Below are 350,547 nucleotides of genomic sequence, written 5' to 3'. Positions count from 1 at the left end.
TGGATTGATTTCTACAATCAACGTCGTATCAAAATAAAACTGAACGGCAAGTCTCCAGTACAATACCGGAAACTCGCCGTTCAGAAAGCAGCTTAATATATTTGTCCAACTTTAAGGGTTCACTTCAATGTCTCCTGCAACATACGATTTTTTATTTTTCAATATTTGTCTTAAGTACTCGTGCTGGATTGCCGCCAATAATGACATCATCACCAAAAGATTTTGTCACGACACTACCAGCGCCGACGATGACATTGTCGCCAAGTGTTACACCAGGACAAATAATTGCGCCGCCACCAATCCATACGTCGTCGCCAATGGTAACTGGTTTGCCAATACCTTCCGCTCCGTTACGACGCAACCTGGAATCAGCAGGATGATTAACCGAATAAATTTGCACTTTGGGTCCTAACAAAGCATGTTTGCCAATTCGAATCGGTGCCACATCCAACATTACACAGTCATAATTAGCAAAGAAATCGTCGCCAACATAAATGTTATATCCGTAATCACAACGAAAAGTCGCATGAACACTACAGTCTTGCCCCGTCTCGCCAAACAGCTTTTTAATGATTGCCTTACTGCGTTCAGGGTCACGCTCTCCTAGTGCATTAAATTCTTCAATTTGTTTACGTGCTTCGGCACGTTCAGCGACAAGTTCATCGTCATAAACGTCAAAAATATCGCCTGCTAACATTTTTTGCTTGTTCGTTTTCATCATGTGTTCACCTCAAGTTTGTACTGCTTCAACACAGCCGAAACGTGTTCTCAACCCCTAAACCCTGTGCATAACCCGAAACTGGCACGATACAGGAAAACCACCCGTATCGTGCCAGTTTCATGTTATTGCTCGGGTTTAAGCCCGGGGTTGTTCACACTCTTACTCTTAATCAATAACCACCGACTTCAAACCAAACATGGTAACAAGATCGTTGATTTGTTCTTCGTCCAAGGCAAAGGTGAAGACAGTGTGATGACCACCACCATTTTCGATCCACTTTGTGGCGCCGGCCTTCAAGCCAACCTTTGGTGTCCACAATTGTTTAGCAACTGGCAGATTTGGTGTTTCAGCTTCTGGCTTGTTTGCGTTAACTGGGTAGCTGATGAACTTGTATCCATCACGGAAATCAGCCAACGTAACGTCAATCGCGTCACCTTCAGAACCAGTGAAGACCAAACGTGCTGGATCAGCTTTACCACCAATATCCAATGGGTGAACTTCAACCCGTGGCTTGTCACTAGCGATTGATGGGTCAACTTCCAACATGTGGGAACCAAGAATGGCTTCGTGGCCTTTCCGTAAGTCCAACGTGTAGTCTTCCATGAAGGCTGTCTTTTGGTTGTGTGACATGATCTTCATCAAACGGCCAAGGGCAGCTGTCTTCCAGTCACCTTCAGCACCGAAGCCATAGCCGTCACGCATCAACAATTGAGCGGCCAAGCCAGGCAATTGTTCCATACCCCACAGATCTTCAAAGTTTGTCGTAAATGCAGAGTAACCGCCACGATCCAAGAAACTCTTAATACCAAGGTATTGAGCTAATTGAACGCGAACTGAATGCTTATATGTTTCAGGATCATTGTCGCCTTGAACCAAGGTGTAATCAGTTGCGAGTTTTTCGTATTCCTTGTCCACATCGGCTTCACTAACCTTGCTGATTTCTTGAACCAAGTCACCAACACCGTAGTAATCAACGGTCCAACCAAGGTCAATTTGTGCTTGAACCTTGTCACCTTCAGTAACCGCAACATTACGCATTGTGTCTCCGAAACGACAAACCTTCAACTTGAAACTCTCGTTGTAGGCAACGGCAACATCTTCCCACTTAGCGATTTCAGTTTGTGTTTCTTCGTCACCCCAGTAGCCGTAAACAATCTTGTTGTGAACGCCCAAACGTGCGTTGATGTAACCATATTCACGGTCACCATGAGCACTTTGGTTCAAGTTCATGTAATCGAAATCAATGGTGTCGTAAGGAATCTTGTTTAAGTATTGCGTTGCCAAGTGAAGTAATGGCTTCTGTAACAATTTAGTCCCACGAATCCAGTTTTTAGCTGGTGAGAAAGTGTGCATCCATGTGATAACACCGGCAACATTGTCGTTGTAGTTAACTTCCTTCATAAACTTCGTAATTCCATCAGCCGTTGTCATAACATCCTTAAAAACAACCTTATAAGGAAGCTTGCCACTAGCGTTCAGCTTGTCAACGATGTCTTCAGCATCCTTAGCAACCTGCTTTAATTGATCTTCACCATATAAAAACTGACTACCCGTAACAAACCAAAATTCGTAATCTGGAACTGCTAACATAATGAATTCTCCTTTGTGTTTAATGTTTTTGTTTTTACTACTACGTAGCCTAAACGTGCTCTCAGCTCCTGAATCCTGTGCATAAACTGAAAGTCAAATCATTCGGAAAAGCACCGAATCATTCGCCTTTCTGCTTATTGCTCAGATTCACCCCGGAGCAAATCACACTCTCGTACTCACTCTCTTAGCGCATGCGATTTAGACTTCGCATTATTTTGACCGTAGTACGCATTGCTACCGTGCTTACGATAATAATGTTTGTCCAACAAGTACTGTGGCAACTCGGTATCACTACGAGTCAATTGCAACGTGTGATAATCCTCTTCAGCGATGACTTCCAAAACTTTAGAGTTATAAACAGCCTTGGCCGGAGTAGCACCCCAAGCAAACGGACCATGTTGGCTAACTAAAGCAGCAGGAACAGCTTCGTAATCTAAACCGCGTTCCTTGAAGGTCTTCACGATTGTCTTACCTGTATTGCCTTCGTAGTCTTCTTCGATTTCTTCCTTAGTTAGCGCATCAGCAGCGGGCACATCCCCAAAAAACGTATCTGCAGCCGTGGTGTTCAATGCAGGCACGTCCATCTTGGCAGCCGCAAACGATACGGCCCATGGTGAATGTGTGTGTACGATCCCACCAATATTTGGAAAGGCGTTATATAACACCGTGTGAGTAGGTGTGTCACTTGAAGGGTTCATATCCCCTTCGACAACTTCACCTTTTAAGTTCACAACAACCATGTCAGAAGGCTTCATTTCGTCATATTCAACACCTGACGGCTTAATAACGAATAGGCCTTTTTCACGATCAATTCCTGAAACATTGCCCCATGTAAAGGTAACAAGCCCCAGTTTTGGTAATTGCATATTTGCTTCATAAACTTCTTGTTTTAACGCTTCCAGCATTAACAGTCAGCCTCACTTTCGTTCTGGAATATCATCAATAGCAGCACCCTCAACGGGGAGGCCAGCTTGGTAATTTTCAATAAATTGTTGATAGCCTTTAACGCCATCTGGTTCTGGACTCAACGTCATACTTTCTGGATTGGCAAAAACTTTGCGATCCAGGAAGTCTTCAAGGGAATCTTCATTCTCGCCAGGCAATGTATAAATGGCTAACACCGCCATCCCCCACGGACCGCCTTCACCAGCGGTACTCATCACTGTGATTGGCGTATTCAATGCATTAGCAAGAATTTGTTGGCCAATCACTGGTGTCTTGAACAAACCGCCTTGAGCAATCATGACATCTGTTTTGATGTTTTCTTCATTTGTCAGGATGTCCATTCCAATTTTGAGTGGTGCAAACGCAGCGTAAAGCTGAGTTGCCATGAAGTTAGCTAATGTAAAATTGCTCTTTGGCGTCCGTACAAACAATGGGCGACCAGCCGACATCTTGGTGATATTCTCACCTGATAAGTAGCTGTAGTTCACTAGCCCACCAACATCTGGATCTGAATGGGTCGCTTGCAAGAACAAGGTCTCGTATAACCGATCAGGTTTAAGATCAACTCCTAACTTGGCCGCAAACTCACTAAACAAGTTGGCCCAGGCGTTAATGTCAGATGAACAGTTGTTGATATGAACCATTGCGACTGGTGCGCCCGTGGGTGTCATGACCATATCAATGTCACGATGAACTGCCTTTAAAGGCTGATCCAAAACGACCATTGAAAAGGCTGATGTGCCAACGGAAATGTTCCCAGTGCGTTTGCGAACACTGTTGGTGCCAACCATCCCTGTGCCAGCGTCTCCCTCAGGTGGTGCCATCACGCTACCCGCCTGAAGATTGCCACTAACATCGAGCAGTTTGGCGCCGTCATCCGTCAACGTTCCGGCTTGATGACCAGCAGGCAAAACACTTGGCAGAATGTCTTTAGTGTTCCAAGGGTAACGTTTAACAGCGTCCTGAGTATTGAACGCCTTCAACATCGTCTCGGAATACGTACCTGTTTTTTCATCGATTGGGAACACACCAGATGCATCGCCAACACCCAATACACGTTTGCCAGACAATTGCCAATGAACATAACCAGCTAATGTCGTGATAAAGTCAATATCCTTAACGTGGGGTTCATCATTCAAAATTGCTTGATATAAATGAGCAATACTCCAACGTTGCGGAATGTTAAATGAAAATAACTTCGTCAACTCGTCGGCTGCCTGACCGGTAATGTTGTTACGCCAGGTTCTAAAGGGAACCAATTGCTTACCGGCCTGATCAAACGCCAGATAACCATGCATCATGGCACTGACACCAATCGACCCAATTTTAGTCAACGGACTGTGATACTTGCTTTGAACTTCTGCCACCATCTGGGTATAGCTGGCCTGAATGCCAGTCCAAACCTGTTCCAGTGGATACGTCCATACACCATCAACGAATTGGTTTTCCCAAACGTAACTGCCAGATGCAATTGTCTGAAAGTCGTGAGTTACCAGAACCGCCTTGATTCGTGTTGAACCAAGCTCGATACCTAGTGAAACATCACCGCTCTTAACCGCTTGGGAGGTTTCAACTAAGTTCATGTGAACATCCTCCAAATACAAATTCAAAAGTAAAATAAAACGTTTTCATTTTTGTCAACGACCATAGTGTAATTTATTTATTCGAATAAATCAACACTATTTTTATTTATACGTATTAATACAGAAAACTAAATAATCTGATCGTAGTTACTTATAGGTAACCACAATCACGCAATTGTCCTTCCTTATCTATTAGATAGTAACTGATAAAAACTACCTAAAGCTTTTAAATCAGCTATTTGGTCTCACATAATTAATCACAAAATTTGTTCCAGTTATACTACAATCACATAAATTTGTCGTTTTTCTATTGATTTATTCGAACAAATGATATAGATTGTTTCCTGAAAGCGTTTTCTATTTTTGTCGACAAATTTTCATTCTTTACCTAGTACGTTTGTATTTGCTATTTTTTTGCTTCGCATCTGAATCGACGATTAGTTCAACTGCTTGATGTCCTTCTTCAGTTGGCATTTCAACGGTTCACATCCATTTATAGAAATGAGGGTTCGTCTTGAAAAAAGTGTCGAATGGCTTCATCTATACGTTTGGTTCGTTAGGTGGCCTTTTATTTGGTTATGATATTGCATCTGTTTCAGGTGCCATCTTATTTATTCAAAAGCAATTGCGGTTAGGCTCATGGCAACAAGGGATGGTTGTTTCAGCTGTCTTGATTGGTGCGATCATTGGTGCACTTGCTACTAGTAAGTTCTTGGACACATACGGTCGCCGTATCTTGCTACTGTGGGCCGCCGGGATCTTCTTCGTTGGCGCACTTGGTTCTGGGGTTGCTCCAGAATTCTATGTTTTGTTAGTCACACGAATCATCCTTGGAATAGGTGTGGGAATTACCTCGGCTCTTGTTCCTGCCTACCTACAGGAACTGGCGCCTAAAAAGCGTCGTGGCGCAATCACAACTCTGTGGCAGTTGATGATTATGATTGGGATTTTACTAGCTTATATCTTGAACTACACATTTTCAGGACTATTCACGGGCTGGCGCTGGATGCTTGGTTTCGCAGCTATTCCAGCCGCTCTATTGTTCATTGGTGCCCTATATTTACCAGAAAGTCCTCGTTTCTTAGTCAAAGTTGGTAAATTAGATGAAGCAAAAGCCGTTTTGGAAAACACCAACAACGGCGATGATAAAGCAGTTGAAATTGCACTAACCGACATTCAAGCTCAAGCCTCACAAAAAACCGGTGGTTGGAGTGAACTCTTTGGTAAGACTGTTCGTCCTGCTTTAATCACTGGATTAGGTGTTGCGATTTTTCAACAAATTATTGGTAGTAACACGGTTATTTTCTACGCGCCAACCATCTTCACCAAAGTTGGATGGGGTGTGGAAGCCGCTCTGCTGGCCCATATTGGTATCGGTGTTATCAATGTCATTGTCACTGTTGTTGCTTTGCTTTTGATGGATCACATTGATCGTAAAAAGATGCTCATTTTTGGTGCAACTGGGATGGGATTGTCACTTTTAATCATGAGTACTGTGTTGAAATTTGATAACGGTTCAAAAGTTGCAGCAATTGTGAGTGCCCTTGCACTGACTATTTATGTGGCATTTTATGCGGCAACTTGGGCTCCTGTTACATGGGTCTTCATCAGTGAAGTGTTCCCATTAAATATTCGTGGTCTGGGAACATCGCTTTGTTCTGCTACAAACTGGGCAGCTAACATGCTCGTTTCGTTAACGTTCCCAACAATGTTGAGCGCTATGGGATTGGCTAACTCGTTCCTCTTCTACGCTCTAATCTGTGCAATTTGTATCTGGGTCACACACACTAAGTTTATGGAAACTCGTGGCAAGTCGCTTGAAGATATTGAAGCTGATTTGCGTTCACGCACAGCCGATGAAAAGACTGTTTCAAACGCTGAAAACAAATAATATTTAATCGTTATCTGTTATTTGAGAGTTAGCAGTAACCAAAAAAGGCCGTTTCGAGAAGAATTAATTTCTTCCCGAAACGGCCTTTTCCAGCTAGTTCTTATTCAGCTTTAGTATCGACAGTAGCATCAGTTGGTTTAACAGCCGAGTTTCGTTTGACTAAGTCTGGTTCGTAATTGATATCCTGAACATCTTCACGATTCAACAACTTAATCAACATGCGCCCTGCGTCTTCACCCATGCGTTCCTTCTCATGGTTTAATGTCGTCAGCGAGGGACTCATATATTGTGACATCAGATAATCATCAAAGCCTACGACCGAAACATCCTCAGGCACCCGATAGTTGTTCGAGCGCAGGTAGTCCATCACTTGAATCGCCAAACGATCGTTATAACATGCAATTGCCGTTGGCCGTTCATCCTGCTCCAAGTATATCCGAATTCGACCCATGACCCGTTCAAAGTCATCCCCCGATTGATACATGATGAGGTTACTCTGGTAGGAAAATTCAGGGTGACGTTGGTAGGCCTGAACAAAACCGTTCATTCGGTTAACCCCCTGGATATCATCGACCTGAAAGACGCCTAGGACACTTTGATGTCCCATGCGAAAAAGATATTCCATCATGCGTTCTTCAGCAGCCTTGTCATCAGTCGTAACGCTCGGAAAGTCCAAGTCAGGATATTTAGCGTTAATAAATAATGTTGGAATCTGATCATCCTTAATTTCCTGGTATAAGTCCATGTTAGGATTACGCAATGCACTTTGTGTCGGTTCAATGATTAAGCCAGCAACTTTAGTATCCAACATATTGATTAAGCTTTTACGTTCTTTTTCATGGTTATTATGCGTGTTACTAATCAATAAGGAATAGCCAGCATCTGAAATAATGCGGTCAATCCCAGAAATAATATCCGGAAAGATATAATCCGCGATATGTGTCGTAATAACACCAATCATTTTACTGTCGTTATCGTTAGACCAGTCTTTGTGCCAGTCTTGGACAAACATGCCACCGCCTTGAATTCGATAAATGAAGTGGCTACCCTCTAAATCCCCCACAGCTCTTCTAACTGTATAACGAGAAACATCGTACATCGCCATTAATTCTGTTTCAGTTGGCAACTTATCGTTAACCTTATATTTTCCTGTTAGAATTGCCTCTTTCAAACCATCTTTAACCTTTTGATACTTGTTTTCCATATTTCCACCTAATTTGATATGTAATGAAACTCACTTTTAAGACACAGCATCATTACTAATAAATTGAAACGAATCACTCACTCATCTTAGTGTAGTGTAAAAATTCCGATATCACAATAAATTTGCAAATTTATTTGTAACCGCTTTCTCTTTGACGGTCTACTGTCTCGTAAAATGTGGTAATGTAATTATATATTTATTTCAATTCATTAAAATCTCACATTTAATTCATTCGAATATATATGTGAATCATACTTAATTAATAAGGGAGTTTTCCGTATGTCGCAATCTATTCACGCATCAGTTCAACCGTTTGATACTTTTAACGGTCAACAAATCTATCGTTTTAGTCTTGTCAACGCTCATGGTGTCACTGTATCTGCCTTAAGCCTTGGCGCAACTCTTTATGAAATCTTATTGCCAAGTGGCGACAACCTCGTCTTGAATTATCACCATAGTGCTGATTACTTAGCCAATCCATTTTACGTTTGTATGGGCATCGGCCGCACAGGCGGTCGTATTGGCAATGGTGAATTTCCGATGAACGGAAAAACGATTCACGTTCCAGTCAATGAAGGGACAACAACCCTCCATGGCGGACCGCATGGATTCAACTCACAGATCTGGGATGGTGAAATTTCCACCAAAAATGGGGAGCCAGAAATCATCTTCCGTCACTTACAGAAGTCGTCAGAAGATGGTTTCCCTGGTGATCTGGATACCGAAATTCACTACCAGCTCAGTGATGATGATGTCGTGCGAATCAGCTTTGTTGGACGATCAAACGCCGATACAGTCTTTAACCCCACACTCCACACCTACTTTAATCTAGGGAACAACGAAACTATCAAACAGCATACGTTACAAATTAACAGTACAGAACATTTAGCCTTTGATGATAAAAAGGTGCCAACTGGTGATCTAATTGATGTTACCAACACACCATTCGATTTCCAAAAAGCTACGACACTCGGCACCGCAATTGCTGGGATGCAAGATACTGAAGAAAAGGGCTTCGATGACCTCTTTAAAGTAACACCGGAAGACAACAACCGAATCGCTACATTGGCAGACCCAGCTTCGGGTCGCTCAGTCGACATTCTCTCAAAACGTAATGGGCTCGTAGTTTTCACCGCTAATTCCTTTACACACGATAATATGAACTTCAAACGTTCCAACGGTATTGGTCAACCGTACGAAGGTGTCGCCCTCGAGGCACAGACGTTACCCGACGCCACCAAACATACCGGTTTTGGTAGCATTGTCCTCACGGCCGGAGACACAACCATTAGCACAATTGGCTACCGTCTCCACTACTAACCGAATGAATATTAAAACGCTGAACCAGTTTTGATGGTTCAGCGTTTTTAAACTAGCTATAAAACATCTTCATTTCGATATCTTGATTAAAGTTCCCAAACCCTTTGCCAAAAATCGTGCAGCCACCGCGGTTCTTGGCATTCTTTTTAACTTCAAAACGAACTGTGACAGTATCACCGTCTACCTTTAGATCATCTAGCGACGCTTCAGAGAATGGTTGTCCGTCAAGATAGCTCCCGTGATCAGTGACACGAACCGTTTTTAAAATACCATACTGATTAACGTTATCTGGCACCCACAACGGTGTGTACTTCCCCCGAGTATCAGAGAAATCACCAGGACTTGTCCAATTGCCGATCGCATGGCCGTTAATCGAAAACGTAATGTCAGAAGGCCAAACGTTATTAGAAAATGGAAATTCAGAGCCTAGCTCCATGGATAAATCTAACATCTGCAACGTATCGTTTCTTGCCAGATAATTGGGAAACTGATATTCAACAAATCCTTCTGTCCACCAGATCATCCCCGCACTCATTCGTTCGGGATCCATGAAATATGCCGGATTATCGACCTTGCCAATATAATTATCTTTTCCGGCCAGACCGCATGACGGTTTCACTGAAAAGTTAGTAAAGTGTCCCACCGGCACATCAGTCGTTTGAACATCAAACGCCGTGTAAATCTCTTGGGGAAAGTTCACATTGATATGATCAACCTTTAACTTAGACACCTTGTTATGACCGACTCGTTCAAATTCAATTAGGCCCGCTTCAGCCAGTTTGTTGAGATGCATCAACACAATTGTGCTGCTAAGTTTCATTTCTTCAGCCAGTTCACGAACGCTCAAATGCTTATACGAAAGCTTTCTGAGAATAGCCAACCTAACTGGACTGGCTAGTGCTTTATACGCTAGCAAGGATTCATTAGACAAATCCAATTCCATTATGGATAACACCAACCTTTTTGTTAATCAGACGGTAACAAACAACATTTACATTGCTTTAAATTAATATAAAGCGGTTTCTTTTACTAAAATTATAATATAAACGCTTACATTATCCAAATTTATTCGAATAAATGTTGCAAACATCATTGTAAGCGTTTGCTTCTGCCTGTACTCTAATCTTGTACAAAGGATAACAAGTTAGCTAACGTCGTTCGTCCGATTAACAAACAAGACATGAAGGGACAAGTTGATATGACAACTGCAACAGATTACATTAATCCACTAATTGTGCAGCGCGCCGATCCATTTATTTATAAGCACACAGACGGCTATTATTATTTCACCGCTTCGGTACCTGCATATAACCTCATTGAAATCCGTCGTGCCAAAACATTGGCCGGCCTCGCCCATGCTGCACCACGCACTATTTGGCGTAAACATGACAGCGGCCCGATGAGTCAATTAATCTGGGCACCAGAGATTCATTACATCGACGGCAAGTGGTTCATCTATTTTGCCGCAGCCGAAACAACGGCGTTCGACAAAAACGGTATGTTCCAACACCGCATGTTCTGCATTGAATGCGATAACGCAGATCCAATGCGCAGCGAAGATGATTGGATTGAACATGGTCAAGTCAAAACACCAATGGATTCTTTCTCGCTCGATGCAACCTGTTTTGAAGCTAACGACAAGTTGTACTACGTTTGGGCACAAAAAGATCCAGCCATTAAGGGTAATTCCAATATCTACATTGCTGAAATGGCTAACCCCTGGACACTTAAAACTAAGCCTGTAATGTTGACCAAACCTGAATTTGACTGGGAAACGAAGATTTTCTGGGTAAATGAAGGTCCTGCCGTGATCCATCGTAATGGTCGATACTTCTTAACTTACTCGGCTAGTGCGACCGATGAAAACTACTGTATGGGTATGTTAAGCGTTGATGAAAATGCTGATTTGCTTGATGCCAGTCAGTGGCACAAGGCAGAAAAACCAGTCTTCCAAAGCGACCTTGACCATGACCAATTCGGACCCGGCCACAATTCCTTCACAATAGCCGAAGACGGTCAAACGGATATTTTGGTTTACCACTGTCGTGACTACACAGAAATCAAGGGCGATCCACTGTATGATCCAAATCGCCATACGAAGGTTCAACCCTTTACGTGGAACGATGATGGCACCCCTAACTTTGGCAAACCAGTGCCTTACAACTATGACTAATCATTTAGAAAATAGAGGTTAAAAACATCATGCAAAAAACTGAATCAAAACACTTCTGGGGGTTCCCCTTCTCCCACTTTAGTTATTTCTTCATCTGGGCTACCGTCTATGGCTATTTAACGTTATGGATGGAACAAGTTGGTCACTTAAACGGGACTGAATCTGGGGCTGTCTTCTCCATGATGGCCGGAATTTCACTTATTTTCCAGCCAATCTTCGGGGTCGTTTCCGACAAGCTGTTATTTAAAAAGAACTTAGTTATTTTAATTTCTGTTGTTGCTATTTTTATCGGACCTTACTTCCAATGGGTCTTCTTACCCTTGCTTCACATCAATTCTTTCTTGGTTGCCATTGTCACTGGGACCTTCCTCAGCTTTGTCTTAAACGGTGGGGTTTCCGTTATTGAACAATATGTTCAACGTGCCAGTTTAGCAAACAAGTTTGAATACGCTCACTCACGTGTTGGTGGTTCTGTTGCCGGTGTTGTCGCTTCATTGATTGCCGGTCGTTTATTCCTGTGGTCACCAGACTCAATCTTCTGGGCATGTACCGTTGCTGCCATTATCTTAACTGGCTTACTGTTATTCAGTGACAAAATCGACATGGACAACGCTTCTGCTGCTGGGGACACATCTAACTCTTTGGACATGAAGACCGTTATGTCTGTGTTCAAGATTAAAAACTTATGGGTTCTGGCCATTTTCTACATGGGTGCATCAGCTATTTTCGATGTGTTCGACCAACAATTCATTATCTTCTTCAAGACGTTCTTCCACACCGCTGCACAAGGCACATTGGTTTACAGTTACATGACTTCCGGTCAAACGGCCATTGAATTCTTGCTCATGTTCCCAATGCCATGGATCATCAACAAAATCGGTTCTAAAAATGGTTTGATCATCTACGGCTTCATCACTTGCATTCGGATCTTAGGTTCTGCTTTGTCACCAACTTGGGGCTGGGTTGTCTTCTTCCGTTTGCTCGCCGGACTGGAAATGCCATTACTGTTAACGTCTATCATGAAGTACATCGCTGGTGCCTTCGATATTCGTTTATACGCTACGGTTTACGCCCTCGCATCAAACTTTGCTAAGCAAATATCGGTCTTCATTTTCTCCTCTGTTGCCGGTAAATTATACGATGTGATCGGTTACCAACACACGTACATCTGGATGGGTGTTCTAGTCTTTGTCATTACACTGTTCGCTACATTCTTCTTAAAGAAAGAAGATAAAGTACAGGCTGGTGAAGTCGAGGCGCCAAAAGATACACCGACGCCAGCAAATGATTCTGATAATTAGGCAATCGAAAATGTAACAAAAATGAGCCATTAAGGAACGGTTGCTACCTCTCCTTAATGGCTCATTTTATATAAATCATTTAATCATGAATAAATACTAACCTTCATCCGTTTTAAATCCATTTTGAATATTGTAACGAACGGTCTTACTCGATGTTTTTAAACACCTGTTTCGTTCAACATCTAGGATTTCACGAGGGTATGGTGCATAACTGGTAACCCTGTACTCATCCTGTCTTAATTTGACTAGGTTGCCATTGATCACACCAAGTGTTCCATCTGCTTTTGTATACACATACGCCTTTTGTCCAAATCCAGTTAAGTAAGCGGCCAATTCTTCGCCCATATCCCAATCATCATGGCCTGTATCACCATCAGGGAATAGTCTAGTAAAAATACCACCGTCCTGAGCAAAAACTGATTGTCCAAAACGATTTCGAGATAGGTCCGGTCGATTGATATTTGGCCCTGCAATGCTATACGTCGAGGCTGCCTCTCCAGGTTTGAGCAGACGATCTGTTGTGGTTGCGTTTGCATCATACATGTATAACACACCCGCAAATGCACGATAAGCCCCTCGTAATAGCTCAGTGTCACCCATTTTTTCATAGGCTAGTAGGCTAGAAGCCGCTGTAATCCCGCCCCATAATGAGTGAATCATATAAGAGAGGGCTTCCCACCAACGGTCTGGCGCTTGGCTTCGAAAATCATTGCTGAAGCCAATGTTGGCTTTTAACAATTCTGCATATCGACTGGCAGCCTTCGTATAGCCGGCATTAGCCAAAGCTCCAGTGGCAGGTCCAAAACCAGCATTATCATAAAAGTGCTCTGTAATGGCAGCCTTATACGATTGACTATCAGTTGCCACGCGCTTTACGGCTTTGTCCCAACATTCCTTAATTAGCCGATAGTCTTCATTCATACCATGAGCTTTTAAGTCATTCAGCAGACCATCAATGTATAAAAAGTACACGCCCAACATTTGCGATTCTTCCTTGGCACGCTGGCTTTCATGCATATCTGGATTAACTCGTAAATTAAAGACATCCGCAGCCCAGTGAAGATAAACTGTCGGTTGATTGAGTGTTAAAACATTTTCCCCAAATAGTGATAATAAGTAGTAGACATGTCCAATGTATTCGAAATCCATTACGCGATAAAAGTCTCCATACAGGGACGCTGGTTTGCCAAAATCGCCGTCAACAAACCACTTTTGACGAATGTAGTACACCGCACTTTGTTCGACCTGTCGCACCTGAGCCATTGTTTTTTCAGTCGGGTTTAACAGATTTGCCATTAAGATTAAACTCAATTTACCTAATGATTCGCCTTGGTTAGAAACAGGTCTGAATGAATATGGATGTTTGCCCGAAGCATCTTCGAAAGAGTGGATGCTTAACCAATCCACGCGGTGTTGAATCAGTTGATGAATCGGCGGCATAACATTGAATACAATACGATCCTGTCTGCCACTTTCAAGAGTAATACGCAACTCATGTTCGCCCACCTCTGTTGGAGTTAACGTCAACACGTTTTGTTTAAGACTAGAGGTTACATCACGTTCAATAATCTCGTTATCAACATTAGTACGTAAAACAATTCGTTCAACCAAATCGTTCGTTGGTTCCTCGATCGTTACTGTAGCTGTCTGATTTTGAATGATAATTGGTGGGTATGTTATGCGTGGGTGACCAAAATGTTGGGCCACATCAGTAAAATTATCCTGATCGCTAAAGGGGGTGAGAACAAAAGACCACTTCATTTCGTCGGTTAAAGTGATGCTACTATGCGGGTATATCCAATCTCTTTTTGGTGCTTTTGTTTGTGGATACCCGCCGGCCAAAATGAGTTGATGAAACAACATACCATCCAATGACGGCGATACATTTTCAAAGAATCGATTCGTCCACTCACAAGCGGTTCCAACTGACTGAACCACACCTGCTGTCTGAAATAACCCCATGTTCTTTCCTTCATTATCACGGCGCATTCCAGCTAATTTAGTAAAGTTCGGGGCAACCGAAGGAAAAACAGCTGTGGAACGATGAATGTTCTGGAGGACATCTCGATCTCGAAACATAATATAGGCCAGTGAGCACCAGACACCGAGACTTGTTATTTTTACAGGCTCATACGTATTATTCTGTAACAGAATTTGCCACTGCAACTGATCGTTAATCAATTCATAATTCAACGTAATTGTTGCTTCAGGGAGCTGATATTTAACTATCAATTGTTCACTAGTTTCTTTAAGAACCGGCTTTAATTCAATGCTTTTGTAATGATGGTTCCCGATTATTATTTCGAATTCACCAAACAATTTATCACTGTCGGTGTAGCCTACTTTATCTAAGTAACTAGGGTTAATTACCCAGTTCATCTTATCAGTGTCTTCCTGATCAATAAGACTTGTAATTGCTCCATGGGAATTGTGCTGCATGTCGAAGCGTTTTGAATGCATGTTTGTACCTCACTATTTTTAAATTAATGAAAGCGCTTTACAGTGAGTATAAAGCGCTCAAGCATATCAATAAATGTAAAAGGCAAAGATAAATTTATAAAATATCACACATCGATTCGTTATGTCGCGGTGTTAACCATTGATTCGATATGTTCTAGGTGAGACACCAACTTGCTTCTTAAACGACGTTGAAAAGTAATAAATGTTTTGATAACCAATCCTTTCAGCAATAGTAGAAATTGGAAGCGACGTATTAAGTAACTGACGTTTTGCTTCTTCCATCCGATACTGTTTAACAAACTCATCCGGCGTCAAGCCAGTCGTCTGTTTAACTGCTCGACTAATATAATTAGGGTGGAAATGAAAGACCCGGCTCAATTCCTCATTTGTAATCCGTGATTGGTAATGAGTGCGCAAGTATTCTTGAACATGTGCCGCTAGCTCTGCAAGACGCGTTTCCTTGGCTGAACTATATTGTACGGCTTGAAGCACATCAATAAATAATTGCTGAGCTCGCCAAAAACCATAGCTGTTGGACTGTTGGCTTTCCTCAAAAATTTGCCGAATTGTTGGCATGAGTTGATCTTGATTTGGAATATTGAATTGCTTGGCCAAATAAACAGTCGTCGATGGTGTGTAGTAATGCAGCGTCGGAACGGCAATACTTGGTGTCAACGGTGTCGGATTGACATTTTGACTCCATTCTCCAGCCACATAAAAATGAAGCCAGTAGTACTCCGTTCGCTCTGCCACTGGCTTCCAAGAGTAATGGTGATGTCTTGGACGCAATATAAATATCTGACCAGCCTTAATCGTATAGTGAGCATCATCTTCGGCGATGAACAAGCAACCTTTACGCATAACCATAAGAATGAAGTATTGTAAATCATCTCGATTTGGATGTTGATCGCCCACTTCAAAAGTCGCATACCCACCTTCGATAAATGTTGGAAAGGGCAAGCATGATATAGATAAGTATTGAGTCATTGTTTTCCTCCGTGCGTTTTCGTCGACACCAGCCATCAATTCCCTATTGCCCCTTATTATGCGTCCGATGGTCTTCCAAAACTGCATAGCTAGTTTAAAAGTGTGATTTTTTATAAATACTCTGTGAGCTATTGAATGTTAATTGCTTAATGATATGGGTAAATTAAGGTCAATGAAAGCGCTTTTAAAAAATATCGACCAATCTTATTCACTTCAGGAGGAAACATTGTGAAAAGCCACATTGCAGAATCGCTCAAATCTTCAACCAAAATTCCGTTTCATCGGATGCTAGCCTATGCCAGTACAGATATGGCAGGAAACCTGCTTTATACCACTGTTACAACTTTTATTTTGTACTACTACACTGATGTTTTCGGATTATCAGTCGCTGCAGCAGGCACGATTCTCCTAGCGGCACGAATACTTGATGCCTTTGACGCACCAGTATGGGGATTTATCATTGACCATACCCACACACGTTGGGGACAAAGTCGTCCGTACTTTTTATGGATTGCATTCCCCTTTGCAATATTCTTTATTCTCATGTTCTGGTCTCCTTCGCTAAGTTCAACTGGTAAGTTTTGGTGGGCAATGATTACCTACCTTCTGTTTGGAATTTCATATACAGGAGTTGGAACTCCCATCAGCTCCATTTTGCCAAATCTCAGTAACGATTCCGACCAACGAATCAAGCTAAACAGTACACGAATGATCGGTGGTAACATCGGGTTTTTCATCACCGCAACCTTTACCTTAAGTTTCGTTGCCTTTTTTGGCGGTGGCAGTGCCGTCACTGGTTGGCGCACAATCGCGCTTGTATTAGCTGTTATTGGGTTTGCTCTTCTCATGTTTGCGTTCTTCGATACTCGTGAAATCAACACTCAATCACAGAAAGCCTTGCCAATTATAGACTCAATTAGAGCGGCCAAGTCTAATTGGCCTTGGTTCATCTTGGTTCTTGGTTTTATCTTTTATTGGCTTGGAAACTCTTCGCGAACATCGGTTTTAGTGTATTACACACAGTACAATCTCGGTGCCAAGGGCTTTGCATCAGTGTTAAACGCATTAGTTATGTTTCAAATGGTAGGTATGCTGTTAATTCCATTCCTTGTTAAAAAATTTGCTAAAACACAAGTTTTAATTGCCGGATTATTACTTGCAGCCTTGGGTCAAATTGCAATCGCATTTACTGGTCACTCTTTCATTGCCTTAGCTGTTGCCTGGAGCATCGCATCCATCGGTACTGGTATTTCCGTCTCAATGCCATTCGCAATGCTATCAGACACAGTCGATTACGGTGAATGGAAAAACGGGATTCGCGCCAGTGGTTTCTTAACCGCAATCGGTAGTTCATTCGCAATTAAGATGGGATCTGGTCTAGGCGGTTGGGCTCCATCAATGATTCTTAACCACGCTGGCTACAAAGCTGGTGTTGCACAAAATGCAGCATCGCTTTCCGCCATCAAATTCTGTTTTAGTTATCTTCCCGCCATTTTCTTTATCGGTGGCGCACTTATTATGATTGCTTATTTAAAGTTCGAACGCAAAGAAACGACGATTCGAGAAACATTAATCGATCGTCGTGGTCAAATTAAAGAAAGCTAAAGGTAATTTTATGAAAGCTATTATCAATACCGTCGCAAACAATGCCATTTCCAAAATTGATGATCGCATCTACGGTTCCTTCATCGAACAACTAGGACGAGCTGTTTACACCGGTATTTATCAACCTGATCATCTTGAAGCAGATGAAGAAGGATTCCGCAAAGATGTTATCAATGCAGTAAAAAGTCTGCATGTGCCATTGATTCGTTATCCAGGTGGCAATTTCCTATCACAATACAAGTGGGAAGACGGCATCGGTCCTAAAAATCAACGACCAACCCGCTTAGATATCGCTTGGAAGGAACTGGAAACAAATCAATTTGGCCTGCATGAATTTATGCACTGGTCAAAGAAAGTCGGGGCCGTGCCAAACATGGCTGTTAATTTAGGTACTCGTGGCATTCAAGAGGCAGCCGATCTAGTCGAGTACTGCAACTTTCCAGGCGGCACTGAATTGAGTGATCTGCGTGGAAAGAATGGCGATTCCAAACCATTTGCTATTAAGACTTGGTGTTTAGGTAACGAAATGGATGGTCCGTGGGAGATTGGCACTAAAACCGCATCTGAATATGCACATCTAGCTAACGAAACTGCTAAGGCCATGAAACAAGTGGATGATAGTATTGAGCTTGTCGCCTGTGGCAGTTCGTCCCTTGACAACCCGACATTTGGCACTTGGGAAGAAACCGTATTGGATGAATGTTACGACAATGTAGACTACCTGTCCTTGCACCGTTACTATGGCTATTACGGAGATGATGATCCGACAGAATTGGATAATTTCTTAGCTAAAAACGAAGATTTAGACCAATTCATTAGTGGCGTCATCGCTATGTGTGATGCGGTTCAGGCCCGCAAACGGTCAAGTAAACAAATCAACTTGTCGTTTGATGAATGGAATGTTTGGTATCATTCAAACGACGCTGACACCAAGATTAAACCGTGGCAGGTCGGTCCGCACTTGTTGGAAGATGTATATAACTTTGAAGACGCCTTACTCGTCGGTAGTTTACTAATGACGTTACTGAAACACGCTGACCGCGTTAAGATTGCTTGCCTTGCACAACTCGTCAACGTCATTGCACCAATTATGACGGACACCAACGGCGGCGTGTGGTTGCAATCCATTTATTATCCATTCATGCAAATGGCAACGTATGGACACGGCGTTGTGTTAAATAGTAGCGTTGACGTTCCAACATACAATTCCCGTCAATTTAAAAATGTTCCACTGATGGACAGCGTCACCATCTATAATAAAGAAGCTAATGAGCTGATTGTTTTTGCTGAAAATAAAAACCAACATGAAAACGCCGACTTATCAATCAATCCTACTGGTTTTGATATTGATCACATCATAGAAGCAACCCAGTTTTATGGTTATGCCGTTAAGGCCGACAACCGCGATGGCAAAATGTCAATTCAGCCACTAGCTAGTGTTGCGATTACTGGTGAAAATATCAGTGCCAAATTAGAACCATTGTCTTGGAATATGATTCGAGTGGCTGTGAAGTAACTCAAAAATGCATTGTTGCTACAAAGAAATTTGTAGCAACAATGCATTTTTAGTTTCAAACGCCTACTTCAAATCATCAAAAGCCCTTAGCGAATCCATAATCAGCTTAATAAACCGCTCACGGTCAACCTTTAACAACACATTAGTGTTCTTCGGTTTACCGGTCAGTTCATAGTAATCACAGACCGTTTCACCCTTAACTAGTTCACCTTGTGTTTCTACATCGACGTTCATCTGTTCGCTTTCAAATAGTGTTGGATCAATTAGCCAAGCAATGGTACACGGGTCATGTAGTGGTGCACCTTTGAATCCCCATTTGGGATTTTCGTGATAGATTTCAAAGAAATCAAGTAAACCACGAAAGGCATGAGCAACAGGATTTTTAATATCGTCAATGGACTCAATTTCATCCTTCAATATCTGCGCTTGATGTGTAACATTAAGCGGTGCCATAACCAAAGGAATGCCAGCATTCATCACAATCTTTGCGGCTTCAGGGTCCACATAAATGTTGAACTCAACGGATGGGGTCCAATTTCCTAACCCCATAGCGCCACCCATGAAAACAATTTGTTCGATCCGGTCAGCAAGTTCTGGGTACACGCGTAAGAACAAGGCAGCATTTGTCATCGGTCCAGTCACAACCAGCGTAACTTTCTCATCGCTCTCCCTAATGGTTTTCGCCATTAATTCAATCGCCGTCATATTCTGTGGTTTGAAATCTGGGTCTGGTAGTTCCGCACCGTCCAGTCCCGTCTTACCGTGAACATTACCAGCCGTTGCAAGCTTGTTAACTAATGGTGTCCGGTTTCCGCCAGCAACAGGAATATCCTCACGATGCATTAACGTTAACATCCGCATGGCATTGTTTAGCGTTTTTTCCGGTGTTTGATTCCCCGCTGAAGTCGTTACGGCTGCTAATTCAATCTTTGGCGAGGCAATCGCCATAGTCATTGCTAAAGCATCATCGTGTCCAGGGTCACAATCTAAAATAATCTTTGTCATGTCAAACTCCTTTCAGGTTACCTATGTCTAGTTTACCTTGTTAACTACGTTTAGCGGATATTTTTTGATTAAGTAGAAGATGATTAAACAAGCCAATAAACCAATAATGGCAATCAATACTGCGCTAATTTGTATGAAACCTGTCAACTTTGTACTAGCGACCGCAATAATGCTTACGAATCCCATAAGGTAGACTGTATTTACAAATATCATAAACGCTTTGGCAAACCTCTTCATACTCAGCAAACGAACAAGCGCCCACGCATATAACAAAATCACGAAAGCCGAAGATCTAATCAGCATCCCCGTCGTCTGCCCCTGTGAATGCCCAACAGTGACTAGCCAATTACTACTGACAAATAAAACAATGGTCATCATTACTGTCGTTACAAGCTTTGATTTTATCGTCTTCATCAAAATCACCTATCTAGATTGTCTATTTAAAAGTACAAACCGACGATTGTACCAGTCAAAACGGAGGCCAGTGTTGCACCGAGAAGTAGCTTCATTGAGAACTTTGCCACATAGGCACCTTGTTCTTCACTAATGGACTTAATTGAACCAGTGATAATACCAACTGTGCCAAAGTTTGCAAATGACACAAGATAAGCAGAAATAATAGCCGTAGCTTTCGCACTCAAACTGGCTGTCATGCCATGTAATGTACCCATGGCCACGAATTCGTTGGTGATTAGTTTCGTTGCCATCAGGCTACCAACTTTAATAATGTCATGACTTGGCACACCCATTAAGAACGCAACAGGTGCGAACACATACCCAATAAGTGTCGTAAAGCTGACGTTAAATAGAGCTAAGAACGTGTTATTTAGGAAGGTAACCAACGCTACAAACCCAATTAGCATTGCACCAACAGTGATTGCTAGTTGAAAACCGTCAACAATGTAATTACCCAAAACTTGGAAAAATGGTTCTTTGTTTCCTTTAGAGATTTGAACGAGTTCATCGTTTGATTCCGTTTCATATGGATTAACAATACAAGAGATAATTAGTGCCGATAAAATGTTTAAAAAGACGGCAACCACAACGAATTTACCAGGAACCATTTTCATATATGATGCCAACATGGCAGCTGATACAGCACTCATGGCTGACGCACAAATGGTATATAAGCGCTGTTCGTTTAACTTGGGAATCTGATCTTTAACAGTCAGAAATACTTCTGGTTGTCCCAAAATAGCGGTGGAAACGGCAAAGTAACTTTCAAGTTCGCCCATCCCGGCAACCTTGTTTAATGCCCAACCGGTCCACTTAATAATGAATGGCAATACCTTAATGTAATTCAAAATACCAACTAAGGCAGAAATAAAGACAATCGGCATCAAAACATTGAGGAAGAACACGGAACCACCGGGTTTGATAACCAATCCGCCAAAGACGAAATTAACCCCACCGGCAGCTTGAACCATTAGCCAGTTAAAGAATGACGAAATTCCAGCTAGTGTTTTAACCCCACCTGACGTATGCAAACATAAAAACGAAATGATTAACTGCAATGCAAACAAAATTCCAATTGATTTATACCGAATTTTTCTACGGTTGCTACTAATTAGCCAACCAATCCCAAACACAAGTGCTAACCCGGTTAATAAGAACACAAAGTTCATAATTTCCGACTACCCTTCTATGTTTTATTGTTTCCCGTACGAGGCCAACAGTGTTTCAACCGCATCAACAGTAACTTCGCGTGGTGTATTACCTGCAAAGCGTTCATATGCAACGGCCTCTGCATTGGTTGCCAACTCTTCGTGGCTAATCTTGTAATCACTAAATGGATGCAAGCCAAGAATCTGATCACGGAAATCTTTATAAGTTCGTTCCGCAATTAGGGTTGTCTGTTCCTCAGGTGCATTTTCAGGATAAACAGCACCTAAAATCTGACCAATTTCTCTGACCTTATGTGGCATAACGGGGCCAACAAAACGAAGGACACCAGGCAAGGCATATGCGACGGCCTCCCCGTGAACAATATGATATTTAGATCCCAACACATGTGCCATCGAATGACCAACATTGGTACCCGCATTATTTAACATCCATCCTGCCAAAGTTGCCGCTACCATGACTCGTTCACGAGCTTCTCGATCATTACCGTTTTTAACGGCTCGTGGCAAGTAATTATATAGAAGGAACATAACTTTCTCACAAATAGCATCCGTTACTGGTGAAGCCAATTTAGAAAGATACCCTTCTGCAGCATGAGAGAATGCATCTAATCCTGTAGCAATTGTCATGTTTTTAGGTAATGACAATAACAAATCAGGATTCAGAACTGCGTATTCACTAACCGCATCATCTGCCAGAATTGCCAGCTTTTGTTTGCTTGTTTCGTCAGTAACAACCAGTGCGTTAGACATCTCGCTACCTGTCCCAGATGTCGTTGGCACGGCAATTAGTCCTGGACAAGGTTTGATGGTCACTTGTGGGTCTACATAATCTGAAATTTTTCCACCGTTTACGCGGACAATGTTAATGCCGCGGGCAACGTCTATCGAGCTGCCACCCCCAATTGCAATAATGCTATCTGCCTTGTGCTCTTTAAAGGCTGCTACACCAGCATCAACAACACTAGTTGGCGGATCTGAAACGACCTTATCAAATACTGCATATTCAATACCATTTGCTTGTAGCTCGGTTTGAACATCTTGGACAATTTCTACCTGTGCTAAAAAGTGATCCATGACAAATAGTGGGCGTCGATAATTTTCTGTTTTCATGATTTCTAACAGTGTTTCGTCGAGGTGGTCTGTGCTGACAACTTTAACTTTTTGAAGTAACTTAAAGTCCATCTTTTATTAAGTCCTTTCCATAAATACTCTTTTTTGAATCAATTCACTCAATGCTTGAATAGTTGGCCCGGTAGTCAACGCTGTGACAATCGTGATAATGCCAAACTTGCCACCCATCAAAAAACCGGCAAGCATTAAACAAGCATCAAATGTCATTTTGCTCCGTCGCATGCTCCAGCCTGTTTTATCTCGAATGGTCAACATAAATCCGTTAAATGGATCAACACCTATGTCGGCAGCTACAAACAAGCTAATTCCGATGTAATACAGGATGATTCCTGTCGCACCGCCAGTTAAACGTGTAATTAGTGCGTCATTTGTAAATATATGTGGATATAGATGCGAACCAATCGTAATAAACATGCCATATGGTACTAAATACATCACCGTGCCGATGTTTACGTAATGACGCCCAACGAGAAACAGCAGCAAAATCAGAAAAATGTTTAACACATTGGAAACCATTCCTAGTTGAACTCGGGGAATGTGAAAAGCAGCCCGCAAGCCATCATAAATAATTCCGACTGGGTCATTACCTAATCGCGTGTTGTTATTAAAGGCCACGCCGACGCAAACCAGAAAAATGCCAACTAGCGCAATAACTGTTTTTTTAACGGTAAGTCGATTTTTTGTCACGCAATCCTTCCCTTAACTTCCTTAGAATTTTAACGTTGGTTTACAGTCCCAATTCTTTGGCAGCAGCGTCAGCATTCTCACAGAAGGCACGAACTTTGTCGATATCCTTTTCCATGTTGCCGCCTTCATACTTAATACTTGTCTTCGTCAATGAATCAACACCGTATGGTCGAATTTTCTTAATCGCATCAGCCACGTTGTCAGGTCCAAGTCCACCCGCTTCAATGACTGGCACATTAACGGCTTTAACAATTTGTGCATCAATATTCCAATCATGCGTTTGACCACTCGCACCAATACCAGTGTCATGTGCAAGACCAGAATCCAACAAAATGTAATCAACGAACGGCTCAAACTTCTTGGCACGGTCAATAGCCGATTCATTATCAACCAATACGGCTTGCATCAACTTTGTATGTGGCGCAACATCTTTTAAACGTTTGGCAAACGTCTCATCTGCCGCGTACCCGTCACCCGCAATGTGCAAGATATCAGGTTGAATTTCTTCACCAAGCTTCAGCATTTCTTCAGGATCATTTGTAAGCATGATTGCCACAGAGGTAACGCCACGCCGCTTGGCTTCATCAAAGATCTTGCGAACACGGTCTAGCGGTACGCGATGTGCGGGAACACCACCATTTTGCATTGGAACCAAACCAATATTGTCCGCGCCGGCGTCCATTGTCTTAACACTTTCGTCATACTGAATTAGGGAATAAATTTGTTTAATCATTACTTTTGCCTCCGTTAATTTGCAATTGTGTCACTCATTAATTTTTGTTGAACCAATTTTGGGTTGATATCAGGAACAGATTTATCACTTTCTAAAGCGATACTTGAAGCGGCCTGTGCAATTCGTCCAATTTCATGTAGCGGGCGATCAGGTTCATCAAAGTAACTCCAGGTTATGGCTGCCATTCCGCAATCGCCAGCCCCATTCGCATTAACAATCGTTGTTTTAAAGGGTTTAACAAACGCCATATCATCTTTATTCGCACATAAAATTCCTTGTGCCCCCATCGAGATGAAAACATTTGCAATACCTTTATCAAGCAAAACTTCTGCAGCACGTTTGGCCGTATTCAAATCCGTTATTTTAACGCCAGATAGCAACGACGCTTCTAATGCATTGGGTTTTAAAACCGTCATTTTATCTAAAATGCCCTCAAAATGAGGTGCTTTAATCGTTGACACAGTGTCGCCAAACAATGGGGCTGTCACGTGCGCACCAATCCAATTCAGCGTAGAAGGATCAAGATTGGCATCTAACAGGCAAATCGTGGCGTCGTTAATAAAATCTAATCTCTGTTTTAAAAACTCCGGTGTGATCTGCTTACAAATATCCATATCATTCACACCAACAAGCATGTCACCCGTTTCATCCGTAATGTACATGTAGGTAGATGAACGCTGATGCGCTAGCTGTTCTGCATAGTCTAGATGAATATGATTATTCTCACAGGATGTCTTTAGTAATTGACCATTGTAGTCATCACCATATACGGTAATTAAGTACGTTGGCACTTCCAAATGAGCCAAATTTTGTGCAATGTTTTGACCAACCCCGCCAACCGACATTCCGACTATTCCTGGGTTTGAATCTCGATCAACGACTTTGTCACTTGGCATGCCAAAGATATCCATGTTCATGCCACCGATTACAACAACATAATCGTCAGGTGAAACAGCTTGTGAATAATTCATCATAATTGTTCTCCTTAATTTGAATTCACCCTTTGCTGACATTTGTTTATGCGCATAAACATTTGACACTTTAGAATTTATACCCATTGTCTCGCCCTGTCAACAAAAATAGTTACCGCTTTCATAGCTTGAACTGACAAATCCTTTGTACATACACAGTTAGAGGTTTCATTTATTTTTTTATTCACAAAGACCCGTTTTATTAATAATCAATACTCATTGGCCGCCGTTTCCGAGCAAACAAAAAGACCCTGCAGTTTCCTACAAGGTCTTCATCTAACTAAATTTTATTTTTACTCAAACAGTTCATGACGCTTAAGTTCGAGCGTTCTGTGGGTCAGATTTTCATTCACTGCCTGAATGCTCTCCATACTAAGATATGCAGCAGCATTAGCCAACTGACCGCTATCTTCAAATGACATTTCATTTTTATGTGCCCATACTAATGCTGCCGTTGCTGCTGCTCCGGCTCCATTAGTATTACGTTGGTTAATCTTTTGCTCAGGATAAAATAACTGATGACGCTCATCTTGATAAAGCATGCCCACTTCATCAATATATAAAAACACGTTATTAACGCCTTTATCTATTATTCGTTGAGCTGATTGAATCGCCGTGTGTTTGTCACTAGCCTCAATCCCAGATAAGGTCTTTGATTCAACCGCATTGAGGACAAGCGTATTTAAATGACCAATACCTTTCAACAGTCTGCCAGCTTTGGTAACCGAAACCGCCTTAGCAAACATCGGTCGTTGACAGTGTTCGTACAACCACTCAATGGTCTGTTGTGGAAGATTCGAATCAATAACAACTGCTGTCGAATTGTTGATCATATCTTCACGATCTTCCAAAAACTCCGGTGCAATCCGATCGTTGATGCTCATATCATCAAGTCCAACCACACGATCACCACCAGGTTGATTGACATATAAATAAGTCGACGAATTGGTATCAGCAAACTGTTTGGAATACGTAATGTCCATATCATTTGCCAGTGCGTCTGCCTTAAACTGTTCACCATTGTTATCATCGCCATAGACAGAAATGAAGTAGTTTTGAATACCAAGTTTACGCAAATTTAGTGCGATATTTCGGCCGAGTCCTCCAACCGCATAGTAAACATGGCCAGCATTGGAGCTTTTATCAACCACGTTTTCATCGGCAACCCCGAAGATGTCCATATTTATTCCGCCAATGACTGTCACGTAACTCGGTGGCGTCACAATATAGCCCTTGCCACGCAAATAACCTTTTTTCATCAAATTGGAAATATGAGCTGCCACGCCTGACCGAGTAATACCTGCTAATTCTGCCAGTTCATTTTGGCTTATCATTGGATTTTGTTTGATCCATGATAAAATTTGTTCTTCTCGATCTGTCATAATTACCTCAGTTCTGCCACCACTGGTCAAAGCTCTTTAAAAACTTTCGCATTGCCCGACCGCGATGACTGATTGTGTCTTTTTCTTCACCGGTCATTTCGCCAAACGTCCGCGACTCACCATCGGGTTGGAACAAACAATCGTATCCAAATGCTTCACTACCACGTGGAGCGTCAACGATTTGCCCCTTAACCTCGCCGGTAACTTCCAATACATTCCCGTCCGGCTTAACGGCGTAAATTGTCGTGTGAAATGTTGCCGCACGGTTTGACACACTGTTTAACTTATTTAACAGTTTTTCACGATTAGCCTTATCGTCATGATCTCCTGCATATCGAGCAGAATGAACGCCAGGCTCACCATTTAATGCCTCAACCATTAGTCCTGAATCATCGGCTAACACCGGTAATTTAAAATGTTCCATGATGGTAGTGGCCTTAATTTTAGCGTTTTGAGCAAATGTTGTTCCATTTTCAACAATGTCAGGAACATTTTCCAGATCCTTAAGCGTGATGACATCTACACCTAATCCAGTTGGTAACATCTCTCGATATTCCTTCGCCTTATTCTGGTTTCCAGTCGCAATCACTAACTTTGTCATGTCAAACTCCTTTAATCCAAATATTGAGTCACTTCATCCAACGTGCGTACCTCATGCATCGGTCGTTCACTACCAGCAGGTTTGCGACCATCACGGTTGACCCAAATACAGTCCCAGCCAAGTTCAGCACATGGGACGACATCACTACCGTAGCCCTGCGCAATGTGAACGTGATTGTTGTTATTGAAATGATAACGCTGCTCAACCGCCTTGAAGAACTTCAAATCTGGTTTGTAGGCATGAACATCCTCTGCGGTCCAAACATCGAATGGCACTCGTAGCGCCTTGGCATTAAATGGAATTATATCCCACGATGAATTGGAAATCATCACAAGTTTATAGCCGCGATCAACGAAGGTTTGCAACGTTTCAATAACCTCGGGGAAGGGCGTCAAGTCTCGATGAGCTTGAAGAACCTCGACGTAATAGCGTTCAAACTGATGTTCCAGACCAAACTGATAATCGAGGTGAATCAGGTTATTGCGGGTCAATAAATCGTAGTCGATATACGGATGCATGTTATCGCGATCGTCCTGATAGCTGATGAAACGCTGACGTGCCAGCTTCTGGTCGACACCAATCTGAGCCGCCAGCCGTTCAATTTCGTTATAGGTACCGTCTTCGTTTAACAACGTTCCATAGCAATCAAACGTTAACACATTCGCCATTAACCTGCCTCCACTGATGTGAATTTATTATTGTTAAAATTCGCAAATTATTATCAGTTTATCATGTTTTATTACTAATCTGCGATTCAATTATCAAAAATGTAAAAACAAAGCACAGCCCTCACCATGCTACTGGTGCGGTCTGCGCTCAAATATCGGTTTATCCAATTGGTGAAATGGTGATGTCCGTCGGAATAATATGCGCTTCATTCGTGTAGATCCGAACGCCATCCTGTTCCTTCGCATAACGGTCTAACGTTAACCCTAATAGTTGGTCCAAATTATCATATTCATAAATTTCGTCGCGCGAATTCATGACGCGGCAAACGGTATTGGTTAGCTGGCCTTGGTCGTTATTCATGAAAATGTTCAAACACGCTTCGGTGCCATCCGCTGTGAAGTATTGTTCTGTAGCTAATGCATGGTTGCGATGAAAAGTTCGCGTTCGGGATAGAAAGCCACGGCAATCATAGGTGTCAATCGATGTCACATTTCCTACTCGATCAACGTGTTCTACACTTTCAACTTGTTCGCCACTTTCAGGATAGTAATTGATATGAGCTAACGGCGCGTCGACTTCTTCAACACGGGCCTTATTTTTACCGTTTGGCAAAACGGAATAAAGTGGTGGGATTTTGGTTAACTGTTCACTGGTTAACTTCTTTTGCGGTACGTGAACGGCCTGCTGCAGCAAATTGAAGACGCTTAACACGCGGTTAGGTTTGATTTCTACTTTCGCCAGAGTCCGAGCCAGTTCAGGTGTGTACTGCGTAATCAAAAGTTGAGCATCCGGATGGCTCGGCAAAAAGAGTTTGTACTGGTCCACAGCTTCCTTCGCAACATCTTTATCTTGACTAATTAGTCGATTATCCAATAAGAAATCCATTGTCTAACCCTCCTTGTCCGCAACTTTAGAATTAGCATCAATAAGTAACTGAACCCAAGCGTTCCAAACGGATTCGGCGCTAAAGCGACTAGCACTGGCGTAAGCCGCGTCACTATACTCTTGTAAACGAACAGGATTTTTGAGCATTTTAACTAACCGGTCCGCCATCTGATGCCAATTACCTAAATCAATTAGCCGACCATTCTTACCGTTTTCGATAATCTCTGCCGGTCCATAATTAACATCGTAGGCCAAGCCAACCACCCCATGAGAAACAGCTTCTAGTAAGGCTAAATCAAAGCCTTCCATTCGGCTAGTCAAACCAAATATCTGTGCAGAATTATACACGGGTGTCAGATTAGGAACATAGCCCTTCAATGTCACTACGTTGCCCATATCCAAATCTTTAATGAGCTTTTTAATCTTTTTCGGTTCGGCAAAATTATCTTCAGAATTCTCATAGCCGTAAATATCCAGTGTCACGTTATCAACTGATTCACGCGCCTGATGAACTGCTTTGATTAAATCGTCCAACCGTTTTTCATTAGCGATTCGCGCCACGGCAATCACTTTACCTGGTGTCCGTTCAGCCATTGGTACATGAGGGATCGACAGTGTCGCTGCTGGCACAATGCCGACTGGAATCGTGAATACTGGAATCGTCGGTTTAAAACGGTCTTTTACATCCTGTGCCTGTTGTTTGGTTGCCGTTACGATGGCGTCCCAGTCCTGAAGGTTATGCAAAGCGTACGCATAATTGTAGTTCAGTGCCGCGTGGGCAGGATCATTGGCGTCAACCGTTTGTGAATTATGTAAGTGCAAGACTTTATACGCTTTGGCGGTCATATGACTGATGGACCAATCGTCGATCATCGTGCGGTCAGAAATGAAGACGCTGACCTGCGGATCATGTTTAGCAACTTCATCCAGGTAAAAACGGAGGAACGTTTTCATTCCATCGAAATCATAATCGTGGCCTTGATAGTCAACCAGTGTATAACGGCTGTCAATTTCATTACCGCCTGCGTCATTCTTTAAATAGCGGATGATTGCGGGCGAGCCATCTAAGTGCAGATACCGCTCCATATCAACCCTATTGTCTTGTGAATAATATTGTTCCATCGTTTTGAAGCCACGACAATCGTAGTGGTCAATGCGGTACAAATTGCCGAAGCGATCAAACAGCTGAACGCTGCTAACTTGCTGTGTACCGGAAAATAAGGTGACACGCCGATATAGCTGACCATTTTGGAGAACATAAAAACGGCCTTCGTCCTCATGCCATTGAATATCCAATCCTTCATGGTTAGCAGGAAAACGTAAATCGTTCATCGTCAACGGTTGTGACGCGGCTGCGAGAGCACCTTGGAAGTAGTCAAACATATTCATGCTTTCTGCATCACTAACCTGAGCTTCATTAAGGTTCCAGTGCAAGCGTGGACTATAATCACGTGTCAACAAACGTGCCGCCATTCCATGATCGCGAAATAACGACAACCGTTTTAACTCGGCATGTTCAATCCCAGATTTCTTTTCCGGCATTGAAAAATCAACGAAATAAATCATCTTGTCACTCCCTCGTTTTCGATAATTGCTCTACTCTTATTTAACCACTTTCGCATTCCTTAGAGTTAGCGCTAACGCCTATGTTTTGGTGAATATTCTGCCCATTGTACTGCCTAAAGACGCCGTTCCGTGGCGACAGATATCGCCTTCTAAAACTCGAAATCTTCTACTTCAATTTTGGGCTGAAATGCACATCTCAGAAGTCGTCCTACGGCACTAAATAGCCAAGGCCGCTATATTAAATGCCGTCAACACGAAATTCTGTCTTTAACTCCCACTCCGATAAACAGTTCCTTTTAACGTAGCCCAAATATTGGCAAGTTGAGGCGGCATCAGCTGGAGGGCGCTAACATTGAGACTAAGCCGTGAAAGTGTTGTTAATTCGAACGTTTTTCTCGAATTTACAACACGGACGGTCGTGGAGACACGGGGGTTCACGAGGTTCCACTGCGAGGTGAAAGACTTCGATCCCCAGAAGGCTCGAACCGGTCCCACGGCATTGTCTCAATGTTAGCAACCGTAAGCGGACTCTATCATTAATAGTATTGTTTAAGTCAAAGTTTCGTGCTCTTAAATACAAATTCGCGTTTACTGGGTGGGGGGACCCATTAAACGCGAATCGATTAGGGGATATTTAAGGCGGCCTCATTTGAACGGGTGAAACCGCCCGGATTAACTAATTCAATCAGCAACTAGCTAACCTTAGGAATGTAAATTCTTGTTTTGATGGTCGCTGCCTTCGCTTTTTCATTTGTTACGCCAGCCGGATCCAAAACCATAATATGCATGTCGCGCTTCAACTGCTTCAGAATAACTTGATGAACGGCCTCATCACTGACAATAATATTGTTAACTGGTGAATCATCCGCAACAATCTGATCGATTAACGCCTTGTTATCAACGTCGGTGATCAGCGGAATCAGTTCAAAGCGACGGTCATCATCGTTCAACAACTGTTCAAAGTATGGTGTTTCGGTATCAATAATCAGCGCATCTTCTGGTCGTGTAAGGGCATGTGCCTTAATCCACCATTCATAATAATCATCTTCAGTTTCAAACGTCCGTTCCACAGTTTTACCAGCATCCGTCGTTTGGACAACGACATGGTCTTCAAAAAAGACTTTTTCCAAAGCGACACTGTGATCAGGACGATAGTAAATTTCCGAGGCCGCGTGTTTAGCATCTCGTGGGTCGACGTACTGAGTCGCTACCAAGACATTCTGCTGGTCATAAATCGCCATCTTGAACAGTTGGTCATTTTGGAAGTATCTTACACTTTCCAGTGATCTGTCAGCGCGGTATTTCAAGGTAACGCTCTGTTTGCCACTAGCCGAGCGAATCATTTCGGGCTGTTCCTCGGTACCAGCATTTACGTGCCAATCCTGACCTTGATCCAGCGGTAATGCGACATCCGCATGCTGTTGCCGGCCAGCATCACGCTGAAAATCTAAGTATGGGTTAATAACGTGACCTGCATGATGTAAGACACCTGAACTTTGATAGTCATCCCAAATTTCACTCAGTTCCCGATTAAAGTCAGTCGTCAACAGATCGAAATGAGCATCGGTTTTATCAAACAATTGGTCGATAATCTCCAATCCGTTTTGATCACTAAGCTGACTGAGTGGAATCAACGTGTTGGAATAGAAAACATAATGCCGCGCCGGATCAAACTGAAAATTGTCAATGAGCTTCGTTGAACTGAAATAAAACTTCATCAAGTCAGTCAACTGTTGAAACTGTTCGCCTAAGCTAGCCTTTTCCTGCTTCACTGCCTTTAACTTGTCATCATCTGCAGTTAATTTTTCCTGTTGCTGGCTTACCTTTTTATCAATTTCGGCCAGTTGCTTTTGCAAATCAGCAGTTTCATCGTCCTTGTTGTTGGCCTGTTCTTGGATTGCAACTTGCTTATTCAGGACAGAAACGGCCTTTTCTTGCTTAACAATGTCTTGATTAATGCCATTTTCAGCTTGTTCAAGTTCGTGATCGTGCACATTAATATCTGAAATTTGCTTGCGTTTAGCATCAATTTCTTCCATTAAGGAATTCAAATTACCTTGCTGACCAAGCTCATCCAGCAATTTATGTTCTTGTTTATCTAACTGCTCACGTTGTTTAGTGATTTGTGCTGACTGGGCCTTCATCTTAGCTAGAATCGTTGATTGTTCTGCAAACTTTTGCTTGGTAACGTTCAGTGACGCAACCAACCGCTGTTGCTTAGCCGCAACTTTATTACGGTGATCCTGTAGCTGCGAAAAGACTTCAAAGTCAGCATCACGCTGCTTTGCCAGTTTGTCATAATCGTGATTGACCATTCGCGATTGTGCACGCAGATAATCTTTTTCGGTCAGTAGTTGAGAGCGCAGTTCATTACGTGCATCCCCATACTGTTGGTTTAACTGATTAACATGTTTTTCAAGTTGCTCACGCTTAGTGGTTAACTTTTGATACGCGTCCTCATTAGCGACAGGAGCCGGTGCTGACGCATGTTCATTCTTTTTGACATCTGTCGGTTCAACCGTCGCTGCGGAATGAATGACCGCTTGAGCAGTCGGTGTTTGCTGCTTTGGTGATTCCGATGTGACAGCTGTTGGTGCTGCTGAATCGGTCACCTTTTTACCATGTCCAAATAGTTTCATAAGCTATCTCCCCCAACTCGCTTGATGAAAAGTACGATTCAAACGTTCTCGTAAAGCCATTCGCTTTTTCGCATCAAACGCCTTAGTAGACGTTAACGATGTCACTACATTGACGTTTGAACATTTTGACTTGCCGTCATCTATTCAAGAGACTTTACTCGAAAATCTCCTCAATAGATGGCGGGAAGCCAAATTGCTTTCCGTCATCTTAAATGCACGTTCACTTACTACTTTTGTTCATCAGTGTCTGAATTATCAACTTCGTGCTTGCGACGTTTGCCAAGCAGCATTGCTGAACCGGCGGCTAACGTTGCCACACCAAGCAATCCCATAACACCAGCAGATGATTCGTTGGTATCCGGTAATGTGTTAGCGGCAGCAGTTGCTTTGTTCTCAGGAACATTTCCGTCTGCTTTGGTAGATACTTGCGCATCCTTCTTAGCAGTTGGAGCCGCGAGCGTTGTCGTCTTAGTTTCAGGTTCTAACTTAGCAGTTGCGTTTGCCAATGGTTGAGCGATAGCTGGCTGAGTTGTGGCTGCAGTAGCTTTCTGAGTAGCTGGTGCCACCGTTTCACTAGGTTGTTGAGCAGCACTGGAACCGTTAGTTTGAACACCATTGACGCCCGATGCACCGTTAGTTCCGTTAGTACCATTGATGCCGTTAGTACCAGTTGTACCGTTGAGTCCATTAGCTCCGGCGACTCCATTAGTACCGTTGGCTCCGTTGCTACCACTTGTGCCATTAGTACCATTCAATCCGTTGGTGCCGTTAGCTCCGGCTGTGCCATTGGTGCCGTTTGACCCATTGAGGCCGTTAGTGCCAGCTGTACCATTAGTACCATTAGCTCCGTTCGATCCGTTGGTACCGTTAGTGCCAGCTGTGCCATTTGAACCGTTAGTTCCGTTAGTACCGTTTGAGCCGTTGGTGCCATTCGAACCATCAGACCCGTTAGTCGTGCCTGTCGAACCAGATCCGGCAGAAGTCGTGTTGTCGTAGTAGTCCTTTGGATCTACGGTTGTTTCCCGTGCATCAACCAGGGACCTGAACAACTTAACTTGGCCAGTCGGGTCAACAGTCGTTGCAATATCACCTTTGTTAGGACCTGCAACAGTGACGCTACCATCTGGATCAACCGTGACAGCCTGACCATTTAAGGTTGCAGTACCACCAGCAGCTGGGAATACTTGCGTGCCAACGACTTTCCCTGTGGCGTCAGTAGCCGTTGCGGTCGTAGTACCATCAGGATTCTTAGCAAACGTAACGTTGGTGCCACTTGGATTGCTGATTGTTGAACCAGTTACCTTGTTTTCTGGATCACGATTGATTGTGACCGTACCAGCTGGTGTTGTCTTCACTTCTGTTGAACTGCCATCCGGTTTCTTGGTAACGACATCAATCACTTTGCCCGAAGCATCAGTAGTTGTCGTCGTTGTTGAACCGTCTGAATTGTGCGTAACCGTTGGTTCAGGGGTAGTCCCTGTTGAACCAGTGCTACCATCTGATCCGGTTGTCCCTGTTGATCCAGTAGTTCCAGTCGAACCAGTATTGCCATCTGACCCTGTTGTACCCGTCGAACCGGTGCTACCGCTGCCTGCGGCCGAAGTGTGGTCGTAGTAATTCTTAGGATCAACGGAAACTCCAGTAGCATCAACTAATGTCCGCGACAATGTGACTGCGCCTCTTGGATCAACGTTCGTGTTAATACTATCAGCGGCGGGACCGCCGACGGTCATAGTGCCATCACTACCGACCGTTGCAGTCTTGCCACCGACTGTAACTGTGCCGCCCTTAGCAGGAATTGTGGCAGTTCCAGTAACCTTACCCGTTGGATCGGTTGTCGTTGCTGTTGTTGTGCCGTCGCTATTCTTAACGAGCGCAACCTTACCACCGTTGCGGTCAGCAACTGTTGCACCAGTGACGTTGCCACTTGCGTCTTTATCAACAATTGTGTAACTACCATCATCATTGAATTGTTTGTCCGTGGAAGTACCATCGCTGTTCTTCGTTGCAATATCCGTGATGTTGCCATTGACACCCTTAGTCGTTGTGGTGACGGTCCCGGTCTTCGGATCTTTAGTAACCGTTGTGCTGGTACCATCACTATTCTGCGTCGTCTGGCTATCTGCGGCAGGCGTTCCTGTGGTTTCGGTATTGGTTACCTTACCGCTAGGATCCTTGGTCACAACTTGACTCGTACCGTCACTGTTTGGTGTCGTCGTAATGGATGAACCATCTGAGCCAGTTTGAACAGTAGATGTCGTATTACCATGAGGGTCCTTATTAACGGTTTCAGTACCGCCGCCTGAAGTTGGTGTGGTCGTTGTCGTGTTACCGCTTGGATCTTTAACAGTCGTTGAAGTGGTATTACCATTTGGATCCTTGGTAACCGTCGTCGTACCACCATCTGAAGTTGGTGTCGTTGTTGAAGTGTTTCCATACGGATCTTTGGTCGTTGTAGATGTCTCATGACCAGTTGGATCAGTCGTGACTGTCTTGGTGCCACCGCCGTCAGTCGGCATAGTCACTGAAACGTTGCCTGATGGGTCTTTAACTGTAGTCGACGTGGTATTGCCGTTTGGATCCTTGGTAACCGTCTGTGTGCCGCCATCGGAAGTTGGCGTGGTTGTAGATGTGTTACCCTTCGGATCCGTTGTGGTTGTGGATGTTACCTTACCAGTTGGGTCCTTTGTAACAGTCTGCGAACCACCGTCTGAAGTTGGCGTAGTTTCAACAGTCGAGCCATTCGGATTCTTGACGTCAGTGGAAGTAACGTTACCATTTGGATCTTTAGTGACTGTTTGGCTGCCACCATTGGCTGTTGGCGTCGTCGTCTTAGTCGCGCCTGATGTCGTGGTATCCACGGTCGAGATCAGCTTGCCATTAGGATCCTTATTAACCGTTGTGCTGCTACCATCCGAATTAGGTGTCGTCGTGCTGGTGTTGCCAAACGGATCTTTAGTGACAGTTGAGATAACGTTGCCCTTTGAATCCGTAATTTGTGTCTTTGTACCGCCATCAGAGGTTGGCGTTACCGTTGTCACCTCTCCGGTTGTCGGATTGGTCGTTACTTTAGACGTGACATTACCGTTAGCATCCTTATCAACCGTTGAAATCGTCTTACCACTAGGATCAGTCGTGACGATTACTGTTGAACCATCGCTGCCAACCGTTGTAGTAGTCGTTTCACCAGTTGGTTTCTTAACTGACGTGCTAGTCGTTTTACCACTTGCGTCAATGTTTGTGGTCGTCACAGTACCATCTGAGCCCGTTTCAGTGACAACTTTGCTGCCATCTTTAGCAGTTTGTGTCGTGGAAATGACCTTACCAGATGGGTCCTTAGTAGTTGCTGTAGTAGAGCCATCGGAATTCTTAACAGTCGTGGTCGTGTCACCATTAGGCAATGTTGTTGTCGTGCTACCATCTGAACCTGTTGTGGTCGACCCTGTGTTGCCGCTATTACCGCCGGTCGTTGTGGTAGAAATGACCTTGCCACTGGCGTCTTTCTTCACTACAGTGTCGGTGCCATCACTGTTTGGCGTGGTAGTCGTCGAACTACCGTCCTTGCCAGTAACTGTTGTTGCAGTTACCTTGCCAGTGGCGTCCTTAGTAACAACGGTTGTGCTGCCATCACTAGCAGGTGTAGTAACTGTTGAACTGCCATCAGGTTTCTTTACCGTTGTTGAAACAACCGTCCCTTGAGGATCCTTGGCCGTAATTGTTGTGCTGCCATCTGAACCAGCCGCTGTTGTCGTGGTATTACCAGCTGGATCCTTAATCGTTGTTGAGATCGTCTTACCAGCCGGATCCACAGTGGTTGTCGTTGTTGACCCATCTGAGCCAGTCGTAGCTGTGACTTTATTACCGTTTGGATCAGTTGTTGCTTTGGAAACAATGTTGCCGTTAGCATCCTTGGTAACAGTTGACAGTGTGTCGCCATTTGCATTCTTGGTGACCACAACGCTGCCGCCATCACTCGTTGGCGTCGTTGTAACCGTTCCGCCATCACTCGTCGGAACAACAGTAGATGTAACCTTACCGTTGGCATCCTTTGTAACGGTCGATAACGTCTTACCAGATGGATCCTTAAAGACCGTCTGGCTGCTGCCATCACTCATTGGCGTCGTTGTTGCTGTGTTACCAAACGGATCAGTGGTCGTAGTCGAAATTACTTTTCCAGAAGCATCCTTGTTTACACTCGTAGATGATCCATCTGAATTTGGCGTTGTTGTGACACTTGTGCCATCAGCATTCTTCTTGGTTTCGGATACTAACTTACCCTGAGGATCACGTTGCGTAGTGGTCGTTGAACCATCACTGTTTGGAATGACTGTCGTCGTGCTACCATCAGATCCGGTCGTTGTTGTCGATACCGTCTTACCAGCAGCATCGGTCACAACTGTTGTGCTGGATCCGTCACTATTTGGCGTCGTTGTTGCTGACGTTACAACCTTGCCAGCCTTATCCTTATTAACAGTGGTACTTGAGCCATCAGAGTTTGGTGTAGTCGTGCTGGAACTGCCATCAGCATTAGTCTTGACCGTGGAAATAGTCTTCCCGTCTTTATCAGTGGTAACAGCAGTTGTTGAACCATCACTGTTTAATGTTGTCGTTACTTTGTTACCGTTAGCATCTGTACCAGTTGTGCCGGTTGAACCAGTCGTGCCACCGGTACTTGGCGTCATCGTTGTGTAGGCCGTCTTAGCGGTATCGTAACCGGTTGACGCTGCGGTGGCACTATCGTTAGCAGCTTTCAAATTGGCTGCAGCCTTTGCAGCAGCTTCACTGGCAGCAATTGCGTTTGATTGTGCGTTAGCTGGCGCTCCAGCTACGTTTGCAGCAGACTGAACATCGCTAGCTGCACTGGCTGCAGCCTTAGTAGCTGTGTCAGCAGCTGATGCTTTCGTCTTAGCATCAGATAATGCTGCACTGGCTGCACTTAATGCTGCACTGGCTGCACTTTGATTACCGGCGGCAATTGCGGAAGTAGCTGCAGATGTCTGTGCGCTAGCCGTTGACGCCGCGGCACTAACAGCAGCGGTTGCTGCATTTGCCTTAGCTGCTAGGTAACCTGCTTGAACTGCTTGCGCAGCATTAGCTGCTTCAGCAGCGGCGGCTTGAGCTGTGGCAGCGTTCCGTGTTGCCTCTTGAGCTGCAGATGTCGCGGTTTGAGCAATTGCTTTAGATTCTGTCGTGTTGGCTGCAGTCGCGGCAGACTGAGCAGCACTAGCAGATAGTGAAGCAGCTTTCGCTTCATTAGCAGCCCGCATTGCATTCGCAGCCGCTTGGGCAGCTAATTCTTGGGCTTGCGTTGCTTTAACGGCAGCCGTTAACAAATTGTCGCTGGCATCGGAGCCCTTTGAAGCCAAATCATTGGCCGCAGAGGCTGCCAGACTGGCTGCACTGGCAGCGTCCTTAGAAGCCGTTGCGCCACTAGTGGCAAGCGTTGCATCGCTGTTCGCGTTAGCAGCCATTGAGGTTGCATCACTAGCGGCATTGTTTGTCGTAGTCGCAGCGGTGACAAACTGAAGAGCACTTGTTGCATCTAACAATGCATTTGTTGCGCTGGTAATTTGATCGGCTGTTGCACCTGAATTTTGATCAACTGCGTGTGCTTGATCCAAAGCTGTTTGTAGATTGCTCCAACTGGTTGGCGTGTATTTTGAAGCATTACCTGCCAATGGGGCTGCCTTAATTGCGTCTTCAAGACCTGACTTGGATAACGTGATTGCCGTCATTGCAGCATCCAACTTTTTGAGTGTTTCATTAACAGTTGTCTGTGTCGCTGTCTTATCGGCCGTTACTGTTTTCGCATCGCTCAGTGCTCCGGCAAGTGTTGACCACTGAACATCGGTGGTGTGTGGATAACTACCTTGCTGTTGTGAAACTGTGTCTGCAGTTGCGATTGCAGTATTCAAAGCATCTTTATTGGCTTCAACATAGATAGGGTCGGAAACGTTCGTGTTCAAGTTAGTCAGCTGAACCCCAGTCGGTTGCACTTCGTTATTTCCTGAGATAATCCCGACTGAGACGTGAGCCGTTGCTTCAACATACTTACCCGCTGTTAAAGGTGTCCCAACTTGAGTTGTCCAAGTACCATCTTTGGCAACCTGAGTCGTCGTTTGCGCGTTAACCGAACCATCTGGGTTATAAACCGTGACACTAACGGTGTAAACATTTAAATCGTCAGACGATGGTTTATTCATTGTGATAGACGCAGCAGCTTCAGAAGATTTCGTAATTGTGGAAATTAAACTAGAAATTGTCCCAGAAATAGTACTTGAACCAACCTTAATGTCATTTGGATTAACATAAACATACGGTGTTTGCGCCGCTGGAACACTGGCACTAGCATAGCCTAATGTACCCTGTGAAACGTAACCATTAATCGTGTTGACACGTTGAATTTGAGCCGTAATCTGATCGCCAGTATTAATATTTAATCCAGTCGTCGTGGTCCCTACAGTGTTTCCAAAGCTGGCAACAAAAGTTCCGTCAGACTTATTAATATTTGCCGTCGTGGTTGCCCCAGTGGTCGTGTCAGTAAAGACAACTTGGTAAATATCACCGGGCATATCTGTCGATGTATCGAGGGTTACTTTACCAGTAATGGTGTTGGTCCCTTGGACAACTGCGGAGGTTAAATTATCGGTAGCTACAAATTGTGGTACCAACTTCTGAGTCTGATTAATTAACGTGGCTGGACCAGCGGCTGCAGACGTTGAGTAGTTAGATTGTGGCGTGTTCGGTGTGATTGAACTATCTGAAATAGTGGCAAACGCGTTTTCAAGATTCTTGCTGGACGCCGGTCCTAAGCTGACAGCACCAGTAAGTCCATTGATAACAGTACGATACGTAACATCATTAAGTGTTTGATCGCCTGTAATACGCGGTAAATACTGATTTGTTTCGTTCGACCATGTTCCAATATCCAGCGTAAAATAGTATTGTACTGAAGGAAGTGCGGAAATAGCTGATAAGTTCTTCGAAACAAGCGTCAGCACCGGCTGACCAAACGTGTTGTAACTAACCCGAAGTATAAAGTCGCCATTTGCAAGGGCCGTTGTTAATGGTTCCTTGTTGTCTGGATTTAGTCCATCTTGTAATACATTCGTTCCTGTTCCGAGTGAACTAATACTAGACTTTAAAACATATGCAAGATTGACATACTTTTGCCAATTAGTTGTTTTAAAAAATGGTGCTAGGCTAATTGGTAATGTCCAAGTTGACGTAAAGCTTGGAGCTACATTCACTCCAACAAAGTTTGTCGAACCTCCAAATGTTATCGTGCTACCATTAACAATGCTGACCGTATCAAAACCGCGACCTGGCACACCAAGCGCCCCTGTAGTTGAAATATTGTTCACTGAACCGTTGTATGAACCGCCACTAGCTTTAAACGGAGCGACTAAGTTATTTTGGTAAAAGACTAAATTATCACTGGCTTTCTGCATTGCTGTGTTATCCATGCTTGCGCTATCAAGTAGCTTCTCTGCAACAGCCAAGGCAATTGCGAATGTTTGATACGTGTCAACTGAATAGTTTGATTCAGATGTAACCGCGCTTTGAGCTTTTTTAACTGCCGCCGATAATGCCATTTTGGCAGTGGAAATCGTTTTGTTTGCTGGTGTTGCCGCCCATAATGCATCTCGTAATGAATCAGCATCGGACTGTAATGAAGCAGCAGTTGAATCATCATAAAGTGCACCTTTGGCTTTGCTGAGTGCACCTGTCAGAGTGGCAAATGTATCAGCTGTATAATCGCCTGCGGAAAGGGTATCAGCAGTTTGAATATATTTATTCAAGTTGTTCCACGCAGAATTAGTAGCCGTAGTCAATCCATTAATTGCAGATTGAATAACATTAGTAGCCTGATTCAATTGATCGGGTGTGCTGGTGGCAAGAGGAGTCCCATCACTTGCCAACAAGGTCTGTGCGGCAGAAATGGCATCCTTTAAAGATTGTGTACTTTGTGAACCATACGCACTACCTGAACCTTCTTCCAGTAATTGATCACCACCTGCAATTGCATCACTCAAAAGAAGATTCGTTGCCTTTGTCGTCAATAAGTTTTGGTACGCCTGCTGAAGAGTATAGCTGGAAATACTAATCTGGTCCGGGGTAGCCGCACCATTGTTCATAACTGCTTTAGCATAAACATAAGCACTGGCAAATGTGTCCCAACTACTCTTAGTGTATGCGGCATATGCATAATTAGTCTTGGTAGCATCAGCTGTTTGGTTAGCGTTATATGTAACGCTAGTTGTATTAAGGACGTTTTGTAATGAAGACAATGAACCGGAGGGAATCAAAGCCTCTAACGCCGTTTGTAAATTTTGTGTAGCTGTTTGAATGTCCTGTGCTGCAGAAGCTGCCAAAATCCTCTGGGCGGCGTTTTGAGCCGTTTGTAAATTTTGAATAGACGCAACTGTATAGGACCCAGAATTATTCAGCTTAGTCGCTGCACTACTCATTACATTTCCTAATTGAGTGAACAATACAGATGATTTGTTGAGTTCAAGGCCAGCTGTTGCGTCAGTTAATTTCTTGTACAAAACAGAGAATGTGTTCGCTGTAGTTGCAGAATCAGACAGACCCGCATTGGCAGCAGACAAGGCATCTGTGTACGTCTTCCAAGCAGCCGTTGTGTATTCAGAAGCTGTTGTATTTGCGTATTTTGTTTGATCAGCACTGATTGTGTTTTGAAGTTGTCCTTGACCGCCAGCCCCCAAGTTAGGAATCAGACTATCAATAGCAGCCTGAATTTGCTGTTGGGCTGATTTGAGCGCTGTCTTTGCTGCCGATTGCGTCATACCGTTAGCATTAGCTAATGCTGTTTGCAACAACGAATATGAAGCATTAGTGTAGTCGGCAGATTTTTCAGCCTGAGCTGCGGCTAACACCTTACTGTAATCAGTCCATGCTTGATTAGCAGCCGTGCTAGTCGTTGCAGCCGAAGTCACGTCCGCTGAGGTAGTAGCATCACTGCTAACTGCCGCATCTTTCTGGGTAATTTCTTGTGGTGTGCCAGTTTCGGCAAATGCTGCTAAGGCTGCTGACTTGGCGTCCGCAACCTGTTGACTAGTCGCATTGTCGGGTAAAGTGGTCACCTGTTTAGTCGGCGCTGTGGAAGCCGCTGATGTTTGTGATGTTACTGTTGATGTATTTGTTGCTGCGGAGGCAGGTACGGTCGACGTCTGCGCAGTACCACTAGTTTGACTTGTGGTTGATGCCGCAGCTGTCGACGTTGTTGTATTTTTAGCTTGGCTTGTGGTCTGATCAGTCTTTGTTTGACTTGATACAGATGCTGACGCAGTTGACGTTTGTGTATCCTTTGCAACACTTGTCGCAGAGGCAGGCGCTGTCGATGCTTGAGCATCCTTCGTAGCACTTGCTACGGATGCAGGTGACGTGGATGTCTGAACATCCTTCACCTGACTGGCTGTAGATGTAGTCGATGTTTGTGCTTCACTTGCTTGACTCGTCACAGATGTCGGCGCAGTTGATGTTTGTGCGGTCTGTGTTTTGCCTGCTACAGAGCTAGGTGCAGTTGACGCTTGTGAATTCGTCGTTTGCGCAGAAGCTGTGCTGGTCTTTACAGACGACTGACTGGCTGCTACGGATGCAGGTGCAACTGATGCTGGCGCAGCACTTGCTGTGGCATTTGTTTGTGTAACGCTCGTTGAAAATTCCAACGGTGCATTCGTTTGCTTCGTTGCGTCTGTTTGTGGATCAGCAGTAGCGCTACCATTACTGCTGGTTGCATCGGCCTTTGCGGCTTGTTCACCACCGGCTAAGAGTCCGCCGAACGTAAAAACAGTAATACCGGCAAACAGCCACTGCTTGCCCGCTTTATACATTTTATAGTGTTCTTTCGTACTTGTTATTGTGTCTGCAATCTCTTCATTCTTACGTGACATTTTCAACAACCCCCCTGAAATTAAACACTGATAAAGCAACTAAAAAACAAATATGGATAAAATCAATCTGGCATTGGATGCAAATAATATAAAATAGTTTATTAAATATGTTTATTAATGTTATATCCCGTTATTTGTCAACCCAGTATACTATTGCTCGTAAATAAGTCGCCTTTTTTTCATTAAAATTCATCCCCTCGATTGATTTCAAACAGAGTGTAGCACGCAAATGGTCTACTTGTACAACTATAATTTATGCCGAAAACACAATATTAATAAACACGTATGTACAATTGGTATACCAATAATATTGTGTGTCAGCTAAATCAATTGTGCACCAGGTAATTACGAATTTAAGCCGCTTAACTAACTTATTTTAAAATCGGTTTAGAACACAGACTAGATTATTCACTAAAGTGTTTTAATTTTTGGATCATTACCGAACTAATATCAAATAAAAATGCCGACTATTAAACCGAAATATGGATAATATCAAACTTTAACCACTTAATAAATGATCGACAAAAAAGGAGTGCTCACAATGAGCACTCCCTTTTAAAACCTATTTTCACTTCATTGAAACTAGCCTACTTTAGGAATATAAATCCGGGTTTTAACCTTCTTTTGTTTCGGCTTTGGCGTTACTAGTCCCGTTGGGTCAACAACTTGGATGTGCATGTCGCGATTCAGCCGGTCCATTAACGACTGATGAACCTGCTCGTTGCTGACCAACACATTATTAATTGGTGAATCATCCGCAATGATCGCATCTATCAATGAGGTATCTGCAGTTGAACTGATCAGAGGAACCAATTCAAATTTGCGGGCACTGTCATTTAATAGCCGTTTGAAAAATGGTGCTTCGGTTCCAATAATCAGAGAATCTTGGCATGAAGTTAGTGCATGAGAAATTAACCACCATTCATAAAAAGATGCCTCACTATCAAAAGCATGTTCCACGATCTTTGCATCCTCAGTGGATTGAACCACTACATGATCCGGAAAGTAGACCTTTTCAAGGGCCACACTGTGATCTGGCCGGTAGTAAATCTCCGAAGCAGCTTTAGTAGCGTCATGTGGATCGGCGTATTGCGTGGCTAATAACACATTTTTTGAGTCATAAATGGCCATCTTGTAAAGCTGCTCATCCTGATAGTACATCACACTAGACAGTGAACGATCCGTGCGGTACTGCAAGGTGACGACTTGCGAACTTGTTTTAGACTTGATCTTTTCTGGTTGTTCCCGAGTGCCTTCCTCCACTTGCCAATCCTGCGCTTGATCCAGCGGCAACACAATGTCTGTTTGATGAGGCTGACGACGACCCTCATGTTGCATGGCCAAGTACGGATTCATCAAATCATGGGCGTGCCGCAAAATCCCCTGACTTTGGTAGGTGGCCCAAATCGTGCCTAGCTCACGGTTAAAATCAGTTGTTAGAATATCGTATTGCGTCCGCGTGTTATCGAAAAGCTGGTCGATGCGTTGCAAACTGAATTCACCGTTAAGCTGGCCCAGTGGTAGCAACGTATTAGAATACAAAACATAGTGACGTTTTGGATCAAAGTTATACGTATCAATGACCTTAGTGGAGTTAAAATAAAATTTCATCCGGTCTGCCAGTTCATCGAAGCTCTGGCTCAATACATTCTTTTGTGATCGCAGTTCGCCAAGTTTTTCATCATCTTTCGACAGTTGGGCTTGCTGATCTGACAATTGTGTCGTCAGCACCTCAACTTGATGTTTCAAATCAATGATTTGTTGATTATCGGCAGCTTGTTGAGTTGCTGAACGTACCTGTTCCTGTAGCTTATTAATAGTTGTTTGCTCTTGAGCAACACTAGTGTTTAAGCCGCTTAAAGTCAGCTTAAGATCATGGTCTTGCGCATTAATTGCCGTGATCTGTTGTCGTTTATCATTAATTACAGACATCATGTCCGTCAAGTTCGACTGAGTGTTGATTGCACCAATTAACGTGTGCTCTTGGTCACTCAATGACTGCCGTTCCTTTTTCACCGTGGCCAGCTGTGCCTGCAACATTCGTAGCGTTCGGGCATGTTTATCGCAGGAATTCTGTAATTCTTGACGATGCGCATCATTTTGTTTAATCTGCGCCAGCAAAGCCGTTCGCTTAGCTTGCAGTTTACCAAACGTCTCAAAGTGCGCGTTCCGCTGCTCACTGGCGACTTCATACAACTGATTGACGCGGCGAGATTGTGATCGCAATAAATCCTTTTCCGTCAATAACTTAGAGCGTAGGTGTCCACGGGCAGTGCCATACTGCTCATTTAATTGGTCCACTTGCTGTTCAAGCTGCTGGCGCTCCTCAACCGCTGTCTCCAGTGATTGCGCATCATCGTGATTAATCTCGGCAGCTACTGCATCCTGCTTATCTTCTTGACCATCTTGGAGTTGGGCTGTTGTGTGGATCACCGTCTTTGTGGCTGTAGCAGATTGACTACCCGCTGTTGAATTAGAACCCTTCGCTTTAATCACTGATTCATGACGATGTGCTGGCACCGTCGTCTGTTTTTTTCCACCAAACAACTTCATGAAACCCTGCCCCCAGTCTATCGTTAAATGTTCATTTCGTTGTTCTGTTTGTGCGAATTCATTAGTTGTTTACTCGATGAACTTTGTCATCTATTCAGGGGACTTTCGTTTGAAAATCCCCTCAATAGGTGACGGGAAACAATTGTGCTTCCCATCATCTAATTCATTCAGAGCCTCATATTGGTGCAGGACCAATAACCTAGGCTCTTTTTGGACACTAATCTCGTTGCTTAATGACGTTTGTCAGTGACCGTTTCTAACGCTCCGTGCTTACGCCGCTTGGACATGTACATTGCCGATCCAGCAGTCAATCCTGCTACACCAAGCAAGCCCATGACACCTGCGGTACTCGTGTTTTCACCAGTATCAGGTAAAATGCCATCTGTTGTAGGACTCGTTGACGGCGTTTCACCCTTCATGCCATTGGTAACAGTCGATGTCGAACCACTGTTCAAACGCATCGTTGACGTCATTGGCGTCCCAACAGTTGTATTCGCAAGTGGTTGTGCAATAGCATTACCATTGCCTTTAACCGCCGTGTTCGTTGTGCGGTCACCAGTTGTCGGAGCAACAACCGATGATGGCGTAGCAAACGTTTCACCATTAGCGCGCTGTTGAACAGCGGCAGTTGAAGTTGGACCAGCACTGACCGTGTTCGGTTGAGGTGCGTTTGAACTAGCAGCACTTGTTGTCGCATTGTTCGAAGGAGTCTTAGTTGCATCATTTGAACCGGTATTAGCCGTCGAACCAGCATTGCGAGTTGGTGCACCAGAGCCGGCGTTATTTCCCGTTGAACTAGTGGCGTTAGACCCGGCACTAGTTGAACCAGCAGCACTAGCCCCGTTCGAGCCAGCTGCACCGTTGTTTGTCGTGCCAGTTGAACCAGCACCGGTGAAACCGCCAGTCACTGCGCTAGAACCAGTGTTAGTAGCGCCTGTCGAACCCGAACCAGGTGTATTACTGCTATCACTGCCGGCTGTACTACCACTCTTTGGCGCAGTATTGTCGTAGAAGTCCTTTTTCGTAACAGAGACACCAACGGCATCAACCAGTTGTTTGAACAGTGAAACTGTCCCATCTGGATTAATCTTTGTGCCAACACTACCTTGAGTTGGTCCATCAACGGTCATGGTACCGTCTGAATCAATCGTGATCGGTACGTTGCCAACCGTTGCACTACCACCATTCTTAGGAATCGTCGCAGTGCCAGTAACTTTGCCGTCCTTATCGGTAGTCGTTGCAGTTGTCGTCCCATCAGCATTCTTCGTTAACGTGACAGTTGAACCATCGCTGCCCTTAAGCGTCGCACTGGTAACGGCTTTCGTTGTTGGGTCAGTCGTTACACTAACTGTGCTGCCATCAGGATTTGTCTGAACCGTTGTCTTCGGTTTCGTGTTGTCGTAGAAATCATCCTTGCTGACAAACGTTGACACTGGATCAACCATGCTCCTGAACATTGCGATGGTGCCATCGGGATTTACCTGGGTTGTCACGCCATTTGGTGTTGTTGGGTGAGCAGTCAACGTGCCATCCGAGCCAACACTAACGGGTACATTGCCGACCGTCGCATCCCCACCGTCTTTAGGAATCGTCTTAGTATCAGTTACTTTGCCATCTTTATCGGTGGCAGCTACCGTTGTTGTCCCATCCGGATTCTTAGCAAACGTTGTCTTGGAACCATCGGTCGCGCCAAACGTTGCACCCGTGACATTCTTACTTGGATCACGGTCGACAATGGTGTAACTACCGTCAGGGTTAAACTGCTTGTCAGACGTGCTGCCATCTGGGTTCGTTGTTAGCTCTTTGGTAACGTTTCCGTTTGGTCCCTTCGTTGTTTGAACAGTACCTTTGCCGTCTGTTGTCGGCGTTGTAATCGTCTGTTTGCCAGTCGTTGGGTCCGTCGTCGTGGACGAAATCAAATTGCCAGCTGGATCCTTCTTGACCACAGTTGTAGTGCCATCACTATTTGGCGTCGTAGTCGTTGTATCACCATGTGGATCCGTGACTGTTGAGGAGATTGGCTTACCAGTTGGATCAGTGGTGGTAGATGTTGAACCGCCATCTGACGTTGGTTTCGTCGTCGTGTTGGAAATCGGCTTACCATCAGAACCAGTCGTCTGACTCGTCGTGCCACCGTCACTTGTTGGCGTGGTGACCGTCGTTTCACCAGTCTTTGGATTTGCCGTCGTAGTCTTGATTGGCTTGCCACTTGGATCTTCGATCACGTCTTTGATGACGTTGCCCTGTGGATCCTTTGTCACAATTTCTTGACCGCCATCTGATGTTGGCGTGGTCGTGATGGTGTTGCCAGTCTTTGGATCGGTGACCACCGTCTTGATTGGTTTGCCATTTGGATCCTCAGTAACCGTCTTAATCACGTTGCCTTGTGGGTCCTTCGTCACAATCTGTTTGCCGCCATCCGATGTTGGCGTGATGGTATCCGTGTTAGCGGGATTATCTTTATTCGGTGTGGTCGTGGTGGTATTACCAGTAACCGGATCCGTCTTACTATCAGAAATCACTTTTCCGTTAGCATCCGTGATGGTCGTGCTGATGACCTTGCCGGTACCGTCTGTGACAACCGTCTTACTACCGCCGCCACTCGTTGGCGTAACAGTTGTGGTGTCACCGGTCTTCGGATCCATGGTTTCCGTCTTAACGACATTGCCATTTGGATCGCGTGTAACCCGTTTGATTACGTTACCGTCAGCATCCGTCATTTCGGTGACTGTGCCACCATCAGAGGTCGTCGTGGTCGTTACCTTTTGCTTAGGATTCGTTGGGTCCGTAACCTGGTGACTGATGATTTGCCCATCAGAGCCGGTTGTTTGCGTAATGTGTTGACCGTCAGAGCCAGTCGTTTCGTGGGTAACATCACCAGTTGTCGGATCAGTCGTTGTCTTGTCAATTTGTTTGCCATCCTTATCGGTAATGGTCGTCGAAATTGTGTTGCCGTTTGGATCAGTGACAACTGTCTTAGATCCGCCATCACTCGTTGGCGTAACGGTCGTGGTATCACCGGTCTTGGGATCCGTGGTCGTCGTCGAAACAGTCTTGCCATTTGGATCCTTGACGACTGTTTGCTCGCCACCGTCAGTCGTTGGCGTCGTGGTAACCGTATTGCCAGTCTTGGGATCCGTGGTCGTGGACGAAATCAGCTTGCCAGTTGGGTCCTTGGTCGTTTCAGAAATTGTCTTACCACCGGCATCTGTTACGACTGTGTGTGTGCCACCGTCGCTTGTTGGCGTCGTCGTGGTGGTATCACCGGTTGCTGGATCCGTGGTGATCTCATTAGTCGTCTTGCCAGTTGAATCCTTGGTAACATCGGAGATCACCTTACCATTTGGATCGGTAACCACTGTATGAGTACCACCATCCGTTGTTGGAGTGGTAGTCGTGGTGTTGCCAGTCGTTGGATCAACTGTGCTCTTTGAAACCGGTTTGCCACTCGCATCCGTAATTGTGGTGCTGATTACTTTGCCGTTTGGATCAGTGACAACTGTCTTTCAGCCGCCGTCACTCGTTGGTGTTGTGGTGGTCGTGTCGCCAGTCGTCGGGTCAACAGTGCTAGTCGAAACTGGTTTGCCACTCGCATCTGTAATTGTGGTGCTGATCACTTTGCCATTTGGATCAGTAACAACCGTCTTCCGGCCGCCGTCACTCGTTGGTGTTGTGGTGGTCGTGTCGCCAGTCGTCGGGTCAACAGTGCTAGTCGAAACTGGTTTGCCACTCGCATCTGTAATTGTGGTGCTGATCACTTTGCCGTTTGGATCGGTAACCACCGTCTTCTGACCGCCATCACTCGTTGGCGTTACCGTCGTGGTGTCATGAGTCGTCGGATTAGTAGTGCTCGTTTCAATCGTCTTACCGGCTGCTGTCTTCTTAACGGTCTGACTGCCGCCATCACTGGTTGGCGTTGTCATCGTGGTGTTGCCAAACGGATCTTTAGTCTGGGTGGACGTTGTTGCACCGCTCTTGTCTTTGGTAACGGTGGTAACAGAACCGTCATCATTAGGGGTTGTGGTAACTGTCGAACCATCAGTATTAGTCACAACCTTCTGGGTTACGTTACCGGCGGGATCCTTCTTTGTTTCTGTGGAAGAACCATCTGAACCATACTTAACGTCATCCGTTGAACCATCTGGTTTGGTGGTTAACGTGTCAATAACTTTGCCATTTTTATCCTTCGTTGTGGTTGTCGTTGAGCCATCAGCGTTCTTTACAGTAGTTGTCTCACTGCCGTCACTATTTTCAACAGTGCCTGCACCAGGTGTCATATTGGTGTAACTGGTGTGCGCAGTCGTGTAATCAGTCGCAGCTTTATCAACATTAGTTTTAGCTGCTTGTAAGTTAGCGTCAGCATCTTTAGCTGCTTGTGCGGCAGCCGCTGCGTTCGTTTTGTCTGCATCCGTAGCATCAGCGCCACTGGCAGCGTCTGTTAACGCCTTTGCCTCAACGGTTGCTGTGCTTAAAGCGGCACTAGCCGCATTGTACTGGGCAGTTGCCTTGGTGTTATCCGCGCTAGCGGCTGATAAAGCGTCACTAGCGGCATCTTGATTGCCCTTAGTAATCTCTGCGTTTGCAGTCTTCAATTGCGCCGCGGCATCACTAGCCGCAGCACTGGCCGCAGCCGTAGCAACATTGGCTTTAGCTGCATCATAAGTTGCTTGGGCCGCCTTAGCAGCGTTTGTCGCTGTCTGTGCAGCCTTAGTGGCATCCGTAGCCTTCTGCATTGCTGCCGCAGCAGCTTCACTGGCTGACGTAGCCAGCGACTTAGCGACATCTGTGCCAGCCTTAGTAGCCGCAACGGCGGCATCACTGGCAGCGGCACTAGCTGCCGTAGCCTCGCTAGTGGCTTTTGCAGCATTACTAGTTGCTTGGGAAGCCAAGTTGGCTGCACTGGCAACATTAACAGCGTCACTAATCAATGCGTCTGTGGCGTCAGAACCAGCTTTAGTCAAGGCTGCAACATCCGCAGCAGCACTGTTAGCAGCAATTGCTGCGCTATTGGCATCAACCGCGTTGCTGTCTGCTGTCGTTGCGTCGCTAGTGGCGCTTGATGCAGCCGTGGTCGCCTTGGTAGCCGCTTCACTAGTTGCGGGATCAGCTGCTGTACCAGTATCAGTCATGGCTTCGGCAACCTTGCGCGTCGCTTGAACAGTCGCTTGAATCGCCGTCAAATCCTTCTGTGCGGCTACGGCAGCGTCACTGGCAGCCTTGTAAACATTCGCAGCATTCGTGGCAGCCGTCTTGTCGTTATCAGTAGCCGTTGGTAATGCTGCTGCCGCGCTCGTCGCATCAGCCTCTGACTGAGCGACTTTCAGGGCATCACTTGCTTGACTCAACGCTTTAGTAGCTTGGTTGACATCTGTGTCGGCCGCGCTTAATGCTGCCAAAGCAGAAGTTTTATCGCCTTTAGTAATTGCGTCGCTGGCCGCTGCATTTTGTTTTTGAGCGTCCTTAATCGCCGTGTTAGCAGTTGATGTTGCAATGTTTGCCCGAGCTGCGTCATAAGCAGCGGTGGCCGCAACCACAGCGTTCGCAACACTATTTGCAGCAACGGTGGCTGCCGCCGCGTTATCAACTGCTTTCTTCGCTGCCGTGGCAGCATCGTTAGCCAATGCCTTAGCTTCAGGCGTATTTGCAGCAACCGCGGCCGATTGAGCTTGAGCAGCAGCTGCTGAGGCCGCGTTGGCTTCGGCTGTCGCACGCTGAGCATTTAAGGCTGCCTGTGAAGCCAACCCCTTAGCCGTCGTGTAATTGATGGCCGCATTAATTAAATCAGTGGTTCCATCAGAGCCCTGGGCTGCTAACGAGGCGGCCTTAGCAGCTGCCGATGTAGCAAGATCCGCGTTCTCCGCAGCAGCGCTAGCATTGGCTGTCGCATTTTCAGCATCAGAATTAGCAGTCGTTGCGTTTGATGTTGCCTCACCAGCTGCCGTTCCCGTCGTTTGAGAAGCACTCATAAACTGCAAACCGTTAATTGCATCAAGCAATGTATTGGTAGCGTCAGTTATTTGTGTGGCTGTTAAGGCATCAGCCGGTTTAGCATCCAACAATGTCGCTGCTGTTAATGCAGATTGCATGTTGCTCCAAGTTGTCGGCGTGTATTTCTGGGCCTCGGTGGCTGCCGGGGCAGACTTGATGGCCGCTTCCAATCCGTTCTTTGATTTTGTGATCTGCGTAATTGCCGCATCCAAGTTCTTAACAGCTTCGTTAACGGCATCCTGGGTAGCCGCTTTATCGTTATTAACGGTTGTCGCTGCTGTCATCTGTTTGGACAAGTTAGCCCAGTCATCCTTAGTTGCAGTTGCGTACGCAGGATCAGCCATGCTGCCTTGAACCGTAGTGCCATCGGAAATGGCCGCGTTTAAGACATCTTTATTAGCTAATACATAAATGGAGTCAGATACATTGGTATCCAAATCAGTCAGTTGAACCCCAGTCGGTTGAACTGCGTTTGTTCCCGAAACAATACCGTGCAAAACATGCGCAGTTGCCTGAACATACTTACCAGCTGTTAAAGGTGTGCCGACAGTACTTGTCCATGAACCGTCTTTTTCAACCTGCGTGTTGTTAGAAGCATTTACCGAACCATCTGGGTTGTAAACCGTGACGGTAACGGTGTAAACGTTCATGTCGTTCGGTGAAACTTTCTTGTTTACTGCATCGGAAGCAGTAACCGTGGATGCAACCAAGCTTGAGATGGTCCCAGTAATCTTAGAGGAACCAACTTTAACAGTGTCGGAATCAACGTAAACAAACGGTGTCTGTGCTGATGGCACACTCGCAATTGCATAACCCATTGTGCCTTGTGAAATAGCACCACTAATTGTGTTGACCCGTTGGATGTAGGCTGTCACAACATCACCCGTTTGCACAGTGACACCACTCATCGTTGTGCCATCGTGTTGACCAAAGCTAGCTGTGTAATTGCCATTGCTATCAATGTTACCGACAGCAGTTGCAACTACTTGGTAAGCCGTGGACTTAGTGCCATCAGGGTTGGTGATCGTAACTTTCTTCGTATCATTAAAGACAACTTGGTAGGTGTCGCCAGGATCATCCGTCGTGTGGTCAACGGTCACATTATCAGTAATGGTGTTGGTCCCTTGGACAATGTCTGATGACACATTGCTTGTCTTAAACTGCGGTACCGCCTGTTGAACCAAGTTTTCTGTTGGTTCATTATCCGTTGATGTAAGGCCGACCATTGCAATACCGCCGCTGTTAGTCGCCGGATCTGGAATGGCTGAATTGGAGTAGTCATAACCGGCATTGGCAGGCGTAGTGTTGTTAGCTTCTGCAATTGCATAATGGTTGGCCAGCACAAAGGATGTCCCAACTTCGGAAAGGCCAGGTAGCCCATTAATATGTGATTCAGTGTAAACGGCATTATCCGATTGCGTTCCTGTTGTACGAGCTAAGTAATGCTGATCACCGGCTTTATGCCATGCTGGAATATCAATTTGGAACCAGAACTGATCGCTATTAGATGGGCCAGTTGTTGGCAATTTTCCAGTAATAATCGTCAAAACTGGTTGACCGTCTGCATTAAACGAAAGTGACAACTTGAAGTCTGATACTAAATCAGTCGAACTAGACAATTGGTGAGTATTAGCAAGAGCCTCCACCAAAGCAATGGCATTTTTGGGTTCAACAACATCGCTATTAACCGTTCCCGTGCCAATTTTTTGTGAACTTGCGCCACCTTTAACTTCTACGACATAAGCAACTTTCGTATAATCTTTCCAATTCGAAGTCTTAAAGAATGGCGTTAAGCTAGCAGGTAACTTAATTGTCGTAATAATTGTGCCGTTGCCTTTATACGTTTTATCAAACGAACTAACCGCACCGAAACTAATACTGTGGCCCGTATCGGTGGTGCTGACAGTGTCCCACTTGTCACCAGTAATCGTGCCATGTGTCCCTGTCAATGTGGCAGAATTTTGTGTTTGTTGCGCGTCAGTCAACAACAACAAGTTGTTAAAGTAGAATGGCAAGTCACTAATAGCCTGATTCAGTTTAACTGTGTCTAGGCTGCCTGTATCCATGAGATTGGTAGCGTTATCCAGAACAGACTTGTAAATACTGTAAGTTTCATTTGTATACAGACTTGGTGATTGCGCCACTTCATTGTTGAGAATCTGGCTTAACGTTGCACGTGCCGAAGCTGCAGCACTATCATTTGCAATGGTGCCCCAAATTGCCTTTCGCAAATTGGACGCATCCGTTTTAACTGAATCCGATGATGGTTCATCATACAGATCACTAACAGCATTAGACCGTGCATTCACCAGATTGGCATACGTTTTGCTATCAAAGTTAACCGGATTGAGTTGCTTGGAGTTATTAATCATTTTGTTCAAGTCGTTCCAAGCAGAATCCGAAACCGTTGTTAACTGGTTAACAGCATTTTGAACAGCATTTGTTGCACTCACTAACTGATCCGTTGTGGTTGTTTTCAGTGGATCACCATTTGAATCCAACAATGCTTGAGCAGATTGAACCGCCATGCTTAAGTTGTACGTACTGTCTGTGCTATAAGCACCACCGTTATTCTCAGCAAGTAATTGTTTGGCCCCAGTGATTGTCGTGTTCAAATCGTCTTGAGCTACTTGCTCACTAACCAGCTGCTGAGTGGCCTGTTTTAAATTAAAAATGGCGTTACTCAACTGATCCTGCGTTGCTGCATTGTTATTCATAACAGCTCGAGCGTAAACATAGGCACTGGTAAAGGCATCCCAACTAGCCTTTGTATATGCACTATAAGCGTAATTTGTTGCCGTTGCGTCAGAGGATTGAAAGTTCATATATGTGGACTTGGCAGTGTTCAATTGATCCTGCAAATTTTTCAATGAGCCAGCTGGAATCAATGCTGATTCAGCAGCGTTTAACGCCGTTAATGCATTTTGAATATCCTGGGCTGAACTAGACGATGTTAATTTCTGAGCGGTTGCTTGAGCCGTCTTCAAATTTTGAATCGAAGCGATCGTAAACGTGCCCGCATTATCAATCGACGTTGCTGCGCTGTTGAGTAAGGTAGTTAACTTACCAAACAAAACATCTGCTTTATTCAGCTCAAGGTTAGCTGTAGCATCATTAAGTTTTTTGCTCAGTACAGATAACGTGTTAGCAGTTGTTGCATTATTTGAGGCGCCAGACTCGGCAGCTGATAATGCATCCTGATATGCCTGCCACGTGTCAGTTGTGTACTTGGCTGCATCGCTAGTAGGATACTGATTTTGATCAGTTGCAATAAGCTTGTTTGTATCACCTGCCGCGTCAGCTCCAGGATTAGTAACGAGTCCGTCAAGTGCACTTTGAACTTGTTGCTGTGCCTGCTTCAATGCGACCGGTGAAGAAGTATCAGTTAAACTAGCTGCGTTGGCGAGTGCGGCATTAAGTTCGGCGTACGACGCACCTGTGTAGCGCGACCGAACGACCGCATTGGCCTGTGTAAGTACATTGCTGTAATTCGTCCATGCACTATTAGATGTTGCGCCAGAAGTTGTATCAGTCGTGGACGTGCCCGCATTACTGGTTGCGTCCATCTGAGTAATTTCCTGTGGTGTTCCGGTTTCTGCAAATGCCTTAAGCGCCGCCGCTTTTGCATCAGTAACCTGTTGACTTGTCGCACCATTTGGTAGGGCTGTAACTGTTGGTGTTTGATTAGTGCTCGTCACAGTTGCTTGTGAGTTGCCATTAATAGTTTCGCTCTGAGGCGCGATAGACGTAGCGGTTTGACTAGCAACTGGCGCAGTGGAGGCTGCACTTGTTGCTGTCTGAGGTGCCTGACTAGACTGATCAGAAGCCACTGAAGTGTTTTGTGCACTGACGGAGCTAACTGGTGATTGGCTAGTAACCGGTGTGGTCTTGATTTGTAATGGTTGTTGCGGAGCCTTACTGTTCTGACTAGCGGTTGCCTGTGAGACTGCCTGACTTGCTGAAGCAGTTGAAGTGGCTGTCGTGGCAGCATTAGTCGCTTGACTTGTCGGCGTCGTTGACGCAGACGCCGGCTGTTGTGCTGCACTGGCAGTCGTCTGGTTTTGCGTAACTGTCGTCGTGAATTCAAGTGGCGTATTGGTTTGCTTGGTGGCATCCGATTGTGGGTCACTCGGCGTACCATCATTTGCATCCGTTGCCGCTTCAATATTCTTTTCACCGTTGACTAAAAAGCCACCAAATGTGAATACGGTAATTCCGGCAAACAGCCACTGCTTACCAGACTTGTACATCTTGTAATGCTCTTTCTCACTTGTTATCGTATCTGCGATTTCTTTATTCCTGCGAGACATAATCAATACCCCCTTGAAAGCAAATCCAAATTGTAATTGATTTAATATTCATCGCTGGCTAAATCGTCGTCTCGCTATATGTATATCGGCGATTGGTCACGAAGTTACACCAAAATAGGTTAACAGACTAACCATTTTTTTGATCTATCTTTAAAGCATATTAATGTCTAGCTGTTAAACAGTTACCACCTCTAACTTGATTCCAAAAGCAGTTTAGCACGCATAAATATTGTTTGTACATAAATAGTAAGTGCACAATTGCAAATTTGATGCGTCTAATCAGACCAGTTACGCAAATAGATTATTAAGCGCTTTCCAAATCAATTGTGTGCCATGAATTTTCAAATTTTAGTTTTTAAATGTATAACTAGCTAATACTTATAGTAGCTAACTATTTTGTTCGAAAAATAGACGCCTTTTTGCCATTAAAATTACGAATTAAGCAAAGTGATCGGTTAAATTCATTGTTAAAAAATGATTGCGTGGAAAAATTTTTCTAGCAACATGAAAATCTCTATCACATAAAAAAACCACGTCAATTTGAAAAGCAATAACGTCATCAATCAAGCCAGAACTAATCATTGATCAGTTATTACATTCCCACCCACGTGGTTTTCTATATGAATCAAACATTCTACTTAATCATCTTTAGATCATCAATAAACTGTCGCTGCATCTCATTTGGTACAAATCCTTGACGGTAAGCCAGGGAAATATTAAAGCGTTCCGTCAGCGCATCCTCAATCGTCAGCGAGGCAACCTCATCCCCAGTCTTGATAGCATCACTAACCAAGATGCTAATGCCGAGGTTCTCAGCTACTAATCCTTTGATCAAATTGATGTCGGGCGATTTATAAATGACGTTTGGCGTAAACCCGGCCGCTTTTGAGAAGGCCGTTAATGCTGCTGGATGAATAAAATTATCATTCAGCGTCACGAACCGTTCATCGGCGAGTTCACGAAAACTTACCTGTTCGCGATGAGCTAACGGATGTTCGTTGCCCACAATCACGTGAAACGGTCGTTCTGCCAATAACTGCGTGTGCAAACGGTCATTGGGTAAGGGTTGAATCGAACCCAATAGTGCAATGTCGATATCGCCATTTTGCAATTCCTTAAGTAGCTGATCAGAACCGGCTTCACGAGTACGGATACGGCTGAGAATCCCATCTGCCATTAGTTTGCCGGCTAATTTAGGAAAATAAACCGTCCCGATAATCGGCGGCAACCCAAATCGAATGGTCGTGGCTTTTGTCTGGATGATTTCCTGTTGTGACAATTTCAAATTTTGCAAAATTAAGGTGGCCCGCCGTTGTAAAATCTCTCCTGCTGGTGTCAAATGGGCCTGTGCGTGTGTCCGATCCCGCTGAATCAAGGTATCACCGAACTCTGTTTCCAAACGTTTAATTGCGAGTGTGATCGTCGGCTGACTAACGTGAAATTGCGTTGCGGCGGCCGAAAAGTTTTGCCGCTCCGCTACTGCCATAAAGTATTCCAAATCACGTGTATTCATTTTTAATAATCTCCATATTGTTATCTTTTATATCAAACGAGTTGTTTGACTATGATTATAACAGGGTTGTATCTTTAGTTTATTAAAACATTCATGGAGGCATTAATATGAAAATGACACCAGCTGAGATTTTAGAAGACCCATTTTTAAATAAGGGCACTGCGTTTACAGACGCTGAACGACGCGAATTTGGTCTGATTGGCCTATTACCGCCACGCGTCCAGACGATGGAAAATCAGCTAGCTCGTGTTTACGCACAGTATCAAGCCAAGTCCACCATGTTGGACAAGCGCCTGTACTTGATGAATCTATTCAATGAAAATCGGATTCTCTTCTACAAATTATTCAGTCAACACGTCGTTGAATTTATGCCCGTTGTCTACGATCCAACCATCGCGGACACCATTGAAAACTATAGTGAACTGTTCCTAAGCTCTCAATATGCCGCCTTCCTGTCCATTGATGATCCTGACGACATGGCAACAACTTTAAAGAATGTTGCCGGCAACCGTGATATTCAGCTGGTTGTTGTCACAGATGGTGAAGGCATCCTCGGCATTGGTGACTGGGGCGTTCAAGGCGTTGACATTTCCGTTGGTAAGTTGATGGTTTATACCGCCGCGGCCGGAATCGACCCACGCAAAGTGTTACCCGTTGTTCTTGACACTGGCACCAATAACGAATCCTTGCTGAATGACCCTCTGTATCTCGGCAATCATCATAAACGTGTCGAAGGCGATAAATATTATCAATTCGTTGATCAGTTTGTGACCACCGCTGAATCACTCTTCCCGAATATGTACCTTCATTTTGAAGACTTCGGTCGCAATAATGCCGCCAAAATTTTGCAGAAGTATCAGCGTCAGTATGTCACCTTCAACGATGATATTCAGGGGACTGGTATCATCACCCTCGCTGGCATCCTCGGCGCATTGAACATTTCAAAGCAAAAATTGACCGACCAAACATACCTGACGTTTGGTGCAGGATCCGCTGGTGCCGGCATTGCCAAACGGATTTTCGACGAAATGGTCGAACAAGGGTTAAGTGCCGATGAAGCGCGTAAACACTTCTACATGGTCGACAAACAGGGACTGCTGTTTGATGACATGACTGACCTCACCCCCGAACAACGGCCGTTTGCCCGTCAACGGAGTGAATTCACAAACGCAGATGAGCTGACCAGTTTAGCCGCTGTCGTTGACGCCATTCACCCGACAATTCTGGTGGGCACATCAACTCAGCCAGGCACCTTCACTGAAGATATCGTTCGTAACATGGCCGCTCACACGGAACGCCCCATCATTTTCCCACTGTCCAACCCAACCAAGCTGGCAGAAGCTTCCGCTGACGACCTCATCAAGTGGACTGACGGCCGCGGTTTGATTGCGACGGGGATTCCGGCTCACGATGTCGACTATAACGGTATCACGTATAAAATCGGTCAGGCCAATAACGCACTGGTTTACCCTGGCTTAGGTCTTGGCACCATTGCCGCTTCCGCCAAAGTGCTAAATGACACGATGATCAGCAAAGCCGCCCACTCACTCGGCGGGATCATTGATGTGAACGAACCCGGCGCAGCGGTATTGCCACCTGTTGAAAAGCTTAACGTCTTTTCCGAAACGGTTGCTGAAGCTGTTGCTCAAAGCGCTGTCGATCAAGGATTGAATGAGAAACCGATTGACGACGTGAAGGCTGCCGTTCTTAACACAAAGTGGACACCAGAATATACAAAATTGAATTTAGACGACTAAGTTCCAGTTTGTGGTTCTAAACTAATCAAGGTTGCCACTTTATCGAAAACAAACCGTTCACAATCACCCGACAATTAACTGACGAGTGATAATGAACGGTTTGTTATTTTTAAGGCAATTCAATGCCGATATTTCTGTGACTCACACAAATAATGGTAAGTGCCAACCGCTCATAAATAAACTATTTTCTTTGGCACGTCACCAATAATCACCTATCATAAATTTACTAATTGCACATCCAGACCGTTTCGACTAGAATTCAAGGTGAATAGAGGAGATTGCCATGGATAAAGTTAAATTGCAACGCGCCTTGTGGTATGTCGCTGGGGCCTCCTAGGATTAGGGTTGCTAACAATGCTTATCGAAGCAATTCGCATGATGTGGGTTGTCATGTTTGCAATGTGAGTTTGCAAAAAAATACGTTGACGTTTGGTTAACCATCAAAAGATGGCAATTAAACGTCAACGTATTTTTTATTTTATGCAGTAATTGGAAAAATCGATCTCGTTAACAAATTCCATTGTTAATTGGGTTTAGCTAATCGCTATTAATCATAACCGGTTAACTTTATACAGATGCTTTTAAAACAGAAATTGTGCCGTTTGCCATACGACTTCCGGATTGGACCGTAACGCTGAGTGCTGAACAGATAAGATATCCCCGTTAATAATGTGCTGCTGGTACGTTTGAACATATTGTGCTGCAAGTGGTCTTAATGCCTTTACCCCAGCAACTGACACTTCCGTATCCGTGCCTAATCCCCACACATTACCGCCAATAGCTAGGATCTTCAGGTCACGTGGCAGGTCGGCCGCTCGTTTGAGATAACGGTTATACCTGTGAGCAATGGAAGTATTGCTGTTGATCGTTGCAAATGGACTAGCGATGGCGACCCAATGATGGACTTGCGGTTGTGCGTCAGCGTGATTGGTAACCAGATAACTATATGCAACGCCACCACCCATCGAATGCGTTACAAAATTAACCTTGGTAATGTGCTGCCGAGTTCGCAATTCATGCATAATTTTAGGCAACAGTCTGATTTGAACAGCTGGATCGCGATTGTCCGCAAACGCCAGTTGAATCAGATAATTAGTTGAGGGCCGTTGATCACCAGAAAAGCTCAATTGGCCGCGATTGTTTATGCGAACCAGTTCGCGATGGCTAGCAATTCCTGCCCGTTGCCAATGCGTCGTCATCTGGTCAAAAGCCTTGGCATTTGAACCATAACCACCGATAAACACTGTCGCCGTGTGGGTCTGTCTTGCATGAAGTGTCGATAAACGGTGTTGATATAAGAGACTGTGCCCGGCATCCCACCCCACAAATCCGAGCAATAAAAGACTAACAATCAGTAAAACCTTGGTACGTCGCTTCATAATTCATTCGCCACTTTTCTAATTGGCATCATTATAAACTGTTTTCTTGTAATGAATGAAACAAAAAGAACATTTTTATTCTTTTTTGTACACTTTTTTTAGAATGGTGTTATACTCGTCCACAATTATGAATGATTTTAGCTGAGATTGGAAAGGAAGCGTATCATGACCAAAACTTCAAAGCGAACCGACATGTTACACCACCTTATAAGCTACATGAACATTAACGGATTTTCGGATCTGCGAATGGACGATATTATCCGGATTGCACATGCAAGCCGCACAACCGTTTACCGTTACTTCTCGTCAAAAGATGATGTTATGACAGCTGTGATTACAGAGTATTGCGACTTCATCGACGACTTACAACTGCCCACCGCTAATGATGATCAAACAGCCATGCTCATCGGCCTTAATGAATTGATTAAGGCTCAGTTACTGTTTGAAAGTAGCCTGTCGCGCCGCTTTCGCCGAGAGTTAACGACTGAGTATCCCCAATTATCTTCAACACTAAATGCTGCGATTGAAAAATTTGACCAACAACAGCGCCAGTTTTACACGCACGGTCAGACACTGAATTTATTTAATCAGGCCAACCCAACGCTCTGGCTGCTGGCGGATCACGAAATGATTCCCACGCTACTCGACGAACATTATCTTGTCACCCATTCATTGACCGCACGACAAGCACTAATTGACTACGTAAACTTTAAATGCCAACAAGTGGTGCGTCCTGAATACCAAGAACAACTGAGTGTGAGTGACTTAGATCCCACTATCGACAAACTTCTTCAATCGCGGCCTTAAGGGAGGCGTACTTTTTATGACTACATCTAAACAAACTAATTGTCCATTTTGCGACAAGCCAGCTAACGAAATTTTATTATCAAACGATCTGGCTGTCGCTTTTAATGACATTCATCCAATGGCTCCCGGTCATATGTTAATTGTGCCACGGCGGCATTGCCAAACCTTGTTTGACGCCACACCAGAGGAACAACATGCCATGATGGATTTGCTATCACAGGCAAAACAATCACTCGATGTGCAACTACATCCCCGTGGTTATCAAGTTTTTAGTCATGTCGGCCAAATCGCTGGTCAACGAGTTGATCACGCTCACATTCACCTTGTGCCCGTTGCGTAAACGTTACCCTCATTACATCCTTCATAATTGACCGTTTATTAATAAAAATGTTATCGAGGTCCTCAGTCATGTTTAATCCTTTAACTCACCATCAATCAGCAAACTTTGACGAACAAATTAATCAGTTGGCTCAGCTCATTTCAAAATCACATCACACCATCGCGTTAACAGGTGCCGGCATCTCCGTGGCCAGTGGCATCCCCGACTTGGAACAATTGAGTGGCGGTACGACAGGTTCACTTTCATCTGAAAGTTACCTTGAAGCACACCCCGATGATTTTTATCGTCAATTTCATCAGTTGTTTATTGATCCGATTTTTAATGTCGGCCCGACCGCTGCTCATAAAGTTTTAGCTCAGCTTGAACACCATCAACTGTTAGACGGTGTGATTACGACTAATGTCGATTATCTTCATGAGCGTGCTGGCAGTCGTAACACAGCCAATATTTGGAGTAGTTTGAACATTAACCACTGTGTGCAGTGTGGTCGCATCTATCCCCTCGAAATTTTACGTGATCCAGTACCGCATTGTCCAAACTGTGGTGGCATTATTTCACCAGATCCCATATTCCGCAACATTGCGACAGTGCCTGCAGAGCGTGAACGTGCTGATTTATGGACAAATACCGCTGACTTAGTCCTCGTCACCGGCGCTAACGGATACTACGATCATGTTGAGGATCGCTCAACCCTAGCTGACATCAACCCCGCCCAAACGGAATTCGATGATCGGGCCACTTTAGTAATTCGTGCAACAGCCGATAAAACGTTTGCTGCACTAGCGGGTAAGCTAAACCTACCTATCACAACCGTGACGAAATAATAGAAAAGAATTGAGATGACTAGTATGTCCAATGAAACAAATTATCAATTAACACTCACCTTGCCGACACCCGAAGAGTTTTGTGCATTGCGCAAAGCGGCAGGTCTAAGCCCACGTAGCCTTGCCACAGCTACTCGCGGTTTGCCAAACAGTTTAATGGGCGTTTCAATTCGAAAACAAGGCCAATTAGTGGCGATGGCACGCGTTGTTGGCGATGGCAGTATCGTCTTCGAAGTCGTCGATGTTGCCGTCACACCAAGTGAGCAAGGTCACGGCCTCGGCAAACAATTAATGCGCGCTGTAACCAACTATTTATCTGAACATGCTCCCGCGGACGCAGACGTTAGTTTGATCGCTGATGTGCCTGCTGACCACCTGTACGCATAGTTCGGTTTTCAACCAACAGCTCCCGAAAGCATTGGGATGGCGTGGCATCGTGAATAAATCCATCTAAATTTGACTTTGTTAATGAGAGGCGTATGCTGTAGTCAATTCATTAGGTGAGCAATCACTCACTCGACTGTTTTTGACTTCGATGTACTCTAATTTAACGAAAATTATAAAAGGCCTATACTGGCCCTAGCATCTAAATTTAGGAATGTAAGTAGGCGAGGACTATGGCAACGAAAACATTAACAAATGATGATTTTGCTAAGATGGATATCAAACAATTACAAGAACAACTTGGCACTTCAGCAGAAGGACTCAGTCATGATGAGGCGGCAAAACGGCTCACACAATACGGGACCAACACCATTCAGCATGGCAAACGTCAGTCGCAGTTACTGAGCTTTCTCAAGAACTTTACGTCGATGATGGCCATTTTGCTGTGGGTCAGTGGTTTCATCGCCATGTTCGCTGGGATGGTGGAACTCGGCATTGCCATCTGGGCTGTCAACTTGATCAACGGGTGTTTCTCCTTTTGGCAGGAACATGCCGCACAAAAGGCAACGGATTCCTTGCGCAAGATGTTACCAACGTTTGTCCAAGTCACACGCGATGGCAAGGACATGCAAATCAATGCGGATGATCTGGTACCTGGTGATGTCTTCGCCATTCAGGCTGGTAACGCGATTCCAGCAGATGCCCGCCTTGCTGAAGTCTCCTCGATGCAAGTTGACGAATCTGCCCTCACCGGTGAGTCCGTTCCGACTTCCAAACGTTCAACCTATAATCATGGCGACGGTCAGTTTGCCGAAAAGAACATCGTCTATGCTGGCACCGTGGTTACCAGTGGCACGGCAACCGCGATTGCACTCAGCACTGGGATGCAAACGGAATTCGGTAAGATTGCTAGTCTAACTCAGAATGAAAAGCAAACTGCGTCACCATTGCAGCAAGAGCTTAACCGCCTAACTCGGCAACTATCACTTATCGCGATTCTAATCGGAGTTGTCTTCTTTGTTCTGGCAATCTTCTTCGTCCACTATCCGGTCGCTAAATCGTTTATCTTTGCGCTCGGCATGATCGTTGCGTTCATCCCCGAAGGCTTGTTGCCAACTGTCACACTATCATTAGCTCAAGGCACGCAACGGATGGCCAAAAAACATGCCCTTTTAAAACAACTCAACAGTGTGGAAACACTAGGCGAAACGACCGTCATCTGTTCTGATAAAACCGGGACGTTGACGCAAAACCAAATGACCATCAACAATGTGTGGCTGCCGACCCGCACTTATGCTGTTACGGGCACCGGATATGTCAACAACGGCCACATTCAGTTTGGTAGCAAAGACTTCGATACTACACAGGATGCAGACCTTTCACGACTGCTACAAATTGCGCTACTTAATAACGATACTCAGGTTCAGGCGCCAGCGACCAGTCAAGATACACCGAAAATTCTGGGCACACCGACTGAGGCAGCCCTCGATATCTTAACGGCTAAGGCTGGCCTAGATAAGACAACGGTTGCTAAAAAAATGCCACGTCTGGCTGAATTGCCGTTTGACTCTGATCGCAAACGGATGACGACGATTCACCCCACTGCTGATGGTGGCCGCGTCATTTACACAAAGGGTGCTCTCGATGGCATGCTAAGCATCAGTGATCAGATTCTAGATGGCGGTAATGTGCGTGCCATGACTGATGCCGACCGCAACGAGATTAACCACGCCAATGAAACGTACGCTGCTCAAGGGTTACGCGCATTGGCGTTTGCCTATCGAGAAGTCGGCGCGGATAGTTCAACACTCCCTCAAGACAACAAAGCAATCAGTATCGACGCAGCTGAACGGAACATGATCTTCGTTGGGCTGACCATTATGGCCGACCCGCCACGTCCCGAAATTTACGATGCAGTCAAAAAGTGTCATCGTGCCAACATCCGGATCATTATGGTCACTGGCGACAGTGCGTTAACTGCCAAGAGTGTCGCCGTCAAAATTGGTCTCACTTCTGACAAAGCGCGCGTCATCACCGGTGATGAACTCAACCAAATGAGTGACGATCAGCTTCGTGAAGCGGTCAAAGGCGAAGTTATCTTCGCCCGCGTTGCGCCTGAACATAAATTCCGCATCGTCTCGATGTGCCAAGCAAACGGCGATATCGTCGCGTCCACTGGTGACGGTGTCAATGACGCACCAGCCTTAAAGAAGGCTGATATCGGGATTGCCATGGGTGTCACTGGGACCGATGTTGCTAAAGACGCAGCAGACATGATCCTGACTGACGATAACTTTGCTTCCATCGTGGCCGCTATTGAAGAAGGCCGAACCGTTTACAGTAATTTGCAAAAGTTCCTGTTGTACATCTTAAACAGTAACGTGCCAGAAGCAGCGCCATCAGTTATCTTCCTGTTCACCCGTGGGCTGGTGCCACTGCCATTAACCGTTATGCAGATTTTGACCGTTGATTTAGGAACGGATATGTTACCTGCCTTGGGCCTTGGTGCTGAACAAAGTGAACCAGGAATTATGGATCAGCCACCGCGTCCGCGGACAGCCCACTTGTTGAACAAGTCCATCATCTGGAAAGCGTTTGGCTTATATGGTCTAGTCGCCTCTGTGATTTCAACGGTCGCCTACTTCTTCGTTAACAAGATGAACGGCTGGCCTGGCATCGCACTGGCAAGCAATGGTGCTGTTTACCGCGAAGCCACCACCATGACGCTGGCCGCAATTGTCTTTTGTCAGATTGCCGCGGCCATCAACTGTCGGACACAGATATCTTCAGTCTTCAGCATCGGTATTTTCAGCAACCACCGCATCTGGTGGGGAATTGCGTTTGAAGTATTGCTCCTAGCCTGCTTGATCTATATCCCATTCTTACAGGGGTTATTCAACACGGCGCCACTGGGTGTTAGCGAATGGATTTTTCTGATTGTCATTCCAATTCCGTTGTTCCTACTGGAGGAATTACGGAAGTACTTGGTTCGACAACATCACGCCAAGCAATAAAAGTTCGTTTCAAAAGTCCGCAATGACTGATTAGAATCGGTTATTGCGGACTTTTTGTGACCAAATTAATTGACGGTCGAAGAACGATTTAAGGGCGTAAACCAGCCAAAGACACCGGCGCAAAAACGAATCATCCCCGCTATTACAATGATGACTGCTAACGGCCAATGCGCCGCCACTAGCCCTGCTCCCAGAAAACTACCAATGGGAATCGACGCGTACGAGATCATTCGCGTCACACTGACGACACGGCCAAGGATTGCTTGTGGAATAACCGTTTGCCGTAATGAAAAGAACACCACCGCATTCACATTGCCACAGAAATTAACCAGCGCATAAAAGGCTGCTACTGAAAGGAAGTGGTGGCTCAGACCAACACCAACCAAACTGACACCAGCTAATAATGTTGTGCCAACCATTAAAGTACCTGCCGAAAAATGACGACTTAACCATGGCGTCGCAAGAGAGCCGATAATTGCCCCAATGCCTGCTAATCCCATCGTGATACCAGCAATCGAAACAGATGTGTGCAGCGAATGGCGCATAAAATAAATAAAGTTAGCGGCAAACATGTTGGTACCCAAGTTTGTCCAAAAGAATAACAGAGCCCCATACCAAACAATTTTATTTTGATATGAAGCAACGAAGCCGGCCTTTATGGCGCTTACTGTCGATTCTGAAATTAATGCAGTTTGACGTTTTGCGCTGGGGTGGACAGCAAAACTCAAAATGGCCGCCAGTAAAAAGCTTGCCGCATCAATGGAAACCGCTAACTGTGGTGCAATCAGCGCAGTCAACAAACCACCGACCATCGGACCAATTAGGCTCAATGTGTTATCCACAACCTGTAAAGAAGCATTCGCCTTATACAATCTCGATGGATCAACGATCCGTGCAATGATACTTTGAAAAGCTGGATGCATTAACGGCGCGAAACTAGCCTGCACGAAAATCAATAGATAGAACCAGAATCCAGTTGTGTGACTATGCACTAAGATGGCTAGACAGCTGGTAGCCAAGGCGGCACCTAAATTACCCCAGAACAAAATCTGGCGTTCTTCAAAACGGTCAGCCATAATGCCGCTAAAGACTGAAATAAACAGCCATGGTAAAAATTGAATCCCGTAGATAAAGGCCATTTGCGCACCTGAACCTGTCAGTTGATAAATGGCAATTGGCAAAGCGATTTTTAGTAGCCAGTCGCCCAGTGTCGAAACTGTGAAAGACAGCCACAAAAATTGGAAATTAAAGCGTGATTTAATCATGACAACACCTCATATCGATTAATCACGCGTCGACGCGTTTAATAAATAGCTATTGTTCGTTGTTCACATTAGCATTAGACTCTGAATAGTGTATTGAAATTGTCATATTATACAAATAGAAAGAAGTCTTTTATGTCTTCAATGGGTGCAACATTCCGGCAATTGCGTCGTGGCAAACATTTATCGCTGACAGAAGTCAGTGATGGCATCGTTACTGCCTCATTCTTATCCAAGTACGAGCGTGGTCTAACTGATATTTCGTTTGCAACATTAACCCGCCTGCTTGAGCGGATTAATGTCGACATCGCGGAGTTCGTCTATTTTGACCAGTCCGCACAGTCAGATCACTCGACAAACGAGCAGTATTTGCATGACGTGAGCCGTTTATATCTGGCAGATAATATTGGCGCTTTACGTCAGTTAAAAAGCACATTTAGAAAAGACCACGAACAGCTGTTGCCACTCTTTCTCGATTTAAATGACGCAATGTTAGATGCCTGTATTGCATCATTAACCCAGACAACATTAGCATCATCCTCACAGGAACTCATCATTAACTACCTATCAAGCGCTGAACACTGGGGATTCTACGAGCTTTACTTATTTGGCAACTCGCTGATATGCCTGCCAGTCGATCAGGCGATCACCTTAGCCGATCTGATGTATAAACGCGGGCTGGCCTACGTGAATTTACAAACGGATAATGTGTCTGCCCAATTCCGCATCTTGAACAACTTGACTTGTGCCTGTGCTGAACACAATCGCTTAGACGCTGCTCAGCACTTTTTGGTACTCTTCAAACGCCTATTAATCCATCCTCGGCAATTCTATGAGACCGTTAAATATCAAATTCTTGTCGGCATGATTATGTACTTAACTGGTAAACAAGATGCTGGATTGAATCGTCTACAAGCGGCATTAATCATCGTTAAACAGATTGGCACACCAGAATTGCTGGCACACGAAACCAACTACCTGCAACGCTTTATGCCGTCAGACGTTTGGCAACAACTACACGAAGCTGTTGACCGCGCTCCCAGCGCATAAAATTAATTGCAAATTGTTGTCAAAATAGCGTTCAACCTGCACAATTGAGTTACGAACACGAGGGGGAATTCGATTCATGCACTTCAACTATGGGGCCGGTCCAATAATTAAATCGGTCTGGCTGATTGCTATTATTTTTGCACTAATCTTTGCTTGGTCCTGGTACCGAGATAAGCGCCGGTTGATTAACGGTATCTGGTTTAACATCGCTTTCTACTCAATGTTGCTGGCGCTGGGGTCAACGATTTTGAACATGGAAAATCATATTCTGATCGTGCTATTCGGTGTTCCGTTTGTTTTGGCCATAATTGCAATTGGGTTGGTGTTTGCTCTTCAGAGTATCCTGTTAATTTGGAACGCCGTCATCGTCTGGCGTAGGGAAAGCCACTCACTCGGCAATATGTTAACGTTGATTCTCGGTATCGGCGTGCTATTGATTCCTTGGCTTGACACCTGGGCCGGCCGTTTGTTACCACAACCGTGGTTCGTTTTCTTCAACATGGTGACCGATATCGTCGTGCTGTACCTACTCTTTTGGTTTTATAACTACCTTACCGTATTGGTGCTCTATCAATTTAACCGGCCCAAACGCAATCAACAGTATGTCATTGTGCTTGGGAGCGGACTGATCAATGGTGGTGACGTGCCACCACTGTTAGCACAACGAGTCGACCGCGGGATTGAATTCTACCAACGACAATTACGCGAGACCGGTAAGGCACCCATCCTGATTCTCTCAGGTGGGCAAGGCGGCAACGAGACCCGCGCGGAAGGTGTTGCGATGCGTGAATATGCTTTACAACACGGCATCCCCGCTGATCACGCAATTGCCGAGGACCAGTCCATCAATACGCTGCAAAACATGTTGTTCTCGAAGAAACTAATGACGTTTAATGATGGCAAGCAGCCTAACGCGATTTTTGTGACCAGTAATTACCATACGCTCCGTGCGGGGATGATTGCCCGTCGTGCTGGCCTCAAAGCTGATGGGATTGGTTCACGCACTGCTAAGTTCTTCTTACCAAACGCCATTATTCGCGAGTACATTGCGGTGTTTGCCCGTCACAAGTGGGCACATGCGCTAACCATTGCATCATTGCTGATTCTGGGCGGTTTAACTGTTCTTTTCGAATATCACGTCCTTTAGTTTTTTCCTATACCCATTACATACGCGAAACGCAGGTGATTTGTTTGTCGAGAATCAAAAAATATTTCGTTTTAGACAAAAACGACCAAGACGATATCACCTTGGCCTTCAAATATGGCCGCAGCTCTGCCTTGGCATGGGTGTTGATTTCACTGACCGCGTTTGCAGGCGTGATTACGGAAGTGGTGCCCGACCTTGAGCATTTCCACCTGCTGGTTTCACCGCCGCTTTTGAGCTTACTGACCGCGCTTGGCGGGCTGTACAGCTACTATATTGCAGGAACTGTATTCTTCTTTTTCTGGCAGCTCAGTCGCTGGATGCCGAACCGTCCGCGTGTCAAACGACGAACCGGCTGGCTTGAAAGTATTTGCGCGGTCATCATCATTACGTTTGTACAAGGGGTCGTCGCTAATATTGCTGACAGCTTGATCACCAAACTACATGTCAAAACAGTCACCGACACGGCCGAAAGTAGCGTCACCTTCCACGGCACCGCGTGGCACAAGTTCATCAGCTACGCCATCAATAATTGGTATGAGATTCCCAGTGAGGACGTGTTCCGACTGAGTCTCTTTTCACTAATTTTCGTCGCGTTGCTGTGGATCAAACGACCGACGCTACGCTACTGGCTGGCCTTTCTCATCACCGCATTGCTATTTGGCGCTTGGCATTACAGCTCCTATAGCTACCACATGACGGAAGTGCTGATTGATGTCGGGCTGCCAACGTTGCTGGACGGCTGCCTGTGGTTACGAACGCGGAACCTGTGGACGTTTACGGCAAGTCATCTGCTGTATGATTATTCGGGAAATTTATGACTTAAGTGTGCTATATTTCAAATGCAACGCATTATCTTTTCTTGAACTATATTCATACGATTTTCGTACGAAATATAGTTAAGAAGGAACATTCAATCATGTATGAATACTGCTAAATCAGCAATTCACTATGCCTTTTTTCATTCGATAATCATACGAAATAAGAAATCTTAAATTGAGGAACGCTCAATCTAAGTTAGATATTAAAGAAATTAAATAGGGCACATCACGATATTTTTTAACGTGATGTGCCCTATTTAGATCAATACAATCAATACAATCAGTACAATTAGCCACTTGCTATTCAAACGTCACAACCCGTGTTTCAAAATGATCCTCATACAGCTCAATCTCTCGAACTCCACGTTTGGTAACACCGTAAGCGTTATACCCCGTTACGTTCCCATAATCGAGTTCGATATCACCCAATCGGCTGCGAAAGTTATTATTGTGGTCGTGACCGGCGAACAGACCTTTAATATCGTGTTGCCGCATCATCTCGTAAAATAAACCGGAGTTGTAATCTGATGGACAAATTTGTTCGCCCATGCTGCCATCCAAAATAAAGTCCGCTGCATCGGCATACTCCGGTAGTGGAATGTGTAAAAAACCGAGATCCGTTCGCGCCGTCCGTTTGTCCGCCTGGCTGAGCTTTAAATACCAGTCAATCTGTTCAAATTCCAGTGGTGCATAGCCCTTACCCAACTCCCAGTTGAGGTAATCACCGCTGTCCCAAACGAACAACCGGTTTCGCATCACATCACCAGCATAAATATCCAGCGTGTAATTTTCGCGGTTAACCGTTGTGTAGACATTTTCCTTAGGCGCCGGCAACTGCAGAGCAGATTCAAAGCTGCGAATCTCCGACCGTGTCAACGAGCCTTCTGTATCGTGATTGCCGTAGGTCACCGCGACAGGCGTGCCCGTTTCAGTCAGCACTTCGTAGAACAAGTTTAGACTATCCTGCGGCGTGTCATTTTCCCAAATCAAATCACCCGTCACAATAATCAGGTCATAGGTGTGATGCATGAAAAAATGCTTCAATGCATTGATGGTTCGCTGGTCAGCTGGATTCAGCGGCACACTGCCGAAATGAAGATCCGTCAGCTGACAAATTCGAAACGCCTCGTGTGGCGCAACTGTTAGTTTCATCCTTTTACCCCACTACCGAAAGAGTTGCTTATCGACATACGTTTGGTAACCTTGCGCGACATCGGCCACGCTATGTGTATCTGACCCGTACACCATCGGGATACCGCGCTTCAAGGCTGCATCAATAATGGCAAACGTCGGTGACGGCTCTTGTTGCGTTGTTCGCGGCAAACCGGACATATTACAGTCCAACATGTCGCCGCGTTTGGTCACCAAATCTAGTAACTGGTTAACTAATTGATTAGTTGTGTCATCTGACCACACCGTGTCGGTGGGAAATTGCTGCAACCATTTGCGATACAACGTGATGTGTCCGTATCGGAGCGGCTTATTGGGCGGCTCCCAGCGAATCGCGTTGATCATTGCGCTTAGGTAGGCATTAGCGACCTCAACCGGACTGCCGTACTCCGCCAAGACCCCATCGCGAAAGTCCAGTTCACTATCATCCACCGCCCGCAAACCAGCAGCAGTTGGTAAGAAATGCACGGACAGAATGGCATCATCAATTCGTTGCCCATACTTAGCTAACATCAACGCCGTCCAGTCCCGGTAACGTTCAAAATAATCAATTTCAAAACCAACTAATACGCGAATCCGGCTAGCATAGCGAGTTTTAATCAACGTCATCTTTTCGAGATAGGCATCTAACTCCCGTTCAGCCATCGCTGCTGTGTAAATCGCGTGCCGTGAACCACGGGCTTCTTCAGCAAACTTTGGCGGCATCGGAAAATGCTCCGTAATTGAATACGTCTTAAAACCCGCCGCAATCGCCGCTTCAAGGTAATCTTCCACTCTCTCGCCAGATCCGTGCGGGCAAAACTCTGTATGCGTGTGCCCGTTCCACGTTTGCCGGTCAATGCGACCTAACTCTTCTGCACTTAACATTACGCCTCCACTAGCGGCGTTACCGCATCTCGTCGCAGCAACACGTTCACATGTGCCGCGACCTCTGGGTGTTCACGTGTATTCAACTGTTTCACCTTCAATCGCGGCCCACTCGTTGTCGCAAACGTAAATTCGAGCCGGTCACCCAGCAGTGACGCTGACTCGACCACACCTGGAATTGAGATCACCTCCGCATTCGCTGAGTGACGATTATCTTGTGCCAAGCTAACTTGTTGACTGTTATCAAACGTAAATAGCTCTGGTCGGATCACATACTGCCGTTGTTCATTAACGACACAGCCAAGGCTACGCAACGTGGTGCCATCGAGAATGTTATTATTGCCAATAAACTTCGCAATGAACAGATTCCGTGGCCGTTCATAAATATCAGTGGCACTGCCCTGTTGCTGAATCTTGCCATCGTTCATGATCAAAATGTCATCGGAAATCGCCATGGCTTCGGCCTGATCATGCGTGACAAAAATCATGGTGATGCCCAGTTCCTGTTGAAAGCGGCGAATTTGATCACGCAGTTCGACACGGATTTTGGCGTCCAACGCGCTCAATGGTTCATCCAACAATAGCAGTTGCGGTTCAAGCACCATCGACCGCGCGAGCGCCACCCGTTGCTTTTGACCACCAGACAATTCATCTGGGTAGGCGTCCTTTTTCGCCATCATGTCGGTCAATTCCAACATATGATCGACACGTTTAATGATTTCAGCTTTCGGTCGACGCTGCACACGTAATCCATATGCCACATTGTCGGCCACCGTTAAGTTTGGAAACAGCGCATAAGACTGAAAAATCATCCCAATGTTTCTTTGATTAGGAGGCAAACTGGTGATATCGTGACCGGCCAACCGAATGTGTCCCTTAATGTGTTTGTTTAAACCTGCTATGGCGCGCAACACGGTCGTTTTGCCACTGCCGCTGGGACCAAGAAACGAAGTCAATTGCCCCTTCTTGACACCAAAATTCATATCCTTGATCACCTGCGTTTGATTAAAACCGATGTTTAATTGTTCAACCGTCAGTAAATCGTCCATCTTACTTCCCTGCCTTTACGTCTTTGCCGGAGAGTTTCATCAATATGATAGCGACCAGGATCAGTAGCCCAAAGTAGCAAACTGTCAGTACACTGTTGGCGTTGCCGTTCGCCTTCATCAATCGATACATATAAATTTTGAACGTTTCGTAATCGCCGTTTAAAAAGATGTTTGTAATTACATATTCACTAAACCCTGTCGTAAATGTCAGCAACATCGCCACGAAGACGCCTGTCTTGATGTTTGGTAGAATCACGTGGACAAACGCACTCACTGGCCGTTCGCCCAGCATCCGTGCTTGCTCAAACATTCCCCGAAAGTCGCGGCTCATGAACACGTTATCCAAACTCTGGTAAAACGCCGGGAAACTGAGCGCAGTGATAATTAAAATCAGAAAGATCAACTTGGGGATCGGCAAGTTGCCGTAAATCTGCACTAATCCTGTCACAAGCACGATGCCCGGCACCGCATAAGGCATGACCATCAGGTAGCGCACTTTCGCTTTCAGACGCTCATCAAATACGTTGATGTAAAAGATAACCGGTAGAAAAATCACCATCGCCACAACCACCGCGGCCGCACCAACAATCAGTGAATTAATCGTCGCCGTCAGGAAATCGCTGTTGGTCACCAACTGGCCGTACCATTTCAACGTCCACGATGCCGGTAAAATCGTCTTTACCCAGTTTGTCGCAAACGAATAAATCAGCGTCGCCAAAATGGGGAGTAATAACAGTCCGGCAATCATGGTGAGAATGCCAACTGACCACTTTCGTTCTGTCGTCATTTGCTTTTCATCCCCCTCATTAATACTGGATAACCATCCAGCAAACGATGCCGGTTGCGAGCAGGCCTTTTTGTTGCCACTGCCACAGTCTGTAACGTTCGTTTACGTTTAGTTAACCAGTTCCCAATTGTCACTAAAACAACAATCGACAACACAAACACCGTCGATAACGCACTCGCCAACGGAATATTTGCGTTCAATGAACCGTTCATTAGCGAGCCAATAATGATCGGAATCGTCGCAATGTTGTTGCCAGTCAACGCGTACATCGTTTCATACGTCCCCATGGCGTTTGCAAACAAAATGATGAGGGTTTCAATTAAGTTTGGTAACACGATCGGCAACACAATGTGGATTAGGTAAAAGCGACGGTTAGCACCCAGCATCAGCGATGCTTCTTGCCAGTCGCGGCTGATTTCGCGAAATGGTGGATACAGGAACAGGATGCCCAGAGGGACTTCAAAGAACACGTAGGCGAGGATTAACGCACCAAGCGAGTAAATGCTAGGGCTGTGGACTGCTGAGCCAAGGCCTGCCATGACCGCGTTCAGAACGCCGTCGTTTCCAAACAAGATAATAAGTGAAAAGGCTAGCGGAATCCCAGCAAAGCTCGTTGCTATATTAAATAGTGTTAGTGCGGCTGCCTGAGCTTTCGCGGACAAACGTGTAATCGCCCAAGCTCCGAGGACAGCGATAATCAAACCAATCAAAGCTGCTACAATAGAAATTCCGAGACTATTAAAGATAGCCTGACGATAATATGCCTGCGTAAAAATGGTCGTGTAATTGGCGAACGTAAACTGACCGTCGCCATCCAAATGAAAGCTTGTCAGTAGCATCGTCACCATCGGCAACAGTATCGTGACACCCATCAGTATCAAAAATGGTGAGAAAATCTTCGTTTTTGTTTTCATGCAGCGACCTACTTCTTGCCCATGACGTCTGACTGCCACATCTGCGCAAGTTGGACCGTGGTCGTGTTCCACTTGTCGTTGTTCTTCACGTGATAAACGTTCTTGTAGTCACTATCCGGCAACAGTTGACTCTTTACGCTGTCGGGCAGTTTGACGTCTGAGCGAATTGGCCGAGCAAACCCTTTCGCCAAGTTGATTTGGCCCTGGTCAGAGAGGATGAAACTCCGCGCTAGTTTGGCCGCTGCTGGATGCGCCGCCTTCTTGTTCAGGACTTCCGCATAACCACTCGCGACCGTGCCGTCCGTTGGAATGCTGATCTTAAACCGGTCTTTGTCGCCGCCAATCAGTTTGCGATAGTTCAACGCATTGAAATCCCAAACGACAGCAACCTGTTGCTCACCTTTTTTAAAGTTATCAATTGATGTATCGACCGTTGATAGACGGTCCTTCTTATGTAAATCAGCAAAGAAGTCGATGCCGGGTTTAACGTCCGTTTCGCTACCACCTTTAGCGTGAGCGGCTGCCAATACGGCATACTGCGCCTGCGCTTCCGTAGCCACATCACCGACAGAGACCTTGTAATTACCCTTCGCTAAATCAGCCCACGACTTCGGCGCGTCTGCAGCCTTCACGTTCTTAGTATCCGTGATAAACGCGATTGTGCCAGTGTAACCAGCGGCCCAGTATCCCTTCTTGTCCTTTGCCCATGTCGGAATCTTGTCCCAGTACTGACTCTTATATGGCATCAGCAGGTTCTTCTTAGTAGCAGTTGGCCCCACATTGATCCCAATATCACCAATATCGGAAGCCTTCTTGCCTTGCACATTCTTAAAGTTCTGCAACTCCTGCGCACTCGACATGTCCGTATCCTTATGTGACACACCGTACTTCGCCTTAATGTCGTTCCATGAACCAATCCAGTTGGCCCACGTATCCGGCATCCCTACCGATTTCACGGTGCCTTCCTTCTTGGCTGTCTTCACCACCGTCGACCATTTATCAGACGTCGCGGCCCCCGCATTATTCGACGAACACCCCGCTAACGCCACTCCTAATAAACTCAGCGTCACCGCCGCTACACCCAAACGTTTACCTAGTTTCATCCAATTGCTCCTCTCTTTCTCTGCCTTACAAGGATAAGGTTAGCAAACGGATGTAACGATTCAGGATGGGGGAATGTAAAGGTTGGGTATGGATTGGGTAAAAATAAATACCTGTTACAACGTATTTAAGTGTGCACCCTTCTAAAAAAAATTCATTTCCAGTCCAAACAAAATTTTTGATTGATTAATCGAATGTGTGTTCGTATAATTTACTTGTAATGTTAAACAATATAATATTTGCATAAGGTAAAATTATGTTGATTTAACAAATTTATTCAGAGGTGATAGCAGTGAGTACTATATTTGAATCAGCCAAATTCAGTGACATCGATATTAACGATTCTTTCTTTGACTCTCTAAAAAAAGATTACCCCGGTTTTGAAAAATGGTTTGCAAGAAAGAGTGTAGCAAACACGCCTGTTAACGTACTAAAGTCTAATGGAAGAATAAATGCCTTTCTCTATTTAAAATATGATGAATCAGAAAGCATTCCTTTGACCGACAAAATTTTAGATCCACAACCACGAATTAAAATAGGCACACTTAAAATTTCTGCTCAAGGAATTCGATTGGGCGAGGGTGCAATAGGAATTGCTTTGTGGCGCTGGTTTGAATCATCTGAAAATCAGATTTATGTAACTGTCTTTCCAAAGCATAAAACCTTAATCACACTTTTTGAAAAGTTTGGTTTTTCTATAATCGGTAAAAAATCAGACACTGGGGAATACGTGATGTTACGAGACAAAAGAAATCTTGATTTTAGTGATCCGTATAAACCTTTTCCATATATAAATCCCCAATTTACTCAAGGCGGTTTGTTGGTGGTAAATGAAGATTTTCACGATAAACTATTTCCTTACTCTGAGTTAAAAAACACCAAACAATATGAAAATGAAATTCTCACAGATGTTGCTGGTAATGGCATTACAAAAATGTATATCTCAGGGGGCTACGAAGATAGCTATCAGGAAAATGAACCTGTTTTAATTTATAGAAAATCCTTAGCAGCTACAGGTAGAGGATATAAATCCGTAATCACTTCCGTCGCTACGATTGTCAAAAAAACAGTCGTCAAACAAAACAATGAAACTATTCTATCCATCGATGAAGTAAAAAAAATGCTTGGAAATAAGACGATACTGAATGACGCAGAGTTAAAACAATATTTTGCCAAATCAACTGTCACAATCTATCAGTTGGTCTATAATTACTATTTTGGAGCTGGAAATAATGTTAACTGGAGAACTCTTAAAGATTCGGGCTTTTGGAAGGACAGATATCCTTCAACCTTTGTTTACTCGAATTCAGAATTCAGTACATTTATTAAAGCATTGCATGGTAGTGTTGCAAATATACTGCCCTAAGGGAGGTTTTTAATATGCGAGTATTAATGTCAATTAAACCCAAATTTGTAAAAGAGATAATCTCTGGTAACAAAAAGTTCGAATTTAGAAAAGCAATTTTTAAAAGAGATGATGTAGAATCAATTCTTGTATATGCATCTAGTCCTATTAGTAAAGTCATTGGAGAATTCTCAGTCAAATCTATTATCAGCGATACCCCTGAACAAGTCTGGACTGTCACTAAAGAAGGATCAGGAATTTCCAAATTATTTTTTGATGACTATTTTTCTGGGAAATCTACTGCCCACGCTATACCAATAGAAAACTTTATTGAATATTCTTCTCCTGAAAATTTGGAATCTTTCAATGTAAGGTATGCACCACAATCTTTTTGTTATGTGAGGTAAGCATTTTATGACAACACATTCTTTAAAAATATTGCCGCAATATTTTTCTGCAGTTTTATCTGGAGATAAGACATTTGAAATAAGAAACAATGATAGGAATTTTCAAGTCGGAGATTTTGTATTACTAAAGGAATTTGACATAAATGAAAACCACTATACTGGTAAGAGCGTAAAGGTACAGATAAAATACCTAACAGACTATAAACAAAATTATGGGTATGTAGTTTTTTCTTTTAAGATAGTTTGAAAATATTTAAGCGATATCCTCTTGTCATTTCGTAGTACGACTCCTAAAGAAACGGCTGCTCGCGTAAGATCTCTTTCAGAGCATAGCAAATAATAGTATGGCCTATTTGACAAAGAATAATCAATGCCGAATGAACTGCGCTATTATTCTAATTTTTTGTCATCAGTCATGAAACAATATATAAATTATCAATGTCAGCGAAGAAATGTAGGAAATCTACATTTTACCGACAACCACGCGTACGCTTCATAGTCGGTCAATTATCGAATGCTTATAATATAATAACAATAAAAGCAGCTAGTATTCAGAAATGCACTCTGAATACTAGCTGCTTTTGATTCTGTTGGTTTTAGTCATTCTTTATCGCAATTCTTCACGATACGGAAGAATTATATTATCCAGCAACGCCTGCCAAGCAACTTTCATTTGTGCGCGTGCCCTGAATAAGCTCGCTCCTGGATGTTCAATCTGATACTGATTAACATCCATGCTTCGATTCAGATCTGATAAGCCGGGAACATCTTTAGCACCACCGTAATATTGAATTACTGAGCTATGCAATTCTGAGTTTGGAATACACCATTTCCTGGAAAATTTATCAATGGCAAGATCTGCCGCACCATCAAAGTAACGTCGCTTAATCACAAACACATCATCTTCCGGACTAATTTGTCCGCTATCAATATCATTCAAAATCTGTCGATAAACATTCCGCACATTCTCTGGCTTGTTCATCTTTTTAAGCGCTTCTTCAATCTGGTTACGAGTGTCCTTGTTGTTTGCTGCATAAATCCCCAGCAAACGATCAATGAACGCAGAGTCAATGTTGTAATTATTAACCGCGTTATCATCATAGAAGTTGATATCCGCAACCTCAGCTGGGACATCTGGCCCTTCATTGACGATCGATCCTTTGATAGTATTGTATACGCCAGCCTCTTCTTCTATAAGATTCGGAAGCAATGTTGACTGATCGGCTTCTTCCAATTCTTTATTGTATTCATCATAGGTAACCAATGCAGCATATGACTTCGCCATTGCCTGGTAGTCTTTCGTATATTCCAAACGCTTTTCAATATCTGAATGCTCATCGATTTCAGGGTTTGTCTGACAAAACAGTGAGAACGCGGCATACGCGCGCATATGCTTAACCTTTGCTGTTTGATAATCGTCATAAATCAATCCTGATTCTTCTTTGCTCTCCGAATACAAGCGTGTCGCTGCCTCAACATTCGCAGCCATGGTTGCCGGACGACGGAACGTCACAATCAAACCCTTAGACTTACCTGGAAAAGTTCGATTCGTACGTGAGAAAGCCTGAATCAGCTGAGCATACTCTAACATCCGATCAACAAACAAAGTCTGCACTTGTGGCGCATCAAAACCAGTTAAAAGGCGATCAACCACAATAACAAGGTCCACTTGTTTTCCTGGCTCTCTGAATATCGCTTGCTTCCGTGATAGACGATTATTAATGTCACCATTGTAGCGTTGAATCGTATCTAAGCCCCAACTAGTATGGTAATAGGCATTGTAATCATCAAGAATAGCTTTCATTTCATCTTGCTTAACTGTAGCTGAGTCGGGATTTTCGTCCATTGAATAGGTGATTGCAATTCGAGGGAAATCCGGATCTTCGATTTCACGGCCGGTATGCAACGGATGGTCAGAAAATGTCTTCGCCATCCAATCAGCATCACGCGTCATATCTTTAATTGCTTTATAATATCGCTTTGCCATGGAAATTGAGCTAGTTGTGAGAATTGCGGATTTCTGTGGGCGGCCATTTGCAAAATCAAATTTAACATAGGCATTATTTGGAGTTAGGATTTTCCGTATTACTTTCTGAATATGCTCATCACTTTCATACACCGAATTATCAATATATTTCTCACGTTCAATTTGTGAAAGTGTATCGACTTTTTTAGACAATTGCTCGTCAGAAAGTGCTAGGTACTTTGGCATACCGTGCATTTGCTGGAAAATATGATTCGTTAGTGAATCCTGATCAATGGTATCCTCATGCTCTACCTGAAAACCAAGCACCGAGGCGTCGTCCAACGCATTCTTAATCGTGTAGGTGTGTAGTCGTTCACCATATTGGTCATGTGTGGTCCGTGCCAGTGTACCCTGAGCTTCACGTTTGTTTTCTTCGAAGATTGGCGTACCTGTAAAACCAAACCACGTTGAATTCGGGAAAAATTGTTTAATATCTTCCATGTTCTCTGGGCTCAACGCACGATGACACTCATCCACAATAAATACGATGTGCGACCCTAATAACTTTTGATAGCGATGTGTTCCCTTTTCCTCATCTTGCCTCTTTGCTTTTTTTAAGGCCGCATCAAGCTTTTGACGTGTCGTAATAATAATCGCATTTGAGTTGGCATCTGAAAGTAAAGTCCTAGCAAGTTCTCTAGAACTACCAGTTCCCACAACCAAGGCATTTTTACGCGCATTTCCAGTCGAGAGACCCGTATTAAATTCCGAAGCAAATCGTGTGAATTCATCATTTGTCTGATCATCCAAGTCCTTACGATCAATCATCATAATAGTACGATCAATCCCTGGTTTACGGGCAAGTAACTTAGTTGTCACAAAGGCTGTAAGCGTCTTACCTGATCCTGTAGCATGCCAAACATAGCCAGATTTGTGATGACTTGCCGCTTCATACAAGGCACGAATTGCATGAATTTGATAAGGATGGAGCACCATCAAAGACTTTGTGGATTGATCTTCGCTCACTATGGTGTAATCAGCGATTAACCGATGCGCATCTGGGATGTTTAGAACCTGCCGCGCAAATTCATAAAGGTTATCGACCTTGATGCCATCTTTAGTACGCCAGCTAAATAAATACTTACGATCCATATTCTTCGGTTGTGCGTTGGCAAAATAGCGGGTTGTTTGCTCGTTAGAAATCACGAATAGTTGAAGTGTTGAAAAGATGTTACCGGAAAACATTCCCTCTTCGCTATACTTCACGATTTGATTGAATGCTTGATAGATACCATCTTTAGCTAGTACTTGTTTAAGCTCAATTTGTACGATTGGCAGACCGTTAATCAAAAGTGTGACATCAAAACGCCGATCATGTGCTGCTTCATCATTGCCCGCCTTGGCGATCTGATGCACGACTTCGTATGATGAACGTCCACCACCAATATCTTGGTTAGAAAATAACATCACGGATAATGAGCCCAGACTCGTGTCATCACGTTCGATGGTGATACGTGCGATTCCATTTTCCCCTTTGAGCCATTTTGCAGCAGCAAACGGTGTCGTTGTCAGGCTAAGTAATTTTTGTTGAATTCGACTAAACTCACTATTAGTCAGCTCATGATCATTTAATTCATCTTGATTGTTTTGTACGATTTTAGCTCGCAAATTTGCCCATAAATCTGTCTCAGTATGTAAATCCGAGCGAAAATTCCACTGATTCTGACCACTACCCAGAATATCTATTAGTTTTTTTTCAACATCCGCCTCTGCATTTAATGCCATGTACTTCGCTCCCTGTGTTAATCTTGTGGGTTCATTATAGCATGGGAAAGTTAGGCAAATTCCAGGCTATTGTAACTTGGGAACAGCGTAAGCTCGGAGAACTAATAACTGAACACAGTGAGCTGGTAACTGGATATCATTTTCCTATTGCTACTTCAGCCAGAACCGGTTTATTTTTTCAAGCAGAGTACTTTGACAAAGGCAGATCTGACATTAATGAAGGAGTAATATTTCATGTTGTTCCTAAAAATTTTGTAACCTACCGTCACATGTCAGATGACTCAATCTTTCATTTCAATAAGAATACATTTGATACGCCAGTTCAAGTGAGCCGAGAGTATCCTGTATTCACAAATAATGATAAAGTGAATCTCGATTTTCTTGTTCAGAATCTGAATTTTTCTGGCAGCTTTCTAAAATTTTCAAAAATGCAAAAGAGGGGTGGCACACGCACTAGACTTTATTATAAGGTTTTACAACAATATAGAATCTCGGTGCCAGAAGTTGATGAGCAAGATGAGATTTCTGGATTTATGAAAAAAATTGATAAAACTATCGCTCTTCATGAGCGTAAGCTTGAACTCATGAAAGTGCTCAAAAAGGCATATCTTCAGCAATTGTTTCCGAAAAATGGCGACAAAACACCACATCTTAGATTTGCTGGATTTAGTGATGATTGGGAGCAGCGTAAGAGTAAAATAGTTTTTAATTCAGTGACTGAAAAGGGACATCCGAATCTTCCTGTCGTTTCAGTTACTCAGGAAAAAGGTATTATCTTTCGTAAAGAAATGGATCGTGATCTTAAGTTCAATAAAAAAAACTTAGGAACGTATAAAGTAATACATCCCAATGATTTTGTTATTAGTCTTCGTTCCTTCCAAGGTGGTTTTGAAGTTTCGAAAATCTTGGGAATCACAAGCCCAGCATATACAGTATTTTCTTTTAAATATCCTAATAATCACTCAATATCTTTCTGGAAATTTTACTTTAAAAAATATAATTTTGTTCAAATGTTAAAAATTGTTACTTATGGAATTAGAGATGGTCGATCAATAAGTTACGCAGACTTTGCTAGCTTATCTCTAACATACCCTTTGAAGAACGAGCAAGAGAAGATTGGCAAAATACTAGAAAAAGTCGCAGTCCTCATCGCTGCCAATGAACACAAGTTAGACATCCTTTACGAATTAAGACGAGCATATTCACAAAAACTTTTTGTATAAAACTAGGAACCTCCTTGATAATAATATATGGCACAAATTTGCCATATATTACGAGGAGGTTCTTTTATGACAAGAACGAAATCAACACAACTGTTCTATCACTACTTCGAGGATTGGATTGAGTTATATAAAGTTAACTCGGTTCGACCCATTACACTGAACAAGTATTACGTCACACTTGCTTGGCTGATTCGCCTTGCGCCAAAATTACGGCTATGTGATCTGACTCGACAGAGTTACCAGCAACTGATAAACGAGTATGCTCAAGATCATGAGCGCCAAAATACGATGGATTTTCATCATCAGTTGAAGAGCTGTATTGTTGATGCCTTTGAAGAAGGTGAAATTAAGCAAAATCCAACAAGAAAGACTGTTATCACGGGGAAAAAGCCAGCGCCTAAAAAAGTGAAGTTTCTTAGTCAATTCGATGTTCAAAAACTGATTCACGTGATGGAACTGGGAACATCACTTAACTGGGATTGGTTTCTTTTGCTAATTTTAAAAACAGGGTTACGCTTTTCAGAGGCATTGGCAATTACACCCGAGTGTTTCGATTTTACTAATCAAACACTATCTGTGAAATATAGTTGGGATTATCGACACACGTATGGTGGTTTTCAGCCAACCAAGAATCCATCATCCGTTCGTCAGATTCAACTTGATTGGCAGATTACGATGCAATTTTCTCAGCTGCTTCACAATCTACCAAATAATCAACCAATATTCGTTCATGGCCGAGTATTCAATGCATCAATCAATCGACATCTAAAAGTGCTTTGCGAGAGTGCTGAGGTTCCCGTATTGAGTGTCCATGGATTAAGGCATACTCATGCGTCACTATTGTTGTTTGCCGGTGTATCAGTAGCAAGCGTCGCTCGACGACTCGGCCATGCGAACATGGCAACCACTCAATCAACGTATCTACACATTATTCAAGAACTAGAGTCTAAAGACGGGGAGCGAATCATGCGCGAAATGTCTCAACTCGTTTAAGTGTTAATAAAAACTGGTCGGCACGTATTTTGTGTCGACCAGTTTGATTATACAAATATTTTTTGCAGGAAAGTACGCTTTAAAAGTATGAGTTGCTCCACCTTGCATTCATTAAGGTCGATAGCCTTATCTAACATCTTAATGAAATTACCAATCTCATGCTGTTCTTTTGGCTCGGATATAGATATTTGTTGACGCATGAAGTCTTTGCTAACCAAATTCGTCATCATCGTTGATTTTTGGGTGGATTTTCGCAAAATGTTGCGCATTACCTCTTCATCATGAATGTAATATTTCCAAAAATCCAAATCAATATTATTAGTCGGTCGAAATACATCAAAAACGTGCGACACCAAACCAGTTCCAAGTGTATTTTCAACAAAACGACCAAATGCAAAGTTCTTACTGCGATTTCCTTCGAAAGCAATATCACCAATACGTATTACATTATAGCTGCGCATGTACTTATTTGTTGAATTTTGCGGTACTTTCCCCCACTTCATTTGGGCTACCGAGATTACGCGATTTTTAGAGATTGTCAAATCGTTCTTCTCAGTAACTTTGTTGTATAATGTTTTGAACTTACGCTGCTCCCAATCATCACTAAATCCAGCAAATCTAAGATGTGGTGTTTTGTCGCCATTTTTCGGAAACAATTGCTGAAGATATGCCTTTTTGAGCACTTTCATGAGTTCAAGCTTACGCTCATGAAGAGCGATAATTTTCTCGAATTGAATAAGGAGTCTTGCAATCTGACGCTGTTCAGATATTGCTGGTACGTATTCAGAAGTATTGGACAATATTTCTAAGTTCAAGTTTGCCTGAGAGCCTGTAGGTGCTGTTCGCTTTAGTCCATCGCTTAATTCATCTAGTAAAAATTTAGCAAATTCCACTGAACTTGTTTCAGAGGTGAATCCAATTACACTGTCTGGAAATGCAGCATCGATAGCCAGTATAGCTGAATCAGCAACGTTTGCGGCGATTGTTATTACTAAAGTACCCTTATTCCATAGTTTACTTTGTGCTAATCCAAAGTCATTGAGAGTTTGAGTGAAATTATGTAAATAAAGTCCACTTGAGGATACATCCCCTGTCTGAATAAATGGATAATCTCCACCAAATAGTTTTGGGTCATTTCGAGGACGATGTTTTGATTTTCCTCTACGCAAAGTACCTAATTCTCCAAGCTTACGCTGTTCCCAATCTCCATCAAAGCCTTTAAACCGCAATTCTGGTACTCTTTTTTTCGGCGTTTTCATTTTAGCGCCTCCTTGGTTGCTTCAATCAACGCACGACTAGATTCATCTTGAACATCAAGCTCATCAAGCATCGCAAGGAGCTCTGAGGCATTTTCTGCCAACTGCTTATTAATATCAATAAGCTCAGTTTGAGCTTTAGCGGCATCAACAGGTGGTTCTTCTTCAAAAGTATCAACATAGCGAGGAATGTTCATATTGAACTCATTTTCCTCAAGTTCGCTGAATGGCGCGACATGAGCAAATTTGTCAATGTCCTTGCGATCCTTATACGCCTTGAAAATCTTGTTGATGTTTTCTTCAGTTAGCCGATTCTGATTCTTGGCCTTCTCGAAGTCTTTACTGGCATCAATAAATAAAACATCGCGCCTGGCTCGATTCTTCTTTAGAATGATAACAGTTGTTGGAATTGGTGTGCCAAAAAACAAATTCGCCGGCATCCCAATCACTGCATAAATGCTACCATCACGCAATAGCTTCTCACGAATCGTACCTTCTGCCGCACCACGGAATAACACTCCATGCGGCAAGACGATTGCCATCGTACCAGAATCCTTTAAATGATAGAAGCCATGCAAAAGAAAGGCAAAATCTGCTTTACCCTTAGGAGCTAATCGACCGTAATTATTGAAACGGGGATCATCTAAAAATGTTTTGTCCGATGACCATTTGGCTGAATATGGCGGGTTCATTAAAACAGCGTCAAATGTATAAGGTTCATCGGTTGGCCAATCCTTGTTCAGAGTGTCCCCGTTACGCAGGTGCATTTCATCGAGGTCAACACCGTGCAGAATCAAATTCATCCGTGCCAAATTATACGTTGTTGTATTTAATTCCTGTCCGTGATACTGCACGTGATCGGGATCCTTCAAATTGTCGCGAACGTTCAGCATCAAACTTCCTGATCCCATCGTCGGGTCATAAACTGAAAAACTTGGTCGATCGGTCTGCCCCAAAGTAGCAATCTTCGCCATCATTCTCGAAACCATGTGTGGCGTATAATATTCACCGGCTTTTTGACCAGCTTCAGAAGCAAATTCACCAATCAGGTATTCGTAAGCATCCCCAATGACATCACCCTCGTGACCAAGAACATCAATTACATCGAGTTTCTTAATAACTTCACTAATTGAGATATTGCGTTGCTGATCATCAGCACCGAGTCGCTTAGATGTTAAGTCAATATCATCAAATAGGCCATTAAACTGATCATAATGTGTAGTCAGGTTAATAAAAGCTTTATTGAGTGTTGCCAGTTGAAAAGTATTTTGCTTAGCCGTGTCAACCATGACGTTGAAGAGATAGTCAGGTTGAATCGAGTAGCCAAGTGAATCCTCCAGTCCAGCAACCACGTACTTACCATCCGAACTAGCTAGCAACGTTCGATAATATTTGGTTTGCTTTTCCGGCGTGTTATATTTATCGAGTGACTGACCATCAAGAATAATCACGTTCTCAAGCTGCCTGTCAGAAAGGTACTTATAGAAAATCAATCCAAGCAAATAATCTTTGTATGAATTTGCAGCCATCTTGCCTCGTAAATGATCGGCTGCACTAAATAGCTGTTGATTTAAATTGTCACTCATCTTATTCTCCTTCGATTTACAAGCTTACGCTCATCCTAAGCTACAGTATATCAGTTGCGATGATGTTGTAACCAAGGTTCGCATCTGAAAATAATTAAGTATTGACCATCCTATAAAGAAATTAATGAATTTGTTTTTGAAATTCCCGAAAAAAAGACCATTCCCCTTTAAGGTAATAGTCTTACCAATTCCATATATTAATCCTTAAACTCTTTTGTAAATTCTAACTCCTTGCCTGCTTTTTTCTTTCTGATACTGAAAAACCCCAAGAAATTTAGGACCATCGATAAAATTTCCCCACACTAAGCGCATTTCTTCATCTGAAATTTTCAGTTCAGCTTTCGAATCAAGTAAAGCTTCAGTGTTTGTTTCTTGAATCTCCTCTAATTTTGGATCCCACTCGTTTAGCCATTTACCATGTTGTTGCCCATCGAGCCATGGCATCCAGAGTTTGTACTTAGAATTGGGTAAGTCGGCATAGACATCACGTGTTGGATTGGTTAAACCAGTTCCAAATATTTGAGCAACTTCTTCAAATAATCTCATTAGTGACATACTTCCTTTTTCAATGTTTAATGTGTACAGAGCAAGCCTCATATTGCATTTTGTGTAAACGGTTCAACGCTCTATCTTTAGATTGCTGTTTCTATTCAAAGTAGAAAGAACCCAATTCATACGTTTCAACTCTTTTTAAAAAGAGTTGATATCGTTCAACTAAATCGACAATATCCTCTATATCTAATAAGGTAATTGGCGTACTCTTCGACGGATCCTTGGCTTCTCTCTTAGCAGCATCTGTAAAGTAATTAGTGGCAAGTAAAATGCCGTACTCAGTTCCATTCTGAATTGCACCACGAAAGTCGCGAACAGCATTATCTCCTACCTGATGATTGTAACGTTTAGATTGAATTGCAACCCTAATAGTTCTGAAATCCTCATTCTTAAAGTATGCATATCCATCTATTCCACCATCACGGGATTTTTGAATACCGAGACTATCATCTATTTCAGCTCCCATCTCCTTAATTAAACGTCGACTAAATTTTTCAAACTGGTATGGATCCATGATACCTAACTGTGCTTTTAGCTGATCTTTCCAAGTCTCTGTTTCATCAGGCAATTCAGTGGTTGAATCATTACTTTCTTTTAACTCTTTCTTTTCAACTTTTTGGATAGATTCCTTGTTTTTCTTCTTCTCGACCTGAATTTCATCCAGTAAAGGTTGTGAAATTAGACGGACCCTTTCTCCATTCAGTTTGCTGACATCCGTTTTCAGGCCTTTGTCTGTCAATACATATGGTTTCATACGTTCATCGATCAAGTATCCAGCCAGTGCTAAATGTCGCGCGGCCCAAGAGATAGTAAACGTAAACGGAATATAAGTTCCACCCCGCTTCGGCGCAGGCCTTTCATACCATAAAACATCATCATGGATTCGTGTGTCGAACTTAGGAAGTTGGTTACGTGCTTCTTTTTTATCTAGCTTTCCACCCGCATCTTGAAGTGCTGCAATTAACGCCTTCATAACAATGTTTTCTCTGGCTATATTGTTTGTATAGCCTGGAACCTTAAAATCACTTTTCATTAAGTTTATTGCCTTCCTGTATGGAATTTAATTGCTTATATTACCTTGATTGATTATTACTTAAGGCACAGTGCAGGTGACATTTGTGCAAGTTCAATACTTTCTTTTTATGAAGTATACTATATTTGTATAATGTCTTTATCAAACTAATCTAATTAAAAGCCAACAAAAAGAAAGGAAGAATAGTATATGAGCACTCACTCACTCACTCACTCACTCACTCACTCACTCACTCACTCACTCACTCACTCACTCACTCACTCACTCACTCACTCACTCACTCACTCACTCACTCACTCACTCACTCACTCACGTTGATTATGTAAGGCAACGTCTCTTTGTCAAGAACTTTTTTAAGAACTCGCTAACTATTTTTGTTGACGGGTCCTTTTCTTTTTCCTCAAACAAATCACTGATAGAAGGTGTTTTGTTTGGCTAAGTATGAATACTCATCAATTGGAAATGTTCAGTGGAAACGCGTATCAAAAAAACGTCAAGAAACATTTTTAAGAGACATACACCACGGTGAAAATTTAAAAGGTCAAGAAGCAGTAGTAGAAGCATCTTGGTTCTCCCTATTAAACGATACTTTCTATTCAGTAAATAAAGGGTATGCAACACCTATGTCAAAGGTCTTAGGTACAGATGGTCTCTTGATTGTCCGAGATATAACAGTCGCCCTATCTTTAATTACAGAATTTAAGGACGATGTTGCGCTGGAAAAAAGAAATTATCAAGAACGTATCTTAGCTCAAGTACTCTTTTACATGAAACATATAAGTATGCACATCGAAAACGGAAACGACAAGGGACTCGAATTGCCAAATGTTGTTTTGGCGGCCGATGCGAATCAAATTTTTGTCATTAACGCACGTGTCCTTTATCCATACCTTGATATGCCAGATATTGACTGGTCGATGAATGCACGTAAGGCTTACGACGAACAGATACCACAAGTCGTTTTCGATAAATTACGTATAGATGCCAATATAAACCCGTATGTTTATGACATAAGATCTAGAGACTTTAACCTAAATGACATTATGGGCCTAGTTTCAGACTTAGCATCTACTGAAAATGCAACCCAATTAAGTAAAATACCAGTGAATCAAGCTAACATTCGCGGCGCTTATGATGAATTTCTTAGATTAGTGACTCAAAATAGAACAAAGGTTAAGACAAATCAAGAATTAGTAGGTATGTTCATTAACGCTCTAACCAATCATGAAAATGTGATTTTAAAAAACAATACTGTCACAATGCTCAACGATGATGGTACCTATATAAAATACACTGTAAATGGTAGAAATTGGTATGCATTTTTTAGTCGGTTTGATACTAATTATTCCGCTGATGAAGTAAAAGACATAACCGAAGTTGGTGATATCCTTCTTGAAGAAACCAATCGCCGTTTCAGCGGTGAGTACTGGACTCCAACTGTCTGGGTAAATGAAGCGGTAAAAGAAATATCTAGCGAACTCGGACATGATTGGCGGGAAAAATACTATGTCTGGGATGCCGCAGCGGGATCGAAAAACTTAACTCGAGACTTTAAATTCAAACATTTATTTTCATCAACGCTATTTGACAATGAACTGGCAATGGGACGTATGTACAATCGTGAAAATATTGCCTTCCAGTATGATTTTTTAAATGATGATATATCCTTAAGCAAAAAGAACATTAAGAAAGCTAAACTATTTGATCGGGCTCCAGAACTTGTCAATGCGCTACTGAGCAATAAGCCAATAGTTTTATTTATGAATCCACCATATGCCACCGCTGGTGATGCTCGCATGGACAGTGAACACAAGAAGGCCGGCGTAGCAACCAAAAGTGTGGTCCATGAATATATGAAAAATGATAAAATCGGCCACGCATCTGAAAACCTCTACTGTCAGTTTTTCTATAGGGCACTGTTGTTAAAAAAAGCCTTCAAGTTATCGAATTTAGTTATTGCATATTTTTCTAATTCACAATACATGACTGGAGGATCTTACTTTAAAGCATTCGACGAAGCATTGTTTACGCATTTCGACTTCAAAAGTGGATTTTTATTAAATGCTGGAGAATTCTCAGATACAGCGGCCAATTGGGGTATTAGTTTTACAATTTTACGCAGCATACATGAACGTTCGACGGATCGGATTCCAAATCAATATACACTTGCCATCAAGGAGGACACTACCGTACAGGGAATAACCAGATCAGGCAAACACACAATAAAAAGCTTGCCTAAATCCGATTTTCTATCCGAGTGGGTACGCGGCGTGTCATTAAAAAGTCTGAAGTATCAAGATAAAGGTACCTATCCTACATTTTCCAGTGCCTTTAAAGTAAAACCAAACAGCAGTATTACTCCTCCAAAATACCCTATTCATGCTTTGGGATACGCATGGAACAAAGCCAATAACGTTGAAAAAGCCGCAACTGAAACTGCACTTTTCAGCGATTGCTACCATGACGGTCATGGCTTCGCTATTGTTCCTGAAAATTTTGAAAGAGTTATGATTAACTTCGCCATACGGAAATCAACATCTCACAGTTGGATTAATAACAAAGATAATTACCATTCTCCATCGGAGCTATTCCTGAATAATGCCAACTACAACATGATGCTAACAGAAATGGTTATATTCGGATTATTTAATAAGTACAGTTATCAAGTATCTCTCAGTAACATTGAGTACAAAGAAAAATCTTACAATATAAATAATGAGTTCTTTTGGCTAAGTAAACATTCAATGTCTGCGTTAGCAAGCAAAAGTCATTTTTCGGACATGGGCTTTTCTATTGAAGACGATTGTGAGCGTTTTGTCTATAAATGGCTAGAAAAGCACCAAGGTGATATTTCTCCTGCGGCTAAATTGGTTCTAAGTTACGCTGAAAAAATCGTAGAGGACACCTTCAAATATCGTCAAGAATTAAACGATGATTATCCTGAATTTTGCTTCATGAACTGGGATGCTGGTTGGGAACAAATTAGACGTTTAATGACCAATGGTAAGAAGTCACAATATCTCTCTAATTTTAAAACCGCTTACGATGAATTGGCAAAAATAATTAATGGTTACATTTATCAATTTGGTTTTCTTGACGAATAACCTCAGTAAACATTTATTTACTTTGAAATATAACTATAACCTTCTTATATCACTTCTAATCTATTTGTTGCATAACTGAACCATCGTCGATAAAATTAAGTCAGGAAAACGAATGGCGGTGTGGTTTCAATGGCATATCATAGCTTCGATTTTTATGAGAAACGCAAGGACGATCCTAAGTGGCATACAGCTTATCTACAGGCTAAACAGGAACACGACTTAGAAGTTCAGCGACGTAATGCTCAAATAATCAGTGATTCTCGGCAACGTCAAGCACTCGCTGCGCAGCGTGAGGTTAATGCGGAACAACAACATATCCAGTCACAAAAGATGCAAGAGCAACAGTGTAAACTTCAAAAGCGTGCTTACCGAAGAAGTAGATATAGTCGTACCTGGGATCGACTGCTAACAGTCATTGGCTTTGTCGTAGTATTTTATATTGGTTGGAAAGCTTACTATTATTTCACAGGAATAGATTTAATTGAACAAATGAAGCTAATCATCATTCAGTTCTTTAGCAACCTATAAATATACAAATAAAACGTCACGGTACGGTAGAATCTTAAAAAATTGAGATTCTACCGTACCGTGACGTTTTTTTCTGTAACAGCTTAACTCATCAAAAGTGCTTATATTAAATGCATCCAAATAGAGAGATTTTTCAAACAAAATAGAAATTCTAGTCATCAATTCAAAACTATCAGCAGTACAATGCATACAGCTGTTAGGAGACCTCCGACCATCACAAACGCCGCCTTGCCGTATCGTTTGAAGCCAGCCTTTTTAAACAGAAAACTCAAAAAAGCAATCCAGGGGCCTGCATCAGTGCTATCTGCGACGCTAGCATAATCGGTCAAAGTATGCGAATTTATTTTAAAACCAGCAATAATAAGTAACACGCCAAAAACTAAAAAAATTGAAATAGCTAGATTTTGAAGGAACATTTGAATCAACTCCTGTCGTCCATAAAAAATTACTCAAATCTCAAGTACTCGCGTAATCACAAAGAATGGATTTATCTAACAGGAATTATATCTTATTTTCCGCTTATTTACGTGCACGCCTAATCAACCGCGCCACATTCTCCGCAGTACTAGTCAAGTTATCCTTCGCATGTGCAACCGCAGTCGGCAAATCCTCAACCCCAGGCAGAATCCCCATCACAACGTCAATCCCGAGGTCATACAGCTGATCAATGCCCTTGCCCACGTTACCAGCTAAAGCGATCACCGTCACATGGTCGCTCACGCTATGAGCGGCTTGAGCCGTTCCCATCGGTGTCTTGCCATATTGGGTCTGGAAGTCGATGCCACCTTCGCCGGTGAAGACAAAATCAGCGTCTTTGGCGCGTTCTTTCAACTTAGTCATTTGAACGACAATCTCAACGCCCTTTTCCATCTTGGCGTTTGTGAATGCCAACAATCCGGCACCCAATCCACCAGCGGCTCCGGCGCCCGGATAGTCAGCCAAGTCGACGCCAAGTGCACTCTTCAATACATCAGCGTAATGCGCCAAATTTGCATCCAACTGTTTAACCATCTCAGGTGTAGCACCCTTCTGAGGGCCAAACACAGCGGCGGAACCAGTTTCACCAACCAATGGATTCGTAACATCCGAAGCAATGCGAATGTGCGCGTTCTTAAGCAATGGATTCATGCCGCTGACATCAATAGTCGCCAAGTCAGCTAAACCACCGCCACCACGTTTAACTGGCGAGCCAGAAGCATCCAAGAACTTGGCGCCCAACGCTTCTGCCATCCCCGCACCACCATCTGTGGTCGCACTACCGCCGATACCGATGATAATTTCAGTTGCGCCACGTTGCAGCGCGTCCGCAATCAGCTGACCGGTGCCGTAAGTCGTGGTAATCAGTGGGTTCTTTGTTTCGTCGTTAACAAACTGAATACCGCTGGCGGCTGCCATTTCAATCACAGCTGTTTGGCCATCGCCCAAGATGCCATACTCAGCAGGAACGGTCTCTTGCAGTGGATTCAGAACGTCAATCGTCCTGAACGTGCCATGCGTTGCATCGACCAGCGATTGGACAGTGCCCTCGCCGCCATCGGCCATGGGCACGTTTTCGTAGTCGGCATCTGGGAAAATCCGTTTGATACCGGTCTCGATTGCATCTGCTGCTTCCTTGGCAGTGAGGCTTCCTTTAAATGAGTCTGGTGCAATCACAAATTTCATTTTGTTGTCCTCCTAGAGTAAGAACCCATACATAATCGTGCCGACAATGGTCATCGTCAGACCAACGGCTGTTTCATACGGAACGGACTTCATCCGCGCTTTCAGATCCATATTCATCGCGTTGGCGGTGACGTGGAAGTAGTTCCCCTGTGGCAGGTGGTCAATCACCGTCGCACCAGTATGAACCATCACAGCGGCTGCCAGTGGTGCGGTCCCAAAGGCTAGAATGGCTTTGCCAAACGAACCAGTCGCGAGAATGACACCGGTTGAGGTCGAAGCCGTTGCGGCAGCCATCAGAATTCCGGCGATTGGTGCCAAGAATGTGCCAGAGATACCAGAAATCTTGATCAAATGAACAATCACGGCTGGCAGAGTCGAGGCGGTAATCAAACCACCAATAGCTCCGGCACCAATCAGGATAAGCACAACATCCGTCATTCGATCCATGCCTGACTTAGTGTAGGCGAGAATCTGCCGACCTTGATGCATGGCAAACATCCCCAGCACCCCGGCCAACGGTAAAATGTACATCGCGTCAACCTGGAACTTCTGCAAGACAGCAATGTGCAAAATGCTACCGATTGGATTGATCAGTAACAAGATGACGGCCACAAGTGGCGCAACGATGGCAGACCGAAACGATGGCAAATTATCTGGATCAGGCATCGCACCTGTGTCTTGATTTGCTTCGACATCCGCCATGCTGGCAATGTCACCATGATTCTTCAAGACTGTTGCTAGTAATACAGCCATCGCAAGACCAAACAAAGCTGGCACAAAGTCTGCAACCATCACAGAACTCAGTTGCAAATGGAAGCCACGCGCGGCCGCAATCGTGTTCGGATTTGGCGAAATGATATTGCCGGCCTTCCCACCACCAGACAGAGCAACCAGCAACGCCAGTTTGGAAATCTTCATGCGGCTACCGACTTCAAGGGCGATCGGCGCCACAATCAACACAGCTACCGGGATAAAGACACCGACCGCTGTGATAATCATCGTTGATAAGGCGAGCGAGAATATCGCCAGTCCCTCACCAAGTTTGTTCACAATCGTCTTGGCAATCGTGTTAGCAGCGCCAGATTCCATCATGACACCAGCCAATACGCCAGCAGCCAACACGCGCACCACCGTCCCCATCACACTTTGGGTTCCGGCGACCACAATATTCACCGTTTGGACCAAGTTGGCACCCCCGATAATGGCACCGACAATCGTCCCCAATAATAACGAGTACACTGGGTTGAGTTTACGTAAAATCAAAATAATGGCTAAAGCTAACCCAACCAGCGCACCAATCCAACTCACCGTTACGTTTACCACAGTACATCCCTCCAAATAGATTACTAACTTTACGGTATACTTTACGTTAAAGCGGTTACATAAAATAGTATCAAACTGCCAAAAATGTTGTGTGAATTTGGTCACTTTGCATATTCATTCACAATACTTAGATGTCTTAAGATAACTATAGGGAACTAACGCTAATCAAACGCTGTTAATCGGGGTGATTTAAATGAAGCTTGAACCAACTCTTGCTCAGTCAATCGTAGATAAGATGATGAAACAGATTCCTTACAATATCAATATGATGGACGAAACCGGCACCATTATTGCCAGTGGTGATAAAAAGCGGATTGGATCACTCCATCGCGGCGCCGTCGAAGCAATTAGCTCAGGCCAATCTTTGCCAATGGCCGAATCATATGGCGAACACGGTCAACCTGGCGTCAATTCACCCGTTGTGTTTGACCACCAAATTATTGGCGTCATCGGAATTACCGGCGATCCAGAGAAAGTTACACCATTGGCATCTTTATTGAGCACTGCAACGGAACTGTTGATTTCCCAAGCGCAAACGGACGCCATTCGTCAGGAACACACCTCCCGTCTAAATCGTTTCCTACATCAGTGGATTCAAACAAAAACCATCATTTCTAAAAGTTCGTCCCTGTACTTGGAAGCTGAACAATTGGGCATCCAGGTTGAACAACCAAGAGTGGCCCTAGCCCTACACGCCACACACCTGCCGCAAATCCCCATGGATACTGCGGATTATCTGCTTCAGTTGAGTGACAACACCAGCCTCGTTTTAACTGCCTACGACACAACGATTAAACGGTTAACTAGTTTTGCCAAGGACAACCACATTGCCATTGGGATCGGCACCAAAACGAACCTTATTAAAACGACGGTCAATCAAGCGCTGCAAGTCATTGATATTCAAACAAAACTAGCCGATCCGAGCCTAATTTCGTTTGAACAGGTTCAGTTTATCAGCGCAATCGCCAACAGTAAACTGATTATCCCAGATACTCTTGAACGGTTGCGCAATGCCACCATTGATGGTGATCAGGACGAACTGTTCAAAACACTGGATGCATTTATCGATGCTAACGGCAATTTAGTACACGCCGCCACTAACCTACACATTCATCGCAACACGCTTAGCTACCAGCTGAATAAGATTCATGAAGAAACGGGATTGAATCCACGGAACTTTAAGGATCTTGTGGAACTTTATATTGGCAGTTTGCTGATTAAGCTTAATAGTTAGAAACCTTTTTAGTTAAACTTCCACAAATAGTATTTTTGTTAATTTAGATTCAATTAGAAAAACTTAAGATTCAGTCTACTTACCTCGTGACGTCTCGATAAAAATGGCTTACAATTCTAGAGTTATCATTTCTAAATAAGAAACGGAAAGGCTGAATTCAATGTCTGAATCTACTAATAAACTCTACGGTACTGTACTCATTCGTGCCAAAGAAATTCTCGATTACTTATTGAACTCTGAAACCGCTCCTACGCTTAAGGAAATAAGCGATGGGATTGGCATGACAAAACCAACAACGTTAAAGATTTTAACTACACTGGAAGCACTAAAATTTGTGACACGAGATGAAAATACTAAAGCCTACTTTTTAGATGTATCATTGCTTGCCTATGGTGAAAAGGCATCTGAAGAATTCGATATTCGATCAATTGTGACGCCAACGTTATCTCGCCTTCGCGATAGTACAGGCGAAACGATTAATTTAGGTATCGTCAATGACAATGAGATTGTGCTTCTAGACAAATTTGAAAGTCCACAAAGCATCTTTTTAAAATCTAGAATTGGTGGTCGAATGAATATGTATTCATCTTCGATGGGAAAAGCCATCTTGTCAGCCTATTCAGATACAGAAATGGCTGATTATCTTGATCACACCGATCTAAAAAAAGTCACACCGAACACTATCACAACCTCTGATGCATTAATTGCCGATTTACAGACTACTAAAGGACGTGGCTATTCTGTTGACGATGAAGAAAATGAAGTTGATATCTTCTGCGTCGGCTTTGTTATTACTAAATATCAAAAAATTTATGGTGCCTTCAGTATCACGGCTCCAAAATTTCGCATGGGCTCTGAAAAGCGAAAAAAGATAGTTCAACTCGCTAAGGCAGCTCAAAAAGAAATAATAGATAAAATATAAAATGCACCGAATATGAAAAAGACCAGACCTCCTTCTATTTTGAAGGCGATTTGGTCTTTTTTGTATAGATTCAAAAATCAATTAATTGGTTGAACTTTCCGAATTTGTAATCTTACTATCTTTTTTGCTAGAAACGCCCTGTTCATCGACAATCTTGCGACGGTTATAAATCATCAATAACACAGCACAGATAGCTAAGATACCAGCACCAATACCGGCTAGATTATTCGTGAAGAAATAAGTAATCCATGCCAAGGGACTTGCTGCAAAGTCGATACTTGCAACTGAAGTTGTCCCTACTGGAATCAAATTCTTTTGGACTAGTTTTACAGCCGCAGTAAAAATAGCTGCTAAACTCGTGGCCAAAAGAACACCTACAACTAATGAAATCAAACCGGTTAGAAAAGTTCGTAACACATTGCCATGAGTGTAAGGAAGTACAAGTGGAAATAGGTAAATCAAGCCAGACAAACTGGCCAGGGGTAGAAATTCATTTCCAGGAATAATGATCGACAAGAATAAGATCATTGGTACAAGGAGTAATGACACCACTAAAGTTGTTGGATGTCCAATCACTAACGCAGGCGTCATCCCGATGTTAAATGAACGACCCTTGAAATGTTTAGAAATAAGCTCCTGCGATCGTTTTGAAATTGGACTTAGTCCTTCAATAAACAATGAAGTGATTCGCGGAATCAATACCATAACGGCACTTAGGATAATTCCCAACTGCAAAGTTTTTGCAACTGGATATCGTGCTAGAAACCCCAATAAAATGCCAATAACTACACCCAGGAAAATAGGATCCCCCATGATACCGAACCTTTTTTTCATTTTGTCGGCATCTAAATCAACCTTATTCAATCCGGGAATATGTTCTACAATCCAATCCGTCACAATAGCAAATGGAATGAATGAAACACAAAACGCTTGTGGAATCGAGATACCCTCAAGATCTTTACCATAAAATGATTCAACAGCTTTTTGAGATCGGTCCGCCCCGACCAAGGTAACAATAAATACGAAGATAGCAGCAAAAATTCCCCACCAGAAACTCTTTGTTGCAATGGACACAATCGATCCAATAAATGCAAAGTGCCAATAGTTCCAAAGATCGATATTAAGTGTCTTGGTAGTCTTAGTCAGCAACATTAACACGTTGATGCCCAGTCCCAACGGAATGATAATGGCACCAACTTTTGTACCAAATGCTACTGCAGAAGCCGCTGGCCATCCAATATCCAACGTGTGTAAATGTAGATGATATAACTTGACCATCTGATTAACAGCGGGCCCAAGATTAGTCGCCAATAATTGCGTAATCACGTTTAAGCCAACAAACCCAACACCAACAGATAGTCCGGCCTTGAGTGACTTTCCAAGGCCCATTCCGAGTAGCAACCCAAAAATAAGAAATATGATTGGCATCATAACACTAGCCCCAAGGGACATGATGTAATTAATAACTTGCATTGTAATTAAGTCCTTTCGTTTCTTTAATAAAAGTGCGAAATTTTGGGATTTCTTATAAAGAAATGCTAGTTCTTAAAACGAAATTACAATCATAGTATAGAAGGTCACACGTTCCTTTTGCAAGCCTTTTCAAAAATTATAAGCACTATTTCGTTGATTACTTGACTTGCTGTCTAAGCAGCCAATCTACTATGCCTCGCAACAGTGTATAGTAGATTTCCCGTCTACTTTTAAAATAGAGAATTGACTAATTTGCACACCTTATATGCATCTTAAAAGCGCGAGTATACGGCGATTTACGCAATTCTATCAGTGATTTCCCACTTGGCTCGAACTATATTTGTAACATTATGCTGACTTTAAAAATGCTGTAAAACGTGAAAAAATACGGTTTGTTAAAAATAACTATTGCAATATTTTCAAAATCGCATTATTGTGATTGTGGGATTTCTAAATAGAAAACACTATTTCTTATAAGGAAATATTAAAATGGAGGATTTTAAACATGACACAATCACAAAATGAAATTGACGAGATCACGGCAGCACTCAATAAATTTAAAATGGATTGGTTTAGCTTAAGCGGAAAAGTAGCACTCATCACAGGCGGAAATACCGGCTTGGGACAGGGTTACGCAGTTGCATTGGCAGAGGCTGGAGCAGACATTTTTATTGCCACCCACGGCACAGATGGATGGGATGCAACTCGTGACCTTATTGAAAAACGCGGTCATAAGGTTGAATTTTTAGATACAGATCTTACACAGCCTGGCATTGCCGACAAAGTTGTTGAAAAAGTCATCAACACATTTGGCCATTTAGATATCTTAATCAATAACGCTGGCATGATTAAGCGAAATCCTATTTTAGAATCCAAGGACAAGGACTGGGACAAGGTCATTTCAATCAATCTTTCTGCCGTTTACCACTTATCTTTAGCCGCTTCGAAGGTTTTTGCTAAACAGAAATCAGGAAAAATTATTAACATTGGCTCCATGCTATCCTTCCAAGGAGGAAAGTTTATTCCTTCGTACACTGCAGCTAAACATGGTGTTGCCGGACTAACTAAGGCTTTTGCCAGCGAAATGGCCGCTTATAATGTTCAAGTTAATGCAATTGCCCCTGGGTATATTAAGACTGCAAATGCACCCATTCGTGCCGATGAAAAACGTAACGCAGAGATTCTTGGTCGTATTGCCGCTGGTCATTGGGGCGAACCTTTCGAATTAATGGGGATTGCCGTTTATCTTTCCAGTGACGCTGCAAATTACATCAATGGTGCAGTAATTCCAGTAGATGGTGGTTACTTAGTTCGTTAGAAATAAATATTTCAATCTTTTGCTGGAGTGATTTGATAATGAGTGAATTTCTTACAATTGGAGAGCCAATGGTCGTTTTAGCATCCCAGGATATCAATCAAGAGCTAGCGGACGTTAGTCATTTCAATCGCTTTTTGGCCGGAGCCGAATTAAATGTTGCCACCGGTGTTCGACGTTTAGGACACTCCACCAGTTTTGTTTCGGCAATTGGCAATGACCCTTTTGGTCAATACATCCTTGATGCCATTCGTTTATCAGGAATTGACACAACACACATTAAAATAAATTCTAAACTATGGACTGGATTCTACTTAAAACAGCGCGTTAGCCATGGCGACCCAGAAACATACTATTTCAGAAAAAATTCAGCCGCCGCCAACTATGACAAAGAGAACTTAGCACATGTTGATTTAACTGATACCAGAATCACACATATCAGTGGCATATTTGCAGCTCTATCACCGCAATCATTAGCCGCAACTAAGGAATTAATCGCTAAAGTCGAAAATGAGAACTGTGTCATAACGTTCGATCCCAATCTTCGCCCTTCCCTGTGGCAATCAGAGAACACTATGATAGCTACGACTAATGAATTAGCAAAACATGGAACAGTTGTTATGCCAGGCATCCATGAAGGACAAATACTAATGGGATCAGACGACCCAGTGGACATCGCTAATTTTTACCTAAATCAGAGTTCAATTACGCAAACGGTCGTTGTTAAACTTGGTCCTGATGGAGCATTCGTCAAAGAAAGAAACAGACCTGCATACACCGTTGCCGGATTTCACGTAAACAGTGTTATTGATACAGTTGGTGCAGGTGATGGCTTTGCAGTGGGCATCATTTCAGCGCTATTAGAGGGCAAAGAAATTAAAGAGGCTGTGAAACGAGCATGTGCAATAGGTGCATTAGCAGTGGAATCGCGTGGAGATAACGATGGGTATCCGACGAGAAATGAATTAAAGAGATTCTATGAAAAGAATAATAGACAAGTGGGAGAAAAAATATGAAGCGTGAAAAACTACTAAAGAAACTGACAGAGGTAGGTGTTGTTTCGGTCGTTCGCGCTGAAACCGCAGAAAAAGCAGTTAAAATTGCAGACGCAGTCATTGCCGGTGGTGTTCGAGGAATAGAACTAACTTACACTGTCCCTCATGCAGATACAGTAATCGGTAAACTAGTTGAAAAGCATGGTGTCGATGCTCTTATTGGTGCTGGAACAGTGCTTGATGCAACCTCGGCTCGGCTCGCTATTATAGCAGGCGCTCAGTTTATAGTCAGTCCAACATTTGATACTGACGTAGCAAAAATGTGCAACCTATATCAAATTCCGTACGTGCCAGGCATATTCACACCAACCGAAGCGCAAACAGCCTTGCAGTATGGATCAGAGGTTGTCAAACTATTTCCTGGTGCATTAGCCACACCAATGGCAATTTCCGAATTCAAAGGACCGTTTCCGTATCTTAATGTAATGCCTTCTGGAGGTGTTAACACTGATAATTTGAAGGATTGGATTAAAGCGGGGGCTGTTGTTGTTGGGGCGGGTGGAGGCCTTGTTGGCCCAGCAAAAAATGACGACTATGACGCTGTTACTGCAAATGCCGAAGCTTATATGCATGCTTACACTGAAGCAACAAACAACGATAAAAACGCTATAACAGTTTAATACCAGCCATACTCCGTTATGTTTTATGTGATTTATCTCTTCGCAAAGGTTCTTGGGCTTTCTGCCAAGGCCTTTTTAGTTTGTCAAATTGACACCAGATCCCACATCACCGCATCACTAGTTGCTATGAACCTAACGCAAAAAAATAGCATCGATGATTTTAAGAAACAAATCACCGATGCCGTTGAAATGAATTACATCATCTACCCCTTAATGTTATTCATCTGACTATTTATACTTAGACACATTTTCTTTCGTAACCAAGTGAATTGGTGACGTTGTGTGCTTAGGTACTGACTTGCCTTGATAGTGTGCATAGGCAGCCTTGATGGCCAACTGTCCTTCGACTTCTGGTGACTGGGCAATAATACCAGAAATCTTGCCTTGCTTAACCGCGGTTAATCCTTGAGGTTCACCGTCAATGGAAACAACGACTAAATCAGGATTGTTAATGGCTTTAACAGCCCCGAGTGCCATTTCATCATTTTGAGCAAACACACCTTGGATAGATGAGTGAGCCTGCAAAATATTTTCCATAACGGAAAGTCCTTTAGCACGGTCAAAATCTGCACTTTGCTTCGTCACAATCTTCAGATTATTCTTGGCAGCGGTATTGAATCCTTTACCACGTTGAATGGCAGCATCCGCACCAGGCGTTCCTTCAAGTTCAGCAACCTGACCGCCCTTTGGCACTTTGCTCATCATGTACTGAGCAGCCATCTTACCGGCTTTAACGTTATCAGAAGCAACCGTCGTCAGTAATTTCCCACCGTTAGACCCACGATCACAGGCGATAACCGGAATACCAGCGTTGTTTGCATCCTTAACAGCAGGAACAATGGCATCTGAGTCAACAGGGTTAATGATGATAACATCAACCTTCTTCTGAATCAGATCTTCAATGTCGCTGGATTGTTTAGAACTATCATTTTGTGCATCAAACACTTCAGTTTTAGTGCCATTTTGTTTGGCAACACCATTAATCCCGTTACGAACAGAAATGAAGAACGGGTTACTCAATGTTGAGAGTGATACCCCAACCTTCAGCTTGTCCTTTGATTTCTTGGTAGTGTGCGTGCCACCGAATGTTGGCGGTGTTAATGAGACTGCTTTACACCCTGTTAAAATAATTGAACTCAATGCAAACAATGCAACTAGAACAAGTACATATCGTTTACCCTTTTTCATGAGTACCCCTCCCTAGGCTTTGGCCTGCTTACGATCGAGCAGGACAGCGACCAGGATCACGATCCCTTTAACGATCTGTTGATAGAAACTCGAAATTCCAAGTAAATTCATACCGTTGTTTAGGACCCCGATAATTAAGGCACCAATCAACGTTCCGAACATCTTACCTTTACCACCTGCTAGACTCGTTCCACCTAACACAACGGCGGCAATGGCATCCATTTCGTAGGCCACCCCTGCATCAGGCTGAGCAGATGCCAGACGTGACGTTAAGATCATCCCAGCAACCGCAGAAAGAAAACCTGCCAGAGTGTAGATCCAAATGATCATTTTATTGTTCTTAACGCCAGCAACAAAAGCAGCACGAGGGTTACCACCCAAGGCATAAGTCTTACGCCCAAACGTTGTCCGGTGTAACAGAATAAACGCAAGGATGTAGAACAACACCATAATGTAGACAGGGAATGGAATACCGAATAAGTAACCTTGACCAAAAAATTGGAAGCCAAAGTTATTGCTCATCTTGGCACCTGTAATTGGGTTACCTTTAGTAAACACATACGTTGCACCACGGAAAATTGTTTGTGTCGCCAACGTGGCGATAAATGGTGCTGCTTTACCATAAGCAATTAAGACACCGTTCAATGCACCAAAGATACCACCGGTAACCATCCCAATCAGGAAGGCAATAAACGACGGCACGCCCATCAATACTAACTGTGCAGTAAACGCACCACTTAACGCTAGAATCGATCCAACAGATAGGTCAATTCCACCAGTCAGGATAACAAATTCCATCCCAAAGGCAATCAACGCGTTAATGGAGACTTGGCGAAGTAAATTCAATAAGTTCAGTGGATCAAGAAACGAAAAATTCAAAATTGATACAAGCACAATTAGAACAATCAGGGCGACCAGCGGACCAAGTTTCGAATAAAAGTCGCCAAAGCTAAAGTGACGCTTTGTTTCTGTTTGGTTATCCATTAGTTTTCTCCTCCCGTTGCTAATGTCATAACACTCTCTTGGGTCGCGGTAGCAGTTGGCACAACCCCCATTAGCTTTCCTTCGTACAATACGGCAATGTTATCTGAAAAACCGAGTACTTCATCAAGATCACTAGACACCATGATGATGGCAGTTCCACGATCTGTTAGTTCGTTCATCAAATCATAGATTTCACGTTTAGCACCAACATCGACCCCACGAGTTGGCTCATCCAAAATTAGCACTTGCGATCCGGAACCAACCCACTTAGCCAAAACAACTTTCTGTTGGTTACCACCAGACAAACTGCCTGCTTCATCTTCAGCACTATTTGCTTTGACGGTCAGTCGCTTCATCAGCAAGTTAACGAAATCCCTGTCAGCCTTACGATCAATCATGCCGTGTTTGACGAATCCCTCAATGCTTGGCAGATCGATGTTGTCAGCAATACTGTCGTCCAAAATAAGCCCTTCAGATTTGCGATCTTCAGTTAAAAATCCAATATTATCCTTGATGGCATCACTTGGATTTGAAATCTTGACTTGCTTTCCATTTACCGTGATTGTCCCTGAATCAAGTTTGTCAATTCCAAAAATGGCACGCATGACTTCCGTTCGACCTGCACCCATTAATCCAGAAAAGGCGAGGATTTCCCCAGAACGCACGCTGAAACTAATATCCTTAAAGACACCTTCACGGGTTAACTTGTTTGTTTCTAACATGACTTTGCCAAACTTGGGATGACGGTCAGGATAAAAGTCACCCATATCTCGACCAACCATGTCGTGAACGATTTGTTTAACGTTGGTTTCCTTTGTGTTGTACGTGTTAATCGTTAATCCATCACGCATAACAGTCACACGGTCGGAAATTTCAAAAAGCTCTTCCATTCTGTGTGAAATATAAATAATACCTACACCCTGTGCTTTAAGTGACTTAATCACGTCAAACAACTTGCCAATTTCATTTTCTGTCAGGGCAGCCGTAGGTTCGTCCATGATAATGATTTTGGCATCTGTCATTAAAGACTTCGCAATTTCAATCATTTGCTGTTGTCCAACAGATAAATTGCCAATTGGCTGATTTAAGTCTAGTTTCACGTCAAGCTTGGCCAGCGATTTCTGTGCAATCGCTTTCATTTTTGCGTTGTCGATAAAGCCAAACCGCGTCTTAATTTCCTTGTTCAAAAACATGTTGTCTAGAATCGGCATTTCACCAAAATTATTCATTTCTTGATGAATAAAGCTGATACCATGCTGTTCCGCTTCCAACGCGCTAGCAAAATGTGTTTCTTTACCGTCAACTTTGATTGAACCACCGTTAGGCTCCAATAAGCCCGTCAAGATATTCATCATTGTCGACTTGCCTGCACCGTTTTCTCCCATCAACGCATGGACCTCTCCGCCCTTAACGGAAAAGTTAACGTCTTTTAAAACGACGTTAGGCCCAAACGCTTTAGAAATATGTTGCATGTCAATTTCCATCTGTGATTTTGCCTCCCCTAAAAGGTTACGCCACTCTCAAGAATAATATTTGAATACGGCGTCATTTCCCCTGTCCGTACAAATGCATGCGCCTTGCTAAGATCTGCCTTCATCTGATTGTGCGGAATGAATTGAATCTCAACGTCTGGTAATAGTTCTTTAACCGCCGTTAGTTGTTTCGGATTTTGAGTCTTCATTTCTTCTGCCAGAAAAATCCGTTGTACTTGAAGTTCGCTTAAGATGTTTTTCAGCACATCGATAAAACTTGGCAGGTTCTTAGTAACCGCCAAATCAATCTTCTCTGTCCCAGCAGGCACTGGCATTCCTGCATCGCCAACTGCCAGCGTATCAAAATGCCCCATTTGTGCAATAACACGCGATAAGTCTGAATTGATAACTGTTGTTTTCTTCATTTGAAACGTTGAACCACCCTTCGATTAATGTTTGTGAAAAAAATCCAGTAAAACGATTTACGTGTTTCACTCGTATAGGATACCAATTTATGTAAGCGTTTACAACACTTCATACTCAAATTTAAAAATTTTGTTTATACACTAGCAATCTAGACAAAAAAATCTTCCTAAACGATAGGTCATAATCGACCTATACATTTAGAAAGAAGCATTTAATCAAACATAATATCGAACATTTACATTTTGGCAATTCACAATCTTTTAACTGAGTTACGTTCCCTTAAACTAACATCAACCATCTTAAGTTGCGGACTCAATTCTGGCGTGCTCAAGCGACTCATAATCATTTGGCCGGCCCACACGCCCATGTCGTAAATCGGTTGATGAATTGTTGTTAATCGTGGCGTTACATAATCGTCTAAGTCAATGTCATCATATCCGATTACTGAAACATCCTCGGGCACGCTCACGTTTGCTTCCTGCAATCCCCGAATCAGCCCAATGGCCATTTCATCGTTAGTACTAAAGACGGCCGTTACCTTGGATTCGATAATATCAGCAGCGATTTGTCGACCACCCATTTTCGAAAGCACCGTCGGAAAAATCAGCTGTGAGTCAAACGGAATCTTATTTTGCTCAAGTGTATGCCGATAACCTGCCAATCTTAATTTCACATTTTGTGATGGCTGCTCTGGTATCACAACAGCAATTTTTCTGTGTCCAGCATGAATCAAATGAGATGTGGCCAGTTCACCACCGTGCTCATCGTTCACAATTATTTGATCCCCGCCACTTATGGGATCAGCTTGGTCAAATAACAGATATGAAATGTGAATCGGTTGTAATAAGTCCTTAATTCCTTTATTCCCAATCGCCGATCCCGCAATGATGACACCATCAACGCCGCGCTCAATGAATGTCTTTAAATAATACCTTTCCAGGGTCTCATTGTGATCTGCCGACAAAATAATCGGCACACACTCACTCTCATACATTGCACTTTGAATACCCCTCAGAAAAGTACTGAAAAAAGGGTTAACAAGATTAGGCACGATGATACCAACAGTCTTCATTGAGTGGTTAATCATACTTCTTGCATTAAAGTTTGGAACGTAGCCGAGCCTATCTCTCACGGCCATTACACGATCTCTGGTGGCTTTGGGAAATCGTTCTCCTTTACCATTCAATATTTGAGAAACAGCCGTAATTGATAGTTCTGCCGCTTCAGCCACATCTTTGATAGTTACACGTTTACCCACAGTTATCACCAAACTTTCATCACATAGAATGCCTATTAGTAAAACTTTTACCATATCATCATAACAAAAAGTAAGAAGATAACCATGTTTTTTTATTATTTCTATTTAAGCAAACACCTTTATCTAAGCATTGGAAACGTTTACTAAAGCCCGTGAGTTTTCAAACCAAAATAAAAGAGACAACCATTTTGGTTATCTCTTCTCTAGTTCAAATTGCCTCAGCAATAAATTATCACTGTAGGATTTCTCGAAAGGATCTGGCGGCCCCCTCAGCAAACATTGCACTGCTTATTTTCCCACCAACAATAACGATCTCCGCGATACCTTGCTTCCTAAGTCTCTGGGCATTGTCTAAATCAATTCCGCCAGCTACAGCGATATGCTTCACTTTAGGATGTAGTTGATGAAAATTAGCGACCATTTCGGGTGCGTCAATTTTCGTACCAAGATCATTATTGTGATGAACCAAATAAACGGCGTTATCGAAAGTATCAATTTTTGCGACTTGATTCTCAGGAACATCAGTCAAGTCAATCATCATGTGCTGAACCGCATTAGTTTCCTTATAACATAAAGCAATTGTCGCCGGAGACGCTGACCCCATAACCGTCAGATAATCGGCGCCATAATAAAAGCCGGAATGAAATTCATAGGCGCCTTCATCAACAGTCTTAATGTCATACAATACACGACTGTGACGAGCCAACTGTGCAAGTTTGCTGACATCATTAAACCCAAAATCTTTAATCAGCGATGTGCCAAACTCAATGATGTCGGCGACACCATTCAAGCTTCGAACTAGCTGCTCAGTTTCGGTTAACGACTTACGATCAATTGCGACCTGTAATTTCATTCCGACTTCCTCAGAAAGAGATCTTTCAATATTTACTTTAGTGATTACAAGAATGACTTGTATGGTAGATTAATCGGATGCGTATAACGATCCTTAAATCCACGATCATGATAATATTCCAGTTTATCTTGGTCGTCAGGATAAACAAATCGTCCACCTGGTAACCAAGAGAATGGATGGAATTTATAATCCAACCTCTCTTTACGCATTTCCCACAATGCTTCAACTTCACTCGGGTCTCCAAGCATGTTTGACCATACATCCCAGTGTAGCGGAATGACAACTTTTGTATTTAAGTCTTCTGCAGTCCGCAAAACATCTACGGAAGTCATTTTGTCTTGGACACCGATTGGATTTTCTCCATATGCCACAATTGCAACATCGACGTCAAAGTCCTTACCATGTTTAGCAAAGTAAGATGAAAAGTGTGAATCGGCAGCATCGTATACGGTGCCTGCATCAGTTTTCAAAACATAATTAACGGCTCGAGCATCCATATCAGGCACCTGTTTATCATCAGGCAGATCTTTTTCATCAGGATCAGTAATTAACACCGAGCGGTCAAAGGAATCTGTCACATCGATTTCAATGTCCTTTACCTTCACGACATCCCCGGGTTTAACGATACGACACCGGTCAGCCGGAACCCCCCAGTCAAGCCACTGATCAACGACATCTTTAGGCCCAATAAATGGAATTGGCTCCTTTACGTTTTGCAAAATTGCCGCAGCCACATTCATGTCAATGTGGTCATGGTGAAAATGCGTTACAAGATATGCGTCAAGATGATGAATTGCAAACGGATTAATGACCATTGGCTGAGCCCGTAAGTTAGGCTGAATTTTACGGCCACCGGTCAAACGGGACCACTGATGACGTGGTGACATGTCAGCCTTGTCATGTGTTGTTTTACCAGTACCGCACCACAAATCAATGGCAACACTCGTCTGCTGATCAGACTTAAGCCAAATGCCCATATTAACTAGCCACCACATTTCAAACTTGTTTTGTGGTACCTCAGTGCGATCAATTTCTTCGTTTAACCACGTTCCCCACTCTGGGAACACTTCATCTTTCCATGTTTGTTCTGTGACATCATTTACATTATCAACTGACATTTTCCCCACGTTCCTTACTTATTCTCTAATTCTGCCATTTTTGGATCTAAGTGGGCCTTAATATCGTTTTTGTCCACAAAGTTTGTCAAAACGATTGTTTTTTCTTTGTCCTCTTCAGGGAAATCTTCAAATAATTCCCGTGTCGTTACGTAAATGTCAGCTGGAGCGCTCCGAATACTGCCTAAATCGACAGTGTCTACATCAACTTCATCCTTACCTTCTTCAGACAAAATACTTTCAATGTTCATTTTTGCAATAACACTTGATCCAACACCTAAACCACATACAGCAATAATTTTCATGATATTTCCTCCAAATTTCGTTTGCGTTTAAATTACAGAATAAAACCAACAATCGCGGTGCGAATGAACTTTAGCAGGTACATAAGTGGCATCCAAACAAGAGCATAGTCGATGTTTGACCACGTTAACCCACTGCCGTACACAGCACCAGTAAGTGGATAGAATAGAATGACAGCGGCGGATGAAATCATCCCAGTAATAAATCCGGCCATAATAGCACCACGCCAACCACCAGCTTTATTACCAAATACCCCCATAACATTCCCGTCAAAGTACATAATGATTGGACTTGGGAACACGATAACAGGAGATTTGAAAATAATTGTGGCAAACGTGATTAAAATACAGCCAACGGTCGAACCAAGGAAACCAAACATCCCACCCATTGGTGAATAAGGGAAGATGGTTGGTGCATCCAAAGCTGGAATTGCACCAGGAAGGAATTTGTCAGAAATCCCTTTAAATGCTGGCACAATTGAACCAATAAACATCCGTACACCAGAAAGTAAGATAACAATCCCAGCCGTAAACGTGAATCCTTGTAGAATTAACCACATGATCCAGTTCGTAGCATCAGGCCCCTTCCCTGCAAGTTGTTGGATGCCTGCAGGACCAACGGCTAATCCGATTCCAACAAAGATAATTGGCATTAAGAAGAACAGAACAATCGTATTGTCTCGGAACATTGAGGCCCATTTAGGCAACTTCATATTATCAGCATCCTGTTCAGGTTTGGAACTGCCAAACCATTTACCAATAAAGTGAGCAACCAACGAACCAACCTGATCCATAAACCCTAACGTGGACACATCGTGCATCCATGGTCGTGAAATGATTCTTGGAATTGCAGGTGAATACGTGTAGTAGACAGCGTTCAGAACCGTCCCAACAACAATCGTCCAAAAACCGTTGGTATGTAATACAACTGGCAACGTAACATTCATAAACGCTGCGTGGTAAAGCATTAGGTGAGCGGTTAAATAGGCGTTCTTAAAATTCTTTCCTGATGAAATTCTTACTAATACCAAATGGAGGAAGAATGCCAATAGGAAAGTGATAACCGTGTTCTTTGCAATACTGCTAAAGCGAAGTACCACACCAAAGACAGCATCATTAGTTGGTAGAACCCCTTTAACATGAAGTGTTGAGTTCAACTTTGTGACCACTGGCGATAGAGAAGTAATTAAAATTCCGGCACCAGAAGATAAAACGGTTAATCCAATAACAGTTTTAACTGTGCCATCAACAACCTGCGGAAACTTTTTGCGTTGGAGCAACAATCCAACCAATGCTACCAAGCCAAGAAAAATAGTTTCGTTACTCAAAACCTGATAAACCAAGAAATTAATCACTTGCATTACTGATCGCCCCCGTTGATCTGTTCAGCAATATGCTTTGCGTCTTCTCGTGTTTTCGCACAACGCAAAGTTTCTAAGTTTTGACTGTCATTCAAAAACATAACAATCTTTTGCAACAATGAAAGATGGGCCGTATCACTTGTAGAAGCAAGAATAACCACCAGATCAACTGGATCGTTGTCTTTATTTCCAAACTTTACGGGTTCCGCCAACGTTGCAATTGCAAACCCTGTTTGATGCACAGCTTCTGACGGTCGTGCATGACCAAGAGCCAATCCTGGTGCAATCACAATGTAAGGGCCTAATTTTTTAACGGAATCAATCATTGCTGTAACGTAATCATTAGTGATTTTTTTGCCGTCTACTAACGGCTTGGCAGCAACCTGAATTGCTTCTTCCCAGTTTGATGCATGTGCCTTTAACTGCACTTCATCAACAGAAAGTTTTGGATCGGTGTCCATAATCTTTACCTCCGTAATGTAAAATAACGTCATAAATTATTAATTAGAAATGATTGCTTTTTACATTTACTATTATAGTCGAAACCGCTTTCATTGCAAGCTAGAAAATTTTAAATTGTCATGTTATCGTTATGTCACACTACAAATCATTAGTTTTATGAATTAAGGAAGATAAAAACAAATGGAATTGAACATCTTTGACCGGATTAAAGACATCTACCCGTCCCTTGGACGCAGTAGCAAGAGCATCGCAGACTATTTTCTCGCCAACCAAACTAATGCTTCCTCCAAAACCGTTACTGAACTTGCTGGGGACTGCCACGTTTCTGTCGCCACAATTTCGCGTTTTGCAAAACAATTAGGTTACACTAATTACTCACAGCTTAAATGGGCACTTTCAAATCAAATGAGTAAAAGCGCACCCACCATTCAAGAAGTTGCTGACACTGACACGCCAAAGATGGTTGCTAAAAAAACGCTCGATGCAAACATCGAAACCCTAAATGGCACATTCGATTTAATGGATGAAAAAGACTTGGAAAAAGCCGTAAATCTCATCGTCCACGCTAAAAAATTGGAATTCTTTGGTCTCGGTGGATCAAACATTGTGGCTCTTGACGCCTATCACAAATTTCTACGAGTACCCTTAAACGTTCTGCATGATACCGAATACCATTTGGCCTTAATGCAAGCCTCTCGAATGTCTGATTCTGACTGTGCTGTTGTAATTTCGCATACTGGAAATGATACAGACACACTTGAAATCGCTGAGGCCTTAAAATCTAAACATGTGCCAATAATCGTTATCACAAGTTTTCCAAATTCACCTTTAGCTGAATACGGGAATGTAGACTTCTTCTCCATCTCTGAAGACTCTCGGTACCGTTCTGAGGCACTGCTATCACTAACCTCTCAATTGGCAATCAACGATTGCTTGTATATGCTAACGGCACAATATTTTGGCAAATCTGCAGAAACAGTTCTTGATGAAATTCGCTCGACTATTTCGAAAAAACATCCTGCGTAATTACATCAAAGTCGTTTTTTACCAAAACGACATTTAAAATACCCATATACAAGAAAGGTCAATCACAGAAATTTGTGATTGACCTTTCTTGTGCCGTCTTCATTGACGATAGTAAAGACTTTTACTATTTTGAATCCTCTTTATAAGACTTATCGTATTTAGATCTGAAATATTTTTCAATTTCTTCAAGGGGTACACCCTTTGTTTCAGGAACCCTTATATGAACAAACACTATTCCTAAAACACAGCATGCAGCGAATATATAAAAGGTATATGACATGTTCCAATCCAGTAGCACTGGTGATAATAGCCCAACAACGAAATTACCAATCCAAAGTATAAAGATAGTAATCCCAGTTCCAATACCACGGAACCTCTGTGGAAAGATTTCCGAATTAATCAACCAAGTAACAGGTCCTAAAGTACCTTGGAAGAAAATAATGTAAATATAAACAAGGATAACGATAGTGATGCCCGCCCAGCTTGCGTTTGGCACTGTCGAATGAATAACTCCAGCGATGACTAGCGTAGTTGCACAAATGATTAGTCCAGAATACTCCAATTTTTTACGACCCAGCCAGTCAATTGTGAACATTCCTAGAACCGCACCAACAACAGACAGTAGTCCATTACCGGTATTCAAAATGGCAGCAACCGTCGGATTAAATCCTGAATCTTGAATAATCTTACCACCGTAATACATTATGGAATTAATCCCTGCAAATTGCTGAATAATGCCTAACATAGCCCCAGTGATAAGGATTTGTAGCACCCAGCGTGTCTGGAATAATTCTTTAAAGCTGGCCTGTTCAGCAGCTTCTTCCTTGTCAGCCTTGTCCTTGGCTTCAATTTCAGCCATTTCAGATGGTACTGATGCAGCAGAACGAATCTTCTTCAACACTTCAAGTGCCTTTGAGTTTTTGTTTTGCGAAACCAACCATCTAGGTGATTCAGGAACCAGATACATTCCCAACCATAAGATAATTCCGGGTATAGTTCCAAGTCCGAGCATCCATCGCCAAATTGCTGCATTGCCTGCACCTAGTGGTGTTAATGCAGCGTTCACGCCAAAGGCAATAAATTGTCCTGAAACAATCATAACCTGAGCGGTCGTAACCATTTTGCCCCGAAATTCGGAAGGCGCAATTTCAGCAATGTAAACCGGTACATTCGCCGAAGCTGACCCAACTGCTAAGCCTAGTAAAAATCTGAATATAATCAGTATGGCAATGCTAGTCGAGAATGCACAGCCAAGTGCTCCGACTGCGAAAATAATTCCCAAGAGAGTTAAAATTCGCTTACGGCCAATTTTATCAGCTAACGGTCCGCCAAAGATTGCTCCAAATGCCGCACCTAAAGTTAATCCTGAAGAAACAATCCCCTGTTGAAAGGATGTTAAATCAAGTTGTTGTGCTTTGGCCATGAACTGCAGTGACCCATTAACAATCCCGGTATCATACCCAAAAAGGAGTGATCCCATCGCAGAAATGAATGTGGCGGCCCATAAAAAGCCAACATGTGATTTTTGGTCCTGACTTTGATCCATTATTGTGTCTTCTTTCTTATAAGTAGGTTATAGGTCATCCCTTTGGAATATTTACCAGTTTTCCAGTATTAGCTGATTCCTGACATGCCTTGGCAATCTTCAAAGCCCGGATACCATCCTCAACAGTTACTTCTGGCTGCTGGCCTTTTGCAATGTTACTAACAAAATCTTGAACTTCATCTAAAAAGGCTTCATCGAAACGAGCGCCAAAACTCTGCAAGGATGGTCTAGAGACACCATTTTCACTAAAGACCGTTACGCGATTAAGATCCGGATGTTCGCCCACACGAAGCCAACCATCAGAGCCCATCACTTCGAGTTCAACCTGATTGCCATGTGCGGCATGGCGACCGCCAATTAAAGTAGCAATAACGCCACCATCCATTTTCAACTGTGCAACCCCGGTTTCAAATTCTCCAATATCCGCCAAGTCAGGTGCGGCAATATTGCTAGTTAATCCATATGCCTCAACTGGTTCCTGATGCGTAAACCATCGAATTAAATCAACATCGTGAATATTCATATCCACGAAAATGCCGCCAGAATCCGCTTCAGATGCAAATTTCTTGAAGCTTTCCATTCCGGATATTGGATCAATTCCGTAACCACGCATATAAATGATTCTACCAATCTTACCTTCATCAACTATCTTCTTTGCGTACTGATAGGACTTGTCATAGCGGCGCATAAATCCACTTTGAAAAATTTGCTTAGGGTGTTGGTGAATGGTATCTGCCATTCTTTGAACTTCATCAAGGTCAAGTCCAAGCGGCTTTTCGCAAAAGACATGCAATCCCGCATTCATAGCATAAGTTGTCATTTCTGGATGGAAAGGTGTCGGTGCAACAATAACCACAGCGTCCAAATTGGACTGATCAATCATTTCCTTATAATCAAGGAATGTTTTTTCAATCCCAAGATCATCGTGTGCCCATTGCAATTGATCTTTATCAAGTGCACATGCCGCAACAACGTCAACTCCTTGAATTTTCTCAGTTAAGTGGCGTGCATGCCTCGAGCCTAAACGACCTAAACCAATAATTCCAACGCGAACCGGATTTGTCTGTTTTGTCATGGCTAATTCCTCCGAGAATCCATAACCGTTACTTTTCAGCGTATAAAGCTGGTGCTTCAGGGAAGCTCAAATCTTGGGTAGCACCTTTATCGTTCAATGAAGTGATGGCCGCGTCCGCAGTAACGGCAGCAATGTATCCGTCCCATGCAGATGGACCAACTGGTGATTCTTCTTGTGAAACATGATCGATAAAGTCACGGAATTCGATATCGTAAGCACTTTCGAAACGAGCCTTCCAGTCTGTCAAAATGGCAGTGCTGTATTCAGCATTCAAACGAGTAGCAACTTGTGGTACCGTTGGTAATTCCAGAACCCCTTCTTCACCAATGACATCACACTTAATGTCATAGCCATACTGACAACGAACAAAGACTTCGATAATGATGTTAATACCAGTCTTAGTTTCCATCATGACAATCATTGGGTCTTGAATCTTAGCATTTTGAACGTACTTAGTTTGCTTTGGACTAAAGACACGAATATTTGCATAGTCATCATTGATTAACCAGTGATCCAAATCAATTTCGTGAATTGCTGTTTCAATAATTGAACGACTTGAATCATATTCTTCAGGCTGAGTTTGGTTATAATGGCGTTCGTCAATCATTAATGGCGCACCAATCTTACCTTCATCAATCATTTGCTTCATTTGTACATATTCAGGTGCATAGTGACGCATAAAACCAACTTGCAGCATTCGCTTGCCATATTTCTTTTCCTCGGCAATGATGTCCAAACATTGTTTTGCATCCAATGCCAATGGCTTTTCACAGAATGTGAACTTACCGGCTTTTAAAGCTGCCATTACGATTTCGTAGTGGGCTTCGTTATTCGCAGTACATACAACAACGTCAACATCTGGGTCGTTAACCAAATCGTGATAATCCAAATAGTCATGAGCAGTTAGCCCCTGTCGGTCCAATTCTTTCTGTGCTTTTCCGGGTACAATATCACAAACAGCAGTGACATCCACGTTAGCAATAGTTTTCGTCAAACGGTGTAAGTGATCTGATCCAATAAAACCAATACCAACAATCCCTACCTTGGTAACATGTGTTTCAGCCATGATGTAATCTCCTTGTTTTCTTTAATTGCTTTAGTTGAATTGAGAAATTAAATTATTATCGATGTACTTACGAGCAATTTGAGCCATTTCCAGTGGATTGGCTTTATCAGGATCCTGTTCAGCTTCAACAACAATCCAACCCTTATAGTTGTTTTCAACCAATTTTTTAAATACAGGTTTGAAATCCAAATCGCCATCACCAGGCACTGTGAACATCCCGTTCAAAAAGGCCTGCTGGAAAGTGAGTCCCTTTGCACGTGAATCATCTTCCTGCTTTTTGCGAACATCCTTGAAATGAACATGAACAACTCGATCAATATGGTCGTTTAATAGGCTCATGTAGTCTCCATCAGAAACATAAATATGTCCTGTATCGAAAAGCAGACCGACCTTGTCTGGATCAGTGTTCGCCATCAAGCGATCCGTTTCTTCTTTCGTTTGAATGCCAGTTCCCATGTGGTGATGATAGGCAACCTTAATCCCATACTTGGCAGCAATTTCACCGTAATGGTTTAACCCTTGGCAAACTTCATCCCATTCTTTATCTGTAAAATGCGGCTTGTCCGTGAAAATATTGGCTGTATCAGATCTTTGGATCGTATATGTTTGTTCAGAGACAACAGCGACTGGGGCATTAACCGCTTTCAAAAATTGACAGTGTTTTTCAAAGGCTTCACTCGCCTTTTCAATACCGTCACGAATGATATAACTACTGAACCACTGACCGGCAATGTGCAGATTGCGTAATTTTAATTCATAGTTCAATTTTTCTGGTGCTGGGAAGAAACCACCCACTTCGGTGCCATCAAACCCTGCAACAACAATGTCGCTTAATAATTGCTGAAGATTATTTTCTTTACCAATTGATGGAATATCATCATTCCGCCAACCAATTGGAGCAATACCCCATTTAATGTCGTTTTTAACATCTGATGCCATAACTATTGCCTCCGTTTTATATGTCTTGAACTGAAACAACTGCGCCTGTATCTAATGACTTCTTCGCTGCTTGAGCCAAACGAATCGCACGAATACCATCTTCAAATGTGCACTGGACTTCGTGTTCTCCGCGAACTGCACCAAAGAATGATTCAAGTTCTCTTTTATATGCATCCATGTAACGCTGTAAAAAGAAGAACATTGGTTTATCTCCCGCAACGTTATCCTTTGAGGAATAGGTCGTCGTCGAATCTGTCACATTATCGGCGTGCGCCATGCCTTTCGAACCAAACAATTCAATGCGCTGATCATATCCATACACGGCCTGTCGACTATTATCAATTACACCCATCATTCCATTCTTGAACATTAATGTAATGATGGCAGTGTCAATATCTCCAGCCTTGCCAATCTCGTCATTAATCATGACGTTACCAGTTACAAATACACGATCAACTTCTTCGCCAGTAATGAACCTTGCCATGTCAAAGTCATGAATCGTCATGTCCATGAAAATACCGCCAGAATGACGAACATAATCCATCGAAGGTGGTTCTGGATCACGAGAAGTAATTTTTAATATCTGCTCATTTCCAAGACTGCCATTTTTTCTATAATCGACTATCCGATCAAAATTTTTATCAAACCGACGATTAAATCCGACTTCGAATTTAACGCCGGCTTTTTTGACAGCGTCTAATGCTTTTAAAATTTCAGCATTGTCAAACCCGACTGGCTTTTCGCAAAAAATATCTTTGCCCGCTTTAGCAGCGTCAATAGTCATTTGTGGATGTAAATCTGTAGGCGTACAGATCAAGACCGCTTGAATATCAGAATCATCTAACACTTCGTGATAATCCTTGACGATCTTTTTCACTGAATATTTTTCAACCCAATCATCCTTAGCGAGAATGTCGCAAATTGATTCAATTTTGACATTATCTATCTGCTTTAAATTTTTGAAATGAACATTTCCAATACGCCCCATACCGATAATCCCGATTGTGATTTTTTTGTCATTGCTCATGTGAATACCTCCTTTCATGTTATGATATGAAGCATTTTTCAACTGAGCAAATGCTTGTGAAAATATATATAAAAATGGCATTTTCACACCATCTGGGTATCCTCAGCTGTTCGCTTCATCTGACGTCATAATAGCATGATAAAGGCTTTTGTCAACATTACATTTTATTTTTAGACTTAAAAAGAAAGCGTTTTACTTTGATGTGTTGACAATCACAAGCACTCGTGAAATAATTCAAGCCGAAGTTAAATTATCTCCTTGTGCGCACAATCACTTTGTGAAGATGATGTCCTTGTTAAGGCCATTGCAGCGTTACGGCTTGCACAAAGATGTCGATTTCATATCATAATTTGCTCAAAAAAAATGACGATTCAATAGCTGAATCGTCTACACATTTACTTTTTTCTGGAGGTGGCTATTTTGAACGATGATTCAACTGGTCCTGAAGCTTCAGATGTGCAGTCAAAAATGTCAATTAACACAAAAGCTTCCAAAAACCTACGCCGTATCGCCATCATATCAACTCTCGGTGGACTTTTGTTTGGAGTCGATACCGGAGTCATTAATGGTGCACTTTCGTATATGTCGTCACCTAAGGAACTAAATTTAACGCCAACTGACGAAGGTTTAGTCACGAGCGGTATTACATTAGGTGCAGCTATCGGCGCTATTGCGGCAGGGCGTCTAGCAGATAAATTCGGTAGAAAGCGGGTTCTTCTTTACCTCTCATTCGTTTTCTTTGCAGCAACTGCTATCTGTTCCATCGCACCTAATGCTCTTATTCTTATCATTTTTCGCTTCTTGTTAGGATTGGCCGTCGGTGGGGCATCCGTCATCGTTCCGACATTTTTATCTGAAATGTCGACACCTGCCATTCGTGGACGATTGGTTACACAAAACGAACTAATGATAACTGGTGGTCAATTGCTTGCCTTCATCGTCAATGCAGCGTTAGGTTCTATTTTTACGAATGTTTCCAACATCTGGCGTTATATGATTGCTTTTGGCATGGTGCCGGCCGTATTACTTTTCTTTGGCATGCTAACTGTACCTGAATCGCCCCGCTGGTTAACTATGCAAGGCCGAACAAAAGAAGCATTGTACACGTTAACCGAAATTCGACCGGACAAGGCCAGCTCCGAAAGAGAAATACAACAAATCAAGGATACCTTGGCCCAGGAAAAAGAAACTGCTCAAGCTCGTTTTCGCGACTTGGGTAAACCATGGATTCGTCGTTTAGTCCTAATCGGCATCGGTCTAGGTGTTATGCAACAGATTATTGGAATCAACATCATGATGTACTATGGAACGACAATTCTCATGAAAGCCGGTTTTGGTCATAGTGCCGCACTGATCGCCAACATCTCTAATGGGTTGGTCTCAGTAGTAGCTACCTACATTGGCATGCGCATGATGAATCGAGTCAATCGACGACGAATGCTTTTAACAGGAATCACAGGAACCAGCATCTCACTGGTCTTAATCGCGATTGTATCGGCAACGCTTAGTCATTCGTCACTATTACCCTTCTTTGTAATTCTTTTGACCATGTCATTTCTTGGCTTTTTTCAGGGATGCATTTCGCCCACTACTTGGTTGTTACTTTCAGAAATTTTCCCTCAAAATTTACGGGGTCTCGGCATGGGCGTATCAACATTCTTCCTTTGGTTCTCAAACTTTTTAGTTGGGTTCTTTTTCCCAATATTAATGTCAGCCATTGGGTTATCTCTCACCTTCGTAGTCTTCGTTGGTTGCAACATTCTATCGTTCATCTTCGCTTACAAATTTGCTCCAGAAACACGGGGCAAATCTCTTGAGCAAATACAATTGGAATTTAAGTATGGTGATGATTCAGGAGTTAATCCTGAATCAAAATAATAATTTATAAAGGATGGTTTTAAATTATGAGTATGAAACGTATTAACGTCGGTATTATCGGTCTTGGTCGTGCGGGTCAAATGCACTTACACAATCTAATGACGATCTCCGAGATTCATATTGTTCAAGTTGCAGATGTTTTTATCGAAAAAATTTCAACTGAATTAAATGATCTCGGGATTACAAATCAAACTCGCGACTATCACGACATTTTGAACAACCCCGATATTGACACCGTTTTTGTCTTTACTTCTACGGATACTCACGAAGAAATTGTGACGGCTGCAGCAAACGCAGGTAAAAACATTTTCTGCGAAAAACCACTGAGCATGAACACTGTTGAAGAAGCCAGTGTTAACGTTCTTCGAGCGGTCGAAAAGAACCACGTTAAGTTACAAATGGGTTTTAACCGTCGAATGGATCCTCAATTCCGCAATATTTTTGAAAATGTTCGGCAAGGAGAAATCGGTACACCTCAAGTCGTTAAAATAACTTCACGGGACCCTGACTTATTACCTCATGATCTCATTCAGCGAATCGGCGGACTCTTATTTGATTTCACCATGCATGATTTTGACATGGCTCGCTACATGATGAACAGCAACATTGCCGAAGTTTACGCAAAGGGCGGCACCTTAATCGATCCCACACTCAAAGAAATCAACGATATTGACACATTAGCGCTCATTTTGCAGTTTGAAAACGGTGCCTACGGCGTTATTGATAATAGTCGTCGTGCCGTTTACGGTTATGATCAACGTGTTGAAGTATTCGGATCTGAAGGAATGTTGAAGGCAGAAAACGTTAGTGAAAGCACTGTCGAACTGTACACTGATAAAAACAAGATTATGAAAAAGCCCCTACCGATGTTCGTCCAACGCTACCGCAATGCTTACATTAACGAAATGAAGGCATTCGTTAATTCAATTTTAAATGATGAACCAGTCGTTGCCTCCGGACAAGATGTCATCATGGCACAACGAGCGGCCATTGCAGCTCAGAAGTCCTTAGAAACGGGTCTTCCACAAAAGGTGGACACGAACTTTTCGTTAGATTAGGAGGTCAGTATGTTATCAATCGATGAGATTCTTAAACAGGAAGAAGCCGCAACATTAGATCACTTCGGTTTAAAAGATGTTGATCGACTAGTTGAAAAGTTAAAGACTATTGGTGGAGATGAGTTTCAACGCGTGTGCATTCTAATTACAAAGAATGACCGTGAAGTCTATTTCCATGCTGGCACGAGCACAACCAACGAAAACAATATTTGGATTGAGAAAAAAGCTAATGTTGTGAATGCTTACGAGCATAGTTCGCTACTAGAAAAAGCAATCTATGCTGATAATCCAGATAATTACTACCAATCAAACGGACTTAGCCCAAAGGATTACGCAATTGTTGGTGGTGGTTTTCCAATCTGCGTTCAAGGTACTGGTATTGTCGGCACATTAATCGTGTCTGGATTAACAGATGAGGGTGATCACGATTTGGCATATAAGTCATTGTCTGCCTTAAAACAGTCACAAAAATAGTAGATTCCTTTGCCAAGGAGGTTATCAAAGATGAAAGCTTTCGGCTTCAATCAATACGGCGACGCCAACGTCATGGAAGAATTGGAAATGCCAATGCCCACGATTTCGGCAAATGAAGTATTAGTAAAAAACGAAGCTTTTGCAATCAATGCATTTGACGTAGCCGTGCGAAGCGGACGATTCAAAAATTCAGTTACTCTTCTATTCCCAACAATTTTAGGGACAGACGCAGTCGGCCGCATTACTGCTGTTGGTAATAATGTTTCTGATTATCACATCGGCGATGAAATCATCGCACATGCCGGCACAGGCACCTATGCTGAATATTTCAAAGTTTCAAGTGCTAACATCGGTCTGCGACCCGCCGAGTATGATCGAAACGAAGCAGCAGGACTCCCTCTTTCAGGAGTCACTGCATACAACGTTCTCGTTCATATCGCTCAGGTTCGCCCAAGTCAAACAATCGTAGTTCTAGGTGCAGCAGGTGGTGTTGGATCGATGATCGTTCAAATGGCCAAAGCGCTGGGACTATATGTCATCGGTACAGATGTCAATACAGCAAAAGAAACAGTGCTAAAACTCGGAGCAAATGAATTTGGTGCCTACGATACTGAGCATGTCGGACAAAAGTTTAACTCCGTAGCAGACATTGTTGTTGATGCTACAAATGGTGGCACTGGTGCCAAAGCTGGTGTCCCTATCGTTAAACCAAGGGGGATCTACGTATCCTTAACAACACTTCCTAACGATACAACGCAAAAACCAGATGCTTCATACCGTCAAATGATTCCCAAAAAGGATTATTTAGACAGTGACGCATTTGCCGCCATATCGCTAATGATTAGAAATAATCAGCTTCACGTCAGCATCGGTAAGATGGAGTCTTTCACCCTTTCAGGTATTCGAAACGGACAAAACCTCGTTTCAAACGGGAATCCTGAAGGAAAGGTTATCGTGACGTTATAAAAACAACCGTTCAAGAACCTATTTTTAGGCATTTGAACGGTTATTCTTTAATTATTAAATGACTCCAAGCTAGAAATAACTAAATGAGCAAATCTCTCTCTATTTATATGAAAAAGCACATTAGCGTTCTTTTTACGGTGCGTCATATTGTAATAATCAATGATTGTCTCACCAGAGGTTAACTCCCCTTTAGTTTCAATTTCAACATTGCAGACACGACCTTCAAACATATCTGGATCAATCAGCCACGCAATTGTACAAGGATCGTAGAGTGGCAACCCCTTAAATCCCCAACGATCCTGACCAAAGGCAATGCCGTAGTAAGCAACTAATCCAGAAACTGCCTCACCAACTGGGTTTGTAATCTTGTTAATTTTTTTGACGTCTTCATCGAGTAGTTGGGCTTCAAAAGCAACATTCAAGGGTGCTAACACAATCGGTATACCCGAATCAAAAACGATTTTAGCAGCTTCAGGATCAACAAGGATATTGAATTCAGTGGTTGGTTCCCAGTTTCCAAGTCCCATACCGCCACCCATGATGACAATCTGTTTAATTGAATTGACCAACTCAGGATGGACAGATAAAAACAACGCTATGTTGGTACATGGCCCAGTAACCACAATTGTTACTGGATCATCCTGCTCTTGTAAAACCCTCGCGATTAGTTCCGTTGCCGGTACATTTTGGGCAAAAAAATCTGGATGCGGTAAATCTGCGCCATCCAAACCAGTGACACCATGCATGCTAACACCAGTAATCAAGTCACGCATCAAAGGCTTTTTATCACCCGATGCTACTGGAATATCTTGACGTTTCATCAAGGTCAACAACGACATAGCGTTGGTCAATGTTCGCCCAGGCGTTTGGTTCCCCGCAGAGGTCGTAACAGCCAACAACTCAATATTTGGGTTTGCTACTGCAATCATCATTGCGATTGCATCATCATGACCAGGGTCACAATCCAGAATAATTTTTTCCAAAACAAGGCCTCCAACTTTTCCACTAACAATATCACTTTTCAATTGTGGAAAATGTACTTTAATCCACATTTACATTACATGTTTTATTCAAGAAAGGACACCATTATGCAAATCATTAACTGCGAATTTCATATCAAACATGATCAAGAATTGTTAACACAGTTTAAAAAGGCTGCCTTAGTTGAAATTGACCACGCTAGAAAAGACAGAGGTAATATATCATTTGGTTTATTCGAAGATATCGAAAACCAATATGAGCTCCAAATGATTGAAGCCTGGGATAGCGAATCTTCTATTGAACTACATGCTAACTCTAGGCACAATCAACAATTTAATCGTGAACTATCAAATCTTGTTACACGCTTGCCTGCTGTTCATCAGTATGTTCCCGATGAGGACTAAATTTTACATTTGGCGCCATCGATGTTCGTAAAATCACTGAATGAATACTGTTTGTATAGTCATGACGCAATCCCCATTTTCAAATACTGAATTGCTCGTTTGTATTTATTTCATGCTAGATTTATCACAAAACGCGTGGAGGAAGTGCGGACATGGCAACTTCAAACGTACAATTAGTGATTTTTGGCGGGACGGGTGACCTGACAACACGGATGTTAATGCCGTCGTTGCTGGGGCTATTTGATACTGGGAAGCTCGCGAACTTTGCGGTACTGATTCTGTCGAATCGGAAGTTTACAGACGACGATTATCGGGAGTTCATTCGGCCCTTTTTACGACGGTCAACGAAACCGGACATCCCCGGATTTTTACAACATATCTTCTATCAAACGATGGATGTGACTAAAGCTGCGGACTATACGGCAGCGGCTGCCAAGTCACACGATATCGACAAGCAGTTCAATCTCGGCGGCAACCGTGTCTTTTACTTTGCCGTTGCGCCGCGCTTGTTTAGCCCAATTATTGCCAGCCTGCCAGATAGTGGTTTTCTGGCCCGTCCTGGATATAAACGCGTTGTTATCGAAAAACCGTTTGGTCAGGACTATCCCAGTGCCAAGGCGTTAAATGAACAATTGAATCATCTCTTCCACGAGGACCAGATTTTCCGGATTGACCATTACCTCGAGAAACGAATGGTGCAGAACATCATGTTGACGCGGTTTGGTAACGGTCTAACAGAAGGCATCTGGAACAGCCACTTCATCGACAACGTTCAGGTAACGCTGAGTGAAACGGTCGGACTTGAAAACCGCGCGGGTTACTATGATCAAATGGGGGCAACCCGCGATATGGTGCAGAATCATATTTTCCAACTGATTAGCTTGTTAGCGATGGATCAACCCATCTCGCTTCGACAAGAGGACGTGACGGAGGCCAAAGTAGCCGCGTTACGCATGTTGAAGACGCCGGACCTGCAGCTTGTTAATCAACAATTCGTGCTGGGTCAGTATCTTGGCAACCAGCAAGAGCCCGCCTATCTCGACGAGGAGCGCATCCCGAAGACCTCGCGAACGGAAACGTTTGTCGCCGGTGAACTGAATTTCAACAGTTACCGTTGGGATGGCGTGCCATTCTACTTTCGGACAGGCAAACGTTTAGCAACGAAAACGACACGAATTGACGTGATGTTCAAAGCTCCACAGCTCAAACTGTTTGAAGAACATCATCAGATGATTGACCACTTGGCGCCAAACATCCTGACGATTCTCATTGATCCCGATGAAGGATTGTCCATGCAACTCAACACGCGGGACAGCGATGAAGAGACGTTTGGCTCGACCAACGCAATTCTTGCTAACACGCAACCAGCAACCGGATTCGAGACTCCGGAAGCGTACGAATCGCTGCTGAGCGACATTATCGATGGCAATACGGAAAACTTCCCGCAGTGGCGTGAAATCGCCGTTGCCTGGCAGTTTATCGATGCACTCCGAGCAGGTTGGCAAAAGACCTCACCGATTATTCACCAGTACCCGTTAGGTAGCATGGGACCGGAACAAGCCGACGAATTGTTAACACGGACTGGGCGCTACTGGGCGTTTGACCCGACTAAATAGAGACAAATAAAACCTTCGCAGAATTTGATCTGCGAAGGCTTTTTACGTTCACTCAAGCTTTAGATTGTTCGACTTTCAGGTAAATCCGTTCGGCACCCGCTTTAATCCACGTTTCCAGCCGGTGACCTTCAATCGCGAAGCCAAACGCAATCGCCCATCCGAGCACATACGTCACGGCAACACGAACACCCAGTGCACTGTTGCTCTGCCAACCGAATAGTCGTTCACCTTGCCACAACAAGTTCATCCAGAACACGTTGCCCAGAAAGGCGCGGTACGCATAGATGGCGAGAAAGTGAACCGTGGGCAATAACTGAGATTGCCGTTTGATCAGCCACAACGCCAACGCAACAATGAGGGCAATCGCACTCAGCGCGTAAACGACTCCGGTCGGTTTTAAATAAGGCGCATTAGCAAACGTCAGGCTGCCATTGAAACTTTTCAACTCAACATTATTGCGCCACCAGGACCAAATCAGGGTAATGGCGGCGACCCACCACCAACGAGTCAGCAGCGGTATCAGCTGGTCGCGGAACACCCAGAGCAGAATCCCGGCAATGGCGTACAGAATAAAACTAATAAACACACGATCCAGCAGGTACCAGTCGTTTGCACGCGGGCCGTTGAAGACTTCCACATCGTAAATGGCGACCCACCAAACGTAACCAACTAGGGTGATCAAACTAACCGCTACGCCTCTTCCAGAATGACCGGTCAGCCATCGAGTTAAGCCGACGAACAGTGGCATTAAGATAATGAATTGCAACATCATCGTGTTGTACCACAGGTGTAGCGCCGCGTTGCCGTTCACAAACTGCCAATTGAAACTCACTAGACCGTCGAAGTGTTCCCGTTGTTGCAGACTCGGCATTAAGACGAGATAAGCCAACGTCCACCAAATGGTTGGCGTAAACAAGGCTGTCCACTGCTTCTGCAGATAGGGCAGATAATCGCCATGCAAGGTTCGCAGTGAGGTCGTTCGGACCGTTGTGTAGAGGATTCCAAAAATGAAGGCTGGCGCGGTGAACTTAACGGCATTGTACCAGCCGATAATCCAAGATTGCTGAGCGGTGTTCGGACCAACGTCGAGGGCGAATCCGAGGACCGTTTGCAACATCACTGCGGTGCAGGCAAACACTTTCAGAAAATCGCCAATATCTGTGCGATTCGGGTCATTTTGTTCATTAACTTGTGCCACGATTCGTCCCTCCTCTCAGTAAATTCATTACTAACTAGTTTACACGTCTGCCGATTCGATAGCATCCCATCGCGTAGACTTCGCCGTGTAAGTGCAACTTTTTAACGTTAACTTAATCCACGGACCAATATGGTCGCAAACGGCTGTGAGACCAGTCGTTCATCACTTTCCATCTTAGCCTTCTAATAGACCAACGAAGCACTAACCCCTGAAATCAACGATAATTTTTTGTATGTTAGACGATAATTTAAGTAGTTAACGTCCTAGGAGGTCTCTATGACAAACATCGAATCAACCAAGGATCAACCTCAACCCAACAAGGTCATCAGTGTGACCTTAAAAACACTGATGTCGTTCTTCGGCATTGCCATCTTATCACTCGGGACTACCTTCTTACGCGAAGGCCAAGTCGGTTTGGATCCCTTCACCGCATTAAACACCGGCATGGCGAATAAGTTTGGCCTCAGTTTAGGTACATATCAATTGGCCGCCAACGTGGTCATTTTCGTTTTCATCGTTTTACTTGACCGCAAGAAAATCGGGATTGGGACCGTGCTGAACATGGTGCTGGTCGGTTACGAAATTCAGTGGTTCTCCGCCATTTATAAATCGATTTTACCGTCGACTGTTAACCTGTTTACGATTTTGGCGGATGCCATTATTGGTCTGTTGCTATTTACGTTAGGTGCTTCTCTATACATGACCGCCGACCTTGGGGTTGCCCCTTATGATGCGATTGCACCAATTGCGTCGGACCGTTTGCACATTCAATACCGCATCGTCCGGATTGTTCAAGATGTCCTCTTCATGCTCGCTGCGCTTTTAGCTGGCGGCCCAGTCGGCATCGCAACAATTATCGTCGCCTTCTTTACTGGCCCACTGATCACTTATTGGAACACTCATGTCAGCCAACACGCCGTTACCAGCATTGACCGGTTTAGCACGCAGCCAAGTTTCAAGGGTGTCGGCACTGAAATCGTTGAGTTAGGCCGTGTCAGTTACGGTGCTGTCTCTCACGCCTACAAAATGACTGTACACACCCAACAACGATTATCCGGTTACTCGAACGCAGAGTTGGCTGGTCGTTTGAATGTCACCAAGAAGAATTTGGATAACGCCAAACAAATTTACGACAATATGTCAGCACAGTATGAAATGCTGAAAAATGAAGCTAAACGCCGGCATGATAACAATGACGAAACTAAATAAGCTATAAAAGAAGGCAATCGTAGAATTAATCCGCGATTGCCTTTCGTTTACCTATTCTTTTGGTGCCAACCATGCCGCTTCCAGAATATCTAAAATTGTCTCCAATGGTACTTGAATCGGATCGACAATCTTGTCACGAACCGACTTGGCGTAACGAACCAGCGTATCAAACGCAATGGCCATCAGCACATATGGATCAGTGTCACGAATAATGCCATCTTTCATTCCCTGTTTGACCAACACTGTCACACGATCAAAATCCATTTCGGCTTCTTCTGCTGAAATGTCAATTTGTGTGAAAATTGGTGAGTTCTCATACTGGGTGATAACATCCATCGCGACAGGGTATTCCATCGCAAACTGATAAACGATACGCGCGTAGAGCTTCATATCATCAATCACGTTAGGTTGCTCATTAAAGTGGTCATACATATAGTTGTTAATTTTGGTTTTTTGCGCCAAGAATACCTGTTTGAGTAAATCATCCTTGTTCTTAAAGTACAAATAAATATTCGATTGTGAGATGCCGGTGCGCTTGGCCACCTTCCCCATGGCGATGCTGGAAATGCCTTCCTCAATCACCATGTGCGCCACGACATCAATAATTTCCTGTGGCCGTTGTTCATTCTTTGTTCGCATGCATTACATTATAAAAGAATGGTTGTTCCTCGTCAATTTATTATTTATTTTTGAATTTATAGTTGACAAAGAACGTTCATTCTTTTATATTAGTCACATGCTCATCGCGAATGAGTTTTTATTTTAAATCTAAAAAGAACAATCATTCTTCAAACGAGATTAACGCTGACAACATCACTACTGTTCGTTTGAACATCAAAAAGGAGAACTTCATTATGACTAAATCTGTTGCTTTAATTACTGGTGCTTCATCAGGCATGGGCAAGGCCGCTGCCATTCAATTCAATAACGCTGGCTACACGGTTTACGCTGGCGCCCGTCACACGGAACCGATGGCTGAGCTAGAACAACAAGGCATCCATACGATGAAATTGGATGTCACAGACCACGATTCCAACAAGGCGTTTGTCGATGCCGCATTGGAAAACGAAGGCCGCATTGACGTGCTGATCAACAACGCCGGTTATGGTTCCATGGGGGCCGTTGAAGACGTCGACCAGGCTGAGGCCAAACGTCAATTCGACGTAAATGTCTTCGGGGCAGCGGATTTGATTCAACTCGTCTTACCAACAATGCGTGCCCAACATGCTGGTAAAATCCTGAACAATTCTTCTATCGGTGGCCAAATGTACTCACCACTTGGTGGCTGGTACTACGCTTCCAAACACGCTTTGGAGGCCTTGAGCGACTCCCTTCGTTTGGAAGTTAAGGACTTCGGCATTGACGTCATCATCATCGAACCAGGTGGCACGAAAACGAACTGGCAACAGGTTGCTGCAGATCATATGTTGGAAGCAACGCCAAAGGATTCCCCTTACCGTCAAATGGTTGAAATTTACGCTCACGCCAGCATGAACTTCAGCGCCACAGCGGATGATATCGCCCACCTGATGTTCAAAGCGGCTACGACCGTTAATCCAAAAACACGCTACCAGTTATCTTGGGGCGACCGAGCCGTCGTTATCGCCGTTCGCAAGTTTTCGTACAAGACTATCGACCGCGGCATCCGGTTTGCAATGCGGATTGCTGAACGAAACTTGATGAAAAACCGTTCTCTAGAAGGTGCGGACGAAGACCAATCCACACATAACTCTCAAATGATTTAAAATAAAAAATGTGATTTTAAGAGAGACTGAATGTGCGACCTACTTTAAAACCTGCATCTAACTTCTATTTGACCACCTAAGAAGACTTCATTGTACGTAATTCTGAAAACGGCCTGTATAACTCTTCAAAAACGTTTAAAGATAAAGAATTCAATAAAGCACGAACCAGGCCAGCCTAAAAATAAGGCTGGCCTGTTGTTGTATTTAAGATATTTTTTTATGTTGTTACTGACGGTAAAAATACATATCCGATGAGTAATTGGTTGCTTGCTGAGTAATTATTAACCTTGGCTTCGTCGAATCTGATTGATCTCCTTTTGGATTTTTGTAACCTATTTTAAACAGGGCTAATACCGCTCCAGTATGACCATCTGTTAATCCGACATATGGTCCGCCGCTTACATCACTTGGCATTCCATTCGTCTTAATTGATTCTGCGTTGTTTGTTGTGCCGTCCGCATTAATAACAAGCGTGGCACCTTGACCATTTTTCCAAGTACCAACTAACGAAGATAAGTCACCATTTACGATAGCGTTAACATCTAAGTCCCTCTGTTTAGGATTACTAATAGCCTCAGTGCTCGATTCATCGATGCTGGACGAGCTAGAATCGGCGTCATTAGTTAAACTCTCACTATTTTCTTGCTGCTGGTTATTATCTACTGATGTTCTAGCTTGCTTTGCACCGCCAGTATTTGTCTGTGGTATTGCGCTTTCCTTAAATACACGCGTATATACTGTGTATCCACCCATTACTGCAACGAAAAGCACAAGAACCACAGTCAATCGTAATACCATTGAGCGTCGACGAGCTGAGCGAATTTGTAGAAACTCTTGCCGCCATTTTGGATTGTCTCTACGATTCTTAAAAAATTTCTATGTATGTGGCGTTCTGGAATGACGACTAAAATATTTTTTGGCCATGAACTTTCACTACCCAACGTAATAGTATTGTATGACCTTATTTTATCAGCTACTGTTCAAATAATCTTTGAAATAAATTTACACATGGGTATAACGAAAAAGCAGACATTAAATGTCCGCCTTAATCATTTTTTTCAAATTCAGTTAAAAGCAATAGTTAATACAAAGTTTATATTATCCGTGACAGCTCCCACGCTTAATTACAAATAGACGTTTACTTTAGGCGGGCAAAATAATATCCGAAGCCTAAATCAGAAATTAAATACTAATTTCTTTGCCCAATCATACCCGTCTCTTTCATCAATCAATACCTTTAGTTCATTTGAATACATATAGATTGTTTCGAGCATTTGATTAGTGTTGTCGATTATCTCTAATTCATCAAACAAATCACTTAGTTGCACAAGATGCTTTAAAGATCTTTCGTAACGCGTTCTTACTACCGAATCTTCAACTCCGTGTCCACCCAGCCTAACTCTTTTGTGAACTCGCCGAATGGCTATATCTGGAGAAGACAACCCCACGTATCGAACTTCAATCTTAAATCCGTTCGCCTTAGCAAACTCTATTTCTTGACGCGGATGTCCTGCCAACGTTGTCTCCCATATAAAAGACTGTTTTTGACTGACGTATTGCCGAAAAAGAACTGCGGCAGTTCTAAATGCAGCTAAATAAGCCTTTAATTCACGCCAGTCACTATGTTGTTGACGCACAATATCGTCAACATTAATTCTTTTAAAATTACTGAAGACATGACCACTTTTCTCAAGGGTCAAATCCAATGTGCTTTTGCCGGCACCGTTAACACCAGCGATAATCAAAAGGACTGGTGAAGTCATCGGATAAATTTCTTTTCTTCAATTATTTTTCTGCTATCCTCAGCAAGAAATGTCCGGTAAGCAGTAAACGCTACCTCCTGAGTAACACGATCTGGTGCCTTTGCAATTAACTTTACTAAAGTACCTTGATTGTAGGCTTTTCGTAATTCGCTCACGTCGTCACTCAACTGTTTCATCTGCTTTTTTTCGGTTAATTCAGACATAAAATCGCCTCCTCGTATGTGTCATTATACGACGTTTTTTGATTTGAGACGTATCTTTTAACTTTATAATGGATAAACTCAGTTTTGTATTAATTCTTAGAAGGCGTGGAGAAAACAGTTGAGCTTTCACCTTTAAGATGCTTCCATCTAGCGATAATCGTGCCACTACCTCCCAGCAACCCGTGCACAACTCAAAACAACCACTATAAAGGCAAAATTCACCTTCACAGTGGTTGTTTGATGTTGTTGCTCAAGCTTTTTATTACAACACAAACGCGTTCACAGACTCGGGTCTGTTCACGCTCTAACCTTTTACCACAAATACTCAACTGGATTCTTAATGTACTTGTTGTAAACATCGTTGACGATGAGCATTTGGTCGTGTGTCAATGCTGGAGCATCAGCGGCGCTTACGTTGCGGTCAATTTGCTGTGGATTAGATGCACCAGGGATAACCGTGGAAACAGCATCGAACATCAAAATCCACCGCAAAGCCGTTTGGGCCAAGTTGTCTGAACCCAACCGTTCTTTCAATTCATCGGCAGCCTTTACACCAGTCATGTAATCCACGCCGGAGAATGTTTCACCCTTATCAAAGGCGGATCCGTCACGGTTGTATGAACGGTGGTCGTTCTTACCAAACTTAGTGTCGGCCGTGTACTTGCCGGATAACAAGCCGGAAGCCAGTGGTACCCGCGCCAAGATACCGACGTTTTGTTCCTTAGCCAGTTTGAAGAATAAATCAGCTGGGCGCAAACGGAACATGTTGAAGATGATTTCAACAGTTGAAATGTTGTAGCTCAATGCCTTAATGGCTTCTTCAACCTTTTCAACACTCACGCCGTAGTTTTGGATCTTGCCGGCCTTTTTCAGGTTATCCAGTTCGAACCAGACTTCTGGATTGTAGTAAACGGCAGTTGGTGGGCAATGTAACAGAACGTTGTCCAAGCTGTCGACACCCATGTTGGTCAAACATTCGTCCACGAACTTGTCGATGTTTTCTTTGGTGTAACCTTCAGCAACATGCGGATCAAGTTTGCGACCAATTTTAGTCGACACGTGGACCTTGTCTTCTTTGCCCTTCAAAAACTTACCGATGGCTTTTTCACTGGCACCATCTTGATAAATATCAGCGGTATCAAAGAAATTGACCCCCGCATCATAAGCGGCTTCCAACGTGTCCAAAGCATCTTTTTCGCTAAACGGATCGCCCCATTTACCACCAAGTTGCCAGGTGCCTAACGAAACTTCGCTGACTTTAAAGCCAGTTTTACCTAACGTACGATATTGCATAGTTTATGTCTCCCCCTAAGCTATTTTTCACATCAACTTTATCATAATTCTCTGGCATCGAATGTCAGATTTCTTATAGTCACTGACGATTACGTGCTCAAACACTGACCACATTAATCGCCCACAGATTCTAGTGTAGCAGTCTGTCGCTGGATGAAAAGTACGCACCTGAATGTAACTACGATTACGCTCAGGGCAGAAATAAATACGGTAACGATCTAAACATTTGGCCATTTTGGAGCCACACTAACGAAGGCTGTATAAATTTCCTCGGCCATAGAATTATAATCAATACTATCTTGACATTCAGCGCTCAAATCTATTAGTGCGTAATCCTTACTTCCGTCTTTTTTTGGAGCACGTCTGTCTTCAAAATCTCTAATAGTGATTAACTTTGTAACCTGCCCATCGTTTAGTTTAAACATTTTTAAATATATCTTGGATGAATCAAGTTCAAACATATGCCCGAAACTGTAAAACAGATAATATCCCCAGTCCTTGCCTAAACTGGAAAAAAAAGAACTATATTTTGATTTTTTTAACGAATCATCATTCATTATTGCGTTTCGAGTAACCCCTTCAAACAATGCAAATTGAGTTGAAGGATAATTAGATCCAAAATCTGGTTTAAAATCAGTTATTTCATCCGAATTAACAGACTGATAAATCAGTTCAAGCACACTCTGGTTAATTTCATCAAGAACCTGCTTCATCGTTCTAGCTACGCTCTTAACATATATGTTAAAGTTCTCAACATCCTTATCAAATTCTCTTTGGCTCTCAACATTTACTATTCGACTCATGTTTGCCTTTAATTCATCGTCTCTTTCTGTCATACTAACCGCACTTTCAAAGTTCTCCCAAATTCTCTTTGCTTCACTATTTTTATACATCTCAGCAAACGCAAGGTTTTGGCTTCGCTCAATAATTTTTTCTCTAACTTTTCTAAAAAGATCATTATATGTAATATAAAAATCACCAAGGGATTTTAAGTCTCCTTTATCCACTTTTGCGTTCGATAATCTTTTTCTACTCAAATATCCACCATAGTTCTTCGCGTTAGTTTGCGGAGTATCTGCAATCTTTTCATAATTCAGGTGAGCCGTTTTCCTATACCCGTCAAGGTCATTGTACCCCGTTTCAGCGCTGAGTTTATTTTCAATAACTAGTGATCCTGTATCAAATATGACTTCAATATCACTTCTCTTGTTTAAATCTGTCACATTTTCAGTTGTCACACTCCAAACCTCTGAAAAAAGAAAATTGCTGTGTTGTTGCTCATTAATACAGTCTACCAACGCACAAACTACTATATCACCTAATCCATGGTTTTCACGTGGATCTAAAAAGAAACGCAATATTGCCGTGGCCGATGTTTCCCAATTAGCTAGGTTTGCGACCTTGTAAGGATTTAAAAATTTTCTCTCAATATTTGAGTCACTAACTTTACCTAGCCAACTAAACTGTTTTTCATCAAATTTTTCTGTATTTTCCATTTTCAACACCTTATCTTGATCAATTTCTGAGGTTACCTCAACGTCCATAATGCCACATATTTAAGATATTAGCAGTTCACATTATATTTAATAATATTAACAACTGTGCACACAATTCAACCTATCAGGATGCCTAAAAATCACATTTCGAATATCTTGCAAACGCTTTCCACCGCACCTATACTAAAGCCAAGATTACTTAGAACTTGGAGGCTTTAGTATGACAATTGCAGTTCGCTATCAAACTCGTAATGGCAACACAGAGGCATTCGCCAATCAAATTGCAGCGGTAGCTGGTGTTCAGGCTGAAAATATCGACACACCGCTACCTGCTGATCCAGTTGATGTCCTTTTTGTCGGCGGCGGTACTTACATGTTGCGTCCAGATAAAACACTAAGTGCCTATGTGGGATCTTTAGATGCTACCAAGGTTAAGCACATTGCCATCTTCACCACTTCTGGTGGCCCGGAAACGCCGGCTGATAAGTCCTTAACCAAATTGGCTGACAAACAAGGTATTCCAGTAATCGGTCATTTCCATCAAATGATGGGCGGTAAAGGCATGATCGGTGCCAAGAAAAACGTCACCTTGAAACCTGATCAAATCCAGGCTGTTAAAACGTTTGCTGAAAGCATGCTGGCGCATAACTAAATAATCAACTAGTCTAACGAAAAATGATCTATAAATTTAGAAAAGCGTTACTTGAATGGTGCGATAAAATGCACTCAAGTAACGCTTTTAAACTAGCTAAGCCTTCTTATAATCATCTTTTATCGTTCTGAATAATTCCAACCGGATATTCCCCTCATCATCTGGTTCTGTTCGGCCACCTTTATAGTCAAAACCAAACTGTTGGTAAAATGGCACGGCACTGATGGCAGCCGGAATTTCGATTCGTTTGGATCGCAAAAATACAGGATCATTCATCAGCTGGTGCATCATTTTATGACCGATCCCCGCACGCTGCTGATGGCGCTCGACAAACACCGTTAAAATGATCGCCTCTTGTGGCACATCCCAATAATTGCTAATGCCGCCGCAACCGACGATTTCGTTTACATCGTTCACAGCAACATAGAAGTTAGCATAATGCGCCATCGCGCGAAGATGGGCTGCATCATGTTCAGCAGCCGTTTTTAACATCAGCGTCTCGCCGTAATCTTTGACGTTAACTGTCAGTAACACATCTTTCACCATGGCGGCCGTTTCCTCGGCATCTGTATCCACAAAGGGACGGATCGTAATCTCATTTGCCATCTGTATCGCCTCCTGTTGGTTACGATCATCAGTGTTTCCATGGGCAAAGTCAATTGCGAATGCGCACTAAGAGACGAATTTCCGACAATCAAATAGCTTTGTTTGCCGAATTCAAGACAGTCACCGTACAATAGCGATACTAAAAATCATTCAAGTGGAGGATTTACACTATGTTCAAACGAGCTTTCGCACTACTTGGTACGTTTGTCATTGCACTGACGCTTATTCTTACCGCTCAAACGCAAGCAGCTACCAAACAAAATCATAGCAAATACAACTATTCTCAAACACCGACCATTTTCCTGCACGGTTACGGCGGTGGCCCTTCGTCTGCTAACAATATTATCGCAGCGGCTCAAAAGGTTGGGGTCGCGCAAAAAGTGTTAACCGCTCACGTCAGCCGTTCTGGTCACGTGACGCTCAGTGGTAAGTGGCAAACGGGCAGGGTCAATCCACTGGTCCAAGTGCTGTTTACCAACAACCGTGAATCAAATTACAACAACGATGCACGATGGGTTAAAAACGTACTGACCACTCTGCAGAAAAGATATCACATCACCAAATTCAACGTTGTCGCTCACTCAATGGGCAATCTGGCCCTCATGTACTACGAAGTCAACTACGGCAAGCAACGTTCACTCCCTCAACTGCAAAAGCAGGCCGATCTGGCCGGTCATTTCGACGGTATCCTTGGCATGGACGACAAAGCTAACCGCAATCATTTGTTAGCAAACGGCAAGCCACAGCATCTTAACAGTTCATACAGGTACATGCTGAAACACCGTAATAATTATCCAACAAAGCAAGTCGACGTTATGAACATCTACGGCAACCTCGGTGACGGCTCTAATTCTGATGGCAGTGTCAGCAACGTTTCGGCGCAATCACTGAAATATTTATTAGGCAACAAACCAAAAAGCTATGTTGAGCACATGATCAAAGGATCGAATGCCCAACATAGCAAGTTGCATGATAACGATGAAGTTAACCGGTATATTATTCAGTTCTTGTGGGGAAAATAACCTCATCCATAAACTTAGATCAGCTCATATTGATAATCTATGCCGCCTAACGACTTAAATTAATCAATTTCCAGATTAATGTTAATACCATAGCTATGATAATCGTCAAAGCGACAGTCATACCAATTAACACCCCTGAAATCTGAGTGATGCCCCATCCCAAGGCCGCTAACAGCAACGTCAACAAACAGTTTAACGTAATCGCAATGATCACAGATAAACTAGGCTTGCTTAGCCAAAACGCTCTTGTTGTGCGAGTCATCAGAATCGTTAACATCGCACTGAAGATTAAATAGACATACAACCCTGTGCTAACCTGACCTACCGAATAACCCATTTTAACTAATGTCGTCACAAACACAGCCCCGACGATAGTCCAGCCTGATGCAAACACGCCTGCTACCTTGCTTAAGTTACTCAGGTTCCATTTTTCTGGTTGTAACGTAATATGCGTGTTATCCGTGCCAAGAACCAGCGTTACCAAATCATTTAGAATCGCCACCAATATCATGGCATTTAACGTGAGGGGCATGAAACGAAAGACCAGATAGCCAAATGTGAGTAGCATTGTTAGTGCAGCCGTTCGCGAAAGTTTGGTAATCGTCCAGGTCATCATTCGCTGATAAACACGGTGTCCACTATCGAGGATTTTAACGATTGAGCTTAAGCCATCTGTCATGAGCACTAGCTTGGCTGATCGTTTGGCTAAATCCACCGCATTTGCCACAGCAATCCCCACTTCGGCCTGTTTGAGTGCCGGCGCGTCATTAACACCATCGCCAGTCATGCCAACGATATAGCCACGACGTTGAAATTGCTTGACCATCGCTAACTTATTTTCGGGGACAACTTCTGCGATTCCAGCTAACTTGTCAATCGCTGTGTCATTGTTTAAATCGGCGAAGGGTAAAACGGTTCCGTTTAAACCAACTTGATTGGCAATAATTTGGGCCGTTTTCCGGTTATCACCAGTCAGCATTACTACCTTCACGCCGCGCTCCTGCAATGCCTGAATCGATGCCGTACTGTCAGCACGTGGTTGATCCTGCAAGACAAAGATGCCTAATAATCGATTGCTCCGCATTACCGCTACCGTTCGGCCAGCATTGTAATCAACCGTTGCGGGAATGGGAGTTTGACCATCGTCAATCGTCATCAACCGTTTGAGCGCCCCAAGGTAAATGGATTGTCTATCAGGCCCAACGATTGCGACCGAATAACCAATAGTCGCATCAAACGGTTGAAATTGTTTGACGGTTAATGAGCGGTCGTTCTTGTCTGCCGCGTAATTGATGATGGCTTGATCAATGACACTTGGGTTAACAATGTCCGCCGCGCTAACAGCGTTACGGATCACCTCATCGTCCGTCAATTCAGATAGATTATAAAACGCCGTTACCTGTGGTCGATTGACAGTAATTGTCCCCGTCTTATCAACCAGTAAGACATCCATGTTAGCTGCTTCCTGAATTCCGCTTAAATCACTAACTAGTACGTCTTCTTTACTCAATATATTTGCTTCTACTGAGTTGGCAACTGCAAAACTTGAAGGCATCGCAATCGGAATTGTCGCAATAAAGAGCATTGCCAAAAAAGGTAACATTTCAATCAAGTTTTCGTGCCGGACGACGGCAACAATAATCATGATAACGGCTAAGATAGCATCCAAAATGGCAAGATAACCAATGATTTTTCCTAACAGTTGCTGCAAGTGACCAGGGGCAGAATTTTGATTAACTAAACTGATTGTTTTACCAGAACGACTATTAATCCCCGTTGCCGTCACAATTGCTAAAGCATCACCACTCACAACCTCCGTTCCAGCAAATGCCTGCTCGCCTTTCTGCCGCTTGACCGAATTCGATTCGCCAGTAATGCTGCTTTCATCCAGCTCAAGATCTGCCGACACGAGTTTCACATCTGCAGGCACAATTTCACTACTTCGTAAATTGATTAGATCACCAACCACTAGTTTCTTAGCATCCATTTTTTGCCATTGCTTTGATCGGCAAACGGAAACCTGAGGGGTTAGTTCGTGCGCAAGTTGATGCAACACCTTGTTGGATCGCCCAGATTGAATTGCACCGTTCACCGCAGCGAATAGTAACATCAAAACAATAAAACCAGCCTGAATCTCTTTGCCAAGAATAATTTCAATCACTAATGCCGTTTCGAGAATCCATGCGGACGGTTCCCAAAGGCGGATAAGTATGGCCTTCCAAAAATTGAATTTTGTTTCCGAAACTTCGTTCAGTCCATTTTGTTGAAGACGTATTTCGGCCTCTTGGCGACTTAACCCGCCTAGCGTCAACTGTTTATCCATAGCTAATTGACCTTTCCAATTTTCCAATATAAATAAAAAAAACGCCTACTGCACGAAAAATACACATGCAGTAGACGTCATCAAATTATCAACAATTATTTGCGGCGAACGTCATCGCCTATTAAGTTTTACACGGGTATTGTATCGCTTAACTTTGATGAATTCAATCTTTTGCGATTATGATGTTTGAGAGGATTAATCCTTTGACAAAGTTTAAACATGTGTTTATACTTTGCTAAAAAGGTGGTGAGCGTGATGACTAATCAAAGTTCTATCGTTAAACTACGACCTTGGGGTAATAGTAATGGAATAATTATAAGCAAAAGTATTCTAAAGGCAGCCAATCTGGAAGTCGGTGACAATTTAAAAATTAAGACCAAAAAATCAAATGGTAAAACAATTGTTGAACTTGAACCAGTTACCCAGACACTGTCAGAAAAATACGCTGAATATAAGGGAACTCCTGAAAGTTATCAACAGCCTAAGGATCTCAAGGACTGGGACACACCCTCAACTGGACAGGAGATTTGGTGATGACAGAGTCACGATATTTGCCGAAACAAGGTGACATCATAAAGCTTAGTTTTGACCCTTCAAAAGGCCATGAGCAACGAGGCTGGCGACCCGCAGTGGTAGTTAGCAAACAAATTCTATCTCACACATCACCTTTTATGTGGTTGGTGCCAATCTCACATGGAAATTACTATCATCCGTTGCACGTTAAACTCGATAAACGCACAAATACTGATGGCACTATTTTCACAGAACAACTGAAATCTTTCAATTATTTAGAGAGACAACCAGTATTTGTGGAATCATTACCCCAAGATCTTTTATCACAAGTCCTTACTAATATCACGCAAACAATTTAATATTGCTTCAAGAAAAAATGCCCTTAATTATTAGACTTCAAAATAGCCAATAATTAGGGGTATCTTTTATTGCATCCAGTGGATATTGTATACAGTATTCTAAAATTTAGTTATCTTGTTCCTGCGCCCGTTGAATCTGCGTCATGGTTTCCAACCAATCATTGGTCAACGCCTGTTTGGCCGCCTCAGCATTATGATGATCAATTGCGCTTAATAACGCTTCGTGCTGTCGACCATTGATATCAATACTGACATCATGGTGACTGAAGAAGTATGTTTCAAACCGTAAAATGTGACTGTATAGGAAATCACTAAACTGCGTTAAATAGGGATTGTCAGTAACCGCTAAAACCTGCTCGTGAAAAGCTCGGTCAACGCTCAGTTCTGTTTCAACATCTTGTTTATGCAAAGCCGTCGTTAGCCGCGAATCGATTTTTTGCAGTTCATCACGCTCGGCAGGACTGATCTTGCTGACCATTAGCTGAGCAGCTAGTCCTTCAATGGCGGCCATTGGCTGGTATAACGTTGCTACGTCATCATGATACAGTGGCGCCACCCGCGTGACTTGCCCTGTATTCATAATAACGAAACCATCCGTTGCCAAACGTTGTAAAGCCTCGCGTACTGGTGTCCGACTGATCGAAATCGCGTTTGCCAACGCAGTTTCTGCTAGTTTTTCGCCTGGTTCTAGCGTGCCATCAATCAGTCAGCTGCGAATTTGCTGATAGGCATGGTCAGTCGCTGTCTCACGTTTAATTGGTTGGCTCTTTGGAATGGGCATATTATCCACCTCATTTGAAATATTACATACACTATACACTAATTGTTAACTTGGCACGCTAAATTGACATCTGGTCTAGAATACAGATGTCGCATCATTTACGTGAACAAAGCTCAAGATTTTACTAATGCTAACTAATTTGAATCAGTAAAGGAACTCATATGACAAACACCATCACGCAAACGGAGATTCGGCACCTGCGTCTCCAAAATAGTTTACTGGTTAACCCTGCCAATAGAACGCTGGCACAAACGGTTGATCACTTGCTGGGTATCCAAGCCCAATACGGCAATGCTGCATTACTAAATTTATATAATCGAATCGACAACATCGCCCCGCAAGACTTTCAAACAGCCGTGCAGGCGTCACCAATTGTTAAAGCTTGGGGCAATCGGCAAACCTTGCATCTATTCACACAACGCTCGTGGCAAGAATTCGTCACCATTTTCGGCGACCGTGCCACATGGGTCACTAAACACCTGCGCGAAAACAACATTGATCCGCAAGAAGCCTTCGACCACTTTCACACGTTTGGTCAAGCGCATCCCCACTTTACCCGTGACGAACTGTTCGCTGAGTTTGGTGAGCAAGCCCCCATCCTCTTCACTTGGAGTGCTCTTTTGTTAGACGAATCAATGCACGGCCGGTTGTACCTGCCTGCCATTGCTGCCACCAACACCAGTTTCACCGCCTGTCCGCCAGTGCCCCAGCAATCGCTATTACCGACACTTCAGCGTTATGCAATTGCTTACTTTACCGCCTACGGTCCAGCCACGTTTCAAGACTACGCCCACTTTGCCGGCCTTTCCCAAACGACGCTCCACCTTACGGAAATGGACCTGAGCAGTTTAGCAACGTTTGAATATGACGGTAAAACGTACTACGGATCCACAGATAATGTGCCCGCCAAAATGCCTGCGCTAATCATGCTATGCAAGTTTGATCCCTTACTGATTGGCTATGCGGACAAAACGTGGCTCACCACGAAACATCAAAAGAAGATCTGGCATACCGGTGGCCAGATTGAGCCGGTCATCCTAATTGATGGCGATTTGTATGGCACTTGGCGATATCAACTCACAACGAAGAAGCTCAATGCCACCGTGGACGCATACAAGATTATTAATAAACAGCGCAAACGACTGATTGAACGGCGACTAGCCGAATACGCAACTATTTTTGGACGAGAGCCTGGTAAAATCACGTACGCTGGGAAAGCCTATGGTGTGAAAAGTTAACGCGTTGCATTACAAGCTTATCAAAAACAGCCCCCAAATGAGTTGGTTAAAAAACCATTTCATTTGGAGGCTGCTTTTATTTCAGATAACCAAATTTACTTTTTATCACGCTTGGGACGGTACAAACCAAATCCCAATAGACCCAAAATCAACCCTAGCAGAGACAGGCTTTGTTCAGCATGTTGTCCTGTTTTCGGTAGTGCCGTGGTTTTGGCTTTCGTAGCTTGAGAGCCTTGAGAATCAGACGTAGATGAAATCTTTGGCAGGCCGTCCTTTGCTACCCCGACAGACACGTTTTCTTGATTTTGCGTTGAAGATTCAGCCGCAGAAGTCATACCAGGTTTGGCTATGGTAGATGATTCTTGGCTTGAATCACCTGCGGATTTCTGATCGTTTGTTGTTTCATCCTTAATAGTCGTGACATGAACATTTACTGTCTTACTGATGCTGTTGCCTTGACTGTCCACATAACTGTACGTTACCGAATAATCGCCCGCAACGTGGGGATTTACACTTCCAGTCACTTTTACGTCGCTTAACTGTAGTGGCTTACCGTTAACGTCAGTCGCGCCATCAAAGTTATCACTGGCAGTCCATGTGGTATTGGGACCTGCAACTAGATTACTGTCATGGCCGTCTACACTGGCTTGGCTGGCGGCGACGTGAACGGCAACAGTCTTGCTGACGTTGTTGCCTTGGCTATCTACATAACTGTAACTGACCGAATAATCGCCCGCAACGTGGGGATTTACACTTCCAGTCACGTTTACGTCACTTAACTGCAGTGGCTTACCGTTGGCATCAGTCGCACCGTCAAAGTTATCAGCGGCCGTCCACGAAGTATTTGGACCAGCTACTAGGTTACTGTCATGACCTGATACGCTGGCTTGGCTAGCCGTGACATGAACGACTACTATCTTATTTACATTGTTACCTTGACTGTCCACATAACTGTACGTTACCGAATAATCGCCGGGCATTTGAGGATTTACGCTTCCAGTCACGTTTACGTCACTTAACTGCAATGGCTTACCAGTAAGGTCGGTCGCACCGTCAAAGTTGTCAGCGGCCGTCCATGTCGTATTTGGACCAGCTACTAGGTTACTGTCATGGCCGGTTACGCTGGCTTGGCTGTTCAGCACATGAACTGCAACGGTTTTGCTGACCTTGTTACCTTGGCTATCTACATAACTGTAAATGACCGAATAATCGCCAGCAACTTGGGGATTTACACTTCCAGTTACCTTCACATCATTTAGTTGCAGTGGCTTGCCACTTATATCAGTTGCACCGTCAAAGTTATCAGCGGCTGTCCACTTTGTATTCGGACCCGCAATTAAGGAACTGTCATGACCTGATACACTAATTTTGCTAGCTGCAACATGGACAATCACCAACTTGGTGACATTGTTGCCCTGGCTATCTATATAACTGTAGGCTACCGAATAGTCACCAGGCACCTGTGAATTTACAGTGCCCGTTACTTTTACGTCACTGAGCTGTAGGGCCTTTCCATTGGCATCAGTCGCGCCGTCGAAATTATCATTAGCGGTCCACGTGGTATTGGGACCAGCAACCAAATTACTATCATGGCCGATTACGCTTGCTTGGCTTGCTGTGACGTGAACAACCACCGTCTTGTTAACATTGTTGCCTTGGCTATCTACATAACTGTAAGTTACAGAATAATCACCAGGCATCTGTGGATTTACGCTGCCAGTTGCTTTAACGTCACTTAACTGCAGCGGTTTGCCATTGGCATCAGTCGCGCCATCGAAATTATCACTGGCAGTCCACACTGTATTGGAACCTGCGATCAAGTTACTGTCGTGGCCCTTCACGTTTGCCTGACTAGCTGTGACACGAACAACCACCGTCTTATCAAAATTGTTTCCTTGACTATCTGTATAACTGTAAGTTACAGAATAATCGCCTGGGACCTGTGGATTTACGCTGCCGGTTACCTTGACGTCACTTAACTGCAACGGTTTACCTTTAGCATCAGTCGCGCCATCGAAATTATCGCTAGCAGTCCACGTCGTATTCGGGCCGGCAATTAGGTTACTGTCGTGGCCCTTTACGCTCGCCTTGCTGGCTGTGACGTATACGCCCGCCGTCCAACTAACGTGATTCCCTTGGCTATCCACATAACTATACGTGATCGAATACCCACCAGTAACCTGTGGATTTACGGTTCCTGTGACTGTCATATCACTTAACTGTAGCGGCTTGCCATTAGCATCAGTTGCGCTATTGAAATTATCGCTAGGCGTCCACGTAGTATTCGGACCTGCAACTAAATAACTGTCATGTGCTGATACCCACGCTTGAGTGGCTGTAACGTGCACAACTACCTTCTTGCTGACATTATTGCCTTGACTATCCACGTAACCATACGTTATCGAATAATCGCCGGGCACTTGCGTATTTACACTACCGGTGACTTTTACATCACTTAACTGTAATGCTTTACCATTGATATCAGTCGCACCGTCAAAGTTATCACTAGCCGTCCATGTAGTCTTTGGGCCAGCAATCAAGTTGCTATCATGACCGGCAATACTAGTTTTAACGCGGCCAACAGTTACTGTATAGGTGTGTCCTGCAACAAACGTTTGCCCTGAACTCCATTGTGCTGGTGTGAGGGTTATATCATCCGTTAACGTGCCATCGTTGACGTTTATATCAGTGTTAACGTACATCGCCGGATCAAGCCCTAAAGCGACTAACGAATCAATAAAACCTTTTCGGGAATACTGAGTTCCGTCCTGCCCAACTTTGGTCAACACCTTGATGACTTTATTCGTTTCGGCATCCACTATGTTGTAGGTATCTGTCACCGTCGCATGTGTATAGGTCAGCACCTTAGTAATGCCAGGATAGACAATTCCCTTTAAGTTTGCATCCGGGGCGTTTATCCCTAATGAACTCGCTGGCAATGTGGGATAAAATCCGCCGCCCTCTGTGTAATTACCGGAACCGGCAAACAGCACGCCCTTCGATGCTAATTCATTCATCGTATTAGCATTCATGCTTATTGTCTTAGGGGTTGTGCTAACATCCGCACCCGTGTGAACAGGCAGATGAAGAACTGGCCAACTAGACGATATGTTTGCATTGGTGTCATTGGCACCATCATTAGGTCTGAAATAATAAACCTGCCGGCCGTCTGTCGTATCATTCAATTGGTAAGCGGCCATAGAATCAATTGAAAAGCCCTTTGCCTTCATTTGGGCCACTAGATCATCCGCCGCCGCTTGCATAACGGTCAAACCTTGTCCCGTAATCGATGTCGGCAACACAACATAAAATCCATACAGTTGCTTATTTAAATTGGTAACACTGTACGGAAAAAAATCAAAAACACCAGATGCGTTAAATAAAATATAGTCGCCCTGACCAGTCACAAAGAAATTGGACAACGCCGGTGCCTGATTTAATGGTGGCGCAGTGACTTGAGATGCACTTGATAATGTGAAACTCGTTTGAACGGGTGTCACTTGGGCTTGGGGTGTAGGATTCTGTTGAACAGGCTGTGCTGTAGCCTCCGTGTCACTCTCAGCCTGACTATTTACACTCTCTGCCAATTGATTATTCCCAACCGAAGCCTGGCTCTTTGCACTAGATGCAATCGATTCTTCAGTTGCTGCTTGCATATTGGGCGCAATGCTATTTGCTGAATTAGTGCTAACATCCGATAAACCATTTGATTGCGTGTTCGCAGATTTAGCGCTAGACGAAGCTACGACACCGCTACTCAGAACGTCTGAGCTTTGCGTAAATTGACTCGATGCTTCTGCACTTTTCGATGCGCTTACTTCGTTGCTCGATGCTGAAGAGTCCACGTTGCTGTTCGATGCCACGCTCAGGGCTGATGCAAAAGATTCTTTAGAAACATCACTAATGGATGTGCCTTCCGAACCGGTGCTACTCGAAACATTACTCGAAGAACCTAATGCACGTACCGTTTCAGTCGTCAAATTCGACGTGGTCGTTTTAGTCGCCACTGCATTCATTGACCCTGCATCTGCATGAGCTATTTCAGAAATCCCGGAATAGGTAAAAATCCCAAACATTCAAATCGTCAAAAAGGCTCCCGGAACCCATGCTCGCTTCTTTTTGGCTGCGTCATCATACGATAAATTGTTATAGGCACTAAATTTCATATCTAGTTTCCTTCTTCACTGATTGTTGCCACGTGTAACATCCACATGACTCACGCTTGATTTATTCTGTCGTTCACGGAAAATTCAGCCAACATTTGTGTGACTGATTTTTCATTTCTGCATCTTGATCTAAACGTGTCGATAACACGCTGACATCTAATGATGAAAACCACTTATTAGAGAATCCCAAAATTCAAATATTTTACATTAGTAGCTACAAGTGTTACCCCCTTGATTTTTTAGCGACTACAATATATCATTGTGCTTGTAAATCGTCCACAAGATGTACTCGCAAAAAAAGTCAACATGTTGTGAGTTAATCAAAAAAAGAATATATGTATACCAATTCATGTATATGTGCTATTCATGCGTGAACCTTTTATCAAGCAAGGCTTTTAAAATTTGAGGAAAAGGTTGGTATATTAACTATGGTAATCATTTATACCACGCCATCTAATCGGCCATCTCGAGAAGCTGTTCAATGGTTTAAAAGACATAACGTACCCTTCACTGAAATAAGAATCACTCAACATGATCGATTGTCAGTTAAGACCTTAAAAAGGCTCATCGCGGCCTCGGAAGATGGTGTAGATTCCATCTTGGCCCGCCGCTCAGCATCTTTGAAATCAATATCTGGTTTAGATGCGATGAGCCTGAATGACCTGTTAAAAAGGATGAGTCTCGATAGTCACTTGATTCATTTTCCACTCATCTTTGATGAAGAGAGAAATTTGCTGATGACTCATGGTCATGAGGAACTTGGCGTGTTCATCTCCCACAAAGAACGTATTGCCGAAATGAGAGCGCTTTTGGAAAACCATGGCTAATCCACTCTTTAAAAATCACACAAAAATGAGTTCTTTTTGTGACGGTTCAGTTAATTCCCCAGTAAATAGGTTTTTATTTGTATTTAGTCAATCTTCGTTTCAAATAAATTGTGTACAACTTAGTGGCGCTACAAAGCACAAAAAGCCATCATATGCACGTCGTCAAGCATGGTTTGACGATTTCACTCTGTAAAGAAGGGCCTATCACGATGGAATACTCCAAGATGAAGCAACACTACAAAATGTACAAATCTGGCAAGCATTGGGTGTACACAGGGATGGCCATAGTCACGACTTTCTCCTTTGGCTTAACTGTCGTTAATGTAAAAGTCAGCGCGTCCACACTAAATTCGACTTCTCAAACGATTAATACAGATGCCTCTAACTCGTTGGCATTCAAGAGTCAATCGACAAGCAATAATGCCTACACGTCAACCGTGTCACCCCATACAAATGATTTGAAAAGCTCACCCACAAATACTGCTGATTCATCGCTATCTGACAACCAATCTCCATCATTTGCTTTACATTCATTAGAATCCGACAGCGGTTCCTCAGCCTTGCCAATCAATTCAGCATCGCAAACGCCTACTGTCACAAGCAATTCATCTATAACCTCAAGCAGTTCAGAATCGTTGATATCGCAGCATACGAACAAAACCGCACAATCATCTGAAACTAGTCAACCCGTTGCTGAATCTGGCTCATCCAAGTTACGATCGAGCAATGCTGCATCAGTAGGCACAACATTTGGTTCGTCCCTGTTAACTTCGCAGGCCATCGATACTGACCAATTGAATCAAGCTGCCGATGGCTTAACGGCAGCAATAAACAGTGCAGTTAAATCACAGATTCTGACTGATGACCAAGGATTGACCACCCAAAAAGGCTTGAAAAAAATGATTAGCAGCGCGAACAATAACGGAGTTTCAATCACGCTTAATTCTGATGATTTCTATAATGCCTTGTCAGATGTTATCTCAGCTTATCGCGTTCAGACATCACTGCAGGGCCTGCCAGCTTCATTTAGTGATCCCATCTTCGAGGCTGGAGATGCAATTCATGTGTTTCGCAACGAACAAAGCGGCCTCGTCCAAACTGCCACTAGTATTGCCCGCCTCAGTGATCTACTAAACAAACTGACTTTTTCTATAAATCGTTTTGAATCATCAACAGGCTCTTTACCAGACGATGTCGTGGGTCAATACGTTCAGAGAATTCAAGACATTAGTCAATCCGCCAGTGCGTCTCAAGTCACTGATTTTATTGATGCCACTTTAAAGACGGGAAAAATCCTTAATAACTATGTGCAAACACCGGCTTCAATAGCGGTCAATAAAGGAATTCAACAAATAATTGATACGGGTTCAATGGGAGACATATCTCAAATGTTGTCCATTCTCAATACTGCGTTTGCCGCACAATACCCGGATTTATCTGTAGCCCAAGTAGCAAATATTGTCCAGGACTTTTGGAATCGCTTTATACAGTGGGGGACAAGTGGTGACATAAATCAATCTCCGGAAATGCCTGTACAAGAAGATGGCTTCAGTATCGTTCCAGTCGCTATACCAGGGCGCATCATGGAGCAGATATCTTCAGACTGGCCATATGCAAACGTAAACAGACTATGGAATGCAGCCGCGACAAAAATATTCAGTACCAATCCCGATTCACAAGAGTCAATCCAAACTATCTTAGGCGAGACAGAGTATCCAATTATTCAAGACCTATTGCCTTTAATCATATGGGTTAAGGTGCCCGTTACACCGACACCGCCGACGCCACCGACACCGCCGACGCCACCGACGCCGCCTACTCCACCGACGCCACCTACTCCACCTACTCCGCCTACTCCACCGACACCGCCTACTCCACCGACACCGCCTACTCCACCGACACTGCCTACTTCACCGACGCCACCTACTCCACCACTGCCAACGCAGAAGCTAAAACCGATCATAAACACGAGACAATTACGTCATGAAAAATCTCAGTCTTCAAATAATGTATTGCCACAGACCAATCAACGTGTTTCGCTTACGGCTGAAATTCTAGGTGTTGTTTCAATGGGTTTAGGATTGCTCGGGTTCAACTATAAAAAGCGTCACTAAAAAGTCGTTAGTATTTGCAAGAAATCAAATTAAGATTGTCTCTGTCTCAACAGCGCTTGAGAATATATTGTCTTCAATCAAAAAGAACAGAATAGGAGGTAGGGCTTGAAACTTTCATCGTTTATTTACCAAAAACGGTACTATGCTCCCCAGCTATCCCTACCCCCTTCCATAAGCTACAATCGGCAATCTTTAGCATGTCACTCAGCTAGCAAGAGTCACAGCGGGCTGTCACCGCCTAGCACTTAATATCATGCATGCCGAGTGCGCTTACAAAAATAGCGTCACTTCCATCGCGGAAGTGGCGTTATTTTTTTGCGTTAACTTCATTTTTAGTGTGTCTCCAGGCTAGCTAGTCTGGAGATTAGCTGGGGCAGTTGGTTTGAAAATGAAAGTTTGCATCAAACTCAACTTAGCTTAGTTTAATTCGCGCTCGCTAACTTTGCGGCCTTAACCGCTTGGCTAGCATAGGTGCCAGCCAAATATCCTGAGGAAATCCCCCATGTATTCATCATGCTTGGCATGGAATCATGACCGTTAGCACCGCCCACAATTTCACCGGCAGCATAATAACCTGTCATATCTTGGTCATCTGTATTTCTAAGTTGCATGGTCGAAGGATCAATACTATAACCACCCAATGTCGTGGCAAATCGATCACGCTGTTCAACAACATAGAATGTTTCACCGTCAAACTGATGTAAGTACTGCGCATCGCGCCCAAAGTCTGGATCTTCTCCTATTTCGGCTTGTTCCTGATAACGTTGGACCGTTTTAACCAATTGATCAGAATTGATTCCAGCTGCCTGAGCAACCTCGCGTAGACCACCTTTAACAAACACTGGCTTCTTGTCCGGATTATCAAAGTAACCCTTAATCTCAGCCGCAGTGAAGTCATGTAGCACCAGCAAGGCATATACTTCTTTCCAAGTGCGTTCGTCCATCACCATAAACGCAACTTTGCCCGGCTGATCAAGAATAGCATCTCGGAACTTAGCGTAAACATCTGATTCGTTAACAATCCGTTGACCGCGATTATTAACATAGATGGCACCCATGTCAGTGGCCTTTTTTGAAGCATACGTTGTCAGTTTAGCAATCCCTGGCTCCACTTCAACACCGTGTGGATAAACTTTGTACCAACCGAGATCGTGCGATTTCAAATTCAGTTTGTCATTAAAACTGTACGCATCCCCTGTAGATGTCATTGGACCATAATAGTCGATACCTTCACTTTCAGTGCCACGCATCTTCTGATTGGCGCCATACCCACCCGCGGCCAAAACAACAGCCTGTGCGTGAATAATAATCGTTTTGTTCTTAGCTTCTGCTACAAGACCAGTTACACGATCATTATCGGTCAAAATGTTTTCAACACGAGTATCTAATAGAATCTGACCACCATTTTGTTTAAATGCGGCTGAAACCTTTTTAATGAATTCAAAACTAGAAGCACTCGGCAACTCAATCTGTCGCTCAACAGAATGCTCGGGCGTTTGTGTTTGGGATTTTTGGTACGCGAGATCCGCATAGTCACTGACAAAATCGATTGCTGAACCGATATTATTTACCATTAACTCGGTTAACTCAGGCAAGTTCGTGTTACGACTTTCTTTTGTCACATCATTGAACAATTGTTCCGGTGAATCTTGCTGTTCTGGGAAAATGCGCGCCGCAACCTTTGAACCAGTGGCCGTTACGTTAGAACCGTTAAGAATAGTTGCGCCACCAAGATAACCGTTTTTTTCGACTAAAATCACCTTGTGTCCCAAACTGAGTGCCCGACTAGCGGCAACCAAGCCGGCTTCACCACCACCAATGACGACAACATCTGCGGTTAGTTCGACATCTTGATGCTCTGAGTTTGTTGGAACCGAATGTAACTTAACATCAGCTGCATTAACCGCAGACTTGGCGGAATTTAATAACGCCTGTGTCATCACGGTTGCGCCACTAATTGTATCAACATCAAATGACTGATTAGCAATAATATTTTGTTTGAGTGTATCCACTACCTGATTAAAAATACCGGGCGTTTCAGAATGCTTCAACACTTTAAAATCATCAATGTGATTATTTGAAACGTCCACTTCATAATTAATAATGCTATTGTGGCCATTAGCCTGACCGGTAATCTGTTGTTCATTATTCATAATGAATTCTTCCTTTACTTATCTTTTCAAACCATGAGACATTAAGATTTCATTCTGGCGGGTAACAAAAACGGCTTCGACATCTATCATATGATCAACCAATTCGAGTCCACGTCGACTACCAGCAAAGAAACAGACCGTCGTCAAGATTTCAGCCAATGTCGATTCCGGCGTCACGATAGTAACAGAAGCAAGATCGTTATCAATTGGATAACCAGTTAACGGACTGAGAATATGATGATACCGGTGATCGTCAACAATGAAGTATCGTTCATCAATACCAGAAGTCACAACACTTTTCGCCACCGTGCTTATTGTCGTCGACGGTTGCCCAGTTGGCTGTTGCGGATTGCGAATAACCACATGCCACCGTCCATCCGATATTAACGGATTGCGGCCAAACAATTGAACGTTACCACCAAGGTTCACAATGCCAGCTTTCAGCCCATTCGATTGCAACAAATCAATAACTTGATCGGCAAAATATCCTTTGGCAATCGCCCCCAGATCCAATTCCATTCTGCACTTAGTCAGATAAACCGTTTGCTGTTCATCATTCAACAGAACATCATCAGGTTCGATAAGTTGCAGCCGTGCTTTGATATCTGCTACATCTGGCAAACGCTGTCCCTCGAAACCAATTTGCCATAGTTTCACAAGCGGACCGATCAAGACATTAAAACTGTCACGGTATTTGCGACTCGCCACTACACCCCGTTTGATCAAATCGTACAATTGCCGTGGCACTTGCACAGGTTGAATGCCAGCTTGATGATTGATCTTCATCAGCATGGAATCCTCCCGATTGGCTGAAAATATTCGATCCGCATCCTGTAAGTAATCATAAGCGGCCTCGACAGCAACCGGACTGCGTTTGAATAAGGTCAGTGAAATCACCGTGCCAAACATTTCAAACTGAGAAATGTACTTTTTTGTAGTCACTTCGTTCGACACCGCAATACCTCCCGACTCACACTGACTGATCGATGATAAAGTACGGACCGACCAACAATCAGTCATTTGGTCGGCCCATCTGTCACGCTATTCGTGTTTCTAGTTCAACTTCAAATCTTCTAGTTCTTGACGTAAATTCTGTAGCGGAATCTGTCCCGGTGCTGAAGCGGCACCAACTGTTGCAAACGTTAATGCAGAACCAAAAGTTTCACCCGCAATCCGAGAAACTTTGCCCAAATCACCCATCGACATTGTAATCAGTGGCTGATTCACAGACGCTGCGGTTTTAGCAGTGGCCGTTAATAAGGTCAGAACATCGTTAGCGTTATGAGGCATTACTGCCATCTTGGCAACATCAGCCCCGAGCTCAATCATTCCTGTTAAACGTGACTGAATTTCATCAGTAGCTGGCGTTTTGTCAAAGTCATGATTGCTCATAATGACGACTACATTTTCCCCATGAGCCGCGCCAACTAATCCTTTCACGGCCGTTTCATCATGAAAACGTTCAACATCTAGTGCATCGGTAAAGCGCCCCTGAAGAACAGCCTCGCAAACCTTGAAATAACCATCATCGGGCAATTCCAGTTCACCGCCTTCACCTTTAGTTCTAAAGGTCGTTAACAACGCAATGTCACCGAGAATTTGACGCAGTTGCTGACCTGTTTGAGTTAACTGGCCCGCATCCAATACACCCTCAAAATAATCAATTCGCCATTCCACAACGTCTGGTTTAACCGTGACAATCTTTTGGGCCTGTTCACCGATTTCATCCGCGGTTTTGCCGGTAATCGGCACCGCAATTTTCGGTCGACCAACACCAAGAGTGATGTTTCTGAGTTTAACTGTTGCTTGATTGATCAAGATGTTTCACCTCTCTAAATTGCTTCGATTAAAAGTCATATCTAGATAAACTTGTACTTAAAATTACGGACCATCACTAAGGCGATTAACAACACACCAATCAAAGTCACGACAATATCAAGTTTGAATACCCACAACACACTAGCAGCCGTATTGTTGATCACAAAACTTGAAACAAACGGACCAACGAAATAAGTCAACGCCGCCATGAAACTGTAGTAACCCGTAACTTTTCCTTTTTCTCTTGGGAAATACTGTGACAGGATGGTCAAACCCAGTTGCCAAATGCCGCCGGCCGCAAAGAATCCAATAACAATGCTCGTTATCTGTGCTAGCCACAAACTTGGCATCAGCGTCATCCACCCCAAGAAAATCAACGAAATGCCTGAGTAAGTCAGGACTAGATACATTGGTTTAATTTTTGTCACAATAACGGAGGTCACAAACACTGAAATCAAGGAGGCAATCGCATACCAAGAAACCAATCCTTTTGCAGTTGCCGCGCTGACCTTCAAAACGGAGATACCGAAGTTTGGCACATACTGCGTAAACACATAAAACGTAAAGGAAATCGTAAAACCGAGAACAACCAATGCAGTCCCATCAATGAGAACGCTAGGCTTTGATTTCGCAACATTTTGACTGTCCAATGTCATGTCAACCGATGTCTGTTTCGTTTCTGGTTTGCTCTCATTTTGTGGACCGAACTGACTGCGCATGATAATGATGCCATCGACGACCATGATAACGGTCATGCCAATCAAGGCTACCTTCGAATCGGGGATAGCAGCCACAATAAACGGTAAAGCAAACTGGGCAAGTGACATTGCGGCCTTTACAAGCGAATTCATACTAGCTGCACGATTTGTAAAAGCATCCGACAATGCCGGATAACTCGAAGCATCACTGAAGGAATCGGTGGCACCCATAAATAGCGCAAAGATTGAGGCCCATACAACATCTCGACTCAATACCAATCCCAAAAAGAAAATAATCGTCGTAGCAATACCGACAAGCATCGTCAGCTTTCGACCAAAACGATCTGATACATACCCTGCAAAAAGAATCGTTAACAACCGGCCAATCCCAATCATCGAAATAACGGTTGAGATTCCCTTTAAGTTGGTATTCCAAAGTTGCTGAAAGCTATTACTGTACTGAGAAATAATAATCGTTGCCATTCCAATGATGGCGTAGTTGAGGTATATTCCCGTTGCCAACGGAACGTATTTCTTTGTCATTTTTTCACAGCCATTTCTTTATTTTGCTCGAACTTTAAAAAGACTATTTGCTAGTAACGCCGTCATCGTTGAACAAAAGGTCACGAATATAGTCAACTGGCATATCTTCACCCGTCCACAATTTAAAGGCTTCGGCACCTTGTTCAAGCATCATGCCTAAGCCGTTAAAGACATGCTTGACGCCAGCTTGTTCGGCCACTTTCATCAGTTTTGTTGTTCGTGGCGCATAAACGGTATCAAACACAATCATGTCCTGTCGGAACCAGCTAGGATCGCTCACTAAGGTTTCATCTTCTAAAGGTTTCATGCCAACACCCGTGGAATCACAATAGATTGCTGATTCAGAAATTTGCTGTTTAAAGTCATCCTGGTCAGCTAACGTGTGTAACGTCGCATGACAATTTGTCTTCTCATTAATAATGTCAACATTATGCTTAGCATTCTTTTGGTAAACACTATCCAAATCAAAAATAGCAATTTCTTTTACGCCATCTAAAGCTGCTTGAATGGCAATCGCAGTGCCGGCACCACCAGCACCAGCCAATGTCATCTTTTTACCGCGAATATCCAAGCCTTCATCAGCTAATGATTTCATGAATCCTGTACCATCAGTTGTGTAACCGGTTAAAGTCCCATGATCATTTACAATCGTGTTAACGGCGCCAACCATTTCGGCAGCCGGATCCAATTTATCAAGTAATGGAATGACCTTTTGCTTATTTGGCATTGAGATATTTGATCCACGCATATCCAATGTTCGAATAGACTCGATTGCACTTGGTAAAGTATCATTGCCAACTTCAAAGGCCAGGTATGCATAGTTCAATCCTAATTTTGCGAATGCATTATTGTGCATCGTTGGTGACATTGAGTGTCGGATCGGATAAGCCATCAAACCAATTAAAATTGTGTGTCCATCAATACGTTCAGTCATTTTAAGTCACTCCTATTTTCTTATTCCCAATTTTGTTAATTAATTCACTTGCTATGTTAGCGGTTACAAAGATACAAATAAATAACGCTTACTTGTTCAATCAATAGAATTCTTCTATCATTCAATCAGAGGTGATTTCATGAATTTACGCCACTTAGTTTTCTTTCAAGAATTAGCCAAAACACAGCATATGGCACTTGCAGCCGAACATCTCGGTATTTCACAACCGTCTCTAAGCTACGCCATCAACGGTTTAGAAAGTGAGCTTGGAGTCCCACTGTTCGAGCATGAAGGTCGCAACATTAAACTCACTCGATTTGGCAAATCATACTTAACGTACGTTAATGCTGGTCTTGCCAAACTAACCCAGGGAGAGGAACTCGTTCAGCAATTGATGGACGCCAACACAGGACATATTGAACTTGGCTTCACATATACACTCGGACAAGGTCTTGTGCCATCAGTCATGAGTGCCTTTCAGCAAACTTCTAACAATACCAAGATTTCTTTTGCACTCACACAAGGCAACTCATTTCAATTACTACAGGCACTCCGCCATGATTCACTGGATCTTGTGCTGGCCTCTCGTGTCCAAAAACTGGGTGACGTTGATACCAGTAAAGAATTTCTTTTCACACCACTTGTGAAACAGGAGATTGTCTTAGCGGTCCCTGCAAATCATCCACTAGCACATAAGAAAAACGTTTTCGTTAGTGATATTGCCAAATATCCCCTCATTTGCTATTCAAAAACCAGTGGATTAAGACCACTGATTGACAGAATTCTTGAACGTTCTGGTATCACTCCACAAATTCGATACGAAGTTGAAGAAGACTACACGGTGGTCTCATTCGTAGAACATAATTTTGGGATTGCTTTAGTGCCAAATTTGCCACAGCTTAAACAAGAGCACGTTAAGTTGCTACATCTTACTGATAATTATGTCGCTCACCAATTGTATTTAGTTACTAAAATTAATCAATTTATGGCACCGTCAGTCACGCGATTCCGAGATTTTTTGATACAATACTGCGCCTCCGATATTAATGGTTACGAATAGCCAGTTAGTAAATAATCAGTCTCGCTAATAGCTAGCATGTCCAAGTATGATTCTCCCCCTTTTCCTTTGTTTCCTCGTATCATCAAACCAAGTGAATATTTCCTTGAGGGAGGTTAAATTATGAGCGAACAAAAACAACCAGCCATTACTGCTGTTGTGACTGTTTATAATCTTGGTAATTATCTGGATCCCTGTTTGGTCAGTTTAGCACGCCAAACATTAAGCAATTTCGAAGTCATTATGGTCGATGACCATTCAACAGATGGTTCAAATAGTGTGATCGAAAAATGGGCGCAAAAGGATTCTCGCTTCATTGCCGCACATTTACCAGAGCACAGCGGTGTGTCGGCTGCCCGCAACTACGGTATTGACCATGCAAGCGCACCAGTGATTTGCTTTGTGGATGGTGATGACCTATGTGAACCAAACTATCTGCAAACTTTCGTTGATGGTATGAGCCAACCCGGTGTCGATCTTGTAACTGTCGGCTATCGTTGGGGCGGCTATGCTCGCGGCGCCGTTTCCGGTATCACTGGATGGCACAAAATTAGTCAAGACGACATGTTATCCGAGGCTACAGAACACGGTACCCAAATTGGTGGCTACACTTGGAATAAAGCATTCCGAGTTAGTGTTATCAATCGTTTGATGCTGCGTTTTGATACCCATTTAAAACTGGCCGAGGATTTGCTGTTTACCGCGGATTACGAAGCTGGTGCACAGCGTTTTCTATTTAATCCGACACTCGTCTATAACAAAGTAAGTCGGCCTGGTAGCACCATCCACACTGCGTCAATGGCTATGCGTCGCGGCGAGATGGAAGTCGACGCGCACATTGATCAGTTGCGAGAAAACCTGAATGCAGGATGACGATGATTGCCCACTGTCTTATAATTGTGGGGAATAATCACACCCAAAGGAAGTTTGTCGCATGCAGTTAACCGCAAATTCAATGACGCCAACTGGCTATCACCAAATCGAACAGGAAATCACCCGTTTAGAGTTGGACCGTCCCAACCGCATCAAACAGTTGCAGGAAGCCCGTGCATTAGGCGACCTATCGGAGAACGCTGAGTACAGCGCCGCCAAACGTGATTTGCGTCACCTGGAAAGCCGTTTGCGTTATCTTAACAAGTTGCTACAATACGCGGAGGTCGTCACACCAGAAACGCCAGATCAGGTCGAAGTTGGCAAACATGTCGATGTGCAATTCGATGACGAAAACGATACTAACGCCTACCAAATTGTTGGTAAGTTCGAAGCTGATTTGGATGCTAACAAAATTTCGTTCGACTCGCCGTTAGGACACGCCATGATCGATCATAAGGTTGGCGACACCGTCACAGTTAAGGCACCAAACGGGGATTATCAGGTTACGATCAGAAAAATTAAAAGTTAAAGCCCGTTTAGGTTGTAAAAAGCCAACGCAATTTCTCGCGTTGGCTTTTTCATTATTTAAAATAACGTTTCAGCTATTAGAATCGTGCCCGACCCAATGCATGTTGAGCAGCCAAGTTCAACAAACTCCATTGACGGTCAAAACCAGGCTGGAAGAAGAAGTCAGCGGTAGCTAAATCTTCCAAAGTCAGTTTGTGCGCAACAGCTAAAGCAATCACGTTGCCTTGAGCAGTGATGTCGTACTTGGAGAGAACAGCGCCACCAAGAATTTGGTGCGTCAGTGGATCAAACGTCAAACTGGTGTAAACGTCTGTGTTGCCAGCACTTTCTGGGACATATGCTGGTCGCAGCGTGTCCTTGTAAGCACTGGTTGCAACTGGCACATCAACTTTAGCAGCCGTGGTGGTGTTCAAACCAGCAGTGGCAAAGTGATAATCAAACACACTTAATGCAGAAGCGCCAACAACTCCCTTGAATGGGAAAGCGGGTGTATCTTCAAAGATGTGATCAACTACGTACTGGGCTTCTCGACGAGCGGTGGTTGCTAATGCGATTGGCATTGGCTTGCCAGCTGGAATAGATAATGGCAGGATGGCATCCCCAATGGCATAGACATCAGGTAAGTTCGTTTGTAAGTATGGGTTAACGTCGATAAAGCCACGGTCCGTTAAGTTAACTGTGCCTGACAGCCAAGCCGTATTTGGTTTAACGCCAGCTGCACAAATAACGAGATCAGCTGGATAAGTCTTGTCAGCTGTCTTTACACCAGTAACAGACTTGTCCCCTTCAAACGACTTAATCGACTGAGACAAGGCTAATTCAACACCCTTACTAGTCAACTCTTTAGTAACAACGTCAGTCAAATTTTCGTTGAGATAGTTGCCTAACAGGCGGTCAATCATGTCCATTAAGGTGACGTGCTTACCAGCCTTAGTAAAGACTTCGGCAGCTTCAATCCCGATGTATCCAGCACCGATGACGGCAACGTTCTTAATGCTATCATCCGTAGTGGCCGCCTTGATCTTGCTGGCCCAATCGTAACCACGCATTGCGTAGATGCCATCTAAATCGTGACCTGGAACTGGCAAGACCGTTGGCGTTACACCGGAGCTCAAAACCAGTTTGTCATAAGCGACTTGCTCAGTCTGACCAGATTTAACATCCTTCACGCTGACTTCTTTCTTGTCAGCATTGATGGCCGTAACTTCGTGGTTGTTGAAGACGTGACCACCCTTGCTGGTAATGTCTTCTGGTTTAAAGTTACGGACATCTTCTTGAGCAGTTACCTTGTCCTCCAAGAATAATTCCATCCCACATGACATGAATGAGACAAAATCACCTGCTTCATAAATCGTGACATCCACGTCCCGATACTTATCCAACAGTTCAATTGCTGATTCGTGACCACCGTGTGATGCACCGACAATAACGATTTTTGTTTTACTCATAAATAGTTAACCTCCATCGTATGTTTTAGAATCATTCTAATTCCTCTAACACACATACTGTAAAACTTACACGTTTTCGATGCAAGACCCGCTCACAAATTCAAACACGCAAAAAGCCGATAACATCAACGATATCGGCCAATTTAAATTTTTTACAACTTATTTTTTCTTGCAGTTTTGGCAAACGGATTAAAAAAACATCCTCAAGCCCATGACAACTAACAATAAACCCATCATTGGCTGTAAAAGCAGGTTTAACACCCGTTTGTTCAACCGGTTAATAATCATTGGCGCTAAGGCTGCACCAATGATTGCACCAATCATAAGACCGAAACCAATGGACCAATCCACGTGACCACTGGACATGTGAAAGAGCAGTCCAATCAGCGTCGTACCGACTAATACGTATGAGGAGGTCGCAGCGGCGTGCACGGTATCCAAGCCCATTAATAATAAGCCAGCCAAGATTGGACCGCCACCACTTAACCCGGCAACACCTACCATCAGTCCACTTAAGATACCAAACGCGATCGCTTGAATTCGTTTGGTACCACCGTTGGCTGTTTTATTCCGGTGCGGCAAGTACTGACGCGCAATAATCTGGACACCGAGTAACACTAAGATAATCGCGATAACCCAAGTATAGATTTTGGTCGGTATGAACGGTGATAACAAAGAACCAACAATGGTCGCAGGCAAGGCCGCCAGTAACATTCGATTACCGACTTTAGCTTCTACATTACCCGTGCGATAATGGCTGTATGCGCCGACACACAGCGATGGAAATGCCGTAAATAGTGATGTTGCGGCCGCTACAGCAGCCGGCAAGTGAAAGACGCCCGTTAATACGCCTAAATAGATGGCCGCACCACCGCCACCCATCGAAATCACCAGCGTACCAATAATAAAACCAGTAATAATTAACTCAATCCACAGCATGGTTTATCCTTCTCTCTAAACAACATTAATCAGTCTCACTCTGTTTGTCGGTCGAAGCCTTGGTGTACAGCAAATTTTGAAATGCCATTTCGGTAATGTCCTCGTCGTTCACACGCGCCATCAGATCAGCTAAGGAAAAACCTTGTTGCAATCCTAAAGGTTGCGCGAACCCATAAACAGTCAATTGATAGTGATGTGTCCCTGATTTTGGTCGCGGACCTGCGTAGTGTTGTTCTAACCATGTATGTTGAGCACGCAACTTCCACCACGGTGCCCGTAAATCCTGAATGACAGAGTGCAAACTGTTTTCACCCTGAGGCACGTTCGTGTGGCGACTAAAATCTGCTGACACAATTATGGACTGACCTTCGACAGGTGCATCAGCGACCACCCAGTGTGTCCACGGAAGCCCAAACATAGGCACCGTATCGTAGTCAATCAGCTTCCAGGCCACCACCTTGGTGGCCCTACTTAGGTCAAGAATCTCAAACGGAAATGATTGCGGAGTCACCCCTTCGATTTTTTCCGAAGCAATCGCATTACCACCGTACTGATCAGGAATTGTCTTATCTGAAAATGGAAACCGTAATTTCATTATTCAAAACTCACATCTCTTTTTTATTTTACACTTTGTAAGTATAATTTACATGTTGTAAAATGTAAATATAAACAAACCACTTTCTGTGAAGGAGTCATTAATTCATGGTTCAAAAACGCGATTTATCTGCTGAAAAAATCATTCAAACGGCCACAGACCTAATTAAAGCTGACGGCGCTGATGCTGCTACGTTTGGTAACATCGCCAAGGCGCTTAACTGTCGAACGCAGGCCCTTTACTTCTATTTCAAGAACCATAACGACTTGTTGCTCGGTGTCGCAACGAACTTTTTCGCAACCCTTAATCAAGAAGTCCAAACGGCCTGCTTCGATTTAAATGGTCGGGAAGCACTGATCAAAATGGCCACCACCATCCGTAACTACGGCCGCCAAAACTTGGATCTATCACTAGCGGTGATGAGAACGTCTGGACTGCCCGACCACCTGTCGGCTTTCAACGAAACACGTCTTTTATCCGAAATGATGCAGCAGTACATTGGCGATTTTGTCAGCGATCCTGTACAACAGCTATCCATCTCACGTGGTGTCCGGTCCATGATCATCGGTGAAATCGTCAGCGAAAGTGTCGGTTGGTTTAGAAATCCTGCCATCGATCGCGATGACAGTTTCGTCGACAATCTGATGCGGCTGTTTGATGAATCACAAAAGTAGATTACATTTAGATGGCGTTGCGCCGAGAAGTACCACATCGTACCCGTTACGCTGACTTGAAACGCCGTTCCGTGGGACCGGTCTCAGCCCCAAGCCCAGGGTCTTCAACCTCGACTTTGAACCCATAAACCAGGTTTCAAAGCTCGTCCTACAACACTAAATGGCTAAAACCACGCCATTAAGTGTTGTTTTCACGAAACTCTGTTTCAAGTCAGCTCCACTCCTGTCAGAAATATCCTTTCGTCCACTAAACTCTTGGGCTGAAAGGATATTTTTGTAAACTTTACTGCTAGATTAGCTGGAGGGCGTCAACAGTGATACCGAGCCGTGAAGGTAACCTAAATTCGGTGGTTTTGCCGAATTTAGGTTACGGACGGTCGTGAAGACTCAGGTTTGGAGGCTTCACGGCGAGGTGAAAGACTCTGGTCCTCAAGAGGCTTGAACCGGTCCCGCGGCGAGCGTGTCACTGTTGACAACCGCAAGCGACAAGTCACCACGAACAGAACCTTAAATCACCAATACGGTTTTACTCTTTAGCCATTATATTTCGAAACGATATTGCTTTAATGATAGTAAGCTGACATGATATACTTTTCTCACTAAAACTAACTTAATTCAGAAGGAGTCTTCATTTAATGTCACAGAACCCAAATACCGCACCTGATGCACCTGACCCCAAACCTAGTCCTGTCTATGTACAAACGGAAACCGAGGTTTTGGATCACTATCGCAGTGATCTCGAAACAGGGCTAACGGCCGAAACCGCAGCCGACCGACTGGCCAAAAACGGGCCAAATGAACTAACAGCTCATGTCACGCCAAAATGGTTGATATTCTTGCGTCAGTTTAACAACGTAATCATCTACATTCTGCTATTTGCAGCTGCTTTTACCCTTTTCATTAGGCACTATTCCGACGCCGTCGTTATCGGTTTGGTAGTCATCATTAATGCCTTGATTGGCTACTTTCAGGAAGTCAACGCCAGCAACGCACTTGATAAAATCAAGTCGATGTTGTCAACCGAAGCCACGGTTATTCGGGACAGTGCACGGACAGACGTGCCGGCCACCGAGCTAGTAACCGGGGATATTGTCTATCTGGAAGCAGGTGACAATGTGCCTGCCGACATGCGGATCCTCGATTCTGATAACCTGCGGATTCAAGAATCTGCTTTGACTGGTGAACCAGATTCTGTCCTCAAGAACTCTGACCCACTGAAAGACAGTAAAACACCGCTAGCTGAGCGTGAAAACATGGCCTACGCCAGCACTGCCGTAACCAACGGAAGTGCTACTGGTATCGTCACGGCAACCGGTCACGATACTGAACTTGGTCAAATTGCGGATGATGTAACGGATGTCAAACAAACCAAAACGCCGTTGATGAAGGAACTCGACCGGTTGGGAACCTGGATTTCCTACTTCATCATCGCCGTTGCCATTGCACTGTTTATCTTTGGTTGGGTGCGTCATTTATATGCGTTGCCAACCCTCGCACTAGCAATCATCACCATGATTGTGGGTTCCCTGCCTGAAGGTTTGCCGGCTTCAACTTCCGTCATTCTCGCAATGGGTGTGAATACGATGGCGCGCAATAAGGCAATCGTTAAAACCTTGCCATCCGTCGAAACGCTAGGCGCTGTCGACATTATCGCCACGGATAAAACCGGAACGTTAACGAAGAACGAAATGACGGCTCAGGATATCATTACTAAGGATCATCAGTATCAAGTTACGGGAACTGGCTATCAACCTAAAGGTCAGATTACGGCAAATGGTCAACCAGTTAACGTTCAGGATGACCCAATCTTGAAAGAACTCTTAATTAGTGGTTTCGAGGCCAACGACACCATGTTACAAGAAGAAGATGGCCAGTGGATCCTGAATGGTGAACCGACAGACGGTGCCTTCCTCACGCTGTACCACAAGGGCTGTGGGATGGACGAGCCTGCGTTTGAGGAGTTGGACCGCATTCCGTTTGACTCCGACTATCGTTACATCGCCCGCCTCAGTGTCCGTGAAGATGGTCAACATGAAGTGTTCGTAAAGGGTGCGCCTGACAAATTGTATGAAATGGCGCAGGCAGCTGACCCGACGTTTAATGTCGATCACTGGAACGACGTCATTCACGACTTAACTACTCAAGGCAAACGGGTTGTGGCAGTGGGCCGTAAACTCGTGGGCAAAGACATTAGAGAAGTCACACACGAAACATTGCGCGATGGTGTCGACTTTCTCGGAATTGTCGGGATTATTGACCCGCCACGTGAAGAAGTTATTGATGCGTTAAAAGAAATGCGAACCGCCGGGGTCAAAGTTAAAATGATCACTGGTGACCATCCTGACACGGCAACTGCCATTGGCCGTCAACTTGGTTTGGCTGATAACATTCAAACCATCACGGGCGCAGAATTAGACGACATGTCACCTGACGAACTACGTGCCAACATCAATCGATATGATGTGTTTGCACGGACGACGCCAAGTAACAAACTGGCCATCATCAAAGCCTATCAGGAAAACGGGAAGATTACGGCGATGACCGGTGACGGTGTCAACGACGCACCTGCTTTGAAACGCGCTGATATTGGTGTCGCGATGGGTATCAAGGGAACCGACGTAGCCAAGGACGCGGCCGACATGATTTTAGTCGACGATAACTTTACGACGATGACAAAAGCCATTCGTGAAGGCCGGCGACTGTACGACAACATCAAGAAGACCATCGCCTTCCTGTTACCAACGAGTTTTGCCGAAGGTTTAATTGTCGCATTCAGTATTTTGATGCAACAAAAACTACCATTGGTTCCAACGCAATTGCTCTGGATCAACATGGTCTCGGCCGTCACGATTCAGTTTGCGTTCATTTTCGAACCGGCTGAACAAGGCATTATGCAGCGGCGACCACGGAAAACTGGTTCAACCCTGATGAACAAACATGACGTGTTCCAAATGGCCTATGTGTCCGTCTTAATAGCGGCGATGGGACTGTGGGCGTTTGATTGGCTGGCCAACAACGGTGTCAGCCAAGTCATTGCCAGCACGATTACCGTTAACGTCATTGTGTTAGGTAAGGTGTTCTACCTGTTTAACATTCGCAGTCCGCATCTGGCCTTCTCAAAGAACTTCTGGACGAACAAAATGGCGTTTGTCGTCATTGCCGCGCTAATGTTGCTGCAACTTGCGCAAGCGTACATTCCGTTTATGCAGGACATCTTCAAGACTGGTCCAATGAGTTGGAGTCAATGGGGATTGGCGATTATCGCAGGGTTTGTCACGTTAGTCGTTACTGAAGCCGACAAGATTATTCGGATGCAGTGGCACAAACGTAAACAACCGCGCATGAACTAATGCACTTAATTTACAAAAGAAGCAGTACCGTCAATTTTGTTGACAGTACTGCTTTTCGTTTGCCATGCGAGTAAACTATTAGGTGGCAGACAAGTACAAAGAAAATAAGGATTGGATCATGAAAAAGAAACGTTTCAAACTAAAACAACGTAAGCTCGTTACCGCCTTGGCAACCATTGCAGTGTTAGTGTTCGGTTACTTCTTTTCGACTAATAGTACCGACGTCAAGGCTTTTACCCATGGCCCTCGCCAAGTCACCACAATGCGCCGTCATTACCGTCACTGGACCAAACAAGCTGAAAACTGGTTCAGTAGTAGCAGTAATTCGGGCAGCACGCAAACGACGCCGACTACCGCCGATGTACCCCGTGACGCGACTGACAGTCAATTGTTGGCGCTACAATTCGACGCGAACAAGTATCCAGAAAACTACGTCAGTTTGGGCAAATCAACCTTAACCAGTTTACAAATTCATGATGCCTTAGAGCACAACCATGAACAAGCCTGGTACACGATTGACTCGCCGGATACGCTGGGCCGCAGTCAAGCTGGCCAAGCGTTAGTCACTTACAACAGTGTCAGCGCCACAGCCGCCATGAAGCGACCTTCGTTTGCTGAAAGCGCTGATCCAACAGGTTACGAAGGCAATAATCGCATTGCTCAGTTAAGCGGTTATCGCGGTTATTTCTACAACCGTTCCCACACGTTGGCTTGGTCGTTAGTTGGTAATCTGGGCGGCCCTGACACCAGTAGCAATGCCATCATGCAGCGCAACAACTTAACGACTGGCACTCGTGCTCAAAACGTTGGTACAAACGGACGTAGCCAAAGCACTGCCGGTGGGATGGCCTACGCTGAAACCGCAATTCGTGAATTTGTCAGAGAACGGCCAAACATCCCCGTCTACTACGTTGTCACCCCGCTATACCAAGGCAATGAACTCGTTCCACGCGGCACTCATGTTCAGGCTGTCAGCACGACGGATGACGGACAAGCCCTCAATATTAACGTCTATGTATTCAACGCTCAGAGCGGCGCCACCATCAACTATTCCGATGGCAGTTGGACACAGAATTAATCTTCTACTATGTATGCTTCATACCGCTCCACTGACCTGAAACGCCGTTCCCTGGGACCGGTCTCAACCCGCACAAACCGCGGTTCTCCACCTCGATTCTGAGCCACAGCCCGTCTCAGAAGTCGTCCCGTAACACTACGCGGCAAAATTCCCGCCGCCAAGTGTTACCGACACGGAACTCTGTTTTATGTCAGTTCCGCTCACATTGCACATGATAAAACATCCATTTTATTCCACCCAAATAATTGAAAAACTTAGTTCAATACAAACTGAGACGGTACAGTAGACTTGCAGCTATTCTAGCTGAAGGGCGTCAACAGTGATACCGAGCCGTGAAGGTAACGTTAATTCGGTGGTTTTCCGAATTTAGGTTACGGACGGTCGTGAAGACTCGGTTTTAGAGGCTTCACGGCGAGGTGAAAGACTCTGGTTCTCAAGAGGCTTGAACCGGTCCCACGGCAAGCGTGTCACTGTTGACAACCGCAGGCGACATCAAAATCAAAAAACGACCTGCACGAGGTTTGGAACATTACCTGTGTAGGTCGTTTTCTATAGTTGCATCAAAGGTGTAACAATTGTGCGCTTAATTGATTTTCCGTTTCGGATTCAGAATCCCCATCGGATCAAGCAACGACTTGATTTGGTGCTGAACCATGTCAACATCATCGCCAAGTTCTTCGTTGACCCACTGGTTCTTCAACATACCAACCGCGTGCTCACCAGAAATCGTCCCACCGAGTGCCAAGGCTTTGCGAAACATCAATTGCAGTGCCTTGATAACATTATCAGGCACCTCCGTTTGTTCCTTAGGCCAAACGATACTTGGGTGAACGTTACCGTCACCAGCATGACCGGCGGTAAAGATTTGCACGTGAAGTTGATCGGCCACTTCACTGACGTAATCCATCATTGGCGCCAATTTAGACATTGGCACGGCCATATCTTCCATAACGTGATTGTGTCCGGCAAAGACCGCTGGTAACATGTCTTGCCGCAACTTTTCGATGGCCTTCATCTCGGCATCATCGGAAGTCACATGAATATGTTGTGCGCCATGATCGTTCAACACTTTTTCAGTAACCTTTAACGCTTCATCACCACCGACGTCCAAACGAAGAATCAGCATCGCGCCACTATTGTCAGCGTAATGCGTACCCTCATACTTATCCAAAGCCGCAACAGTATTAGCATCCAAAGCTTCCAACATTGCCGGATAGACACCGGATGCCCGCACTTCCGTCACTGCCTCTGACAGTTTGGTCATGTTATCAAAGAAAGCCAACCCCATCACCGCATGGCCAAGCGGAATTGGGAATAACTTCACCGTGATTTCAGTGATGATGCCCAGCGTACCTTCCGAGCCAACGAATAGGTGCGTCAGATCATAGCCAAACGCCTGTTTAAACGTCCGCCCACCTAACTTGAGTTCACGACCATCTGCTAAGACAACCTTCAAGCCCAAAACAGAATCACGGGTGGCACCATATTTAACGGTGCTCATCCCACCAGCGTTAGTTGACGCATTGCCACCAATTGCAGAAATCGGCCGTGAACCTGGATCAGGTGCATAAAACATGCCGACCTTATTAGCTTCATCGTTCAACGTTTGATTGATTACACCTGGTTGAACAACCGCCACTGAATCCTCACGGCTGATGTCCAAAATCTTATTCATACGAATCGTTGACAACATGATGGCACCAGCTTCTGCATCAGAACCAGAAACTGTGCTCGTCGCCGTCGTTTGTGGAATGACCGGAATATGAAACCGGCGGGCGACGCTCAAAACGCCCTTCACGTCATCCGTATCGCCCACTTCAACGTAGGCTAATAAGTCGCCATCCGCATCACCGATACCGTTAGGGTCATTCTTGTGTTTGGCCAAACTATCTGCGTCCGTGTACACGTCAGCGTGTGGCGTTGCTTGCTTTAAAGCATCTAAGATTTCATCTTGTGAATATGCACTGAATACTGCCATCTAAGTCGCTTCCTTACAATTTGTTAGTTATTTACACTGATTACCATAAATTTCTTCAACTCAAATGGCAAACATTTGTATTTGTGGATTTAGTCCCCTTATAAACGTGTACAATCAAGCTAAAACTATTCTTACCGAGGAATATTCATGGATAAGCTCAAAACACGGCTTGATGCATTCAGTGATGCCATCATCGCCATTATTATCACCATCATGGTACTTGATTTGCACGGCGTCGTAACAGATTCGCCATCGGCCTACTTATCATTAGCAAAGGAAATTGGCATCTACTTTATCAGCTTCTTCTACGTCGCTAATATGTGGTACTCGCACGCAACGGCGTTTGACGAAATTGGTTCGATGACCTATCGCATTCTGATTATGGACTTCGTGTTTCTTGCGGTGTTGTCACTGATGCCGCTATTCACCGGAATGATGGCAACAAATACGACTAGAGTGACGGTGATGGCTTACGGCGTCCTTTCTGCAGTCGTTAACGTGCTCTTCCGTGTTCTCGCCCAGTCAATCATCCATTTTAAGTACACCAACAAATCGGACATGGCGCAGGTCTACATAAAGATATACGGTTTTAATAACCGGATTCAAATGGCAATCAGCATTGCAGCTATCATCTTTGCTTACTTCAAACCGACGTGGGCCATCATTTTCTTTTTGGCTTACCCAATTTGGAACTTTCTGAGCAGCAGCAGTGATCGTCAGGAAATGTACGATGTTGAACAATTAACGCCGGATCAGCGCAAAGACTTCCTTGATTTTTCAACGGCTGACCGTAAAGCCTTTCGCGAGCAACAAGAAAAAATTACGGCTATGCTAAAGGCAAACGCAGAGGGACCGGTGCTCGAAGAAGACCCTCAAAGGGCAAACTCGCAAGCATTGCCAGCTGATGTGACTACAGATAGTTTGACCAGTCAGTCCGTTTCAGCCCAGACTTCACAGGCATCGACACTGGCGGCATCGCAGGCTAAGGCAGCTGGTGTCAAGTACACACCCCGGGCACCGAGAACCCCACGTCCCAATCCTCATCGCCGCAACTATTGGCAACAATGGCTCGATCAAAGCGATGACCCCCAATTACAGGACCAACTTCGACAAGGCGGTCGGTTAACCCAAATTCAAAAGCAGCAATGGGAATCTTGGTTTAAAGAACAGCGTGAAAAGGATCCACGTTTGCAGCGTCAAACGCAGCAAGCGCGAAAACAGGCTCAAAAGCAAGCTCAACGGCAGGCTCGTAAACAGAAATAGAAGTATTCTCGGCAAACGCGTTACTATCCAGCTATAAAATCATAGACGCTTTCAAACAAAACAAACAGCCTTTATGAGGACCGACATTCCCCCATAAAGGCTGTTTCGTTATCTACATACTATCTAGTTTCTAACAATTAGTCTTGATTCAGGCCTCAATTGGTTACTTCAACCCAGCTAGTGTTCGTTGTAGCCAATCGACATTGTTTTCTTCTCGTTCAATGGCGCGGGTCAAAATCAAAAAGTGACCATATTGTTGATCAATCTGAGCATCCTTGGAAAAAAGTTGTTGCTGTCGTTGTCGCAAATGGCTCAACTTTTTAGTGTGCAATTCTACCTGCGTCTGCAATATTTTCGCCAATGTTGGACTGTGGCGATCATGAATAAAGTAGAGTTTCAATGAACTCAGCGCATCATTTTCGGCTGTAATTGGTTCGTGCAACCAAGCCAGCAGGTGGTCGTGTCCATCTGCTGTGATCTCGTAGCGAATAACCTTAGCATCCTCATCTACGCGCTCAGTGGCGATTTTGATCCAGCCGTCAGTCAACATCCGTTTTAATTCTGGGTAAATTTGACTATGCGAGGCCTGCCAAAATTCGCCAATTTCTGTTTGGAATTCATTTTCGATGTCACGGCCAGACATATTGGGATGATTATCTAATAAACCCAAAATAACGTTTGGCAAAATTCTTGGTTTCGGCATAACGCACACTCACAATCTATCGTTTGTTTGAAGCCATTATAAACTACTTGCGAATGCGCTGGTAGCTGTCATCAAAGTAACGGCCTGCACGGATATCGTCAGTCATCCCATCGTACGGCGCTTCATCGATGACAGATTCGTTGTTTTGACCTGCTTCACCGACGTATGTGATGGACGCAAATTCGGGCACCACCAACTTAGGATACGTTTCGTACTTTTCACGTGATTCTTCCATCAAATCAATGTGCTCATTTTGAAAGGTCACCGTGATTTCTGGATGTTCCTCCACCCACTTAGGGAAGAAAATCGTCCCGTGCATTTTATTATCGTTTGGCATAAAGTCTAACGCCACATCAGTCCCAGTTGGTTCCGTCCAAGTAACCTTGTAAACACCTGGCACTAACATCACGATGTCAGCTTGCTGATCCTTTACCCAACGGCCTGCAACCATCCCGCCATGAATTCGATAATCAACGGTGTGATCATTTTTAGCGTACCATTCGTACTCCCAACCATTATCGTACGTGTAAATAAAGTGGGTGCCCAAGAAATCATCTAGTGTTACAAACTTTTTTGTCATAATTATTTGCCTCTTTTTTGTTATTGTCGATAACGACACATATCACTTTATGTCGTTATCGACATAAAGTCAACAAAAAAACTCACTAATCATAAAACTAGTGAGTTTCTATACCTATTCTGTTACCACTGCTTCTGAATGTTTACGCCAATCCAATCGCTTCAACCCTTCTAGAATAGCGGTTGGGATAAGCGCAGCGACAAGACTAATCAGCCATTGCATGGGCGTTAAACTGGTTAGTCCAAAGGCACCTTGCAAAGCAGGTACGAGCGCAATCAAAACGATGATGGCTGCGGCTGTCCCTAATGCGAGGTTAAGTGACCGGTTCGCCTTGATTGATGCCCATGTCATCGGTTCACGCCGTTTGATTGGGTAAATATCAATCATTGAACCCAGTGCCAAGACAAGGAACAACATTGTGGAACCAACGACGGCCTTGTTATCTGTTAAGCCAAAGCGACCCAATGCGTAAATACCTAGCGTAAGCACAGTGTAGATGCCGGCTCGCCACGCCATCCGTTTGCCAAGTCCGTTTGCAAAAATACTTTGCTCATTTGGAATTGGTGGTCGCTTCATTGCTGACCTTTCACCTGGTTCACGGGCCAGGTAGAAACCAGGAATCCCGTCGGCCAGCACGTTAATTAGCAGCAATTGTTCTGCAATCAGCGGCGCACCCCAACCCATTAACACGCTACCGATCATTAAGAAAATTTGGGCGAAGTTAACGCCGACTAAAAATTCGACAGCCTTAAGGATGTTTTGGTAAATCGTCCGCCCAGAATCAACGGCATCAATAATCGTAGCGAAGTTATCATCAGTCAGGATGACATCAGCCGCACCCTTCGCTACTTCGGTTCCTGTGATGCCCATTGCCACACCAACATCGGCGGCTTTTAATGCGGGCGCATCATTGACACCATCACCGGTCATTGCCACAATTTTGCCATGACTCTGCCAAGCATTCACAATCCGAATTTTGTCCTCAGGTGACACTCGGGCAAACACGCTGACATGTTCAACCTTGTCGGCCAGTTCTTCATCACTCCAAGCGTTCAACTCGCGGCCAGAAACGGCTAGGTCACCGTCGCGATAAATCCCAATTTGCTCAGCAATCGCCCTAGCAGTCTCCTTGTGATCACCCGTGATCATCACTGGTTTGATGCCTGCCTCACGTGCTTGCTGAACGGCCGGTGCAGCTTCAGGCCGTGGTGGGTCAATCAGACCGATAATGCCCGCAAAGGTTAGGTCTCTTTCTAACTTCGTCCAGTCTCGCCCTGGATCGCTATCAAAGACACGGTACCCAACGGCCAACACCCGCAGTGCGTCATGTGCAAACGCGTCATGTACGTTGTCCAAACGTTGCCGTTCTGTCTGGGAAAGTTTAACCGGTAAACGATCTACAGCCCCTTTGACAATCAGCAGAAACTTACCTTCCGCCAGTTCATGGAGCGTTGCCATGGACTTCACATCCGATGAAAACGGCCGTTCTGCCACACGTGGCGCTTCTTGTTCAAATTTATTTCTCGACAAACTGTGCTGCTGCATTAATCGAACGATGGCCAGTTCGGTCGCGTCACCAGTGGTCTGTTCACCCTCATCCGTGGCGACAATGGTGGCATTCGTAGCCAGACCAAAATAGCGTAATAGTCGCGTTGCGGATGCATCGAGTTCACCATTGCGACTAATGTCAGCCGGCTGCTCACCAGGCACCCACAGCCGCGTAATCGTCATCTGGTTCTGCGTTAAGGTCCCCGTCTTATCTGAAGCAATCACATCAATACTACCGATTGTTTCAACGGCACTGATTTGACGAATAATCGCATGCCGTTTGGCCATTTTTTGAACACCGACAGCCAAACTGATGGTTACAATCACTGGCAACGTTTCAGGAACTGCCGCTACAGCTAACGAGACACCCATCATCAAATTGTCAGCAACGCTACCCAACTGCTGTGTCATGCTGAGCATAAAGATCAGCACCCCACCGGCGATGGCAACACCGGTTAGGGTTAAAGCTAACCGTGACAACCGTTTTTGTAACAACGTCTGCTTTGGTTTGGTCTTATTCAACAAACCAGCAATTTCACCGAGTTCCGTTGCCATCCCAATGGCAGTGACAATCATCGTCCCTGATCCGCGGGTAACCGACGTCCCGGCAAATACCCGGTTGACTTGATCGCCGATTGATTCGACATCCTTACCGTTGCCGGTCAGTGACTTTTCAACCGCTTCGCTTTCACCCGTTAAAATAGCTTCATCCACAGCTAGTGCTGTCACGCTTTCTAGCAGTCCATCAGCTGGCACCCGGTCACCGGCGTTAAGAAGCACAACATCGCCGACAACAATGTCAGCCGCCGCAATCTCCTGAACGATGCCATCGCGACGCACCTTAGCTGTTGGCACACTCATCTGTTTCAGCGCTGCCAACGCCTTTTCTGCGCTTTGCTCTTGATATAGCCCGATCGCAACGTTTAAGATGACGATCGCTCCGATAACAATCGGCTTAGTCCAACCGCCATCTAGGGCAATTGCCATATAGGTGGAGATCCCAACGGCAACCAGCAAAATAATGGCCGTAATTTCCGTTAACTGTTGAAGTAGCTTCCGCCAAATACTCGGTGGCTTTTGTTCCTGCAATTCATTCTTACCGTCTAGTGCTTGACGGTCCTTAACTTCTTTGGCGCTTAATCCCTGATGGATAAAGTCACGCCGTTCTTCTTTAGTGTGTGCAATCTGGTTCATCGCCTCAGTCCTTTCTCAGTCTAACTTCGGTGGAATCGATCGCTACATAACCGCTGTCATGCATGACTCGTTGCAATAATTTTAACAAACGCAAATGAAGTCGCGCAAAGTTAACGCCTATGAAAGCCATAAAAAAATGCGACTCGTTGATTGCCGTTTGGCGGTTTCCACCACTACAACGGTATCAAACTGAGTCACAATCATATCTCACATTAATTTATAAACTAAAACTCAATGATAATCAGGATTCTTTCACGACAACCCGGCTGATTAGCGTCAACACCAGTATGATAGCGCCGGCACCGAACACCATCCACCAACGCTGAGGATCGAAAAACAGTCCAACGATGACGAGACCAAAAAAGACCAACGTTATCCAATCACTGATAGGAAACAACGGCATCGCAAATAGTTGACTTGGCTGCTTCGTTTGTCGGCGATAACGTAAGTGACACACGATCAGTGCCATCCATACAACGATAAAGTTAATCGTCGACATACTGGCCACTAACGTAAAGACGGTTCCTGGTAGTAAGTAATTTAACAGTACGGTCAGCAACAAGATAAAAGCTGAAACAAGCATCGCTGGTCTAGGTACGTTAAAACGGTTAACCTTTTTGAGTCGTTTCGGCGCACCACCCATGTTAGCTAGGACAAATAACGTCCGACTCGTACTAAATAAGGCGCTGTTGGCCGCTGACAAAGCCGCAGTCAATACCACAAAGTTGATTACACCAGCTGCCGCTTTAATTCCTAGGCCATTAAACACTTGTACAAACGGACTACTGTGAACTGGCAACTGTTGCCATGGATAGATGATCATCATCGCAAACAACGCACCAACGTAAAACAGAATCATCCGAATCGGCAGACTGTTGATGGCCCGTGGCAATTCTGTCTGTGGGTTGGCGGTTTCACCTGCAGTCAGCCCCAGCATTTCAATCCCAGTAAAGGCAAAAATGACCAGCGTAAACGAGGTCAAGAAGCCCGACCAGCCAGTGGCGAAGAAACCACCATGCTGCCACAATCGTGCTAAATTAGCCGTATGCCCATTAACGTTTACTTGCGTTGCCAGCAAAATAACCCCAACGGCAATTAACGCCACAATGGTGACCACTTTGATCATCGCAAACCAGTATTCCAATTCACCAAACGCGCCAACAGACATCAGGTTGACTAAAACGAGAAGGCCAATAATGATCAGTGGTGGTAGCCACTGGGGCAAGCCCGGCCACCAGTACTTTAAGTAAATACCAGTTGCCGTCAAGTCAGCCATTGCGAGGCTCAGCCAACACAACCAGTAAATCCAGCCAATGACAAAACCTGCGCGTTTGCCAAGATACGTTTGAATAAAGTCTAAAAAAGACGTTTTCTTCAAATCAGACAACAATAACTCACCCAAGGCACGCATCATTAAATAACAAAAGAAGCCACCTATGGCATAGGCTAAAATGATGGCCGGTCCAGCTTGGTGAATCGCGCTACCAGAACCTAAGAATAAGCCAGTACCAATCGTGCCGCCCAGCGCAATCATTTGAATGTGACGGTGTGTTAGCTTACGAGCAAGTTGTTTGGGCGGTGTCTGTGCCATGATGTTTCCTTTCTTATCCGGTCATTTTTGTAAAAAGAGATGCAATTTACTCTACGCTAACTCGTTTTCGGACGCAACCCATCAAAAAAGCACCGACCGTAATTGCCAATTGGTACACCAATTACAGTCAGTACTTTCAGTTAAGATAGGAAATTACTTTTTAGACCGTTTTTTAAACATATAGAATCCTGTAAACGTTACTAACAAGGCGAGGACGCCAATAGTAACCAGTGCTTCTGTACGTTGACCCACGAACGGTAAACCACCTGAATCCTTTTTTGCCGATGATTTAGTTGCTGGTTCGCCGGGATCAATCTGTTCCATTGCCGGTTGATTACCTGCCAGTGCTTGACCGGAATCATGTGCGGCAGTCGCTTCTTCAACAGAAGACATTGACTGTCCAGTACTTGATTCATCACTCACCATCCCCGATTGTTGAACTTCTCCAAGCACGTCGGTTACTGGATAGTTTTGTGATTGACCATTAGTTAACTGGTTATCAGTGTTTGTATTACCGGTCGTTGTTTGCTGCTGATTATTCGTGTTTTCTTTTCCAGCGTCAATATTCTGATTACCTGTTGTCCCCGATCCATCGCTGTCGACGCTTGAGCTGTCGGAGTTACTCGTGTTGCCGTTGCCACCGCCAGTGTTGGAACCGCTATTGACGTCATTACCATTTGATTCAGTATCAGAACTATCCGTGTTAGAACTACTATTGCCTGATTCTGAACTACCAGAACTGGATTCATCTCCTGGATTGGATGGTTCTGTCGGATCTGATGGTTCCGGTGTCGGTTCCGGATCTGGCTTAGGATCAGGTACGGGTGATGGCTCTGGATCTGTTGGATCTGGATCAGGATCCGGTTCACCTGGTGTTGGATCTGTTGGATTAGCCCGATAAAGATAAGTTACCGTACCACCGCCTTCTGGAATGTCACCATTAGCGGCTAGACCAGCGGCATCTACCCTAACAAAGCTATATCCGTCAAAGTCACGTTGGTTTGTTTGATACGGTTTACCCACTTCTTGACCTTCTGGATATGTTGCAACTGCATTGCCAAGCAAGTCGCCATCTTCCGTTTTATATTCAACCTTCACATTTGGCAAGTTGTCATCAGCGTCACCATAAACGAACGTCACCTGCTTGTCGGTTTCTTCCAACGTACCAGTTGCGGGCGCACTGTCCTCCGTCGTAAACAGGTAGGTCAGTGGCCGAAAATCACATGGACTGGCTTCATACCGTTCACCAACCGCCTGACCATTTGGATAATCCGCTTCGTGACTATCCAGTTTCTCGCCGTCAACCGTCTGATGAGTCACGTGAACACGCCCACATTTTGCTGGGTCATCTTCTTTCGAATAAACATACGTCACTGTACCACCCTCAGCGGTCAGATAACCACTCGCTGGCAAACCGTCGCTGGATACCTCTTTAAAACTGTATCCCTCAAACGTATATTTAGTCGTTTGGTAACGCCCACCAACAACCTGTTCGTCTAAATACTTGGCCTCTTCGGAATCCTTTAACTCCTTAGGCTCAGCATCATCGGTGACATAACGAACCATCACTTTACCAGCAGGTTCGGGGTCGGGCGTTTCGGTGGCTTTATAAATGTAGTACACATCACCGTCTTCGGCCGTCAATGTACCAGTAGCCGCTAAGCCTTTTTCTTCATCCACTTTCACGAATTCGTACCCATCAAAATCACGTTTCTCGGTCGTGTACTGTTTACCGACATGTTGACCATCCGGGTAACCGGCCATTGCACTACCTAATGACTGACCATCTTCCGTTTGATAATGAACGGTAACTTTGCCGGCAGGTTCTGGCTCAGGATCCACTGCCTTGTAGATGTAGTAAACGTCACCACCGTCAGCGGTCAATGTACCAGTTGCGGCTAGGCCCTTTTCTTCATCCACTTTCACGAATTCGTACCCATCAAACGCTTTTTGCTTCGTCGTGTATTGTTTGCCGACATGTTGACCGTCTGGATAATCGGCATCCGCACTACCTAATGTCTTGCCATCTTCCGTTTGGTAGTGAACCTTCACTTCCCCAGCAGGTTCGGGGTCTGGTTCGACTGCCTTGTAGATGTAGTAAACGTCACCATCGTCGGCTGTTAATGTACCAGTGGCCGCCAAGCCTTTTTCCTCATCGACCTTCACGAATTCGTACCCATCAAACGCTTTTTGCTTCGTCGTGTACTGCTTGCCGACATGTTGACCGTCTGGATAATCGGCATCCGCATTGCCTAACAATTTACCATCTTCCGTTTGGTAGTGAACCTTCACTTCCCCAGCAGACTCTGGTTCTGGCTCATAGTAATAGGTCACAGCGCCACCTTTATTGTCCAGAATTCCTGTAGGCTTCAATCCATTTTCGTCGATGCCAACATACTTGAAACCAGGAAACTCACCAATTTCCGATGTATATCGTTGACCGACAAACAAGCCATCTGGAAATGTCGCCAATCCTTCTTGCAATAAATTGCCTGTGCTCTTATCAACGTGGTTAACCGTTACTGGCATCGCGGGTTCTGGCGCATTCTTATCGCGATAAATATAAGTCACGATACCCTCGTCTTTCTCCAAGAAACCTGTTGGCGCCCAGCCACTTTCATCTACTTTAACGAAGACATACCCGTCAAATGTGCCCTGCTGCGTAAAATATTGATTACCAACAATTGGCGGCAAAGGATTGCCACTTGAATCTTTTCCGTAAGTGGCATTTTCAGTTTTCAGAATTTTGCCATCTTCCGTTTTGTGAATCACTTTAACACCAGCCGAGTCCGACTGAGTCGATTCATAAACGTAAATTACGGTGCCACCAGTTCCGCTGTATGTTCCGGCAGCGGGCAAACTGTCTTTACCCATTTCTTTAAATCTGTAACCAGCAATGTCTTTTTGTTCTGTTTGGTACTCTTGTCCATCTGGTCCTGACATGCTTTCAGGATCGGCGATGTCATGATAATCATCCTTATCTTCACGAACATATCGTACGTTAATACCAGACCAAGACTCATACTTAAAATTATCAAATTTATACTGATGTTTGTTTTTCGAACCCCCAGTGGAAGCGCTGACGGCCATCGCCATCTGTTGATACTGCTCGCCCTTAGGAATCGTGTATGTCCAATACTTTGCGCCTTCAGCCGCATCATACTGAACCGTTAACAAACGCGTTTTTCCGTCATAAGAAATCTTGAAGGGCCTAAAATTACCATCGATATTCTTTGGGCCATCAAACTTCTGCACCGTATCCGTGTCAATCGTGGCCCAGCCCTTTTCACCATCCGTTGTAACAAACGCCCCATATGGATTGACGTTTGGATCGGCTTCCCACCCTAACTGATAATTGGGGTATTTTCCATTGGGATCTGGGGCTGAATAGCTATTATGGAAAGTATCTAGCTGAAAACCAATGGCATTTTGCAATCCACCGATTCCCATGTTGGCGCCACGATATCCCACCGCATTCGTATCGCCAGGGTGGAAGGCAAACCCAATACCGTCAGCTCCTGTAGTCTTTGGATCACTACCGAGGTTAACCGAACCAGTCAGTTCAAAGCTCTTATCAAGATCGATCCGATCTTTTAACGTAAAATTACCAGCCTGTTCAAGTTCGTTTTCAGTAAGGGTTACAATTCCCGTATCACTTGCCTCATCATACTTATATTTCGCTGACCCATTCAGATTAAATCGCTCCAAGAAGTCCTTTGCAGAAACATTGATTGTCCCTTCGTTACGCTCAGTTTGTTGCTTTGTCTTCGTTTCCGCCTTTGCGGACGCTGGTGGGCTCCATGCTAGTCCACCAAGTGTTCCAAACATAATCAGTGTGGCAGAAAAACCATGAGCCATCTTGGCCACCCATTTTGAATGCGTACCAATTTCCATCATCATTTCGTCGCCTCCATCTATTGCTTTTGCTACAGTTCTTATCGTAATCATAAGAATAATTAGTTTTGCCAACAATTGATGTGACTCGTGAAAGATGCTGATATTGCAACATTTTGAAATACTCCCACAATTAAGTTTTGAACAATACACCCCGTCAATCATTACTCACATATGGATTAAGTACCTCAAGCTGTTCAAATAATTAACAATTAATTTTTTTGCATTTTAGTTCACGTTTTATCATTGAATTTTAATCTTCTGCGGTTGTGCTAAACTATTCCTTATACGAAATCGGAAAGAAGTTTATTATGCCCCTAGATAAAGACGGTGTTCCCCAGATTTACCAGCTTCGCCGGCTCGCCGTAGCTCTCACAATGGTCGGTGGTTTTATCGATGCTTATACATTTGAACAGCGCGGTGGCTCATTGGCAGCCATGCAGACTGGTAACATCATTTTTCTGAGTGTCGATGTTGCCAAACGCAATCTGCCTAGCCTCATGACCAAGGTGGCAGCCATCCTCTTTTTCTCGCTGGGCGTGCTGGCCGTCAGTTTATTTAAACATCGTCACAACACATACTATTGGCGGATTCCCACCCTCTTACTGGAAATGGTGGTTTGTATCATCGTTGGGTTCGAACCACGGAGCGTGTCTGACATTTTTGCGGTACCACCGTTAGCAATGGTCATGGCCATGCAAACAACGGCTTTTAATGCCATTGAAGGTCACGGATACAACAGCGTTTATTCCACCGGTAACCTTAAAATGGCAATGATTGCGATTGGTGAGTTTCATTTCCATCACAACCGCAGTCAACTAATTAGCGCAATGCTGTACCTAGAGTTGGTTTTTGCGTTTGCGGCGGGCGCCATCATCTCGGCACTCTTGCAACTTTCCTTCAATGTTCACGCGATTTGGTTTGCTGCAGTTGGCATCCTATTGATCATCATCGGCTACTCCATTGCGATCCATCAAAAGAACATTCAATTCAGTGATTAATTGCTCTTCATAAAAAGTTTTATAAATTCGTTCTAGCGAGACCTTCCGAGACTGTGATATAAACGAAGTAACGTTTAATTGCACTTTAAGGAGGTCTTTTTTTGCAACAACGAACGCTCAATAGTCGCTTGATCCTTGCCATTTTTGCCACTGGTCTAATGTCATTTGCCGGTGTGGTGGTCGAGACGGCCATGAATATTACTTTTCCCGTATTGATGCGGCAATTTCACATCAGTACGGGAACCGTTCAGTGGTTAACCACTGGCTACCTGCTCATTGTTGCGACGTTTGTCCCGATTTCGTCCTTCCTCAAACGACGATTCAAAACGCGGACACTCTTTTTAACGGCCAACTTGCTGTTTATTGCTGGCCTGCTCGTTGATACGCTTGCCCCGACATTTGGCGTGCTTCTTCTAGGACGCCTCATTCAGGGTGTTGCAACTGGGATTGCACTGCCGTTGATGTTTAACATCATTTTGGAACAGGCACCAATGGACAAAATTGGTCTGCTTATGGACATTGGCACGCTAGTCACCGCGGTTGCACCTGCATTAGGACCAACATATGGCGGCCTGATTGTCAGCAACCTCAACTGGCGGGACATCTTTATGTTCCTCATCCCACTGTTGCTACTCTCGCTGATTACCGGTCTACTGACCATTCGGCAAGTCAATAAAACAGAAAAGGTCCATTTTGACGTTCTCAGTTGGGGGCTAGTCGCGCTGACCTTCATCAGCTTTATCCTTGGTCTCAGCAATATGGCCCACGTGACGACCCAACCGTGGCCTGTTATTTTAGGCATCGTCATTGGTTGTTTGGCCCTCGCAGCGTTCGTTTGGCGTTCCAAACGTATTGACCAGCCACTGATTAAGTTGACAGTTTTTAGTCAACCCGTTTTCAGTTGGCACCTTTTAGCATTCTTTCTCGTTCAAATCAGTGCGCTGGGATTATCCTTTCTCCTGCCAAACTTCCTGCAACTCGTAAACGGTAAAAGTGCCTTGATTGCCGGGTTGGTTGTCCTGCCTGGAGCTGCGCTAGGAGCGTTATTTGCGCCCCTAGGTGGCACGATTCTCGACCATTTCGGTCCAACACGGCCAATTTTGACCGGTGCTTTCTGTCAGTTAGTCGCGTTGGGCGGCATGATGTTTGGCACAAGCTCTCTGACTCCTGGCATCATTTTAAGTTGGTATCTGCTCTATATGTTTGGTACCGGCCTAGCATTCGGCAACATCATGACAACCGGCCTAAAATCTCTGTCAGACCAACAACAAAGTGATGGTAACGCTATTTACAACACCGTTCAGCAATTCGCCGGCGCTGTCGGAACGGCGATTGTGTCTGCGGTAGTCGCGCTGACACAGGCCGGTAGCACTCACTCCTTTACATTCCGCACTCAGTTAGGCACGCATCGTGGTTTTATTGTGCTGGCGGTACTCTTGCTGATTAACTTCTTTGTATTGGTTCACGGTCTGCGGTTAAATCACAAAAAACTTTAGAAATTCGTTTGCATTACAGTTACTCGAAGGCTCTATACTGACGTCACTTAGTCGAAATAGCTGAGTTTGGGAGGTATTAACGATGCAAAATGTTTTAATTTTAGGGGCTAATGGCACGATTGGCCGTCAAGTCACTGAACGTTTATTAAACGAGACGGATGCCCACTTAACCTTGTTCTTGAGGAATGCATCACGCCTGACAATTACTGATCCTGCCCGTGAAACGGTTATCGAGGGCGATGCAATTGACGCCGTGACGGTAAATCGAGCCATGGTTAATCAAGACATTGTCTTTGAAACCCTTGGTGGTGACACGGAACATGAGCAGCAGGCGCAAGTCATTACTGCCGCTATGGAAAAAGCGCACGTCTCGAGAGTACTATGGATTACTGGCATCGGTATCGAGAACGAACTAACCGGTGCTTTTAAAGAATGGGAAAATCAGGCCGTTGGTGACTTAATGTCCGTATCCGTTCGTGCGGCAGACGTGATCAAAAATTCAGCTTTGAATTATACGCTGATTCGTTGTGCCTGGATGACCAATGACGCAACCATTGACTATGACACCTCAGCCAGTGGCACTACAGTTACAAACACCATTGTTTCGCGCGCCAGCGTCAGCGATTATGTCATTAAGCTAATCACTGATTCCACCCGTGATAACCGTGCCAGCATCGCTGTCTTCCAGCCAAGCACTGAAGCAGATTCACCAGCTGGTTACTGATATTTAGACTTTTTTGAAGATGCTTGAATAAAGATCATCGCAATAACAGCGTGAACCCAAACATGGAACGGTCCGTCTCAATTTGACGGACCGGGTAGGATGCCCAAACACAAACACTTAAAAGAGCCGCTGCACAAACATAAATTGTTTGCGCAACGGCTCTTTTATTTAACTAGTTAACAAGATTTCAAACTAGCCTTGTGTTGCATTGTGAAAATGTGATGGTGCAGTATCAGGCATGTTGTTCAACTTGTCCATGTCCTCACCTTGAATCGTAAAGTCGAGTTCTTTATTTGCCTCAATGTGCGCGGCACTCGTAGCTTTAGGCAGTGGCAGCAAGCCATTTTGGATGCAGAACCGTAAAGCTAGTTGGGCGACACTAACGCCGTACTTTTTAGCCATCGCGGCAACATCCTCATTGTTCAACAAACCACCAGTTGCTAATGGTGAATAGGCTTCAACCAAAATATTATTTTGCTTGGCAAAGTCGACAATCTTTGGCTCTGTAAAGCCAACGTAGTACTGAATTTGGTCGACCATCGGCGCAATTTCAGCATCCTCCATCACGTTTTGCAAGTCGTGTACATTGAAGTTTGAAACACCAATGGCCTTTACTCGGCCGCTCTTGTAGATTTCCTGCATGGCGCGCCAAACATCAACGTTTTCCTTATCATGGTTGGTACCAATTTGTGACCATGGCCACGGTGCATGAACCAAGTACAAATCTAAATAATCGATATCTAAAGCTTTAAATGTTGCGTCAAAATCCGCCAATGTACCGTCATATGTCTTCGTCTCGCCGGGCAATTTTGATGTAACAAAAATATCCTTGCGATCGATGCCTGAATCGCGAATGGCTTGGCCAACACTCGCTTCGTTTGCGTATGCCTTCGCTGTATCAATGTGCCGATAGCCAACCTTAAGGGCGTTTGCGACAGAATTGTAGGCAACGTCACCAGCAGGAATCTGCCATGTGCCAAAGCCGACTTTAGGAATCTCAATGCCGTTACTTAACTTATAAGTATCTGTAACTGTTGCCATTTTCATACCTCCATTTAATAAAAGGCAGTTAACAACCACCGTGACTATATACTAGCGCTTTCCACCCACTCGAATGCAAGCCATAACCCATCTAAACAAACAAATTTTCTGTTCATTCGTTGCATTTTTTCATATACTGACAGTGTTAATGTTCACGGTAATGACGCACTCCAAACGAGGTAATCGCATGCTAACTGTAACAAACTTAACAAAACGATTCGGCCCTAAACAAGGTGTTGAGGATGAATCGTTTACCATTCAAGAAGGCGAAATCATGGGCCTGATCGGTCAAAACGGTGCTGGCAAAACCACCACGTTTCGGATGATTTTAAACCTCCTACAACCTGATAGTGGCACCGTTTTATGGCAGGGTCATCCCCTGACTAAAGCCGACTACAACACGGTCGGCTTCTTGCCCGAGGAACGTGGCCTTTACACCCGTATGTCCATCCAGGACCAAGTAGTCTACTTTGCCGCCCTTCGTGGGCAAAAACCCGCTGTTACACGAAAAGCTCTCCCACAGTGGATGGCACGCTTTAATGTTAAGGGCAAACTGACAGATAAGATCAAGGACCTATCCAAGGGGAATCAACAAAAGGTTCAGTTAATTGCCACATTAATTCATCAACCGAAACTCATTATCCTTGATGAACCATTTAGCGGTCTCGATCCTGTTAATGCCCAACTACTCGAAGACAGTATCATCGAAATGAAGCAACATGGCGCCAGCATCATCTTCTCCTCTCATGACATGGCAAACGTGGAACGCATCAGTGATCATCTACTGATGCTAAGAAACGGTGAAACCGTACTTAGTGGCACACCAGACGAAATTCGGTCACAGTTCGGCAACACCCGTGTCCGTTTGCGCTCACCGTTGGATCATGCAACATTAGCCGCCTTTCCTGGCGTTAATGATGTTCAGCAACGTGGCAATGCCTACGAACTAACGCTAGACAATGAAAACGTAGGTCATGACCTATTCAAGGCTGCCACCAGCCAGGGTTACATTCCGGAATTTTCGCAAGAGCCACCGTCGTTAGATGAAATCTTCAGAATCGAGGTGGCCAATCATGAATAAGTTTATGGTCGTTACCCGCCAAGTTATTCGCAAGGACATCAAGTCGCCTGCCTATCTGTTTTCACTATTCTTTCCAGTATTAATTATTGCGGCCATCGCGTTGTTTGCATTTATCACTAATAAGACCAATCAGACGCCGACCATTGCTATCACCAGCAATAACGTGGCTTTGCGTAACGCAATGGTAGAATCACCCACACATGGCGATTACCGTGTCAACAAGGCCATTTCCACTGAACGAGTTGCTGAGAAACGGTTGAGTCACGAAAAGATCGACGGCTACCTCAATGTCACCACGGCCGGTCAAACGGTTAGCGCCGTTTACCGACAACGGACCAATGGCAATTCACTAGACAGTGACACGCTTAAAAATAACCTGAATACATTAAAACTGCGGCAGGCCGCCCAGCAACTGGGGCTGACTGCCAAACAATTACAACAACTGTTTGTCCCCGCTTCGTATAAAACCCAAAACGTCGCCTATCAAAATGGGGTCGTTCGCCGTCAAAAGTCCAACCAACAAGGGGCTAACCTGGTCGTCGCGTTTGTCGTTACCTTTTTGATCTACATGTTTATCGCAATGTACACCAGTATGATTGCCCAGGAAACTGCTACCGAAAAAGGCTCTCACATTATGGAGATCTTGGTCAGCAGTGTCAGTCCTGTGACGCAATTCTTCGGTAAGGTGACTGGTATGCTGGCGCTGATCGTCCTGCAAGTCATCATTACCGGAGTTGCCGGTTTGATTGGGATGCAATACTTCAACCACAACATCAGCTTCTTAGGTAACTTTTCCTTTAGCCAAATTCAACCGGGGATGGTGAGTGTGCTAGTGGCCTACTTTGTTCTCGGTGTCATGTTGTACACCGTCATTGCCGCAATGTTAGGTTCCATGGTCACGCGTCAAGAAGAAGTCAGTCAAGCGCTGTCCCCGTTAACGACGGTGGGGATGCTGGCTTACGTTGCCTCCTTCATCGCAGTGAATAGTAATAGCCTACTCATTCGAATCGGTTCTTATGTCCCATTTCTCTCTCAAAGTCTGATGCCCGTTCGTTACGCAGTCGGTAACGCCGCACTTTCAGAAGTTTGGGTGAGTGTGGCGATCGCCGCCATTGCGCTGGTTCTCATGACTTGGATCGCCTGCCGCGTATATCAGCAGCACGTGCTAGATTACAGCAATCGCAAGCACTGGTACCAGTTTGGTCGCAAACGTCGTTCATAGTTATGCTACTAAAAACAGGATTTGATTGTCGTGATATACGGCAGTCAAATCCTGTTTTTTAATGTTAACTTCCGCTTTCGGTTGTCAGTTTATGAAACTCTCTGCGTGGACCGACCCAAGCCATAAACCGTCTTGCGTCTCGACTTGAAGCCGCAAAACCACCGTCTTCAAGCTCGTCCGTGCTGTAAATTCGGCACGAGCCACCGAATTAACACCACTTTCGCAGTTAGTTTCAACACTGACGCCCTCCAGCTCACATTTGCGCACTGATTTTACTCCAACAATACATTCCCGCAAAGATCTGTGCACAAATCGCAAACGCAATATTAGAGCTCGTATCCTTGTTCCATCAATACATCGTCCTTCTCAACGCACGTTTGAATCAAGAATTTTAACGGTTCTGACGGTACTAATGCTTTTCGATAGGCGACGCTACAATCCAAATTCATCATTTCTGGCGAAAACTCAAACACGTTAATGGGTAAATTCGCTGATAATTTCTTTGCGCTATTCACATTGACAATAACGCACCCCAACTGCTTCAATGCCAAACTGACAGCGATCCTAGAGTCACTGACTTCCATTCGGTCATTAACATGAATACCATTGTCGCGAAAAGCATGATCTACCAGTTCCTGAAACCGTGATTCACCGCCGATGCGAATAAAATATTCACCGTTTAACTGACTAATTGTGTCCGCGGTGGCCTGCCGCCAAAATGTGTCCTTGCGATAAAGCCGAGACGTGGCCGGCACCAATAACGCCAATTTCATAGTGCCTAATGGCTTCGTTACCACCCGTGGCTGATAAAATGTTTTGCCAATAAACATGTCCAACTGCCCATCTGGCAACATATTTTCTGCACGCGAAGTGGTAACTTCCTGAATAGATAAGTGCATCTGTGGAAACCGTTTGTAAAACTCGGGAAGTAGTTCGGCAAACCAACTGGCCGCCAAGGGTTGATTAATACCCAGTGAGAGTGAACCATACTCAAACTTTCCTAGGCTTTCCATTTCAGTATCCATCGCTCGATGTAACTGTTGTTCCTGCTGCAAATAAGACAGCAATCGTTCACCAGCATACGTTAAATGAATCGGCAATGTTCGATCAACTAACTGAACGCCATACTCTTTTTCAGCCTCACCAATCTGTCGGCTGACGTACGGCTGGCTCATGTATAGTCCTTGAGCAATCGCCGTCATTGTGTCATACCGGTTAACTGCCGCTAAAAAATCAACCAATCGTTTCTTCATCGTTGCTCACTTTCATGACTGTGTTTCGTTTATTTTATCATGATAAGTGTTAAATCATTACTGTTTTGTAATAGCCCACGTTTGATTTTGGCATTTCACTTTCAATGTTATCGGTTACATAATGTGGTTATTGTTAATAACTGCACAAGGATTCGAAAGGATGACATTGATGACTAACGCAACTTCTTGGGATGCCACATATGACACGATTGTTCTCGGATTTGGCGGTGCAGGCGCCACTGCCGCACGTTTTGCAGCCGATGCCGGTGCCAGAGTTTTGCTAACCGACGCCGCTCCAAACGGACATGAAGGTGGTAACACCCGTTATTCTGCCCAACTTCTTGGTACTGGCGATGATTTTGACGGAGCTAAAAAATACTACAAAGCATTAACAGCACCGATGAAACTTGACGAAGATATGATTGATACTTATGTCGACGGTATGGTCCACATGCGCGACTATGTCCGCAAATACCTAGGCGTTGAACCAATCAGTGCTAAGAAAGATTTGGCAAAGATTGCACCATTGCCCTTGGATAAAGCAGTGTTTGAATACCCGGAATATGAAGGTGTCCATTCATACGATTTCACAACAGTTCATAAAGGCATGTTTGACGCCGCACTTTGGCAAATTTTACGCCAAAAAGTTATGGACCGCGCTGATAAAATCGACGTTTGGCTTGAGTCACCAGCATTGCATTTGTTGCAAGATCCAGAAACAAAAATCATCACAGGGGCACAAATCAAACGCCAAGGGCACACATACAATATTCAAGCCAAAAATGGTGTCGTGCTAGCTGTTGGCGGTTTTGAAAACAGTCAAAAAGATGTTCAAGACTACTTAGGTGCCAGTCATCTTGGCGTACTAGGTACTTTGTACAACCGTGGTGACGGCTTACGTATGGCTGAGGAAGTCGGTGCCGATATGTGGCATATGAATAATTACGAAGCACTTGGTTTTCTCAGTGGTATGGCATTCAAACCTAAACAAGGCGAACGGGCTCGATTGTTGCTTACACCCGGTGACAGCATGTTTTCCGGTAGTATTATTACTGTTGCAGATGATGGTAGCCGTTACTTTAAAGAAGACGAACCGAACCGTCACGGCCACATTTACGATCACGGCACATGGCGAATTCCACGGACCAACGTCCACCCGCACCTGGTCTTTGACCAAGCTCAGTATGATCAATTTAAAGATGCAGAGAAACTGCCATACCCTGAATTTTTAGACGACCTCGTAAGCGCAGATTCCCTAGCGGACTTAGCAGATAAGATCAATGCTGATCCTGAAATTTTATCCGCGACCATCAATGACTTTAATACGTTTGCCAAACAGGGCAGAGATTATGCATTCAACCGTGATCCTAAAACCATGCGAACATTTGATGACGGTCCCTACTACGCCATTGAACTAACTCATGACGTGTTAAATACACAAGGCGGTCCACGTCGTAATGTCAATGCAGAGATTTTGGACGCCAATCAGCAACCAATTCCTCATTTGTACGGTGCTGGTGAACTGGGTGGCATTTCAGCTAACCAGTATCAAGGCGGCGGAAACCTTGCTGAATGTTTGATTTTCGGTAAAATTGCCGGTGAAAATGCGGCTAAACCTAAATCTGATAGCAGCGATACAACAACTGCATACGCAACTGATGCTTCTACTAGTGCTAGCCAAACCGAACGTAAACCCACATTAACTGGTAGTAACGACCTAGTCGCTGACGAAACGCCACAAGATATCAAAGTTGGTGCCAACCAATATCTTGGTAGCAGTTCAACCGGTATCGGTGGCAAGGTCGTCGTTCGCATCACTTACAATAGTGATCGCTTGCAGAATGTTGAAGTCGTTCAACAAAGTGAAACCGGTGAAGTTGGCGGCGAGGCTGTGAAGGTTTTGCCTCAACGCATGGTCGCTAACAACACTTACGATGTTGACGCTGTTTCGGGTGCATCAGTATCTAGCCGCGCTATTAAAGACGCCGTAAAAGATGCACTCTCAAAAGTAACTCATTAATTTTTCGATTTTTAGTCTAAAAGGCCGCCGCAATACTCGGATAAGAAGAGTGTTGCGACGGTTTCGGTTTATTACTGATTTAGTATTACCAATATATAATGCCGTTGCGCAGACCAGAGACGCCATTCCATGGGGACCAGTCTCAACCCGAAAAAACGCGGTTTTCAACCTCGATTCTGAGCCCCAAACCAGGCCATAAGTGTTGTCGACACGGAACTCTGTCTCTAGTCCGCTTCACTCGTATAACAGGTAAATTATAAAAAATTGGCTACTGAACATGCATAAATGTTCAGTAGCCAATTAAGTTCTTTATAACCGGAAAACATCAACATTTAAGCGGACTCTCAGGCCACCGTTTGTTTGAGCGCAAACAGTGTGCTGATAAACTCTTGTTGAATCTTGTTCGGCAAAAATGCCTTCCGCACGACTAGTGACATGTTAAACCGCTCAGGTAATGGATCGTCCAACGTCAACGCAACCACATCGTCGCTAGGTTGAACCGCATCGTCAACCAGTAAACTAACACCTAAATTAGCTCTAACCAACCCTTTAATTAACGACAATGTTGGCGTGCTATAAATGACATTCGGTTTGAAACCAGCATATTCACTGTAGGCCTTCAACGCTTGTGGGTGAACAAACTTCCCGGTCATCGTAATAAAATTATCCCGTGCCAATTGTTCAAACGAAATATGTCCAGCGTCTGCCAACGGATGTTCCTTGCTGACAACTGCTTTAAATGGGTGCGATGCCAACAATGTAATATCGAGATTTTCCTCGTGAAGTGGGCGAACCGATCCAAGCAATGCAACGTCAATGTTGCCGGACTCTAACTCCTTCAACAGCTGATCAGAGCCAACTTCCAACGTTTGGGTGTAATTTAGCAACCCCTTTGAAAACAGCTGGCCTGCAATTAATGGGAACCACATCGTGCCGATAATTGGTGGCATACCAAACTGAATGGTCGATTGATTGGCGCGAGAAACCTCGCTGTGTGCTAGGTCTAAGTCCTTTAAGATGCGTTGAGCACGCTGATACAGTAAAATCCCTGCGCGCGTAATAGTCAGTTTATTATGGGCACGATCACGTTGAACCAACGGCGCGCCAAACTCATTTTCCAGTCGCTGAATCGCCACCGTAATGGTCGGCTGACTCACATTAAAACGGCTAGCAACCACCGTAAAGTTTCTCAATTCTACTAATGATGAAAAATAGGCCAAGTCGCGCGTGTTCACGTCGTTTGCGCCCCTTCCGTTGAATGTTAATCACAATATCTAAAGACTACCATACTTCTCAAATGTCGGTTAGCCATTTCGTATAGCGGGTGGGAAAATGCGATTTTGTACACAGTTTCGTGGAAAATTTAGGTATCAACTCGGCAAAACTGTCCGCAAATGGAGTGCAGTCAGCTAAGGACAGAGTTCCGTGAAAGCAATTCTTGGCGGCGGGTTCAGCCGCTTAGAATTGCTGGACGACTTCAAAGACGTGCATTTCGGCTTTGAAGCGAGGGCGAAAACTGCGCTAGCAGGTTGACCCCGGTCACATGGAACGGCGTCCTTGGCTGACGGAACGGTGCGAAGCTGATCTAAAATAGTAGTTTGCATTGTTACATAGCCAAAACGCGTTCACACCCCACGAGCCTGTGCATAACTCAAAACAAGCGCTGCAAAGGAAAGTTCACCTTTACAACGCTTGTTTTATGTTATTGCTCGGCTCTAAACCGGGGGTGTTCACGCTCTAATCTTTTACCTCATGAATCGCGTCAATCACACTACCGTCGCGATATTCCACGAGGGCAACTGTGCGGTCGGTAAATTCAAGTGGTTTTGGCGTGCCGACTTTGGCAGCGGCCATCTTCTGTAATTCATCGATTGTGTACACAGGCACACCAGCTAAATGACCTAATGATTCTTGTAGGTCCTTGCGCTTAGGGTTGATGGCGATACCGTATTCGGTAACCAGAACATCAATGGAGTCACCAGGCGTAACAACTGTCGTAACATCTGGCACAACTGTTGCAATTCGGCCACGAACTAACGGTGCAGAAATAATCGTCAGTTTGGCAGTAGCAGCATCCTGGTGTCCACCAACGGCACCACGGATGACACCATCTGAACCGGTCATAACGTTAACGTTAAACTTCGTGTCAATTTCCAAAGCACTCAGGATAACAACATCCAGTTGATCAACCATTGCACCCTTGTTATCAGGATCGGCATACCATGAAGCGTCGATTTCCTGTTGTTTAGGGTTGGTGTGCATGGAATCAGCAGCACCCTTATCAAAGTCCTGCACATCCATCACGCGGTCAATCAAACCTTCGTTTAACAGATCTGTCGTTGGCTTGGTGATGCCACCTAAAGCAAACGATGCCTTGATCTTGTTGTCAATCATAGCCTGACGCAGGTAACGGGTAACAGCTAAAGCAGCACCACCTGAACCAGTCTGGAATGAGAAACCATCTTTAAAGTATGGGGAGTTAACAATCACATCATTAACTGTTGACGCAATCTTCAATTCCTTAGGATCCTTTGTGAAACGAGTTGCTCCAGAACCAATTTTGTCTGGGTCACCTACTTGGTCCACTTGAACCACATAGTCAACTTGCGTCTGTTTGATTGAAGCCGGCGTGTTCGGGTATGGCATCAAGTTATCCGTTAACAGCACCACTTTGTTAGCATATTGCGCGTCCATTAAGGCATAACCCAATGAACCAAAAACAGCTTTACCGTCCATCCCGTTGGCATTACCTAGCTTGTCGGCGTTTGGCACACCAAGGAAAGCAACGTCAATTTTAATGTCACCATGTTCAATGGCACGGGCACGATCACCGTGTGAACGGAAGATAACTGGGTTCTTCAAGTTACCGTGTGACACGAAGTCACCTAATGAACCACGCATCCCTGAACTCGTAATGTTGGTTACCGTACCAGCCTTGATGGCTTCAATAACCATGTCGTTCATAACACCAGTCAGTGAAGATGGTGCCAATGTTAGATTCTTAATGCCAGCATCAATGATAACCCGCATCACCTTGTTAAATACAAAATCACCGTTACGGAAGTGGTGATGGAATGAAATGGTCATGCCATCTTTAACCGTTGCTTTAACAACGTCTTCGATGGAGTCGACTAACTTGTCGTCACCCGTTTGAACGTGAACACTTGGCGCAACCCGTTGGATATCTGGGTTACCAATGTTTGTCGTTTGGTAGGGTTGGTAGTCTAAGGCGTTCATCACATCATCTGGTAATTCGCGATTTACATTATTTTTCAATGGTATTGCCCTCCTCATCCACTAAGTGTGAAGCTTTTGCCAAACGCATAACCCGTTGTGCCCGAAGAACAACAGGACGGTCAACCATCTGACCATTCATTGAGATAACGCCGGAGCCCTTGATCCGAGCTTCTTCAATGGCGTTAATAACATTTTTGGCGTTCGCAATTTCCTTGGCTGTTGGTTGGTAGACCTCGTTAACCATGGCAATTTGCCGTGGGTTAACCAGTGACTTACCGTCGAAACCAAGTTGGTGAATGTACCGCGTTTCACGGTAGAAGCCTTCAGTATCATCCATGTTGGTGAAGACAGTATCGAACGCAGCGATGCCAGCCGCACGAGCAGCATGCAGAACCATGTTGCGGGCGAACTCTAATTCGGCACCATCTGGGTAACGGTGTGTCTTCATGTCGGTTGTGTAGTCTTCAGCAGACAATGCAATCCCGATCATGCGGTCAGAAGCGGCTGCAATCGCTGGGGCATTTAAGACACCCTTGGCGCTTTCGATAGCAGCCATCAAGTGGGTTGAGCCTTCTTCACGACCGAATTCCTTTTCAGCAGCTAAAACATCTGCTTCCAACGTTTTGATCATTTCAGCAGTTTCAGTCTTTGGCAAACGGATAACGTCGATGCCGGCCTTAACCATTGCCTTAATATCGTTGTGGTAGTAAGGTGTGTCGTCACCGTTGATGCGGACAACCAGTTCAGCATTGCCGTAGTCTTGTGATTTCAAGGCTTCATAAACTAATGCGCGGGCTGTATCCTTTTCAGCCATCGAAACGGCATCTTCAAGGTCAAACATAATGGAATCAGCACCGTAAATACCGGCATCCTTAACCATTGCGGGATTATTACCGGGAACAAACATCATTGTCCGGCGTAAGCGTTCTTCAGTTTCAGCCATATTAGAATGCCTCCCATGCTGGTTGATTTTGAGTTTGTAATGCGCGTTGGGCAACGGCGATCGTCCGCGCCTTGATAACACAATCCAAAGCACCTTTGTCGACAGCCTTGACCTTGACGTTATCAATATCGAATTCAGCTAATGTATCCGTAATCACCTTACGAATTTGATCGCCAAACTGTTTTTCAACGTCCGATTCCAAATCAATGGTGATACCGTCTGTGCCCTTCGACAACATAATTTGAATGTCGGAAGATTCCAGCGTGCCCGCAAGTGCGGTCTGCTTAATTTCCATTAATGTTCATTCCTTTCTTAATGCGAAACTGTAGTGACTCTAAATGTTGGTTAATAAAGTTAATCGTGCTAGGTGGTAACAACGCAGCTAATGAATCAAGTTGATCATCTGCAATCGCCTTACGAACAGCAGTTGCAGTGACGATTGTCCCATCCGTCGTCGTTTTTCGATCGACGATTTTAACAGCTACCTGCGGCGGAAGTTCACGTTGCAAAACTTGGTTATAGATTCCAGTCGTTCGCGACAGCGGTTCCGTTCCTAAATAACGGGTCTTAATGTTCAACGCTGGCGCTATTCGATCACGGAAAATGCGCGCATCAAGGGTCGTTTGGTAGTCCACTTGTTGGTCAGGCGTCGGTAAAAAGTAAGCCGGGAACGTGGCGTAACTAACCATATAGTCGCCACCGTTCACGACAATGACGTTCTTTAAATCGGCTGTTCCCTGTTTGACCAGTTCAAACCGTTCGGCCGTGTTAAATAGCGAAGCATCCGTGTTAACGACAAAGACATAAACGACGTCATTTTCACTGGCTGCCCGCTCGACCAAGTAACGATGCCCCTGAGTAAACGGATTGGCATTCATTACGATACCAGCCACCCGCTTGTTCGTTTGATCAGCTACTCGCGGAATCGCATCGAGATAATCATCAATGCTACTGTCCCCAGTTTCCAGCAACGCGGCAACATCTGAATGTGCTAACTCATGAAACCCAACATGTTGAAAACTATCGGAGTACTTGAGTTTAGTGAAAACAAACAGATGGAAGATCTGCTGTTGAAACAAGCGGCTGATGAGCGCAGAGACAATTGTGTTAAACCGCGACCCTTGATCGACGCCTTTGTTGCAAACACCGATGTATTTCAAAATATTCCCGGCAGCAGACCCAGTTGCTACTAACCTGTCGCCTTCGTAAATACCAAGGGTGAAGTCAATTGCAGCCGTTTCTTGCGACTGAAAATCCGTGATGCCTAACGAGGTCAGAAAATCTTCCCACGTTTTGCGAACCTGTGGGTCATTCAAGTGCAAATCAACAATTTCATTATTCATTCGCCATGTACCACCCTTTTCGTGCAGTTCGTCACATGCCATGAAAAGTAACGAACCAGATATCGTGTTCTACAGGTGCTATTTTACTCGGCTCGTGTTAATATTGCAAATTGAAAGCCGATTTTTTAAATACTTAAAAACGCCAATTTAATCTTTTGCACATTTTAAAGTGCACTTGCATTTTTTAAAATTCTGTGATGAGATAGACAATAGAAGTCTAAAGAACGGAGTAACCGCACATGGATGATGTCAAACACCGTGAACAATTGGCCGGGATCGCACAGGATTATTACCTATCCAAACTGCCTATTACAGATATCTCGGAAAAATACCACCTCAGTCGTTACCTCATTAGTAAATCGCTGGATGAGGCGCTGGCCTCAGGGTTGGTTAAAATCAGTATCGATACACCCGTTTCCCGCAATGTCGAAATGGAGCTTGCCTTCAAGCAAAAATTCAATATCCGCAACATGATGATTCTAAAAGATAGTGACTCACCGGACAAAGATTCGGCGAACGTCATTGACTTTGCTGCGGCCGAAATTCAGGAACTGATCCGCCACTGTCACGTTGTCGGGATGACGTGGGGTGACACCGTGTGGAACATCATTGACCGGTTTCAAACGGAAGTTCGCGAAAACCTTATCTTCACGCAGTTTGTTGGTGAAAACTTAAAGCTAAACACGGCTGCCAGCACGGTGCCACTTGTCCAGAAAGCGGCTGCCAAGTTTGACGCCCAGTACGTCACCCTGCCAGCGCCGCTTTATGTCAACAACGATGAGATTCGTGAAACTTTACGCAGTGAACCTGCCTTCGTGCCAGCGTTATCGTCCGCTGCCCGGATGGACATGGTGTTTGCCGGCATTGGCACACTTGCCTCAATCAACACCATCCCCGTTTGGAAGCAGCATTTCAGCGACCTATTTCAAAATGTTGATGATCAACAGATTGCCGGTGTGCTGTTTGGGCGGCCCTATGACGTGGACGGTAATTTACTGAATAATCATGATAAAACCATGGGCGTGTCAATGGACGAATTACTCACAGTTCCCCGTCGTGTCGGCATTGTGAAGAGCAAATTCAAGAGTCGTGCGTTGCTGGGTGCTCTACGTGGTGGTTTTTTGACGGATGTCATCACTAACGAAGCCGTGGCTAATCGTGTCCTGTTGGAAATGGATTAACGGTAAAATTTGCTGTTTCATTTGAAAAATTATTAAAACACAAAAAGAGTGAACGACTATCGTTTTAGAAACGATGTTCGTTCACTCTTTTGTCTGTATAAATAAGCCTAAAATGCTTATTGTCATTGAGCTCCATCAGTCAGTAAAACCCAGCTCTTTTTCCACTTCTTCTTGAGTGTAAACGACTGAATCCTTTTTAAATTCTTTTTCAGCTTCAATAAACGCTTCGCAATCATGCTCATCTTCTACTTTTTCTAAAGCTAAGTCGCGCATAAATTTACCGACGCCAATTCCTTTTGAGTTAGCATACGCTTCTAAAAAGGCCTTATCATTTTTTGCAATCCTAATCGTTATTGTCGTGTCATTGCGCTTCACGTTTTTCATATAAACGGCCCCTCGCTTTTGCACAACATGGTCCAAAAATAGTAAGAGAAAAAGTCTTATTCGAAAGACTTTTTCACTATGCTCTATTTAAACGCACTAAATGCGTCATCAATTGCTTTATATTCTTCATCAGACAAGACAACGGTCAACGCCTTCGCATTACTGTCGACTTGTTCAGGTTTGCGAGCACCCGGAATCACAACACCAACAGCCGGATTGGCGATGTACCATGCCAAAATCGTTTGAGCGACAGTCGCGTCATGTTTGTTAGCAATCCCGCGGACAACATCCAACCCTTTCATAATCAGTTGATATTGTTCAGCTGAGAATTGTTTGAACTTATCCGCATCGTCGAGACCGTACTTGCCAGTCAGCAAACCAGATGCCAGTGGGAAGTATGGGACGAACGAAATCTTGTTATCCTCCAGATATGGGAACAATTCCTTTTCTGCTTCACGGTGAACCAGACTGTAATTGTCCTCTACAATGTCGACTAACCCATCTTTTTTGGCCTCTTTGATCTGGTCCAAACTGAAGTTGGAAACACCGATTGCCTTGATCTTGCCAGCTTGTTTGACCTCGTTTAACGCCGCCACTGCCTCGTTCTTTGGTGTCGTTTCATCTGGAAAATGAATATAGAAGATATCAATATAGTCAGTCTTCAAACGTTTCAGCGCAATATCAACGGACTTCTTCAGGAATGCTGGGGTATTGTTATTCTTTAAATTATTGTCGCTGTCTTGAGCAGCCTTCGTTGCCAGGACAACTTTACTGCGATCGTAGTTCTGTAAAACGTCGCCAATAATTTCTTCTGACCGGCCAAGACCATACATAAACGCTGTGTCTAGTAATGTAATACCACTGTCTAAAGCGGCCTTAACGACAGCCGCGCCATCCTCATCCTTTAAACCAGGAAACAGGTTATGACCCCCGACTTTGTTTGTACCTAAACCTAACTTAGTTGTCGAAACGTTACTTTTGCCGATTGTGACTGTTTTTGCCATTTGTGAACGTCCTCCCTAAATTGAAATGCTGTGATGTGTACGTGATTATCATAGGGAAAATTGGGAGGAAGGTAAAACATTTGGTTTGGGACAAAGAGAATCCGCTTAATCACGCGCAAGTATCTGATCAGCTGACCAAGAAATTAACTGATTAACTTTGTTAATGGCTACTTCCTGCTGGCCCGTTTGAATACTGCTAAAAAGCTCCTGCAATTGGTGATCGATTGTTTCTGAATTGCCAATTTCAAATAGCCATCTGCCTAGAGTCAGATAAATGGATTGAAAATTAGCAATTAACAATGGATAAACTGCATTGTCTGAGGCAATCGCTAGCGTATGAAAAAATTGGTACAAAAGCTGTGCAGATTCCGCTGGCGAACAGTTATTTTTCATCTGAGCAATCGTCTGTTGAGCCTCTAATAATGCGGTTTTATTTTGTTGACGGGTTGCCAACCGCACAATGTCGCTTTCCAACTGATGACGAACTTCAAAAATCGAATTTAATAATGATGGTCGATAGTTGCCACCACGAAAATTAATAATTTCATTGAGCGTTTCCAAACTGCCGTTGCGGCGATAATCTGCAACAAAGTTACCGGTTCGTGGCCTCATTTCGACAAAGTGAAGGGCTTGAAGTCGACGTAATCCGGTATTAATTACACCCCGACTAACATTCATTTGCGTACATAATTCCCGTTCGGTTGGTAGTTGGTCGCCAATATGCAATTGACCCGATAAAATCGCCGTTTTGATTTGCTCAATAAATAAATCAACAGAAGTTGGTGCTTCAATAGCATTAAATTCCGTAATCATTACCCTCTTTATAGATATCCAATGGTCGTGGTCATACCAGTGATCACTGGTAATAAAATGCGCATTAATAGCCGTTTAGTTCTTGTAATCGTTTACATTATACGCCTGGACAACCAATAATGAACATGTGTTAGTTAATAAGTTCACTAATTGGAGGCGTCTTATTGATGAAAAAATATGATGTGATTGTGATCGGAGCCGGAAACGGTGGCCTAGTGGCCGCAGCAACGGCTGCAAAACGAGGATTGTCAACGCTCTTACTTGAACGCCATAACTTGCCTGGCGGAGCAGCAACAAGTTTTACTCGAGGACGTTTTGAGTTTGAGCCCTCGCTTCATGAGCTGGCCAACTATGGCACGCCAGAAATGCCAGGTAGTGTTCGCCAACTGTTTGACTGGCTGGGGTTACACGTTAAGTTCCATGAGGCTCCTGGCGCATATCGCGTTATCAAATCAGGACCAGATGGTTTTGATGCTGTGATGCCCACTGGTCAAGAAGCTTTCATTAACAAACTAGAAGAACTCGTCCCTGGCAGCCGAGAAAGTGTCACGAAATTCTTTGATTTAGGCATGGAGTCTTTAATGGCCTTCGCTGAATTTCAGGCAAAGCCCAATAACATTGATTGGCATGCGATTGGAGAAAAGTATCCTCACTTCATTCACTATGCTAAACGACCTTACAAGGAAGTCTTAGACGAGCTTAATGTCCCTCAAAAGGCCCAGGACATTATGATGGCCTATTGGTGCTACATTGGCGTGCCAGGTGACGACTTCGAATTTGCCTATATGGGCATGATGTTGGTTGCCTACGTTGTCATGGGCGCCTACGTGCCAACAACCAGATCTCATGAAATTTCGACGGCAATTCTGCAAACATTGCTTGATAATCACGGTGACGCTTGGTTTAACACCGAAGTAAATCGAATTGTTGTTGAAAACGGCAAAGCCGTTGGTGTGCAAATTGGCAACGAAACCATTTACGGCCGCGAAATTATTGCAGACGTCATTCCCACTACAGTTTATGGAAAAATGATGCGTGCCAGCGACGTACCCGAACGCGGTTTGAAGTTAGCAAACGCACGTACCTTAGGGACAAGCGGTTTTTTGGTCTACTTAGGATTAAACAAATCACCTGAAGAATTAGGCATCAAAGACTACAGTGTTTTCATTTCTAAAACAGCAGATTCAAGTGAACAATTTTCTGCGACTAAAGAACGAAACAAACAAAATGATTTCACGATTATGAATTGTCTCAATCTAGCTGATCCTGGATGCTCGCCAGCAGGCACTTCGGTTCTATACGCAACAAAGTTGTATTTCGGTTCAAGCTGGGACGATGTACAACCCGAGAATTATGCGAAAGTCAAAGACGAAATTGCGCAACAGGTTATTGACCAATATGAATCAGCAACTGGAGTAAAAATTCGCGATGCTGTAGAAGAAATTGAAATTGCAACGCCAGAAACGTTTGCCCGTTATCTTAGAAGTCCCGAAGGCGAAATCTATGGCTATTACGGTCATCCGTGGGATCAAATGTTAGCTCGTACAATGGCGATCAACGAAGACGATCAGCAAATGCCACATTTACACTTCTGTGGTGGTAGTGGCTTTTTGATGGATGGCTATAGTTCCGCCTATCAATCTGGTTTTGTTACAGCGAATATGGTCGCTGAACAGTTAGCAAAACAGGAGGTAACAAAATGAGTGACTTAACTTTGCAACAGGATTTACAAGGATTGAAATCATTGAAGAACGAACGTAATGCTGCCATTGATGCAGCATCCACACGTCCGTTACCCAAAACCTTTCCTGTGAACGAGCTTGCCAGCAAATTGCATCCTGAAAGTCAGTTTTTGAAAATTAAACAAGTGATTAAACATAGTGCTGATGAACGCAGCTTTGTGCTGGAACCTGATACGGAAAAGGGCACGCAACACCTAGCCTATTTCAGAGCCGGCCAATACATTAGCTTTAGACTAAAAATCGGCAATAGTTACGTTACTAGACCTTACGCCATTCGTTCCGCACCAGCAGATGCATTGAAGGATCAGTATATCATCACCATCAAACGGGTCAAAAATGGGTTTGTGACGTCATTTATTTTCGATAACTGGGCTGTTGGCACTCCCGTTGAAGCATCTGCACCAGCAGGTAATTTATACTTTGAGCCATTGCGTGACCAAAAGAATATTGTTGGCTTAGCCGGTGGTAGCGGGATCACACCATTCTATTCGCTCGCTTCCGCAATTGCGGATGGTACAGAGCACGTTAAACTGACAATCCTGTATGGAAGTCGGCAACACGACCATATTCTTCTGGCACCAGAGTTTAGCAAGATTCTGTCAAAAACTAACGACGTAAAATTGATTAATGTCCTGAGTGATGACGATATCGATGGATTTGAACATGGCTTCATCACAGCTGAATTAATTCAGAAGTATGCTCCGAAAACGCCATATTCAATTTTCATTTGCGGACCCGAAGCAATGTATGAATTTATGGATAAAGAAGTTAAAAAACTCAATTTGCCAGCGGGACGCATTCGTCATGAATTAAGTGGTAACTATGGCAGTCCATATCATGAAACAGACTATCCAGCTGATTCACGTGATAAGGTCTATCAATTGACGGTCAAGACACGTGACCATGAACAAATCATTTCCGCTCAAAGCAATGAATCGATACTAGTGGCAATGGAGCGCGCAGGTATTACTGCTCCTTCACTATGTCGGAGCGGTGAATGTGGTGTTTGTCGATCCAGATTAATTTCAGGAAAAGTTTTCAGCCCCGAAATTATTGATGGTCGCCGCGTGGCCGATAGTGAGTATGGTTACATTCATACTTGTGCTTCATTCCCAATCAGTGATGTTTCGATTGAAGTTCCGGTCCACGATCTTGCTGACCAATTTGGTTAATCCGTGAGAAAAGAGGAATTGATATGGACGAGCTCGATCAAGTTAGCATTTACAACTCGACGATTACAAGGGTAATGGAATGCCTGAGCCATGTTGTAGATCCAGAATTAGGCGTCGATGTCATTAATTTAGGATTGATTTATGACGTCCAAATAAATGACCGCAATTGCGATATAGAAATGACACTAACCAACATGGGATGTCCTTGTGCCAATGAACTGGTGGCAAACGTAAAACGAGTTGTCGGTACACTTTATGAGCTCGACAATGTCACGGTCAACCTTGTGTCAACGCCCGTTTGGACAAGAGAAAGAATGACCCGAATAGCAAGAATATCTTTAGGTGTTTAATGCGCAACAATAGGTAACGTTGAACATTGGGTTTGGAGAAAATGAAAAGAACCGAAATCACGAAGTTCGTGATTTCGGTTCTTTTTCTATTGTTGTTAGGCTCAAGAGCACGTTTGATTATTACATAGACGTAAGACAATGTAGAAGACACCGAGGATGGCATTTTTTCCTAAACCGCCTTATATTCTTCGACAAATACCTTCGCGCTGACAATAGTGCGTCTTCTGGGGACATTTTACCCGAATTAATTTAAGCCCAGTGTTGCTAAGTAATCAGTATGTACATTCAAGAGACGATAAACACGAATTGTTTTAGTCTCTGGAAATACTTGATAAAACTGTAAATAGTCCCCGCTCACTAGGTATCTGTAATTATTTGGTATCGTTGTGTTTTTATCTAATCTAGGACCTAAAAATGGATTGCTTTGCAGAAGATCGATAGTATGATCGATCTTATTTAAAATCGTATTAATCGACGCGCGCTGATAACCAAACATCGCCAACCCCGACTCAATTTGTTGATAATCATCGTCATAATACTGCGAAAAAAAGAGCGCATAGGCATTATTCATGTCGATGCTCCTGACGGAACTTATCACGAGAAATTCCCGTGCCAAAATTACGATCCGCTCTATTTAATTCTGTTAAAAGTCTTATTTCAGCTTGTACATGTTCCCACTCTTGCGTATTGACTAAGACGCCGCCCGCGTCTTTACCATTTTTCGTAAACCGAATTGTTGTGCCATCGCGTACTTCGTCAAACACGTTGTTATAGTTTCGCAATGCCGACATTGGGAGTGATTTTGTCATCGCTGTTGCCTCCTTGCTTATTCATAATAGCATTGTAGCATCGTTATGCTGCAAATTTCCAGCAGATTGAGTTGAGGTTCATTGGACGAAAAGAACCGAAATCGTCAAAAGCACGATTTCGGTTCTTCTTGATTGGTATTAAGTTCAAAAGATTTTGGATAACTTCTTTACTATTACATAGCCATAACGCGCTCGCAGACCTGACCCCTGTGCATAACCCGAAGCTGAATTATTCGGAAAACCGCCGAATTCTTCACCTCCATGTTATTGCTCGGGGTCAAACCCGGCCTGCTCACGCTCACTTTTCTATTACCACATACCCAATACTTTGGTCCAAAGCAGACCACCGCCTAGCCATACGACGATGTAAAAGACACCTAGGATGGCGTTTAGACGCCACCAGTCGGACTGCTTCACGAAGCCAGAACCAAACAGCACTGTGGCCGGGCCACTTGCATAGTGCGTAGTCGAACTAAACAGTGGACCTGCAAAGGCCAACATAATTGCGGCTAACATATGTGGCACCCCAGCAGCTAATGCAACAGCTAGAAGTGCAGCGTACATTGCCGTAACGTGGGCAGTACCAGAAGCAAACAAGTAATGTGTGTAGAAATAGAAGATAAACAGAATGACTAGCACCATCATCCAGCTAACACCATGCAGTGCCGTGCCGATTGATGAAGATAACCATTTGATCAAGCCTAATTGAGTCAGTTCGTTTGCCATAAAGATCAGGATTGAGAACCAAATCAATGTATTCCAAGCACCAGTTTCCTTCAAGATATCTTGAACAGAAAGAACACCTGTTAACAACAATAGTGAAACTGCGATAAAGGCAACCAAGGTTGCATCCAAACCGATGAAACTTGAAGCGATCCAAAGTAGCAAGGCAATCAAGAAGACGCTCATCATGATCTTTTCAGGCGTGCTCATTGGTCCCATGTCAGCTAATTCTTTGTCAGCCCAGTCCTTGGCGTTTGGTGTTTCCTTAACCTCTGGTGGATATAACTTGTAAATAATGTATGGCACACAAATCAAACTAATAATCCCAGGCACCAGAGCGGCGATGAACCAGCTGATCCACGTAATGTGAACGCCAGCTTTACCGGCCATTGCAACGGCAACCAAGTTTGGTGCCATCGCAGTCAGGAACATTGCTGAAGTAATGATGTCCCCTTGGAATTCGGTATAAACAAGGAACGAACCAATCTTACGTTCAGTCCCGTCTTTAGGGTGTGAACCAAACGTTGTTGCTAGTGATTCGATAATTGGAAAGATAATCCCACCGGCACGGGCCGTGTTACTTGGTGTGGCAGGGGCAGTAACCAAGTCAACACCGACTAGTGAGTAGGCCAAGCCTAACGTCCGTTTACCAAACAAACGCACGAAGATCAGCGCTACCCGCCGACCAAAACCAGTCTTGATGAACCCACGTGACAAGAAGTAAGCCATCGCGATCAACCAAACCGTGTTGTTACCAAATGCAGTTGTGGCATCTTTCATTGGTACGATGCCAAGCAGGACTGTCAGTGTGACCCCGATTAAAGCAACCCCACCAATTGCGATTGGTTGAGTGATACAGGCAATGATCGTCCCAACGAAGATGGCAAGCATATGCCAAGCTGCTAAACTAACAGCGTCTGGGCGAATTGGTGCAAGGAACCAAATGATCAGTCCAACTAACACTGGCCACAGAAAATTTTTGTACTTAACGTTTTCAAGCTTCATGTTTTATCCCTCTCGTGCCCTCACCGACGCTTAATCGACGAAGGCCGTTTCTTCACATTCTAAGGTGCGTGCATCTTGCGATGTCAGCGCCAACCTAACCAACATGGATATTTACGGTATATCCCTAAACGCGCAGACAACCCCTGACATCTTGTCCTCAGGAGTTGTACAACACATTGTTAATCAAGAAATGTTTTTTAATACTGATAGTACTTTGTTCAAACGAATAACCCGACTGTCGTTTACTTGCGGTCGATGTTCGTCATCTTCAATGGATCAACCCATTCGTCGAACTGTTCAGCAGTAACTTTGCCAGACTTCAAGGCAGCAACACGTAATGTGGTTCCGTCTTGGTCAGCTTGCTGAGCAATTTTGGCACTGTCGTGGTACCCAATGTGTGGTGACAAAGCCGTAACCGTCATCAATGAATTGTCGACCAATTCTTCCATGCGTTCTTCGTTAACTGTCAAACCATGGATCATCTTGTCAGCAAAGCCGGTCATCGTACCACGTAACAATTCGGCTGATTCAAGGAAAGCGTCGATCAGTACTGGTTTGTACACGTTCATTTCGAAGTTACCCTGTGAAGAAGCCATGGTCACAACCACATCGTTACCCATTACCCGAACGGCGGCCATCGTAATCGCTTCAGCCTGCGTTGGGTTAACCTTACCAGGCATGATTGATGATCCAGGTTCGTTAGCAGGAATGTTCAATTCAGCGTAGGCAGCACGCGGGCCACTAGCTAAGAAACGCACATCGTTGGCAATCTTCATCAGATCAGCAGCCAAGGTCTTCATCGCACCGTGAACAACGTCAAGGTTGGAGTGTGCGGCCAAACCATAGAACTTGTTCGTTTTAGCTGTGAAAGCAGGCCCGTAAACTTTGCTCATCCGGGCAGCAATGTCATCAGCGAAACCAGGCGCAGCGTTTAAACCAGTACCAACTGCAGTACCACCCATCGCTAATTCAAGCAATGTGCCATCTAAACTCTTCAAGTAGCCCAGGTCATGTTCTAACATGCTGACCCAACCACTGATTTCTTGCCCAAACGTCAATGGCGTTGCGTCTTGCAAGTGAGTCCGGCCAATCTTAACTGTCCGCCAGTACTTGTCCTGCTTAACCTTCAGCTCATCAATCAAGTGTTGTGCCGAATCTTCCAATTCTTTAACGGCAACACTAGCGGTGATGTTCATCGCCGTTGGGAAAATGTCGTTTGAACTCTGACCATGGTTCACGTCATCGTTAGGAAGGATTTCAATTGAGTCATCCAACTTAGCAGCTTCGTGGGCTACGACTTCGTTTGTGTTCATGTTCGTTTGCGTACCAGAACCAGTCTGGTAAACACGAAGTGGGAAGTCCTTACGTAAGTCTTCGTCGCTCAAGCTCAGTAACTCATCGATGGCGCGAATGATGAGTTGACCCTTTTCTGCACTAATTTGATCCAATTCCTGATTGGCTTCGGCAGCAGCTTTTTTGATCTGTAACAGGGCGCGAATAATTGCAATTGGCATGAATTGCCCTGTTGGGAAGTTGTTGCGACTCCGTTCGGTTTGTGGTCCCCATAGTGCTTCGCTAGGAATCTTAACTGGCCCAATGGTATCTTCTTCAACACGATAATCTGACATCAAAATGTGCCTCCAGTTCTTTGTGTATTTAGTAACAAACATAAACAAATAAAAAGCGAGGTCGGTGGAACGTTTAATCCAGTTTGTGACCTCATTCACTTAACACTTCTAAGTTTACTAGGTGCAAATAATTATAGTCAAACGAAGCGGTTACCATTAAAAACATTAATAGCTTGCTATTGAGTGCTTTACAATTGCCGTAAGGACTTGTTTTCGCCCATTTACATTAGCTAGCAATCATTGTGAAAATCGAAACGAAAATGGTGTTTACAAATTTTTTTGACAAACTTCATCGTGCAAACTAAAAAACGTCACCATATACGGCAACGTTTCATTGAAATCATTTTTAGTTCATTGCGTCATCAAGCACTTGCTTAAGTTGCTTAGCTGAAGCAACCATCTTGGCTTGTTCTGCATCAGTTAACGGAACTTCAAGAACTTTGGCAATCCCATTTTCGTTGATCAGTGCTGGTGTGCCAATGTACATATCGGACAGGCCATATTGACCATCAACTGGTGCACCAACGGGTAACACAATATTTTCATTGTGTAATACCGCACGGCTCAATGTCATCAAACTGGTAGCGACACCATAGAATGTGGCCCCCTTCAGTTTGATAATGCTACCACCCTTGGTACGTGTTTCTTGTTCCAACTGTTCAAGTTCAGCCTGTGAAACGCCTGCCTTCTTGGCAACATCCAACAGTGGTTGGCCGTCAACCGTCGCAGCGGAATAGGCAGCAAATTCGCTATCCCCATGTTCGCCGAGAATGTCCGCGTTAACACTGCGCAAATCGACATTCAGTTTGTGGGCTAAAGCAACTTGCCAACGACTACTATCCAAGGACGTACCAGTCCCGATAACTCGGTTCTTCGGGAATCCTGACAAACGCTGTGTAGCGGTTGTCAACACATCAACAGGGTTAGCAGAAACAATGAAGGTGCCTTTGAAACCACTGTCAACAACCGGTGTCACAATGGATTCCAAAATTTTCATGTTCTTATTAACAAGGTCCAAACGCGTTTCACCCGGTTTACGCGGAACACCGGCAGTAATGACAACTAAGTCTGCATCACCAGCATCGGCATAACTGCCTGCATGGACATCCAATGGCGACGTAAAAGGTTGAACGTCTTCTAAGTCAAGGGCATCCCCTTTGATGTGATCTTGTTGAATATCAACAATTACTAATTCATCGGCAACTTGCTGTTGCATCATTGCAAACGCATATGAGGAGCCAACAGCCCCGTCACCAACAAGAACAACTTTTGTATGTTTAATTTGATTAGCCAAAATTTTGCTTCCTTTCTTTATCAAGGGCAATTCGTTTTTATCGTCATTGTGTTGTAGAACACGAATTCAACCGGCCATTCTCGCTGCAATTCATGGCGGTAAAGCGCAGCGGGCGGCCATTTCAAACGGCGGTTAATCATCGATCACATCACTATCATCTGCAAATCGATCAGGAGTAGCGTAACCTGCCGACCAGATTATAGTCAAGTGTAAAGATGGTGATTATGTTTGATAATGTGAGGTGATGCACTTTTTGAAGTGTGCTTTAGTTTCCGTTACCTTAGGCGGTGGCTATGTTTCATGGTCACCGGTTCCAGCCCGAAGTACACGGTTCTTAACTTCAACTTGAGACCATTAAAAACGATGTTGTCAAACTCGTTTCGCAATACTCGGCGGTCAAAAATACATCACATAAGTATCGCTTTCACGAAACTACGGCTCTGCCTGCCTCCACTAACATGTAAATTACTAATCATTGCAATAAAACAATTATTATTTTGATATTAGTTGATTTATTTAACAATCATACATTTACGCCATTTCTTATTAAAAAGAATGACTGTCCTTAACCTTTTTCTTGGTGCTAATTATTTAAAATCAGTCCCACAAATCTTCCTCAAATTGACCTAAATTCTGGATAAAAATCACCTGGTATAGAAAGTTAATCAAATAAGTTCTAAAAAGCCTGTCATGACGGCGATAACCTGATATAATAAAGTTATTAAAATTTTAAGCGAGTTACTGATTCCGGCAATGGGCGGAAACATATCATGAGTGAACTAGACAACAACGACACTTTCTTTCAATTTGAAACTGTTGTCATTCGTGATTTTCGTATTTTGTATCAACGTTTCAGTGCATACGCAGCTAAATATGATTTAAACAACAGTGAATTAGGTGTTCTAGTGGCGATTGTAACTGATATTAAAACAAACCTGACTGATTTGTCAGACCGTGTTAACGTCTCTGAATCGGCCGTTTCTCAAGCAATCACTGGATTGATGAAGAAAAAATACATTCGTTCAGAGACCGATGCTAAGGATCGTCGGCGTCATTTTCTGGCGCCAACCTCAAAGGGAGAAAAACTAGTTGTTGATTTCCGTGAGCACGAAAAGGAAATCCTCGACTCCCTCGAAAACGAACTGGGTGACGGCTTCATGCCAACACTGGTTAAAACAATCGAAACAGCCAAAGATAGCGGTTTTACAGAATTTAATCGCAAAAAATAATTAACTGATATTTTTAACTAAATAGACGCCTGAAACTGAGTATTAGTTTATGACTATTACCCAATTTCAAGCGTTATTTTTTATTCTTGCGTTAACGGTTCGATAATCTGTTGAACTAACCTGATTCGGTCAGCATAGCGTTGCCAGAGAGGCTTTTGCGTCACCTCGCGATTCAATTGGGTAAATGGCAAGCCTGCAGTTTCTACGCTGCCTATCTGCCCATTATGCTGCTTAACAATAAGTGGCCACTCAGCATCAATCATCTTGGCGTTTGATGCTTCACTTATAAATGATAAAAATTTCTGCCTGATAATTGCAGCACCGGATGTAAAATCGGTGAAATTTGATAACCCAAAGAATGCCTGAGCACACTTATTCGTACACGTTTCTGTGTCTGTCCATGCCTTCGGATACGTTTGCATATTTTCTGACGAACGATTAACACAGGCATAATCAAATGAAATCCCAAGTCGCATCTTCGTAATAAGTTGGTGAAAAGCATCAGGTTTTCGAATAATCATTGTGGCGAGCTTATCGAAATCAATATGTAGAATCAATGAGCTATCAGATAGCCTACTAACTTCGACAAACTTTGAAACCGCTAAACGACGACCATTGGCTGCACCGTTACGAGGAACCGAAAATGAGTTCACGGTAGTTTCTTGAATGAGCGTCAACACACTCGGATTCGTGGTGTCTGTAACCGTGATAACGGCACTGTCAAATTCTCGTTCAATTATCGTTAAGACCTGACTAAGCTGTTTAGCAGGAAGTTTAAGCCGATCAATCGTGCTCAGTAAACCAATCTGTGTTTTGACCATAAAAGAACTCCACTCCTAGAAATGATAGTTCTCATTAAACAGCTGTCTGTTGTGGTTGTAAACAAGTCGGCAACCAATAAATCATCTGACCACATCTTTATAGCAAGGAAAAACTGCCTTGGACCATCCCTAACATCACAATAATGGTTGCATTGCCTACACACTTACTGATAAATGATACTTTCTCAAAAACTATTACTACATCAGCCGGAGGACGGCAACATTGACACCACGCTGTGAAGGTGTTGTTAATCCGAATGGTTCTCCCGAATTTACAACACGGACGGGCGCCAAGACTCACGGTCTTCACGAGGCTTGGCGGCGAGGTGATAGACGGCGCTCTTCCGGCTTGAACCGGTCCCACGGCGAGTGTGTCAATGTTGCCAACCGCAAGCGGCATCCACCGCACTGAATCGACAATACCGTTTCTTTTGACCTGCAACCAAAAACGCGCCACACGCTTAACGAATGTGGCACGTAATGTCTACAAACTATTTTTCATCACCGAAGTACCAATCGAAACTGGTTAGCCAGTAGCTAGTCCGTTTGTTCTGCTCCATAGCAGCCAATTGTTTCATATCATCATCGTCCAAACTGAAATCATACACATCGGCGTTTTGCTTAATGTATTCTGGATGAACAGATTTCGGAATCGTCACCAATCCATTCTGTAAATCCCAGCGAATTAACACTTGAGCAGCTGATTTGCCGTGCTTCTTAGCAATCGCCTGAATTACAGGTTCTTTCATTAAGGAACCACCAGTCCCACCAAGTGGTGACCACGCTTCTTGTTGAATACCGGTGTCGGCTAAGTACTTCTTCAGAGACGGCTGTTGCAACCATGGATGAAATTCGACCTGGTCAACCATTGGCGTGATATCACTTAACGCGATCAATGACTTCATCGTCTGTTCAGAGAAATTGCAGACCCCAATGGCACGTGCCTTACCATCTTGATAAATCTTTTCAAACGCACGCCAAGTTTCGGCCCACTTGCCGGCAACTGGCCAGTGAATGAGATATAAATCTACATAATCCAAGCCTAAACGTTTCAAACTGGCATCGAAATTAGTCAACGTGGATTCGTACCCTTGATCAGAATTGGCAAGTTTGGTCGTCACAAATAAGTCTTCGCGCTTTTTACCAGCGGCTGCCAATCCCTGTTTGATACCCTCACCAACTTGTTGTTCATTGCCATAGGCCTTAGCAGTATCAATCATTGGATAGCCCATCTGAATTGCCGAACTCACAGCATTCACAGCATCCTTCGGCTCAGCTTGCCAGACACCCAATCCCAAACGTGGCATCTCAACGCCGTTTGACAATGTCTTCGTATCATTAATTCCTGAAATTTCGTTACTCATCATTATTCGCCCCTTTGTTCTCTCAATATTCATCATAGTTAACTCACTACAGAAATGCAAAAGGTAAGGGCGACAAGCCTTTTCAAGCGAGACGCTACTCTTTTTATCCTAAAATGGTTATACTAAATAAGTATAGTTATCAAAGACAAAAGGAAGAGAAAATAGTCATGATTACATTGAAATCACCTCGTGAAATCGAGGGTATGCGTAAAGCTGGTGCTGTGTTGGCCGGTATGCACATCGGTTTACGTGACATCATCAAGCCCGGCATTTCGAGCTGGGACATCGAAAAGTTTGCCGTACGTTACTTTGAAGAACACAACGCCAAGCCTGAAGAAAAAGGCTTCGAAGGGTACGACTTTGCTACTTGTGTCAGCGTTAACGACGAAGTTTGTCACGCTTTCCCACGTAAGGACCTGTTATTAAAAAACGGTGATCTGGTCAAAGTCGACACAGTTATTAGTGTAGATGGTTACATGTCAGATTCTTGCTGGGCTTTCGCGGTTGGCGATGTCAGCGATGAAGTTAAAAAGTTGATGGAAGTTACTAAGAAGGCTTTGTATCTTGGTATCGACCAAGCAGTTGTCGGTAACCGGATCGGTGACATCGGTTATGCTATTCAACACTACGTTGAAGACGAAATGGGCTACGGTGACGTTCGCGAATACGTCGGCCATGGCATTCAGCCTACGATGCATGAAGATCCAATGGTTCCTGCATACGGTGAAGCTGGTAAAGGATTACGTTTGCGTGATGGCATGACCATTACCATCGAACCCATGGTTAATGTCGGTGATTGGCGCTGTGCACCCGTCGCCGACGATGGCTGGACTGTTCGTACAGCTGATGGCAGCCTGAGTTGCCAGTATGAACACACTTTAGCTATTACCAAAGATGGTCCAAAGATCTTGTCGAGTCAGGATCATGAAGCGGACGCCAAGTATCTGTAAAGAAGTATTTATAATTTTGTATCGAGGGCTATCCAACTAGTGGCGGTTGGATAGCCTTTTTTTGGTGTCAAAATTTGGCAATGTTTGTTTCTATACCGAACCACGGAGTATAATCAAACCAATATTTACTCAGGAGGCATCCTTAACTTTCATGGCAAATCGCGGTCTAGACATCAATAACATCATCGTCAATAGCAGCCAAACGGACTTAGAGCACATGGGCGACAAATTACGTGAAAAGGTCCCCTTTGATGCACTCGGCACATTCAAACAAACGCAACGGGATCCAACGCTCTTAATGCAACGTATTTCAGATATGCTAGTTCCTGAATTACTGCCTGAGCGGTATCGGCGAATGGGCGTATCAGCTTTCACGTTCTTTCGTGGCACTGCCGAGCTAATGGCGTTTGACCTCAACCACCAAGCAAGTACCCACATTCCCGTCATCATTTCAGGCGATGCACACTTGGGAAATTTCGGTTTCTTCGCCTCTCCCGAACGAAGATTGGTCTTTGACTTAAATGATTTTGATGAAGCTGGCGTGAACTCCTGGGAGCGCGATGTCAAACGCCTGCTAGTGAGCGTTATTTTAGCTGGCCGCGAGAATGGTTACACAGATAAAAAGATTCATAAAATCACACGGAACGTGGCCAAAAGTTATCGGGCGGGCATTGAGGCCAGTATCAAACGGTCGACAATTGACCGTTTCTATCCAGCAAACGACGTGGCCAGCATTCTTGGCGCTGTTCCGGAAGGTGATCCAACAGCTGAGATGATTCAGTATTTCTTGGATAAAGCTGGCAAACGGAACTCAGAACAAGTCGTTAAAAAGTTCACACAAACGACCGACGCTGGTTTGCGTTTTGTAGATAACGCAAAAATTACGCGTCACACCAATGATGATGTCACGCGTAATATTATCGATTACCTTGCCGATTATCGTTCCACCGTGCGGACCGACATTGCATTGTTATTATCGCAATATCATGTCACTGATATCGCCCGTCATTGTGTGGGTGTCGGCAGCTTTGGCTCACGCTGTTATTTGGTTCTGCTCACTAGTATTGATGGCAGTCACCTTGTATTACAGATCAAGGAAGCTTTGCCGACTAGAAAAACTGGTGCCGAGCGTCAACTGGCTTTGACCTCAACATTTGAAGAAAATGAAGGCCGCCGCATTATTGACAGTCAGAAAATTCTACAATCCGCATCTGATCCCTTTTTAGGTTATTTCCAAAGTAAAAAGCACAGTTTTTATGTTCGCCAATTTAGGGACATGAAAACCTCCGTCGATCTTGCCAGCCTCAGTGAAGATCAATTTCATGTGTATGCTGAATCATGTGGTCGTTTGTTGGCAGTGGACCACTGTCAGACACCGACCGGACCAATGATCGCCGGTTATATCGATGACTCTAAGAAATTTGACCGAGCAATGACAGACTGGGCTGAAGCTTATATTCCTCAAGTAGAAAAGGATTATGCGATTTTTCTTAAGAACCACCCTAAAGAGCAAGCACTGAACGATAGTGCAAAATAATAATGTTAATGATATTTGTGTTTGCGCGTAAATGTCATTTTTTTGTCGACTTAAACGAGTTCACTCACTCTGCAGAATAATTTCGCTACACTGACAGTATGAGACTATGTAAGGAAGGTGAGCTTATGCTGGAACCAAGACAAACCGTATTTGATCGACAAATCGAACAACTGGCAAAACAACTGACTGCGGCTCACCGACCAACATTTCTCACGGGCGCTGGCATCTCTGTGCCAAGCCATATTCCCGATATGGAATCCGCCGTCAATCAGTTTGGGTTATTCTCTCAAACTTGGCTAGAAGATGACCCTGCCGCCTTTTATCAGCGTTTTCATCGGGAAATGCTGGATCCGATTCACAAATATGGTCCCACTAAAGCTCACCAAATTATTGCGCAGTTAGAAGAACAGCACCTCATTGATGGCATTGTCACCACCAATGTTGATCACCTGCACCAGCTCGCTGGTAACCATCATGTAATTGAAGTCTGGGGCAGCATTAACGTTAACTTTTGTCTTCAATGTGGCCGTATCTTTAATCTTCAGGCACTGCATTCAGACATCCCACGTTGCCCCGTTTGCCACGGCCTTTTGTCCCCAGAACCAGCATTTCGTCATCTTGGCGGTACTTTGCCACCCAACCTCAAACAAGCCAATGCTTATGTGCGCCAACGTTTGACCGATGGCGCATGGCGCGTCCCCTTAAACGATCAGTTAGCCGATGAATTGCTGTCTCAAAGTGACCTCACAATTGTGACTGGGTCAAACGGGTATTATCGCCATTGCTCGCCGCAACATGTTATTGAAATCAATCCGCATGCAACTTGGTTCACGCAGTTTGCAGACTTCAGAATATCATCCACAGCTGATGCAGCATTTGCCGCTTTAGCAATGAAATTGCAGCTCAATTTAAATTAACATCTGACATTTTCGCTATTGCCAACACTGACCGAACAGCTATTTGACGCTTAGAGTTCACGTTCATAAATGAGCGAATCGCGATCCGGAAATTCATAATCAACCGTCAACTTTTCCCGGGAAATACGTTTGAAACCCTGCTTCTCATAAAAGAAGTGCGAACGATGCTCACCCATTGGTGTGTCAAGAACCAGCTTATCAATATCTGGTTGTGCCTGTGCGTACGTCAGCAATGTTTGGAAAAGCTTGCGACCAAGCCGATGCGGTTCACCACGATATTCTGGATAGGTGAACAGTTTCTTCAAAACGGCCGTTTGTTGCCCAACTTTTAGTAAACCGATTGACCCGACCACTTTATCGTCATCTAGGGCAATCCAAAAGTTACCGCCATTTTCCTGATAGTGATGTTCAATTTCAAAAACATCGGACTGTTCAATCATCTTAATTCCTAAATGAGCCTCATCGTTTTGACAAAATTCAATGAGATCCACCAGACCAGCCGTTAATCGTGCATCCGTGTGATATGGTTCAATATTCATGCTTGTTGCTCCCTTCAAGATGGTTTAAGCTTACACGTGAACCATTCATTCGTAAAATTGATATTTTTAATATTGTCAATCGATTATATCGATGGAGGACAATCACACGTGGAAATTCGCCAACTGACGACTTTTAAAACCATTCTTGATACAGGCAGTTTTACCAAGGCTGCCAAAACACTCGGCTACACCCAATCAACGGTGTCAGCTCAAGTGAAAGCATTGGAGCAAGAGCTAAGTGGCAGTCTTTTTAAATATGAACGACGCCAACTTTTCTTAACAGACACTGGCAAACGTTTGCGACCGCTGGCTGACCAATTGTTAGCAGACTTCCAACAAGTGAAACACTTGACCGACCAGTCGTCGGTTGCAGGCACACTGCGCATCGCTGCTCCAGAATCTCTCACTGTCACTCATCTACCTACCATTATCCAAAACTTCCGCCAACAATATCCTGATGTTGACCTGCAAATCGCCAATGCCACCTGTTCCTATAATCAACAGCAGTTACAAGATGGCGAGGCCGATATCGCCTTCATGATGTGGCCGTCTTTAACCACTACGACACTGGTGGAGCATGATTTGGGCGAACAATCCCTCACGTTAGTAACGGCCGCCAGCAAGCAAAAGACGTTTGTGGAATTAATCAGTGATCGTCATGAACCATTTATTATCAATGAGCCCGACTGCAGCTATCGTAATCAATTTGAACGATCACTATGGGGTGACTTTCACCGCCGCCCACAAATCATGGAACTGTGGAGCATCGCCGCCATTAAAGAAATGGTCGAAAGCGGCATTGGCTATTCATATCTGCCAACCGCAACCATTACAAAGGAACTTCAAAATGGGGAGTTAGTCGCCATCGACAGTCCGATTCACAACGAAATTCATGCCCACATGCTGACCCATAAGCAAGCACGCCAGCAGACGCTGATTGATGCGTTTGTAAACGTCACATTAAGCAATTGGCGTAATTAAAAAGTTGGGTAACAGCGCCGCCACATTCCGTGGTGATACTGTTACCCAACTTTTTTGAATTTTATTCTGTTATATTAACGCTCAGCGGGTGCTTCATGACCTGCCGATTGCGTAGCGGAAGTTTCCTCAACATCTGCTGGCACTTGTTGCTGCCGAACAAATACCGTTGCGACAATAACCCCAATAATAGCCAATGCCAACGTTAGCATAAAGCCCATCCGTGTTCCGGATGAAACGGCATCACGTGTTCGTTGACCTGCTTCGCCAGTGCTCATCAAACTCGTTGAAAGTGCTGTAGCAATCGCGCCACACACTTGTTGAAGCGTGTTCATGATGCTACTGCCATCAGCAGCCATCTGTGGTGGCAGTGCGCCCAGACCGAATGCTTGAGATGGTGACATGGCAAGCGGTGCACCAATCATCAGAATCATATGGGCAACGACAACGTACCAATATGCTGATGAACTGTTTGTGAATACCAATAAAATTGCACCAATCGCCGCTAAGCAGAATCCGGCAATCACTGGACGACGACCACCCATGCGATCAAACAAACGTCCAGCCACAGTTGATACTAAGGCATTAATAATGCCGCCTGGCAACATTAGCACACCCGTTAATGCGACGGGAACCATCAGCCCGTCTTGCCAATACGTTGGAAGTAGATACATTGAACTCATGATAACCATAAAATCGACCATCACCAATCCTGTACCAACAGAAAAGTTGCGAATACCAAACGCACGAACATTTAGGATTGGTTCATCAATGTTTAATTGGCGTTGGCAGAATAGTGCTAAACTGACGACCCCTACCATCAGAGATAAGATAACCTGCCATGAGCCCCAGCCCGTTTCACTGGCCAAGCTGACGCCGATAACAATGCCGCCAAAGCCCAATGTTGATTCCACGATTGATAATATATCAACATGTGGTCGGGTTATTTCACCCACATTTTTTGTGTAGGTAACCGTTAGAAAAAGTGCAATCGCCAAAAGCGGTACCATTACCCAAAAAATGTACTGCCATGATAGTGCACCCAAAATCAATCCTGATAAAGTTGGTCCAATCGCTGGTGCAAACATGATTACCAGCCCAATGATTCCCATTGCCGAACCACGTTTATCCATTGGATAAATCGAAAGCGCGACCAGATAAATTAGAGGCAAAATAAGCCCTGTTGCGATCCCCTGAATCATTCGCCCAACTAACAGCATCCCAAATGACGGTGCCAGTGCGGCAATTACCGCGCCGACGATAAAGTCACTTAAGGCAAATACTAATAGTTGCCGCGTTGTGAACCACCGTGTTAATAAACCGGAAAGTGGTAGTAGAATCCCTACGACCAATAAATACCCAATAACCAGCCATTGAATGGTCCCCATTTGGACATCCATTTGCTTGGCCAAACTTGATAACGCAATGTTTAATGCCGTTTCACTAAACATTGCAATAAATCCACCAAGTAGTAGACCAATCATAATTGGAAATCGTTTAATGTCTTCTGTTTCGTTCAAAAAAGTCCTCCTAATCTATACGTGCCTAGCAACTGCCGTGAAGAATCACCGTCTGCTGGCACAATAGGTTACACTAGCAGAATTTTCTGTGCTTCGTAAGTAAAACTTTCAAAATTCGTTAGTTAACCGCTTACATCATCAAAATCGCGCCATCGCAACCGAATCGTTACCAACTTTGCAGTTCCTTAGACAGGATTTAAGCTGACTTTATGATGTCGTCCTTAAACTCATTATTAATCCAAACGGAAATGTTCTTATCACTTCAGCGAGAGTGATAACCCATTTTCAATTCACTTACATGAGGAGGAAATTCATCATGACAACTTTAGAAAGTAAATTTATGACCCGCATTGTTAACGTCGCTGGGACACCCTTCACCATTAAAATGGGCGTTGTCACACCGGACGATCAGGCCCACACTTTGTTCGATCAAACGCTGAGTAATATCCGGCATTTTCTTCGTCACGTCAATAAAATCACCACGCCTGCCCTCAATGCGGGCAATCCAATCGAGACACGTCAGGCACTTACCAAACAAGAACTTGTTCCCCTTCAACACCAGTTTATGTTTGTCGACAATGCAACACCAGCCACGCTAATGACAGATGGCATCACTTACACAATGATTCAACAGTGGGCAATGCAACAAGCCTATCGGAAATATTTGGCACCACTACTGAGTCATAAACATGTTTTCGCCGTCGCCATTGAGTCCAGTGGTAACGTCCAAGTCGGTACAGCCGCCGATACGGCCTTTACGTGGACGCTTGGTGTAACTTCACGTCGTCACCAGCAAACGATGTTGGCCGTTTACAGTTTACGAAATGGTGCTCTAGCAACTCAACGTTTTGATCGTGCTAACCAAAAAATTACACAGGCAACCATTGTGTCCCGTGACCTCGCCGAGGCTGGCGCCTGGGCAGCAATTGCGGCGGCCACTTCCGAATCTGAATTTCTGCGGATCGCGGTTATCCAACGTTTGTCAGGCCTACTCATCAGTTCGGAGCAAGAGAGCCAGTCACTGGAGCGCGGTATTGTACTGCAGCACCAATTGGTAGCAGTATGAATTGAACCAAATAGCGAAAAATCGTAGTCCAGACTCAATAGCCGGACTACGATTTTTCTGTGTAACATTGCCATTTGTTAACCGCGTCGTTGATAAACAAGCACAGTTAACGACATAAAAATCAAAATAATGAGACCGCCACTGACTAACACCATCGTCGCACCGGTACCCCAAGCGCCCGTTCTTAAGATGGTTCTGATTGCAGTAATCGTCAAGCTTACAGGATTAATCCGAACCAAAGTTTGAAGGAAAATAGGGAGCGTTCCCGTCAAAAAAGCTGATAAAACTGACCGAAAAAATTTCCGTGCTGGTTTTTCCTGCCAGTGGAAGATATGGAATAAATGAAAACCCTGGGAATAACAGCGCATACACTGACATTTTTCAGCGTCTTTTTTACACTATTTATATATTCCTTTATTACATTTAATGCTTGTTCAGTTTACTTTTGACAAAATCATCTTGATTTTTGTCGTAAATCAATGCCCACTTTTCAAGTTCCTCAAGAACAGGCAAAAAATCGAGTCCAAGATTAGTTAGTGAATACTCCACTTTTGGTGGGACTTCCCTATAAACTTCACGATGTATTAACCCGTACTTTTCTAGCATACGAAGTTCTTTAGTAAGATTTGCTTGTGTAACTTTTGGCATTTTACGACTTAATTCACCAAAACGAAGTGTTCCACGACTTAAAAAATAGATAATAACCATTGTCCATTTTCCATGTACTATTTTCTGAACGCTCGCAACAGGGCAGTTTTCAATACGAATATCCTCATAATTCTTCATAGCATTATCTCCATTACTACTTTTTTAAATAGTATCTATTAAATAATAACGTACTTAAACAAATATGCTGCATCTTTTAGTATAGGGATATGTAAAGGAGGTTGTTCAGATGAAAGTAATTATATTTGGTGCAACTGGAGGAATCGGCAAATACGCCTTAAAGCATTCGCTTCAAAAAGGGTATACGGTAACGGCGTATGTGCGAAATCCAGACAAAGTTCAAATAAAAGATAGCAATCTAACTATTGTACAAGGAGAAATAACTGATAATAAATCTATGAAAACTGCCATGCAAGGGCAAGACGCTGTCATTTGGTGTATCGGCATTCCACTTAAACGCAAATATGAAACAATGGCATCCCTTGAGAGTCATAAAATTCTTTTGACTGCAATGAGGGAATATGGAGTAAAAAGACTTATTGATTGGGGAACTCCAAGTGTGCCTTTTAAAAAAGATAAAAAATCATTCATTACGGTTGTTCCCGGAATTCTTGCAGGAATTGGACTTACAACAGCAAAAAAAGAAATGATAGAAATCGGAAAGTTAGTACAAGAGTCAAATCTCAACTGGACAATTGTACGTTTTATGGCGCCCAAAAATGCTTCCTATACAAACAATGTTAAGGTTGGGTTCGGTGATACGAAAATGAATTTTGCAATCTCCCGTGAAGATATAGGTGCTTTCATGGTAGAACAGCTTGAAAGCAAAAAATATATCAACTCTATGCCAATTATTGGGAGTTGAGGCCAGTTATATAGGACAATTTTAGAAGCAGTACAAAAAGGACAAGGTGTTTGATAATATTTAATCTAAATAAAGAGCTTTTTGTAACGTAAAAAACTATTTCGCTCTGAATTGGAAAAAGAATTCTGTTTTAAAGGAACGAATTTGGTTATTATGTCGAAAATTTGTTCTTTCTACACAGACTCAGAGAATAAATGTCTGTCGGGTGAGAAATCCTTCATTTAGATAGCAGAATTGCGGGCAAATCACCAAGAATGAAAATCATTTGTATTATTTCGCTTAAGTATGGAAACACACAGGAAATCACAAAAATAAAAATCAATAAATAAAGTGAGAAAGTATGGCGGTGACACACCTGTTTGCTTTCAAAATGGCGTTAAAAACTCATCGGTCTCCCCCACAGCAATTGATAAACAAAATTTTCCGATTACTAGAAGTGAGAAATCGCTAACAATCAAGAATTTTGGCATAAGTAATAACAGAAATCTTGGAATTATAAAGTATCACAAATCATTTACTGTGAGCAATTGTCAGTATGAGAAAAGCACTGTCTGATGTTTCAATTTTCGAAGTATAAAGACGGGAATCTTTTTATCAAAAAATTACTTTTACTGACTCTTGATAAACGAAAACAAAAAAAGATTGACGAAGTCATAGCTGCACTATTCTTTCTGGGAATGAAAATAACGTTGAGCCAACGCCAGGTACTGCAAAATGATTAAAAATAAACCTTACCCGCTTTGAATACACCTCCTTGGTATTCTTTGCTTCCAATACGAGCGTTGCATTCACGCAGACACAGATTTTTGAAGCCATCTGAAACTTGGAAAGCGACAGTTGCTATTCAAGCATTGTCAAAATAATATGCTTTCTGCGGAAGCAAGTGAATCGGACAAGCAAAAACCACCCTGTATAAAACCATGTTAGGTGTCGACTATAAATTCAGCGATTGAACGCCGGAGAATGATGCTTGATGCATCTTTTCATTTCCCGTCACATGCCCGTAATCCTCCGTTATGATTCCCCCCTTCACAGGAAGTCCATCCTTTTGTAAAAGCACTATCCGATACCGAGCTGGATCAGTTATCTTCATTGATGACTAAAATCACAACGGCTATGTATGAGGATATTGATGAGGCTAATCCTACCCTGGGCGTTATGTTTCATAAGCTTTTTGCAAGTCGTTACCTGAAACAATTTAGGAAATAAACTACCTTGAAAAAACGGCACTATCTGAATAAAAAAGATCACGGTTTATGAAATCCGTGATCTTCTAAAATAATTATTTAATTATGGCAAGGTATTTCGTGGTCGGCTAGTGTTCCTGGCCTACCCAAACGTTGAAGCTGTGTGGGCTGTTCGCGTCCGTTTCCTCTGGTTTCGTGAATAATTGATCCACGACCCAGTCCATTTTCGGACTATCAATATCAATAACACAATTCTTACTCAAATGTGCCACACTCCTTTTCAAACGCAGCCTTGATAAAACCCATCAATACTAACGCTTTGATGCTTAGGTTCCTAACAACAGTATTAAGTATAACAGGTTCGAGTAACTATAAGGCAAGTATTAACCTGTTAATTTTATTCTGGCGTCCAAACGTTCTCTACAAACAGCGCCCTAGCAGACGCAATGGGACATATTAACATTTTCATTAGTTTTTAAGCTATGTAACAAAACCAGGAACAGATTAATTGCAGAAATCCGTCTTTCACGTTATCGTACTGCTATAAAAATATTTATTGTGGAAGGGGATCACTGTCATGACTAATAGCACATTTTCCATTGATTCCGTAAACTTTGATGGTCTGTCAAAGAATGAACTCAGTTTGTTCTTTGCGGTATTAACCCGTATGCACCATCTGCGAACCACCAGCGTCGTGTTTAACTTCGACGAATTAACTTGGTTAACAAATGACATGGATGATGACGTCACTATCGATGACATTATTCCAGAAGTACTGACAGACTTAAGTCGCACCAATATCACTTATGACTTGGGTGATGGTAAAGCACGTCACGATTTCTTCACCCGTGCAACCACTGTTGACGATCAACGTATTGTTTCGATCCAGCTCAATCCCGACTTTGAATTCTTGGTTCAAGTAGACGCCAGCAAATGGAAACAACAATCCTAATGAAAAATTGAAATAACCTTCAAAGACACGTCTGTTGACGTGTTTTTTGTTTGTCATACTACCCATATGTCCCATTAACAGACACCTTGTCGTGTTTTAGCTTACACTGAAAACATAATTGATTACTTTCGGAGGCTTTTCACATGAGTAAAGAACGTTTAACCGCATTCACTGACGCGGTCTTGGCAATTGCTATGACCATTCTCGTTTTAGAACTTAAACAACCGGCTCGCGCTACGTGGTCAGCCATTTGGGACTTAAAGCAAAGCTACCTAGCCTACTTTATTTCTTTCGTCGGCTTAATGATTATGTGGAATAACCAGCACCACATCTTTCAACTAGTCCATAAAATTGACGGTAGGGTTCTGTGGGCAAACGGACTCATGTTGTTCAGCGCATCTTTCTTCCCGTACGCGACCAAATTTGTTGACGAACATTTCTTTTCTTCAACAGCGGAACTATTCTATGGATTCGTCTTCCTATTATTATCAATTGGTTATTTTTCAGTCGATTTGGCATTGATTAAAGCCGATCCGGAAAACAAAAAATTACGTTATGCCATCAACCGGCCCATTAAGATAGTGGCTGATTTTGGCACCAAACTTGTCGGCTTGTTTATTGGCATCTGGTTTCCACCAGCCGTCATTCTCAGCACCTTTATTGCCATGATGATTTGGTTCGTACCAGAGCGTCGTGTTGAAGAAGAATTTGATCAATTTAATCAACAACATCATGAGTCATGATTGATGCCGATTGAAATGTGCGAGTTGACCCGCAAATTCTTTGTGGTGCTGACCAATTTCCGTACTGTACTCATCAGTGTTTTCCGCATGCTCGCCATGTTCACTTTCGTCCAGGCCAACTCGCTCATCTGTAGCTGAGACCCTCATGGCGACGAACCGCCGCAACACTAAAACAATCGCAGCGCTCGCAATGGCCACTAAAATAATCGTGATGCCGGTGGCCAATGTTTGAATACCTAACAAGTGCCATCCGCCGCCATAAAGTAGGCCATTTTCGGCAATTGTGCGATTAACGGTGCAGGTGGCAAACACGCCGGTCAGAATCGAACCGGTAATCCCAGCAACACCATGACAACCAAACGCATCTAGAGCGTCGTCGATACCAATTCTGGCCTTCAGCACATGAACGAAGCCATAGCTGGCCAACGTTGCCAATAAACCAATCCAAAACGCCCCACCGACAGTGACATAACCGGCTGCGGGCGTGATGCCAACTAGCCCGCACAGTGTGCCCGTACAAATACCTGCCAGAGAAACCTGTTTTCGAATCGTCATTTCTAGTATTAGCCATACCACCATTGAAGTTGCCGTTGCGACTGTTGTGGTCAGCATTGCCGTCACTGCCAGTTGGTTAATTGCTAGTGCACTACCCGCATTAAAGCCGTACCAGCCAATCCACAAAATGGCCGTACCACACAAAACCCACGGTAAATTATAAGGTTGATCCTGATGTGGATGTAGCCGCCGACCAAGAAACGCAGATAAAACGTATGCAGTGACACCAGCATTAATATGAACCACTGTTCCACCAGCAAAGTCCAGCACGCCCATCCGGGCTAACCATCCGTTTGCGCTCCACACCATGTGAACCATCGGATAGTAAATAAGCAAGCTCCAAAACACAATGAACACGAGTAAGAAGTTAAAACGAATTCGGCCAACAACGGCGCCCACGAATAATGCAGGTGTAATAATGGCGAACATCATTTCAAACAAAAAATATAAGGATTCAGGAATTTTCGTCGCGGTTAGCTTCGTTAATGACACACCGCCAAGAAAGAAATGATCGACTTTACCAATCACGCCACCGATATCACCATTAAAGGCGAGTTCGTATCCTACAGCGATGAACAGTAAAATGGCGATTCCACAAATAACAAATACGGACAGCATCGTGCTGACTACATTCCGTTTGGACACTAACCCACCATAAAAAAACGCTAACCCTGGCGTCATGAACAATACTAGAATCGTCGACAGCACCATAAAAGCAGAATTTGCAGCATTCATTCACATCACATCTTTCTCTCTTATTACGAAGCAGTATAGGTGTGGAATGACTGTCTGTAAAGCCAATTGTATTCATTGGTATAGGTGTATGTTAGTTTTTATAACATGTATATAATGCTCGAATTGAAACATTGGGCTATTTCACTGACTGACGACTAAAATGCCTTTAGAAAAACTTATCTTTTAACAACCACGTCCGTTGCGCTGACAGGAGACGCCGTTCTCTGGGACCGGGTTCAACCTGCAAAGGTCGCAGTTTTCACCCTTGCATATGAGCCGAAAGCCCACGTCTCATATGTCATCCCACAACACTAAGCGGCCAAATCCCCGCCGCCAAGTGTTGTCGACACGGAACTCTGTCTCCAATTAGCTCCACTCCTTTAGTCAAAGATTAAATTTTACATACCTGTTGCTGCTATTTAGCGATAGCTGTCTGCATAACGTTTAATGCTCACTGTTGCCAACCGTAGGTGATATCTAACGCACATTTCGAAAAAGTTCGGTTGAAAATAACAATCGGTCCATCCTCCGTTTTAGGGAATGGACCGATTGTTTTGTTAACTATGCCTGCTCGCTAGTTGTGGTTGAACCGTGATCCGTGCGATAAGCCCACATGACAACAACCAAATTAATGATAACTAACAGTGTCGTCATCAGGAAAACGTACCGGTAATCAAGCACCCCAGCCACCCCTGAGGCCAACATTGGACCAACAACGGAGCCGATTGCCTGCGACGACTGATTGTAACTGAAAATACGACTCACTGCGTCATCAGGTGTGTTCAATGTCATCACTGTTTGGGTCACCGGCAATAGCGCCGCATCCGAAATGCCGACCAAGAATCGTAAAATACCCAGCATGACAACGGTGGTGACAAAAAACATCGGGAAGAAAACGAGACCACAGAAAACCAGTCCGGCAATCAGGACACGTTGCGGTCCAATATGATCGCCCAGCGCGCCTAATCGTGGCGCCGCAATCAACGTTGCAATTCCTGGCAGAGCGGCGATCACTCCACTGGTTAAGGCAACATTCCCACGACCATGCATCAACTCTTTAACAAACAGACTAATGATTGGGTTGATCGATGTCGTCGCCGCCTGAATCAACATGGATGAAATAATCATTGCCCACACAATGCGCACATGTTTGATACCCGCAAACGCACTCTTGTGCTCTTTAGCGGCTGCTCCGGTAGCGGGTTTAAAGTCTTCCTTAACAAAGAAGTAAGTGACTAGCGATGCAATCAACATCAGCCCACCAAACATATAAAACGGAATTCTGTAACCAAAGATTCCAGCAATGTAACCACCGATAACAGGACCAACTAACTGACCGCCGACCGCGCCAGTCGTTAACGTGCCCATCGTTTGGCCACTTTTTTCCATCGGCACCTCACTGGCAATTATAGTGCATAAGCATTGTTGATGTAACCAGAAAATGCACCTTGAATCAAACGAAGGCTGATTAAGACCCAGACATTTGGTGAGAATCCTGTCAACGTGGCCGTAATGGTCATCCCAATCGCTGCCCGCAATAGCATCGGTTTACGCCCTGTTCTATCAGCCAACCGCCCCCACAAGGGTGAAACAATCGCTTGGCTCAAGAACGTGACTGAAAAGGCAAGGCCTGCGTATAACGTTAATTCCCATTTAGGATAATGACCCATTTCACTGATAAATAACGGTAAAAATGGCAGACTCATGCTGGCACCAGCACCAGTAACAAAATTACCGATCCACAGTGCGTACATGTTTTTCTGCCATTGCTTAAGTGGCTGACGCTTCATTTCGTGACTCCCTTAAAATTCTAATAGAATCACTATACCACTTTAATTTTTTAGATATTAAGCGCTGAGGTCTGATTATTTGGTCGGACCCGTCGTCAAATTGAGATTCAGTGTGCCTTGATAACTTTCCGCGAACACAGCATCGCTTTTGACGCTCAGACCCATCCCACGATTAACCGTTTGTTGGGTTGCCGTATCCGTCATCCCCGTTCGTTTGAACTGACTAGTAGGGTATACCGTCGCATTAGCCGAATTATTGGTGAAGATTGGTAACGAGCTAGTCGACAACGGTGTTTTGACTCCGTTTGCATCGGTAAAAATTAGTGGTTGAGCCAACTTATGAGTAGGGTTGGTCGTGCTCACCAACTCGTTATTGGCGAGTGTCGCAGACAGCGTCCAATTAGCTCCTGCACCGCCATTCAGCGAGTTCACAATACTGACAGCAAAGTCATGTGCCCGCGGCGGCGTCAATGTTGTTCCTGTTTTGATTGTTGCAGGAGAAAAGTTTAAAGGTGACACCGATTGAATACTGAGTTGTTCCATCTGCGGCACCTTAAGTGTTTCTGGTACGCTGGCACCACCAGATCCGTTTGTTGCACTGATTGTTAACGTTTCACCGCCAACGGCAGCCCGATTCAACGTTACTTGATACGTACCGCCGTTTGTCACAGTGCCAGTTCCCAAGGTGGTCCCGCTATTATCTTTCACTGTTACATGACTGCCTGGCTGGGCTAACTTACCGGTCAGCGTTGTAGCGCCATCGCCTGCAATAACAGAATGGGGCGTTGGCACAGCAATCACGATTGACACAGTGTCCGTTACTGCATCATTCATTCCTGGAATCGCCAGCATCATTTTGTGCGTTTGCTTAGGATCAAGACCGTTAAGCGTCGTCACCTTCGTAGCAGGATTCACACCCGTTGTTGAACCCGCACTTGCTGTAGCACCCCGTGTGATTGGATTATCTGCGCCTAAGTTGTTGCCATCAATCACGAGTTCTGTGGCATTGCTAGCACTTGGGAAACCCGCTCCTGAAGCTGTTAATTGCCAGCCATCATTTGTATCGGATGACGACGCCTGTTGATTCCAAACAAACTTTGGTGCATTGGTCACCTGAACCGTCTGATTTTGTTTGACAACCGTTGTCGCCGTCTCATTCATCCCTTGACTAGTCACAGTTACAGTAAGCGTTTCGCCAACGGAAACGGCCCGATTAAGACCGACCGTATACGTGCCGCCATCAGCAACAGCGCCCGTTCCCAACACATTATTGTTGGTGTCCGTGACCTTAACCGTCGACCCAGCCGGTAAAGCCGTCCCAGATAAACGCCGCTGACCCGACCAAACGTCGTTAATTCCAGGCTTGTCCGGATTAACGTACAGATTAATCGTATTGGTGCTTGTCCATGGATTCACAGGCCGACCATTATGATAAGCAACAACCTGTAGTGTATGCGTGCTTCCACCTGAAAGACCATTAAGGGCGGTTTTAATCGCCGTCCAGTTACGGGCGGCTATTTTAGCAGTGTTCACAATCAGCGTCTTTCCTGAAATCACCGTATCAGCAGTGGTAAACGCATCCCCGGCGACTTGCTGACCATCGATCATAAATGACACGGTATTGACTTGATCAGACGTTGTGTAATTAAACGCAGTGTTAGCACTTAACTGTAGTGACTGCCCAAAAACAGCTGGCATTGTGCCCGTTCGTTTGTCATAGGTCACACTGCCTGGCAAACCACCTGCATTAACTTGAGTAATTGACATGCCCGGATCAACCACCGTTTGATTTTCCGTGTAGAGTGGAATCAAACCAAGCGCTCGGTTGATAACAGTTATTTTGTCACCGGTTTTCATTGGCGTTCCAATATCAGTCGTCCAATCACCCGTTAAAATGGATACCGTGGCTTTGACAACATCGTTTAAACTAACCGTTAAGCCACCAAGCGCACCGAGCAAATCATTGTTTCCCCGAACCGTCTGACCGTTTTGAACCAATGTTGCCGTGTCCAAACGTGTAACTAACTGTGTGCTAATGCCGTCATCCTTTAAACGCACCTCAGCTTCGGCCTGTTGATTTTCAGTGGTATCCTGATCCGCTGCTGTTTCCTGTTCAGATGCATCTACTATCTTTGATTGTGCGTCATCACTATCAACTATTTCGCTAGTGTCCATTGGCAGTGAATGGTCAGCAGGTTTCGATTCACCTGAATCATTCGAGCTTGATTGTGTTTGGCTTGACGATTCTGTGTTTGCCAAACTAATAGTGGGTTGATTTAACTCCTCAGCATGCACAACTACGCCACTGCCAATCGCCATCACCGGTCCCAACGTTAGCACGCCGATCATTAAAATTCGGTTCAGTGTTCGCTGCCAGTTACGCATCTTGCACCTCCTCGGTTGTTCAAAGGGCTAACGCCGACGTCTGAACCACCATGTCGCGCCACCAATAACAGCACCTAAAACAATTACTACGCCGGCGCCTTCTAGCATATACAAGCCAGGATGGCGCGTTTTGGCCTTATCAAGAGACTTATCGTTAATTTTGTTTGCATCGCTGGCACGAATCGTAAAGTTACGTTTGAAATGCCATGTGTCATTAGCATTCTTGGCCGTTATTTTTAACGTGTATTTACCCGGCTTCAATTCTTCGCCACCAAACAAAATTGGAAAATCAAAATTAGAGTTTGGTGCCATGATCATCTGTTGGATTTTTGCCTGTTTTACGACCTTGTTTGAACCCTGCTGATAAACCTTCCCTTGAACGGTCAGGTCAGGAATAATGACTGCAGCTGTGTTTTGCAGATTCGCAAAAATGCCTTTTTTGTAGTTACGCAGGCCAGGTTTCACATCATTTAGTTTCATTGCTGCAGAAACTTCATGATTCACCGTTAATTTCATTGCAACCGCGTATGAGTATTTGTTATTAACAGTCACACCAGTTTTTTTATCTTTTTTCTCTGCATCAACACGTTCAAAGTACCAAGCCCCAAGGATGACCCCTGTTTTTGCGTTGTCAGGCACGCGAATCGTCGCTGACACCTTCTTGGTGCTGTTTGCCGGAACAGTAATTACCTTTGCCTCATGGAGTTGAGTAATCTTTTTCAGTGGCACTTTCAACGTGGAATCCTGCTTCTTCGCCTCAGTTACATACTCAATCTGCCCATTTTCGTTAGTGTGTGCAGTATGAATTTCATTCTTGATTTTCATCGCCTTGTCAGACGTGTTTTGCACGATTGTCGAAACAGTTTGCGTTTGGCCTAGATCCATCTTCAAATCAAAATAACTTTGTTTTTTATCAATCTGATTTTCCGGAATTTGTGCTTGAACATTAAAATTAACGGTCGAATCATCCTTGGCGGCCTTCACTAAACCCGTTGTAATAAACATTGCGGCTAGGCCGGAAAGGATAATCAGTAATCCTCGTAGTCGTTTCATTGCGGTTCCTCCGTCGTCGTTTTTAGTTATCTATTGAAATTTGGCCTTTCCGAGCTTCGGCATTACTCTTAAAAAAATCGTCGCTCAACTTCGCAGCTGACCGGCGACTTCAATTATGAGGTCAGAAATGCTTGTTAACTTGCTGGTGAATCTTGTAGCGTCCACGTTAAGTTTGTGGTGTAGTCCTTAGCCTCGGCTGTTCCGCCGATAATGGTTAGCTCCGTTTGTGCTGGTGTCCAGCGGTCAACAGTCAATCCACCACCCTTTGTCGCTGGAGCGGATAAGAGTGTTCCACCAGCCCCTAACGCATTGCTAACCTCGCTCGCAACTGCGCCATTGTCGATACCTGACTCAGTTACAACATCACCGGCTGGTAATTTCAAAGTTGCACCTTCCAGTGTGTCAGTGCCAGACATCAGTGGTGTACCAGAAACCTTTAATGCCCAACCAGCGTTAGTCCCACGCTCATCAGAAACTTGTGCCGACTGGTATGTGCCAATCACATCAGAACCAGTGGTACCCACACGTTTCGTCGTTGCCGACTGAATTGGCTGGGTACCAAACGAAATTAGCTTTGATACATAGTTCAGTCGCAGTGGACCCGTGGCACCAGTCCCTGGGTTAGATGGGTTTTCAATCGGGCCACCACCTGGGTTGCCAGGATCAACTGGCTTAGTTGGCCTTCACCGGCGATAAAACCTGCCGTCACTTGTGTTGTTGCAGAACCAACATCACCGGCTGCCCTGACACTCATCGCAGGCCCAATCAGTAGTCCAAATGCTGCAATGACACCGAAAAGTTGTGTTTTTTTAAACATGTTTGGTCCTCCTTTATAGACTTCGGTCAATATATATCAACCTGAAGTTTGACTTTGCATGCTTGTAAATTGACCACCATAATTGTTAGTTCCAGAATAGCAACTCGCTGGTCATTAAGACAAATTTTCTGATTGTAATTAGAAAATTCTAAACTTAAAAATGTTCCACGTGAAAACAAAAAAGTGCGCGCCATCTGGCAACGCACTTTCAACTGATCTAATTATTTTTCGTCAAACTCATAAACCTTACTCTCATATGGGCGCAACGTGACACCCTGATCATCGGCGTAGTTACCAATAAGTTCTTCGGTCGCCTCGCCCTGATGATAATCGCGTGTAACGGTGTCGTTAGTGAAGTTACACATAACTAGCAAAGTATGCCCATTGTAATGACGTTTGTAAGCATAAACCTGATCGTCATCGGCGTCTAACGCCTCAAAATCACCAAACTTAATCAGGTCACTACCATGACGAAGGTCGATTAGCTTCTGATAGTACTTAAGGACTGAATCTTGGTCATTTTCTTCAACCGCTACATTGATTTCAGGATAATTGGTATTCATCTCAGACCACGGCGTGTGTTCAGAAAAGCCAGCGTTTGCCGCAGTACTCCACTGCATTGGTGTCCGCGCATTATCACGGGAAATGTTAGCTAAGTCCTTCATCATTTGACTCGAGGACACGAGGTGCTTTTCTTCAACCATTTCCTTGTAACCGTTCAATGATTCCAGATCTCGATACTGTGATAATGACGTAAAGTGAGCGTTGGTCATCCCCAGCTCTTCACCCTCATAAACGTATGGGGTTCCCTGCAGCATGTGTAATGCCGTGCCCAGCATCTTAGCAGCCCGTACACGAACAGCCGGATCGTCATTAGCAAACCGGGAAACGGCGCGCGGCTGATCATGGTTGTTCCAGTACAAACTGTTCCAACCTTTGCCATCTAGCTCCTGTTCCCAACGGTTGAGGGAATCTTTCAACTCTGTCAGTTTGACCGGCTGATCATTCCATTTACCCAACCGAACATCAGGGTTAGCACTCAAACCAACGTGTTCAAACTGAAAGACCATGTTCAGTTCTTCGCTCTTCAAACCTGTATATTTGATTGCATCCTCTGGTGTTGAACCAGGCATTTCGCCCACTGTCATCACATCATAATGCGACAACACTTCTTCATTCATCTGGTGCAAAAATTCATTTAATCGTGGTCCATCAGCGACAAAGTCCATCGTTGTGCCAGCGGTCGCTTCACCAGGTACATCCGGCAAACCAGGTTGTTTGGAAATCAAGTTGATGACATCCATTCGGAAACCATCGACGCCTTTATCCAACCAGAACCGTTCGATATCAAAGACGGCTTGACGAACATCGGGATTTTCCCAATTCAAATCAGGCTGTGCTGGCGCAAACAAATGTAAGTAGTATTGGCCGCGTTCTGGCACGTAAGTCCAAGCTGGACCACCAAATGCCGCCTGCCAGTTATTCGGTTCATGACCGTCAACTGGATCGCGCCAAATATAGTAATCGGCATATGGATTGTCTTTAGACTGACGACTCTGCTTGAACCAAGCGTGCTGATCAGATGTGTGATTAACAACCAGGTCCATCATCAATTTCATCCCGTGCTCATGAACCTGTTTAAGCAGCGTATTGAAGTCGTTCATATCGCCATATAAGGGATTAATAGCTTTGTAATCTGCGATATCATAACCATTATCCTTGTTAGGTGATTTATAAATTGGGTTCAACCAGATCACATCGACGCCAAGCTGTTTAATGTAATCGAGCCGTGACGTAATCCCGGGTAAATCGCCGACACCGTCGTTATTGCTGTCCTGAAAACTCATTGGGTATATTTGATATACAACTGAACCTTGCCACCATTGATGTTGCATGATGAACCTCCTCATCTTTCTCTTAGCTAATTTAATTCATTTTTCCAAACTGTCTATTTTGTTTCTGAAAGTGCTGGGTGAATTGCACTGACCGCAAACGCACCAAGAATCAAGGAAATACCACCGACGACGATCATGCCAGGCATTGACTGACCGATGAGTGGGAAGATTACGAAGCTGGCTACTGATGCAATGATCTGTGGCAGACAGATCCCACAGTTGAATAACCCTAAGTAAGCGCCTTCATTTGTGCCGTCCAAAGATTCTGTAAACAGTGAGAACGCCTGTGTTTGCATGGTTAAGTAACTAATCCCAATCAAACAGAACGGGAAGATCAAGCCCATTTGTGAGTGCGTGAAGAATACCATGATGAAGCCAACACCACCCATAACTAAACCAATTCTGTACCATAACTTACGTTGTGTGGCCTTAGTGCGTGACAGCAACAACATGCCCCACAGCACAGCGGCAACAGACTGGATACATGTTAAAATCCCGTACCAGTTACCAGCTGCTTGATAACCTGCGGATGCTGGGTTGGTTGTGTGCCAAACATTATCGGCAATTGCGCCAGTACTGTATGTCCACAAATACTGGAAAGCAAACCAGGCAAAAAGTTGAACAAATGAAACTTCCCAGAAAGCCTTTGGGGCAACTTTAACCAAGTGCCACAGGCTAACATCGGGCTTCTTTTCGTTTGGATCAATATCGTGGTATAAGTCATATTCTGTTGGATTATATTCTTTAACTGACAAAATTGTGTAAAGCGAAGTTAGCAACAGAATTCCGGCACCAATGTAGAAAGCCAACTTAACTGAATTTGGCACCTGTCCCTTTGGCGCAATGTTAGTGACACCAAATAGTGTCAATACATACGGTGCAATCGTGGCAAACACACCACCGAGGTTTGAAAATGATTGCTGCCAAGACCATGCCATGTCCTTTTGGTCTTCGTTAACCATATCACCGATAATCATCTTGAATGGTTGCATGCATACGTTTGAAGATAGGTCCATGAATAAAATGGTAAAGGCACCGAATAATAGCGCTAATAGTGAACCATATCCGAAACCGAATGAACCAGCGTTTGGCAACAGAATCATAACCAAAGCGGCAATCGGGGCACCAATCATTAAGTAAGGCATCCGCCGACCAAACCGATTCCATGTTTTGTCTGAATATTTCCCGATTAACGGCTGAACAACCATCCCTGCCAATGGTGGCAAAATGAAGAAGAAGCCAAGTTTAGTTGGATCTGCTCCAATGGTCTGGAAAATCCGGCCCATTTGTGATGATTGAAGTGAAAAGGCCATGTTGATACCAAAGAATCCAAAGGTCATCGCAAAGATTGCCGATAACTTTAATTTTGGTAGCCCCTTATTAACATCAACTTCCGTCGACGCTTTTACTTTAGTGTCTGAATCCGTTGCTTGCATAATCAAGCCTCCTATAAATATGTACCTGGGTCTTGTTGACTTCGCGTTACGTATTGCCGTAAGCGCTTTCAAAAAGTACATTATCACATTACACAAACGTTTGCAACATTGTTAAAACAATAACACAAACGTTTGCGTATACTTGTATAATTACGAATGGTAAACTTGAGACAGTAAATTTTTATTGGAGTGCTTATGCGAGTAACCATTAAGGATGTCGCGCAGGCGGCGAACGTTTCTGTCTCGACCGTTTCGCGTGTGCTATCAAACAAAGAAAATTTTTTTGCTTCAAAAACGGCTGATCACGTTCGCAAAGTTGCTGCCGACTTAGGTTACCAGCGAAATGCCTACGCCGCTGACTTAGCGAGCCATCAAAGTGACGTACTGGCAGTTGTGATTTCCGCCACTAAATCAAATTTTGCCGATGAGATCATCGCCGGTATTCACGATGTGGCAACTAAACATGGCAATAGTGTCATGATCTTGTATGCTGGTGAAAATAACCCCACATTACAGGACAAAGCCATTAAGACAGTCATTGAACGAGACGTCATGGGCGTTTTAATTGTCGCCTTGGAACTTGGCGATGAATCGCTCAATAGCCTGAAAACGAGTGGTATTCCACACATTTTTCTCTCAACCGCGGCCAAAGAAAACCTCGGTCCGTTTATTGCCTCTGACGATCATGCTATCGGGTATGAAGCAACCAAATACCTCATCGAGCATGGTCACCGCAAAATTGGTTTGGTTGGTATGGACGAGCAATCATTTGTTGGTGCACAGCGCATGAACGGATATCGTGAAGCAATGGCGAAGCATAGTCTATCGATCGACGAAGACTGGTTAGTCCCTGGTTACTTTACATTTGAAGATGGTGAAGCGGCCATGCAGCATTTTGGCAAACAACCAGCAGTCACCGCAATTATCGCTAACAGTGACCTCACCGCAATCGGTGTCATCGACCAGGCCCGCGATTACGGCTTAGAAGTCCCTGCGCAACTCTCTGTCATGAGTATTGATGGAACCAAACTGACCCGTATTTTCAGACCGACTATCACTAGCGTCACGCAGGACTTTTTCCAAATCGGCCGCGCTGGTTGTGCGGCACTGTTGACTGGCGACAATGAGCCAATCCAGTCCAAGTTTTTGCCAATTAAAGTCGTTGAACGCAATAGTACTAGGCAGTTGTGAGCCTGTTTTCGATATATAGACTAAGCGTTACCAATTTCAGTCGAGCGCGAAGTCGCCTAATCAACTGACTACGAAAAACGGACTGTAAATCCAGGAAATTCCTGAGATTTACAGTCCGTTTTAATTTGCGTCTAAATGCATTTAGTTCATCGACAACGATTTCTTCAACCATTCCTCGTCGTTAGGATCTTCCGACCCACGACGATTCTTGTCGATACCAGCAATGGCATTCATTTCGTCATCGCTGAGTTTGAAATCAAACACATCAATGTTTTGAGCAATCCGTTCAGCATGAATGGATTTTGGAATGACGATGATGTTGCGTTGCAAGTGCCAACGTAAGATAACTTGCGCCACACTCTTCTTGTGTGCATCAGCAATCTGCTTCAATGTTGCATCTTCCATTACGCCACTCTTTCCCTGACCCAATGGTCCCCAAGCTTCGTGGGCAATGTTCAAACTTGTTAAGTAATCGTGCAACTCTTTTTGTTGGAAGTATGGGTGCGTTTCAATCTGATCAACAGCAGGCTTAACCTTTGCGGAAGCCAATAACTTATCAAGATGTGGCTTTTCAAAGTTCGATACACCAATTGACTTGATTTGACCGTCATTGTACAAGTCTTCCATGGCACGCCACTTTTCCGTATACCCTTCACTTGGCCAGTGAATGAGGTACAAGTCCAGGTAATCCGTTTGCAACTTCTTCAATGACTCCTTAAAGGCAGCCATTGTTTCATCATAAGTCGTGTTGCTGTCCCAAACTTTTGAAGTAATGAACAGGTCTTCACGCTTAACATCGCTTTCAGCTAAGGCTTCACCAACCCAAGCTTCATTATGATAAATAGCCGCCGTATCAAAATGACGGTAGCCATCCTTTAAAGCATCAGCAACAGAGCGCTTTAAGTCATTTGCGTCCTGCACAAGGAAAACACCCAACCCTAACTGGGGAATCTTTTGTCCATTGTTTAATGTTAATTCATCCATATTGAAATTCCTCCTCAAATTGCTTTCACAATCAATACTAGCGCGTTCGTTTAGTAAAACAAGACGGTACTTACAGGTGCCTAGGTTACCAATAAGTACCTTGCAAACGAAAATTAACCAAGCAGTTCATCTCGGCTCGGCGCAGTCTCACCGAGATGACGAATGACCACACTTTCACCATTGGCTGCCCGACGGCGAACGTCTTCTTCGCCCCACTGACAGATCTGTTCCAGTAGGCCACTTAAATTCTGACCATGTTCAGTTAACCCATAGACTACTCGTGGCGGTACTTCATTAAACACTTTTCGTGTCACGATGCCGTCATGTTCCAAATCACGTAACTGTTCCGTTAAAACCTTCTGAGTCACGTTTGGAATAGCCCGACGCAGTTCACTAGTCCGCATTGGTCCTTCATGCAAATCGCAGAGAATAACCGGTTTCCATTTACCACCGATTACATCCAATGTTGCTTCGACGCCAACGTTATAAACTTTCGTCACGACTCAATCCTCCTGTGAATACCTTTAAAACATAGCTGTATTGCTATTTGCCTAGTTTAAACTATAGCATATTAGCGATAGTAGCCCCTAACTTGAGCCTTCGCTTGAATAGTTTGTGAAATTTATATTCATGTTTTCAAAAATATCGCCGCATAACAACGATATTTTATTCAATGATTGCGTTTACATTTTTCACATAAACATTTATGCTTAAGATAATCTAATTAAAGGGGCGATTGTTGTGTTTCATTCCAAGAAATCGATTCGTTTAACGGCTTTGGCATCAGCCATGGCACTGATTTTAGTCTTCACGCTAGCTGGTTGTGGGAAGACGGCCAAGTCAACTAACCAAAAGGTTGCTGATCAAAAAACTTTGGTCGTCGCAACATCTGGTACGTTGTATCCGACTTCGTTTCACGCTAATAAAAAGAGTGCTCTAACTGGCTACGACATCGCAGTCGTTAAGGCCGTTGCTAAGGGGCTCCATAAGAAAGTCACCTTCAAAGAAATGGACGTCGATGGGATGCTGACAGCTGTTAACAACGGGACTGCTCAAATGGCCGCCAACGACTTCAGTATCAGCAAACAGTGTGAAAAGCAATTTGCCCTTTCCACTCCTTACAAATTCAGTTTCGACAGCATGGTCGTTCGCAAATCAGATCAATCTGGGATTCACAGTTTTGCAGACTTAAAGGGTAAAAAGGCGGCCGGTGAGGCTGGTACCGGCTATCAACGTTTGGCCAGTCAGCTCGGTGCTAAGCAAGTTAACTACGACAACGTGTCAAACGATGTTTACCTTCGCGATGTTGTTAACGGTCGAACTGATGTCATCCTGAACGATTACTACCTGCAATCCATGGCGCTCAAGGCATTGCCTAACTTACCTCTAACCATTCCAAAGAACCTCTACTTCACCACTCAAAATGATAAAAACGGTACAGGTATCATCATGAAGAAGAGCAACACGAAGTTGACTGCGGAAGTCGATAAAGAAATCAAGAAGCTAAAAGCAGACGGTACCATCACCAAACTATCGAAGGAATTTTATGGCGGTCAGGACGTCTCCAAAAAGCCTAACGTTAAGACAACTTACTTCAAAATCAAATAAAGGACGCTCATGAATTCATTACTAAATTGGCTGACTATTCCTAACTTTTTCAATGCCCACTTTGCGTGGCATGCGCTGCCTTACATTCTTGGCGGCTTACCGCTCACTGTGGAGCTAACCATCGTCAGCTTTGTCGGCGCATTGATGCTTGGTTTTTTCCTCACCCTTGGTCAAATGAGCAAACGTCATTGGCTTCATTGGCTGACGCGGACGTACATTTCGTTTATGCGTGGTGTACCCTCGTTGGTTCTGCTGTTCATTCTCTATTTTGGGCTACCGTACACAGGTATTCAGCTGGACGCCTTTGTGGCTGCGGACATCGCGTTCATTTTGAATGCAGCTGCGTTTGTTTCTGAAGTCTTCCGTTCTGCCTTTATGGGTGCCGAAGATGGGCAATGGGCTGCTAGTTATTCGCTTGGCATGTCGTATGGTAAAGCCGTCCATTACGTCATCTTGCCGCAAGCGTTCCGGATTGCCATCCCCGCACTGGGCAATATCTTGCTAGATATGTTCAAGGGAACATCGCTGGCCGCGATGGTCACCGTTTCCGAAATGTTCATGCGCGCTAAAATCCAGGGTGGTAAGCAGTTTGACTACATGACCGTCTATCTATTGGTCGCACTCATTTATTGGGCATGTTGCTCATTCCTGACTGTCGGTCAAAACTGGTTGGAAAAGCGGTTAACGTTGCCGACTACAGATTGATTTAACTAAATTGTGTGTAAAAATAGGTGACTTCACTGCTCCATTGCGTAAATGTGCAGTAGCGAAGACACCTATTTTCTTGTATTACAGTTTCTGGTAATTAATTTAGCTCCAAATAATTCATGTCAAGACAGGGCCGTTACGCTAGCCCGAAACGCCGTTCCATGAGGACCGGGTTCAACCCGCCCAAAACGCGGTTTTCACCCTCGATTATGGGCCGAAAATCACGTCCCATAAGTCGTCCCGCACCACTAAGCGGCCAGATTCATACCGCCAAGTGGTGCCGACACGGAACTATGTTTCAGGCCAGCTCCACTCATGTAGCAGGAAATAAACTATTATCAATTTTCTATTCTATGGACAAATAATAAAAATACTTACAGACCACTTTTAGATCAAATGAAGTTGGTGTTAGCGGATGGTTTCATCACTGTGTAGCTGAAGGGCGTCAACATTGATACCGAGCCGTGAAAGTAACGTTAATTCGGCGGTTTTCCGAATTTAGGTTACGGACGGTCGCAAAGACTCGAGGTTCTCACGAGGCTTGGCGACGAGGTGAAAGACGGTGTACTTCCGGCTTGAACCGGTCCCACGGCGAGCGTATCAATGTTGACAACCGAAGGTGAAAGCGGCCTCCACCACTAGCCCACAAAACCGATTATCAGTTTCGTTGAACCAAAATAGCTGAATACAGAACATACATTGAGTTAGCTGGATTGTTATACCCTTTGGCTGCCATCTTCTTTAGCAACTCGTCCAACGCTTGTTTACGATCATTTTCGCCCAAATCTTGTGCGTCGATCGCTTGAAACTGATTAGCGAAATCAACGCCGTCCGACAGATGATACTTTTCCCAGTATGCAGGAGTTAAAAGTGTTGCGTTCAATTTGCCATGATTTTTCATGTTTGTTCCTCCATTGGTTGCAGGTTAACAATCTACTTAGACTTATCTTGTCTAATTTTACCGCCGTTTGTAATCGTTTTCAAAATTGACACCACATCACCCACTTTTTGCGGTAAAATGTAACAGTTCTCACAAGACATATGAGCGTGCCATCAAAGTTTAGCTTTAACTATAAATTGTGGCATTTAAGGAGAGTTTGGCAATTATGAAAAAAGCGCTGATTTGGGGTAGCATGACCATTGCCTTATTGGCAGTATTGAGTGGCTGTGCAAAGAAACCTCAAAAGCACACAATGGTAAAAAATCCTTATGAGAAAACTGAAATGGTGATGGGCACCGTCTGCACCCTGTCAATTTACGACAAAGGTAAGAAGTCAGTCATTGATAAGGGCTTTAAGGAAATTCATCACATGGACGATGAATCAACGTTGACACGCGGTGGATCGCAACTTGATAAAATCAACGCCAATGCCGGCATCAAACCCGTTAAAGTGCCTGCTGACTTTTACCCAATGGTTCAAAAGGCCCTGGACGTTTCAGAAAATTCTGAGGGTAGTTTTGACATGGCAATTGGTGCTGTTACCAATTTATGGAAAATCGGTTTGCCTGGTGCACGGGTGCCAGAACAGTCAGAAATTGATGCGGCGCTGCCGCTTGTTGATTACCACGACGTTCAACTGAATGATAAGAACCGTACTGTTTATCTCACCAAAAAAGGCATGCGCCTCGACTTTGGTGGAATTGCAAAAGGTTATATTGCGGACCAAGTCAAAAAGGTCTTCAAGAAAAACGGCGTTACCTCTGGTATTATCAACTTAGGCGGGAATATCATTGTGATGGGTAATTCGCCGGAGGGGCATAACAAGCCTTGGCAAGTCGGCATTCAGAATCCGGTCAAGCCTCGGGGCGACGCTGTTGGAACCATTAAAGAATCTGACATGTCAATTGTGACTGCTGGTACCTATGAGCAGTACCTCATGTCCCACGGTCATAAATACATTTACCTATTCGATGCCAAAACCGGCTACCCATATGAAAACAATCTCGCCAGTGTCACGATTGTCTCTAAAAAGTCGATTGACGGCGACGCCTTATCCAACGCTGCGTTTGATAAGGGACTAAAAGATGGGTTAGCCTACATGAATAAGAAACCCAAAATCCAAGCTATCTTCATTACCAACGATAAAAAAATCTACGTTACAGACGGCCTAAAGACCAAGTTCAAATTAGATAAACACACTAACTACAAGATGGGCAATTAGCTTACATTAATTAGATGATTTCTCGAAGCTTATTCACTCGACGACAACAAAAATAATATTGTATAATCCCTCCAAAACATGATGCGTCAATTCGTTCATCCGGATTTGGGGGGATTTTTTTGAAACAGATTATTCGGGGTTATTTAATTGGCCTACCGCCAATGTTGTTTTTGTTATTAATGTTTTCATTGCAGCCCGGAATTGGCGCACGTTTGTCTTTCACCCCACTTGATGGCTATCTCGTCCTCGCCTACCTGAGTTTTCCGTTTGCTCACCAATTCTTCCCAAATTTATTTCACGTTCTTCACATTTCACGACAGTCTCACTCACGTGACGTTAATATGCCTTCGCATCAGATCATAACGCCTGCTGTGCCGTTTAGTTTCATGTTTACAGACTACTTCAGCAATTTGGGGGTAGACTTTGTGGTTGACACGTTAATCATGCTGATTTCACCTTTTTTGGCATTAGCTGACATACTGTTGCTTTCGTTTCACCAGCATCAACGTTCAGTAGTTCAAACAAGCAAATTTTATACCAGACCAAAAAGTGGTTCGAGAAAATAACTCTCGAACCACTTTTTTCAGTATTATTAACACACTATTTAGCCTTTGATGTAATCGTAAACTTGTTCTCCAGCCTGACGACCAAAGATTACCGTTTCAGCGATTGAGTTTCCACCGATCCGGTTGTTACCGTGCAGTCCGCCGACAACCTCACCGCCAGCAAATAAACCTAGGATGATCTGACCGCTTTCATCCAATACTTGCGTCTTATGGTTAGCCTTGATGCCACCCATTGTGTAGTGGATTGCGGGTGCAATATGAATAGCGAAGAATGGTCCGGCGGAGATATCACGATCCATCCCAGTTGAGCGACCGAATTCTTTATCATCGTGATCAGCCACAGCAGTGTTCCACGTGGAAACAGTTGATGACAACGCATCAACATCCATATTCAGTTTGCCAGCTAATTCTGACAGACTTGAACCTGTTACAACCAAACCAATACTGTCGTAGAACTCAATGGCCTTAACACGTGAACGAATACCTTGATCCAGAATCAGATAAGCGCTGTGCTCTGGTAGGGCTGTAATAGCGTTTGAAACCACCTTACGCGTCGTTAATTCATTAACGAACCGTTTGCCTTGCGCGTTAACCAAAATGGCACCTTCGCCACGTACGGCTTCACCAATCAAGAATGCATGTGGGTTATCTTGCTGGACAGTTGGGTGTACTTGAATTTGATCCATCTGAACTAAAGCAGCACCGACGTCTGTTGCCAACTTCAAACCATCACCAGTTGCCCCAGGTTGGTTCGTCGTCTTGTAGCCCTTTAAGTCAGGACGGTACTTTTCAATCATGTCGTTGTTGGCGCCGAAACCACCGGTTGCCAAGACAACGGCTTTACCGCCAACCATCTTTTGGCTGCCATCAGGCAACGTTGCATTAACGCCCGTAACTTTACCGTCTGCATCTTTCACCAAACTGTTAACCGTTACACCGGTGAACAGTGGCAATTCGTCCTTTTGAACGACTTTAGATAGCTCAGTAACCAAGAACGCACCAATTGGCGCCATGCTGGCTGGACGGTGAGTCCGCATTTTGCTCATCCCACCAGTGATGGTGATATCATCCAAACGAATGCCATGATCAGCTAACCAATCAATTGATAAAGCAGCATGTGAACTGAAATAGCCGAGCAATTCTTTATCGTTTAAATCACCGCCACCCTTAAGGGTTTCAGCGTAAAAGTCCTCGTAACTATCGACAACACCATGGTGTAACTGAACGTTGGTTTCAGCGGCGTTCATCCCAGATGAAGCTCGCATCGTGTTACCACCAATTTTTGGCATCTTTTCAAAGATAACCGGCTTCAAGCCAAGTTCATGTGCCTGAATGGCAGCTACCATCCCAGTACTACCTGAACCGATAATGACAACATCATAGCTGTCTTGCAGTGCGTTGATATCACTTGGTTGAAAACGAAATTTTTCGGCCATTTTAATTGACGCTCCTTATTTGTTTGCTAAATGAGTGACTAAAATTGATTCTATTTAGGAATTGGATGTGCCGTCGATCAAACTTTGCTCTGTAATTCACTAATGCAAATAAAAGAAACGGCACATCACTTACGTCGTAAGCATAAACGATGTTCCTAATCATAGTCAAACGTTTGTGAATTAATTAATTTTGTTAATATGGTAAGCTGAACTTAATATCAACACCCCAAAACAGGAGGTCCGTTTACAATGAAATTCTTACCTTATCTCACTTTTCACGGTCAGGCAAATGATGCCCTAAAATTCTATCAATCAGTTTTTGGCGGTCACTTAGACATTCACTGCGCAGGCGAACTGTTTGCAACTACAGACGACAAAATAGCAAACCTTGTGGTGCATGGCGTATTAGCCATCGATGAAGATTTTCACATCACCGCACTCGATGTCATCCCCGGCGCACCTGACATCCAGCCAGGAGCAACGGTATCAATGGGCCTCCATTTCGACGACGCAAAACAAGCAGCCGACATCTACAGCCGACTATCCGAAAATGGTCAGCGTGTTATTGACTTCACTCCAAAAGATTGGGGCGGCCTCTTCGGCATTGTCACAGATCAATTTGGTGTCCGTTGGAATGTCGACGCCACCGCCTAATTGCCGAAATCAGGTTAAAAATAAACAAGGTTGATCCAAATAAAAAGCGTCTATTTTATCCATACCTCAATAAATGAGGTGCGATAAAAATAGACGTTTTTCGATTACTAAGTTTACATGGCACGCAAATATCAGCCGAAGGTCGTCAACAGTGATACCGAACCGTGCAGGTAACGTTAATTCGGTGGTTTCCCGAATTTAGGTTACGGACGGTCGCAAAGACTCGCGGTCTTCACGAGGCTTTACGACGAGGTAAAAGAGCGTGAATTTCGGGCTTGAACCGGTCCCACGGTGAACGTGTCAATGTTGATAACCATAGGTGGCATAATAACCCCAGTAGATGAAATATAGTTAGTCGTACAAATCATGAACCTGCTTTTGAACAACTTCATGTTCCAAGAAGTCATCATACTTCGTGTCGAATCGTTCAACTAAACCTTTGCTGGTCACTTCAATAATGTGATCAGCAATCGTTTGAATGAACTCATAGTCATGTGACGTAAACACAATAGAGCCCTTAAAATCAATCAGACTGTTGTTCAAGGCTGTGATTGATTCCAAGTCCAAGTGGTTAGTTGGGTCATCCATTAATAAGACGTTTGCCTTACTCAGCATCATCTTGGACAACATTGAGCGAACCTTTTCACCACCGGACATGACGCTCACCTGACGCATAACATCCTCGCCGGAGAATAACATCTTACCAAGGAACCCACGTAAGAACGTGTTGTCATCCTCACCCTTCGGCGCATACTGCCGAAGCCAGTCAATGACTGTCAAATCAGAATCCGTGAACTCGCTGTTGATATCACGTGGCAAGTACGTTTTCTTAACCGTTTGTCCCCAAGTGACCGTTCCCGTATCAGGTTTCATTTCCCCGGAAATAATTTGCATCAAGGTTGTGGTAGCCAGTTCATTGCGACTAATCAACACCGTTTTATCGCCAGGACGCAGCGTGAACGTAATGTTATCGAGAATCTTTACGCCTTCAATGGTTTTCGAAACATCCTCAACACGTAGTAAATCGTTCCCGAGTTCACGTTCTGGTGTGAACTGAATAAATGGGTATTTCCGTGTAGACGGTTTAATATCATCAAGCGTAATCTTATCCAACTGTTTCTTGCGCGAAGTCGCTTGTTTAGACTTCGACGCGTTGGCACTAAACCGGGCAATGAAATCTTGCAGTTCCTTAATCTGTTCCTCTTTTTTCTGGTTGGCACTAGACTTCAGCTTAGCAGCCAATTCGCTACTTTCCATCCAGAAATCATAGTTCCCCACAAAGAGCGTGATCTTACCAAAATCGACATCACAGATATGGGTACAAACTTGGTTCAAGAAATGCCGGTCATGTGAAACCACAATCACGGTGTTATCGTAGTCAGCCAAGAAATTTTCCAACCAAGCGATGGATTGAACATCCAGTCCGTTTGTCGGTTCATCCAACAGCAAAATATCAGGGTTACCGAACAAGGCCTGACCAAGTAACACCTTCACCTTTTGAGGTTCGGTCAATTCGCTCATTTTCATGTGATGCATGGACTCATCGATGCCAAGTGCTTGCAACATTTGACTAGCTTCCGCTTCGGCATTCCAGCCGTCCATTTCAGCAAAGTCACCTTCTAATTCAGCGGCGCGCATGCCATCCTCATCACTGAAGTCTGGCTTAGCATATAGGGCATCTTTTTCCTGCATAATTGCATATAACTTAGCATGCCCCTGAATGACCGTGTTCATGACTTCTTCATCTTCGAAGGCAAAATGGTTCTGGTTCAAACTGGACATTCGTTCGTTTGGTCCGAGCGAAACAGTCCCTGTCGTTGGCTTTAATTTACCTTCAATAATCTTTAAGAAGGTTGATTTCCCAGCACCGTTTGCCCCAATCACACCATAACAATTGCCCGCGGTGAACTTAAGGTTGATATCCTCATACAGCTTTCGGGTGCCGAACTGCATGCTGACGTTATTTACTGTTAACATTAATATCCTCTCGTCTTTAAGAAAAAGCCGTGTCATAAAAATATTCATGCCACAGCTTTATATAGTGTTGTTTAAGTTGTTCTAGATTATCACATTTTTGTCTCCGCGTCTAAATTGCTTAGATACAAAAAAGCTTCCGTTCTGTGCAAACGGAAGCTTTCATCTGATTCAATTATTATTGATTTGAAGTTGCAGTGGTAGCAATTGACTTCAAGTAGTTGTTGGAGTCAACTAACGTAGCACCTGAAACAAGGTTACTCTTCTTGCTTACAGTCTTGTTAGCTTGAGTCGTGATTTGAGCAGCAGTCTTACCAGCAACCCACTTGTTGATAGCATTGATTGATTGCATCCGGCCTTGCTTGGACTTAGCAAGTTTCTTCATCAAAGCAGAGTACTTCTTGTCGTTAGCTTGCTTGGAAATCAAGATTTCGTTACTCTTGTAACCTTCTTTACCAAACTTGGCGTAACTGTTTGGAACACCCTTGTAGCCCTTGTTTTGCTTTGTGTTAATGAACTGGAATTCGTCAATGCTTGAAGCAGCAACTTTGTCACCGCTCATGGCAACTGTCGTAACAGCAAATGATTCATTACCATGTGGAGCACCATTAGTTTGCTTCAGCACAACATTGTCACCAGAAACTTTGGATCCCTTAGTGGTATAACCTTTGGTAGCTGCATCAGCGATAGCCTTAACGTAACCGTTCGTGCTGGTTAAAGTAGCACCAGAGATAACCTTCTTCTGCATTGCCTTGTTCTTCTTAGCAGCAGCGTAAAGTTGACTAGCGGTCTTGCCCTTGACGTAGTTCTCAATGGCAGTCAAAGATTCTTCACGGCCCTTAGTTGAGTGCGCGATATTCTTCATCAATGCGGAGTATGCTTTGTCGTTATTAGCTTTGGAAATTAAAGTTTCGCCCTTCTTGTAACCTTCTTGGCCAAACTTTTTGTCGCTGTTTGGAACACTAGTGAAGCCCTTTGACTGTGAAGTCTTGATGAATTGGAATTCATCAACCTTAGCAGCCAAGATCTTCTTACCCTTCATAGCAACGGTCGTAACACCAAATGATTCATTGTTGTGAGGACTGCCATCCAATTGTTTGATGACAACTTGGTTATTATTTGAACTAGCCTTAGCAGTTCCTGATGGTAATACTACTAATGAACTGCCCATGGTTAATGCTGCAGCAACAGTGGCTGCTTTCATACCTAATTTGTTCATTATGTAATGCACCCCTTGTGATTTAATTTTCATACTCTTTACAGTAATAAATTTTAGCACTGCAACGCGGGTTTGTATAGGGATTTTTGTAAGCGATTACCAAACCATTAGTATCATCTTTTGTCATCTTTTCAGGCCACTCAAGCAATTTTTAATAGATTGCTCAATTAGTGCTTATCTAAGCTAGACTTTTGAATATTTAAATACTTAAAGATAGTTTTCCCAATGGTTAGGCAAAATTGACAAAATAAAACGACGATCCTTAATTTTTTAAGAATCGTCGTTCTTGTTTAAATCTAGTTCGCTAAAAGCCATTCCACAAGCTTTAGCTACGCTCACGTCTAAGTTTGCGAACAGCCGCAAATATTAAACAATTAGTGAAGAGAGTAATGCCAATAATCAACGCTACATTCGAATTCTGCTCACCAGTATTTGGCAAAGCATTCTCTTTTGAAGGTGCTCTTCGTGTCGTTTTTTGAGTTGCGACAATTGGTGCAGCTAACTCTCTTACTGTTCGAGTAATAAATGGCATAGCGATAGGTCGTGCATTGATTGTCATTGTTACACGTGGAACAATCGAAGTAGCCGCTGGTACGGGTGTGACTTTAGTCAAAGCACTTGTTTGTACAGGTGTCACTTCAGCTGGAACACTAGGCGTTGCCGTTTGTGAATGTGGGTCAGTTTTAGCTGGAATCGTCGGGACAGCCGTTTGTGCAGGTGTTTGTCCCGAATGATTTGGCGTTACCGAAGTGTGCTGCTGTACATTAGGCGTCTCAGGTTGATTGCCACTGGGTTTATTAGGATTTCCCGGATTTGTCGGTGTACTTGGCGGTGTCGTTGTCGAAGTCCGCGGGTCGATCTTCAACGAACCAGCCGTAACCGTGATTGTGTAATCAGGGTTGTCACTCCCAGTCGCCATAATAGTTATCGTGTAAGTGCCGACATCTTTGTCATTACTGATGTCAGTCATTGAGTACTTCAATGCTGTACCGTTAGCCGGTTGACCAGTAATTTTCGCAACATTGTCGGTTCCGGTATAAGCATTCCCGTCATACGTCTTTTCCAACGTAGGAGCACCGATAATAATTGCAACCGGCGTAATCGTGCAACTTCCAGTTAATTGACTGTCATCGATAGAGAAATTGGCTTGCTGGGTTACCTTACCATTCGCATCCTTAACTTCACCGAAGTGAGCTGCAATGGCCGCCTTGCCTGCATCATTTACTGTCCAAGTATATGTGCCGGCATCCTTGACTGAGCTGTAAGGAATTATTTCTCCCTTCGCATTTTTGTAAGTGAAATCAGTCTTAGGATCCAATGAGATTGAGTCAGGAATCTGGGTCGAATCACCCTTCTTGTTCTTAAACGTGATCTTGGTAAAGTCTTTCTTGTCGGTGCTCGACGCATCTGTACCAATATCATTACCGTTGTAAACACGAGAACCATCATTAACGGAAACGTCTAATGGATCAGCGGTAATCGTATATTCACCGCTATCTAACGAATCATCAGACAACAAGAAGTCTAAATCTAGATTCTCACCATCTGCATTGCCCAGTCGTTGATAAAGTGCTTTTTTACCAGCAGCGCTCAGCTTCCAAACATACGTCCCAACTTTCTTAGCATCACTAGCCACAATTGGCGTTGTGCCGTCAGCTAAGAAGTAGCTATAGTCTTGCGGATCAGTCAATTTCAAATCTGCTGGTACCGCTGTTGATTTAGTCGAATCTGCTGGCTTAAAGAAGAAGGTTGGTACATAAGCTGAGCCGTCTGAATTAGTGTTGTCATCAGCAATTGATTTACCGTTATAAACTCGTGTTGCATTCTTAGTCGTTGACTTTATTGGCGCTGGCTTAATTGTTAACTTACCAGCTACAATCTTATTAACAGTCGACTTGCCAGCAGCATCAGTAATCGTGTAGTCCGGGTTAGCAGCCTGCAAATCTTTAATTCCTTGGTCACTAAGGGTAACAGCATAGTCGCCCACAGGATCTTTGCGCGGATCCTTCGCGGTATTCGTTTTAGCATAAGTTCTTGTAAAGTCATCAGCTTGCCACCCTGCTTTGGGGGCTTTCAGCCATGATGACAAACCTGTCACAGCATACGGTGTTGTTGGATCCGCCATTCCATAAAACTTGGATTGCGCCCCAATCGTAGCAGCCACTTTGGCTGGTCCATAAGTCCACACTAGCTTATCCGCCTTCGTTGAACCGCTGTTGCTACCCCAACCATGGGTAACGGTATAAGTCGTCGTGCCATCAGCGTTGTTCGTTAACTCAGAGGCTGGAACAGGCGCGCCATTAAAGGTTGCACCTGTAATAGCGTATCCAGCAACTGCCTTTGAAGTGACACTATCAGTGCTCTTCAATGTTTGCCATCAATATCGGCATAAGTTGGCTTTGTTACATTTGCTGGCAGGCCAGTACTGTCTTGCGTCAAGTCGTTGGTCAATGTCAAAGCTAAGTGAATCCCAGAATCAGCCGGTGAATCACTGCTGGCACCTGCTAGCAAAATAGCACCATTTTGTAAACTGTTTTCCGGCGTCGAGCTCGTATCTAACGTCGCAACGATATGCGCTGTACCATCAGCATTCATGGAAATTGCCATAGACTTAACGCTGCCCCAATTGTCAGAGCTGTACGAAGAATAGCCCTTTTCGACATCAGTTGCTGAAGAAGCATTCGTCAGTACTAGATTTTGCCCTTGAGCTAATAACGTTAATTCTTGCGTGCTCAAAGCACTCGCTGGCACATCAAATGTGTAAGTGTGCGCAGTCGCATCATAGCCAGAACCACTCTTCGCCACATCAATTGTGGCAGTTTTAGTGTAATTGTCTAAAGTAGGTTCCGCTTTTGTTTCAACATATAAGGCATTGTTCAAAACTGGTGTCGTGCTTCCAGTTACTGTCTTTTGATCCGTTAACCAACCGTTTAGTGGCAATCCATCTTCGTAAGCATCAGCCATGAAGTCCAGATCGTCAGCGCGTGTTTTTGGCGTAAAAGTGACGGTTACAGATTTGGCAGTTTTGTTCACAACAACATTCTTAACATCATACTTATCCGAAGTATTGGCGTCAGGCGTAAAAGTAACCGTATTCCAGTCATAATCTGAAGCTTCTTTGCTTAGGTCAATAGTTTCCGTCACACCATCAGCAATCGTGGCTGTCTTGTTGACAGTAACCGTTGGCTTGTTTGGCGTCACGCCTTGAATAACCCCGACCGTTTTGGCGTACAGATATGTCTTGTCATTTGTCCCAAACTCAACGGTGGCGTTATCGATATTGACACCAGTTGGGTCGTTAGTTGCTGTTCCGTTAATTAATTTGTAAGTTGCCCCATCGAAGTTGGCTGTCTTATCAGCCGCAATGGTGGCGGGAACTGTTGCGGAATACTCACTACCCAAAGCCACTCCTGTCTGGGTATTTGGTGTTTGAAGATCGGCAGTAGTAGCCGCATAGTCGACATTAGTGGACTGACCATTTTGGGTGACGGTTGTATTAGCACCACCAGCAGCCGGTTTATAGGATACTTTAACGTCAGCTTCCATTGTCATGTCAAGCGTTAAACCCGACATCGGATCGGCAGTATCAGCGCTGGCTGGCACATATTTACCAGTTGAATCAACCGTAAATGGTAGCACTAATTTAATGTCATTTTTCTTAGTTTGAGCACTGTAGTTACTGGTGGCAGCCTTCGGGTCAAAAGTAACGACAACATCCCCGTTGGCCTTCAACGTAACAGCACTGACACCTTTGGGTAGAGGCATTCCATTAATCGCACCGGTGTACGTCTTTGAATCGGTACCGTCAGACTTAGCCCACTTTTCAATGTAGTCAGTAACCAAGCCGTTAGGATCACCCGCCTTGGTTGCGCCAACAATAGCCGCATTTGTGAAAGTATACTGGTGATCAGTATTAACTTGTTTTGAATCTGAGGTATCAATCGTTTGTGACATCGTGGCTTGACCCTGGAGAGTCGCATCAACCTGAATGTTCATGACGTCATTGTACTGATCAATTAACGCCGGACCCGTGTGATTACTTGAATTAGACCAATTAATTGAGTACTTACCGTCTTTAGTATCCGTGATTGCCTTTATCAACGCAGCCTTATCGGCGGCAGTAGTTGGCGCGTAAGTCAAAGTCTTAGTAGCGTCATCATATACCCAATTAGTTGGTAAATTAGTAACACCCAACGTTCCGTCTTTCTTTAACCAATCGAAGACTGATGTGCCACTGTTACTATCAGTCGTCTTAGTCGGGTCAAATTCTGACGAAGATTTTACAACTGTTGTGCCAGAAACTGGATCAGTCATCGTTCCAAGTTTAATGACTACTTTAGGCGTTGGCCCACTGATATCAATTGAAGCAGTAGTGCCCGTCTTTGAATTTGAAGCGTTAGTGGCAATGTACTGAATCGTGGTTGTCGTGTTTTCTGGTTCACCGTAATAAGCCGGCGTATTTGGCGTAGTCGTTGAATCAACACTCGCCCCATTAACAGTACCTTGGTAGGTTAATCCCTTTGTGTTGGGTAAGGGGTTGCCTTGAGTATCTTTCTTATTATCGTAGACACTGTTAATACCAATGCCACCAAACTTCGGATCAATCGTATCTTTGGTAAAGAGAACCCCTTGGTGCAGAGCACTTACCGGTGTCACAATGGTAGTCGATGTCATCGACGGTTCAACGTTTGCACCCATTGAAACAGTGGCTGTGGCGGTCGTCCCATTATTGACAACATCCAAATTATTGATCATCTTTGCTTGTACACCAATTTCGTGGACAGTAATGGCATCATTCAAGCTTCTTGTAATCGTGACATAGGATGAATTGAGGTCGTTAGGACCGGCATCTTGATTATCAATTTCAATTTTTGACGCATTAGCAGCAAGCGTGCCCTCAGCGTTCTTTGCTGATTCCTTACCCTTAGTATCGTAAACCTGGTAATTGACACTGCCATCGGTATTTAAGGTCACGTTGACATATGAACCATCAAGATTGGTGATTTTTTCTTGCTTAAATTGCCCGTAAGCCGTCTTCACGTTAGTCGTTTTGTCGACAATACCATCAGCATCTGTAACTGGATCGATTTCCAATGAACTAGTGGCATTATCGTTAGGAATTGGCTTACCATTTTGATCATTATTCTCAAAGAAACCAGCATAAATCTGTTGATTCGTCAGTGCATTATCAGTGCTTCCCTTTGTGTTGCGATACTCAGTGTCAGCTGTTTGCTGTTTCAGAGTAATTTCGCTTATAAAGGACTTCCGATAATTCCAACCGGCTTGATAAACATTCCCAGTTTGGGTTCCATCTTTAGTTACTTGACTGCCAGTACTCTCCGTTGTAATTTCACTTTGGGCGTCTCGCACAAACGTATAACTAAATGTTCCATCACCGTTGTCAGCAAGTGTCACATCTGTATATTTTGGATTAGTTTTATCGGCAGCGACGTTGCTGTTTAACTGCAAACTAGGATATTTAACTTGTACACCAGTTACCGAAGCACCGGAGTCCAGCTTGACTGCTGCGGGCGCAACGACACCACTGTCTGGTGTGGTCGTACTGCCAGTCCCGTCAACAACTACCTGCATCGTGATGATGGCACCTGCTTTAGGATCAGCTGGATTGGCTGCTCGGTTAACTGTCACGACTGTCGTGGTACCGTCAGCATTACTATAATGTGCATTCCAAACGGTTGATCCATCAGGATTAGTCGTTGCTAGAACGGGAGTAATGGTATCCGTAACACTACTCTTGTTTTCAAATTGATAAGTACTATTTTGCGTATCAACAACCGCTTGATCAGCAGTAGCGGGGGTCACATTTAAATTCTTTTGAACAGCAGCATAGCCAGCTTCATAAGCCGGAATTGCGACAGATTCCTCATGGACATAGGCATAATTAATCGCATTTTGAATGACTTGCTGCGCGTTCGCCGTATTTGCGGCACTTAAATCAGTGCTCTTAATCGTTGTCTCAGCAGCAGGTGTAATAGTAGTGATACCAGTCACCGGAGCCGATTTACCAGTTGAGTTAATTGTCTCTGAGTATGGCGCCGTGTAAGTAACATCCCCATTTAAAGTGATGTTGTTGTCATTAACTTTGGCTACCAATGTAGGCGTCGCTTTCTCGGCATCAGCTAAACTTTGTGCAACTGGATGACCATTATTGGAGTCCCCACTTTTTATCACGTACGCGTCGGCATCTTTAATTGCATTCTGAATAATGTTATTTGAAGTACCGTCCGTATTTGTGAAATAGCTATTGTAGAGCGCACTAAAGACCTTGTAGTAAACATACGAATTATTCTTGTAATACTCGTATTGAGCGTTTGAAAGCGCACCAGGGCCCGCAGCAGTCGGCAGAAAATCAGCCGCATTTTCCAATTTTGAAAGATCTTTGTTATTAATTGCTAGCTGGATATCAGACAAAAAATCCGTCTTGGCCTGATCGGCAACATTAAGTGCAAGCTGGTACATATCGTTTTGAGCCGCAGTCGCAATCCAGTCAGCATTACCAGTGCTTGGATCAGTACTATTATTATAGCCAGCCGACTGAAAATTTGAACCAACAATCGCCGCAACTTTATTATCATTATTACTATTATCGATTCCATTTGAAGCGGTACTATAGGTGTAATTTTGCCCAGTGAGAACCGATTTAATTGCTAAATCTAACGGCGACGGAACGGTATTTTCACTAGTACTGTTCGCATCCAATGATGTATTCCCAGCACCGAAATACATCGTTGATTTAGGCAAGTCCAATCCATTTTTTGTCTCATAACCGGATAAATAAGCCTTAGCAGTTTGATAGGCAAATAGATAAATATCAGCTTGGTCCGTATTTGAAGCATAAAGTGGTGGCACCACAAGGTTGTCTTTTGTTCGTGTTGAAAGATAATCTAAGGCTAAAGCATTACCAGATAATGCATCTTGCGTGGCTTGTTTGAACGCAGCATTAACTACATCTTCCCATTCATCGTAATACGCATGTAGGGCCGTTGTGGCTAACGTTTGCTCTAAACCAGTTAAGTTATCAAAACTGGCCGTCCCTCCTGCTATTGACTTAGGAAAGTTTGCCGATCCTTCAAACGCATGCAAAACTGCAGGATATCCAATGAATGTCGCATCAGGTATTGGTCCTCCAGTAATATTATATTGGATTGACTGCAAGTTTTGACTATTAGCACTGGTCTCACCATTGCCTGCGGCGCCAATTTCACTCAGCAACACGTTTTTATGAAAACCTGGCGTGGCAGCACTGCTACCCAAGGCTTGTTGAAGTTTGCCGTCCTCTGTACCATCACCCGTAAACCATGACAGGGATGTCGCGTGACCGGCATTATATGCATTGATTAAATTAGTATCAGATGCAGTATCAGTTGAAAATTTATTTAATTCATTCAGTAAAGTTGCAAAGTGTGGTAACGCTTTTCCGTTTCCATCTGTTCCCGCATCATTATATCCTTGAGTACCATAATAAAGGCTGTTATCTGTATCAGCCGTAATTTTGACTAGCCACAGGTAGTAGGCCTCTGCAGTGAGTTCACCTTTAACAAAGTTTTTAATCACATCGGTGTACCCTTGCTTTGCATCGGCCGAGGCAGTCGAATCCAAACTCCCGATCGATGTAAACGCGGGGCTATTCGAGATTGTTGATGGGTCAATCTTGGCCAGTATGCCGCTTACCCATTCATTGATTGACGCTTCAACGTTTGTAGTGATTGCATTTTTCTCAGCATCCGTTGTTGCTTTCTGGAAAGACGAATACTGTGCGCTATAATCGGGGGCATCAATTTTAGTCCCAATCCAATCGGAAAGAGGGGCGCCAGACCTCGATCCTGAGCCACTCCAAAATTGATCTGGTAAATCCCCTAGGGCTGCTTTTTCACCAGCCTGATAATCCGAACTTACAGCAGTAGCAGCTTTGACCTCAATCATAGACTGGTTAACATGCATTTCTGACAGTATCGTTTTAGTCCGTTCAATCGTGTTGATATCAGAATCATCGGGTAGCTCAACGATTAGGCCACCTTCATTACTAAAAGTTACTTTTGTGCCCTTAACAAACTGGCTAGAATCAATTGTAGCAGCTGGTAAATAAGCTACAGCTCGATTGTTTGCAGTGGATGTTAATGCAGAACTAACTGCTTCAGCAGGTGCTGTTACAGTTTGTGCAACCTGAGAAGTCGCACTTTTACTGTCACCATTAATAACTGCGCTTGTCTGCGTCGAATTTGTAGCGGCAATTTTAGTTGCTGAAATAGAGCTGGCCGGTTTACCAGCCTGTAATGATGACACAATCGCCATTGCGCCTTGACTATTATTGTTTGAGGAAGCCACGCTTGTTGTATCATTTGCGTTCGCTTGTTCTTGATTAGCTGATTCAATCGATCCAGTAGAGGCTGTTTGAGAGGATTCAGTCGTGCCACTCTCAGCAGCATTGTTTGATGTCAAAGAGGCCGCCGAAAATTTGTTGGCGACCGAGGTGTTTACAGTATTGGTCTGGCTAGCTTGAGAAGGCCTCTGGCTAGTTGAACTATTGTTATTTGATTGATTAGACTCTGATTTTGACACACTGGTAGCATGTTCATTAGTCGTTGTTACAGTGCTTGACTCAGAATTACTGGCGGCTACTGATTTTGTGTCAGTTGTTTTTATTGAATCTGTTGATGAGCTTGTACTGCTGGCCTTCGTTGATGGCTGAACCACGGCGCTATTCTGCTGAGCATTCGAACTACCACTCGGCATTTCAATATCCGTGTTACTGCCTGTATCAGCCTTCACAGGCTTAGTCGTTGACGTAGCTACGGCTGCGCCAAGACTCAAGGCAATAATGTTGGCAAATACCCATGCCTTGCCTGCCTTGTACATTTTATAATGGTTTTTTTCGGCTACATGCCTAAATTTGCTTTTTAACATGACTTACCTCTCCTAATGAAACTTTCAGTTCTCTTTAACTCTTTTTTACAAGACGTTGTTTTGAACAGAAGTTAAAAAAGCTTTGCTAAGTCTGCTGTTGGTAAAGTCAATTTCTGCTGTTAGCGTGCTAACTTATATCTACATTGAAGATAAATAGCTTTTAGTCATCTAATCTAAGCGAGTATCTGTCCGGTTCGTTTAATACATCACTGCTGGACATGCTCCATCATTCACAATGAAGCCGGATGACAATTCATTAAAATGGTTTAAAACAATACCCTTTCGCGTATCAAAGTTACCGAGACAATAAAAAACGGATGTATTAGCCAAATAATCCGTAAGCTGGTCGATAAATCGTTTATTGGTTGTTCTAAGAATAAAAATTTATAATATAAAAAAATTAAAGTATCATTAAACTCAGAATAGTTCAAGCAATCAATAAATTCAAGCATATGTACGCAACTTTGCAACCAATTTGAGCCATCCCATTTTCGGAAATACTTTTGATATGTCAGCGTTTTAATCGATTCATTTTATTGAGAACATTTTATTTTCACATGAAAAGTGTTTCTGTAAGAAAGAATTTGAAATTTGTAAATCATCGGTGTGCTTTTTGTCTTTTAAAAATATTTCATTACATTTATCGGTTCATTTCTTTCCCTTCATCCCTGCGCCCATCTGTACCACATTGAAATAAACTATTTTGCCATATATGCAATCTATGTGAATAAAAAAATGTGAGGTTGTGACATAAGTTTATTGGGGACGAATAATATGAGCAATATCGCGCTCCAAAATCCTGAGAATTCCGCTTAACCCAAAACTGACCCATTCCCCAAATTCGGGAATAGGTCAGTTTTACGTTAATGCTCGTTCTCAAACCGGACTTGTGTCACATCTCCGCACTTTTCCCATTGATTCGATGGTGGCTACTGCACATCTGTATAGATAATATCAATGTCACCCATTTTAAACGCACCCGTAATCAAGACGTCCGGACCCGTTTTAGTCGGCTTCACACCTTTTTCGTTAATGTCGATCATTGTGGCGTCCATTTCAATATCCACATTCCAGTCCCGCGGCACGTAAAGATCTACTTCACCCATATTACCGTTTAAAAAAATTGTCGCTTGGTCACCATTGATCTGAGCCTTATCGAAGTAAACCTTCGCTTCACCCATCGTCACATTGATATTAGCCTGCTTAAAATCCTCAGACTGCACGTAACGAACAGCATTGCCCAAGCGTACGTTTACATTGACAGATGATTCATGATCCGTTTCCGTTGATGTTGTGCCCTGAAACGTCCGGCCATGATGACTGGCCCAACGGTTTGCCATAAAGTAAGCGTGATGCCGATAGAAACGGTGACGCAACGGTTGTAGCACAAGTGATAAGCCAATGCTGAGTAACAATGCGACGCCAAGAATGGTCCACGGCACTAATCCAGTAATACCCAGCGGTTTTGCGTACAGCATACTCATAAACGCTAAACTGAAAATGACACCGCTAACGCTGAAATAAGCGATACTTTTAATTGCCAGCACCGCCAATACCAACGTGCCGACGATTGTCCATGCCCCGAACTGGTAGGTTAACCAGCCCATCTTAACTGCCAATAATAAACCTGCACTGATTAAAAAGAATAATCCCCAGAACCAGCGACCCCACTTCACTCTCGTACTCATCATGACAAAGACCTCATTTCATTTAATCGTTCCTGTAGTTGTTTTGTGTAACGACGTGACGCATAAACTTTTTTGTGGCTCCCGGCAAACGAAACCAGACAACTAGATAGTGATTTGTTTAGCGCGCTGACATAGTGCAAATTGATGATGGTTGATTTAGAAACCTGTAGGAAAAATCCAGGTAATTCATCGACTAGTTCATACAGCCGTTTCAATAAACAAAATGTCATCCAGCGAAACGAAGTATTGCGTGTTCCCTTGAAAACAAGCAAGGGTGTTTTCACTCGTGTGGATGCCCACTAAACGTTGTTCAAGTTGTTTAACTTCATCATTTACGTTTGCCGCGCGAATAACGACTTCCGGTTCTTGACAGCCCGGATCAATTTCAACGTGAACTTTCAATGGACATCCCTCCCTTATGAACAAGACTAATTAAACGTCGAAACGATCATAAATGAAATAGTATTTGAATGAGCGGTCAATTTTACTGCGTGAGTGGTCATTTTTGGGCAAACGTGCCTAGAGAATCGCGTTCATGAAGTGCACTTTCGACCATTGTGAGTGGTTCAACGGACTGACCGGCTAGTTGACGGAGGACGTTTGTCGCAACCTGCTGGCCCATGGCTCGTGGCTGTTGCTGAATCGTGGTAATGCCAGGTTGCATCAATTGTGATAATGACCAGTCATCATAAGCCACCAATCCAATTTGCTCTGGAATTTTGATCTGGTTCTCGGCCAACACCGTCATCACTTGGAGTAGCAAGTGACCCTGAAGTACATAAAGCGCCGTGTGACCAAGACGTTTTTTCAGTATCGCATTAAGTTGCTGATACAGCTTCGCATTTGAGGCATCCGGCTGAACAGTTAATGTCTGCAGCGGTTGACTAAACTTCTTTTCCTCACAAAGGTCAGTAACTGCCCGATAGCGGTCATCACGCGCGGTGTTATCGCCCAACGGCGGCGTCACAACAACCAGTTGATTGTAGCCGCGTCTGGCAACTGTCTTCGTCAACTGAGCTGAGTAACGATAATTATCCGTTGTGACTTGAGGCCAGTTTGTACCTCTTAACTGGCGATCAACAATATCAACCACCGGCTGCGTTTGTTTTAAGAATGCATAGTTGGCCGCTGTCGCGCTAACGGGCTGCAAAATAATGCCATCAACTTGCAGTTCTAGCAAACGTTGTAACTGTTGACGTTCAACTTTAAGGTCATTATCGGCATTCATCAAAACGATTTGATAACCTGCCGCCGCTAAAATTTGATCCACACCCTTAAATAAGAGTGACGAAAATAGATTTTCAACATCGGCGACGACCATCCCAATCAGACGACTGGAGCGACGTTTGAGCGACTGAGCTTGCCGATTCAAATGAAAGCCGGTTGTGTCGATGACCTGCTGAATGCGTGTCCGTGTGACCGCCGACATTTTTTCGTAATGACCGTTCAGATAGCGTGATACTGTGGCATTTGAAACGCTGGCTTGCGCAGCAATGTCATTGATTGTAAGTGGTTTTTTGGTCATTTGAATACTCCTTACTGTACCTTATTGACCGCCCATTGTGGCTGTTCACCGCTCAATACACGGACCACTTCACTTGCAGCACCAATCGCCATTCGATTCATCGACTCCGTTGTGTTTGAAGCGATGTGTGGCGTCAGAAGGATATTATCAAATTGGTACAGTGGGCTATCTAACGGCAATGGTTCCTCGTCAAAAACGTCGAGAGCAGCCGCACGTAACCGTTTGGAATTTAAGGCATCGATTAACGCTGATTCATCAACCAGCGCACCTCGGCCTAAATTGATTAAGGACGCGCCAGGTTTCATCTTTGCAAATGCTTGCTGATTCATAATTTTTCGCGTATCCGGTGTCACCGCTGCATGTAAAGTCACAATATCGGATTGTTGCAATAGTTCATCAAAGGTCACTTGCTTAGCAAACGTTGTTTCACGTGGATGCGGATTCGTGTATAAAATCGTCATTCCTAAGGCGCTGGCCTTCTGTGCCACGAGCTGACCGATTCTGCCAAAGCCGAAAATACCAAGTGTTTTGCCTTCTAGGTCAAAGCCACGGTGCGTTTGCGGATAATTAGAATCACCCTGACGCATGTGTTGAGAATCCTGAAACAGATTCTTCGATAGGGCCAAAATATCTGCCAAGGTTGTTTCAGCCACCGTCGATGCATTCGCCTGTGGCGTAATGGTGACATATACGCCCTGTTTTGCGGCTACCTGCGGATCAATGTTATCGTAACCAACGCCATGTCTAGCGATCACCTTGAGGTTCGGTAATGCCTGATATAAGTCCTCTGTAAATGGGTCAAGCATATAAACGATACCATCAACCTGATCACCCAGTTGACGCAACGTGTCCGCATGTTCGTTTGGTACCTCAATGAGGGTCATGCCATGTTCAGTTAAATAATCCTTGCCGGACTGCTGCCAATTTTCCGGTACAACAACTCGTTTTGCCATAAAGTCTTCCTTTCTATCGTAAGAGATACCCACCATCGACTGGAATCGTCGCACCAGTAATGTAGTTAGACGCTTCACTGGCGAGAAATACGATGGCGCCCATCAGCTCCCGCGGATCCGCCCAGTGACCTGCCGGAATGTGCGCTAAGATTTCTGCATTCCGTTCTGAATCATTCTGCAACGCCTTCGTCATGGGTGTATCGATATAGCCAGGCGCGATGGCATTAACTTGGATGTTGTCGGGCGCGAGAGCATCGGCATATGCCTTGGTCAAACCAACAACACCGTGCTTGCTAGCGGTATATGGAAAAATAAACTTACCTGCCCTGAATGATTGCATAGACGCGACGTTAATAATCTTGCCATGATGTTGCGGTGCCATCTGTTTAGCTGCCGCGTGTGACAAGTAATAGAGCGCGTTTAAATTCACATCAATCACGGCACGCCAGTCTTCGTCCGTAAATTTGTCCCAGGTAGCACGTCGCTGTAGACCAGCATTATTAATCAAAATATCGAGTTGTCCAAACGTTGATTGAACAGCGGCCATGATTCGTTGCGGCGCATCAGTCGCCGTAATATCGCACTGAATAAACGCAACATCCGCCTGATTGTCGGTAGCAAATGTTTTAAGTTCTGACCAACCCTTCTGTGAACGGCTGACAACCAGTACTTTGGCACCAGACTTGAGTAACGCCTGTGTGTAAAACGCACCAAGTCCAGAAGCGCCGCCAGTTACGATTGCCACCTTATCATCGAGTCGAAACCAGCTACTATCAAAAGTTTTCATGAGGAAATCTCCTTTTTGGGTAAACGTTTAACCTGGCTTTACAAAGGTCAATATAGCTTTTTACCTTCAGTGTGTCAATTAAGTGGTGATACCAACTTTGTGCGATAAAAAAAAGCCACACCAACGTTGATGTGACATTCTCTTCGTCTATTCTTCAGATAAGTGTTTTGCAAACGAATTAAACTGTCGTTTCGTCAGGCTGAAACGCCGTTCCGTGGGACCGGTCTCAGCCCGAAGTACACGGTCTTCGCCCTCGACTTGAAGCCGCAAAACCACCGTCTTCAAGCTCGTCCTGTAATACTAAATGGTCAAGACCATACCATATAAGTATTACCTTCACGAAACTCTGTTTCTGCCTGACTACACTACATTCGCTGGATACCGATTTTACCCGTCGACTTCTTTACCCTTGTCCACAAAAACCTCGACTAATACAACAAGCTTGCTGAATGAAGTGAATATCAAAAAAAGTGCGGTCCTGTATTCATTCAAATAACTAATCCATCGTATAAACAACACGTTTTGTGGCATCATTCCAATTGGTTTCATTTAACTCTGTTAATGGCATCGTTGTCGAGGCAATCTTGAATTGACCAGCGCTGATTAACCGCGCCAATTCGGGTAGTTCGGCTAAATATTGTCTAGCATTAATACTGCCCTGACCACTACCAACTAAATTTAAGTTTACAGATCTCAAGGCTGCGCTTGGGAGCACCATATCGGCGCCACTCATACTGCCAATTTCAATCCATAGCAATTGCTGACTGTGGTTATGGCGTGCAGGCAACATCACCTTCATCGCCGTGGACGCGACGGTGCCCCATAAGTAATCCAACACAACATCTATATCGGCAGCTGCTGTAAACGCCGCTCTTAATGATTCCTGATCATCTCGAAGTGAAATCGTCTGTGTTGCGCCTAGTTCAGATAATGCTGCAAGTTTTTTTTGATTACGACCCACACCAATAACTTCGCTTGCGCCGAGATAACGACTAATTTGAACGGCCATCTGCCCAGCTGCTCCGGTTGCGCCTAAAATCATGACTTTTTTGCCCGTCAAATCCCCCACGCGAACCTTAATTGACATCCAAGCTGACATTGCTGGATTCATCCCCGCTGCAACTCTTGCTGCATCAATATCATTACCTAAGGGAATAAAACGGTGGTGATTAATCACTGTTTGCTCGGCCAGTGCGCCATATTTGGCGTTTGACGCGATAAAGTATCCCGTCTGACCTGTCTCCGTTTGCCCAACACCATCTAGTCCTGGTACAAACGGTAATTCGCCGGTGCTTGTGTAATGCGTGCCATTTGCTTGTGAACGTACACGGGGATACACCGCGGCGGCGAGAACATGGACCGTCTGTTCGTTTGCGGCCGGCTTCGGCGTTTCGATTACGCTAACTTTTGGTGCCTCTTTAAAATCATTTACAACTGCTGCTTTCATATTATTGCCAACTTTCTTTTTGATTATTGATTACCAGTAATTTATAATTGAGTATAACCATTTGATATTAAAATACAATAGATTACCGGTAATTTATTTTAGGAGACATCGCATGACTAACTCGCAAATGCAGCAAATATACCAATCTATCCACGATTTAAATGATGTTCATGAAGACTTTAAAAAAGCCTTCTGGCAAACATCCATTGATCATTTTCAAGATCAACTGACTGATCAAGTTGCCACTAAACTTCGTAAAATGCAGATGACACACTCGGAAATGCAAATTCTCAGTTTTGTGACAGAAGCACCTGAACGAACACTGGCTTATCAAGATTTGGTCGGCAAAGTTCCCTTCTCACAAGGAATGCTTTCACGCTACGTTAAAAAGCTGGCGTCAGCAGAACTATTGACGCGTTTTCACCAAGCGGATAATAAAAAGGCCGTTTACGTTTACGTAACCGACCTTGGTCAACTGATTGCTAAACTACACGCCGACATGCACCAAACGGAGCGTGACCTTTACGCTAACGCGCTGGCACCCTTCGATGACACGCAAATGCAAAATGCCGTGGACGTCATGCACGCACTAGCAACAATCAAACTTTAATTCTCATACAGTCGTGACATTTTCTGCATCAACTCATCCGGAACATAGTTCACCACATGATCAAACTTCAGCGACGGCACACTTTCATCAATACAGTCCTCCCAGTATGCGACGTGCCGTTTGTCCAGCTCACTCTCAGAATCCTCAACCGGCCTTGGATTATCGCCCTGAATAGAATACCAGCACAAATACAGATCATTGCCAATCATTGTCGAAAAGACTGATTCGACTAACATCTTTTCTGCGGGTAACGTTGCCAAGAACGCTTGCCGATTATCTGCTAGAAACTTCAACCATTCCTGAGCTTCTACGTGTTTGTCTGACTTGACCCTGAAACCTTCCAGTTCTGTCTTCATTGTTATTTCTCCCTTAATTTTCGATATCTAAATATAAAATCCTTTTATTGTAATCAGGTAAAAACCCCATTTTCTGAATAACATACCAGACATACTCTTCTTCCACTAAGCCATTGTCCTTCACATATATTGCTTCTGGTTCATAACGCGCGTTTTGACAGAGAAAATGGAACTCCATTCGTTTAAAACCTATTTCCATACAGTATTCTTTGAGTGTTTTTACTACACGGCTTATATTATCTTTAACTTGGAATTGCTTCACTTTCGATGAATTAACCATAAAATCAAAATTTATAGCATTAAATTGTAGTCCTTGAACTCCACATTCAACCATGAAGTTTCCATCAAAAGCTATGTTCCTGTTGTTATTGTTTCTATATTCTAAGCTAACTTTTCTGTTTGAACTATAGATTTGATAGAAGACGAACCGACTTCCTCCGTTCATTTGCAATAAATTATTCAGTCTCTCCCGTCTACTACGTGAAAAAGCATATATTTTTTCACATACTGATGTTTTTTGATACTCATTTAGCCCGTTTGTCCACATATCAAACATCTGTTTTCCAGGCACGTGCAAAATGCTCAAACCCTTCATGATTGCTACACTCGTAGATAACCTTGGAGCGACTTTACTATATTGAAAATTTGCGATTGTTCTTCTAGTGAGACCGGATACTTTTGCCAGTCTACTGATACTAATGCCATTGCTACTCATAATCGAAACTAATGTACTTTCCATTTTTTCATCACTCCATATGCAATCCAACTAATTTACTTTGTTTCCATAGGTTTCATTTTATAGTGCAACGCTGGCAAAGGTCAGATGGTAATTTACATTATTTCACTTCATAAAAAAATTAACATAACGCCTTTGATGGCACGTTTCCGGTAAAAAAGCTTTTTGGCAAAGATGAAATATTCTTATTGTTAACATAATTAATTCCATAAAAAGAACCCTAAAATATCCAACTTTACTTTTATCAAGTACAAAATATGTACAACAAAGGACCAGCATCTTAATAAGATACTGGCCTTTGTTATGCGGTCAAACACTATTCGGTAACGCTGTCTTTGTCCAAATCCTTGATCTTGATTTCCCCATCAACCAAATCTGCTTCCAGATGTTTGGCATCCAAGTGATCCAAATAGAAGTCAGTGACGCGGTCACGAATTTGTTGTTCGATAACTCGACGCAATGGACGTGCGCCCATTGCTTCATCGTAACCTTGGTCGATTAACCAAGCTTTGGCGTCATCCGTTACCTTCAAGGTAATTTGCTTCTTAGCCAATGTCGCGTTAACGTCATCGATCATCAAGTCTACAATTTGACCTAAGTCATCTTTAGTTAAATGACTGAATTCAACGATTCCGTTGAACCGGTTCAAAAATTCTGGACGGAAGTACGGCGCCAACTTGTCCATCAAGCTCTTGTTCTGATTCTCATCGGTACTCAAGCTTTCGTTACCAAAGCCGGCGTTAGACGTCGCAATGATAATGGTGTTCTTGAAGTCAACCACATTCCCTTGACCATCCGTCAAACGCCCATCATCCATAACTTGAAGTAACAGGGTCAACACTTGTGGGTTGGCCTTTTCAATTTCATCAAGTAACACGATGGAGTACGGGTTACGACGAACTTTTTCCGTCAACGTGTTGGCGTTGTCTTCATAGCCAACATAGCCGGCAGTCGTCCCAATTAGTTTGGAAACGGCGGTGGTATCCGTGTATTCACTCATATCCAAACGGATAATCGCATTCTTGTTGCCAAACATGTCGAGAGCGAGTTGTTTAGCTAATTCCGTCTTCCCGACACCGGTTGGACCAACAAATAAGAAGCTACCAATTGGACGGTTGCCTTCATCAAAACCGGCACGGTTACGACGGATTGCCCGAGCAACCATATCAACCGCTTCATCCTGACCAATAACCTTACCCTTAAGGCGTTTGTTAATGGTCTTCAACCGTTCAATATCGCTGGCGCCCATTTGTGAAACCGGAATCCCAGTCAATCGCTCAACAGCAGCGGCGACATCATTAACAGTTGCGACTGGGCGTTCTTCGTGGCCACCATCTTTCAACTGTTTGGTTAACGCATCAACTTTGGCTTTTGCCTTACCAGCGGCTTCGAAGTCTTCCTTATCAGCGGCAATCTGTTTGTCTTGTTCAGCCTGCTTCAATTGTGCTTCCAAACTAACTTTGTCAGTAACTGGATGTTGTGCAGCCAAGTGTGCAGCTGTCATGTCCAGTAAGTCAATCGCCTTGTCAGGCAATGAGCGTTGCGGAATGTACTGAACCGCGTAATCAACAGCGGCTTTCAGAACATCGTCAGGCAAGTCAACGTTGTGGTGATCCTGATACAACTTGCGAATTCCCTTCAGAATCGCCACGGTATCTTCAGCACTAGGTGCATTAACCGTAACATCGTTGAATCGACGAGCAAGTGCTGCGTTCTTCATGATGGTATTTCTGTATTCGTCCTGCGTTGTTGCACCAATAACTGTCAATTCGCCACGGCTCAATGCTGGCTTGATGATGTCGGCCATACCTTTGCCGCCATCTTCGCCACCAGTTGAGCCAGTGCCTAAAATCTGGTGAATTTCGTCGAAGAATAAGATTACATTGCCAGCTTTTTTAACTTCTTTGATCAGATTTTGAATATTTTCTTCGAAGCTACCACGATATTGTGTACCCGCCTCTAATGAAGATAAATCAATTGACCAAATCTGCTTATCCTTGATGGCCGCTGGCACATCGCCATTCACAATGGCTTGTGCCAATCCTTCAACGACGGCCGTTTTACCAACCCCAGCATCTCCGACAAGAATTGGATTGTTCTTAGTCCGACGGCTTAAAATTTCGGCCGTTTCCTGAATTTCCTTATTCCGGCCAATAACCGGATCCAGCTTGCCATCACGAGCTTCCTGAGTTAAGTTACGACCCAGTTTTTCCAGAATACCTTGCTTCTTTCCGTTTTGAGCCGCCTGTTTGCCACGCCCTTGTTCAGACGCTGTCAAACGACCATTCTTTCGGTATTCCGCAAATTCTTCTGGTGTCATCTCGCGACCATTGACTAGATAACGTGATTCTGAGTTAATGCCGTTCATGTTCCCCATTAATTGATTAAAAATATCGTCCATGTTGTTGCCAAATGGATCGTTAGAAAAGTTTTGTTGTGCCATATTTAATTTCCTCCTCTGTACTAATGCTTCAGTTCAAAGTTCTTTAAAGGCTAGTTCATATAATGTGACTCCAGATCCCTTAGGATTTCCCACATTTGCACGTGCTGTGCACGCGCTAATGCATCAAGATCCCTTATGTTCAGCGGGGTCGCATCAGTTTGTCGTTTATTAAACGACTTGTGTAAGGTGGTATACCCATAGCCACTGCGCTTAGCCACCTCATAGATGGTCAAGTCATGCTCGACCAAATACGTCTTCACATCAATTTTCATGACATTCTCGGTAACCTCCCTTCGATAATCACTATATCACATCTGTGAATGTAGCACAAGTGTAAACGTACCACAAATGTGAATTATTTTAAGCATAAAAATTGAGCTATTCATCATTTCTTGATACCTTTAAACCAACGCAAAACCTTATTGCTTTCATAAGAAAGGAGCATGCTTATGTTTGGATGGTTATGGTCACTTATTGTTGGTGGATTAATCGGTGTTGTGGCTGGGATGATCACAAATCGTGACTTGCCAGCAGGCATTATCGGTAACATTATCGCCGGTCTGGTCGGTGCGTGGCTCGGTCAAATGATTTTCGGTCACTGGGGACCAATGCTTGCCGGCATGGCAGTCTTCCCATCCATTATTGGAGCGGTAATTCTGGTATTGATTGTTTCAGCAATTTTCGGCATGCGCAAACGTAAAGAATGATGTTTCATAGAAAAAGCCATCCTCTTTTGGGATGGCTTTTTCTATGATTTACCTTTCGACAAATGGAAGCATATTGCCATATTTGTCCAATTCTTGATTTTGTAAGGGTACTTCCATTTTCTCTGTTTCACGTGAAACGTCCAGTACCATCCTCGAAACTGTAAAATCCCGATTCTCGCATTATTTATGAAATTGACGCACAATAACCACAAGTAATGATGTAACACTATCAAGCGATTAGAAAGGAGCGCATTTAATGACATCAATCTATGATTTTTCGGAAACTGAAATGAGCGGACAAGCCATCCCATTAGACAACTATCGCGGTCAAGTTCTCTTGATTGTAAACACCGCTAGCAAATGCGGTTTTGCGCCACAGCTAGAAGGATTGGAAAGCCTATATAAACAGTATCATGATCAGGGCTTCAATGTCCTTGGCCTGCCGTCAAATCAATTTCACCAAGAGCTTGAGACGGATGAAGAAACGGATGACTTCTGCCAAGTTCACTATGGTGTAACCTTTCCGATGACAAAGCGTGTAGCTGTGAATGGTGACGATGAAGATCCGTTATTCACCTATTTAAAGGATGCTGCTGGTCATGGTCGAATAAAATGGAACTTTACCAAGTTCTTAGTAGGTCGTGACGGCCAGGTCATCAAACGCTATGCACCACAGACAAAACCTGAGAAGTTTGAAACGGACATTGTGGCCGCATTAAACCAAACCGAATAGTTATCTATGTAAATCACGAGGCCTGTTGGCTCGTGATTTTTTGTATTCACATGTGAACAACAGATTACCTACACATTAGCTAATTGTTGGTGCAGATCGATCAGTTCAAGAATATCCGCTGCCACGTCACTCCCTTTGTTACCAGCCTTGCCACCAGCACGCTGTTGCGCCTGTTCTAGAGTATCCGTTGTTAATACACCAAATACGACTGGCACATCACTGTTCAAAGCCAATTGACCAACGCCCTTGGCCACTTCATTACAAACATAATCATAGTGGCTAGTTTCGCCACGAATCACCGCACCAAGTGTAATTACCCCTGCGTAGCGATTTGTTGCTAGTAATTGCCTGACCATCCCTGAAATTTCAAACGCACCTGGTACCCAGACAACGTCAATATCATCGTCGTTTACCTTGTGTCGATGTAGCATATCTTGTGCACCGCCCAGCAGCTTTCCTGTCACTGCCTCGTTAAAACGGCTTACGACGATAGCAACTTTACCTGGATGTGCTAAGTACTCCCCTGCAAAAACTGTCATTTTCTTGCCCTCCACTATTAATCGTTTTTTGAATTTACATATCGTTTAATCAACGTGTAAAGCATGATGAAATTTAAACTGCTTTGTTCTTAAATAATCATGATCTTCGGCGTACACAGACACCTCGAGTGGCACACGTTCAACTACTTCGATGCCATATTTTTGTAAACCAGCAATTTTATCTGGATTATTGGTCATCAAACGAATTCTGTCGACACCCTGATCATGTAACATTGCTGCGGCAATCCCATAGTCGCGCTCATCAGGTTCAAAGCCGAGATGTTCGTTTGCCTCCACGGTATCAAGCCCCTGTTCTTGTAACTGATAGGCACGCAGTTTGTTTTTCAGTCCAATTCCGCGACCCTCTTGACGTAAGTACAACAAGTAACCACCTTCAGCACCGATTTTAGTCATCGCCGTAGTAAGTTGTTGGCCGCAGTCACAACGTTTGGACCCCAACACATCCCCTGTAAAACACTCCGAGTGCAAACGCACTAACGGAATATCAGTCGCATTTGCCTTCGTTGAATGAAGGAGCAATTGCAAACGTTTATCCGTCGCACTTTCATAATCGGTTAACGTAAACTCGCCATACTGTGTGGGTAGCTTAACTCGTACGTCACCCGTTACTGCGCTGTCGTTAATTAAGTAACGATATCGTGCCAAGTCATCGATCGTGATCAACGGAATTCCTAACTCCTTCGCTAACTGTTTTAGTTCTGGCAAACGTCGCATGTGACCATCAGAGGTTAATGTTTCACAAATATACGCAGTCGCTGGCTCCTCGCCTACTAGACGGGCTAAGTCAACTGCTGCCTCTGTGTGTCCACGCCGGACAAGCACACCGCCTTCACGGGCAATCAACGGGAAAATGTGTCCTGGTCGTTCAAAGTCAGCTTCAGTCGCGTCAACCTGACCCAAACGGCGGATTGTCGTTGCGCGTTCATATGCTGAAATACCCGTGCTCGTGTGACGCTCATCCACGCTAACTGTGAACGCAGTGTGAAAATGTTCGGTGTTTTCCATTGTCATCAAAGACAGGTTTAACTGTGCTGCTTTTGCGACTGTCATGGGCACGCAAATCAAGCCGCGACCATATTTCGTCATTGTGTTAACTGAATCTGGCGTTGCTAATGAGGCCAGTCCAATCAAGTCTCCTTCGGCTTCTCGGTTGGTATCATCGGCCACTAGAATCAGTTTGCCATGCTTCAAAGCCGTTAAAGCTGTTGTTATTTTTTCAGTAAGCGTTGCCATGTGGTTGGTCTCCCTTCATGTTCTGTAAGTAGCGATAAATGACGTCGATTTCTATATTCACCTCAGCACCCGCTCTTTTAGTCGCAAGGGTAGTAACGGACTGTGTTTGTGGGATAAGACTGACAGTGAACCAGTTAGTCATCGCCTGAACGACCGTCAGACTGGTGCCATCAACGGCAATTGCCCCTTTGGTCACCACTTGATTGGTTAACGCTTGTGGCAATCGAATCTGAACAAACCGTGCGTTTTCATCCTGCCATTCTCGAATAATGCGGCCGACGCCGTCCACGTGTCCCTGCACGATATGACCGTCAAACCGACCATCTGCAGGAATCGCTCGCTCAAGATTGGCAGTCTGACCAATATTCATCGAGGACAGCGTCGTTCGTTTGAATGTTTCTGGCATTACATCAAGGATTACCTTTGAGTCACTCACCGATGTCGCCGTCAGACAAACGCCATTTACTGACAAACTGTCGCCCAGCTGTAAACCCGTTCTAATATTCGACGGTATCGTGATTTCTAACATTAAGGTATGACTCTGGCGATGAATTCGTGTGACCTCGCCAAGACCACCAATGATTCCAGTAAACATCAGTCCAGCCCCCAATCCGATGCCAGCGATGATCGGATGAATGTCATTTTAGTGGCATTCCCACAGTTTTCCATCGTCACTGGGGTAAATCTCATTCGCATTGAATTTGCACTACTGGTGAAGGATGCCAGTGATTGGCCACCGAAAAGCTCCGGAACCTGATAAATAATAAGCTGATCGACCAATCCAGCGCGAAGAAGGGCATCTTGGATATGAGCGCCACCTTCAACTAATACGGATTGAATTCCTTGATCCGATAACGTTTGAATAACCTTGTCAATCGACCACTCTGGCGCTATAAAAGTTCGCCGTGTATCTTTGCCTTCAATGTCGTCTTCAACACCCGTTGTCGACTCTTTCCCTGTCACAAAGTGCCATAGGGGCGCCTTATTCGTTTGCCATAAACGTGATGTATGAGATACCCGATTTCTGCGATCCAAGAGGACGCGAACAGGTGGGTAGGTTACTCTTTCTTTGATCAGCAAACGTGGATCATCATCGATTGCTGTTTGACTGCCAATCAAAATTGTCTGCTGTGTCGCGCGTAAGTGATCAACGCCAGCATTGGCTACCGTATCGGTCAAATATGTCCGTTTACCATCGTTCAATGACAATTTGCCATCCAAACTTTGCGCAACTTTGACGGTCACCAGTGGTCGCTGGTGCTCATAGTAAAAGTTATAGGCACGATTCAATTGCCGAGCTGCCACTTCCAGCAAGCCAATGTGAACTTGCACACCGTGATCACGCAAATAAGCAATGCCCTTGCCGCCAACTACGGGATTCGGATCCTGCTGCGCAACAAAGACTTCTTTAACGCCCCACTTCACCAATTGGTGTGCACATGGCGGCGTTTTACCATAATGACTGCACGGTTCCAAAGTGACATACATCGTTGAACCAATCACATCTTCGGGGTGTGTTACATGTTGATACGCGTCAACTTCGGCATGGGCATGACCAAAGCCAACGTGATGTCCCACGGCCAGTACCCGATCGTTTTTCACAATCACGGCACCCACCAGTGGGTTACGATACGTTAAACCAGTGCCCAAACGTGCTGCAGCAATCGCTTGAGCCATATAGTCCGACTGTATCATCCAACCACCCCGTTTCTAAATGTGTTGAAAATTGCTCGGTTCTTCCCGAGCTTTGGCATCACTCTACCTAAACGTGCACCTGTCGCCCAGAAGGCTGCGGCATCACTCTACAAAAAAACGCCCCGCGAATATAAAAATTCACGGGGCGGTAAATTTGCCTAGGTAAACAAACCCTGATGAAAGTAATTTCATCAACGTTTGTAACGATGATCTTTTTGAGACTGCGCCAATTAAAAAAGCGGACTGCCTACTTAACTGGTCGGCCACAAATGATCATCGCCAATTTCTTCTCCCATCCAGACTGTACTGTCGGTTGCAGATTCACACTGCATCAACCGCTTGCGCGGGTCACGGACTTCAACAAGCTGTCAAGCAACATCTTGTTGTCACCGTCGGTCGGGAATTTCACCCTGCCCCGAAGAAATGATTTATTCAACTGGCATAAAGATATTAGTTTTCAAATTGTTTGTCAATGTGAAAATTATCCCAAGTCAATTTGTGATGATCGGGAAATTGCGCGCCGCTACTGGATCAGCAACGCTAATTTGTTGGCGCAAAATAATTTGCCATTGAGATTGTGGCAACGTCGACACATCGTTCAAATACAGCTCTCGGTGCCAATCATCGCCATGTTCAATCACAAACGGGCTATTGCCGATAAACATTTGTAATTTTTCAATCAATTCCGGTGTAGCTAGACCAGTTTGGCTCACCTGCGCTTCCAGGCCTTCTTTAAATCGCTCATAGGTTACATCACCAACGACGGGAACTTTGCCACGTAGTTGATCAATTGCCGCTGTAACAGCTTCATTTGGCATAAAGTTAGGTTGTTTCATTCTCATCTGAAAACGTTCGTGAGGCGCGTGCAAATCACCATACCAGTTAACCATCAGTGGATAATGAACGAAATTGCGAAATGATGCAATCGTGATATCATGTTTCGGCGCCTCGGACAAGAACTCGCCTAGTGCTATCATGCTGGCCGCATCACGACGAAATTCGACGCTATCTTCATCCCCATTGCCATCGATACGCAGATAATTTCGTTCACCTAAATCAACAATACTGCCATCAGTCGTTGTCATTGCGTATTCGTCCGGCTCTACTTCTGCCCAATTAAACAAAAATGCCATGTCTATCATCCCCACTTTTTGTGGCGACTTTAGCACATGGCATTTTGTATTCGCTGAAATTCAATCTCATATTTATCGGTTAGCGAACAAACTCCCTTATGGTTCATTTCCAACGGCACCTGCAACCTGATTCAGAGAATCTGTATTTCATTAATTTTGTTACACGTGAAACGTGGTTACTGCCTTATTGAAGTCACTCAATCTGCTCAGATTATCGCCCAGCCAATCCGCTTTTTACCACTCAAACGTCATCTTAAGATAAAATAAGATAAAAATTATGTTTGAGGAGGCGTTTAACATGACAGATATTTTATCGTTGAGCCACGTGGCCAAACACTTTGAAAATCATCAGGTGCTAAAAGACGTGACATTCGCAATTCCAGCGGGTCAAATCGTCGGCTATATCGGTCAAAATGGTGCTGGTAAGAGTACCACTTTAAAAATCATTCTTGGCCTAGAGGAACCTAGCGACGGTGAGATAACTATTTTAGGCCAGTCGCTGTACGATCAACGTGATGCACTTATGCAGCGAATCGGTTATGTACCCGAAAATGCTGATATTTTCGAAGCGCTCACCGCCAACGAATACCTTAGTTTTATTGGACAACTCTATGGATTAACGGAGGCGGATGCGCGCTACAAAGCGCAACAGTTGCTCACCATTTTGGGCAATGGTGATAGTTTCAATAAACCCATCAGCAGTTTTTCGAAAGGCATGCGGCAGAGTGTATTGATTATCGCGAGTCTGCTACACAATCCCGACTTACTGTTTTGGGATGAACCACTAAATGGGCTCGACGCCAATACTGTCCTAATTATTGAAGAAATCTTGGGTAAACTTCGGGATCAAGGCAAAACCATCTTTTACTCGTCTCATATTTTAGATGTCGTCCAGGCTGTTAGTGACCAAATCTTATTACTTCATGATGGCCGGGTAGCAGCCCATGGAACGTTTGCCGACCTATCTAATAGCGCTGACACTACCCTCCAGCAGTTGTTCAACGATATGACCGGTTTCAAAGAACATGGTGAAAAGGCCCAAGCGTTCATTGACGTATTGGGGGTGTCCTAAATGCTCTATAAAAAAAGCAAAGCCAACAAAGAAAGTGGGCTACTTGTTTTTTTGGATCGCTTTCAATCACTATTTGCCAAACACAATGTCAATTACAGGCAACTACGACTCATTTTGAAATATAAGCTATTACTCGATACTCGTGACACGTCATTTTTCACTGTCTTTATGCAGATGAAAACAAACAACACTAAGCAAGATGACGAGATTCCCACTGCGCGTGGGCTTTTACGGTCACTGTGGTATTACGGTATCTATGGCGTAATTTTTGGACTATTGCTATTATTCGGAACTTCATTTTCGGCCATGTGCTACTTTTTTCTCGCCTATTTCATGATATTATTCACCACTATTTTATCGAGTTTTTCGTCCATATTACTTGATCCGCGAGATCGACAGATTATTGGCGTTCGTGGCGTTAACAATCAAACGTTGAATGCAGCGCGTTTGATTCACATCAGCTACTATGTTGGCATTATCGCTTTTCTGCTTGTTGGCCCGGCGTTTCTAATATTGATTTGGCGAGCATCCCCAGTATTTGCCATCTTGTTTTTAATCGATGTCGCTTTGTTCACAATCTTCACATCATTTGTTGCCTTATTGCTATACTTTGTCATTCTTCATACGTTTAATGGTGACAAGCTACGCAATATGATTAACGTCTTTCAAGTTGCTTTTATGATTTTAATCTATGCGGCCACCCAGTTGCCAAACTTGCTGGACAATCTCAATGTCAGTTTTACGATTTCACCAATATGGCACTGGTGGAGCGTCATCGCTTTTCCGTTTTGGTTTGCCGCCCCATTAGCTGCGTGGCAAAGCGCATGGACGCCAAGTCTAATCATCTTCACCAGCTTTGCTATCCTGGGGTTAATCTTAAGTGTCGCCTACTACCTTCACATCAGTAGTCAATTTGAAGTTATGTTAGAAAAATTGGCCGTTCATTCGGATAAAACGCCACGTATTGGCGTTTGGCAACGATTAATGGCCTTGCCGTACCGTCATAACCTTCGCAAACGCGAGTATTTCAACCTGGCCTGGCGGCTCAACCAAACAGAACGAGACTACCATCTGCGGGTATACCCTGTTTTAGGGCTCACCGTGGTCATCGTATTCGTTTTTCTTGTCGAATTCGGTATCGACGGCGGTCATTGGGAAGCACTTTTGCAGAATCGTTGGCTAACGCTGACTGTTTACGCAATGTCTTTTAGTATTCCACAACTGATCATTAACCTCAGATACAGTAGTACCCCCGAAGCTATGAATGTTTTTAAAGTTATTCCTGAGTTTCATGCACAGGTCTTTCGTCAAGCAACTATTTGGATGGTTGTTGCTAGATTATTAATCCCACAAGCGCTGTTACTTGCGGTGTTATTAACCCCATTACTTGGTTGGCAGGCCATAATCACGGATATTAATGCGACGCTTTATTCGCTATTAATTTCTCAAATTATCGCTAGACAAAGCATGAAATTGCCGTTTGCTGCTGTATATACAGCCAGTCAATCCAGTAGTCTTGGCCTAGCCAACTCGTTTATAACTGTGTTAGTCCTCATCCCCGGTGTTGGTCTTAATGCAGTCGCTTTAATTCCAAAATTCGGCTGGGGCAACTTCTTAATTACTGTGGCGTGGCTAATTATTTTGGGGATCACATTACACCGATCAAATAAGGCCGTTACCATCAGTCCTCAAGGGTAGTCACAAAAAGTTGAAAAGTAGCAGTCTGAAACAACTTCGCCCACCACTCGATTCCACATAAAAAACGCTGCGCAAGCCAATGAGTCATTAGTGACCCATTTTCTTACACAGCGTTTTTGTATAACTTATTTCTGACTGTCGACAACAACTACTTAGCGGACAAATCTTCGCCTTCGACAGCTTTTAACCGATCTGACAAATCAAACATTGCTGAACGTGAGTTTACGTAAGTATCGTCATCGTAATTCAGCAAATCCTGACAGTCAGTGACATGTTGGTAAATTTCATCGCGTTTGGACTTCGCCTTAGCCGTCAGTTTAACGACAACCTGGCGTTCGTCAACCTTTGACCGTGTCCGTTTGACCCAACCATTGGCTTCCAAACGACGTAACAGCGGCGTTAAAGTACCGCTGTCCAAGCTGACACGTTCACCAATTTCATTGACCGTTAACTTGTCCTGTTCCCATAACACGCATAGGGCAATGTATTGTGGGAATGTTAGTCCGTAAGGCTTCAGTGTTTCAATATAAAAATGATTAAATAATTTATTCGCGTTATAAACGGCGACACAAAGCTGGTCGTCGATCAAACGTGGTTTAACGTCTGCTGCCATGGTGATTCCTCCATTTACAATGCCACTTAAAGATCCTTTTTAATATCAACAAGACTATCACACAGGACCCTTAAAAATCCAGTTACATAATTGAGAATCATTCACGACATTTGCCAGACTTTTATTACTTGATACTAGTGTACTTGTAGTTCCACTGAGTACCAGCTGTGTTATGAATGATTCCCTGAACGTTGTTTTGTTGCAAATAAGCATAGTTTGCCTGATACAGTGGTGTGAAACTTTGTACCTGATTTAAATATTGACTGGCTTGAATCAGATCTTGCCACCGCTTTTCAGAATCGTTAGCGTCTGTATTTTGGGCGCGATCAATCAAATCATCGTACTTTGTATCTGACCACTTACCGTAATTATACGCCGTATTTGTCTGAGGGATTTGTAAAAAGGTAATTGGATCATTAAAATCACCGCCCCAACCCGAAAGCATGATATCGAAATCACCCTTTTGGCCTTGCTGATTAGCAGCCTTAGAAGGAATTGAGCGAATATTCAACGTCAGTCCGGGCAAGTTTTTCTCAAGCTGGCTCTTAAGGAATTGTGCCACCATCGGGCTCGTCCCATCGTCGTCTGTTGACAGCAGGGTAAGTGTGATTTTTTTCTGATCAATTTCTTTCAAGCCTGTGGCAAACTTCTGCTTGGCTAATGCCGGTTCATAAGCGACTGTGTGGGCAACTTTCTGCTCACTAGCAAAGTCCTTTTTGTTCTTGGCATCAGTGGCTAATCCACCTGGAACAAACCCAGTTGGCACGCGGGAACCATCACCCAAAACCTTTTCAGTCAACTGAGCCCGGTTAACAGACAGCGCGACCGCCTGGCGAATGTTTAAATTATTTGTTGCCTTGTTATTTGTGGCATCAGAATCATGAAAATTCCATTTCAAATACGTCATGTAAGAATATGGATACTGACGGAATCGCGGGTCATCTTTGTAGTTTTTAACCTGCTGGTTAGACAATAACGTCAAACTTAATTTCTTTTGATCAAAAATTTCTACACCAGTCGTGTTGTTACCAATAACTTGGTACGTAATTTTGTGCAACTTAACGACTTTTTTATCCCAGTACTGATTGTTCTTGACGAACTGCCAACGGTTGCCGGTGCCGTTCCAACCCGTCATCTTAAACGGACCACTGTACACCATATACTTTGAAGAGGTGGCATACTTCTTACCATATTTATCAACGATTCGTTGGTTCTGCGGTGCAAATAGCGGATACGCCATCAATAGTTTAAAATACGCAATTGGCCGCTCTAATTGCACAACAACCGTGTTTTTATCCGGTGCACTGATCCCCAACGATTTAACAGATGCTTGACCAGCATTTACACGATTAGCATTCTTGATACCGTCAAACAAATAAGCGTATTGTGACTTAGTCGATGGTGTTAACGTACGGCGCCATGAATAAACAAAGTCCTTTGCAGTCAGCGTGTCGCCGTTACTCCATTTTAAGTTTGGTCTCAAATGAAAAGTGTAAGTTTTCTCATCCTGACTAACCTCTGCGGATTTTGCCAAACCGGGCGTAAGACTGCCCTTCTTGCCTAACCGATAAAAGCTCTCGAATACGTTACCGGTTTGACCATAACCAGTAGCTTTAGACAAATCAATTGTATCTAGTGGTGCTTGGGCCGACAGTTTAAGGGTCTGCCGATCACTGCTAGTGTTTTTCTTGCCACATGCCGTTAGTACCAATGCCATAAGTGCCAGCAATACCGTCATTAACGTGAGAACTCGTCCACGTCGCTCTAAAAGTAATTTCATGCTTGTCATACCCCTCAAATTTATTAATTGATGTGGATAAGATTTGCATCAGTGAAACATGAACGACAATATTTTTAAATCCGTCCAGTATACACAAAAAACGCATCTTATCCACGAATGGACAAAATGCGTTGTCACATGATTCTTTTTTTACGTTGACCGCCAAACTCCAAACTAGCGTGCCATCGTCATTAAAGAAATCCCGCTGTGTCAACAGACATTGTTCACCATGGTCATCGACTTGGTTGATAAACAGTTTTGACAACAACAGAATTGTTTTAATGACATGTTTGGCACTCCTTTTGCTTAAAATTTATTAGCCCATGACTAACTGAAAGTAAGCATAACCATTTCAGTTCAGCGCGTCAACGATTTTTTTGAGATTTCGAAAATTGAAAAGTTCGACAATCAATAATCAACCTAACTGAACTATAAAACGATAAATAAAATATGGAACCATAGCAACAAACGCTAAGATTACACAACCCAGCGTGAAGGCCAGGGCAATTTTTGTTTTGTCCCATCCATCACGCCACCGATTACGTTGCTGGCGTAACTGATCAACATTTTCGCCATTCATATAAGCGATAATTTCTTTATATGTGTGCACATCAGCTTTGTGATTTAGATAATCTATATGGCAACTGACCAGGAAAGCCGCAATGAAGAAAAATCCGGGAGCTAGAAGCACCCATCCTCCTCTTGGTAAGAACATCGATGGCACTATCGCAATAAACCCAGCAGCCGTCAATCCAAACATCCATTTCACATCACGATCTGTTTTGTCGGTATACACTTTATGTTGCATCACCGCCACATCTCCTTTCACTAATTCATCTAGAGAGGTGTCAAATAGATTGCTAAGCAATAGCAGATTTTCAATATCTGGATAATGTCGCCCATTTTCCCAGTTGGAAATCGTTTGTCGCGACACATATAGTCTCTCGGCAAGCTCATCTTGGGTTAATTTTAGTTGCTGACGATGAGACTGAATCTGCTTACCAATATGCATGTTGGCACCTCTCATTTTGAATTGTCTCAGGATACGCAAATTTTACCATCTAAGACGTTTATCAGTCACCCTAAATCGTTTTTACATTGCCATTTGTCAGTGGTTATTGCTCACTTTCTCGTACTTTTTGGGCATTCTATTGCGGCGCTGCAAACATGAAAAAAGCGCCAGCATTCAACTGGCACTTTTAATTATTTCCCAGGAAATATACCAACCCAACACAGAACATTTCGCGCTATTGCCTATTTGTTAACGCCTAGTTCCGTCTCATCGAAGCCAAAGATTACCGTCAATAAGGTGCTGACAATAAAAGCCACTGAAATGCCAACGATGTACCAAATGAAGGTTGGTGTAGCAAAACCGGGGAGCGTAGTCAAAGCACCGAAAACTGCAGCGACGCCATCAACGTGGAAAAATCCGATAACAGCGCCGCCAGTCGCACCACCTAAACAGGCTGCGATAAATGGACGACGCATTGGAATGGCAAATCCCCAAATAGTTGGCTCACCAATTCCGGCTACTAGCAGTGAGATCAAACCTGAACTAGCCAGAGAGCGTGTTTTAGCCATCCGTGCTCGAATCAGTACACCCATTGCGGCACCGGCAATACCAAAGTTAGAGGTGGCTGCCATCGGAATGATGAAATCGTGGCCAGCACTGGCCAAGTTTTGCCAGATAATCGGAAGAATTGACCAATGCAGGCCAAAGATAACAAAGACCGGCCACAATCCACCGATCACTGCTCCAGTAATCGTGGAGTTTGCCTTTACCAGCCAAGCCATAACTGCGGCTAATCCTTGCCCCAGGTAAATGCCGATTGGACCTACAACAATCAGAACCAAAGGCACAACGACGACTAACGCTAGTAACGGAACAAAAATGACTTGCAAGTTAGGCGTGATAATACGTTTGAGACCCTTCTCAACATAGCTATATAACCAAATTGCTAAGAATGCAGGAATCACGGTTGAAGAATATTGCTGCAGAACCACCGGAATGGTAAAGAAGTGTGCTATCCCGGTGGTCGCACCGTGGTGAAGGAGATTGACAATATTTGGCTCCATCAATGCCGCTACGATCACAGCACTACTAATCTGGTCAACCTTGAAAGCTCGTCCTGCTGAAAATGCCAGCAGGATTGGCAGAAAGTAGAATACTGCATTAGAAGCCGCATACAGAATGTGGTAAGTACTACTATTCGCGCTTAGCCAATGGAGTTCAGTTGAGAGAACCAGTAAACCACGCAGAATACCGGAACCAGCAAACATCGGAATAATTGGAATGAATATTTGAGAAACAAAGTCGAGCACTCGGCCAACCACATTTTTCGTTTTAATATTAGCGTTATTTCCCGTTAACGTTTGTGTCAGCTGGCTGCCATAATCGTCAAATTCAATGTCGTCATTCGGTACCAACTTTAGGTCCGGGCCCTTAAGGCTAACATCGTCCCAGACGGGGATTGCTCTTAACGCTGCAACTTGCTCATCCGTCAGTTTGATCTTCGTGGTGATTTTCATTAAATCTGTCGTCGCTGAGACCGACATCACGTTATCCCGCCCGCCAAGTGCAGAAATGACGGGATCAAAATCAAATTTCGTTTTCTTTTTTGCCATCAGAATCACTCCCTTTTACTGTGGGTTGAACGATTAGCAAGCTTCAAAAATTGCGATAATTGATCATCTGTAGCGCCGAGTGTCAGTACCTGCCGTATTGGCATATTCATCAGAAATGCTGCTCCTGGACCAGCAGCCCGCAACTTTTCAAACACGGCATCTAATCCTGACTTAGCAGCAGCTGGGGCCAGTGACGAATCATCCATCACGTCATTGATGTAACTATCTAATGTTACCCGGTCCTGTGCGGCAGCCCAGTTCAACCAAATCGTCTTTTGTAGGCGGATGTCATCTGAGGCAGAGCCGACCAGAATGTCGTAACTGCCATTGTCGACCCGCCACCCTGGCTTACTTTCGTCATACCAACTGAACGCACGACGTGGCAACGTTATGCTGACTAACTGACTTTCACCAGCGGCCAGCGTTGTTTTTTCAAACCCTGCCAGCGTTTTAATAGGCATTTCAACGGTGCTGGCATGATTGGCAACATAAACTTGAACAGCTTCGCGACCACTTCGTTTGCCAGTGTTCGTGAGCTTAAATGTCACGGCAACTGAATCGCCTTGGTCTACGACCTTCAATCCAGAGTACTTAAAAGTCGTGTAGCTAAGACCGTGCCCAAACGCAAATCTGACTGGCTGTTGTTTTACGTCATAATAGCGATAACCGACAAATAGCCCTTCATGATAGTTTTCCTCACTGTAGCTCCGCGCAAACGTGCCATAGGTTGGATTGTCCGCTAGCTTTAACGGAAAGGTTTCCGCTAATTTACCAGATGGGTTCACTGCTCCGGATAAAATATCCCAAGTTGCCTCGCCAACCGCTTCACCAGCTAAATAAGTTTCCAAAATAGCGGGTACCTGATCGGCCCACGGCATTTCAACAACAGACCCGTTTTGAAGTACAACAACGACATGTGGGTTGACGCTCAAAATCTGGTTAAGTAACTTTACTTGTGCTTCCGGCAAGGACATCGTCGTTTTATCGAATCCCTCAGATTCCATGGATTCTGGAAAACCGGCAAAGAACACGACTTTATCTGCACTTTGCGCATTGGCCACCGCTTCATCGATCATGGATTGGTCTGCGTCATCGCCGTCAATTGCGTACCCGGGCGCATAAGAGATGTCGTTTGGCAATGCACGGGCGGCATCCAATGGTGTGACGACCTGATAAGCATTCACGTGGGAACTACCACTGCCTTGATAACGCGGTTGGTTAGCAAACGCACCGACGATGGCTAGCCGATCTTGCGGTTTGATCGGCAGCATGGCCGACTCGTTCTTTAACAAAATGAGCCCATCGTCAGCTGCTTCACGGGCCTTAGTATGTTGTTCATCCATCGGATACGGCGAGACTTCTTGAGTACTGCCCCATTTCTCAACGGTTTTTAAGACGTACAGCACTGCCCGATTCAACGTTGCCATGCTTAGCTCACCACTTTTGACACCATTAATTACAGCATCTTCTGATTCTGGTGAGTGCCCTGGCATCTCTAGATTCAAGCCAGCTCTCAATGCCGCCACTTGGTCAACCACAGCACCCCAATCTGACAGAATTAGGCCATCGAATCCCCACTCGTGCCGCAAAACGTCTGTTAACAACCACTGATTTTGGGAGTTTAATGTCCCATTAATGGCGTTATACGACACCATTACACTAGCTGGATGCACATCGACCACGACTTTTTCAAACGCCGCGAGGTAAATTTCTCGCAGTACCCGTTCGCTCATGTTGGAGGAGTTGGTAAAACGTTGGCTTTCACGATTATTGGCCGCAAAGTGTTTGATGCTGACACCCACGCCCATCTCTTGAACACCCCGCACATACGCAGCCGCTATTTCTCCCGTCAAATATGGATCTTCAGAGAAGTATTCAAAGTTGCGGCCAGCCAACGGACTTCGTTTGATATTCATCCCTGGCCCTAGCAATAGGCTAATCTGCTCGTGACTGGCGGCAGTGCCGAGCGCTTTACCGGTGTCATGCATCATCTCGCGGTCAAACGTACTAGCGGCCAACGCCGACCCAGGAAAATTAACGGCCGTTACACTCTTATTGACGCCCGTCGCATCAGTTCCTTCTTCCTGTTTGCGCAATCCAGAAGGCCCGTCAGTCATCATCATCCGCCCAACATTGAGCCGCTGAACGCCAGCGGTGTACCAAAAATCTTTACCAGAAACTAGGGCGGCCTTTTCAGCCAGTGTTAACTGATCGACAAAAGCCTCATCAACTTTAAATTGTTTCATTTTTCGCACCCCATTTGTCAGATATGTTTAACAATCGTCTTTTCAGACACATGCTAAACCGCAGCAAACAGCGCTCGCATTAAAAACGTTTTCATTTCAATAAATAACAGTATTAATATTTCCGGGGCATAGTTAGGTCACCATCTTTTAAAACTACTGATAACTTTCTTAAAAAAATTTCCTGTTACCGTTTTAATAATCAACTTTAAGGCCATTTAAAGGTCGAACCCCGATAGTGAATCTAATCTTGATTTGATGGAGGTTTGCCTATGTTAACTGTAAAAGAAATCGATCCTACCGAATTTATGTCGTTTGAACAACATTGTCCCACCGGGAATTTTTATCAAACCATCTGGCAACAACGACTCTTATTACGGGCACATAACCTCACCACGTTTCGTGGCCTATATGAAGACAATGAATTAGTTATGGCCGCACTATTGGTTGGTCGAAAAATTCATTTCGGTTATCGGTTCGAAGTATACGGTGGACCAGTGATTGCACCAAATAAAGTCAGTGTCGCCCGACTACGCGTCTTTCTTGCCGACTTGGAGCAATATGCCTTTCAGCATCAAGGACTCGAATTGAAACTCGTGCCGAATCTAGACTGTCACGTTCTGGATAACGACGGCACAATCATTGATTCGCAAAATGAAGCACTAACGCAAGCACTCTCCGAAATCGGCTACCGTTACGCTGACTTCAAGTCAGTTGGGTATAAGACCGCTGCACATGCTAATCACTACGTTTATAAAAAGGATCTAAGTCACTTGAACGCTGATACCTTGACCAAAAGTTACAGTTCTAAAGCACGCTATAACCTTAATAAGGCCAAAGAGTTTGGCGTCACCCTCCGACAAATTCCGTTTGATGAACTCAGTGAATTTAAATACAACACCAATAAAACGGCTGATCGACTGCACTTTAAAGACAAGTCACTCGCTTATTACCAAGATGCTTTTGAAACGTATGGCAACCGCGTCCAGTTTGTCGTAGCTGAACTGAATTTGGACAATTATATTGCCATTTATCAGAAAAAAATCACGCACAACGATGCACAAATAAGAGAACTGACCGCCAAGCGTAAAGGCTACAATGAAGCCAAGATTGCTGAACTCAAACGGCAATCAAACAATCACACCCGAAAAATCGCCCAGGCTAAAATGTTTGCTGACGAATATGGCACGACGTTAAATATCGCCGGCGCAATGTTTATCAGCCAACCACAAGAAATGGACTATGTTTTCAGTTACACAAACGAAGAATTCAAGATGTTTCGTGGCCCATTTCTCATTCAAGATGCCATGATGCACAAAGCAATCAACCAACACATCCAAACCTACAATTTTCTCGGTATTGCCGGTGAGTTCGATGGCTCTGATGGCGTGTTTGAGTTCAAAAAAGGATTTAATGGTTATCCAGCGGAAGAAATTGGTGAATTTACCAAGATTTTACGACCAGCAAAATACCAAATCATTTCAACATTAAGAGGTCTCAAACAGCTCGTTTCTTAAAAATAGCGCCACTATTTCAAATGTGTATTGTTTGTTAACAGTTAAATTACGCAACAAATAAATAGTCACGCTTGTGAATTTTGTTTATTATCTATGAAAGCGATTCCGTGAAAACAGCAAGGCAATAACTAGCATATAACCCTTGAAATAATCGAGTTTGTGAATCGTTAAAAATGGTCTTGATAATTGTAATTTTTATAGTTATAGTTTATTTGTGAATGAGTTGTTAAATGTTTTCACAAATAATGAAAGAAGGTTTTTCAGTTATGGCTGAACGTAGTTACGATTTCTTAATGCCAAGTGTTAATTTCTTTGGCCCTGGTGTCATTGAAAAGATTGGTGACCGTGCCAAGATGTTAGGCATGAAGAAACCTGTTATCGTCACTGACAAGTTTTTGGAAGGTTTGAAAGATGGTGCCGTTCAACAAACTTTGGCTTCATTGGACAAAGCTGGCGTTGATTACGTTGTTTACAACAATGTTGAACCAAACCCGAAGATCCGTAATATTAAAGAAGTTAAGAAGTTATATGAAGAATCTGGTGCCGACTCAATCATCACTGTCGGTGGTGGTTCTGCTCATGATACTGGTAAAGGTGCCGGTATCATCCTGACAAACGGTGACGACATTACTAAGTTGGCCGGTATTGAAACCTTGGACAAGGCTTTACCACCATTGATTGCCGTTAACACGACTGCCGGAACTGGTTCAGAATTGACCCGTCACGCCGTTATCACGAACGAAGAAACACACTTGAAGTTCGTTGTTGTTTCATGGCGTAACATTCCGTTGGTTTCCTTCAACGACCCAACTCTGATGTTGGACGTACCAGCCGGTTTAACTGCCGCAACTGGGATGGATGCCTTCGTTCAATCCATCGAACCTTACGTTTCCGTTGACCACAACCCAATCACAGAATCACAATGTATCGAAGCGATCAAATTGATCGAAACTTCCTTACGTGAAGCCGTTGCAAATGGTCACAACCTGGAAGCTCGTACTAAGATGGTTGAAGCTGAAATGTTAGCCGGAATGGCCTTCAACAATGCTAACTTAGGTTACGTTCACGCCATGGCTCACCAACTTGGTGGTCAATATGACGCCCCACATGGTGTCTGCTGTGCATTGCTATTGCCTTACGTTGAAGAATACAATATCGTTGCTGACCCAGAACGCTTTGCTGAATTAGCTAAGATCATGGGCGAAAACACTGATGGTTTGTCAACTCGTGACGCCGCTGAATTGTCCATCAAGGCCATGAAGCAAATGTCACAAGATGTTGGTATTCCAAAGTCCATCAAGGAAATTGGTGCAAAACCTGAAGACTTTGAATTGATGGCCGAAAACGCCTTGAAGGATGGGAACGCTTTCTCCAACCCTCGTAAGGGTACTAAAGAAGATATCATCAAGATCTTCCAAGCAGCTTACGACGCTAAATAAGTTTTAACAAGATACATTAAATTTGAGTAGTAACTGAAAATAGTGATCATCCAAAATGTTGGATGACCACTATTTTTATGTCTCAAAATTACTTTTTACCGCTTAGGAATCTTTTCTAACAGGCTGTAGAATTGTGATTTGTCAGAGTAATCTGCCATGTAGACGCCATTTAGCCCTGCCTTTTGACCAATCGTCTCCAGTTCAATAACCAGATTTTCTTGGTCGGATGGGAAATGAATCTTAGCCTTCAGCGCCTGACTTCTAATATAGTTGACGAGTCTGTTAACCAGTGCTTCGGGATTTTTGACATCATCCATTTTCTTGTATGACTGTAATAACACATCTGTGATGTCCCGTAATTCCGACGACTGATCTTTACGAACAATCAACTGGTTGTATAAATCATCTATGTATTGCTTTGCGTTTGCTCTAACTGTTAAATCCTTGTCTGAACTCATATAATGACTGCTCCTTTTAAGTATTAATAAAAGCGTATTGTTGCATAACGCTATATTTCTTATTGTAAACGTTTTCTAGTGAGAGAGAAAGACGCAATGTTCCCAAACGGTGTTTACAATTGTAGCAACAGCATGATAGCGTTGAATAATATCAGTGTAAAAGGCGGGCATCATGAAAAAGACATCATCATTAAGTGGCCATATTGGGGCACTCATTACCATTTTTCTGTGGGGTACAACGTTTATTTCAACAAAAGTACTGTTACGCAGTTTTCAGCCGGTAGAAATTTTACTCATTCGTTTTATCATTGGCGCAATCGCATTATTCCTCATTTATCCGAAAATTTTTAAGTTTACGTCGTGGAAACGTGAAGGCACGTTTGCACTTGCCGGTTTGCTAGGAATTTCACTTTATTACTTGTGCGAAAATCTAGCACTAACATACACGCTGGCTGCCAACATTGGGGTCATCGTCTCCATTTCTCCGCTCTTCATCGCCATTTTGTCCGCTGTGCTTGATCACAAACGATTATCAGGTAGTTTCATGGCCGGTTTCGTGTTGGCAATCGCCGGCATCGCACTCATTTCATTTAATGGAACCGGTGGCAGCGGTCATGGCGGCATCATTGGTGATATATTGGCATTATTAGCGGCCGTCGTTTGGGCATTGTATTCATATATTGTGACACGCATGAACACTTTTCACTACAATTCGTTTCAAATGACGCGACGCACATTTATGTACGGTATCATTTTCATTCTGCCGATTTTCTGGCTGACCCACGGCAGCATTAATCTTTCCACCCTAGCAGAACCACTAAACCTGGCCAACATTGTGTTCTTAGGGTTGGGCGCCTCCGCGCTATGTTTTCTGCTATGGACCTTTGTCGTGCAAAAACTCGGTCCTGTACAGGCCAGCATCTACCTGTACCTCGTCCCCGTCGTCACGGTAATCGCCGCGTGGCTCATACTGAAGGAACCAATTACACCGGCGATGATTGTCGGAATCGTGCTGACTATTGGCGGGTTGGTGTTATCGGCGAGATAAAACAGTACTAGTAACAACTGAGACATACAATACATTGAAACCCTTTATGAAGGCCATAAAGTTCACTTTTCTATTCTCAAGAATTCAAATTATTTTCTTTAACGATTCTCCTCATAATTTTTAATAAATCACGTTTGTCTTTATATTCAAAATTTAAATCTAGGTCTCCCAGATCTAAAATTCCCGAATTCAGACCAAAACGATTTAACAAGATTGTACTTTTATACAACCCTTTTGCCAGCTCGTGTAGGCCAGCAATATTTGCGTCTATATATGAATCTTCTAAAATAACCAAATCTGCACGCGATAGAAGGTTAGTATTATAATTGTCTTTTTTCCCTTCAGTACTCAAATAATGCGCGTCATCGAATGCCGAAAAACCAATCACCAAATTGATGACGTTTGCGTGATTAATAAAAAACTTCAGGATGAATTCATTAATTTCTAAAGAAGTAGAACTACCATCAGTCGACAAATAAATGAAAGCCTTTCTCATAATATCGCCCCTGTAACAATGATATGTTATTGATCTATCTCTGATTGTAACTTTATTTATTGGAGAGTGCCACAATTGTGAATTATTGGGCAAAGATGATTGCCAGGTTTTAAGCACGCTAACTCAACAATCCGCTAGCAGAATTTATCTCACATCACAAATCGATATCGAATATTTCAAAAAAACGAAGTAAAAAAACATTTTCGCATACCCTTTTAATACTAGCTATCTAAAAAAGCAAAAAAATCACCAGACAATTTAACTAATGAACTTTACTTAAATCAAAATTCATTTCAAATAAAAAAGCGTTCGAAATTTCTTTTTTCGAACGCCTCTTAACCTAGCAAAACTTTAACCCTATTGATCTGACATACATCTAAAACCTGTAACACGATATATCATCTATCGTCCAAATTGCTAGATTTAATGTAAGGGCATCATAAACATGAAGCCTCTATATTCATTTTATACCTTTATCTAACCAAAAATTTGATCAAACATAGTAATTAAACTAATGATTTTGTTTCATTACTCCATTAGATTTTCCATAAGCGTAAAAATTTGTAGTCATTTGATAGCTTGATTTTTTCACCTGCGAACCTAATATACATCTAAAACAACCTCGTATTACCCCCCTTTTCTTAACCCTCTTGATGATCTGATATACATCTAAAACCATGAAGCGAGCAAATAACTTCTCGTCCAAGTTCTTAACCCTATTGATCTGACATACATCTAAAACTTCGGAGTGCTATCGGTAACGGAAGTTTTTGTTCTTAACCCTATTGATCTGACATACATCTAAAACATGATTGCGGATATGTTTATTGATTCTCACGTTCTTAACCCTATTGATCTGACATACATCTAAAACGCCTAGCGATGACAAACGTTGCTAGGCGGGGTTCTTAACCCTATTGATCTGACATACATCTAAAACTCGTGTGTGATGATATAGTGACTACCATCAGTTCTTAACCCTATTGATCTGACATACATCTAAAACGCCCTCTCGTGCTAACTTGCAACAATTCGCGTTCTTAACCCTATTGATCTGACATACATCTAAAACCGGCTCAACGTTGGTTAACAGGACGTGGGAGTTCTTAACCCTATTGATCTGACATACATCTAAAACCTCTTTCACGAAATCCGTTTCTAATTTGTAGTTCTTAACCCTATTGATCTGACATACATCTAAAACTGACTGGTGTACTTAAATGGTGGTTCGAATGTTCTTAACCCTATTGATCTGATATACATCTAAAACACTGCCGTCAAGATTAATCCAACCAGCTTGGTTCTTAACCCTATTGATCTGACATACATCTAAAACTCCCTGGCTACTATTAACCCACATGCCGGAGTTCTTAACCCTATTGATCTGACATACATCTAAAACAGGCTGAACAGATGGCCGCACAGGCCGCAAGTTCTTAACCCTATTGATCTGACATACATCTAAAACTATATGGATGGCACGAGATAGCATCACCGGGTTCTTAACCCTATTGATCTGACATACATCTAAAACGCGACATTACTAGCAAAGTTGAAATTATAAGTTCTTAACCCTATTGATCTGACATACATCTAAAACAGCTGTTATAGCAAGTGACTTGTTACCGTCGTTCTTAACCCTATTGATCTGACATACATCTAAAACTCCCCGTTGCTTTACCTCATTATCAATTCGGTTCTTAACCCTATTGATCTGACATACATCTAAAACATAGCACTTAATGGATCGGCACCTGATAGTGTTCTTAACCCTATTGATCTGACATACATCTAAAACTGCTGATATGGCTTGAATCCCGACCGCATCGTTCTTAACCCTATTGATCTGACATACATCTAAAACCTAGTCTTAGTTGGTCAAAGTTCAACGCCAGTTCTTAACCCTATTGATCTGACATACATCTAAAACGTATGCCCTGATCAGCCCACTGTTTGGCAGGTTCTTAACCCTATTGATCTGACATACATCTAAAACAAAGCTGTTAACAGCGAAATGACGGCTGTAGTTCTTAACCCTATTGATCTGACATACATCTAAAACAGAACGGGAGGGCATTTACGCAAAATATTCGTTCTTAACCCTATTGATCTGACATACATCTAAAACAAGCCAATCATTAGAAACGACGTATTTTACGTTCTTAACCCTATTGATCTGACATACATCTAAAACTTGGTATTCGGCCAAACTGTTTTATAAAAAGTTCTTAACCCTATTGATCTGACATACATCTAAAACTGTTTCGGCTGTCTCAAAAGAAATGAAATCGTTCTTAACCCTATTGATCTGACATACATCTAAAACCGTTTTTCTATCACACCTTTTTAACCTTGTTAACTACGCCAATCAACAAAATCGGCATCAATGAAGGTATAATCGCATTTCTTAAACAACTCGTGACGGTCGCGGTCTGAGAATTCTATTAGAAGCAATTGGGTCCCCATCGTTTCCACTAACTCCTCCAGCTGACAAAACTGGGTGACATTGAGATAATGGCTCAGATTAGTTTGAACAATAATTCGATGCTCATTAATTTCAGAAAAACTTTTAATTAACGCTTCTATTTTAGCATATGGATCCTTAGACACGTCATCGGAAAACGATAATCCTGTATTCTTCAACACTGTTTCGACATCGAGTATCGGTTTAACTTCCAAAGGCAAATCCATTAAATAACTGGCTTCAAGCACATGCGTATTCAGTTGCCTAGCTTCATCGGCCATGATTGACCACTCATCCCCAATAACTGTTCCAAAATGCAGTAGTACCTTTCGTAATAATAGTTTATCGAGATCCACATCTAGCATTAAATCGCCTGTCCACTCACAAAGCTTTGTCACTGGTAGCAATTTCCATTCCTTATCGCTAACATGGACAAAATCGATTTCATCCCTAAAACTTTGAATCAGTTTTAAATATAAGTTTGGACTGGCAACATCAATTACTGAAATAGTACTGTCCTTCAAAGTAAAGGGTTTAAAAGATGCAAAAGCCAAGTTCATATAATTAACGTCCTTTCAGCTGAATTTCGCAAATCTTCTTTTGGAGAACCAACGAGAAAATTCATCGCTTGATATTGTTTTTCGGTGACCATTAAAGTCTGAACGATACCTTGTACTGGTGTCACCATTGCAATCCTTTTTTCCATCAATTCGGCCGACTGCCGTGTAACACAAACACGCACATATATTGAATATTGAATCATCAAAAATCCTTCGTTAATCAGCGCCTTCCGAAAGTGCCGATAATTTCGGCGATCTTCAGTTGTATCCATTGGTAAATCAAACATGACCATTAATCGCATGACTCGATACCTCATTTGGAACCTCCACATCGATTTCAACTTTTTCTACATCGCCAGTTAGGTAATTCACACAGTTGCGAACGTGCTCGCTTAAAGCATTTCGTACCAGCATCGTTTTCCCATTAAAATGAATTTCTAAATCCAGAAGCTGTACCAAGCCGAACTTCACATCTGGTGTTAACTCATTAAATTTCTGCTGACTCAACCAGTAATCAACGATCGGACGAAAAGGTTCCATCAAGTCTGATCCCAGGTTATACGGATTCTCATCACTTCGATGATGCATACCAATACAAGTTAAGTAACCGTTGCTAACAATTTCACGGTCTACTAATGACAATAAAATTGCATAGCCATAGTTTAGTGCCGCATTTGTAGAATCCAACTGCCGACGAGAAAATTTGTTGCCAAATAGCAGTGGAAAATACTTATGCGCCGCCACTGCTTCACGATTAGTGATGTCTCCTACTTCCAGCTGATCTAGTTCGTCTACCAAGGGCGTTGTATCTATTCCCGTATTATCTAACGCCTGCATTTGACTTGTTATCTTGGCCTGTACGACATTTGTCCAAAGTCGCTGACACCTATCAGTCCCCCAGTTCACTTGATTTGTAATTGAGTCAGCTGTTCGTTTACGTGCTTGAGTTCCCCAAAATTCGCCAACCGGTTGGCCGTCTTTTCCAGAAAAAATTATTTTAGCGTGTGTACTTGCCAGTGCAGCAATCACTGCAGTTGTAATGACCGCTTGAGTAGTGCTAATTAGTAACACGTCAATGTCATCAATTGGTATTCGATAAACATTCTGATTCGTCTGCACAACAAGATTGTTAGCTGATAAAGATAACTTTGAATGTTGTGTGATAACCACGTTACGCCACCCCATATATGTTCCTCCTTGTAGTTCGAAAAATTATGTGCTATATTTTTGTTGTTGAGACCGACATACCTCAACTTTTGACCCTATTGATCTGACATACAGCGTTAAAATCAAGCAAGGCTTTCGAGCCAAGTTTAAATCTTTGGGTCCGCTATTCGGACCGTACATAGTAAAAGGGCGTCATCGAGTTCAAATTCGATGGCGCCCTTTAGTTTTACAAAGAACTGAGTGGAACAGTGCGAGTAAAAAGACCTGTTGGTGAGGTGTAAATAAGCTTCGCATCTTTCGATAAGTAGATTTTCTTTGTTCCCAATCTCCCAAAATCACCTTTACTACCAATGATTTTAAGATCTTTACGATTTGCATTAGCATGTAATCCATCTAAAATTCTTCGAATAACCTCTTGTTTCGTGATCAAATCCTCACTCTTTTTAAAAGGTAATTTCAAAAATTTATCACGAGATTGGGTCAATGAACTTCGATAGCCTCCGCGATCAAAAATGGGAAAATGCGCATTCATTTGACCAACTATTTCGTCAAAAAGGTGGACTAAATCTTGGTCGTGTATTTGGTCAGTCATCATATTAGCCAATAGCAACTGATTTTTTCGGGATAAAAACAACTGTTGAACATTTCTATAGTCACTAGCACTACCCAACCCAAACTTCATGTTATCGTCCTCAACCACTTGTTCAAACAAAACTTTAGGAGCAACTATCTTAAAATCGTTTCTGTCCGCATTATCTAGTGTATTAGAGACAATTTCTTGTAGTTTCTTTTTCGCTTCAAACCGGCCGTATTTTTTTTCGAAATTGTTCAATATGCCTGCATGGGCGGTACTAATTCCCAAAACGCGATATTTTTTCTTTTTTCCAACCCAAACGATACATAAGTAAGAAATCGCCTGTTGTGAATGACCACCATAAATGTCAGTAGATAATCCATTTTTGACAGGAATTAGCGTTTTATTTTGATTGTCACGAGCCTTAAAAACTGTTTGTTTGAACATTTGAGCATTATTTTCAGTCTGAGCACGTTTCACCAACATAGTTTTGTAGTTATACGTCTTGTCCAGTTCAGCAAGTTCAATATCCTTATCCCAAATAATTTCCCCTGTTTCTTCATTAACAACTGGAACTTGTTTTAAACTGCGTTGATCTATATGACTAGTATCATCAGTTTTAGCAGCTAACTGAGCAATGAAATCAAAACTACTTAATCGCTTCATTGCTTTAGGATTCTTAACGAAGTTTCCATAAACAAAAAAGGGTTCTAATTTTGGATATCTCGCTAATAAGTAACGTCCAATTTTGGCCGTTAAAAATGCATCAAAGGCATGGTGGTAATCATTTGCACTACGATTCTTTGGAAAATCAAATGTACGCCTAAACTCCGAGTTTAATCCCGCCTTAATCATAACGATTTTAGTGTCATTTTCTTGATATAAATTTGAAAGTACATTCGCCGTTAAATGAATTATTTGCCTCGTTTCAGTGAGTTGACGTGCAATAAAGCCAGGTGCAAATTTTTCTACTGAATTGGGCTGCATAGTTAAATGTTTTAATTTACGTGACGAAATCAATCCTAATCGATGCCATTTTTCCCATTTTTTCCTTTGATCGGCAAACAGCTCTGTAGCAAACCGATTAGATTTTTTAAGATTTCTTTCATGAGTCGTGAGAACCCGATTATCTAGGCTATCATCTTTTATCAAACTTTGCGGCAAAACATGATCGATATCATATGCATTAAGGTTATCAATGTTGATACTGTCATTCGAATAAATATCATGTCCATTTTGCAAGAAATACAAAACTAATTTATCCGTAAAGTTTTCTTTGGATTTAATCTTGTCTTTTAGTTCATTTAAAACGGCATCATCAACGATTTCCTTGGCTGCACCCTCATACAAATCTGTTAACTGTTGCTCTCGACTAACTGTCCGCTGGCCGGGTCTTGGCGCCTCTCGGGGACTTTCAATATAGACCCAAGCAGGTGCCTGGCCATGATGCGCACGTTGAATATCCTTCACAACTTTCATTACTTCACGCAGGGCCTTCTTGTTTTCAGGCGAAGTGTAGAAGCCATCAATAATTTCGTCTGTTCCCTCAGCGGTTGCCATCTTGCTTGAGTTTGCTTCGGTAATTTGACGCGCTATTTCACTATCGTTTTGAATCTGCATGAAGTTGTCATTTGTGTTCCATAGCCGTTCGATGATAGTCTGGCCTTCTCCGTCATGAAGACCAGCTAACAATTTGCGAGAATGACGACCCCAACCGCGATAACGTTTATGACTGAGCTTATTGCGTTGATCGTCATTAAGCCAACTAATATCATTTAACTTCTCTCGGAAAATGGATGCATCTTCAAAAATTGTGGACCATGCAATTATCTGCTCAATATCGCTTTGCTTTGCGTTATCGTTAACAGCATCTGTACCCAAAATATCTTTGTAATCGATATAAGTGCTGAATGAACTATTAAACCGTAAAGAATCTGACAAGCCAGTAATTGGCACATTTTCAGATTCTTCACCATTCGCAATTAAATTTTGTTGAACTTTCTTCACTGTCACAGTCTTATATTGCATAAACAGTTGTTTGAAAAGACGCTGTTTCTGTTCTCTGCAAATTGGCTTGCCGTTTATCATAATTTTGTTTAATTCATTTAGTACTTCAAATTTTTGATACAACAGACTTTTTTGTGGCAATACATCTTCGCCAATTAAAAATGTATCAGTCGTTTTCATTCGTTGAATAAACGCTTCACCAGACGCGGATCGATCTACTTTTTGATCAAAATTCCATGGTGTGATGGTACCCGGTTCTTTTCGAACCATCCAAGCAAATTTACTTTTTTCTGGATCTCCCTTTGTTGGCGTAACCATTGGTCCAACATAATACGGAATCCTAAAACTGACTAATTCATCCAATTTGTATGGCAATGCGCGACGATGACTCTCAACGGGATTTACTTCACCAAGCCATGGGTAATACTTTTTTTGATTTTCAATAATTGCATCCAGTTCTTTTTGGTGCAATTGATGTGGGATGGTTCCATTAGCCTTTGTTCGCAGCTTAGGCATGAAAGTTCCAACTGCAATTTCCTGAGCAATTAATTTGGCATTTTCACTAGTCGCTTCATCCTTCGCAGTGAACTTGCCTAATGCCTTATAAAAGTCTTCCTGCGTAAACTGTTTGCTATCTACCCCATCAATATATTTATCATAAGTCTGACGAATCTGTCGTCCCCGTTTACCATCTGATTGTTCCGCACAATAAGCTTTTAACAGTTCTAGATTTTTACGATGATGTTCATACTTGCGAACCATTCCGTCAGAAAATGACTCAGCTTCTTTGGGAATAATGCCAGCCAACGTAATAACCCCATATAGATCATTGATCTCGTTAAAAAAACTTTGAATGGTGTCACTTTCACCGGAACCGATTGTTTCCGCAAAGTCAGCGTAGTTTTCATACTTAATTTCCCAATCACCATTCTGCGAAACATCTGCAAGAACCCAAAGTTTTGTTTTAAGACCAACCATAGCCTTACTCAATTCGCCAACAAACCGTTTACGTGCAGCGTTAATGTCTTTGTCACTCGTCTTAATAAGTGTTGCCAGAATTACTTTCGTCACTGCTTTTTGACGATCATTTTGGCTCTGAGTATTGTCCAGTAAAGTAGCGGTTATCGACTCAATAGAGGTGTCATCAGTTGGTAATTTCAACTGCCACAAAGGATTAATTTCTTCAATTTGCTCGTTCATCATTTTGAAATTATCCAGCAGTCTTAAATCTCCAACCTTAAAGTCTTTGGCACGTCCTTCTTTCAAAAAATGACCACGATATTTAACAATGTGATGCATTGCGATGTATATTTCCCGAATATCAAATTGACGATCTTCAGTCATCAAAGCACGTCGCAAATGATAAATAGTCGGATACTGATCATAAAATTCCTTATCCGTTCGATCATTAAACAAACCTTTAGCCGTCGAAAATTGTGGGTCTTTAGGTGAAATATTCGAGTATTTGAAACGTAAAAAGAAATCATTATCCTCATTTTCTCCCATACTTTCCTGAAAATGAGTCTCAAATATTTCTCGAAGAAGTCCTAGGCGCCATTTAACTCTCGACAGTCGACGTCTTGTCGTCCGAAACCCCCGTCTTTCCGCTGCCGATATTCCAGCATTAAACAGGTACGCTCCAATAACTGTCTTTCCTTTCAATCGGATAAGGTGTCCCTCAGCATCAGTCGCCACGAACCCGACAGAATTTGTACCAATATCTAGGCCAATTCCATATGGTTTTGATTTATCCATCACGTATCCCTCCGCAAACGTTTTCATTGCTGTACAGTTACATTTTATTACATTCACTAAACCTTACAATAAGAACTTTTTGCTCAGAACCAATACATTTTCGATCTATTAATATTTTTATTTGCGTATAACTGAATAAAAAAACATCATTGATTGTAAAACGCAAATCAATGATGAGAAATTTTGTTATTTTTACATCGCCGCTACGCCCAAACTCCGCGACTCCAACACCGTCAGCAATGCTGCCACCGTATCCAGCACCGTAAATAACGGCACATCGTTAGCGATTGCGGCTTCACGAATCTGGAGGCTATCGCTTTGAGCAGACTCATCTAATCTCGAAGTATTGATCACCATCTGCAGTTTTCCGGCGTGGATGGCGGTTACAGCGTTGTTGTCAGACTCGGATACCTTACCGAGTACATCAGCTTTGATACCTGCTTGTTCAAGCATTGCGCCGGTTCCGCTTGTAGCAACCAGATCATAGCCGAGGTCTGTCAAACGACGGGCAAGTGCCAATGCTTCCTGTTTATCACGATCGGCAACGGTAATCAGCACCCGGCCGAACGTTGGCACCTGAATTCCTGCTGCCACAAAAGCCTTGTATAGCGCTTTTTCAAACGTTGGTGCCATTCCCATAACTTCACCCGTTGACTTCATTTCAGGTCCCAGCAATGCGTCAACATCTGGCAGTTTGGTAAAGGAAAAGATTGGTGCTTTTACCGCAACCTGACTACTGTTAGGCAACAATCCCGTTTCGAAACCGAGGTCAGCCAACTTATCGCCAAGCATTACGCGTGCCGCCAACTGCGCAATTGGTGTATGCGTCACTTTGGCAATGAACGGAACCGTCCGTGAGGCACGTGGATTGACCTCAATCACATAGGCTTTATTGTCGTGAATCACAAACTGCACGTTCATCATGCCGCACACATTTAAGGACTTGGTCAGATCGATGGCGGCTTTCACCATCGACTGTTTCACGTGCTCACTCAAATGTTGTGGCGGATAAACGGCCATCGAATCGCCGGAGTGCACGCCAGCCCGCTCAATGTGTTCCATCAGTCCGGGAATAACAACAGTGTCCCCATCTGAAATGACATCCAATTCTGCCTCAGTGCCCTCTAAGTACGAATCAATCAGTACCGGGTGGTCGTTTGAAACCTGCACCGCTCGAACCATGTAGTCGCGCAGTTCCGATTCATCGGCAACAATTTCCATCGCTCGGCCACCTAAAACATACGACGGCCGAATCAGCACGGGGTAGCCAATCTCACTGGCTGCACTGACCGCACCATTTACCGTTGTCGCTGTCATTCCCACCGGTTGCGGCAACTGCAGCTTTTTAATCACGTCGTCAAACGCCTGTCTGTCCTCCGCCCGGTTCATGTCAGACACGCTGGTGCCCAAAACTTTGATGCCATGGTCAGCCAATCCTTGAGCTAAATTGATTGCCGTTTGCCCGCCAAACTGAACCATGACGCCCAGCGGTTGTTCTTGTGCCACCACGTTCAAGACGTCTTCCAGCGTTAAGGGTTCAAAGTACAGTTTGTCCGAAATTGAGAAGTCTGTCGAAACTGTTTCTGGATTAGAGTTCATGATAATCGCCTCGTAGCTGGCACGCTGAATTGCCTTAACCGCGTGGACAGTGGCGTAATCAAATTCCACTCCTTGCCCAATTCGAATGGGACCGGAACCTAGCACCAGAACGGACGTCCGGCCACTCTTCACGGCTTCATTGGCACCATCATACGTTGCGTAATAATAAGGTGTTTGCGAATCAAACTCTGCTGCGACAGTATCAACCATGTTGTAGCTGACGGTAACTTGATGTTCTTCTCGCCAACTGCGAACTTGGTCAAACGACCAGTCCCATAGTGATGCAATTAGTGCATCGCTAATCCCGTTTTGTTTGGCGAGACGTAGCGTGGTTTCATCGCCAATGTGATCAACCAACAACTGTTCAAGGTCTACAACATGCTGAATTTTACTCAAGAAAAACATGTCAATTTTCGTTTTGCCATGAATTGTTTCACGTGACACATTTCGTCGCAGTAATTCCGCTACTCTGAATAGTCGATCGTCCCGCGCAGGCATTAAACTCGCTAACAAGAGTGGTGTGGTAACCTGCTCAAAGCGCAACTCTCTTAGGTCTGTAACACCGATCTCTAATGATCGTACTGCTTTATTAAGTGCTTCTTCGAAGTTCCTACCAATTGCCATCACTTCACCGGTGGCCTTCATTTGAGTCCCTAATTGACGGTCAGCTAATGGGAATTTATCAAACGGCCAGCGGGGAATTTTAACCACTACATAGTCCATTGCAGGTTCGAACGCGGCCACAGTTTTGTTCGTCACCGGATTTTTAATTTCATCTAGATTCAACCCGACCGCGATTTTAGCGGCCATTTTTGCAATGGGATAACCCGTGGCCTTGGAAGCCAGCGCTGATGAGCGGGACACCCGTGGATTCACTTCAATAATGTCGTAATGATCACTGTTTGGATCAAGTGCCATCTGAATATTGACGCCACCCTCGATATTAAGGGCCCGAATAATCTTTAGCGCTGAGTCACGCATCATTTGATAATCACGATCAGACAATGTTTGCACCGGCGAGACAACAATCGAATCACCGGTGTGAACACCCACGGGATCAACGTTTTCCATAGATGCCACAATGAGTGCAGTGTCCGCATGGTCACGCATTACTTCAAACTCGATCTCCTTGTAACCGGCAATTGACCGTTCAATGAGCACCTGTGTTACCGGGGATAATTCCAGTCCATTTGCAGCGATTGTCCGCAACTCATCCTCATCATTGGCGATCCCGCCACCGGTGCCACCAAGTGTGTACGCTGGCCGCACGATGACGGGATAACCAATTTGTTTTGCAAACGCCAATGCCGGCGCTAATTCCGTGACCGTTTTCGAAGCAGGTACCGGCTCATTCAATTTGGCCATGAGTTCTTTAAACTGCTCACGATCCTCGGCTTGCTCGATAGCCGTGAGCTTAGTGCCCAGCAATTCGATGTTTAATGCAGCCAGAATGCCGTCTTCATCCAACGCTTTGGCCATGTTCAGACCCGTTTGTCCACCAAGTGTTGGCAGAATTGCTTGCGGCCGTTCCTGACGAATGATCTGTTTTAAAAACGGTAACGTCAGTGGTTCCAAATAGACTTTATCGGCAATCTCCGGATCGGTCATAATCGTCGCTGGATTTGAATTTACCAGTACGACCTCATACCCCTCTTCGCGTAATGCCATCGTCGCCTGCGTGCCGGAATAATCAAACTCGGCTGCTTGCCCAATCACAATCGGGCCCGAGCCAATAACCATAATTTTATGAATATCTGTCCGTTTAGGCATGTTGAGGAGCTCCTTTCTGCGTCATTAAATCAACAAAATGGCCAAACAGGTCTTCAGCATCGTGTGGACCAGGCGCTGCATCTGGATGAAATTGAACGGAAAACGCGGACCGGCCCGTTAACCGCAATCCTTCAACGGTATGATCGTTGACTTCCTCATGCGTAACTACCAGTGAAGTACCAGTCACTGATGCAGCATCTACCGCGTAGCCGTGATTCTGCGAGGTAAAAGCAAGGTGTCCCGTCTTTAGATTTTTCACTGCATGATTGAAGCCACGATGACCTTCATGCATTTTGAATGTTTCGGCACCATTGGCTAACGCGAATAATTGATGGCCTAGGCAAATCCCCATCAACGGCACGCGCGTTTCGAGTATTCTAATTTGCGTCAAGCAAGACGTCATTGTCCGTGGATCGCCAGGCCCGTTTGAGAGCAAAACGCCATCAGGATGCGTGTTCAAAATCGTTTCAGCCTCTGTATCTGCCGGGAACACAGTGACATTTATTTGCCGTTTGGCTAATGCACGAAGGATTGAATTTTTCATACCAAAGTCAATTAAGGCAACGTTCAAGCCTGTATTCGGCGCGACGTAAACTGATTTTGTGGTGGCCTCTTCAACTAAGTCAGGTTGTTCAAACAACTTCAATTTTTCAAAAATGTCATCTGATGGCGCATCAACCAGCGCCGCCCTCACTGTGCCAAGTGAGCGAATTTCTTTCGTCAGCGTCCGTGTATCGACACCGGTTAGCCCCGGTAACTCCATCGTTTGTGCCCATTCTGGTAATGATTGCGTGGCTCGCCAATTAGATGGCTGGGTGGCGACCTCGTGAACGATTACCGCACTGGCAGCCGGTTTTAGCGATTCGAAATCGACCGCGTTAATACCATAATTGCCAATTAGTGGATACGTGAACGTCAGTAATTGCCCGCGGTAGGACAAATCTGTTAGAGATTCCTGATAACCGGTCATGCCCGTATTGAACACCAGCTCGCCAATCGCATCACGGTCTGCACCAAAGCCTTCTCCCCAATAAACTGATCCATTTTCTAACACCAGTGCCCGTTTATTCGTTGTCATCATGACCTCCTGTGTTATCAGTCGTCGCGTCATACACAATTTCACCATCGACCATCGTTAATAGCGTCATCCCTGTCACTGTCTGGCCGACAAACGGACTGTTAACCGCTTTAGACGCAAACTCATTGGCTTCGATAGTGTGCTGATGTGTAATATCAAACATCGCTAAATCAGCTTTCATCCCAACTTTCAGGACCGTTGGTGCATCTAAATCAAATGCTGATGCAGGTGCCTTCACTAGCCACTGTTGTAACTGCGCCATGGTAGCCAAGCCGCTCTCAATGAAGTGGGTGTAAATCAGTGGGAAACACGTTTCCAATCCTGTTATACCAAACGCTGCGGTGCGAAAATCACCACGTTTGTCCGCCACACTATGTGGCGCATGATCAGTCGCCACCATATCAATCGTGCCATCCAACAAGCCAGCGATAACCGCCTCACGGTCAGCCGGTGTACGTAATGGCGGATTCATCTTTAAGTTCGTTTGCGTAGCAGATTGAATGTCCGTCTCATCCAGCAATAGGTGATGAGGTGAAACTTCAGCAGTCACATGCACTCCCATCGCCTTGGCAACCCGGACGAGTTCCACACCAACCTTCGTTGAAAGGTGGGCAACGTGGTAATGAACGCCAGTCGCCTGTGCTAACACCAGGTCACGCGCCAGTTGAGACGTTTCTGCTAGTGGATCTGCGCCGGGCAATCCCAATTGGTCTGCCCGTCCGCCCTTATTCATCACGCCACCATTCATCAACGATTGATCTTCAAGGTGGGCAACGAGTGGCCGGTTAGCAGCCTTAGCAGCTTTCATCGCAGCCAACATTGTGGCGGCACTTTGAACCCCCTTGCCATCATTCGTAAAACCAATGGCCCCAGCCGCTGCCAGTTCTTTGATAGGACTCACCGTCTCGTCCGTCAGATTAGCGGAAATGGCGCCGTATTGTTTCACGTGAATCAATCCTGATTCTTCGTTACGACGCAATTGTTGTTGTAATAATGCAGCTGTTACTGGCACTGGATTTAAGTTCGGCATCGCCAACACAGTCGTGAAACCACCTCGTGCAGCAGCTCGACTCCCCGTGGCAATCGTTTCTTTGTCCTCGAATCCTGGTTCACGAAAATGAACATGAACGTCAATTAAACCGGGCATCAGTAGCGCTCCCTGTGCGTCAATAACGTGCTCCTCATCGTTTGCATCAAGATCATGGTCCGTAATTGCCACTACTTTGCCACCTTGAACTAGGACATTTCGGCGATCCTCTGCTCCCGTTTCATCAATGATTGTGGCGTTCTTAATTAGTAACCGCATGTTTGGCCTCCGTGACACTTGTCAAGATGGCCATCCGTGCAAAGACACCGTTTGCCATTTGCTTAAAGATCCGTGATTTCGGTGATTCAACCAAACTATCCGCAATTTCCACACCACGGTTCACAGGCGCCGGATGCATAATAATCGCTTGCGGTGCCAAACGTTCATATCGAGCTACCGTAAGGCCGTAAGCTTCATGATAAGATGCCGAGTCAAACTGCTCATCGGCAGCTTCCGACAACCGTTCGTGTTGAACTCTGAGCATCATCATCACATCGATTGTTGATAGATCATCATCAAGCTCTACACGCTGGCCAAACTGATTGAAATCGGCCGGATACCAACTAGCCGGGCCGGCGAAGCTAACGGTTACGCCCAACCGTTGCAAGATTTCTGCATTTGAACGCGCTACCCGCGAGTGGCTCAAATCGCCGACAATGCGAATATGTAATCCTTTGAAATGCCCAAATTCTTCGTAGATCGTCATGAGGTCAAGCAAACTTTGTGAAGGATGTTGTCCAGAACCATCCCCGGCGTTAATCAAAATCGGCATTAGTCCAGATTCATCGTGTAGCAAGGATTCATACCAGTCCGTCTGTCGATGGCGAACAACGACAGCATCAACGCCAATCGCGCCTAAAGTTTTGAGTGTATCCGACAAACTTTCACCTTTTGCTGTTGAGCTGCTACTTGGATCAACAAGAATTTGAGACCAACCCAGTTTAAGTTCCGCCATCTGAAAACTACTTTTAGTCCGCGTCGAGTTTTCGAAAAACAAATTAGCAACGGTTCGTTTTTGTTCAGGAATCTCTGCGCTACCTTGTTTAAAGGCAATCGCCTGCTCGATTAACTGCATAACCTCTTCGTTCGTCAACGTATTCAAATTCGTAAATTGATTCATATTGCAGCTCCTTTATTTGTTTTTTGGCAAATAAATAGCCCCTGAAAAATTCCGAGAATCTTCCAGGGGCTTCGCTGTTTTGCTTATCATGGTCTGCGGGCACTGTCATGCAGTACTGCAGCCAAACCGAATTCCTTTTAAGCCTCTCGGACTTAATTAAAGGTTATTTAATTTGGTTTAGTGTAGCACTGTCATTTTCATTTGCAAAGAGGCAAATTCAATTTTCACGAATGAATTTGCTGATTATTTAAAACAACATACGGAATTATAAAAAAGATGATGGGTCAACTTGGCCACATCATCGTGAATTTGAAGTGCTTAATTTGAAACTGTCAATCACTACTTAGTGTCGTCTTCGTCCAAAAATGCGTTCACAAAACCTGGAATCTGTTTGAGATAATCCGTTAATGCTGGACGCTTGGCAACAATAATATCACCCATGTTATGCCACGTCACTTGTTTTGCACCAATCGACTCCAACGGGAAGTTCACAATTTTTTCAACAGAACCATCATAACCCTTGAAGAGTTCATCGTTGGTTAGTTCCGAAGTGGATAATACCATGGCACTGTTCACTGCCGTGTGTGGAACTGCCTTTTTATCAACAAAATTGATAATCCGGTTGGCTAAAAAGACCTTATCGAAGAAACCTTTTAACATTGCCGGTGTGCTCAGCCACCAGATTGGGAACATCACGATGACCTTATTGGTTTTCTGAATGATGTCGATATATTTAGCCACCATCGGGTCCTTAAAGTCACCTTTGCCATAAACGGAAAGGTCGGTGGCGCGCATAACAGGATCAAATCCATCCGCATACAAATCAATAAGCTTGTAATCCTGTTGACGTGCAGCCAGCGTTTGCGTCACTTGCTCTAGTTCAGCATGCGAAAAGCTACCGTCCCACGGGTGCACATAAATAATCGTCACTTGTTCCTTATCACTCATAATTGAATTCCTCCTCTAACTGATGTAACCTACACTAAACTGTCACGCTACGTTACAGTCAATTCGAAAGTGCAAATTATTTGGAGAAATTTTATGTTGAAGATTAGTGCGTTTGCTAAACTGGCCCAAACGACGCGGCGAACGTTGATTTTATACGATGAGCAAAACGTCTTTAAACCAGCTGAGGTTAGCGATGAAGGTTACCGATTCTACATTTATGATCAACTGTACGAGTTATCCTTCATTCTGACGCTACGCAAACTCGGCCTCTCGCTCGATGAGATCAAGCAAATTAGTTCGACCGACAGCAAGAAATCGCCAAACGCTTTACTGACAAACTTGCAGTCCCGCGTTGATGAGCAAATTCATGACCTACTAACAGTCAAACAGTCGTTAGGCAGCAGAATGACTGCTATTAATTCAGAGACGCCGATTCACTGCGACGCGCCGTATATTCACAAGCACAAGGCGCAATCTTTTTGGCAATCGACGACGTTACATGACTGTTCTCGCCAACAAATTGCCGAGGCCTTTGCCGAATTTTACAAACGGCTGGATCCACTCGTTAGTATTAATGGTAAATGTTCGGGTTTTGTCCTCGATCTGCCAAATGCCAATGCAACTCAATTCATCAATGCCCCCTTCCGTTTGATTAAAGAAGCGACTAAGGATATTAATAACGCGTTCATTACTACGGTCAATCGACCAGCTGGCGATTATCTTGCCATCGATATCAATAATGATGATGCCGCTATTTGTAACGGGATCGATTTGATTCATCAATACGCTATCGCACACGAACTCACACTCCGTGGCCCACTGTGGCAAATCAACATGGATGAAGATATCCGTTTACCAGAAGCCACCACTGCGGTGCTACGACTGGAATATTTAATTGCTAATTAAAAATATAAATCAGACCTGTCAACCCCGACCTTTTCCACTCCTGTCGGGGTTATGTTTTTATATAAATATATAAACTAAACCTCATGTTAGACTTAGGCCATCTTGAAAGGTGGTCAGATATATGAAGTATCGACGAGTATCCACATTCGCGTTCAGCATCCTGTTGGCAAGTCTATTATTGTTCCTGCCAATGTCCGCAAGAGGAGATTCAACCATGATTTACACAGCCCTGCCCAAACAATCGGATCACTATTACCACCGTATTTATCCAGATTTAATTCAATACAATCAAACATTTTCTGGACGATTGGCTAGCGACGATCAACTTACCAGCCTTACCGAATCTAATCAGGGTGGCAAGTTTGCAACCACTCCTTACACGTATGACGATATTTGGGTCCGTGATGTGGCACCAATTATCACGACAACAATGGCGAAATTCCGATACTCACCTGCCTATTTGCCCAAAGCCGACAGTAGTTACTTGAATACGAGCTTCACCAATTGGCTGAATCAATCACATTTCGACTATCACTCATCTAAGTTGGTCTTAGACGGCGGCAACGTTCAGTGGAACAAAGATAACGCAGTAGTAATTACCAATCGGGTGTTTAAAGATAACCCACACTGGTCACATCATGACATCATCAACGAGCTTAAACACCAGCTTAACGTCAGCAAAGTTGTCATTGTGCCTGCAGAGCCGGGTGATACGCTTGCCCACACCGATGGCATGATCAAGTTCCTGACACCAAATACCGCGTTTATAAGTGATTTTGAAGGTAATCGAGCTTTCCAAAACAAATTCAAACAGATTGTTAAAAAGTCACTCCCCCACGTCCGTTTGATTACGCTCAAATCGGCCTATACTGATGCCGGACAGTATGACAAAAAAATCGCGTCTGCCCGCGGTTTGTATATCAACATGCTGGAAACAGCACACACGATTTATGTGCCACAGTTCAATTTGGCCAGCGATAAAGAAGCACTTCATGCCATTCAAGCACACACGTCTAAACGCGTCGTCGGCATCCCCATCACCAAGGTTTCTACGCTTGGTGGCGCGATTCATTGCACTACCTGGGATGTACCAGCGAAGTTTGTGCCAAAACGATAGCCGCGTTTCACGTGTAACAATTTTAAAACCAAGTTAGGAGATTAGTATGGACTATACATTCATAGGCGACATTCATTCTGCGGCCGACGATTTGCAAATTCTGTTGGATGACTCAGTGATAAAGAAGACACGTTTAGTTTTTATGGGAGATTACATTGATGGTGTCACGACACGCCATTTTTCGAACCACACAGAAATAATGAAAAATGATCCCTTGGCAGTGCTGGATATTCTCATGGAACGCGTCAATCATCATGGCGACATTGCCTTGATCGGTAATCACGATGATTTTTGGGTACAAACTGTTAGGGGTGATGATTACCAATTTCAACTCTGGCGTGCTAATGGTGGTGCACACACATGGCGTAAACTGGGAATTCATTCAAGTATGGAAATGGTCGTTCGTACGTCACTCACACAAGGGGCATTAAAACCTTACACACAGTTTTTAGAACAATTACCGCTTTACTGGTCAAATGACTATATGCTAGCTGTTCACGCCGGCCTATACTGGCATCAACACGACTTTTCGCAACAAACACGCGATGATTTATTATGGATCCGAGAACCTTATTACTACGAAAATGAACTGCATCCTGACCAATGGCACAAAAATTTATTGAATAAAGTTATTATCACCGGACACACGCCAGTCCAATCACTTCAACAGCCAAATGCTGGTTACATTAAAATGCAAGCAAACGTGCATGATACACCACGCTATCTAATTGATTCAGGCAGTAGATCCGGCGCTTTTGATGGCGGTATCTCCGCCCTCACCTTCGACGCCAAGGGCAATTTGTTGCAAAGCAAACGCGTCGTTAAACAACAACTTTATGATGGCGACAAAATTTTAAACGAAAATGAACTTGCTGATTAAAACAACCAAAAAAGCACGAGCCAACCGGCTCGTGCTTTTTTGATGGAATTATGCAAAATCGACTAGTTTAAATACATCTCGTCGCAAGTCAGATCGGTACTTCATAATAATCAACCCATTAAAGACGATCATCATTACACCTAAAACAAGTATATCCATTACAATACTGCCATTGAGTGAAATTGACTGTCGCAGCCCGTCAATGAGGTAAGTCATCGGAAGATACGGATTGATAATTCGGGCATAACCACTTGTCAGTTCGACCGGATACACGCCGGCCGAGGCAGATAGCTGAAGCACCAAGATAATTGTAATCAACCAGGTCCCGAAACCGCCAAGCACGATTCGCAAACAGAATATCAAGGACAAAAAGGTCAGCGAACCTAATAACAGCATGCTTGCCAATTTAATCTGAGAAGTCGGCATTAAGTGATTACCCCAAGTCAACGCCAATAAGAGTAAACCACTTTGTACAACACCAAGTGCTCCGATAACTGAAAATTTTGACAGCCACCAAGCAACAGCAGACTTAGGCCGTGACTTTGGTAAATAGGCATCAAACATAGTTCCTAAACCAATGCCGCCGACAAACAGTCCGATGGCAATAAAGAATGGTGCCATGCCTGTTCCATTGTTGGGCACTTTCGCCACGTCTGTTGTGTCAGCAATGACTGGCGAAGCGATGTCGTCAGCTGTCTGACGTTGCTCATGTAGTTGTTGCAGTTGGTGAGCACTACCTGCAAGACTAGTGGTGAGCCGCGTACTTCCTAGAGTGAGCGTCGAACTACCATCATGCAGTTTTGCTAGGGCCGCATTCAGTTTACCCACACCACCAACGAGCTCTGGTGATGCTACGTTAGCGGTTTGCAATCCCTGCTGCAAACTAGTTGTTCCCGCACCAACTTGCTGAATGCCGTTAGTTAGACTGGTCAATCCAGTTGTTACCTGACTACTGCCCTTCGCTGCGTTCGCCATCCCTGTTTGCACATGACCAATTGTCGTTAGCAAGGCACCGACGTACATCGTACTGACCTGGTTTGAAACCTTCGATTGAATCGCTTTTGCCGCACCGGAGGTCATTTTGGAAACAACAAAGTTACGGCCAGAATTGACTGTGTATCGGATATGCAAACGTTGTGGTGAACTTGTTAATAATGTTGTCGCGTCACTAGAAAACCGTTTAGGAATCGTGACGACCATGTAGTATTTACCGTTCCGAATCCCCGCGGCGGCTGTCTTAGCCGTTGTCACATGATAATCAAGCGAATTCGAACGACGTAGTTTAGTTGTTAATTGTTTGCCAATCGCAATCCGTTTGCCACGATAGCTCTGCGGCTGATCCTGATTCACAATTGCAACTGGAATACGATCCATTTTCCCGTAGGCATCCCACATTGACGATAGGTATAAAAGGCAATAAATTACCGGAATCAGTGCAATTAATATCAATCCAATGAGCATCCTGCGACTGTGCCATAATTGCTGCCATTCTTTTTTAACCATCTCTCTCAAACTCTCCTTCAGCTGAAATTCGTAACTCATTTCGGTTGTCGATATTAAGTGAGAAAAGCAGGCCAATCAATGTGCAAGATAGCCGAAAGTGTCTATTTAGCACGCGTTTGATTAATGACTCAAAATGGCATAAATACTTGATATGCCGGCGTTATGAACCGTTCCATATCGTCAAGTTACAACGTCAAATGAACACTTTTTACCCAAATGCTCATTGTTTGTGCTCGCTGCGCGTCCCTATACTAAAAATAAGTTGCAACCAAGACTAAATGGCAGCAACTTATTGATTGTTATCCTGAACAAGTAACGTTAAATCGACCGGCGATAACGTTCGACTATTCATGAAAATGGCAAAAATCTCACGGGGCGATTCCGGCTGTGCCTTTTGAAACCACTGTGTAATGATGCCGGAAACATTCTGTACAAGAATGGCTTGCGCGTAATCTAGTGGGATATCTTTACCATTCGGACCCGAAACAGATGCGACTGTCTCACGGGCAACCTCGGCAGTGATAAAACCCGTCATTTTCCGCATTACGTCAGATTCCGGAATTCGGTACAGCGTTTGCACCATCTGTTTGTGCCGATTGAGGTAAACAAACATGTGATAAAAGACATTATCCTCAACCCGACTGCCAGCTTTCCAAGAAGTCTTTACATAGGTATCAAATATTTGTGAGATTCCCGTTACCAATTGATCTTCATAGGCATCCAGCATGGCATATTTGTCCACATAGTGCAGATAAAAAGTCCCTCGACTAATGTGTGCCGTTGTGGCAATGTCACGGACGGTCATTTTGCGAAAACTCTTAGCGGCCACTAGCTTAATAAAGGCCTTTCTAAGTGCCGATTCTGTATTAGTTTCCTTAGTGCTCTCCGTCATGCCAACGCCCTCTTTCTGATGCATCCTAATATGTTTATTTTACTCACTTTTGCGAATAAAGCCCAGAGGAGCCCTATGTCAAAAAAAGTCGCGGTCTCACAACAGCGGATAGTTACCGCCTTTGCAAAGCAATTGAAGGGGAAATTCAAACGCACTTGCCAGTTTTATATTTTTGTATTCAAGTTCGCGCCAACGCTCTTGAATCAAAAAAAACGCGTAATCCAACAGTTTAAATGGATTACACGTTATTTTTTTGACCTAAATAGCATCATTCCGTAGTGACAATCACTTGTCCGGGTTGAGGATTGGCCATGACGTAATCTTGCGCGGCAGCAATTTCCGACAGTTTAAACGTTTTGGAAATAGGAATACTGAGGTGATTACGTTTGATTAAATCGAAAATTTCATCAAACAATGCCTGACTCGGTTCGCCACCGTCGAACACAGACAAATATGCACCACCTAATGTGAAGGGGTCAAACTCTTTAAAGACCCATTCACCAGCTAACAAACCAATCATACAGCAGACACCACCACGTTTGATGTGTTCAATTGAGTTTTGGCAACTCACCGTGCCGACCATATCGACAATGCCATCATACTTTTCGCTTGTTTGCAGTTGATTATCCTTATCAAGGACCACATGGTCAGCTCCTTGATCCAGCAGCAATTGCTGTCGTTCTGGCTTCCTTGTGGTTGCTGAAACCTCAATTCCAAGTGACTTTGCCAATCCAATCATTGCCATGCCGACAGCCGTAGTCCCGCCCCGAACGAGCAATGATTGACCCTTTTTCACACGCGTCATTTTCATAGCACCAAATGCTGTGTAAAAGTTTTCCGGGTACTGTGCCAGTGTTTGCCAGTCAACATTGTAATCAACAGCAAACAATAAATCATCTGGAACCAATGCGTATTCTTGATAACTGCCATCAAATTCACGACCAAAACCACCATTGATAACAAGAACACGTTGTCCCTTCGTGAATTTTGAGTTTGTCGCTGGCTCAGACACTTCCCCAACAGCCTCGACGCCAATAACCCGTGGAAACTTTACCGACGGAGAACCACCATCCCGCGTCAATACTTCGTAGCGATGAATCCCAAAAGCCTTGATGTGAATTACAGTGTGCGTAGCATCCGCATTAGGAATTGGCCGTTCCTCAATTTTTAAGACACTTGAATCCCCTGGTTCATTAATAACAACTGAACGCATCTTAACTCCCCCATTCGATTTGTTTAATGTTCACTTCTACTGTAAGCCTTTTCTTGATTTAAGGAAAATAAGTTTATATTGACAATGTTACTATTAACAATTATAGTATCAAATGTTCGAACAATACTATAATTGTTAATATGAAAGTGACATTGAATATGAAAAATAAAAATATGCTACTAATCCTAACCATGTGTATCGGAACATTCTTATGCATGTTGGATACAACGGTAATGAACATTGCGCTCCCAGCAATTCAGACTAGCATGAACGTGCCTTTAGACCGCTTATCTTGGGCGCTTAACATTTACACAATTACGTTTGCCGTGCTCACAATTCCATTAGCACGGATTGCCGACATTTTCGGTCGCAACAAAGTTTATCTGATTGGGTTGTTGACGTTTGCGATTGGTTCATTTGTTTCCGGAGACGCCAACGTTCCGGCAACATTGATCATTGGCCGTGGTATCCAAAGTATTGGAGCTGCCATCATTTTCCCAACTAGCATGACCATCGCCATTGCGTCAACTTCTCAGTCCAAACGTAAAACGGCACTGCTTACCATTGGACTAACGCAAGGGCTGGCATCAACTTTAGGACCAACCATTGGCGGTATTGTAACAGAGTTTCTTGGCTGGCGTTGGGTCTTCTACATTAACCTGCCATTATTACTCATTGCCTTTATCGGCGTGACATTGCAGTTACCACTGCGACATGAGCCACGAACCAACGCTAAAATCGACTTTGGTGGCATGTTTCTCTTAATGATCACGTTATTCTCTTTGACACTATCACTCACGCAAGGCACTGACTGGGGGTGGACAAGCGCTCGTATTTTATCTCTTGCCGGGCTAACCATAATTGCTTTTGTCGCATTCATTTTCCTAGAATCGCGTGTCAAATCACCTATGGTGCGGCTAGATCTCTTCGCAGATCGGCAGTTTTCCGGCGCATCCCTGACCGTTATCTTGGCCGGTCTACTGTTAGTGTCAGTCATGGTAATCATGCCGACATTTTTCACGCAGGTTCAGGGGAAAACAGAGCTAGTAGCCGCATTACTCATCACGCCGGCTTCATTTATGATCTTTGTGATGTCACCCATCGCCGGTACTCTAATTGAACGCTTTGGGCCCCGCTTGATCATTGGACTCGGCTTTCTTTCTATGGCAATCGGTTACGGCATCCTTGGTTTTATGAACCCTGACCACTACTGGCAAACATTGATCGGGCTCATGTTGCTCGGCGCTGGTTATGGTGTGATTATCGGCCCAATCACCGTCTTAGCCGCGTCCGACTTTGAAGGTGAAAAGCTAACTGCGTCTCAATCTGTGATGGGCGTTCTACGTCAAATCGGCAATGTTCTCGCTGTCGCCATCTTTGTCTCACTACTCACTAGTAACATCAACACGGCCAAAACAACCGCCTGGCACGACGCGCAAACCCGAATTGAGCAGACCTCCCTCTCTCAAACGACCAAACAAAAAATGCTAAAAGCCACTCAACAACGTTTCACAGGCACTGGCGCTAAGACCCCAACTCATCAAAGTAATGGTATCAACAAGCGCCAACAGGCACAGATTATTTCCCGGGAAACAAAACTTGCGACCCAAAAAGCGCACATTAATCAGCTTCCTACTCAACAGCAAATTATTGTACGCAAACAAATTCAAGAACGGGTAACACAGAAGGTTGTCGCGATTGTGAAAAAAGATAACCACGAAATCAAACGTACTAGTGACAGTATTGCTAAGCACACTAAATCGCTGATATCGAAGGCCTTTCTAGTCTTATATCAGCACGCCTTTCCGTTTGCAATTAGCTTCATCTTCGTGGCACTCTTGTTTTACCGGCGCAAAGATTACTTGGCGATTATCAAACACGATGTTAAAATTGCGCGATAAAAAAGCGGTTCTTGAAGATTCTATGATAACCTGTACTTAATCACTAAAGGAGTTAATAGACCATGAAAAGTCGGCAAATCGTCCTCGGTATTTTAAAAAGCGGTCCTCAAACAGGTTATGACATCACCCAACTGTTTCAAACAAGTTTTGCATTCTTCTTTGATAGCTCGGCTGGCATGGTCTATCCTGCGCTACGAAAACTCGAAAAAGACGGCATGGTCACTAAGGAAATTGTCCCCCAGCAAGGTAAACCTGATAAAAACGTCTTCTCAATTACGCCAGCAGGTGAAGCGGAATTTGACGAGTACCTTCATTCCCCAGTAGAGGCAGAAAGCGTCAAATCAGATTTTTTGGCACGGTTAATGTTTGGTGAGTTTGTCGACCCGCAGCGAATCGTACAAATCGTTAAGGATGAAATCCAGCAGGAAACAGAAGCAATTGAGCAACTTCAACAACGACTTAGCGACTATCTGCCATCACATAATCGCTGCATGTCGACTGGGCAAAAATTAGCCTTTGCATACGGTATTAATTCAAGCAAAACAGAAATCGCTTTTTTGAAACAATGGTTGCAGGAACATCCAGATGGTAAGTAAAATTTCTCGTTTTTATGCACAAGACTGACTAAGCAAATAGGCTGGCGAAGATTAATTTCCTCGTCAGCCTATTTGTTTAGCCAAGCATTGTTAAGCCTAGTTTATTTTTCAGCAATTAATAACCCGACTTGCTTGGGAATATCAATTACACCATTGCGCTGTCTTAACGTTTCAAAATAAACGGTCAGCTCCTGCAGTAACTTATCATCAATCCCATCATCTGTCATGTTCGTCGACTGGATCCACGCGATTAAATCCTGCGTCTCGGTAATATGCAGACTATCAGGATAGTCCCGCCGTTGAACTCGACTAAAAGCCCTGTCTAACTGTGACACGCCATTTTGCAAATTAAAACTCAACTGCTCGGCAAATGCCATATTCGCCGGTTGGATTGATTGAATCGCTTCGTGCAGATAATGTTCCATCCCCTGATTGCCATTAACCGCGGTATAGAAGGTGCCGTGTGGTTTCAATACCCTAGCAATCTCACGAATAGCCAGTGCAATATCAGGCACAGTGTGCAGCGTATGATTCGCAATAACAATATCAAATGATTCATCAGAAAAAGGAATTGATTGTGCGTCAATTTTCATACAGCTGACTCGTTGGTCGTTTCCAAACTGGTTTGTCACTAAATCAACCATCCCCTGCGAATAGTCAGACAACGTTAACGCAATCGTTGAAGGCAGTTGATCCAAGTATCCTTGCCACAAGCTACCATTGCCACAACCTAATTCTAAGATGCGATCACCTGCATGAATGGTCATTTGTTGGCGCAACCATGGCATTAATCCTTGCTTATTTGTGCTGTATTGCTGATGCAGACGCTGTCGAATTGATAAGTTAGCATCCGTTTGATACTGTGCATTGTCTTCTGGCTGCTGGATTGTCATGTAGGCACTCTCCTAAATTGACGAATAATAGCATACTCGTATTCTTATATTCGCTTTTAATAGTCTAACTATCACCTTTTGGTAAGCTACCTGCAAGACAATAATTCCTTTTACTTCAGAACAAAGTTAACAATTATTTCTTATCTTCCGGCGTGTTGCTGAGCATGACGGCCATCGTGTCCATGTAATCGTACCAGTGGACAATTTTACGATTCTTCAAAATTGCGATGGAACAAAAATTGTTGTCATATTTTTTGCCTGTACTGGGTACCACACCGTGCACAGCATATTCTAAAATCACCGCGTGTTTGTCAGCATCCTTGTAAACTCGCAAACCATCCGCACTATCCAACACCGCTGAATAACCGGCAAACCAATCCATATAGGCCTGACGCCCCTCAATTTTGTTGGTGAATCCAGGAATATTGTACATGAATTCAAAAACAGCATTTTCATCAACGGCTTCCCAGTAATTATCTGTGTCTACCTCACCTTTTAGACCTTCCATGACGATATTGAAAAATGCCTCGGTACCTGGTTTATATGCAAATTGTTCACTACTCATAACTAATTCCTCCTAAATTTTCGTGTGTCATACATAATCAATTGGCTTAGCGTCAAACGCACGCTACCTTACTGATTGAATTCAGCTTATCAACATAAACCTGACAATAGACTGTCATGTTTTATAAAAAAAGCGCAAAATTAATTGAGCAAGTTTACTTTTATCGCAGTCGAGTTAACGCAGACTAGTAATGCCCATCCTCTATAGAAAGGCCCAATCCCATGAAGTCCAATCGGTTATTCCAAATGATTTATCTACTAATGAACCATAATAAAGTCGCTGCACCAGCTCTAGCTGAGCAACTGGATGTTTCGGTCAGAACCGTATACCGATATGTCGACGACTTGTCGGCCGCCGGTGTCCCGATCTATGTCCTACAAGGCCGTAATGGTGGCATTGCTCTCCTGCCGGAATATAAAATCGACAATACGATTGTTAATAAGCAGGAACAAACGACCATTTTAGCTGCCTTGAATGGCTTAAAAAACCTCGGCGTCGATAATAATGAAACGGTCGAAAAGTTATCGGCTCTGTTTCATCAACAGCCCGTGGCCTGGATCACGATCGACCCATCAACATGGTCTGACTCACGAAACCAAAAAAGTACACTAGCTAAGCTTCGCGATGCAATTATTCATTCTCGGCTAGTTGCATTTAACTATTTAAGTGCTAAAAATGAATATTTGCCCCGTGAAGTATTTCCCTACCAAGTCATTTTTAAAGATAAGGCATGGTATTTACGGGGATACTCAGTAGAGCGTCGGGCGGATCGATTATTTAAGCTGTCACGAATTGATCATCTACGCGTGACGAACAAACAATCGTTGGCCGAGGGCAAACAACCGTGGTTAACAGACCATTCTGCTCAGCGGTCTAGCGCGACCAACCAAATTGACATTCAATTGCACGCAGATGCAGTCTTGAAATACCGCTTGTTTGAAGCCTTTCCGACAAATCAAATAGTTCAACAATCACACGGTGATTATCTGATTAACACAAAGATGAATGACGATGACTGGTTAATTACTTACTTGTTGTCTTTTGGATCACACTTAACAGTGGTACAACCAAGTTCACTACGGCAGCGAATGAAAGATGAAATTCAGAAATGTTTGGATCATTATTAAAGCCTGACAAAGGATGTCATGTTTTGTACTGTATGATAATCAGGATATATAATCGACATTTTATGGAGGATAAACCATGGCAGATGCTCTAAAGGATGTATATTCAACATCTTTCTTAACTCAGCTAGGAACAGCAATCACACAACATTATTCAATGTTTGATGTTCCAACTTTTATCAGAGATACCGTTGATGAGCAATGGTCAGCACTCAAGTTGATGGAACGTCGCGACCAAATAACACGGGCGCTGCACAATCAGTTGCCAAGCGACTTTACAGAGGCTGCCGGTATTCTGTGTGATATTAGTACAACTATTACCGGTTTTGCCGCGCTATGTCTGCCAAACTACGTGGCGCTTTATGGACGCAACGATTGGCAAACCTCCATGAGTACGCTGGGCGTTCTGACCAAAACATCCTCGGCAGAATTTGCCATCCGTCCCTTTCTAGTCGACTCACCAAAACAAACAATTCAGCAAATGGTCACTTGGTCTCAGAGTCAAAATGAAGATCAGCGTCGCCTTGCTAGTGAAGGCATTCGGCCCCGTCTGCCCTGGGGGATTCGTCTCAAACGGTTTGTGGAAGATCCAACACCAATTTTCCCGATTCTGGAAAATTTAGTTCACGATCAAAGCACGTACGTTCAAAAAAGCGTCGCTAATAACCTAAATGACATTAGCAAAGATCATCCCCAGTTGGTCATCGATTTCTGTAAGACACACTGGCATGACTCCCAAACGACAGACTGGATTATTAACCGAGCCCTGCGAACGCTGTTTAAGGCGGGAAATCCGGATGTATTAGCACTACTAGGCTACAGCCAACGTGATGCATCATTACTGACAGACATCTCGTTAACAACATCCTCACCGACCGTTTCCTTAAATCAAAATTCTGACTTTAGCTATCAGCTCACGAATTCAACAAAGAGCGATTTACCACTTTATCTCGGTTACCGCGTACACTATGTTAAGAAGAACCAGCAAACATCTGCCAAGGATTTCTTTATCAAACGTGTCAACTTAAAGCCACAACAAGCGATAAACGGGCATTTTTCGATGAAGTGGAAGCAGCTTACCACCCGCACGTTATACGCTGGGGTGCATCACATTGAGCTATTGGTCAATACAATGCCGGTTGCTGACACAAATGTTGATTTAACAATTTCCTAGTTAACTACTTTTTTATATCAATAACAGCTTGATGTAACTATAAAGTCCTACCTCTTCTGCGAAATACTCTTTACACTTGGATCATAGGAGAAATTGAGGGGGCGAAGAGTATGAAAATCAGTCAACAAATCAAGCAACAACGTGAACAACGACATTGGTCACAAGCTGATCTGGCTAAGCGTTTGAATATTTCACGCGAATCTATTTCGAAATGGGAGAGTGGCACTGCATTACCAAGTTTCACCAACGTCATTAAATTAGGCGAACTTTTTGATTTATCATTAGATGATTTGATTAAGGGCGATGATAAGTTGATTCACAACTTTGAGTCACATGAGCCAGAACCGTTATCTAGACTAAGCAAATTCGTTCTTAGCGTGGCAGGTCTATCTATTGTCGGGTATTTGATTGGACTAGCGCTTCACATGTCTGCTAGTAGCCTTCGTGATTGGTTAGAATTGCCTTTCATCATTACATTGATTTGGCTTCTTTGTACAATCAACTGGACACAAATGAACCGAATCTTGTCAAAGAAAACGTTAATAATCGGCGGACTCTGTTTAACATTCCTGCTTATTCCGAGCATAACGCAGTCTATTCATGATATGATTTCAGGAATGTGGGCTGGTATCATGCAAAGTGAAAAAGATGGTTATCTAGGCGTAATCCTTCTTTTTAAGTCAATTTTATTCAAATAGAAGTCATAAAAAAATCGACCAATTTTCTCAAATTGGTCGATTTTTTATTTCCCAGGAAATATCTTTAACTAAAGCTCATGCTGATACTTAATCGTGCTCTGCCCATTCGCTAAAGAAACAACCTGCAGTTGATCCGGAATTTGTTCCTGCATTTCTGTCACGTGGCTGATAATACCAATCATCCGATTATTGCCTTCAATGGTCTGTAAAGCTTCCATCGCCATCTGCAAAGCTTCACCATCCAGTGAGCCAAAACCTTCATCCACAAAGAGTGCTTCAATTGTGATTCCGCCCGCTTCGCTCTGAATAACTTCGCCTAGTGCTAAGGCCAGTGACAACGCAGCGATAAAACTTTCGCCGCCCGACAGGGTATGCACGCTACGGACTTTGCCAGCCTGATCATCAAACACATCGATCTCTAACCCAGTATCCGTAGCCCGCGAACCAGCTGATGTGTCCAAACGGAACTGATAGCGTTTATTCGTCAGCATAGCTAATCGAACATTAGCCACTGTCAGCACTTTCTGAAGATAGGTTTGTAAAATATACCGCTCCAAGCTCAGGTGCATATCACTTCTACCAGTGGCGGTGTCAGCTAACTCGGCCATTTCGGCCAATTGCTGTTGCGCTTCACGACTTTCAGCCATCAGCGTCTTCATCTTGGTGGCCACATCTTCATTGCTTTGAACCACCTGTTGAAAATCATAGAATAATTGCTGTGCAGTGCGTTGCTTTTCAGTCTGCATGTCACGGGCTTTGACGGTTTCTTCCACATTTGGCTTGGTCTGATCACCAATCTGTTTCGTCAACGTTTCAACTTGTGCACTAGCACGACTCTTGTCGGTTAGGAAACGTTGATGAATTTTTCGTTGCTCATCAAGTTCAGTAACTTCATTTGCCAATTGATTGAATGCTGCCAGTTCCACAACGGGACGACGTTTATTTAAGGCCTCATCAAACGTTTCCTGTGCAGCCGTGGCAGTTTTGTGCTGTTCAACTTGAGTCTGAGTCAGACTCGTTACCTGAGTTTGTAATTGTGTAACGTTCTGTTGTGCCTTATTTTGGGCAGTCTGTTGCTTTGTCGTCTGTTCAATATAAGCCTGACTCGCCTGTTCAACTTGCTTAATATGCGCATCCAAGGAAGTTAAATCGTTGAATTGGTCTGGAAGATCATGACGGCGATCTTCAAGCTGTGCCGTCACGGTAGTTAACTCCGTTTGCACACGTTGTACCTTTTTATTGGCCTCATCGCGCTGAGCGATCAACGTTTCTAACTGCGGTTTGACGACGGCTAATTGCTGTTGGAGTTGCGTACGGTGCTCCAAAGCATCGTTCAGTTGCTGAACTGCATTGGCTAGTTGTTGCTTAAATTGTGACAATACATCACGGGCATTATCAGTAGCCACTGACTGGTCCGTTAACTGAGCAATACGTTTTGCCCAACTTGAGTCGTTTTCCTCATAAGCAGATTGATCCTTTTCTTGCGCTGCCTTTAATTCATTGAGCTGTCCTGTAACATTAGCAACACGCTGATTTATGTCTTGTCGCTGTTTATCTGCTTCCTTCAGTTCATCTTCGGTTACGTCTGTTACTGTCGCTACCGCAACCTTAGGATGCTCTGTAGAACCACATACAGGACAGGGTTCGCCATCTTCTAATTTCGCACTCAAACGCTGAATTTGCCCGACAGTCCAATCGTGATCTAACTGTTGATAACGGTCCGCCGCATCTTTTTGCTTGGCGGTCAGTTCAGCCAATTGTTGCGCTGTTTTATCTATTCGTTGATGTCGCATTTGCAACGCGTGCTGTTGTTGATCGAGGTCTGCTTGTTGATCAGTTAATGTTTTTAACATATGCTGTTGATCTCTAACCGTTAATTGCTTAGCATCTAATGATTGCAATGTCGTGAGTTGCTGATCCAGTTGATCACGTAACTGCTGTTGCTCGCTTAGTTGCTTAGTCGCTAGCTCGACGTTTGTTTGAGCTGACTTTAACTGTTGCTGTTGTGCCACTTGCTGTTTACTCAACGTCGCCACGGTTTCAAACAATGGTCGCACCTGTTTGAGGCGTGTCAGTTCAGATTGCCGTTTAGCCTCTTCCGGTTTCTGCGCATTTAACTGTTCAACAACCGCTACCGCGTCAGTCAATGTCTGTTGAGCAGTGGTCAAACTAGCTTTAGTCGATGCCAGCCGTTCCGTGGTCCGCGTTTCCTGTTGTTTCGTTTCTACTGTCTTTTCTTGCAGTGGCAAAGTTTGTTGAACCCACTCCAACTGTTTGATGTGAGCTGCCAGTTTGTCCATATCAGCCGTCTGCTGATTGAGTTTGGACAGCGCCAATTGTGCTTGCTCACGTTGACTAAAGACAGCTATCAAACTTTCTTCTGTTTTAACCTGGGTAGTCAATTGGCTCAACTGGGCTGATTCCTTGTCGTTTATTTGCCGTCTGTGTGCTAACTCCGGCTTCATCGCTTCATTTTGCTGAATCAGAGCGGCCAAAATGTCTGTTGCCGGCGCATCGGCGACTGGGACTTCTGTGTCATCTTGCCATTTAATCATTTTTGCATACGTCGCCAATTGCGTACTCTGATCTTTTGAGGACTGACGCATCGCTTTTAACTGGTCATTTAAATTATTGGCCCAGCGTTTGTATAAATCGGTCCCAAACAAATCGGCCAACAAAGCTTCCTTATCATTACTATTTGCCTCAAGAAAATGCCTAAACTGGCCTTGAGGCAACAGGACAATCTGAGTAAACTGTGCCGGCGTCAGATGGAGTAAATCAAATAGTTTCTGATCCACTGTTCCTCGTTTCGTCCAGCTTTGTTCCTTACCATCCCGATCGGTAACGGTCAAATCTACGCTGGCAACTTGTTCAGTCGTCCCCGTACCACGCTTTTTAGCAAGGATCTGCTTCGGTTTGCGATTGATCACATATTGTTGACCATGATGCTCGAAAATGAATGTAACAAACGTCTCTTCCGTTTGGTCAGCAAAGTCCGACCGCATTTCATCGGGATTGCGATCACCGCCAGAGGAACGACCAAACAGTGCAAAACACATTGCATCAAAAATGGTTGTTTTACCGCTCCCCGTCTTACCGCTAATCAGAAACAATGGGGCATCATTAAAATCTTCAAAATCAATCGTTTGGTCCTTATAGGGACCGAAATTCACTAAACGAATTCGTAATGGTCGCATTTTAATCCTCGTGTTCAGCTTCCTGCAGGCCTTGTTCTGCCCACTTCTGTTGTTGCTTGCTCATTTCGTCATCATTCACATGCTCAAAGAACTTTCCAAACAACGCCATTGGTGCCAAGGTTGGGTCCACTGTTTGGACGGTAGGTAGCTCATCACGGCCATTCTGTCGATCTAAACTAACAATTCGTGGATAAATCTGACGCAAGCGATTCATGACATCTGGAATAATGGCTTTGTCTGTCAGCGTCACACCATAATAGGCATCCCGGTCTAACTTGTCATACGTTTCCGGATCGGTTAATTCTTCAAAAGAACCCGTTAAATTAACGACATCTCGCAACGGTTTAATTGGCACATACGTTGTTGTATTCGCATCTGTATCGACAATCCAAACGCCTTTTTGCTCGTCAGCCTCTGACAATGAAAACTTGACGGGTGAGCCGCTGTATTTAATCTTGTCATCGGTAAGCGCTCGATGATTGTGTAAATGCCCAAGTGCAACATAATCAAATGCACCCAACAAATCGAGTGGCACGGCGTTAAGCCCACCAACAACGACTTTCGTTTCAGAGTCCGTTTGACTACTTCCCGCGGCAAAGAAATGTGCGATTAGGACATGTTTCATCCCCGCTTTAAACGCTTTTTGTTGACGATTTACGACCAATGTCATCGCTTGTTCAACCGTCTTAATGCTATCGTCTTCAAACACATTTCGAGCTTGCCAGAGCTCAAAATATGGCAACAAGAAAAACTGCGTATTGCCCAGTTCAACTGGTTCGAATGCGTCCGCCAACTCGGTATTTAAGAAATAATTGGTTTGGGCATACCACTCACTGCCGACATGCAAACGTGTGGCACTATCATGATTACCACTAATTGCCAAAACCGGAAAATGGTTAGTCAAATTTAAATCAATCAACATATGATTCAGTTGTTTGACACTATCTTCGCTGGGCAAGGATCGGTCATATAAATCGCCTGCAACAACGACCGCATCAACTTTATTTGCTAACGCAATTTGTAAAATTTGTTGATACGCATCGTCCTGTTCTTCATGTAAATCAAAACTATGCAACTTTTTACCAATATGCCAGTCAGCCGTGTGCAAAAATTTCATAATGGTCTCCTATTTTCCGAGTTAATCGTGTGCTACAAGTTTACACCCAAGCTCAAATATCGTGGAACAGTCTTTTTACGTCGAGTAATTTAGGTTCTTACACATTTACATACGCATTTTGATAGCGCAATGTTTGCCAAACTAAAAAAGACAAAATCTTTTTTCAGATTTTGCCTGCCTTGCTGTTTAAATTAAACCTTCACAATTCCTAAATCAATCATTGACTGCGCGGTGGCAATAATTGCTTCACGCGCTGACCGTGGATGCCAGCCAAGCAATGTCACTGCTTTTTCATTGCTCGTACCCGCATATTGTCCAACTAGCAAAGCAATCATCTTCAACATCGGATTAGTCAGTGCAGCAGCTTTCACCAAAGCGTTTGGCATTGTCTTCGTTGGTAGCTTTGATGCAAATTGTGGAAAGGATTCACGAAGAATGTTTGCCACGTCCAACATCGACAATGTTTCACCCGTCGTTGCTAAGAAACGTTCACCCGCGGCTTTAGGTGATGTCATCGCCAAAATATGCAGACTAGCGACATCACGAACATCAACATAACCAGAATCAACCTTTGGTACAGCTTTGATTTTACCTTCTAATAAATCTTGAATTTGAATGTTTGAATGTGAGTAATCTGAGGACAACACGGGACCCATAACACCAACTGGGTTAACCGTGGCCAGTTCCATCCCATTACCTTCACTGTTAATAAAATCCCACGCCGCGTGTTCAGACATTGTCTTAGACTTTTGGTAAGGATGAATATTCTTGGCCGACAGATCTGTCCAATCCTTTTCGGTGTATGGTGTGGTCCGGTTCTTGTGACCGGCAAAAATCGCACCATAAGCAGAGGTCAATACAAAACGTTTGACCCCAGCATCACGTGAGGCACGCATAACGCGAAGCACGCCATCCACGGCTGGACGAATCATTTCGTCTTCATTTTTAAAGTTTAATGTTGGCGTTGGTGATGCGGGATGGATCACATAGGTTGCACCCTTTACAGCCTCGGCCCAACCATCATCACTCGTGAGATCCGCCTCAACAATCGACAAGTCGCTGAAATCAGTCACACCGCCGTTTGTTAACATTTCATGAATCAACGCTGTTTTCTTCATTGATCGAACAGTTGTCCGAACCGCATAACCCTGCTGCAATAATTGCAAAATAATATGAACAGCGATAAATCCGCTACCACCTGTGACAACAACTAATTTCTTATCCATTTTTGAATTCCTCCGCTTACGTTATACTTGTAACATATGTAGAAGAATTGTAGAGTGTTTCTTATAGCTAAACAAGCCAAAAACAGGCATCTGTGACAGAATAGGAGAATTGTAATGGCAGCCACTAAACATGCGCAACAAATCAAACAGGACTCGCAAGAATATCTCACCACAGCTTTACTGCAACTATTGGAAACCAAAGACCTAGCTGAGATTACTATCGCTCAGGTCGTCCGCCGAGCCGGCGTCAGTCGCATGGCATTCTACCGAAACTTTGAAACACTAGCGGATGTTCTGACTGCATATTTTAAACCGCAGATTGACGCACGTTTTAATGACATTATGACCAACACGCCACAGGATCAGAAAATTGCAGCATTAGGTCAATTTTTTACGGACATGACTGATACTTTTAATCTGGCTGCCAAACGTGGATTTGAACCCATTATTCAAACTGTGTTCAACGAAAACATGGCCACTTTCTATAAGGAGACCATCAATTGGAAGGATATCAGCGTTGCCCAACAAACCTACTGGGTTAAGTTCATGAGCGCTGGTGTCTACGCAATTTGGCGTGAATGGCTGAGTAACGGACAAAGAGAGTCTATAGAAACAATTCATGAAATCCTAGCAAAATTTCAACAATCAACGTTGGCGGCCCTTAAAGAGTAAAAGCCTTTCTATGTCGTCCAAGGATGTCAATCAATGATCAGCCTACTGATTGCTTTTCCATAACGCTGGTATTATTACATTGAAATTGAAATGCGTCGTCAACCCCCCATCATTATTGGCAAATGATGGGGGGTATTTTGCGCTTATTTACATAACACTATCCTGTCCCTGAATGTTGTGTGACGCACCCATTTCTATGTATCTGAAACGCGCTCACTCCCCTTAGAGTCTAGTCCGTGCATAACACAAAATGAGCATCGCAAAGGCAAAACACCTTTGCAATGCTCATTTTACGTTATCGTTCAACTCTAAAGCGGGGAAGTTCACGCTATCCTATGGCAAATCATTTCCTGCCGCAAAGTACACGTCATACCATTCCTGTTTAGTGAGGTCGACGTCGGCACCTTTTGCACTATCAACAATGTGCGCTGGTGTCATTGTACCTAACAACACTTGCATGTTAGCTGGGTGACGTAAAATCCAGGCTGTGGCAATAGCATTCTTAGAAACATCGTACTTTTCAGCCAGTTCTTGTAGTTTGTCATTTAACTCTTTGAACTTATCGTTATTAATGAATGTTCCGTCGAAGAAACCGTACTGGAATGGTGACCATGTCTGGACAGTCATATGCTTACGACGTGAATATTCCAACAGGCCACCATCATGCATCACACTACGATCATCCGTCATGTTGACGTGCAATCCTTCATCGATCATGCCAGAATGCATAATGCTGAACTGTAATTGGTTAATGAGCAAACGTTGACTCGTTGCTGCTTGCAACATTTCAATTTGTTCAGGATTGAAGTTTGATACACCAAAGTGACGCACCTTACCAGAAGCCTGCAGTTCATCGAAGGCAGCTGCCACTTCGTCAGGTTCCATCAGTGGATCTGGCCGGTGCAACAGAAAGGCATCTAAATAATCAATGCCCATTCGTTCCAAGATGCCATCAACTGATTCAATCAAGTGCTGCTTGGAAAAATCATAACGTTGGCCAAACACAAAACTGCCATGACTGCGAGCAGGATCAAAAATAATCCCACCCTTCGATTGAATATAGAGCTGATCACGTTTGACAGATGACTTTGCCAAGGCCTGTTTAAAGACCTTTTCGGAATTGCCCATCCCGTAAATATCAGCTGAGTCAATGTAATTGATGCCAGCGTCAAACGCACTGTCTAGCGTTTTTGCAGCATCGTCAGCGGATAATGCTTCCATTCGCATAATTCCCAATGCGACAGCGGATGCCTTAAAATCGGTACCGCCAATGTTGCGTTGTTTCATAGTTTTTCCTCCAAATCAAAAGTTGTTGTGTATTCGCTTTAACTATAAAACTACCACTGGGGGTGCGGTCAAGTGGTTACCCCTGCTATGAAACTTTTAAATCAACAAACCGATTTCAACGCCGTAACCAACCTCGTTAAAAACAGCACCGGCTAGCTATGCAAATAGAAAACCGTCAAAAAGCCGTCCCATCAGGGCGTGATGAATCATTAACTGACTTAATAAGTAAACTGAACATCGCCAAATACAAAAAGATTTGTATTGCGAAGTTTTTAATAATTACTTGCTTGCGCAAATAAATCTTTGGTTTTATAATTCTAGACACTAAAAAGGTAAGGAAGGTGAAACCAATGCTGGCAACAGATGACGGGATTTTAGCACAACTCAATATCGTTTCTCGTAAGTTGCAAATGCAGTTAAATAATGAACTCATGCCACTTCAACTAACCGCCAGTAACTACTATTTCCTCTTAAAACTGAACCTGGTAGGACAAATGACACAGGATCAGTTATTTCACCAGATTTATCTCAGTCCTAGCAACGTGACACGTCGTTTGGATGAACTGATCCGACTGGGGCTAGTCAAAAAGACACGGGCTACAGATGATAAGCGATCCTGGAATATCAGTTTGACCAACAAGGGCACTCGTTTGATTCCAGCTCTTAAACATGTGTTAGCCCACATTAATCAGGAGAGTTTAGGCGCCCTGTCTTCAGCGCAGGTGGACGCGTTTACAGAGTCTTTAGTCCAAATTGCCGTTAGTTTAACGTAATTAAGGAGGCATACCTGATGACAAAGTTTGTTGATATTCACCATGAACCAAACAAGATGTTGACGTTACCAGATGATTTCGTGGAAGTCGCCCGTGATCTACGCCCACGAAATCACAAAACAGTGACAGTAATTCGTTATCAACGCGCTGGCAAAGTCGTTCCCAACAATGCCCATGTCACAGTTATCTTCGGCAACGACGGTCGGCTACTAAGCTACAACAACTTCAGTATCGATAGTGACGCACCGTTGCCACGTGGCGAAGAAGCATTGCAGATTGCACAACAAACGTTTGAATCGATTGATCCGAACTTTGCTCGCCATTTGCGCTTCATGCGCATTGATAAGCAAACACGAACTTTCACAGACGGTGGCCGAACCGTTCAAACACCAATCCTCTGGGTCAAATTCTCACACCGCAATGGCTCATATAACTGGGTTTCTGTAGGGCCCGGCGGACAAATCGTTGAAGTTGAGCGTGACTCCCGCTGGAACTACCTACTCTCCCGCCGTTCAACCGAAGAGTGGAACTTTGACGACTGGGTTCTGGTGCGTGAAGGCAAACGCCGGCAACTACCGGCACCACAGCCATTGGGCTAGCACCATCGGCCCTGCTCCGCTCACTATTTTCCGTTTGAAACCACACAATTCCAAGGAGGCTTCATCATGTTAAACGAAGATAAGTACGATTACGACGTTGAACGCTTAGGACAATTGCGCGATGAACTGCAACGTCTCGAAGACAACGATTACGTCACCGCTTATTACAAGGGCTACAGTTCAGAAGGCCTAACGCTGGATGAAGTTCGGGACACCATCAAGGATCTCGAGCAGCAGATTCGCCAATTGGAACGTGAACTCGATGAAGACGGCGAATAACCGCCTGTCCCCGTCCACTTTACACAATCCTGTTTAAAAAATAGGTAAAAGAAAGGAAGTGGGACCGTTGCTTAAAAGATGGCTTATTTTAAGTATTCTCGGCTCATTCTTCTTCATGGTCATCATTGACGGTAGCATCGTCAGTATCGCCATTCCGACCATCGCAAGAGATTTGAGCGTCTCAACAAACGCAACAACGACCATTATCGGCATTTACCTCATCACGATCAGTGCGTTGCTACTATTTTTTGGGCAACTCGGCGATCAGCTCGGTCGGCCATTTATCTTTGAAATTGGGACTGCGTTGTTCCTGATTGGTTCGGGCCTTGCTGGTTTTGGCATCAACTTACCGTTTGTCCTCTTCGGTCGGTTTGTTCAGGCCGTGGGAGCCAGCATGACGATGGCCAACAGCTATGCCATCGTAACGGATACTTTTCCACCTCAGTATCTGGGACGTGCGCTTGGCATTGAAGCCTTGTTCATCTCATTAGGGTCACTTGCAGGACCAGGGTTAGGCGGACTGATTTTAGCCTTCCTCCCCTGGGGGTACATTTTCTGGATCAACGTTCCACTAGGCATCATCTGCCTCATTGCCGAATGTTTTATCTTTCCTCGACCTGGCAAGCTGTCTCGACCAAACGTAGATTGGTTGGGCGTCGGTGACTTAATCGTCCTAGCCGTTTCCTTCTTCGTTGCCTCCAGTGTCATCATGACCCATCCTCTGTGGGCCACTATTGGCCTCATCATCTTCTTCGCGATGATTGCTGTGTTCGTCTATCACGAACGTCGGGCAACGCGTCCATTATTAAATCTCAACCTGCTTAAAAACAGTGCGTTTACACAAAACGTCGTTGCCGCATTGATCAGTTTTGTTGTTGGTTACTTCTTCACATTGCTGGCACCAATCTATTTGCAAATCGTGTTGAAGTATTCCAGTCAAGTCAGTGGTTTGCTGCTAATGGCCTCACCGATTGTCGCTTTAGTAGCAAACCCCATTGCCGGCACACTAACGGATAAATTCAACAAACAGCGTGTTATGGCTGCTGGCTTAATCATCCTTCTGCTGGCTCAGATTGGCCTAGTGCTCAGCAATGGTCATGTTGAACCAATCGTCTTCATCGGTGTTTCAGCACTGATCGCTATCGGCACGGCTGTCTTTGGCACACCAAACAACACGCTGATCATGCAAAGCGTCTCAACCGCCGACCGTGGGATGGCAGGATCGATTAACTCATTAATGCGTGAATTCGGACTCGTGTTGGGAACCACGCTATCAACACTGACCTTCTATGTTCACCTTTCGTTTGATGCAGGTCGTCGAACAACCACAGCTATCGGTCAGTCCGCAGCTAATATTATTGCTGCACAACGAACCGCCTATCTGTTTGGCTTATTGCTCTTGGCAGGCGCGGGGATCATTGTTTTCAACCGTGCACGCAAACGGACGATTGCTAAAAACGCCAATCTCGCTCATCAACACTAACATCTCTTTAAAATTGGAGGATTTTCTTATGACAAAGTATTTGAACGTTAACGGCAAAGAAAACCGTAACCTTGTTATTCCAGATGATTTCGTTGCAGTTAGCCGTGAACAACACCCTCGTAATGGCGAACAGGTAACCGTCGTTCGCTACCAAAAGGAAGGTCCAGTAGTTCTCAATAACGCTCACGTAACGGTTATTTACGGTAGCGACAACCGCCTCATCAGCTACAACAACTTCAGTTTCGAAGAACTAGGCAGCTTGCCAAGGAGTCAACAAGCAATCAACCTTGCGACTCAGGTCTTTCAATCCATTGATTCAGCTTACGCTCATCAACTGAGCTTCATGCGCATTGACCAAGAAACGCGCACCTTCACCAATGATGCTGGTCAACTCGTAACCACGCCGATTCTGTGGGTCAAGTTCGCTCATCACAACGGTTCCTATAATTGGGTCTCAATTGGACCAAACAACGAAATTGTTGAAATCGAGCGCGAATCACGCTGGGACTTCGGTCAATGGCGTCGTGGAACAGAAGAGTGGAATCTTGATGACTGGGTCTTAGCTCGTGAAGGCAAAGGACCACAACTTAAGGCGCCTTCTGCACTCGCCTAAAAGATCTGTCTGTTTCACGTGTAACAAAGAAAGTTTCTCAAGAACTTTCAGTTCCAAAAGACAAAAATCGTAGTGAATTTTAACCGCATAAAACGACATGTACTTAGCCACATTGAGTACATGTCGTTTTTGTTTATACATATCCAAACATCTGTATAGCAAATTAAGAAAGCGCTATCAAAAATAATAAAGTTATCTTGACACACAAATTTTTAGGGTTTATCTTGTATATGAAATCGATTTCATAAAGGCGGCAAAAAATTGTCAAAGCAAGTTACTATTAAACAAATAGCACAATATGCGGGAGTATCAGAAGCAACCGTTTCTCGTGTTCTTAACCAACCTGAATTGGTCAGCAAACAAACAATCCAGAAGGTTAAAGATGGGATGGACGAATTGCAGTATCGGCCGAGTGCCCTCGCACAAAGCATGCGAAATCACACTACCAAAACTATTGGTGTGGTTATTTCAAATGTATTGAATCCGTTTTTCACTACCCTCGTCCGTGGTATCGAAGATGCGGCTACTAAGCGTGGCTACTCTGTGATTGTTTGCAACACTGACGAAAATCCAGATAAAGAACAACGTTATATCAATATGCTAGTTGATCATCAGGCGGATGGCATCATTCTGGCTAGCACCGGTAATCATGCCAATTATCATTCAATGGTCAATGACATGCCTCTCGTCTTCATCGATCGTATGCCACAAGGTAAAGATGCCAATTTATACGACACAGTTTTAGTTGATAACGAAAAGGGCAGTTTTAACGCTGTTGACGCTTTAATTAAACAAGGCGCAACCCGCGTTAATGCCATTGTTAGCCCCGTCGCCACAACCGGTACAGAGCGTTTAAATGGCTTCCGAAAAGCACTAACAGCTCATGATTTTCCGATTCGTGAGCAAGATATTGCACTTGATGATTACCTTGGTAAACACACAGCTGAATTGGCACTTAATCTCATTCAAACTAATCAGTGCGATGCTCTCTTCTGTGGTAACAATGTGATTCTAATGAATGTGCTGAAGGTCCTTAAAGAATGGCAAATTGAGGATATGAAACTAGCCGTTTTTGATGATCAGCCTTGGTTTGATTTTGTTCAATATCCTATTATTTCAGTAGATCAGCCAGCATATCTTATTGGTACCAAAGCGTTTATTACACTCATGGATCGCCTCGCTAATCCTGATCGCCCCGTGACGCATGACATCGTCCGGACTAAATTAGTAATTCGGTAATAAATTACTTTTTTTATCAGAGCTTTTGTAAGCGCTTCCTTAAGTGCATTACATAAAAATCCATTAATGATTTTTATGGTCTTTTATGAAATCGATTTCATTTCGTTAAATCAGCTAACAAATACCTAGTCTTATACCTAAGGAGATTTATATATCATGAAACGTTCACAAATTAACACCATTTTGGATAACTTAATTGCTTTTGCCTCAGAACACAAAGTTTATTTCCCAGAGTTTGCTAACTGGACAACCGAAGACGTGAAGAATGCCGGCCCAGAATATCAGGAAATCTTTGACAACATGTTGGGATGGGATGTCACAGACTTTGGCAGTGATGACTTTGCTAAACGTGGCTTGGCTACGTTCACTTTCCGTAATGGTAATTTCAACGACAAAAAAACTTATCCAAAACCTTACTGTGAAAAAATTTTGATCCTTGAAGACGGTCAAGAATTACCAATGCACTTCCACAAGATTAAGGAAGAAGACACTATCAACCGTGGCGGCGGTATTCTCGACATTACCGTTTACAACGCAACAGCCGATGAACAACTCGATAAAGAATCAGGTGTGCATTTAGTTAAGGATGGCAAGAAAATCACGGTTCCTGCCGGTGGCGTCGTTTCATTGGAACCCGGAGAAAGTGTCACAATGACACAACGCATCTATCACCGTTGGATGGGTCGCAAAGGCACAGGCAAGATCATGGTTTGGGAAGTTTCTTCATCAAATGATGACAACGTCGACAATCGCTTCTTTGAACCAGTACCACGTTTTTCGAACGTGGACGAAGATGAACCTATTCGTCATGTTCTATTCGCTGATTATCCTACACTGCGTGGTAACAAATAATCATCTTTTAATAGCTGGTATTCATGTTCTAACTAATGTTTGAACATGCCGTGTCCTCGTTCCCGAGTTAGGAATAAGGACACTTTTCTTGAAAGGAGAAGCATCATGACAAACAAAACGGCAAAAAGCCGCAGCAGTTGGTATATTTACTTTTTTGGTGCGCTAGGCGGATTATTATTTGGTTACGATACAGGTGTTATCTCTGGTGCATTGCTTTACATTCGAGCAGAAATGAAACTTACCTCCCTGGAGCAGGGCCTAGTCGTTAGTGCTGTTCTTTTAGGTGCCATTATTGGGGCTGCTATCATCAGTCCAATGTCCGATCGGTTCGGGCGCAAGAAAATGGTGATGCTCTCAGCATTAATTTTCTTAATTGGTGCCCTACTGTCAGGTTTTTCACCTGATGTGATAGTCTTGGTCATTGCCCGGGTCATCTTAGGTGTCGCCGTCGGTGGTGCGTCGGCACTAGTACCAATGTACCTAGCTGAAATCTCGCCTGCTCGTATCCGGGGCACGCTTTCCAGTCTTAACCAATTAATGATTATGACTGGTATCTTACTGGCCTACATCATTGACTATAGTTTTGCTAACGTCACAAACGGCTGGCGTTATATGCTAGCATTTGCTGCACTACCAGCAATCATCCTATTGATTGGTGGTGTATTGCTACCTGAAAGTCCACGATTCTTATACAAAGTTGGGCGAACTGAGGATGCCAAAAATGTATTAATGCGTCTTCGGGGAGACAATGAAGAAGAAGTTAACGATGAACTCTCAGTTATTGAAAAAGCTAACAAACAAGAATCTGGTACTCTAAAAGACTTATTCTCAAAACTTGTCCACCCTGCATTGGTAATTGCTGTTGGACTATGTATCTTCCAACAGATTACTGGATGTAACACCGTTTTATATTACGCTCCAACCATCTTTTCACAGGTGGGACTCGGAAATTCGGCTGCCATTTTAGGGACTGTTGGGATAGGTGTCGTCTCCGTTATTACTACCGGTATTGCTGTCATTATCATGGATAAGTTTAACCGTCGCACGCTGCTTAACTTTGGTTCCGTTGGCATGGCGGTCTCACTATTTACACTGGCAATCGTAACTAATTTTGCTGAAAAAGGGTCTGGACTCTCTGCCTGGATCGTTATGATTGCCCTTGCCGTGTACATTGTTTTCTTCTCTGCAACTTGGGGACCAATTGCCTGGGTCGTAATGGCAGAAGTCTTCCCGTTAAACGTGCGTGGGTTAGGAACTGGTTTTGCGAGTGTTATCGACTGGTTTGCTGACTTAATCGTCTCATTAACTTTCCCAATTTTATTAACTTGGTTAGGAACATCAATCTTCGCTATTTACGGGATTATTTGTATTTTAGCAATTGTATTCGTTTCAAAATTCGTATTCGAAACCCGCGGCCGTAGCCTTGAAGATATTGAGCAAGAGCTGCACAACCGCGCTAAATAATGGTAGGAGGACATTATGATTACTAACAAAATCGAAGAATTTGATCATCATAACGGTCGTCTTATTAAGAAGTTTACATTAATCAACAAACGTGGTTCGAGTATTAGTGTATTGGATTTTGGGGCAACCTGGTACGAATACCGTTTAGCACGTCAGGATCAAACGACACAAAATGTGTTATTAAATGAACCTGATATTGCGCATTATTTAAACAATCCATTCTATTTAGGCGCCACAATTGGCCGTGTAACTGGTCGAATTAAAAATGGTCGTTTTACGCTTGGCGGAAAGCAGTTTCAGTTACAGCAAAATGAAGGCGCTACCACTCTTCATGGCGGCCCCCACGGATTTGCTTATTTGCAGTGGGAAGGAACTATTTTGTCCACGGACGATGGTGATAACTACCTTCAATTCAGTCGACAAGTAGACCAGTCTTTGGACGGTTTTCCTGGCGCCATGACAGTAACAGTCACTTATTCGCTTTCAGAAGACGACGCTGTTGACATCACTTACCAAGCCATCTGTGATACTGACACCTTGTTCAGTCCCACTTGTCATGCCTACTTCAACTTAAATAAGGATAATCAAGACATCAGAAACCATGACATAAAGAGCAATGCTCAATTTGTTGAAGCATTGGATGAGGAACATGTGCCAAACGGCATTCTGGCTTCTATTGACAACGAAATGTATGATTATAGAAATTTTAAAAATGTTGGTCAAGCAATTAAAAGCATTATTGACAGTAATCACGGCGCTGGGATTGACGATACTTTTCTCACGCCTGCAGGTGCCGACGTTACCATTCGTAATCAAGAAAGCAACTTAACCTTGCAAACGACTGCGGATCGTAACGGGGTTACTATTTTTACAGCCAATGGGTTTACACCAACCATGCAAACTAATAAGGGTGTAGGAAAACCATTCCTTGGTATTGCAGTGGAACCACATATTCTTTCCAATGCGATTAACCTCGAAGGTTTTGGTAACATGATTTTAAAAGCAGGCGTTAATCAAACGTATCACGCACGGTACCATGTTTCTGAGGGGGTCTAAGCATGAGTTATGTATTGGGCATCGATCTTGGCACGAGCGCTGTCAAGGTTTCAGCCGTTAACCAGGAAGGTGTGATTGTTGCTCAGCAATCGTTTGATTATCCACTCAACCAACCACATCCTGGGTACAGTGAACAAAATCCTGAAGACTGGGTATCTGGGACCACTGTTGCCATTGTAAATTTAATCCTGAAAGATCATCTCAAACCAGAAGACATTGAAGGCATCAGTTATTCTGGTCAAATGCATGGCCTCGTTCTGCTTGACGAAAATCATCAAATACTGCGGCCTGCAATCTTGTGGAATGACACCCGCGCAGCAAAACAGCGTCATGAAATTACAGACGTTTTGGGTGATCGTTTTGAAACAATCACTAAGAATCAACCTTTAGAGGGGTTCACGCTGCCCAAGTTACTGTGGGTCAAAGAAAATGAGCCAGAAATTTATAAACAGATTGCTACGGTTTTGCTTCCCAAAGATTATGTTCGTTTTAGAATGACTGGCAAATTAGCTATTGACTACTCTGATGCCACTGGAACGGTCATGCTTGACGTTAACGAAGGTACTTGGAGCAAAGAAATCCTGGATGCATTAAACATCGACATCGATTTATGCCCGCCGTTAATTAATTCCACGGATTTCGTCGGCAATATTACGAGCAGTTACGCATCCTTCTCTGGTCTATCTACTAGCACTAAAGTCTTCGGAGGTGCAGCAGATAACGCTGCAGGCGCGATTGGCGCCGGTATTGTTGATGACAAACAAGTTATGGTAAGCATTGGGACCTCTGGCGTTGTTCTGAAGACGGAACCTAAAACAAGCAATTACCGTGGTGTGCTTCAATTTGAAGATCATGGGATCACTGACCAATACTATTCCATGGGCGTTACCCTAGCCGCGGGTTACAGTCTTGGCTGGTTCAAACGGACTTTTCTTCCAGAACATTCTTTTGATGAACTCACTAGTCTAGCCGCCGAGCGGCCAATCGGCGCAAACGGGCTTATCTTTACACCATACATTGTAGGAGAGCGAGCACCCTACGCAGATGCCGATATTCGCGGCAGTTTTATTGGCGTAGATGGTGTTCAGACTCAAGGCGACTTTATTCGATCAGTGCTGGAAGGAATCACTTATTCTTTTAAAGATGTTTTGCAAATTTATCAGAACAACCATCGTACATTTTCACAGGTTGTCTCTATTGGTGGTGGCGCCAAAAGTTCGTTTTGGCTGCAACTACAGGCAGATATTTTTAATGCACCAGTCACCAGCCTTGTTAATGAACAGGGTCCTGGATTAGGAGCTGCCATGATTGCCGCCATGGGATTGGGTTGGTATCCTGACTGGAAAACTTGTGTCGCAAAGTTTGTTCAGTACGGTAAAATATATCAGCCGCAACCGGAGCATGTCGCACAATATGAGCAATTTTACGCTGTGTACCATCAAGTTTACGAGGCAACGGCATCTCTAAGCCATCAACTGTTGCAATTGCGTCGTCAAAACAGTTAGTCGGTGTGTGACTAACCTTATAAATTTATTGACACTCGTGCACGCATGACTATTGATTCATGTTACACGTGGAACATTTATTAACTGCTTAGACAGTAAATACCCCTGAATGAATCTTCAGTCGGATTCATCCAAGGGTATTTTTGTGTCTGATGAAATTCTCAGATGCTCGCTAATTTAACATTAATTCTACCAAGCCGGTAACGTATTTCCTTTGTAGTACTTCTTCAAATTCTGCTTGGTTGCCTCCGTCTGATAGGCCTTCACGATCTTTTTGTACGTTGCGTTGTTCTTATCCTTCTTCAAGGTTGAAACAACATTGATGTACTGACCACCTGTCTTTAAGTGTTCAGCATACAGAGCATCCTTAAGTGATAGCTTAGCAGCCGAAGCGTAGTTACCATTGACGACTGCAGCATCCGCACTGGATAGAGAACGCGCTGTTTGTGCCGCATCGACAGTTGTAAACTTTAAGCCCAATCGATTCTCAGTGACGTCCTTAGTAGTTGGCAAGCTAGCCTTTTTCAGTTTGATAAATCCAGCCCGTTTCAAAAGCACTAATGCCCGTGTTTCGTTAGCCGCGTCATTCGGAATCGCAATCTGCGCACCGCGTTTGATTTCTGACAATTTCTTAAACTTATTAGAATACAGTGCTAATGGTTGAAAATAAGTATTCCCAATAGCAACGATGTTAGTGTGATGTGCTTTGTTCCACGCATCTTGGAAGTTTAAACTTTGAAACGCATTAATTTCTACGCTGTGGTCTGACAGCGCCGCATTCGGCTGAGTATAGTCGGTAAAGTTCACAATCTTTAAGGTAATGTGGTCCTTCTTTTCAGTCTCCTTGCCGACGGCCTTCCAAATGGCCGCATCCTGGTCGCCCACAACACCGACTTTTACGGTTTTATTGCTACTCTTTCCACAACCTGCTAATGTCAACGCCAATCCAAGCGTAATGCCTAACGCTGCTAATAAACGTCCCGTTTTTTTCATATTAAACCTCTCCCTATCAAATCAAATTCACGACGGTTAACTAAACAGATAATCGACAGCTTTAAAATTGAACACAAAAATAAGCGCTCCCTAAGTCCATCACTTAAGAAGCGCTCACGCACGATACCATTCTTGTTTCACCAAGACTTACATCTTGATGCTTACTAGCCACTTTCATGGCGTGCACAATAATGAGTGCCGGTCATTGCCACCTGTCCTTGCGGTTCAGTGACACCAATCACAGGCCATTTTCATGTTGTGCCCTGCGACCTCGTTTCAGCTAAAGAGGCTCTCTAAGCGCTGACAATCAACATTACTTTCCTGATCAATTCGTTTTGCTGTTTGATTGACAAAAATATACGCCCGTTACTATTAAAAGTCAATGAGAAAAATTGTTCTACCTAAAGTAAGTCGTTTGAAACTAAATCGTACTTTCACCGATATTTCGACTGACCGTCGTTAACTCAAACATTGGCCACAACATGAGCAATCCTAAGAAAACAAAACCAAACTGATAAGCGTGTCCCAACGTCATTGTTTGACTGAGAACGGAGACGATCACTGTAATCAAGGACACCCCTAAGCCTTGCGCTAAGGTCATAATCACAGCCGTTAGCGTGTTCGCACTATTACGTTCAGCTAAAGGTACATCGGCAAACGTCAGGCCATTGTAGGCAGTTAACGCCAAGGAACGTCCAACACCGGAAATAAATGCCAGCAACGCGATAACCCATGGCCATGTTGACGTCGTAATCAATGCCAAACAGAACGAACTGACCATCACCATCAAGAAGGCGCTAAAGAGTGCGCCACGATATTTTAGCGTTTTGATAATCACCGTCGTGAAGGGTTTTATGCCAATATTTCCCAGAAAAATAAAAATCACAAAGCCTGATGCTTTAACCGGTGACCACTGAAAAATCGTTTGCAAATAAACCGTCATTAAGTATGGCATGGCCCCGACTGATAACCACAAAACGCTATCGCCCGTTTGTGTGAACCGAAATGATTCAATTCGTAGTGATGAAACGGAAAACAAAGGATTTTCAACTTTGCGTAAGTGAAAGTAGGAAAAGACTAACATCCCTGCACCAATGACGACCATCAGTGCTGCTAATAGCCATTCCGAATGACCATGAGTCGCTAATTCTGCCCCAGCCAAAATCAATCCTGATGCAATCGCGATCTCAACAAAACCGATAACGTCAAACTGGCGATGTTCTGCTATTTGAGCATCTTGATCAATCAGAAAAAGCCCAATCAAGATAATAATGATTCCCATCGGTAAATTAATCAGAAAAATCCAGCGCCAGTTCCACCATGTCACAATCAGGCCGCCGATTAACGGAGCAATTGCTGGCGCAATCAAGGCCGGCCATACTAAGTAACTCGTCATTCGCAATAATTGTGACGGGATCGTCTTTTCCAACACAATCAGTCGAGCCGTTGGTGTCATCATTGCGCCTGACATTCCCTGAATCACCCGCATCCCCAGCAGAATCGCAAACGTAGGTGCCAGCGCACTGCCCAGCGAACTCAACGTAAATAAGCCAACGGCCAATAGCCACATGCGTTTCTTACCAAATCGATCAGCGAGCCAGCCACTTAACGGAATAAAAATCGCAACGGTAATTAGGTAAATACTCACTAGCAGTGCAACGGTGGCTGATCCAGTCCGAAAATATTTCGCCATACTCGGCAACGCCGTGGTGACAATCGTCCCATCCATGATTTCCATGAAGAGGCTCGCCGCCATTAATAACGCAATTTTGATTTCTTTAGTCATTCGACTGAAGGCCCCCGTTCTTCTCCAGTGCTTTTTTAAAGTCTTGAATCCACTGCTCCGTTACCTGCGCTTGACGAAGACGTAACTGCATCTTCTGTGCCGCATACCAGTGATCTTTGTGCTCGTGCTTCTTTAAGTGTTCCAACTCCGTTTGACAGTCATTCACAATGGCGATTTGCTCGTTCATATACTGATCCAGCAATCCCTGTTGATCAGTTAATGGCAGATGCTGCATTGAATCCAGCTTGATTTGAAAAATATCATCCGTGTGAGCACCCTCAGGAACTGGCGCATACATTAATTCCAAGAATCGCGCCTCACCTTTTTTTGTAATGGCTGCCAGTTTTGTCGACCGTTTGTCGTCGCCTTGGACCGTTAGCGTGATGTAACCTTCTTTTGCCAAACGTTCGAACAGCGGATAAATAACACCAAAGCTAATTTTTCGGTGACGACCAAGTGACACCTGCATTGATTGACGCAAACGATATGCCGTCTTTGAATTCTCCATCAACTCTCCTAAAATATATAACTCATTCATCATCTTAGTGTTTACCGTCCCTTTATATCTTTTAGATGTAAATAATATATATCTAAAAGATATAAAAAGCAAATAAAAAACGGCCACATTTTGATGTGTCCGCACAGTTCAACATCCTTATTGATAAGGGTTGCCATACTTTGTTGTATAAGCATAAAAACCAAGTTTATGTAACTCGACGCCCATCGCAATCTCCTTTGCTGAGGAACCAATCATTTTAAGAACCTGTTCCGTAAAGTCTAATGCGGCAGTCCCGTTGGCAGTAACGAGGTTTCGATCGCTGACAACTTGAACGTTTTGAAAATCAGTCGGGTTTTTATAGTCTACATAATCTTTCCACAAATATTGGGCATTCCCAGTGTGCTTAAATCCTGTTAACAAACCAGTTCTCGCTAGAAAATCAACGGCTCCACAGATGGCTCCAACTGGAATCTCGTTGGCTAAACTGTGAGAAACAAGCTGATAAAGTGACTCATCGTTAATACTCCAAGAATTGCCACCTATTAAAACCAACAAATCAATGTGCTTAGGGACGTCAGAAATCAGATCATCGATTTGGGTTGTAAATCCACCGATAGATTTAACTACGGGCTTGACCGATGCCGTTCTAATCTGCCAATCTTTCTTTTGATTCAATTGACTGGATAGATACGCTCCCTCCCAGTCAGCAAATTGATCCAAAACGACAAATTCTGCTATTTTCATAAATAATCTCCCTTTTACGAATGTATGTTCGCATTTATAGTGTACACCTTTTGGGAAATTATTAGAGTCACTCTAGATTGTCCTTGCTAATAACTGATCATAAGCTTCCTTCAATTCAGACTTATCTGTTTTACCAACAGCCGTCTTGTTGGCAGTCACTAAAAACAGTTCGCTGGCCTCCAAGAGTTCACTGACTTGCTGATTGCCAATCAGTGTTAGCACAAAGACATAGATCCTCATCGTATGAACAGCGCTCAATGAATCACCATCGCTAACGCTGTCAGTCAATCCGTTAACTTGACGAATCACATCCAGGCTTAACCGTGCCATGGCTGTCTTAGCCCTATAAATGCTCTGTTTGGCCGCCCGTCGTCGTTCAAAAAAGTTAAAAAGTAATGTCGTGAGCACCGCCGCAAATGTCGCTGCACCCGTAAACCAATCCGCTAAAGATCCAATTTGCATTAAGATCACCCTCAAATTTGATTCACAATTTGTTTTAAAAACGCCTGTCGTTGACTAAAATGGCTGTTCGTAATGCCACCACAATTGGTCCAATGCCGCTGCTTGATTCCCAGCTGTTTAAGCGTTGCCCCCATAAAAACACGCTTAATTGCATTCCCGGAAAACAACTTCAAATACCAGGTTGGTGACGTAGACGTCGTTAAAACATCGGCCCGTTTGATATTCGTCATCCGACCCTTAACACCTCGAGGAGTGTTGACGTAAGCAAACTGGGGCTTCATAACTTTATCAAAGAACCCCTTCAACATACCCGGTAGATCGTTCCACCAAATCGGCGTAATGATAATAAGATTCGTACTACTCCGCAACACCTTTTGATATTTAATGACTAGCGGATCCGTGGTGTCACCATCTTTAAACTTGGCCAGTTCAGCTACAGAATAACGTGGATCAAATTGATCTTTATACAGGTCAATAACGTTATATGCCTCACCTAACTGATCTAACTTTTCTTGAACCGTCATCAACACCTGATGATTAAAACTTTTATCATACGGATGGCAATAAACAATTGTTGTTTTACTTTGCATCGTTAACGCCCCCGTTTTTCACAATGTCATCAATCATACTGTCCACAACAGCCTCATCATAAGTTAGCGCACCGTTAACAATGAGTTGCGCGTAGCCAAAGATGAAAGACCACAGCTTGGTAAACAGCAAGTCACTCTCTTCGGTCAGATGATAGTCATGCTTTAACCCTGCGACTTCCTGACTCATATAACGTAAAAAGGGTTCCTCGGTATTAGCGAAAAAATTCTGCTGCCGATACTCTGCTAGTGCCCTAGGACTGAAGAAAAGAAACGCCACTGCATGCGGTCTTGTACCTGCCCAAGACACAATCATTTTCCCTAGTTTTGCAATAATCTCCCTGTGTTCCTTGGGACTAAGTTGCCCCACACTTTGAATAGCATCGGTTTCAAACTGACGTGAGACCTCTTGCAAGGCTGCATCCAACAAATCATCTTTTGATTTGAAATGCTTATACACTGCCGATGGCGCAATACCAACGGTCTTAGCCGCCGTCCGTAAAGATAGCAGGTGAAAGTCGTTCTCACCGACAAACTTAACAGCATACTCAACAATTCGCTGACGCGTATCCGTTGTCCTCAAATCTGCCACATCTATCATTTCCTTTGGATTTTGATTTTAGGATAACACCGTTCACCTAAATTGACAATAAAAAGCGAACTTCAGCCTAATTCTCATTAGACAATAAAGTTCGCTTCGTTAATTCACTTTAAGTGCAACACTATTCAACCGAATTTTGCTTTGGATCTCGTTGCAAGGCGACTAATCCCAGACCGACAATTAAACCGATAAGCATAAACGGTAAGAAATCCAGTCCATCTTTGAACAAGGGAAAGAACTGTTGGGCAAAATGATTGCAGGCTTTAACCACTGTCAATTTGGCAAACACTGGTGGCAAAGCGTGAATGAAATCAAAGATTGCCGGAATTAGTACTAGATAAATCGTCGTCCGATAAATTGTGGCATTCTGATGAATCAAAGGCTGCAAGATCCCCAGCACAATCAGACTGATAGCCAATGGATATAACAACATTAATAATGGCGTTGAGAAGGCAATAATCTGAGTTAAGCCGATATTAGCAATCAGAAAAGCTCCCACCGTCGTTCCCAGTAAAAACGTCCGGTACTGAACACGTGGAAAACGACGACTGAGGTCTTGTGCCAGTGATGTGATAAGCCCGATGGCGGTGGTCAAACAGGCTAGCAACGTCAGTGCGGCTAATAAGGCCGTCCCAATCAGCCCGGTATAATGTTCCATAATCTGACCAAAGGCTAGCCCACCGTTAGCACTCATTGATGTGTACCGTAAACTAACGGCACCAAGCATGATCAAAAACGTGTAAATAATTGTTTCTAGTGACATTGAGAAAAGACCAATCTTAGCGATGGCCCGTGACTGAGCGCCCTCATTGTGCACTCCCATATACTTGAGCGCATTGACAATCGTTACCCCAAATCCAAGACCGGCCAGAGCATCCATCGTGTTATACCCTTGTAGGAACCCGTTTGTCAGCCCACCAATTGAATTAGCCGCGCTCACAAAAGGCACATGGGTTAAATCACCCTTGATTACCAAGGCCCAGAAGAAAATAAACGTTAATAACAGGAGAAACATTGGATTGAGGAGTTTGCCAACATACAGCGTAATTTTTTGTTGATTACTGGCCAGCAGGAATGTCGCCAAGAAGAATAAAAATGAAAAAATGGCTAAACTGATTGTTTCAGTCCCTTTTGGAATAAAAGGAACGACGCCGATTTCAAACGTAACCGTCGCCGTCCGGGGCGAGGCAATCAACAGTCCCAGACTGGCGTGGGTCGTTAGCAGAAAGAATGATGCAAATCGTCTACTCACTGGCCTAGCCAGATCATACATGCTATCGCTACGTGTCACACTGATAGCAATAATCGCCAGCAACGGCAATAAAATTGCAGAGAGTAAGAAACCAATCGTAGCGGTGATCCACCCCTTGCCGGCTAGTTGACCCAAGTGAATCGGGAAAATTAGGTTGCCGGCACCAAAGAACAAACCGAATAATAATGATCCTAAGACGTAGTAATCGCGTCTTGTTAAGTGTTTTTCTCGTTGATCCATATGGTCAACCTCGCTTTCTGTGATTGGGAGTTATGGGAACTTGCGCTTTTGGAGTTGGTACTTGTACATAGCTATAACGTGCTTCAAACCGGAGTTGGTCACACTCACATACAAAAAAGCGCCCCCGCAACATCTCTGTTGCGAAGGGCGCGAACGCGGTACCACCTTGCATCGTTACACTGTCACCAGCATAATCTCATAAACTGCAGCCATCAACCGGCTAGAGTTTGGTGACGATAATGGGCACCACCCCACTGAATTTCAATTTGAAATTCAAAAGCTCACAGGTTACTTTCACAAACATTGTGCCACCCATTCTCATCACCTAGGGCTCGCTTCAAGCACATCTTGCCTGTTACTCCTCTGCTTCATAACTTGTTTAATCTATTGTTAGCTATTTTAAATAATTGATGAGAAATGTCAATAGATTTTAATCTGAAGCCATCCAAAAAGTATTTTCTGGAAACAAGGACACAAATCGCGTTACTTATTGGTTAAACTCCATCAATTCTTCAGTCATATGATAATCGGCCCATGTGTCGTTAGGCTTCGTATCTGTCAATTTAAAGCCAAACTTTTTGTACAGATGCACTGCAGCTTCACAGATGTCAATCGTCCATAAATAAACGTGACGGTACTCATGTTGCTTACAAAAAGCCATCGCAGTAGACATGAGCTTGCTACCGACACCTTTCCCCTGAACAGATGGATCGGTACCAAACAATCGTATTTGACCAGTACCATCTTTTTTACCAATAACACAGATTGAGCCAACAATATTGCCATCCTCCTCGGCAATCCAAAGTTCGTTACCTTTGGGCTGATCGTATAACTCTGTCATAGCATGTAAAAAATAGTGTTCAGTGTTCGGTAGAAAATGAAATTGGTTTGAAAATAATCTGTAATAGAAATTGACCACTAAGCTAGGTTCACCTGGCCGATATGTTCTGACTGTGACTCCTGTTGTCATTCGCTTAATCCTCCTGTTAATGCTGATTTATATCCAGTTTTTCCCTGATTACATCCATGGCACTCACAACTTTCGCTTTATCTTCGTCAGATAACGGCGCCACTAAAGTGCTAATTTGCTCATTCGTGCTTTGAATCAATGTTTGAACACTCGCATGTCCATGTTCAGTGAGCGCGATGAGACTCACCCGTTTATCTTCTAGAGAAGGTCGACGAGTGATGAGCCCTTTCTTTTCGAACGATCGCACGATTCGGCTCATGTAACTCCTGTCGATGCCTAACAGGTTAACTAAGTAATTGGCAGGACAAGCCTGCTGTGAACTGATTTCAAAGAGAATTCTGGTTTCGGTCAATGTAAAGTCACTATCCAAGAAATGTTGATTAAGCGTTCCAATTAGAGTGGTATAAAAACGGTTAAACTCCCTAATCTGATCGACAGTTTGCTGATCTTTATTCAAACGATGGCCTCCCTTTTGTTGACTGTGTCCACAACAATAAACCAGTTAGTGGACATAGTCAACATATTATCTATAAATAAAAGCCAATCCACACGCGGGATTGGCTTTTAAAACATGCTTAATAGGCAGCTACGAAGCGAAAAATAATTGTCTCGCTTCGAAGAAATATTGTTAATATTTACTCGGTCAAAAAAGATAAAAACATCATGGGGAGATTCTTTCCACGCATGTTTTCAATACTATTATTCCCCGGGAAATGTTATGCCATTATTTTTTCTCATGCTGTGGTTCCTTAATCATAAAGCCCGCGGCAACTGCACCCACAACAACTAGGGTAATAGCTGTCACAAGAACGCCTTTATAGCCTTGATTAAATGCGCTGAACACTGCTTTATTCATTTGTCGTAAAACTTCTGGTCCATTCGCATAATGTTCAGTAAATTTCTTTGCGCCTTCGACAACACTATGGCCGGCCATTGGTCCTGCCTGGTGAAGGCCTTTCGTTATCCCTGCCACTGCTTGTTGTGGTAACTGGCTAATTGCCTTTATGTTTGTCGTAACTGCCGGGTCATAAATATGGCTCAAACGTAAACCGTAAATAACCACTCCAAAACTGATCCCTAATTGCCGAAAGACATTCATTACGCCACTTGCCATACCAACCTGACTCATTTTCACGCTATCCATCGCTGCCGAGGACAAAGGCGGATTCACAATTGCATTACCGATGCCTAAAAGTGCAAAGCCAGCCACAAAGTCAATATACATAACGTTGAGGCTAACGGCGTGGTAAATAATCAAAAAGCCGCAGCCAATTAATAACAGCCCACCACTGATCATCCAACGTTTTTGCCAACGACCGGACAGCATGCCAGCAATAGGACCCAAAATCATACTGAAAATACTGATTGCTAACTGTCTAACCCCCGTTTGCATAGCAGAATACCCAAGGTAATCCTGCATCCAAATCGTCAAATACGTGAAGAAGGCATATAACCCGGCACCCAAACAGAAGGCAGCAATAATGGTGCCATCGAAGGAAATTGATTTAAAAATGGCTAGGTCAATCATCGGACTCTTAAGCCGATGTTCCAGCAAAATGAAGCCAATCAATAGCACAATGCCCGCAATCAAATAACCAGCAACATGCAAGTTTGACCAATGCCATGCAGAATGGGTCTCCTTTTGAACCAGACCAAATACGAGACTAAACACCATTGCAATACTTATCAACATGCCAATCCAGTCAATTGAGCCCTGCCGATTACCGTAGCTTTCATCAACAAAGTAGATGGCACCTAGCAATGCGATAATACCAATTGGCACATTGATCATAAAAATAGCACGCCAGTTGAATAGCTGAATCAAGTACCCGCCAAGTAGCGGCCCCATAGCGGTGGCAACCCCAATAACAGAACTCCAAATACCAAACGCCAATCCACGGTCACGCCCGACAAAGGTTGATGCCACAATCGTCATCGACAGGCCCATAATGCCCGCACCACCGATTCCTTGAATCGTTCTGAATAGATTCAGCTGTAGTCCTGTTGTAGATAGCGCAGAAGCTAATGACCCCAAAGTGAAAATTGTTAATTCAATAAAGAAAATTCGCTTGCGTCCAAAAATATCGCCGAGTTTAGAAGCAACCAATAAGACGACAGCGTAAGCCAACGTATACGCATTGATAATCCATTGAACGTCGCTAAATGATTCGTTAAAACTTTTTTGGATAGTTGGCAACGCCACGTTAACGATCGTCACATCCAGCAGTGACATAAACACCGCCACACACAGCGTTGCCAAGCTCAGCCAGCGGCGAGTACCACCGGCATTAGTTCTTGTTTCCATTCTGTACCTCCTCGATTGTCGCCCTAGTCCATTCCAGTGCCGCCGTTGCTTGAACCTTAGTTAGTGTCATCAACCGAACAGCATCTTTAAAGTCATCTGGTGTAATCTTCGTCTTCTGTAAATAAGCTTCGGCATCTGCAACATCTTCAATTTTATTTTCCAAATAATGTTCAAATTCGCCTAAAATACTGAGTTGCAGACTCAGTTCAATCTGATGGAAGTTACGAAACTTAACTTCATACGTAAAGTCAGTGTTTTGATTCAATGGAACTGGACCTTTCATGAGTTCTTCAAATCGTTTTCTACCCAGCTCAGTCAGTGTTGCATCCTTTTTGCCACGATTAGCGTCATCCTGACTGTCCGTTAATGTAATAAATCCCTTAGCTTCCAATCGATCCAATAACGGGTAAATCATGCCAAAACTAATTTTTCGCCGGTTACCGACGATTCGTTGTAGAACAGTACGTAACAGGTAGCCAGTCATCGGTTTATCTGTCAGTTGTCCCAAAACAAATAATTCGTACATTACGATGCCTCCATATATCAGTTCGATATGTCATTCGTGAAATTATCATATATCAGACTGATACATCCGTCAATAATTAACTTAAAACGATTTTTTTGAATTAATTACTTTCATCCTTAGCGGCACACTTGTACGATAGGTTTAAAATAGCGCAATATGAAAGATGACGGTCTGATGCTTTTAAAAGATTACGCAAATATAGCTGATCCACCACAATATCCGGATGACCTATTTTCCAGTGCATTTGTCATCTGTCAATTTCAAGCACGTTACCTCATTGGCTTCAACAACTGGCGTTTGCAATGGGAAATTCCCGCTGGAAAACGTGAACCTAAAGACGCGCCCACTGAACCGGTTTTACAAACGGCAATCCGTGAATTACACGAAGAAACACATCAAACCGCACAAGATCTAATATTATGTGGCGTTGCCAGTATCTTCGATGAAACAAAAATGGAAACTCGAAACCGGGCCGTTTTTACCGGCAAAATTTTGCGGCCAACGCCCTTTATTTTTCACAAAGGTGACGAAATGGATAAAATTCAGTTTGTGCCCAGCCAAGACCTGAATACAATCAATATTGATCCAGTCGACTTGGCAATTGTGCGACAGTTTGAAAAACACGTTAACTTCTAATGAAGGGACCAATTGCAACATGGTTAAACAAGGTAAATACGCCGGTAGCAGTCGGCAAAAACAACTTCGTAATTTACGACAGCGAATTAGCAATAAAGGCCAACACACGATTGCCGAGACTGATTTAGTCGACTTTTTGCTCGTCCGCTGGCACCTAACTCAACATAATCAGACGCAGTTGGTTGAACAAACCACGCAGCACTTCTTACGCACTTGGCTCGAACAGGCTCAACAAACTAACACGTCTGTTTGGAACATTGCGACAATTACAACCAATACTTTGAAAGCTTTCGCCATTCAGGTGCCATGGCAATTCTACGCAATCATTAATCACGAATGGTCACATCTGCAGCACTTTTTAACCAAAGAAGTGCCTGCAGTGCCGCTTGCAGATCAACATCTTACAGACAATCAACTAACTCCAAATGATTGGCATACATCGCTTAGCACACAACTGACAGTCAACAGTTTCTTGTTGATGTTTAAGGGGAATCAACAGCTGTTAAGCAACGTATCCAATCAACAAATTGATCAATTGCGTCACAGTTTCCAGACTGAGCAGGGTCTGGATTGGCAAGCCATCGCCACTGTTTTTCAGCCGCTCACGTACACTATTCCAGCTGATGCAGACGAAGACAGTGTTCAATGGCTGACGGAGCTAGACTCGCTTACTCCTGATGCTTTACAAAAGTGAAGTGAAGTGAACTCAAAAAAGCTCTGCTAGACGACCAGTGTTTGGTCGCCTATGCAGGGCTTTTCGCGGTTTCTAAATTTATTTCATTATGTGAAAATTACTTACTGGTTTTTGCGCCTTTATCAACGTAGCTTAATGTTCCAATTGGACCAGATACTTGGAGCTTCCCATTCTTGTAAACAAGCTTAGTAACTGCGGCATTCTTTAACGGCTTACCCTCGTACTTCTTGCTCATTGTGGACAAGTATTCGTTGATGGACATTCCTGAACTAACGACCAGAACATTACCGCCACCGTCTTTTGAAGTCGTCTTCGCAATGTGATTAAGTTCCGTCGTCATCCGTTGCTGAACTTCTTTAGCACTTTCGGCACGGTCGGCTTTGACTAATTTAGTATCCTGACTGTTTTGAGTGTCGAGCTTGTGGTAGGCGTCCTGCAGTTGATTCCAGTAGTCCTTACCCGTTTTCTGCATGAACTCATCGCCAGTCTTGTAGCCATATACACCGGCAATCTTGTTATTATCGGCAGCGATACTGTCACCTTCAAAACTACCGTAGCCACCTTCGCGCAAATCTTTATTCTGGCTAACAGAGACATGCTTATTGCCCGAGTACTTCAATACTTCCTGCGCCGTCACTGTTTGACGGGTTAAGTCCCCAGTGTAGGCTGCCTTGAACTTAGTATTTTTCAAACCACGACCTAAATCATCGGCTACTTTAACCCCGTTCTTAGTCAGTGGAAAGTTGCTCCAGCCCTGGACGCGCATCATAACGTTGGCAGTCGTTTCACCGTGACGAGTTAAGTAAATGGTCACTGGTTTTGTGCTAGCAGCTGTAGCCGGTTCACTAGTGACGTTGGCAATTCCAAACGTCCCTAAAGCAGTAATCGTACCTAGAATAAGTGCAAATTTCTTCTTAAATGACATGTAAAAATCTCCTCAATTAAGTATTATAGAAACCGCTTACATAAGCATATCAAATAAAATTGGCGAGTTCTTCGTTTATTAGAGAACCCGCCGATTTTATTAGGAAATGTTCATAAAGTAAATTATTGACTCACTATGAGTAATGACTTGATAGCTTCACGCTTGTCCATTGCAGCGTATGCATCCGCAATGTGGTCCAAGTCGAACCGCTTAGTAAACACCTTGCCTGGATGAATTTCACCCTTTAACACTGCGTCCAATAGAATGTTCCGGTCATCAGTCGTCACTGAAGCAATCCCACCACGGAGACCAATGTTTTTCCAGAATAGGTTATTGGTGTTCATATCCGCTTTTTGAGGCACACCAACACGACCAACAACGGCTCCTGGACGGGCGACTTTAACTGCTGTGTCAACTGATTGTTCAGTACCCACACATTCCAAAACGGCATCTGCTCCAGCACCATCTGTCAGGGACATCACGGCCTTCACTGCGTCATCCCCACGCTCTGCAACGATATCTGTTGCACCAAACGCCTTGGCTAATTTTTGACGATCTTCATGACGACTCATCGCAATTATCCGTTTGGCACCGCGCAGCTTAGCAGCAATGACACCACACAGACCAACCGCACCGTCACCCATGACAACGACAGTATCATCCTTCTTAACCTCGGCAGAGGCTGCAGCGTGATAGCCTGTTGCCATAACGTCGGCCAATGTTAACAGATCGTTCAATTGGTCATCTGTATAATCTGATGGCTGTCCAGGCACCTTAACTAATGCCCAATTGGCATTCTTAAATCGTAAATATTCACCCTGATAGCCGACTACTTCGTCATCACTTGGATTCAAGCAATCACCATCAAAGCCAGCTAAACAAGCCGCACAATGACCACAACCATGTGTGAACGGTGCGATGACAAAGTCACCAGGTTTGACGTCGGTTACCTCTGAGCCGACCTCCTCGACAATGCCGATGGCCTCATGCCCGACTGGCGTATTCTTTGGTCGGTCAGAAATGCCACGATACCACCACAAATCCGATCCGCAAACACAGGCACGAACGATCTTCAAAATAGCGTCAGTTGGCTGTTTAATTTCTGGCTTAGGTAAATCCTGCGCTTCAACTTTTCCTGGTTCTGCAAAAACTGCTGTTTTCATTGTTAAGGTCCTCCAATTATTTTCTGTTAATACCGAGGCTATCATGTGAACCAAGCGCAGAATCATGCGCGAGATGCATCACTAAGTCAGCAATGCTTTCACGTGAAACATCATGACCGCCAAACGGTTTGCCTTTCTTCGTCACTTGATAGTCTGTATCGTCCCCATTATCAAACCATCCCGGACGAATAATCGTATAGTTCAGATCAGATGCCTCAATAATATCGGCAGCATCCCGATACGTTTGCAACATTGGGTTATGTTCAAGATTACCGTCTGTGCCGACGCTAGCTGGAATTTCATTATAGATTCCCATCGACGTAATGAATAATAAGCGGTCAACATTGGCGCGATCCATCGCTGACACAATTTCGGTTGCCATTTCTGGCAGATTGCCACTTAAAGCAGCGAATACAACATCCTGATTTTGAAGTGCATCGTTCAAGCTTTGAGTGTCAGTGACATTTCCTTGAATTGCTCGCTCCCGTTGGTCATTCAGTTTACCTAATCGGGTTGTGTTTCGCGCCATTAATGTTAATTGATCGTCTGTGTGTTCTAAAAAATATTGACGGGTCACCTGACCAATTGATCCAGTGGAACCGATGACAAGTACGTTTGCCATTTAATTTACCTCCTGTTTCACGTGTAACAACATTTACTTTACAACCTTACAGTAACTTGAAAGCAACACTTATTTTTGTTTTTCTGGCAAAATCAAGAAAATGGCTGCCAACAATGAAATCAGCAATAAACCTGCACCGATTAAAATAGCATAGTGAAAGCCTATTACCTGATTTTTAAACAGACCTTGAACGCTAACCAAAATTGACAATCCGACAGACCCACCAATTTGATGCATCACGTTGACAACACCGGACGCCGCACCAGCGTCCCTTACATCAGTGTGCGCCACACCCGCAGCAGTAAACGGACTGAGCGAAAGCCCTTGTCCAATACCAATTACCAGCATTGGTAAGGCGATGCCAAGCCAGTAGCCAGTGCTAACCGTAAAGAAGCTCATCCATGTCATCCCAATAAACGTTAAAAATATGCCGATCGTTAGTAAACGCCCATTACCAAACTTCGCCGTCAAACGTGCCACTTGTAACGCCACAATAAAGTTAACAATCGTCAATGGAAAGAAAGCGACACCGGCCATTAACGCACTAAAACCTAATTGTCTTTGCATCAGTTGCGGTGTAAGAAGCTGTCTAAAATCTCTTAAGTAATAGTGCTAAAAACGCTAAAACGACCATTTGCAGACTGGTGGTTAATTGACGCTCACAATTTTTCCAAAGTCGCCGACAATTCTCTAGCCAACTAAAAGATCGTTCGACTACCCAACGTTGGGGCATGACTTCGAATCGATGCAACTCATTGCGCTTCGCAACCTGCACGGTTGCGTTTAAATTACTGGCTACATCGAGCTGAAAATTAACGCCTGAATAACCACCATCAACTAAGACATTTTGAACCTGGCGTAAATGCATGGCATGTAAAGCGATCATTGCACTGGCCCCGTCTCGATCAGAGACGTTCGCTCGCGTCATGTGAATGGCCTGCGGAAAGCCATTGATATCAACTGCCAGATGGCGCTTAATCCCCGAGATTTTCTTACCAGCGTCGTAACCTTTGTTTTCAGCAGTAGCGGTGTTTTTGACGCTCTGAGCGTCAACGATAATAAAGGAAGTTAAAGCTGAACGTCCTTGGTAAGTTCGCCGAGCAATGACAATTTTTTTAAAACTTGTTCCAATAAAGAATCAGCCGTAGGCTCAGCTTTAGTTGACCAAATTTTGTAATAGTTGTAAACTGACCGCCATTCTGGGAAATCACCGGGGACTTGACGCCATTGGCAACCGGTTTTCAAGACATATAGGACCGCACAGAAGACCTCGTAGAGGTCATATTTTCGAGGCTTAGTTCGCTTACGAAAATTTTCTAAAGCTGGTCGAATTAATTCAAATTGTTGCCGAGTAATATTGCTGGGATAATTTTTCATAGCTTAAACTCGCTTTTTACATAGAAGTATATCAAAAATCATAGATCTTGGACAGCTTCTAATAAACCAAAATCCAAGCATTGAGCCCAAATATAAGAAACGTCCTAAGTACGCACCAATACGTTCACGATTTTTAAACAACCGTAACGGCATAATCGGCTGGCTTGTTCGATATTCTTGGTAAACGAAAATTGCCAGCAGCACAATTGCCAGTATGAGCGCAGATAACTTTCCCCAAGTACCAACAATGCTGTACACCAATGCGCTCATTCCAAATAAAGAACTTAATGTGCCAAGCCAATCTAGCTTTCCAGATTGGCCACCGGCCTTTTGCAAATGACGCACAGATAAGTAGTACATCCACATACTGATAGGCACGTTGATGAAAAATCCAACACGCCATGTCAGCAAGCTTGCAAACACACCGCCAATAACTAAGCTCACACTCGCACCAATTCCGGCCATAGCACCATAATACGCAATGGCACGTACACGTGCAGGTCCTTCATAAGTATCCATCAAAATAGCCAAGGTCGTCGGTGCAAGAATGGCCGAGCCAATTCCTTGAAAGGCTCTGGAAGCGATAATCATAGGTGCATTAACTGATAATCCAACAAGTAGTGAACCTATTCCAAAGATAACCAGACCAATTTGAAATACACGGCGCCGGCCAAACAGATCCCCTGCCCGACCGCCAAGTAGCAGGAATCCACCAAACGTTAACGAATAGGCGCTACTGACCCAGGATAAAGTTTGCTGATTTAACTGTAAATCTTGAGCAATTTTAACAGTTCCCGTAAAAATAATTGAATTATCGAGCAAGATCATAAAATAACTCATCAAAATAACTAATAGTATCCAATCGAATCTTTTCTTCGTTGCCATGTTGTCCTCCTGTTGTTATGCAATGTTTGAAAGCTTAGACCTTCAACTGCACTTCAATGCAACAAGAAAAGTTTCTTTTTTCGGCGAATCGCCATTCATATGGATAAAAAAACTACTAATCGCTACCCTCACTAGGTAATCAATTAGCAGTTCTATTTTTAATCTTTCACAATCCTGTATTCTTAAAATCACTCAATAGACTAGGGGATGTTTAAAAATCAGCTATTTATCGTTCGCCTTCCATAATCGTTCAAAGGTCTTAATAATCGTGTCAGTCGTAAAACCATACTTAGCAACAACTTCTGGCCCTTTACCACTTGCCCCAAAGCGATCAACACTCACGTTGGCGCCGCGAGTACCCGTGAAGGCACCCCATCCAAACGAAGACGCCATTTCGATGGAGATACGTAACTGAACATCTCTAGGTAAGACGGATTCTTGATACTCGGCCGATTGTTGTTTAAAAATATCCATACTTGGCATCGAAACAACGGACACATCATACGAGCGATCACGTAATGTTTGCTGTGCTTCTATCGCTAGGGCCACTTCTGAACCAGTAGCAATTAAAATGCCATCGGGTGTTTGACTCTTAGCGGGTGAAATCACGTACGCACCCTTTGACACTTTGTCAGCGTCTGCCCCTTCAAGCAGTGGTGTGGCCTGTCGCGTCAAGACAAGTACGCTGGGCCGATCAGTCGTCTGGGCAATAGTCTGCCAAGCGCCCAATGTTTCGTTTGCATCTGCTGGGCGAAGCACATTAACGTTTGGAATACTTCGCAAAGCGGCTAACTGTTCAATCGGTTCATGGGTTGGCCCATCTTCACCTACGGCCAGTGAATCATGTGTGAAGATAAAGGTTGATGGTATTTGCTGTATAGCAGCCAAACGAACGGCCGCCTTTAGATAGTCACTAAAGACGAAGAATGTACTACCAAACACACGCGTGCCGCCATGTAACGTAATACCATTAACTGCTGCTGCCATGCCAAACTCACGCACACCAAAGTAAATATTGCGCCCTTGTGGCGTTAATGGTGTAAAGGCTTCGTCAGCTTTCAAACTTGTCTTATTGGACGAGGACAAATCAGCGGCACCGCCCCAGAAATTGTCATTCTCTGCGGCAATCTGTTGCATCAAATCAGCATTAACCACCCGAGTTGCTGTTGGCGTCTTATACGTGTCATAGTCCAGCGAAACATTCGCTAAATCTAGCTTATTATCCAAATATTTCTTAGCAACATCTGGAAATTTCGTTTGGTAGTCAGCAAACATGCTTTGCCAATTCTTGTAACCGCGTTGCTTTTCATCCACGGCTGCACTGTAAGTATCATAAATCTCATCACTAATCTCAAACGGAGCAGCAGACCAGTTATAAAATTCACGCATTTTGGCAACATTTTCTTCACCCAGTGCAGAGCCGTGAACCTTATTCGTCCCCGCTTCAGGCGTACCGTAACCAATAATTGTTTTGACTTCGATTAAGGTTGGCCGATCGTTTTGCTGAGCCTGTTTAATTGCGGCATAGATGTCATCCAAATTATTACCATCCAAAACACGTTCATAGTCCCACTTAGCTGCTTTAAAACGCGCGCTGACCTCATCATTAGCACTTAAAGAAAGTGGACCATCTAATGACACATCGTTTGAATCATAAAGCACAATCAACTTATTTAGGCGCTTATCACCAGCAATGTTAATCGCTTCATGACTGATGCCTTCCATCAAGTCACCATCACCAACAAGCGCATACGTGTAATGGTCAAACACATTGTATCCTGGTCGGTTCACCATAGTTGCTAAATGTTTTTCCGCCATGGCCATTCCAACGGCCATTCCCAATCCCTGTCCAAGAGGACCGGTTGTCGCATCGATACCTGCCGTTTCAGTTA

At 43.8% G+C, this 350,547-nt stretch carries 285 protein-coding genes, 3 pseudogenes, 1 CRISPR repeat array and 2 riboswitches (1 of these 291 running past the window's edge); of the genes and pseudogenes, 106 read left to right on the top strand and 182 right to left on the bottom strand.

From position 1 onward, the window contains the following. Positions 1-3 precede the first annotated feature (3 nt). Positions 4-96 (top strand): IS3 family transposase, encoded by a 93-nt coding sequence (locus tag LDK34_RS02380; RefSeq protein WP_347880582.1) that lies wholly within the window; start codon positions 4-6, stop codon positions 94-96. A gap of 55 nt (positions 97-151) precedes the next feature. On the opposite strand, the gene LDK34_RS02375 is transcribed toward LDK34_RS02380, so the two are convergent. The 4 genes from LDK34_RS02375 to LDK34_RS02360 all read right to left on the bottom strand — a co-directional run bounded on the left by LDK34_RS02375 (position 152) and on the right by LDK34_RS02360 (position 4,839). Then, a complete protein-coding gene (locus tag LDK34_RS02375) occupies positions 152-721 on the bottom strand; it encodes a sugar O-acetyltransferase (RefSeq protein ID WP_236941437.1) in 570 nt (189 codons plus the stop codon). Positions 722-886: 165 nt separating this feature from the next. Further along, positions 887-2,311, bottom strand: coding sequence for an L-arabinose isomerase (gene araA, locus LDK34_RS02370; RefSeq protein ID WP_017263011.1), 1,425 nt, complete (start codon positions 2,309-2,311; stop codon positions 887-889). Between the two features lie 176 nt (positions 2,312-2,487). Further along, positions 2,488-3,216, bottom strand: a complete 729-nt coding sequence (locus tag LDK34_RS02365) for an L-ribulose-5-phosphate 4-epimerase (protein WP_017263012.1) — start codon at positions 3,214-3,216, stop codon at positions 2,488-2,490. 12 nt (positions 3,217-3,228) lie between these two features. After that, a complete protein-coding gene (locus tag LDK34_RS02360) occupies positions 3,229-4,839 on the bottom strand; it encodes a xylulokinase (protein WP_236941436.1) in 1,611 nt (536 codons plus the stop codon). A gap of 514 nt (positions 4,840-5,353) precedes the next feature. Between LDK34_RS02360 and LDK34_RS02355 the strand changes: the two genes are divergently transcribed. Further along, positions 5,354-6,730, top strand: coding sequence for a sugar porter family MFS transporter (locus tag LDK34_RS02355; protein WP_236941435.1), 1,377 nt, complete (start codon positions 5,354-5,356; stop codon positions 6,728-6,730). A gap of 100 nt (positions 6,731-6,830) precedes the next feature. On the opposite strand, the gene LDK34_RS02350 is transcribed toward LDK34_RS02355, so the two are convergent. Then, positions 6,831-7,934, bottom strand: coding sequence for a GntR family transcriptional regulator (locus tag LDK34_RS02350; protein ID WP_236941434.1), 1,104 nt, complete (start codon positions 7,932-7,934; stop codon positions 6,831-6,833). A gap of 279 nt (positions 7,935-8,213) precedes the next feature. Here LDK34_RS02350 and LDK34_RS02345 point away from each other — a divergent pair, with 279 nt between their 5' ends. After that, entirely contained in the window at positions 8,214-9,254 is a 1,041-nt protein-coding gene (locus LDK34_RS02345) for an aldose epimerase family protein (RefSeq protein WP_236941433.1), read from the top strand. Positions 9,255-9,306: 52 nt separating this feature from the next. On the opposite strand, the gene LDK34_RS02340 is transcribed toward LDK34_RS02345, so the two are convergent. After that, positions 9,307-10,197 carry an ArsR/SmtB family transcription factor gene (locus LDK34_RS02340; protein WP_236941432.1) on the bottom strand — a complete coding sequence of 297 codons (891 nt, stop codon included), beginning with the start codon at positions 10,195-10,197 and terminating at the stop codon, positions 9,307-9,309. A gap of 255 nt (positions 10,198-10,452) precedes the next feature. On the opposite strand from LDK34_RS02340, the gene LDK34_RS02335 reads away from it, so the two are divergent. Together LDK34_RS02335 and LDK34_RS02330 are read left to right on the top strand one after the other, a co-directional pair. Then, entirely contained in the window at positions 10,453-11,427 is a 975-nt protein-coding gene (locus LDK34_RS02335) for a glycoside hydrolase family 43 protein (RefSeq protein WP_236941431.1), read from the top strand. A 29-nt stretch (positions 11,428-11,456) separates the two neighbouring features. Further along, on the top strand, positions 11,457-12,728 hold the full coding sequence (locus LDK34_RS02330) for an oligosaccharide MFS transporter (RefSeq protein WP_236941430.1): 1,272 nt from the start codon (positions 11,457-11,459) through the stop codon (positions 12,726-12,728). Positions 12,729-12,824: 96 nt separating this feature from the next. Here LDK34_RS02330 and LDK34_RS02325 read toward each other — a convergent pair whose 3' ends face one another. Continuing rightward, a complete protein-coding gene (locus LDK34_RS02325; RefSeq protein ID WP_236941429.1) occupies positions 12,825-15,188 on the bottom strand; it encodes a hypothetical protein in 2,364 nt (787 codons plus the stop codon). A 132-nt stretch (positions 15,189-15,320) separates the two neighbouring features. Beyond that, positions 15,321-16,175: a helix-turn-helix domain-containing protein gene (locus tag LDK34_RS02320; RefSeq protein ID WP_236941428.1), complete on the bottom strand. Its 855-nt coding sequence runs from the start codon at positions 16,173-16,175 to the stop codon at positions 15,321-15,323. A gap of 285 nt (positions 16,176-16,460) precedes the next feature. Here LDK34_RS02320 and LDK34_RS02315 point away from each other — a divergent pair, with 285 nt between their 5' ends. After that, positions 16,461-17,780: a glycoside-pentoside-hexuronide (GPH):cation symporter gene (locus LDK34_RS02315; protein WP_250161418.1), complete on the top strand. Its 1,320-nt coding sequence runs from the start codon at positions 16,461-16,463 to the stop codon at positions 17,778-17,780. Positions 17,781-17,790: 10 nt separating this feature from the next. Next, positions 17,791-19,296 carry an arabinosylfuranosidase ArfA gene (gene arfA, locus LDK34_RS02310; protein ID WP_236941426.1) on the top strand — a complete coding sequence of 502 codons (1,506 nt, stop codon included), beginning with the start codon at positions 17,791-17,793 and terminating at the stop codon, positions 19,294-19,296. 63 nt (positions 19,297-19,359) lie between these two features. Here arfA and rihA (LDK34_RS02305) read toward each other — a convergent pair whose 3' ends face one another. From rihA (LDK34_RS02305) to LDK34_RS02220, 18 genes are all read right to left on the bottom strand, one after another. Then, entirely contained in the window at positions 19,360-20,301 is a 942-nt protein-coding gene (gene rihA, locus LDK34_RS02305; protein ID WP_236941425.1) for a pyrimidine-specific ribonucleoside hydrolase RihA, read from the bottom strand. Positions 20,302-20,328: 27 nt separating this feature from the next. Next, a complete protein-coding gene (locus LDK34_RS02300) occupies positions 20,329-20,715 on the bottom strand; it encodes a hypothetical protein (RefSeq protein ID WP_236941424.1) in 387 nt (128 codons plus the stop codon). Between the two features lie 26 nt (positions 20,716-20,741). After that, the gene (locus LDK34_RS02295; RefSeq protein WP_161003469.1) at positions 20,742-21,926 is read right to left on the bottom strand and encodes a NupC/NupG family nucleoside CNT transporter; all 1,185 of its coding nucleotides are present in this window, start codon (positions 21,924-21,926) and stop codon (positions 20,742-20,744) included. 24 nt (positions 21,927-21,950) lie between these two features. Continuing rightward, on the bottom strand, positions 21,951-23,108 hold the full coding sequence (locus LDK34_RS02290; protein ID WP_236941423.1) for an iron-containing alcohol dehydrogenase: 1,158 nt from the start codon (positions 23,106-23,108) through the stop codon (positions 21,951-21,953). Between the two features lie 6 nt (positions 23,109-23,114). Beyond that, positions 23,115-23,744, bottom strand: a complete 630-nt coding sequence (locus LDK34_RS02285) for a YczE/YyaS/YitT family protein (protein ID WP_161003471.1) — start codon at positions 23,742-23,744, stop codon at positions 23,115-23,117. A 40-nt stretch (positions 23,745-23,784) separates the two neighbouring features. Next, on the bottom strand, positions 23,785-24,477 hold the full coding sequence (locus LDK34_RS02280) for a phosphoribosylanthranilate isomerase (protein ID WP_017263033.1): 693 nt from the start codon (positions 24,475-24,477) through the stop codon (positions 23,785-23,787). Between the two features lie 14 nt (positions 24,478-24,491). Continuing rightward, the gene (locus LDK34_RS02275) at positions 24,492-25,451 is read right to left on the bottom strand and encodes a PfkB family carbohydrate kinase (RefSeq protein ID WP_236941422.1); all 960 of its coding nucleotides are present in this window, start codon (positions 25,449-25,451) and stop codon (positions 24,492-24,494) included. Positions 25,452-25,741: 290 nt separating this feature from the next. Continuing rightward, positions 25,742-26,830, bottom strand: coding sequence for a PfkB family carbohydrate kinase (locus LDK34_RS02270; RefSeq protein ID WP_236941421.1), 1,089 nt, complete (start codon positions 26,828-26,830; stop codon positions 25,742-25,744). A 7-nt stretch (positions 26,831-26,837) separates the two neighbouring features. After that, entirely contained in the window at positions 26,838-27,431 is a 594-nt protein-coding gene (gene rdgB / locus LDK34_RS02265; RefSeq protein WP_236941420.1) for an RdgB/HAM1 family non-canonical purine NTP pyrophosphatase, read from the bottom strand. Positions 27,432-27,442: 11 nt separating this feature from the next. After that, positions 27,443-28,099, bottom strand: a complete 657-nt coding sequence (locus LDK34_RS02260) for an HAD family hydrolase (protein WP_236941419.1) — start codon at positions 28,097-28,099, stop codon at positions 27,443-27,445. A gap of 160 nt (positions 28,100-28,259) precedes the next feature. Next, complete coding sequence (locus LDK34_RS02255; RefSeq protein ID WP_236941418.1) at positions 28,260-28,985, bottom strand: glycosyltransferase family protein; 726 nt, start codon at positions 28,983-28,985, stop codon at positions 28,260-28,262. Positions 28,986-28,988: 3 nt separating this feature from the next. Continuing rightward, positions 28,989-30,551, bottom strand: coding sequence for an accessory Sec system glycosyltransferase Asp1 (gene asp1, locus LDK34_RS02250; protein WP_236941417.1), 1,563 nt, complete (start codon positions 30,549-30,551; stop codon positions 28,989-28,991). Between the two features lie 692 nt (positions 30,552-31,243). Next, positions 31,244-33,190, bottom strand: a complete 1,947-nt coding sequence (locus tag LDK34_RS02245; protein ID WP_236941416.1) for a coiled-coil domain-containing protein — start codon at positions 33,188-33,190, stop codon at positions 31,244-31,246. A 227-nt stretch (positions 33,191-33,417) separates the two neighbouring features. Continuing rightward, positions 33,418-43,107, bottom strand: coding sequence for a KxYKxGKxW signal peptide domain-containing protein (locus tag LDK34_RS02240; protein ID WP_236941415.1), 9,690 nt, complete (start codon positions 43,105-43,107; stop codon positions 33,418-33,420). 582 nt (positions 43,108-43,689) lie between these two features. After that, the gene (locus tag LDK34_RS02235) at positions 43,690-45,660 is read right to left on the bottom strand and encodes a coiled-coil domain-containing protein (protein WP_236941414.1); all 1,971 of its coding nucleotides are present in this window, start codon (positions 45,658-45,660) and stop codon (positions 43,690-43,692) included. A 230-nt stretch (positions 45,661-45,890) separates the two neighbouring features. After that, a complete protein-coding gene (locus LDK34_RS02230) occupies positions 45,891-49,019 on the bottom strand; it encodes a beta strand repeat-containing protein (RefSeq protein ID WP_236941413.1) in 3,129 nt (1,042 codons plus the stop codon). 147 nt (positions 49,020-49,166) lie between these two features. Next, entirely contained in the window at positions 49,167-55,958 is a 6,792-nt protein-coding gene (locus tag LDK34_RS02225; RefSeq protein ID WP_236941412.1) for a KxYKxGKxW signal peptide domain-containing protein, read from the bottom strand. A gap of 634 nt (positions 55,959-56,592) precedes the next feature. Beyond that, on the bottom strand, positions 56,593-57,471 hold the full coding sequence (locus LDK34_RS02220) for a LysR family transcriptional regulator (protein ID WP_236941411.1): 879 nt from the start codon (positions 57,469-57,471) through the stop codon (positions 56,593-56,595). A gap of 107 nt (positions 57,472-57,578) precedes the next feature. On the opposite strand from LDK34_RS02220, the gene LDK34_RS02215 reads away from it, so the two are divergent. Then, positions 57,579-59,228: a malolactic enzyme gene (locus LDK34_RS02215; RefSeq protein ID WP_236941410.1), complete on the top strand. Its 1,650-nt coding sequence runs from the start codon at positions 57,579-57,581 to the stop codon at positions 59,226-59,228. Positions 59,229-59,809: 581 nt separating this feature from the next. On the opposite strand, the gene LDK34_RS02210 is transcribed toward LDK34_RS02215, so the two are convergent. Next, positions 59,810-60,607, bottom strand: coding sequence for an alpha/beta hydrolase (locus tag LDK34_RS02210; RefSeq protein WP_236941409.1), 798 nt, complete (start codon positions 60,605-60,607; stop codon positions 59,810-59,812). A 165-nt stretch (positions 60,608-60,772) separates the two neighbouring features. Here LDK34_RS02210 and LDK34_RS02205 point away from each other — a divergent pair, with 165 nt between their 5' ends. From LDK34_RS02205 to LDK34_RS02185, 5 genes are all read left to right on the top strand, one after another. Continuing rightward, positions 60,773-61,414 (top strand): TetR/AcrR family transcriptional regulator, encoded by a 642-nt coding sequence (locus LDK34_RS02205; RefSeq protein WP_236941408.1) that lies wholly within the window; start codon positions 60,773-60,775, stop codon positions 61,412-61,414. Positions 61,415-61,430: 16 nt separating this feature from the next. After that, positions 61,431-61,754: an HIT family protein gene (locus LDK34_RS02200; protein WP_236941407.1), complete on the top strand. Its 324-nt coding sequence runs from the start codon at positions 61,431-61,433 to the stop codon at positions 61,752-61,754. Between the two features lie 68 nt (positions 61,755-61,822). Continuing rightward, positions 61,823-62,578, top strand: coding sequence for an SIR2 family NAD-dependent protein deacylase (locus LDK34_RS02195; protein WP_236941406.1), 756 nt, complete (start codon positions 61,823-61,825; stop codon positions 62,576-62,578). Positions 62,579-62,602: 24 nt separating this feature from the next. After that, positions 62,603-62,965 (top strand): GNAT family N-acetyltransferase, encoded by a 363-nt coding sequence (locus tag LDK34_RS02190; protein WP_236941405.1) that lies wholly within the window; start codon positions 62,603-62,605, stop codon positions 62,963-62,965. Between the two features lie 230 nt (positions 62,966-63,195). Next, positions 63,196-65,976 (top strand): cation-translocating P-type ATPase, encoded by a 2,781-nt coding sequence (locus LDK34_RS02185; protein WP_236941404.1) that lies wholly within the window; start codon positions 63,196-63,198, stop codon positions 65,974-65,976. Between the two features lie 65 nt (positions 65,977-66,041). On the opposite strand, the gene LDK34_RS02180 is transcribed toward LDK34_RS02185, so the two are convergent. Continuing rightward, entirely contained in the window at positions 66,042-67,241 is a 1,200-nt protein-coding gene (locus tag LDK34_RS02180) for an MFS transporter (RefSeq protein ID WP_236941403.1), read from the bottom strand. 132 nt (positions 67,242-67,373) lie between these two features. Between LDK34_RS02180 and LDK34_RS02175 the strand changes: the two genes are divergently transcribed. From LDK34_RS02175 to LDK34_RS02165, 3 genes are all read left to right on the top strand, one after another. Then, on the top strand, positions 67,374-68,288 hold the full coding sequence (locus LDK34_RS02175; RefSeq protein WP_236941402.1) for a helix-turn-helix domain-containing protein: 915 nt from the start codon (positions 67,374-67,376) through the stop codon (positions 68,286-68,288). 76 nt (positions 68,289-68,364) lie between these two features. Beyond that, positions 68,365-69,435 carry a YdcF family protein gene (locus tag LDK34_RS02170; RefSeq protein ID WP_236941401.1) on the top strand — a complete coding sequence of 357 codons (1,071 nt, stop codon included), beginning with the start codon at positions 68,365-68,367 and terminating at the stop codon, positions 69,433-69,435. Positions 69,436-69,479: 44 nt separating this feature from the next. Beyond that, a complete protein-coding gene (locus tag LDK34_RS02165; protein WP_236941400.1) occupies positions 69,480-70,253 on the top strand; it encodes a CPBP family intramembrane glutamic endopeptidase in 774 nt (257 codons plus the stop codon). Between the two features lie 300 nt (positions 70,254-70,553). Here LDK34_RS02165 and LDK34_RS02160 read toward each other — a convergent pair whose 3' ends face one another. From LDK34_RS02160 to LDK34_RS02135, 6 genes are read right to left on the bottom strand one after another with little or no spacing between them, the layout of a single operon-like run. Beyond that, positions 70,554-71,405 carry a metallophosphoesterase gene (locus LDK34_RS02160; RefSeq protein WP_236941399.1) on the bottom strand — a complete coding sequence of 284 codons (852 nt, stop codon included), beginning with the start codon at positions 71,403-71,405 and terminating at the stop codon, positions 70,554-70,556. A 12-nt stretch (positions 71,406-71,417) separates the two neighbouring features. Then, entirely contained in the window at positions 71,418-72,290 is an 873-nt protein-coding gene (gene hisJ, locus LDK34_RS02155) for a histidinol-phosphatase HisJ (protein WP_236941398.1), read from the bottom strand. Then, a complete protein-coding gene (locus LDK34_RS02150) occupies positions 72,290-73,339 on the bottom strand; it encodes an ABC transporter ATP-binding protein (protein WP_236941397.1) in 1,050 nt (349 codons plus the stop codon). The genes hisJ and LDK34_RS02150 overlap by 1 nt, the downstream gene beginning before the upstream one ends. 1 nt (position 73,340) lies before the next feature. Next, complete coding sequence (locus LDK34_RS02145) at positions 73,341-74,126, bottom strand: ABC transporter permease (protein WP_236941396.1); 786 nt, start codon at positions 74,124-74,126, stop codon at positions 73,341-73,343. Next, a complete protein-coding gene (locus LDK34_RS02140) occupies positions 74,123-75,040 on the bottom strand; it encodes an ABC transporter permease (protein ID WP_236941395.1) in 918 nt (305 codons plus the stop codon). Before LDK34_RS02140 ends, LDK34_RS02145 begins: the two co-directional genes overlap by 4 nt. Before the next feature lie 8 nt (positions 75,041-75,048). Then, a complete protein-coding gene (locus LDK34_RS02135; RefSeq protein WP_236941394.1) occupies positions 75,049-76,143 on the bottom strand; it encodes an ABC transporter substrate-binding protein in 1,095 nt (364 codons plus the stop codon). A gap of 290 nt (positions 76,144-76,433) precedes the next feature. On the opposite strand from LDK34_RS02135, the gene LDK34_RS02130 reads away from it, so the two are divergent. Genes LDK34_RS02130 through LDK34_RS02120 form a run of 3 tightly spaced genes read left to right on the top strand, consistent with a single transcriptional unit; the run spans position 76,434 to position 78,140 of the window. After that, the gene (locus LDK34_RS02130; protein WP_236941393.1) at positions 76,434-77,507 is read left to right on the top strand and encodes a hypothetical protein; all 1,074 of its coding nucleotides are present in this window, start codon (positions 76,434-76,436) and stop codon (positions 77,505-77,507) included. Positions 77,508-77,521: 14 nt separating this feature from the next. Continuing rightward, positions 77,522-77,893, top strand: a complete 372-nt coding sequence (locus tag LDK34_RS02125; RefSeq protein WP_236941392.1) for an ASCH domain-containing protein — start codon at positions 77,522-77,524, stop codon at positions 77,891-77,893. Between the two features lie 7 nt (positions 77,894-77,900). After that, complete coding sequence (locus LDK34_RS02120) at positions 77,901-78,140, top strand: DUF3850 domain-containing protein (protein ID WP_236941391.1); 240 nt, start codon at positions 77,901-77,903, stop codon at positions 78,138-78,140. A 360-nt stretch (positions 78,141-78,500) separates the two neighbouring features. Here the strand turns inward: LDK34_RS02120 and LDK34_RS02115 are convergent, their stop codons facing one another. Beyond that, positions 78,501-81,644, bottom strand: coding sequence for a type I restriction endonuclease subunit R (locus tag LDK34_RS02115; RefSeq protein WP_236941390.1), 3,144 nt, complete (start codon positions 81,642-81,644; stop codon positions 78,501-78,503). A gap of 41 nt (positions 81,645-81,685) precedes the next feature. Here LDK34_RS02115 and LDK34_RS02110 point away from each other — a divergent pair, with 41 nt between their 5' ends. Beyond that, complete coding sequence (locus LDK34_RS02110; RefSeq protein ID WP_236941389.1) at positions 81,686-82,867, top strand: restriction endonuclease subunit S; 1,182 nt, start codon at positions 81,686-81,688, stop codon at positions 82,865-82,867. Positions 82,868-82,933: 66 nt separating this feature from the next. Then, entirely contained in the window at positions 82,934-83,860 is a 927-nt protein-coding gene (locus LDK34_RS02105; protein ID WP_236941388.1) for a site-specific integrase, read from the top strand. A gap of 47 nt (positions 83,861-83,907) precedes the next feature. Here the strand turns inward: LDK34_RS02105 and LDK34_RS02100 are convergent, their stop codons facing one another. The 4 genes from LDK34_RS02100 to LDK34_RS02085 form a co-directional block, all read right to left on the bottom strand. Continuing rightward, the gene (locus LDK34_RS02100; RefSeq protein WP_236941387.1) at positions 83,908-85,119 is read right to left on the bottom strand and encodes a restriction endonuclease subunit S; all 1,212 of its coding nucleotides are present in this window, start codon (positions 85,117-85,119) and stop codon (positions 83,908-83,910) included. Next, positions 85,116-86,702, bottom strand: a complete 1,587-nt coding sequence (locus LDK34_RS02095; protein ID WP_236941386.1) for a type I restriction-modification system subunit M — start codon at positions 86,700-86,702, stop codon at positions 85,116-85,118. The genes LDK34_RS02100 and LDK34_RS02095 overlap by 4 nt, the downstream gene beginning before the upstream one ends. A 204-nt stretch (positions 86,703-86,906) precedes the next feature. Further along, complete coding sequence (locus tag LDK34_RS02090) at positions 86,907-87,248, bottom strand: hypothetical protein (RefSeq protein ID WP_236941385.1); 342 nt, start codon at positions 87,246-87,248, stop codon at positions 86,907-86,909. A 100-nt stretch (positions 87,249-87,348) separates the two neighbouring features. Continuing rightward, entirely contained in the window at positions 87,349-88,287 is a 939-nt protein-coding gene (locus LDK34_RS02085; RefSeq protein WP_236941384.1) for a restriction endonuclease, read from the bottom strand. Between the two features lie 431 nt (positions 88,288-88,718). Here LDK34_RS02085 and LDK34_RS02080 point away from each other — a divergent pair, with 431 nt between their 5' ends. Then, positions 88,719-91,391 carry a hypothetical protein gene (locus LDK34_RS02080; protein ID WP_236941383.1) on the top strand — a complete coding sequence of 891 codons (2,673 nt, stop codon included), beginning with the start codon at positions 88,719-88,721 and terminating at the stop codon, positions 91,389-91,391. A gap of 129 nt (positions 91,392-91,520) precedes the next feature. Beyond that, entirely contained in the window at positions 91,521-91,919 is a 399-nt protein-coding gene (locus LDK34_RS02075) for a hypothetical protein (RefSeq protein ID WP_236941382.1), read from the top strand. 158 nt (positions 91,920-92,077) lie between these two features. Here the strand turns inward: LDK34_RS02075 and LDK34_RS02070 are convergent, their stop codons facing one another. The 3 genes from LDK34_RS02070 to LDK34_RS02060 all read right to left on the bottom strand — a co-directional run bounded on the left by LDK34_RS02070 (position 92,078) and on the right by LDK34_RS02060 (position 94,904). Further along, positions 92,078-92,335 (bottom strand): hypothetical protein, encoded by a 258-nt coding sequence (locus tag LDK34_RS02070; protein WP_236941381.1) that lies wholly within the window; start codon positions 92,333-92,335, stop codon positions 92,078-92,080. 103 nt (positions 92,336-92,438) lie between these two features. After that, a complete protein-coding gene (locus LDK34_RS02065; RefSeq protein ID WP_236941380.1) occupies positions 92,439-93,581 on the bottom strand; it encodes a glycerate kinase family protein in 1,143 nt (380 codons plus the stop codon). 12 nt (positions 93,582-93,593) lie between these two features. Continuing rightward, positions 93,594-94,904, bottom strand: a complete 1,311-nt coding sequence (locus LDK34_RS02060; protein ID WP_236941379.1) for a GntP family permease — start codon at positions 94,902-94,904, stop codon at positions 93,594-93,596. 193 nt (positions 94,905-95,097) lie between these two features. Between LDK34_RS02060 and LDK34_RS02055 the strand changes: the two genes are divergently transcribed. Together LDK34_RS02055 and LDK34_RS02050 are read left to right on the top strand one after the other, a co-directional pair. Further along, a complete protein-coding gene (locus tag LDK34_RS02055) occupies positions 95,098-96,138 on the top strand; it encodes a CdaR family transcriptional regulator (protein ID WP_236941378.1) in 1,041 nt (346 codons plus the stop codon). Positions 96,139-96,298: 160 nt separating this feature from the next. After that, a complete protein-coding gene (locus tag LDK34_RS02050; RefSeq protein ID WP_161003922.1) occupies positions 96,299-97,060 on the top strand; it encodes an IclR family transcriptional regulator in 762 nt (253 codons plus the stop codon). 81 nt (positions 97,061-97,141) lie between these two features. On the opposite strand, the gene LDK34_RS02045 is transcribed toward LDK34_RS02050, so the two are convergent. Continuing rightward, positions 97,142-98,533: a PTS galactitol transporter subunit IIC gene (locus tag LDK34_RS02045; protein ID WP_236941377.1), complete on the bottom strand. Its 1,392-nt coding sequence runs from the start codon at positions 98,531-98,533 to the stop codon at positions 97,142-97,144. A 505-nt stretch (positions 98,534-99,038) separates the two neighbouring features. Here LDK34_RS02045 and kduD point away from each other — a divergent pair. Genes kduD through LDK34_RS02030 form a run of 3 tightly spaced genes read left to right on the top strand, consistent with a single transcriptional unit; the run spans position 99,039 to position 101,523 of the window. After that, positions 99,039-99,851, top strand: a complete 813-nt coding sequence (gene kduD, locus LDK34_RS02040) for a 2-dehydro-3-deoxy-D-gluconate 5-dehydrogenase KduD (protein WP_250161403.1) — start codon at positions 99,039-99,041, stop codon at positions 99,849-99,851. A 38-nt stretch (positions 99,852-99,889) separates the two neighbouring features. After that, entirely contained in the window at positions 99,890-100,864 is a 975-nt protein-coding gene (locus LDK34_RS02035) for a sugar kinase (protein ID WP_236941376.1), read from the top strand. Beyond that, positions 100,861-101,523, top strand: a complete 663-nt coding sequence (locus tag LDK34_RS02030; protein WP_017260720.1) for a bifunctional 2-keto-4-hydroxyglutarate aldolase/2-keto-3-deoxy-6-phosphogluconate aldolase — start codon at positions 100,861-100,863, stop codon at positions 101,521-101,523. Before LDK34_RS02035 ends, LDK34_RS02030 begins: the two co-directional genes overlap by 4 nt. 228 nt (positions 101,524-101,751) lie before the next feature. On the opposite strand, the gene LDK34_RS02025 is transcribed toward LDK34_RS02030, so the two are convergent. The 10 genes from LDK34_RS02025 to LDK34_RS01980 form a co-directional block, all read right to left on the bottom strand. Continuing rightward, the gene (locus LDK34_RS02025) at positions 101,752-102,711 is read right to left on the bottom strand and encodes a substrate-binding domain-containing protein (protein WP_161003918.1); all 960 of its coding nucleotides are present in this window, start codon (positions 102,709-102,711) and stop codon (positions 101,752-101,754) included. A 12-nt stretch (positions 102,712-102,723) separates the two neighbouring features. Continuing rightward, complete coding sequence (locus LDK34_RS02020) at positions 102,724-103,695, bottom strand: ABC transporter permease subunit (protein WP_017260718.1); 972 nt, start codon at positions 103,693-103,695, stop codon at positions 102,724-102,726. After that, positions 103,695-105,179: a sugar ABC transporter ATP-binding protein gene (locus tag LDK34_RS02015; RefSeq protein WP_236941375.1), complete on the bottom strand. Its 1,485-nt coding sequence runs from the start codon at positions 105,177-105,179 to the stop codon at positions 103,695-103,697. Before LDK34_RS02015 ends, LDK34_RS02020 begins: the two co-directional genes overlap by 1 nt. Positions 105,180-105,196: 17 nt before the next feature. Further along, positions 105,197-105,592, bottom strand: a complete 396-nt coding sequence (rbsD, locus tag LDK34_RS02010) for a D-ribose pyranase (protein WP_236941374.1) — start codon at positions 105,590-105,592, stop codon at positions 105,197-105,199. 251 nt (positions 105,593-105,843) lie between these two features. Continuing rightward, on the bottom strand, positions 105,844-106,851 hold the full coding sequence (gene rbsR, locus LDK34_RS02005; protein ID WP_236941373.1) for a ribose utilization transcriptional repressor RbsR: 1,008 nt from the start codon (positions 106,849-106,851) through the stop codon (positions 105,844-105,846). A 232-nt stretch (positions 106,852-107,083) separates the two neighbouring features. Then, positions 107,084-107,704 carry an orotidine 5'-phosphate decarboxylase / HUMPS family protein gene (locus tag LDK34_RS02000; RefSeq protein ID WP_236941372.1) on the bottom strand — a complete coding sequence of 207 codons (621 nt, stop codon included), beginning with the start codon at positions 107,702-107,704 and terminating at the stop codon, positions 107,084-107,086. Between the two features lie 44 nt (positions 107,705-107,748). Continuing rightward, the gene (gene ulaG / locus LDK34_RS01995; protein ID WP_236941371.1) at positions 107,749-108,822 is read right to left on the bottom strand and encodes an L-ascorbate 6-phosphate lactonase; all 1,074 of its coding nucleotides are present in this window, start codon (positions 108,820-108,822) and stop codon (positions 107,749-107,751) included. A 14-nt stretch (positions 108,823-108,836) separates the two neighbouring features. Next, on the bottom strand, positions 108,837-109,124 hold the full coding sequence (locus LDK34_RS01990; RefSeq protein WP_017260711.1) for a PTS sugar transporter subunit IIB: 288 nt from the start codon (positions 109,122-109,124) through the stop codon (positions 108,837-108,839). A 32-nt stretch (positions 109,125-109,156) separates the two neighbouring features. Beyond that, a complete protein-coding gene (locus LDK34_RS01985; RefSeq protein ID WP_017260710.1) occupies positions 109,157-110,482 on the bottom strand; it encodes a PTS ascorbate transporter subunit IIC in 1,326 nt (441 codons plus the stop codon). Next, positions 110,482-110,943, bottom strand: a complete 462-nt coding sequence (locus LDK34_RS01980) for a PTS sugar transporter subunit IIA (protein ID WP_236941370.1) — start codon at positions 110,941-110,943, stop codon at positions 110,482-110,484. Before LDK34_RS01980 ends, LDK34_RS01985 begins: the two co-directional genes overlap by 1 nt. A 181-nt stretch (positions 110,944-111,124) precedes the next feature. Between LDK34_RS01980 and LDK34_RS01975 the strand changes: the two genes are divergently transcribed. Next, on the top strand, positions 111,125-111,970 hold the full coding sequence (locus tag LDK34_RS01975) for a MurR/RpiR family transcriptional regulator (RefSeq protein ID WP_178913487.1): 846 nt from the start codon (positions 111,125-111,127) through the stop codon (positions 111,968-111,970). Positions 111,971-112,094: 124 nt separating this feature from the next. On the opposite strand, the gene LDK34_RS01970 is transcribed toward LDK34_RS01975, so the two are convergent. Genes LDK34_RS01970 through iolG (LDK34_RS01950) form a run of 5 tightly spaced genes read right to left on the bottom strand, consistent with a single transcriptional unit; the run spans position 112,095 to position 117,623 of the window. Then, entirely contained in the window at positions 112,095-113,516 is a 1,422-nt protein-coding gene (locus LDK34_RS01970) for a sugar porter family MFS transporter (protein ID WP_236941369.1), read from the bottom strand. A 34-nt stretch (positions 113,517-113,550) separates the two neighbouring features. Continuing rightward, positions 113,551-114,591 carry a Gfo/Idh/MocA family oxidoreductase gene (locus LDK34_RS01965; RefSeq protein ID WP_236941368.1) on the bottom strand — a complete coding sequence of 347 codons (1,041 nt, stop codon included), beginning with the start codon at positions 114,589-114,591 and terminating at the stop codon, positions 113,551-113,553. Between the two features lie 28 nt (positions 114,592-114,619). After that, positions 114,620-115,657, bottom strand: a complete 1,038-nt coding sequence (locus LDK34_RS01960; protein ID WP_161003904.1) for a Gfo/Idh/MocA family protein — start codon at positions 115,655-115,657, stop codon at positions 114,620-114,622. Between the two features lie 30 nt (positions 115,658-115,687). Continuing rightward, a complete protein-coding gene (gene iolE / locus LDK34_RS01955) occupies positions 115,688-116,596 on the bottom strand; it encodes a myo-inosose-2 dehydratase (RefSeq protein ID WP_017260704.1) in 909 nt (302 codons plus the stop codon). Between the two features lie 16 nt (positions 116,597-116,612). Further along, the gene (iolG, locus tag LDK34_RS01950) at positions 116,613-117,623 is read right to left on the bottom strand and encodes an inositol 2-dehydrogenase (protein ID WP_161003945.1); all 1,011 of its coding nucleotides are present in this window, start codon (positions 117,621-117,623) and stop codon (positions 116,613-116,615) included. 468 nt (positions 117,624-118,091) lie between these two features. Between iolG (LDK34_RS01950) and LDK34_RS01945 the strand changes: the two genes are divergently transcribed. From LDK34_RS01945 to LDK34_RS01930, 4 genes are read left to right on the top strand one after another with little or no spacing between them, the layout of a single operon-like run. Then, on the top strand, positions 118,092-119,501 hold the full coding sequence (locus LDK34_RS01945) for a sugar porter family MFS transporter (protein WP_236941443.1): 1,410 nt from the start codon (positions 118,092-118,094) through the stop codon (positions 119,499-119,501). 26 nt (positions 119,502-119,527) lie between these two features. Beyond that, positions 119,528-120,559 (top strand): inositol 2-dehydrogenase, encoded by a 1,032-nt coding sequence (gene iolG / locus LDK34_RS01940; RefSeq protein WP_284144477.1) that lies wholly within the window; start codon positions 119,528-119,530, stop codon positions 120,557-120,559. 9 nt (positions 120,560-120,568) lie between these two features. Continuing rightward, positions 120,569-121,033: a heme-degrading domain-containing protein gene (locus tag LDK34_RS01935; RefSeq protein ID WP_236941367.1), complete on the top strand. Its 465-nt coding sequence runs from the start codon at positions 120,569-120,571 to the stop codon at positions 121,031-121,033. Between the two features lie 30 nt (positions 121,034-121,063). Beyond that, positions 121,064-121,999 carry an NADP-dependent oxidoreductase gene (locus tag LDK34_RS01930; protein ID WP_236941366.1) on the top strand — a complete coding sequence of 312 codons (936 nt, stop codon included), beginning with the start codon at positions 121,064-121,066 and terminating at the stop codon, positions 121,997-121,999. A 47-nt stretch (positions 122,000-122,046) separates the two neighbouring features. Here LDK34_RS01930 and rihA (LDK34_RS01925) read toward each other — a convergent pair whose 3' ends face one another. Next, positions 122,047-122,982, bottom strand: coding sequence for a pyrimidine-specific ribonucleoside hydrolase RihA (rihA, locus tag LDK34_RS01925; RefSeq protein ID WP_161003900.1), 936 nt, complete (start codon positions 122,980-122,982; stop codon positions 122,047-122,049). Between the two features lie 105 nt (positions 122,983-123,087). Between rihA (LDK34_RS01925) and LDK34_RS01920 the strand changes: the two genes are divergently transcribed. Next, positions 123,088-123,384 carry a putative quinol monooxygenase gene (locus LDK34_RS01920; protein ID WP_236941365.1) on the top strand — a complete coding sequence of 99 codons (297 nt, stop codon included), beginning with the start codon at positions 123,088-123,090 and terminating at the stop codon, positions 123,382-123,384. A gap of 152 nt (positions 123,385-123,536) precedes the next feature. Next, the gene (zwf, locus tag LDK34_RS01915; RefSeq protein WP_236941364.1) at positions 123,537-125,000 is read left to right on the top strand and encodes a glucose-6-phosphate dehydrogenase; all 1,464 of its coding nucleotides are present in this window, start codon (positions 123,537-123,539) and stop codon (positions 124,998-125,000) included. Positions 125,001-125,052: 52 nt separating this feature from the next. Here the strand turns inward: zwf and LDK34_RS01910 are convergent, their stop codons facing one another. Beyond that, the gene (locus LDK34_RS01910; RefSeq protein ID WP_236941363.1) at positions 125,053-126,198 is read right to left on the bottom strand and encodes an acyltransferase family protein; all 1,146 of its coding nucleotides are present in this window, start codon (positions 126,196-126,198) and stop codon (positions 125,053-125,055) included. 276 nt (positions 126,199-126,474) lie between these two features. Here LDK34_RS01910 and LDK34_RS01905 point away from each other — a divergent pair, with 276 nt between their 5' ends. Further along, complete coding sequence (locus tag LDK34_RS01905) at positions 126,475-127,407, top strand: YczE/YyaS/YitT family protein (protein WP_017260694.1); 933 nt, start codon at positions 126,475-126,477, stop codon at positions 127,405-127,407. A gap of 51 nt (positions 127,408-127,458) precedes the next feature. Here LDK34_RS01905 and LDK34_RS01900 read toward each other — a convergent pair whose 3' ends face one another. Beyond that, on the bottom strand, positions 127,459-128,046 hold the full coding sequence (locus LDK34_RS01900; RefSeq protein WP_236941362.1) for a TetR/AcrR family transcriptional regulator: 588 nt from the start codon (positions 128,044-128,046) through the stop codon (positions 127,459-127,461). A gap of 215 nt (positions 128,047-128,261) precedes the next feature. Here LDK34_RS01900 and LDK34_RS01895 point away from each other — a divergent pair, with 215 nt between their 5' ends. After that, positions 128,262-129,152, top strand: a complete 891-nt coding sequence (locus LDK34_RS01895; RefSeq protein ID WP_236941361.1) for an oxidoreductase — start codon at positions 128,262-128,264, stop codon at positions 129,150-129,152. Positions 129,153-129,377: 225 nt separating this feature from the next. Here the strand turns inward: LDK34_RS01895 and LDK34_RS01890 are convergent, their stop codons facing one another. From LDK34_RS01890 to LDK34_RS01870, 5 genes are all read right to left on the bottom strand, one after another. Next, entirely contained in the window at positions 129,378-129,950 is a 573-nt protein-coding gene (locus LDK34_RS01890; protein ID WP_236941360.1) for a DUF6287 domain-containing protein, read from the bottom strand. 377 nt (positions 129,951-130,327) lie between these two features. After that, positions 130,328-130,915 (bottom strand): ATPase, encoded by a 588-nt coding sequence (locus LDK34_RS01885; RefSeq protein ID WP_236941359.1) that lies wholly within the window; start codon positions 130,913-130,915, stop codon positions 130,328-130,330. Then, a complete protein-coding gene (locus LDK34_RS01880) occupies positions 130,912-131,118 on the bottom strand; it encodes a hypothetical protein (protein ID WP_161003891.1) in 207 nt (68 codons plus the stop codon). Before LDK34_RS01880 ends, LDK34_RS01885 begins: the two co-directional genes overlap by 4 nt. Before the next feature lie 312 nt (positions 131,119-131,430). Further along, positions 131,431-132,411 carry an aldo/keto reductase gene (locus LDK34_RS01875; protein WP_017260691.1) on the bottom strand — a complete coding sequence of 327 codons (981 nt, stop codon included), beginning with the start codon at positions 132,409-132,411 and terminating at the stop codon, positions 131,431-131,433. Between the two features lie 218 nt (positions 132,412-132,629). Then, a complete protein-coding gene (locus LDK34_RS01870; RefSeq protein ID WP_236941358.1) occupies positions 132,630-133,907 on the bottom strand; it encodes a PD-(D/E)XK nuclease family protein in 1,278 nt (425 codons plus the stop codon). Positions 133,908-134,127: 220 nt separating this feature from the next. On the opposite strand from LDK34_RS01870, the gene LDK34_RS01865 reads away from it, so the two are divergent. After that, the gene (locus LDK34_RS01865; protein ID WP_236941357.1) at positions 134,128-134,559 is read left to right on the top strand and encodes a flavodoxin family protein; all 432 of its coding nucleotides are present in this window, start codon (positions 134,128-134,130) and stop codon (positions 134,557-134,559) included. Positions 134,560-134,655: 96 nt separating this feature from the next. Here LDK34_RS01865 and LDK34_RS01860 read toward each other — a convergent pair whose 3' ends face one another. Continuing rightward, the gene (locus tag LDK34_RS01860) at positions 134,656-135,165 is read right to left on the bottom strand and encodes a GNAT family N-acetyltransferase (RefSeq protein ID WP_236941356.1); all 510 of its coding nucleotides are present in this window, start codon (positions 135,163-135,165) and stop codon (positions 134,656-134,658) included. 170 nt (positions 135,166-135,335) lie between these two features. Here LDK34_RS01860 and LDK34_RS01855 point away from each other — a divergent pair, with 170 nt between their 5' ends. Further along, positions 135,336-136,187: an alpha/beta hydrolase gene (locus LDK34_RS01855; protein ID WP_236941355.1), complete on the top strand. Its 852-nt coding sequence runs from the start codon at positions 135,336-135,338 to the stop codon at positions 136,185-136,187. Between the two features lie 46 nt (positions 136,188-136,233). On the opposite strand, the gene LDK34_RS01850 is transcribed toward LDK34_RS01855, so the two are convergent. Next, positions 136,234-138,510, bottom strand: coding sequence for an HAD-IC family P-type ATPase (locus LDK34_RS01850; RefSeq protein WP_236941354.1), 2,277 nt, complete (start codon positions 138,508-138,510; stop codon positions 136,234-136,236). 64 nt (positions 138,511-138,574) lie between these two features. Further along, positions 138,575-138,638: riboswitch (Fluoride riboswitch) on the bottom strand. Positions 138,639-138,765: 127 nt separating this feature from the next. Here LDK34_RS01850 and LDK34_RS01845 point away from each other — a divergent pair. Both LDK34_RS01845 and LDK34_RS01840 read left to right on the top strand, forming a co-directional pair. After that, complete coding sequence (locus LDK34_RS01845) at positions 138,766-139,044, top strand: AbrB/MazE/SpoVT family DNA-binding domain-containing protein (RefSeq protein WP_236941353.1); 279 nt, start codon at positions 138,766-138,768, stop codon at positions 139,042-139,044. Continuing rightward, positions 139,044-139,382 (top strand): type II toxin-antitoxin system PemK/MazF family toxin, encoded by a 339-nt coding sequence (locus LDK34_RS01840; RefSeq protein WP_236941352.1) that lies wholly within the window; start codon positions 139,044-139,046, stop codon positions 139,380-139,382. The genes LDK34_RS01845 and LDK34_RS01840 overlap by 1 nt, the downstream gene beginning before the upstream one ends. A 106-nt stretch (positions 139,383-139,488) precedes the next feature. Here the strand turns inward: LDK34_RS01840 and LDK34_RS01835 are convergent, their stop codons facing one another. Then, on the bottom strand, positions 139,489-140,085 hold the full coding sequence (locus LDK34_RS01835; RefSeq protein WP_347880574.1) for a GntR family transcriptional regulator: 597 nt from the start codon (positions 140,083-140,085) through the stop codon (positions 139,489-139,491). Between the two features lie 239 nt (positions 140,086-140,324). Here LDK34_RS01835 and LDK34_RS01830 point away from each other — a divergent pair, with 239 nt between their 5' ends. After that, the gene (locus tag LDK34_RS01830) at positions 140,325-141,401 is read left to right on the top strand and encodes a DNA glycosylase AlkZ-like family protein (RefSeq protein WP_236941350.1); all 1,077 of its coding nucleotides are present in this window, start codon (positions 140,325-140,327) and stop codon (positions 141,399-141,401) included. Between the two features lie 95 nt (positions 141,402-141,496). Here LDK34_RS01830 and LDK34_RS01825 read toward each other — a convergent pair whose 3' ends face one another. Continuing rightward, positions 141,497-145,477 carry a bacterial Ig-like domain-containing protein gene (locus LDK34_RS01825; RefSeq protein ID WP_236941349.1) on the bottom strand — a complete coding sequence of 1,327 codons (3,981 nt, stop codon included), beginning with the start codon at positions 145,475-145,477 and terminating at the stop codon, positions 141,497-141,499. A 518-nt stretch (positions 145,478-145,995) separates the two neighbouring features. Between LDK34_RS01825 and LDK34_RS01820 the strand changes: the two genes are divergently transcribed. Continuing rightward, positions 145,996-146,394 (top strand): ArsC/Spx/MgsR family protein, encoded by a 399-nt coding sequence (locus tag LDK34_RS01820; RefSeq protein ID WP_236941348.1) that lies wholly within the window; start codon positions 145,996-145,998, stop codon positions 146,392-146,394. A gap of 209 nt (positions 146,395-146,603) precedes the next feature. Continuing rightward, positions 146,604-148,508, top strand: coding sequence for a KxYKxGKxW signal peptide domain-containing protein (locus tag LDK34_RS01815; protein WP_236941347.1), 1,905 nt, complete (start codon positions 146,604-146,606; stop codon positions 148,506-148,508). A 422-nt stretch (positions 148,509-148,930) separates the two neighbouring features. Here the strand turns inward: LDK34_RS01815 and LDK34_RS01810 are convergent, their stop codons facing one another. From LDK34_RS01810 to LDK34_RS01790, 5 genes are all read right to left on the bottom strand, one after another. Next, positions 148,931-150,661 (bottom strand): FAD-dependent oxidoreductase, encoded by a 1,731-nt coding sequence (locus tag LDK34_RS01810; protein WP_236941346.1) that lies wholly within the window; start codon positions 150,659-150,661, stop codon positions 148,931-148,933. Between the two features lie 18 nt (positions 150,662-150,679). Continuing rightward, positions 150,680-151,615, bottom strand: a complete 936-nt coding sequence (locus LDK34_RS01805) for an FAD:protein FMN transferase (RefSeq protein ID WP_236941345.1) — start codon at positions 151,613-151,615, stop codon at positions 150,680-150,682. 99 nt (positions 151,616-151,714) lie between these two features. Beyond that, positions 151,715-152,476, bottom strand: a complete 762-nt coding sequence (aroD, locus tag LDK34_RS01800; RefSeq protein WP_431190213.1) for a type I 3-dehydroquinate dehydratase — start codon at positions 152,474-152,476, stop codon at positions 151,715-151,717. A gap of 44 nt (positions 152,477-152,520) precedes the next feature. Continuing rightward, positions 152,521-153,720 (bottom strand): MFS transporter, encoded by a 1,200-nt coding sequence (locus LDK34_RS01795; RefSeq protein WP_236941343.1) that lies wholly within the window; start codon positions 153,718-153,720, stop codon positions 152,521-152,523. Between the two features lie 43 nt (positions 153,721-153,763). Further along, positions 153,764-154,654, bottom strand: a complete 891-nt coding sequence (locus LDK34_RS01790) for a shikimate dehydrogenase (protein WP_236941342.1) — start codon at positions 154,652-154,654, stop codon at positions 153,764-153,766. Between the two features lie 139 nt (positions 154,655-154,793). Here LDK34_RS01790 and LDK34_RS01785 point away from each other — a divergent pair, with 139 nt between their 5' ends. The 3 genes from LDK34_RS01785 to greA all read left to right on the top strand — a co-directional run bounded on the left by LDK34_RS01785 (position 154,794) and on the right by greA (position 157,113). Next, positions 154,794-155,714: a LysR family transcriptional regulator gene (locus tag LDK34_RS01785; protein WP_236941341.1), complete on the top strand. Its 921-nt coding sequence runs from the start codon at positions 154,794-154,796 to the stop codon at positions 155,712-155,714. A 120-nt stretch (positions 155,715-155,834) separates the two neighbouring features. Beyond that, on the top strand, positions 155,835-156,584 hold the full coding sequence (locus tag LDK34_RS01780) for a glycosyltransferase family 2 protein (RefSeq protein WP_236941340.1): 750 nt from the start codon (positions 155,835-155,837) through the stop codon (positions 156,582-156,584). 61 nt (positions 156,585-156,645) lie between these two features. Beyond that, on the top strand, positions 156,646-157,113 hold the full coding sequence (greA, locus tag LDK34_RS01775) for a transcription elongation factor GreA (RefSeq protein WP_236941339.1): 468 nt from the start codon (positions 156,646-156,648) through the stop codon (positions 157,111-157,113). 76 nt (positions 157,114-157,189) lie between these two features. On the opposite strand, the gene LDK34_RS01770 is transcribed toward greA, so the two are convergent. The 3 genes from LDK34_RS01770 to LDK34_RS01760 all read right to left on the bottom strand — a co-directional run bounded on the left by LDK34_RS01770 (position 157,190) and on the right by LDK34_RS01760 (position 160,094). Next, positions 157,190-158,560: an FAD-dependent oxidoreductase gene (locus LDK34_RS01770; protein ID WP_236941338.1), complete on the bottom strand. Its 1,371-nt coding sequence runs from the start codon at positions 158,558-158,560 to the stop codon at positions 157,190-157,192. A gap of 189 nt (positions 158,561-158,749) precedes the next feature. Continuing rightward, a complete protein-coding gene (locus LDK34_RS01765) occupies positions 158,750-159,499 on the bottom strand; it encodes a sulfite exporter TauE/SafE family protein (RefSeq protein ID WP_236941337.1) in 750 nt (249 codons plus the stop codon). 25 nt (positions 159,500-159,524) lie between these two features. Then, positions 159,525-160,094, bottom strand: coding sequence for a YbhB/YbcL family Raf kinase inhibitor-like protein (locus LDK34_RS01760; protein WP_236941336.1), 570 nt, complete (start codon positions 160,092-160,094; stop codon positions 159,525-159,527). 107 nt (positions 160,095-160,201) lie between these two features. Between LDK34_RS01760 and LDK34_RS01755 the strand changes: the two genes are divergently transcribed. From LDK34_RS01755 to LDK34_RS01745, 3 genes are all read left to right on the top strand, one after another. Beyond that, on the top strand, positions 160,202-160,768 hold the full coding sequence (locus tag LDK34_RS01755) for a TetR/AcrR family transcriptional regulator (protein ID WP_236941335.1): 567 nt from the start codon (positions 160,202-160,204) through the stop codon (positions 160,766-160,768). Between the two features lie 635 nt (positions 160,769-161,403). Beyond that, the gene (locus tag LDK34_RS01750; protein ID WP_236941334.1) at positions 161,404-164,118 is read left to right on the top strand and encodes an HAD-IC family P-type ATPase; all 2,715 of its coding nucleotides are present in this window, start codon (positions 161,404-161,406) and stop codon (positions 164,116-164,118) included. A gap of 118 nt (positions 164,119-164,236) precedes the next feature. After that, positions 164,237-165,196 carry a DNA/RNA non-specific endonuclease gene (locus tag LDK34_RS01745; protein ID WP_236941333.1) on the top strand — a complete coding sequence of 320 codons (960 nt, stop codon included), beginning with the start codon at positions 164,237-164,239 and terminating at the stop codon, positions 165,194-165,196. Between the two features lie 583 nt (positions 165,197-165,779). Here the strand turns inward: LDK34_RS01745 and LDK34_RS01740 are convergent. Next, a complete protein-coding gene (locus LDK34_RS01740; RefSeq protein WP_236941332.1) occupies positions 165,780-167,174 on the bottom strand; it encodes an FAD-binding oxidoreductase in 1,395 nt (464 codons plus the stop codon). 147 nt (positions 167,175-167,321) lie between these two features. Here LDK34_RS01740 and LDK34_RS01735 point away from each other — a divergent pair, with 147 nt between their 5' ends. After that, positions 167,322-168,437, top strand: a complete 1,116-nt coding sequence (locus LDK34_RS01735) for a TMEM175 family protein (protein ID WP_236941331.1) — start codon at positions 167,322-167,324, stop codon at positions 168,435-168,437. Between the two features lie 163 nt (positions 168,438-168,600). Here LDK34_RS01735 and LDK34_RS01730 read toward each other — a convergent pair whose 3' ends face one another. The 5 genes from LDK34_RS01730 to LDK34_RS01710 all read right to left on the bottom strand — a co-directional run bounded on the left by LDK34_RS01730 (position 168,601) and on the right by LDK34_RS01710 (position 177,953). Beyond that, on the bottom strand, positions 168,601-169,140 hold the full coding sequence (locus LDK34_RS01730; protein ID WP_236941330.1) for a PadR family transcriptional regulator: 540 nt from the start codon (positions 169,138-169,140) through the stop codon (positions 168,601-168,603). 43 nt (positions 169,141-169,183) lie between these two features. Beyond that, positions 169,184-169,720, bottom strand: a complete 537-nt coding sequence (locus LDK34_RS01725; protein WP_236941329.1) for a phenolic acid decarboxylase — start codon at positions 169,718-169,720, stop codon at positions 169,184-169,186. A 114-nt stretch (positions 169,721-169,834) separates the two neighbouring features. Continuing rightward, complete coding sequence (locus tag LDK34_RS01720) at positions 169,835-172,462, bottom strand: cation-translocating P-type ATPase (protein WP_236941328.1); 2,628 nt, start codon at positions 172,460-172,462, stop codon at positions 169,835-169,837. A 241-nt stretch (positions 172,463-172,703) separates the two neighbouring features. Then, on the bottom strand, positions 172,704-174,053 hold the full coding sequence (locus LDK34_RS01715) for an amino acid permease (RefSeq protein ID WP_236941327.1): 1,350 nt from the start codon (positions 174,051-174,053) through the stop codon (positions 172,704-172,706). Between the two features lie 153 nt (positions 174,054-174,206). Then, positions 174,207-177,953: a MucBP domain-containing protein gene (locus LDK34_RS01710; RefSeq protein WP_236941326.1), complete on the bottom strand. Its 3,747-nt coding sequence runs from the start codon at positions 177,951-177,953 to the stop codon at positions 174,207-174,209. A 305-nt stretch (positions 177,954-178,258) separates the two neighbouring features. On the opposite strand from LDK34_RS01710, the gene LDK34_RS01705 reads away from it, so the two are divergent. The 3 genes from LDK34_RS01705 (at position 178,259) to LDK34_RS01695 (ending at position 181,168) form a co-directional block, all read left to right on the top strand. Beyond that, positions 178,259-178,948, top strand: a complete 690-nt coding sequence (locus LDK34_RS01705; RefSeq protein WP_236941325.1) for a YoaK family protein — start codon at positions 178,259-178,261, stop codon at positions 178,946-178,948. Between the two features lie 101 nt (positions 178,949-179,049). After that, the gene (locus LDK34_RS01700; protein WP_236941324.1) at positions 179,050-180,444 is read left to right on the top strand and encodes a DHA2 family efflux MFS transporter permease subunit; all 1,395 of its coding nucleotides are present in this window, start codon (positions 179,050-179,052) and stop codon (positions 180,442-180,444) included. Positions 180,445-180,526: 82 nt separating this feature from the next. Further along, positions 180,527-181,168, top strand: coding sequence for an NAD(P)H-binding protein (locus LDK34_RS01695; protein ID WP_236941323.1), 642 nt, complete (start codon positions 180,527-180,529; stop codon positions 181,166-181,168). Positions 181,169-181,360: 192 nt separating this feature from the next. On the opposite strand, the gene LDK34_RS01690 is transcribed toward LDK34_RS01695, so the two are convergent. Further along, positions 181,361-182,209 carry an aldo/keto reductase gene (locus LDK34_RS01690; RefSeq protein WP_236941322.1) on the bottom strand — a complete coding sequence of 283 codons (849 nt, stop codon included), beginning with the start codon at positions 182,207-182,209 and terminating at the stop codon, positions 181,361-181,363. 187 nt (positions 182,210-182,396) lie between these two features. Here LDK34_RS01690 and LDK34_RS01685 point away from each other — a divergent pair, with 187 nt between their 5' ends. Both LDK34_RS01685 and LDK34_RS01680 read left to right on the top strand, forming a co-directional pair. Continuing rightward, entirely contained in the window at positions 182,397-183,290 is an 894-nt protein-coding gene (locus LDK34_RS01685; protein ID WP_236941321.1) for an ABC transporter ATP-binding protein, read from the top strand. Beyond that, the gene (locus LDK34_RS01680) at positions 183,283-184,512 is read left to right on the top strand and encodes an ABC transporter permease (RefSeq protein ID WP_236941320.1); all 1,230 of its coding nucleotides are present in this window, start codon (positions 183,283-183,285) and stop codon (positions 184,510-184,512) included. Before LDK34_RS01685 ends, LDK34_RS01680 begins: the two co-directional genes overlap by 8 nt. Positions 184,513-184,838: 326 nt before the next feature. Here the strand turns inward: LDK34_RS01680 and LDK34_RS01675 are convergent, their stop codons facing one another. Beyond that, a complete protein-coding gene (locus tag LDK34_RS01675) occupies positions 184,839-185,765 on the bottom strand; it encodes a LysR family transcriptional regulator (RefSeq protein ID WP_236941319.1) in 927 nt (308 codons plus the stop codon). Positions 185,766-185,934: 169 nt separating this feature from the next. Between LDK34_RS01675 and LDK34_RS01670 the strand changes: the two genes are divergently transcribed. Beyond that, a complete protein-coding gene (locus LDK34_RS01670) occupies positions 185,935-187,785 on the top strand; it encodes an FAD-binding protein (protein WP_236941318.1) in 1,851 nt (616 codons plus the stop codon). A 344-nt stretch (positions 187,786-188,129) separates the two neighbouring features. Here LDK34_RS01670 and LDK34_RS01665 read toward each other — a convergent pair whose 3' ends face one another. The 5 genes from LDK34_RS01665 to citC form a co-directional block, all read right to left on the bottom strand. Next, complete coding sequence (locus LDK34_RS01665; protein WP_161003846.1) at positions 188,130-189,020, bottom strand: LysR substrate-binding domain-containing protein; 891 nt, start codon at positions 189,018-189,020, stop codon at positions 188,130-188,132. A gap of 502 nt (positions 189,021-189,522) precedes the next feature. After that, positions 189,523-191,061, bottom strand: coding sequence for a citrate lyase subunit alpha (gene citF, locus LDK34_RS01660; protein WP_236941317.1), 1,539 nt, complete (start codon positions 191,059-191,061; stop codon positions 189,523-189,525). Beyond that, positions 191,051-191,965: a citrate (pro-3S)-lyase subunit beta gene (gene citE, locus LDK34_RS01655; RefSeq protein ID WP_236941316.1), complete on the bottom strand. Its 915-nt coding sequence runs from the start codon at positions 191,963-191,965 to the stop codon at positions 191,051-191,053. The genes citF and citE overlap by 11 nt, the downstream gene beginning before the upstream one ends. 1 nt (position 191,966) lies before the next feature. After that, positions 191,967-192,260, bottom strand: a complete 294-nt coding sequence (gene citD / locus LDK34_RS01650) for a citrate lyase acyl carrier protein (protein ID WP_236941315.1) — start codon at positions 192,258-192,260, stop codon at positions 191,967-191,969. Beyond that, entirely contained in the window at positions 192,250-193,308 is a 1,059-nt protein-coding gene (citC, locus tag LDK34_RS01645) for a [citrate (pro-3S)-lyase] ligase (RefSeq protein WP_236941314.1), read from the bottom strand. The genes citD and citC overlap by 11 nt, the downstream gene beginning before the upstream one ends. 239 nt (positions 193,309-193,547) lie before the next feature. On the opposite strand from citC, the gene LDK34_RS01640 reads away from it, so the two are divergent. Beyond that, positions 193,548-194,489 (top strand): sugar-binding transcriptional regulator, encoded by a 942-nt coding sequence (locus LDK34_RS01640; protein WP_236941313.1) that lies wholly within the window; start codon positions 193,548-193,550, stop codon positions 194,487-194,489. A gap of 135 nt (positions 194,490-194,624) precedes the next feature. Here LDK34_RS01640 and relB read toward each other — a convergent pair whose 3' ends face one another. The 3 genes from relB to LDK34_RS01625 all read right to left on the bottom strand — a co-directional run bounded on the left by relB (position 194,625) and on the right by LDK34_RS01625 (position 196,690). Next, positions 194,625-194,873 carry a type II toxin-antitoxin system RelB family antitoxin gene (gene relB / locus LDK34_RS01635; RefSeq protein ID WP_236941312.1) on the bottom strand — a complete coding sequence of 83 codons (249 nt, stop codon included), beginning with the start codon at positions 194,871-194,873 and terminating at the stop codon, positions 194,625-194,627. A gap of 83 nt (positions 194,874-194,956) precedes the next feature. Further along, on the bottom strand, positions 194,957-195,877 hold the full coding sequence (locus tag LDK34_RS01630; protein ID WP_236941311.1) for an aldo/keto reductase: 921 nt from the start codon (positions 195,875-195,877) through the stop codon (positions 194,957-194,959). A gap of 105 nt (positions 195,878-195,982) precedes the next feature. Next, positions 195,983-196,690 carry a FadR/GntR family transcriptional regulator gene (locus LDK34_RS01625; RefSeq protein WP_236941310.1) on the bottom strand — a complete coding sequence of 236 codons (708 nt, stop codon included), beginning with the start codon at positions 196,688-196,690 and terminating at the stop codon, positions 195,983-195,985. 167 nt (positions 196,691-196,857) lie between these two features. Between LDK34_RS01625 and LDK34_RS01620 the strand changes: the two genes are divergently transcribed. From LDK34_RS01620 to LDK34_RS01610, 3 genes are read left to right on the top strand one after another with little or no spacing between them, the layout of a single operon-like run. Next, positions 196,858-198,393 (top strand): phytoene desaturase family protein, encoded by a 1,536-nt coding sequence (locus LDK34_RS01620; RefSeq protein ID WP_236941309.1) that lies wholly within the window; start codon positions 196,858-196,860, stop codon positions 198,391-198,393. Beyond that, complete coding sequence (locus tag LDK34_RS01615) at positions 198,390-199,604, top strand: iron-sulfur cluster-binding domain-containing protein (protein WP_236941308.1); 1,215 nt, start codon at positions 198,390-198,392, stop codon at positions 199,602-199,604. Before LDK34_RS01620 ends, LDK34_RS01615 begins: the two co-directional genes overlap by 4 nt. Positions 199,605-199,627: 23 nt before the next feature. Continuing rightward, positions 199,628-199,954: a metal-sulfur cluster assembly factor gene (locus LDK34_RS01610; RefSeq protein ID WP_161003836.1), complete on the top strand. Its 327-nt coding sequence runs from the start codon at positions 199,628-199,630 to the stop codon at positions 199,952-199,954. A 244-nt stretch (positions 199,955-200,198) separates the two neighbouring features. Here the strand turns inward: LDK34_RS01610 and LDK34_RS01605 are convergent, their stop codons facing one another. From LDK34_RS01605 to LDK34_RS01585, 5 genes are all read right to left on the bottom strand, one after another. Then, complete coding sequence (locus tag LDK34_RS01605) at positions 200,199-200,525, bottom strand: type II toxin-antitoxin system RelE/ParE family toxin (protein WP_236941307.1); 327 nt, start codon at positions 200,523-200,525, stop codon at positions 200,199-200,201. Next, positions 200,518-200,763 (bottom strand): type II toxin-antitoxin system Phd/YefM family antitoxin, encoded by a 246-nt coding sequence (locus tag LDK34_RS01600; protein ID WP_161002474.1) that lies wholly within the window; start codon positions 200,761-200,763, stop codon positions 200,518-200,520. The genes LDK34_RS01605 and LDK34_RS01600 overlap by 8 nt, the downstream gene beginning before the upstream one ends. 309 nt (positions 200,764-201,072) lie before the next feature. Further along, positions 201,073-202,491, bottom strand: a complete 1,419-nt coding sequence (locus tag LDK34_RS01595; RefSeq protein ID WP_152323483.1) for an anion permease — start codon at positions 202,489-202,491, stop codon at positions 201,073-201,075. Positions 202,492-202,733: 242 nt separating this feature from the next. Next, the gene (locus tag LDK34_RS01590; protein ID WP_017261255.1) at positions 202,734-204,119 is read right to left on the bottom strand and encodes a class II fumarate hydratase; all 1,386 of its coding nucleotides are present in this window, start codon (positions 204,117-204,119) and stop codon (positions 202,734-202,736) included. Between the two features lie 346 nt (positions 204,120-204,465). Next, positions 204,466-205,413 (bottom strand): L-lactate dehydrogenase, encoded by a 948-nt coding sequence (locus LDK34_RS01585; RefSeq protein WP_236941306.1) that lies wholly within the window; start codon positions 205,411-205,413, stop codon positions 204,466-204,468. A 770-nt stretch (positions 205,414-206,183) separates the two neighbouring features. On the opposite strand from LDK34_RS01585, the gene LDK34_RS01580 reads away from it, so the two are divergent. Beyond that, positions 206,184-206,642, top strand: a complete 459-nt coding sequence (locus LDK34_RS01580; protein ID WP_236941305.1) for a MarR family winged helix-turn-helix transcriptional regulator — start codon at positions 206,184-206,186, stop codon at positions 206,640-206,642. Positions 206,643-206,722: 80 nt separating this feature from the next. Here the strand turns inward: LDK34_RS01580 and LDK34_RS01575 are convergent, their stop codons facing one another. Further along, positions 206,723-207,463 (bottom strand): hypothetical protein, encoded by a 741-nt coding sequence (locus LDK34_RS01575; protein ID WP_236941304.1) that lies wholly within the window; start codon positions 207,461-207,463, stop codon positions 206,723-206,725. Positions 207,464-207,954: 491 nt separating this feature from the next. Beyond that, positions 207,955-208,830: an aldo/keto reductase gene (locus tag LDK34_RS01570; protein WP_236941303.1), complete on the bottom strand. Its 876-nt coding sequence runs from the start codon at positions 208,828-208,830 to the stop codon at positions 207,955-207,957. 164 nt (positions 208,831-208,994) lie between these two features. On the opposite strand from LDK34_RS01570, the gene map reads away from it, so the two are divergent. The 3 genes from map (at position 208,995) to LDK34_RS01555 (ending at position 212,231) form a co-directional block, all read left to right on the top strand. Then, positions 208,995-209,777 (top strand): type I methionyl aminopeptidase, encoded by a 783-nt coding sequence (map, locus tag LDK34_RS01565; RefSeq protein WP_017261265.1) that lies wholly within the window; start codon positions 208,995-208,997, stop codon positions 209,775-209,777. A 151-nt stretch (positions 209,778-209,928) separates the two neighbouring features. After that, positions 209,929-211,314, top strand: coding sequence for a DUF2252 domain-containing protein (locus LDK34_RS01560; RefSeq protein ID WP_236941302.1), 1,386 nt, complete (start codon positions 209,929-209,931; stop codon positions 211,312-211,314). Positions 211,315-211,439: 125 nt separating this feature from the next. Further along, positions 211,440-212,231: an SIR2 family NAD-dependent protein deacylase gene (locus tag LDK34_RS01555; protein WP_236941301.1), complete on the top strand. Its 792-nt coding sequence runs from the start codon at positions 211,440-211,442 to the stop codon at positions 212,229-212,231. 50 nt (positions 212,232-212,281) lie between these two features. Here LDK34_RS01555 and LDK34_RS01550 read toward each other — a convergent pair whose 3' ends face one another. Further along, on the bottom strand, positions 212,282-212,770 hold the full coding sequence (locus tag LDK34_RS01550; protein ID WP_236941300.1) for a GNAT family N-acetyltransferase: 489 nt from the start codon (positions 212,768-212,770) through the stop codon (positions 212,282-212,284). A 108-nt stretch (positions 212,771-212,878) separates the two neighbouring features. Between LDK34_RS01550 and LDK34_RS01545 the strand changes: the two genes are divergently transcribed. Then, positions 212,879-213,751 (top strand): LysR family transcriptional regulator, encoded by an 873-nt coding sequence (locus LDK34_RS01545; protein ID WP_236941299.1) that lies wholly within the window; start codon positions 212,879-212,881, stop codon positions 213,749-213,751. Positions 213,752-213,825: 74 nt separating this feature from the next. Here the strand turns inward: LDK34_RS01545 and LDK34_RS01540 are convergent, their stop codons facing one another. Then, positions 213,826-215,268, bottom strand: a complete 1,443-nt coding sequence (locus LDK34_RS01540) for an MDR family MFS transporter (RefSeq protein ID WP_236941298.1) — start codon at positions 215,266-215,268, stop codon at positions 213,826-213,828. Positions 215,269-215,584: 316 nt separating this feature from the next. Here LDK34_RS01540 and LDK34_RS01535 point away from each other — a divergent pair, with 316 nt between their 5' ends. Beyond that, positions 215,585-216,334: a hypothetical protein gene (locus tag LDK34_RS01535; protein ID WP_236941297.1), complete on the top strand. Its 750-nt coding sequence runs from the start codon at positions 215,585-215,587 to the stop codon at positions 216,332-216,334. 77 nt (positions 216,335-216,411) lie between these two features. Here LDK34_RS01535 and LDK34_RS01530 read toward each other — a convergent pair. Together LDK34_RS01530 and LDK34_RS01525 are read right to left on the bottom strand one after the other, a co-directional pair. Next, a pseudogene (locus tag LDK34_RS01530) lies at positions 216,412-216,615 on the bottom strand (ABC transporter permease); the annotation flags it as partial. Positions 216,616-216,757: 142 nt separating this feature from the next. Continuing rightward, positions 216,758-217,120, bottom strand: a complete 363-nt coding sequence (locus LDK34_RS01525) for a winged helix-turn-helix transcriptional regulator (protein ID WP_236941296.1) — start codon at positions 217,118-217,120, stop codon at positions 216,758-216,760. A 109-nt stretch (positions 217,121-217,229) separates the two neighbouring features. On the opposite strand from LDK34_RS01525, the gene LDK34_RS01520 reads away from it, so the two are divergent. Further along, positions 217,230-217,865 carry an NAD(P)-dependent oxidoreductase gene (locus LDK34_RS01520; protein WP_236941295.1) on the top strand — a complete coding sequence of 212 codons (636 nt, stop codon included), beginning with the start codon at positions 217,230-217,232 and terminating at the stop codon, positions 217,863-217,865. 1,029 nt (positions 217,866-218,894) lie between these two features. Next, positions 218,895-219,074: pseudogene (locus LDK34_RS01515) on the top strand (MarR family transcriptional regulator); the annotation flags it as partial. 106 nt (positions 219,075-219,180) lie between these two features. Here the strand turns inward: LDK34_RS01515 and LDK34_RS12590 are convergent. Then, the gene (locus tag LDK34_RS12590) at positions 219,181-219,315 is read right to left on the bottom strand and encodes a hypothetical protein (protein WP_017261273.1); all 135 of its coding nucleotides are present in this window, start codon (positions 219,313-219,315) and stop codon (positions 219,181-219,183) included. Between the two features lie 314 nt (positions 219,316-219,629). Here LDK34_RS12590 and LDK34_RS01510 point away from each other — a divergent pair, with 314 nt between their 5' ends. Both LDK34_RS01510 and LDK34_RS01505 read left to right on the top strand, forming a co-directional pair. Then, positions 219,630-220,004, top strand: a complete 375-nt coding sequence (locus LDK34_RS01510) for a RepB family plasmid replication initiator protein (protein ID WP_236941294.1) — start codon at positions 219,630-219,632, stop codon at positions 220,002-220,004. Between the two features lie 143 nt (positions 220,005-220,147). After that, positions 220,148-220,747 (top strand): TMEM175 family protein, encoded by a 600-nt coding sequence (locus tag LDK34_RS01505; protein WP_236941293.1) that lies wholly within the window; start codon positions 220,148-220,150, stop codon positions 220,745-220,747. Here the strand turns inward: LDK34_RS01505 and LDK34_RS01500 are convergent. From LDK34_RS01500 to LDK34_RS01465, 8 genes and pseudogenes are all read right to left on the bottom strand, one after another. Continuing rightward, the gene (locus tag LDK34_RS01500; protein WP_236941292.1) at positions 220,742-222,037 is read right to left on the bottom strand and encodes an ammonium transporter; all 1,296 of its coding nucleotides are present in this window, start codon (positions 222,035-222,037) and stop codon (positions 220,742-220,744) included. The genes LDK34_RS01505 and LDK34_RS01500 overlap by 6 nt on opposite strands. Positions 222,038-222,598: 561 nt before the next feature. Then, a pseudogene (locus LDK34_RS01495) lies at positions 222,599-223,827 on the bottom strand (multidrug efflux MFS transporter). 75 nt (positions 223,828-223,902) lie between these two features. After that, the gene (locus LDK34_RS01490) at positions 223,903-226,212 is read right to left on the bottom strand and encodes an Ig-like domain-containing protein (protein ID WP_236941291.1); all 2,310 of its coding nucleotides are present in this window, start codon (positions 226,210-226,212) and stop codon (positions 223,903-223,905) included. A gap of 27 nt (positions 226,213-226,239) precedes the next feature. Further along, positions 226,240-227,265, bottom strand: a complete 1,026-nt coding sequence (locus LDK34_RS01485; protein WP_236941290.1) for a WxLIP family cell surface protein — start codon at positions 227,263-227,265, stop codon at positions 226,240-226,242. Between the two features lie 134 nt (positions 227,266-227,399). Next, complete coding sequence (locus LDK34_RS01480) at positions 227,400-227,903, bottom strand: WxL domain-containing protein (protein ID WP_236941441.1); 504 nt, start codon at positions 227,901-227,903, stop codon at positions 227,400-227,402. Beyond that, positions 227,852-228,082 carry a hypothetical protein gene (locus tag LDK34_RS01475; RefSeq protein ID WP_236941289.1) on the bottom strand — a complete coding sequence of 77 codons (231 nt, stop codon included), beginning with the start codon at positions 228,080-228,082 and terminating at the stop codon, positions 227,852-227,854. Before LDK34_RS01475 ends, LDK34_RS01480 begins: the two co-directional genes overlap by 52 nt. Positions 228,083-228,303: 221 nt before the next feature. After that, complete coding sequence (locus tag LDK34_RS01470) at positions 228,304-229,977, bottom strand: glycoside hydrolase family 13 protein (protein WP_236941288.1); 1,674 nt, start codon at positions 229,975-229,977, stop codon at positions 228,304-228,306. Between the two features lie 53 nt (positions 229,978-230,030). Next, the gene (locus tag LDK34_RS01465) at positions 230,031-231,413 is read right to left on the bottom strand and encodes an SLC45 family MFS transporter (protein WP_236941287.1); all 1,383 of its coding nucleotides are present in this window, start codon (positions 231,411-231,413) and stop codon (positions 230,031-230,033) included. Between the two features lie 195 nt (positions 231,414-231,608). Between LDK34_RS01465 and LDK34_RS01460 the strand changes: the two genes are divergently transcribed. Beyond that, entirely contained in the window at positions 231,609-232,604 is a 996-nt protein-coding gene (locus LDK34_RS01460; RefSeq protein WP_236941286.1) for a LacI family DNA-binding transcriptional regulator, read from the top strand. Positions 232,605-232,745: 141 nt separating this feature from the next. Here LDK34_RS01460 and LDK34_RS01455 read toward each other — a convergent pair whose 3' ends face one another. Continuing rightward, on the bottom strand, positions 232,746-233,588 hold the full coding sequence (locus LDK34_RS01455; protein ID WP_236941285.1) for an aldo/keto reductase: 843 nt from the start codon (positions 233,586-233,588) through the stop codon (positions 232,746-232,748). Positions 233,589-233,701: 113 nt separating this feature from the next. Beyond that, complete coding sequence (locus LDK34_RS01450) at positions 233,702-234,088, bottom strand: winged helix-turn-helix transcriptional regulator (protein WP_236941284.1); 387 nt, start codon at positions 234,086-234,088, stop codon at positions 233,702-233,704. A 289-nt stretch (positions 234,089-234,377) separates the two neighbouring features. Between LDK34_RS01450 and LDK34_RS01445 the strand changes: the two genes are divergently transcribed. After that, positions 234,378-235,196 (top strand): transporter substrate-binding domain-containing protein, encoded by an 819-nt coding sequence (locus LDK34_RS01445; protein WP_236941440.1) that lies wholly within the window; start codon positions 234,378-234,380, stop codon positions 235,194-235,196. A gap of 9 nt (positions 235,197-235,205) precedes the next feature. Then, positions 235,206-235,901 carry an amino acid ABC transporter permease gene (locus LDK34_RS01440; RefSeq protein ID WP_236941283.1) on the top strand — a complete coding sequence of 232 codons (696 nt, stop codon included), beginning with the start codon at positions 235,206-235,208 and terminating at the stop codon, positions 235,899-235,901. Between the two features lie 661 nt (positions 235,902-236,562). Here the strand turns inward: LDK34_RS01440 and LDK34_RS01435 are convergent. Next, a complete protein-coding gene (locus tag LDK34_RS01435) occupies positions 236,563-236,805 on the bottom strand; it encodes a hypothetical protein (RefSeq protein ID WP_017261288.1) in 243 nt (80 codons plus the stop codon). Between the two features lie 205 nt (positions 236,806-237,010). Here LDK34_RS01435 and LDK34_RS01430 point away from each other — a divergent pair, with 205 nt between their 5' ends. After that, positions 237,011-238,066: an FAD:protein FMN transferase gene (locus tag LDK34_RS01430; RefSeq protein ID WP_236941282.1), complete on the top strand. Its 1,056-nt coding sequence runs from the start codon at positions 237,011-237,013 to the stop codon at positions 238,064-238,066. Positions 238,067-238,185: 119 nt separating this feature from the next. After that, entirely contained in the window at positions 238,186-238,632 is a 447-nt protein-coding gene (locus tag LDK34_RS01425) for a hypothetical protein (RefSeq protein WP_236941281.1), read from the top strand. Between the two features lie 38 nt (positions 238,633-238,670). Here LDK34_RS01425 and LDK34_RS01420 read toward each other — a convergent pair whose 3' ends face one another. Next, a complete protein-coding gene (locus LDK34_RS01420; RefSeq protein ID WP_236941280.1) occupies positions 238,671-240,068 on the bottom strand; it encodes a flavocytochrome c in 1,398 nt (465 codons plus the stop codon). A gap of 249 nt (positions 240,069-240,317) precedes the next feature. On the opposite strand from LDK34_RS01420, the gene LDK34_RS01415 reads away from it, so the two are divergent. Further along, on the top strand, positions 240,318-240,722 hold the full coding sequence (locus LDK34_RS01415) for a VOC family protein (protein ID WP_236941279.1): 405 nt from the start codon (positions 240,318-240,320) through the stop codon (positions 240,720-240,722). Between the two features lie 351 nt (positions 240,723-241,073). On the opposite strand, the gene LDK34_RS01410 is transcribed toward LDK34_RS01415, so the two are convergent. The 11 genes from LDK34_RS01410 to LDK34_RS01365 all read right to left on the bottom strand — a co-directional run bounded on the left by LDK34_RS01410 (position 241,074) and on the right by LDK34_RS01365 (position 259,240). After that, on the bottom strand, positions 241,074-242,699 hold the full coding sequence (locus LDK34_RS01410) for an ABC-F family ATP-binding cassette domain-containing protein (protein WP_236941278.1): 1,626 nt from the start codon (positions 242,697-242,699) through the stop codon (positions 241,074-241,076). 175 nt (positions 242,700-242,874) lie between these two features. Beyond that, positions 242,875-243,915, bottom strand: coding sequence for a hypothetical protein (locus tag LDK34_RS01405; protein WP_236941277.1), 1,041 nt, complete (start codon positions 243,913-243,915; stop codon positions 242,875-242,877). A 325-nt stretch (positions 243,916-244,240) separates the two neighbouring features. Further along, positions 244,241-246,283, bottom strand: coding sequence for an MBG domain-containing protein (locus LDK34_RS01400; protein WP_236941276.1), 2,043 nt, complete (start codon positions 246,281-246,283; stop codon positions 244,241-244,243). Beyond that, positions 246,280-252,840: a KxYKxGKxW signal peptide domain-containing protein gene (locus tag LDK34_RS01395; RefSeq protein WP_236941275.1), complete on the bottom strand. Its 6,561-nt coding sequence runs from the start codon at positions 252,838-252,840 to the stop codon at positions 246,280-246,282. The genes LDK34_RS01400 and LDK34_RS01395 overlap by 4 nt, the downstream gene beginning before the upstream one ends. Before the next feature lie 929 nt (positions 252,841-253,769). Then, positions 253,770-254,531, bottom strand: a complete 762-nt coding sequence (locus LDK34_RS01390) for a LiaF transmembrane domain-containing protein (RefSeq protein ID WP_236941274.1) — start codon at positions 254,529-254,531, stop codon at positions 253,770-253,772. Next, the gene (locus LDK34_RS12670) at positions 254,528-254,758 is read right to left on the bottom strand and encodes a LytTR family DNA-binding domain-containing protein (RefSeq protein WP_431190212.1); all 231 of its coding nucleotides are present in this window, start codon (positions 254,756-254,758) and stop codon (positions 254,528-254,530) included. The genes LDK34_RS01390 and LDK34_RS12670 overlap by 4 nt, the downstream gene beginning before the upstream one ends. Continuing rightward, complete coding sequence (locus LDK34_RS01385; protein WP_236941273.1) at positions 254,727-254,930, bottom strand: hypothetical protein; 204 nt, start codon at positions 254,928-254,930, stop codon at positions 254,727-254,729. The genes LDK34_RS12670 and LDK34_RS01385 overlap by 32 nt, the downstream gene beginning before the upstream one ends. A gap of 97 nt (positions 254,931-255,027) precedes the next feature. Then, the gene (locus LDK34_RS01380; RefSeq protein WP_236941272.1) at positions 255,028-256,053 is read right to left on the bottom strand and encodes a LacI family DNA-binding transcriptional regulator; all 1,026 of its coding nucleotides are present in this window, start codon (positions 256,051-256,053) and stop codon (positions 255,028-255,030) included. An 11-nt stretch (positions 256,054-256,064) separates the two neighbouring features. Then, the gene (locus tag LDK34_RS01375; protein WP_236941271.1) at positions 256,065-257,006 is read right to left on the bottom strand and encodes a phosphoglycerate dehydrogenase; all 942 of its coding nucleotides are present in this window, start codon (positions 257,004-257,006) and stop codon (positions 256,065-256,067) included. A 13-nt stretch (positions 257,007-257,019) separates the two neighbouring features. Beyond that, a complete protein-coding gene (locus LDK34_RS01370) occupies positions 257,020-257,793 on the bottom strand; it encodes a glucose 1-dehydrogenase (RefSeq protein ID WP_236941270.1) in 774 nt (257 codons plus the stop codon). 496 nt (positions 257,794-258,289) lie between these two features. Beyond that, a complete protein-coding gene (locus LDK34_RS01365; RefSeq protein WP_236941269.1) occupies positions 258,290-259,240 on the bottom strand; it encodes a quinone oxidoreductase family protein in 951 nt (316 codons plus the stop codon). Between the two features lie 112 nt (positions 259,241-259,352). On the opposite strand from LDK34_RS01365, the gene LDK34_RS01360 reads away from it, so the two are divergent. Next, entirely contained in the window at positions 259,353-259,850 is a 498-nt protein-coding gene (locus LDK34_RS01360; RefSeq protein ID WP_236941268.1) for a MarR family winged helix-turn-helix transcriptional regulator, read from the top strand. On the opposite strand, the gene LDK34_RS01355 is transcribed toward LDK34_RS01360, so the two are convergent. The 4 genes from LDK34_RS01355 to LDK34_RS01340 all read right to left on the bottom strand — a co-directional run bounded on the left by LDK34_RS01355 (position 259,847) and on the right by LDK34_RS01340 (position 263,657). Continuing rightward, the gene (locus LDK34_RS01355) at positions 259,847-260,206 is read right to left on the bottom strand and encodes a DUF6176 family protein (RefSeq protein WP_236941267.1); all 360 of its coding nucleotides are present in this window, start codon (positions 260,204-260,206) and stop codon (positions 259,847-259,849) included. The genes LDK34_RS01360 and LDK34_RS01355 overlap by 4 nt on opposite strands. Before the next feature lie 13 nt (positions 260,207-260,219). Beyond that, positions 260,220-260,945: a hypothetical protein gene (locus tag LDK34_RS01350; RefSeq protein ID WP_236941266.1), complete on the bottom strand. Its 726-nt coding sequence runs from the start codon at positions 260,943-260,945 to the stop codon at positions 260,220-260,222. A gap of 313 nt (positions 260,946-261,258) precedes the next feature. After that, positions 261,259-263,385: an ATP-dependent Clp protease ATP-binding subunit gene (locus LDK34_RS01345; RefSeq protein ID WP_236941265.1), complete on the bottom strand. Its 2,127-nt coding sequence runs from the start codon at positions 263,383-263,385 to the stop codon at positions 261,259-261,261. A 50-nt stretch (positions 263,386-263,435) separates the two neighbouring features. Further along, a complete protein-coding gene (locus LDK34_RS01340; protein WP_017261307.1) occupies positions 263,436-263,657 on the bottom strand; it encodes a helix-turn-helix domain-containing protein in 222 nt (73 codons plus the stop codon). Positions 263,658-263,834: 177 nt separating this feature from the next. Here LDK34_RS01340 and LDK34_RS01335 point away from each other — a divergent pair, with 177 nt between their 5' ends. Further along, complete coding sequence (locus tag LDK34_RS01335; RefSeq protein ID WP_161000695.1) at positions 263,835-264,092, top strand: GlsB/YeaQ/YmgE family stress response membrane protein; 258 nt, start codon at positions 263,835-263,837, stop codon at positions 264,090-264,092. 256 nt (positions 264,093-264,348) lie between these two features. Continuing rightward, positions 264,349-264,825, top strand: coding sequence for a glutathione peroxidase (locus LDK34_RS01330; RefSeq protein ID WP_236941264.1), 477 nt, complete (start codon positions 264,349-264,351; stop codon positions 264,823-264,825). Positions 264,826-264,893: 68 nt separating this feature from the next. On the opposite strand, the gene ribH is transcribed toward LDK34_RS01330, so the two are convergent. The 5 genes from ribH to LDK34_RS01305 all read right to left on the bottom strand — a co-directional run bounded on the left by ribH (position 264,894) and on the right by LDK34_RS01305 (position 269,446). Continuing rightward, positions 264,894-265,364, bottom strand: coding sequence for a 6,7-dimethyl-8-ribityllumazine synthase (gene ribH / locus LDK34_RS01325; protein WP_236941263.1), 471 nt, complete (start codon positions 265,362-265,364; stop codon positions 264,894-264,896). 45 nt (positions 265,365-265,409) lie between these two features. Then, positions 265,410-266,618 carry a GTP cyclohydrolase II gene (gene ribA, locus LDK34_RS01320; protein ID WP_236941262.1) on the bottom strand — a complete coding sequence of 403 codons (1,209 nt, stop codon included), beginning with the start codon at positions 266,616-266,618 and terminating at the stop codon, positions 265,410-265,412. Continuing rightward, positions 266,602-267,213 (bottom strand): riboflavin synthase, encoded by a 612-nt coding sequence (locus LDK34_RS01315; RefSeq protein WP_236941261.1) that lies wholly within the window; start codon positions 267,211-267,213, stop codon positions 266,602-266,604. Before LDK34_RS01315 ends, ribA begins: the two co-directional genes overlap by 17 nt. Beyond that, complete coding sequence (gene ribD, locus LDK34_RS01310) at positions 267,213-268,313, bottom strand: bifunctional diaminohydroxyphosphoribosylaminopyrimidine deaminase/5-amino-6-(5-phosphoribosylamino)uracil reductase RibD (RefSeq protein WP_236941260.1); 1,101 nt, start codon at positions 268,311-268,313, stop codon at positions 267,213-267,215. Before ribD ends, LDK34_RS01315 begins: the two co-directional genes overlap by 1 nt. A gap of 280 nt (positions 268,314-268,593) precedes the next feature. Beyond that, positions 268,594-268,740: riboswitch (FMN riboswitch) on the bottom strand. A 64-nt stretch (positions 268,741-268,804) separates the two neighbouring features. Beyond that, positions 268,805-269,446 carry a hypothetical protein gene (locus tag LDK34_RS01305; RefSeq protein WP_236941259.1) on the bottom strand — a complete coding sequence of 214 codons (642 nt, stop codon included), beginning with the start codon at positions 269,444-269,446 and terminating at the stop codon, positions 268,805-268,807. Positions 269,447-269,744: 298 nt separating this feature from the next. Between LDK34_RS01305 and LDK34_RS01300 the strand changes: the two genes are divergently transcribed. Then, positions 269,745-270,518 carry an ABC transporter ATP-binding protein gene (locus tag LDK34_RS01300; RefSeq protein ID WP_236941258.1) on the top strand — a complete coding sequence of 258 codons (774 nt, stop codon included), beginning with the start codon at positions 269,745-269,747 and terminating at the stop codon, positions 270,516-270,518. Continuing rightward, positions 270,519-272,216, top strand: coding sequence for a hypothetical protein (locus tag LDK34_RS01295; RefSeq protein ID WP_236941257.1), 1,698 nt, complete (start codon positions 270,519-270,521; stop codon positions 272,214-272,216). Between the two features lie 148 nt (positions 272,217-272,364). On the opposite strand, the gene LDK34_RS01290 is transcribed toward LDK34_RS01295, so the two are convergent. From LDK34_RS01290 to LDK34_RS01270, 5 genes are all read right to left on the bottom strand, one after another. Continuing rightward, a complete protein-coding gene (locus LDK34_RS01290) occupies positions 272,365-272,829 on the bottom strand; it encodes a MarR family winged helix-turn-helix transcriptional regulator (RefSeq protein WP_161000705.1) in 465 nt (154 codons plus the stop codon). 124 nt (positions 272,830-272,953) lie between these two features. Then, positions 272,954-274,609, bottom strand: a complete 1,656-nt coding sequence (locus tag LDK34_RS01285) for a peptide ABC transporter substrate-binding protein (RefSeq protein ID WP_236941256.1) — start codon at positions 274,607-274,609, stop codon at positions 272,954-272,956. A 415-nt stretch (positions 274,610-275,024) separates the two neighbouring features. Next, on the bottom strand, positions 275,025-275,621 hold the full coding sequence (locus LDK34_RS01280) for a helix-turn-helix domain-containing protein (RefSeq protein WP_236941255.1): 597 nt from the start codon (positions 275,619-275,621) through the stop codon (positions 275,025-275,027). Positions 275,622-275,863: 242 nt separating this feature from the next. Beyond that, on the bottom strand, positions 275,864-277,234 hold the full coding sequence (locus LDK34_RS01275) for a PTS transporter subunit EIIC (RefSeq protein ID WP_236941254.1): 1,371 nt from the start codon (positions 277,232-277,234) through the stop codon (positions 275,864-275,866). A gap of 5 nt (positions 277,235-277,239) precedes the next feature. Next, on the bottom strand, positions 277,240-279,480 hold the full coding sequence (locus LDK34_RS01270; protein WP_236941253.1) for a glycoside hydrolase family 3 C-terminal domain-containing protein: 2,241 nt from the start codon (positions 279,478-279,480) through the stop codon (positions 277,240-277,242). Between the two features lie 269 nt (positions 279,481-279,749). On the opposite strand from LDK34_RS01270, the gene LDK34_RS01265 reads away from it, so the two are divergent. Together LDK34_RS01265 and LDK34_RS01260 are read left to right on the top strand one after the other, a co-directional pair. Continuing rightward, on the top strand, positions 279,750-280,994 hold the full coding sequence (locus LDK34_RS01265) for a peptidoglycan bridge formation glycyltransferase FemA/FemB family protein (protein ID WP_236941252.1): 1,245 nt from the start codon (positions 279,750-279,752) through the stop codon (positions 280,992-280,994). Between the two features lie 266 nt (positions 280,995-281,260). After that, positions 281,261-282,433 carry an iron-containing alcohol dehydrogenase gene (locus LDK34_RS01260; RefSeq protein WP_236941251.1) on the top strand — a complete coding sequence of 391 codons (1,173 nt, stop codon included), beginning with the start codon at positions 281,261-281,263 and terminating at the stop codon, positions 282,431-282,433. Between the two features lie 95 nt (positions 282,434-282,528). Here the strand turns inward: LDK34_RS01260 and LDK34_RS01255 are convergent, their stop codons facing one another. Continuing rightward, positions 282,529-282,891, bottom strand: a complete 363-nt coding sequence (locus LDK34_RS01255) for a bacteriocin immunity protein (protein ID WP_236941250.1) — start codon at positions 282,889-282,891, stop codon at positions 282,529-282,531. Between the two features lie 172 nt (positions 282,892-283,063). Between LDK34_RS01255 and LDK34_RS01250 the strand changes: the two genes are divergently transcribed. Then, positions 283,064-283,939 (top strand): DMT family transporter, encoded by an 876-nt coding sequence (locus LDK34_RS01250; RefSeq protein ID WP_236941249.1) that lies wholly within the window; start codon positions 283,064-283,066, stop codon positions 283,937-283,939. Positions 283,940-284,015: 76 nt separating this feature from the next. On the opposite strand, the gene LDK34_RS01245 is transcribed toward LDK34_RS01250, so the two are convergent. From LDK34_RS01245 to LDK34_RS01200, 10 genes are all read right to left on the bottom strand, one after another. After that, on the bottom strand, positions 284,016-284,435 hold the full coding sequence (locus LDK34_RS01245; RefSeq protein WP_236941248.1) for a hypothetical protein: 420 nt from the start codon (positions 284,433-284,435) through the stop codon (positions 284,016-284,018). A 706-nt stretch (positions 284,436-285,141) separates the two neighbouring features. Further along, a CRISPR array of direct repeats spans positions 285,142-286,761; the repeat unit is 36 nt; unit sequence GTTCTTAACCCTATTGATCTGACATACATCTAAAAC. Positions 286,762-286,790: 29 nt separating this feature from the next. Beyond that, on the bottom strand, positions 286,791-287,459 hold the full coding sequence (gene csn2, locus LDK34_RS01240; RefSeq protein WP_236941247.1) for a type II-A CRISPR-associated protein Csn2: 669 nt from the start codon (positions 287,457-287,459) through the stop codon (positions 286,791-286,793). Further along, positions 287,456-287,761, bottom strand: a complete 306-nt coding sequence (cas2, locus tag LDK34_RS01235) for a CRISPR-associated endonuclease Cas2 (protein ID WP_236941246.1) — start codon at positions 287,759-287,761, stop codon at positions 287,456-287,458. The genes csn2 and cas2 overlap by 4 nt, the downstream gene beginning before the upstream one ends. Further along, positions 287,739-288,644, bottom strand: a complete 906-nt coding sequence (gene cas1 / locus LDK34_RS01230; RefSeq protein ID WP_236941245.1) for a type II CRISPR-associated endonuclease Cas1 — start codon at positions 288,642-288,644, stop codon at positions 287,739-287,741. The genes cas2 and cas1 overlap by 23 nt, the downstream gene beginning before the upstream one ends. 208 nt (positions 288,645-288,852) lie before the next feature. Next, positions 288,853-292,962: a type II CRISPR RNA-guided endonuclease Cas9 gene (gene cas9 / locus LDK34_RS01225; RefSeq protein ID WP_236941244.1), complete on the bottom strand. Its 4,110-nt coding sequence runs from the start codon at positions 292,960-292,962 to the stop codon at positions 288,853-288,855. Between the two features lie 192 nt (positions 292,963-293,154). Continuing rightward, positions 293,155-296,331 (bottom strand): carbamoyl-phosphate synthase large subunit, encoded by a 3,177-nt coding sequence (carB, locus tag LDK34_RS01220; protein WP_236941243.1) that lies wholly within the window; start codon positions 296,329-296,331, stop codon positions 293,155-293,157. Then, positions 296,324-297,409 (bottom strand): carbamoyl phosphate synthase small subunit, encoded by a 1,086-nt coding sequence (locus LDK34_RS01215; RefSeq protein WP_236941242.1) that lies wholly within the window; start codon positions 297,407-297,409, stop codon positions 296,324-296,326. Before LDK34_RS01215 ends, carB begins: the two co-directional genes overlap by 8 nt. Then, entirely contained in the window at positions 297,396-298,715 is a 1,320-nt protein-coding gene (locus LDK34_RS01210) for a dihydroorotase (RefSeq protein ID WP_236941241.1), read from the bottom strand. The genes LDK34_RS01215 and LDK34_RS01210 overlap by 14 nt, the downstream gene beginning before the upstream one ends. Further along, complete coding sequence (locus LDK34_RS01205; protein WP_236941240.1) at positions 298,699-299,616, bottom strand: aspartate carbamoyltransferase catalytic subunit; 918 nt, start codon at positions 299,614-299,616, stop codon at positions 298,699-298,701. Before LDK34_RS01205 ends, LDK34_RS01210 begins: the two co-directional genes overlap by 17 nt. 339 nt (positions 299,617-299,955) lie before the next feature. Then, a complete protein-coding gene (locus tag LDK34_RS01200; RefSeq protein ID WP_236941239.1) occupies positions 299,956-300,564 on the bottom strand; it encodes an NAD(P)H-dependent oxidoreductase in 609 nt (202 codons plus the stop codon). 93 nt (positions 300,565-300,657) lie between these two features. Here LDK34_RS01200 and LDK34_RS01195 point away from each other — a divergent pair, with 93 nt between their 5' ends. From LDK34_RS01195 to LDK34_RS01185, 3 genes are all read left to right on the top strand, one after another. Continuing rightward, positions 300,658-301,470, top strand: a complete 813-nt coding sequence (locus LDK34_RS01195; protein ID WP_236941238.1) for a MerR family transcriptional regulator — start codon at positions 300,658-300,660, stop codon at positions 301,468-301,470. A gap of 121 nt (positions 301,471-301,591) precedes the next feature. Continuing rightward, positions 301,592-302,587, top strand: a complete 996-nt coding sequence (locus LDK34_RS01190; RefSeq protein WP_236941237.1) for an agmatine deiminase family protein — start codon at positions 301,592-301,594, stop codon at positions 302,585-302,587. 46 nt (positions 302,588-302,633) lie between these two features. Next, positions 302,634-303,467, top strand: coding sequence for a metallophosphoesterase (locus LDK34_RS01185; protein WP_236941236.1), 834 nt, complete (start codon positions 302,634-302,636; stop codon positions 303,465-303,467). 48 nt (positions 303,468-303,515) lie between these two features. Here the strand turns inward: LDK34_RS01185 and LDK34_RS01180 are convergent, their stop codons facing one another. The 3 genes from LDK34_RS01180 to LDK34_RS01170 form a co-directional block, all read right to left on the bottom strand. Then, complete coding sequence (locus LDK34_RS01180; protein ID WP_236941235.1) at positions 303,516-304,970, bottom strand: YhgE/Pip family protein; 1,455 nt, start codon at positions 304,968-304,970, stop codon at positions 303,516-303,518. A gap of 289 nt (positions 304,971-305,259) precedes the next feature. Next, the gene (locus LDK34_RS01175) at positions 305,260-305,862 is read right to left on the bottom strand and encodes a TetR/AcrR family transcriptional regulator (protein WP_236941234.1); all 603 of its coding nucleotides are present in this window, start codon (positions 305,860-305,862) and stop codon (positions 305,260-305,262) included. A 268-nt stretch (positions 305,863-306,130) separates the two neighbouring features. Further along, positions 306,131-307,075: a zinc-binding dehydrogenase gene (locus tag LDK34_RS01170; protein ID WP_236941233.1), complete on the bottom strand. Its 945-nt coding sequence runs from the start codon at positions 307,073-307,075 to the stop codon at positions 306,131-306,133. Between the two features lie 158 nt (positions 307,076-307,233). Here LDK34_RS01170 and LDK34_RS01165 point away from each other — a divergent pair, with 158 nt between their 5' ends. Both LDK34_RS01165 and LDK34_RS01160 read left to right on the top strand, forming a co-directional pair. Then, positions 307,234-308,976 carry an MFS transporter gene (locus LDK34_RS01165; protein WP_236941232.1) on the top strand — a complete coding sequence of 581 codons (1,743 nt, stop codon included), beginning with the start codon at positions 307,234-307,236 and terminating at the stop codon, positions 308,974-308,976. A 62-nt stretch (positions 308,977-309,038) separates the two neighbouring features. Further along, positions 309,039-309,572 carry a PadR family transcriptional regulator gene (locus tag LDK34_RS01160; RefSeq protein WP_236941231.1) on the top strand — a complete coding sequence of 178 codons (534 nt, stop codon included), beginning with the start codon at positions 309,039-309,041 and terminating at the stop codon, positions 309,570-309,572. A gap of 101 nt (positions 309,573-309,673) precedes the next feature. On the opposite strand, the gene LDK34_RS01155 is transcribed toward LDK34_RS01160, so the two are convergent. Both LDK34_RS01155 and LDK34_RS01150 read right to left on the bottom strand, forming a co-directional pair. Then, a complete protein-coding gene (locus tag LDK34_RS01155) occupies positions 309,674-310,465 on the bottom strand; it encodes a class I SAM-dependent methyltransferase (RefSeq protein WP_236941230.1) in 792 nt (263 codons plus the stop codon). A gap of 133 nt (positions 310,466-310,598) precedes the next feature. After that, positions 310,599-311,030, bottom strand: a complete 432-nt coding sequence (locus tag LDK34_RS01150; protein ID WP_236941229.1) for a nuclear transport factor 2 family protein — start codon at positions 311,028-311,030, stop codon at positions 310,599-310,601. Positions 311,031-311,251: 221 nt separating this feature from the next. Between LDK34_RS01150 and LDK34_RS01145 the strand changes: the two genes are divergently transcribed. The 3 genes from LDK34_RS01145 (at position 311,252) to LDK34_RS01135 (ending at position 314,026) form a co-directional block, all read left to right on the top strand. Next, positions 311,252-312,157 carry a helix-turn-helix transcriptional regulator gene (locus LDK34_RS01145; RefSeq protein WP_236941228.1) on the top strand — a complete coding sequence of 302 codons (906 nt, stop codon included), beginning with the start codon at positions 311,252-311,254 and terminating at the stop codon, positions 312,155-312,157. Positions 312,158-312,233: 76 nt separating this feature from the next. After that, positions 312,234-313,328 carry a DNA alkylation repair protein gene (locus tag LDK34_RS01140; protein ID WP_236941227.1) on the top strand — a complete coding sequence of 365 codons (1,095 nt, stop codon included), beginning with the start codon at positions 312,234-312,236 and terminating at the stop codon, positions 313,326-313,328. Between the two features lie 110 nt (positions 313,329-313,438). Next, positions 313,439-314,026 carry a helix-turn-helix transcriptional regulator gene (locus tag LDK34_RS01135; protein WP_236941226.1) on the top strand — a complete coding sequence of 196 codons (588 nt, stop codon included), beginning with the start codon at positions 313,439-313,441 and terminating at the stop codon, positions 314,024-314,026. A gap of 68 nt (positions 314,027-314,094) precedes the next feature. Here LDK34_RS01135 and LDK34_RS01130 read toward each other — a convergent pair whose 3' ends face one another. The 3 genes from LDK34_RS01130 to LDK34_RS01120 all read right to left on the bottom strand — a co-directional run bounded on the left by LDK34_RS01130 (position 314,095) and on the right by LDK34_RS01120 (position 319,566). Beyond that, complete coding sequence (locus LDK34_RS01130) at positions 314,095-317,223, bottom strand: AAA family ATPase (RefSeq protein WP_236941225.1); 3,129 nt, start codon at positions 317,221-317,223, stop codon at positions 314,095-314,097. A 1-nt stretch (position 317,224) separates the two neighbouring features. After that, on the bottom strand, positions 317,225-318,340 hold the full coding sequence (locus LDK34_RS01125) for an exonuclease SbcCD subunit D (RefSeq protein WP_236941224.1): 1,116 nt from the start codon (positions 318,338-318,340) through the stop codon (positions 317,225-317,227). A 191-nt stretch (positions 318,341-318,531) separates the two neighbouring features. Then, on the bottom strand, positions 318,532-319,566 hold the full coding sequence (locus LDK34_RS01120; protein ID WP_236941223.1) for an SDR family oxidoreductase: 1,035 nt from the start codon (positions 319,564-319,566) through the stop codon (positions 318,532-318,534). Between the two features lie 114 nt (positions 319,567-319,680). Between LDK34_RS01120 and LDK34_RS01115 the strand changes: the two genes are divergently transcribed. Beyond that, a complete protein-coding gene (locus tag LDK34_RS01115) occupies positions 319,681-320,238 on the top strand; it encodes a TetR/AcrR family transcriptional regulator (protein ID WP_236941222.1) in 558 nt (185 codons plus the stop codon). 333 nt (positions 320,239-320,571) lie between these two features. On the opposite strand, the gene LDK34_RS01110 is transcribed toward LDK34_RS01115, so the two are convergent. Further along, entirely contained in the window at positions 320,572-321,525 is a 954-nt protein-coding gene (locus LDK34_RS01110; RefSeq protein WP_161004167.1) for an aldo/keto reductase, read from the bottom strand. Positions 321,526-321,875: 350 nt separating this feature from the next. On the opposite strand from LDK34_RS01110, the gene LDK34_RS01105 reads away from it, so the two are divergent. From LDK34_RS01105 to xylB, 10 genes are all read left to right on the top strand, one after another. Continuing rightward, complete coding sequence (locus LDK34_RS01105; RefSeq protein WP_236941221.1) at positions 321,876-322,298, top strand: MarR family winged helix-turn-helix transcriptional regulator; 423 nt, start codon at positions 321,876-321,878, stop codon at positions 322,296-322,298. Between the two features lie 17 nt (positions 322,299-322,315). Further along, positions 322,316-322,897 (top strand): hypothetical protein, encoded by a 582-nt coding sequence (locus LDK34_RS01100; protein ID WP_236941220.1) that lies wholly within the window; start codon positions 322,316-322,318, stop codon positions 322,895-322,897. Between the two features lie 66 nt (positions 322,898-322,963). Then, complete coding sequence (locus LDK34_RS01095; RefSeq protein ID WP_017261358.1) at positions 322,964-323,176, top strand: hypothetical protein; 213 nt, start codon at positions 322,964-322,966, stop codon at positions 323,174-323,176. 67 nt (positions 323,177-323,243) lie between these two features. Beyond that, a complete protein-coding gene (locus LDK34_RS01090; RefSeq protein ID WP_250161400.1) occupies positions 323,244-324,659 on the top strand; it encodes an MFS transporter in 1,416 nt (471 codons plus the stop codon). Positions 324,660-324,687: 28 nt separating this feature from the next. Beyond that, a complete protein-coding gene (locus LDK34_RS01085) occupies positions 324,688-325,272 on the top strand; it encodes a hypothetical protein (protein ID WP_236941218.1) in 585 nt (194 codons plus the stop codon). 261 nt (positions 325,273-325,533) lie between these two features. Beyond that, complete coding sequence (locus LDK34_RS01080; protein WP_236941217.1) at positions 325,534-326,511, top strand: LacI family DNA-binding transcriptional regulator; 978 nt, start codon at positions 325,534-325,536, stop codon at positions 326,509-326,511. Positions 326,512-326,667: 156 nt separating this feature from the next. Then, a complete protein-coding gene (locus LDK34_RS01075) occupies positions 326,668-327,363 on the top strand; it encodes a D-lyxose/D-mannose family sugar isomerase (protein ID WP_236941216.1) in 696 nt (231 codons plus the stop codon). A gap of 105 nt (positions 327,364-327,468) precedes the next feature. Then, positions 327,469-328,827 carry a sugar porter family MFS transporter gene (locus LDK34_RS01070; RefSeq protein ID WP_178913336.1) on the top strand — a complete coding sequence of 453 codons (1,359 nt, stop codon included), beginning with the start codon at positions 327,469-327,471 and terminating at the stop codon, positions 328,825-328,827. Between the two features lie 15 nt (positions 328,828-328,842). Beyond that, the gene (locus LDK34_RS01065) at positions 328,843-329,883 is read left to right on the top strand and encodes an aldose epimerase family protein (RefSeq protein WP_236941215.1); all 1,041 of its coding nucleotides are present in this window, start codon (positions 328,843-328,845) and stop codon (positions 329,881-329,883) included. Between the two features lie 2 nt (positions 329,884-329,885). Continuing rightward, positions 329,886-331,388, top strand: coding sequence for a xylulokinase (gene xylB, locus LDK34_RS01060; RefSeq protein WP_236941214.1), 1,503 nt, complete (start codon positions 329,886-329,888; stop codon positions 331,386-331,388). A 189-nt stretch (positions 331,389-331,577) separates the two neighbouring features. Here xylB and LDK34_RS01055 read toward each other — a convergent pair whose 3' ends face one another. The 12 genes from LDK34_RS01055 to LDK34_RS01000 form a co-directional block, all read right to left on the bottom strand. Then, on the bottom strand, positions 331,578-332,381 hold the full coding sequence (locus LDK34_RS01055) for a MetQ/NlpA family ABC transporter substrate-binding protein (protein ID WP_236941213.1): 804 nt from the start codon (positions 332,379-332,381) through the stop codon (positions 331,578-331,580). A gap of 421 nt (positions 332,382-332,802) precedes the next feature. Next, positions 332,803-334,167, bottom strand: a complete 1,365-nt coding sequence (locus LDK34_RS01050) for an MFS transporter (RefSeq protein WP_236941212.1) — start codon at positions 334,165-334,167, stop codon at positions 332,803-332,805. Next, the gene (locus LDK34_RS01045) at positions 334,160-334,705 is read right to left on the bottom strand and encodes a PadR family transcriptional regulator (protein ID WP_284144483.1); all 546 of its coding nucleotides are present in this window, start codon (positions 334,703-334,705) and stop codon (positions 334,160-334,162) included. The genes LDK34_RS01050 and LDK34_RS01045 overlap by 8 nt, the downstream gene beginning before the upstream one ends. 117 nt (positions 334,706-334,822) lie before the next feature. Further along, positions 334,823-335,410: a DJ-1/PfpI family protein gene (locus LDK34_RS01040; RefSeq protein ID WP_236941210.1), complete on the bottom strand. Its 588-nt coding sequence runs from the start codon at positions 335,408-335,410 to the stop codon at positions 334,823-334,825. Positions 335,411-335,482: 72 nt separating this feature from the next. Beyond that, positions 335,483-335,872 carry a hypothetical protein gene (locus tag LDK34_RS01035; protein ID WP_236941209.1) on the bottom strand — a complete coding sequence of 130 codons (390 nt, stop codon included), beginning with the start codon at positions 335,870-335,872 and terminating at the stop codon, positions 335,483-335,485. Between the two features lie 11 nt (positions 335,873-335,883). Continuing rightward, complete coding sequence (locus tag LDK34_RS01030) at positions 335,884-336,462, bottom strand: NAD(P)H-dependent oxidoreductase (protein WP_236941208.1); 579 nt, start codon at positions 336,460-336,462, stop codon at positions 335,884-335,886. Then, positions 336,452-337,051: a TetR/AcrR family transcriptional regulator gene (locus LDK34_RS01025; protein ID WP_236941207.1), complete on the bottom strand. Its 600-nt coding sequence runs from the start codon at positions 337,049-337,051 to the stop codon at positions 336,452-336,454. The genes LDK34_RS01030 and LDK34_RS01025 overlap by 11 nt, the downstream gene beginning before the upstream one ends. Positions 337,052-337,181: 130 nt before the next feature. Next, complete coding sequence (brnQ, locus tag LDK34_RS01020; RefSeq protein ID WP_236941206.1) at positions 337,182-338,552, bottom strand: branched-chain amino acid transport system II carrier protein; 1,371 nt, start codon at positions 338,550-338,552, stop codon at positions 337,182-337,184. A 487-nt stretch (positions 338,553-339,039) separates the two neighbouring features. After that, complete coding sequence (locus LDK34_RS01015) at positions 339,040-339,522, bottom strand: GNAT family N-acetyltransferase (RefSeq protein WP_236941205.1); 483 nt, start codon at positions 339,520-339,522, stop codon at positions 339,040-339,042. A gap of 16 nt (positions 339,523-339,538) precedes the next feature. Then, positions 339,539-339,979 carry a MarR family winged helix-turn-helix transcriptional regulator gene (locus LDK34_RS01010; RefSeq protein WP_236941204.1) on the bottom strand — a complete coding sequence of 147 codons (441 nt, stop codon included), beginning with the start codon at positions 339,977-339,979 and terminating at the stop codon, positions 339,539-339,541. A gap of 267 nt (positions 339,980-340,246) precedes the next feature. Continuing rightward, complete coding sequence (locus LDK34_RS01005) at positions 340,247-341,827, bottom strand: MFS transporter (RefSeq protein WP_236941203.1); 1,581 nt, start codon at positions 341,825-341,827, stop codon at positions 340,247-340,249. Beyond that, positions 341,811-342,353, bottom strand: a complete 543-nt coding sequence (locus tag LDK34_RS01000; protein WP_236941202.1) for a PadR family transcriptional regulator — start codon at positions 342,351-342,353, stop codon at positions 341,811-341,813. The genes LDK34_RS01005 and LDK34_RS01000 overlap by 17 nt, the downstream gene beginning before the upstream one ends. Positions 342,354-342,527: 174 nt before the next feature. Here LDK34_RS01000 and LDK34_RS00995 point away from each other — a divergent pair, with 174 nt between their 5' ends. Both LDK34_RS00995 and LDK34_RS00990 read left to right on the top strand, forming a co-directional pair. Further along, entirely contained in the window at positions 342,528-342,989 is a 462-nt protein-coding gene (locus LDK34_RS00995; RefSeq protein ID WP_236941201.1) for an NUDIX hydrolase, read from the top strand. Positions 342,990-343,008: 19 nt separating this feature from the next. After that, entirely contained in the window at positions 343,009-343,683 is a 675-nt protein-coding gene (locus tag LDK34_RS00990; RefSeq protein WP_236941200.1) for a hypothetical protein, read from the top strand. Positions 343,684-343,780: 97 nt separating this feature from the next. On the opposite strand, the gene LDK34_RS00985 is transcribed toward LDK34_RS00990, so the two are convergent. From LDK34_RS00985 to tkt, 7 genes are all read right to left on the bottom strand, one after another. Continuing rightward, the gene (locus LDK34_RS00985) at positions 343,781-344,608 is read right to left on the bottom strand and encodes a histidine phosphatase family protein (RefSeq protein WP_236941199.1); all 828 of its coding nucleotides are present in this window, start codon (positions 344,606-344,608) and stop codon (positions 343,781-343,783) included. Between the two features lie 122 nt (positions 344,609-344,730). Continuing rightward, entirely contained in the window at positions 344,731-345,771 is a 1,041-nt protein-coding gene (locus tag LDK34_RS00980; RefSeq protein ID WP_236941198.1) for a zinc-dependent alcohol dehydrogenase family protein, read from the bottom strand. A gap of 16 nt (positions 345,772-345,787) precedes the next feature. Then, a complete protein-coding gene (locus LDK34_RS00975) occupies positions 345,788-346,393 on the bottom strand; it encodes an NAD(P)H-binding protein (protein WP_236941197.1) in 606 nt (201 codons plus the stop codon). 69 nt (positions 346,394-346,462) lie between these two features. Continuing rightward, positions 346,463-346,963: an MFS transporter gene (locus LDK34_RS00970; RefSeq protein ID WP_284144482.1), complete on the bottom strand. Its 501-nt coding sequence runs from the start codon at positions 346,961-346,963 to the stop codon at positions 346,463-346,465. 19 nt (positions 346,964-346,982) lie between these two features. Then, positions 346,983-347,770, bottom strand: a protein-coding gene (locus LDK34_RS00965; RefSeq protein WP_080487858.1) for an IS5 family transposase whose coding sequence is annotated in 2 segments (ribosomal slippage) — positions 346,983-347,512 and positions 347,512-347,770 — 789 coding nt in all. Because the reading frame shifts where the segments join, the coding sequence is not laid out codon by codon here. A 3-nt stretch (positions 347,771-347,773) separates the two neighbouring features. Beyond that, positions 347,774-348,655, bottom strand: a complete 882-nt coding sequence (locus tag LDK34_RS00960) for an MFS transporter (protein ID WP_236941195.1) — start codon at positions 348,653-348,655, stop codon at positions 347,774-347,776. 222 nt (positions 348,656-348,877) lie between these two features. After that, a protein-coding gene (gene tkt / locus LDK34_RS00955) for a transketolase (protein ID WP_236941194.1) crosses the window boundary here: on the bottom strand, positions 348,878-350,547 show its 3' portion. 316 nt of this gene lie beyond the right edge of the window; the window shows 1,670 of its 1,986 coding nt (coding positions 317-1,986); the start codon falls outside the window, past its right edge; it ends in the stop codon at positions 348,878-348,880.

The organism is Furfurilactobacillus milii, from assembly GCF_021654115.1.
Taxonomy (GTDB): domain Bacteria; phylum Bacillota; class Bacilli; order Lactobacillales; family Lactobacillaceae; genus Furfurilactobacillus; species Furfurilactobacillus milii.
Note: the sequence above shows the minus strand (reverse complement) of the source record. Positions and strands in the feature narration are given on the sequence as shown.

Bases quoted from the DNA above. Each gene is read 5' to 3' on its own strand.
- LDK34_RS02375 (WP_236941437.1), bottom strand. From the start codon at position 721: ATGATGAAAACGAACAAGCAAAAAATGTTAGCAGGCGATATTTTTGAC.
- araA (WP_017263011.1), bottom strand. From the start codon at position 2,311: ATGTTAGCAGTTCCAGATTACGAATTTTGGTTTGTTACGGGTAGTCAG.
- LDK34_RS02365 (WP_017263012.1), bottom strand. From the start codon at position 3,216: ATGCTGGAAGCGTTAAAACAAGAAGTTTATGAAGCAAATATGCAATTA.
- LDK34_RS02360 (WP_236941436.1), bottom strand. From the start codon at position 4,839: ATGAACTTAGTTGAAACCTCCCAAGCGGTTAAGAGCGGTGATGTTTCA.
- LDK34_RS02350 (WP_236941434.1), bottom strand. From the start codon at position 7,934: ATGGAAAACAAGTATCAAAAGGTTAAAGATGGTTTGAAAGAGGCAATT.
- LDK34_RS02345 (WP_236941433.1), top strand. From the start codon at position 8,214: ATGTCGCAATCTATTCACGCATCAGTTCAACCGTTTGATACTTTTAAC.
- LDK34_RS02340 (WP_236941432.1), bottom strand. From the start codon at position 10,197: ATGGAATTGGATTTGTCTAATGAATCCTTGCTAGCGTATAAAGCACTA.
- LDK34_RS02335 (WP_236941431.1), top strand. From the start codon at position 10,453: ATGACAACTGCAACAGATTACATTAATCCACTAATTGTGCAGCGCGCC.
- LDK34_RS02330 (WP_236941430.1), top strand. From the start codon at position 11,457: ATGCAAAAAACTGAATCAAAACACTTCTGGGGGTTCCCCTTCTCCCAC.
- LDK34_RS02325 (WP_236941429.1), bottom strand. From the start codon at position 15,188: ATGCATTCAAAACGCTTCGACATGCAGCACAATTCCCATGGAGCAATT.
- LDK34_RS02320 (WP_236941428.1), bottom strand. From the start codon at position 16,175: ATGACTCAATACTTATCTATATCATGCTTGCCCTTTCCAACATTTATC.
- LDK34_RS02315 (WP_250161418.1), top strand. From the start codon at position 16,461: ATGCTAGCCTATGCCAGTACAGATATGGCAGGAAACCTGCTTTATACC.
- arfA (WP_236941426.1), top strand. From the start codon at position 17,791: ATGAAAGCTATTATCAATACCGTCGCAAACAATGCCATTTCCAAAATT.
- rihA (WP_236941425.1), bottom strand. From the start codon at position 20,301: ATGACAAAGATTATTTTAGATTGTGACCCTGGACACGATGATGCTTTA.
- LDK34_RS02300 (WP_236941424.1), bottom strand. From the start codon at position 20,715: ATGAAGACGATAAAATCAAAGCTTGTAACGACAGTAATGATGACCATT.
- LDK34_RS02295 (WP_161003469.1), bottom strand. From the start codon at position 21,926: ATGAACTTTGTGTTCTTATTAACCGGGTTAGCACTTGTGTTTGGGATT.
- LDK34_RS02290 (WP_236941423.1), bottom strand. From the start codon at position 23,108: ATGGACTTTAAGTTACTTCAAAAAGTTAAAGTTGTCAGCACAGACCAC.
- LDK34_RS02280 (WP_017263033.1), bottom strand. From the start codon at position 24,477: ATGATTAAACAAATTTATTCCCTAATTCAGTATGACGAAAGTGTTAAG.
- LDK34_RS02275 (WP_236941422.1), bottom strand. From the start codon at position 25,451: ATGATGAATTATTCACAAGCTGTTTCACCTGACGATTATGTTGTTGTA.
- LDK34_RS02270 (WP_236941421.1), bottom strand. From the start codon at position 26,830: ATGACAGATCGAGAAGAACAAATTTTATCATGGATCAAACAAAATCCA.
- rdgB (WP_236941420.1), bottom strand. From the start codon at position 27,431: ATGACAAAGTTAGTGATTGCGACTGGAAACCAGAATAAGGCGAAGGAA.
- LDK34_RS02260 (WP_236941419.1), bottom strand. From the start codon at position 28,099: ATGGCGAATGTGTTAACGTTTGATTGCTATGGAACGTTGTTAAACGAA.
- LDK34_RS02255 (WP_236941418.1), bottom strand. From the start codon at position 28,985: ATGGATTTCTTATTGGATAATCGACTAATTAGTCAAGATAAAGATGTT.
- asp1 (WP_236941417.1), bottom strand. From the start codon at position 30,551: ATGATTTATTTCGTTGATTTTTCAATGCCGGAAAAGAAATCTGGGATT.
- LDK34_RS02245 (WP_236941416.1), bottom strand. From the start codon at position 33,190: ATGAAACTATTTGGACATGGTAAAAAGGTGACCGATTCAGCAGCACCA.
- LDK34_RS02240 (WP_236941415.1), bottom strand. From the start codon at position 43,107: ATGTCACGTAAGAATGAAGAGATTGCAGACACAATAACAAGTACGAAA.
- LDK34_RS02235 (WP_236941414.1), bottom strand. From the start codon at position 45,660: ATGAAGTTGTTTGGTGGAAAAAAACAGACGACGGTGCCAGCACATCGT.
- LDK34_RS02225 (WP_236941412.1), bottom strand. From the start codon at position 55,958: ATGTCTCGCAGGAATAAAGAAATCGCAGATACGATAACAAGTGAGAAA.
- LDK34_RS02220 (WP_236941411.1), bottom strand. From the start codon at position 57,471: ATGAATACACGTGATTTGGAATACTTTATGGCAGTAGCGGAGCGGCAA.
- LDK34_RS02215 (WP_236941410.1), top strand. From the start codon at position 57,579: ATGAAAATGACACCAGCTGAGATTTTAGAAGACCCATTTTTAAATAAG.
- LDK34_RS02210 (WP_236941409.1), bottom strand. From the start codon at position 60,607: ATGAAGCGACGTACCAAGGTTTTACTGATTGTTAGTCTTTTATTGCTC.
- LDK34_RS02205 (WP_236941408.1), top strand. From the start codon at position 60,773: ATGACCAAAACTTCAAAGCGAACCGACATGTTACACCACCTTATAAGC.
- LDK34_RS02200 (WP_236941407.1), top strand. From the start codon at position 61,431: ATGACTACATCTAAACAAACTAATTGTCCATTTTGCGACAAGCCAGCT.
- LDK34_RS02195 (WP_236941406.1), top strand. From the start codon at position 61,823: ATGTTTAATCCTTTAACTCACCATCAATCAGCAAACTTTGACGAACAA.
- LDK34_RS02190 (WP_236941405.1), top strand. From the start codon at position 62,603: ATGTCCAATGAAACAAATTATCAATTAACACTCACCTTGCCGACACCC.
- LDK34_RS02185 (WP_236941404.1), top strand. From the start codon at position 63,196: ATGGCAACGAAAACATTAACAAATGATGATTTTGCTAAGATGGATATC.
- LDK34_RS02180 (WP_236941403.1), bottom strand. From the start codon at position 67,241: ATGATTAAATCACGCTTTAATTTCCAATTTTTGTGGCTGTCTTTCACA.
- LDK34_RS02175 (WP_236941402.1), top strand. From the start codon at position 67,374: ATGTCTTCAATGGGTGCAACATTCCGGCAATTGCGTCGTGGCAAACAT.
- LDK34_RS02170 (WP_236941401.1), top strand. From the start codon at position 68,365: ATGCACTTCAACTATGGGGCCGGTCCAATAATTAAATCGGTCTGGCTG.
- LDK34_RS02160 (WP_236941399.1), bottom strand. From the start codon at position 71,405: ATGAAACTAACAGTTGCGCCACACGAGGCGTTTCGAATTTGTCAGCTG.
- hisJ (WP_236941398.1), bottom strand. From the start codon at position 72,290: ATGTTAAGTGCAGAAGAGTTAGGTCGCATTGACCGGCAAACGTGGAAC.
- LDK34_RS02150 (WP_236941397.1), bottom strand. From the start codon at position 73,339: ATGGACGATTTACTGACGGTTGAACAATTAAACATCGGTTTTAATCAA.
- LDK34_RS02145 (WP_236941396.1), bottom strand. From the start codon at position 74,126: ATGACGACAGAACGAAAGTGGTCAGTTGGCATTCTCACCATGATTGCC.
- LDK34_RS02140 (WP_236941395.1), bottom strand. From the start codon at position 75,040: ATGAAAACAAAAACGAAGATTTTCTCACCATTTTTGATACTGATGGGT.
- LDK34_RS02135 (WP_236941394.1), bottom strand. From the start codon at position 76,143: ATGAAACTAGGTAAACGTTTGGGTGTAGCGGCGGTGACGCTGAGTTTA.
- LDK34_RS02125 (WP_236941392.1), top strand. From the start codon at position 77,522: ATGCGAGTATTAATGTCAATTAAACCCAAATTTGTAAAAGAGATAATC.
- LDK34_RS02120 (WP_236941391.1), top strand. From the start codon at position 77,901: ATGACAACACATTCTTTAAAAATATTGCCGCAATATTTTTCTGCAGTT.
- LDK34_RS02115 (WP_236941390.1), bottom strand. From the start codon at position 81,644: ATGGCATTAAATGCAGAGGCGGATGTTGAAAAAAAACTAATAGATATT.
- LDK34_RS02110 (WP_236941389.1), top strand. From the start codon at position 81,686: ATGGGAAAGTTAGGCAAATTCCAGGCTATTGTAACTTGGGAACAGCGT.
- LDK34_RS02105 (WP_236941388.1), top strand. From the start codon at position 82,934: ATGACAAGAACGAAATCAACACAACTGTTCTATCACTACTTCGAGGAT.
- LDK34_RS02100 (WP_236941387.1), bottom strand. From the start codon at position 85,119: ATGAAAACGCCGAAAAAAAGAGTACCAGAATTGCGGTTTAAAGGCTTT.
- LDK34_RS02095 (WP_236941386.1), bottom strand. From the start codon at position 86,702: ATGAGTGACAATTTAAATCAACAGCTATTTAGTGCAGCCGATCATTTA.
- LDK34_RS02090 (WP_236941385.1), bottom strand. From the start codon at position 87,248: ATGAGATTATTTGAAGAAGTTGCTCAAATATTTGGAACTGGTTTAACC.
- LDK34_RS02085 (WP_236941384.1), bottom strand. From the start codon at position 88,287: ATGAAAAGTGATTTTAAGGTTCCAGGCTATACAAACAATATAGCCAGA.
- LDK34_RS02075 (WP_236941382.1), top strand. From the start codon at position 91,521: ATGGCATATCATAGCTTCGATTTTTATGAGAAACGCAAGGACGATCCT.
- LDK34_RS02070 (WP_236941381.1), bottom strand. From the start codon at position 92,335: ATGTTCCTTCAAAATCTAGCTATTTCAATTTTTTTAGTTTTTGGCGTG.
- LDK34_RS02065 (WP_236941380.1), bottom strand. From the start codon at position 93,581: ATGAAATTTGTGATTGCACCAGACTCATTTAAAGGAAGCCTCACTGCC.
- LDK34_RS02055 (WP_236941378.1), top strand. From the start codon at position 95,098: ATGAAGCTTGAACCAACTCTTGCTCAGTCAATCGTAGATAAGATGATG.
- LDK34_RS02050 (WP_161003922.1), top strand. From the start codon at position 96,299: ATGTCTGAATCTACTAATAAACTCTACGGTACTGTACTCATTCGTGCC.
- LDK34_RS02045 (WP_236941377.1), bottom strand. From the start codon at position 98,533: ATGCAAGTTATTAATTACATCATGTCCCTTGGGGCTAGTGTTATGATG.
- kduD (WP_250161403.1), top strand. From the start codon at position 99,039: ATGACACAATCACAAAATGAAATTGACGAGATCACGGCAGCACTCAAT.
- LDK34_RS02035 (WP_236941376.1), top strand. From the start codon at position 99,890: ATGAGTGAATTTCTTACAATTGGAGAGCCAATGGTCGTTTTAGCATCC.
- LDK34_RS02030 (WP_017260720.1), top strand. From the start codon at position 100,861: ATGAAGCGTGAAAAACTACTAAAGAAACTGACAGAGGTAGGTGTTGTT.
- LDK34_RS02025 (WP_161003918.1), bottom strand. From the start codon at position 102,711: ATGAAAAAGGGTAAACGATATGTACTTGTTCTAGTTGCATTGTTTGCA.
- LDK34_RS02020 (WP_017260718.1), bottom strand. From the start codon at position 103,695: ATGGATAACCAAACAGAAACAAAGCGTCACTTTAGCTTTGGCGACTTT.
- LDK34_RS02015 (WP_236941375.1), bottom strand. From the start codon at position 105,179: ATGGAAATTGACATGCAACATATTTCTAAAGCGTTTGGGCCTAACGTC.
- rbsD (WP_236941374.1), bottom strand. From the start codon at position 105,592: ATGAAGAAAACAACAGTTATCAATTCAGACTTATCGCGTGTTATTGCA.
- LDK34_RS02000 (WP_236941372.1), bottom strand. From the start codon at position 107,704: ATGAAATTACAGGTCGCAATTGATCGTAAGTCGTTAACCGAAACTGAG.
- ulaG (WP_236941371.1), bottom strand. From the start codon at position 108,822: ATGTCAGTTGATAATGTAAATGATGTCACAGAACAAACATGGAAAGAT.
- LDK34_RS01990 (WP_017260711.1), bottom strand. From the start codon at position 109,124: ATGAAAATTATTGCTGTATGTGGTTTAGGTGTTGGATCAAGTGTTATT.
- LDK34_RS01985 (WP_017260710.1), bottom strand. From the start codon at position 110,482: ATGCAAGTGATTAATTTCTTGGTTTATCAGGTTTTGAGTAACGAAACT.
- LDK34_RS01980 (WP_236941370.1), bottom strand. From the start codon at position 110,943: ATGGACACCGATCCAAAACTTTCTGTTGATGAAGTGCAGTTAAAGGCA.
- LDK34_RS01975 (WP_178913487.1), top strand. From the start codon at position 111,125: ATGGAATTGAACATCTTTGACCGGATTAAAGACATCTACCCGTCCCTT.
- LDK34_RS01970 (WP_236941369.1), bottom strand. From the start codon at position 113,516: ATGGATCAAAGTCAGGACCAAAAATCACATGTTGGCTTTTTATGGGCC.
- LDK34_RS01965 (WP_236941368.1), bottom strand. From the start codon at position 114,591: ATGACAAAACAGACAAATCCGGTTCGCGTTGGAATTATTGGTTTAGGT.
- LDK34_RS01960 (WP_161003904.1), bottom strand. From the start codon at position 115,657: ATGGCTGAAACACATGTTACCAAGGTAGGGATTGTTGGTATTGGTTTT.
- iolE (WP_017260704.1), bottom strand. From the start codon at position 116,596: ATGGCATCAGATGTTAAAAACGACATTAAATGGGGTATTGCTCCAATT.
- iolG (WP_161003945.1), bottom strand. From the start codon at position 117,623: ATGAGCAATGACAAAAAAATCACAATCGGGATTATCGGTATGGGGCGT.
- LDK34_RS01945 (WP_236941443.1), top strand. From the start codon at position 118,092: ATGTCAATTAACACAAAAGCTTCCAAAAACCTACGCCGTATCGCCATC.
- iolG (WP_284144477.1), top strand. From the start codon at position 119,528: ATGAGTATGAAACGTATTAACGTCGGTATTATCGGTCTTGGTCGTGCG.
- LDK34_RS01935 (WP_236941367.1), top strand. From the start codon at position 120,569: ATGTTATCAATCGATGAGATTCTTAAACAGGAAGAAGCCGCAACATTA.
- LDK34_RS01930 (WP_236941366.1), top strand. From the start codon at position 121,064: ATGAAAGCTTTCGGCTTCAATCAATACGGCGACGCCAACGTCATGGAA.
- LDK34_RS01920 (WP_236941365.1), top strand. From the start codon at position 123,088: ATGCAAATCATTAACTGCGAATTTCATATCAAACATGATCAAGAATTG.
- zwf (WP_236941364.1), top strand. From the start codon at position 123,537: ATGGCAACTTCAAACGTACAATTAGTGATTTTTGGCGGGACGGGTGAC.
- LDK34_RS01905 (WP_017260694.1), top strand. From the start codon at position 126,475: ATGACAAACATCGAATCAACCAAGGATCAACCTCAACCCAACAAGGTC.
- LDK34_RS01900 (WP_236941362.1), bottom strand. From the start codon at position 128,046: ATGCGAACAAAGAATGAACAACGGCCACAGGAAATTATTGATGTCGTG.
- LDK34_RS01895 (WP_236941361.1), top strand. From the start codon at position 128,262: ATGACTAAATCTGTTGCTTTAATTACTGGTGCTTCATCAGGCATGGGC.
- LDK34_RS01890 (WP_236941360.1), bottom strand. From the start codon at position 129,950: ATGGTATTACGATTGACTGTGGTTCTTGTGCTTTTCGTTGCAGTAATG.
- LDK34_RS01885 (WP_236941359.1), bottom strand. From the start codon at position 130,915: ATGACTTCACCAGTCCTTTTGATTATCGCTGGTGTTAACGGTGCCGGC.
- LDK34_RS01880 (WP_161003891.1), bottom strand. From the start codon at position 131,118: ATGTCTGAATTAACCGAAAAAAAGCAGATGAAACAGTTGAGTGACGAC.
- LDK34_RS01875 (WP_017260691.1), bottom strand. From the start codon at position 132,411: ATGCAATATCGTACGTTAGGTAAAACTGGCTTTAAAGTCAGCGAAGTT.
- LDK34_RS01870 (WP_236941358.1), bottom strand. From the start codon at position 133,907: ATGGAAAATACAGAAAAATTTGATGAAAAACAGTTTAGTTGGCTAGGT.
- LDK34_RS01865 (WP_236941357.1), top strand. From the start codon at position 134,128: ATGACAATTGCAGTTCGCTATCAAACTCGTAATGGCAACACAGAGGCA.
- LDK34_RS01860 (WP_236941356.1), bottom strand. From the start codon at position 135,165: ATGGCAAATGAGATTACGATCCGTCCCTTTGTGGATACAGATGCCGAG.
- LDK34_RS01855 (WP_236941355.1), top strand. From the start codon at position 135,336: ATGTTCAAACGAGCTTTCGCACTACTTGGTACGTTTGTCATTGCACTG.
- LDK34_RS01850 (WP_236941354.1), bottom strand. From the start codon at position 138,510: ATGGATAAACAGTTGACGCTAGGCGGGTTAAGTCGCCAAGAGGCCGAA.
- LDK34_RS01845 (WP_236941353.1), top strand. From the start codon at position 138,766: ATGACTAATCAAAGTTCTATCGTTAAACTACGACCTTGGGGTAATAGT.
- LDK34_RS01840 (WP_236941352.1), top strand. From the start codon at position 139,044: ATGACAGAGTCACGATATTTGCCGAAACAAGGTGACATCATAAAGCTT.
- LDK34_RS01830 (WP_236941350.1), top strand. From the start codon at position 140,325: ATGACAAACACCATCACGCAAACGGAGATTCGGCACCTGCGTCTCCAA.
- LDK34_RS01825 (WP_236941349.1), bottom strand. From the start codon at position 145,477: ATGTTTGGGATTTTTACCTATTCCGGGATTTCTGAAATAGCTCATGCA.
- LDK34_RS01820 (WP_236941348.1), top strand. From the start codon at position 145,996: ATGGTAATCATTTATACCACGCCATCTAATCGGCCATCTCGAGAAGCT.
- LDK34_RS01815 (WP_236941347.1), top strand. From the start codon at position 146,604: ATGGAATACTCCAAGATGAAGCAACACTACAAAATGTACAAATCTGGC.
- LDK34_RS01810 (WP_236941346.1), bottom strand. From the start codon at position 150,661: ATGAATAATGAACAACAGATTACCGGTCAGGCTAATGGCCACAATAGC.
- LDK34_RS01795 (WP_236941343.1), bottom strand. From the start codon at position 153,720: ATGACAAAGAAATACGTTCCGTTGGCAACGGGAATATACCTCAACTAC.
- LDK34_RS01790 (WP_236941342.1), bottom strand. From the start codon at position 154,654: ATGACTGAACGTATTGATGGACACACAATTTTAATTGGTTTGATGGCT.
- LDK34_RS01785 (WP_236941341.1), top strand. From the start codon at position 154,794: ATGAATTTACGCCACTTAGTTTTCTTTCAAGAATTAGCCAAAACACAG.
- LDK34_RS01780 (WP_236941340.1), top strand. From the start codon at position 155,835: ATGAGCGAACAAAAACAACCAGCCATTACTGCTGTTGTGACTGTTTAT.
- greA (WP_236941339.1), top strand. From the start codon at position 156,646: ATGCAGTTAACCGCAAATTCAATGACGCCAACTGGCTATCACCAAATC.
- LDK34_RS01770 (WP_236941338.1), bottom strand. From the start codon at position 158,560: ATGAGTAAAACAAAAATCGTTATTGTCGGTGCATCACACGGTGGTCAC.
- LDK34_RS01765 (WP_236941337.1), bottom strand. From the start codon at position 159,499: ATGCTGTGGATTGAGTTAATTATTACTGGTTTTATTATTGGTACGCTG.
- LDK34_RS01760 (WP_236941336.1), bottom strand. From the start codon at position 160,094: ATGAAATTACGGTTTCCATTTTCAGATAAGACAATTCCTGATCAGTAC.
- LDK34_RS01755 (WP_236941335.1), top strand. From the start codon at position 160,202: ATGGTTCAAAAACGCGATTTATCTGCTGAAAAAATCATTCAAACGGCC.
- LDK34_RS01750 (WP_236941334.1), top strand. From the start codon at position 161,404: ATGTCACAGAACCCAAATACCGCACCTGATGCACCTGACCCCAAACCT.
- LDK34_RS01745 (WP_236941333.1), top strand. From the start codon at position 164,237: ATGAAAAAGAAACGTTTCAAACTAAAACAACGTAAGCTCGTTACCGCC.
- LDK34_RS01740 (WP_236941332.1), bottom strand. From the start codon at position 167,174: ATGGCAGTATTCAGTGCATATTCACAAGATGAAATCTTAGATGCTTTA.
- LDK34_RS01735 (WP_236941331.1), top strand. From the start codon at position 167,322: ATGGATAAGCTCAAAACACGGCTTGATGCATTCAGTGATGCCATCATC.
- LDK34_RS01730 (WP_236941330.1), bottom strand. From the start codon at position 169,140: ATGCCGAAACCAAGAATTTTGCCAAACGTTATTTTGGGTTTATTAGAT.
- LDK34_RS01725 (WP_236941329.1), bottom strand. From the start codon at position 169,720: ATGACAAAAAAGTTTGTAACACTAGATGATTTCTTGGGCACCCACTTT.
- LDK34_RS01720 (WP_236941328.1), bottom strand. From the start codon at position 172,462: ATGAACCAGATTGCACACACTAAAGAAGAACGGCGTGACTTTATCCAT.
- LDK34_RS01715 (WP_236941327.1), bottom strand. From the start codon at position 174,053: ATGGCACAGACACCGCCCAAACAACTTGCTCGTAAGCTAACACACCGT.
- LDK34_RS01710 (WP_236941326.1), bottom strand. From the start codon at position 177,953: ATGATGATGGAAATTGGTACGCATTCAAAATGGGTGGCCAAGATGGCT.
- LDK34_RS01705 (WP_236941325.1), top strand. From the start codon at position 178,259: ATGCCCCTAGATAAAGACGGTGTTCCCCAGATTTACCAGCTTCGCCGG.
- LDK34_RS01695 (WP_236941323.1), top strand. From the start codon at position 180,527: ATGCAAAATGTTTTAATTTTAGGGGCTAATGGCACGATTGGCCGTCAA.
- LDK34_RS01690 (WP_236941322.1), bottom strand. From the start codon at position 182,209: ATGGCAACAGTTACAGATACTTATAAGTTAAGTAACGGCATTGAGATT.
- LDK34_RS01685 (WP_236941321.1), top strand. From the start codon at position 182,397: ATGCTAACTGTAACAAACTTAACAAAACGATTCGGCCCTAAACAAGGT.
- LDK34_RS01680 (WP_236941320.1), top strand. From the start codon at position 183,283: ATGAATAAGTTTATGGTCGTTACCCGCCAAGTTATTCGCAAGGACATC.
- LDK34_RS01675 (WP_236941319.1), bottom strand. From the start codon at position 185,765: ATGAAGAAACGATTGGTTGATTTTTTAGCGGCAGTTAACCGGTATGAC.
- LDK34_RS01670 (WP_236941318.1), top strand. From the start codon at position 185,935: ATGACTAACGCAACTTCTTGGGATGCCACATATGACACGATTGTTCTC.
- citE (WP_236941316.1), bottom strand. From the start codon at position 191,965: ATGGCTGAAACTGAAGAACGCTTACGCCGGACAATGATGTTTGTTCCC.
- citD (WP_236941315.1), bottom strand. From the start codon at position 192,260: ATGGAAATTAAGCAGACCGCACTTGCGGGCACGCTGGAATCTTCCGAC.
- citC (WP_236941314.1), bottom strand. From the start codon at position 193,308: ATGAATAATGAAATTGTTGATTTGCACTTGAATGACCCACAGGTTCGC.
- LDK34_RS01640 (WP_236941313.1), top strand. From the start codon at position 193,548: ATGGATGATGTCAAACACCGTGAACAATTGGCCGGGATCGCACAGGAT.
- relB (WP_236941312.1), bottom strand. From the start codon at position 194,873: ATGAAAAACGTGAAGCGCAATGACACGACAATAACGATTAGGATTGCA.
- LDK34_RS01630 (WP_236941311.1), bottom strand. From the start codon at position 195,877: ATGGCAAAAACAGTCACAATCGGCAAAAGTAACGTTTCGACAACTAAG.
- LDK34_RS01625 (WP_236941310.1), bottom strand. From the start codon at position 196,690: ATGATTACGGAATTTAATGCTATTGAAGCACCAACTTCTGTTGATTTA.
- LDK34_RS01620 (WP_236941309.1), top strand. From the start codon at position 196,858: ATGAAAAAATATGATGTGATTGTGATCGGAGCCGGAAACGGTGGCCTA.
- LDK34_RS01615 (WP_236941308.1), top strand. From the start codon at position 198,390: ATGAGTGACTTAACTTTGCAACAGGATTTACAAGGATTGAAATCATTG.
- LDK34_RS01610 (WP_161003836.1), top strand. From the start codon at position 199,628: ATGGACGAGCTCGATCAAGTTAGCATTTACAACTCGACGATTACAAGG.
- LDK34_RS01605 (WP_236941307.1), bottom strand. From the start codon at position 200,525: ATGAATAATGCCTATGCGCTCTTTTTTTCGCAGTATTATGACGATGAT.
- LDK34_RS01600 (WP_161002474.1), bottom strand. From the start codon at position 200,763: ATGACAAAATCACTCCCAATGTCGGCATTGCGAAACTATAACAACGTG.
- LDK34_RS01595 (WP_152323483.1), bottom strand. From the start codon at position 202,491: ATGAAGCTTGAAAACGTTAAGTACAAAAATTTTCTGTGGCCAGTGTTA.
- LDK34_RS01590 (WP_017261255.1), bottom strand. From the start codon at position 204,119: ATGTCAGATTATCGTGTTGAAGAAGATACCATTGGGCCAGTTAAGATT.
- LDK34_RS01580 (WP_236941305.1), top strand. From the start codon at position 206,184: ATGAGTGAACTAGACAACAACGACACTTTCTTTCAATTTGAAACTGTT.
- LDK34_RS01575 (WP_236941304.1), bottom strand. From the start codon at position 207,463: ATGGTCAAAACACAGATTGGTTTACTGAGCACGATTGATCGGCTTAAA.
- LDK34_RS01570 (WP_236941303.1), bottom strand. From the start codon at position 208,830: ATGATGAGTAACGAAATTTCAGGAATTAATGATACGAAGACATTGTCA.
- map (WP_017261265.1), top strand. From the start codon at position 208,995: ATGATTACATTGAAATCACCTCGTGAAATCGAGGGTATGCGTAAAGCT.
- LDK34_RS01560 (WP_236941302.1), top strand. From the start codon at position 209,929: ATGGCAAATCGCGGTCTAGACATCAATAACATCATCGTCAATAGCAGC.
- LDK34_RS01555 (WP_236941301.1), top strand. From the start codon at position 211,440: ATGCTGGAACCAAGACAAACCGTATTTGATCGACAAATCGAACAACTG.
- LDK34_RS01550 (WP_236941300.1), bottom strand. From the start codon at position 212,770: ATGAATATTGAACCATATCACACGGATGCACGATTAACGGCTGGTCTG.
- LDK34_RS01535 (WP_236941297.1), top strand. From the start codon at position 215,585: ATGACAACTTTAGAAAGTAAATTTATGACCCGCATTGTTAACGTCGCT.
- LDK34_RS01525 (WP_236941296.1), bottom strand. From the start codon at position 217,120: ATGAAGAATTATGAGGATATTCGTATTGAAAACTGCCCTGTTGCGAGC.
- LDK34_RS01520 (WP_236941295.1), top strand. From the start codon at position 217,230: ATGAAAGTAATTATATTTGGTGCAACTGGAGGAATCGGCAAATACGCC.
- LDK34_RS01510 (WP_236941294.1), top strand. From the start codon at position 219,630: ATGACTAATAGCACATTTTCCATTGATTCCGTAAACTTTGATGGTCTG.
- LDK34_RS01505 (WP_236941293.1), top strand. From the start codon at position 220,148: ATGAGTAAAGAACGTTTAACCGCATTCACTGACGCGGTCTTGGCAATT.
- LDK34_RS01500 (WP_236941292.1), bottom strand. From the start codon at position 222,037: ATGAATGCTGCAAATTCTGCTTTTATGGTGCTGTCGACGATTCTAGTA.
- LDK34_RS01490 (WP_236941291.1), bottom strand. From the start codon at position 226,212: ATGCGTAACTGGCAGCGAACACTGAACCGAATTTTAATGATCGGCGTG.
- LDK34_RS01485 (WP_236941290.1), bottom strand. From the start codon at position 227,265: ATGAAACGACTACGAGGATTACTGATTATCCTTTCCGGCCTAGCCGCA.
- LDK34_RS01475 (WP_236941289.1), bottom strand. From the start codon at position 228,082: ATGTTTAAAAAAACACAACTTTTCGGTGTCATTGCAGCATTTGGACTA.
- LDK34_RS01470 (WP_236941288.1), bottom strand. From the start codon at position 229,977: ATGCAACATCAATGGTGGCAAGGTTCAGTTGTATATCAAATATACCCA.
- LDK34_RS01465 (WP_236941287.1), bottom strand. From the start codon at position 231,413: ATGCAAGCAACGGATTCAGACACTAAAGTAAAAGCGTCGACGGAAGTT.
- LDK34_RS01460 (WP_236941286.1), top strand. From the start codon at position 231,609: ATGCGAGTAACCATTAAGGATGTCGCGCAGGCGGCGAACGTTTCTGTC.
- LDK34_RS01455 (WP_236941285.1), bottom strand. From the start codon at position 233,588: ATGGATGAATTAACATTAAACAATGGACAAAAGATTCCCCAGTTAGGG.
- LDK34_RS01445 (WP_236941440.1), top strand. From the start codon at position 234,378: ATGGCACTGATTTTAGTCTTCACGCTAGCTGGTTGTGGGAAGACGGCC.
- LDK34_RS01440 (WP_236941283.1), top strand. From the start codon at position 235,206: ATGAATTCATTACTAAATTGGCTGACTATTCCTAACTTTTTCAATGCC.
- LDK34_RS01435 (WP_017261288.1), bottom strand. From the start codon at position 236,805: ATGAAAAATCATGGCAAATTGAACGCAACACTTTTAACTCCTGCATAC.
- LDK34_RS01430 (WP_236941282.1), top strand. From the start codon at position 237,011: ATGAAAAAAGCGCTGATTTGGGGTAGCATGACCATTGCCTTATTGGCA.
- LDK34_RS01420 (WP_236941280.1), bottom strand. From the start codon at position 240,068: ATGGCCGAAAAATTTCGTTTTCAACCAAGTGATATCAACGCACTGCAA.
- LDK34_RS01415 (WP_236941279.1), top strand. From the start codon at position 240,318: ATGAAATTCTTACCTTATCTCACTTTTCACGGTCAGGCAAATGATGCC.
- LDK34_RS01410 (WP_236941278.1), bottom strand. From the start codon at position 242,699: ATGTTAACAGTAAATAACGTCAGCATGCAGTTCGGCACCCGAAAGCTG.
- LDK34_RS01405 (WP_236941277.1), bottom strand. From the start codon at position 243,915: ATGAACAAATTAGGTATGAAAGCAGCCACTGTTGCTGCAGCATTAACC.
- LDK34_RS01395 (WP_236941275.1), bottom strand. From the start codon at position 252,840: ATGTTAAAAAGCAAATTTAGGCATGTAGCCGAAAAAAACCATTATAAA.
- LDK34_RS01390 (WP_236941274.1), bottom strand. From the start codon at position 254,531: ATGATGAGTACGAGAGTGAAGTGGGGTCGCTGGTTCTGGGGATTATTC.
- LDK34_RS12670 (WP_431190212.1), bottom strand. From the start codon at position 254,758: ATGACATTTTGTTTATTGAAACGGCTGTATGAACTAGTCGATGAATTA.
- LDK34_RS01380 (WP_236941272.1), bottom strand. From the start codon at position 256,053: ATGACCAAAAAACCACTTACAATCAATGACATTGCTGCGCAAGCCAGC.
- LDK34_RS01375 (WP_236941271.1), bottom strand. From the start codon at position 257,006: ATGGCAAAACGAGTTGTTGTACCGGAAAATTGGCAGCAGTCCGGCAAG.
- LDK34_RS01370 (WP_236941270.1), bottom strand. From the start codon at position 257,793: ATGAAAACTTTTGATAGTAGCTGGTTTCGACTCGATGATAAGGTGGCA.
- LDK34_RS01365 (WP_236941269.1), bottom strand. From the start codon at position 259,240: ATGAAAGCAGCAGTTGTAAATGATTTTAAAGAGGCACCAAAAGTTAGC.
- LDK34_RS01360 (WP_236941268.1), top strand. From the start codon at position 259,353: ATGACTAACTCGCAAATGCAGCAAATATACCAATCTATCCACGATTTA.
- LDK34_RS01355 (WP_236941267.1), bottom strand. From the start codon at position 260,206: ATGAAGACAGAACTGGAAGGTTTCAGGGTCAAGTCAGACAAACACGTA.
- LDK34_RS01350 (WP_236941266.1), bottom strand. From the start codon at position 260,945: ATGGAAAGTACATTAGTTTCGATTATGAGTAGCAATGGCATTAGTATC.
- LDK34_RS01345 (WP_236941265.1), bottom strand. From the start codon at position 263,385: ATGGCACAACAAAACTTTTCTAACGATCCATTTGGCAACAACATGGAC.
- LDK34_RS01340 (WP_017261307.1), bottom strand. From the start codon at position 263,657: ATGAAAATTGATGTGAAGACGTATTTGGTCGAGCATGACTTGACCATC.
- LDK34_RS01335 (WP_161000695.1), top strand. From the start codon at position 263,835: ATGTTTGGATGGTTATGGTCACTTATTGTTGGTGGATTAATCGGTGTT.
- LDK34_RS01330 (WP_236941264.1), top strand. From the start codon at position 264,349: ATGACATCAATCTATGATTTTTCGGAAACTGAAATGAGCGGACAAGCC.
- ribH (WP_236941263.1), bottom strand. From the start codon at position 265,364: ATGACAGTTTTTGCAGGGGAGTACTTAGCACATCCAGGTAAAGTTGCT.
- ribA (WP_236941262.1), bottom strand. From the start codon at position 266,618: ATGGCAACGCTTACTGAAAAAATAACAACAGCTTTAACGGCTTTGAAG.
- LDK34_RS01315 (WP_236941261.1), bottom strand. From the start codon at position 267,213: ATGTTTACTGGAATCATTGGTGGTCTTGGCGAGGTCACACGAATTCAT.
- ribD (WP_236941260.1), bottom strand. From the start codon at position 268,313: ATGATACAGTCGGACTATATGGCTCAAGCGATTGCTGCAGCACGTTTG.
- LDK34_RS01305 (WP_236941259.1), bottom strand. From the start codon at position 269,446: ATGGCATTTTTGTTTAATTGGGCAGAAGTAGAGCCGGACGAATACGCA.
- LDK34_RS01300 (WP_236941258.1), top strand. From the start codon at position 269,745: ATGACAGATATTTTATCGTTGAGCCACGTGGCCAAACACTTTGAAAAT.
- LDK34_RS01295 (WP_236941257.1), top strand. From the start codon at position 270,519: ATGCTCTATAAAAAAAGCAAAGCCAACAAAGAAAGTGGGCTACTTGTT.
- LDK34_RS01290 (WP_161000705.1), bottom strand. From the start codon at position 272,829: ATGGCAGCAGACGTTAAACCACGTTTGATCGACGACCAGCTTTGTGTC.
- LDK34_RS01285 (WP_236941256.1), bottom strand. From the start codon at position 274,609: ATGAAATTACTTTTAGAGCGACGTGGACGAGTTCTCACGTTAATGACG.
- LDK34_RS01280 (WP_236941255.1), bottom strand. From the start codon at position 275,621: ATGCATATTGGTAAGCAGATTCAGTCTCATCGTCAGCAACTAAAATTA.
- LDK34_RS01275 (WP_236941254.1), bottom strand. From the start codon at position 277,234: ATGGCAAAAAAGAAAACGAAATTTGATTTTGATCCCGTCATTTCTGCA.
- LDK34_RS01270 (WP_236941253.1), bottom strand. From the start codon at position 279,480: ATGAAACAATTTAAAGTTGATGAGGCTTTTGTCGATCAGTTAACACTG.
- LDK34_RS01265 (WP_236941252.1), top strand. From the start codon at position 279,750: ATGTTAACTGTAAAAGAAATCGATCCTACCGAATTTATGTCGTTTGAA.
- LDK34_RS01260 (WP_236941251.1), top strand. From the start codon at position 281,261: ATGGCTGAACGTAGTTACGATTTCTTAATGCCAAGTGTTAATTTCTTT.
- LDK34_RS01255 (WP_236941250.1), bottom strand. From the start codon at position 282,891: ATGAGTTCAGACAAGGATTTAACAGTTAGAGCAAACGCAAAGCAATAC.
- LDK34_RS01250 (WP_236941249.1), top strand. From the start codon at position 283,064: ATGAAAAAGACATCATCATTAAGTGGCCATATTGGGGCACTCATTACC.
- LDK34_RS01245 (WP_236941248.1), bottom strand. From the start codon at position 284,435: ATGAGAAAGGCTTTCATTTATTTGTCGACTGATGGTAGTTCTACTTCT.
- csn2 (WP_236941247.1), bottom strand. From the start codon at position 287,459: ATGAACTTGGCTTTTGCATCTTTTAAACCCTTTACTTTGAAGGACAGT.
- cas2 (WP_236941246.1), bottom strand. From the start codon at position 287,761: ATGCGATTAATGGTCATGTTTGATTTACCAATGGATACAACTGAAGAT.
- cas1 (WP_236941245.1), bottom strand. From the start codon at position 288,644: ATGGGGTGGCGTAACGTGGTTATCACACAACATTCAAAGTTATCTTTA.
- cas9 (WP_236941244.1), bottom strand. From the start codon at position 292,962: ATGGATAAATCAAAACCATATGGAATTGGCCTAGATATTGGTACAAAT.
- carB (WP_236941243.1), bottom strand. From the start codon at position 296,331: ATGCCTAAACGGACAGATATTCATAAAATTATGGTTATTGGCTCGGGC.
- LDK34_RS01215 (WP_236941242.1), bottom strand. From the start codon at position 297,409: ATGACAACGAATAAACGGGCACTGGTGTTAGAAAATGGATCAGTTTAT.
- LDK34_RS01210 (WP_236941241.1), bottom strand. From the start codon at position 298,715: ATGCGGTTACTAATTAAGAACGCCACAATCATTGATGAAACGGGAGCA.
- LDK34_RS01205 (WP_236941240.1), bottom strand. From the start codon at position 299,616: ATGAATCAATTTACGAATTTGAATACGTTGACGAACGAAGAGGTTATG.
- LDK34_RS01200 (WP_236941239.1), bottom strand. From the start codon at position 300,564: ATGAGTGATAAGGAACAAGTGACGATTATTTATGTGCACCCGTGGGAC.
- LDK34_RS01195 (WP_236941238.1), top strand. From the start codon at position 300,658: ATGTTGAAGATTAGTGCGTTTGCTAAACTGGCCCAAACGACGCGGCGA.
- LDK34_RS01190 (WP_236941237.1), top strand. From the start codon at position 301,592: ATGAAGTATCGACGAGTATCCACATTCGCGTTCAGCATCCTGTTGGCA.
- LDK34_RS01185 (WP_236941236.1), top strand. From the start codon at position 302,634: ATGGACTATACATTCATAGGCGACATTCATTCTGCGGCCGACGATTTG.
- LDK34_RS01180 (WP_236941235.1), bottom strand. From the start codon at position 304,970: ATGGTTAAAAAAGAATGGCAGCAATTATGGCACAGTCGCAGGATGCTC.
- LDK34_RS01175 (WP_236941234.1), bottom strand. From the start codon at position 305,862: ATGACGGAGAGCACTAAGGAAACTAATACAGAATCGGCACTTAGAAAG.
- LDK34_RS01170 (WP_236941233.1), bottom strand. From the start codon at position 307,075: ATGCGTTCAGTTGTTATTAATGAACCAGGGGATTCAAGTGTCTTAAAA.
- LDK34_RS01165 (WP_236941232.1), top strand. From the start codon at position 307,234: ATGAAAAATAAAAATATGCTACTAATCCTAACCATGTGTATCGGAACA.
- LDK34_RS01160 (WP_236941231.1), top strand. From the start codon at position 309,039: ATGAAAAGTCGGCAAATCGTCCTCGGTATTTTAAAAAGCGGTCCTCAA.
- LDK34_RS01155 (WP_236941230.1), bottom strand. From the start codon at position 310,465: ATGACAATCCAGCAGCCAGAAGACAATGCACAGTATCAAACGGATGCT.
- LDK34_RS01150 (WP_236941229.1), bottom strand. From the start codon at position 311,030: ATGAGTAGTGAACAATTTGCATATAAACCAGGTACCGAGGCATTTTTC.
- LDK34_RS01145 (WP_236941228.1), top strand. From the start codon at position 311,252: ATGAAGTCCAATCGGTTATTCCAAATGATTTATCTACTAATGAACCAT.
- LDK34_RS01140 (WP_236941227.1), top strand. From the start codon at position 312,234: ATGGCAGATGCTCTAAAGGATGTATATTCAACATCTTTCTTAACTCAG.
- LDK34_RS01135 (WP_236941226.1), top strand. From the start codon at position 313,439: ATGAAAATCAGTCAACAAATCAAGCAACAACGTGAACAACGACATTGG.
- LDK34_RS01130 (WP_236941225.1), bottom strand. From the start codon at position 317,223: ATGCGACCATTACGAATTCGTTTAGTGAATTTCGGTCCCTATAAGGAC.
- LDK34_RS01125 (WP_236941224.1), bottom strand. From the start codon at position 318,340: ATGAAATTTTTGCACACGGCTGACTGGCATATTGGTAAAAAGTTGCAT.
- LDK34_RS01120 (WP_236941223.1), bottom strand. From the start codon at position 319,566: ATGGATAAGAAATTAGTTGTTGTCACAGGTGGTAGCGGATTTATCGCT.
- LDK34_RS01115 (WP_236941222.1), top strand. From the start codon at position 319,681: ATGGCAGCCACTAAACATGCGCAACAAATCAAACAGGACTCGCAAGAA.
- LDK34_RS01110 (WP_161004167.1), bottom strand. From the start codon at position 321,525: ATGAAACAACGCAACATTGGCGGTACCGATTTTAAGGCATCCGCTGTC.
- LDK34_RS01105 (WP_236941221.1), top strand. From the start codon at position 321,876: ATGCTGGCAACAGATGACGGGATTTTAGCACAACTCAATATCGTTTCT.
- LDK34_RS01100 (WP_236941220.1), top strand. From the start codon at position 322,316: ATGACAAAGTTTGTTGATATTCACCATGAACCAAACAAGATGTTGACG.
- LDK34_RS01095 (WP_017261358.1), top strand. From the start codon at position 322,964: ATGTTAAACGAAGATAAGTACGATTACGACGTTGAACGCTTAGGACAA.
- LDK34_RS01085 (WP_236941218.1), top strand. From the start codon at position 324,688: ATGACAAAGTATTTGAACGTTAACGGCAAAGAAAACCGTAACCTTGTT.
- LDK34_RS01075 (WP_236941216.1), top strand. From the start codon at position 326,668: ATGAAACGTTCACAAATTAACACCATTTTGGATAACTTAATTGCTTTT.
- LDK34_RS01070 (WP_178913336.1), top strand. From the start codon at position 327,469: ATGACAAACAAAACGGCAAAAAGCCGCAGCAGTTGGTATATTTACTTT.
- LDK34_RS01065 (WP_236941215.1), top strand. From the start codon at position 328,843: ATGATTACTAACAAAATCGAAGAATTTGATCATCATAACGGTCGTCTT.
- xylB (WP_236941214.1), top strand. From the start codon at position 329,886: ATGAGTTATGTATTGGGCATCGATCTTGGCACGAGCGCTGTCAAGGTT.
- LDK34_RS01055 (WP_236941213.1), bottom strand. From the start codon at position 332,381: ATGAAAAAAACGGGACGTTTATTAGCAGCGTTAGGCATTACGCTTGGA.
- LDK34_RS01050 (WP_236941212.1), bottom strand. From the start codon at position 334,167: ATGACTAAAGAAATCAAAATTGCGTTATTAATGGCGGCGAGCCTCTTC.
- LDK34_RS01045 (WP_284144483.1), bottom strand. From the start codon at position 334,705: ATGAATGAGTTATATATTTTAGGAGAGTTGATGGAGAATTCAAAGACG.
- LDK34_RS01040 (WP_236941210.1), bottom strand. From the start codon at position 335,410: ATGAAAATAGCAGAATTTGTCGTTTTGGATCAATTTGCTGACTGGGAG.
- LDK34_RS01035 (WP_236941209.1), bottom strand. From the start codon at position 335,872: ATGCAAATTGGATCTTTAGCGGATTGGTTTACGGGTGCAGCGACATTT.
- LDK34_RS01030 (WP_236941208.1), bottom strand. From the start codon at position 336,462: ATGCAAAGTAAAACAACAATTGTTTATTGCCATCCGTATGATAAAAGT.
- brnQ (WP_236941206.1), bottom strand. From the start codon at position 338,552: ATGGATCAACGAGAAAAACACTTAACAAGACGCGATTACTACGTCTTA.
- LDK34_RS01015 (WP_236941205.1), bottom strand. From the start codon at position 339,522: ATGACAACAGGAGTCACAGTCAGAACATATCGGCCAGGTGAACCTAGC.
- LDK34_RS01005 (WP_236941203.1), bottom strand. From the start codon at position 341,827: ATGGAAACAAGAACTAATGCCGGTGGTACTCGCCGCTGGCTGAGCTTG.
- LDK34_RS01000 (WP_236941202.1), bottom strand. From the start codon at position 342,353: ATGTACGAATTATTTGTTTTGGGACAACTGACAGATAAACCGATGACT.
- LDK34_RS00995 (WP_236941201.1), top strand. From the start codon at position 342,528: ATGCTTTTAAAAGATTACGCAAATATAGCTGATCCACCACAATATCCG.
- LDK34_RS00990 (WP_236941200.1), top strand. From the start codon at position 343,009: ATGGTTAAACAAGGTAAATACGCCGGTAGCAGTCGGCAAAAACAACTT.
- LDK34_RS00985 (WP_236941199.1), bottom strand. From the start codon at position 344,608: ATGTCATTTAAGAAGAAATTTGCACTTATTCTAGGTACGATTACTGCT.
- LDK34_RS00980 (WP_236941198.1), bottom strand. From the start codon at position 345,771: ATGAAAACAGCAGTTTTTGCAGAACCAGGAAAAGTTGAAGCGCAGGAT.
- LDK34_RS00975 (WP_236941197.1), bottom strand. From the start codon at position 346,393: ATGGCAAACGTACTTGTCATCGGTTCCACTGGATCAATTGGTCAGGTG.
- LDK34_RS00960 (WP_236941195.1), bottom strand. From the start codon at position 348,655: ATGGCAACGAAGAAAAGATTCGATTGGATACTATTAGTTATTTTGATG.